Origin of the sequence: Nannocystis exedens (assembly GCF_002343915.1) — a bacterium.
Taxonomy (GTDB): Bacteria; Myxococcota_A; Polyangia; order Nannocystales; family Nannocystaceae; genus Nannocystis; species Nannocystis exedens.
This window is the reverse complement of sequence record NZ_NETK01000001.1, coordinates 7,055,320-7,516,692: the sequence shown is the minus strand read 5'-3', so window position 1 is coordinate 7,516,692 and position 461,373 is coordinate 7,055,320. Positions and strand designations below refer to the sequence as shown.

Genomic DNA, 461,373 nt, shown 5'->3' with positions numbered 1-461,373 from the left:
GTTCGCCGTCCTCGACACCGCCGCCGAGCCGCGGATCGCCGAGCTCGTGCGCGAGTCGGTGGCGCCGTGGCGCTCGCTGTTCGACGGCGTCGAGGGCGCGCGCCTGGCCGACGCCGCCCCGCACGTGGTCGCGCTGTCGGCCGACCCACGCCTGCGCGACGACCTGGTGCGCGAGGGCTGGGGCTACCGCTGGGGCGTGCTGCTCGTCAGCGACCGGTCGCTGTTCGAGGTCCGCCAGCACCTGCGCAAGTTCCTGCTGGTCCAGCGCGAGGGCACCCCGGAGCCGACCTTCTTCCGCTTCTACGACCCCGACGTGCTGCGCGTCTACCTCGACTCCTGCACCCCGGCCGAGCTGTCGCAGTGGTTCGCCGGCGTCGTGCGCTGCCACCTCGGCGAGGACTACGGCGGCCCGACCGGCTGGTGGCGCTTCGACGCCCGCTGAAGCCGCGGGCCTCGTCATGCTTCATCGTGCATGTCCCCAAGGACATGCCCGATGAGCCAGACGGCCTACACCGCGATCACGACCTTGCCCTGCGTGTGCCCCGCGGCCACGTGCCCCAGCGCCGCCGGCGTCTCGGCCAGCGAGTACTGGCGCTCGATCACCGGGCGGAGCGTCCCCGCCTCGACCAGCGACGCCAGGAACTGCAGGTCCGCCTGCCGCGGCGCGGCCATCAGCGAGGTCATCCGCGGCCCCGGGAACGCGTTCCGGATCGCCATCGCCGCCAGGCGGAACATCGGCCCGAACCACTCGCCGCCCGCGCCGGCCGACGCCACGTACACGCCGGTCGGCGTGAGCCGCGAGCGGCAGGCGGCCAGCGGGCGGTCGCCGATCAGATCGAGCACCACGTCGTACTGCTCGGGGCGGGCCGCCCAGTCCTCGCGGGTGTAGTCGATGACCTGGTCGGCGCCGATCGACCTGACCTTTTCGCCATGTCGCGTGCTGCACACCGCCGTCACCTCGGCGCCCAGCGCCTTGGCGATCTGCACCGCCATCGTGCCGACTCCGCCCGACGCGCCGACGATCAGCGCGCGCTGGCCGGCCTGCAGCTCGCCGGCGTCGCGCAGGCCCTGCAGCGCCGTCATGCCCGAGACGGGCAGCGCGGCCGCCTCGGCGAAGCTCGCGCCCCTCGGCATCGCCGCCAGCCGGTCGGCCGGCGCGCACACGTACTCGGCGAAGCCCTGCTTCACCTGGCCGAACACCGCGTCGCCCGGCGCGAGCGCGGTGACGCCCGGGCCGGTCGCCTCGACCACGCCCGCCACCTCCTGGCCGGCCACGCCGAGCGCCGGCCGCCGCAGCCCGAACATCAGCCGCAGCAGGTACGGCTTGCCCGTCAGCAGGTGCGCGTCCCCCTTGCACACCGACGCCGCCCGCACCCGCACCAGCACCTCGCCGGCGCCCGGGGCCGGGCGCCGGGCCTCCTCGAGCCGCAGCACCTCGGGCCCGCCGTAGGCCCGCTGGACGACCGCGCGCATGGTCGCGGGGGCGGCCTGGACGGCCGTGTGGAGGTGGATGGATGCGCTCGCGCCGATCGTCGTGGTCATGTTCGTCTCCGCGGTACTTACGCTGTAAGTTGACCGCTCGGTGATTAAAGCTTACAGCGTAAGTATGTCAAGCAAGAAGTCGTCCGGCCGCAAGGCCGGCCGCGGGAAGCCGGCCCGACGGGAGCCGCTGAGCCGCGAGCGGGTCCTGCGGGCGGCGGTGGAGCTCGCCGACGAGGAGGGCCTGGCGGCGCTGTCGATGCGCAGGCTCGCGCAGGCGCTCGGGGTCGAGGCGATGTCGCTCTACAACCACGTCGAGAGCAAGGACGACGTGCTCGACGGCATGGTCGACCTCGTGGTCGGCGAGATCGAGGCGCCGGAGGTCGGCGGCGACTGGAAGGCGGCGATCCGCAGGCGCGCGGTCTCGGCCCACGCGGTGCTGCTACGCCACCGCTGGGCCCCGCAGCTCGTCGTCTCCCGCCTCAACATCGGCCCGGCGATGCGCCGCTACGTCGACGCGACGCTCGGCTGCCTGCACGCCGCCGGCTTCTCCTACGCGCTGGCCGACCGGGCCTGGAACGCGATCGACAGCCACATCTACGGCTTCACGCTGCAGGAGCTGAACTTCCCGCTCGCGCCGGGCGAGTACGCCGCCGCCGCCCAGCAGTTCCTGCCCCTCATCCCGCCCGAGCAGTACCCGCACATGCACGCGCTGTCCCAGCTCGTCATCGCCGGCAAACACGACGGCCTGCAAGACTTCACGTTCGGCCTCGACCTCCTGCTCGACGGCCTCGAGCGCCTGCTCGGCGAGCAGGGCGCGGCGGCCTAGCACTGATCGATCGCCGCGACGAACCGCTCCCAACACGGGTGGGCCTCGTCCTGCAGCTCGGTGCAGGTCGCCGCCTCGAAGCACTGCGTCGCCTCTTCCCACTTCGTGGCGCACATCGGACCGGTCACCTCGCAGGGACACCCGCCGAACGCCGCGTCGAGCCCGCACTCGATCATCCGGCCGCAGAACTGCTCGCACACCCGATCGCCGCCGCCCGTCGTCGACCCGCCCGTCGTGTCGCCGGTGGCCCCCGTGTCGCCGGTCGTCCCCGAGTCGCCGGTGGTCTCCGTGTCGCCGGTCGTCGGACCCGACGTCCCCGACGAATCGGTCGCTCCGCCGCCCGTCGACGTCGACCCGCCCATCGTCGCGCCGCCCGTGCTCGAGCCCCCGCTCCCCGAGGCCGTCCCATCGTCCTTGCTCCCGCACCCGAGCGCCACCAACACCACGCACAGAACCGTTCGCATCCTCTCCACCATCGCATCTCCCCCGCGGCGCTTCAACCGGACGCGAGCTCGCGCGAAGCGACTGCGGACACGAACGCCCCTGGAGCGGCGATGGAAGTTCGCACGACGGTTCGGGTCGTCGGTTTACCTTCGTTTTCTTGCCCCGGCCTCCACGTCGGCACCCGACCGAGCTCGCCGCGGTGGTCGGGCCTCGGGATGCCGACCCCCGGCCCTCAAGGCTCGCCGGGCCAGGCCTGCAGCGTGCGGCTCGGCGAGCCGTCGTGGATCCGCGGCCAGCCGTTCTCCCACACCACGCGGTCGACGAGCACCTGCCGGCCGGCGCCGCCGTCGTGCGTGCCGTCGCCGGCGTTCGTCCACGCGTGATAAATGAAATAATCGTAGCCGCCGACCGGCAGCAAGGTGCCGTGGCCGGGGCCGACCCATCGCTCGTTGTTGGTAAGAATCGGCGGGCCCAGCTTTTCATACGGCCCGAACAGGTTCGCCGAGCGCGCGACGCCGGTGCGGTAGCGGTGATCGTAGACGTTGCCGCTGTACAGCAAATAATAATAATCGTCGCGCCGGACGAGCCACTGCGCCTCGACGACCCCGCCCTCCCAGGAATTGGGGTCGTTCGTCAGGATCTGCACCTCGTCGCCGGCGAACGCCAGGCCGTCGTGGGTGAGCTGGCGGATGATGATCGGCGTCGGCTCGCCCTTCGAATTGCCGTCGATTTTATACAAGAGGTAGGGGGTGCCGGAATCCTCGTAGTAGCTGGCGTCGATCACCCCGAGCGGATGTTCGACGAGCGGGCCGGCGGTCTCGACGTAGGGCCCGAGCGGATCGTCGGCATACGCCGCGCCGATGCTGAGCACGTTGGCGCCGTTGACGGTGGTGAAGTACGCGATGTACCGGTCGCCGACGCGGTGCAGCTCGGGCGCCCAGTTGCGGTTGCCGTTGGCGGCCCACGCGGGCTTCCCGTTGGGCAGCACGGCGGCGCCGGTGTCGCTCCACAGCACGAGGTCACGCGAGTGGCGGATCGGGAACGAGCCGCCGGTGCAGACCATGTAGAAGTGGGGCCCGTCGACCTGCTCGACGCCGAGGAGCCCGGGGTCGGGGCAATCGTGCGGGTAAACTGGGTTGCCGTACGGGGGCTTGGGCGGGCCGAGCTCGTCGGAAGGGTCGGCGGCGAGCAGATGGTCGATCGGGATGACCTGCTCGGGGATGGCATCGCTCGACCACAGCAGCCGGGCCGACGCCTCGATGTCGATCTCGAAGTAGTCGACGCGGATCGGCGTCGGCACGCCGGCCGCGAGCTCGACCGTCGCCTCGTTGCGGGTGACGTAGTGCGGGGTCCAGTCGTCGATCACCAGCGCGCCGTCGACCCACACGCGGACGCCGTCGTCGGTCTCGGTGATGATCTTGTAGGTCCCGGTCGCGGGCGCGAGCAGGGAGCCGGTCCAGCGGATCGAGTAGCGATCCGGCGGCAGCGAGGGATCGGGGGCGTCGAGACCCCAGACGAAATCGAGCCCGGGGTCGATGCGCGACAGCACCGGATCGATGTAGGTGGCGAAATACTCCGCCCGCAAGCCGTGCATCGGCGGCGGGGGCGGCACGCTGCCGGTCGTGCCGTCGCTGCTGTCGTCGCCGGTGCTGGCCTCGGTCGGGCTCTCGCCGGCGGTCGTCGGGACGCCGGTCTCCGCGGCCGTGGAAGCACCCGTCGTGGAAGCGCCCGTCGTGGTCGTCGCGCCGATCGTCGCCGAGGAGTCCGGATCGCCGCAGGCGACGACGGTTGCGACAGGGACGAGCGCCACGAGGCTGCGTACGTGCATCGCGGCGGATGCTAGCCAAGGCAGAGCCGAGATTCGTTCGTCTGCCGATGCAGCCCATGCAAAGCCCGATCAGCCGATCGGCTCGTCTTCACGCGCTCGAAAACACAACGACGGCTGCACCTCGCAGGAGCAGCGGCTCTTCATGCGCGGCAGCGAGTACGCCACGACGACTGCCCCATCTCGCCCTTTGCCGACGAGCACGACGTGCTCGAGCGCTGCACGCCCCCGCCGTCATCGCTCGATTACCGCGCCCCCGCGAGCGCCTCGAGCCCCCACTTGGTGGTTCCGCACCACGGGTTCCCCCGCTGGGAATCGGAAGCATTTCCAGCCACGCGACCATTCGCCGATGGACACGTGGATCGGTCAGAACAGCCCAAGAGGCATTCATGAGCTCCGGCCGCTCACGCGCGAGCTCTGCTTCGAGCGCTGCACGCCCTCGGCCGTCCCGCCTACCGCACCACCTCGAACATCCCGTCGACGCGGCTGATGAACACCGGCAGCGACCACGCGTTGCCGTCGGCCGCCTGCCCGCGCAGCACCGGGCGGTCGTCGCGGGTGCGGGGCTCGACCACGCGGCCGTCGCAGCACAGGTGCAGCACCACGTCGTCCGGGCGCAGCGGCTCGACCGTCCACGCGCCGTCCTTCGACAACTCGGTGAATTGTTGCAACAGCCCCGCGCGCGCCGACGCGGGCGTCATGCCGTAGAGCGGCGCCAGCTCGGCGAACTTGATCCGCTGGCGCGACAGCAGCCCCGGGATGTCGCCGAACACCAGGTCGGCGTGCAGCGCGTCGAGGAACATCAGCAGCTCGGCGGTGGTCGCCGCGTCGAGCGACAGCCTCGCCGCCGTCTGCCAGGCCCACGTCGGCCCCTGCGGCAGGCGGAACTCGTAGGCGATCCGCAGCGGCAGCGTCGGCGTCGGGTCGTCGGGCGCCGGCGCGTAGGTGAGGCCGTCGATCGGCTGATCTTCGCCCGCGGGCACGATCTCGCCGAGCGGCCCGACGCAGCGCTGGACGATCAGCCGGCGCGGCGACAGGGGGTCGGCGGTCGCCGCCGGCGGCGCGATCGCGTCGATGCGGACCGCGATCTCGTTGTCGCCGCCGACCAGCCATTCGCTGACCGACGGGATCGCGGTGTACGGCGCGTCGACCGGGGTGCGCAGGATCGGCGCGCGGTTGACGAACACCTCGCAGGCGTAGCCGTGGATCGAGACGTTGAGATAATCGACGGTGGACACGGGGATCGTCACAGGATGGTGCGGGCCCAGATCGGCCGCTTCTCCCACAGCGTGGCCTGCTTGGTCACGCTGAAGAAGAGCTTGCTCTTGGCGGTGAAGGTGCCCTTGCCGGGGGCCAGGTCGAAGTTGGCCTTGAGGGAGAACGGGCCCAGCTCCATCGTCGCCGCGCCCTCGAAGCCGGCGTTGATCTTGCCGACCACCTCCACCCAATCGCCGAGCGCGCCGCGGACCCCGATCTCGCCGCCGACCGACGGCGGCACCGACACCGTCCCGGCCGGGCCGGTGCGGTCGGGGTTGGCCTCGCGCGAGAACGTCAGCTTGAGCTCGCCGGTCACCGCGCCGTACACCTGGGCCTTCGCGCTCAGCAGCTCGAGGCCGAACGCGATCTCGGCCTTCGCCGACACCAGCGTCAGCGCCACCTCGACCTTGTAGTATTTATAGACGGTGTGGTTCTTCGGCCACTCCTTGTAGCCCCACTCGTACTCGAGGCTGCCGGCGAACACCTCGACCTCGACCGAGAAGGTCCAGCCGATCTTCGGCATCTTGTTGCCGAGCGCCTTGAAGAACTCGATGAGCCCGAGGATCTGCTTGCGCAGGTTCATCAGGAACTCGATGAACTCGGCGGCCTTGAACGACTGCGTCCAGTCCTTGCCGTTGCGCGTGAACGTGAAGCTCTTGGCCGTCGCCAGCGCGCGGCCGTCGGGCGCGTCGCTGGCCTCGTACTTGTCGGACGAGTAGTCGCGGCCGCGGATCGTGCCGAGCTGCTGGGTCTGCGTCACCGTGCCGTGCTTGTTGCCGACCGACTCGGTGCGGCGATACAGCTCGGTGTTGCCGCTCGTCCGCATCTCCTCCTTGGTCGACTGCGACGTGCGGGCCAGGCCGCGCGTGTCGGAGCTCGAGGTGTTGTCGTACCTGACCTTGCCCTCTTTACCCCACGAGCTGGCCTTCTCCCGCTTGCGCACCGACGGCAAGCTGAGGCCGATCTTGAAGATGTCGGGCGGGTAGACCGCGACCTTGTGCTTCCAGGAGTAGAACGCCTTCCGCTGCGGCGCCGGGCGGGCCCCGCAGGCCGCCATCGTGAACACCCACACCGCCGGCGGCGGGAAGAAGAACTGCCGCAGCCCGGCGAAGAAGCCGATGCGCGTGACGTTGGCGAGCCGGTTCTTGAACCAGTTGGGCTCGTACGAGACCGCGACCTCGTGGACCGGCCCGCGCAGCACCTTCACCGGGCCGAGGCTCATCGGCGGCTGGATCGTCAACGCCGGGTGCCCGGGCGAGTAGCCGGGGCCGCCGGAGGCCTTGACCTTGATCGTGTCGGGATCGATGACCTCGAACCTGTCCGTCACCGCCGGGTTGCGCTTGTTCGGCGAGTGCTTCTGGTTGGTCATGATCTTGCCGCGCCCCTGGTCGAGCCAGAACGCGACGCTGGCGATCTCCCGCTTGTCGGGCACGCCGCAGTGCTTGCAGCTGAACTCGAGCTTGTCGAAGTCGCACGGCGGGACCTTGCGCGGCTGCTGCTTCTGGCAGGTCGCGCACGGGGCGTTGGCCGGCTGACCGGCCTTGCTCTTCAGGGCGGGCGGCGGCGTCTTGCGGGGCGCGGGTCTCGGGGCTGGTCTTTGGGTCATGTCTCTGCCGGGCTCCCGTACAGGCTGGCGAGCAGCTCCATCGGCTCGGGCCACGTCTGCAGCTCGTCGAGGTTGTGCAGCACGCCGATCGCGTCGTCGGAGTCGGCGAACCGCTCGTCGAAGCGCGACGCGACCTCGAGGTGGCGCAGCAGCGAGACCTCCTCGACGAGCCCGAGCTGCAGCCCGCGAGCCAGCCGCCGCTCGACCCATGCGCCCGCGACCTCGTCCGTCGCCTCGGCCCAGCGCTCGGGGTGGGCGTCGCGGAGGTGGACGACCGCCGCCGCGACGAACCGCCGCCGCGACAGGTTCGCCAGGGCCTCGATCTGCGGACGACGGATCTTGAGCATGAGCGCAGCGGCCAGCGGCGGCGCTCGACCATAGCGAACAGCCCCGCGTCCGCCTACGGCGTTCTGCGAGCCCGGCGCGCGATACCGCGACGCGCAGCCCACGCTGCGCGCGTCGCTTCGCGCCCTCGACCTCGCGTCGCCCGTGGCCGCGCCGACGCGTGAGGCCCACGCGACCCGTGTCGCGCTTCGCGGCGCCGGTGTCGAACGAGTGTCCGCCCGGCCTCGCGCGCGCCCGAGCGGTCCGCTGCGCGAGTGCTACCATCGCGTCATCATGCTCCGGAAGATCCTCCTCGCAACCGCGCTCGCCAGCCTGCCGTCGGCCGGCTGCGACTCGCAAGCGTGTACGCTCATCGGCTGCGGCAGCACGTTCCAGATCGCGCTGCAGCGCGCCGCCTGGACCGCCGGCGAATACACGGTCACGGTGGTCGCCGACGGCGAGACGATCGAGTGCGCCGCGACGCTGCCGCTGCAGTGCGACGCGCCCCCCGCGTGCCCGCAGTCGTCGCAGCTGATCCTCGGCCTCGAAGGCTGCGCGCTCGACCCGTCGCAGCACAAGCTCGGCAACCTCGAGTTCCAGCAGGGCCGCGCCCCCAAGTCCGTCGCGGTCCAGGTCCTCCAGGACGGCGCGCTGCTCGGCGAGGGCCAGTACTCGCCGAATTACTCCGAGTCCCAGCCCAACGGCCCCGACTGCGAGCCGACCTGCGTCGGCGCGGACGGGGTCACGCTCACGCTGAAGTAGCTGCTCGAGGGGGCATGTCCTCCAGGATATGTCTTAGCTGGCCTGTCCGCCAAAACATGCTCCTTTGAGCATGTCTACAACGACACGCCTCTTCGCCATGCCCTGTGATCGCCGCGTCCCGGCGACCACCCCAGCCGACCGCGCGACTCTGTTCGAAGAGAAGTCGCGGGACCTCGAGACCGCCGGGCGGCGCGCCGCAAGTCGGCGCGTGACGGCGATCGCCTCGCCCCCTCGCAGCCGCGGCGCGCCGCCGGGATGCTCGCACGCTTGCTGCGAGGAGAAGCGTCCGTGTTGTCGCTCGATCCACTGGGCCCCGACGATCTCGGCGAGTCGCGCGAGCGGGCGCGGCTGGCCGCGCACGCCGGTTGCGGCGTGCTCGCGCCCTACGGTCCTCCGCGCGCGAGCTTGCGGCCGCTGGTGCTGGTCCACGGGATCCACGGGCACCCCGGCGAGCTGCGGGCGCTGGCGGAGCGGGCGCTGGCGGCGGGCGATGTCCAGCCGTACCTGTTCTTGTACGACGACCTCGGCCGCTACCTCGATCGCAGCGGCGACGATCTCGCGCGCGCCCTGGCGCAGCTCGCCTGTCAGGCGCCGCGGCCGGCGGTCGTGATCGTCGCGCACTCGATGGGCGGCATCGTCGCTCGCTGCGCCCTCAACTCGCTCGTCGATCCGCGGTGGTTCCCGCGCTTCACCCACCGCCAGCTGCGCCGGGGCAAGGTCCGCGTGCGCGGCAGCGCCGAGGCCGTGCGCGCCGGCGTCCGCCTCGAAGCGCCCTGCGCCGCCGACTTCGCCGCGATCGATGTGCTGGCCGTCGACACCCCGTGGTCGGGCTTTTGCGCCCCGCGCCTCGACCTGCGCAACCTGTGGCGACGCCAGCGGGCCTGGGTCGACATGGTCTCCAACAGCGTCGTGCTCACGCGCCTGCACGGCGTCGCCTTGCCGGCCCATTTTCGCGTGCATCACCTCGAGGCCGACCAGCGCGGCGCCGGCCTCCCCGACGACAAGATCTGCACCCTCGGCGACCTCGACGACGCCGACCTCGTCCGCTTCCAGCGGGCGATCCTCGGCGATCGCCGCGCGCTCGGCAGCGACCCGCGCTTCCACAACCTGTTCGCCGCCCTCGCCGGCGAGCGCAGCTTCCCCGCCCTCGCCGCTGATCTGCGCGCCAGCGGCCTCCTCAGCGCGTCGGCGTTCCGGGCCGAGCTGCGGCGCGCGGTCCCGCGGCTGGCCGGCAGTCACACCTCCGTGCTCGAGAACACGGCTTTGTTCGCGCTGCTCGACGAGCTGCTCGTGCGCGGCGCCACCGAGGTCCGCCCGCAGGCGTGACCGCGGGCGCCTCGTCCATCGCTGCCGCTCCCCGCCACCGGCTGCTCCCCGTCTCCACGACCGGAGAGCGCGGCCATCTTGCGAATTGACCGAGCTCTTACAATCGGCGCCCGCGCGCCCGCCTACGCTGAGGCCATGCATCGCTTGACGCTCGTCCTCCTCGCGCTCGCCGGCTGTCAGCCCCCGCCCTGCCCGCGCGAGTCACCCGCCGTGCTCGCCTGGTCGCCCGGCGACCCGGCTGCGACCCCGGTGCCCGGGCGCACGATCACCGTCTCGGGCGCCGCCGAGATCCTCACCGCCCCCGACACCTTCGAGCTGACGATCGGCTTCGACCTCCAGGCCCCCGACCTCAAGCAGGCGCGCGACGACAGCCGCCAGCGGGCCGCCGCCCTGCTCGACGTGGTCGCCCGCAGATCGATCCCCGAGAGCGACGTGCAGACGCAAGAGCTGTCGCTGCAGCCGCGCTACGACAACTACGAGCACCGCAAGATCGTCGGCTACCAGGCCACGCGCAGCCTGGTGGTGACGCTGCACGACCTCGACGACGTCGAACCTGTCCTTTACGACATGCTCGCGGCCGGCGCCAACCGGGTCGACCGCGTGCAGTTCCACAGCAGCGCCGTGCGCGAGAAGCGGGCCGAGGCGCGCGTGCTCGCGGTCCAGGCCGCGCGCGACAAGGCCGCGGCGATGGCCGAAGCGCTCGGCCAGGTGCTGGGCGAGCCGCTGCGCGTCGACGAGGTCGCCCTCGACACCTGGCGTCCTCCCGTCATGAACAACTTCGCCCTGACGAACGACTCGACCCCGCAGATCAGCGACACCGTGGCGACCGGACGGATCCGCGTGCAGGCGAACGTGTCCGTCACGTTCGCGCTGGCGCACCAGTGACGGGGCCTCGGCGGACGTCCCGTCCGATCGGTCGGATCTCCGACCTGAACTCGCACCTGCAACCGATGTGGGACGAGAACGGAGACGTTCCGATCGCGACTGCGCCCAGATCGACGTCGAGCCCGTGGTTCGGGATGGGGCTGGACCGTCCATGCTGATCGTGACGGAATTCAACCCGGCCGGCGAATAGCAGCAGCGGGCGCGAGCACGGCGTCGGTCTCGCGGCAGACGAGGGCGACGGCGTCCCGGTGGCGGTCGCGCCCGCCTTGCGCCCCCGTCCTGCCGCGCGTCGGCCACCAAACCCGCCCCGGTCGCCCGTGCGCCGCGTTGTTGCGGCGACGTCCGAAAACGGCGAGACGGCCGCCCGCCGGCGCGCTACACCGGCCACGTGGAGCTCGACCCCGCCGCCTGCTACGACGCCCTGTGCGCCCGCGACCGCCGCTTCGACGGCGTCTTCTTCGTCGGCGTCACCACCACCGGCATCTACTGCCGGCCGATCTGCCCCGCCCGCACCCCGGGGCGCGGGCGCTGCCAGTTCTTCCGCCGGCCGGCCGAGGCCGAGCGGGCCGGCTTTCGTGCCTGTTTCCGTTGCCGGCCCGAGCTCGCCCCCGGGCGCGCCGCGGTCGACTCGCTGTCGCGGCTGGCGACCGCCGCGCTGGCCCGCATCGACGCCGGCGACCTCAACGACGGCTCGGTCGACGGGCTCGCGCAGCGGCTCGGCGTCAGCGGCCGGCACCTGCGGCGCGCGCTCGAGGCGGAGCTCGGCGCCACGCCGATCGAGCTGGCGCAGACGCGGCGGCTCGCGCTGGCCAAGCAGCTGCTGCAGGACACCGCGCTGCCGCCGGCGGAGGTCGCGTTCGCGGCCGGCTTCGCCAGCGTGCGTCGCTTCAACGCGCTCGTGCAGCAGCGCTTCGGTCGGCCGCCGTCGGCCCTCCGCCGCGAGGGCGGCGAGGCCGCGAGCGGCGACGCCATCGATCTGCGCCTCGACTACCGCCCGCCGCTCGACTGGCCCGCGCTGCTCACGTTCGTGCGCGGGCGCGAGGTCGCCGGCGTCGAGCACGTCGACGACGAGGGCGCATACACCCGCGTCGTCGCGCTCGGCGATCGCGTCGGCTGGCTCCGCGTCAGCTCCGACCCCGCGCGTCCGGCCCTGCGCGTGCGCGTCGCGCTGTCGCTCGCCCCGCACCTCATGGCGATCGTCGCCCGCCTGCGCGGCCTGTTCGACCTCGACGCCCACCCCGACACGATCGCCGCCCACCTGCGACGCGATCCTGTCCTTCGGGCCAGCGTCGATGCCCACCCCGGCCTGCGCGTCCCCGGCGCGTTCGACGGCTTCGAGCTGGCCGCGCGGGCCGTCCTCGGCCAGCAGGTGTCCGTCCGCGCCGCCACCACCCTGTGCGCCCGCCTGGTCGCGCGCTTCGGCCGACCTGTCCCGAAGTCACTGCCGGGCCTGACGGCGGTGTTCCCCGCGCCCGCCGACCTCGCCGCGGCCACGGTCGCCGACGTGCGCGCGATCGGCCTGCCCGAGCAGCGCGCCCGCACCCTCGTCGCCCTCGCCGGCGCGCTCGCCGAGGGCCGCCTCGACCTGTCCCTCGGGGCAGATCCGGCCGGGGCGATCGCCGCGCTCGAGGCCCTGCCGGGGATCGGCCCGTGGACCGCCCAGTACATCGCCATGCGGGCGCTGCGCTGGCCCGACGCCTTCCCCGGCGGCGACCTCGTGGTCCGCCGCGCCCTCGACGTCACCACTACCCGCGCCGCCGAGGCCCGCACCGCCGCCTGGCGACCCTGGCGCGCCTACGGCGTGCTGCACCTGTGGCGCACCGCGTCCTCCGGAGGTTGAAAATCATGACCCGCCTCGTCCAGCGCATCCTGCCCTCGCCGCTCGGCCCGCTGCGCCTCGTCGCCAGCGACCTCGCCCTCGTCGGCATTTACTTCCCCGAGCACCGCCCCGCCCCCGCGCACGCCGGCGAGGACGCCGAGCACCCCCCCGTCCTCGACCTCGCCGCCCGCGAGCTCGACGAGTACTTCGCCGGCCGTCGCCGCCGCTTCACCGTCGCCCTCGACCCGCGCGGCACCGAATTTCAGCGCGCCGTCTGGCGCGCCCTCGCGGCCATCGAGTTCGGCGAGCAGCGCAGCTACGCCGATCTGGCCCGCCAGATCGGTCAGCCCACCGCCGTGCGCGCGGTCGGGGCCGCCAACGGCCGCAACCCGCTGTCGATCGTCCTGCCGTGCCACCGCGTCGTCGCCTCCAGCGGCGCGCTGACCGGCTACGCCGGCGGCCTCGCGGCGAAACAATGGTTGCTCGCGCACGAGCAGCGCCTCGCCGGCGCCTGACCGGCCGCCCCGGCCCGCGCGGATCGACCCGCCCGCTCGCCCGCACCATGCGCGCTCGCGGCCGGTCAGACCGGCGGGTTTCGAATTTAAGGTCCGGCCATGCCCAAGCTGAGCTACTTCGACTTCCCCGGCAGCCGCGGCGAGGAGTGCCGCCTCGCGCTGCACCTCGCCGGCGTCCCCTTCGAGGACGACCGGATCCAGAGCGCCGACTGGCCCGCGCGCCAGGAGCAGACCCCCTACGGTGTACTGCCGACCTTCGAGGTCGAGGGCCGCGGGGTCCTCGCCCAGAGCAACGCCATCCTCGTCTACATCGGCCGCGAGCACGGCCTGCACCCGCGCGACAACTGGATCGCCGCGCGGCACGAGGAGCTCATGCACGCCGCCGAGGACCTGCGCGCGGTCGTCGTACCGGTGCTGCGGATCCAGGACCCCGCCGAGCGCGTCAAGGCGCGCGAGGAGCTGGCCAGCGGCTTCCTCAAGCGCTGGGGTCGCGCGGTGGAGCGCCGCCTCGGCGAGCTCGGCCCCGGTCCCTTCATCTCCGGCGAGACGCTGCACGTCGCCGACCTCAAGCTCTACATGGTTGCGCGGTGGTTCTCGTCCGGCACCGTCGACCACGTGCCGCGCGACGTGTTCGCCGAATTCTCGCGCCTCGGCGGGGTCGAGCGGGCGGTCGCGCAGCACCCGAAGATCGTCGCCTGGTACGCCCGCTGACGCCGCCGGGCCACGCCTCGCGCGCCGGCGCGGCCCGGGTCGCCGTCGCGGCGGGAGCGCGACGACTGCGACCCCGGCCGACCGCCGCCGAGGCCAGGGCGCTCCTGCGCGGCGAGGTGGAGCGAGCCGCCGAGCGCTGGAACACCTGGCGCCGCCGCTCCAACGAGCTCGGCGGCGAGCGGTTTCCGGTCGCGCTGCAGGGCCTCGACCTCGCCGGCGTCGACCTGCGCGCCGACTCGCTGATGGTGTTCGACTTCACCGCGGCCAACCTCGCCGGCGCCGACCTGCGCGGCGTCGACGTGTTCGACGTCGTGTTCCGCAACGCCGATTTGAGCGGCGCCGACTTCACCGGCGGACAGTGCTATCGGACGATCTTCACCGGCGCCAGGCTGACCGGCGCCCGCCTCGGCGCGATGCTCTCGGGCGCCCGCTTCGAGCGCGCCGACCTGACCGACGCCGACCTGCGCGACGCCGACCTGACCGACGCCGACCTGCGCGACGCCGACCTGCAATACGCCGACTTCTCCGGCGCCGACCTGCGCCGCGCCCGGTTGCCGAAGTCGTTGCCGGACGTGAAGCACGACGCCCGCACGCAATGGCCCGAGGGCGTGCGCCCGAAGTGAGCGGCGCTCGCTGCATCCTCTCGTCGCTCGCGCGCCGCCATCCGAGCATTCCTCGCCCCATTCGTCGCCCCCCGTTCGCACACGACGGCTCGCCCGAATCGCTCGGCCGGCGATCCACATTCGCCGCTCGCTCGCGTGCGTCGAGCGCCCGTGCCGCCGCACCGCGCCGGGCGCCACCCTGTTCACCGCACCGATCGCAGCCGACCCGCTCGCCCGTCCTGGCCGCTCGTGCGGCGCACCTCGTCGCCCCGGAGCCCGTCTCGCCGCACAGTCGCTCTGCGCGACTTCGCCGCACTGGAGGCTCGTCATGCAGCTCCATCGTCGTTCGTTCCTCGGCCTGCTCGCCGCCGGAGTGGCCGCCGGCGCCGCAGCGACCGACGGCTCGGCCGCCCCGCTGCCCCCGCGCCTGCGCGACGCGAACGGCGTCGTCGACTGGTCGGCCGTGCGCGGCCAGTTCGCGCTCGACCCGGCGTGGATTCACCTCAGCAGCTTCTTCCTCGTCTCGCACCCCCGGCCGGTGCGCGACGCGATCGAGGCCTGGCGACGGCGGCTCGACGCCAACCCCTTGTTGCTCGAGTCCGCCTTGCTCGACCCGGTGGCCGATCATCACCCGCTCGAGCGGACGAAGGCCGCCCTCGCCGGCTACCTCGGCGGGCGAGCCGAGGACCTCGCCCTCGTGCCGAACACCACCACCGGCCTCGCCCTCGTCTACAACGGCCTGTCCCTGCGGCCCGGGCAGGAGGTCCTCACCACCGAGCACGACCATTATTCGCACCACGAGTCGATCCGCCGGGCCGTCGAAAAGACGGGCGCCAGCCTGCGATTCATCGCCCTGCACGACATGCCGCGCGGCGCCGCAACCACCTCGACCGCCGAGTTGGTCGCGCGGCTCGAGCGGGCGATCCGGCCCGGGACGCGCGCCGTCGGCCTCACGTGGGTGCACTCCTCGACCGGCCTCAAGCTGCCGATCGCCGAGATGGCGCGGGTCGTCGCGCGGGCCAACGCCGGCCGCGGCGCCGGCGATCGCTGCCTCCTGATCGTCGACGGCGTCCACGGCGTCGGCGTCGAGGACGTCGACGTCCCTGTCCTGGGCGCCGACTTCTTCGTCGCCGGCGCGCACAAGTGGCTCCTCGCCCCGCGTGGCACCGGCTTCATCGCCGGCCGTGCCGGCGCCTGGCCAAAGCTGCGGCCCACCGTCCCCAGCTTCGATTTTTCCGATCGCTCGATCTGGGACGCGTGGATCCATCGCACCGCCGCTCCGCCGACCCGGGCCTCGCACGTCTCGCCCGGCGGCTTCATCGCCTTCGAGCACCTCTTCGCCGTGCCCGACGCGATCGCCTTCCACCATCAGCTCGGCCGCCCGCAGGTCGCCGCGCGGATCGCCGAGCTCAACCACATCCTCCGCGCCGGGCTGGCGGCGATCCCCGGCGTCGTCGTCCACACCCCGCAGGACCCCGCGCTCGCCGCCGGCATCGTCGCCTTCGAGGTCGACGGCTTCGAACCCGACGAGGTCGTCGCCCGCCTGCACGGGCGCAAGATCGTCGCCACCAGCAGCCCCTACGCCGTCTCCTTCGTGCGCCTCGCCGCCGGCGTCATGAACTCGTACGCCGACGTCGACGTCGCGCTGGCGGCCGTCCACAGCATCGCCACCGGCGCGTGACGACCTCCGCGCTCGCCCCCCCGCGAATCCCTCGAACCCACGCGCAGCCGCGCGATTCATCGTACTCCGGCCCCGACCGAGCGGGCCTGCCCCGAACGATGCCGCGCCCGCGCACCGGCCGCGAGCGATGCCCGGAAATTTGCCGTGCACGAGCCTCGCCGCCCCGCATATCATCGTCCCCATGCGGACGGCGATGCGGCGGGGCGTGGCGGTGGTCGGTACGATGTGGGTGCTGGGGTGCAGTTCACCGGCGGGGCGCGACGTCACCGCGACCGCCCCCGTCACCGGCGACGCGCCCACCGGCACCTCCACCACCGAGGCCACCACGCCGACGACCACGGAGCCCACGGGCAGCACGACCCAGCAGGCCACCACCGACGACACCAGCGCCGGCCCCGGCAGCACCACCACCGGCACCACCGGCGGCGGCCCGATCTTCGACCTCGGCAGCCTGCCCGACATGCCGCCCCCGCCGCCGCTCCCGCTGCCGCAGCTGTGGTACTCCGTCGAAGATCTGCTGGTCTACATCGAGCTGAACCCGGCCGACGGCACCGTCGCGCAGCTCGTCACCCACACGATCGTCAACGATCCCACGATCGCCGGCATCGTCAACTCGTGCAGCCTGACCATGCTCGCGGACGGCTCGCTGCTCGGCGGGCGCGGGGTCGACGGCCAGACCCGCCTGTTCCACATCCCCGCGCCGCCGACCGACGGCAGCGACGTCGAGGTCGTCATGCTCGGCGACATGCCGGACGGCATCTACATCGAGGCGCTCTACACCGATTGCGACGGCCGCATCTACCTGATGGACACCGGCCTCGACAACGTCAGCAACACCGGCAATCGCCTGCTGCGATTCACCGGCGACTACCTCGCCGGCGACCTCTCGTATGAAGTGATCACCGACCTCATGGTCGCCGTCTCGGCCGACATCGACGACATGGGCCCCGGCATCGACGCCCGGGGCGCCGTCATCGACAACCCCGGCTTCGGCATCGATTCCGGCTCGATCTACAACCTCGATTACACCACCGGCACCGGCACGATGCTCGGCATGGGCGGCACCTACGGCATCCACTCGCTCGGCGGCCCGCTGTTCGACGACGGGGTCTCGCGGCTCTACGTGCTCAGCGTCGACGCCGAGGTGTTCGCCGCCGACCCGGCCACCCTCGCGCTCTCGCCCGTCCTGGCCACCGGCCCGGGCCTCGCCAGCGGCAACCCGCCCGGCGACACCGGCTTCGCCGGCCCGCTGACCGAGTGCAACACCGGCTTCCCGCAGGGCTAGCAGGTTGCTGAAGTGCTCGGATCTGAGCCTCATCGCTGGGTCGAATCACCTGTCCGGAAGGACTTGTTGGGCCGGCCGGAGCGCACGCGAAGTGGTGACCATCGAGGCCCGCTCGAGGGCGATGTCCGACCACTGGAGCCCGAGGATCTCACCGCGGCGGAGCCGCGCGCCGCATCGACGGGCCGGACGGGTGGCCTAGGCGGGCCGCCCAAGGGGCTCGCCAGCGTCGACGGCGGACTGGTGCGCTGGCGGTTTCTGGCAACAAGCGGGGTATCGCTCAAGGAGGCGTGCCCGCCGGAGCCCGTCGGCGGCCTCGCGCGGGACCTCGAGCGTCTCCGGTATCTCTCCCCTGCTCGTGCCGCACGCCTTCGCGGCGACGCGTCGCGGTCTGCAGCGCGGCTGTCGACAGATCGCGGCACGCGCGCGTACATTCGGAGCCCGTGCCGAGAGCTGTCATTCTGCTCGTCCTTGTCGGGTGCACCTCCGGGTCGGATGCCACGCGGGACCGCGGCGGCGAGCGATCGAGCGAGGCCAGAGCGATCGAGGCCAGAGCGACCGGAACTGCCGTCACTGCGGTCGTCGTTGCAGGCGCCGCACCGGTCGTGGCGGCGGGTGACGGGGCCGCCATCGCGCAGGTTGCCGCCGATCGCACCTTGACCATGACGCTGCCGCGCCCGATCTCGAGCAAGCCACCGGTGACCGTGCTGATGCGCCTTCCCGATGGCTGGTCGCAGCAACCCGGCGATCGTGGCGAGGTCACGCTGCGGCCCGTCAATGAGGGAGCCAAGTTGCCGTACATGGAGGTGCTCGTCAGCGCAGAAAACCTCGAACCAAGCACGATGCGGCAGGTGCTCCAGCGCAGCGTGATTACCCCGCTGAAGACGAGCGTCCCCGATGTCCAGGTGCGGCGAGTGATCACCGACGCGCATCGTGACCATCGATTCGTCCTCAGCCTCGAGATCGAGAGCGCGCTGACCGAACCGAGCCGCTATGTCGAGACCCGGTGCCTGGCCTACGTGGATTCAGGAGGCTTCGCGGTCGAGCTGAAGGGAAAGGCGGCGATGGACGATGCGAAGCTCGTGGATGTGTTCGAGGCCGCGTGCGCGAGCCTGGAGGTCCAGGCGCTGCCCGCTGGGGACCGCTGAGCATCGGCGCGAGCGTCGACGCACGAGCCTCGACGGGTTGCGCTGGCGCGGCCGTCGAGATCTATCCGAGCTCGGGCTCCGTCGTCGCTCCTGCCCGTCGCCCATCGTGAGGTCGAGCGTGCGCGACGGCCTCCCGCCACGGTCTATATCAACCCCCCGCGCCGTTCCGAGTGCGGCCTTCACGAGTACGACGTCCATGTCCATACGGACAGGTGTATCGCAGACGGCCCATTCTCCGATTGCCACGCCGGCGAAATCTCACACTCACTCAACCTGACCAACACCTTGTCTCATAGTCATTGACAGGCTCCGCATCTCGTGATCGTGAATGTGGGACCACTGCTCGACGAAATTCGCGTCGACGCGGCGCACGATGACATCGCGGTTGATCACGCCTGGCATGAAGGTGCCGCCGACGAGCATCAGGTCACCGGCCGCGCCGATCGGCACAATGTCACTCCAAAAGCCTCGGGGGATCTGCTGGATCGTCTCCGAGAGGATTGCGCCGTCGGCGTCGAGCACGACCATCAGCGCTTGCTGGCTGTCCTCGTCCCTCACGTAACCGACGCCAACCACTCGCTCAGCGGTCGCCGTGATCCCCGTGCCGTATGCCCCCTTCCAACCGGCCTGGGTGGCTGTGCGCCATGCGAGTCCGCCGGTGACGGGGTCATGGCGACGGACGGTGAACAGGCCCCCGCCGTCCTCGAGGCCATCTGTGCCCACCGAGTAGAGCGCACCATCGGCGAGTGCGAGGTCCGAGGTATCCGCATGGCCGGGGCGGGGCTCCTCGGCGAAGCGCCAGAGCTCGCCGCTCTCCGTGTCGAAGGCGCGCACGATCGACGTACGCACCTCGGCTGCGACCTCCTCCGAACCCGCGACAAAGATCTTTCCGTCATCGTCGAGCACGACGTCGAGGAATGGTCCTCGCGTTCGGCGCCGTCAAAAGTGCGTCGCCATAGTTCCTTGCCCTCGGGTGACAGCGCGATGATCAAACCGTCCTTGCTCTCGACCGTCTCCGCCCCGACCACGATGATCCGCCCGGCCTTGTCGACGGCGACACCGAACGCCACATCGCGCTCGTTGGCAACGCCGTCGCGTGTGTACGTCCACGCGATCGAGGCGACCGGCTCATCACTGCTCCCGGTGGTGGTCGGCTCGGCGTTCGTCCCGGTTGACGGACCGGTCGACGACTCGCCGCCCCCCTCCGTGCTCATGCCCGGCGATGTGGGGCCGCAGGCGGCGACGAGGACTAGGCACACCAGCGACACCCGGGCCTTGAACATGTGGGCATGAATCACGACGTGAGCACCGCACGGGTCCAGCGCGTGAGCACCCCGCGGATGTCGCCCTGGGCCTACATCCGCGATCTGCTGTACCTGTTCCCGTCGTGGCCCCGACGCCGCGCAACGGCTCGCCACCAACGTCTTCCGCCGTGCGTCGCTCGCCATGCATGCGAGCGAGGTGTAGCCGAACGCCAACTCAACCGGGAACGTAGCTCACCGGACGCTTACCATCGACGTCGAGCCCGGCAAGGGCGAGTCCCGCTTCGGGACGAGCGAGCTCGTCGACGTCCTGCGCCCGCTTGCTTCGCTGCGGCAATGAACGTCGGCTGAGCCCAGCCCACCACACGAGACTCAAAGGAGCTCGAGACCATGTCTGCAGTCGAAAGACTCGATGAAATGAGACGGCCCAGGCGCTCGCAGTCGTTCACGACGATGTGACCGCGGACGTGCCGACCGTTTATCGAGGCCATGGTCGCGCCAGGCCCCGCCGGTCGCTCCCACTGGAACGATCCAGTTATCAGCTGCAGGTCCGGGCGCGCCGCCGCCTCGACCACGGCGTCGACGGCCCCGCGCGCCCTCGCTCCGCGCTCGGAGGGGCGTTGCATCCGCACGCAACATCGCGCCGTGACACCGAGCCGCTGCGCTCTTGCAACCGAGCCACGCTCGCCGCGACGCGCAGGCGCGTCGTCGATCGCAGGCAATCCCATGACGGCGCCGAGGTCGCGCGATCGCGGATGACGCCGGAAAAACGCCGGTCGGACGAAGTTCTTCGTGGTGCGAGCGCCGAGAACGTGGTTCATTCAGGCCCACCACATGATCGAGCGCGCGACCTTGGGGGGACTCGAGTTTGAGTACGACGCCGACCGCGGGAACATCCGAATGGCGGGCAACCCGGCGATCTTCATCTGGACCGAGAGCACGCTGGCCGGCCTGCTCTCCGGCCTGCAGCGCATGGTCGGCACCGACCGCTTCCGGCTCGCGCTGCACGGCGGCGGCCGGGACGGCGTCGACGGCGACTGGGCCTACATCTCGCAGTACCCCACGTTCGAGGAGGGCTTCACCGCGCTGATCCACGTCGCCGCCACCTTCGGCTGGGGTCGATGGGAGCTCGTCGCGCTCGACCGCGCGGCCAGGCGGGCCGTCGTGCGCGTCCACCACCACTGGGAGACCGACATCCAAAAGGTGCTCGGCGTCAGTTGGGGCGCGAGCTACCTCGGCGGCAAGTTCGCCGGCATCTTCCAGCGCCACTTCGGCGTCTCGCAGTGCTGGGCCGAGCAGGTCGCCTTCGTCACCAACGGCGACAAGTACGACGAATTCGTGATCACTCCCTCCGAGGCCAGCCTGGAGGACCGGCTCGAGCACATGCTCGCCACCGACGACGCGACCCGGGCCGACCTGGCGGTCGCGCTCGAGCGCCTGCGCAAGGAGGTCGAGGAGCGCACCGAGGCCGAGCAGCGTCTGCTGGAGAAGCTCAGCCTGATCGCCCGCCAGGAGGACGCCATCCGCGCCCTCGCCGCCCCGATCATCGAGGTCTGGGAGGGCGTGCTCACCCTGCCGCTGATCGGCACCGTCGACAGTCAGCGCGCCGCCGAGACCATGGGCCGCCTGCTCGACACGATCATCCAAAAGAAGGCGCGCTACACCATCATCGACCTGACCGGCGTCGAATTCATCGACACCGCCACCGCCGAGCATCTGCTGCGGCTGGTGCTCGCGGCAGAGCTGCTGGGGGCGCGCTGCATCATCACCGGCATCCGCCCCACGATCGCCCAGACCATGGTCTCGATCGGCGTCGACCTGGGCAAGCTCACCACCCTCGCCAGCCTGCGCGACGGTCTGGTGTATTGCATCGACCAGACGCGCCCCGCCAAGCGCTGAGCCGCCGGACGACGCCCGCGAATCGCGTCGCGGGCCCCGCCCCTCCCCCGCAGCAATCACCAGAGGTCGGCCGGGACCTTGACGCCGAGCACCGCGTAATCGTCGAGGTTCGAGGCGTCGCAGTGCGGCAGCGCGTCCCAGCCGACCAGCGACAGCACCGGATCGATCCACAGGCGGTGCATGCCGGTCTGGAGCGAGCCGCCCCGGCAGGTCGCGCCGGGCTCGCCGTAGCCGGCCTCGATGTCCCAGTTGTTCTCGGAGGTCCAGGTGAAGAGGCCGCCGATCGGGTCGTGCGGCGAGATCTGCTTCCCCGGGATCGTGCGCGAGCCGTCCGCGTGCCAGGCCATCCACATGAGCAGCATCGGCGTGCGCTGGCTCGGGTCGAGGCCGCGGGGAGCGTTCGAGTCGTAGAAGGCGTTGAGCCGGTACTGGCCCTTCGACACCGCGCCGTTGAGGCAGCCGTTGATGAAGGTGCCCGGGGCGACCTCGATCCTCGGCGTACCCTTGCCGATCGACAGCGCCACGTTGGGGCTCAGCACCGAGCTGAACTTGTACGCGCTGCCGAGCTGGCCGCCCTCGGTCTCGTTCGGGCAGGTGTGGTACCAGCCCTCGTCCGTCTCGTGCTCGGGGTAGAGCTCGGTGTCCGCCGGCACGACGTCGGTCACGAACGTGTAGCGGCAGATCGTGATCGTGGGCTCGTAGAGGCCGGGCTCGCACTCCGCGTCGGCGATCTTCAGGTGCGCGAGCTCCCGAGACCCGTCCGCGTGCGAGTCGAGGTAGACGTAGAACCTCGCGCCTTCGACGGCCTCGCCGCCGATGACCGTGTTGGTCACGACCGACCGCAGCCGCAGCTCGCCGTTGTCGGCGACCGAGATCTGGGCCACGCCCTCCTGCGTCCCGCCGAAGTAGGCGGTGGCGCCCTCGATGAACACGTCCGCGGTCTCGTTCTCGACCGGCGAGTTGAACGCCATCGCCACGTTGCTCAGGTAGTGGTCGCCGACCTTCGAGGTGTTGTTGATCGGCGGCGGCGTGCAATCCGGGGTGGTGCAGCGGAGCGCGACGTCGTCGTCCGCGGCGAACTCCGGCCCTGTCGCGTCGTCGCAAGCGGCGCCGAGGATGAACGTGGAAGCGAGGAGGAGAGAGATGGTGTTGGTGGAGGTGCGCATTGTAGTGCCCGAACTACGTCCGGGAGGGTGATCGGGGACCGCGGATCAATTGCCGCGCGCTCGAGTTTTTTCGCCGACCCCCGCGCTCGAGCGCGAGCGCCCGCGTGAGCCGGGCGGCAGCCCGATCCGCGACCGACGTCGCACCGCAGCGAAGCCCGATCGCGGGGTGGCTGCCCGCGCGACCTGGTCGAGGGCTGCGTGTCGGCCCGAGGTCTTCGCGGACCTGCCCCTCTTCATCCTCCGCCGCGCGCTCATGCCTTCGCGGTCTGCTTTCCCGCGTCCGCGAGTTTCCGTCACGGATCCCGTCGACCTCGCCCGCGCGATGACGCACGCGCGCCGGACGGGCCTTCACGCCCTGTCAACCGGCAGCTTGGCCTCGAATCGGCCACACTACCGGCGGAGTCGACCTGCCATGGCGAGCGACCGAGGTACCTGCGACGAGGCCGACGGGGCCGACGCGCGCACGCCCGCGGTCCTCGGCGACGGCGACACGCTCCCGCGGGCGATGGCGCCGCTGAAGCAGGGCGAGGACCCGCTCGACAAGAAGCTGGTCAAGCGGGCCCTGTTCCCGCGCCGGACCACGCCGGTCCAGATCGGTCGCTTCCAGATCTTGAGCCTCATCGGCCGCGGCGGCATGGGCGTCGTCTACGCCGCCTACGACGACCTGCTCGACCGCAAGGTCGCGGTCAAGGTGCTGCTCGCCGACACCGCCCGCGACCCCGCGCTCGCGCGCAGCCGGTTGATGCGCGAGGCGCAGGCGATGGCGCGGCTGTCTCACGCCAACATCGTCAGCGTCCACGAGGTCGGCCAGGACGACGGCCAGGTGTTCGTGGCGATGGAGTTCGTCCGCGGCACCACGCTCGAGGCGTGGGCGCAGCAGGACCGCCCCTGGCGCGAGGTCGTCGCCACCTTCGTCCGCGCCGGCCGCGGCCTCGAGGCCGCCCACCAAGCCGGCCTCATCCACCGCGACTTCAAGCCCGCCAACGCGATGGTCGCCGACGACGGCGCGGTCAAGGTCCTCGACTTCGGCCTCGCGCGCGCGGCCGACGACCGCGAGCGCGCGCCGTCCGACCTGCCGCAGCACGTCACGCCGGGCGACTCGCACCTGACCCCGCTCACGCGCACCGGCGCGGTCCTCGGCACGCCGGCGTACATGTCCCCGGAGGCGCACCGCGGCGAGCCGTCGACCGCGGCGAGCGACCAGTTCAGCTTCTGCGTGTCGCTGTATCAGTGCCTCTACAGGCAGCCGCCGTTCGACACCACCTCGCTGGCGACGCTGCTCGCCGACCTGCGCCGCGGCGCCGTCGCCCCGCCGCCCGCGGGCACGCCGGTGCCGGCGCGCGTGTATCGAGCGATCCGCCGCGGCCTGTCGCTCGCGCCGGAGGACCGCTTCCCGTCGATGACGGCGCTGCTCGCCGCGCTCGAGCACGATCCGCGCGCGGCCCAGCGACGCCTCGCCGCGCTCGCCGTCACCGCGGCGGTCACCGCGGCCGCCGGCTTCGTCGCGGCGAGCAGCGGCGGCTCCGAACCGCAGCGCTGCCCCGACGCCTCCGCGGAGCTCGCGGGCGTGTGGGACGACGAGCGAGCGCAGGCCGTCCGCGCGGCCCTCTCGGCGATCGGCAGCCCCGCTGCCGCGGACGCGCTCGCCGGCGTGCTGCCGCGGATCGACGCCTACGCCGCGGCGTGGGTCGAGATGCGCAACGAGGCCTGCCTGACCCACGCCGAGGCGCGCCAGTCGGCGGCGCTGTTCGACCTCCGCACCGCCTGCCTCGACCAGCGGCGCGCCGGCCTCGACACGCTGGTCGCCGCGCTCACGCAGGTCGACGCGGCCGGGCTCGACAGCGCGGTCCAGGCGAGCGTCAACCTGCCCGCGCTGGCCCGCTGCGCCGACGCCGAGGCGCTGACCGCCGACATCCCCCCGCCCGACGACCCGCGGCTGCGCCTGCGCGTCCAGGCTCACCGCGAGACCCTCGCGCGCGCCCAGGTCCGCGAGGACGCCGGGCAGTACGCGCTCGGCCGGACCCTGGTCGAAGATGTCCTCGCGGACAGCTCGGCGCTGGCCTACGAGCCGCTGCACGCCGAGGCGCTGCTGCGCGCCGGCAGCCTGGCGATGGAGGCCGGCGACCACCACGCGGCCGAGCGGGCCTTCACCGACGCCATGCAGCTTGCGATCGGCTGCGGGCACGAGGCCGTCGCCGCGGTCGCCAGCTCGAAGCACGCCTTTTTGCGCGCGGTGCCGCTGAACCAGCTCGCCCAGGCGCAGGCCGAGCTGCCGCTGGCGACCGCGCTCAACCGGCGCGTGCGCCACGAGGTCGACCTGTACGCCGAGTTCCTCAACAACCTCGGCGTCGTCGAAGCCACCGGCGGCGAGCTGGCCGCGGCGCGCCAGCACTGGGAGGAGGCCGTGGCCCTGCGCGAGCGTCACGGCCGCGGCGAGACTCTGGGCGGCCTCAACACCCGGGCCAACCTCGGCTGGTTGGCCCACTCCGAGCGCCGCGACGAGGACATGCTGGCGATCTACACCCGCACCGCCGCGCTGTCCGAGCAGCTGTTCGGCCCGCACCACGCGGTGCACCTGCGCTACGCGTTCCTCCTCGCCGGCGGCCTCGGACGCCTCGGGCGCCCGCGCGAGGCGATCGCCCGCCTCGCCGACCTCGAGCAGCGCTTCGATCGCCTCGGCAACGACTACATGCACGGCCAGGTCCTGCACATGCTCGCGCTGCTCGAGATCGACGAGGGCCGGCTGGCCGCCGCGCGCGAGCACCTCGACCGCGCGCTCGCGGCCGTGCCGGAGTCGTCGTGGGTGTTCGACGCGGTGCTGTGCGAGCGCGTCCACCTGCTCGGGGTCGAGGGCGACGCGCCCGGGATGCAGCGCGAGTACGACCGCGCCGTGGCGCGGCTGCCCGCCCCGCCCGACCCGCTCGGGCGCAGCCATCGCTGCCTGCTGTACAACCGCGCCCAGGCCCTCGACGCGCTCGGACGCACCGCCGAGGCGCTGGCGCCGCTCGAGCAGATCCTCGCGGCGCTGGCCGCCGAGCGCACGCTCGAGGTCGCGGAGATATCGCTGGCGCTCGGCGAGCTGCGGCTCAAGCTCGGCATCCTCGACGAGGCCGAGGCCGACCTCCGACGCGCGCTCGCCGGCTTCGAGCGCGTCGTCCCTCCCGGCAACCTGACGATCGCCCGCAACCTGCTCGCGCTCGCCGAGCTGGCCCTGACCCGCCGCCGCTTCGACGACGCGGCCGACCTCGCCGGCCAGGCGCTGGCCCTCTACGGCGCCGTCGCCGAGCCCGACCACCTGCCGGTGGCCCGGGCCCGCTTCGCCCGCGCGCAGGCGCTGACCGGACCCGCGACCGCCGCTCCGCTGCAGGCGCGCGCCGAGGCCGAGGCCGCGCTGGCGATCTGGCGCGCCAAGTCGCGGACCGAGGACGCCGAGCGCGCCCTGAGCTGGCTCGCCGCGCACCCGGCCGCGCCGCCTCTCTAACGTGTCTCTTTGGCCATGTCCGAATAGACATGGCGAAAATGTACCTTCATGCGCCCATCGTCCCGCGCCGCCGCCCATTCTTATGGCCCTCGAAGACATGTCCCAAGGGCCATCCGATGCCTCGCAGCCCCCGCGGGATCCGCTCGCCGCGGTGCGACCACGCGCTCGCAGACGCAAGTGAGCCACGTGGGCCGGGCGCGAGCGGCTCGCCGGCCAGCGGGGCGGCGGGCCCCCGCGTCAACGCCTCGGAGGATCCGCCGTCGCGGGTCGCCGGCGTTTCGTGGTAGCCCCCGAGCGCGGGGGGTAAGGATGATGCGAGCGCGGCCCGGGTGGGCGAGCATGTGGTTGGCGGCGGCGATCGGCTGCGGCGGCGGCGGCGGGGCCGGCACCGAGAGCACGGGTGATCTCGAAGACCTTCCACGTCAGCGAGCTCCTGTTCCAGGCCCGCGCGATGGCCCAGATCCCCCCCGGCTACGTCGACGAGGCGATGGCCTTCTTCACGACGGAGATCGTGCCGGACCCGATGACCTTCAAGCGCAACTCCGATCAGGAGCTGATCAACAACTTCACCGCCGCGCTGCAGACCGTGACGAACGGGAAGTGATTGTTTTCCCGAGGGCGAGGCGACGTGCTCACGCCGACGCGGTGGTGACCCCACGTCGTCCGTCGACTCCTCCTGCAGGTCGCCGCAGCGGACGACCTGGGCCATGCGCGAGGACCTCCGCGTGCTCGGCCGCCGGCGCGCCCTCGAAGCCGTGGAAGCGACGGCCTGCCGGTCCGTCCAGGCGACGCCATGCGTCGCTCGACGAGCGCGCGCGAGGCCCTCTGCTCGCCCTCAGGCGCGGAGAGCGGCGTCGAGATCGCGAATGAGCTCTCCCACGCGCCCACCCCCGGGCGGCGCGGCGGGCAGACGGCCGAGCACCGCGATGACGGCCGCTGGCGCGCGGTGACGGGCCCATTCGAGCGTCCCCGCAGGGGCCCGCGGGTCTGCTCCGGATGCCAGCTCTTCTGCTCGTGCCGCATGCGCTGCCGCACCGAGGATGTGCTTCACCTGATGCGCGCTCGCCTTGGGATGAAGATACGCGGCGGCGGCTGCGTGGCACGCCGCGTGGGCCGCGTCGGCCGCAGCGGGTGAAGCGGCCTCTCGCGCCGCTCTGTACGCCGCCCACCCCATCTGCCGCAGCGCGGCCGTGCGCCGGCCGCCCCCGGCGAACGCGTATGCGGCGTCGATGGCCTCGCGCGGGCGCGGGTCCGCAGGGACATGCTGCTCGAAGATGGGCAGCACCCGGCGTGCACAATCCGCCGCATAGCCGGCGATCTCACGAAGTTCCTGTTCGCTCAGCGCAATGTTGTCCGGCTCCGTCGGCACGCCTCGATCATGCCACGGGCGCATCGCGCAGCAGCGTGAACCTGCCGCGCCCGGCAGGGCCGGCCACGCACGCTGCGCCGAGGACACCTTCGCGTCGATCGACAAAGCGGCCGACTCTCCATGCTCGCCCGCAGCGTCCTGCAGAGGCGCGAGGTCCGTCGGCCCGGCGCCGAGGCGCGACGGGAAGCTCGGAGAGGTCGATCCGCTCCGCATGCCCTCGTCGAGCTCGACCACGAGCCGCGCCTCCTCGTCGCCCAGCGCGAGCGCTCCGTGCTCGGCGCGAGTCCGACGAACTCTCGCCGGCCCACGCGTCGTCGCTCTCGCGGCTGAACCTCTCGTCTCGCTCAGGCCAGCGCACGGAGCTCGCCTTCAACCTGGCAGAGCTCCGACGACCCGGACTGCCGAGCCCCGCGGGAAGCGCGCACAAATCCCTGCCGGCCTGGTATTTCTGACGAAATCATGCCAACAATGCTCTCAAACCGCTCAAATCATCCGAGCATTTTCGCGCAGAGATGTCGGCTCCCCATGTCCAGACTTCCGCTTGTTGTCCTCCTCGCGCTGCTCGCCTGCGGACCGGAAGCGCCCATGTCGACCGAGAGCAGCACCGGCACGACCGCGCCCGGGACCGCGGGCCTCACCACCACCACGGCTCCTGACCCCGCGAGCGAGCCCACCACGAGCCTCGACACCGGCACGGGCAGCACCACCTCGACCGCGACGACCGGCGACGGCACCTTCATCATCCCCTTCGACGGAGGCACGTGCGGCGCCGCCTTCGGCGAGTACCAGGTCCGCTGCACCGAATGCAACACGTGGGTGCAGGACTGCTGGGAGGGCGCCAAGTGCAGCCCCTACTCGGGCGACGGCGACGCCGACTGGGAGGCGCTCAAGTGCGTCGACCTCGACCCCGCGCCCGACCACCCCGGCGACCCCTGCACCGTCGAGGGTCACGGGGCCAGCGGCGTCGACAGCTGCGACGGCCACTCGATGTGCTTTCACGTCGACCCCGACACCCTCGGGGGCACCTGCGTCCCGTTCTGCCAGGGCTCGCCGGAGACGCCCGAGTGCCCGGCGGGCACCACCTGCATGATCGCCAACGAAGGCGTGATCGCCCTCTGTCTGCCGACCTGCGACCCACTCGCCCAGACCTGTCCCGAGGGCCAGGCATGCGTCGCCGCCTCCGTCGACCCCGACGCCTTCTTCTGCCTCCCGGGCGCAGGCGGCCAGGGCCAGGCGTTCGACAGCTGCGACGCCGCCTGCGACCCCGGCCTGTGGTGCGGAGAGCCCGAGCTCGCCGGTGAGTGCGACCCCGAGGCGCTCGGCTGCTGCCTGCCCTTCTGCGACCTGAACCTGCCGCAGTGCCCCGGCCCGATGCTCCAGTGCCTGCCCTTCTTCGCCCTGGGCGACGCCCCCGCCGGCCTCGAGCACCTCGGCCTCTGCCGCCTCCCTTAGGTCATGTCCAGGAGGACATGCCCTCACCACCATGTCTTCTCGACCACCTCATTTGTCACCACCCGCCTCGAGGAGCCCGTCATGTCCGTCACGCACCGCCTCACCCTCTTCGCGCTGCTCGCCGCCTGCGGCCCCGAGGCGCCCATGACCACGGACGGCGACCGCACCACCGGCGACGGCACGACGACGACGACGACGACCACCACCACGACGACCGTCCCCGCGACCACCGGCGAGCCGCCCCAGCCCACCACCTCGGGCCCCTCCCCGGCCACCTCCAGCACCTCGGACGCCCCGGAGACCACCTTCATCGTCCCACCGGACGACTGCTTCGACGCGCTCGACGCCTACGACGTCCGTTGCAGCATGGCCCCGTGCGATCCATGGACCCAGGACTGCCCCGAGGGGCAAAAGTGCAGCCCCTTCGCCAACGACGGCGGCGGCTCCTGGAACGACCTCAAGTGCGTCCCGCTCGACCCCGAACCCGACCACGCCGGCGAGGCCTGCACCGTCACCGGCGGCCCCGTCAGCGGCATCGACAGCTGCGACCTCGACTCGATGTGCTTCCGCGTCGACCCCGACACCCGGACCGGGACCTGCGTCCAGACCTGTGACGGCTCGCCCGAGACTCCCGAGTGTCCGGAGGGCACCGCCTGCCTGATCGCCAACGACGCCGTCCTCAACCTCTGCCTCCCGCAGTGCGACCCGCTCGTCGGAGACTGTCCCGAAGGACAGGCCTGCACCACCACCTCCGACGCCTTCCTCTGCCTCCCCGACGACTCCGACGACCCGGGCCAGGCCTTCGCCAGCTGCGAGTCCCTCGGCGCCTGCGACCCCGGCCTGTTCTGTGCCGCGGTCGAGTTCGCCAGCGAGTGCGACCCCCTGGCGCTCGGCTGCTGCCTGCCCTTCTGCGACACCACCATGCCCCCCGCCTGCCCCGGCGCCATGCAGACCTGCCTGCCCTTCTTCGAGCCGGGCCAGGCCCCCGCAGGCCTCGAGCACGTCGGTTTCTGCGGCCTGCCGAGCTGACCGTTCGGACATGCGCCGCGGCGCATGGCGTCACGACCATGCCGCCGAACGTGATGACGAGGACAGCGACCGGGAACGAGGCGAGGCGCTCCGACCGCGCGCACGGTGCAGGTGTAGCGAGTTCGTGCGGCCGCGGGCTCGCGGCGGACGGATTGACGGGGCGAGCGATCTCGCGCAGACTGCCGCCGCGTGGCCGAGGCTCACACTGTCCACATCGACGGCGACGATCTGCAACGGCCCGGATGAGGAGGATCGGATGATCACGCTCTATGGCTTCGGCCGGGTTCATCGCAAGGTCATCGGCGAGACACGCGACCTGCGGGTGCAGTGGGCGCTCGAGGAGCTCGGGCTGCCCTACCGCGTCCACCCGCTCGACCACACCGGCGGCGAGTTCGACAGCCCGGCGTACGCGGCGATCAGCCCGTTCCACCAGGCGCCGGTGATCGACGACGACGGCGTCGTCGTCGCCGAGACGGGCGCCATCCTGCTCTACCTGGCGGACAAGGCCGGCGCGCTGCCGACCGACGCCGCCGGCCGGGCCGCGGTCGTCCAGTGGTGCTTCGCCGCGCTCACCACGGTCGAGCCGCCGGTCGCGATGATCCTGCTGATCGACCTCGGCGGCCTGCCGGGCGGCGGTGCGCAGCGGGCCGCGCTGGTCGCCTGGGCCCGCCGCGGGTTCGACGGGCTCGAGCGCCGGCTCGACGGGCGCACGTGGATCGCCGCGGACGACTTCACGGTCGCCGATATCCTGCTCGCGACCGTCCTGCGCCAGATCCGGCGGACCGCTCTCCTCGCCGACTACCCGCGGCTGCGGGCCTACTACGATCGGGCCCTGGCGCGCCCGGCCTGGCGACGCACGCTCGAGCGCTACGCCGAGCGGCTCGGCGTGACCGTCGCGGACATCCGCTGAGCCGGACCGGCGGCGAGCTCATCGATGGCCGGCTCGCGCCGGTCTTGCCGATGCGTCACATGCAGGGGACGTCCTCGGCCATGCGCTCGTCGGAGCAGTCCCCGAACATCTGATCATAGAGCGTCTTGGCCAAGTCCTCGCAATTCTGCATCGACACGCAAATGGTGGTGACCGTGATGGCCGCGTCGCACTCGGGGTCGCCGGTCTTCACGTTCAGGCAGTCGGTCATGCAGGTGGGGAGGTCGGGGAAGATGCCGCACTCGAGGGCGTTCGCGCAGTGCGACTGGCACGCCTGGTCGAAGGGGTCGATGTACTCGAGGTCGAGCACGAAGCCGCTGTTCTTGTTCTGCGGGTTGTCCGTGCAGGTGTCGCCGATCGACGGGGAGGTCCAGCCGCAGCCTCCGCCGCCGGTGAGGTCGGCGACCTGATCCGACATGCCGAGGACCGCCCCTCCGAGCGCCCCGAAGCCCGCCGTGCAGAACGACTCCTTCAGCTTGAAGGGCGTACCGACGAGGTCGACGTTGGCGACGCTGTCCTCCGTACCGCTGCAGCCCTCGGCGACCGCGTACGGCATCGACGTCACCGCGACTTGGCCGTGCATCAGCTGGCCCGTCGAGCTGCTGAAGGTGACGTCGTCGATGTCGACGAGCAGCGTGATCGGATCGATCCGCAGGTGGGTGAAGCGGGTGCGGACGTCGGTGCCCGGCGAGTTGTTGCTGGCGGTGTACTGCGAGAAGTTGCGGCCCTCCTGGACGTTGACGAGCGGGAGATACTCGACCGGGACCGCGGCCATGTCCTTGCAATGAGCCGTCCACGGCTTGTTCGGGTCCTTGCCGATGTAGAGCGTGTACGCGCCGTCCGTCGCGGCCGGCTGGCTCGCCTTGACGTCGGCGCAGGTCTCGGGGACCACCGGCGCCGCGCCGATCTGGACCTTGGCGGCGCCGGACGGCCCCTCGTCGATCCCGTCCGAGGGGGTGACGATGCACTCCCACTCCTGTCCGTCGGCGAGCTCTGCGGCCGGGACCGTCTCGGTGGCCAACCCCGCGTCGACGCCGTCGCGGGTCCAGACAAAGGTGTAGCTGACGGCGTCGCCGTCAGGGTCGGTCGACTCGGTGGTGACGGAGCAGACCAGGTCGTCGAGGGCGGTCGGGCTCGCAGGCGTGATGGCGACGACCGGGGCCGTCGGCGGCGTGTTGGCGAGCCCGGTGGTCATCGACTCGGTCGAGCCCGTCGTGCCCGGTTCGTCCGTGGTCTCGGTCGTGGCCGCGTCGTCGGTCGTGGTGCCCGGGTTCAGCGGGCAGGCGGTGGTGGCGAACAGGGAAGCCAGAATGAAGGAGTCACGCAGGTGCATGCCGGTTCTCGATCAAGAAGTTCGAGGCGGGAAGGTCGAGCCTCGGGGTGGCTGGGTCGCCCGGCCCAGGTTTCGTCGGAGGACGACCGGCCGGCGCGACGCTCCACGGTGAAGAGCCAGGACCGTCGCGTTGCGATCCAAAAAAGTCCGGACTTTTTCGCGCCCCTCGCAGGCGCCCCTCTTCGCGCCGGGCCGGGGTCAACCCGACAGCTTCCACCTGACCCGAGGACCATCCCGGCGAGGAGCAGATTTCCCGACCGCGCGAGCGAGGTCGCCGCGCTCGCGGGAGGGGCGGCTGTCCCCCGGGACATCTTCGTCGTGGGCGCTCAGCCGCGGCGACCGCGACGGCGGCGGGCGAGGCCGAGGAGCGCGAGCACCCCCGGCGAGCAGGAGCTGCCGTCGCTGCGGCACCCGCAGCCGTCGTCGCCGCCGGCGGAGTGGTCGCCGCTCGCCGGGCCGTCCGGGTCGGTGGAGGACGGGGCGTCCTCGCCGGTGCTGCCGGTCTCGGGCGCGCCGCCACCGGTCGGCTCGTCTTCGCCGCCGCTCATGCCGTGGCTGTCGCCCTCGCTGTCGGCGCCGGTCGTCGGCTCGACAGCGGCCGGCCGCGGGAACGACATCGTGATCGCATCGAAGCGGATGTTCTCGGCGAACGGCGGCAGCTCGATGGGGATCTCGATGTCGGCGATCTCGTACTCCTGGCCGAGGATCTCCATCACCAGAGTCGGCTTGAGGACGAGGGTCGGGCTGGCCGTCAGGTCGCACACGAGCGCGCCGTCGACCAGGAACGGATCGGGCTGCGGGCCGGCCCCGGCGGGCAACGAGGCGAGGGTGCCCTCCTCGGTCACGCTGGCGAAGACCGGCTGCGGGGCGTCGGCGCTGGCCTCGATCGCCTGGCCCGCGAGCGAGCCCTGGAGGATCGCGTACGCGTCGACGTTGAGGTTGCCGGCGGCGACGAGGATGTCGGGCGTCACCGGCACGGCCACGACGGTGGCGGGATCGGTCTCGTCGTCGATCACGACCGGGCGCTCCGGGTTGCCCGGGAGGAGGTAAGGCGTAAAAAAATCCTCGGCGAGGACGGCGTAGTCGTAGGGGCCGATGATGTCGGACTCCCACTTCAACCCGAGGACGTCGAAGCGCACCTTGGCGTCGATCTGCAGGCCGATGTCGAAGCGCAGCGCGCCGGCCTCGGGCGCGCCGACGAAGCGGATCGCCTGCTCGGCCCAGTCGTAGTGGCCCTCGCCGGGCATCGAGATCTCGACCGAGTTCCCGGCGTGGACGACGAGGCGCAGTTGCAGCGGGCCGTCCATCGGGAACCAGCCGCTGTCGTACGAGAAGTCGTCGAGCCCGAGGAGCTGGCGCTCGTACAGCGGCGAGAAGTCGGCGACACCGACCTCCGCCCGCACGGTCGCGGGCGCACCGAGGAGGATGAGCGGGAGGAGCGTCCAGGCGCGCGGCACGGCGCCAACGTACCGCATCTCGAGCCCGGACGGACATGGCCCCGGGGACAGGTCGCTGGACCGGGGTACGGACGCTCGCGCTGGCCCAGACCCCGGCGTCACCCGCTCCGAGGCGGCCAAACCTCGGCGTGGACCCTCCGGTCGAGCTTCGCCCGATCAACCTGCAAACGAAGGACTCTGTCCGAGGGGAGCGGAGCGTGGACGAAGGGGACGCCGCTCGAGGATCGGCTCGCCGGCCTCGCCTTCCTGCGGGTGCATCGGAGCGAGCTCGTCAATCTCCGCGAGGTGCGCACGCTCCACCAGCGCGACGGCGCGGCCGTGCTCGAGCTGTCCGACGGCCAGCGCGCGCAAGTGAGTCGGCGGGCGCTGGCGGAGGTGAAGCGCCGGCTGGGTCTTCGCGACGGCGATCCTTGAGCGCGCGACCCGGGCGTACCCGGCGAAGCGGAGTGCTTCGCCGGCCGTCGAGCAGAGAGGCGTTCGCCCGCGCCACGGCCGTGGCGGCGGCGAGCATCCCCTGTCCTGGTGTCCCGAGGATCGTTCGCGCCCGGCTACGACTGCGCTTGCGACGGGCGAGGCTGAGACAGCAGCCCGCGCAGCACCTCCTCGATCGACGTCTGCGACGCGACGTGGCGCCGCCCGGGCTCCCAGGCGATGTGCCCGTCGATGAAGGCCGTCGTCATCTCCTGGAACAGCGCCGCGACCGGCGGCGGCACCCCGAGGCCGCGCAACGTCGCCGCCTGCTCCGTCGCCGGCAGGGCGACGAGCGCGGGCCGGCGCCCGGTGATACGGCCGATCGCGTCGGCGGTCTCGTTCGGCGTCACGGGCGAGCCGAGCTCGACCACCGCGCCATCCTCGGTCGGACCCTCGAGGAGGAGCGTCGCCACCAGGGCTCCGATGTCGCGCGTCGCCGCCGACGGCAGCGGGAAGTCGGGCGGGAAGAACGTCACGAACTTGCCCTCGGCGAGGGTACCCAGCGACCCCGCGACGTTCTCGTGGAAGTAGCCCGGGCGCAAGAAGGTCGCCCGCGTGCGCGAGAGCCCGCGCAGCACCTGCTCGCCGCGGTGGACCCCGACGATCGGCCCGGTCCCGGACGGCTGGCTCGCGCCGATCGACGACAGGAACACCAGGTGCGGCAGCGCGGCTGCCTCCGCCGCCGACCGGAACGCCGCGAGCAGCCCCGCCTGCCAGGCGAAGACGTCCGGCGCCGCCAGGTTCGGCGGTAGCAGCACGTAGGCGCCCTTCGCCCCGGCGAACGCCCGCGCCAGCGCGTCGGCATCGCCGAGATCGGCGACCGCCACCTCGGCCCCACGGGCCGCGAAGGCCGCGCCCTGGGCCGCGTCGCGCACGACGACCCGGACCGACTCCCCGCGCGAGAGCAGCGTCTCCGCCGCGACCTTGCCTGTATGACCCGTGACTCCGCTGATGACGTACATGCTCGTCTGCCTCCGCGGCTCAAGCTAACGCCGCCCGCGACATGCTCCCAGTGCAGTATGTACACTCGCGGCATGCATGGCGTGCATGACGAACCGAACCTCGCCGCGCTCGACCTCAACCTGCTCGTCGTCCTCGAGGCGCTGCTCGCCGAGCGCCACGTCGCCCGCGCGGCGGGGCGGGTCGGCCTGTCGCCGTCGGCCACCAGTCACGCGCTCGCCCGCTTGCGGCGGCTGCTCGGCGACCCGCTGCTCGTGCGCGACAAGCAGACGCTCGTGCCGACGGTGCGGGCCGAGGCCCTCGCGCCGCGCCTCGCCGATGCGCTGGCTTCGGTGCGGGCCGTGCTCGCGCCGCCGGCCGCGTTCGAACCGGCCACCGCGCGGCGGACGTTCGTGCTCGGGCTCGCCGACTACGCGCAGTTCATCCTGCTGCCGCCGCTGCTGACCCGCCTCGCCGAGACCGCCCCGCACGTCGATCTGGTCGCGCGCGACTTCCCCCTCGAACGGCCGCTCGAGCATTTCGACGAGCTCGACGTCCTCGTCGCCCCGGGCCGAGGCCTCGCCCGCGCCGACCCGCTCGGCGCGCACGCGGGCGCCGGCCTGCGCGAGAGCCGGCTGTTCCGCGAGCGGTTCGTCTGCGTCGCCCGGCGGGACCATCCGCGGATCGGCAAGAAGCTCGATCTCGCGACGTTCGTCGCCTTGCCGCACGCATTCATCGCGCCGCGCGGCACCCCTCGCGGCGTCGTCGACGATCTGCTCGCCGAGCGCGGCTTGTCGCGTCGCGTCGCGCTGATGCTCCAGCACTTCCTCGTCGCGCCGCACGCGGTCGCCGGCTCCGACCTCGTGATCACGCTCGCCGAGCGGGTCGCCCGCGCCTTCGCGGCCCACCTGCCGCTGACGATCCACGAGCCGCCGCTGGCGATCCCACGGTTCGCCATGCACCTCTACTGGCACGAGCGTCGCCACCTCGACCCCGCCCATCAGTGGCTGCGCCAACAACTGCTTGCGATCGGCAAGCAGCTCTGACCCTCGCCCGCCTGTCGCCTCCCTGAGCGAGGACGCGTTCGGCAGCGTCGACGCCGCAGGGGCGGGGTCCACCGGCTCCTGCGCCTCCGCGCCGCCGACCCGGCCTGGGTCGCACACATGGCTGACGTCGTGCAGCGCGGAGGCGCGGCGGCGCAGGCGGGTCGGCAGCAGTGCAGTCGCGCCGGCACTGGCCGGGCCGCGACCTCGCCACGCAGCCGGGCGTGGAGCCGCGGGAGGCTTGCGAGGCGGAGCAGGCGCGCTGAGGTCGAGAGCATCGTCGCACGCTATCGAGGACCGAAGCTGTCCGCAATTCCACGTAGCCTGCGCGCATCCACCACCCGGAGCATCCGATGACCACCACCGACCTGACCCTGTTCCACCATCCCCGTTCGCGCTCGGCCGGCGTACGCGTCCTGCTCGAGGCGCTGGGCGCCGACTACCGCGTCGAGTTCGTCGACATGAACGGCGGCCAGCAGCGCGAGCCCGGGTTCCTCGCGGTCAACCCGATGGGCAAGCTGCCGACCGTGCGCCACGGCGATGTCGTGGTGACCGAGCAGGTGGCGATCTACATCTACCTCGGCGACGCCTTCGCCGATGCTGGCCTGGCGCCGCCCGTGGGCGATCCCGTGCGCGGCGCCTACCTGCGCTGGATTGCCTTCTACGGCTCCGCCTTCGAGCCGGCGGTGATCGACCGCGCGATGCAGCGGCCGGCGCTCGACCGCTCCACCGCGCCCTACGGCGACTACGACATCATGCTGGCGACGCTCACCGACCAGCTCGGGCGCGGCGACTACATCCTCGGCGAGCGCCTGAGCGTCGCCGACATCCTGTGGGGCACCGCCCTGCGCTGGACCACCGGCTTCGGTCTGGTCGAGGCGACGCCCGTGATCCAGGCCTATATCGACCGGGTGACCGCGCATCCGGCCTTCGCCCGCGCAGCGGAGCTCGACGCCGCCCTGCTGCCGGCGTCATGAGGTGCGGTCGCCGGCGGCTTCGGCCGCCGGCGTCGCGGCCGAGCCAGCGCGCTCGCGGCGAAGCAGGTAGAGGCCGCTGGCGACCGATGATCGCCGCGCCGAGCCCGGTCATGGCGTCCATCGGCGGCCTCTCGGAGGGATGACCCGCGAGGACTCCGAGGGCTGCCACTATTGACAGCGACGACCGCCGCGGCGCGGCGGGCGGCTCACTTCCTGTCGCCCTGCTGTGCGAGGCCGGGCACGGCGAGGGACACGGAGACGTGGATGCTCCCCGCGGCCGCGCGTTCGACCCGGCGTTGCCACAGCTGCTGGCCGGTCTCGAGCGAAAAGGCCACCAGGAGCTCGGCGTGGGCGACGAAGACCTGACCGCCCTCGACCAGGAGCGTCGCCGTGAAATGCTGATGTTCTGGCCGCCCTTGAGCGAATGCCGCCAGATCAGGTCGCCGGTCGCGTACTCGAGGCAGCACACGTGGGCGGTGCCGTCGGCGGTGGCGAAGAAGCCGGGCTCTTCCATGCGGCCGGCCACCACGACCACCCGGTGCTCGTCGGCGTGGAGGCGGGTCACGTGGGGATGGTTCGCCTTCCCGTCGGGGACGCGGAACACCCCCACGACGTCTCCGGTGGCCCGCGCGTGCGCGGTGACGATCCCGTCGACGTCGGTGACGACAAGCTGGCTCTGGATGGCTGGGGCATAGCGGCCGATCGCCGCAGGGGGCCTCGCAGACCGTCGAGGGAGCGGAGCAATCGCACGGCGGGCGGCAGGGCGACCGCGAGCGTCGAGTGATTCGGCGGGCGGAACGTGGCACGCTGAGCCGTGCTTCAGCGACTGGTTGGTTCTTCGCTCGCGCTCGTCATCGGTTCGTCGACGCTCGGCTGCGGCTCGGATTCGCCGGCGATCGAGACGGACGCCGGTCCGACCGGCGCGACGGGCAGCGACACGACCACGGGCGAGCCGAGCGCGACGACCACCGGCGAGCCGCCGACCACCGGCGGACCGACGGTCCCGACGTCGGGCGGCGAGGACACCGACGGGCCAGCGGTATGCGGTGACGGCGTCGTCGGCGGCGGCGAGGCGTGCGACGACGGCAACGACACGCCCGACGACGCTTGCACCAATGATTGCATGCTGCCCGCGTGCGGCGACGGGCTGATCCAGGCGGGGGAGGAGTGCGACGCCGGGGCCCAGAACGGGGCCAATGCGGCCTGCCTCGACGATTGCAGCGTCAACGTCTGCGGCGACGGATTCGTCGGTCCCGGCGAGGGCTGCGACGACGGCAATCAGGTCGACGCGGACGCATGCGGGAACGACTGCGCCCCGGCGAGCTGCGGCGACGGGGTGGTCGACGCCGACCTGGGCGAACAATGCGACGACGGCGACGACGACGACGCGGACGCGTGCCTCCACACGTGCGTGGCGGCGAGCTGCGGCGACGGGGCGGTGCAGACCAAAGACGACGAGGGGCAGCCGCTCCCGCCCGGGACCGCCGAGGAGTGCGACGACGGGCCGATGAACTCGGACAGCGCGGCCTGCCTGGGCTCGTGCAGGCTGGCGATCTGCGGGGACGGGCTGGTGCACCTCGGCGTCGAGGCGTGCGACAACGGCGGCGACAACGGGCCCCAGGGCGCCTGTCTGGCCGATTGTCAAGACAACGTGTGCGGCGACGGTCACCAGGGTCCGGTCGAAGCCTGCGACGACGGCAACGCCAGCGACGACGACGGTTGCAGCGCGGCGTGCGAGCTCGAGGCGTGCGGCGACGGGGTGGTGCAGGCCGGCGAGGCGTGCGACGACGGCAAGAACGGCGACGACGACGACGGCTGCACCGACCTGTGCAAGCTCGAGGCGTGCGGTGACGGCATCCTCCAGAGCGGCGAGGCGTGCGACGACGGCAACCTCAATACCAACAGCGGCGCCTGCACCCTGGCCTGCACGGCCGCGACCTGCGGCGACGGCTGGGTGTGGGTCAACCACGAGGCCTGCGACGACGGCCCGGCCAACGCCGACGACGCCGCGTGTACCGCGAGCTGCGAGGTCGCGAGCTGCGGCGACGGCCTGCTCGGGCCCGGCGAGGGCTGCGACGACGGCAACAACGCGCCCGCCGACGGCTGCGGCGCGACGTGCATCAGCGAGGAGTGCGGCAACGCGATCGTCGACCCGGGCGAGGCCTGCGACGACGGCAACGACGTCGACGACGACGCCTGCACCAACGCCTGCACGATCCCGCTGCCGTGCGACGGGCCCCATGTCTCGAAGGACACGTGCGTCCCCGCCAAGCAGTGCGGCACGATCTCGCGCCCGTGGTGCAGCATCGGCGCGGCGCTGGCGGCCTCCGCGACGTCGCCGATCAAGGTCGCGGCCGCCGGCACCGCCTACTTCGAGCGCGTGACGATGAAGGACGGGTACGACGTGCTCGGCGGCTACGAGCCGACCTTCGCCGGGCCGCGCGACGCGAACCCTGCCACCAATGGGACCGTGATCCGCTACACGGACCGGGTCGTCGAGTGGCTGCCGGACCGGACGGCGACGCTCGACGGGTTCACGGTGCAGTCCGAGCCCATCAACCCGAGCCCGAACACGTTCGCGGTGGTGTCGATCGCGGGCAGCGCGGCGGCGACGTTGAACGGGGTCCGCGTCGAGCCGACGGCGCCGATGACGAGCTACGGGACGAATGCGTACGGGATCCTGGTCTCGAGCGGCTCGGGCGGCGTGACGACGCTGGGGCCGACGTCCTCGGTGGCCGGCCCGCGCGGCAGCAAGTCGGTCGGGCTCGGGGTGGTCATGGGGGCGGAGCTGGCGGGGTTGACGGTCGCCGGGACGATCCAGGGCGGCACAGGCGGCACCAGCCTCGGGATCGAGCACCTCGGCCTCGGCGATCTGACGATCACGGGGGGCACGGTGGCGGGCAACACGGCCACGAGCACGGCCACGGGGGTGCTCGTGGGCCGGGCGGGCTACGGCATGACCACGCTGACCGGCGCGAATGTTCATAGTGGGGACGCGCCGACGGCGATCGCGCTCGACCACCGCGCGGCGGAGAAGCTGGTGATCGAGGGCGGGACGATCACGGGCGGCGGATACGCGCAGGCCCAGTCGGTCGCCATCGGTCTGTTGACCGACGGGGTCGGGCAGACCGTCATCGACGGCCTGTACGCGCTCGGGAGCGACCTCGGCGGCAACACGCGGATGAAGAGCGCGGCGGCGATCGAGCTGCGCAACACGGCGGTCGCGCCGATCTCGGCGTCGATCACCGGCGTGACCGTCGACGGGGGCGGTCCGGCCACCGACGTGGCCGGCATCCGCACCGTCGGTGTCCCGCTCCACGTCACCGGCAGCACGATCACCGGGACGACCAGCAGCAACTCGAGCATCGCGCGCGGGATCCACGTCACCGGCGCGTTCCCGCCGGGCAGCGCCGTGTCGATCGACAACAACCCCGACATCGCCGGCGGCGTACTGACCGGCGACGTCGGCACGTTCACCCACGCGGTCGCCGTCGCCACCGCGCAGCCGGTCGCAGTCACCAACAACACCCGCGTCATCGGCGCGCCGTCGCCTCACGCTTTCGGCGCGGTCGGCGTCAACCTGCAGAACGCCGGCCCCGGCCACGTGATCGCGGGCAACGAGTTGGTCGCCGGCGGCTCGGCGCTGCAGACGTTCACATCGAGCAACATCGGCGTCTCCATCCTGAAGTCCGCGGCCCTGGTGGAGCACAATCAGCTCGTCGCGGGCAACATCGACGTCGCCAAGCGAGCGAACGACGCCTACGGGATCTCGGTGAGGGAGGGCGACCTCACGGCGCGCCACAACGGGCGCATCATGGGCGGCCACGCGTACACCATGAACTCGTTCGCCTACGCGGCCGGCGTGTACGTCCGCGGCAGCCTCGACCACACCTGCCAGCTCGTGCTCGAGGACAACGAGATCGTCGGCGGGGCGACGAACACCGCCTCGGTGTACGGCATCCTCATCGTGCGGTTCACCCGCGCGATCGTGCAGCGCAACGCGGTGTTCGTGTGCCCCTTCGCCGGCGACGACCCACTGTGCGCGTCCGGCGATTCGAACGCGTTGAAGACTGTCGGCAACTACGACTCGCTGTACGCCAACAACTGGTTCTTCGGCGGCTACAAGGGGAACAACCTCGAGGCGTGCTACATCGGCTGTTCGGGCGGGCTCGAGGAGACGTGTTACAAGTCCGACGCGGCTCACCTGCGGTTCGACAGCAACCTGTGCTGGATCGAGAAGGGCGCGGCGATGCACCTCGAGGATTACCAGGACGTCAACGCGCCGCCGCCGCTGCTCGTCAACAACATCTTCCACGTCGCCTCGGCCGCCGGCACGGCGGTCGTCCACAAGAACACGTTCAACGGCGGCGTCGTGCTGCGCAACAACGACCTCGTGTCCGGCGGACAGTGCCTGCTCGCGCAGATCAACACCAACACGTGCGCCAAGACGGCCGCCGAGGTGGACGCCGTCGACGGCGTCCAGTTCGTGCAAGCCTCCGGCAACGTCAGCATCGAGCCGTCGTACGTGAACCCCGTCGTCAACCAGCCGACGGTGGCGGGCTTCCACCTCGACGCGAGCTGCGCCCTCGAAGACCTGGCGCTGGTCTCGCCGGTGGTCACGAGCGACTACGACGGGGATCCGCGCGGCGACGGCGTGTCCTCGTCGCCGGAGATCGGGCCGGACGAGTGCCTGTGAGCGGACCACGAGCGGCGCCGCTGGCTTCGTCGCGCCGTCGAGGCCGGCGGACCGCTCGCCGGTGACCTCGGCGGGCCATCACGTCCGCGGGCGCCGGGGAGCGTAGGCCTCCGGCGGGCAGGCGTGGCGCGCCGCGACCCGTCGCCGTCGGGGTCGCGCTCGGACGACGCCGTCTCCGCCGGGGGCAGATCCCTCAACACCGCGAGGATCGGTTCGTCAAGGCGTTGCAGCCCATCGCCGCGCTGCTGCCGGTACTGTTTGAGCTGCTCAGCGACGCGAAGTGGAACCCCGCCGCCGTGAATCGAGAGCACGGTGCTCGTCAGTCCTTGGCGCGCCGGACCTTGCGACGGGCCGCGGCACGAGGGCGCACAGGCGCGCGAGGAACTTGTCGGGCGGCATGTCGGCGTGGGCGGCCCCGCTGCGCCAGGGGGCTTTGATGAGGACGCGGACCCGGCCGTCCGGGAGCGCCTTGACGGCGTCGTGGGCGAAGGGTGGGCGCAGCAGGTAGCGACAGACCCGCTCCAGCTGCTTGCGGTCGCGGCCGTCGACGTCGTCGCGGCGTGCAGGTGTAACCGCCTCGCTCGCGGGCCCAACGCTGTGGGTCGGTGCGGTGACCACGCGGCTGGAGAGCGAGCCATTTCAAAAATGTTCGCGCGCACCAAACGATCGTATAGTGGCTCGTGCTGTCGCGGCTTCAGCGCGTTTTACTGCTCGGCTCAGTCGTTTCGTGCTCGGGCGCGGGACCTCAGGGTCCTTCACCTGGCCCGGCCGGGCGCGGTGCGGAGGGGCCCGACGACGCGGACGTGGCGCGCTCCGAATCGGGCGCGGGACCTCAGGGTCCTTCCCCTGGCCCGGCCGGGCGCGGTGCGGTGGGGTCCGACGACGGGGACGTGGCGCGCTCCGAATCGAAGAAGGTCCTGTCGAGTTTGGAGCGAATGGCTTCTCCGCCGCCGGCGATGCGCCCCGAGGGCTGGGAGCTGGCGGCGCTGGAGAAAATATGGGCAGAAGCCCGGGCGGCCGGACATCCCATTCGCGTGACGATCGACGCGCAGACGACGCTCGGATACGGCTGTAAATGCGCTCACTTCACGCACTATCGACGCGACGCCGACGCTGAAGCGTATGGCGCGCACCAATTCTTCTATCCCTCTGTCGCGCCGGGGGTGCCGCCTATTGCGGAGTGGTTCGTGTTCGGCACCTTTCGCCTGACTGGCTATTTCACCGGCCGATCCGTCGGCTGGGTAGAGTGGCAGGCGGAGAACTTCGACCATCCCGAAGAGCCCACGGAGATGCAGGACACCGATCCGCATCCGGAGTTTCTCGTCGAGGGGTGGTGCTACGACGCTTCATCGGTCGACCTCACGAGCGACTTCAATCGAGAGACCGTCGAGAAGATGCGTGCGGCCGGGGTGCCCTTGTGTACCCAGCCCATGCTCGTCGTCGCGGCCCCCGTTCCGCGGTGGCCGACACTGCCGCCCGATGCTCCGTGCACCCGCGAAACCGTGCGCATCAAATACCGCGGGAGGCTCGAGGAGCTCCAATTGTGGGACAACTGGTCGTCCGGCACGACGAAGGCGGGCTCGAAGACGGCATCGGCGGAAGTGAGCGTCGGGGTCGCCGACGGCGTTTCCCCCGAGGCCGTCGCGCGAGATCACGGCGGCGTGTACATCCATCCGGAAGCTCCGGACGTCGTGCCGGAGTTCCAGTTTCCCGATGCACGACGAGCCGTCGAGGCGGTGCGGCCACTTCTGTGCGACCAGCGGGTCGAGTTCGTAAAGCTCAGGACGAAGTAGATCCGCGCGGGCTCGCGGCCCAATCCGGCAAGTCCGACGTTTTGGGATTCGCGTCGGCTCATCCGTTGAAACACATACGGTCACGCTGCCTTCACGATGGGTTATTGAGCTGCAGCACTTCAGCGTAGGACTCGGAGGGGGCTCGGGCTGGCCGTCAGGCACGCAGTCACGCCGGGGCTCATCCTCCGTCGCGGGCTGCCCCTCTTCGACGGCGCCCGGCGTGGCGCGCGCCGGACAGCACTTCGGCGCCTACCACCGCACGCGGAACGTCCCGACCCCGCGCTGCCGCGACTGCGGGACCACGTGCCTGCTCGTCGCCACCTTCCGCGCCGGCCTAACCCACGACCATTTTGCTGGAGGCCTGCCGCGAGACCCGGCGCGCCTTTGCGCGGGGACCCTGTTCCTGGTCCCTGCAGCATCGGCCTTCCTGCCGGGCGACCGCACCGTGAGTTGGCATTCCGGGTCGCCCCACCCGCAATAGCCCCCGACGGCATATGTATGGCGGCCGTCCCGAGTGCCTGCCACAAAAACTGGGCGGTTGGGGGCTGTCGACGACACCACCAGCGCATAGCGATAGCGGTGTCAATCGTCCTCACTCGAACATAGGCAGGCGTGCCGCCTGTCGTTGGGACTGGCGACAACGACATCAGGTTGGTCAGAGTGATCGTCTAACACCGTTGCAGATACTGGAACCTCGAACGATTGGAGCACCATGCGAAACACCTCCGCCATCCTACTCGCCCACACAATGTCGGCTTGCTACGAAGGAGCCGCCCTTGAAGCGGACCAAGTCGACCCGCGCTTGTTCGTGCTGGAGAAATCGGTCTGGGATGCGCAACAGATTCCCGTGTGCTGGGAGAACCCCGCGTCAAGTGACACGGTTGCCCGTTATGAGGTCCAGAAGGCAGTGCAGACGACGTGGTCCTTCGTCGCCCAGGTTGACTTCACCGGCTGGGGGACATGCGACAAGAAGTCGCCGGGGATCCACATCGTGGTTGAAGATCCACCTCAGCCGCCGCCGCCGGGCGAGCCGAAGCCGCCGCACGTCAAATCTCTCGGTTCAAAGCTCGATGGCAAGAAGGACGGAATGTCGCTCAACTTCACCTTCGCAAACTGGGCGCCGTCGTGCGCGACGACACGCATGAGCTGCATTCGCAACATCGCGGTACATGAATTTGGGCACGCGCTTGGGTTCTCACACGAGCAGAACCGCCCCGACACACCTGGATCGTGCGCCGGTGAGGAACAAGGGAATGACGGCGACCTCATGATCGGGCCTTGGGACCTGGACTCGGTCATGAATTATTGCAACCCTGAATGGGGCGGAGACGGGCGCCTGAGCGTGATCGACATCATGGGCGCTCAGGCGGTCTATGGGGCCCGAGACGCATCGTTCCGTCAATTCTCCTCTCCCGCGATTTGGACAGACGGGCACGGCTTCGGCTCGGATCGGCAGTTCCTCGCCGACGTCGACGGCGACCACCGCGACGACGCGGTGGTGTTCTTTCGCAACTCCGAGCTCCCCGAATTCAATGGGGCATGGTTCGTCGCTTTATCATCAGGGTCCAGCTTCGGACTGTACAACAAGTGGGCGTCGGGGCACGGTTTTGGCTCGGACAACCAAATGCTTGGCGATGTGGACGGCGACGGGCGGGAGGATGCGGTGGTGTTCTTCGATGATTACCCCGAGCCCGAATTTCAGGGTGCGTGGTACGTAGCACGCTCGAGCGGCACCAATTTCGACGCGTATGGCCTGTGGGCTACCGGCCATGGCCTCGGCTCAGACAATCAATTCATCGCGGACGTAAACGGCGACGGATTGTCCGACGCCATCGTGTTCTTCGAGAATCAGCCCGATCCGAGCTTCCAGGGCGCGTGGTATGTGGCGCTGTCGCACGGGACGGGGTTCGGGCCCTATCAACCGTGGAGATCTGGGCATGGCGTCGGCTCCGACGCCCAGTTCGTCGGTGACGTGGACGGTGATGGGCTCGCGGACGCAATCGTGTTCTACAACGAGCACCCACAGCCAGAGCTTCAGGGCGCGTGGTTCGTTGCCCTCTCAAACGGGACCAGCTTTGAACCGTACACGGCATGGATGCAGGGTCACGGCTTCGGCTCCGATGCCCAATTCGTCGCCGACGTCAATGGGGACGCGATGGAGGACGCTGTCGTGTTCTTCAATGCGCAGGGGGGACCGAAGTACGACGGCGCATGGTACGCGGCGCTCTCGTACGAGAGTGGGTTCGGCCCCGGTTATATGCAGTGGGCCTCCGGGCATGGCCTCGGCTCGGACATGCAACTGCTCGGCGATACTAACGGAGATCTGCGCGGAGATGCGTTCGTGTTCTTCGCAGATTCTGGCGCCTGGTACGGGGCACCTGCCGTTCCTTGAACGGGTGGGCGGACTGCGAGCTAAACAAGGCGCGTTCGTTCCGCGAAACCGGCGTAGTGGAGGTTCGCCACCTTCAAAGGACATGGACGTCGGACTCGCGAAGACCGCGTTCGGGGCGGCGCGGAAGGTTGATGTAGACCGCGGCGGGAGGCCGGCGCGGCGTGGGCCGGCCGCGGACGAAGCGCTCGGGGTGGGGCCTCGTAAGCGGCGTGGAGGGCGGCCGTCCGGACGGACAGGATGGCCTCGGTGCGACCGTAATGCATGGGTGGCTGCTCCTGGCCGACGTCTGCGACGCACCGCCGTGCACGCCCGAGCAGGATCTCGCGACGAAGATGCCCGTGCTCGTCGGCTACGTGCAGCACGGCATCGACGTGTGAGGCGTCGACCGGCAGGGCGCGAGCCTGTTCCGCGGCGGCGGAGGCAACGGCGGCGGCAAGCTGCACGCGTACGTGTTCGCGGCGACGAATGCTCGCCGACGCGGAGATACTCGCCGATCTCGCGGCAATCGACGAGGAGCGCTTCTTCGAGAGCGCGAGCTACTACGCGGGCGAAGGCGGCGTCGCGCTGTGGGGCCAGCCGACCGGCGACGAGGCGGCGTACTGGAACGACTTCGGTGATCAGTCGACGCGGACGATCCGCGATCCGTACCATTCCATCGACGGCGGCTTCGAGCCCGGCGGCTGGTATCAGGACAACACGGCGAAGCCGACGCAGTACACCGCGCTCTTGATGCGGATCATGCCGGCTTTGCAGGCGAACTGGCCGGTGAACGGCGACGTCGTGCTCGCGTATGCGGATCGCTGGGTCGAGCACGGCGCGCTGACGCAGCCGGATGACTGCGCGCCGAGCGGCAGCGAGTACGGCGTCGACTACGGTCCCGACGGCATGGGCGGCTCCATTGCAGGGGGCGGCCGCGTGCCCGAGCTCGACGGCAACAACGCGAACGGAGGCAATCGTTCGCGCCCGTTCGGCGAGTGCATGCTGGCCGACGACTTCCTCCACCTCACCGGCCACGACCCGCTCACCGGCGCCGAGCAGGGCATCCATCGACGGGAAGCGCTGCCCGGGGGCCGCCCGGAGGCCGCGCTCAGACCCGCCGCGGCGCTGACGGGTCTCGCGCGCATGGTGCAAGAAGCGACCGGACGGCACGCTCAAAAAAATCGCAAAAACCCGCGACGGTTCCCGTCTCCTTGTCGGCCTGGGCGATCGCGCCCGGCCCAGGGAGGAGCGCGCATGCAAACGGGATCGTAACGTTGGCCATCGCTGCCGGAGGCGGGCTCGTCATCCATGCGGTGACATTCACGGCCAACTCCGTCTGCGGCAACGTACAGCTCACCGAGACACCGGCAACGCCGCGACGGACGCCGAGAGGAACTCTCGACGACACCGGCGCGGACGAGGTGATGCGCGCCAAGACGGCCGCGATGGTGCGCATCATGACACTGCTTCACGGCGGCCCACTCCCTGCGCGCACCCGTCGTCGCCCGATGGCGCGGCGATCGTCGCCGGCAGAGTTCACGCGCGCGTGAACTGCAACGCTCGAGGGCACAGCGTCGTGCCCGCTTTGTCTGAAGGTCGAACACATGAACAAGATCATCGTCGTTTTTGCATCCCTGTCACTCGGGCTCGGAGCGGGCTGCGCGGGCGGCCTGAAGCTGGACAGCAATTCGCTGTTCAAGAAGAAGGCGGACGAATCGTCGGCTGCCTCGCCGGAGGCCGAGGTCGCCGCGGCGGGCGCGTCGGACAAGCCCACCGCGACCCCGCCCGCCGACCCCGCCGAGGAGCGGCGCGCGTACTACCAGCCGCTGATCGACGACGTCGATAAGCTGCAGCAGCAGCTGCCGGCGTGCTGTCAGAGCGAGGACTTTCTGCTGGAGCTCACGTCGCCGTACCCGAGCCATGAGTTCGTCAAGCAGTACAAGTCCGCCTGGTCGCACAAGTCGATGCGCAAGGCCGAAGACCTCGAGACGCCGGAGTGGAAGGCCGTCGAGGCGAAGTACGCGGAGCTCGACGAGGCGCTCGCCGCCGCGGTCCGCCTGCCGAAGGACGTCTACAAGGCCAAGGACGCGAAGCAGCTCAAGCGGATCTTCTCCGACTACGCCGCGAGCCACACCAAGAAGCCCGTCGTCGACGTGGTGCTGCTGTACGACGACTGGGGCCGCAAGTCGGGCAGCGAGTGGCACGGCGACCAGTTGGTCAACTACGATCAAGGGTTCATGCGCGGGTTCGTCGTCGTCAAGGGAGACTCGGGCAAGGGCGAGGTCTGGGAATTCACTCCGCGCAAGGATTTCCTGGACGGCGGGAAGGTCAAGTTCGACGTCTACGTGCCGGCCGAGATCACGGACATCGCGCTCTCCTCCGTCGCCGCGAAGTAGGCGGAGCGCCGCGCGGCGCTCGCCTCGTTCTGCAGGGCGCGCTCGAGAGCGTCGCTCTGGCACGCCGCGGCCGCCTCGGCAAGGCCGAGGACGGCCTCGCCGGGCTGCACGCGCCCCTCGGCCTGTGCGCCGAACCGCGTTGCCCTACGAGCACCTCGCGCTGGTGGAGCGCGCCTGAGTACGTCGTCGCCTGCGATAACGTGGCGACGTGCGCCGGCTCGCCCTCGCCGTCCTCCTCGTCGCCGCCCGCGGCCCCTCCACCGCGAACAGCGACAGCGACGCGACGACCGGCCACGACCCCACCACCATGGCCGGCACCTCGGGTGATTCGCCCACGCCGACCCCATCGACCACCCCCGAGAGCACCACCCCGACGACCTCGGGCACCACCGCCTCGGGCCCGCCCTCGCGGTGCGGCCCGCCGTGCGAGCACACCTGGGAGTACGACTCGTTCCTGATCCCCGGGATGGTCGAGTCCCACTTCCGCTGCCTGACCCGCGTGCGCGGCGACCTCACCATCCCCGGGAACACCGACCCTGCGATCGTCGCCACCTTGGCGAACCTGACCCGGGTCGACGGCCGACTCCGGATCTGGGGCACCGACATCCCCGATCTGTCGACCCTCGCCTGCCTGCGCGAGGTCGGCGAGATCGAGCTGATCGACCTCCCGCACGTCGCCGATCTCTCGCCGCTGTCCGGGCTGCGCCGGGCGCCCTCGATTCGCCTCCGCAACCTCGGTATCGCCGCACTGCCCACATTCGCGGCCGACTTCGCCGGCATCGAACGGCTCGAGCTGGCCAACAATTCCTCGCTCACCGACATCTCCGAGCTCGCGGTCTGGGGGCTCGCCGGTGACACGCTCGCGCTCGAGCTCCACCGCATCCCGCAATTCACCGACCTCGGCCCGCTGGCCGCCCTCCCGCTCGTGGACGCCGCCCGCGTCGACGTCAGCCTGTTCGACCTCCCCGTCTCGATTCGATCGCCCCGCTCGGCGCCATCACGTCCGGGGAGATCGAGCTCACCACGCTGCCGGAGCTGACCTCCTTGAGCGGCCTCGAGGCGCTCACCTCTGGCAGCCTGCGGCTCGTCGACCTCGCTCACCTCGACATCGTCGACAGCCCCGCGCTGCCGCAGGCCGCATTCGACGCTGTCCTCGCCCAGCTCACCGCCCCCGCCGCTCGCCTGCCTCGGCCCGGACGGCGACTGCACCTGCGTCACCCGCCCGTTCTGAAACCGTCGAGCGCCACATCCGCGGGCCCCGGTGGGGTCCCGAGCACCCACCCACGCCCCGTCTCCGTAGCTCGCCGCCGCTCCGCTCCGACGCCCCAAGATATTTGAGCCGTGCCGGCGCCGCGCGGACACTTGACCCTGGGCACCTCCATTGACCGCGCACGCACGACGTAGCGGCGTCGCCACGGGCACGCTGCTCTCCACGGCTCGCTTCCTCGAAGAGGACGAGGCCTTTCTGCACGCGCTGCGGAGCGGCCACCGTGGCGCCGCGGCGGCCTTCTTCGAGCGCCACGCCGATCACGTCGAGCGGGTGCTCGTGCGCGTGCTCGGGGTCGATGCGGAGATCCCCGACCTCGTGCAGGAGGTGTTCCTCCGCGCGCTGCGGGGCATCGGGGACTTTCGCGGTGGACCCGACAAGCTGCGCGGATGGACGACCCGGATCGCCGTGTTCACGGCCCGCGGTTGCATTCGGCGTCGGCGGGCGCGATGGTGGCTGCGATCGATCGCGCCGGAGGAACTGCCGGAGCCACAGGCCGACGACGCGTCGCCCGAGCTGGCCCACGCGGCCGCGGGGGCGTTGCGGCTCTTGCATCGGCTGCCCGTCGACGAACGCATCGCGTTCTCGCTGCGGTACCTCGAAGAGATGGAGCTGCGCGAGATCGCGGAGGCCTGCGACACCTCCCTCGCCACGATCAAGCGCCGACTCGCCCGCGCCCAGGGTCGCATCCAGCGGCTGGCGGCCCGCGACGCCACGTTGAGCTCGTGGCTGCAAGGAGGGGACGGATGACCGATCCAGAGACCCCACTCGAGCGGTTGGGCGTCGCCATGGCGCGGATGCAGGATCACGGGCGCGCGGCACTGCCGAAGGCCAGGCTCGCCGACGTGCTGGCCGCCCTCGATGCACCGCGTCGCTCGAGCCGCCCCTTCCTGGCCGCGTTCGTGGCCACCGCGGCCGCGGTCTGTGTGCTCGCGCTGGTGTTGTTGCGCAGCCGCGAGGACGGATCCGCCGTGGTCGCGGGCGAGCCTGCGGCCGATCCGGTGGCGATGATGGGCGCGTACGTCACCGCACCGGCCGACGAGGAGCTCGTGATCGAGTTCGCCAGCGGCGGCGAGCTTCGCCTGCATCCCGGGGGGCGCGCACGCGTCGAGCGGGCCGATGCCGACGAGGCGCGTGTCGCCCTCGTGTCCGGCACGGCGACGGTCACCGTCCCCGTCGATCTCGCGACCCCCTGGCAGGTGAGCGCCGGGCCGTTCACCGTGAGCTGTGCGACGTCCTCGTTCACGATCGCTTGGCGGCCGGAAGAAGCGAGCTTCGAGGTCCAGGTAAAGCAGGGTGGAATCACCGTGCTCGGTCCGATGGCGGGGGAGACCCATGCCCTCGAGACGGGGCAATCGTTGCGCATGGATCTGCACGACACCGCCGCCGTCCCGACCTCCCAGCCCGCGCCGAGCCCTTCCGTGCCCACCGCCGTGCTCCCCACCGTATCCGAGGCTTCGCCGCCCGAGCTCGAACCGCCGCGGCGCACCACTCGGTCGGCCAAGCCCGAGGCCGCCCGATCGATCGCGCCGACGCCGACGGCTCCCCCCGAGGCCGCCGCCGAACCCTCGTGGCAACAGCTCGCGCAGCTCGGCCGCTATCGCGATGCCCTCACCGAAGCCGAACGCATCGGATTTGCCGACCTCGTGAGCACCTTGCCGGCCGCGGACCTCCTGCGTCTGGCCGACACGGCTCGCTTCGCGCGCAACTCCGGGCGAGCCCAGAAGGCGCTCACCGAGCTGCGCCGGCGATTTCCCGACGCGCCGGAGGCCGGCACGGCCGGGTACATGCTCGGCCGCATCGCCTTCGATCTCGCGGCCGACTACGATCGCGCCGCCCACTGGTTCTCGACCTACCTCGACGAGCATCCCGAGGGCCCGCTCGCGAAGGAGGCACTCGGGCGCCTGATGGAGTCGCAGGAGCGCGCGGGCCGGGCGAGCGAAGCGCAGGCGACCGCACGACGATATCTCGCGCGCCATCCCGAGGGTCCACACGCCGATCTCGCGCACCGGCTCGGTGCGCCTTGAGCCTGTCGGTGCCGCTCGCCACCTTCGCGCTCGTCGCATCGCTGCTGGGCACCGGGCCCGCGCCGGGCGGTGCAAGCGATCGCATCGCGGTGGTCGGCGATGCCGACGACGAGGCGATCGTCCGTCAGCTTCGCGCCGAGCTGTCCGCCCTCGGTTTCGAGGTGCTGGCCCCGGAGGCTCCCGCGGAGGGCGACGACGAGCTCTGGGCCGACGACCTCGGAGCTGTCGCCGCGATCCGAGTGGTCGAGAACGAGGCGCTCGAGATCCACATCGTCGATCGTGTCGCCGGCAAGTCGGTGCGGCACCGCGTCGCGATTCCACAGCCACAGACGGAGGAGGACGCCCGCATCGTGGCCATGCGTGCGATCGAGCTCTTGCGGGCCAGCCTGCGCGAGCCGCAAGAGGCGCCCGTGGTCAGCCCGCCTCCCTTCACGCCATCCACGCCATCGCCGACATCGCCGCCACGCCCCGCGGCCCCGCGCTTCTTCATCCATCTCGCTCCGGCGGTGGCCGGTAGCCCCGGCGGCCTCGGCCCGTCGCTTCATGCCCTGCTCGGGCTGCGCTGGATGCCGCATCGGCACCTGGGGCTCGCGATCCAGGCCCTCGCACCGACCGTGGGCACCGTGGCGAGCGGCCCCGAGGGCACCGCGCGGATCCACACCGCGCTCGTGCTCGCCGGGGTGCACGTGTCGTTCGTGCGCCCGAGCGCACGCTGGCAACCCGACGCAGGCGTTGGGATCGGTCCCGCCTTCCTGCGCATGCGAGGCTCGGCCGCACCGGCGTACGGCGACGCCACCGACGTGGTGGCGTCCGCCGCGTTCGCGGCCCGGTTCGGTCTGGCCGTCGCGGTGCACCCGCGCGTTCGTCTCCGGCTCGACGGCCACATCGGGGCGCTCGTGCCTCGACCGTTCGTGCGCTTCGCCGGTCGCACGGTTGCAGACTGGGGGCGACCCTTCGGCATCGGTGTCTTGGGGGTCGAGATCGTGCTCCCGTGATCGCGTGATCGTTGAGCCGCGGTGGGCCGGTCGGGACACTTGACGGTCCGGAGGAGTTGACGTGCGTCCCACCATTCTTTTGCTGATCGGTTCCGCTCTGGCCTGCCAAGCTTCGAGCGCAGGTGATCCCATCATTACCGGTGACGGCTCCGCGACCGGAGATACGGACACGACGGAAGGTACGGGCGCGACCGGGCCTGACGACGGTGACACGAGCCCGACGGGGCCCGGGCCCGACGACGGTGGCACGAGCGTGGGCGGCACGGACGGCGAGCCGGTGGACTGTGAGGCCCTCACCTGCGAGTCGTGGTGCGACGCGGCCACGTGGGGCGGACCCATCCCCACGGCCGAGACCGACGTCGTCGTGCCCGACGGCAAGGTCGTCCTGCTCGACTGCGACGCCGAGGCGAAGACCTTGACCATCGAATCGGGCGGCGCCGTCAAGGCCTCGCGATCGACCTCGTCGACCTTGACCGTGCACGGCAACGTGATCGTGTGGGGCCGGCTCGATCTCGGCACGGAGGACGACCGGCTTCCGGCCGACGTCGTGGCCGAGCTCGTGTTCGCCGGCATGCACGACGACGACTACGTCGGCACGCCAAGCACGGTGTTCGGGGGCGAGGAATTCACGCCGCCCGTCGACACGCCGCTCGAGATCCTCGACACGGACGTGGGCCTGTGGGTGATGGGGCGTGGTGTGTTCTCTGCGGCCGGCGCCCTCAAGCAGTCCTGGTCGAAGCTGACCGACGGCACCGCGCCGGGCGATCCGACCCTGTCGGTGGAGGATGCCACGGGATGGCAGCCCGGCGATCGCGTGCTGCTGACGCCGACGGCCGAGATCGCCGAGGCCGACTTCGCCGATCAGTTCGACGAGGCCACGATCGCGTCGGTGAACGGCACCGAGGTGACCTTGGCGAGCGCGACCGCCTTCGAGCACGCGGGCTGCGCGGATTGTGTGCGCCGCGGCGAGGCGGCCAACCTCACGCGCAACGTCGTCGTGCGTTCGTTCGACGGCTCCGCCCACGCCCACGTGATCGTCGGGGAGGAGGGCGTCGCGCAGCTGGACAGCGTCGAGCTGCGCTGGCTCGGACCGCTTCGCGACTGCACCGCCGCCGACGAGCCGGCCCGCAGGTCGCCGCTGCGGTTCCATCAGCAGGCGGATGCCTCGGGGACCTCGTTCGTGCGGCACACCGCGATCTGGGCCAGCGGTAAGGACGGCATCGCCATCGAGCACAGCAACGGCATCGAGGTGACCGACGTCGTCGTCTACGACACGCAGGAGACCGCCGTGGCGCGCACCTACGACAACAGCGCCTGCGGCCTGCGCTGCACCGAGCGCGAGAATTTCGAGCCGCGCGACAACGACTTGACCCACGTGCTCGCCGCGCGGGTGGCCGTGCCGAACCGCGCCGAGGGTTGTGCTGCGATCGGCGGAGCCATCGCGATCTTCGCCGGCGGCGGAGACACGCTGGACTGTGTCGTCACCGGCACTGCCTACAACTATGGCACTTTCGGCAACGTGGCCGCGTTCCACTGGTCGGAGACGGGCTCCGGCATGGATCCGGCCGACCGCTTCGAAGGAGTCGTCGCGCACAACAATGCCGGCAACGGCATCTCGAACTGGCAAAATAACACGCGCAACGACACGCCCTACACCGCCAGCGCGTGGTCGAACGGAGCCCACGGCATCCTCCACGGGGCCTACGGCAACAGCGTCTCGTACCAGGATCTCGTCGCGATCGACAATGCCGAGCTCGGGTTCGGCATCAAGGGCATCAACCAGGAAGACGTCCCACGCATCGATGGCGCGACGATGGACAACGTCGGGGTCGTCGATTACACGTTCGTGCCCGAATCGGCGCTCGTTCTCCGCGACGTGACCTTCACCGGCGAGCGCTCGCCCGCGTTCACGCAGATCCACGACGCGTGCAGCGGCGGCGACGAAACGGACCCCCAGGACGGCGAGTGCATCTTCGCCTGGCTGCGCATCGAGAACCCGGTGTTCCCGGCCGGGGTCGTCCCGTTCGACTTCGGCTGGCACCAGAACCTGCACACCGTGTGGGAGGTGCGTGGATTCTCCCACCCCGACTATCCGGAATTGCCGGCGAACTTCGACCTGTATCGCGCGGACAACATGGTCGAGGGGGGCAGCTACCACGCGGACTTCGACGCCTGGCTGGTGCCGCAATGAGGCGCGCGGCCTGGATGCTCGCGTTGCCCTGGGCCCTGGGCTGCACCGCGGGATCCGACGACGATCTGCAGGCACCGCTGGTCCTGCCGCTCGAGGTCCTCGGCCCGGCCGGTACGGAGCGGATCGCCGACGTGTGGCTCGACGAGACGCAGCTCGCGGCGGCCGATTCCGCCGCGCTCGTGCTCACCTTGCACAACGTCGTGCAGCCCGGGTCGGCGGAGCTGGTCGTCAACGCGGGCGAGGCCATCGACGTGAGCGGGCCGTTCGTGCACCCGGACGGGCGCGTGAGCACGGCCGAGATCGGAATCGACCCCGGGCTCCTCGTGCCGGGGGTGAATCGCCTGGCCTTTCGCTACCCGCGTCAGGTCGTCGACGCGGGGGCGGCCGTCTCCGGGTATCGCGTCCTGCACGTGGCGCTCCGCATCGGCGACACCACACACGTGCTCGGCGAGCCCGACGAGCCGCCCGAACGGTGGCGTCCGCTCCGAGACGACGCGGCGTCCATCGAGCGGGGGCGCTCGTACTTCCAGGACGTCGCACGCGACGGCGGACCGACGTGTGCGCGTTGCCATGCGGACTCGGGTGCCGATCTCCAGTACTACGCGTTCTCCGATCGCAGCATCGTCGAACGCGCGATGTTCCACGAGTTTTCGCGCACCGAGGCCGAGGACCTCGCGAGCTACATTCGCAGCCTGCCCGTGCCCGCTGAAGGGCGACCGTATCGGCCAGCGTTCCAACCGGGCGCCGACAACCACGGCGCCGCCGGAGCGGGGCTGGAGTCCATCCTGCCCGACGACGCGAGCTTCGGCGAGCACCTCTGGGGCGCGGCGGGCTTGCCCGCGGATCTACCCTGGGACTGGCCCGAGACCGTCGACACGTTCGTGCTGCCGACGTCGATCGCGGTCCCCACCTTCGTACGCTGGCTGCCGCGAAGGATCGACGAACGCTGGTTCACCCGCCGGGACGGAGAGCTCGCCGCCGCCGAGGCCGCGCTGGCCGACGATTCTTCTCTCGAGCACGCGCAGGCCTTCATGACCGCGGCCATGGCCGTGGGTCGGGAGATCCTCGTGGAGGAGGGCGATCATCTCGCGCGCATCGACCTGCTGCGCTACGCGGCGGTCAAGCTGTGGGACTGGTCGCGACGCAACGGCTTTGACGATCCCGATCACGGCATGCCGGACGGCAGCCCCGCGTATCCGTACGAGGTCGGGTTCGCGTTCTTCGAGGCCGCCGATGCCCCGGGTGGGGTGCCCGCACCCATGGCGCAGACCCTGTCGTGGTGGTGGGCCCAGCTCGCAGCCAATCCCGGGCGCGGCCTCTCGACCGGTCAGCGCCCGCTCGACTACGAAGACGTCCTGACGGCGGCCGAAGCCGGCGGCGCGGGGCCGAACGAGATCGCGTTCCTGCACCTGTACGGAAGCTGGGAGGAGTCGCGCGGGCCGGTGGCCGACACCTGGGGCACCGAGCACGGCCCCGTGCGGCTGCTGGCGGTTCCGATGCGACGCCTCGACCCGGCCGGCCGCGCGACCATCCTGCGCCGCTTCTTCGCCAAGCAATCCGAGTTCGTCGCCGGGGGCGGCGTGCTGACGCAGGGGCACCACATCGCCCTGTCGCAGGCGTGGAATCAAGGCTGCGCCGAGCTCTCGGCCGCACAGCGCGATGCCCTGCGCGGCGCGGCCCCGGCCGAGATCCGACCGGACTTGGCCGGCTGTCCCTGAGCCGGCGGCTCGAAGCCCTTCTCGAAGTCGCCGCACTCCGCGAACGCTTCGAGCTCCGTCTTGACGAACTCGGGCAGCAACGATTACCCGAAATCGTCCAGGTTTTGGGGCAGATTTGTGGCAACCAGAGGCACCAGAGGCAACCGGGGCAAGTCGCCCATTCCGCCAAAGCCCCTCCGGATGGAGATCCGCGGCCCTGTGGCAGCGGAGGGGCTGTCGGCGAGGATGGGTCAGAACTTGTTCCACAGATACTGGTTCGTCACCTCATGATGGAACTGCACCTCGGCCGTCTTGATCAGCGACCCGAGGGCGCGCGGGCAGCGTTCGGCGGAGGCCTGCTTGACCTCGGCGAAGCGGGTCTGGACCTGTTCGCCGAGCAGGTCGGCGACGAACTTGGACGACTTGAACAGGCGGATGGCGTCGTTGATGTTGTCGGGCAGGAAGCGGGTGCGGGCGCGCTTGTTGGCGATCTCGGCCGGGTCGGGCAGCGGGCCTTCGAGGCCCGTGCGCAGCAATGTGTACACCGTCATGTAGGGGTTCGCGTCGGGGGCGACGGAGCGGACCTCGATGCGGGCCGAGCGCTCGTTGCCGAGCGGGATCCGGACCATGCTGCCGCGGTCGGTCGCGGACGCCTTGATCTGGTTGGGGGCCTCGAAGTGCGGGTCGAGGCGGCGGTAGGCGTTGACGCTGGCGTTGAGGATCAGGCAGATGTCGGACGCGCTGTTGAGGATGCGCTCGGTGAAGCTCCAGCCCGACGCGGACAGGCCGCTTTCGCCGTTCTTGTCGTGGAACAGGTTGGTGCCCTTGCGCGCCAGCGAGATGTTGGTGTGCATCCCGTTGCCGTTGATGCCCGTGACCGGTTTCGGCAGGAAGCAGGCCGTCATGTCGTAATTCTGCGCGACCTGGCGGCACAGCAGCTTGTACAGCTGGACCTGGTCGGCGGCGATCAGCGCCTCGGTGTGCATGAAGTTCATTTCGAACTGCGACGGCGCGACCTCGGGGTGGTCCTTCTCGTTGCCGAAGCCCATCGCCCGCTGCACCTCGGCCGCGGAGTCGATGAATCGCCGCAGCGCGTCGCCCGGCAGCGAATGGTAGTACCCACCGGTCGAGATGAATTCGAACGCGCCGCGCTCGGGGTAATTGCGCTCGGCGTCGCGGCCGCGGAACAAGAAGCCCTCGATCTCGTGGGCGAACTGGGCGACCAGGCCCTCCTTCTCGTACATCGCGGCGGCGTAGTCCTTGAGCCGCGCGCGCATGTCCGCCAGGTACGGCAGGCCGTCCTGCCCGCGGACCTCGGCGAATACCAGCACCTTGCCCGGCCCGAACACGTCGGACGGCAGCCAGTAGAACGCCGACCAATCGATGCTGAGCCGCAGGTCCGACTCGTGCTGCTGCGAGAACCCGCGCACCGAGCTGCCGTCGAAGGTCAGGTTGTCGGCCGAGCGCAGCAGGAACTTCTTGTCGTAGTCGAGCATGTGCAGCCGACCCTCGAGGTCGGTGAAGCACACGGTCACGGCCTTGATCCGCTTCTCGTCGGTCAGGTACTTCACCCGCTGTTCGCGCACCTGGTCCTGCGGCACGCGAGCCAGACGCGCGTTCTTGACCTCGAGGTTCAGCTCCTCGAGGCGGTCATAGGGGATCTCCAGGAAGTCACGAAGGGCAGTGGGCGCTTCAGGGCGGGTCATGAAGGCTAAATAGACCCGGAGATAAGCTAATTTCAAGCACCACTAGCCTAATTTGGCCATAAGATGTGTGCGCCAAGTCGCACTTTGGCGCGAATATCGCGCAGGCGCAAAAACCGCAAGAGCGGCGAGCGCCTCGTACCGGGAACGCGCGGCGGCGTGGTCGCGGCGCGCGGGTGAGCGCCGGCACTGGCCTGGACCGATCGAAGGGGAGGCACCGGGGGCTCTTCCGCGGGAGGTAGATCGACCCGCCCGACGCACAAGAGCGCCCGGGCCGTACTGCGAGATCGCCGACTCCTGGAACAAGCACGTCGAGGTATGCCGTGAGGTCGACGGGATGAGGCCTCGAACGAGCACGTCGAGGCCATGCCGCGAGGTCGCCGAACTGACACCTCGAACGAGAGCGTCGAGGCCATGCCGTGAGGCCGGGCAGTCGGTCGGCTGCGTCGGTACGTACGCCCGGTGCGGGCGGTCCGGCCTTGCTTCGCCGCTCCCAACCGATCAGACCAGGAAACCGTGCAGTTCCTCGCCGCCGAGGATCTCGAGCGCGAGGTCGGAGAACTCCTCCTGGGGCAGGCCGAGCGCGGCGGCGACGGTGCGCAGATAAATGTCCTCCGCGAGGTCGAGCTCCTCGTCGGCGTCGTTGACGCTGGCGACCAGCTCGAGCAGCTTGCGCTTTTCTTCGCGGCTCAGGCCGTCGAGCCGGGAGGCGACCTCCTGCACGTTGAAGGCCGCCGGGCTGAACGTGTTGATCAGTCGGAGCAGCGCCTCCGGGACCTCGGCGCCGCCGAGCAATGTCGACAGTAGCGAGCGGATCCGCGTGATCTCGGCGCCTGCGAGGCGCTTGTCGGCATACGCGGCGCCGAGCAGGAGCTGGGTGATCTGTTCGATGTACTGCTTCATCGGGTCCTCTGCGCGCGGGCCCGGGGCCCGCGGCGGGGCGAGGGTATCGCAAAGGCGCTGCGTCCGCACAGCGAGGCGCAGGCCCACGTACCCCGTCTCCGCCAGGCCTCGCCGGGGCGCTCGCCGCCGCGACCATGAATCTGCGGGCGGGCCCGCCGCCCTGCGGGCGGACGTTCGGGGTCGGTTCACCCGGCATCGTCCGCGCGTCCCGGCGGCAGGCACCCCACCGCTGAGACCGCCCGCGAAGTCGCGACGCCGATGCGCCAGCCGCTCGGCGGCGCGCGAGCGGCCCCGCGCCGGGTGCCACCACGCGGCGATCCACGGCGGCCGAGAACGCTCCGGCGAGGCTCGCTGCGGCCTGTCTCTTCGGACATCCCATGAAATGGCCTGTCCCCGATCACGACATGGATGCAGCTCGTTTCGCCGGCCGATAGGCCCGAGTCCCCCGATCCGTCCCGCCGAATGTCCATCACGCCCTCCTCGAGCGCCACGTCCGGCATTGCGGCACCACTCAGCCGATCGACCGTGTACTGATCCGCCCGGCGATGTCGACCGCCTCGATGACGATCCGGCGATCGCCCGCGACCACCGGCGAGACCAGCTCCATGGCCCCGTCGCGCCCGCGCTGCGTCGACCATCGCGGCGCGAATACGCTGCCGTCGCCGTGGTCGTCGATCGCCCACTCGACGATCGCGTCCACGCCGAAGTGGGTCCAGCTGCCGGCGCCGTCCGGTCCCGCGTAGTCGGTGATGCGGATCGCCCGGCCCACGGGCGTCACTTCGATCGTGAGCGAGAGCCGCGAGACTCGCGTCGGCGCGATCGCCTCGCCCTCGGCGAACGCGCGCGGGATCTCCCAGAGCGACACCTCCGGCGCGTCCACTTCGTGCACGGAAGGGTCGAACGCCCACGCGATCACCTCGAGGGCCCTCGCCCCTGCCCCGCGCGCCGCGGCCAGCCAGCGGGTGATGTCGCCGGCGGCCGGTCGCTCCTCGCTGGCCGCCACCACCACGGCCGCGTCCCCGCGCCGCCCGTGAAGCTGTCCCTCGCGCCAGGTCGTCGCGCCTCGCCCGTCCTCACCCCGACCCACGGCCTGTCCCTCGGACCAGGTGTCCTCCGCGCCCGACCCACCTCCCGCGCCCTGGCCGACGCCCCGTGCCGCCACCTGTCCCGGGGGCCATCCCATCGCCCCACGCGATGCACCTTCCGCGTCCCCGTCCTCGTCCCGCCGCGCAGCCTGCCCCTGGGGCCATCCCATCTCCGCGCCCGCGGCACCTCCCGCGCCCTCGCCAGCGCCTCGCGCAGCGACCTGTCCCTCGGACCCGCCTCTCTCCGGCGCACGCGTCTCGCTCGTCGGCCCGACCTGACCCTCGGACCAGCCCGTCGCCCCGTGCAGCGCGAGCAGGCGGTCGCGCAGCGCGGCCTCCCCGAGGCGCTCCACCAGCGCGCGGCGGGTCGCAGGCAGCGCGTCGAACACCGCGAACGGACCGGCCTCGCCGCGCTGGGCCAGCGCCCGCAGGCGCCGGCGGATGACCGTGAAGGCCGGCTGCGAGCGGTCGATCACCACCCAGCGCCGGCCGCAGCGGGCCGCGACGGCGGCGGTCGTGCCGGAACCGGCGAACGCGTCGAGCACGAGGTCGCCCGGGCGCGAGCACATGTGGACGACCCGCTCGAGCAGCGCCTCCGGCTTCTGCGTGTCGTAGCCGACCCGCTCGGCGTGCGTGCCCTGCAGCGCGCGGATGTCGGTCCACACGTCCTGCAGCGGCACGCCCTCCTGCTCGTCGAGGTAGTGCTTCTGCCGCGGCACCGCGCCCGGGCGGCTCTGGTACACGCGGCCGCTGCGGTACAGCTCCTCCATCGTCGCCTGGCCGTAGCGCCAGAACCGGCGCACCCCGAGGAACTCGTAGCTCGGGTTGCCCTTGGCCGCGCCGCCGGGGGCCGTGAGCGGGCTCGACATGAACCGGCGGCCGGTCCCCGGCTCGACGTGGCGGTACCACTTCGCCACGTAGTCCTTGTCGTACGGCGCGCGCAGCGTCGTCCACGTGCGCTCGGGGCCCATGCCGTAGATCAGCAGCACGTCGTGGACCGCCCCGAGCCGGCGCGCGCCCTGGCCGGCGTCGTTGTGGGCCGAGTAGCGCTTCCACGCGATTTGGTTGACGAAGTTGTCGGCGCCGAACACCTCGTCCATCACCACGCGTACGTGGTGGCACACCTGGATGCCGACGTGGACCACGATCGTGGCCGTCGGCTTCATCAGCGCGCGCAGCAGCACGAGGCGCGGGTACAGCATCGACAGGTAGCCGGGGCCGCCCCACGTATCGCGATACGCGAGGACCTCGACCTCGCCCTTCCTTAAGTAGTGCGACGCGCCGACGTCGAACGGCGGGTCGATGTAGACCAGGTCGACGGCGGCGCCGAGCTCCTCGCGCAGCGCCGCCAGGGCCAGCGAGTTGTCGCCCCAGATCAGTCGGTCGTACCAGCCGCTCGCCTCGCCCGAGCGCTCGCGCAGCGCCAGCGGACCGGCCGCGACGGCGGCGGGGAGCGCGGCCTTGCCGGGCCAAATCAGCTCCACTCGCCCCTCGGTCGGGGTCGTCCGCCTGGGCATCGAAGCCCATCGTACCCGACCTCCACGGGGCCAGGAGGCTGCGCAGGCGGCCAAGTCGGGCCCATGGTGCGAATTCGCGCCACCTCTTGGCGGCCCTGGCGGGATCGCGCACACTGGCGAGCGGGCCATGTCGACCGCCGCCGCGCCTCGTTACTACTGCGACGCCGCCGAGCACTTCATCGGCACCCGCGCGACCGAGGCCGACCCCGTCTACGCCGGTTCGCGCGGGGCGCCCGGGGCGGTCGACGGCCCGCGACGAAAGGCCCGGTTTCACGGCCCGCGGGCGCTGACCGAGGGCGGCGCGTCGCTGCTGTTCGTCGCCGACACCGGCAACGGCGCGGTGCGCAGCATCGACACCCGCGCCGGCGTGGTCAACACGGCGCTCACGCTCGCGGACATCTGCACGATCGCACATGTCCACGAGTTCGCCCCGAGCGGGCTCGCGTGCGACGGCGAGTGGCTGGTCATCGCCGACACGCGCAACCACGTGGTGTGGCGCTACGACCTGCGCAGCTATCGACTCGCGGTGCTGGCCGGCTGCCCCGGGACGCCCGGCGATATCGACGGCGAGGGCCAGCAGGCGCGCTTCTGGTTGCCGGTCGCCGTGGCCCTGGCCGACGACGGCCGCGGCTTCGTCGTCAGCGAGGCTCGCGGACGGCGACACGTCAGCCGCAGCGGCGACGTGCGAACTCTCGGTCGCTGAAGCGCGCGCGTGGCTGCGCCCATGCGCGCGGGCCTGCGCGCCTGCGCCGGTGGGTTTGACACGCGCGGCCGCCACGTGAAACACGGGGGCATGCACTCGCCTCGCTTCGGCCTCGTCCTCGCTGTCCTCACCGCCTGCGGCTCGGAAGGTCGGCCCGACGCCACCGACACCGCCGCCACCGCGCAAGCCAGCGCCACCGCGCCGACCACGACCCAGGGCAGCAGCGGCGACGTCACCCCGACGAGCACCGGCGACGCGAGCACCGGCACCACCACCAGCACCGGCAGCACGACCGACGAGCCCGGCACCATCACCGCGAGCACCGGCACCACCGCGGTCGACACCTCGACCACCGAGCCCGTCGACCCCTCGACCACCACCGTCGGCCCCAAGCTCGACCTGCCGCCGGAGATGCCGATCCCGGTGAAGGACATCCCCGGCCTGATGTCGATCACCTTCTACGAGTCGACCAGCGGCGTGATGGAGTTCACCTTCCTCGTCGACGGGCCGGAGCTCAACAACCTGCTGCCCGACCCGCTGAGCAATCAAAACCGCGACATCGAGGGCACCAGCGTCGAGTTTTACGACGTCTATTACTCGGACGTCGACGGCGTGTTCGATCCGCTGGGCAGCTACCTGACGATCGCCGGCTCGTTCGGGGCCAAGCTGCCGGCCGGCGGCGGGCTCAACCTGGCCGAGATCTCGCTCAACTTCGCCAACAACGAGTACGAGTTCGGCAGCTACCTCGCCAGCTTCGTCGGGCTCGGCGACAATTACATCATGGGCTCCGAGCCCAACGCGATCGACAACAACCTCGACACGCACACGACCATGGGCAACACGGTCGATACCCCGGGGCAGCGGCTGCGGGTCACGCTCGGCTTCAAGTCGTCGCTGATGCCGGGCTGAGGCCTGCCCGATCGGGCATGTCCCGATCGCCATGTCGCGTGAGCACCCTCCCTGGCGCGCCCGGGCGCGCCCCGACGACTGACCGATCGGGCATGTCCCGATCGCCATGTGCCGGGCGGCGGGCCTCAGGTCGCCATGTCGGTGGCGTCGGCGGCGAAGTCGGTGAGCTCGACGCCGGTGAGGCGGAGCGAGGTGCTGAGCACCGAGTAGATGAGGAAGGCCGCCAGGGTCGCGCGGCTCTTGACCCACGCCGGCTCGAACCGCGGCGGTGCCAGCGCGCCGGTGCGGAAGAACGGGTCGAGCTCGATGGCGTCGCCGAGCGCCATGCGGCCGGAGAACAGGTGGTGCATCAGCTCGGGCCGGCCGCTCTGGATCGCCTTGAGGAAGAACGTGTGGACGCCGAGGAGGCCGCGCAGGTAGACGATGTCCTTGGTGAACACGACCTTGCCGGCGACGTCGCCGCCGCGGAACACCCGCGCCGCCGAGTGATAGCTCTCGCCCGGGTCCTGGCCGGCGTCGTGGAAGAAGCGGAACAGGTCGATGAAGTCGGCGCCGGACAGGGCGAGGTCGACGGCCTTGACGCGCAGGGCCAGGCGGCGGAGGCGGGCCAGGTCGATCGCGTTGGTGATCATCTCGGCGAAGGTCGCCAGGCCCTCCTGGGTGGCGGTGGTGCGCGGCGCCCCGAGGCCGAGTGAGCGCACGTGCGGCTGCTCGCGCCCGTTGAGGGCGGTGAGCGAGTGGACGAACACCTCGTGCTCGACGAGCTGGGTCACGTCGTAGGGGCTGAAGCAGGTCGCGCCGCGCAGGCGCACGCGGGTCGGCCCGGCCGCCGCCTTGGCCGCCATGTCCGGGTCGATGACGACCGCGATCGGCAGGTCGCCGAACACCGGGGTGATGCGCTCGCGCAGCGCGTCGGCCGCCTGCTCGGGCGTGACGAAGAAGTCCTGCTCGGGGATGTAGCCCTCGGCGCGGAAGTCGTCGGTCAACGCGAGGAATTGTTCGGCGGCCGAGAGGTTGCTGACCTGCCCCGGGCCGACCGGGTCGCGCGGGCCGCCGTAGAGCTCGATCGAGCGGGCGGTGAACTCGGGCGTGCCGGCCTGCTCGATCATCGCCGCGGCGAGCTTGTAGCTGCGGGCGGTGCGGTAGAGGTAGCGGCCGACGGGGTGGTCTCGGTCGCACTCGCGCATGATCGACGCCAGCGCGCGGATGTTGGAGTCGAAGCGCACGCGCGGCGGCTCGACCGCGGGCAGGCGCGGGTCGCCGGCGTGCCAGCGGGCCAGGAACTCGGCGCCGACCTGCGGCGGCCAGGCGAGCTGGCTCAGCACCTTGATGTCCTTGGCGGCGTCGACCAGGCGGCCGTCGAGGTCTGCGAATTGTTCGAGCGCGGTGTCCACGAGCGTCCTCCTCGGCCCTTGAAGATCGCACGCACGGGCCCGCTTCCCAAGGCCGCGGCTCGCGCCGATACCGCACCGGCGTTCCGTCGCGCTTCGTCGGCAGGAGCGGCGTCGACCGTGCCTCGCGGAGCGGGCGCCACCTGGCTGCGGACACGTGTCCTCGCCGAGCGCTCCTCAGCTCACGCCGAGCCCGTGGCCGTCGGCGCGAGCCTGCATTACTCTGCTGCTCGATCAATCCATGGTTTTCAAAGTCGGCGGAGACATCGACGCTTATTGCACCAAGTGCCGCCTCGACACGATTCACGTCGTCGTCGCGCTCAAGCCGGGCAACGAGGGGCCGAAGCGGGTCGAGTGCAAGAGCTGCGGCGGACAGCACATGTACCACGCGCCCAAGCTGCCCTCGCGGACCGAAGCGCCGAGCCAGCCGGCGGTCGTGAATCGCAGCGCCGCCGCTCGCAACCCGCCGCCGCCCAAGCCGCCGAAGGCGGCCAAGCCCGCGGCCGCCAAGGCCGCGGCGCTCAGCGCCCCGGCCGGCGCCGGCGCGCGCGAGTGGTTGCGGCGCATGGAGGACCTGGCGCATCAGGGCGGCACGCCGATCAGGCCCTACTCGATGCGCGAGACCTTCGCCGCCGGCGACCCGGTCTCGCACCCGAAGTTCGGCAAGGGCGTGGTGCTCGAGGTGATCGAGGCCAAGAAGTGCGCCATCCTGTTCGAGGAGGGCCGCAAGGTCCTCGCCATGGGCGGCGCCTGAGCTCCTGGTGAGCTGCTCTTCGGGCCATGTCGGTTTCGACATGGCCCGAAGCACATGTCCCTGCGAACAGCTCATTCGACCTCCGGCAGCGCGCGCAGGTGGAGCGCCTGGGCGACGTCGATCTCGGTCGCCGGGGCGCGCGGGCAGCGGTCGTCGTCGGCGAGGTCGGCGATGGTGCGGGCGACCCGGCGCAGGCGGTGCTGGGCCCGCGGGCTCCAGCCGCGGTGCTCGGCGGTCGCGGCGAGGAGCCGCTCCGCCGCCGGCGTCAGCGCGCACAGGCGTTCGATCGACCCGGCCGCCGCCGGCACCTCGGCGTTGGTCCGCCACGGCGTCCCGCCGAGGCGCGCGAGCTGGCGGGCGCGGGCCCTCGTCACGCGCGCCCGCACCACCGCGCTGGACTCCGGCGGGTCGGCCGAGCGCAGCTCCTCGGGCCGCGCCGGCGTGACCGCGACGGCGACGTCGACCCGATCGAGCAGCGGCCCCGACACGCGCTGCTGGTAGCGCAGCACCGCCGCCGGGTTGTCGACGCAGGTGCGGTCGGGGTGGCCGAGGAAGCCGCACGGGCACGGGTTCATCGCCGCCAGCAGCTGGAACCGGGCCGGGAACGTGACGCTCCCGCGGGCCCGCACGATCCGGACCACCCCCTCTTCGAGTGGTTCGCGCAGCGCCTCGAGGCAGCCGCGCGAGAACTCGGGCAGCTCGTCGAGGAACAGCACCCCGCGGTGCGCCAGGCTGACCTCGCCGGGGCGGAGGAACGGCCCGCCGCCGAGCAGGCCGGCGACGCTGACGGTGTGGTGCGGGGCTCGCAGCGGCACCTCGCGGACCAGCCCGTCGACCGCGCGCAGGCCGGCGACCCCGAGGATCTTCGTCACCTCCAGCGCGGCCTCGTCGTCGAGCGGCGGATAGAGGCCGATGGCGCGGCGCGCGAGCATGGTCTTGCCGACGCCCGGCGGCCCGTGGAGCAGCACGTTGTGGCCGCCGGCGGCCATCACCTCAATCGCGCGGCGGGCCAGCACCAGCCCGCGCACGTCCTCGAGATCGTGGAGCTCGCGCGGCGGCCTGGGGGGCGGATCGTTGGCCGCGTGGACGCCGATCTCGCGATCGCCGCGGAGGTGCGCGACGAGCTGCGGCAGGTCGCGGACCGGCAGCACCGCCAGCCCGCCGAGCACCGCGGCCTCGTCGGCGCTGGCCGCGGGGACAGCCAGGGTGGTGAAGCCCATCCGCCGGGCGCAGTCGGCGATCACCAGCGTGCCGGCGGCCGGGCGCAGCGAGCCGTCGAGCGACAGCTCGCCCCACAGCATCAGGCCCTGCAGGCGCTCGGCCGGGACGACCTCGTGGCTCGCCAGCAGCGCGCAGGCGACCGCGAGGTCGATCCCCGGGCTGTCCTTTCGTTCATCCGCCGGCGCCAGGTTGACGACCTGCTTGCGCGGGTGGAGCTTGTGCCCGCAGTGCCCGAGCGCGCTCCTGACCCGCTCGCGCGCCTCCATCAGCGCCCCGCTCGCCCGCCCCACCAGCGTGAGACCCGGCAGGCCGAGGCCGACGTCGGCCTCGACGGTGACGACAAAACCTTCGACGCCGAGGACGCTGGCGGAGTAGGAGCGAGTCAGCACGCTCGCACTCCTTACATTCGCCGTGCTCGTCGCCGCCGAGACGAATCAAGCACTTACCCGCGCCGCCGCGCCGTCGCCGTCCCGCCCGCTGGCCGCCGTCCCGCCGGCCGGACGTGCCTCGCCCGGAGGCTGCGGCCGCGCTCCGTCGAGGTCGCAGCCCCTCGACTTGCCCATGGGACAGGTGACGCCGGCCGTCTCGCGTTCACCGCCTCCGTTCATCGTGTACCGATGCGCTCGCAGCATTGGCCGACATTCATCGCCCTGACCGGAGCAGGACGGGCGGCGGGTCGACCTCGGCGATCGGCCGCGCGAGCGCGACCCGGTGCCGGCGCTGGTCGGCGCGTTGCTGGCCGCGGACGCCGGCATGCGCGAGAGCCTGCGGGACGTCCGGCTCGACGCGCTCGCGCAGGCCCTGCCGGTCACGCGACGCGCGACGACGTCGCCCCGCTGGGCCGCGAGCAGGCGCTCGAAGCCCCGGCGACCGGCCCCGGGCGCGCGGCCGCGGATCGGGCGGCGCTGGGGCGCTGCACCTGAGCCCGCCCCGGCCCCGACCGAGCGCTAGTTGAACAGCTTGCCGAGGCGCATGGCCACGCCCATGTCGCCTTCGATCTTGATCTTGCCGGTCATGAACGCGGTCGTCGGGTCGAGCTTCTTCGTCGCCAGCTTGGCGAAGTCTTCGAGCGAGACCTTGACCGTGCACTTGGCCGGGCGGTCGGTGTTGTCGACCGTGTTGGGCGTGCTCTCGCCGTCGATGTAGAGCACCTGCGAGTCGGAGAACACGAACTTGATCGTCGCCTTGAGGCCCGAGTCGGCGCCGACCTTCGCGCGGATCTCTTCGGTGAACTTTTCCAGGCTGATGTCGCTCATGACGCCTGCCTACCACAATCTCCCGGCGCCTTCGACGCCCGCGGCGCCCCCGTCCGCGGCCGCGAAAATCTACTCGCCGACGCGGGTTCGATCCGCGCCACCCCCACGTCAGCGCATACGTCGTTCCCGGGACCCTCCCCGCGCTCGGCGGCGATTTCCCGCTTCCCCTGGTCCCGCGGCTGTGTACGATGCGGCGCCATGAGCGGGTACCGTTCCGTCTTTCGTCCGGGGCTGTTCGCCGGGCAAACGATCGTCGTCACCGGCGGCGGCAGCGGGATCGGTCGCTGCACCGCGCACGAATTGGCCGCGCTCGGCGCCCACCCGGTGCTGGTCGGCCGCAAGCTCGCCAAGCTCGAGGCCACCGCCGCCGAGATCGTCGCCGACGGCGGCGCCTGCTCGCTGCACGTGTGCGACATCCGCGAGGAGGCGCAGGTCAAGGCGACGGTCGCCGCGATCGTCGCCGCGCGCGGGCGGGTCGACGGGCTCGTCAACAACGCCGGCGGGCAGTTCCCCGCCCCGCTGGCCGCGATCTCGCAAAAGGGCTTCGAGACCGTCGTGCGCACCAACCTCGTCGGCGGGTTCCTGTTCGCGCGCGAGGTCTACGCGCAATCGATGGCCGAGCACGGTGGGTCGATCGTCAACATCGTCGCCGACATGTGGCGCAGCATGCCGGGCATGGGCCACTCCGGGGCCGCGCGCGCCGGCATGGTCAACTTCACGCAGACCGCCGCGGTCGAGTGGGCGCCCTCGGGCGTGCGCGTCAACGCCGTCGCGCCGGGGTGGATCGCCTCGTCCGGCATGGACAACTACGACCCCGAGATGCTGAAGGGCCTGCTCCCGCGGCTCAAGGCCGCCGTCCCGCTCCACCGCCTCGGCACCGAGGCCGAGGTCAGCGCCGCGATCGTCTTCCTGCTCAGCGAGGCCGCCGCGTTCATCAGCGGCGCGACGCTGCGGGTCGACGGCGCCGCCCCGAACTCCAGCGCCGTGTGGCCCGCGAGCGAGCACGACCGCTCCAGGCCGTACGAGGGCTTCCACCGCGCCGAGCTCCCCGACAACCTGCGCTAAAGGCCAGCCAGTCATGCCCGTGCTCACGTCCCGCATCGACCTCCAGGGCGACCAGTTCCAGAGCAACCGCGCCGCCCAGCTGAAGCTCATCGACGACTTCCGCGCCGCCGAGAAGCGCGTGCGCGACAACTCGGGCAAGCAGGCCGAGAAGTTCGCCAAGCGCGGCCAGCTGTTGCCGCGCGACCGCGTGGCGCGGCTGCTCGACCGCGGCGCGCCGTTCCTCGAGCTGTCGACCCTGGCCGGCTTCAACATGCACGACGACGACGGCAAGGGCGACGCCAGCGGCGGCGGCTGCATCGTCGGCATCGGCGTCGTGTCCGGCGTGCGGTGCATCGTCAGCGCCAGCGACAGCGCGATCAAGGGCGGCGCGATCTCCCCCATGGGCCTGCGCAAGAGCCTGCGGGCCCAGGAGATCGCGCTCGAGCACAAGCTGCCGATCATCTCCTGCGTCGAGAGCGCGGGCGCCAACCTCCTCTACCAGGCCGAGATCTTCGTCGACGGCGGGCGGGTGTTCGCCAACATGGCGCGGCTGTCGGCGGCCGGGGTCCCGCAGATCACGATCGTCCACGGCAGCAGCACGGCCGGCGGCGCCTACCTGCCGGGTTTGTCGGACTACGTGATCGCGGTGCGCGGCCAGGCCAAGGTGTTCCTCGCCGGCCCGCCGCTGGTGGAGGCCGCGCTCGGCGAGGTCGCCACCGACGAGGAGCTCGGCGGCGCCGAGCTGCACGCCACCGTCACCGGCACCGCCGAGTACATCGCCGAGAACGACGCCCACGCGATCCACCTCGCGCGCGAGCTGCTGGCCAACCTGCAGCGCGCGCCGCTGTCCCGGTTCGCACATGACCTTTCGACCAGGCCGCACCGTCCGCCGCGCTACGACGTCGAGGACCTGCTCGGCATCGTCCCGGTCGACTTCAAGAAGCCCTACGACGTCCGCGAGGTGATCGCGCGCCTGGTCGACGACAGCGACTTCTTCGAGTTCAAGGCGCTGTACGGCGCGGCGACGGTGTGCGGCCACGCCCAGATCGAGGGCCACGCCGTCGGCATCCTCGGCAACAACGGCCCCATCAACCCCGACGGCGCCTGCAAGGCCGGGCAGTTCATCCAGCTGTGCTGCCAGAGCGGCACGCCGCTGATCTTCCTGCAGAACACCACCGGCTACATGGTCGGCACCGCCGCCGAGCGGGCCGGCATGGTCAAGCACGGCTCGAAGATGATCCAGGCGGTCGCCAACGCCGACGTCCCGAAGCTCACCGTCATCCTCGGCGGCAGCTTCGGCGCCGGCAACTACGGCATGTGCGGCCGCTCCTACGACCCGCGGTTCGTGTTCGCCTGGCCGGGCAGCCGGATCGCCGTGATGGGCGGCGAGCAGGCGGCCAAGGTCATGGAGATCATCACCACCGCCAAGTTCGCGCGCATGGGCGTCGAGCCCGACGCCGACGCGATGGCGCAGATGGGCAAGTCGATCAAGGACCGCCTCGACGCCGAGTCGACCGCCCTCTACGCCACCGCCAGGCTGTGGGACGACGGCCTCATCGACCCCCGCGACACCCGCCGCGTGCTCGCGCTGGCGCTGGCCGTCTGCCGCGAGGGCGAGGCCCGCCGCGTCCGCCCCAACACCTTCGGCGTCGCCCGCCTGTGACCGTCACGACTTCGTCGTCTTCGCCCTTCGAACCACCTGACCCGAGAGCCAGCCAGACATGCCGCTGTTCACCGACGAGCACGACCTCCTGCGCGACAGCCTGCGCAAGTTCATCGCCCGGGAGATCAACCCCTACTGCGACGAGTGGGAGGAGGCGCGGATCTTCCCGGCGCACGAGCTCTTCAAGAAACTCGGCAACGAGGGCTTCCTCGGCCTGACCAAGCCGACCGAGTACGGCGGCTCCGGCCTCGACTACTCCTACGCGCTGGTGATGGCCGAGGAGCTCGGGCGCGTCGACGCCGGCGGCGTGTCGCTGGCGATCGGCGTGCAGACCGACATGTGCACGCCGGCGCTGGCGCGGTTCGGCTCGGACGAGCTCAAGAAGGAGTTCCTCGCGCCGTCGATCGCCGGCGACCTGGTCGGCTGCATCGGCGTGTCCGAGGTCGGCGCCGGCTCCGACGTCGCCAGCCTCAAGACGTACGCCCGCAAGGACGGCGACGACTACGTCATCACCGGCGGCAAGATGTGGATCACCAACGGCATCCAGGCCGACTGGATGTGCTGCCTCGCCAACACCAGCGACGACAAGCCGCACAAGAACAAGACCCTCATCATCGTCCCGCTGAACTCGAAGGGCGTCGAGCGGGCCCGCAAGCTGCACAAGCTCGGCATGTGGTCGTCCGACACCGCGCAGATCTTCTTCGACGAGGTCCGCGTCCCGCAGCGCTACGCGATCGGCCCCGAGGGCGCCGGCTTCATGCTGCAGATGCTGCAGTTCCAGGAGGAGCGGCTGTGGGGCGCCGCCAACTCGCTGACCGCGATGGAGACCGCGATCACCGAGACCGTCAAGTACACCCGCGAGCGCAAGGCCTTCGGCAAGTCGATCCTCGACAACCAGGTCGTCCACTTCCGCATCGCCGAGCTGCTGACCGAGGTCGAGTCGCTGCGCGCGCTGATCTACCGCGCCGCCGAGCTGTTCATCTCCGGCAAGGACGTCACCCGCCTGGCCTCGATGGCCAAGCTCAAGTCCGGCCGCCTCGGCCGCGAGGTCGCCGACAGCTGCCTGCAGTACTGGGGCGGCATGGGCTACATGTGGGAGTCGAAGATCTCGCGCCTGTTCCGCGACTCGCGCCTGATCTCCGTCGGCGGCGGCGCCGACGAGGTCATGCTCGGCATCATCGCCAAGCTCGAGGGCATCCTGCCCGGGAAAGGCTGAAAGGACATGTCCCAGACGACCTTGCCCGAGTGCCAGACGCTGCTGCTGCGCCGCGACGGCTGGCGCCTGCACGTCACGCTCAACCGGCCCGAGGCGCGCAACGCGATGTCGTTCGCGATGGTGCGCGAGCTGCAGGCGGTGTTCGCCGCGATCGCCGGCGACCGCGAGGTGCGGGCGGTGGTCCTGCGCGGCGCCGGGGGCAATTTCTGCGCCGGCGGCGACATCAAGGACATGGCCGGCGCGCGCGGGGCCGAGCCCGGCCCCGACGGCAAGGACCCGCTGGCGACGACCAACCGGATCTTCGGCAGCATGCTGCAGCAGATCGAGGACGCCCCGCAGGCGATCGTCGCCGTGCTCGAGGGCGCGGTCATGGGCGGCGGCTTCGGCCTGTGCTGCGTCAGCGACGTCGCGGTCGCCGCCGACGACGTCAAGCTGCGCCTGCCCGAGACCGGCCTCGGCGTGCCGCCGGCCCAGATCGCGCCGTTCATCGTCCGCCGCGTCGGCTACGGCGAGGCCCGCCGGCTCGCCGTCACCGGCGGCTCGCTCGACGCCGGCGAGGCGCTGCGCCTCGGGCTGGTCCACCACGTGTCCGATCGGGCAGGTCTCGACGGACAGGTCGCGAAGGTCCTGGCCGACATCGGCCGCTGCGCCCCCGAGGCGGTCGCCACCACCAAGCGGCTGGTCCTGGCCGCCAGCGGGGCGCCGCACGGCGACGCCCTGTCCGCCCTGCTCGACCTCGCCGCCGACGACTTCGCCCGCGCCGCGCGCGGCTCCGAGGGCGTCGAGGGCATGCTCGCATTCATTCAGAAGCGCAACGCCGCCTGGAACGACCAATGACCTTTTCCACGATCCTGATCGCCAACCGCGGCGAGATCGCCTGCCGGATCATCCGCACCGCCCACGCCCTCGGCTACCGCACCGTCGCCGTCTACAGCGACGCCGACGCCGGCGCCCCGCACGTCGGCCTGGCCGACCGCGCGGTCCGGATCGGCCCGCCGCCGGTGCGCGAGTCGTACCTGAACGTCGCGGCGCTGATCGCCGCCGCCAGGCAGGCCGGCGCCGACGCGATCCACCCGGGCTACGGCTTTCTGTCGGAGAACGACGGCTTCGCCCAGGCGGTGCTCGACGCGGGCCTTACGTTCATCGGCCCCTCGCCGGCCGCGATCCGGGCGATGGGCAACAAGGCCGCCGCCAAGCGGGCGATGATCGCCGCCGGCGTCCCGTGCATCCCTGGCTTTCAGGACAGCAGCGCCGAGGGCCAGGCCGACGCGCGTCTCATGGCCGAGGCCGAGCGCATCGGCCTGCCGCTCTTGATCAAGGCCGCGGCCGGCGGCGGCGGCCGCGGCATGCGGATGGTCCGCGAGTGGAGCGCGCTGCCGGCCGCGATCACCTCGGCGCGCAGCGAGGCCGAGAGCGCGTTCGGCAGCGGAGAGCTGATTTTGGAGCGCGCGATCACCAGCGGCCGTCACGTCGAGATCCAGGTGTTCGGCGACAGCCACGGGCACGCGATCCACCTCGGCGAGCGCGACTGCTCGGTCCAGCGCCGCCACCAGAAGGTCGTCGAGGAGTCGCCGTCGCCGGCCGTGTCGCCGGCCCTGCGGGAGGAGATGGGCGCCGCCGCGGTGCTCGCCGCGCGCTCGATCGACTACGTCGGCGCCGGCACCGTCGAGTTCATGCTCGATGCGGACGGCAAGTTCTACTTCCTCGAGATGAACACGCGCCTGCAGGTCGAGCACCCGGTCACCGAGCTGGTCACCGGCCTCGACCTGGTCGCCTGGCAGCTGCGGGTCGCCGCCGGTGAGCCGCTGCCGCTGACGCAGGACCAGGTCGAGCTGCGCGGCCACGCGATCGAGGTCCGCCTCTACGCCGAGGACCCGTACGCCGGCTACCTGCCGCAGGCCGGCGAGGTCGTCGCCTGGCAGCCCGCGAGCGGCGAGGGCGTGCGCGTCGACCACGGCCTCCACCGCCAGCAGACCGTCTCGCCCTTCTACGACCCGATGATCGCCAAGGTCATCACTTACGGCCGCACCCGCGACGAGGCCCGCCGCCGCCTCGTCAGCGCGCTCGGCCGCAGCGTCCTGCTCGGCCTGCCCAACAACAAGCGCTTCCTCGCCGACATCCTCGAGCACCCCGTGTTCGCCGCGGGCGGCGCGACCACCCGCTTCCTCGACGAGCACCTGCCCGCGCCCGCGCGCCCCGAGCCCGACGCCCGCGCTTGGGCGATCGCCGCCGCCATCTGGACTTTGGGACATGTCCGCGGGGACTACAGCCCGTGGCGCAGCGCCGGCCGGGCCGCGTTCCCCCTGACCCTTCGGACAGGTGAACTCGAGCGCGAGCTGGCCGTCGACCTCGACCCGAGCGGCGTCACCACCGTCACCGTCGACGGCGTCGCCCTGCCCGTGCGCGTGCTCGGGCGCGAGGGCGTGGCCCACCGCGTCCTCGTCGGCGACGTGCAGGAGACCGTCCACGCCGCCGTGGTCGGCGAGCGACTGTTCCTCGACGCGCGCGGCGTGCAGGCCGAGTTCGTCGAGCCGCCGCCGAAGGGCGCCGAGACCGAGGCCGCCGTCGCCGGCGACGGCAACCTGCTCGCGCCGACGAGCGGCCGCGTCGTCGCGGTGCACGTCCAGGTCGGCGACCGCGTCCGCCGCGGCCAGACCCTCGTCACCCTCGAGGCGATGAAGATCGAGAACGCCCTCGCGGTCGCCGTCGCCGGCGTCGTCACCGAGGTCAAGGTGAAGCCCGGCGATCAGGTCCCGCAAGGTCGCCTCCTCGCGGTCGTCACCCCCGACGACGGCCCCGAGCCCGGCGCCGCCTCCGCAGCCGCGTAGGCGTGCTAAGGTGCAGTCATGGACCCCGCCCGCGTCTTCGACGACCTCATGGCCCTCCCGCCCGAAATTCGTCGTCATGTCGCCGAGCGCGCCCTTGCGACCGTGGACGACCCGGTCTCGCCCGAGGTCGAGGAGGCCCAGTATCGAGAGGTGCTCCGCCGCCTTCGCGCCATCGAGGCGGGCAAGGAAGAGCTGGTCGAATGGGAGGTCGTTCAGGCCGAATTGAACCCCAAGATCGCCCGCCATGGCACCTGAACCATGCAAGGTCCCGAGGTCGTCGTCCGCCTGTCTCGCCGCGCCGGCGACGACCTCGATCGCGCGGTGGACTACTACCTGTCCCAGGGGCCAGCTCTCGCCCGACGCCTCCTCGCTGCGGTCGATGCGACCTTGAAGGGCCTGGCCGAGGCACCGGCCCGCTGGGTGGTTTGGCGACCGCCGCAGCTTCGACGGGCGCTCGTCCCTGATCTCCCCGACGGGGTCGTCTACCGCATCGAAGCGCCGGCCCAGGTGTTCATCCTGGCGCCCCTCCTCAGCGCCAAGACCCGAACCGCCGCTTCCCACCATGACCGACCGCAACGCCAAATGCTTCGCCTCGGCTCCAGGCTCGCCAGCTCGGCCCGCCAGCGTCGAATCGCCCGACCTCCCGCACGAGGACGCCTGGCTCGCCGAAGTCGAGCGCCGCTGGCACGCGATCGAGTCCGGCCTCGAAGCCACCGTCGACCACGAAGAGGCGCTCGCCTTCATCTTCGCCGCGCCCCTCACTCGTCCATCGCCTGCTCGATGATCCTCGCCTGGACCTCCCGCCATGACCCACGACAAAGCGATCGTCACCTGCGCCCTCACCGGCGTGCTCACCAACCCCAAGCAGCACCCCGTGCCCGTCACGCCGGAGGAGCTCGCGCGCGCCGCCCGGCAGGCGCGTGACGCAGGCGCCTCGGTCGTGCACGTCCACTTCCGGCGCCAGGAGCCCGGCATGGGCTTCTTGCCGTCGTGGGAGCCCGAGGTCGCCGTCGCCGTGCGCGAGGCCATCCGCGCCGAGTGTCCCGACCTCATCTTCAACATGACCACCGGCGTCGTCGGCGAGGACATCAGCGGCCCGGTCGCGTGCATGCGGGCCATCAAGCCCGAGATCGCCGCCTGCAACGCCGGCAGCCTCAACTACCTCAAGGCCAAGAGCGACGGCACCTGGGCCTGGCCGCCGATGGTGTTCGATAACCCCGTCGAGAAGGTCAAGGCCTTCCTCGACGTCATGGCCGAGTGCGGCACCGTCCCCGAGTTCGAGTGCTTCGACCTCGGCATCGTCCGCTCGGTCGGCCTCTACGTCGACGTCGGCCTCGCCACCCACCCGCACTACAACTTCGTCACCGGCGTCGCCTCCGGCATGCCGACCGACCCCGACCTCTTGCCGTTCCTGCTCAAGTACATCAAGCCGGGTTCGCGCTGGGAGGTCACCGCCATCGGCCGCGAGGAGATCTGGGCCATCCATCGCCGCGCTGCCGAGCTCGGCGGCGACCTGCGGACCGGCCTCGAGGACACCTTCTACTTGCCGGACGGCAGCCGCGCCGACAGCAACGGCCGCCTCATCGAGGCGCTCGTCGCCAGCGCTCGCGAGGTGGGCCGCGAGATCGCCTCGCCCGCCGAAGCTCGGCAGCGCATGCACCTCGCCGCCTGAGCCCGCGGCCCTCTCTAGCCCTGGGCCACCAGCTCCTCGCGCGGCTGCGATCGTCGTCGCGCCGAGGCCTCACCGCCATCGGCCGCATCGGCGCATCGCGTCTCTTCGCCCGCCGCTGCGGCGCAAGGCTGCGGCCGCCATGCCCCCGCCCGTCGCTCGTGCGGTCGTGATAAAGTCGGCCGCAAAATGTCCGTCCTCGACGACGCCGACCGCGAAGCGCTGCGCGGCACCTTGCGTGGATTCATCGAGCGCGAGGTCATGCCGCACATCGACGCCTGGGAGGAGGCCGGCGGCTTTCCGCGCGAGCTCTACCGCCGCGCCGGCGAGCTCGGGATCCTCGGCCTCGGCTACCCCGAAGAGCTCGGCGGCAGCCCCGGCGACAGCACCGCCGTCATCATCCTGTGCGAGGAGTTCGCGCGCACCGGCGCCGGCGGGCTCATCGCCGGGTTGTGTTCGCACGGCATCGGCCTCCCGCCGATCTTGAACCTCGGCACCGACGCGCAGAAGCGGCGCTTTGTCCCCGACGTCCTCGCCGGTCACAAGGTCGCCGCGCTCGCCGTCACCGAGCCCTCGGGCGGCTCCGACGTCGCCAACCTCAAGACCGTCGCCCGCCGCGACGGCGACCACTACGTCGTCCACGGCAGCAAGACCTTCATCACCTCCGGCATGCGCGCCGACTCCGTCACCGTCGCCGTGCGCACCGGCCCGCCCGGCCTCGGCGGCATCTCGTTGCTGGTCGTCGAGGCCGGCACGCCCGGCTTCACCCGCACCGCGCTCGACAAAAAAATGGGCTGGTGGTGCTCCGACACCGCCACCCTCTACTTCGACGACTGCCGGGTCCCGGCCGCCAACCTCCTCGGCGAGGAGAACCACGGCTTCCTCGGCATCATGCAGAACTTCAACCGCGAGCGGCTGATGCTCGCGGCCATGGCCGTCGCCTTCGCCCAGGTCTGCCTCGACGAGTCGATCGCCTACGCGCGCGAGCGCGAGACCTTCGGCAAGCCGCTCGTCACCCGCCAGGTCATCCGTCACAAGCTCGTCGACATGGCCACGCGGATCCACCCGGTGCGCACCTGGCTGTACCAGCTCGCGCGGCGGATCGACGCCGGCGAGTGGCCGATCGCCGAGATCTGCATGCTCAAGAACGCAGCCACCCAGTGCGTCGAGTTCTGCGCCAAGGAGGGCGTGCAGATCTTCGGCGGCGCCGGCTTCATCCGCGGCAACAAGGTCGAGCGGATCTACCGCGAGACCAAGGTCCTCGCCATCGGCGGCGGCGCCGAGGAGATCATGAAGGACCTCGCCGCCAAGCAGATGGGACTTTGAAAGAACACCCCCCTCGCCAGGAGCACGCCGTGGCCCTCGACACCATCCCAGCCCGCTTCTTCGCCCGGGGCCAGGCCCACCCCGACAAACCGGCCTATTACGTGCGCAGGGGCGGCGCCTGGCGGCCGTTCACCTGGCGCGAATACAACGACCAGGTCCGCACCGCCGCGCGGGCGATGATCGGCCTCGGTCTGCAGCCGGGCCAGGGCGTCTGCATCCTCGCCTACAACCGCGCCGAGTGGGCCATCACCGCCTTCGCCGCCATGGCCGCGGGCGGCGTCCCGGCCGGCATCTACACCACCTGCTCCGCCGGCGAGGTGCAGTACATCGTCCACCACGCCGAGGCCTCGCTGGTCGTCGTCGAAGACCGGGCCCAGTACGAAAAGCTGGCCGCTGAGCGCGACCACCTCCCCGGCCTGCGCCACATCATCCTCATGCAGGGCGCGCCGGCCATCGACGACCCGCTCGTCCTGTCGTGGGAGCAGTTCCTCGCCCGCGCCGCGGCCGTGCCCGAGGCGGCGCTGACCGAGCGCCTCTCGGGCCTGCGCGAGGACGACACCAGCACGTACATCTACACCTCCGGCACGACCGGCCCGCCGAAGGCCGTCATGCTGTCGCACAAGAACATCCTGTGGACCACCGACGTGCTCGTCAGGCTGATCCAGAACAGCCCGGACGACCGCCTGCTGTCGTACTTGCCGCTGTCGCACATCGCCGAGCAGATGCTGTCGATGCACGGCCCCGCCTGCTGCGGCCACACGATCTACTGGGCCGAGTCGCTCGAGCGCGTGCCCGACAACCTGAAGGAGGTCCAGCCGACCGTCTTCTTCGGGGTGCCGCGGATCTGGGAGAAGTTCCACGCCGCCGTCGCCGCCCGCCTGTCCCAGGTGACAGGTCCCAAGAAGAAGCTGTTCGACTGGGCCTCCGACGTGGCCCGCCGCTACCACGCGCTCGCCACCCGCGGCCGCCCGGTCCCGCTGGCCCTGCAGGCGCAGCACAAGCTGGCCCGGCGGCTCGTGTTCACCAGGCTCAAAACGGCGCTCGGCCTCGGCAGCGCGCGCGCCTGCGTGTCCGGGGCCGCGCCGATCGCCGCCCACGTGCTCGAGTTCTTCACCGGCCTCGACGTCGTCGTCGCCGAGGTCTACGGCCAGAGCGAGGACTGCGGCCCGACCAGCCTCAACATCCCCGGCGCCACCAAGTTCGGCAGCGTCGGCCGCCCCATCCCTGGCCTCGAGGTCAGGCTCGGCGAGGACGGCGAGATCCTCGTGCGCGGCCCCAGCGTGTTCAAGGGCTACTACAAGGACCCGGCCGCCACCGCCGAGGCGCTGCAGGACGGCTGGCTCCACTCCGGCGACCTCGGGGCCTTCGACCCCGACGGCTTCCTCTCGATCACCGGCCGCAAGAAGGAGATCATCATCACCGCCGGCGGCAAGAACATCGCGCCGAAGAACCTCGAGGCCGCGCTCAAGGAGAGCCCGCTGATCGAGGAGGCGGTGGTGATCGGCGACCGGCGCAAGTTCCTCAGCGCCCTGCTGGCGATCGACCGGGCCGCCGCGGCCAAGTGGCTCGTCGGCCAGGGCCAGCCCGCCGACGAGCCGCTGCACGAGAACCCTGCCCTCTTGGCCGAGATCGGCAAGTGGGTCGAGAAGACCGGCGAGCAGTTCGCCCGCGTCGAGCAGGTGCGCAAGTTCAAGCTGCTGCCGCGCAGCCTCAGCGCCGACCAGGGCGAGCTCACGCCCACCCTCAAGCTCAAGCGCAAGGTCATCGAGAAGCAGTGGGCCTCGCTCATCGAGGCCATGTACGAGGGCGCCGACTGAGCGACGCGCCCGCCGGCGACGACCGGCGGGCCGCCTCCGTCTCAGGGCACCGTCACCAGCACGCCCTGGCTCTCGACGTTGTGCTTGCCGGCGGCGCTGATCGCCCATGTCCCCGGGGACAGGTCGATGCTCGTCGTCTGCGCCGGCACGATCCGGTCGATCACGAACTCCTGGCCCGACTGCGCGTACACCACCCACGCGCGCAGGCTGTCGAGGTCCGCGTGGGTGAGCGACGCCTGGGCCCCGTCGAGCGTCACCGTCGGCGGCGCCACGACCTCGTCGGCGAGCGCCGCGATCGGCGGCGTCAGGGCCGGCGTCGCGTAGAACTCGGCCTTGAACGCGTCCGTGACCCCGAGCAGGTTTTCCTGCAGCGGCGCGATCTGGAAGAAGATGTTGCCCTGCGAGCCCTGCTCCGCGTATTGCCGGCTGAGCAGGATCTCCTGCTTGAACTCGTCGAGCGACCACTTGTCCTCGGTGCCGAGCTTGCTGAGGTAGTTGCCGGCGAAGATGTAGCGCCCGCCCCCGGTGATGCTCGACCACCACTCGATCAGCTTGCCGTACGCCTGGGCCGCCTGGGTCGTCGGCCAGTACAGCTGCGGCGCCAGGTAATCGACCCATCCTTCCTGCATCCACAGCAGCGGATCGGCGTAGAGGCCCTCGTATTGATCGAAGCCGCTGATGCCTTCGGGGATCCCGGGGCGATAGATGCCGAACGGGCTGATGCCATAGCGGACGTGCGGGGCGATGTCGGCGACCGTGTGGCCGACCGCCTCGACCATCGCGTTGACGTTGTCGCGCCGCCAGTCGGCGCGCGACAGCTGCCCGCCGCCGCCTTGAAAGGCCTCCCACGTCGAGTCGTCGGGGAAGTCGACCCCGTCGACCGGGTACGGGTAGAAGTAATCGTCGAAGTGGATGCCGTCGACGTCGTAACGGGTCACCAGATCGGCGACGACCGCCAGCAATTGGTCCTGCACCTCCTTGGCGCCCGGGTCCATCCAAAGGAAGGTCGAGTACTCGTAGGCGTACTGGGGCAGCAGCGACGCGACGTGATTGGCGGCCAGGGCATGGTTCGCGTTGGCCTTGGCGCGGTACGGATTGAGCCAGGCGTGGACCTCGATGCCGCGGGCGTGGCCCTCGTCGATCAGGAATTGCAGCGGGTCGACCCCGGGATCCTCCCCTTGCTCGCCTGTGAGGTAACGACTCCACGGCTCCAGGTCCGACGAATAGACCGCGTCGCACTCCGGCCGGACCTGGAAGACCACGGCATTGAGGCCGGTCGCCTGCACGGTATCGAGGATCGCCAGCAGCTCGTCCTGCATCGCCGTCGCCGACAGCCCGGTCGCGCTGGGGAAGTTGATGTTCGACACCGTCGCCACCCAGGCGGCCCGGAACTCGCGGGTATGGGCCACCGGGACCCATTGCTGCGGATCGCCGCCGGTCGTGCCAGTGCTGCCGGTCCCGTCGCCGGTCGTCGGCTCGCTCGTGGTCGTCGTGCCGGTCGCTGGCACATCCGTGGTCGTCGCGGTGCCCGGCGGATCGGTCGTGTCCGCGCCCGTCGTCGTCGAGCTGTCCGTGGTGGTGGCCGGGTCCTGGCCGCAGGCCGGCAGCGCCGACAACACGACCACAAACGACAATCCTGTCGGGCGAAACAGCGCCATGGCTTCCTATAACACGACCATGCCGGCCCGGAGATTTCCAGCCGTCCGGTGGGCAAGAGCGGGCCGCAAATGTGGGCGAACGCGCTTGCATTCGCTGTCACAATTCTCCCCCTTGACCCCTGGCTTGAGTAGGATGCCGCCCATGCGCAAGTACCCCTCTCGCATTTTCGCGGCCGTCGCGGCGGCCGGCCTCATGGCCACCCTGAGCGCTTGCCAGGTGAAGCCCGGCGAATATCGGATCTACAAGATCACGGCCCTGCCCACGCAGATGGGGGCCGACTGCGGCGTGGACATCGACCCGCGGGACTCGACCACCTTCTTCGGCGCCAGCACGATCCAGATCTTCGCCACCGACGCCGACGATTACTTCCTCGAGTACGGGGAAGACGTGCTCATCGGCTCGCGCTCGGGCACCGACTACACGTTCGCCGGCGACGAGGTCGCGGTCGAGGACCCGATCGACGGGACCACCGTGACGACCCAGCACACCCTCGACGTCGCCATCTCGATCAAGGGCTACAAGATCACCGGCGAATTCGTCGACTTCACCTCGACGACCTGCGGCGGCAACTGCGACGGCATCCCGACCACGCAGTGCACGATCACCGGCTCGTTCTTCGGCACCGAGATCAAGGACGTCGAGCTCGAGCGCGGCGTCTGAGCCTCCCCCCGCTCAGAACAGCCCGTGCAGCGGCCCGCCGGGGGCCGCCCATTCGAGGACTCGGCGGGTCACCGCCGGGTCCTCGATCAATTGCGGGGCGTGATGCGGCTTGCGGCGCGCGTCGATCACCAGCGAGCCCTCGCAGCCCCAGTGCTTGTGGACCGTGCGCGCCGCGACGCCCTCGATGTCGACCGCGGGGTTCATGCGGGTGAACGTCGCCCACAGGAAGTTGTTGGTGGTGCGCGCCGCGAACTCGCTGTCGTCGACCAGCACCACCAGCGGGAACCGATTGATCGCGTCGCTCGGCGACAGCGCGGCGCAGAACCGCTGCAGCGCGCCGTCGCCGGCCGCCGCGCACGCCGGGCTCGTCACCGCCAGCACCCCGGGCATGCACACACGCGGGTCCGAGAAGCCGGGCGGCAGCCGCAGGTCGGCGGGCACCTCCGCCGGCAGCGCGCGCCGCGGCGCGCCGACGGCCGCGATCACCACCTTGCTGCCGACGTTGAGCCCGCCGCCCGAGTAGTCGAGCGTGTCGATGGTCGTCTCGGTGTGGAAGTGCAGGTCGCGGCGCCAGTCGACGCGCTCCAGGACATGTCCGAAGAAACCTGTCACATCGTGCAGGTCGAGGTTCGGCGCGTCGTCGGCGGCGGCGATGATCAGCACCTTGGCCAGCGACATCTGGCCCTGGCCGAGGATCGCGCTGGCCTGGGTCAGCAGCTCGGCGGGGCGGTCGCGCGGGGCCCAGGGCGTGTAGCGCTCGCTGCCGAGGGCCAGCAGCAGCGGGTGGACCCCGGCCGCGTCGACCGCATGCACGGCGTGCACCCCGGGGATCACCGCCGGGATCGCCGGCCCCGTGATCTCGTGGATGATCGCGCCGAACTGGGTGTCCTCCTGCGGCGGCCGCCCGACCACCGTGAACGGCCAGATCGCGTCGGCGCGCGCGTACACCTTCTCGACCCGCAGCACCGGGAAGTCGTGCGCCAGGCTGTAGTAGCCGAGGTGGTCGCCGAACGGCCCCTCGGGCAGGCGCAGCTCGGGGTCGACCGTGCCGCAGATGACGAAGTCGGCCTCGCCGGCGAACGGCAGCTCACCTGGCCTTTGGACCATCCGCACCCGCCGCCCCGCCAGCGCCCCGGCGAACGCCAGCTCCGGCAGCCCCTCGGGCAGGGGCATCACCGCCGCCAGCGTCATCGCCGGCGGGCCGCCGACGAAGATGTTGACGCGCAGCGGCTCGCCCTTGCGGATCGCCGCCGCGTGGTGGACCCCGATGCCGCGGTGGATCTGGTAGTGCAGCCCGATCTGGCGGTCCTGCGCGTAGCGGCCCCCGCCGAGCTGCACGCGGTACATCCCGAGGTTGCTCTTCATCCACCCGGGCCGCTCGGGGTCCTCGCTGTACACCTGCGGCAGGGTGATGAACGGCCCGCCGTCGAGCGGCCACGACACGAGCTGCGGCAGGTCGGAGATCCGGATCTCCCGCGCCATCACCGGACCGGAGCCGACGAACTTCGGCCGCGCGTGCCAGCCCGCGCGCAGGAGGCCGACGTAGCGCCACGGCCGGCGCATCACCGCCCCCGGGTCGCCGCGCAGCGCCACCAGCTGCTTCACCCGCGCCAGCGTGTCGCGGAACAAGAACCGCGTGCGCTCGGGCGTCCCGAACAGGTTGCTGACCATCGGGAAGGCGCTGCCCTTGACCCGCGGGAACAGCAGCGCCGGGCCGCCGGCCTCGTAGACGCGGCGCTGGATCTCCGCCGCCTCGAGGTACGGGTCGACCTCGACGTCGACGCGCGCGAGGTGGCCGTGCCGCTCGAGGTCGGCCACGCACTCGCGCAGCGATCGGTACGCGCTCATCTCGCCGTCTTGGCAAGAGCGGCGGCGCCTGGCCTCTCGGACAGGCGCCGCGGCGCTCGACTCACATGCAGACCGAGCCGACCAGCGCGCCCATGTCGAGGTCGACGGCCGGGTCGGTGCACTGCTCGCCCGGCTGGCAGTCGGCGTCGGAGTTGCACTCGCCGCAGACGCCGAGCTTGAGCAGGCCCATCACGCTGGCCTCGCCGCAGAAGCCCGACATGCAGGCCTTGTTGCCGGCCGGGACGCCGCCGTCGTCCTCGAGCGAGCAGCCCAGGTTGTTGGGGACCGAGCCGTCGGCCACGCAGTCGAGCTTGCCCTTGAAGTTGGGCACGTCGTAGGTCGGGGTGCAGTTGGCCGCCGCCGGGTCGGTGCAGTCGGCGTTGACCTTGCACTGGCCGCAGGTGGCGACGGTGATGATGCCGGGGACCTCGAGCAGGGTGCCGCAGATGCCGTTGTCGGCGTCGACGCAGACCGCGTCGCTCATGCAGCCCTCGCCGGGGCCGCCCATGTTGCAGGTGGCGCCGACGCCGGCGATCGGGTTGGGCACCGAGCAGCCGCCGGGCGAGCAGTCGGCGTCGGTGAGGCACTCGCCGCAGAAGCCGCCGAGGGCGGGGACGACGAAGCACTTCTCGGTGTCGCAGCCGCAGCCGGACGAGTCGGTGCAGGGGCTGTTGATCGGCTGGTCCTCCATGTCCTGGCAGGCCGGGGCGGTGGTGGCCGTCGTGGCCGTCGTCGTCGTCGGCTCGTCCGGCGCGGTCGTGCCGGTCTCGGAGGCGGTGCCCGTGCCGGCGGTCGGCTCGGCCGTCGTCGAGGTCGTCGGCGTGTTGGTCGTCGTCGAGTCGCCCATGGTCGCGTCGGTCGTCGTCGGCGCCGTGGTCGCCTCGGTGGCCGAGGCGGAGTCGCCCCTGTCGTCGCCGCAGGCGACGGTGGTCAAGGAAAGCGCCAGCGCGCTGGCGAAGAGGAAGCGCAGGTTGGTACAGGTCATCGCGGTCTCCGTGGGGTACGTCCCCGACTCGTAGGATCAGGCTCGAACAGGGCTTGAGAGGGCAAGGGCGGCCCCCGCAGGGGCCGTACAGGAGCAAGAATCAGGGCCAGCGGCCCGAACAGGAACCAGGGTTCAGCCGGAGGGTACAGGGTTCGGTGCCCTGGCGCGGCATGAAGCGATCGCCACGAAACGGGGCCCTGGCGGCCCCACTCGGGGATCTTCGCCTTAGTACTCCGCTCCTCCATGCCGGCGCAAGTCCCCGCCGAAAGCGCCCGCGAACCGCGCAATTGCAGCGCATTCGGGCGCCTACCGCGGCCTGTTCTCGAGCTAGAGTCGCGAGTGATGAACCCCACCGTTCGCTGCGGCCTCATCCAGTGCAGTAACCCCATCAACGACGAGAGTGTCCCGGTCAAGGAGATCCAGCAGGCGATGCTCGACAAGCACCTGCCCTTCCTGAAGGAAGCCGGCCGGCGCGGCGTGCAGATCCTCTGCCTGCAAGAGATCTTCAACGGACCGTACTTCTGCCCGGGTCAGGACCGCCGCTGGTACGCGGCCGCCGAGCCGATTCCGGGGCCCACGACCGCGCTGATGCAGGAGTACGCGAAGTCGCTCGGCATGGCGATCGTCGTGCCGCTCTACGAGGAGGCGATGCGCGGCGTCTACTACAACACCGCGGCGGTGGTCGACGCCGACGGCACGTACCTCGGCAAGTACCGCAAGCAGCACATCCCGCAGACCTCGGGGTTCTGGGAGAAGTTTTTCTTCAAGCCGGGGGACCTCGGCTACCCGGTCTTCCGCACGCAATTCGCCACGATCGGGGTCTACATTTGCTACGACCGGCACTTCCCGGAGGGGGCGCGCGCCCTCGGGCTCAACGGCGCCGAGATCGTGTTCAACCCGAGCGCGACGGTGGCGGGTTTGAGCCAGTACCTGTGGAAGCTGGAGCAGCCGGCGCACGCGGTGGCGAACGGCTACTACGTCGGCGCGATCAACCGCGTCGGCACCGAGGCGCCGTGGAACATCGGCAAGTTCTACGGCCACAGCTACTTCGTCGACCCGCGCGGCAAGTTCCTGGCCGAGGGCAGCGAGGACGACGACGAGCTGGTGGTGGCCGACCTCGACCTGTCGGTGATCGACGAGGTCCGGCAAGTCTGGCAGTTCTACCGCGACCGTCGCCCCGAGACCTACGGCGACCTCACGAAGCTGTGAGCGCCCGCCCCGCCCCGTCCCTCCGAGCTCTGTCCCCCGCGAGGTCTCGCATGTCCGGCATCGTCATCCGCAACGGCCAAGTCGTCACCGCCCTCGATCAATACGTCGCCGACATCTACTGCGAAGGCGGCAAGATCGTCGCCATCGGCGAGAACCTCGACGTGCCCGCCGGCACCGAGGTCGTCGACGCCTCCGGCCAGTACGTCCTGCCCGGCGGCATCGACGCCCACACGCACATGGAGCTGCCCTTCATGGGCACCGTCAGCTCCGACGACTTCTTCACCGGCACCGCCGCCGGGGTCGCCGGCGGCACCACCTCGATCATCGACTTCATCATCCCGAGCCGCAACCAGAGCCTCATCGAGGCCCGCGACTTCTGGATGAACAACGCCAAAAAGGCCTGCGCCGACTACGGCTTCCACATGGCCGTGACCTGGTACGGCGAGCAGGTCGAGCAGGAGATGCGCCGCGTCTACCGCGAGGACGGCATCTCCTCGTTCAAGGTCTTCATGGCCTACACCGGCGCGATCGGCGTCGACGACGACGAGATGATCGGCGTCATCGACACCGCCGCCGACCTCGGGGCCCTCGTCACCGCCCACTGCGAGCACGGCCTGGCGGTCCAGGCGCTGCAGCGCAAGCTGGTCGCCCAGGGCAAGACCGCCCCGCGCTACCACGCCGAGAGCCGGCCGTCGTGGGTCGAGGGCGAGGCGACGAACCGCGCGATCATGCTGGCGCGCTGCTCCGGCCAGCCGATCTACATCGTCCACCTCACCTGCAAGGAGTCGCTCGACGCGGTCGTGCGCGCCCGCCAGGAGGGCCAGCTCGTCTACGTCGAGACCTGCCCGCAGTACCTCCTGCTCGACGACAGCGTCTACGACAAGCCCGACTTCGAGGGCGCGGCCTACGTCATGAGCCCGCCGATCCGCCCCAAGGGCCACCAGGAGGCGCTGTGGCACGCGCTGTCGTGCGGCCTCATCCACCACGTCGCCACCGACCACTGCCCGTTCCGCCAACATGACCAAAAGGTCATGGGCCTGCACGACTTCACGAAGATCCCCAACGGCGCCGCCGGCATCGAGAACCGGATCGCCCTGATGTACACCTACGGGGTCGCCACCGGCCGCCTCACGCTGAACCAGCTGGTCGACGTCTGCTGCACCCAGCCGGCCAAGATCTTCGGCCTCTACCCGCGCAAGGGCGCGATCCGGGTCGGGGCCGACGCCGACCTGTTCACCTACGACCCCGCCGCCTCCTCGACGATCAGCGCCCGCACCCACCACCAGCGGGTCGACCGCAACATCTTCGAGGGCTTCGAGATCCGCGGCGCCGTCACCAACACCCTCGTCGCCGGCAAGCTCGCGTTCACCAGGGGCGAGCTCCGGGTCGAGCGCGGGGCCGGCCGCTACCTCCACCGGGTCTGAGCCGCCGCCGCTCCTCGGCTGCACGTCGCCCATGTCCTGAAAAACAGGCTCGCAAGAGCCTGTCCTTTTGAACACTCGGGCTCGCGGGCGCGCGGCGGGGCGTCGGGCACCCGCGTCAGCCCACGCCGGATCTGTCCCGACGGACCTGCCGCGAAGGACAGCTGCCAAACGGGTCTTTGCCTGCGCAGGGGCGGGCCCTGCGGCCCGAGCGGGGCTTCGCAGAACATCCCGTCCTGTCCCGAAGGTCAGCTCCAAACTCCCCCTTGCGAGGGGCACCTGCGGTATTGTGCGCTGGATGCGTGTCTCGCAAGTCTGGCCTGCTGTCCTGATAGCTCTGTACTCGACCCTAGCTCTGGCGCAGTCGCCGGCCATCTCTCCAGGACCGCGGGGCGAGCCGGCGCCGGCGGCGGACCCCGCCAGCGAGCCCGCGCCCGCCGCTGCCGCCGCCGACGAGCCCGCCGTCGCCCCTGAAGGCCCCGCCGAGGACGCACCGCCCGCGCCGGCGCCCGAGCCGGCGCCCGCGACCCCCCCGCCCTCGTCGCCGGAGGGCGTCGCCGACTCCTCGCGCACCCCGGTGGTCGAGCCGCGGGCCAAGCCCGGCGCCGCCGGCGAGCTGCCGCCGCTGCCGGCCCGCCACCGCCTCGTCTACAGCAACTTGCTGGTCCTGCGCGTCAACCCGCTCGGCGCCGAGGACCGCTTCACCCTCGGCTACAACCTGCGCCTCTACAACAACCCGAAGCCGCTGTTCCGCGACGCCTACCTCGGCGTCGGCTTCAGCCCGACCATCTCGCCGTCGATCTCCCGCATCGGCGGCAACATCGACTTCGCCCCGCTGACGATCCTCCGCTTCCGCGGCGCCTACTACCTCGCCACCTGGTACGGCAGCGACCGCTTCAAGGCGCACCCGTACTCGTCGCCGACCGCCGAGTACGGCCCCGAGAAGCTCAAGAACGAGGCGGGCGCCAACGTCCTCGGCGGTCAGGCCGAGCTCAGCGCGCTGTTTCAGGTCCGCGTGAAGATGATCGCGATCCGCAACGAGGTCACCTTCTATCACAACAACATCCGCCTCCCGACCGGCAACGACGTGTTCTACGACCTGCGCCACGACGTCCTCGTGCCGGGCAAGGGTTGGTTCCTCACCAACGACAGCGACCTGCTGTACATGACCAAGTTCGGCCTCAACGTCGGCGTGCGCAACTCGCTGGTCCACGTGTTCTACCCGTCGACCGTGTACGGCCCCGGCGAGGACGCCTCGGTCAACCCCAACACGCCGATGGACCGCTTCGGCCCGGTCTTGACCTACACCTTCTTCGACCGCCCGGAGAAGCGCTTCAACAAGCCGACGCTGATCTTCGCCGCCCAGTGGTGGCTCAAGCACCGCTACCGCGGCCAGGGGGCGCCGGGCATGGAGGACCAGATCCATCAAGGCATCCCGCTGTTCCTGCTCGGCTTCTCGTTCACCGGCGAGTTGCTGAAGAGCAAGCACTGAGGCGCCCGTTTGCCGCGAATCGCCGCGACGCCCCGCGCTCGCGGCGAATCGTTTTTTAAAAGACTCTGACGGGCCGAGCGGCGCGGCTGGCACATGTCTCTTGCGCCATGTCATGAAGCCGCCTCTCCGGTTCGGAGGTCTCGCACCTGCCTCCTCGAGCCGCGCTCGCGCGCCACCGCTCCGCGATCGCGGCGCGATCTCCCCGTCCGGTCCTGTTACGCTCGTACTGCACATGACGACGCGTGACTGGACCATCACCGGGGCTGGAGGCGAATCCCTGTTGCAAGCGCTGACCGCCTTGCCCGGCTCCGTGTTGACATCGTTCTTCTTGACCCTCGCCGAGCGGCGGGCTCGCGCGCGCAGCCCGGCCGACGTGCTCCGACAGTGAAAGGCCGACACCTTCACCGGCCTCGCCGCAGTCGATTTGCGCCGGGTGCTGCGCGCCGAGCTGCGGCTCCTCGACGCCGCGGCGGGCTTCGAGGCGGTCGAGCTGCCGCCCCTCGCGCCGCTGGCCACCTGCGCGGCGGTCGGCCCGACCAGCCAGAACAAGATCGTCACGACCATGCGCGGCACCGAGGTCGTGTCCGACTCCACCAATGTGCTCGTGCTCGAGTGTGCCCGTCGGCTGCGACGCGATCCCGACACACCTGTCCGATTGGCCACCTGCCAGCGCGTCGTCCGGGCCCAGCAAGTCCCCCGGCGCCCCGGCTACTCGCATCACTTCAAGCTGTTCGTGCTGGCGACGGCCCGGCGACAGACGCGAGACCACGGCTTCGTGGTGGACGCCCTGATCGAGCATGTGCGCACCCTGCTGGCCGGCTTCGACGAATTGACCCAGGAAGGCCACACATTCGGCCGACGGTCCGTGCGACTTCTGGCCACCGCCGCTCGTAGCGCCCTCGCCGATCGCATCGCCGAGCAATTGGCACCAGTCGTCGACGTCGTCCGCGGGCCGCTCGATCACCCGTATTACGACGGTCTGCGCTTCATGATCGAGGTCGAGGCGCCGGACGGCAGCATCGTCCCGATCGCCGACGGCGGCGCCTTCGACTGGCTCGGCCGGCTGACCGCCAACCGCCGACTGGTGTTCGTGGCGAGCGGTCTCGGCACCCAGTTGGTGGTCCTGTTGTTCCGGCGGCAGGTCCGCCTCTTTACAGTCGCGGAAGCGACAGTCATCATTCGCCGGGCGTGGCCGTGGATCCCTCCGACCTCGATCGGCCAGATGGTCCCCGGGACCGCGACGCCGACGGTCTCCGGCGCGTCGCCGTCGGTTCGGCGCCTTCGCCGTCGGCGCCGCCGACGACCGCGCACGGTCGGCACAATGGCGCTCAGGACCTGTCCGAACCGCCATCTATGAACATTGCCCATCCGCTGCGGCCGCTGCTCCGGGCCGGCGCGGCGCGGGTCGTCCCGCGGCTGTCCGGCCCCCGAGCAAATGTCCCTTGGGCCATCCTCCACGGCGACGTGCGCGACGGCCTGGCCGCGCTGGCCGACGACTCGATCGCCTGCATCGTCACCAGCCCGCCGTACTTCTGGCAGCGCGACTACGGCGTCGCCGGCCAGCTCGGCCACGAGCCGACGATCGCCGCCTACGTCGCCTCGATGCGCGACGTGTTCGCCGCCGCCAAGCGCGTGCTCAAGAAGGACGGCGCGCTGTTCCTCAACCTCGGCGACACCTACTACTCGGCCAAGGGTCGGCCGCACGGGCGCGACGACAAGCACCGCGGGCGCATGCTCGCGCGCAGCACCCTGCGCGCGGTCGACGGCCCCGGCCTCGGCCTGCCGCGCAAGAGCCTGATCGGCATCCCCTGGCGGGTCGCGCTCGCCCTGCAGGACGACGGCTGGACCCTGCGCAGCGACATCATCTGGAAGCGCCCGGCCACCATGCCGGAGCCGACCGCCCGCGACCGCCCGTGGAACACCCACGAGCACGTGTTCCTGTTCTCCCTCGCCCCCCGCTACCACTTCGACCGCGGCGCCCTCCAGGGCGAGGAGGACATCTGGCAGATCACCGCCCGCCCCGACAACCCCGCCGCCCACTTCGCCCCCTTCCCCGCCGCCCTCGCCGAGCGCTGCATCCGCGCCGGCTGCCGCCCCGGCGGCGTCGTCCTCGACCCCTTCGCCGGCTCCGGCACCACCCTCCTGGCCGCCCGCGCCCTCGGCCACCCCGCCATCGGCATCGAGCTGTCGCAGAGCTACTGCGACGCCATGGCCGTGGCCCTCGGCTCGACATGACACCCGCGACGTGTCGAAAGGCGCATGCCCGATCGGCCATGCCCTCTTCGACATGTCCTCTCGCTCACCCGTCTCCCCCGAGCGAGCGTCGAGTTTGAAAGGACTCGGCGCACGAACGGGTCGCTGAACTTCGGGTCGGTCCGCAGCGCCTCGTCGGTGAGCGTGCCGAGGAACGCCACCAGCGCGCGCTTCTCGGCCGGCGTCAGGTTCATGCGCCGGGGCTGCTGGTCCGGCCCGCGCAGCCGCGGGTCGAGGTTCGGGTGGGGCTCGATACCGCTGTCGTAGTGGTCGATCACCTCGGCCGGGGTCGTAAACCGCCCGTCGTGCGTGTACGGCCCCGTGACCGATGTCGCGCAGCGACGACGACTTGAACCGCCCGTCGTCGGCCGGGTCGCCGGTGACGTCGCCGACCCCGTTGTCGACCTCGACCGGCCCGGCGTCGAGCCCGTTGTTGAGCGGCTCCAGCGGCATGAAGACCGCCTGGTTGGCGAAGTCCTGCCCGGGCGGCGGCGGCGGGCCGGCGAGGTGGCAGGCCACGCAGGCGGTGCGCACGAGCCGTCGCCCGCGCTCCCGGATCTGCAACCACCGCGGGCACTTCCACCGCCCCGGCGATCTTCGCCGCCGCGGCCCCGGCAGATCCCGCCGACCGCGTGCGGCGGATCCTGCCGACCGTCTACAGCCCCATCTGCTTGGCGATGATGATCTTCATGACCTCGTTCGTGCCGGCGAAGATCCGCTGCACCCGCGCATCCATGTAGGCGCGCGAGATCGGGTACTCGAGCATGTAGCCGTAGCCGCCGAACATCTGCAGGCAGGCGTCGACCACCCGGCCCAGCATCTCGGTCTGCCACAGCTTGGCCATCGAGCACTCCTTCACCAGGTACTCGCCCGCCATGTGCTCGGCGATCAGGCGGTCGAGGAACGCCCGCCCGACCTCGACCTCGGTCGCGCACTCGGCCAGCTTGAACTGCGTGTTCTGGAACTTCGAGATCGGCCGGCCGAACGCCTTGCGCTCGCCCACGTACGCCAGCGTGTCGGCGAGCACCACCTCGGCGCCGGCCTGGGCGCCGATCGCCACCACCAGCCGCTCCTGCTGCAGCTTCTGCATCAACATGAGGAAGCCGGCGCCGGGCGAGCCGAGGATGTTGTCGGCGGGGATCCGGCACTCCTCGAAGAACAGCTCGGAGGTGTCCTGCGAGTACATGCCGGCCTTCTTGAGCTTCTTGCCGCGAACAAAGCCCGGGCGATGACCCTCGACCACGAACAGCGACAGGTTCTGGTGCGGGTTGTCGGAGCTCTCCGAGCGGGCCGCGACCACGCACAGGTCGCACAGGATCCCGTTCGAGATGAACGTCTTGGCCCCGTTGATCACGTACTCGTCGCCCTCGCGGCGCGCCGTGGTCGCGATCGACGCCAGGTCCGAGCCCGTGCCCGGCTCGGTCATCGCGATCGCCGTCACCAGCTCGCCCGACACGCAGCCGGGCAACCACTTTTTCTTCTGCTCGTCGGTGCCGAAGGTGGCGATGTACGGCACGACGATGTCGCTGTGCAGCGGCAGCGCGAAGCCCGACTCGTGGACCTTCGCCAGCTCCTCGATGACGATCACCGAGTGCAGGAAGTCGCCGCCCGGCCCGCCGAGCTCCTCCGGCAGCCACGGGCACAAGAGGCCCGCCGCGCCGGCCTTGCGCCACGTCTCGCGGTCGACGATCCCCTCCTCCATCCACCGCTCCTGATGCGGCACCACCTCGCGGGCGAAGAACTCCCGCGCCGTCGCGCGGAACAGGTCGTGTTCGGGGGAGAAGAGGCTTCGCTTCATCGCGCCCTCTTATCGCACAACTACAGGAACGGGGCGACCACCGCTTCCAGCTGCGGCCCGAACACCGCACCCGGCTGACGGAACGCCAGCTCGCCGCCGCGGTAGACGCACAGCGTCGGGATCGACTGGATCTGCAGCGCCGCCGCCGTCTGCCGGTGCTGCTCCGTGTCGAGCTTCAGCACCAGCAGCTTGCCCGCGTGGCGGGCCGCCAGGTCGGCGATGTGCGGCGCCAGCTGCCGGCACGGCCCGCACCACGGGGCCCAGAAGTCGACCAGCACCGGCACCGGCGCGCTGGCCACCGCGCGCTGCAGCTCCGCGTCGCTCACGTCCTGCGGCTGCCCGGTGGTGTCGAGCTTCTGCTTGCAGCGGCCGCACTTCGGCGCGTCGAAGCGGCGCTCGGCCGCGATCTTGTTCAACTGTCCGCACGCCCCGCACCGGAAGAACAGCGCCTCGCTCATCGTCATCACCTCGCCGCGCGTCTGCGCGCCGGGAAAACTAGTCGCCACCGTCGACTCTGGCAACCCGAACGAATCTCGCGAGCCGCGTGTGCGTACCAGTGCCCGTGCCCCGCCTCAGCCCGGTCGTCGCCCTCGCCGCGCTCGTCTGCTCCGCCCCGCTGATGCCCGCCGCCGAGGCCCACGCCGGCGACTTCCTGCAGCGACAGCGCCGCTACCCGCGGGTCGAGGCCGCGCTCGAGCGGCACGAGGACGCGCTCGTCGATCGCTTCCGCGCCGCCGGCGCGGCGTGGCCCCCGCGGGGCCTGTTCATCCGCAGCTTCAAGGAAGAGGCCGTCACCGAGCTGTGGGCCGCGCCCGAGCGCCGGGGCGATCCGCACGTGCTGGTGCGCACCTTCCCGGTCTGCCGGAAGAGCGGCGTGCTCGGCCCCAAGCGGCGCGAGGGTGACTGGCAGGTCCCCGAGGGTTTCTACCGCGTCAGCCTGTTCAACCCGAGCAGCAGCTATCACCTCTCGCTCGGCGTCAGCTACCCCAACGCCGCCGACCGCCATCACAGCGCCGGCCAGCCGCCCGGCGGCGCCATCATGATCCACGGCGATTGCGTCACCGTCGGCTGCATCCCGCTGCGCGACGGTCCGATCGAGGAGCTCTACCTCGCCGCCGTGTTCGCCCGCGACGCCGGCCAGCGCGACATCCCGATCCACATCTTCCCGTGCCGGCTCGACGAGCCGACCTGCCAGGCCCGCCTGGCCGCCGAGTCCGCCGCCCGCCCCGAGCTCGCCGCGTTCTGGGACGGCCTCGTGCCCGGCTACCTCGCCTTCCTCCAGACCGGCGCCCCGCCGCGCGTGGTCGCCGACAAGACCGGCGTCTACCGGCTCGACCCGCCCCCCCGCGAGCGCCGGCCGCTGATCGCCGCCAGCGATTGACATGTCCTTCCAGACATGTCTTTAGACACATGTACCCCACGCTTCGTTTCACGCCATGTCGTGACCGGGCGCGATCGGGACCGCCCTGACGCTCGCGGTCACGCCCGGCTGCAGGGACCGGACTTGCCGCGCGGCATGAATCGGGCCAGCATGCCCGCATGCTTGTTTACCTCCATACACGTATCGAGCCGCTGCGGCTCTCGCTCTTCCTGGCGATGGGCCTGCTCGGCGCTTGCGGCGACGACGGCGCGACCTCGGCGGGCACCGACAACGGGACCAGCACCGGCACGACGCAGTCCACCACCGACGGCACCGGCACCCCCACCGGCACCACCGACACCACCGGCGCCCCGACCACCGGCATGACCGGCACCTCGGAGACCGGCACCGACACCACCTCCTCCCCCACCACGTCGACGACGACCACGACCACCGGCGAGACCACCGCCGTCAGCGCGACGACGCTCGACACCACCACGCTCGACACCACCGCCACCAGCGACACGACCACCACCACGAGCACCACCGGCGACACCGACACCGACACCGGCGACCCCGAGTGCACCGTGCTCATGCAGGGCATGACCGATCCGCCGGTGCCCTCGGGGTGGGTCAAGTGCGGCGACAAGCTGCCCCACCGCGTCGAGGCCGAGGTGTGCCTCGTGCCCGCGCCGCCGTCGACCTGCCAGCTGGACGGCCAGCCGTGCAAGACCAACGACGACTGCACCGACCTCCCGTTCGGCTCGTGCCAGCAGTTCAACGTCGGCTTCGAGGGCTGCGGCTGCTCCTACGGCTGCGAGTCCGACGCCGACTGCGACCCCGGCTTCGTGTGCCGCTGCGGCGGCGACATCCTCGGCGCGACGTCGCAGTGCGTCCCCTCCGAGTGCACCAGCGACGCCGACTGCGGCGACCAGCTGTGCCAGTTCTCGCAGTCGATGGGTTACGACTGCGCCGCCGAGGTCGTCAACGGCGCCTGCACCACGCCCAACGACCTGTGCGACACCGACCCGCCGTGCGGCGACACCCCGTGCGCCTACAACACCGACGCCGACGTCTGGGAGTGCTCGCTGGTCGCCTGCGGCCGCCCGTTCATGGTCGAGGACCACGCCGTCACCGCGCCCGCCGCGGCGCGCGACGACTGGCGCGCCGTGGCCTCGGTGCCGCTGGCGCCCGCGGAGCTGCGCGCGGCCCTGGCGGCCCACTGGACGCAGATCGCGCTGGCCGAGCACGCCTCGGTCGCCTCGTTCGCGCGTCACGTCCTGCAGCTCCTCGCCGTCGGCGCGCCGCCGGAGTTCGTGCTCGACACCCAGCGGGCGCTCGCCGACGAGGTCGAGCACGCGCGCCTGTGCTTCGCGCTGGCCAGCAGCTACGGCGGCGCCGGCGTCGGCCCGGGCCCGCTCGCGCAGGCGCACGAGCCCGGCGCGACCGACCTCGAGGCGGTGGTCGCCGCCGTGATCCGCGAGGCCTGCGTCGGCGAGACGCTGTCCGCCCTCGAGGCCCGCGAGGCCGCCGAGCGCGCCGAAGATCCGGGCCTGCGCCGGATCCTCGCGCGGATCGCCGACGACGAGCAGCGCCACGCCGAGCTCGGCTGGCGCTTCGTCCGCTGGGCCCGCGAGCAGCTCGGCGACGACGCCCGCGCCCGCACCGACGCGGTGTTCGCCGCCGCCGTCGCCGACGCAGCCGAAGCCGCCGGCCACATGTCCCGAGAGCCAGGCACCCCCGAGCTCCGCGCCCACGGCGTCGTCGACGCCCCCCTGCGCGCCTCGGTGTGGCTGCGCGGCCTCGAGGGCCTGGTCAACCCCGCCGCCGCCGCCCTCCGCGCCGCCGCCTGAGCGATCGGACATGCCGCCGAGGACATGCCTTCGAGAGCATGTCCTCGGCGACATGCCGTCCAGGACATCTCCGGAGCGTCGACGCGGGCGGCCTGCGAGCCCGGGGCGAGCGGCTTCAGCTCCCGCGGCGCACCTTCGCCAGCACCGCGGCCATCTGCGCGTCGTCGGCGTAGAACTCCGCCACTCCGCTGCAGTCGGCGATCGACTCCGCCAGCGCCCCCGCGTCGTGCATCCCGTGGGCCAGCAGGTGGGCCAGGCGGCCCTCGACCTGCGGGCGCGAGCGCGGCGTCACCAGCTCGAGCAGCCCGTCCTGCAGCAAGAGGGCCACGATCGCGGCCGCCCGGCGGTCGGCCGCGTCGTCCGGCGTCGGCTCGTCCGGCCCCTCCTCCTCTTCCTCGTCGAGCCCGAGCAGCACCGACACGTGGGCCAGGATGTCCTCCGCGGTGTCCATCGGATCGTCCTCGTCCGCGTCCTCGCCGTCGTCCTCGTACCCCTCCTCATCCTCCTCCGGCGGCAGCGGCTCCTCGTAGCAATGCACCGCCGTCGCCGAGATCACCACCACCAGCGTCGCCGGCGCGACGAAGCGGAGCTCCTGGTCGCCGCGGCCGCCGACGATCGACGCCACCGGGAACGCCTCCGACACCGACTCCGCCAGCATCACCGGATTGACCCGCAGCTCCGCCGGGATCGCCCTCGAATCGAGCAAGCGCCGTGACACCGCCGCAGCATACCCCGACTTCGCCGGGCTCGCTGCGATCCTCGCTCGACCTGTCCCATCAGACAGCTCAAGCCGGCGACAGCGGCCGCGAGCCCGTCACGATCCGCACTACCAGCGCCGCCTCGGCCGGCACCTCGCGCAGGTCGACGCGGAACACCCGTCGGTCGTAACCCCGGAAGTGGCGGCGGATCCACTGTTCCGGCGCCCCCTCGGCGCCCGTCAGCCGCACGTGCAATTGATGTTCGGCGGGCAGTTGCGTGCCGCGGACCTCGAGCCAGCGCGGCCTCAGCCACGGCACCCGCAGCGTCACTCCACGGGCCGCCAGCGCCGGCGCCTCCACCCGCCCGCGCCCTCGCGGCCGCGGCACCACGAAGCGCTCGAACACCGAGCCGATCAGCACATCGAAGTCGATCGCCAGCGCCACCGCGCGCCCGTCGGCGTCGAGGCCCCAGTAGCTGGCGTAGATCCCGTCGCCGTAGCCCGACGAGAACGCCACCACCGCGCACCCCTCGACCTCGACGCGGCCCCACGTCCAGCCGCCGCGATCGTGCGCGTCGAGCAGCGCCAGCAGCTCCTCGCTCTTCGCCTCCGTCGCCAGCCCCGCGATCGCCTCCGGGCTGGCGAACGCCGCCGTGCCCGCGTCGACCCCGAACACCACGTCGGCCTCGACCCACTGCGCGATCGGCCTGTCCGCCAGGATCACGCGGGCCGCCGCCACTCGCTCGTCGTTCGCCGCCACGCGGGCGATCGCCAACTCGACCCGCCCGCGCCCGGCGAACCCGCTGCCCTCCGGCGGCGTCACCGGCTGCAACTCGCTCGCCAGCGGATCGCCGATCGCCACGCCCGCGAGCTCGAGCTCGCCGAGCGACTCCACGCGCACCGCGATCGTCCCCCCGTCGTCGTCGCGGAACATTCGCCCCGGCGTCATGAAGGCCAGCTCGAGATCGGTGCGCGCGGACGTCACGGCCGCGCTCTACTCCGAATCCTCCCTCTCCGGCAATCGCCCGCGGGAGGCTCCGGGGAGCCGGGCACCCTCGGCGGCCACGTCATGGCCCCGCGCGATCGGCGGCCTCGCCGACAGCTCCCGAGGACCGCGCGATCTGGGGGCTCGGCAGCGACGCCGCCCCCTACGTCGGCTCGGCCATGGTCGAGACCGACGTCGGCCTCGCCCCCCGAGCCGACCCGCGACATCCCGCCCTCGGACTCGCACGGCGAGCCGCGAAAGCTGCCCGGCGCCGCGCGGAGGCTCGACCAGCTCCTGCGCGCCGGCGTGGTCGAGATCGTCGGCGACGGGGTCTGCGACCCCGAGTGAGCGCCCGCGAGCGGCCGTCGCGCGCGGGCTTCATCCGCGCCGGCGATCCGTGGCATCCTCGGCCTGACGCATGCTCGTGGCCCTGGCCATCGACCCGCTGAGCGCCTCGACCTCGCTGATCGCCCGCCTGTTCCCGGTGGTCTACATCGGCGGCCTGGTCGCGCTGGGCCTCCTGGTCTCGTTCGTGCTGCGCAAGCTCGCCACCGTCGAGGCCTTCCGTCAGGTCCACCCGTGGATCCCGCTGCTCCACCTCGCGGTGTGGCTGCCGCTCGTGTGGCTGCTGCAGCACCGCTTCGTGCCCGCGGCCAGCGGCGCCGACTGGTGGTCGCGCGGCCTGTGGCTGCTGGTGTTCGCCGTCGCCGCGCTGCCGTGGCTGCGCAGCGTGTTCCTCGGGGTCGTGTTCGCCGTCGAGGCCCGCTACAAGATCGGCGACGACCTGCGGATCGGCGACGTCGAGGGCCGCCTCGTCGGCGTGGGTCTGCGCGCGATCACCCTGCGCGGCCTCGCCGGCATCGACGCCACCATCCCCTACGAGCGCCTGCTCCGCGAGCCCGTCGTCCGCCTCAACCTCGGCGAGCACGACACTCCCTGCGACCTCACCCTCGACGTCCCCGCCGGCATCGCCCCCGCCCGCGCCGCCGAGCTCGCCCGCCAGGCCGCCGCGCTCAGCCGCTACGCCTCCCCGCGCCGCCCGCCCGAGGTCTTCCTCGCCCCGCGCCAGGGCAGCGCCCTCGACCTGCAGCTGCGCGTCCGCGGCTACCTCTACGACCGCGAGCACGACGACCGCTTCCGCAGCGACCTCGTCGAGCGCCTGCACGCCGCCTTCACCGCCGAGCTCGCCGCGCCTCACCGCGCGCTGTGACGCCGGGCTCATCCTTCTCCGCGCATGCGACTCGCCGCGCCCGCCCGCATCGCCGTCGCAGGCTGCAACCCGCTGTCCCGCCCTCATCCTGATTCACGCGGGCGACTCGCCGCGCGCCCGCTGTCTCGTCTCGCCCTCGCTCCCGACTCACGCAGGCGCTTCGCCGCGCTCCCCGACCCCCGCGTCGCGCCCCCGTCCTCGCCCTCACTCCTGACAGAAGCATGCGACTCGCCGCGCTCAGCGACTTTCACATCGGCGCCCGCGCCGGCATGGACGAGTTCCGCCACGACGAGGCCGTCTTCCTCGAGCGGCTGGCCCGCGTCGTCGACACCCACGACCGCGTCGTCCTCCTCGGCGACATCTGGCAGACCGACCACGACCTGTTCACCGGCCGCCGCGCGGCAGCGCGCCAGCTCCACCTCGCGCGCCGCCGCCTGCCGCGATTGACCCGCGCCCTCGACCGCCTCGACTACGTCCACGGCAACCACGACTTCATCGCCCGCGACGAGCTGGGCGCCGCCTCCGAGCTGCAGATCGACGCCGACGGCTGCCGGATCTTGTTCGTCCACGGCCACCAGTACGACCCGGTGTTCGCCCGCGCCTACGCGGCCGCCCGGGCCGCCACCTGGTGCACCGGCCGCCTGCGCCGCGCCGGCCTCGGCCCCGTGGCCCACTACTTCGAGCAGAAGGACGTCGCCATCAAGCACCGCCGCTTCGGCCACGCCGCCGGCCCCTACGCCGCCGCCGCCCGCGCCCTCATGCGCGAGCGCGGCGCCGCGTTCGTCGTCATGGGCCACACCCACGTCGCCCACGCCCATCACCTGCCCGAAGGGACAGTCGTCAACACCGGCACCTGCTCGGCCGGCCGCTTCACCGTCGTCACCGTCGACACCGCCGCCCGCACCGCCACCATCGCCCACGAGCCGCCGGCGTGACCTGTCCTCGCAGACAGCTCGCCACCACCTGTTCGTTCAAACAGCTTCACCCCGCCGACGCGACATGTCCCCGACGACAGCTCCCGCTCGTTCGGACGGCTTCGGCCCGCTGGCGCGACCCGCCCCCGAACAAGGTCCTCACCGCCTGTCCGTTCCGGCAGCTTCATTCCGCCGGCGCCACATGCCCTTCGAAGACAGCTCTTGCCGCCTGCCGGGCAGCTTCGGCCCGCTGGCGCGACCCGCCCCCGAACAAGGTCCTCACCGCCTGTCTGTTCGGGCAGCTTCAGCCCGCCGGTGTGACATGCCCCCGAAGGCAGCTCCTGCCGCCTGCCGGGCAGCTTCGAGCCACCCGGGCGACCTGCCCCAGAAGACAGGTTCTCGCCGCCTGCCGGTTCGGACGGCTTCGGCCCGTCGCGTGACCGATCCGCGAAGCCAGCCCCCTGTCCCCGTCTGATCATGCAGCTGCCCCTCGTCACCTCGGCCGGCCTGTGGCCTCCGGTGCTCGTCACCGCCGGCCCGGGCGCGCGCAGCGAATCGCACGCGCACCACGCCATGCACCTCGTGCTCGCCCGCGCCGGGACGCTCGCCGTCACCGCGGGCGGCGTCACCGTGCGGGCCGCCGGGATCGTCACCGCGCCCGACCGCGAGCACGCCCTCGACGCGCGCGGCGTCGACATCGTCCTCGTCTTCTTCGACCCCGAGAGCGACGCCGGCGAGCGCCTGCGCGCGGGCCTCGACGCGCCCGTCCGCGCCGTCGAGCCGCCCGAGCGCGACGCCCTGCTCGCCGACCTGCCCGCCGACGCCGGGCCCGAGGCCCTCCACGCCTGGGGCCACGCGGCCGCCGAGCGCCTGTCCCTGAAGACAGCTGTCCCGAGAGTCATCCACCCGCGCGTGCGCAAGCTGCTCCGCGCCCTCCGCGGCGCCGAGCCCGCGGCCGACACCTCCTTGCCGGCCCTCGCCGCCCTCGCCGGCCTGTCCGAGGGCCGGCTCGTCCACGCCTTCCGCGACTCGGTCGGCATCCCGCTGCGCCCCTACCTTCTATGGCTGAAGCTGCAGCGAGCCGTCGTCGCCATGGCCACCGGCGAGCCGCTCGCCCGCGCCGCCCACGCGGCCGGCTTCGCCGACGCCGCCCACATGAGCCGGACCTTCCGCCGCATGTTCGGCATGACCGCCTCCGAGCTGCAGCGCAGCCTGCCGCGCCCGCCGTAGCCCGCGCAAAGCGACGGATCACCGGCCGACTCGGGCTGTCGCTGCGCGATCGGCTCGGTCGCGGCCCGCCGCTCGACGGTCCGGTCGATGGACTCGCCCGAGCCTCGCGGAGCGCCCGCCCTCGCCGGCCCCGTCTTCGTCGCTTCCGCCGCTCGGCCAGCCGCTCCAACCGGTGACTCGCCATCGACCGCTCGCGCAGCTCGAGCACCCGCCATCGCCCCCTCTTCGCCCCGTCCGGCTCTGCCCGGGCCTCGCCCGCGTCCGGTCGATCGTAGCCAGTCCGTTCAAGCCGCCCGCCGGAGCGCCGCGGTACACCCTGCGCATGCGCACCGACCTCCTCGCCTGGCAGTTCGAGCACTACTCGCTGAACCACGCCGACCGCACCAACCTCGCGCTGCACGCCGTGTCCGCCCCGCTGTTCGTGCTCGGCCTGCCGCTGGGCCTCCTCGCCCTCGCCACCGGCCGCTTCGCCCTCGCCGGCGCCGGCCTCGCGCTCGCCGTCCTCGCCGTCGCCGTCCAGGGTCGCGGTCACCGGCGCGAGCAGCACGCCCCGGCCCCGTTCCGCTCGCGCGGCGACCTGCTCGCGCGCCTGGTCGCCGAGCAGTTCGTCACCTTCCCGCGCTTCGTCCTGTCCGGCGGCTTCGCCCGGGCCTGGCGGGGCGCCGGACGGCATGGCTTTTAAAACATGTCCAGGAGGACATGTACTCTGCACCTCACGCCGATCGCTCGACCCCTTGCAGCTCGGGGTACTTCGCCGCGACCGCCTGGACGTCCGCCGGGAAGTCGGCGAGCTCCTGCACCCGCCGGACCTCGATCACCTCGTTGTCCGCGGCGGGGCAGCGCGACGCCCACGCGATCGCCTCCTCGCGCGAAGCGACGTCGATGATCCAGTAGCCGCCGACCACCTCCTTGGCCTCGGCGAACGGCCCGTCGGTCACCCTCGGCTTGCCGCCGGCGAACGACACCCGCGCGCCCGTGGACGGCGGGTGCAGCCCGTCGAGGGCCCGCAGCACGCCGGCCTTCTGCAGCGACTCGTTGTACTCCATCATCGCGGCGACGGCCTCGGCGCTCGGCATCGCGTCGAACGCGGCGGTCTCGTAACCCTTGGGGATCATCAGCATCATGAATCGCATGGTCCTGTTTCCTTTCCGTGGTGTGGTCGGGCCCCCGGTCGCACCCGGTCAGCCCCGCAGCACCTCCACGTCGAACGGCCGCCGGCTCGATCGACACCCCCGCGAAAAATTTTAAAAAAGAATCTCTCCGGACCCCACGGCCCCGAAGCGCCGCGCTCCGCAGCCCTCTTCCATTGGCGCAAAACGCACATCTCCGGGGCCGCGACGGGACGCGCCTCGACCCGGCGCAGCTCGACAGCCGCGTGGCCTGTCTCTACGAACATGCCCCGACGGGCATGGCCGTTGCGCCATCCCTTGGGACCGTCGCGAGGGCCGGCGAGCTCCCGACCCTGCTCGCCCCCGGACTACCTGTCCCGAAGGACAGCCACTTCATCCCCCGTGCGCCGGCACCTGCTCGACGCGGTCCTCGTCCTGGCACCACGCCGTCAGCGGCCCGCCGTACACGCAGCCCGAGTCGAGGCCCATCGTCTTGGGCCCGCGGTAGTGGCCGCGCCACGCCCAGTGCCCGTGGATCACCATCGGCTCGCCGCGGTAGAACTCGTCCCACGGGCGGTACGGCGGCGGGCAGTCCTCGGCCTTGCGGTCGAACTTGCTGCGCTCGCCCGACGCGGTGCAGCAGCGCACGCGCGTCATGAACGACAGCTCGGGCGACTCCAGCCACGCGTCGTCGTGCGGCGCCGCGTTGACCCGCGCGGCGACGGCGTGCAGGTCGGTCCAGCGCGGGTGGAAGCCGGCGTGGACGGCCCACACGTCCGGCCCCTTCGAACCCGGCGCCGCGGGCAGGAATTGCAGCGCCGGCATCGCTCGCAGGCGGGCGAGCAGCTCGGGCCCGTCGGGCGCGGCGAGCAGCGGTCCGAGCGTGTCGTGCTTGCGCGGCCATCGCCCGGCGGCGACCAGCAGCGCGTAGACGTCATGGTTGCCGATCACGCCGCGCCCGCCGACGTCGCGCCACAAGCGGACGGCCCCGAGCGAGTCGGGGCCGCGATTCACCAGGTCGCCGAGGCACCACAGCTCATCCGCCTGCGGGTCGAAGCGGATCTTCCGCAACAGGTCGTCGAACTCCCGGGCGCAACCTTGCAGGTCGCCGATGAACCACCGCATCGTCCGCGCATTGTAGCCGCCTTCCCCCAAGTCGGGAGCGCGGCGCCGCGGAGGACCCTTGCCGGGAAACGAGCTCGGCTGTATAGGCGAACACGGGAGGCTATTACCCGTATGCGAACCGTTTGTTCGACCCCCGGCGGCTGCGCCCGCGTCCTCGCCGCGCTCGCGGTCACCCTCGCCGCTTGCGGCGACGACGCCGGAACCACCGCCACCGCCGGCACGCCGACCACCGCCCCGACCACGCTGCCGCCGCTCACCGCCGGCACCACCGACGGCACCGCCAGCACCACCGACCAGGGCACCGGCACCGCCACCGAGACCGGCGGCCCCACCACGTCGACCGGCAACGCCCCCACCACCAGCACGGGCGACGACACCGGGGCGATCAAGCTCGACCTCGGCCAGCCCGACTTCCCGAGCGACCCGACGGCCGACACCGACGCGGCCAAGGGCTGCACCGCGGTCGACCTGCTGTTCGTGATCGACAACTCGGCCTCGATGGGCAAACACCAGGAGGACCTGAGCGCGGTCTTCCCCGACTTCGTCGACGCGATCATCGCCGCCCTCCCGCCCGGCACCGACCTCCACGTCGGCATGACCACGACGTCCTTCTACGACGGCGGCTGCTCGGAGAGCACGGTCAACTGCGTCAGCCAGTCGAGCGAGCAGGAGATCCTCCAGCACTACGTGGCGCCGCCGGCGACCACCAACGAGAACGGCGGCCAGGGCCGCCTGTTCGAATGGCAAGGTCAGCACTACTTCGCGCTCAACACCGACGAGGACCCCGCCGCGCTCAAGGCGTGGTTCACGGCCGCGGCCACCGCGGCCGGCGAGACCGGCTGCTCGTTCGAGATGCCGGCCGCCGCCGCCGGCTGGGCCGCCGACCCGGCCACGGCGCCGACCAACGCGGGCTTCATCCGCGACGCCGGCGCAGTGCTGGTGGTGTTCGTCCTCACCGACGAGCCCGACAAGTCGCCCGAGCCCGTCAGCCAGTGGGTCGACAAGCTGGCCGCGGCGAAGCAGCAGTGCGGCGGGACCAACTGCATCCTCGCGTCCGGCCTGGTCCCCGGCTTCTGCTACGACAACCCCGGCGACTCGACGCTGAAGACGTTCCTCGAGTCGTTCTCGGCCCCGCCGTTCACCGGCGACATCGACGGCGACCCCAGCGACTACGCGATGGTGGTGGGCGACGCGCTGGCAGGGGTGATCCAGGAGAAGTGCGAGGAGATCGAGCCGCCGGGCTGATCGCCGCCGGTCGTCGCAGCAGGCCGCAGTGCATGCGCTGGGACTTGCTCTGCGCATCGCAGAGGTCGGAACGACCTTGCGCGCGAGCTCGGGCGCTCCGCGATTGTTGACTGCACCTCATGAATTCCGAGTCCGGGTGCTTTGCGACCCAGGTCGGAACGGTTTCGCGAGCGGGTACTGGCGCTTCCCAAAGTGTCGTCTGCGCCTCGCGGGGTTCGGAACTCCTGCGGGAGCCTGGGCGCTGGTGCTTCGCGAATTGCCGACTGCGCCTCGCGGGGGGTCCGGGGAAGGGCCGGCCGCGAGTTGACCGGCAGGATGGACGCTCGTTCCTCGCACCCACCCGCCTCTAATTCGCGGCCGGCCCTTCCCCGGACCCCTGGCACGGCTGCAGCCGTGAGAGGCCGGCCCGCCGTCGTCGGCTTCGATGGCGAATGTCCTGAAGGCCAGGTCACGAGGCGCCTGGTCGACGGCCAGGGCTGGCCGCCGACCAGACGCCTTCTCGCGTCCCTAACGGCGTGTCCTCTCCCGCGGCCAACCTCGCCGTCCGCGAGTCACCTCTCCTCCCGCGACAACAGCCCGTATCCGATCTTCCATCGGAGCCCCTCGACTCAAAACTCTCCCGCGGCGAACCTCGCTTTCAAGGAGTCGCCGTCGTCGCCCCCCCGCCGCCGTAACAGCCCCGCAACCGCCGCCCGTCGTCTGTCCCGGAGGACATGTCCTCCGCTCCTCTGTCACCTGTCCCTGCGGACATGTCTCCCCGCGCCGTCCCGGACGGCCGCGCCGCCTCCGCGCGAGAGCTCGGTGCGGCTCCCGCCTCGACCTCGCGCGCCGCGTCGACGCCGGCCGCCGTCGGCCCTGCCTCGCCGCCTTCGCCGGCCATCGCGCCCGGATCGCGCGCACGCGCCCCCGCGCCCGCCTCGGTCGGCCCTTCGACCGCGCGCGCGCGGCCCGGATCGGCCCCCTCGCTCGCCGGCGCCCCGGTGCCGCCCGCGCCGAGCCACATGGCCTCGAGGACATGCCCCATCCGAAACAACGCAGCGTTCATCGAGCTCTCGCGGGCGCGCGACTTGTAGCGGCAACTTTACCGCCCTCGTCGCCCGCGGGCGCGCCTCGTCTGCGGGGCGAATGCGCGCGACCTGCCTCGACTTCACGCCTGCGTCACCGGTTTGCAACGACTTCGCGTTCGGCTCTACGATCGCCCGCGTATGAGCACGCTTCGTCCGCCGGGCCTCGGCCCGATCATCGGCCACACGACCGACCGTACCTGTCGCCTGTGGATGCAGGCGGCCGCGCTCGACGACCCGCGCAAGATCGTCGCCGACGAGGACCGGCGCACGATCGGCGTCCTCGTCGTCATGCAGAAGGGCGAGCACGTGATCCCGGCGCCGGTGCGGCCGGTGTTCTACTTCCGCCTCCAGCGCGAGTTCGACCGCACCGGCACCTTCATCCTCGGCCTCGAGGCCGGGCTCGGCGGCACCACCCCCGTCTACGCGCTCGAGCCGGACACCACCTACCGCGTGCGCCTCGCCTCGCTCGCGCTCGACGACGCCGAGGACAACGACCTCCGCACCGGCGACCAGGAGCTCGCGGCCACCTTGCCGAACCCGCAGGTGTGGGCGGCCCAGGTCGAGCGCCTGCCCGACGTCGCCTGCGAGGCGGTGTTCCGCACCTGCAGCCCGCGCAGCACCGCCGCGCCGGCCTTCTCCTTCATGCTCGGCTCGTGCCGCTATCCCGGCCTGATGTGGAAGGTCAAGGAGTCCGACCGGATCTTCGGACCCATGTTCGACGAGCTGTCGACCGAGAAGCTCGGCGCGCGGCCCAGCCTCGTGATCATGTGCGGCGACCAGATCTACGCCGACACCTTCCACCGCGCCGTCCCGGTCGGGCTCGCCGACACCCACGCCGAGTTCACCGACCGCTACCAGCAGGCGTTCGGCTCGTTCAACATGCGCAGGCTCTTGCGACATGTCCCGACGTACATGTGCCTCGACGACCACGAGATCGAGGACAACTGGTCGCAGGACCGCCTGCACAAGCCGGGCAAGAAGATCGTGTTCAACCTCGCGATCGGCACCTACATGAGCTATCAGTGGAGCCACTCGCCGCGCAATTACGGCAAGCGGCTCTACTACAGCTTCGTCAGCAGCGGCTACCCGTTCTTCGCCCTCGACTGCCGCACCCAGCGCTACATGGACGACGTGCCCGACACCGTCGACGACAACCACCTGCTCGGCCGGCCCTCGCTCGACCCTGACGAGCCGAGCCAGCTCGACGTCCTGTGCGAGTGGCTGCGCGACCAGCAGGCCGACCGCGGCAACGTGCCCAAGTTCATCATCAGCGCCAGCGTGTTCGCGCCGAACCCGGTGTTCGCGACCCACGGCGCGAGCGTGGCCCACCTCGAGAAGAGCGACGCCTGGCCGGCCTTCCCGCAGACCCGGCGGGCCCTGCTGCAGGCCATCGTCGACAGCAAGATCCAGAACGTCGTGTTCCTGTCGGGCGACGTCCACAGCGCCTCCGTCGCCCGGCTCGAGTTCCGCGGCGGCGGCAGCGAGGACCTGCGCGCCTACTCGCTGGTCTCGTCGGCGTTCTACTGGCCGTTCCCGTTCGCCGACGGCGACCCCGCCGAGTTCGTCCACGACTCCCGCGACCCGCGGACCCCGGACACCTTCGAGATCCGCCCCGGCGTGACGATGGACTACCGCGCCTGGAATTTTTGTAATGACGACAACTTCGCCCGGATCACCGCCGACCGCGCGAGCCACACCCTGACGATGGAGCTGATCGGCCGCGACGGCGCCCCGATCGCCACCAAGGGCCCCTACAAGAAGCCGGTCGACCTGACCAGCCGGCTCGAGCTCGCGCCCTGGTGAGCGCCGAGGGGCATGTCCTCTCAGGCATGCCCTTCGGACCCTGTCGTGTCGGACATGTCACCCGAGACATGTCCTCTCTTCTACAACCTCAGTGCGCGCCCTTCTTCGGCCGCAGCGGCTTGCCCTCGGACACGAACTCGTTCCAGGTCGCCGGCGGAAAGCCGTTGTCGACCGCGGCCATGGTGATGCAGTCGGGCACCGGGCAGACGATCTGGCACAGGTTGCAGCCGACGCACTCCGACTCGTCGACCACCGGCACGCGGGTGCCGGCCTCCTTCGGCGCCGGGTGGATGCACTGGTGGGCGCCGTCGTGGCAGGCGACCACGCAGGCGTGGCAGCCGATGCACTTGCCGGGGTCGATCTTGGCGACCGTCTCGTAGTTGAGGTCGAGCTCGCCCCACTCGGAGAACTGCGGCACCGCCTTGCCGCGCATCTCCTCGATCGTGGAGAAGCCGTGCGAGCGCATGTACTCGGTGAGGCCCTCGATCATGTCGCCGACGACGCGGTAGCCGCGGAGCATGACCTCGGTGCAGACCTGGACCGACGAGCAGCCGAGCAGGATGAACTCGACCGCGTCGCGCCAGTTGGCGACCCCGCCGATGCCGCTGATCGGCAGGCCGAAGTCGGGGTCGCGGGCGAGGCAGCCGATCATGTGCATGGCGATCGGCTTGACCGCGGCGCCGCAGTAGCCGCCGTTGGTCGACAGCCCGCCGACGCGCGGCTCGGGCACGAAGCGGTCGATGTCGACGCCGATCAGGCTCTTGATCGTGTTGATCAGCGAGACCCCGTGGGCCCCGCCGCGCTTGGCGGCCAGCCCGTGCGGGTTGATCTCGTCGACGTTGGGCGTCAGCTTGACCAGCACCGGCACGGTCGAGAACTCGACCGCCCAGCTCGTGATCTTCTCGTTGAGCGCCGGCTCCTGGCCGACCGCCGAGCCCATGCCGCGCTCGCACATCCCGTGCGGACAGCCGAAGTTGAGCTCGAGCCCGTCGGCGCCGGCGTCGATGGCCCGCTTGATGATGTCGCGCCACTCGTCGCGCGTCTCGACCATCAGCGACACGATCACGCCGTGCTTGGGGTAGCGCTTCTTGACCTCGGCGATCTCGCGGAAGTTGACCTCGAGCGGGCGGTCGGTGATGAGCTCGATGTTGTTGAAGCCGATCGCGCGGGTGCCCTTGAAGTGGAGCGCGCCGAACCGCGACGACACGTTCTGGATCGGCGTGCCGAGCGTCTTCCACACCGCCCCGCCCCAGCCGGCGTCGAACGCTCGCATGATCTGCGCGCCCGAGTTGGCGGGCGGCGCCGAGGCGAGCCAGAACGGGTTGGGCGTGACGATCCCGCCGGTGTTCGAGGTCAGGTCGACAGATGTCCCGAAGGCCATGTGGTGTGGATCCTTTACTTGCTCGCGCCCGTCGTGAGCGCCCGATCGATCGCCAGCGCCGCCCGCTTGCCCTCGGCGACCGCGTTGACGACCTCCTTGCCGCCGTTGGCGCAGTCGCCCCCGGCGAACACCCGCGGGTTGCCGGTCGCCCCGTCGGCGTCGACCACGAGGCGCCCGCCCTCGAGCTGCACCCCGTCGAGCCCCGCGACCAGCTCGCCCAGCCGCGCCTGCCCGATCGCCAGCAGCACCAGCTCGGCCGGCACCTCGAACACCTCGCCCGGCAGCGGCCGCTTGTCGGCCCCGAGCTTGACGCAGCGCAGCCCCGCGACCCGCCCTCCGCGGCCGAGGTAGGCCGTCGGTTGCGTGTGCCACAGCGCCCGCACGCCCTCGACCTTGGCCGCCTTCCACTCGTGTTCGTAGCCGCTCATCGACGCCTCGTCGCCGCGGTACAGCATCGTCACCTCGGGCACCCCGAGGCCGACCAGCTCGCGCACCGCGTCGACCGCCGTGTTGCCGCCGCCGACCACCACCGCCCGCTCGACGCCGGCGAGGTCGACGCGGCCGAGCTTGAACTTCTCGATGAACGCGACCGCCCCGTCGATGCCCGCCAGCTCCTTGCCGGGGATGTCGAGCGTGCGGTCGGCCCCGAGCCCGACGCCGATGAACAGCGCGTCGTGGCGGGCCAGCAGCGCGTCCCAGGTGACGTCGCGGCCGACCTGCACGCCGGACTCGACGGCGATCCCGCCGATGCCGAGCACGTAGGCGACCTCGGCGAGAGCGTCGTCGGCGCGCAGCTTGTAGGGCGCGACGCCGGTGGTGTTGAGCCCGCCGAGCCACTTGCCGGCGTCGTAGATCGTGCAGGCGTGGCCGCGCCGGCGCAGCTCGTGCGCGGCGGCCAGCGAGGCGGGGCCGCCGCCGACGAGGCCGACCGAGCGGCCGGTGTCGGGCCCGGGCTCGAAGTAGCGCCAGCCCCCGGCCAGTGCCGCGTCGGTGGCGTAGCGCTGCAGCCGGCCGATGGCGATCGGCGGCGCGTCCATCTCGTTGTACACGCAGGCGCCGACGCACAGGACCTCGACCGGGCACACGCGGGCGCAGCTCATGCCGAAGATGTTGGCGTCGAGGATCGTGCGCGCCGACCCCTTGAGGTTGCCGGTGGAGATCTTGCGGATGAACTCGGGGATATCGATGCCGGTCGGGCACTTCTGCACGCACGGCGCGTCGGCGCAGTAGAGGCACCGGTTGGCCTCGGCGAGCGCCTGCGCCGGGCCGAGCGCGGGCTTGTAGTCGCCGAAGCCGGCCTCGGAGCGGTCCTCGGGGAGCGTGCGTGGATCGACCATCGGGCCTGCGAGCATACACCCGCCCGCACGCCCGCGCGCCTTTTCTCGCGGGCGGACCGGTCTGCTGCAGCGAACGCCCGCCGCCGCCGCGGCCCGAGCCTCGGGACCTGCGCAGGGTCCACGGCGGCTCGAAACCGAAGGGCAGTTCGTGGCGCTGCACGGCCCGCCCGTCCCGGTAAGTCTTTGCGGCCAGACCGCCGGCCGGGGTATGCTTCCCGCGAGCCCCCGGCCCGCGCGGACGCCCATGAACGACACCGTCAAGATGTTTTTGATCTCGCTGATTACGGCCGTCCTGGTCCAGGTGCTGCTGGGGCCGCAGATCCAGCGGATGCAGCAGCAGCAGCACCAGGTCCCCGCGCCGGTGGCCCTGGCGCCGGCGCCGGTGCCGTCGGCGCCGACCCAGCCGTCCCCGCAGGCCCCGGCCCCGCCGACGGCGCCGGCCGAGGCGGCGATTCCCGCGCCGGAGTTCGTCGGAACGACGATCAAGGACGCCCGCAAGATCGCGGTGTCGCAGAGCATCATCATCATCCAGGACGGCGACCGCGAGGCGCCCGACAAGACCCCCGGCGAGATCCTCGAGCAGAACCCCACCGCCGGCACGATGCTCACCAGCACCCGCGAGATCCGGGTCATCGTCGCCCGCGCCCGCGAGGCCAAGGTCCCGAACCTGGTCGGCAAGCCGATCGCCGAGGCCAAGTCCACCCTCGCGGGCCTGGGCGTCGAGTTCACCGAGGTCCCGAAAGACTCGAGCAAGACCCCCGGCACGGTGCTGAGCCAGAAGCCCGCCGCCGGCGTCAAGGTCCAGCCCGGCACCAGCGTCGAGCTGACGATCGCCGCCCTGCCGCTGATCGAGGTCCCCGCCGTCACCGGCAAGTACCTCAACAAGGCCAAGACGGTGCTCAAGGACTCGGGCCTCGACGTCGGCGACATCAAGCGCGTCGAGCACGAGGAGCACGGCGAGAACTACGTCCTCAAGCAAGACCCTGCGGCGGGCGCCAAGGTCCCGTTCGGCACGACGATCACCCTCACGGTGGTCGCCCCCAACTGACCCGACGCCGACCCCTCTCGCCGAACCGCCGCCGCACCCGCGCCGGCGGTTCGCTCGCGATCGGGCCCTGCTGACGGCGTTCACGTCGCGCCGTCGACCGCGGCCCCTGGGCGGTCCGCGCTCGCTCGGCGGTTCGCGGGGGCCCCGACCTCCGGCTCGTCGCCTGCGACGAACCGCCGTCCGGCTCGCGCGGGCCCGGGATTTGCGCTTTACTCGCCTCCCTCATGGGCCGGATCGCCGCTCTCGTCCTCACCTTCGCCGCCTGCGCCGCCCCGCCGGAGGTCCGCACCACCCGCTTCGCCGTCGGCGGCATGGTCTGCCGCTCGTGCGAGGAGGGCATCTGCGCCGCCGTGCGCAAGCTCGACGGCGTCGAGGCCTGCTCGGCGGACCACGCCGCCGGCGCCGCCGAGGTCCGCCACGACCCGGCGCGCGCCCCGGCCGCCGCGATCGCCGAGGCGATCACCAAGCTCGGCTACACCGCGAGCCCGGCCGAGCCTCCGCCGGCGCCCTGACCTTTCGTACCTGTCCTTTCGCGCCTGTCTCTCACAACCTGGCCTTCACGACATGTCCTTGCCTTCCGAACTGTGCTGCCCGGCCTGCCGCGGCCCGCTCGCCGTCGAGGGCGTCGGCGCGGCCTGCCGCGGGTGCGACCGGCGCTACCCGGGCGACCGCGGCTACCTCGACTTTTTGCCCGACCTCGGCGCCGCCGCGGGCGAGGGCCTCGGCCCGCGGCTGATGCACAGCCGGGTGCTGGCCCGCGTGTACGAGCGGCTGTGGCGGCCCTTCTTCGTCACGGTGGCGAGCAGCGGCCTGCCCGACTACCGGGCCGAGTTCGAGGCGGTGCTGGCGGCGCTGGCCTCGGCGGAGGGCGGCGCGGTGGTCGACCTGAGCTGCGGCCCCGGCTTCACCGGGCGCAAGCTGGCCGAGTCGGGCCGATTCTCGCGGGTGTTCGGGCTCGACTGGTCGCTGGCGATGCTGGCCCGCGCGGCCGCCGACAACCGCGGGCTGATGCGGCTGGTCCGCGGCGACGTCGGCCATTTGCCCTTCAAGACAGGCAGCCTCGCCGGCGTCCACGCGGGGGCGGCCTTCCACGTGTGGCCCGACCCGCCGAGCGCCGTCGCCGAGGTCGCGCGGGTAGTCCGCCCGGGCGGGGCCTTCGTCGCCAGCACCTTCGCCCACACGAGCGGCCTGCGGCGCCACCTCGAGGCGGCGGTGGCGACCGTGGGCCAGTTCCACGTGTTCGAGGTCGACCAGCTGCGCGGCATGTTGAGCGCGCACGGCCTGGTCGACTTCGACTGCGAGCGGCGCGGCTCGCTGGTCCTCTTCTGGGCCCGCCGGGCCGGGGCCGCCGCCGCGTGACGGCCCCTCGCCGAAGCCCGGTCCCGAAGCGCGGCCCCCTCGCACGCCTCGACCCGGCGAACCTGTCCCCGCGGCCCTGTCCCGAAGCGCAGCCGAGCTCGTCGCCTCGTCCCCGCGGCGAACACGTCGCTCCTCCTCCGTCGATCGGAGCCCGCCGCGTGACCGCACCTCGCCCGCGTACCGTTCGTCTCCTCCGCCGTCGATCGGAGCCCGCCGCGTGACCGCCGAGCACCGCATCCGCGCGGCCGACGGCTGGCGTCTCTCGGTCCTCGACCTCGAACCCGCGGGCGCGGCGTGGGGCGTCGTCGTCGCCGGCCACGCCATGATGGTCGACCGCCGCACCCTCCTCCGCCGCGATCGCCCCTGCCTCGCCCGCACCCTGTGCGACGCCGGCCTGCGGGTGTTGCTGCCCGATCTGCGGGGCCACGGCGCCAGCGGCCCCGACCCCGCGCACGGCGGCGACTGGTCCTACGATCAATTGGTGGAGGACACGGCGGTCTACCTCGACCTCGCCCGCCGCCTCGCGCCCGACCTGCCGCTGGCCACTCTCGGCCACTCGCTGTTCGGCCACACGACCGCGGCCTGGTGCACCACGGCCGCCGCGCGCGAAGTCGCCCCGGCGGCGCACGTGGCCCTGTGCGCCGACTTCTGGCTGCCCGGCACCGACGATCGCCGGCTCGTGTGGCGGCTCAAGCGACTGCTCATGGGTCTGGCCACCTGCTCCACCGGCGTGCTCGGCTCCTTGCCGGCGCGCCGGTTCGGCGTCGGCAGCGCCGACGAGGCCTACACCTACTTCGAAGACTTCCGCCGCTGCATCGCCGGGGACGGCTGGCGGGCGCGCGACGGCCACGACTACCGGGCCGGCCTCGCCGGCGTCGAACTCCCGGTCCTGCTGGTCACCAGCGAGGGCGACCGCCTGGCCCCGCCGCGCACGGCGGAGCGCCTGTGGTCGCCTCTCCCGCGCCGCACCACCTGGCGGCTCGGGCCCGCCGGCGCCACCGACGAGGACGGCCGCGCCTTGCCCGAGCTCGCCGGCCTCGGCGCCCCCGGCCACATGGCCGCCGTCACCGACCCCGCCAGCGCGCCGCTGTGGCGGGCGATCGCAACCTGGCTCAAGGGCCAGCTGGTCGCCTGAGCCGGCGCGGCTGTGCTATCCCCAGCCGGTGCTCCCGCGCGACGACCACGGACGGATCTTCCTGAAGGGCGTGCCCCGGCCGCAGCTGCTCGAGTGGGCCGGCGCGCAGGGCTTGCGCCCGGGCCAGGCCGACGCGCTGTGGGCCGCGCTCTACCGCAAGCTGCGGTCCGACTTCGCGACGATGCCCGAGCTCGACCGGGCCGCGCGCGACGGCCTCGCCGCGGTCGCGCGGCTCGACGTGCTGCGCCTCGAGGCGGTCAAGCAGGCGGCCGACGGCACCAGCAAGCTGGTCTTTCAGACAGACGACGGCGCGGCCGTCGAGTCGGTCCTGATCCCGGGACCCGAGCGGGCCACCCTGTGCGTGTCGAGCCAGGTCGGCTGCGCGATGAACTGCCAGTTCTGCCTGACCGCGACCATGGGCCTGGCGCGCAACCTCAGCGCGGCCGAGATCGTCGACCAGCTGGTGATCGCCCGCCGGCGCTTCCCCGACGTGTGGATCTCCAACGTCGTGTTCATGGGCATGGGCGAGCCGCTGCACAACCTCGACCAGGTGCTGCCGGCGATCGCCGTCATGGTCGACGACCACGGGCTCGGCCTGTCGCACCGGCGGGTCACGGTCTCGACCTCGGGGCTGGTGCCGCAGATCCGCCGGCTCGTCGCCGAGAGCCCGGCGCAGCTCGCGGTCAGCATCAACGCGACCACCGACGAGGTCCGCGACGCGATCATGCCGGTCAACCGCAAGTACCCGCTGGCCGTGCTGTTCGCGGCGCTGCGCGAGCTGCCGCTGGCCCGGCGGGCCCGCGTCACCCTCGAGTACGTGCTGCTGGCCGGCGTCAACGACAGCCTGGCCGACGCCGAGCGGCTGGCCGAGCTGGTCCGCGGGCTGCCCTGCAAGCTCAACTTGATCCCGTGGAACCCCCACCCGGGCAGCGAGTTCCGCCGGCCCGAGCCGGAGCAGGTCGCGGCGTTCAAGGCCCATCTGCAGGGTTTGCGGCTCAACACCTCGATCCGGGCCACGCGGGGCGACGACACCATGGCCGCGTGTGGGCAGCTCGGCCGGGCCCCGGCGGAGTCCCCGCGGCGGACCCGGCGCCCCCATGGGCTCCCCGTGATCGCATCCTGATCTCCGCCCGCGCTGCGGGCTCGCCGCAGCCCCGCGGGTGGGGTCCGGGCCGCCAAAACGCCGTCCTGCGCGGAGAAATCGGCCTCTCGCGGCGAATTTCTCGACGGACTTGCCCCTTGCGGCGGGCCTCGGCGGTTCCCACGGCCGCGGCTTGTGGGGTACCATGACAGCAGGCGCGTGAGCGCCGCGTCCTCCCTCGAGACACGCCCAGGATGTTCGACCCCTTCAAGAAGCTCAAGCTGGCGAGCGCCTTCCTCGGCGTCGCGGAAGATGCGGTGCGGGCCGACGCCAACCTCGAGCTCGGCGACTTGTTCGGCCGTCTCGACATCCGCAGCCTCGGCCTCGACGTCGCGCGCCTCCTCGATCAGGACGGGGTCCGTCCGCTCTACGACAGCCGCTACCTGCCGCAGCCGGAGCCGCTCGACCGCCTGCACGCGTACGGCGAGGGCACGCTCGGCCGCGAGGTCGCCCGCTACTTGCGGGCGCAGAAGCAGCAGCGGCTCATCGGCCCTCCGGCCGGCTTCGACTTCCGCGACCCCGCGGCCTACCTCGCGCTGCGGGTCCGCATGACGCACCCGATCATCCACGTGCTGACCGAGTACGACGGTAGCCCTCTCGGCGAGCTCGCGGTCCAGTCGTACTACGTCGGTCAGCTCGGCAACTTGATGAGCGGCGTCATGATCTCCTCGGCGCTGCTGCAGATCACCCGCGACATGCCGGCCAAGCTGGGCGACGCGCTGGCGATCCTCGCCGAGGCCTACCAGCGCGGCCAGACCGCCAAGCCGTTCCTCGGCATCGCCTGGGAGGAGCTGTGGTCGGCCCAGGTCCCGCAGCTGCGCGAGCTCGCCGACCTCGTGCCGCGCAACTCCAACATCGCCATGCTCGACCTCGACGCCGCCGAGCCCGAGCCGGCGCCGCGCGTCAGCCTCAGCGGCTTCGGCGGCGGCGCGTCCGAGGTCACCCCGCTGCGCAACGCCGTCGCCGCGCCGGTCGAGAACCGGGCCGAGCCGCGCGGGCGGCCGGTCTCGCAGTCGTCGCTGCTGGCGAGCTTCATGGCCCTGGCCGAGCAGGCGCAGGAGCAGGAGAAGCAGGCCCAGGCCCAGCCGTCGCGGACGCTCGAGCCCGAGACGGAGGACGGCGAGGCCGAGCCCGAGCTGGTCGACCCGTCGCCGCGGCACGTCGCCAAGCCCCCGCCGCCCCCGCTGCGCGTCCAGCCGCAGCCGACGCCGCAGCCGCCGCGGCCGCCGTCGAAGCCGCAGCCGCAGCCCGGCTTCTCCGTCGAGGAACCTGACCCGAAGATCATGCCGGCGATGTCGCCGGACGATCCAGACTTCTTCTGAGCCGCCATGCCCGCCCGTCTTTCGCCTGAAGCCCGCGCCGCCGCTCTCGCCGCTCTGCCCGGGTGGCGCGAGGTCGAGGGGCGCGACGCCATCTTCCGCAGCCTCCGCTTCGCCGACTTCCGCGCCGCGTTCGGCTTCATGGCTCAGGTCGCTCTGGTGGCCGAGCGGATGAACCACCACCCCGAGTGGTTCAACGTCTACAGTCGCGTCGACGTCACCCTCAGCACCCACGACGCCGGCGGGCTGACGCGCCTCGACGTCGAGCTCGCGCAGGCGATCGACCGGATCGCCGCCACGCTACCGCCGCCGTCGCCGAGCGAGTAGGCTGGGCGCCGTCATGCGCCGCCTGCTCCTCGTCGTCGCTCCGGCCCTCGTCCTCGCCTGCAGCGGCGCGACGGGCACCAGCAACCCGCCCGCCGGCAAGCCGGTCCCGTCGACCGAGCCCGCGCCGGCCGAGAGCGACAGCGCCGGGTTCGCCACGCCGCAGGGCGCCGAGGAGCAGCCCCGCGGCGAGCCGGTCCAGGCCGAGGCCTCGCCCGAGCTGGCCGCGCGGATCAAAAACAAGTTCGGCGAGCGCTGCCGCTTCGAGCGCGCCTGCGGCGACCTCGTCGGGGTCGACTGCGAGTCCGCCGTCGACGGCCCGTACCACTACGTCCGCCGCGACTCGCTCGAGATCGTCAGCCAGTGCGGCGGCGCCTGCCGCCGCGGCTGCACCGATTGCCCGCCCAAGGCCTGGACGTGCCCCACCTACTGACCCGGCCGCCGTCGCCGCCGATTCGGCCCTTCGCGGGCGTCGCGGCGAGCCTCGACGCTCGGCTCGCGGCGGTCGGCCAGGCCACCTCGTCGCGCCCGCTGGTGACGGGGCGGCGGAGCGCTTCTTCCCGTCACGCGCTCCGCCGCGACCCCGAGCGGACCCGCCGCCGGGCCACGCTCGATCTTCCCGCCGCGCGCGCCGGCGCGGCGGACCGAGCGGCCCCGGCCACGAGATCGGGCCACGGGCCGCCGGTGTGCGCCTGGCGGCCGCGGTCTGCGGGCGCACGCCGGGGGGGCGACCTGCCCCTTCGAACCTGCCCTTTCGCACCTGTCCCTTCGCACCTGCTCAATCCGACCTGTCTTTTCTAACCTGTCCTTTCTGACCTGTCCTCACGGAGCCCTCGACCATGTTCGTCCTGCCCCTCGCCGAGCGCATGATCCGGCGGCGCCTCCTCTCGCTCGGGATCGCCAGCCAGTACCACGCCACGCCGCAGGGGCGGCTGCACTACTACGAGGCGCACGGCGACGGCGAGGCGCCGCCGGTCGTCATCCTCCACGGCTTCGGCGCCAGCGGCAGCAGCTTCGCGCGGGTGATCGCCATGCTGCGGCGGCGGGTCGGCAAGATCTGGGTCCCGGAGGCGCCCGCGCACGGGTTCAGCTCGAGCGCCAGCGAGCGGCTCACCGTCGACGACGCCTACGCCGCGATGGCGCACTTCCTCGACGCGCGGCTGCGCGAGCCGGCGATCCTGTTCGGCAACTCGCTCGGCGGCGCGTTCGCCATCCGCTACGCGCTCGAGCGCCCCGAGCGGGTGCGCGGGCTGCTGCTCGCCTCACCGGCGGGGGCGCTGCTCGACGCTCAGGACTTCGCGGCGTTGACGGGCAGCTTCCGCGTCCGCTCGCTCGGCCAGGCGCGCGATCTCCTCGACCGCCTCTATCACGAGCCGCCCTGGTACAACACCCTCCTGGCGCCCGACATCCTGCGCCGCTTCGCGCTCGGTCCGCTGCGGCACTGCCTCGAGTCGTTCCGGCCCGAGCACATGTTCACGGCCGACGAGCTGGCTGCCCTAAGGCCGCCGACGCTCATCTTGTGGGGTCGGTCGGAGCGGCTGCTGCCGAGCGCCTCCCTGGAGTTCTTCCGCCGGGCCGTCCCCGCGCACGTGCGCATCGAGGAGCCGGACGAGTTCGGCCACTGTCCGTACCTCGACCGCCCGCGCGCCGTGGCCGACCGGATCGCCGCCTTCGTCGACGAGCTGAGGTGAATCGCCCGCGCCCTGCGCCCGCGGGACGGGCCGCGGGTGCGGACCTATCCGCTTTAACCCTGCCGGGGCGCCGCAGGCGCCGCCTCCGGTTCTCCCGCAAGCGGTGCTAAGGTGGCGTCGTGGCTCATCCCGGCGTGGTCTTCCTCGACGACGACAAGGATTTGCGCGACTTGTTCGTGGATGTGGTCGCCTTGCTCGCCGAGCGCGAGTGTTTGACGGTGGGCAGCGTCGACGAGTTGGTCCACAACCGCAAGCAGGTGCTCGGCGCGGACCTGGTGATCCTCGACATCAACCTCGGGCCGGGCCTGCCGAGCGGGCTCGACGCCTACAAGTGGTTGCGGGAGCAGAACTACCGCGGCCAGGTCGTGTTCCTCACCGGTCACGCCGCCTCGCACCCGCTGGTCGCCGAGGCGCGGCAGTTCGCCGGCGTGCGCGTGTACGAGAAGCCGCTGCCGGTGCCGACGATCGCCCGCCTGCTCGAGCGGGAGCCCGATTGAAGACGCACGACTTCGCCGCGCTGCACGCCCGCCACGTCTGGCGCGGCACGCTGATCGCCGCGCTGCTCAACGCGTGCCTCTACCCGCTCGACATCCTGCGCGGGCGCGACATCGGGCCCGCCCCGTGGTGGCCGGTGTTCGGCGCCAGCGTGGTCGGCTTCCTCATCGCCGCCTTCATCCTGGTGATCCACCGCCGGCGGCCGCAGAGCGTGCTTTTGGGCTCGACGCTCTTCATCGTCAATCAGGCCGCGATCCTCGTCTCCGCCGGGCTCATGGGCCCGTACCAGCTGCAGGACCCGAACCTGATCCCGTTCCAGGTCCACAAGCTCGGCACGCTGACCGTCGCCATCCTCGCTCCCGAGCGCTGGGTCGGCCTCCTCTGCATCTTCGCGTTCGCGCTGATCCCCGTGATCCAGTTCGGTCGCCTCGACCCGGCGCTGCAGGGCCGCATCGACACCAGCGAGCCGCTGGTCATGCTCGTCTACGGCGCCGTGGCCGCCGTGCTGCTCCTGTACCGCCTGCGCGGCCTGGCCACCGAGCGCGCGCTCGTGCAGGCCCAGACCGAGGCCGCCGACGCGCGACGCACCGCCCGCCTGCTGCTCGCCGTGCGCGACCTGTCGAACACGCCGCTCCAGGTGATCGCGCTCGCCAGCGCCGCCGTGCGCCGCCGCAACCCCGACCTCGGTGAGCCGCTCGACCGCCTCGACCGCGCGCTCGAGCGGCTGCGCGCGCTGCACCAGCCGCTCAAGGCCTACGAGGCCGACCTCGAGTGGCGCCCGGGCGACGAGTCGATCGACGCCGAGGCGGTGCTCGCCGCCGCCGAGGTTCAGGCCCGGGCGCGGCGCTCGAGCGCGGCGGTCTGACAGGTCCCTCGGGACATGTCCGAAGGGCGGGCCGGCGTCCGCTCCCTCGGGATCCCGACGAGGCGTCGCGCGAAGGCGGGCGCCGGCACCAGACGCCCGCTCGCTCGAGCGCCCGCGGAACAACATGGCTTTTGGAGCATGTCCTTCGCGCCATTCGCATCAGGACATGCTCTGAAAGACAGCCTGCCGCCCGGGCCCATGACCCCTCGATGCCGCGGATCGCCAGAATTGCGTCCGCGAGGCGTCACCCGGCCGAGCCTGTCCCGCAGGACATCCCCTGCGGCGCCGACCGCGAGCGCCCGCTCCCGCAGCCGCCGTCTCGCGTGCCCCCGTGCTGCGCGAGCCGCCGCCGCGGCGCGCATCACCGGGCCGATGCTGTCCCGCCGGACAGCTCTTTGTAACTCGCCCCTCGAGCGCCGGCGCCGGCTCGTGGAGCCGGCGCCGTGGGCCCGGTGGCCCGCCTCCGCGAGGCGCGTCACCCGGGCCGAGCCTGTCCCGCGGGACAGCTCACTGCAGCTTGAACTCGATGCGGCGGTTCTGCGACTTGCCCTTGGCGGTCTTGTTGTCGGCGATCGGCTCGTCGGGGCCGGCGCCGCGGGTCGTGATCCGGCCGGAGTCGACGCCCTTGTCGACCAGGTACTGCTTGACCGCGTCGGCGCGCCGCTTCGACAGGTCGATGTTGTGGTCGCGGTCGCCGGTGCTGTCGGTGTGACCGCTGATCTCGACCTTGACGTCGGGGAAGTCCTTGAGGACCTTGACCGCGTTGTCGAGGGTCGGGCGCGACGTCTTCTTGATCGTGTCCTTGTCGACGTCGAAGAAGATGCCCTTGATGACGCCGGTGAACTTGGTGACCTGCTTGGGCACCTCGTCGGCGCAGCCGTCCTGGTCCTGGTACTGGTTCTTGGTCTCCGGGATGTCGGGGCACTTGTCCTCGGCGTCGGGGATCCCGTCCTTGTCGCGGTCGGGCGGCGGGCAGCCGTCGGGCGCGACGCCGGGGACGTCGGGGCACTTGTCCTTGCTGTCGAGGAAGCCGTCGCCGTCGCTGTCCTTCTCCGGGCAGCCGTCGGGCGCGACGCCCGGCTCCTGCGGGCAGGCGTCCTGGCTGTCGAGGAAGCCGTCGCCGTCGCTGTCGGGCTCGGGCGTGGCCAGGGGGCAGCCGTCGGGCGCGACGCCCGGGGTGGTCGGGCACTTGTCGACCTTGTCCTTGAAGCCGTCGCCGTCGCTGTCCGGATCCGGCGCCGGAGCCGGCTTCTTCTTGTTGAGGACGATCGACAGGCCGAGCAGGACCTCGAGGTGGTTGGTGCGGCCGCCGTCGGTGCGGTACTGCGCCGTCGCGTTGTCGCGCACGTCGAGGCGGAGCAGCAGGCGCTGGTTGATGTAGAACTTCACGCCGCCGCCGAAGTGCAGCGTCGGGTCGATGTCCTTGCCGAGCCCGCTGGTGCCCATGAGGCCGTAGCCGATGAGGGCGAACGGCGCGATGCGGTAGGGCAGCTGGAGGATGCCGTAGCCGCGGAACATCCCCAGCACCGCGCTCTGGCCCGAGGTCGCCGTCTTGGTCGGCGCCACGCCGCCCTCGATCTCGAGGCCGAGGAACGACAGCGGGTAGTAGCCGAACCGCAGGCCGATGTCGGGCGCGACCGTCTTGTACGACTGCCAGGTGACGCTGGGGTCACTCGGGTTGTAGAGCTCGTGGTCCTTGGCCGGCAGCAGGATGCCGCCGTAGATGCCGAGCTCGAGCTGGTTGCGAGTCGGGCGGTGGCGCTTGATCCACGGGGTGTTGTCGCCGTCGGCCGCACGGCCCTTCTTCTTCGCCTTCTTCGACGCGTTCGCGTCGGCCGACGCACCGGCTGGCGAGACCGACACCGAGCCGCCCGCGGCCGCGCCAGCGGGCTCGGCCGCGCGCGCGGTCGAGGAGATCGAGAGGGCCATGGCTGCCACGACAGAGAAAGAGAATTTGGACATGGTCGAACCCACGCTGAGACGACTGCCGTCACATGCACCGACGGCGGCCAGGTTTGTACATAAGATCCGCGGCGCTGCCTAGCCGAATTAGTCGCGAACGCGACGACGCGGATCACACCGGGCCCAGCACGGACCTCCGCAATCGCGACCTGTACGATGCGACATGTTGCCCTTCTGGCGGCCCCTGACTGGCGTTTTGCGAGCAATTGCGGCGCGACCACCACGATTCGTGCGGGCGCCCGCTCCGCGCCCGCCCGCGCCCGCCCGCGCCCGCCCGGAACCTCGGGACATGTCATCGTGAGCGCGAGGTGAGCGCCCACGCGCCGAGGTCTGCTCGTGCGTGTGTGCGTGAGCGACGACCTCGACGCGCTTGACGCCTCGGCACGGCCGCGCTCACCATCGCCGCATGCTTCGAATTGATGTGCGAACCAGCTTGGTAGGCGGCCTCGGCCTGCTCGCGCTCGAGGGCTGCGGCAACGTGTGCGGCGACGACGGCCTCGTTTGGAATCAGGCCGACAATCCGGCGTGTCAGCAGGTCACGGCGAGCGAGAGCGACTCGGACACGACGACCGAGACCACGACCAACGACCCGACCGACACCACGCCGACGACGACGATGGACACGCCGACGTCGACCATGGGCATGGGCGAGATGTGGTGCAAGGACGCCGACGGCGACGGCTTCGGCGACCCGACGATGTGCCAGCCGGACATGTTCCCCGGGTCGGTGCCCAACGCTGACGACTGCGCCGATGACAACGCCGACGCGTTCCCGGGCTCGGCCGAGAACGACTCGATGACCGCCTGCATGGAGGACGCCGACGGCGACGGCTGGGGCGACAGCATGCCGCCCGAGGGCGTCGAGCCGGGCACCGACTGCGCCGACGACAACGCCAACGCGTACCCGGGCGCGGCCGAGGCCGAGTCGATGACCGCCTGCATGGAGGACGCCGACGAGGACGGCTGGGGCGACGACATGCCGCCGGAGGGCGTCGAGCCGGGCACCGACTGCAACGACGACAACGGCACGATCTTCCCCGGCGCGGCCAAGGACCTGCCCGCCGATCAGTGTACGCAGGACTCCGACGGCGACGGCTCGGGCGACAGCATGCCCGACGATCCCGACGTCCCGCCGGGCAACGACTGCGCCGACGAAGACCCGTCCACCTTCCCCGGCGCGGCGCCCAACGACAGCCCCGAGGCGTGCATGACCGACATGGACGGCGACGACTGGGGCGACGACATGCCCTCGGTGCCCGAGGCCGTGCCCGGCACCGACTGCGCCGACGACAACCCGAACGCCTTCCCCGGGGCGGCCGAGAACGACTCCGAGAGCGCGTGCATGGAGGACGAGGACGGCGACGGCTGGGGCGACGACATGCCGCCCGAGGGCGTCATGCCGGGCACCGACTGCGACGACGCCGACGCAGCCACCGGCCCCGGCGTGGCCGAGAACGAGGTCGACCCGAACGTGTGCCAGACCGACGCCGACGGCGACGGCTGGGCCGATCCCGACCCGGACGACGACGGCGCCGTGCCCGGCACCGACTGCGACGACAACGACGCGTTCACCTTCCCCGGCGCCGCGCCCAACGACGACCCGACGGCGTGCATGACCGACGCCGACGAGGACGACTGGGGCGACATGATGCCCGAGCCCGGCGTCGAGCCCGGCACCGACTGCACCGACCGCGACCCGGCCGTGCACGAGAACTGCGCGCGCTGCAACCCGAACGAGGTCAAGTGCGTCGACAAGGACCTCCACACCTGCAACGAGCAGGGCACCGCCGAGGACGTCCAGACCTGCGAGCACGGCTGCGACGACGACGGCCTCAAGTGCTGGGACCCGCTCTCGGTCGAGGCCGGCGACAGCATCTGCGTCGACCTCAACATGCCCGCGCAGCTCAACGCGGTGGCCATGGGCGGCGACGGCAACTACGCCTACAACTGGACCCCGGCCGACACCCTCGACAACGGCACGATCGCCAACCCGACGGCGACCCCCGTCGGCCCGACGACCTACACCATCGACGTCAGCGACGGCGAGGGCAACATGGCCTCGGACAGCGTCACCGTCTACCTCAAGAACCAGACGCTGCTGCTCGACCCGGACATCTGCGAGACCTACGACTTCCCGGACGAGGCCGACGCGGCCACCAACTGGGTGTGGAACGACAACACCAAGACGCTGTGCCAGACGATCAACGGCAAGAGCGCGGCGCTGTTCTGCGGCTGGGACCTCGACAACGCCACCATCACGGGCTCTTTCCAGGTCACCGACGACGCCAACGACGACGACTGGATCGGCTTCATGTGGGGCATCCAGGACACCGACCACTACTACCTGTTCTCGTGGAAGCAAGCGACGCAGGACTTCGCCAACTGCGGCGGTCAGCTGCCCGCCGGCATGCAGGTCAAGGTCATCGATGTCGCCGACCCGATGAACGACCCGCAATCGTGCGCCGACCGGCTCCAGCCGGCCGACACCGCCAACTCGAAGCTGCTCGTGCCCGTCGGCGAGTTCTCGACCATGGGCTGGACCGAGGCCACCGAGTACACTTTCGAGCTGACGCACAAGGCGAGCGGCGAGATGACGATCGTCATCCGCCTCAAGGCCAACAACAACGTCGTCGCCATGAAGACCTTCATGGACACGACCTACGCCAACGGCAAGTTCGGCATGTACACGAAGTCGCAGATCAACGCCTGCTTCTCGAACTTCGTCGCCAGCTGCGTGGAGTGAGACACAGGTCCTGAGGGACATGTCCCGCGAGGCCGCCGCGTCGCCCGACGCGGCGGCCTCTCCGCTTGGGTCCGCGCAGGACGAGGGCCGAGAAAAAGGAAAGGCGCGCAGGCCAGAGCCTGCGCGCCTCTCAGGATGCGCCTCTTTTACGTTGCACCTCCCTTCGCTAGGGGACGCGACCTCGCAGGGGGGGAAGGAACGGCGATCAGGCCGACTTGACCGCGATCTGGCGCGGCTTGACGCGGCTGGCCTTGGGCAGGGTGAGCTCGAGCACCCCGGCCTGCAGCTTGGCGTCGATCTTGGAGGCGTCGACCGTCTCGGGGATCGAGAACCGGCGGACGTAATCGGCGGCGGTGAACTCGGCGCCGAGGACCTCGCCGTGGTCGATGTCGGCCCGCGACGCGCGGATCGTCAGCTCGCCGTCTTCGAAGCGGATCTGCACGTCGTCGGTCTTCACCCCGGGCAGGTCGGCGAGCACCAGGTACTCCTCCTGGTTCTCGTAGATGTCGACCGGCGGGGCCACGACGGGGCGACCGCGGGTGCTCTCGGCGGCCGGCGTGTTCGGCTTCGACTGGGTCACTTGGGTGGTGGTCTCTTGAGACATGGCTGAAAGTTCTCCTCTCGTGATCTCGTGGGGTCGCGCTCGCTCAGGCCGCCTTGACCGCGATCTGCTTCGGCTGCGCCTCGGGGTGCTTGGGCATGGTCACCACCAGGAGCCCGTTCTTGAGCTCGGCGTTGACCTTCTCCACGTCGATCCGGGCCGGCAGCGCGAAGCTGCGGGAGAAGCGGAGGTCGCCGCGCTCGCGCCGGTGCACGGCGTAGCCCTTGGGGGCGTTGGCCTTGCGCTCGCCGCTGACGGTGAGGCTGTCCTGCGTGGCCGACAGCTGCAGCTCGGCGTCGGTGAGGCCGGGCACCTCGGCGACCAGGACGAACGCGTCCTTGGCGTCGCGCAGGGCGGCGCGGGGGAAGGCCAGCGCCTGGCCGCGGCCCTCGGTGTCGGCGAACTCGCGCAGCGCCTGGTCCATGCGCCGGCGGAGGCTGTCAAAGGTGCGCAGTGGGTCGTTGAAGTCCATCCAGTAGCTCAGCATGGTCGTGTCTCCTGTGTCGCTCTCGTCGGTCTTGTTGGTGCGGTCGAGCTCCGCCGCGCCCCCCGTCGCGCGGGCACGTGGCGTCCCGCGGATCGGTGGTAGAGTGGTGGTGAACACCCGAGCCCTCGCGGGGCTCTCGGCGGCCTCGGCGGGTCGTCCCGCACCGGCGCTGACAAACTATTGCCGGGTCCTCGAGTGTCAAGGGCGCCACGAACCGGCGCGACGAGGTGCGACCAGGCTCACGCGCGCCCGACGCCGGCGCGCCTGTGCCCGTCGCCCGCTTCGCTGTCCGATGAGGCCGGCGCCCGGGTCAGGCGCCGTCACTGTCAGAACTCGAGCCGGACGCCGAGCGACGGCAAGATCGGCAGGCCGGTCTGCAGCTGGCGCTGCTGCAGGTTGTACGAGTAGACCCACGCCTCGCCGTTCTGGCGGTTGTAGACGTTGATGATGTCGAGATAGAAGTTCGCCGTCACGCGCTTGAAGGTGAAGCGCTTGTCGACGCGCAGGTCGAGCTGGTGGAACGCCGGCAGCCGCTCGTCGCGGCCGAACCACGGCTCGTAGCCGTCCTGGACGAAGGCGCTGTCGAAGTAGGCGACCGACGGGTTGCCGCTGACCAGGCGGAAGCGGCCGCCGATCTGCCAGCCGCGCGGCAGCTTGTAGACGGCCAGGACGGTGAGGATGTGCGGCTGGTCGAAGCTGAACGGCCGATACTCGGCGCCGGGCCGGGCCTGGATCAGGCTCTTCATCAAGGTGTAGCTGACCCACCCGAACAGCCGCTTCGTCAGCGCCTTGCGGACCAGCAGCTCCATGCCGAAGATCTGGCCGATGCCCTGGTTGGCGAAGTTCTCGAGCCGGATGTCGCCCGAGACCGGGTCGCGCATGAGCACGCTCGAGGACGTCGAGCGGTCGAACACGTACTTGTAGAAGCCGGTGACCTCGGCCTCGACGCCGACGCTGTCGAACACCTGGGCCACGCCGACGCTGGTGTGGACCGCCCGCTCGATGCCGGAGCGCGGGTTGCCCCACACCGGCGCGAGGCTGATGAGGTCGGGGATCTGGCTGTAGAGGCCGACGCCGCCCTTGATCGCCGTGTTCTCGCCGACCTGCCAGTTGAAGCGCACGCGCGGGTCGACGGTCGCCTTCTTCACCTGCAGCGCGTAGTAGGTCATGCGCGCGCCGGGGTAGAGCGTGAAGCGCTCGCCGAGGCCGATCGTCGCGGTGGTGTAGATCGCCGGGGTGGCGTAGTTCTGGCCGACGTCGGCGACGTTGTAGACGCCGGTGTCGCCGGTCCCGGCGGCCGCCGGCACGCTCGGCGCGCGCGCGCCGATCTCGTAGCGGCCGGCCTGCAGCTCGGTGCCGATCCGGATCGCCGAGCGCGCGCTCAGCTGCCGCGACGCCTCGGCGCGCCAGCTGAACTCGTACTTGGGGAAGTTGAAGGTGAACAGCCCGCCGAACGCCCCGGTCAGCGACTGGTAGTTGATCGACGGCGTGACCAGGAAGTCCCACGGGCCGTCCTGCTTGCGGTACACGAGGTCGAGGCGGTGGAACAGGATCGCCGTGCGCGCCTGGTTCTCCGAGCCCGTCATCGTCTCGTTCGGGCCCTGCGCGATCACCCGCAGGCGGTCGTCGGAGCCGAACCACCGCACCGACAGCTCGCCGCCCCCGACCGGGTAGTCGAACAGGAATTGATAGTCGTAGTAGCGCGGCGCCTGCGACAGCCCGAGGCCGATGTCCTTCGGCAGCGCGGCCTTGAGGATCGCGTCGACGTAGCTGCGGCGGAAGCTGGTGACGAAGCTGCCCTTCTTGATCGGGCCCTCGAGCATGATGCCGGCGTCGAACACGTCGGCGTCGACGTAGCCGTGGTAGCCGTCGCGCCGGCCCTTGCGCGGGTTGACGTTGATGATGCCGCCGATCGCGTCGCCGAACCGGCTGTCGAAGTTGCCGGGGATGAAGTCGATCTGCGCCAGGATGTCGGAGTTGAAGGTCGACGACAGCGCCCCGAAGTGGAACAGCTGCGGGATCTCGTGGTAGCCGAGGTACGTCTTCGAGTCGCCCGGCGCGGCGCCGCGGATGATCAGGAGGCCGAGGCCGAACGGCGCCCGCGCGACGCCGGGGAAGTTCTGCAGCGACTTGAGCGCGTCGCCCTGCGTGCCCGGGAGGTTGTAGATCTCCTCGGGCGTGATCGTGCGCCGCGCGACCTCCTCGCGGGCGTCGCGGCGCTGCTTGACCACCGTGCGGAACGGGTTCGACACCAGCCGCCGCGCGTAGTACTTGACCTCGAGCAGGTCGCCCTTGGCGAGCGCCTCGACCACCTCGTAGCGGTCGAAGCCCTGCGCGAGGGCGATGATGCGGATCTTCCCGTCGGGCACGCCGCGCAGCTCGAAGGAGCCGTCGGGGGCGGTCTCGGCGCGCATGGTCCAGGCCGGTTCGGGCTCGTCGCCGTAGATCTTTTTATTGACCTGTCCCACCGGCCAGTCCGGCGGCGCCGGCACCACGAGCACGCTCGCGCCCGAGACCGGGACGCGCTGACCGGCCTCGAGCAGCACGCCGCGCAGCCGGACCGGACCTGTCCCTTGGGACTGCTGAGCGGGTTCGCCCGCGTCGGTCGCGGGTTCGCCCGCGTCGACCTCGGGCGGCTGTTCCGCCGGCTCCGGCGGCAGCGGCGGCGGGGCGGCGATGTCGATGCCGACCTTGAGCACGACCTCGATCGGGCGGCCCTTGTAGAGGCCCGGCGTGTAGCGCAGCTGGGCGACGGCGGACTTGGCGAGCGCGTCGAGCTCGGGGTGGACGCCCTGGACGACCTCGAGCTCCTTGGGGACGCCGTCGACGCCGACCACCAGCTTGACGACGACTTGACCCGAGGGCGGCGCGGGCATGCGCCGCAGCGCTTCGGGGTACTCGAGCTCGACGCTGTTCTGCAGCACCGGCTGGACCAGCTCCGCCGGGTCCTGCGCACGCGCGGAACCGGCGTGCAGCGCCGCCGCGAGGGTCAGCACCGCGCCCAGCCCACGCAGGCCGGCGGTCCCGATCCGGAGGCAGGCGAGGCGGCGAGGTCGCGGGCGCAAGCGGCAGGAGCATGCTCCAAGCCCGGCGCCCCTGGCTAGTGCCGCCGAAGCCGGGCGCGCGGGGGTGCCCCACGGGCGTGCGCCGGGCCGGGAAGCCGGGGCCCCAGCTCCTGCGTAATGTCTCGTTCCCGGCTTGCCTCGGCGGGCCGCCGGACAATCGTTCGATCGCGGGGTCGAAAGCCGCGCCGACGCGGCAAGGCCGCTTGCCCCCGGTGGTACACTGGTATCCGCTCCATGCGGCCCCTTGGCCGCGCAGCTCCGCTCCCATGCGCTCCTTCGGCTGGCTTCACTTCACGGACCTCCACCAGGGCCTCGAGGCCCAGGGATGGCTGTGGCCCGGCGTACGCGAGGTCCTGCTGGCCGACCTCGAGAAGCTGCACGCCCGCTGCGGCCCGTGGGACCTGGTCCTGTTCAGCGGCGACCTGACCCAGCGAGGCAGCGCCGCCGAGTTCGCGCGCCTCAACCAAACGCTGCAGCAGCTGTGGGATCACCTCCGCGCCCTCGGCTCGACCCCCGCCCTGGTCGCCGTCCCCGGCAACCATGACCTCATCCGCCCCGACCCGCGCCGCCCCGAGTCGCTGGTGCTCGGCCGCTGGGACACCTATCCCGAAGTACAGGTCGAGTTCTGGCGCGACGCCAGCTCGCCCTACCGCGCCCTCGTCGACCAGGCGTTCGCGCCGTACAGCGAGTGGCTGAAGAGCCACCCGTTCACCGGGCTGCAGCTGCAGCGCGGCATGCTGCCGGGCGACTGTTCGGCGGTGCTGGCCAAGGACGGGCTCAAGCTCGGCATCGTCGGCCTCAACAGCGCCTTCTTGCAGCTCGGCGACGGCGACTACACCGGCAAGCTGGCGCTCGACGTGCGCCAGCTGCACGCGGCCTGCGGCGGCGACGGGCCGGCGTGGGTCAAGGAGTGCGACTTCGCTCTGCTGATGACGCACCACCCGCCGAACTGGCTGCAGGCCAAGGCGCGCGACGAGCTGATGGGAGAGATCGCCCCGCCCGGGCGGTTCGTCGCCCACATCTACGGGCACATGCACGAGCACGCGAGCAGCGTGGTCGCCATCGGCGGCGCGCAGGGCCGGCGTGAGCTTCAGGGCAGCTCGCTGTTCGGCCTCGAGGTCTACGGCGGCAACGTCGACCGCCGCCACGGCTACACCGCCGCGCGGATCACCGTCGACGACAAGAACGAGGCGACGCTGCGGCTGTGGCCGCGGGTGGCCAAGAAGCACGCGGCCGGCCACTGGCGCATCGTCCAGGACCTCGACGCCTTCGAGCTCGGCGACGACCAGGGCACGCGCCCCGAGCCGCTGCCGCCGCCGCGGCGGCGCCCCCGCCCCCGCCTCCGCCGCCGCCGGTCAACCCTGCCAACCTGATCGCCACGGGGCCTGTCCCTTCGGCCAGCACGTCCGGCTCGCACCCGTCGATCTCGCAGACCGCCCCGATCCCGCTCGGCGTGATCACCTCGCTGTCGGGCGGGGCGCCCGGCGACTCGGGCATCTTCTACTCGTCGATCGCCGCCCGCGTGCAGCCGCCGGGCGCGCCCTACAACATCAACTGGCACGTCCACCGCGCCGAGGAGGAGCGGACCGCGCTCAACTACCTCGACCAGCCGGGCGCGCCGGTCGTGCTGTGGGGCCCCGACAAGTTCGGCAAGACCTGGATGTCGCAGTTCCTCACCGACATGGTCTACCAGGCCGACGGCGGCGCCTGCCGGGTGGTGGCGATCAACCTCGACACCTTCGACTACGAGTCGCGCAGCGACTACGCCAACTTCATCCGCGAGTTCGCGTTCCAGATCGTCGGCTCGATCGGCGGCCCCGAGGACTGGGTGCCGACCTTGTGGAAGTCGCCGGGCAGCGTCAACCAGAAGCTCGGCCGGCTGATGCGGGACAACGTGCTGCCGCTGGCGAGCACGCGGGTGATCCTCGCGCTCGACCGCGTCGACGCCGTGTGGGGTCTGCCGTTCAAGGACGACTGGTTCGGCATGCTGCGCGCGTGGGCCGAGGACCCGCGGCTCGAGAAGCTGCGGCTCGTGCTCGGCATCAGCACCACGCCGCGGCGGCTGATCGAGCGGACCACGCAGTCGCCGTTCAACCTGAGCCCGCCGATCGTCCTCGGCGACCTCACGCGCGACCAGGTCGAGACGCTGTCGCACCTCTACGGGCTCGAGTGGACGCACCAGGACTACACCGAGCTGATGAGCCTCGTCGGCGGGCACCCGTACCTCGTGCGCCTGGCCATGCACAGGGCCAACCTCGCCGGCGGGCTGTCGGCGCGCGAGCTGCTGGCCGAGCCGTCGAACCTGTTCGACGACTTCCTCCAGCGCTACGCGCGGCGCCTCCACCTCCACCCCGAGATGATGGCCGGCGTGAAGCGGCTGCGCAGCGACTCGCTGGCGGAGCTCGACAGTGACACCTCGGCCGCGCTCGAGAGCAGCGGGATCGCGGTCGAGGAGAAGGTCGGCTTCTACCGCCTGCGCTACCGGCTGTACGAACGGCTGCGGCCATGACCCTCGCGCGTCCGAACTCGGGCGGCCCGGGCCACCACGGCGCCCAGTTCCAGGTCGGCGGCGCGGTCCAGGCCGGCGCCTTCTACATCGAGCGCAAGGCCGACCGCGAGCTGCTGTCGGCGCTGATGCGGCACGAGTTCTGCTACATCCTCGCGCCGCGGCAGATCGGCAAGACCAGCCTGCGCGTGCGCGCGGCCAAGCGGCTGCACGCCGGCGGCGTGTGCTGCGTCAGCATCGACTTTACCAACATCGGCTCGACCCTGGTCTCGATCGACGACTGGTACTTCAGCATCGCCGTCGAGATCGCCGAGTCGATCGGCCTGCCGAGCCCCGAGCTGTTCTGGAGCACCCACCAGAACCTCACCCCGGTCCACCGCTGGTACCGCTTCCTCCGCAACGAGCTGCTCGACCGCACCGACGTGCCGATCGTCATCTTCATCGACGAGGTCGAGTCGGTGCTGGCGCTGCCGTTCAGCTCCGACGACTTCTTCGCCTCGATCCGCTCGGCCTACAACCTGCGGGCCGAGGACCCGGCCTACGAGCGCCTCACCTTCTGCCTGCTCGGCGTCGCCGCCCCGGCCGACCTGATCTCCAACTCGGTCCGCACCCCGTTCAACATCGGCCGCGAGATCCGCCTCGAGGACTTCTCGCGCGGCGAGCTCGACGCCTTCCGCCCGGGGCTCGAGGGCCTCGGCGGCAGCCCCGACGCCCTGCTCGACGCCGTGTACGCCTGGACATCTGGCCATCCGTACATGTCTCAAAGGCTATGCGACGACCTGGTCCGGCGCGGCCCGGTCAGCGACAAGACCGAGGCCGAGCGGGTCGACGACTCGGCCTACACCCTGTTCGTGCGCAACGGCCGGACCGCCGACGCCAACCTCGCCTACGCCGAGAAGCGGCTCAACGCCAACGCCTCGCGGGCGCGGGCGCGCGACATGCTCGACCTGTACCGGCGGATCCTGAGCGGCGAGCCGGTGCCGGCCGAGCCGAACAACCCGGTGCAGATCGAGCTGCGCCTGACGGGGCTGGCGGCCGAGGCGCGCAGCGAGAAGGGCGACATCGTGCTGCGGGTCCGCAACCTCGTGTTCGCCGAGGTCTACGACCACAAGTGGCTGCGCGAGCGGGAGAAGGAGCAGCGGCTGGCCGAGTTCGTGGCCCGCTGGGACAGCTCGGGCCGGCACGACGACTACCTCTTGCGCGGCGCGGCGCTGGAGGACGCGCTGGCGTGGTCGCAGGGTCGCAGCGACCTGACCCTCGGCGACCACGAGTTCCTGCTCGCCGGCCTCAACTTCGCCCGCCGCGAGGCCGAGGCGCGCCACCGGCTCGAGGAGGCCGCGCGCATGCAGGAGCAGGCCCGCCTGGCCGCGCTCGAGGAGCAGCGCAAGGCCGAGCGCGAGCGCTACCGGGCCGACATCGAGCGAGAGCGGCGCGAGCGGGCCGAGGAGGGCGCCGTCTCGCAGCGGCGCACGATCTCGATCCTCACCGGCACCGTCGCCGCCCTCGGCCTGCTGCTCGCGGTGACCGTGCGGCAGTTCGTGGTCGCCGAGCAGAGCAAGGACCAGCTGTCGCGGATGTCCGAGCGCCGCAGCGAGGACGCCCGGCTCGACCGCCTCGGCGCCGACGCCCTCCTCTACGCCCAGCAGCCCGGCAAGGAGCGCGACGCCCTGCTCACCGCGATCAAGGCCGCCGCCGACGCGCTCGCCCGCGACGGCGAGGTCCCGCCGCGGGTGATGCAGGGCCTCGCGGCCGCGGTCGCCACCCCGGTCCAGCGGCCGCTGGTGCTGCGCCACGCCGAGGCCGTCCACGGCGCCCACTTCTCGCACGACGGCACCCGCGTGCTCACGGCCAGCAAGGACGGCACCGCCCACCTGTGGGACGCCGTCTCGGGCAAGACGATCCGCGTGCTCGAGCACAACGCGCCTGTCCTTTCGGCCAGCTTCTCGCGCGACGACACCCGCATCTTCAGCGTCGGCGCCGACAAGATCGCGCGGCTGTGGAACGCCGCCACCGGCGACAACCTCGAGGAGTACAAGAACGTGTCCGTGCCGCCGCAGCGGATGGTCGCCGGCCTGTCGGACAACGGCTACAGCGTCTACTTCCTCGGCGTCGACCGCGGCGCGCACCTCGTCGACATCCGCGGCAACAAGGCCCGGGACCTGCCGCGGACCCAGAGCGGCAACGTCACCGCGATCGCCCTGGCCGACGGCGACGCGCTGGTGGCGACCGGCGGCAGCGACGGCGTGACCCGCCTGTGGGACCTCGACACCGGCGAGCTCAAGACCGAGCTGAAGCGGCACAAGGGCACCGTCGCGGCGGTGCAGTTCTCGCCGCTCGGCGACCGCCTCGTGACCGTCGGCGAGGACGGCGACGCGCGGGTGTGGACCACCGCCGGCGCGGCGGTCGCCACCCTCGAGCACGGCGATCCTGTCCTCGGGGCCAGCTTCTCGGCCAGCGGCGACCGGGTGCTGACGTGGAGCCTGGCGCGGGCGATCGTGTGGTCGAACGCCGGCAAGCAGCTGGCCAGCCTGACCGACTCGCGCGAGCTGCTCAAGCAGGCCGCCTTCTCGCCCGACGACCGCCGCGTCGCCACCGTCGGCGCCGGCACCGGCGGCGGCGCCGGCACCGCGGTCAAGCTGTGGGACCCGGTCAAGGGCGAGGTCGCGGCCACGCTGACCGGGCACACGGAACAGGTCCTTTCGGTCAGGTTCTCGCTCGACGCCTCGCGCGTGCTGACGACCAGCGAGGACAACACCGCGCGGCTGTGGAACAGCGCCAGCGGCCAGCCGATCGCCACCCTCGAGGGTCACACCGCCGCCGTGCTGGCGGCCGAGTTCTCGCCCGACGGCGCCCGGATCCTCACCGTCGGCGGCGACAACACCGCGCGGATCTGGGACGGCTCGCTCAACAACGCCGTGCCGACCCTCAAGGGCCACGGCGCCTCGGTGCGGCTGGCCCGCTTCTCGCCCGACGGCAGCCGGATCGTCACCACCAGCGACGACAAGACCGCGCGGCTGTGGGACGTCGTCAGCACCCGCAACATCCGCACGCTCGAGGGTCACGCCGGCCCGGTGGTCGCCGCCGTGTTCGCCGGCGACGGCTCCGGCCGCCTGCTCACCTGGGCCGAGGAGGACTCGAACCTGCGCCTGTGGGACGCCACCACCGGCGACGAGGTCGCCGTCCTCGGCCACGCGGGACATGTCCTCGGGGCCAGCTTCTCGCGCGACGGCACGCGCATCGTCTCGGCCGGCGCCGACGACACCCTGCGCATATGGGACGCCACCACCGGCGCGGTCGTCGGCGAGCCGTGGCAGGGCACGCGCGGCCAGCAGGCGATCGCCGGCTTCGCCCCCGGCGGCCGCTACGTCGTGCTCGCCAGCCGCGACAGCAACACCGCCCAGCTGATCGACGCCGAGGCGCTGCGCTTCATCACCGACCTCGTCGGTCACAGCGCGCCGGTCGAGGGCGCCGTGTTCTCGCCCGACGGCGAGACCGTCGTCACCATCAGCGCCGACCACACCGCCAAGCTGTGGGTCGCCCGCTACGGCAGCGAGATCGCCACCCTCGACCCGGCCGCCGGCGCGATCGCCTCGGCCGCGTTCTCGCGCGACGGCGGCCGGCTCGTCCTCGCCACCGCGCGCGACGCCTGGGTGTGGTCGATGTCCGGCCCCGACGACCGCCCGCACGTCCTCGCCACCTTGCTCGGCCACTCCGCCTCGCTGCTGCACGCCACCTTCTCGAACGACGGCCGGCGGATCGTCACCGCCTCGTCCGACAACACCGCCAAGCTGTGGGACGCGCCGGTCGACTCGTCCAACTACGACCTGCTGGCGACGCTGCACGGCCACGCCGCCGCCGTCAACCACGCCGAGTTCTCGCCCGACGGCCGCCTCATCGTCACCGCCGGCCGCGACGGTCGCATCAAGCTCTACCCGACCTCGGTCGAGGACCTGCTGCGCAAGGCCTGCGAGGAGCTCGCCCCGCACCGCGACGACTTCGAGCAGGTCGAGGCCGACTGCCGCCTCGCCGGTATCTGAGAGGACCTGTCCCCCGGGACAGCTCGCCGGCTCGCCGGCCGCGCCCGGTGCGACATGTGGGGCGCCCCCGCCGAGCACATGTCCCCAAGGCCATGTGCGCCCGCGCCCGCGCTCGCCGCTGTCGCGGCGCTGGTACGATGGCTGCGATGAAGACCCTCGCCCGCTGCGCGACCCCGGCCCTCGCGGCCATTACCTTACTGTCCCTTTCCGCCTGCGGCGACGCCGTCGCCACCACCGACACGCTCGAGCCGTCCTCGACCACCACCGACGGCAGCACGACCGAGCCGGGGACCACCGACGCCCCGACCACCGGCGTCCCGACCACGACCTCCGACACCGACGACGGCACCGCCTCCGACGGCGACTCGACCACCACCGGCGATCCGTCGACCTCGACGACGACGACCACGAGCACGGCGACGACCGACGACTCGACCACCACCGACGGGAGCACCGCGCCGGCGTCCGAGTGCGGCAACGGGCTCGTCGAGGACGGCGAGGAGTGCGACGACGGCGGCGACAACGGCCCGAGCCAGGCGTGCCTCGCCGGCTGTGTGCTCAACGTCTGCGGCGACGGCGACCAGGGCCCGGGCGAGGGCTGCGACGACGGCAACACCGCCGATCGCGACGGCTGCAGCGCCGCCTGCGTCAGCGAGCTGTGCGGCGACGGCGTCGTCCAGGCCGGCCTCGGCGAGCAGTGCGACGACGGCAACACCGACGCCGACGACGGCTGCAGCGCCGCCTGCGTGCTCGAGAGCTGCGGCGACGGCGTGCTGACGATGGAGCTCGGCGAGCAGTGCGACGACGGCAACACCGCGGCCGAGGACGGCTGCAGCGACACCTGCGCGATCGAGGCGTGCGGCGACGGCGTCACCCAGGCCGGCCTCGGCGAGACCTGCGACGACGGCAACACCGACGCCGACGACGGCTGCGGCCCGACCTGCCAGGTCGAGGCGTGCGGCGACGGCGTCGTCCAGGCCGGCGAGGACTGCGACGACGGCAACGACGTCTCCGGCGACGGCTGCAGCCCGACCTGCGAGGTCGAGGTCCTGTCGCTGTGCGGCCCCGGCCAGGTCAGCCTGCTCGTCAACGAGGGCTTCGAGTCCGGCGCGCTCGCCCCGTGGACCACCAACGGCGGCGTGGTCGTGACGATGAACCCGCACGACGGCGTGTGGGCCGCCGAAGCGAGCGACAACTGGCACGTCCAGCAGACCTTCGCCGCCACCCCGGTCGCGCAGCTCGTCAGCGCCGACTTCTGGACCTGGCACGACGCCGCCGACAACCCGGCGATGTACGTCGAGTGGGGCTACGCCGACAACACCGTCGGCAGCACCTTCTATTCCAACCAGCAGCTGGACGGGTGGGTCCTGCACGACATCCTCCCGCTGCTCGACGGGAGCAAGTCGCTGACCCGCCTGCAGGTCTGGGGCTACACCGGCGGCCAGCCGCTGCCGGACATCACCCGCTTCGACAGCTTCCGCCTGTGCCGCGACCTGTGAGCGCCGCGCTCGCCGCGGCGGTGGCATCGCCCGGCGTCTTGGGCTATCCCCGGGGCCCATGCGCCCCCGCCCGCTCGCCCTCGCCGCCCGCGCCCTGACGGCTGCCCTCGCGCTGACGCTCGCGGGCGGCTGCCTCAAGATCCCGACCGAGGAGTCCAAGTCCCCGGAGACAGGTTCCGAAGGACAGGTCACCCTGTCGTGGCCCGGCGCCGCGGTCGACAAGCTCTACCGCCCGGGCGAGGTCCGCGTCTACACGATGATGCAGGCCGGCAAGCCGATCGGCACCTCGTGGGGCCGCTACGAGGGCCCGGTCGACGGCGAGCCCGGCCGCTTCCGCTTCGCCACCCGCATCGAGCTGCGCCCGCCCGGCCGCGACGGCAAGCCGGCCGAGCCGCTGCGCAGCTCCGGCGAGATCGTCGTCGACGCCCGCGGCGACCTCGTCCGCGGCTTCGAGCGCAGCAACGCCGCCGAGCTGACGTTCGAGCGCAAGGGCGACGCGCTCCACTTCAGCTCCGGCCGCGAGCGCGACGAGATCACCTACCGCAGCGGCGACGCGTACATGGCCTTCTCGGCGATCTTCCACGAGGAGCTGATGTTCGGCCTGCGCCGCCTCGAGGCCGGCGAGCTGGCCTGGCGCCTGGTCAGCCTGTCGGGCTCGATGCCGACCGAGTGGACGGCGACGCTGACGATCCCCGACCCCGCGACGCCCGGGCGGGCCACCGTCAAGACCAACCTCGGCGAGACGATCGAGCTGCGCGACGGCCGGATCGAGAAGGTCCAGATCGAGGCCGACGACGTCGAGATCCAGGTCCCCGTCCAGCCGCCCGCCTGGCCCGAGTGGGAGATCGCCGGGCCACCTGTCCTCAAGTACAGCCCGCCGCCGGGCGCGAAGTTCACCCGCCGCGAGGTCGAGCTGCCCGGAAGGCCAGGTGAGCCCGCGCTCGCCGGCGAGGTCCTGCTGCCGCCCGGCAAGGGCCCGTTCCCCGGCGCGCTCCTGCTGCCCGGCACCGGCCAGCAGGACCGCTTCGGCTTCGCCGGCCCGCCCCCGGTCGACCTCGGCAGCCACACGATCACCGACGCGCTCGCCGAGGCCGGCTTCGCGGTCCTCCGCTTCGACGAGCGCGGCTTCGGCAGCAGCGCCGAGGGCCCGGTCTCCTACCTCGGCCAGCTCGAGGACGCCCGCCGCGCGCTGCGGACCCTGCTGGTCCAGGACGAGGTCGACCCCGACCGCATCGTCCTCGTCGGCCACGGCGAGGGCGGCTGGAAGGCCCTCACCCTGGCCGCCGAAGACCCGGGCGTGAAGGCGGTGGCCCTGCTCGCCGCGCCCGGCCGCCCCTACGAGCAGATCCTGCGCGCGCAGGGCGAGGCAGCCCTGCAGGCGGTGCCGCCCCAGCTCCGCGACGACGCCAAAAAGACCCAGGAGAAGACGCTGCAGGCGCTCAAGACCGGCCAGGGCGTGCCGCCCGAGCTGGCCTCGCAGGCGCTGTGGGTGCGGGAAATTTTACAGGTCTCGCCGGAGGCGCTGATCGCCGGCGGCGAGGCGCCGCTGTGGATCGCCCAGGGCACCAAGGACTTCGAGGTCGACCCGAACCGCGACCCGCAAGAGCTGATGAAGCTGGCCAAGCGCCGCAAACGCAAGGCCGAGCTCAAGCAGTTCGCCGACCTCGACCACCTGTTCAAGCCCGAGCCCGAGAACTCCACCCCGGCCCGCTACCTCGACGCCGCCCGCACCGTCGACCCCGCGTTCCTCGGCCAGCTCACGAACTGGCTCCTGGGCCAGGTCAAGGCCGGCCCCGCGCCCGCGCCGGCCAAGCCGCGCGGGAAATGAGCCGCCCGGCCTCGCCCGCGCGAACGGCGGAAGGGACATGCCCTTACGCACATGTCCCCTCAAACATGCCTCTTACGGCATGTCCTTTCAGGAATCCATCAGCGCCGACAGCGTCGCCGGGCGGAACACCCCGCGCTCGGTGATGAAGGCGGTGACCAGCTCGGCGGGGGTGACGTCGAACGCCGGGTTGCGGGCGCCGACGCCGGCCGGGGTCATGCGCCGGCCGCCGTGGAGGTGGACCTCGTTGTGGTCGCGCTCCTCGATCGGGATCTCCGCCCCGCTCGCGGTCGACGGGTCGATCGTCGACCACGGCGCCGCCACGTAGAACGGGATCTGGTGGTAGCGGCACAGGACCGCCACGGTGTAGGTGCCGATCTTGTTGGCGACGTCGCCGTTGCGGGCGATCCGGTCGGCGCCGACGATGGCCGCCTGGATCTCGCCGCGGGCCATCAGCGCGCCGGCCATGTTGTCGGCGATGACATCGACGGGGATCCCGTCGTGCCGCAGCTCCCACGCGGTCAGCCGCGCGCCCTGCAGCACCGGCCGCGTCTCGTCGGCGAGCACGCGGATCTTCTTGCCGCTGGCGTGGGCCCGCCGGATCACGCCGAGCGCCGTGCCCCAGCCGGCCGTCGCCAGCGCCCCGGTGTTGCAGTGCGTCAGCACCGTGCCGACCTCGGGCATCAGCGGCGCCCCGTGGTCCGCCATCGTCAGGCACGCGCGCAGCTCGTCGTCGACGTAGCGCAGCGCCGCCGCGTGCAGGTGCCCGCGCACGCCGGCGACCGCCAGCCCGGCCGGGCACTCGGCCAGCGCGCCGCGCATGTGGGCGATCGCGTGGAACAGGTTGACCGCGGTCGGCCGGGTCCGCGCCAGCCGCTCGCACGCCATCAGGCACGACTCGCGGAACATCACCGTGTCGTCCGAAAAGCGCCACGACGAGGCCACCAACCCGAGCGCCGCCGCGCAGCCGATCGCCGGGGCCCCGCGCACCGCCAGCCGCTCGATCGCCTCCGCCACCGACTCGACGTCGTCGAGGTCGAGCCAGTCCTCGCGCTCGGGGAGCGAACGCTGGTCGAGCAGGTGCAGCACCCGGCCGTCGGGGCTGAGCTTGACCGGGCGGAGCATCGCGCTGGATTCGCTGGTCATATCGTTTCGTCTCCTGGGGGCGGCGACTGTAACGCCACCACGAGGAGTTTGTGGACGCGTTGCGGGTCGGCCCGACCCCGCAGCACCTGCATAACCCGCCCAATAAGGTATCCCCATAACGTCGCCTTTCCTGCGCGATACTGCGCCACCTGCTGCGGATAGCCACGCAGCACCTCGACGATCGCCGCCGTCAGCGCCGCGTCGTCGTTCTCGAGGAGAAGGCCCTCGCGCGCGGCGATCCCACCCGGGACGCCGCCCTCCTCCACCAGCAGATCCAGGATTTGCTTCGCCGCCGGTGCGCTGACCTCGCCGCACTCGAGCATACGGACGAGCTCGGCGAGCGCCGCGGGCACCACCTTCGCAGACGCCAGCTGCGCCGGCGGGACGCGCCCGATCAGCTCGACCGTCAGCCACTTGCACAGCCGCCGCGCCAGCGCCGGCCCGCGCGGACCGAGGCTCGTCAGCGCCGCGTCGTACCAGTCCCCGAGGACAGGTTCGTCGATCAGCTGCGCCGCCTCGATGGGCGCCAGCCCGAGCACGCAGTAGCGCATGCGGGTCCGCTCGGGCAGCTCGGGCAGACTCGCGCGCGCCGCCGCCGCCGCCGCCGGATCGACGCGCAGCGGCGGCAGATCGGGCTCGGGGAGCCAGCGGTATTCGAGCTCTGTCTCCTTCACGCGCATCACCTGCACCGCCGCGCGGGCCGGGTCGTAGCGCAACGTCACCGGCGTGACCGGCACTCCTGCGGCAAGCAGCGCCTCCTGGCGTTCGACCTCGGCCGTCACGGCCCGCTCGATGAAGTTGAACGAGTTGAGGTTCTTGATCTCGCAGCGCACCCCCGGCGCCGAGGATCCCCGCCGCTGCAGCGAGACATTCACGTCGCAGCGGAGCGAACCGTCCTCCATCGTGGCGTCGGACACACCGAGGCGGAGCAGCAGCAAGCGCAGCGACCGCAACACCCGCGCAGCCTCCGCAGCGCTGCGGATCACAGGCGCCGTCACGATCTCGACCAGCGGCGCCCCGGCCCGGTTGTAATCGAGCAGCGCGCCGGCGTGGACCTTCGCCGCGTCCTCCTCGAGGTGCAGCCGCTGCAGCGCGATCACCCGCGTCGCCCACGGCCCCGCCTCCGGGTCGGGCACCTCGAGCCCGCCGCCGCGGGCCAGCGGGCGCGCGTGCTGGCTGATCTGATAGCCCTTCGGCAGGTCGGGGTAGAAGTAGTGCTTGCGGTCCCAGCCGCTCTCCTCGGCGACCTCGCAGCCGAGCGCCGCCGCCAGCCGCACCGCCAGCGCCACCGCGGCGGCGTTGACCGTCGGCAGCGTCCCCGGCAGCGCCCACGTGTACGGGTCGGTGGCCGAGTTGGCCGCTGCGCCAGGTCGCAAGGGACAGGCGGAGAACAGCTTGCTCGCCGTCTTCAGCCGGCAGTGGACCTCGAGCCCGATCACCGGCACGAGCTCGGACGTCACGCGCCCTCCGGACCGGCGAACAGGCGCGCGCGCCACGGCGTCGCCGCCTCGAACGCGGCCGCGATCGCCAGCAGCCGCCCCTCCTCGAGCCGCCGGCCCACGAGGTGGAGCCCGATCGGCAGCGCCGGCGGGCCCGCCGTCAGCCCGCACGGCAGCGACAGCGCCGGCAACCCGGCCAGACTGGCGGCCACGGTGAAGCGGTCGACGTCGAGGTCGACCAGGGCGCGGCCCGCTCGCAAACTGTCCTCGAGGACAGCTTCTCGCACGCGCACCCCCGCCTCGGCGCAGGTCGGGCTCGCCAGCGCGTCGCAGCCGGCCAGCGCCGCCTGAAGCCCGGCGGTCGCCGTCGCCCGGGCCGCCCGGGCCCGCGCCAGCAGCTCCGGCTCGGCCTGCAGCCACGCGCCCAGCACCAGCCGGCGCTTGACCTCGCGCCCGAACCCGGCGCCGCGGGTCGCCGCCGCCGTCGCCGCGAAGCTGTCCTTCGGGACACACAGCCCGTAGCGCACGCCGTCGTAGCGGGCCAGGTTGCTGACCGCCTCGACCGCCGACAGCGCCGCGTAGGCCGCCAGCGCCTGCCCCGGGTCCGGCAGCGCGACCTCGACGATCGCCGCCCCGACCCCGACAAGGGTCGCCAGCGCCGCCGCGAACGCCTCCGCCACCGCCGGCTCGACGCCCGCGAGGCCGGCCGGGTCGACCCCGATCGTCACCCCGCGCAGCCCGTCGCCGCGCCCGCGCGCCGCCATCGCCGCGTAGTCGGGCACCGGCGCGCGCAGCGAGGTGCTGTCCGCATCGTCCTGTCCCGCGAGACAGGTGAGCACGCGGGCCGCGTCGTCGACGGTGCGCGCCAGCGGGCCGACGGTGTCGAGGCTCGAGGCGAACGCGACCAGCCCGGCCCGCGACACTCTGCCCCAGGTCGGGCGCACGCCGACGAGCCCGCAGCGGGCCGCGGGCACGCGGATCGATCCGCCCGTGTCGCTGCCGACGGCGACCGCCGCCGCCCGCCCCGCGACCGCCGCCGCCGCCCCGCTCGACGAGCCGCCCGGGACATGTCCCGAAGACCACGGGTTGGACGGCCCGCTCCACCGCCGCCCCGCGGCCCCGCTCGGCGAGTCTGAAGGGACATGTCCCGAAGACCATGCGCCCCGCGGCCCCTCGCCCCGCCCCGACCCCTCGCGAGGATGTCCCGAGGGCCAGCCACCCCCGCGCGCGGCGGCGCGCGCGGCCGCGTCCGCCCCACCCTCCGCGCCGCTGCGCGCCCGCACGGGCGCGAATGTCCTTCCGGACATGTCCATCCGCGCATGCTCCGAAGCCCGCTCGCCGCCCGCCCCGTCCAAGAACCTGTCCTCCGGGACATCCGCGCACAGGTCGCCGTGGGCGCCCATGCCGAACTCGTCGAGCGCGAGCTTGCCGAGCAGCACCGCCCCGGCGGCGCGCATGCGCCGGACGTGGGCGCCGTCGTAGGGCGGGACCCAGCCGGCCAGCATCCGCGAGCCCGCGGCCGTCGCCACCCCGGCGGTCACGAGGCTGTCCTTGAGGCCATACGGCACCCCCGCCAGCGGGCCGAGCGGCTCACCGCGGGCCCGCGCCGCGTCGACCGCGGCGGCCTCGGCCAGCGCCAGCGCCGGCGTGGTGCGCACGTAAGCCCCGAGGCGCGCGGCCGTGTCCTCGACCTGGGCGAGGTAGGCGCGAGCCGCCTCGACCGCGGCGATCGTCCCGGTTCGCACCGCGTCGGCGAGCTCACCGGCGGAGAGTGCGACGATCTGCGCGCGGTCCGCGGTCACGACGAGCCGACCTCGCGTGACGGCGACGACACATCGGGCGCCGCGAACGACGCGACCCGCACCAGGCCGTCGGGGGTCGTCGACGGCACCCCCGCGAGCGCCTGCGACTGCGGCAGCGCCGGCCCCGGGACATCGGCGCGCAGGACTTGCTCGGCGCGCAGCCGGGCGTCCGGCGCACCCTCCGCACACGTGTCCGGCAGGGCTCGGAGGCGGGCCAGGACCGGCTGGAGCGCCGCCGAGATCGCCCGCGCCTCGTCAGCGGTCAGATCGACGAGAACCGCGCGTGCGAGCGCCACAGCCGCCTCGGGGTCCATGCGGGTGCGGCAGCCTACCACAGGGGTCGCGATCGGCGCGTCGCCCCGCTTCCGTGACTTGGCCGCCAGGCCGCGGTAATTCTGGATCCGTGACCGACCGCCCCGTCGCCAGTCGCCGGCCCGCCGCTTTGGGCCTCCTGCTCGCCGCCGCGATCGCGGCGTGCAGCGGCGTCGACGAGCCGGGCGAGCTGGGCCTCGCCCCGCAGGAGTCCGGCGAGCCGGCCGCGACCTCGCGCCTCGCCCAGATCCGTGTGGTCGTCCAGCCGCCGGGCGAGTTCGGCGGCGACGAGCCGGCGCTCGAGGTCGCGGCGGTGTTCGCCCAGTACCGCGGCTACGACGAGGCCGCCGCGCGCACCCGCCTCGACCTGCCGCGGCCGCCGGCCGAGCGCCTGCGGTCCGGCCACTGCGCGCCCAGCGACCAGCTCCTGGTCGGCGACGAACCTGTCTCCAAGGACACTGTCTCGAAGGACAGCAGCGGCGCGCGCGAGCTGATCCTGCTCGACGCCGGCAACCTCAGCGTCGGCCTCGGCGACGCCGCGATCGACGTCCCGCTGGCGCTCGTGCCCGACCTGGTGCCGACGATCTCCGGCGTGACCTACACCTACCTGGGCGACAGCCTGCCCGCCGGCGCGTGGCCGCCGGGCGAGCCGGCCCCGTCCGAGCTGGTCGTCCGCGTCGACGGCGAGGGCGACGAGCTGCCCGGCTTCACCCTGCGCCCGCGCCTGCCCGAGCCAGCCGCGCTGACCGGCGCCGTCGACCGCGACCGCGACGAGCTCCGCCTCGAGTGGCGCCCCGACGGCCGCGAGCCGCTGGTCCTACGCCTCGTCAGCCTCATCGGCGGCGAGCCGGTCGGCGAGGAGCTCACCTGCGTGGCCCACGACGACGGCAAGTTCGTCGCCGACCTCGACGAGCTGCACGCGCTCGGCCTCGACGACAGCCCCGGCACCGCCCTGCGCGTCTCGGCCACCCGCGCCGGCCGCACCGTGTTCGACGCCGGCGAGTTCGTCGGCGCCGAGGCGGTCGTCGAGGTCCGCACCGTCACCGTCCTCGGCGACTGAGCCGCGCCGCGCTGACCTTGTGGCCATGTCCGAAGGGGCATGGCGCAAGGGACATGTCTTCTGCGCCATCTCGCCCGCTCCGGCTCACGAGTCGATCTGGCAGCCCGGGTCGTCGATGCGGCCGTCGACCGCGGGGAACTGGCACAGCACGCGCGCGCCGGGGCGGCCGACCTGCAGCTTGACCGCGGTGAACTCGATGTCGGTCGGCGCGACCCGCCAGTCGGCGGCAGGGCAGACCTCGGCGGCGGCGACCGCGGGCGGGCTGGTGCGGACGAAGAAGGTCGCCTCGCGCCCGGCCCGGCGGGTCACGCCGGTGCCGATGAGGGCCATCGGCAGGGCGAACGGCTGGCTCGCCCGCGCCCGCGGATCGACGCACGAGCCTGTCACCAGCCCGCGCGCCCGCACCAGCACCGGCGCCGGCTCGCCGTCGCCGGCGGTGAAGCTGCCCGAGGCGACGAAGGTGAGGCCGTCGCGGAACACCTCGAGATCGGTGACCCGGGGGCCCGCGCCGGCGCTGTCGCTCGCCGCCGCGAGCGTCGACACCAGCGCACCGATCAGCGCCAGCGTGGTCATCGTCACTATCAATGTACGCATCGCTCGCTCCATTCCTCCCAGGTAACTCTGACCTCGCATCCGGCAGCGGACGAGTCGACGTGATCACAACCACGGACGCCGCCGGCGGTCGACGTGGGGTGGGTCGCAACGGCCGCGACCGGCCGCGATCGACGGACCGGAGCAACAACCCCGCCGCCTCGCCGCGGTCGCGGCGGCGCGCCCCTGTCCCTTCGGACAGCCGCGGCGCAAACCCGCGACCGCGCCCGTCACCGCGGTCCGCGGCTCACCTGTCCTCGCGGACATCCAGTGCGCGGCTCGCCCGGTCGCAGGCAATGGCAGCAGCGTCCACAGACACGGACGCCTCCGCGCCCGCAACGGCGCGCAAAGCCGGCGCCCCTCGCTCGCCGTCGCCGGCCCCCGGAGGCCGCGACGACGACCTCGCCGCTCGCGGCTCGAACCGCTCGACGGCCGCCAGCGCGACGAATCACCGGGAAAAGCGACAGCGGCCCGAATCGGCCGCTCGAGTCGATGCGTCCAGTCCTCTGCGCCGTCGCGCGCTCGACTCGCCACCCGTCGCCCGACGGGCCCGGCTGCCTTGCGCGCGTTCGGCAGTCACCGGCGTGGGGCGCCCCACCCCCGCGATCTTCACCGGACACATGCCCGCTGCGCACCGACGACCCGGCGATCGCAGCACCGGCTGTCCTCGAGGACGTCCTTGATCGATCAGGGCCCCCGACTCGCGGACCCGCGCAGGCGCAGCGCCGCGGCGGCCTCTTCGCGGTCGTCGAAGTGCAGCTTGGTCGTCCCGACGATCTGATAATCCTCGTGGCCCTTGCCGGCGATCACGATGACGTCGTCGGCCCCGGCCTCCGCGACCGCGCGGGCGATCGCGGCGCGGCGGTCGACCAGCGGCACCACCCGGTCGCGGCGCGCCGGCGGCACTCCGGCGAGCATCTGTGCCACGATCGCCTCCGGGTCCTCGGTGCGCGGGTTGTCGGAGGTGGCGTAGAAGCGGTCGGCCAGGGTGGCCGCGAACTCGCCCATCGGCGCGCGCTTGCTCGGGTCGCGGTCGCCCCCGCAGCCGAGCACCACGAACAGCCGCCCGCTGCAGGCCCTGCGCACCGCTTGCAGCGCCCGCGCCACCGCGTCCGGCGTGTGCGCGTAGTCGACCAGCACCACCGGCCCCTCGACGCCGGCCACCGTGACCCGCTCGAGCCGCCCCGGCGCCCCGCGGCAGCTCGCCAGCGCCGCGCCGATCGCCTCGAGCGGCAGCCCCAGCCCCAGCCCCAGCCCGATCGCCACCAGCAGGTTGTCGAGGTTGAACGCGCCGACCAGCGGCGAGCGCAGCGCGAGCGGCCCCGCCGGCGTGTCGACCTGCGCTTTAAGCCCTGTCCTTTCCGACATGACCGAAGAGGCGAAGAGCTCCGCCCCCGGCGAGCCGCCGCGCGACGCTCGCCACACCCGCGCCCCGGCCGGCGCCGCGGCCAGGAACTGCTGCGCCGCCGGCTGGTCGTCGACCGCCGCGACCACCACCCCGCCCGGCCGCAGGTGGGCCGCCGGCAGCAGGCACTTGGCGGCCAGGTACTCGGCCATCGTCGCGTGGAAGTCGAGGTGGTCCTGCGAGAAGCTGGTCAGCCCGGCCGCCTCGTAGCGCAGCGGCCGGACCCGCCCCTGGGCCAGCGCGTGCGACGACACCTCCATCACCGCGTCGGTCGCTCCGCGGCCCCGGGCCCGCGCCAGCAGCTCCTGCAGCTCGAGCGGGAACGGCGTGGTGAACGCGGCCGGCTCCTCGCGGTCGGCGACCCAGTTGCCGGCGGTGCCGATCCGCGCGTGCTTGCGCCCGGCCGCGGCCAGCATCGCCGCGACCAGGAAGGTCACCGTCGTCTTGCCGTTCGTACCTGTCACTCCGGCCAGGCGCAGGTGCTCGCCCGGCTCGCCCCAGGCGCGCGCGCACAGCCGCGGCAGCGCGTCGGCGATCGCCGGCAGCTCGACCCGCGGCTCCGGTCGCGGCTCGACCAGCCGCCCGCGCTCGACGATCGCCAGCGCCGCGCCCGCCGCCAGAGCCGCCGGCACGAACGCGTGCCCGTCGTGCGCCAGCCCCGGCACCGCCACGAACGCCGCGCCGGGGACCACCCGCCGCGAATCGACGACCAGCCGCGTCACCGCCGTCTCCGGCCCGCAGCCGTGGTAGCTCGCGTCTTCGCCGGCGAGCAGGGCGCCGAGGCGCAGCGTGTCGGACATCGCCGGCAGGCTAGCGCAGCCGCGCCCGCCCGGGAAGCGCCCGCGCGGCCGACGACCCGCGGCGGTGTCGCCCGCGCCCCGGCCGGGTCCCCGCCACGACCTGTCCCGCGGGACATCCGATCCAGCCGCACACGGGGAGCGCCCGCGCGGCCGCGGCTCGCCGCGGCGCCGCCGCAGCCTCGCGGTCCCCGCCAGCACCTGTCCCGCGGAACATCTGCCTGCGTTCGCCGGGCGGCGCATTCATCGCATGACCTCGCGGACATGCCCCGACGAACATGCCCCGGCGGACATGTCCCAGCGACCTCACCCGCCGCTGGGCGTCTTGACCAGGCGACCGATCCGCAGGTTCGGGATGAACGCCTCGGTCAGGGCCGCCGGCGTCTGGATCTTGCCGCGCATCGTGTCTTCGAGGCGGCGCGGCGGCTCGGTAGGCGGGGGCGGCGGCGGCAGGACATCTTCGGCCGGCAGCGCCGCGAGCAGCGGCGGCGGCGGCATCAGCAGCTGGGCCGCGGGCATCGGCGGCGGCGGCGGCAGGTCCGTATACGCGTCGTACTCTTCGTGCTCGAGCTCGATCTCCAGCTCGCCGGAGATGGCGATCGGCGCCGGGCGGGAGGCGGGCGCGGGGGAGGCCGGCGACGGGCCGAGCTCGGCGAGGCGGGCCTGCAGGTCGGGCCGGCGGATCGGCGGCTCGGTGTGGACGATCGACGAGCCCGCCGGTCGCGGGTAGATGCCGGACTGAGCCGCGACGTCGAGCTCGCCGCGCAGCGCCGTCAGGTCGAGGCGCTCCAGCCACGCGCGATCGACGAGGTAGCGGCCGTCGACCGGCACCAGCGTCAGCGTGCCGCGGGTGATGCTGTGCAGCAGCTTGCCCCCGGCGTGGTGACGCAGGCGACGGCCGAGCTCGGCGACCGCCTCGTCGTCGTCGTCGAGGGCCCGGGTCAACGCCGACAGCACCAGGCCCAGCACCTCGCGGGCGCGGTCGAATTCTTCCTGGCTCGCGCCGCTCTGGGGGCTGGCGACGATCACCGACGGCAGCGGGGCTTGCGGCTCGTGCTGGGCCGCGCGCAGCCGCTGCGCCAGCCCGGCCGCCACCTGCAGCTTCTTGTTCAGCTGGCGGGCCAGCTGAGCCCAGTGGTCGCGCTCGTGCCGACCGGTCGCGACCGCCCCCTCGAGCTCCGCCACCCGCGCCTCGAGCTGCTGGATCTGCAGGACCTTCGCGTCGTAGCGCTGCCAGATATCACCGGAGTCCGTCATCGGCGGGTCCCAAGCATAGACGGGAATCGCTACGGAAGCGAACCTCCCCCGCGGGCACCCGCGCACCTCGGGCCAGCACGACGCGGGTCAGCGTGAGCCCGCGCCGCGCTTCCGTGGGCCACTGCGACGGCGAACACATGTCCGCCGGGCTTCCAGGTCTCCTCCCGCAGTGGCACGACCTGCGCGATGTACGTGTCGGGGAGACGACCTGGCGTCACGCCGGCGATGCGCGCCGGGACCCCGCCGCGCCGACGATCATCGCGTCGATCCGGATGTCGGCGATGTCGACGTCGGGGATCGGGGTCCCGTCGTCGCTCGTGAGCGCCAGGGCGATGCTGGCCGGATCGCGGTCGCCTGCGGCGGCGATCGTGCCCTCTGCGATCGCCTCGCGGATGAGCCGCGTCATGCCCGCCAACATGGGTGATCTCGGTCGCTGCGCCAGCCCACGCCGCCTCGTCGCCGCTCCCCGGCAAGGCGGCAGTCGCGCCGAGGCGCCGTTTTGGCCGCTCCCCTGTCGCTTGCGCCAGGGAACGACTCAGGCCGCCTCGGGGGCGCTCTCGGCCGCTGCCGGGGCCAGGCGTCGCGCCAGGGCCGGCAGCCGGCGGTCGGGCACCGCCGTGAACAGGTGGTGGAGGAAGTGGAAGCGCACGCCCAGGTAGTTCTCGCGGCCGACCAGCGCGATCCACAGCCACCGCAGCGGGCGCGGGAACTCGGGCGGTTCGACATGTCCGTAGAGCCATGGCTGATGGACCAGCCACGCGAACACCAGCCAGGCCAGCGCGTTGCCGATCCGCACCACCAGGTTGTAGGCGACAAAGCCGCGCAGCCCGCCGATCCACATCAGCGCCGACCACGTGGCCGCGTGGGTGAACATCTCCACCGCCAGGCGCGGGTCGAGGCCGCGGCGCCGCAGGTACCACCACGCCAGCAGCTCCGGCTGGACCAGGCACAGCAGCGTCGAGCGCAGCGGGCCGCAGTGCATCATCTCGCGGTCGGGGTCGGCCTCGCTGCCCTCCTCGCGGTGGTGCATCACGTGCAGCTCCTCGAGCTGCGCGCGGCCGAGGTAGATCGGCGACACCACCACCAGCAGCGACCGCGCCGGGTGCCAGCGCGACGCGCCGCGCTGATCGGAGTGCAGCGCCTCGTGCCAGCGGTTGAAGTAGCGCAGGAACAGCACCACCCCGAGCGGGCCGAACAGCCAGGCCGGCATCACCTCGGCCACGAACGCGAAGTAGCTGGCGTGGAAGGCCAGCGACCAGCCGAGCATCGCGTCGTCGTAGCGCGTGCGCGGGTCGCCGGGGAACAGCGCGTTCACTTCTCGCCGCGTCATGCGGAGAGTGCGCGCCGCCATGGTCCGGAGGTTCCCCGCCACAGCCCCCGTGATAGCGAGAACCGCCGCGCCTCGCAAAGCGCGCTCCGCGGACGACCTTCACCGGGCGGGGACAGGCGAACGAAGTTCACTCTCGGGACGGCGATCGATGCACGTGCACCGCGGCCTCTGGGCCCACTTGACGGCCCTCACGAGCCACCGCGGTCTTTCGGACCCGGCCGGTCGTCCGCTTGCCGGATCGGCGAACTCGTGCATGCCGCGCCGGAGGTTTCGCTACAACCGGCGCGCCGGGCCCACGCGGGGATCCCCGGGCCCGAAACGCTCCACGCTCGCAGGACATGCTTTAAGGGACATGTCCTGCGATACAGCCGAGGGGCCTCACGCCCGCGCGGCGCTCAGGTCGGCTTCTTGACCCACAGCTTGTAAGTGCCGCTGCCGCTGTACGACTGGACCAGCCAGGCGTAGTAGCCGGCGGTGCCGCTGTACTTGATCGTCTCGTTCGTCGACGCGGTCTCGGCCTTGGCGACCGCCGCCCACGCGCTGCCGTTCCACTTGTACAGGTAGAGGTCGAAGTCGGTGCCGGCCGGCCCGACCAGGTAGCCCTCGTGCGCGCCGGACGTCGTGCTCTGGTAGTAGCTGCCGTTCGGGTGCTGGTCGGCGTCGCCGGCCCCCGACAGCGTGCCGCCGTACTCGGTGCAGCCGGTGCAGGGCGCCGGGTCCGGCGGCGGCGGCGGCGGGTTGCCGCCGCCCCCGTAGGCCGCGCCGCAGGTCTGGCTGTACGCGCCGCTCGGGGCGCCCGCGTTGCAGCCGCCCGTCCACGTGTCGTTCACGCTGCCCGGGTTGGTCTGGAAGTTGTAGCAGCCGGGGCCCGGGTTCCAGGTGCCGTCGACGTTGTGGCACGGGGTCAGGTCGAGCGCCGTCTGCTGCTCGAACCACTGGATGCCCTTGTGCATCATCGAGTACATGCCGCCGCTGCCGCACGCCCCGCCGTACGAGGTGATGCCGAACACGCGCCATGTCCCATCGGCCAGCTTGATGAACGCCGGGCCGCCGGAGTCGCCCTGACAGGTGTCCTTGCCGTTGCCGCCGATCGAGATCTCGTCGCCCTGGAAGCCGTTGATCGTCGTCGTCACCTGGCGCTTCACGCCGTAGGGCCCGTTGTCGGCGTTGCCGAAGCCGACCAGCGTGACCGACTTGCCGGGCTGCAGGTTGCTCGTCTCGCAGCCCATCAGGATCGGCACGATCGGCACGTCGTTGACCGGCGTCGCCAGCTTGCACACCGCGAAGTCGTTGCCGTCGCCGGGCTGGCCGCCCGGGTAGACCTTACACCACTGCGGCGTCACCGTCTTGGCCGGCGTCGTGTACTTCTCGCCGAAGTAGATCTTGCTGTAGCTCGCGCCGCAGTGCGCGGCGTAGATGACCACCTGCGGGTGGACCAGCGTGCCCGTGCACGAGCCGCCGAGCTCGACCGTGGAGGCCCAGCCGCACACCGGCACCGTCGTGCCGCCGTAGATCGCCTCGCCCTCCTCGTCGACCTCCGCCGTGAACTCGTCGCTGACCGCGTCGTCGCGCGGAGGCGCCGGCGGCGGGTCGGCCACGCCGGCGAACAGCTCCTCGTGGCTGATGATCGTCGGCTGCCCGGCGTCGGTGATGTCGGCCTTGGCCGACGCGACGTCCACGGCGTCGAGCTCGGCGTCGGTCTCGATCTCCGGGTCGCAGGCGACCAGCGCGAGCAGCGAGAGCGGCGTGAACAGAACAATCTTCCCTGGCAGACGGTGATGCGTCATGGCGAGCGTCCTTGTCGATGAGCTGATCGGGCGATGGCGGCGCAGAGCCGCGGGGGGCCGGGCCTCATTGGCCCGGATCAGCCAGGGGCGAACGTGCCAGTGACGTCAATTCCCGCCCCACCTCATTCGGTGGGTGCGAGTCGGTCGAATCGTACGTCGCTGCGTGGACACGCGAACCCTAGCTCATCCCCTCGCTATCGCGAACAGGTACAGGGAGTCAAGCGCGAAAGCACCTGCCGGGGCCCGAGCCCCCACGTGGGGGCTTTCGGAGGCCCATCCGGCGCGCGCGAAGAATGATCGGTGCGGCACCGAGGACCTTCGCCTCGGTGATGCGGCTTTCGAGACCCGACTGCATCGGGCGACACCCTTCGAGTTCGCCGGTCGATCGCCCGCGAGAGACGCGAGCGCTCGCGGCCAGGCCATCGCTTGCAGCTACACGAAGCGGATCGGGTGCGGCACCGGGGCCGCGAACAGATAGCCCTTGTCGTTCGGCCGCTGCTGCACCAGCGGCGGCTGCGTGTGCCCGTGCTCGTCGACCGCGCGCGGCGTGACCGTGAGGTCGCCCGGCGGCGCCTCGACGTCGAGCTCCCACCACGTGCCCGCGACCGGCAGGTTGTCGCCGACGAGGCGCGCCGCGCGGGGATACGTGCGCCCGCCGTCGAGGCTGACGTCGACCCTGGCGATCTTCCCGAACGGCGACCACGCGAGGCCGTGGATCGTCCGTCGCCCCGCGGGCAGCACCGCGGGCCACGGCAAGCAGACGGCGCTCTTGATCACCAGCGCCGTCAACACCGGCGGCGGCCCGGGATAGTCGGCGCCGAGCATCACGTAGTCCTCGGTGTTGGCCGCGACCGCGGGCTGCTGCGCCGTGACCTCGAGCGCGCCGACCCACTTCACGCTGGCCGCCCCGATCCACCCCGGCACGACCACGCGCGCGGGGAACCCGTGGTCCATCGGCAGCGCCTCGCCGTTCATGCGATGAGCGAGGATCGTGTCGGCCATCATGGCCTTCGCCAGCGGCATCGGCCGCGCGTAGCCCTCCGCATCGAGGCCGACCGGCATCACCCAGGCCGCGCTGTCGCGCAGGCCCGCCAGCGCCAGCAAGCTCGAGAGCGGCACCCCGGTCCACTCCGCCACCCCGTAGGCGCCGTCGCGCCACGGGTCGCCGTCGACGGGGAGACCGAGCAGGTCGGGGAAGTAGGCGCGGCCGTTGCCGGCGCACTCGAGGTAGCGCGTGATCGTCATCGTCGGCAGCGCGACCAGCTCCTCGTACGTCAAGCTGACCGGCCGCTCGACGGCGTCGCCGTGGATCTCGAGCCGCCAGTCGGCCGGCGACAGCCGCGGCGTCGGTCCGTGGTTGCGCACGTAGAAGCGATCGATCGGCGTGACGAGCCGACCGACCGGCAAGCTCTCGAGCCGCGTCTCGGCGTTGTGCGCCCCGTGGCGGATGAACAGCTCGGGCGACAGCGCCTTGACGAGCTCCGGACCGCCGCGCGCTCGCCCGGCACCCGGCGCACACGCGAGCGCGGCGGTGATGCCCCCGCCGCCCGCGAGCGCGAGGAACCGACGGCGCGAGCGGTGGTGGATCCGCACGCCCGGAACCATGCGCAACGCGTCCCGTTCCGCCAGCCCCGACCTTCGCGAGCGACCTCCGCCGGCGAAACATGGGCATGCACCGATCGCTCGCGGTCCGCCGCCGCCATCGCCGGACTCATGCGCGAAGACGCGAGTCCGAGACCCGGCGCCGCGGCCGGCGAGCCCGCGAGGCCCTGCGCGGCATGCCGACGCGGGCGCTGCCACCGGCCACCTGGGATTCGCAGCAGCCCGTGCAATGCCACGACCTCCGCGGATCAGCACCGCGGCGTCGACGAGCCCGACGACGGCGCGGCTCGCCGGGGCTGCGCTCCTGCTCGCGGGCGAATGCGTCCATCACCAGACGAATCGCAGCGAATCACGCGAGTCGACGATGCTGCGCGCTTGCTCGCCGCCGACCGCGCGAATCGACGGCCCTCGAATCACTCCCCGCCGCTCACCCTTCCCGCGCCTCGCCGCGCCCCCGCAGCTGGGGCAGCACGCGGGCCGCGAAGTCGGCGATGAAGCGCTCCTGATCGCGACCGACGTGGTGGAGCGACACCAGGTCGACGCCGAGCTCCGCGTCGCGGGCCAGCCACTCGACGTGGCGCGACGGGTCGGCCGCCACGCGCACCGGCCCGCGCATCGCCTCCGGCGTCACGAACGCCGCGGCCGCCTCGAATTGCGCCGGCGTCCGCAGATCGGCCAGCAGGTCGCTGGCGAACACGTTGGTGCGCCACTGCTCCCACGCCCCCTGCAGCGCCGCCGCCTCGCCGGCCGCGTGGGCCAGCTGCACCTTGAGGTGCACCGGCTTGCCCTCGCCCCCGCCCTCGCGGAACGCCTCGATCACCCGCGCGTGCTCGTGGTCCGGCTGCGCCGCGGTGATGAGCCCGTCGGCCCAGCTCCCGAGCCAGCGCGCCGTCTCGGCCGTGAGCGCCGCGCCGAACAGCTGCGGCCGCGCGCGCGGCCGCGTGTACAGCTTCGCCCCCTCGACGCGCACGAGCCCGCGGTGCGTCACCGTCTCGCCGGCCCACAGCGCGCGCATCACGTCGGCGCACTCGCGCAGCCGTTCGTTGCGCCGCGCCTTCGGCGGCCAAATCTCGCCGGTGATGCCCTCGTTGAGCTGCTCGCCGCTGCCGATCGCCAGCCAGAAGCGGCCGGGGAACAGCTCGAGCAGCGTCGCCACCGCCTGCGCCAGCACGGCCGGGTGGTAGCGCTGCCCGGGCGCCGTCACCACCCCGAAGCCGAACGAGGTCGCCTGCAGCGCCGCCCCGAGCCACGTCCACGCGTGGCCGCTGTGGCCCTGGCGTTCGCTCCACGGGTGGAAGTGGTCCGAGCAGGTCGCCGCGTCGAAGCCCGCCGCCTCGGCCTTGCGCGCCAGCGCCAGCAGCTCGCTCGGCGCGAACTGCTCGTGGGAGCAATGATACGCCAGCTTCACGGCGACCCCACGCATTCTCCGACGGCCCGCTCGCGGGCGGGCGCGACCGCGAAGGTGCGGGTCTCGCCCGGCGCGACCTCCTCGGCGCGGCCGTCGATCCGCACCGTCACCGCGTGCGCCGCGTCGTCGTCGACGCGCACCGTCACCTGCTCGTTGCGGACCGTCAACGACAGCCACGCGCTGCGGTGCCGCAGCCGGAACGACACGCACTTCAGCTCGTCGGGCAGCGCCGGCCGCAGCCACAGCGCCCCCTCGCGCGCCTCGAGCCCCGTGTAACAGCGCTGGAAGATGTCGATCGTGCCGGCCATCGCCCCGAGGTGGACGCCCTCCGCCGTCGTCCCGCCCTGGATGTCGCCGAGGTCGCTGCCCAGCGCCTCGCGCAGCATCTTCCACGAGTGCGCCGGATCGCAGCGCGCCAGCACCCACGCGTGGACGACCCGGCTCAGCGTCGACCCGTGCGACGTCCGCTGCAAGTAATAGCGGGTGTTGCGGGCCAGCATCGCGTCGTCCCACGCATAACCGAGGCCGGTGAAGATCGCCCGCAGCTCCTCCGGCGCGAGCAGGTAGAACAGCATCAGCACGTCGGCCTGCTTCGACACCTTGTAGCGGTTGGCCGTGTCGCCCTCGGCCTCGAGGATGTTGTCGACCCGGTGGATGTCGTCGCGGTAGCGCGCGCGGTAGAGGTCCCAGTCGAACTCGGCCAGCCGCTCGTAGCCCTCGAACTGGCTGATGAGCCCCTCGCCGTGGAACGGCACGAACATGCGGCGGGTGATGTCCGCCCAGGCCGCGCGCTCGTCGTCGCCGAGCCCCAGCTTGTCGACCAACAGCCGCCGCGCCCCCGCCGGCAGCAGCTCCAGCGCCTCGCGGGCCCGCATCAGCGTCCACACCGCCATGACGTTGGTGTACGCGTTGTTGTCGAGCCCGGGGCGGGCGGCGTCGGGGTAGGCGTCGTGGAACTCGTCGGGCCCGCCGACCCCGCGGATGACGAAGCGCTCGCGCGCCGGGTCGAACTCCGCCGCGCTGGCCCAGAAGCGGGCGATCTCCACCAGCATCTCGGCGCCGTGCTCGGCCATGAATTCGCGGTCGCCGGTGATCTCGTAATAATGCCACACGTTGTAGGCCACGGCCGCGCCGATGTGCCGCTGCAAATAGCTGCTGTCGGCGATCCACCGACCCGAGCGCGAGTTCTTGCGCCGCGGCTCGCTGACCTCGCGGCCGTCGCTGGCGCTGCGCCACGGGAACATCGCCCCGCGCAGCCCGGCCTCGCGGGCCGCCGCCCGCGCGGCCGGCAGGCGGCGGAAGCGGTACAGCAGCAGCGAGCGCGCCAGCTCGGGCAGGCGGTAGGCGAGCACCGGGAACACGAACAGCTCGTCCCAGAACACGTGCCCGCGGTAGCCCTCGCCGTGCCAGCCGCGCCCGGGGATCCCGGCGTCGAGCCCGATCGTGTGCGGCGAGACCGTCTGCAGGATGTGGAACAGGTGCAGCCGCAAGGTCGTCGTCGTCGCCTGCTCGTCCTCGACGTCGACGTCGAAGCGGTCCCACAGCTCGGCCCACGCGCGCGCGTGCGCGGGCAGCAGCGCCTCGAAGTCGTCGGCGCCACAGGCCGCGCGGGTGGCCGCCTCGAGCGGCTCGCGGATGGTGCGGTCGTGACGGGCGTAGAGCGCGGCGATCTTCTCCAGCGTCACCCGCCCGCCGGTCTGCAGCTCGACGCACGTCTGCAGCCCCACCGCCTCGGCCCCTTCGATGCGCGGCTCGAGCGGCCCGACCTCGCCGCCCTCGACGAACACGCGCGTGCGCGTCGCCAGCGCGAACTCGAGGCGCGAGCCGCAGGTGCGGGCCCGCAGCGTCAGCAGCCCCGCGCCCGGCGCCGCGACCTCGAATTGCTCGAGGTGGTCGCCGTCGGCCCCGCGGTACTCGTCGGCGTTGCCGTTCGTCACCTGTCCGTCGAGCCAGGAGCGCAGGTGCACCTTCGCCCCCTCGCCCTCGACCTCGAGCCGCAGCTGCTGCGCCGCCAGGTGCGGCTCGGCGAAGTGGACCAGCCGCCGCTCGGTCAGCGTCGCCCGCCGGCCGGCGAGCTCGAAGCGGACCTCGCGCACGAGCAGCCCCCGGCGCAGGTCGAGCTCCTGCCGATATTGACGCACCGCGGCCCGCTCGAGCGAGAACCACTCGCCGTCGCCGAGGCCGACGTCGACCCGGACCCAGTTGGGGAGGTTGACGAGACCCTCGTGGTGCAGCGATTGCCCGTCGACCACGCTGGTCTTGTGATTGTAGAGCCCGGCGCGGTAGGTGCCCGGATAGTGCGGCCCGCCGGCGGCCGCCCACGGGACCGCGCCGCGCGTGACGAAGTGACCGTTGCCGAGCGCGCACAGGGCCTCGCGCTGCCCCTCGTGCTCCGCGTCGAACGACTCGTAGACGAGCGACCACGGCGCCAGCCGGGCCCCGTCGCGGTCGTGCGGGCTCATCGGCGCCGCTCCCGGCCGCCCCGCGCGCGCTCGAGCTGCCCGCGATCGGGGTAGGCCGCCTGCGACCCGTACCCCGTGCAGGCCAGGCTCGACGCCGCCGCCGCGAACTTGACCGCCTGCAGCAGCTCCTGCCGCTCGAGCAGCGCCACCCCGAGCGCCCCCGCGAACGCGTCGCCCGCCCCCGTCTCGTCGACGACGTCGACGTCGAGCGGCGCCACGACCTCGCGCCGGTCCGCGCTCACCAGCGCCGCGCCGCCGTCCGGCAGCTTGACGCACGCGACCCCGACGCCGCGCGCGACCAGCTGCTCGCCGGCCCGCATCGCATCCTCTTCGGACTCGACCGCGACGCCGAGGAGGCCGCGCGCCTCCTCGGGGTTGGGGGTGATGACGTCGACCCTCGCGTAGAGGTCGTCGGGCATGCGGTCGGCCGGCGATGGATCGAGCAACACCTTGAACCCCCGGTCCTGCGCCGCCCCCACCGCCGCGCGCACGACGGCGATCGGCACCTCGAGGTCGACGGTCAGCACCGACCCCTCCGGCGCCGCCTCGACGATTTTCACCACCGCGTCGACGTCGCCCTCGCGCCACGCCTCGTTGGCGTTGGCCGCCAGCAGGATCGTCTTGCCGCCGTCGGCCCGCACGACGATCATCGCCAGCGCCGTCGCCTGCCCCTCGACCTGCTGCACGTGCGAGACGTCGACCCCGACCTCCCGCGGCCCGCGCAGCGCCTCCTCGCCGAAGTCGTCGTCGCCGACATGTCCCAAGAGACATGCGCGCACACCGAGCCGCCGGGCCAGGAACGCGCGGTTGGCCGCCTTGCCCCCGCCGGTGCGGAGCAGGTCGCGGACCGGCAAGGTCTCGCCCGGCCCGGGCCAGCGGTCGGCGCGGACCTGCAGATCGAGGTTGATGCTGCCCAGCGCGAGCAGGATGGGATCGTCGGCGTTCATCATGATCGAATGCTCCGAGTCCGAGCCGCGCGGCGCAGGTCAGGCCGGAAAGGCGATCGTGGTGATGAGCGCGTTCTCGGCCTGCCGCGAATCGAGGCGCGTGTGCTGGACCACGATCGGCTGGTCCGACTCGATCACGCACGAGAAGTCGGTGGCCCGCGGGATCGGCTCCGGATCGACGAGGTCGTTGAAGCGCACGTGTCGCGTGCGCCGGGCCGGCACCGTCACCCGGTACGGCCCGGCCGGCTCGCGATCGGCGAAGTAAATCGTGAATCGCACTTGGGCGTCCCGGTCCGAGGCGTTGAGGATCGAGGCCGTCTCATGGCTCGTCATCTCCGGCTCGGGGCCGTGGCTGCCCTGGGGAATGTACCCGTCGGCGATGGCCCAGCGACGATGACCCAGCGGTGTTTCGCTCACGCCGAACCCTTGAGCGGTGTCCTCGCCGCACGCAAGCCAGCCGCCGCGAGCGTCGCCACGGCTCGGGCCGGCCGCGCTCCAATCGTCACACACGGCCGAGCCCGCTGCGTCCGCGGCTCCTGCGCGAGCTCCCGCGCCGCGGTTTGGAGCGGCGTCCGCGGTCCTGTGCGCTCCTCGTTCGCGATGCCCCATTGCCGGGGCCGGGTCGTCGCATCAGCCTCGCCGCGCCATGACCTCGAAGACATCCGCCAAGAAGGTCCGGTACGCCGTGGTCGGCGCCGGCAACATCGCCCAGGTCGCGGTCCTGCCCGCCTTCGCCAACGCCGCCGAGAACTCCGAGCTGGTCGCGCTCGTCTCCGGCGACCCCGTCAAGCGCGAGGCCCTGCCCGAGCGCTACGCGAGCATCGAGGCCCTCGGCGACTACCGCGAATTCGAGGACGTCCTGAAGCGCGCCCGCGTCGACGCCGTGTTCGTCGCCACCCCGAACACCCACCACCGCGAGTTCACCGAGCGCGCGGCGCGGATGGGCGTCCACGTCCTTTGCGAGAAGCCGATGGCGCCGACGGTCGCCGACTGCGAGGCGATGATCGCCGTCTGTCGCGAGCACCGCGTCAAGCTGATGATCGCCTATCGCCTCCACTTCGAGGCCGCCAACCTGCAGGCGATCGAGGCCCTCAAGGCCGGCAAGATCGGCGACCCGCGGATGTTCAGCTCGCTGTTCACCCAGCAGGTCCGGCCCGGCGACATCCGCACCCGGCCCGAGCTCGCCGGCGGCGCCCTCCTCGACCTCGGCGTCTACCCGATCAACGCCGCCCGCTACCTGTTCCGCGAGGAGCCGATCGAGGTCCTCGCCGCCGTGTCGAGCAGCGGCGACGCCCGCTTCGAGGGCGTCGACGAGACGACCACCGCCATCCTCCGCTTCGCCAGCGGCCGCGTCGCCCAGCTCACCGTCAGCCTCGGCGGCTCGTCGATGGGGTATTATCGGGTCGTCGGCACCGAGGGCGACCTCCACGCCGAGCCGATCTACGACTACGAGCAGGGCCTGAAGCTCGTCCTCACCACCGAGGGCAAGAGCCGCGAGCACAAGTTCCCCGCGCGCGACCAGTTCGCCCCCGAGCTCGTCGAGTTCTCGCGCTGCGTGCTCGAGGACCGCGAGCCCGAGCCGTCGGGCGAGGAGGGCCTGGCCGACATCCGCGTGGTCGAGGCGGTCTTGCAATCGGCCCGCAGCGGCCGCGCGGTCCAGCTGCCGCCGTGGTCGCGCGCGCAGCGGCCCGACGTCGACCAGGAGCAGCGCAAGCCGCCCGTCGATCCGCCCGAGCCGATCCGCGCCCCCTCGCCGACGATCCGCTGAGTCGCTCGCGCACACGGATGCACCGACGCCGGCAACGACTCGGAACGCTTCGCTGCGCTCGCCTCGAGCCCCCGCGAGGCGACTGCCTCGCGGGGGTTCGCCTTCGGGCCGGCGTCGCCGACTGCGGGCCGCCGCGCGACAGCGGCGTCGTGACGCGGACAGGCCCCTCGGAGCGGACCCGACGCGCCGCGCGTGCGTCCGCGCAGGTCTGCTCGCAGCGAAGGGCCTTGCGCGCGCACGACGTTCAGCGGTGAAGTCGCGGCATGCATCGCTTCAGCTTGCCCCTCACTGCATTTTCGATCGCGCTCGTCGGCTGCGGCGGCGACGACACCGCCGTCTCGGCCAGCCAGACCGACGGGACCACCGCGACCACGAGCGCGACGACCCCCGACACGCAGGGCACCGCCTCGACCGACGTCGCGCCCACCACCTCGACCTCCGACGTCACCGGCACCGCGGGCGCGTCCGACTCGACGACGACGACCACCACCACCGCGGACACGACGACCACCACCACGTCGGCGACCGGCGTCGTCACCACGACCACCGACACCAGCACCACCGGCACCACCGACGCGTGTACGTGCAATCCCGGCGAGCTCGGCGGTTGCGACCCCGGCGGCCTGCAGCTCGTGTGTCAGGACGACTGCCAGACCTTCGCCCCCGAGCCCTGCCCCGGCGGCGGGCAATGTGTCGACGGCACCTGTCCGGCCGACCTCTGCAAGCCCGGCCAGAAGGTGTGCGAGGGCGAGGACGCCTACAAGGAATGCAACGACCAGGGCGACGGCTGGCAGCCGCCGGTGGATTGCGCGCCCGAGGAGACCTGCGCCGGCGGCCAGTGCCTGTCGCTGTGCAGCCTCGCCGAGGAGACCCCGAGCTCGGTCGGCTGCTCGTTCTTCGCCGTGCGCCAGGACAACTACGACTACGGCAGCGTCGACTCGCTGGTCGTCGGCAACACCTCGAAGACCAAGACCGCCTCGGTCCAGCTCTACTTCACCCCCGACGGCACCAACAACGAGCAGCCGTCGGGCGCGCCGGCCGACCTCCTCCCGGGGGCGACCCTCCAGTTCCAGCTGACGAATCAGCCGTTCATGAAGGTCTCCGGCCTGCGCAAGGGCGGCGTCTACCGCGTGCAGAGCTCGATCCCGATCGTCGCCTATCAGCACTCGCCGATCACCGCTCAGGCCACCAACGACTCGTCGATGCTGCTGCCCGAGCACGCCCTGCGCCTCGACCACGTCATCACCGCTTATGGTGACACCGTGTTCGGCGAGGATCGCCCCAGCTACTTCAACGTCGTCGCCACCGCCGACACCACCGTCGTCCAGTGGACCCCGCCGATCGGCACCGTCGCCGGCGCCGGCGTGCCCGCCGTCGCGGCCAACCAGACCGGCACCGTGACGATGAACCGCTTCGACGTCCTGCAGGTCCGCGCGCCCAACGACGCCGACCTGTCCGGCACCTTCGTCCACGCCGACAAGCCGATCTGGGTCATCGGCGCCGTCAACTGCGCCAACGTCCCCGCCAACGTCGTCTACTGCGACCACGTCGAGGAGCAGGTGATCCCGCTCGACTATTGGGGCAAGCAGTACATCGGCGCCCACTCGCCCAAGCGCGGCTTCGAGAAGCACTACTGGCGGGTCTACGCCGGCGAGGACCAGACGACGATCACGACCGACCCGGTCCAGCCCGGCACCCCCTTCACCCTCAACAAGGGCCAGTGGAAGGAGCTCGTGATCCCGAACAACACCAGCTTCGTCTTCAACGGTGACAAGCCGTTCATGCCGGTGCAGTACCTCGAGGGCGAGGGCGGCGGCGCCGGCACCGGCGACCCCGCGATGTACCAGATGGTCCCGGTCGAGCAATTCCTGGACCGCTACGCCTTCGTCACCGGCACCGGCTACTCGATCCATTACGCCCAGATCATCCGCCTCGCCGGCAACCCCGACGTCGTCATCGACGGCCAGGTCGTCACCGGCTACTACCCCGTCGGCGGCTACGAGGTCGCCGACTTCCCGATCTCCGAAGGCGCCCACCTGGCCGAGAGCGACGCGCCGTTCGGGATCCTCAACATCGGCTACACGCCGGTGACGTCCTACGCGTACCCGGGCGGGCTGAAGCTGAAGATCATCAACCCTCAGTGACGAAATCGACGGGCCGGGCACCTCACCCGGCCCACGCGACTACTTCGTCTTCTTCGCCCCCGACTTGGGCGAAGCCTTCGCCGACTTCTTCGCCCCCGCCTTGCTCGCGGACGTCGCCGACTTCTTCGCCCCCGCCTTGCTCGCAGACTTCGCCGACTTCTTCGCCCCCGCCTTGCTCGCAGACTTCGCCGACTTCTTCGCCCCCGCCTTGCTCGCAGACTTCGCCGTCTTCTTCGCCCCGGCCTTCGGCGAAGACTTCGCCGATTTCTTCGCCCCCGCCTTCCCCGACTTCTTGGCCGCCTTCTTCGACCCCGACCTCTTCGCAGCCTTCTTCGCCCTCGACTTCTTCGTCGCCTTCTTCGCCCCCGGCCGCTTCGCGCCTCCGGCCGCGCGCGCCGGCGGCTCCTCGCGGTCCGCGAGCTGGCGCAGCTCGAACGAGTCGTAGGGCAGGTCGAACTCGTCGAACACCTCCGCGTGATCGACGAAGTTCGGGAACGCTTCGATCACGTCCGCGCAGGCCCGCAGCGCCCGGCGTTGCACCGCCGACAGTTGCTCGGGCACGCCATCAGAAAAGAGCACGCGGAAGAGCGTCTCCAGCGTCGTCACCTGCGACAGCGCGTCCTGCTCGCGCATCGCCTCCATGAGCGCGTCCATGTGCCGCGCGAGCACCTCCGCGGGCAGGTGGGCGCGCGCGACCGCGGCGACGTCCCCGCTGAAGAACGGCGCCAGCTCGGCCGTCGATTCCTCGATCGGCGAACCATCGATCGCGTACGGCTCGATCGCCGCGATCCACTCCGGCGCCGGCTGCTTCGCGCGCGGCCCCAGCAGCACCGCCAACACGAAGCGCACCATCGGGTCGCTCTCGGCCGCGAACGCGCGCTCGAACGCTGGCCGCGACGCCTCCGCGCTGGCCGTCATGCCGAGCCCCATCGCCGCCCGCCCGCGGTCGGCCGGCGTCACGCCCGCACGCAGCCGCCGCTCGAACAGCGCGATCACCTCGCGCTCGCCTCGCCCCGCGTGCGCCAGCAAGAGCTCTCCTGCGCGGGCCAGCTCCTGGTCCTCGCCGCCCACGAGCGCCACGAGGCGCGGCAGCGAAGGGCGCATCGCCGTCATCCACGCCTCGTACGGCTCGCGCTCCTGGGTGATGTACGGGAGCCGCAGCACCTGGACCAGGAAGTCGATCAAGCGCCGCTCCACCGCCGGCCGCGCCGCTTGTAGCGGCAGCACCGTCGCCAGCGCCGTCGCCACCCGATACGTCGCCGGGTACACGCTGCCCTGATGTTCGATCTCCGGCCAGATTTGCTCGAGCGAATACGCCGCCAGCGCCGGATCGTCGGCGAGCACGCCATGGACGTAGCGCGGCAGCTCGCGGGCGTCGCCGAAGGCGGTCTCGACCCGCGCCCAGGAGCCGCGGCCGAGGGCAGCCACCAGCTCGGGCGACCGCTCCAGCCGATCCAGCGCCGCGCGCGTGACTTCCTCGTCGTGAGCGTCGTGGAATGCCTCGCGGACCGCCGTCGCGTCATCCACCGTGCGCTCCTCGTCGTAGCTGGCGAAGCCCGGCATGAAGCAGTCCCAATGGTCGTACTCGTTGAGCGAGTGCTCGCCGTCCGTCGGCATCGTCAGCGCCGCCGCGCCGGTCGCGTCGTGCAGGGTCCACACGCCCTTGCCCCCGCCCGTCGACGCGTACGAGACCAGCAACGCGCCCGAGAGGTCGTAGTACTCGACCTTGCTCGGCGGCTGCTTCGGGTCCTCGCCGGCGATCGCCTCGAACACCAGCCGGTCGTTGTAATAGCGGCGGACGTGGTGCGGCCCGACCTCCTCCATGCGCACCGAGTAGAGCTTCTGCCCCTGCGCGTCGAAGAAGGTCTCCGTGCGATCCTTCTCGCCCTTGCGGTAGAGCGTCGCGCTGCGGACGACCGGCGGATCGGTGTCGGGATAATAAAACGACTGGACCATGTCGCCATTTTCCGCCCACCGCTTGGACATCCACAGCCGGCCGCTTTCAAAAGTGTCCTCTTCGCGCGGCGTGCCCGCGGGCTCGTGCAGGCTGCGCTCGCCGAGCACCCCGTCGCGGTCCCACACGCGCCGCTCGCCGCGGAGCTCGCCGGTCACGAGCGCGCTCCGCTGCAGCACCCACGCGCCCTCGTCGGAGTCGTAGAACGCCTGCGCCGGCACGTTCGCCGGCCGCGGCGGCGGCGGCTCGCCGTCCCGCCCGACCAGGCGGCCCTGCGCGTCGAACATCCGCTCCGTCACGACGTAGCCCTCGTCGTCGAACTCGCGCTCGATGGCCCGCACGGCCTCGCCCAGGCTCGAGTCCCAGAACTTGTCCTCCGGCGACGGGCCGTCCAGCCGGGTCCACCGCATCAACCCGGTCCACACATTTTTTAAAAGATTCTTCACCCCGCGCTGCGACTCCGAGCCGTCCGGGTGGAAGCGCCGATACTCGAGCCGCTGCGTCCCGTCGCCCCACTCCTCGACGCACTCGACCTCGCCGCTCGGCCGCCACGCCGTCCAGGTCCCGACGCGCCGGCCGGTCGGATCCTTGACGCCGAAGTTCCAGCAGTCGTCCTCCCAGAACGCTTCGGCAGGCAAGTGAGCGGGCTTTTGGGGGAGCTTCGACATGGCTGCGCGAGGGTGTCCGCGCCGCGCGCCGCTGTCAACCGAGCCGCGCATGCGCCGGTTCGCGCATGCCTGAAAGAGCATGTCCCTTCAGGCATGCCATCAGCGATCCGCGGCGCACAGGCTCACGCCTCCGGGCACATCCCTGCATTCGTTTCATCCGGTGCGTGCCAGGGAGGGATGCGGCGTCGCGACCCGCGATCCCCTCATGGAAAACAACTCGATCGCGATCGCCATGATCCTCACCAGGATGAAAGTGGGAGGTAGAAACAGCATCAAGAACCGACTTCTGCGAAGGCGCACATCGCGACGGACAGAACAATCCCGAGCCCGAACCGGGACCGGAGCCCGAGCCCGATCGCCGAGCCTCCCCGCATTCGTCGACGAGTTCTTATCGGACGTGTCCTCCGAAGATCGCGGGAGCTCGGGTCCCAGTGTGATCGCCCCCTGCGACGCCCAGGCGAGCCGAGCAGGGCGGATCACGGTGCCACCTGGGGCGCGCCGTCGGGGGCTCAGAGCGCGAGCTTGGCCAGGAAGATGTCGGTCTTGCCGGCGGTCGTCAGGACCTCGCCGGCGATGTCGATGCTCTCGCTGAAAGAGCCGAGGACGACGACGTGACCGGCGGCGTTGGTGGCGACGCCCGCGAGCCAGTGGTAGCCGGCGCCGGTGCCGAGGTTGACGCCGTGGAGCAGCTCGCCGGCGGGATCGTACTTGGCGAGGAAGGCGGCGGCGTGCGGGCCCGCCGTCAGTTCAGCGCCGCCGCCGAGGTCGATGGCCTGGTTGAAGATGCCGCCGACGATGACGTTGCCCGCGGCGTCGGCGGTGATGGCGTCGATGCGCGAGGTGCCCGGTCCGCCGAGGCGACGGCTCCAGAGGTGGTCGCCGTCGGCGTCGAAGACCGCGACGAAGGCGTCGAAGTTGCCCTCGTGCATCAGAGGACCACCGCCGAAGTCGAGGACGCCGTCGAAGTACCCGCCGACCAGCACGCGCCCCGCGGCGTCGGCGGCGAGCGTCTGGATCCGCTGATCGCCGCCGTCGCCGAAGCGCTGGCTCCACACGTGCCCGCCGTCGCCGTCGAGCTTGGCGAGGAACACGTCGCGGCCGTTGGCGAGCATCGGCCCGCCTCCGTAGTCGAGCGAGCCGACGAAGTACCCGGCCTGGAGGAGGTGGTCGTCGCCGTCGACGGTGGTGAGGGCGTACTGGTGGTCGGCGTTGCCGAAGCGCTCGGCCCACTGGTACCCGCCGTCGCCGTCGAGCCTGGCGAGGTAGATGTCGGCATCACCCGCGCTGGTCAGGGTCGCGGGGCCCAGCTCGAAGTTCGCGTAGAAGCCCCCGCCGAGGATCACGTCGTCGTGGCTGTCGATCGCGCAGCTCACACCGTCCTGTTTGTCGGGACCTTTGTAGAGCGCGCTCCACTCGTGCGCCCCGCCGGCGTCGTAGCGGGCGACGGCGATGTCCTGCCCGTCGGTGCTGGCGAGCGTCCCGCCGCCGAGGTCGACGGCGCCGTTGATGTTGGCGGAGAGGACGACGCCGCCGGCCGCGTCGAAGGCGACGTCGCGGCCGTACTCCTGGTCGGCGCTGCCGAAGCGACGGCTCCAGAGATGGTGGCCGTCGCCGTCGAAGCGGGCGAGGTAGCCGTCGTACAGGCCGGCGCTGACGAGCGTCCCGCCGCCGAAGTCGAGGGCGCCGTAGAACCTGCCGGTGATGGCGATGCCGTCGTCGGGGCCGACGGCGAGGCTGCTGGTCTCGTTCTCCAGCGGGCCGCCGAATTGCTCGACCCACAGCGCCGCGCCGCACTCGGGGACATCGCCGAGGCAGTTGTCGTCGGCGGGCGTGCTGCAGTCCTCCGGGCTCGGGGTGACCTCGCCGACGCAGGGCCCGAAGCCGCTGCCGTCGGCGGCGCAGGTACGAACCCCCGCCTTGCACACGCCGACGTCGCGGGTGCCCTCCGGGCCGCTGTAGCAGTCCTCGCTGGCCCCCGGCTCGCACACGCCGCCGGTGTCGCTCGTGGTGGTGGTGTCGTCGACGGTGCCGGTGGTGGTGTCGTCGGTGGTCGAGCTCACCGGCATCGAGGTGCCATCGGTGGTGTCGTCGTCGGTGGTCGAGCTCACCGGCATCGAGGTGCCGTCGGTGGGGCCCAACGTGGTGGTGGTCGGCTCCGCGGTGGTGGTGCTCCCGCTCTCCGAGCCGCCGGAGGTCGTGGGCTCGGCGGTCGTCACGCTCGCCGCGGTGGTCGTCTCGCCGCTCGTCGTCGTCGTCTCGTCCGTCGTCGCGCTGCCGGCGACGTCGTCGCTGCAGGCCGTGACGAGCAGCAGGAGCGCCGCGGCTGCGCCGCTGGCAGAGCGCCGGAGGGGGTGGATCGTTGGCTCGGTGGTGCTCTCGGGCATGGCGTGACCCCATACCCCGGGCCGACGATCACCGGCATCGATCACCCTACGGAGGGCGCACTTGGCGACGAGCGTCAATTGCGTAGTCGGGCGCGCTCGCGGCCAAGAGGCCGGCTCCGCCGCCGAGCCGGCGAGAGCGGGTCACATAATCACGACTGTGTCGAGCTCGTACATGCAGCACCCTACCCCGGGCGACGACCGCCGGCATCGCTCACCCTACGGAGGCGCGCGCCGTCGCCGAGCGTCGGTTGCGTATGCCTCGTGCATCAGCGCGCCGGCGCGGCTCAGGCGCTTGCAAGCCCGACAGGACAGGAAACGCCTGTACCTCCGAGCCCGCAGTACCCGCCCGGATTTGGGTGCAAATACTGCTGATGGTAGTCCTCGGCAGTAGCAACCGAGCCTTCTGCAGTACTTAGGGTTCGGGTCACGTCTGGGTAGAGCCGGGCGGCCGGCTGAACCCCTGCCTAGTCGAACGGCACATGCGCGTCAAGACGTAAATGGAGAAGCGGCCGGCTGCTCCGTTAACCGCAGCAGCGCGCCGCTCGCTCTTGCCGTGTAGAGAGCACACATGCGCCCCATTCTCCCGCTCTCCGCGCTCGTTCTGCCTCTCGCGGTCCTCGCCTTGGCCTGCGGGGATAGCACTTCCGAGGCAAGCGTGACGGGGTCACCAAGCACGACGAACTCGTCCGGGACGGAGGGTCAAACGACCAGCACAGGCAGCAGCACCGGAGACACCGGAGGTCCTTCCACCCACGCGATCTGCGACCGCTACCTCGCGTGCATCTCCGCCGCGGCTCCCGGCGAGCTGCCCGCCGCGCAGATGGGCTTCGGCCAGAACGGCACCTGCTGGCAAGGCAGCGAGAACGACGCCCAGCTCTGCCTCGACGCCTGCGAGGCCGGCCTCGAGACCTTCAATGAAGCCTTCCCCGACGAGCCGAAGTGCGCCCTCTGCCAGGACCACACTGAGTGCGACGCCGACGCCGGCGAGCTGTGCGACCAGGGCAAGTGCACCGTGACAACCTGCAGCGACGGCGTCGTCGATGCGGAAGAGGTCTGCGACTCACAGCCCGGTTACGACGCGGATTGCCTCGGTCCGTCCGAATGCAACCCATTCTCGAACTTCGGATGCTCAGAATCCAATACCTGCGCCATCCAGCCGATGTACACGTTCGACGAAATCACGCTTGCTCGCTGTCTGTCCTATCCTGAGTGGTTCTTCGCCTTGGAAGGCGATCCTTGCCAGGACTTTGGCCCCGACCCTACCGTATGCGATCTGGGGCTCGGCTGTGCCAGCCCCGCGCTGTTGCCAGACTGCGATCCGGGGATGGGTAAGGGCTGCTGCACTCCCCTCTGTACCCTGGACGATCCGCAGCAATGCTCAGTCAACGAGAAGTGCGTCCCATATCAGGACGCATCCGGCTACATTCTGGCGCCGGAGCTCACCTACCTCGGAATGTGCGTCCCGAAGTGATCGCCATTGCAGTTATTCGCAAGCCCTCGACGAGTCGGGGTCGCGTCGAGCGCTCATTCGCTTGCCTGCCGCAGGATCGAGGTATTCTCAAATGCCCGTGGGACACGACACGCCGGTGCCGCCAATCCCACAGTACCCCCCCGGATTCTTATGTAGATATTGCTGGTGATAGTCCTCCGCGTAATAAAACGTCGGCGCCGGCAGCACCTCGGTCGTGATCTCGCCGAACGCCGCGTCGAGCAGGCGCTTCTGGTACGCGTCGCGCGACGCCTCGGCCGCCTGCTTCTGCGCCTCGCTGGTGTAGTAGATCCCCGAGCGGTACTGCGTACCGACGTCGTTGCCCTGGCGCATGCCCTGGGTCGGGTCGTGGTTCTCCCAGAACACGCGCAGCAGCGCTTCGTAGCGGACGCGCTGCGGGTCGAAGACCACCTGGACGACCTCGTTGTGGCCGGTGCGGCCGCTGCACACCTCGCGGTAGGTCGGGTTCGGGGTGTAGCCGGCGGCGTAGCCGACCATCGTGGAGATCACGCCGGGCACCTGCCAGAACTTCTTCTCGGCGCCCCAGAAGCAGCCCATGCCGAACATGGCGATCTCGGCGCCGGCCGGGAACGGCGGCGACATCGGCCCGCCGAGGACCGCGTGCTGCGCGGCGACCGGCATGGGGGTCTCGCGGCCGGGGAGCGCCTCTTGCGGGCGCGGCATTCGGAGCTTGTCGGACGAGGCGAACCAGGACATCCCCCGCAGGGTGACGCATGGCGGCGGCCACGGCCAGCGCGACCGGGCCCGGGAGGTGCTGCGTGCCGGATCGCGCACGTCGGGACGGGCCGGCGGCCGGGCGCTTCCGGGCGGCTCTGCTATCTTCGCCCTTCCCCCGCATGTCCACACTCACTCGCGACCGGCTCGTCACGTCCCTGCAGCAGCTCACCGAAAGCGGCGGGGCCGACAACAAACTGGTCGTCGCCGCGGGGGACTATTACGTGGTCGTGCACGGCCGCCTGGGCGGCTCCGACCTGGCGGTCGAGGTCGTCTCGAACTTCTACCTCGGCGGCCCGGCGCAGCTGACCCCGGCGCGGCTGCGGTCGCTCGGCGAGCGCGGCTACTTCGAGCGCAGCGGCTTCAACAACCTGTTCCGCGACGTCCGCCTGACCGGCGCCGACGCGGCCGGCAGGCTGGCCGACGAGCTGCTGGCGCTGTTCTCCCAGATCTTCGGCGTCGAGGCCGACGCGCCGGCGACCTTCGAGCTGCAGCTCGGCGACCCCGAGCCGACCCGCAACCCCGACCTCGTGCGGGCGATGAAGACCCTGGCGGTGCGCCGCGACATGGACGCGCGCCAGCGGGTCTACGTCGCCGTGATGAACGCGACCTTCCTGATGCCGGTGAACCCGGCGGGCCGCACCAGCGACGAGCCGCTCGAGGTCGACCGCCTCGGCAGCTTCCCGGTCATCGCCGCCTTCACCGAGATCGACTCGCTGCGGCTGTGGCAGCCGAAGGGCTGGCCGTTCGCGCTGATCCCGGGCGCCCGCCTGGTGCCGCTGGCGGTGTCGCGCCGGGTCGGGTCGCTGCTGCTGAACCCGCGCGGCAACGTCGGCGGCGAGCTCTACATCAACGAGCTCGAGTCGATCGAGGGCGCGCTGCGCCGCCGCAACAACTGACCGACAAAAGCGTCCCGCGAGGAGGCGCGATGGAGGGCGAGTTCTCGAGCGCGACGACGCTGACGGCCGACGAGCGGCGCGAGCTGTACGCGCGCCGCGACGGCCCGGGCGTGCGTCGGTTCGCCATCCAGCTCGGCTTGCTCGCGGCCTCCGCGGTCGCCACGGTCGCGCTCGCGGACGCCGACGCGCGCGTGTTCTGGCCGGTGTTCGCGGCCTACAGCGTGCTGTTGGCCTCGATGTTCGCGCCGATGCACGAGGCCGGCCACGGCACCGCCTTCGCCAGCAAGCGGCTGAACCGGCTGGTGCTGCAGCTCGCGGCCGGCCTGTCGCTGATGCCGCCGACCGGCTTCGTCGCCTTCCACTTCGAGCACCACCGCAAGACCCACGAGGTCGGCGATCCCGAGGTCCCCGGCGGCGACCTCGCGCTGGCGGCCTGGCCCAAGAACCCGATCGCCGCGCTGATCGTGCTCAGCGGGCTGCCGCTGCTGCTCGCCAAGCTGGCCGCGCTGGTCAACCTCGCGGCGCCGCGCGGGCCGAAGTGGTTCGTCAAATGGATGCCGTGGCTGCCCGAGGTCCAGCGCCCGGCGACGATCCACGAGGCGCGGATCATCGTCGCCGTCCTGGTCGTGCTCGTGGCGCTCGCCTGGCTGGTGTGGCCCGCGCTGGGGTGGCTGCTGGCCGGCTGCGCCGGCGCCCACGTGGTGCTCGGGCCTTACCTCGCCGCCGAGCACACCGGCATGCCGACCGACGGCGACGTGCTCGCGCGGACCCGATCGGTCCGCAGCAACGCCGCCGTCAGGTGGCTGTTCTGGAACATGCCCTACCACGCCGAGCACCACGGCTGGCCGGCCGTGCCGTTCCACGCCGTGCCGGCCCTGCACCGCCGCGTCGCCGCCGGCCTGCCCCGCCGCTACCGCGGCTACCTCCACGTCTACCTGGCGGCGCTGCGCGGGCGATGACTGGCCTTGAGGGCATGCTCTCGAAGTCATGCCCGAAAAGACATGGCCGATCGAGCATGCCGCGGAGGACATGCCCTTTGCGCCTCACTTCTTCGGCGCGAACACGACCTGGACCACGCGGCCGCTCTCGACCTGGCCGGGGGGCACGTCCTGCGACACGGCGACGCCGGAGCCGGAGGCGCGGAGCTCGACCTTGGCGCGGCCGGCGAGGTCGACCGCCTGGGCGAGGGTGAGGCCGGTGAAGTCGGGCATGCCGGTGGTGACCTTGGGGTGGGCGGCGGCGCCGCTGCCCCGCTCCTCGGCGCCGGGCAGCGAGGGCTCGACGTCGATGTCGGCGAGCACGCCGAGCTCGGCCTCCATCTGCTTGGCGGCGACCACCACCGGCTTGGGCGCCGGCGGCGTCTTGCCGTCGTCGCGGGGCACGCCGAGGTGGGTCATGATCTGCGCGCCGAGGCGGGCGAAGCTGGGGGCGGCGACGTCGTTGCCGTAGTGGGCGCCCTCGGGCGCGTCGACCGACACGAGGATCACCACCCGCGGCGCGCGGGCCGGCAGCGCGCCGATGAAGCTCGAGTAGTACATGCCGTCGGCGTAGCCCTTGCTGCCGGCCTTCTGCGCGGTCGAGGTCTTGCCGGCGACCCGGTAGCCGTCGACGTGGGCGTTGTTGCCGGTGCCGAGCTCGGTGTGGACGACGTCCTCGAGCATGCGCATGACGGTCTTGGCGGTGGCGCTGCGGACCAGGCGCTCGCCCTCGGGCACGTGCTCCCACACGGTGCCGCCGCGGGCGTCGAGGATCTTCTGCACGATGGTGGGGTCGTGATAGACGCCGTCGTTGGCGAGGGCGCCGAACGCCGCGGTCACCTGCAGCGGCGACGCGGCCATGCCCTGGCCGAACGAGATGTTGGCCATCTGGATGTCGGACCACTTCTCGGGCGGGGCCAGGAGGCCCGCGGTCGCGCCCGGCAGCTGGACCCCGGGGCGCTCGCCGAAGTGGAACTTCTTGACCCACTTCGACAGCGTCTGCTTGCCGAGGCGGTCGGCGATCTTGGTCGTGCAGATGTTCGACGAGGCCGCGAGGATCTCCGACACCGTCAGCCACTCGGCCGCGTGCGCGTCGTGGATCGTGTGGCGCGGCGTGTACTTCCAGCGGCCCTTCTCGCAGTAGAACGTCTCGTTCTCGCGCACCGCCCCGAGCTCGAGCGCGGCGGCGACGGTCACCGCCTTGAGCGTCGAGCCGGGCTCGTAGGCGGCCTGGACGGCGAGGTTCTGGGTCTGCTGGGCGCGCTCGACCGGGTGGTTGGGGTCGTAGGTCGGCCGGTTGGCCAGGGCGAGGATCTCGCCGTTGCGCGGGTCGAGCACCAGGATCGAGGTGCCGACCGGGTTCCACTGGCGGACGACGGTGTTGATCTCCTCCTCGACCATCGCCTGGATCGCCGAGTCGATCGTCAGCACCACCGTGTCGCCGCGCGCGACCCCGGGGTCGGGCACGCCGTCGACCAGCAGCTTCTTGCCGGCGGCGAAGTAGGCCGGCGACAGCGCCTCGCGCCCGCGCAGCTGCATGTCGAGCCCGAGCTCGACGCCGGCGGTGCCGCTGCCCTGGGCGCCGACGCGGCCGAGCACGTGCGACGCCAACAGCCCGCGCGGGTACACCCGCGCCGTCGACGGCTCGAACGACACGCCCGGGATGCCCTTGGCCTGCAGCGCGGCCATCTGCGCGTCCGACAGCGGCAGGCGCAGCAGGCGGTAGGCCTTGTCCTTGGCGATCTCCTCGCGCAGGTAGTCGGCGCTCTCGTCGGGCTCGATCTCCAGCACCGCCTCGATCAGCGCCTCCTCGGCCCCGCGCGCGCGCACGAGCCGGGGGTTGATGGCGATCTTGTGCACCCGGTCGTCGACCGCGAGGGTCATGAAGTCGCGGTCGACGATCTCGCCGCGGCTCGCCGCGAGCTTGAAGCTGCGCAGCTGCTGGCGGTTGCCCTGCTCGGCGTAGGCCTCGTGCTCGACGGTGGCGATCCGCGTCGCCTTGACCCCGGCGCCGACCAGCGCGGCGCAGATCGCCGCGCCGACCAGCGACGCGCGCCGCCCGACCGCCCGCATGTCGCTCGCCATCGGCGCGGGGATCAGGTTCTTGCGCATGATGTTGCCGCGCTTTTCGGACATGTTCGATCCGCCCTGTCTCATCCGCCCTGTTTCGAGGGACCTGTCCCCTTGGACTCGTCACGCAGCCGGATCGCCTGCAGCCGATCCGGCGTGGCCGGCACCATCTGCATGCGCCCCGCCGCGACGTCCTCGATGTAGTCGGGGTGGCGCAGGTAGGCCCGCTCGGCCTCGAGCCGGCGCTTCTCGTCGAGCAGGCGCCCGTGCTCGGCCGTCAGCTCGGCGATGTCGGCCCCGAGCTCGAGCACCCGCGCCCGCGTCCGCACCTGCACCACGCCGGCCGCGGTCAGAAGCCCGAGCGCCAGCATCAGCACCAGCGGCAGCCCGGTCGGCCGGCGCGGCGGGGGCGGCGGCAGGCGGTCGTCGGCGCGCTGGAAGCCGTGCTCGAAGCTCGGCGGCGTCGCGCCGCGGCGGACGTTGCCGGTGCGCGGAGGCTTGGTCGTCGGCGTCATGGCAGCGCACGCTCCAGGACTCGCAGCCGGCTGCTGCGGCTGCGCGGGTTGGCGGCGACCTCGGCGTCGCCGGGCGCGGCGCCCTGGCGGTAGCCGCCGGGCACGACGAAGCGCGGGCGCGGCAGGTCGCGCGCGGCGATCGGCAGGCCCGCGGGCGGCTGCTCCGCGCGGGTCAGCGCGGCGAACCGCTGCTTGGTCGCGCGGTCTTCGAGCGAGTGGAAGGTGATGATGCCGAGCCGCCCGCCGACCTGCAGCCGCTCGGGCGCGGCGGCGAGGAGCCGGTCGAGCTCGCCGAGCTCGTCGTTGACGCGGATCCGCAGCGCCTGGAAGGTGCGCGTGGCCGGGTGGATCCGCAGCCCCAGCTTGCGCCGCTGCGGCGCGCTCATCGCCGCCGCCACGACCTTCGCCAGCACCCCGGTGGTCTTCGGTCGCACCGCGACGATCGCGGCGGCGATCCGCGCGGCGTCGGGCTCCTCGCCGTAGTCGCGCAGCACCTGGGTCAGCTCGCCGGCGCTGATGTCGGCCAGCAGCTGCGACGCCGGCACCCCGCGGCTTGGGTCCATCCGCATGTCGAGCGGGGCGTCGACCTGGAACGAGAAGCCGCGCGCGCCCGTGTCGAGCTGGTGTGAGGACACTCCCAGGTCGGCGAGGATCGCCGTCGCCGCGGTCACCCCCGCGGCGTCGAGCACCTCGGGCAGGTGGCCGAAGCTCGAATGCACCAGCTCGACCTCGGCCGGCAGCTTGCGACGCGCCTCGGCCAGCGCCTCCTCGTCGCGGTCGAGGGCGATGGCCCGCAGCTTCGGCCCGGCGGGTCGGGCCTCGGCGTAGGCGGCCAGCACGGCCAGCGTGTGCCCGGCCCCGCCGCAGGTCGCGTCGACGAACACCGGCGCCTCGGCGCGCACGAGCGCCGGCGCCAGCGCCTCGCAGACCTCGCGGACCAGTACCGGCCTGTGGAACTCGGAGGACATCGCGCGCGCCAGGCGGGTGTGACAGCGCTCGCCGGCCCGGTCAAAAAACAGGCGACCTGGGCCCCGGGCCCGCCCGCGCGGGCGATTCGGGCGCCCCGCCCGGGCGCCAGGTTCGGCCGGACGCGAGCAGACTCGGCCGAACTCGCCTGCGGACGGGCCCGTTTCGCGGCAAAATTCTCCCGCGAAAACAACGCCTTGGACACTTTGTCATTGACCCCTCGGGGCCAAAATTTGTAGGTTGCGCTGCCTTATTTCGAGGGAGCCCGCCGTGCTTTCGACGCGGATGAAGAATTATCGCCAGCTCTTCGAGTCCTCGGAGCTCCTCTGGGAAAAGCTCGGGATGCTCAACGCCGCGCAACGGCGGACCTTCGACGAGCGCTTCATGATGTCGTGGATCTTCCACGACTTCGCCCTCGAGGGGCAGATGCTGTCGGTCGCCGAGATCAAGGCGTCGATCGACGACGAGATCATCTCGACGCCGAGCCTGATCCCCGCGTATCTGCACGTCAAGGCGGTCCGCGACGGCATCTACATGCTGCTCGAGACCCGCGGGAAGCGGCTGCAACTGTCGCTGGAGTGGCTGAAGAAGCTGCACCAGACCCTGCTGCCGCAGGGCAAGAAGGATCAGGTCCAGTACCGCAAGGACAACCCGATCCACCGCATGTACTTCCACGACCTCGCGCCGGCCGACAAGATCAGCTACCGCATGCGCAAGCTGACCGACTGGTTCCGGACGGAGGAGTGCCGCAAGGCCCACCCGATCGAGCTGGCGGTCGAGGTCCACCGCGAGCTTATCAGGATCTTCCCGTGGCCGGACATCAGTGGGCGCGTCGCGCGCCTGGCGATGAACGCCATCCTCATCGCCGAGAACTACTGGCCGTGCATCCTGCACCACAACGAGCGCCAGACCTACTACGACGTGCTCCGGCTCGACCAGGACCAGCTCCTGCAGTTGGTGCTCGACAGCATGGACGAGGGGATCCGCTCGTCGAGCCGGCTCTACCAGAGCATTGTTGACTCGTCCCGGGCGTGACAGACAGTAGGCACCGCATGCCCGTGCCGAACAACCTCCAGGCCCGGCCGCTGCGCGTGGTTCGCAACGCGCAGGTGTTCGCCCGGGCGCGTCTGCCCTCCCGCCACGGCGAGTTCGAGATCGTGTCGTTCATCGACGACGTCGGCCGCACCCTCGACGACGTGGCGATCGTGCGCGGCGACGTCCGCGGCCGCACCGAGGTGCCGACGCGGATCCACTCCGAGTGCCTGACGGGCGACGTGTTCGGCTCGTTCCGCTGCGACTGCCGCGACCAGCTCGAGCTCGCGCTGCAGCGGATCGCCGGCGGCGACGCGGGCATCATCCTCTACCTCCGCCAGGAGGGCCGCGGGATCGGCATCGCCCAGAAGATCCGCGCCTACCACCTCCAGGAGCAGGGCCTCGACACCGTCGAGGCCAACCTCCACATGGGCTTCGACGACGACCTCCGCGACTACTCGGTCGCCGCGGCGATGCTGCGCGCCCTCGAGGTCGGCTCGGTCGTGCTCCACACCAACAACATGAGCAAGGTCGCCGGCCTGCAGCAGGGCGGCGTGACCGTGGCCCGCCGCGAGCCGCTGATCGCCGAGGCCCGCGAGCAGAACCGCCGCTACCTGGCGACCAAGCGCGACAAGAGCGGCCACCTGCTCTGAGGGACATGCCCGAGCGGACATGGCGACAAAGCCATGTCCGTCGCGCCATGCGAGCCCGCCACGCACGGGTTGGCCGCGCCTGGACCGCCCGGGGATCGAGCTCGTGTCGCGCGACGCGATGCCGGCCATCTTCGTCCGGCTCGGCCCCCGCGCCGCGGATATCCGTCTCGCGCGTACCTCGTCGAGGCCTTGCGCGACGCGTCGAGAGCCTTCACCCGCGCCATGCGCAGCCGACCGGAGCGGCGGCGGAGCCCGGCCTGGTGGCGCTGCCGCGCCTCGGCCCGGCAGGCACGAGCCGGGTTCGCGCCGATCTCCGAGGAAAATGTCTACCTGGACATGTCTTTGTGAGCATGTCTTTTCAGACACGAGTCCGACCGAGCGCAGCGGCCGCGGCGACGGCGCGCAGGCCGACGCCCGCTCGCGACACCCACCGAGGGCCCGCGACCAGTGCGGGCTGCCTGCGCCGAGCGCGGCCGTCGCGATGCTCGACGCTCGCCGAGTCGGCGGCGAACGCCTCGCGCAGTGAGGCCGGCGTCGCCGTCGCCCGACGCCCCGAGCGCGCGACCTCTCGCTCGCGCCCTGCGCAGCCGACCGCGCCGCCCGCCGCGGCGCACGGCGACCCAAAAAGAAGCGGCGGAGCACATTGCTCCGCCGCGGGTCACCTCGGGCGCGATGCCGGTTCTGTGTTGCGGGGCTGTGAACCCCGTCAGGGGTTTCCGGCCGTGGTGGGCCGGTGCCACGGGCGTGGCGCGGGTCAGTCGCCGGGCTGACCAGGGTGACTTTCGGCGGCGCGGCGGCGCCGTCGCTGGGTCGGTCCGCGCGAGCGAACCGGTGAGGGGCGTGACTTTACGGCCGCGGTCGCGCGGCCGGGGGTGTCACTGCGTGGGCGCCCCGCAGAGCGCACACGGGAAGGGGCGGCTCGGCGAAACGAGCCTCAGACCCCGGCAAAGGCTAGTGCGCACCTCCTGAAGAGCACGACAGTCGAGGCGCAGCGCAAGTACTCCACACACAACGATCTGCTTGGTTCATCAGTTACCTCCTTTTGCCGGTGGCCTGAGGGTGACAGTCCAACCTTAGCAAGGTTGTGTGCGCCGGCAAAGAGATGTGACGGCCCCCGCCCCCTCTCCCGGCAGACCCGTGTGCGGAGGCCCGCGGATCCGGCGCGAGCGGGTTTGACAGTGCGCGGCCCGGCGTGGCAAGAGCCTCGGCGATGAGGTCTCCGTGGTAAGCTCCGAGGTGGTCCAGACCGGCCCCGATCACGCGCCGGTGTTCGCCGCTCCGGCCCGCTGGGGCCTGCGCGTGGCCTCCGGCCGGCTCGCGGTCGAGGAGGTCGCGCTGGCCGAGATCGCCGCGGCCGTCGGGACGCCGACGTACGTGTACGGCGCCGGCGAAATCGCCGCTCGCTTTCATGCCCTGGCCCGCGCGTGCCGCTCGCACCCGACGCTCATCGCCTACGCGGTCAAGGCCAACAGCAGCCAGGCGGTGCTCGCCCACCTGGCGCAGCTCGGCGCCGGAGCCGACATCGTGTCCGGCGGCGAGCTGCGGCGGGCCCTCGTGGCCGGGGTCCCGGCCGACAAGGTCGTGTTCTCGGGGGTCGGCAAGCTCGACGAGGAGCTGGACGCGGCGATCGCCGCCGGCGTGCGCGCGATCAACATCGAGTCGGTGGCGGAGCTCGACCGGGTGGCGGCCCGCGCCCGCGCCCTCGGCCGCGTGACCTCCGTCGCGCTGCGGCTCAACCCCGACATCGACCCCGACACCCACCCGTACCTGGCCACCGGCCTGCGCGAGAGCAAGTTCGGGATCGCCATGGCGGACGCCGCGGGCGTGGCGGCCCGCGCCCGCGCGCTGCCCGAGCTGCGCCTGTGCGGCCTGGCCTGCCACATCGGCTCGCAGATCCTCGACGAGTCGCCGTTTCTGGCCAGCTTCGAGCGCCTGTGCGGCCTCGTGCGCGCGCTGCGGGCGGACGGGGCGCCGCTGCGCCAGCTCGACCTCGGCGGCGGCATGGGCATCACCTACGCGCCCGCCGACCGCGAGCTCGACGTCGAACGCCTCGGCGCCGCCCTCACCGCCGCGGTCGCGCCCCTCGGCCTCGAGCTGGTCTTGGAGCCTGGTCGTTACCTGGTCGGCAGCGCCGGGGTGCTGCTCACGCGGGTGATCGGCCGCAAGCGCAGCGGCGAGCGCGAGTTCGTGATCGTCGACGCGGCGATGAACGACCTGCTGCGCCCGGCCCTCTACGGCGCCTACCACCCGATCGTCCCCGTCGATCTGGCCGCCGGCGAGCGCCCGACGATCCGCGCCGACGTCGTCGGCCCGGTGTGCGAGTGCGGCGACTTCCTGGCCCAGGACCGCCTGATCGCCCCGGCCGAACCCGGCGAGCTGCTGGCGGTCCTCAGCGCCGGCGCCTACGGCATGGCCATGGCCTCGACCTACAACACCCGCCCGCTGGCCGCCGAGGTGATGGTGCGCGGGGGCGAACTCGCGGTCACGCGCCCGCGCAAGACCGTCGACGCGCTCATCGCCGACGAGCAGCTCCCGGCCTGGCTGGCGCGCTGAGCCTGGCTCTCGGGCCAGCCCCCGGCCCGTCTCCGGCAGCTGTCTCTCGGGACAGCCACCCTCTCCCGCGGCTGTCTCTCGGGACAGCTCCGCCCTCGCGCGGCGCCGGTCGGCCCCGATGACGAAAGGTCAGCCCGTGCCGGTCGCGGAGGTCCGGCCCCCCCATCCGCAGGGCCGGGGCGCATCCCTGCGCCTCGCCCCCGCGAGCGCGGAGGGCCGCGGCCGCGTACCGGCGATCGCAGCCGGACGCGCGAGAACGGCTGCTTGCGCGCGCGGCTCACCGCTGGCTATCGTCCGCGGCGATCGAGGCGCTCATGACCCAATCGCGTGTACGCACCCTCTTCACCGACCTTCGTACCTGGCTGTTCGCCCTCGCCCTCGCGCCGCTGGCGGCCGTGGCCTGCGGCGGCGTCGAGGACAGCGACGACGCCGGCGACGCCCCCGAGATCGACTGTTCCGTGGGCACGACCCCGAAGTTCTCGGAGATGTCGGCCGTGTGGGGCAAGTGCACCACCTGTCACTCGTCGATGCTCACCGGGGCGTCGCGCGTGAACGCCCCTCCCGGCGTCGACTTCGACACCTACGCCGCCGCCAAGACCCACGCCGCGACCGCGATGCACGAGGTGTACGAGGGCGCCATGCCGCCGGCCGGCCTGCCCGCGCTGAGCGAGGACGAGGAGGAGCAGCTGTACCGCTGGGCCAGCTGCGGCACCCCCGAGTGACTGCCTCGTGGGGCATGCCCTTCTCGACATGCCCCTGAAGACATGCCCCCCAGGGCATGTCCTCAAGCGTCGCCGGCGCTGAACTTGAGGCCGACGATGGCGACCACCAGCATCGTCAGGAACAGCACCCGCAGCGGCGCGACCGGCTCGCCGAGCAGCAGCATCCCGCCGACGGCCGCCCCGGCGGCGCCGATGCCGGTCCACACCGCGTAGGCGGTGCCGATCGGCAGCGACTTGCTGGCCTGGGCCAGCAGCGCGAAGCTGGCGATCAGGGCGACGACGGTGAGGATCGTGGCGACCGGCTTGTTCCGGACGTCGAAGCCGTCGCTCCATTTGAGGCCGAGGGCCCAGCCGACCTCGAGCAGGCCGGCGACGACGAGGTACATCCACGCGGTGGACATGATGACGCGCTCCTTCCCCGCGTCGTCTTGTCCTCACCGGGTACGGCGCACCTCGTCCGGGCCCGCAGCGCGAGCGAGCTTCAGCTTAGCCGGTCGCGGCGCAGCGGGCCCGGCGGGCCCCGCGTGAGGCAACCTACCTGTCCTTCCGTACAGGCGCGGCAACGGCGCGTCAGCCCGGCGGGACGAAGTTCTCGCAGGCCTGGTCGATCACGGCGATCGCGTCGTGGAAGAACGGCTGGAACGAGGCGGCGCAGATCTGGCCGATGCTGCCGTAGGTGAACATCTCGGCGAAGTCGACGATCCGGTAGGCGACCTCGGCCGCGCTGTCGCACTCGGGGTTCTCGGGGCCGATCAGCGCGAGGGTGACGATGTTGGTCTCGATCCCGCCCTTGAGCGCGACCAGCTCGCCGAACCAGTCGGGCGGGTCGCCCGAGGAGCCGTCCTCCTCCTCGTCGGTGATGATGACGAGGACCAGCAGCGCGTCGTCGCGGACGAAGCCCTCGTTGCACTGACCGGGCTGCGCCAGCTCGGGCCCGAGCGCGCGCAGGGCCGCCTGCAGCGGCTTCTCGTTGCTATCGCCCGAGGTGCCGACCTGGGCGGCGCAGGCGAACCGGGTCGCCAGGTCGTCCTGCTCGGTCATGTAGCGCTTGCCGCTGACGTAGGGGCCGCAGTAGGCGTTGCTCGAGTTGCTGCCGTCGGTCTGGGTGATGAGCCCGCCGAGCACCCCGTCGCACGGGTTCTCGTTGCCCTCGTACTTGTCGGTCGACACCACCCCGATGTGCAGGCTCTCCGCGTCCTCGAGCTGCTGCTGGATCTCCTGCACGAAGCCCGGGAAGCTGGCCACCAGGTTGTCCTGCTCGTCCTTCATGCTCGCCGAGTTGTCGACCACGAACAGCAGGTCGACCTTGAGGCACGCCTTCGGCTCCGGCGGCGGGCCGGCGTCGGGCGTCTCGCCGATGTCGAACTTCGGGCCGCCGGCGCTCGTCGGGTCGGGCGCGCTGCTGCCGTCGTCGCCGGTGGTGCCCGCGGTCGTGCCGGTGCTCTCGCCGGTCGACGTCGGCGTCGAGGAGGACGTCGCGTCCTCGGTGGTCGGCGGCAGCGTGCCCACGCTCGAGACGATCGCGGCGGTGGCCGAGGCGCGGCCGCTGCCGTCGTCGGAGCAGGCGGACAGCGCGAGCGAGGCGAGCGTGACGAGGGTCGCGGCGCGAGGCATGCGGCGACGGTACGACCGCGGTGCGAGGCGCTCAAGACGGTCACTGCGCCGCGCGGACGGGCGTCGCTGCAGTTCTCGGGTCGGCGCCGATTCACTGCTTGCGGACCTGCGCGCCGCGTCGCGAATAACGCCGTCAGGGCCGCGACGGTGCGCTCGCGGGGAGTCCCTGAGCGGCGGCCGCGGGCTCGGGCGGTCGCGAGGCTCGCAGGCCTCAGGCGGCGCGGCGGACCAGGTGGACCACGGCGAAGCGGGCGGCGTCGTCGGTCCACGCCTGGGTCAGCGTCAGACCTGCGCTAGAGGACATGTCCGAAAAGCCTCCCAGCGTGTACTTGTGCGACAGCTCGGTCAGGATCGCCTCGCCGGCGCGGAAGCTGAAGCTGCGGCCGGCCACGCCGACGACCTGGTCGATCTTGCTGACCAGGTACATCTCGATGCGCGCCGCGGCCTCGTTGTAGACCGCGCGGTGGGAGAAGCGGCCGGGCTGGAACTCGCCGCCGAGCTCGCCGTTGATGCGGTGGAGCAGGTTGAGGTTGAACGCCGCGGTGACCAGGTCGCTGTCGTTGTAGGCGGCCTCGAGCGCGCGCTTCGACTTGACGAGGTCGATGCCGACGAGCGCGCCCTCGCAGCCGGGCGCGCGGGCGATGTTCCGCAGCAGCGCGGTGGCCTCGGCCGGCTCGAAGTTGCCGATGGTCGAGCCCGGGAAGTACACCAGGCTGCGGCCGAGCGCGCCGACCGGCAGGTTGAACGGGCGGGTGAAGTCGGCGTGCAGCGGCAGCACCTTGAGCTTGGGGTACTCGGTCTGGATCGCGGCGCTGGCGGCCAGCAGCGGCTCGCGCGACACGTCGACCGGCACGTAGGCGGTGGCGTCGAGGTGGTCGAGCAGGAGGCGGGTCTTGATGCTCTCGCCGCTGCCGTACTCGACGATGATCCGGCGCGGGCCGACGGCGGCGGCCATCTCCATCGCGTGGTCGCCGAGGATCTCGATCTCGGCGCGGGTCAGGTAGTACTCCGGGGTCTCGCAGATCGCCTCGAACAGGCGCGAGCCGCGGGCGTCGTAGAAGTACTTGGACGGCAGGCGCTTGGCCGGGCGCGACAGGCCCTCGATCACATCCGCGAGGAACCCGTCGGTCGGCGCCTGCGTCGCCTCATCCTGCGTGCGTGGGACCGATTGCATCATGCATCCTTGGTGAGACGGATCCCCGTGAACGGCCACCGCGCCCGGGGCGGAAAGAAATTGCGGTAGCTGGCACGCAAATGATCCCGCGGGGAAGCGCATGAACCGCCGCGGAGCACCATCTGGTTCGACATGAACTTGCCGTTGTATTCGCCGAGCGCGCCCTCCGGGGGGTGATAGCCGGGGTACGGCAGGTACGCGCTGGCGGTCCACTCCCACACGTCCCCGAACAGCTGCGCGGGCTGGCTCTCGGGCCGCGGCGGCGGCTCCGCGGCGGTCGGGTGGAGGCGGCCGGACTCGACGAAGTTGCCGCGGACCGGGGCCGCCTCGGCCAGCGCCTCCCACTCGAATTCGGTCGGCAAGCGGGCCCCGGCCCAGCGGGCGAACGCGTCGGCCTCGTAGTGCGACACGTGGACCACCGGCGCGTGCGGGTCGAGCGGGCGCGGGCCGCCGAGCGTCGTCTGCCACCATGTCCCTTCGGACAGGTACCAGTACAGCGGCGCCGTCCAGCCCTCGGCCTGGACCTGCGCCCAGCCGTCGGACAGCCATAGCGTGCTGCGGCGGTAGCCGCCGTCGGCCACGAACTCGGCGTACTCCGCGTTCGTCACGCAGCGCGACGCGAGGACATACGGTCGCAGCAGCGTCTGGTGGCGCGGGCCCTCGTTGTCGAAGTGGAAGCCCGCGCCGGCGTGGCCCACCTCGCGCACCCCGACCGGGCCCAGGCACCAGCGCAGCGACGGGGCCGGGCGCGACGACGGCGGCGCCGCGCTCGCCCGCAGCGCCGGTCGCAGCGGGTTCTGGGCGTAGAGGTGCAGCAGGTCCATCAGGATCAGCTCCTGGTGCTGCTGCTCGTGCTCGAGCCCGAGGCGGACCCGCTCGCCGAGCCACGGCGGCCCGTCCTGCGCCAGCAGCTCGTGCATCGCCGCGTCGACGTGGGCCCGGTACTGCAGCACCTCGGCGCCGGTCGGCCGCGACAGCAGCCCGCGGCGCGGCCGGCTGAACTGCGGGCCGACGGCCTCGTAATACGAGTTGAAGAGGACCTCGAACTCCGGGTGAAACGGGCGGTAGCCGCCGCCCGCCGGGCGGAGCACGAAGGTCTCGAAGAACCACGTCGTGTGCGCCAGGTGCCACTTGGCCGGGCTGGCGTCGGGCATGCTCTGGACCACGAGGTCCTCGGCGGGCAGCCCGGCGACCAGCGCCTCCGTGGCCGCGCGCACGCGGGCGTAGTCGTCGCGCACTCAGAACCTCCCGCCGAGGGCGAGCCCGAAGCCCTGTCCCGAAGGACCTGCTCCCACGTGCAGCTGGCCGCGGCGGGCCGTCTTGCGCGCCTGGCCGGTGTCCTGGCGCTCGAGCGTCTTGAGCTCGGCGCGCGACGACAGCGCGTCGACGGCCATGAACGCCGAGCCGGCCAACCCGAGCCCGCCGGCCAGGCTGGTGATCCCGACGAAGCGCAGCGGCTCCTTGTCGCCGTACTGGCCGATCAGCCACAGCGCGCTGAACACCACCGCCCCGGCGTAGAGGGCATAGCCGAGGCCGCGGGCCCAGATCTTGCCGCGCACGCGCAGGTCCCGACTGGTGCTGGCGCCGCCGATGGCGACGATCGGCGTGCCGAGCAGCGTCGTCGTCAGGCCGAGGCCGGCGTACATGAAGTGCTTGACGCTGTGGTCGCTCGGGTCGGGCTTGCCGGCGCGGCCGGCGTCGTAAAGCACGCCCATCAGCATGCCGACGGCCGAGAAGCCGACGCCGACGCCGGTGCCGACGCGGGCCCACTCCGACGGGGTCGACTCGCGGCCCTCGGCGCACTCCCACGAGTTCTCGTGGACCGCCGTGACGGCCGCCAGCGGGGCCTGCTGCGCCCCGTTCTTCGGGTGGACGTAGTACACCGCCGACTTGTCGGCGCGGGTGAAGGTGACGCACTCGCGCCCCGCGGTGCCGAGGATGATCAGCACCTGCCGCCCGCCCAGCCGCTGCCACTGCGCGTCGGTCAGCGGCGTCGGGTAGTAGCGCGGCATGTTGTCCGCCGGAGCCGGCGCCTCGGCGGTGGCCGGCGCCTCGGCGTCGCCGGCGACCGCGTGGTGGATCAGCGTGATCTGACCCTTCGGCAAGGTCCCGGCAAACATGTTCGAAGAGCCATCGACGACCACGGCCTCGGGACCGGAGTAGCTGCGCAGGCCGGCGGGCGGGGCGAGGGCGAGCGACACGACGGCGAGCGCGACGAGCATGGGTAGATCCTACTTTCCTTTCCGCATGTCGCGGAAGAGTTGGGTAAGACCCCCGTTCAAACCGTGCGTGCGGATCTCCCGCACACGGCTTACGGGTGGTCTCTCGGGCCGTCGCATTGACGCGGCCTCCGGGTGCTGCACGGTTCCACGCAAGCGATGGAGCCCGTGCTGTTGCACCCGCCTCCATGCCTCCCTCAGGACGTCACGCCTGAAGATGCGGTCGTACAGCGCATGGAAGCGGCGGACCGGTTGCCGCTTGGCTGCGGCCCACAGTCGGCGTCGAAGTTCTCGCACTTTGTCACGCGGCCTGCGCCGCGTGGGGTTGTTGGGACCTGTCCTGCAGGCCATGCCCTCGCGCTTACCTTCTCCGACACGACCACCCCAGGGGTCCTTCCCTCCGACGGCGTTGTTCTGCGCCGCCATCGCCGGTACTACGGCCCCCTCGGACTCCCGCTGCACAGCGCTCGACTTCGCCTTCGGCTTACACGAGTCGCCTCGCCCGGACACGAGCCGTGCAGACGGGCCTCTCCTGTTCCGCATCGCTCCTTGAACGCGTGCTGCGCCCCCTACCCCGGGAGGACCCGCCGCGCTTTCTGCTCCGGATGACTGCGCGGTGGACGTGGCCTTCGCCGCGACATGACCGGCTCGGCTCCTCCATTGATTCTCTGACGAGGCTGCAGGCTTCACTCGATGTTGCGGCCCGCGTTCTTGCTCCCTCCGCAGAGGCTCTTGACGCCCCGCTCGGGCCGCAGCGATCTCTCGCCGCGCCTGGGGCCTGCGACCAGGCGCTCCGGCGCCTACCCGGACGGGACTCTCACCCGCTGGAACGGTGCAGCATGACGTGGCCGTGCCACCCCCTTCGGGGCCGAACTCGTCCGCGTCGTCAGGACGCACCATGGCCACAGTTTACACGGCCTTGGGCGGCGCCTGCAGCAGGGCCTCGACGACCCGCTCGAGCTTCATGCCGCGGCTGCCCTTGACCAGGAGGGCGCCCGGCCGCTCGGCGAAGGCGGCCCGGACGGCGGCGACGAGGTCGGAGACGCAGAGACCGGCGTGCCACGACGCGATGCCGCCGGCCTTGGCCGCCTCGGCGGCGGCCTGCGACAGCGTGCCGAAGGTGAACAGCGCGTCGAGCTTCAGCGCCGCCGCCAGCCGGCCGACCTCCGCGTGCAGCTCCGGCCCGCGCTCGCCCAGCTCGAGCATATCGCCGAGCACCGCGGCCAGCGGCCCCGGCCGTGACGGGCGCAGCGCGGCGAGGCTGTGCAGCGCCGCCGTGACCGAGCCGGGGTTGGCGTTGTAGTTGTCGGCGATGAGCAGGTGGTGCTCGTCGAAGCGGAGCACCCGGCCGCGATCGCCGACCGGCTGGACCCCTTCGAGCGCCTCGATCATCGGCCCGACCGGGCAATTCAGGTGCAGCCCGACCGCCAGGGCGGCCGCCGCGTTGCGGGCGTTGTGGGCGCCGAACACCCGCAGGCTGAGGCGGATCTCCTCGCTGCCCCCGCCCGGTAATTGTAGTTGCAAGGTCGCGTGGGTGCGCTCGTCGAGCTCGACCCCGACGACGCGCACCGCCGCGTCCGGACCTTCGCCGAAGCGCAGGATCGAAAGGCCAGGTGGGAAGTGCGGCGGCAGCAGCGGCTCGTCGTCGGGGACCACCGCGACCCCGCCCGGCCGGACGTGGCGCAGCGGCTCGGCCTCGGCGGCGGCGATCGCCTCGAGGCTGCCCATGAACTCGAGGTGCTCGAGCGCGACGCTGGTGATCACCGCGACGTCGGGGCGCACCACCGCGGCCAGGCGCTCGTTCTCGCCGGGCGCGCTCATCCCCAGCTCGAGCACGATCGCCTCCGGATGGTCCGGCCCGTTGAGCAGCGACAGCGGCACCCCGAGGTGGTTGTTGAGGTTGCCGCGGGTGGCCAGCACGAGGCCGTGGCGGCTGCGCAGGACCGCCTCGATCAGCGCGCGCGTGGTCGTCTTGCCGTTGCTGCCGGAGATCGCCACCACCGGGCCGCTGCAGCGGTCGCGGGCGGCGCGGCCGAGGACGGTCAGGGCCGCGAACGTGTCGGCGACCTCGATCACCGTGACCGTCGGGTCGTCGGGCAGCGGGTGCCCCGGCGCCTGCAGGACCGCCGCCGCGCCGGCCCGGATCGCGTCGGGGATGAACGCGTGGCCGTCGCGGGCGGCGACGATCGGCACGAACAGGCCGCCGGGCACGGGGTCGCGGCTGTCGACGAAGGCGCCGCGGATCTCCCGCGAACCCGCGCGGAGCAGCAGTCCGCCGGTGGTCGCGGCCAGGGTCTCGGGGGTGAAGTGCACGCCTGACCGTTAGCACCCCGACGCGGCGGCGCGCCACTCTTCGGCTGGGCCCGCCGCGGCGCCCGCGCAGACGGCCCGGGGCGAGGCGCGGTGCGGAGCGTCGGGGGTCGCGGGCCCGCGACGGGGCGAGCGTCCCTCGCTCGGTCGGTGCGGTCGCGGCGGCCGCCGGTCCGGCGTTTGTCCCATCCCATGTCCCTGGGGACATGTCCTTTGGGACCGGCGGCGCCGCGGCCCGGCGTTCCGCGCCGGCTCCTGCCGCGCTCGCTCGCGTTCGCCCGCCCTCGCGGCCGCGCGTCGGCGCGCGGCCGCGTCGCAGCCGTCACCGGCGCGTGGCCGCGTTGACGCCGGGTCATGCTAGCCTCGTGGATGGGCAACCCCATGCACACGCTGGTGCTCGATCCCGGCTTCTTGCCGATCAAGGTCATCTCGTGGCGGCGTGCCCTGTGCCTGAGCTTCCTCGACAAGGTCGAGGTCCTCGCCAGCTACGAGCGCGAGGTCAGGACCGTCAGCCACAGCTACCCCACCCCCTCGGTCGTCCGGCTGCTCCACGCCGCGCGGCCGGGCCCGCAGGTGGTCCGGTTCTCGCGCAAGAACGTCTACCTGCGCGACAACCATCGCTGTCAGTACTGCGGCGTCCAGTACAGCGACCACGAGCTCACCCTCGACCACGTGGTCCCGCGCGTCGACGGCGGCAAGACCACCTGGACCAACGTCGTCACCGCCTGCGCCGCCTGCAACCGGCGCAAGGGCGGGCGCACCCCGGAGCAGGCCGGCTTGCCGCTGCGCACCCGCCCGGCCCGGCCCAAGTGGACGCCGATGACCCTGGCCCAGCGCCTGCCGGTCCACGACGTCCCCGAGGCCTGGCGGACCTGGCTCGGCGTCGCCTCAGGTCGGTAGCGGCCTGTCCTTCAAAACATCTCCCGGCCGCGGTCGAGCTCGCCGCCGGCGGGCCTCCGCCATCGCCGGCGCAGGACCCGCAGCGCCCTCGCGGAGACTTCCGAGCTGCCTTCCGGGACACCTCGCCACGGCTGTCCCGAGAGACATCCTCAGCCGGGGATCGTCGTCATGCACTCGGTGAGCGGCCCGGCGAGGCCGCTCCAGCCGTTGTAGCCGCCGTCGAGGTCGAAGTCGGGGCCGGTGACGAGCGGCCGCGAGTTGGAGAAATCGTCGAGGTCGACCTGCATCAGCGCGGCGCCGGTCTGGTCGTCGCCGGAGCTGAGGATGTAGAGGCGCGGCTGCATGTCGTCGAACAGCGGCCCGCCGAGAGCGTGGATCCCCCACGTCCCGTCGGTGTCGGCCAGCTGCATCCCGGTGCCGGTCGTGTAGTCGATCTGCCACAAGTTGCTCGAGTCCATGGCGAAGCCGAGGCTGTCGCTGACCTCGCCGTCGACGATGCCGGGCGACATGTCGTCGATGTCGGCGACCGACGCGTTGCCGAGGTCGGTGATGACCTCGAACGCCAGGTCGCCCTGCAGGTAGGCGCCGGTGAAGCGGAGCAGGCGGTTGCCCTCGTTGTTGCCGACATCCTCGCCGGTGTCCATGAGGTAGACCCGGCCGTCGCAGTCGGTGTAGAGCGCCTCGACGCGGATCGGCTGGTCCTGGCCGTCGTTCGGCACGATGCCGAGGAGCGTCGCCTGGGCCGGCGTGTTCTCGGTGAACGGCGGGTCGGGGATGTGGAAGATCTGGGTCCCCTCGGCCGACTCGCGCGAGCCGATCAACGAGCCGTCCTCGAGCATCGTCAGCCCGTTCTGACCGTGGACCAGCGGCTCGTCGGCGACGATCTCGTTGTCGACGAGGGTGACGACCGCGCCGTCGGACGGATCGATCTCGATGTACACCAGGTGATTCTCCACCGAGTACCACAGGTTCGGCCGGTCCCACAGGCCGTTCCCGCCGGTCGTCTCGGTGGTCGTGGTGTCGGTCGTGGTCGCGTCGGTCGTCGTCGTGGTCGTCGCGTCGGTCGTCGTCGTGGTCGCCTCGGTCGTCGGGCCCGTGGTCGGCAGCGCCTCGGTGGTCGGGTCCGTGGTCGTCGTCGTGCTCGCGTCGCCGGTGCCGAGCGTGGTGTCGGTCGCGGTCGTCGTCTCGCCGTCGCCGGTGGTGTCGGTCGTGCCGGCCGTCAGCGTCGTCGCCGTCGACGACTCGGACACGCCCGCCGTCTCGGTCGAGGACGGGTCACCGGGAGGGCAGGCCGCGAGGCCGAGCGGGGCGACGAGGAGGGACAGGAGCGCGGCGCGAGGGGAGTAAGTCATCGTCGGTCACCCAGTGTCGCGGCGCCCGCCCGGCTTGTCCAGGCGGGCGCATGTCGGCCGCGGACGCAGGTGTCCGCACCGCGCCGCGAGTCCGTGGACGCGCGCGCGCTCCGGCGCTCGCCGATGCCCCGCGACACGCTCGCCGGAGGTTCGCGAGAGCAGCGCGTGACATGTTCTTTACGACAGGGCGGAAAGGACATCCCTCGGCGCACGCCTCCGGGCTGGCGGTCGCTGGCCCATCCGGACCGCGACGGGCTGGGCCAACGCGATCGGCCTCGCCGGCGCCTCGCATCGCCGTCCGAACCTCGCTCGTCGCGCTCGTGCGCGAGCGACGTCCGCCGTGCGCGTCACTCCTCGCAGCCGCCGACGGTCGTCCCGTGCGGCGCATCGCCGTCCGACCTTCGTCGCGCTCGTGCGCGAGCGACCTCCGGCGTGCGCGTCACTCCGCGCAGCCGCCGACGGTCGTCCCGTGTGGCGCATCGCCGTCCGACCTTCGTCGCGCTCGTGCGCGAGCGACGTCCGGCGTGCGTGTCGCTCCGTGCGGCCGTCCGACCGTCGGCCGTGCGGCGCATCGCCGTCCGACCCTCGATCGTCGCGCGCGGGACGACGCGGGCGCGCATCGCTCCTCACCGGTCGACCTTCGTCGTCGCACGCGCGATCGACGTCTACCGATCCGTCGTTCGCACGACCGTCGCGACGTCGCCGCGAACCTCTCGCGAACCCGCGACCTCGCGTGCGAGTCCACGACGCAGACCGGCTCGATCACGCGCCAGTGGCCCCTGCGATGTGCGCCAGCTCATTTTTGACACTGAAAATCATATTCACTATTAACTGCGCCCCATGACGAACAAACAAGCGGTGGCTCTCGGCGACGTCAGCGAGACGCTCATGATCCCGCTGTGGTGCCGGGCGATCGAGACCGGGCGGAGGCGGCCGATCCTCCGCGACCCGCGGGCGCAGGAGATCGTCGCGCAGCTGGACTACGACTTCGAGCGGCGGTTCGCGTCGCAGCGCGACCTGGCCTTTCGGGCATGTCTGCGGACCGTCATGATCGACCGGTGGGTGCAGGAGTTCTTGCGCATGCACCCGGGCGGCACGGTGGTCGAGATCGGCACCGGGCTCAACACCCGGTTCGAGCGGGTCGACAACGGCGCCCTGCGGTGGTTCGACGTCGACCTGCCCGACTCGCTGGCGCTGCGCCGGCGGTTCTTCACCGACACCGCGCGGCGGCGCATGGTCGTCGGCGCGTTCGGCGACGACGACTGGCTGGCTCAGCTCGGCTCGGCCGGCGACGGGCCGTTCTTGTTCATCGCCGAGGCCGTCCTCGTCTACCTGACCGAAGAGACAGTCCGCCGCGGCCTCAACGCGATCGCGGCCGCCTACCCGGGCAGCCAGTTCGTGCTCGACACCGTCACCCGGAGCGCGATCGCCAGCCAGGCGCGGCCGATGATGCAGACCTACCGCGCGCCGTTCGTGTGGGGCTGCGACGACCCGCGCACGATCGAGGCCTGGGGCCGCCACCGCTGCCTCGACTCGCTCACCATGCTCGACCTCCCGGCCGAGCTGCGCCGCCGCGTCCCGCTCAAGCACCGCCTCGCCTTCTCCTACCTGCGCGCGCGCAAGCCCGAGGTCCTGCGCTCGCACGCGCTGCACCGCTTCGAGCTGCGGCCGCCGGCCTCCGCGTGAGCGGACGCGCGCCCGGCGCAACCGGGCCCTGCTGCGCTCCTACGGGCGTCGAGCTGCGGCCGTCGGCCTCTGCGGACGTGCAGCGCGAGCCGGCGCGAAGGCCCGGCCGATCTCGCCTGCCTCTTCGACCAGGCGAGCGGCCGTGACGGCCGGGCCTGCCTGGCCCTTCGGTCAGCCGGATTCGACCTGTCCCTTCACCCAGACGAGGACCTGACCGACGGCCCCAGCTCCACCGTCCGCGCCCGTCCGTGCGCGGACGCGACGCGTCCGCGGAGCTCACTCGCTCCCCGCGTCGCCTGCCGCCTCTCGACGACATGTTCCTTGAGACATGTCATCCGCAGCCGTGAGCCAGGCGTCCCTGCGCGATCGCGCGGTGCGACGTCGATGGCGTCGACGCGAGGGAGTTCACGGCAAAGTCACGATTCTGATTATCAAAATCCTGCCGGTGTACAACAAAACCCCCTGAGATTTCTCTCCCGAGCCGGTCACGATTAATTTTGAAAATCATTATCTCCTGAACGTACCTTCCGGGGCATGCGAACGACCTTGCGACGACCCTTCGGTGTCCTGCTGTCCGCGGCGTGTCTGCTCGCGTGCGGCACCACCCACCAGCCGGCGGACGAGACCACGAACGGGACGACCGCGACGGCTGCCGACACCAGCGCGGGTCCGACCACGAGCGTCGACACCGACGCGAGCACGGGGCCCGGCACCGACGCGAGCACGGGGCCCGGCACCGGCGGCACCTCCGACCCGGGCGAGGCCCTGTGTCAGGCCGACCTGCAGGACTGCCCCGACGGCTTCAAGTGCGTGCTGCGGCGCGGCGCCGCCGACTGGGAGTTCGTGTGCCTGCCGGTCCAGGGCGACAACCAGCCCGGCGACAGCTGTCATCACGACGGCGTGATCGCCGGCACCGACGACTGCGACGAGGAGTCGTGGTGCATCGGCTCGTTCGACACCACCGGCGCGCCGTGGGAGGGCCTGTGCTACCCGCTGTGCGTCGGCGACGTCTGCGGCACCGACGAGCGCTGCGTCAGCATCGGCGCGCTGCCGGTGTGCGCCCCCCTCTGCGACCCCCTGCTCGCCGTCGGCTGCACCGCCGACGAGGCCTGCATCTTCCGCGAGCCCGAGGGCTTCGTCTGCTTCCCGCAGGGCGTCGACGGCCACGCGATCGGCGAGGACTGCGAGACCGCGATCAGCTGCGCCCCCGGCCTGCACTGCTCGCAGCGCGTGGTCGGCTGCCCGCCCGACTCGTACTGCTGCACCGACTACTGCGACACCCAGAGCGCCGAAAACACCTGCACCGCCAAGGGCATGGGCGCCACCTGCGAGGCGATCGGCGCCACCGCGCCGGAGCAGGCCCACGTCGGCGCGTGCGTGATCCCGGAGTGAGCCATGACCGTGCGCGACGAAACTCGACTCGGTGAGCGCGACGACGCGGCGTTCGAGCCGGCCAGCCGGGCGCTGCTCAGCGCCCTCTTGCGCGAGCTCGACGGCTGGACCACCGTGCGCGCCCCCGGGCGCGAGTGGCTCCGCCTCGACATGCCGGCCCAGGGCGGCGCGATCGAGGTCCCGCTGGCCCGGCCCTCCGGCGTCGGCCGCGTCGCCGGCGGTCAGGCCCGCTGGCGCGACGCCGGCGGCGCCAGCGAGCCGCTGCCGCTCGCGCGGCTGATCGCCCGCCTGGTCGAAGAGCCAGCCGTCGCCGCCGCCCTCGGCCTGTCCTCCGGGCCAGGTCTCGATCGCTTCGTCGCCCGCGTGCGCGCCAGCGCGGCCAACCTCGAGGCCACCGTCGCCGCCCGCGCGGACGACCTCGACGCGCTGTTCACCGGCCCGCTCGGCTTCATCGCGGCCGAGCAGGGGCTGCTCCTCGGTCACTCGGTCCACCCGGCCCCGCGCCTGCGCGAGGGCCTCGGCGACGGCGACGACGTCCTGGTGCCCGAGCTGCGCGGGCGCACGCCGCTGTGCGTGTGGGCGGTCCGCCGCGAGCGGCTGCTCCACGGCGGCGACGATCCGCTGGCGCTGCTGTCGCGCCTGATCGCCAGCGACCCCGCCTGGGCCGCCCAGGCCGCCGTCGCCGGGCCCGAGTTCGTGCTGCTGCCGCTGCACCCCCTGCAGCACCGCGCCCTGCTCGACGAGCCCGCGCTCGCCGACGGCCGCCGCCGCGGCGACCTCGTCCCGCTCGGCCCGCTCGGCCGCGCGTGGTCGGTGACGTCGTCGCTGCGCACGCTCCACGCCGACGGCGCGCCGTTCATGCTCAAGCAGTCGCTGCCGGTCCGCCTGACCAACTCGCGCCGCACCCTCTCGCTGGCCGAGCTCGACCGCGGCCTGCTGCTCGGGCGCGTCCTCGGCGACACCGACGCCCCGCTGCCGCGCCACCCGGACTTCCACATCCTGCGCGAGCCGGCGTGGTTCGGCCTGCGCGGGGACGCCGACCAGCCTGGCCCTTCGGTCAGCTTCTTCGCCCTGCGCGACAACCCGTTCCGCGCCGACCAGCCGGCCGAGATGCTGGCGACCCTGCTGCAGGACGACCCCCGCAGCGGCCGCAGCCGGCTCGCGCTCCGCCTCGAGCGGGCCGCCGCGCAGCTCGGCGTGCGCCCGATCGCCCTCGCCGAGCGGTGGTTCGCGCGCTTCCTCGCCGTCGTGTTCGCGCCGATCGTCGCCGCCCAGGCCGAGCTCGGCCTGCTGCTCAGCGCCCACCAGCAGAACCTCGTGATCGGCCTCGCCGACGACGGCCTCACCCCGGCGCGCGCGTGGTTCCGCGACGCCCAGGGCACCGCCTACACCGACCTGGCCCTGCGCCGCCACGGCGAGCGCGTCCCCGGGCTCGAGCGGGCGGAGTTCCGCTCGCCGCTGGCCGAGCGGGTGTGGGCCTACTCGGTCGTCATCAACGGCGTGTTCAACGCCGTCGCCTCGCTGGCGATGATCCCCGGCCTCGACCAGGGCCTGCTGCTCGAGCACCTGCGCGCCTGCCTGCTCGGCCTGCGCGCCGAGGAGCCCGCCGACCCGCGCGCGATCGACTACCTGCTGCGCTCGCCGGAGCTGTGGACCAAGGCCAACGTGCGCTGCTTCGCCAGCGGCGTCGACGAGGTCTCGCTCGCCGACCCGCTGACGATCTACCGCCCGATCGCCAGCCCCCTGCACCGCCCGCCCGTCGACCTGCCCGCCCCGACCTCCGGGCGCGCCGCCGACTTCGCCGGCGGCGACGCCCAGGTCGAGTTCACCCAAGTCACTCCGTCCCGGTTCACCGGCCACGTCGACGGCGCGCACCCCTTCACGCTCACGCTGGCCGACGGCCACGCGACCGTCGAGTGGGCCGAATTCGACGCCCGCGCCCGCGACCTGCTGAGCGATCGCCTGTTCGCCGGCCGCCTCGCCCTGCGTCACCTCGCGCATGTCCACGGGGACAGGCGCGAGGTCGTCGCCCGCGAGGCCTTCTATCAGCGCCCGCTGTGGCACCACCGCGGCGAGCGGCTGCCGGCGATCGCCCCGCTCACGCAGACCGGCGCGATCGTCCACCCGCTGCGCCAGGACGACGGCGAGTCGCTCCTCTACCGCCGCCACTGCGCGGCGATCGATCGCACCTTCAGCCTGCGGCGCTTCGACCCGGCGCGCGACCTCGACCTGTTCTGCGCCTGGATGAACGACCCCGTCGTCGCCCAATTCTGGGAGCAGGCGTGGCCGCGCGCGCAGCTCGTCGACTACGTCGAGCAGCGGCTGGCCGACCCGCACGCGATCCCCGCGATCGGTTATTTCGACGAGCGCCCGGTCGCGTACTACGAGATCTACTGGGCCAAGGAAGATCGGCTCGGCCCGCACTACGCCGCCGACGACTTCGACCGCGGGTTCCACATGGCGATCGGCGACCCCGAGGTGCGGCACCGCGGCTGGGGCCGGCAGTGGTTCCTGTCGATGGCGCACTACCTGTTCCTCGACGACCCGCGGACGCACCGGCTGGTCGGCGAGCCGCGCGTCGATCAGGCCCGCGTGCGGAGCTGGGCCAACACCACCCCGTGGGAGGAGTGGGGCGAGGTCCGCTTCCCGCACAAGACCGCCGTGCTGATGGTGCTCACCCGCGAGCGCTTCTTCGCCACCTTCGAGGGCTAGTGTCGTGAACCCCGGCGAGACATCCGAGTGGCGCGAGCACGCCCGCCTGGCCGGCAGGCGGCGGCTGGCGCAGGCGATCGGCGAGCTCAGCTTCGAGGGCCTGCTCCACCCGCGGTCCCTCGGCGGCGATCGCTGGGCGCTCGACCTGTCCGATGGGACACTTTATCGATTCACCGCCCGGCCGAGCGCGTGGGGCGGGCTGCACGTCGACCCCGCGGGCATCACCCGCCGCGTCGGCGACGGCCCGGAAGAGCCGGCCGAGTCGCCGGTGCAGCTCGTCCTCGACGCCCGCGCCACGCTCGGCGTCGGCGCCGACGCGCTGGCCGAGTTCCTCGAGGAGCTTCACAACAGCCTGCTGGCCGAGACCCACCAGTGCGCGCGACTCTCGAGCTTGCGCGCGCCCGAGCTCGCGTCGCTCTCGGGCGCGGCGCTCGAGCAGCACCTCGACGGCCACCCGAAGCTCGTCGCCCACCGCGGTCGCGTCGGCTGGGGCGTCGCCGACCTGGCCGCGTACGCGCCCGAGTCGGCCCCCCGCGTCCACCTGCACTGGCTGGTCGTCGCCCCCGAGCTGGCGCGCTGCAGCGGCGTCGCCGGCCCGGGCCGGCTGCAGCTCGTCGACGAGAGCTGCGACGCCGACGCGCGCGCCCGCCTGCTCGAGCAGCTGCACGCCCGCGCTCCCGGCCTCGCGCAGGGCGGCGTGCTCGTGCCGGTGCACCCGTGGCAGTGGCAGCACCACCTCGCCGCGCAGTACATCGACGCCCTCGCCCGCGGCGCGATCGTCTCGCTCGGCCAGTTCGGCGACGCCTACGCCCCGCGCCTGTCGATCCGCACCCTCGCCGACGCCTCGCGCCCCGAGCGGGCCGACGTCAAGCTGTCGCTGACGATCCTCAACACCTCGTGCTGGCGCGGCCTGCCCGGCGAGCACGTCGAGCAGGGCGTCGGCATCGGCGCGGCGCTGCGCCGGCGCGTCCACGGCGACCCGCGCCTGCGCGGCGTCCACGTGCTCGGCGACCTCGGCGGCGTGCACGTGCCGCAGCCCGAGTTCGAGGCCCTCGGCGCGGCCCCGTACCGCCTGCGCGAGCAGCTCGGGGCGCTCTGGCGCGAGAGCGCCGACCCCCACCTCGGCCCCGAGGAGCGCGAGGTCGCCGCGGCCGCGCTGCAGCAGACCGACCTCCACGGCGAGCCGCTGCTGCGCACGTGGGTCGAGCAGAGCGGCGCCTCGATCGCCGCCTGGCTGACCGCGCTGTTCGAGCGCACCGCCGTGCCGCTCTACCACCTGCTGTGCCGCCACGGCATCGGCGTGATCGCCCACGGGCAGAACCTCGGCCTGGTGCTGCGCGGCGGCCTGCCGGCGGCGATCCTGCTGCGCGACGTCCACGGCGACGTGCGCCGGGTCGCCGACGACGACTTCGATCACGAGCCGGCGCTGCGCGGGCTCAAGGCGCTGCCCGCCCACCAGGTCGTGCACGACCTCTACACCGGCTACTTCGTCAGCGTGCTGCGCTTCGTCGCGCCGCTGTGCGAGCGCAGCTTCGGCCTGCCGGAGCGCGAGTTCCTGCGGCTTCTGGCCCGGGCGCTGCGCGATTACTGTGACTCGGTGCCGCGCGAGACGACGGCGCGCTTCGACCTGTTCCGCCCGGAGATGGAGCGGATCTGCCTCAACCGCGCCCGTCTGCGGATCGGCCACGGCGGCGGCGCCACGCGCCCGCTGCCCGCGCTCGGTCCGCCGCTGCACAACCCGTTGGTGAGGGAGGTGGACGATGAACGATGAGATCGATCTCGCAGGCGTGGGCGTCGGGCCCTTCAACCTCAGCATCGCGGCGCTCGCCGACGAGCTGCCCGAGCTGCGGACCCGCTTCTTCGAGAAGCGCGAGCGCTTCGCCTGGCACCCGGGCCTGATGTTCCGCGGCTCGCGGATGCAAACCTCTTTTTTGAAGGACCTGGTCACCGCGGTCAGCCCGACCAGCGAGCACTCGTTCGTCAACTACCTGGTCCGGCACGGCCGCTTCCACGCGTTCTTGGCGGCCGAGAGCTCGGCCGTCGAGCGGGTCGAGTTCGCCGACTACCTCGGCTGGGTGGCGAGCCGGCTGTCGTCGCTGCGCTTCGGCGTCGAGGTCCGCGACGTCGCCGCGGTGCCGGGCGGCTTCGAGCTGCGCCACGACCAGGGCCGCACGCGCGCCCGCCACGTGGTCCTCGGGACAGGTCGCGTCCCGGCCGTCCCGGAGTGCGCGCGGCCCCACCTCGGCCCGAATTGCTTCCACGCGATCGACATCCTCGCCCGACCCTTGCACCTGCAAGGAGCGCGGGTCGCCGTGGTCGGCGGCGGCCAGACCGGCGCCGAGGTGGTGCTCGAGCTGCTGCGCGGCGCCTGGGGCGAGGTCGCCGAGCTGAGCTGGGTGTCGCGCCGCCTCAACTTCGAGCCGCTCGACGAGAGCCCGTTCACCAACCACCTGTTCACGCCCGGCTTCGTCGCCGCCTTCCACGAGCTCGACCGGCCGCGCCGGCAGTCGCTGCTGGCCCGCCACAAGCTGGCCGGCGACGGCATCTCGCTGTCGACCCTGCGCGAGCTGCACGACCGCGTCTACCAGCTCGGCGCCCTGCGCTCCGGCCCGCGGGTCGAGCTGCTGCCGGGCCGCGAGCTGCTGTCGCTGAGCCCGCGCGGGTCCGGCTTCGAGCTGCACACCCGCAACAACCTCGACGGCGAGCACGAGTCGCTGCCCGTCGACACCGTCATCCTCTGCACCGGCCTGCGCGAACAGCTGCCGCCGTGCATCGAGTCGCTCCTGCCCGAGCTCGAGCGCGACGAGCACGGCGGCCTGCAGGTCGGCGCCAACTTCGAGCTGCGCCGCCGGCGGGCCGGCGACGGTCGGCTCTACATCGTCAACGGCGGCCGCACGACCCATGGGATCGCCGAGTCCCAGCTCAGCCTGATGGCCTGGCGCTCCGCCGTGATCCTCAACGACGTGCTCGGTCGGCGCCGCTTCGCCGTCGAGCAGGAGCGCGAGCTGGTGCGCTGGCGCGCTCGCCCGCGCGAAGACGCGAGGTCGCGATGAGCGAGGCTCCGCGCAAGTCGGGCGCGCCCGCGCAGTTCGGCCTGGTCATGCTCGCGGGCGTGGGCGCCGCCCTGCTCACCTGGGCGCTCGCGCGCGCCTGGCCCGACCTGCCGGTCGAGCGCGCCACGGTCGCCAGCGTCGCCTTCATCCCGATCTGGACCCTCCTGGCCCTCGCGCTGGTCGCCCTGCGCCGCCGCGCCCCGCCCGGCTCCGGTCGGCGGCGCCTGTTCGCGGTCCACCGCGGCCTCGGCGGCGCGCTGGCGCTCGCGGCCATGCTGATCTTCGGCTCGGGCGTCGGCGCCGTGCTCGACCGCGCCCTCGCCCGCTGGCAGGTCGTCCACGCGCCGGCCGGCGACGTGCCCGAGGTCGCCGCCCAGCCGCTCGACGCCGTGCTGTCGGGCCTGCTCGCCGCCCACCCGGACCTGGTCCGCAGCGAGCTGTCGATCCACCCCGCCGGCCCCGACCACCCGTGGATCGAGGTCGTCTACTTCGGCCCCACGCGCGAGCCGGTCCGCGTCGACTTCGACCCCACGAGCGGCGCCCGGGTGGCCGAGGGCCGCGGCCCGCTGTGGGTCGTCCGCGACCTGCATCGCCACCTCCTCACCCAGCCGCTGCTCGGCGAGACCCTGCTCGGCCTGCTCGGCGTCGCGCTGGCCCTGATCCTCTGCACCGGCCTGGCCACGCGCCGCGACTGGCTGCGCAACCTGGTCCGCCGGCGCCGCCCGGCCCAGCCGCTGGCCATGCGCATGCACCAGTGGGTCGGCTTCTTCACCCTGCCCGCCGCGCTGCTGTGGGCGTGGACCGGCGCCCTGCTCGGCCTGACCCTGATCGTCGTGCCGATCGTCGGCGGCGCGGCCTACGGCGGCGACCGGACCGCCTTGATGCGCGACGTCCTGGCCACCGATCGCCCGCCGCTGGTCGACACCGCGGTCGATCGGCCGGACCTGCAGCGCGCGCTCGCGGCCCGCTGCCCCGGCGTCGACGCGCACCTCGAAGGCGCCGAGGTCCACCAGCTCCGCGTGCGCCACCCGGGCCTCGCCAGCGGCACCGTGCGGGTCGACCTCGAGGGCGACGGGCTGCTCGAGCGCGGCTCGTTCACCCGCGGGGCCGACGGCGCGCTGCGGGACTGTCGGGCCCTGCCGGCCGCCGGTCCCGGCCTGCAGGCCTTCATGGCCGCGATCGTGCTGCACTACGGCGAGTGGGGCCCGGCGTGGCTGGTCGACCTCGCCTACGTCCTGCTCGGCGCCGGCCTCGTGGCCCTCTCGTGGCTCGGCGGGGCCTTGCTGGCGCGCCGGCGCGAGCGCGACGGCGAGGCCCGCTCCGCCGAACGCCTGCGGCGCTGGCTCTCCGGCCTCGGCTACGGCCTGCCGCTGGCGATCACGGCGCTGCTGCTGCTGTCGCGCGTCCCGGCGCTGGCGCGGGCCGAGGGCCTGGCGCTGCGCGTGTTCGTGGCCGTGCTCGTGCTGGCGTTGCTGCTCGCGCGAACGTTCTCACGCGCCCCGGCGCTGCTGCACGGCGCCCTCGTGGTCCTGCTCGCCGCTGTCCCGATCGCCGGCTGGCTCGTCGCCGGCGTCGTCCCCGGTCCCGTCGAGGCGGTGCTCGTCGTCCTCGCCGTCGCGCTCGTCGGCCTGCGGCGCCGGCCCGTCGCGCCGACCTGAACCACCCACGAGGCGCGCCGCCAGGCCGCGCAGAAGTGTTGTGCTGGCCGTCGCGCGCCCGGGCCTGCGACGCCGGCCCGCCGCGTCGCCTGAACCGCCGAGAGACGCGCTGGCCTCGCCGCGCTCTTCCGGCCTGCGGCGAAGCCTCGGGATGCGCCGACGACCACGGCCGCCGCTCCTCCCCGATCCGCCGCCCCGACCGAGGCGCCGAGCGGTGGGCAGCCCGTCCGCGAATGATTCGCCTGACGGCACGCACTCCTGGGCTGCGCCGACCATGCACCGCCCGTCGGCTCGTGGTGCTCGTCGACCTCGCCGCGCACCAGCCCGGCGACCGCCGCTTCGCGCCGACCTGACCCGATGCACCGACATCCACGCGCGGCCCTCCCGCCCGCATTCCCGGCGCGTGCGCGCGGCAGGGGCGCCGGCGAGAGGCGCGTTCGGCGAATAGTTGCGCCGCCGGGGGCATGCATGGCAAGCCGGCTCGCGACGTGCTGTACCAACTCCTATTCGCGCTTCACGACGACGTGAGCTGGCTGAGCTGGCTGAACGTCCTGCGCTACACGTCCACGCGGATCCTGGCGGCCACGCTGACCGCCCTGGTCCTGTCGCTGATCCTCTACCCGTGGTTCATCCGGACCCTGCAGAAGATCCAGCTCGGGCAGGTCGTGCGCGACGACGGGCCCAAGTCGCACTTCTCGAAGCGCGGCACGCCGACGATGGGCGGCAGCCTGATCCTCTTCTGCCTCATCATCCCGACCGTCCTGTGGTCGGACATGAGCAACGGCTTCGTCCTGCTCGCCACCGCCGTCACGGCCGGGTGCGGCGTCATCGGCTTCGTCGACGACGCCCTGAAGATCCGCAAGAAGCACTCCGGCGGCCTGCCCGGCAAGATGAAGCTGCTGCTGCAGTTCCTCATCGCCGGCGCCGCGGTCTGGTACCTCTTCAGCCCGCTCAGCGGCCTGATGCCGGAGGCGATCCGCTACCGTTTGGCGATGCCGTTCACCGACTTCTACGAGCACTTCTTCGTGCTCCCGGAGTGGATGTACCTCGTGTTCGCCACCCTGGTCGTGGTCGGCTTCTCGAACGCCGTCAATCTGACCGACGGCCTCGACGGCCTGGCGATCGGCCCGGTGGTGATGAGCGCCGCCACCTTCCTCGTGCTGACCTACGCGGCCGGCACCTTGATCGCCGGCTTCGACATCGCCCGCTACCTCAACATCCCGCACATCCCCGGGGTCGGCGAGCTGGCGATCTACTGCGGCGCCATGTGCGGGGCCGGCATCGGCTTCCTCTGGTACAACACCTTCCCCGCCAGCGTGTTCATGGGCGACGTCGGCAGCCTCCCGCTCGGCGCCGGCATCGGCTTCCTCGCCGTCGCCTCGAAGAACGAGTTCACCCTCGTGGTCGTCGGCGGCATCTTCGTGCTCGAGGCCGTCAGCGTGATCGTGCAGGTCGTCAGCTTCAAGCTGACCGGCAAGCGCGTGTTCAAGATGGCCCCGATCCACCACCACTTCGAGCTCAAGGGCTGGAGCGAGCCCAAGGTGGTCGTCCGCTTCTGGATCATCAGCTTCATGCTCGCCCTCATCGGCCTCGCCACCCTCAAGCTGCGCTGAGGACCCGTGACCGCCGCCCACCCGCCCACTTCCCCGCGCTCGCCCTCCGACCCCGCCGATGCGAGGCTCACCCCCTCCGCGTCGGCGGTCGGCGTTTCGCCCGCCACCCCTTCGTCGGCTCCTGATTCGGCCGCCGCCGATTCGCCGAACCCCGCTTCGCCCTCGGCCGCCGTGACCGCGTCCTCCCCCTCGACGAGCCCCGCCGCGACCGCGTCCTCCCCCTCGACGAGCCCCGCCGCGACCGCGTCCTCCCCCTCGGCGAGCCCCGCCTCCGGCTCGCCGAACTCCGCGTCGTCGTCGACCGTCCCCGCGCCGCCCTCCGCCTCGCCCTCCGGCCTCGACCTCGCCCGCACCACCGCGCTCGTCATCGGCGCCGGCGCCAGCGGGCGGGCCGCGGCCGAGCTGCTGGTGTTCCTCGGCGCCCGCGTCCGCCTCTACGATCAGAACCCCGGCGCCGCCGTCCCCGACGGCGTCGAGCCGGTCCTCGGCGCCGCCGACGTCCCCCCCGAGGCGTTCGCCGGCGTCGACCTCATGGTCCTGAGCCCCGGCGTTCCGCCCGAGCGCTTCCGCGCCGCCCAGCGTCGGTTCGCCCCGCACGCCCGGGTCCACGGCGAGATGAGCCTGTCGCTGGCGATCGCCGGCGCTCGCTTCGGTCGCCTGCCGACCGTCCTGATCACCGGCACCAACGGCAAGAGCACCGTCACCGCGCTCACCGGCGCCCTGCTCGCCGCGGGCGGGCTGAAGCCGTTCGTCGGCGGCAACCTCGGCGTCCCGCTCGCGGCCGCCCTGCTCGACCTCCTGCGCACGGGGGCGCCCGCGCCCGACGCCCTCGTGCTCGAGTGCTCGAGCTTCCAGCTCGAGACCCTCGAGCACGCCGCCACCGACGTGGCGATGGTCCTCAACATCACCCCGGACCACCTCGACCGCTACCCCACCCTGGACGACTACGCCGCCACCAAGGCCCGCGTGTTCACCGGCCTGGGCGCGGGCGGCCTCGCCCTGCTCGACGCCGGCGACGGCTGGACCGAATTCCTGCGCGCGCGCGTCGGCGCCGGCCGGCTCGTCCTGGTCGACGACCCCGGCGGCGCGCGGATCGTCGGACCTGGTCCCGGGGACAGCCTCGTCCTGCCCGGCGGCGACACCTTCCCGCGCGCGGCCCTGCCGATCCCCGGCCGCCACAACAGCAAGAACGCCCTGTTCGCCCTGCTCGCCGCCCGCCACCTCGGCGTCGCCGCCGACGCCTGCCTGCGCGGTCTGCAGGGCTTCCACGGCCTCCCCCACCGCATGACCTTCGTCCGCGAGCGGGCGGGTGTCCGCTTCTACGACGACTCCAAGGCGACCAACGTCGCCAGCGTGCTGGCCAGCCTCGACGGCTTCGACCGCCCCTTCGTCCTGATCGCCGGCGGCCGGGCCAAGGGCGACGATCTCGCCCCCCTGCGCGAGCTCTTGCGCCGCAGCGGCCGCGCGCTCGTCGCCATCGGCGAGTCGGCCGACTCCTTCCACGGCCTGGCCGACGGCGTGGTCGAGGCGCGCCGGGCGACCAGCATGGCCGAGGCCGTCGAGGTCGCGGCCGCGCTCGCCGGGCCCGGCGACGCGGTGGTCCTCTCCCCCGCGTGCGCCAGCTACGACTGGTTCAAGAATTACGGCGAGCGGGGCGACACCTTCGCCCGGCTGGTGCGGGCGCTGCCTGCGGAGAAGTGATACACCCGCCGCATGCGGCTCGACAGCGTGCGCGGCAACACTCAGAGGCTCGACGGCGGCGCGATGTTCGGCAACGTCCCGCGGGCCATGTGGCAGCGCTGGGCCCCGCCCGACGAGCTCAACCGGATCTCCCTCGCCTGTCGCTGCCTGCTCGTCCGCGACGACCGCGGCCGCACGATCCTCTTCGAGGCCGGCATCGGCGCCTTCTTCGAGCCCAAGCTGCGCGAGCGGTTCGGCGTCGTCGAGTCGGAGCACGTCCTCCTCGGCTCGCTCGCCGAGCTCGGGGTCAAGCCCGAGGACATCGACATCATCGTCCTGAGCCACCTGCACTTCGACCACGCCGGCGGCGTCCTGACCGCCTGGTCTGAAGGACAGCCGCCGGCCCTGGTGTTCCCGCGCGCCAGTTACGTGGTCGGCGAGGACGCCTGGCAGCGGGCGCTGCACCCGCACCCGCGCGACCGCGCCTCCTTCATCCCGGGCCTCACCGACTTGATCCTCGCCACCGGCCGGCTCGAGCGCGTCCGCGGCGAGCGCAGCGAGCTGCTCGGGCCGGGCTACACCTTCACCGTCTCCAACGGGCACACACCGGGCCTGCTGCTCGCACGCATCGAGACCCCGCGCGGGGCCGTCACCTTCCTGGGCGACCTCGTGCCGGGCGTCCCGTGGGTCCACCTGCCGATCACCATGGGCTACGACCGCTACCCCGAGCTGCTGATCGACGAGAAGGAGGCCCTGCTGGCCCGGATCCTCGCCGACGACGGGACCGTGTTTTACACCCACGATCCCGATGTCGCGGCCAGCAAGCTGGCCCGTGACGCCCACGGCAAGTTCACCGCGACATCCATGGTCGGCGAGCTCCACTGGGCCTGACACCGCTGTCACATCGGGGGCGGTGGCAGAGGTCGCTATTTTTTAAAGTCGCGCTGGGGTCGAGGGCGCAGCGCGTCCGCCCGGACACATGCCCGTGACGGCCGGCGTACCGGCCGCCGCGGGGTTTCACGAGATTAAGTCAACGCAAGCAGCTTCTTCTGCAGCCTGCGGACCGAGCGCGGCGCCGTCATCAGGTAGTACACGCCGGTCAGCACGTAGAGGGGCAGCTTGGAAGCGGTGGGGGGGGTCATGGCACGTTCTCCGCGATAAGGTCTTCGTCGTTAGCGGCGGGGGGCCGCGTGTTGGATCACTCGATGTCCGACACCGTTTTGATCTCGCACGTCTCGGTGGTCTCTTGCAGATCACGCACCGAGATGCTGATCGGACTCCCTCGGAACGCACGGCATTCCTGTGAGATTCCGTCGCGACTTTTTGTCCGGCCGGTGTAACGGACGGCGCCGATGGCGGCCAACAGACCTGCCCGTCAGGACATGCTCAAAGAGACAGGTACCCGCGGGCGCCCGGGGAACAGCGCTTCGACCTCGCGAGCGACCGCCAGCACCCGGTCCTCGCGCCCGACCGAGGCGACCAGCTGAACCGCGATCGGCAGGCCCTCGCGCGAGCTCGCCACCGGCAGCGCGACCGCCGGCTGACCGGTGATGTTGAACGGCGCAGTGAACGCCCCATACACCGCGTAGGCGCGGAACACCGCCTCGCCGTCAGGTCCGCGCCACGCCCCGATCGGCGGCGGAGGTCCCACCACGGCGGGCGTCAGCACCAACTCGGCGTCACCGACCCACGCCAGCACCCGCTCCCGTAACGTGGTGTAAGCCGCGTGGGCCAGTGTCGGCGAGTTGCGCCGACCGGCCTCGACCAGCCAGCGGGTCGCCGGCTGCAGCCGGTCCGCGCGCACCCACGGCACGTCGGCCAGCATGCGCTGGTAGATCGGCAGGAAGTCGTCGACCGACCCGCGCGCCATCTCGGCCTCCTCGACCCGGTGCCCCGCCGCCGCCAGCGCCTCGCCGACGGCCCGCGCGGCCGCGGCCCACTCCGGCTCGGCGGCGGCGATCGGCGAGTCGACCGCCAGCTTGATCCGCAGGCGCGGCGACGGCTCCGTCATCTGTCCGTAAGGACATGGCGGAGGAGACAGCCAGTGCGGCCGCCCGACGGTCAGCCCGGCCATCACGTCGAGCAGCGCCGTCGCGTCGGCGACCGAGCGCGCCAGCGGGCCGCAGGTGTAGAGCAGCGTGCGGTCGTCGCGACCGAACGCGTTGGCGACCCGCCCGCGCGACGGCTTGACGCCGACGAGGCCGCAGAACGCGGAGGGGATCCGGATCGACCCGGCGCCGTCGCTGCCCTGCGCCCACGGCAGGAGCCCGGCGGCGACCGCCGCGCCGGAGCCCCCGCTCGAGCCGCCGGCGGTGCGCGTCGGGTCCCACGGGTTGCGCGTCGGCGGGTGCGTGTCCGGCTCGGTCACCGGCAACGCCCCGAGCTCCGACGTCGCCAGCTTGCCGAGCACGATCAGCCCCGCCGCGCGCAGCTTGGCCACCGTCGCGTCGTCGACCGGCGAGTACAGCGGCAGCACCCCGTGCGAGCCCATTCGCGTCCGCGAGCCGCGGACGAAGTTGAGGTCCTTGACGCCGATCGGCACCCCGAGCAGGGGCGGGAGCGAGTCGGGCGCGCCGCGCCGCGCTGCGCGGTCGAGCGCATCGTCGGCGGCCCGGGCGGCCCGCCGCGCGCGCGCGTCGAACACCGACACGAAGGCGGACAGCGCGGGGTTGTGCGCGGCGATGCGGTCGAGGTAAAGCCCGACCAGCTCCTGGCTGCGGATCTCGCGGCGCCGCAGCAGACGGGCCTGTTCGAGGGCAGAGACGTGGACGAGCTCGGCGAGCGACATCGGCCGCGCAGTCTTGCGCCGCCGGACCCCGCAAGCAAGCTCGAACCTCGCGGAAGCGAGCCCCAGAGGGCCGTCCGGGGCGGCCATTGTGCTCCCGACGCGGCTTGGGTTAGCGTGACCCCGGGGAACGGGGAGGGAACCGATGGTCCCGCGTGGGGATAGGAAAAGCGCGAAGCCTCGCTCAGACAACGCCGCGGCGCTCGACCTGCTCACGGTCGACGAGGTCGCGACCATGCTCAAGACCAGCCGCAAGGCCATCTATCACCGCATCAGTCGCGGCCAGATCCCCTCCGTCAGGCTCGGGCGCAGCGTCTTCATCCGCCGCAGCGACCTCGCCGCCTGCCTCGTCCCCGGCGCCTTCAACGACCCGTGAACGGCTCCCTGCCCGCGACCTCCGGCGCCGGACCCTCCCCCTCGTCCCCGGCGCCGGCCCGCGGCGAACCGCCGCCCTCGCCCGGTCTTCCTTCATGAGAGCTGCCGTCGCGGGCAACGCCTCGGCCGCCCGCCCCTGGCCCGTTCTTTCCTCGCGCCTCGGCAGCCCTCGCCGGCGCACGCCCATGCAGCCGCCGTCGTCCGGCCTCACTTGCCTCGCGTCAGCCGCAGGCGAGCCAGCTGCAGCGTCGCCGTGAAGCCGCCGCAGCTGTCGCCGACGCACACCTGCCACTCGCCCGGGACCGCCGTGCCGGCCAGGCTGGCCAGATCGGGCCCGATCGCCGCGCCCGGGTTCGGCGTGTAGCTGCAGGCCATGTCGTCGGCGCAGATCACCTCGTCGGTGCCGAGCCCGTCGCCCATCAGCTCCGCGTCCTTCTCGCCCGCGAGGCTGAACGTCAGCGGCGCCGCGGCGCTGAGGTTGGAGTTGTCGCCGCTGCAGCCGTCGCCGTCGTCGGCCGCCTCGGCGAGGCCCGGGCGGCTGACCAGCGTCACCGTCTCGGCCGCCGGCGACAGCAGCTTGATCGTCAGGTCGCCCGCGTAGCCGGTGTCGACCCCGACCTCGACCTCGACCGCCGCGACCACGTCGAACCCGGTTGCCGGCACCGTCAGCGTCGCGCAGGTCATCGACGTCGGCGTGCCGTCGTAGGCGCCGTCCTCGATCGCCGCCCCGAGGTCGACCTCCGCGAACTCCTCGACCTCGGTCGCGCCCGGGCAGTCCTCCGGGTCGACCACCATCTCCGGGCACAGCGGCTCGAGCGCCTTCTGCAGCGCCACCGCGTCGTCCTCGTCGGCGGCCGCGTTGGCCAGCGCCACGCCGAGGTGGCCGAGCATCGCCACGAAGTCGGCCGAGGTGATCGGCGCCCCGCCGAGCATCTCGTTCTCCACCCCCATGTGGGCCGGCTGCATCGCCCGGCACGGCGCCGCCGCGCTCACGCCCGGCTCGATCCCCGGCGGCGGGTCGACCTCCTCGCCGTACACCGCCGGTCCGTCGACGCTCGCCAGCTGTCTCACGAGACATGTCCCGAAGCGCACCTCGTCCGCCCCGGCGAAGAACCCCGACAGCGTCGCGTCGGCCAGCACCCCCCCCAGCCACGAGCCCGGCGCCGCGGACGAGCCGACCACCGCCTGCAGCCCCGGCTTGCGGCCGAGCCGCTGATACAGCGTCGCGTCGTCGCCGGCGTCCTCGACCACCTCCGCCGCCATCGCCGCCAGCGCGTCGAGCAGCGCCGCCTTGTCGGCGTCGGTGAGCAGCGGCGCCGGCCCGGCCTGGTGGGCGTCGAGCGCGGTCGCCACGTCGGCCACGAAGTCGGAGAAGTCGATCGCCGACACCCCGAGCCCGGCGTGGGCCGACTTCATGCCCTTGCAGGTGTAGGTCGCGCCCGGGCAGCCGGCGAGCGTCGCCAGTTGGTCGACCAGGCAGCCGAGGAAGCGGCCGCCGTCGAACTGCGCGTTGAGGAAGTAGGCGTTGATCCGCTCGTCGGCCGCGACCTGCCCGGCGATCGCCACCGCCAGCGCCTCCGCCCCGTCCGGCCCGCCGAGGCGCATGCACAGCGCCTCGTCGATCGCCCCCGTCGTGAGGCCCGCGGTCGGCTCGGCGGTCGCCGTCGTCTCCTCGTCGGTGGTCGTCCCCGTGCTCGTCGTCACCGGGGGCGCCGTCGTCGACTCGGTCGTCGCGCGGGTCGTCGTGGTCGTCGTCGCCTCGCCCGAGGTCGTCGGCTCACCTGTCGTTTGGGCCACGTCGTCGGCGCAGCCCGCGACCAGCGCGAGGACGAGAGCGCGCCCGGGGATCGTCGGCATCGCCTCATCTAAGCACGAAGCCCGCACGCGCGCCGCCGGCAATCCGTTCGCGCCGCGGCCGTTCGCTGCCGGCCCGCGAGGCGAAACCGTCGCGGTCGCGGACCGATATCAATCGCCCGGCCGGGCCCGTCAGCCGGTCGCCACCAAGAGCGGGGCCGACGCCCGCGAGCGTTCGCGGCGCATGTCGCGGAACACCAGCGCGTAGCGGGCCCGGTCGGCGTGGACGCGCAGCCACGCGTCGAGGCTCGGCTGCGCGTGCGCGTCGAGCATCTGCCGCATCGCCGCGACCACGCTCTCGTGCAGCTCGGGCGGCGTCAGGTAGCCGTCCATGTAGCGGACCAGCGCGGGCGCCCTGGCGGCGCTCTGCTCGCGCAGCCCGATCCACTTGTCGCTGGTGAACTCGACCGACGAGTCGCAGTGGTCGGCGGCCAGGCGGGCCATCTGGGGCCAGTCGCCCTCCTCGGCGAGCTTGCGGATCTGCGTCCCGATCAGCGCGAACACGTCAGGGTGGATCGCCAGGATCTCGTGCGTCGGCTCGGCCGACAGCCACGCGTCCGGCTCCTCGACGAACACCGCGCCGACCAGGCCGGAGGCCAGCGGCAGGGCGCAGGTGAGGTGCTGCAGCCCGAACGTGATCGCCCGCCAGCGGTCGCGGATCTCGTGCTGCCACAGCGTGTTGACCAGCGGCGCCAGCTGGTCGGGCGCCGCCATCATCCGCGCGACTCGCCGCTGGGGGGTGCCGATCGTCGGGCGGTAGGCCTCGTGGACGCGCGGCTGGGTGAACAGCAGGCGCCACTCTCCGCTCAGCAGCTCGACGCGACGGAAGTCGCGCCCGATCAGGTCCAGGACCTGTTCGCGGCTGGCCGTGGCCAGTTGGTGCAGCAAGACCTCCTCGATGTCGAGGTAGCGCTCGCTGCGTATGAGGTACGCGTGGCAGCGCAAGGCGCAAACGCTACCAGATTTGCCGCCCGACCTCAGCAGAAGACCCCACCTCTTCCAAAAGCCTCGCCGCGGCCCGGTCGCCCGCCGTGGTTTTCCCGCCGAACCGGCCCGCAGCCGGCCTGCGTGCGCCCCACGGTCCGGCCCCGCCGCGCCCCCCGCCCGCCATTTATGCGGACCCGGCCGGACAAAGGGCGCCAGGAGATCGCACATCCGCGCACACCCCCCGCCGCGGCGATGCCGCCCCGCCTGTCCGTACGGACATGTTCGGAAGCCCCGGTCGTGCACCTATCCCTTTCGACATGTTTCGCGGAGCATGTCGCGCCAGCCGGGGACGAGCGACGGCGGAGGGCAGCGACGCCGAGCTCGCGTCTGCCACGACCCGGCCTCGGCCTGCGCGAGCTCGCGGCGACCCGCCTCCGTGAGGCCGAGGAGGTCCTCGCCCGCGAGCCCGGGACATCGCCCTGCCGCCGTCGCAGCGCTGCGACCGCCAGGCGCCGACTCACCCGCGCCGCTCCGCCTGCCCCGCTCACCGCACAGCCTGTCCGAAAGCACATGTCCCCAGAACCACTCCCGCTGGCGCCCCACCGGCGCCGGCGTCCCCGACGTGTCCGCCTCCTCTCGCCCCGCGCGGCGCGAGCCCTCGGCCGCCGGCACGTCGGCGAAAAGTCACTCCTTCCTCGCCCGGCGTTGCGAACCGCGTACGAGCGCGCAGACACGCGCCGGCGGCCGCTCGCGCGGAACCGCGCAACGCGGATCGGGCGTACCCGGGAGCGCCCGGGCCCGCGTCGGGGGCGGCCCCGCGATATGGTTGCGCCGGTCGCCCCATGATCCAGCTCCACTCCGATCCCGCCATCGCCGAGCAGCAGATCGAGGCCCTGATCTTCTACCTCACCACGCTGGGCTACATCGACAGCGAGTTCGACCTCCGCGAGAAGGCGTTCGTGCGCGCCTTCCTGCGCGAGCTGGTGACCGCGAGGATCGACGAGGGCGGCCCGCTCGACCCCGAGCTGCGGTTCGAGCGGATCGAGAACCAGCACGAGCACTACGTCCAGCGGTTCCAGGAGATCGACCGCGAGATCAAGAACCTCCTGACCGAGGCCGTCGCCGACGGCGAGGACCCGCAGCGGTTCGTCGTCTCGCAGCTCAAGCTGCGCTGCTTCGAGATGTTCCGGGAGCTGGACGAGGCCAACCGGAAGGGCCTGCTCGCCGTGGTCGACCGCTTCATCGAGGCCGACGGCCAGGTGCACCCGGACGAGGCCGCCTTCCGCAACGACCTGGCCGAGCTGCTGGGCGCCGAGCTGATCCTCGACGACAGCGCGCTCGAGAGCGTCAGCATCGAGGTCCGTGACCCGATCCAGCTGGCCTTGCCGGCGCAGGACAACCACCCGTTCTTCGCCAAGTTCGAGTACCACTACTCGGCCGACCCGGCGCAGCTGCAGCGGCAGTTCGCGGCCGACCTCGCGCTGCTCGACAAGGTCGAGGAGAAGTGGGAGGAGTACCGCGTCCGCGGCCGCGGCCGGCTCGAGGGTCACGCCAGCGTGGCCGACTTCGCCGGCGGCGACGAGTTCCTCGACGAGCACGTCTACGTCCTGCCGACCAGGCCGGGCCGCCCGTACGAGCTCATCGTGCTCGGCGACCTGCACGGCTGCTACTCGTGCCTCAAGGCCGCCGTCCACCAGAGCAACTTCATCGAGAAGGTGCGGCGCTTCAAGGCCGACCCCGACAACAACCCCGACGTCCGCCTGGTCCTGCTCGGCGACTACATCGACCGCGGGCGCTTCAGCTACAACGGCGTCCTGCGCACGATCTTGAACCTCTTCCTCGCCGCGCCCGACCACGTGTTCGTGCTGCGCGGCAACCACGAGTACTACATCGAGTACCAGGGCAAGGTGTACGGCGGCGTCCGTCCGGCCGAGGCGATCAACAGCCTCACCCCGCACCTCGGCGCCGACGTGTTCGGCCGCTTCCTCGACTTCTTCGACGCCATGCCGAACATGCTGCTGTTCGACCAGATGCTGTTCGTCCACGCCGGCATCCCGCGCGACAGCCTGATCGCCGAGAAGTGGGCCGACCTGTCGTCGCTCAACCGCGAGGACATCCGCTTCCAGATGCTGTGGAGCGACCCGAGCAAGGCCGAGATCGTCCCCGACGAGCTGCAGAAGGCCTCGGCGCGGTTCGCCTTCGGCCGCCTGCAGTTCCGCAAGTTCATGCAGCGGATCGGCTGCAACGTGCTGGTGCGCGGCCACGAGAAGGTCAACGCCGGCTTCAAGAACCACTACGCCGACGCCGACGTCCGCCTCTTCACCCTGTTCTCGGCCGGCGGCGCCACCAACGACGACCTCCCGCAGGACAGCAACTACCGCGACGTCCGGCCGATGGCGCTCACCGTCACCAGCAAGGACGGCCTGGTCGAGGCCGTCCCGTGGGCGATCGACTACGCCCGCTACCAGGACCCCCAGCGCAACAACTTCTTCAGCAGCACGCCCGAGATCGACATCACCCCGCACGCCTGAGCGATCAGGGGTCGAGGACGGTGTCGCCCGAGCAGTCGAGGGTCACCTCGACCGGAAGGTCGCTCGGGTCGGCGACGCGCACCGCCGCGAACGTCGAGCCGGTCAGGCTCGTCATCAGCGGCGCCGTCACCTCGCCGTCCACCGTCCCGCAGAAGAAGTCCTGGTCGACGAATTCACCGACCATCGCCAGCTGAGCGGTGATGTCGCCGCCCGTGATCGGGTTGGCCGCGCCGGCGATCATCACCACCCCGAGGTCGAACTTGAAGATCCCGTCGGTCACCGGGATCGCCTCGAACACCAGCGGCTCGCCGACCGGCGTGCGCGGCGTCGTTACCTTGCCCTGATCGAGCGCCAGCGGCTGCAGCTCGAGGTGCAACACCTGCTGGCCCGGCGCGCCGCTCACCGTGTTGGTGGCGATGAACTGGATCGGCAGCTCCGGCGCGACGCTGGTCGAGACCGCCAGCAGGTACTGCCCCGACTCCACCGGCGCGTCGCCGGTGGTCGAGCCGCTCGTCATCGTCGGATCGGCCGAGGTCGATCCGCCCGTCGTCGGCAGGTCGCCGGTGTCGACCGCGGTCGTCGGCGTCGGCACATCCCCCGTCGTCGTCCCCGGATCGCTGGGCGGGTCGGTCGGCGGCTCTCCGGTCGGATCGCCGCCGGGGTCGCCGCTCGGGTCGCCAGTCGCGGCCATCGTCGCGCTGTCGAGCGGGTCGCGGTCGGTACAGGCCGCGCTCAGGATCATGCAGACCAGGGTGCAGAGGCTCAGCAAGCGAAAGTCCATTTCTGGGCAATATCAACAAGGGCGGCCCCGCGCAAGCCGCCCGCGCTCGCCTCGACCGCCCGCTGCAGCGCAGCCTCCGCGTCGCCCCGCCGCCGCCACCCGGGTCGACCGGCTACCTGTCTCTCGAGGCAGGTCACGTCCGCGCCGGGCCGAGGGCCGGGCCGTCGCGGCGAATCGAGCGCCAGGTCCTCCCTCGCGAATGGCACGAGTCTTCGCGCGAGGCGGCCCCGTCGACTACACACATTCGCGAGGGCTCGCCCGCGAACGGCACGTCCGCGGCGCCCTCCGTGCTCCGCGGCCCGCTCGAGCCCCGCCGCAGCGCGAGGGGGCCGCCGCCTCGTTTGTTCACTCGGCCTCGACCGCCGTTCGGCGCCCGCGAACGGCCATACCGCCGCCCCCGTCGAATCGCCCGCGCGTCCCTCGGGCCGGCGGCGCCGCCTCGCGGCGCTCGCGACCGTGAAGATTACCGACACCGACCGCCGCTGCGAATCACCACACCGGCCGCACCGCAAATAATGCGAATCTTTATGGCGGCGTTCGACCCACACCTCGGCGGGCCCGCGACCCCAGCGAGGTTACCCGCGTTCCTGTGCCCAGCGCCGCTTGAACCGTCCCTTGCGTACCTTCGCATTCCGATCCTAGCCTTAAGTGGTCGGTGCTGCTGTCCACGACGAATGCAGACTCCCCCTCCGACGACACCACGGCCGACCCCAGTGAGGTCGTACGGATCGGGCGGTTCGTCGTGCTCGGCCGTCAGGGCGCCGGAGCGATGGGGGTGGTGTACCGCGCCTACGACGAGGCGCTCGACCGCAAGGTCGCGCTGAAGCTGTTGCGCGCGCCGGGGGCCGATCACAGCCAGGCGCGCGCCCGCCTGCTGCGCGAGGCCAAGGCCCTGGCCCAGCTGTCGCATCCCAACGTGGTCCAGGTCTACGACGTCGGCGAGTGGGGCGGCCTCGACTTCATCGCCCTCGAGTTCGTGCAGGGCCAGACCTTGAGGACATGGCTCTCGGAGCAGGCGCGGAGCTGGTCGGAGATCTTGCAAGTGTTCGCGCAGGCGGGGCGCGGGCTGGCGGCGGCCCACGCGGCGGGCCTGGTGCACCGCGACTTCAAGCCGGACAACGTCCTGATCGACGGCCAGGGCCGGGTGTTCGTCGCCGACTTCGGCCTGGCGCGCTCGGCCGACTCGCCGCTGCCGGAGCAGATCTCGATGGCCTCGCGCTCGAACCCCGCGCTCGCCAAGTTGACGGCGATGGGCTCGCTGATCGGCACGCCCAAGTACATGGCGCCGGAGCAGTTCATGCGCATCCCGGCCGACGCGCGCAGCGACCAGTTCTCGTTCTGCGTCGCCCTCTACGAGGCGCTGTTCGGCCGGCGCCCGTTCGTCGGCGAGACCGTCGACGAGCTGCGCCAGAGCGTCCTGCTCGGCAAGGTGCTGCCGCCGCCGGTGCTGACGATGGTGCCGCAGTGGCTGCAAGACTTGACGATGCGGGGCCTCGCCCGCGACCCCACCCGCCGGTTCCCGTCGATGGACGCCCTGCTCGCCGAGCTCGACCGCGTGCGCGGCCGCAGGCGCATGATCGCCGGCCTCGCCGGCCTCGCCCTCGGCGTCGCCGCCTTCGTGTTCACCCAGGCCGCCCCCGTCTGCCAGGGCGCCGACGACAAGCTCGCCGGCGTGTGGGACGCCAGCCGCGGCCGCGCCCTGCACGAGGCCTTCCTCGCCACCGACCTCCCGTTCGCCGCCCAGACCTCGGTCCTCACCCGCGACGCCCTCGACGGCTACGCCGCCGACTGGAAGGCCATGCACGAAGAGGCCTGCCTGGCCCACCACCGCGGCGAGCAATCCGACATGGTCCTCGACCTGCGCATGTCGTGCCTGCAGCGGCGCCGCACCGAGCTGGCCGCGCGCGTCGACGTGCTCGCCGAGGCCGAGCCCTCGACGCTGACCTACGCCGTCGACGCGGTCCGCTCGCTGACCCCGGTCGCCGGCTGCGGCGACCCGATTCAGCTGCTCGACGAGTGGAAGCGCATCGACGCCCTGCGCGACCCGACGGCGCCCACGCGGGTCGAGACCCTGCGCCTCAAGCTGGCCCACATCGACGCGCTGGAGCGCGCCGGGCAGATCCCGCGCGGCCTGGCGCTGGCCGAAAAGGCGGTGCGCGACGCCCAGGCGCTCGACTACCAGCCGGTACTGGCCGAGGCCCACCTGCGGCGCGGCTCGCTGCTGGCGGAGTCCGGCGACACCCTGGCCGCCGAGAACGAGCTGTGGCGCGCGATCGTCACCGCCACTCGCAGCGACCACGAGGAGGTGCTGGCGCGGGCGATGGTCAAGGAGGTGTACGTGCTGGCCCACGCGGCCGACTCGTTCGAGTCGGCCGACCGCATGGCCGAACGGGCAGGTGCCCTGCTCGACCGGATCGCCCCGCGCAGCCGGCTGGTCGGCGAGCTGCGCAACAACCTGGCGGTGCTGCGGTTCCAGCAGGGCCGCCACGCCGAGTCCGAGGCGCTTCACCAGGAGAACCTGCAATTTCGCCGGTCGATCCTCCCGCCGCACGACCCCGAGATCGCCATGACCCTCTGCAACCTCGGCGTCGACCTGCAGGAGCGGCGCCGCTTCTCCGAGGCCGGTGAGCTGCTCCGCCAATCGATCGACGTCTTCAGCGACGCCGTCGGCGAGCAGCACCCGCACACGCTGCAGACGCTGGCCAACCTCGCGCTCGTGCAGTTCGACAACGGCGAGTACGAGCGGGCCCGCGAGTCGCTGGCCGGCTCGCTCGACGCCTGGACCACGATCATCGGCCACGACAACCCGATCGCCGCCGAGCAGCAGTGCGTCGCCGGCCTGCTCGACATCCGCGACGGCGACGTCGCCGGCGGGCTCGCCAGGGTGCAGCGGGCGTACGAGCTCGGCGAGCGCCGCGGCCACTCGGCCGCCCGCTACCGGACCCGGCTGTCGTACGCGCAGATGCTGTGGGAGCACGCGCCCGACGAGCGCCCCCGGGCGCTCGTGCTGGCCCACGAGGCCGAGCACGACGCGATGGTGCTCCGCGACGATCACCGCCGCCGCGTCGCGCGTGAGTGGCTCCACGCGCGCGAGCACGGCGCCGCGACCGGCCCGAAGCCCGCCGGGCTTTGACCTGCGCGGGGCGAGAGGATCGCCGGCAGGGATCCCCCGAATCACACGAAGAGCCCGCGAGCCGCGACGCAGGCGGCTCGCGTCGGCCCTCCGCGCGTCAGCTCGGCTCGGCCTGCGAGATCAGCAGCCCGCCGTGCTCGCCGGGGTCGTCGTCGGCGCACGGCGGCAGCGTGCCGCGGCCGGCCGCCTCGCACTCGGCGATCACCGCGGCGCGCGTGTGGGCCAGCTTGCGCGGCTGATTGAGGCACACCGCCCCGTGCGGCCCCCACTTGGCCTCGATCTGCCAGTCCGTCTCCGGCGCGAGGATCGCCGGCGAGAGCCCGTCCGAAACGTCGATCGGTGTGCCGTTCTCCGTGTGCGTCACGTTGTTGCCGCAGTAGTCGGCGCGGACCATGCGAGTACAGGCGCGATAGTGGTCGGCGAGCGATAAGCCGCCGTGCTCCGCCCACATTCGGTAGCCCCATTCGAGGCACTTGCCGGCGGCGGTCCCGCGGCAGGCGAAGGCGATTTCGCCGTGCTCATCCGGCCGCCAGTCGGCGGTGACCGAGTCGAAGTATCCGGGCACCACGATCGCCGAGGTCGGGTCGCCCTCGCCGTCGCTGCACAGCGAGTCCCACTTGCCCTCATCGATGCGGACGTCGACGTCGGTGAAATAAATATCAGGTCGGTCCGCGCTCTGCGTCACGTCCACGATGCTCAGCTGCACGGCCGCCGGCTCGTTCCCGCCGTCGTCGACGAGCCACTGTAACCGCGCCCCCGCGAGGTCGGCGCCGCGGTACCACACCCCCTTGACGTCGTACGCCTGCAGCATGCTGGTGCCGGGCACCAGCGACCAGTCGCTCAGGTTCGACTTCGCCAGGCCGTCGCTGATGCTGGCGCTGATCAGCCTCGCGCCGTTGAACCAGGCCCCGTTGAAACGGGTACCATTGAAGCGGGTCCCGTTCAGCTCGACTCCGTTGTCGTGGAGCGCGCGCAGCCGTGCCTCCTCGCCCCCGGTGACGTCCTCGAACCCGACGACGGCTTCGTCGCAACCACCCACGGTCAGCGCGACCGTCATCGCTTGTATATGCCGATACCTCCGCATGCTCGAGTCCCCCTCGCCCATCAGCGTACTTGGGTCGGGATGAATCCTCGGCGGGGCGGGCGACCCGACGGGTGGCCGCGTCGACTCGCGAGCGCGACACGATTGACATTTCATGCATTCGCCACATCGACTCAATCACATGAGCTGTCTCTGGAGACACCAGATCTGCGCGGCAGCCGCGACCAACGGGGCCGACGTCGCGGCGCGCGGCCCGCCCGAGACGTTTCCGCTGACGACGCCGTCGGGCTCGATATCACCCTGAGATGCGCCTTCAAGAATGCTCGTGCGGGCTTTGAAAACTTCGAAACAAGATCTGTCGAATGTTCGCACGACATCAAGACGAGAACAGGGGCCCGCGTCCCTCAACGGACCGAGCCCCTGCCGCCGCCCCGACCCGCGATCAAGGGGTCTTGCGTGTCGCCACGAATTGCGCGAGCGCCTCGATCTGCTCCTGCGTCAGCTTGTCGGCGAACTTGGGCATCTCCGCGGTATCACCGTACAGGTCCTTCTGACTGCTGTCGCGGATGATGCGAGCGACCCACGCGGGCGAACCTCGGCCGGCCAGCGTCGGCCCGGTGCTGTCCTTGCCCGCCTCGACCTCGTGGCACGACGAGCACTCGAGCTTCTTGTCCCACAGCTCCTTGCCGCGAGCGACCATCGCCGCGTCCACGCTCGCCGCCGCGCTGGCCCCCGACAGGCTGACCAGGTATTCCGCCACCGCCGCCAGCTCCTCGTCGCTGGCTTGTTCGGTGGTCAGCGGTTCCATGGTGTTGTGCTTGGTCGCCCCGTAGAAGCGACGATCTCGCGGGTTGCGGACCAGGGCCGTCAGCCACTCGCGGCTGGTGAAGCCGTCGAGCGTCGGCGCCTCCTCGCTGCCCTTGCCCTCGAGGGTATGGCAGGTCGCGCAATGCTCCTTGAACAGGTTGCGGGTCTTCTGCTCGGGATCGTTGTCGAACACCGCGACCCCGCCGACCGGCGGCACGCCCTCTCGCGCGAGCGCGCGCGCGCGCGTGGCCTCGGCGTGGGCCTGCTCGACGCCGTGCTGGAACGACTCGTTGTTGTTGTCCTCGACGATCGCCACCGCCGTCAACGCCGTCACCGCGGCCATGAGGAGTCCGACCCCCGACAGCACCGCCCAGCGCGAGCGCACCGCTCGCGACTTGGCGCGGTCGACGAACGGCAGCGCGAACAGGTACACCGCCGCCGCGCCCGGCAGCAGCACCGTCGCCACGATCTGCAGCGGCCCCTGGAAGTACTTGAGCAGCTGGAACAGGAACAGGAAGTACCACTCGGGCCGGGCCACGAAGTTACTGGCCGGATCGGCCGGGGCGAACAGCTCGGCTCCATGGGTCTTGACCGTCAGGCCGACCAGGACCGCCGCGCACACCGCCATCGCCAGCACGTCGAGGAACAGCTGATTGGGCCAGAACGGCTGCGTCTTGCGCTGCAGCTCGGCCTCCGGCAGGTCGGGCGGCGTCACCCCGTGCTTGCGGAACAGCAGCAGGTGGACCCCCAGGAGCCCCGCCAGCGCGATCGGCAGCACGAACACGTGCAGCGCGAAGAACCGCGTCAACGTCAGGTTGCCGTACTCCGGGCCGCCCTGCACGAACTGCTGCAGCGGCTCGCCCCCGGGCACCGACCCCATGATCCCGGTCGCCACCTGCGTGGCCCAGTAACCCTTCTGGTCCCACGGCAGCAGGTAGCCGGTGAGCGCGAACGCCAGCACGATCGCCCCCATCACCAGCCCGGTCCACCAGTTGACCTCGCGCGGCTTGCGGTACGCCCCGGCGAACACCACCTGCAGAAGGTGCAGCACCACGACCACCACCATCGCCGACGACCCGTGGTGGTGCAGCCCGCGGAGAAACCACCCGTACGTCACCTGGTCGTTGAGATACGCCGTACTCGCCCACGCGTCGGTCGCCGAGGGGCTGTAGTAGAACGCCAGCAGGATGCCGAGCACCACCTGTTGCATGAACAGGAACACCAGCACCGAGCCGAACACGTAGCGCAGCCGCGCGCCGCCGGGCACGTCCTCCTCGAGCATGAGGCGGGTGGCCGCGCGGATCCCGGTGCGTTCGTCGAGCCAGTCGAGCAGCGCCATCAGACCGGCTCCTTCTGGGCCACGCCCTGGCGGTATCGCACGAGCCGGATCGCCACCAGCCCGTTCTCTTCCTTGACCTCGAGCGAGTCGAGCGGCCGCGGCGACGGCCCGGCCTCGACCGACCCGTCGAGCCCGAACGCCGAGCGGTGGCACGGGCACTTGAACTTCTGCGCCTCGGCGTCGAAGTCGACCGCGCAGCCGAGGTGCGGGCACACCGTCGAGAACGCCTGCAGCGCCCCGTCCCGCTCGAGCACCCAGCACGAGCCCAGCTTCACGTCGGGCGTCTTGTTCCACGCGTCGACCTTGTCGGCGTACAGGTCGACCCGCACCGGCACCGCCCCGGCGAACGCCGATCGCTTGCCCGCCGGCAGGAACGCCCCCTCCCCGGCCTTCGAGCCGGTCGGGAACAGCAGGTAGCCGATCGCCGGCACCGCCGGCACCGCCGCCAGCCCGAGCCCGAGCGCCCCGATCCCCAGCTTCAACACCCCGCGGCGCCCGGCGTCCGGCTCGCCTCCTGACCCGGAGGACATGTCCCGAGATTCAGCTCCGTGCCCCGCTCCGTGACCGCGTTCTCGGCTCGACATGACCCTCCTGCCGCCCACGGCGGCCCCCCCAGGATACCCGACCGCCCGCGACCCACGCTACCCTGCGCGCATGCCCGCCGCCGTCCCCGCGCTGCTCTCCCCCGAGCTCGCTCCCGAGACGATCCAGGAGACCCGCTGGGGCGGCCACCGCCTGGCCCGGCTGCTGGAAGGCCGCGCGCACGCGCAGCTCGGCGGTCGCAGCATCGGCGAGCTGTGGCAGTTCTCCACCCTCCCCGGCCACGAGAGCCTCGCGCTCGGCGGTCGCCGCCTCGGCGACGTCCTCGGCGGACCGCTGCCCTTCCTCGCCAAGCTCATCGACACCGCGCTGCCGCTCAGCGTTCAGGTCCACCCCGACGATCGCCCCGACCCCGCGCGCCCCGGCGCGCTCCTGCCGGGCAAGGAGGAGGCGTGGATCGTGCTGGACGCCGACCCGGGCGCCCGTCTATGGGCCGGAGTCCGCCCCGGCGTCAGCCGCGACGACCTCGCGCGCGCCGCCGAGGACGGCGACATCGTCGCCTGTCTCGAAGAACATGTCGTCACCCCCGGCCTGGTGGTGCTCGTCCCCGCGGGCACGGTCCACGCGATCGGCGCCGGGATCCTGCTGGCGGAGATCCAGCAACCCTCGGACTGCACGTACCGCCTGTACGACTACGGCAGCGGGCGCCCGCTGCACGTCGAGGCGGCGCTGGCGACGCTGGACGTCGCCGCCCGACCTCAGCTGTGGCGCCCCGGCGACGCCACGCCACATTTGCGCGGCGCCCACGTCGAGCTCGAGCTGCTCGGTCCCGGCGACCACGCGCGCGAGATCGGCGAGCCGACCTTGATCGTCGGCGCGCGCGGGACCGCGACCGCGCGCGCCGATGATCGTAAAGAGGTGCTCCGCGAGGCGCACCTCCTGCTCGCCGTCCGCGGACCGCTCGCGCTCCACGTCCCCGACGACGGCCTCGTCGCCCTCGGCCGCGTCCACGCCTGACCTCGTCGGCAGTCACGGGGTCGCGGCCGTCGCGTCCGCGAACCACCTCGATGCGTGCCCCTCGCCTACCGCGGGCGATCGGGGGCCCCGGGCGCCACCAACGCCGAGATGCGCGAGCCGTGCTCGAGATGCGTCGCCGAGGGCCAGGCCCGCGCCGCTGAAGAAAGAGCCCGCCGGGCTCACCACCGACTTCACGGCGTGCGCTCCCTCGTCACCGTCGCCGGCAGCACCGTCGAGATCGATCTCGGCACGTCGGACGACGGTTGCGAGTACAACGGCCGCACCTCCGCCGGCGCCCGCACCCGCGCCGTCGCCTTCGACTCCCCGCTCGACGGCCCCAAGACCGTCACCCGAGACCAGCAGTCGCGGCGGATCGGCCCCGACGATCGGCGGCGACGCGACGACCTCGACGTCCACGGCGAGCGCCCGCCGAGGCGGCGACCTGCAGCGCGACGGCGAGCGACGCATGCACGGCCGAGGGCGCGTGGGAGCTCGTCATCGACGGCGCCCGGGCGCGCTGGATCGACCCGGTCCTGCAGGCCGGCGTGACGCCCGACCACTCCGAGGGCGACGGAGCTCGTCATGAGCCGCGCCCGCATCGACGACGACACGGTCGAGGTCCGCGTCGCCGGCGGTCGGTGCGACCGACGGTTCGGCCGCACCAGCACCGCCGCCGTCGACGACCCGGGCGACGCTTCACCTGCTCCTTCGGACAGCCCTGCGCGGGTTCGCCCGGGTCCGCGCACGCGGGCCGCGGCGGCCCTGGAGCGGCCTGCAGGCCCAGCGCCCGGGGCGCCGCGGCTGGTGAATTCTGACGCCGCCGTCACCTCGCTCGCGCCCGATCGGTCCCTCTGCCGCGCCCTCGCCTCGCCCAGGGCCGCTGGCGTATAGTCGACCGCATGACCTCGCCCTATCGCCTACTCTCGTGCGTCCTCCTGCTCGTCGTCGCGTGTGGCGACGACGGCGGCAGCAACTTCACGCTCGGCACCGACACCAACACCACCAGCGCGCCCGTCACCACCACGACGACGATGACCACGGGCGAGCCGACGAGCACCACCACGACCGGGACGCCGACCACCACCGACGACACGGCGAGCAGCACCACCGACGACACCACCACCGGCCCGCCGCCGAGCAACTGTTCGCCCTACACCGAGGAGTCGGAGTGCGTCCTGAACGGCTGCGAGTGGGCCCAGATCGTCGGCTACACCCACGGCACGCAGGGCTGCCAGGGCGACATCCGCGGCTTCTGCGTCCCGAAGGACACCGCGGGCGGGCTCACCAGCGTGTGGCGCGACGACAACGGCGACATCGAGGTCTTGCAGTTCCCGTTCACCCCGACCGACCTCGGCCCCGAGTGGAACACCTGCGACTGCGACGGCCCGCTCGCCTGTCTCTGCACCTCCGCCGCCCTCGACTGTCCCGAGCGGATGGAGGAGTTCTGCGGCGCCATCACCAGCGAGAACAGCTGCAGCAACGCCGCCGCCGCCGGCCAGTTCGCCTGCGGGTGGTTCACCGTCTCGCAGGAGGGCCCGCTCGACGGCGCCTGCGACGACCCGCCGTGGCAAGACGTCTGCCTGCCCGGCACCGATCTCAACAGCACCTCCTGCGACGAGATCAGCCTGCCCTACGTCGAGCAGGGCTACTGCATGGGCTGGACCGACCCCGTCTACTGGCGCGAGGTCGACGGCGTCGTCGAGGTCACCACGATCTGCGGCCCCAAGCCGACCGGCTGGACCCTGTGCGTCGCCGACGACCCCGACCAGCCCGACGAGTGCAAGTGCGGTTGCAAGATCTGAGCGGCCGCAATCGTCACACCTGACCTTCAGGTCAGCAGCACCAATTTCCCGATCGTGCGCCCCGACTCGAGGTCACGGTGCGCCTGGGCCACCTGCTCGAAGGGATAGGTCGTGATCGGCGGCGGGCGCAGCTCCCCGGCCGCGAGCCCCGCGGAGATCGCCGCCATCCCCTCGATCAGCAGCGGCGCGCGGTGGAACATGTACGACAGGTTGAAGCCGAGCACCCCGCGGTTCTCGTTCGTCAAGGCCAGCGGCGAGAACCACGGCGTGCGCACGAACCCGAGGGCCAGCTTGAGCAGGTTGGGCTTGCCGCCTGTCCTCGGGAGCATGGTGTGAAAGCCATACACGATCAGGCGCCCGCCGGCGGCCAGGTGGCGGTAGCTGTGGCGCAGCGTCTCGGGCCCGTTGGCGTCGCAGGCGACGTCGAGCCCGGCGGGCGCGGCCGCCTTCACGGCCGGCCACAGCGGCGTGCGCGACTTGTCGATCACCACGTCGGCCCCGGCGGCGGCCGCCGCCGCGACCTTGTGCGGGCCGCCGACCACCCCGATCACGTGGCAGCCGGCGCGACGGCCGAACTGGCACAGGGCGCCGCCGACTCCGCCGGCGGCCGAGTGGACCAGCACCGTCTCGCCCTTGCGGGCGTGAGCCAGCGCGTGGAGCGCGTACCAGGCCGTCAGATACACCGCGGGCACCGCCGCCGCCTCGGCGAGGGACAGGCCCGGGGGCACCGGGAACACCCGGTGGGCCGGCACGCAGAGCGACGACGCGTAGCCGCCGAAGCGGGTCACGGCCACGACCTCGGCCCCGACCGCGAGCCCGGTCACGCCCTCGCCGAGGGCGTCGACCACCCCTGCGACCTCGAAGCCCGGCGTGATCGGCCAGCCGACGAACTCCTGCGCCGACGCGTAAAGGCCCATGCGGACCACGCAGTCGGCGTAGTTGACCCCGATGGCCGTCACCGCGATCCGGACCTCGCCGGGCGCGGGTCGGGGCGCCTCCGTATCGACCAGGGTCAGCCGCTCGTGTCCGCCCGGGGCGGAGATCACAACCTTGCGCATGCGCCGACCCTCGCCCGGGAGCGCGCGTGCGGTCAAGTCGTGAACTTGTAGCGACAAAGGCCCACCTCTGTGACGCTGATGGTGTTAGCTTGCCCGGCGCATGACCGCAGGCGCAAAGGAAGACAGCCGCACCGAGACCGACAGCATGGGCCCGATCCAGGTGGCGAGCGGCCACTACTGGGGCGCCCAGACCGAGCGTTCGCTCCACCACTTCGACATCGGCGACGACCGCTTCTCGCGGCCGATGATCCGGGCGCTCGGGATCCTCAAGAAGGCCGCCGCGCTGGCCAACGGCGAGCTCGGCATGCTGCCCAAGGACAAGGTCGACCTGATCGTGCGCGCCGCCGACGAGGTGATCGCCGGCGACCTCGACGCTCACTTCCCGCTGCGCGTGTGGCAGACGGGCAGCGGCACGCAGACCAACATGAACGCCAACGAGGTCATCGGCAACCGCGCGATCGAGCTCGCCGGCGGCGTCCTCGGCAGCAAGAAGCCGATCCACCCCAACGACGACGTCAACCGCGGCCAGTCGTCGAACGACACCTTCCCGACGGCCATGCACATCGCCGCCGCCGAGCAGGTCGTGCATCACCTGCTGCCGCGGCTGGGCGCCCTGCGCGACGTCCTCGCCGCCAAGAGCGCCGCCTTCGCCGACATCGTCAAGGTCGGGCGCACCCACCTGCAGGACGCCACCCCGATCACGCTCGGCCAGGAGTTCTCGGGCTACGTCCAGCAGCTCGACGACGCCCGCCGCGCGATCGAGAACGCCCTGCCGCGGGTCTACGAGCTCGCGCTCGGCGGCACCGCCGTCGGCACCGGCCTCAACACGCACAAGGACTACGCCGTCACCAGCGCCAAGCAGATCGCCGCGCTGACCGGCCTGCCGTTCGTCACCGCGCCGAACAAGTTCGCCGCGCTGGCCGGCCACGAGGCGCTGGTCGGCCTCCACGGCGCGCTCAAGACCCTCGCCTGCGCCCTGACCAAGATCGCCAACGACATCCGCTGGCTCGCCTCCGGCCCGCGCTGCGGCCTCGGCGAGCTCACCATCCCCGAGAACGAGCCCGGCTCGTCGATCATGCCCGGCAAGGTCAACCCGACCCAGTGCGAGGCCATGACGATGGTGTGCGCCCAGGTGCTCGGCAACGACGTCGCCGTCAACATCGGCGGCATGAGCGGCAACTTCGAGCTCAACGTCTACAAGCCGCTCATCATCCACAACACGCTGCACTCGACCCGCCTGCTCGGCGACGCCTGCCGCAACTTCCGCGAGTTCTGCGCCGAGGGCATCGAGCCGCGCCGCGAAAAGCTGGCGCACAACCTCGAGCAGAGCCTGATGAACGTCACCGCGCTGAACCCCTACATCGGCTACGACAACGCCGCCAAGATCGCCAAGAAGGCGCACAAGGACGGCTCCTCGCTGAAGGAGGCCGCCGTCGCGCTCGGCCTGTTGTCGGCCGAGGAGTTCGACCGCTACGTCCGCCCCGAGGCCATGATCGCGCCCGAGGGCGACCGCTAGGACCCGCTTGAGCAACCAGCCTTACATCTCGATCCTCATCCCGCTGTACGACGAGCTGCGCTCGATCCCCGAGATGCACTCGCAGGTGACCGACGCCTGCACCCGGCTCGGGCGCACCTACGAGGTGCTGTGGATCGACGACGGCAGCCGCGACGGCTCGGCGCACGCGCTCGACGACCTCGCGGCGCGCGACCCACGCTCGCGGGTCGTCCACTTCCGCCGCAACTTCGGCAAGTCGTCGGCGCTGGCCGCCGGCTTCGAGCGGGTGCGCGGGCAGATCGTCATCACCATGGACGCCGACCTGCAGGACGATCCGGCGATGATCGACGACTTCGTCAAGCGGATCGAGGCCGGCGCCGACCTGGTGTCGGGGTGGAAGAAGCGGCGGCACGACCCGCTCGACAAGACCTTGCCGTCGCGGCTGTTCAACGCCGTCGTCAGCCGGCTGTCGGGCGTGCGGCTGCACGACTTCAACTGCGGCTTCAAGGCCTACCGGGCCGACTGCGTGCGCGAGCTGGCCGTCTACGGCGGCTTTCACCGGTTCCTGCCGGTCCTCGCCCACCACAAGGGCTTCCGCGTCGAGGAGCTGATCGTCAAGCACCGCGCGCGCAAGCACGGCAAGAGCAAGTACGGCGTCAAGCGGATGTTCGACGGCTTCATGGACCTGCTGACGGTCCTGCTGGTCACGCGCTACCGCACCCGGCCGCTGCACTTCTTCGGCATCCCCGGGATGGTCCTCGGCGGCCTCGGCGTCCTGATCCTGGTCTACCTCAGCTTCTTGTGGATGTTCGGCTACGCGATCGGCGAGCGCCCGCTGCTCACGCTCGGCGTCCTGCTCACCATCGTGGCCATGCAGTTCGTCGGCGTCGGCCTGCTCGGCGAGCTGCTCGTGCGCACCACCATCCGCTCGCAGGAGGTGTTCTCGATCCGCGACGAGCGCGAGGCGCCGGCGGCCACCCGCGCCGCGATCTACGCCCAGCCCAGCCCGCAGCTCGGCCCCTCGGCCCCGCCGATGAGCGGGCGCGAGCTGCCCGTCTCGGCCGCCGAGGAGATCAGCGAGGACGCGCGGACCGTCACGGTCGCCGGCAAGCCCAACCCGGCCAACCCGGCCGTGCGCCGCTGACGTGCGCGACGACCCAACGATCTCGGGACCCGCATGACCAGCGGCAACAAGCAGAAGCACGAGAGCAAGAACCCGATCCAGCGCGCCCTCATCGCCCGCTTCAAGCGCGAGGCCGCGGCGCTGGTGCGGCAGGCCGCGCCGCGGACGATCCTCGACCTCGGCTGCGGCGAGGGCTACATGATCGAGGCCCTGCTGCAGGCCGGCATCGACGCCGAGTTCACCGGCGTCGACCTGTCCCGGAGCGCCATCGCCGACGCGCGCGCCCGGATCGGCGAGCGCGCCCGGCTCGACGTCATGGACGCGCGCCAGCTCGTCGACGACGGCCGCAGCTTCGACATGGTGATGATGCTCGAGGTCCTGGAGCACATCCCCGCCCCCGCGCAGATGCTGCCGATCCTGCGCCGCCTGGCCCGCCGCCACGTCCTCCTCAGCGTCCCGCGCGAGCCGTTCTTCTGCGCCCTCAACTTCATGCGCGGCAAGAACCTCACCCGCCTCGGCAACGACCCCGAGCACGTCAACCACTGGGGCCGCGCCGGCTTCCACCGCTTCCTCGCCCGCGACTTCGAGGTCCTCGCCGCCCCCGGCGTGTTCCCGTGGACGATGGTCCTGGCGCGCCCGCGCCCGCGCGACTGACAGGCACGCACCGGAGCTGCCCGCAAGGACAGGTCCAGAGAGACAGCGACGCAGCACGGCGCTTCGTGCCACGGCGTCGACCCGCAGGCTCGGGCGTCCCTCGCCCCGCTCCCTTGCGGGCTCGTCACGCGTCCGGACGCTCTCTGTCGCGTCAGTCCTCACCCGCGAGATCGTGGAGCGTGGGCGCGTGCATGCACTCGAGCAGTGTGGCGACCTCGTGACAGCTCGAGACGTCGAGCGGCGCCTCGCCGCCCACTACGTCGCGGATGCAATAGCCGTTGGCCAGCTTCTGCACCCGCCCCCACACTCGCCCGGTGTCGCTCGCGCCCGACACCGTACAGATGTACCAGTCGGACCGCGCGTCGCGTTCGTCCGAGATCTCGGCGGCGCGCTCGCTCGCGGCAGTCTCGCCGGTCTGGGCCTGGGGGGCCGCGATCGCCAGGAACGCGCCGCACAGCGCCCACAGGCAGGAATTGGTGGCAAGAGCGAGAATCGACATAGTCCGTGTACATCCTTTCCGCCGCTCGGCGATCGCCACAATCATGCGGACGATCGCGCGGGCGTCCAGCGGACGACCGCAAATTTGCGCGGCCGGCGAGCAAACTCTGCACAATCCGTGAACGCTCATTCGAGCGGCGCCGATCGCCGTCACGCATGACTCCGCTGTCGTCGCGGAGCCGCTGCTCGCCGACGTACAGCGTGCAACCGGACGAGACACGACCGCCGGCGCCCCGGTCTCAACAGTCGCGGCATCACCCGTCGGTTCGCGTCGCCGACGGCCCACACCGCGTCAGAACCGGCGGTCACCTGCGAGGAGCAAGCTGAGGCGGAAGCACCTCGCACGCTCGTCGCGCCATAAAGGTTGCGTATACCCGAGCTTTTTCGTGGTCGCCCGCTGGACGACCGGGGATTCCCCTATCAACCTGGGAATCACCGCGTCGCCGCAATGCTGCGTCGGCGCTTTGTTGACACCCAAGATCACAAAACAAGGAGTCAGTGCAATGTTGTTCTTCATCAAAGTCCTGCAGGCCGCCCTCGTCAGCACCTTCGCCCTCACCGAGCCCGAGCTCGCCGCCCCCGAGCCCGACGACGAGGCCACCGAAGACGTCACCGAGCGGGCCAGCCGGCTCTGCACGATGTCCGGTGATTCCGCGACCGGCCGGGTGTGGGGGCGGGTGCGGGAGACCAACAATCCGGACGTTTGCGTTCGCGAGCGGATCGGCGGAGAGGCGCCGATTCACTACCCCAGCTGCCACGAGGTCGCTCGCACCGAGTTCGGTTGCCGCACGATCGTCTCGAGCTGAACCGTCATCCGCGGCGGCCCGGAGGCGCGAGCGACGAACTGGAGATTGTTCGCTACAGACTCGCGCCGCTCGGGCCGCCTGCGGCCTGGTCCATGACTGACCCACTATGAGCGTGTCGTCCCGGCACGGAACATGCGCCGCACGGCAGATTTCGCAGCTATTGAGATCGTGTTCATGATACTCGCAACTGTTATTCAGTTTCTGGGCCAGGCCACGCTCGTCTGCGTCCTCGCCATCGCCGCCAATCCGGCCGAAGATACTTCAGAGCCCGGCGAGGAGGCCGCTCGTGAGGCCGACGTTCCCGAGTCTCGTCTATGCACGGACGGACGGCACGTGCCTGTTGTGTATCGCTCCTCCAATCCCGACATTTGCATTCGCCGGTGCCTCGGCGGAACGCCGAGGCCCGACCTGTCGAGCTGTCACAAGGTCGCGCTCGAGGAGCTCGGATGCAAGGCGGTGGTCACCATCTGACTGGCAGCGGGCGCCGCCTCCGTCACAGACCGCTCCGGGTCAGCAGCCGAAGCCGCCCTGCCCGCGCGTCACTCGCGTCGGACCGCGCCCGCCAGCACTTCGCGCGCCGCGACGAGCCGCGCCACCGCGGCGTGCGTCGGCGCCGACAGCCCGTGCCGCTCGGCCAGCCGCGCCACCGCCCCATTTAAAAATGCGATCTCCGTCGCCGCCCCGCGTCGCAGGTCCTGCAGCATCGCGTTGTCGTTCGCGCGCGTCTTCTCGGTCGACGCGAACACCCGCTCGAGATCGGCATCGCTCAGCTTCACCCCGTCCGCGGCCGCCACCGCGCGCGCCTCGGCCAGCAGCGTCTCGGCCAGCGCGCGCAGCTCCGGCACGTCGAGGATCGCCCCGTTGGCCGCGTCGAGCAGCGCGCACGGTCCGCTGACCGCCAGGTTCCACAGCGACTTGCGCCACTCGCAGGCCGCGACCGACGCGGCGGTCGTCACCGGGTAGCCGGCGGCCGCCAGCAGACCTTGCAGTTCGGACATGTGCGAACGAGCAGGTTCCTCGTCGGCCGCCAGCTCGAGCTGAAACACCCCGGCCACCCGCACCGTCGTCGGCCCGACCAGCCCCGCCCCCAGCCAGCAGGCCACCCGCACCAGCGACGCGTCCGCCGCTCGCTGCCGGGCCAGCGCCGCGATCCCGAGCCCGTTCTGGCACAACCCCAGCACCTGCCCCTGCGTCAGCCGCGGCGCCAGGACCTCGAGCGTCTCGGCCAGCTGCGTCGCCTTGACCGCGACCAGCACGATCGCGCCCGCCGGCACCGACCACTCCGCCGCGAAGTCCACCACCGGCACGAACGCCCGTCGCTGCTCCGCCCCCGTCAGCTCGAAGCCCTCGGTCGCCAGCGCCGCGGCCCGCGGCCCGCGAGCGACCAGCGTCACCGCGGCTGCCTCGTGCAGGCGAGCCGCGAGGTGCAGGCCGACCGCGCCCGCGCCGACGATCCAGATCGCTCGAGGAGAAGCCGCGCTCGTGAGCATCACGGTACGCGTGTAGCACATCACGCGACGTCACGTGAGCCGGCGAAAAACCTTCGCGCGCCGGCGCGGCCGCGACGAATCATCGTCATCGCGTCCGAGGTGCCAAACCCATGCCGCTGGCCGCCTTCTCCACCTCTCGATCCTCGCCGTCGTCGCCTTCTACAACGGCCTCCTGCTGGCCGTGCTCGCCTTCTACCTGTGGCGGCATCGCGGCCGCCCGTGGCAGCGCTGAGCGGCGGGCCCTCGCGCGGCGCGTGGAAGCACGCCTCACCCGTGGACCGCGCGGGGATCGTCGCTCAGCAGCAGCGGCCCGTCGTCGGGCGCGTCGAGCACCAGCACCCGCTGGCCGCCGCGGATCTCCGCACGCACGAGCCCGAGGGCGGTCACCTCTTCCCCCGGCTCGATCGTCCCCTCGTCGTAGCGGATGGCGATGTTGAGCCCGAGCAGGTTCGTGCTCTTGAGCCCGTGGCGGGCCAGGAACGCCTCCTCGACCGCGCTCGCGTCGTCGAACGTGCCCGAGCGCGTGTGGTGGTCGCGGACCACCGCCACCCGCGGCACGCTCATGATCACCTGGATCCGGCCCGTCCCGTCGTCGAGCGCGAACTCGACGTAGCGCTCCTCGCGGGCCACCTCGCGCCAGTGATTGCGGCCCGTCTCCTGGTCGACCGTCGCCAGGTAGTACACGCTCGCGCGGTTGGACAGCGGCGCCTCGAGCACGCGCTCGCCCGCCACCACGCGCCCGCGCACCCGCGCGACCTCTCCCTCACGGAGCCCGCGGATCGGCGTCACCGGCCGCTTCTTCAGCGTCCGGCGCGTCCGGACGTCGGTCGACAGCACGTAGGACAGCCCCACGCCGGCGAGGACGGCGGCGGCGACGGCGAAGAACGGCACAGGCATCGGGCGCCCATCCTACCACGGCCGCCGACGACCGCCGACGCGGCCGCGGACCGGTGCAGCGGTCCGACGCCGGGGCGACCGCGCCCCGCGTTCCGGCGAGCGCGTGGGCGAGCTGCGACACCCGCGCCCGCGCGACCCCGATCGCGGTCGGCCCGCTCGACGTGCAAGAAAAGACATGTCCTTCAAGACATATCAAGGCACCCTCGGCAAAGGACCACCCGAGCGAGCGGCGGTCATCCTCGTCGACCGCCTCTCGGGCCGGCACCTCCGCCCGCCCCGGCCTCGGGCGAGCGCCGTCTGCACATCGCGTCTCTCGACATGACCTTCAGAGCATGTCTTCGAGGCCAGCCATCTGCCGCAGCCACGCGTGGAGCGGCGCGCCGGCGGCGGGCAGGCGGTCGGTGAAGCGCAGCACCTCGCCGTTGTCCGCCAGCAGCACCAGCCCGTCGGCGGTCGTCGCCAGCCGCGGCCGTACGCGGCCCCCTGTGGCCGCGCGCAGCGGCACCACCGCGCCGGACACCAGGTCGACGATCGCCAGCCCGGCGTCGAGCTGCGTCACCACCACCGTCTGCTCGTCGAGGAACGCCAGGTCTCGCCCGCGCACGCCCGTCACCCGCGACGGCGCCTCGGGTCGCGCCAGCGACCACGCCTGCAGCAGCTCGCCGTCCATCACCGCCAGCGTCCGCCCGGACGGGCTGAAGCGCGACACCACCGACTCGTCGGCGTCTCGGCTCGTCGACGCCCCGCCGAGCCGTAGACCGGCGCCGCCGGCCAGGTCGAACAGCTCGACCGCCGCCTCGCCGCGCCGGTACACCGCCAGCGTCGCGCCCGTCGGCGCGAACGCCAGGCTCGAGCGCACCGACCCGGGCTCGCCCGCCCGCGGCCCCACCAGCGCGCGCAGCGTACTGTCGCGCTCGATCACCGTCACCGCGCCGTCTTGCCCCTGCACCGCCAGCACCTCGCCGTCCGGCGCGTACCGCAGGTCCTGGACGTCCTCGCAGACCTCCAGGGCCCGCGCCGCTCGCCCCGGCGTCGTCCACTCGTGGACCTGGCCCCCCGAGAAGCCGATCGCCAGCCGCCCCGGCGCGAACGCCCACGCCCGCGGCTCGTCCTTCGGCAGCTCGAAGGTGTCCCATCCGCCATGTCCCCAAAGACAGCCGCGATACTCGCCGACGAACGCCAGCGCCCGGCCGTCGTCGGCGACCGCCGCCAGGCGGTCGGACCCCGACCACCGCCCGCAGACCTCGCCGGCCGCCTCTGCCGCGCCCGAGCGCAGGTCGACGCGGCGCACCCCGTCCTCGCCCTGCGCGACCATCCAGCCGCCGCCGGGGGCCAGCACGGCCTGCCGCAGCGGCTTCTCCGGCGCCGGCCGGCGCGACTGCCAGGCCGTCTCGCCGGCGACGACGCGGCGGTAGCCGCCCGCGTCGGCGACCAGCAGCTCGCCGTCGCCCAGGACCGCCGCGTCGCTCCAGTGCCGCGAGGCGATCGGCGTCCCGCTGGCCACGTCGATCACCTCGAGCGACACCCCGAAGCCCCACTGCACCAGCGCCCCGTCGCGGCTGGTGTGCGGCTCGATCACGAAGTCGTCGGATCTGTCCGTTCGGACATCTCGCGTCCACAACCGCCGCCCCGCCGGGTCTTCGGCCCACGCGGTCGTCTCGCCGTCGCGGTGGGCGACGAACACCAGGGCATCTCGCCCCGGCGCCGCCCATTCGGCCTCGACCAGCCGCGGCGGCCCATCCGCCCGCCACACCAATTGGCGCTCGACCGGCGACAGCGTGTGGGGCAGATCCTCGCGCGCGCACCTCACCACCAGCGCGCGCCCGTCGGCCGTCCAGTCGTGCGCGTACAGCAGCGGCTTGCACGGGTGACGACTGACATCCACCATCCCGGTCTCGCGGTCCCACACCACCAGCGTCTGGTCGCGCGCCCCCGCCAGCCGGCGACCGTCGCGCGTGCCCTGCAGCGTCAGGCCGGCCACCGCCGCCGGCGCGTCCGGGCCGGGCAGCTCGCGCCGCGCCCCGGTCCGCACCTCGAACTCGAACGCCGGCGCGGACCGCATCGGCCAGGCCCACAGCAGCTCGCCGTCCGGGCTCAGGTCCCAGCGGTAGAAGCTCACCAGCTCGTCCCTCCCCGCCGACCAGCGCAGCGGCTCGGCGCGATCCAGCTGGTGGATTTCGATCGTCAGCTGCGCGTCGGCGCCGACGTGGATATGGGCCCACGTGCGGCGATCGGGCGTCACCGCCAGCGTCCCGCGCCCGCTCAGCCGCTCGCCCGCGAGCGCCCCCGGCCGCCAGCGCCACACCGCCTCGAGGCCAGCCGCGATCCATGTCCCATCGGCCAGGTTGATGCCCTCGATCAGCGGGCCCGTCGGCCCCGTCATCGGCGCCCCCGCGACCCCGGGTCTCCAGGCCGCCAGCGCCAGCGCCCGCACCGCGCCGTCGCGCGACGGATCGGGCGCGAGCTGGGCCAGCAGCGGGAACACCTGCGAGGGGTCGGCCTCGACGGCCAGCCGCGCCTGCGCCAGCAGCAGCTCGTCGGCGCGGCGGTCGGCCGTCGCGCGCGCGGCCTCGGCCTCGGTCGCGCGCGCCTCGGCGACCTCCTGCGCCGTCTCGGCCGCCGCGCGCTGGTCCTCGGCGACGTCGCGGGCCTCGCGGATCCGTCCGACCGCCACCGCCCCGATCGCCGCCAGCGCGACCAGCGACGCCGCCGCCACCGTCGCCGCCGCGCGGTGGCGCCGGAGCCACAGCCGCCCGACCTCGGCCAGCGAGTACGCGTGCGCGCCGACCAGCCGCCCGGCCTGGTAGCGCCGCAGATCGTCGGCGAACGCCTCCGCGTCGGCGTAGCGATCGCCTGGCTGTTTGGACATGGCCTTTTCGACCACCGCGATCAACGCCGGCGGCGCCTCGGGCACCAGCTGCGCCAGCGGGCGCGGTCGGCCGACCAGCACGTCGTGGATCAGCTCGGCCGCGCGGCGGTCGTGGAACGGCGGCACCCCGGCGAGCACGTGGTAGAGCACCGCCCCGAGCGCGTAGATGTCGGTGCGCGCGTCCAGAGCCTCGCCGCGGGCCTGCTCCGGCGGCATGTAGCGGATCGTCCCGAGCAGCGAGCCGGCCGCGGTGACGTCGGAGATCGCCGGGTCGTCGCCGTCGCTCGCGCTCGCCAGATCTGTCTCTTGCGACATGTACTTGGCGAGGCCCCAGTCGATCACCACCGCCTCCCCGAACTCGCCGACCAGCAGGTTGGCCGGCTTGAGGTCGCGGTGGATCACCCCCTCGCGGTGCGCGTAGGCCATCGCCTCCGCCGCCGCGATCACGTGCGGCACCAGGGCGAGCCGCGCCTGCACGTCGGCGCAGCCGGCGATCCGCTGCTCGAGCGAGGCGCCCTCGACCAGCTTCATGCACAGGAACGGCCGCCCGTCGTCGCCGCGGCCGAGGTCGTACAGCGGCACGATGCCCGGGTGCTGCAGGCGGGCCGTGATCGCCGCCTCGCGCACGAACCGCTGGACCGACCGCTCGTCGAAGCGCAGCAGCTCCTTGATCGCCACCGTGCGCCCGAGCTTGCGGTCCTCGGCGCGGCGCACCGCCCCCAGCCCGCCGCGGGCGAACACCGCCCCGAAGCGGTAGCGCTCGCCGCTCGACGTCTCTTCGCGGCCCGTCTCCCACTCGCCCTGCGGCCCGAGCCACGACACCCGCGCCGACGTCTCTCCGCCCGCCGTCGACGCGCGCCCGAACCGCGACCCGTGCGCCTCTCCGCCCGCCGTCGACTCGCGCCCGAACCGCGACAGCTCGGCGAGCAGGCGCGCCTGGGCTTGCGCGAGGGCGGCGGGGTCGGGCGCGGGCGGGGGCGGGAGCTCGGGACGCATCACCGGTCGAGTGCTGGATGTGGCGACTTTGATCGGCGAAAAAAGCACCGACGCGTCCGCGCGCGGTTGCGCTCAGCGCTGGCGGCGGAGGTGCTCGTCGATCTTCTCGAAGATGCTGCGCATCGCGCTGTCGAGGTCGCGGCCGTGGCTGTCTCTCAGGTCAGGTCGCGCCAGCAGCCGGTCGGTCGCCTCGCGCAGGCGTTGGCGGGCGCGCGCGATCCGTCCCGCCATCGTCCCGCCCGGGACCCCGAACAGCTCGGCCAGCTCGCGGGCCGTCAATCCCTCGTACTCCTTGAGCTCGAGCACGATCCGGTCGTCGAGGCTGAGCCCGCGCAGCGCCTGCGACACCACGTGCTCGATCTGCCGGTCCGCCAGCAGCGACGACAGCGACCCCTCGGTCGCCGGGTCGACCACGCTGTCCTCGGCCGGGTCGAACGTCGGCCCCAGGCGCGAGCGGTGGCGGATGTACTCGAGCAGCTTGTTGCGGGCGATGCCGAACAAGAACCCCTTGAACGACGACGAGCCGCCGCGGTACGCGTCGCGGCGCCGGCACAGCGCCTCGAAGGTCCCCTGGGCCAGGTCCTCGCAGGCGTCGCCGCTCACCTTGGCGAAGAAGAACCGGTACACGCTGGCGTAATGGCGGGCTACCAGCACCCGGCCGGCCGCGGTCGACCCGGCTTGCCAGGCGCGGAGGAGCGCGAGGTCGTCGTCGCCCGACTGTTCCATGCCTGCACCTCTACTCGATCGGCGGCCCCGCGTCACGCGGCGGCGGCTTCAGGGCCGCGGACACCGAGCGCGGCGTGATCCCCTCGGCCAGCACCAGGGCCGCCAGGAACGTCCCCATCGACACGCCCGCGGTCACCAGCGCGCGCACCAGCGGCAGCGGCACCGCGCCTTCCATCAGCGCGCGGACCCCCGCGCCGGCGGCGATCGCCAGACCTGTCCACAAGAACAGGCGGAGCAGCGCCCTCACGTAGCGGCCGACCCCGAGCTGCAGGTGGCGCAGGGCGAAGCGGAGCAGCACCCAGAACGCCACCGGGTAGCCGATCACCCACGCCCACGCCACCGATGCGTAGCCGAGCCAGCCGCCGAGCAGGATCGCCGCGATCGCGAACCACAGCGGCATCGTCACCGCCGCCACCGCCATGTACGTCAGCGTCAGGCTCGGGCGTCCGACCCCGTCGAGCAGCGGCGGCACCACGGCGCTGACCGCCCGCAGCAGCGCCGCGATCGCCAGCACCCGCACGGCCGCCGCCGCCCGGACCCACCGCTCGTCGAGCAGCAGCAACAAGTCGGGCGCCGCCGGCACCACGATCACCAGGAAGCCGGCGACGACGATGAAGCTGAGCCGCGACAATTTCAAGAATTGTTCCGCCAGCGCGGCCGGCCGGTCGCGCGCGCGCGAGAACGCCGGGAACGCGACCGACACCACCACCGTGGAGATGATGCGGGCCGGGTCGAGCGCGAGGTCGGCGGCGGCCTTGTAGAGGCCGAGCGCCGCGCGGCCGAAGAAGTGGCCGACGATGTAGAAGTCGAGGCCGGTGTAGACGAAGAAGAGGATCCGGCTGAGCGAGGTCTTGAGCCCGAACAGCACCGCCTCGCGGGTGGCCGGCCAGTCGAAGAGCAACTGCGGCAGCCACGGCTGGAAGTACTGCACCCCCGCCGTCGTCACCAGCGTGCGGCCGATCGCCCCGGCGATGAAGCACCAGATCCCCACCAGGGGCGCCGCCACCAGCAGGGCCACGTTCTCGGCCACGCTGGCGAGGAAGCGGATCAGCGAGAACTCGCGGAAGCGCAGCTCGCGGATCATCAGCGCCCCCGGCACCATGTACAGGTTCTGCAGCAGCAGCTTGACGCAGTGCGCCTGCAGCATCCAGCCGACGATCGGCGCCTGGTAGTGGCTGGCGAGCAGCGGCGCCACGGCGAAGAAGATCGCCGCCACGATCGTGAGCGACAGCAGCAGGTTGAGCCAGAACACCGTCGACAGGCGGGCCGGCGTGTGGTCGCCCTGCTGGACCAGCGCCCCCGGCAGCCCGAGCTCCGTCGCCAGGTCGAGGATCGGGATCGCCGCCAGGGCCAGCGTCGCCACCCCGTACTCCTCGGGGCTGATCCAGATCGCCAGCAGCACCGCCTTGGTCGCCACGTCGAGCACGCCCATCAGCGCGGTCGCCGTGCCGACCCACGCCAGGCTCTGGTTGACGCGGACCTGCTCCTCGCGCTCCGACATCCTCACTCCCGCCGCAGCACCGCGCAGCTGACCCGGTAGGGGCGACCCAGCCACCGCAGGCGCGAGCCCGCGGTCCCGCTCGGGCTGTCCTGAAGGCCAGCCAGCTTGCGGACGTCGCGGACGATCAGCCACGGCCGGCGCAGCAGCTCCGGCGCGTAGGTCGGCCCGTCGACGATCTCGGCGCGGACCAGCCGCAGCGCCGGAAACAGCTCGCGGGACATGTCCTGGGGGGCAGGTCGATAGTACGTGTCGATCGGGTCGGGGTGGTACGGGTAGCTGAACGGCACCGTGACGATCAGCAGCCCGCCGGCGGGCACCAGGGCCGCCAGGCGCCCCGCCAGCGCCGCGCGGTCGGTCACGTGCTCGAGCATGTTGCAGCACAGGATCGCCCGCGCCCCGACCGCCTGCAGCCGCGCGAGCCCCTCCTCGCTCAGCGCGTCCGCGGCGATGTCGACCCCCGGCAGCGTCTTCAGGTCGCTGTGGACGATCGCCGCCCCGCGCGCCCGCAGCGGCGCGAACACCTCGCGGTCGATCCACGGCTGCACGACCGTGCGAAAGTGCAGGTCGCTGCTGCCGAGGTTTAATAAGGGCGACAGCTCGGCGTCGGAGAACTCCTGCAGCCGCGCCCGCAGCCACCGCGCCTCGACCTCAAGCATCGACCTGCTCCTCGGGACAGCTCGCCACGGACTCGCCCTTCGCGCGCGTCGCTTCGACCGCGAGCACCGACCTGCTCCTAGGGACAGCTCGCCATCGGCGCGACCGGGCACCGAGTCTGCTCTCCGCCTCAAGCACCGACCTGCTCCTCGGGACAGCTCGCCACCGACTCGAGCCCGTCGGCGAGCGCGACCTGGGCGACGAAGCCGAGCCGCTCCTTCGCGCGGGTCGGGTCGAGCACGTAGCGCATCACCTCGCTGCCGCGGTACGGCAGCGCGCCGAGGTCGACCAGGTCCGTGCGGCCGAGCCGCCACGCCAGCGCGCGCACCACCATCGCCACCGCCGACTCGACCCCCGTGCCCGCGTTGTAGACCCCCGCCGGCGCCCCGTCCTCCGTGCAGCGGGCCAGCAGGCGCCCCACGTCGCCCACGTGGACGAAGTCGCGGGTCTGCTCGCCGGGCGTGCAGGCGAACCGCTGGCCGGCGCGCAGGGCCGCCAGCAGCGACGGGATCAGCATGCCCGGGCGCTGACCCGGCCCGTAGACCACCCCGGGCCGGACGACGATCGCCTCGAGCCCGAGCCGGGCCGCCGCCGCGCGGACCTCGTCCTCGCCGCGGATCTTCGCCCGCGCGTACGGCGTGTCGCCGAGCCGCTGCGCGTCCTCGACGAACGGCACCGGCTGCAGCCCGTACACCTCGCCGGTGCTGACGTAGACCACCCGCCGGGCCCCGCGCGCCGCCGCCGCCGACAGCGCCCGCAGCGGCGCCGCCACGTGCATCTCGGCCAGCGCCGCCTCGTCGCCGTCGCGCCGGCCGCCGGCCCAGATCAGCGCGTGTACTTCCGGACATGTCCGTTCCGACAGCCCCTCGCGACCGAACGCGACCACCGGCGCCCCGGCGAGCGCGCGCGCGACGGCGCGGCCGATGAAGCCGCCGCCGCCGCCGATCGCGACCGCCGTCACGCCGCCCCCAGCAGCTCGCGGTACCAGGCGATCGTGCGCTGCAGCCCCTCGTCGAGCCCGTGGCGCGGGCGCCAGCCGAGCACCCGGCGCGCCTTCTCGGACGACAGGAATTGCGCGCGGATCTCCCGCGACGCCTCGCCGAGGATCACCGGCGGCAGGTGGCGCGCGTCCATGTGGCCGAGCACGCGGTCGACGATCTCGAGCACGCTCTGCGGCCGCTCGTCGGAGAAGTTGAACGCCTCGCCGACCACCTCCGGTCGGTCCATCTGCTCGGCCAGCTCGAGGTACGCCGCCACCGCGTCGCCGACGTACACGTAGTCGCGCACGAACGTCCCGTCGCTGCGCACGATCGGCCGCTCGCCGCGGACCACCGAGCGCACCGTCCCGGGGATGATGCGGTTCCAGTTGAGGTCGCCGGGCCCGAACAGGTTGCCGCAGCGGGTCACGCACACCGGGAGCTGGTAGCTGTCGAAGTAGCAGCGGGCGATCAGGTCGGTGCAGCTCTTCGAGCAGTCGTAGGGGAAGCGGCCCTCGAGCCGCGACTCCTCGGTGTACGGCAGCACCGGCTGGTCGCCGTAGGCCTTGTCGGAGCTGGCGACGACGACCCGCCGGACCTTGCGCTCGTTGCGGCGGCACGCCTCGAGCAGGTTGTACGAGCCGCGGACGTTGGCCTCCCACGTCGACAGCGGGTTGCGCCCGGCCGTGCCGACGATCGTCTGCGCCCCGAGGTGGAACACCGCCTCGATCTCGTGCTCGTTGATCACCCGCTCGAGCAGCGCGTAGTCCTCGAGCTGGCCCTGCACGCTGACGCAGCGGCGGTCGAGCCCGCGGCCGTGGAACAGGCTGCGCGGCACCCCGTCGCGGACCAGGCACACCGGCGCCGCCCCGCGGGCCAACAGCTCCTCGACCATGTGGCTGCCGAGCAGCCCGGTCGCGCCGGTGACGAGCACGTTCTTGTCTGTCCAAAAGGACATGTTACCACTTCCTCCACGGCGCCGCGCCGCCGGCCCACGCGCGCTCGAGCAGCTGCAGGTCGCGGTAGGTGTCCATGCACTGCCAGAAGCCCTCGTGGCGGTGGACCCGGAGCTGGTCGTCGGCCGCGAGCTGCTCGAGCGGCTCGCGCTCGAGCGTACAGGCGTCGTCGTCGCGCACGTACTCGAGCATCGCCTTGCGGAACACGAAGAAGCCGCCGTTGATCCAGCCCTCGGTCACGGCCGGCTTCTCGCTGAAGCGGTCGACGCGGTCGCCGTCGGTCAGCAGCTCGCCGAAGCGGCTCTGCGGCCGCACCCCGGTGACCGTCCCGATCTTCCCGTGGCTGCGGTGGAACGCCAGCAGCGCCTTCAGGTCGACGTCGCACAGGCCGTCGCCGTAGGTCAGCATGAAGTCCTCCTCGTCGAGGTGGCGGCCGACGCGGCGCAGCCGCGCCCCGGTCATCGCCTCCTCGCCGGTGTCGACGCAGGTCACGCGCCAGCGCGCCTCGGGCGGGTTGTGCAGCGTCAGCTTGCCGCCCTGCCCGAGGTCGACCGTGAAGTCGCCCGACAGCGCCGCGAAGTCGAGGAAGTAGCGCTTGATCACCTCGGCGCGGTAGCCGAGGCACAGCACGAAGTCGTCGAACCCGAACGACGCGTAGTAGCTCATGATGTGCCAGAGGATCGGCCGCCCCGCGACCTCGATCATCGGCTTGGGACGGAGCTCCGTCTGCTCTTTGAAGCGGGTCCCCTTGCCCCCGCACAGGATGACGACCTTCATCGCGACCTCCCCAGGACCTCGTCGTAGACCGCCTGGAGGCGCTCGCGGTGGGCCTCCACGCTGTACTCCGCCTGCATCTTGCGCCGCCCGGCCTCGCCGAGGGCGCGCCGCTCGTCTGCGCTTCGGGACAGGCGCACCAGGTGCCCCGCCAGCCCGGCGACGTCGCGCTCCTCCGCCAGCAGCCCCGTCCGCTCGTGCTCGACCTGCTCCGGGATCCCCGCGTGGCGCGTCGCCACGATCGGCAGCCCGGCCGCCGAGCCCTCGCAGATCACCGTCGGCGTGCCCTCCTGGTCGCCGTCGCGGGCCGTCCGACTCGGCACCAGCAGCACGTCCGCCTCCTGCATGGCCGCAGGGACAGCCGTCGTCGGCGCCGCCCACGTCACGTCGAGCCGCAGCGACTCGGCCAGCGCGCGCAGCGGCCCGGCCCCCGCCGAACCTGTCCCCAGGAGCATGACCTCGAGGTCAGCCCCGGCCGCACGCGCCTCCGCGCACGCGCGCAGCCCATCATCGAAGCCCTTCTTCTCGACCTCGCGGCCGACCATCAGCACCCGCGTGCGCGGCCGCCCGGCCCGCGGCGCCGGCTGGAACCGCGACAGGTCGACCCCGAGCGGGACCACGCGGATCTTGCTCTCGGGACAGCCCTGGGCGACCAGCTGGCCGCGCATGTGCTGTGACAGCGCGAGGAAGCGGTCGCCGCGGCGAAACAGCGCCGGCGCCAGCGCGGCGAAGTGCCAGTAGGCCGGCAGCAGCCGCAGCCGCGAGCCGCGGACCGTCACGTCCTTGCCGTAGAAGCTGGTCACCAGCGGCAGCCCGCTGCGCGTCGCCGTGAGCAGCGCGTGGGCTCCCGTCTGCCCGAGGTGCGCGTGGATCAGCGACACCCCGCGGGCCCACCGCGACAGCCGCGGCGACAGCGTCGTCGCGCGGTACAGCAGCGCCTCGAGCGCGCCCAGCGGCTGGTCGCGCAGCGCCGTCACCTCGCCGTCGGGGAACTTCTCGCGCGACAGCCGCTCGACCGCGAACACGCGCACCGTGTAGCGCTGCAGCGACCGCATCGACGTGTAGATGAACGTCTCCGACGGCGGCAGGAATTCGTGGCGCACAAAGCCGACGGTCGGCGAGGTCGACATGCCGAGCGAAACGGCCGCGAACGTACGCTCCGGCGCGCGAGGGTGTCAACCGGCCGCGCGCGCCCATGACTTGCCGCACGCCCTCCGGAGCCCCCTCGGCACGCGGTCCTCGCCGGGCTCTGGTATCGCGCGGAGCACCACGATGCCCGTGCTCGACGCCCTCCACGCGCACGCCTGAGGACCTGCGATGATCTTGCCCGAGCTCACCACCAAGAACGCCTGGGAGCTGCGCCGGCAGCCCGAGATCGACGAGGAAGACCTGTGGCTCACGCCCGGTCCGGTCGTCTGGCAGGCCGAGCGCCTGCGCGGGCCGCCGCCGATGTTCTACCCGGTCTACCGCAGCGGCGACCTCTACGCGACCTCGCCGCTGCCGCTGATCGTCCACAAGGGCGCGCTCGAGCTCGACGGCGACGTCGCCCGCCAGGTCGGCGCCGCCGTCCGCTACCTCGCCACCAACGCCACGATCGATCGCCGCGTGCGTCGCGTCGGCTGCCCCGAGCTCTCGACCCTCGAGCTGTCGGACCCGCGCGAGTACGTCGCCACCTTCGCCGCCGCGACCCGCAGCGACGTCGCCCGCGTCGAGGCGCGGCACCCCGGCTTCGTCAACCTCGTCCTGTGCGGCGGCAAGGACAGCCTCAACCTGCTGCTCTTGCCGTGGAAGAACCCGGTGATCGCCGTCAGCGCGCGGCCCAACTTCCCGCTCGTGCAGCAGTTCGTGCGCGACAACCGGCTCGGCATCGACGTCGTCGAGCTCGTCGACCGCGACGCCTCCTTGCTCGACAGCGAGATCGCCGTCAACGCCTGCCGGATCGGCCTCGATCACGTGCGATGGGTCGCCGAGCTGCGCGAGCTCGCCGGCCGCTTCGAGCGGCGCGCCATCTTCTGGGTCGGCGCCATGGCCGACGCCTTCACCACGCCGAAGTGGCGCACCTACAACCATTCGCTCGCGCTCGCGCGCCTGCGGGCCCTCCCCGGCCTGCGCGGCCTGGCCGACACCGACGCCGGCCAGAGCCTGTTCTCGTGGACCTGCTACTACCGCGGCGGCATGTGGCAGGGCGGCAACATGTCGCTGCTCAAGGAGATCACCGACGCGCTGGTGCTCTCGGCCTACCACGGCCCGGCCATGCGGGCCCTGCTCGCGCGCGTCGACCTGCGCGGCGCCGCGACCACCGACATCCGCCCCGCGATCGGCGAGGCCCTCGCCGGCGGCCCGGTCGTCTACCCCACGACCAACCCCTCCCCGCCCCCTCGCCCTTCCGCAAGCGCCGCTCGCACGTCGCCGCGTTCGTCGAGGTCCTGGCCCGCCACGGGATCCGCAGCGCCTGAGCGCCCGAATCGCTCGCCGGGACATGCTCTGAAGGACATGTCCTGTCGATAAACGACCCGCGGCTCTGCCCCTTCGGTCAGACTGACGACTGCCGGCCTCGGCAACCACTCACCGCGCCGAGCGGCGCGCTCTCGCCTGCCCCCTTCGGTCAGCCCGCGCCCGCCGGCCCCGCCGCCCCGGGCCGCCGCGCTCTCGGCCTCGCCTGCTCCTTCGGTCCGCCGGGTCCGCCGGGCTCGCCGACTTGCCACCGCTCCGAGCTGGCGCGCTCTCGGCCTCGCCCGGCCCTTCGGCCATCGCGCGCCCGTCGGTCAGCCCGCGCCGGAGCTCGATGACCCCTCACCCTTGATGAGCGCCGCGCCTCCGCCTGCCCGTTCGGACAGGCCGCCGACCTGCCCCTTCGAGCAGCTCAGGTGAGCGCCTGCATCGCGCGGGCGAGGCGGGGCAGGGCCGCCTTGATCTCCTCTTCGGAGACCGCGCCGACGCTGAGGCGGAACCAGCCCTCGTCGCCGGGCACGCCGAACGCCTGGAACGGGACGATGCCGATGCCGGCGTCGGTGAGCATGTACTTGCGGACATCCTCGTTCGACTGCAGCACCTGGCCTGCGGGCGTGCGGCGGCCGAACGGGTTGATGCGCACGGTCAGGTAGATCGCGCCCATCGGCGGGATGCTGTCGACCTGCAGGCCGTCTTTCTTCAGCCCCTGGAAGCCGGTGTGGAGCAGCTCGAGCCGGCGGTCGAGGCCTTGCAGGAATTTGCTCGCGTAGGCGTGGATCGCCTTGCTGTCGCTGAGCAGGTCGACGGTCGCCATCTGCTCCGGGCGCGGGGCCCAGGCGCCGACGTGGCCGAGCACCGCCGACATCTGCTTGATGATGTCGACCGGGCCGACGGCCCAGCCGACGCGCAGGCCGGTGGCCGCGAACGCCTTGCTGATGCCGTCGACGAACACGGTGTAGCGGGCCATCTCCGGGCGCAGCCCCGGCGGCGTGACGTGCTGCGTGTCGCCGAAGCGCAGCATCCAGTAGATGTGGTCGTACATCAGGTAGACCGGCCGCTCGCCGCGTTGCTCCCGCTTGCGGTTCTCGGCCAGGATCGCGTCGCAGATGCCGCGCAGCGCGTCGGCGCTGATGGCCGTGCCGGTCGGGTTGAGCGGCGAGTTGAGGCACACCAGGCGCGCCGACGGCAGCTCGGACAGCAGCGCATCGCCGGTGGGCAGGAACCGGGTCTCGGGGCCACACACGACCGGCACGCCGCGCGCGCCGCACATGTGGACATAGTGGTTGTTGTTCCAGCTCGGCACCGGATAGATCACGGTGTCGCCGGCGTCGACCACGGTGCGGTAGACGCCGTAGATCACCGGGCGGGCGCCGCCGGCGACGAGGAAGCTGTCGAGCGGATAGCGCAGGCCGAGCTCGCGCTCGTAGAAGCGCTGGATCGCCTGGCGCAGCTCGGCCTGGCCGTTGGCCGCCGGGTAGTTGGTCTCGCTGCGCTCGAGGGCCCGCAGGATCGCCTGCTGCAGGACCTCGGGGATCGGGAACTGCTTGGGGCTGAAGTCGCCGACCGTGAGGTTGCAGACCGGGACGCCCTGACCCATCAGCGCGCGGATCTCGGCCGCGATCTTGAGGATCTCCGAGCCGACCAGGGCCCCGGCCATCTTCGACAGGCGGGCGGCCGGGTCGGGACCCGCGTCGTTGGCGTGGGCGGTGAGGTCGGTCTGCGCGCTCTGGACGTCCTGCATCGCTACAACTATGCCACACTCCCGCGGCCCATGAGCAGCGCCCGCCAGCCGCACCTCACAGCCCGCCTCCAAGGATTCGGCACCACGATCTTCACCGAGATGACGCGCCTTGCGATCCAATTTGGCGCGGTCAACCTCGGCCAGGGCTTCCCCAACTTCGATGGACCCGACTTCATCAAAGAGGCCGCGATCGCTGCGATCCGCGCCGGCGCCAACCAGTACTGCCGCATGAGCGGCTTGCCCGAGCTGAATCGCGCGATCGCGGCGCACCAGCAGCGCTTCTACGACCTCTCGTACGATCCTGACAGTGAGGTCACCGTGTACTCCGGCGCGACCGAGGCCATCTGCGCGACGCTGCAAGCGCTGTGCGACACCGGCGACGAGGTCGTGCTGTTCGAGCCCTTCTACGACTCTTATCGCGCCAGCGTCACCATGGCCGGGGCCGTCCCGAAGGTCGTCACGCTGCACGCGCCCGACTTCGCGTACCGCCCCGAGGAGCTCGAGGCCGCCATAACCCCCAAGACCCGGGCAATTCTGCTGAACAGCCCGCACAACCCCACGGGGAAGGTCTTTGCGCGCGGCGAGCTCGAGCATATCGCGGGCCTCTGCAAGCGCTTCGACCTCATCGCCATCACCGACGAAGTGTACGAGCACCTCGTGTATGAGGGCTCGCACGTGCCGCTCGCGACGCTGCCCGGGATGCGCGAGCGCACCGTGCTGATCTCCTCCTCGGGCAAGACCTTCAGCTTCACCGGCTGGAAGGTCGGACACACGTGCGCGCCTCCGGCGCTCAGCGCCGCGATTCGCTGTGCGCACCAATTCGTGACCTTCTGCACGGCCACGCCGTTCCAGCACGCGCTCGCCAGGGCCTTCGTCGCCGACGACGCCTTCTTCGCCGGCCTCATCGCCGAGTACCGCGCGCGCCGCGATCGCCTGTGCCAGGGTTTGCGCGAGCTCGGCTTCGGCGTGCTCGCGCCGGCCGGCACGTACTTCGTCATGACCGACATCCGCCCGCTCGGGTACGCCGACGACGTCGAGTTCTGCCGCATGTTGCCGGAGCAGGTCGGCGTCGCCGCGATCCCGCCGTCGTCGTTCTACGAGCACCCGGCGGCCGGCCGTCACCTCGTGCGCTGGGCCTTCTGCAAGACCGACGACGTGCTCGACGAGGGCCTGCGTCGCCTGCAGAAGCTGCCGCGCCGCGCGCCGCTGGCGAGCGCGGCCGGATAGATTATCCAACATGACCCGAAGGACAGCACGCAGGAGGACCGGAGCATGAAGATCGCGGCGATCCAGAGCGACATCGCGTGGGAGGACCCGGAGGCCAACTTCACCCGCCTGCGCCCGTGGGTGGCCGCGGCGGCCGCCGCGGGCGCCAAGCTGGTGGTGCTGCCGGAGATGTTCGCCTGCGGCTTCTCGATGACGACCGCCAAGATCGCCGAGCCGCCGGGCGGCCCCTCGACCCGCTTCCTCGAGCACCAGGCGCGCCAGCACGACCTGTGGATCTGCGGCAGCGTGCCCGAGGTGCCGCACGGCGAGTCCAAGCCCTACAACACGCTCGTGCTCGCCAGCCCGCACGGCCAGGTCGTCCGCTACCGCAAAATCCACCCGTTCTCGTTCGCCAAGGAGCACGAGCACTACGGCGCCGGCAGCGACCACATCACCGTCGACGTCGACGGCCTGCGCTGCACCCTGTTCGTCTGCTACGACCTCCGCTTCGCCGACGAGTTCTGGGGCCGCGCCGAGCAGACCGACGCCTACGTCGTCGTCGCCAACTGGCCCGAGCGCCGGCGCCACCACTGGACCACGCTGCTGCAGGCCCGGGCGATCGAGAACCAGGCCTACGTCGTCGGCGTCAACCGCGTCGGCCACGGCAACGGCCTCGACTACAGCGGCGACAGCCGCATCGTCGACCCCTGGGGCGAGGTGCTCGCGGCGGCCGCCGGCGGCGAGACCATGGTGCTCGCCGACGTCCGCGCCGAGGTCGTCCGCGACGCGCGCGAGCGCTTCCCTGTCCTCAAGGACAGGCGCAAGCCCTGACCGCGCCGCCGCGCCCGACCTGTCCCCGCGGACATATGCGCGCTGCGGCCGCCGCGCCGCCTGGCGGTCGCTGCCCACTCGACCTGGCGCATCGGGACCAGGCCATTCCGCGCGGCTCGCCACCCACGCTCCGGCCGGCGTCGGATTAGACCTGTCCGGACAGACATGTCCCATCAGGCATCCTCGCCGAGCGCCAGCAGCGCGGCGCGGGTGACCACCAGCGGCGTGAACGTCAGCGCTCCGAAGCCGCACGCGACCGTCTGCCGCGCCCACGCCACGTCCTCGTCGCCGACGATCGCCAGCAGCCCGGCCGGGCCGCCCCGGCGCAGCCCGAGCAGGGCCGCGTAGCACGGCCACAGGTAGGCCCGCGCCTGCTCCTCGCGCGCCGGGGGGACCACCACCGCCAGCCACGTCGAGGGCCCGCCGATCCGGTGGAGCGCGAACGCCAGGTCGGCCGCCCACTCGTGGCCGTGGGCGTGGAGCTGGGTGTCGCCGACGTCGACGAGCTCGGCCCGGGCCGGCTGCTCGAGCTCCCAGCCGAGCAGGCGGTGCAGCGCGTGGACGACCAGCTCGGGCCGGCGTTGCAGCAGTTCGAGGACGGGATCGACGGGCGAGGCGCACACCCGCGGGGCCATGCACGCCGCGCCGCCCGCGAAATCCCCTGTCCTTTCGCGCCGCCCCGCTCCGCCGCCGTCCCGCCCGCGGGACGCCCGGCCAGCCGGCGGGACGCCCTACTCGGCCGGCACGTGGACCACGAGGTCGCGGCCCTTGCGCTTCAGGCACACCGCGCACGCGTCGGGCACCAGCGGCTCCTCGTAGCGCGGCTCGAAGGTCTCCTCGACCACCGCCTCGCCGTCGCGCTCGACCGCGACCATGAACTTCGCCGGGCCGCTCCAGATGTTGCCGCGGGTCTCGAGCACCTCGATCTCGAGCCCGGTCTCGCCGGCGCGGGCCATGATCGACAGGGTGCCGTCGTCCTCGCCGTCGGCGAAGTCGGTGAAGAAGTCGAGCGCGCAGTCGTCGGCCGGCAGCGTGCAGCTCCACGCCTTCTCGGCGTAGTCGGTGCTCACCCGGAACGTGTACGCCCCGGCCCGCAGCTGCCCGCCGGGCTGGCCGTCGTCGACCACCGCGACCGGCACCGAGGCCTCGCAATTCGCGTTCATGCAGATGCCCGACGACTTGTTGCAGCCGGCGACGCCCGCGGCGAGAGCCAGTCCCAAGAGCCATGTCCGTTGCAGCATGTCCTCTCCTTCATGTCCTGACGAGCAGCCGCGGCGAGATCAGGGGCACGTCGCTCGCCCCCGCCGGCTCGCCGTCGTCGTCGCCCTCGCCCTGCAGGCGGGCGTCGAGCAGGTGCGACGGCTTGACGTTGCCGGCGGCCGCCAGCAGGCTGCGGCGCACGTCGGGGTTGTCCGCCTCGAGCCGGGTCAGGAGCTGGCGGACGTAGACCCGCCGCAGGTTGTCCTGCGAGCCGCACAGGTCGCACGGCACCACCGGGAACCCTTGCTCGACCGCGTACGCGGCCAGGTCGCGCTCCTCGCACAGGATCAGCGGGCGGATGATCGTGTTGCGCCCGTCGTCCGAGCGCAGCCGCGGCGCCATCGCCTTGAGCTGCCCGGCGTAGAGCTGGTTGAGCAGCAGCGTCTCGATCAGGTCGTCGCGGTGGTGGCCGAGCGCGATCTTGGTGCAGCCGAGCTCGACCGCGACGTCGTAGAGGATCCCGCGCCGCAGCCGCGAACACAGCGAGCAGTAGGCCTTGCCCGCCGGGACCTCGCGCTTCACCACCGAGTAGGTGTCGACGTGGACGATCCGGTGCTCGTGGCCCTCGCGCTCGAGGTACGCGCGCAGCACCTCGACCGGGAAGCCCGGGTGGCCCTGATCGAGGTTGACCGCCACCCACGTGAACGCGAACGGCACCATCCGCCGGTACTCGCGCAGCAGGTGGAGCATCGCCCACGAGTCCTTGCCGCCGGAGATGGCGACCATGATCTTGTCGCCGTCTTCGATCAGCCCGAAGCGCCGATTCGCGCGGCTGATCTGCCGCAAGAGCGTCTGCTGGAGGCTCGCCACGCCCGGCCGGGCATACCAGGGCGGGGGCGGCGCAGCAACCGCCTGCTCACAGGACCGAGCGCACGAGCGCGACCAGCCGCGGCGCCTCGCGCACGAGCTCGGCCAGCGCGACGTCGCGGCGCGAGCGGAACACGAAGCCGATGAGCCGGTCGTGCTGGCGCCACATCACCAGGTACGCCGACTCCGAGGTCGTGCGGCCGACGTCGACGCTCGACAGCTGCTTGAAGCCGACCGAGAGCCCGTCGATGAGCTCGACGCGCGGCATGCCCTGGATCGCCGCGTCGGCCTCCGCTCGCCGCACCGCCAGCTCCGTCGAGCCGCCCGGGACCTCCTGGTAGATCGGCTCGAACTGCGTGCTGGTGTCGACCGCGCCGCCCAGCGCCCGCCCGATCTCCACCGCCACCGGGACCACCTGCTCGCCCTTCTGCAGCACCGCCTCGATGCCCGACGACGACGCCTCGGCGCCCTGGCGGAGCCAGCCCTTGGCCGCCTCGGACAGCTCGCCGAGGCCGAGCTGCCCCGCCCAGGCGCGGGCCGCCCGCGCCGCCTCCGCGGTGCGCGAGCCGGCCATCTCGGCCATCTCCGCGGCCGCTCGCGTGCGGCCCTCGGGCGCGTCGCACCCGGAGACGGCCGCTCCGACCAGGAGCCATGTCCACAGCCGACTTCGCACGCCTCAAGTCTAGCAGATCCGGCGCCGCTGCCTGACGCCGGGTCTCGTATACTGCGCGCGCGTGTCCGTCCTGCGCACGATCGTCAGCTCCTCGCGCGCCCTCGTCACCGGCGCCAAGGACGTGGCCCGCTTCCGCGAGATCGCCACCGTCTTCGTCCGCCACGGCTTCGGCTGGTGGGTCGCCCAGCTCAAGCTCCGGCGCGAGCTGCAGGTCGAGCTCGCGGGCGCCGAGCTGACCCGCGCCGCCGTCGGCAGCGCCGACACCGGCAAGCGCCTCGTGGCCGCGTTTACGCAGCTCGGCCCGACCTTCGTCAAGCTCGGCCAGATCCTGTCGACCCGCCCCGACCTGCTGTCCGACGCCGTCATCGCCGAGCTCACCTGCCTGCAAGACCAGGTGTCGCCGCTGCCCTTCGAGCAGATCGAGGGCCAGCTGCGGAGCAACCTCGGCCCCAAGTGGCGCGAGCAGTTCGCCGAGATCGACGAGACCCCGCTGGCCTCGGCCAGCATCGCCCAGGTCCACCGCGCCGTCCTCAAGACCGGCGAGCGCGTGGTCCTCAAGGTCCAGCGCCCCGGCCTGCGGCCGAAGATCGCCAGCGACCTCAACATCCTGCTGGCGACCGCCGCCTACGTCGAGGAGGCCTTCCCCGAGGCCGCGGCGATGGACCTCGTCGGCGTCATCCGCGGGTTCGCCAAGTCGCTGGCGCAGGAGCTCGACTTCTGCGTCGAGGCGCGCAACATCGCCAGGTTCCACCGCAACTTCGCCGGCGACGACAAGGTCCGCGTCCCCGTCGTCTACGACGCCCTCAGCACCGAGGAGGTGCTGTGCATGGAGTTCGTCGAGGGCCGCAAGTTCAGCGAGGTGCTGCAGTCCGGCGAGGACACCCGCCCGCTGGTGGAGGTCTACTTCAAGACCGCCTACAAGATGCTGTTCATCGACGGCTTTTTCCACGGCGACCTGCACCCCGGCAACGTGTTCGTGCAGGAGGGCGGCCGCCTGGCGATCATCGACTGCGGCATGGTTGGCCGCCTGTCGCCGTCGATGAAGGACAAGCTGATCGACATCCTGTGGGCGGTGATGTCGGAGGACATGGAGGCGCTGGCCCGCTCGTTCTACGCCCTGGCGATCCCGACCGCCGGCAAGGTCGACTACGCCGCGTTCGAAGCCGACGTCGTCGAGATCGCCGAGCGCTACCTCGGCGGCGTGCCGCTGTCCGAGCTGCAGATCGGCGAGCTGTTCGGCGAGCTGGTCGCCGGCGCCACGCGCCACCGCGTGCGCATGCCGACCGACTTCACCATGATGTTCAAGGCGATCCTCACCACCGAGGGTTTGGCCCGCTCGATCGCCCCCGACGTCGACCCGCTCGAGCTGGCGCGCCCGTTCATCTCGCAGATGGTCCAGGACCGCTACAGCAGCGAGCGGATCAAGCAGACCCTGCTGGCCGACTTCCACCTGCTGTCGCGCGCGGCTCACAGCCTGCCGCAGCGGCTGCCCGCGCTGCTCGAGGACGTCCAGGAGGGCCGCCTCGCCGTCGGCCTCGCGCCCGCGTCGCTGGCGGCGCTCGACAAGGCGGCCGAGCGCCGCATGAACCAGGGCGTACGCGCCGCGCTGACGATCACCTGCATCGCCTGCGGCACGTACGCCCTCGGCCTCGGCCTCCCGGCGACGTCGCCGCTCGGGATCCCGTGGATCTCGACCCTGTTCTACGCGGCCGCCGCCTACGGCGTGATCGGCCTGCGCTGGCGCTCGTGAGCGCAGCTCACTGGCAGAAGCCGGGCTCGCCCGGGAACGGCAGGTCGCACGCGCCGCTGAGGCAGTCCTCGTTGGTGCTGCACGGCGCGAACGTCCCGCCGTCGCTGCAATACCCGACCACGCTGTTGGGCTGGCCCTTGACGCACTTCCAGTCGGCCGGGCAGTGCGACGCCTCGGTGCACAGGCCGATCAGGCAGATCTTGTCCTTGTCGGTCAGCAGGCCGTTGTTGCACACCGCCCCCTCGGCGCCCGTCGGGCAGGTGTCGTCCTGCGAGCAGTACGGCAGCGTGTAGCACTTCGCCTCCTGGTCGGCGTTGAACAGGCACACCGCGTTCGACTCGCAGCCGTCGTCCACCAGCGACGGCGTGCACTGCGTGTCGGGCGGCGGGGTGCTGCAGAAGCCGTTGACGCACACCTGGCCCTCTTCGCACGGCACGTCGGGGCAGGTCGTGACCTCCTTGTTGTGGCACAGCATGTCGGTGTCGGTCGCGCAGAACTGGTTCTCGGCGCAGTCGCCGTCGTTGGTGCAGCCGAGCGCGCAGATGCCGTTCCAGCAGAACTGGCCGTCCGGGCACGGGTTGGACGAGCTGCACGGGCCGGGCACGTCGCCGCCGGTGGTCGTGGGGTTGCCGCTGGGGTTCGTCGAAGCGCCGGTCGGGTCGGCGCCGGTCTCGTCGGAGCTGTCGGTCCCGTCGCCGAGCGAGGCGTTGCAGGCCGCGAGGCACAGGGCGGCGAAGATCGAGCGGAGCTTCAAAGTAGTCGTGGTCATCATGGCGTCGTTCTCTCGTTCCATCTTTTCGTTACCGCCGCGGCGATTTTTCAGCGGGCCAGGGCCAGGAGGTTCCTCAACCCGAGGACCGCGTGAGCCCGTGAATACGCCGGCGGCGGTCATCCGTCCGGGCGATTCCATCTTTGGACGTGGCAAAACGGACATGTACGAACGTACATGTCTCATAAGACATTCACAAAACTTCAAGCGCCGGCGCAGCTGCTCTTGACCCGCGGCGCGTGCGTCGAGTCGGGCCACTTCGCCAGCATCTCGCGAGCGACGCGCCGCGCGTCGGCGACGCGGCCCGCCAGGCACAGCGCCTCGACGTGGTAGGCGAGCCGCTCCTGCACCAGCTGTCCGCGGGCACCGAAGCGCCGCTCGTGCTCGTCGACGCCGGCGAGCGCCCCGGCGCTGTCGCCCCGCTTGAGCGCGCCGCGGATCTGGCCGATCAGCTTCAGCTCGGCGGCGAAGTCCGCGGGCTCGTCCTCGGGCGGCGCAGCCTCGACCTTCGGCTTGCTGCGTGGCTTCTTCTTGATCTCCAGCGCCTCCTCGGGGGCCGGCGCCGGCTCGGGCGCGGGCGCCTCGACCACCGGAGGGTCCAGCGCAGGCGCAGGCGCCTCCACCCCTGCGGGTGTCGGCGCCGGTGCGGGAACTTTAGACCTGACCTCGGGGACAGCTTCGATCGGCGCGGCGACGGCCACGACCGGCGGCGGCACGGGCCGATCGCGGGCGGCCCACACCCCGACCGCGGCGGCGAGGAGCGCGAGCCCGGCGATCACCTTGAGGGTAACTCCGCTGCCGGTCGCCCCCCCGAGAGCCCCGGGCGCCACGTCGGCGCCGCTCGGCGGAGCTGGCCCATGGGCCAGGCGATGCTCGACGGCCGCCCAGATCCGGTCCTCCGCGCCCGGCTCGGGCACGACCTCGCGCTCGGCGCGGAGCAGGTCTTCGAGCCTGTCGGACTGCATCAGCGCACCTCCGTCCGCGCCGCCGCAGGCAACGCACGTTCGAGCTGCTGCCGCGCCGCCCGCAGCCGCGAGTACACGGTGTTGACGTTGAGCCCGAGCCCGACGGCGATCTCCTGCGCCGTCATGCCCTCGAGCTCGGCGAGGACGAACACCGCCCGGCGCTCGTCATCGAGCTGGTCGAGCAATTTTAAAAGGGTGTCGGTCGCGTCCTTGCGGGCGTAGGGATCGGTGCCGCCGCCCTCGGCGTGCGCCTCGGCGAACGCCTCCACGCGCCGCAGGTGCCGCGAGGCGCTGCGCCGGTGGACCTGGACCACGCGCATGGTGATGGCGAACAGCCAGGTCCGCACCGAGGCCTCGCCGCGGAACTCGGCCAGCCTGCGCGCGACGATCAGGAACACGTCCTGGACCACGTCGTCGAGCGCGGGCGCGGGCGCGCCGAGCCGCCGGGCGCTGCGCCACACGAACTGGAAGTGCTCGCGGTACACCGCCACCAGCTCGGGGCTGGGCGGAGGGGCGGCTTGAGCGGCGGCAGCCATGGAGTCGCGGGTTGGTGACCGGCTCCGCGAATTATCATCACGGCCGGTCACGGAAATCGGACTTCCACCGCCAGCAGCGCGCGGACGCTCGCCAGGGCGCTGTGATAGATCATCCCGAGGTTCGCGACGGTGAACCGGGGTCGCACGAGGTGGATCGCGCCCTCGACGATCGCGCCGACCGCGACCCGGGGATGGAGCGCGTAGAACACGCCCGGCGCCAGGTGCAGGGCGACGAACAGCTGGCGCCCCTCGCTGGTGATGGCGTACCCGACCCCGCGGCCGTAGATGGCCCCGAGCTCGAGGCCGGCGCACAGCGGGAACTCGAACTTGCGCGCGCGCAGCAGCGGACAGCCGCGCACCGCGCCGACCGCGAGCTGCAGGTCGGCTCCGCGGTCGGGCTGGTCGTCGAAGCGAGCCCGTCGCAGCGGCCCGTAGCCGACCTCGAACTCGAGCCGCGCGCGCGGCCAGATCAGCGCCGGCGTGAGTCTTATTAATGCGCCGACGCCCGGCAAGTCGCCGAAGCTCAAACCCGCGCCGAGGCGCACGCCGCCGCGCACGCGCCTCCCCTTCTTCACCTTCTCCGGCTTCGGCGGCTGCGGCGGCTCGGGCTTCGGCGGCTCCACCTGCGGCTCAGGCGGTGTCGGCTCGGGCTCCGGCGGCGGCTCGGGGTCCTCGACCGTCTTCGCCTCGGCCGCGACCTCGGCCGCGTCTGTCTCTTCGGACATGCGCCCCAGGACCGACGGGTCGATCGCCATCGCCGCGATCAGGGCCCCCGCGCGCGCGAGCGCGTCGCACTGCGCGTGCGTCAGCGACCGCTGCAGCGTGCCCTCGTCGCTGACGGTCCACAGCCTGAGGTCGAAGCCGCCGCCCGGCTCCTGGCGCACGCGAGCGATCGCGGTCAGCCGCGATCCCTTGCGCTCGGCCAGCGGTCCGCCGAGCAGCCGCTCGAGCTCGGCGATGACCTCGGCCTCGGCCGGGCAGCTGGCGGGCGCGTCCCAGCGGAACTCGACCACCGGCCGCGGGCTCGCGGGTGGGGCAGAATTTGGGCCCGTCGAGCCGGCGAGCAGCGCCGCGGCCAGCCCGTTGTGAAGCATCCCCACGCGTGCGGGAGGATCGTCCGCCGACGCCGCGATTTCAACGGCGAAAGCGGCGCGCACGGCCGCCCCCTAGGACAGCCCACGACGGCGCATGAACGCCGCCTTGTTCTTGGCGCCCCGGCGCTCCAGGGCCGGCCGCAGCCACGCGCGCAGGCGCGGCGACAGGTAGCCGAGCGTCGCCAGCTTGCCTGACGCAAAGGGCAGATCGATCTCCATCGGGCTGCGCGTGTCCTGAATGCAAGCGAGCACCGCCTCGGCGCACTGCTCGGGGGTGCTCATCGGCTGCGAGAAGGTCAGGTTGCTGACGCCCTGGATGTCGGCGTCGAAGAAGCTGCTGTCGACCGGGCCGGGGTTGACGTTGGCGATCCGAAGGTCGCGTCGCTCGAGGTCCTCGGCGACCGCGAGCGCCCAGAAGCGCAGCCCGGCCTTGGACCCGGAGTACACCGCCGAGCCGGGCACGCCGAGCTTGCCGGCCAGGCTGGCGACGTTGACGACGCAGCCGCCGGCGCGCATGTGGTCGGCGGCGATCCGCGTCAGCACCACCGGCGCCGTCAGGTTGACCGTGAAGATCTCGGCGAGCGCCTCCGGCGGGTGGCGCAACATGTCGCCGCGGTAGTGGACGCCGGCGTTGTTGACCAGCACGTCGAGGCCGCCGAAGCGAGCCACGACCTGGTCGATGAGCCATGGCAATCGGGACAGGTCGCCGACGTCGCACGGGATCGCCACGGCGCCCTCGCCGAGCTCGGCGGCCGCCGCTTCGAGCTTGGCGGCGGTGCGCGCGACCATCACGACGCGCATGCCCGACTTGTGCAGCAACTTGGCGGTCGCCAGGCCGATGCCCGACGACGCGCCGGTGACGAGCGCGACCCTGTCTTTGAGCTCCACGCGGCGACGCTAGCAAAACCCCGCGCAAAAGAAACGAGCCCCGCTCGCGACCGATCGGGGCTCGTACACCTCGGACCTTAAAGAGGACGAGCCCCGTCCCTCGCGGAACGGGGCTCGTACGCGCGCGCCCGGTTCATTGGGCGCGGGCCGGGCTCACATGTCCATGCCGCCCATGCCACCGCCCGGGTGGGCGCCGGCGCCGGCCGCAGGGGCCTCCTTCTTGGGCTTCTCGGCGATCATCGCCTCGGTGGTCAGCATCATGCCGGCGACCGAAGCGGCGTGCTGCAGCGCGGTGCGGACGACCTTCGTCGGGTCGATGACGCCGTCCTTGACGAGGTCGACGTACTGGCCGGTGCGGGCGTTGTAGCCGAACGCACCCTCGCCGCTGCGGACGGCGTTGATGACGACCGACGGCTCGGCGCCGGCGTTCGCCACGATCTGGCGCAGGGGCTCCTCGATCGCGCGACGGATGATGCTGACGCCGACGCTCTGCTCGTGCGTCGGGGCCTTGACGTTCTCGAGCTCCTTCTGGGCGCGGATGAGGGCGACGCCGCCACCGGGGACGATGCCCTCCTCGACGGCCGCGCGGGTCGCGTGGAGCGCGTCCTCGACGCGAGCCTTCTTCTCCTTCATCTCGACCTCGGAGGCCGCGCCGACCTTGATCACGGCGACGCCGCCGACCAGCTTGGCCAGGCGCTCCTGCAGCTTCTCGCGGTCGTAGTCCGACGAGGTCTCGTCGATCTGGGCGCGGATCTGCTTGACGCGGGCCTGGATGTCGGCCTTCTTGCCGCCGCCGTCGACGATCGTGGTGTTGTCCTTGTCGATCGTGACCTGCTTGGCGGTGCCGAGGTCCTTGAGGCTCAGGTTCTCGAGCTTCTCGCCGAGGTCCTCGGTGAGGGCCTTGCCGCCGGTGAGGACGGCGATGTCCTTGAGCATCTCCTTGCGGCGGTCGCCGAAGCCCGGCGCCTTGACGGCGGCGACGTGGAGGGCGCCGCGGATCTTGTTGACCACGAGGGTGGCCAGCGCCTCACCGTCGACGTCCTCGGCGATGATGAGGAGGCTGCGGCCCTGCTTGGCGACCTGCTCGAGGATCGGCAGCAGGTCCTTCATCGTCGAGATCTTCTTCTCGTAGCAGAGGATGTACGGCTCGCTGAGCGAGACGACCATGCGCTCCTGGTCGGTGATGAAGTACGGGCTGAGGTAGCCGCGGTCGAACTGCATGCCCTCGACCACGTCGAGGTCGGTCGTCGAGGACTTGTTCTCCTCGACCGTGATCACGCCCTCCTTGCCGACCTTGCTCATCGCCTTGCTGATGAGCTTGCCGATCTCCTCGTCGCCGTTGGCGGAGATCGTGCCGACCTGCGCGACCTCCTCGTCGCTGCTGGTGGCCTTCGACAGGTTGCCCTTGATGAAGGAGATCAGCGCCTCGACGGCGATGTCGATGCCGCGCTTGAGCTCCATCGGGTCGTGGCCCGCGGCGACCATCTTCAGGCCCTCGCGGTAGATCGCCTGGGCGAGCACCGTCGCGGTGGTGGTGCCGTCGCCGGCGATGTCGGAGGTCTTCGAGGCGACCTCCTTGACCATCTGCGCGCCCATGTTCTCGAACTTGTCCTCGAGCTCGATCTCCTTGGCCACGGTCACGCCGTCCTTCGTGACCGTCGGGGAGCCCCAGGACTTCTCGATCACCACGTTACGGCCGCGCGGCCCGAGGGTGACCTTGACCGCGTCGGCGAGGATGTTGACCCCGCGCAGGATCGCGTGACGAGCGGACTCTTCGAAACGAACTTCTTTGGCAGCCATGATGTGTGTCTCGTGTGGTTGGGGGAAAAAACGGTTGCGTCGTCAGGCCCGCTCAGGCCTCGAGGATGGCGAGGATCTCGTCCTCGCGCAGGATCATGTGCTCCTCGCCGTCGAGCTTGATCTCGGTGCCGGAGTACTTGCCGAACAGGACCTTGTCGCCCGCCTTGACCTCGAGCGGGGTGCGCTTGCCGTTGTCGTCGACCTTGCCCGGACCGGCCGAGATCACCACGCCCTTCGCGGGCTTCTCCTTGGCGGAGTCGGGGATGAACAGACCACCGGCGGTCTTCTCCTCCTCGGACATGCGCTTCACCAGCACGCGATCGTTCAAGGGACGAACCTTCGTCGTTGTCATCTGCGGTCTCTCCTGGGATTTCCGAATGCAGGCCCCGTGGGGGGAAAGATGCTGTTCGCGGTTGCGAGCGTTCCCGCGCGACTCCGCCTAACTCTGCGTAATCGCCGTGGAAATTTGCGGGGGCTCGGTTAGCAATCACCCATGTAGGAGTGCTAACGCGGCGCGGAGTGTAAAGCGAGTCCCAACCCGGTCAACCCCTCCTGTCGGGACGTTCTCGGCTCGGCATCCGTGCGGTTAACTCACATAATTGGCTTGCATGGCCGGTCGTCTCTGGTAGCGTGGGGAAATAGGAATCTCCCCATGCCCGAGCCAGAACTTCGTTTTGCAGGAACCCTCGAGTCCTTCTTCTACGAGCGCGTGGCCCAGGGAAAGACCGGTAGCGCGTTGCCGACCGAGGTCGGAGCCTACGTGGTCCACATGCTCGCCGACCACGTGCGCCGGACCAGCGTCGCCGGTCGCACCGCCGGGCCGCTGGCGCTGCAGTACCTCGCGGCCCGCGAGCAGCAGGGCGCCCGGCGGGCTCAGGCGCTGCGGGCGGTCGGCGACCGGGCGCTGTTCATCGCCGGCGTCGTCCCGCACAGCGTCGACCGCACCCCGGTGAACCTGCGCTACGTGCGCTCCATCGGCACCAGCGCGTATCGCCAGATCGGCGAGCCCGCCGTGTTCCGCACCCTCGCCGTCACCTTCGAGGCCGCCGCCGAGGCGATCTCCGAGGCCACCGACAGCTGCCCGGACGGCGACCTGCTCGCCCTGTACGAGCGCTGGCAGAAGTACGGCGATCCACGTGACGAGCAGCGCCTCGGCGCCGCCGGCGTCGTCTTGGTGCGCGGGAAGCGCGACGTGGTGCAGTGAACTGGCGAACTCGAGTTCCCCGCCCGCCGGCGCACTCGAGTTCGTCGCACTGAACCCCACTCGTGACGAGGGCGGCGCTTCGGTACGAACACCCGCCAGGTCGTGAGCAGGCCGCCGCTTCGACCGCTTGCTCGCGGGCCTCGCGGCAACTGCCACGGCTCTGTGACCTCGCCCGCAGAGCGACGCTCCGCCCATCATCCCTTCGGCGGCGATCAGCGCGGCGACCCGTCTCGCGCCTGTGCTCGCGCGGCGGACTCGGGTCCTCAGCGGCAAGGCTGCGCGGCCGGGCGCCGCGCGTCCCTGCGTTCACGGTCGCAGGACCGTGTTGTCGATCAGGCGCACCCCGCCGAAGAACGCCGCGACGGCGCACAGGGCCGGCTTTGCGACCTCGGTGACCGGCTGCAGGTCGTCGGCGTCGACCAGCGACGCGTAGTCGACCCGTCCCGGCGCGAGCGCGGCTGCGGGGTCGCCGAGCAGCGCCGTCGCCTCGCGTTCGCCGGCTTCGAAGCGCTGGCGGACGGCGGCCAGCCAGCGCGAGATCGCCAGCGCCTGCGCACGTGCCTCCGGGGACAGGTTGGCGTTGCGGCTCGACATCGCCAGGCCGTCGGGCTCGCGCACGATCGGCATGCCGACGACCTCCCCGCCGAGGAACAGGTCGGCGTGCATGCGCCGCAGGATCGCCAGCTGCTGGAAGTCCTTCTCGCCGAACAGCGCCACGTCCGGCCGGACCAGCCCCCACAGCTTGGCCACCACCGTGCAGACGCCGCGGAAGTGACCCGGGCGCGACGCCCCGCACAGGTGACGGTCGAGGCCCTGGACCTCGACCCACGTGTTCGTCCCCTGGGGGTACAGCTCGCGCGGGTCGGTCGGGCAGAACGCGACGTCGACGCCGCACTCGCTCGCCTTGGCCAGGTCGCCGGCCTCGTCGCGCGGGTAGCGGGCGAGGTCTTCGTTCGGGCCGAACTGGGTCGGGTTGACGAAGATCGACAGCACCAGGCGATCGCCGCGGCGCCGGGCCTCGCGCAGCAGCGACAGGTGGCCCTCGTGGAGGTAGCCCATCGTCGGCACGAACGCGACGCGCGTCGCGTGGTCGAGCGAGGCCCGCCACACCTGCATCTCCGAACATGTCCGAAAGACCAGCATGGCCCTACTCCGTCGTCGGCTCCGAAGAGCCGCCCGGGGACGCGGGCGACGGGCCGAAGCTGTGCTCGGCGCCGGGGAAGCTGCCCTCGCGGACCTCGCGGCCGTAGGTGGCGAACGCGTCGCGCACGACCCCGGCGAGCTCAGCGAAGCGCTTGACGAAGCGCGGCTTGAAGCGGTCGTCGAGGCCGAGCAGGTCCTGCATCACCAGCACCTGTCCATCGCAGCCGACGCCTGCACCGATGCCGATGGTCGGGATCGCGAGCGATTGCGAGATCTGGCGCGCCAGCGCCGCCGGGATGCCTTCCAGCACCACCGCGTACGCGCCGGCCTCCTGGAGCTGCAACGCGTCCTGACGCAGCCGCTCGGCGGCGGCGTCCTCGCGACCCTGCACGCGGAAGCCCCCGAATTCGTGGACGCTCTGCGGCGTGAGGCCGAGGTGCCCCATCACCGGGATGCCTGCCTGCACGATCTTGCGAACCGCATCGGCCCGGCCGCCGCCCTCGAGCTTGACCGCCTCGGCCCCGCCTTCTTGGACGAGCCGACCCGCGGACAGCAGCGCCTGCTCGGGGCTGACCTGGTAGCTCATGAACGGCAGGTCGACGACCAGGTGCGCTCGCTGGACCGCACGCCGGACGCAACGGGCGTGGTAGCACATGTGCTCGAGCGTGACCTCGAGCGTGTGCGGGTGGCCCTGCATCACCATCCCGAGGCTGTCCCCGACCAGCACCACGTCTGCGCCCGACTCGTCGACGAGGCGAGCGAAGGTCGCGTCGTACGCCGTGATCATCACGATGCGCTGGCCTTGGCGCTTGTACTGATGGAGCACCGGCGCGGTCACGCGGCGCGTCGTCGCGGGGATCTCCCCGGTTGCTGCGGGCTTGGCTCCGAGGGTCATACGTCGCTCGCGGGAAGCATATCGCAGAGCACCGAGGTCGCCGTCCACGAAGAATTTCGCCGCCGCGCTCCCGGGCCGCCATCGGCTGTGGATCGCGACGTGTGTGCGGGCCGATTCACGCCTCGCCTCGCGGCCCGGGCGCATCGTGTCCTCGAGCGTGTGACGACGAGTTCACGGTCCGAACGCCCGTGATTCGAGGTGCGTTGTTTCGCCGCATTGCGGTGATAAAAATCACCCGAGTGTGAAGTTCCCGCCGTGTCTTCGCGGAGACTTATTTTCTTCACTGGGAAAAGATGACTTTGATGGGAAGGACTGATCGACGTTCCTCTCGCGCGAATGTCCGTGCGACGCCGCTGCTCCGGGGCCTCTGTCCTTTTGGGCAGGTCCTCTGCGCCATGTCCCTCTGGGCTTGTGGTCAACCGAGCGAGGACACCGCGGTCGGTGAGGCAGACACTCAGGCCGAGAGCACGGGCGACGCGTCGAGCGGCACCGACGGGACGTCCGGGACCACCGCGCCGACCACCGGCGGCACCGCCCCCTCCGACTCCTCCGACGACACCGGCATCGTCGTCGGCGAGGCCAAGGGCCTGCTGAACTTCACCTTCTATCCCGAGACCGCCGGGGGTCTGCCCGCCGAGCTGGGGATGGCGGGGGCCTGGCGCACCGAGCCGTTCTCCACCGACGACTTCTTCGCCGTGCAGGCGTGGGGCATGCACCTCCCGCCGCCGCCGGCCGAGGACAACACCATCGTCAACAACTCGATCCCCGCGCCCTACGAGTGGGGCAAGGACGAGACCTGGGTCGTCGGCGGCAACGCGCTCAAGCTGCGCGGCGAGGCCGGCGAGTCGCTCGCGTGCCTCCTGCTCGTGCAGGACACCTTCCCGGTCTACTTCAGCGACGACGCCGAGTTCTTCGACCCGCTGTGCGCCCCCGATCCGGCCAAGTGGGTGGCCGGCGCCGACTACGACCTGATCGCCTTCGGCGGCGAGGGCAAGGACGACATCGTCCTGCCCGCGGCCGTCACCGCCCCGCCGGCGCTGACCGTCACCGCGCCCGACATCGGCACCTCGCTGTTCGAGCACGACCGCGCCACCGACATGAAGATCACCTGGGACGCCAACGGCGGCCAGCCGAACCGCGTCGTCATCCGCGTCATCGACACCTACGGCCAGATGCTCACCGCCCACGCCGTCGACGACGGCAGCTTCACCATCCCGAGCGCCGAGCTGACCCAGCTCGCCCCCGGCCCTGCCACCCTCACCATCGCCCGCGAGCAAAGCTTCGACCTCGGCCTCCCGGACGGCGACCTGCGGGTCGTCCTCCGCTACGAAGTCTGGGCCGACCCCGACCTGATTTAAAGGACATCCACGAGACGGACCATGCAGCGCAGAACCTTCATGAAGTCCCTCGGCGTCGCCACGGCGGCCGGCGCCTCCTTCGGCATCCTTCGCCACCCGCGGCGCGCGGAGGCCTACTGGGGCGAATGGCCGGCCGACAAGCTCGACGCCATGATCCCCGCCGAGCGCCAGGCCAAGAACGTGCTCGAGCTCTACCTCTACGGCGGCATGAACGCCTTCGACACCTTCTACGCGGTGCCGGACTGGGGTCAGGACACCGAGCGGTTCCTCCACGCCTACTACAACCAGACCCAGGCCCGCTTCGGCCAGTGCGGCCTCGGCAACACCCTCACCGAGGAGTTCGCCGAGGACGCCAACGGCCAGCTGGTCCACCTCGGGCCGTGGGTCGCGCCGCTGCGGGCGCGGCCCGACATCGTCGCGCGCATGCGGATCCTCGTGCAGCGCCACGACCTCCTGCCGCACGAGGGCGCCAACCCCTACGCGCTGACCGGCAGCCGCCTCGGCTCGCCGCGCCTCGCCGGCGTCGGCGCGTCGATCCAGCGCCACTTCCTCGAGCAGCCCGGCGGCCTGCGCCCGACCCCGTACGCCTACGTCCTCTACCCCGGCGTCGAGTTCCCGACCGACAACGTCCTCGCCGCCTCCGCGATCGGCCTCCACCCCGGCTCCGCGCGGCCGCTCAGCGTCACCGTCGACCCCGGCTCGTCGCTGTCGCAGCTGCTCACCCGCCCGAGCGTCGGCGCCGGCCGTGACGCCTACGACGCCGCCGTCGACCACTACCTCGCGGCCTATCAGCAGCGCTTCCGCCCCGGCGGCAAGGGCCAGCTCACCCGCTCGGCCGAGCGCAGCAACTTCGAGTTCGCCCACTTCGCCCGCCGCGGCGCCGGCGAGCTGTCCGAGGTGCTGTCGGCCGACCTGTTCGAGGGCGTCGCCGGCACCGAGTGCAGCGACATGGCCGGCACCGACAAGCCGCGCATGCAGGCGCGCATGGCCGCCAGCCTGCTCACCCGCGCCAACGACCGCGCCCGCTACGTCCACTGGATCGACGGCGGCCTCAAGCCCAACCCCTCGGCCGGCCACGACACCCACGACAGCCACGTCGAGGACTCGTCGCGCAACGTCACCCACACCATGCAGTGCCTGGCCGACATCATCAACGCGCCGAACGAGAACGACCCCGCCAAGATCAACCTCGACGAGACGATGATCGTCATCAACACCGAGTTCGGCCGCACGCCGCACCGGCAGGGCCAGTCGGGCCTCAACCACTGGCCGCAGGGCATGGTCAACGTCCTGATCGGCGGCCCGATCACCGAGGCCGAGCGCGGCATCTACGGCGCGATCACCGAGGCCGAGGGCTTCGCCCAGACCTACATCAGCCCGGCCGAGAACCGCATGCTCGTCATGATGGCCCTCGGCATCTACCCGTTCAGCTCGCAGACCTTCGCCGTCGGCGACGTCGCCGGCGGGGTCAAGAACCAGTTCGAGGCGGCCCAGCGGCTGCGCGACGTCTACATGGGGCTCAAGCTCTGACCGAGAGGAGGCGCGACCATGACTCGACTTCATCCCAACCACGCTCCTCTCTTCACGGCTGTCTTCGCGTGCATGTCCCTCACGGCATGTCCGAACGACCAGGCTGGGACCGACGGCACCAGCGCCGGCGACACCGAGGCCACCGGCGACCCGACCGGGGATGACCCGACCGCGACCGACAGCGCGCCGACCTCGGGCGACGCGCCGACCTCCGGCGGCACCCCCGGCACCAGCGGCGACTCCGGGGGCGACCCCGGCGAGGAGCCGCCGCCGGCCGGCGACGGCGAGGAGTCGTGCGACGCCGGCGACGAGGCGTTCGTCAAGCGCATCATCCCGCTGCTGCAGGGCCGCAAGCCCGAGGGCATGCGCGAGGTCCAGCTGCTGGTCAGCGCGATCGAGCAGCTCGACGCCAAGGGTCAGGACGGGCGGGCGATCGTCGCCCGCGGGCTCGCGGCCGGCGACCTCTACCTCCACCGCTGGCGCACCTTCTTCTGGGAGCAGCTCAAGATCAACCGGCTCGAGATGAAGTCGAACTACGGCTGCTACTCGCAGCTGACCGGCGCGGGCGACGACGGCGACCTCGCCGCCTACATCCGCGACAACGACGCCCAGGGCTCGAGCTTCGACAGCCCGTTCACCATGGCCGACGTCATGATGAGCGCCCTGCGGCTCGACGACCTGAGCCCGATGTACCGCGCCGACATGTTCGCGCGCATGGCCCGGCCGCTGTCCGGCGCCAACATCACGCAGGAGGAGTTCGAGGTCAACGCGCGCTCGAACTACGGCGAGATCTTCGAGTCGAGCTACCTCGGCCGGCGCAGCGGCTGCCTCGAGTGCCACACCAGCACCGAGTCGGTCACCTACAACCCGGACCCCAAGTACAACCACTTTTGGGCGCTCCCCGGCGACTTCGAGAGCGCCATCTACGGCGACCCGAAGGGCCGGCCCGAGGAGGAGGTGTACGCCGCGTTCCGCTGGACCGGCTTCGTCGACGACCAGGGCTCGACCACGCCGTGGGGCTGGAGCGGCGCCTGCGGCCGCTTCAACCCCGGCACCGACGGCGACATCCTCGGCATCCCCGGCTACCTCGGCGGCGCGCTGCCGGAGGGCGGCCAGCTGTTCGACATCGATCCGCTGTTCAAGACCGGCTTCGCCACCCTCGCCAGCGAGGGCCTCATGGTCGACGGCGACCTGTCCGTCGCGCCCGACCAGGCGCTCGCGTACCTCACCGCCGTCAACATCGCCAACGGCGTGTGGAAGGAGATGCTCGGCTACCCGCTGACGCTCGCGCACAGCTTCCCGCGCAACGAGAAGCAGCGCGAGATCCTCGGCGAGCTCGCCGACGCCTTCATCTCCGACAGCTACTCGCTGCGGACCCTCCTCGTCGAGATCGTCACCCACCCGTACTTCAACCAGGAGGCGCCCGACCTGTGCGACGCGTCGACCTCGTACCACATGAAGCCGGTGTTCGACCCGTTCTCGGTCACCGCCGCCGACCCCAACATGCGGGGCAACGGCGTCGGCGACCGCGTCCAGCGCTACAGCGCCTGGGTGCTCATCGAGTCGGCGATGCGGGCGATGTGGTGGGAACTGCCGGTGCAGCAGGTCCAGGACAACGAGTGGAACTACCCGGGCGTCAACTTCCTGCGCGACCAGGGCGTGTTCCTCAAGGACGCGATCAACGGCTTCAACGGCGTCGACTTCAACGGCCTCCTGTCGTGGGAGAACCAGCTCGCCGGCGGCAACAAGCAGTCGATGCAGGGCAGCTGCACCGGCCCGCTCGGCCAGCCGTGCGCGCAGTACGAGTGGATCGAGCTCATGCTGGTCGAGGCCAGCATGGTCCCCGGCGCCACTGTGGGTGACATCGCGGCGGCGATCAAGGACCGCCTCATCACCGAGCCGACGATCGACGGCCCCGCCGAAGCCGCCGCGATCGAGGGCGTCCTCGGCCTCCCGCTGGACATGCCGATGAGCGAGGCCGACACCGGCCAGCTCGAGGAGGGCGCCCGCCGGTTCGCCGGCATGCTGCTCAGCACCCCGCAGTTCATGCTGTCCGGCGTGCCCAGCCGCGACCAGGACCCGGCGGCGATCCCCGCCTTCGCCGTCCCCGGCACCGACACCGAGTCGCTGTGCAACGTCCACGCGCCGCTGCTCCTCGGCGACAGGTTCGCCTGGAGCTGCAGCGCCGACGGACTCAAGCTGCGCTGACCCGCGGCGCCCGGGAGCATGGCCCCTGGGACATGGCCTATCCGCCATGTCCCCGGGGCTTCGTCGCATCCCGGCTCCCGCGGGCGCGAGGCCAGCGGGCCGCCGCAGCACCCTCGAGGCATGCGTGGCTCGCATCGGACTCGACCTGGCGAGTTGCGACGACCGTCCGGCGCGCCCGCGTCCGCCTCACAGGGGACGAAGCTCGGCCAGCCGCCGCTCGACCAGCCGGCGCTCTGCGTCCTCGGGCTCGGGACAAGCCAGATAGCCCTTGAACAGCAGACTCGCGTTAACCGGGTTCTTGAACGCCACCTGCTCGATCGCCGCCAGATAGAGGCGCTCGTGCAGCGGCAGCAGGGCGTCGATGGCCATCCGCTCGGCGCTCGACGCCAGCGGCCGCAGCAGCGTGAGCTCGCGTTGTGCGGCATCGGCCGCGCCGCTGCGGTCGTATACCAGCGACAGCAGCAGCGTCGTCCGCACTTGTTCGCGCGACGCGGCGCGCTCGCGGGCCCGGTGCGCCAATTCCAGCGCCTGGGCCAGATCGCCGGCCAGCAGCGCGGCGACGGCGCCCAGCCGATCGATACGGTAGCCCTCGACCTCCGCCCGCGCCTCCGCCTGCGCCAGCGCGGCCCGGGCCATCGTCGCGTCGCCGAGCCCGATCGCCGCGATCGCCGTCATGATCCACGTCATCGGCGGCGGCGCCTGACCGCGGCGAGCTGCCTCGTCCCGCGCCGCCGCCAGCCACTGCGCCGCCCGCTTGCGGCTCTGTCGCTGCGTCTCGGCCAACGCTCCGACTTCCGCGGCCAGCTCCGACAGCGGGGGCAAGCTCGGCACCTGCGTCAGCTCGAGCATCGCCGCCGCCACCAGGATCGCCGGCGCCCCTGGACACAGCCTGGCCCGCTCGGCCCACACGTTCGGCCCATCCGCGCCGACCGATTGTTTGGCGACCGCGATCTCCGCGGTCCGCTCGAGCTCGCGGCACTGCCCCCACGGCCGGCTGCCGGCCTGGGCCCACACTGTGGGCGGATCGGGCGGCCGGGGTTGCCACCCCGCCGGCGCCAGCGCCAGCCAGATCGCCGCGATGAACGACATCGGTCGCGAGCCTAGCATCTGGCGCAGCCCGCTGCGGCCGCCCGATCGACAGCGCTCCGCGCCGAAATTTTGGTCGCCGTCCCCCACCGGCGCACACTCGCCGCGTGACTCCCCGGCCCACCGTTCGCGCCGGCCAGGGCAACCGGCGCCGCCGGCCTCCCGCCCAGGCGGCTGCTCGCCGACACACGCGCTGGCTGATGAACCAACTCCGCCGCGGCGCCCTCGTCGTGCGCGGCCTTCCCACGCGCCTGCGGACCCGGATCGCCTGGCGGCGAGCCGGACAGCTCGTCGCCGAACGCGGCCGGGCGCTCATGCCCGTGGCCCAGCGCGCCATCGCCGGGGTCGGCAAGGGTCTCGATCGCGGTGCCAGCGAGCTCGGCCGGTCTGCCGCAGCCGGTGGCCGTGGTCTCCGCAGCCTGTCCCAGCTCAGCGCCGGCGGCGTCCGCCGCCTCTCGCACCTGAGCCTGCGCGCCCTCGCCCAGGCAGGTCGCCTGTCGCGCGTCGCCGGGCTTGCCATCGGCCGCGGCTGTCGCCGCTTCGGCGTGGCCAGCGCCCACGTCTCGCGCCGGATCGCTGCCGTCTTGTGGCAGCGACGAGCAGCGCTGCGCGCGCTCGCCCTCCGGGGCGCCTGGTGGGGCGCGCTCGCCTTGTTGTGGTTCGGCGGCCGGGCTCTCCTCGACCTGCGCGTCCCGCTCGCCCAGGACGCCCTCCCGCTGTTCCTCATCGGCCTGGGCCTGTGCCTGCCGCTCTTCTTCGCGGGCGCCGCGCGCCTGCGCTGGGCCGGCTTTGCTCTCGGTGCCGGCCATGCCGCGCTCGCGGTGCTCGTCTGGACGATCACGACGTCCGGATGACACCCCTTGGCGGCCCCGCGCGCACGCGATACGCCTGATGCGTGCTCCCTCGTGGGTTCCTGCTTCCGGCCGCGCTCGCCCTTTCGGCCAGCTTCTGCGCGCTCGGCTGTCGACCCGACGCCGAGCCGCCGGACGAGGGTACGGGCAGCGACACGGGCACGGGCAGCGACACCGATACCGGTGAAATCCCCGACCCTGCCTTCCTCAACCCGGCGCTCGGCGACTTTCTCGTCGTCAGCACCCAACATGTCCCAAAGGACATCGTCGTCCAGAAGATCACGCTCGGCAACACCCAGCTGCTCATCGACGGCCAGACCGTCGGCACGCTCGGACCGGGCAGCGCTCTCGGGGAGCTGACCGGCGATCGCCTGCGGATCTTCCTCCACGGCGCCCTCGCGCTCGGCACTCACACCCTGCAGCTGGCCTCGCACACCCCCGATGGCCCGCGCTTCTCGGCCGAGCTGACGATGAACGTCGCCGCGCCCGATGTCCCGCTGCCGCAGGTGTGGACCGAGCTCGACCCCGACCCGCGGGACGTGGGCGACGCCCTGCTCGTCAGCGGCGTCCCCCCGGACACCCTGCTCGGCGTGGTCTCCGGCGGCCTCGACCCCACGCTCCGTCTGTACCGCGCCGACGAGGGCGCCTGGGCCGACACGCCGGTGCTCGAGACCACGCTCGAGGGATATGTCCCGGAGGTCATGGCCCTGGGGCCAGGTGTCTCCGCGCTCGCCCTGCCACCGGCGCCCGGCAGCGACGTCGCGGTCGTGCGCGTCGCCTACCGGCGCGGCGAGCCGGGCGCCGCCATCGTCACCCGCGACCTCACGATCGCCCCCGAGCCCAGCATCGGTCCCTTGCAGACCGCCGTCGATCTGTCGGCCGACCTCTTTCGGGACGCGGAGTTCGCCGCGCTCGGCCGGCCGTTCCTTTTCGGCGACGTCTTGTTCGCGGAGTTCCTCGCCGCCGACGACGCGGAGACCCCCCACCCCGGAGATCGCGGCATCGCCCACGTGCGGCGCAGCAGCGATCGCGGCAGTTGGTCGGCCCCCGAGCGGGTCCCCACCGCGAAGCCGCTCGACCTCGACGCTCTCGGCCCCGCGCTCTCCCTGCCCCAGCTCAGCCTCGGCGCCGGCATCTCCGTGCGCCTCGGTCAGCGCGTCACCGGCCTGCTCACCCTCTCCGATGCCGGCGCCGCCCTCGTCTCCGAGCCCGGCGAAGAGGTCGACCTGTCGCCCGGCGCACCCGCGGTGCTCACCACGATCACCAGCAACCTCGGCGCCCGCACCGTCGCCGCCGTCACTCCCGATCGAGGCGTCAGCATCGCCTTCCTCGGCACCAGCGGCAAGCCCAAGAACACCGTCGTCTCCGTCCCCGCCGACAAGCTGCCCGACGCCCGCATCACCGCTCAGCCGGCCGCCGGCGCCCTCCTCGGCTACTCCGCCTTCCTCCTGCCCTACGGCGACGCCGCGCCCGTACACCTGGTGCTGGGCGACGGCATGCGGACCTACGTCGTCCCGCTCGTCGACCCCGAGCCGCTGTCGTGCCGCGCGGTCGTGCTGATGCCCGGCCTGAGCGGCAACCTCGACGCGCCGGCCATCCCGCTCGCCTGCCTGCAGGGCGGCTCGCTGCGCGTCGGCGTGCTCAAGGCGAGCCTCGCGGACCCGTGAGGGCGCGGTTTCCTCGGCGACCCCCGCATCGTCCATGATCGATCGCTCACGCCGTCCCCGGGCTGTCGGCCATGGAACACCGGCCGTGGCCGCGGTCGGCGAAGTGGCGCCCGCGGGCCCCGCCGATATACTGCCCACCTCGTGTCGATCCTCCGCAAGATCGCCCTCGGCCTCGTCCTCCTGGTCTTGATCCTCCTCGGCCTCGTCGCCTGGATGCTGCGCTCGCGCGCCGAGGAGATCCCCGACGAGCTGCCCGCGATCAACGTCGCCGAGGCCGACCCGCAGAAGCTCGTCATCCCCGGAGGCGGCGGCCTCGGCGACCTCGTGCTCGCCGATCTCAAGGGCCGCACGGTCTACATCATCGTCGAGGACCGCGAGAGCATGGCTGCGCGCGAGTCGTCGGCCATGAGCCGCGCCATGGCCCGCTGGGTCTATCCGGACGACGTGTCCGGTTTCGCCGTCGGCGACGCCGAGGGCTTCGGCCTGCTCGCCTCGAAGATCGAGGAGTTCGTCGGGCCGATGCGGCCCGAGCTGCGGCTCCCCCTCTACATCGACTTTCAAGGGGCAGTCACCAAGACTTTCAAGCTGCCGAAGGGGCACGTCGGGATCGTCGTCCTCGATCCGAGCGGCGCCGTCGTCTACCGCCACAGCGGCAAAATGGAGCCCGCCGAGATCGAGAAGCTGCGCAACCTCTTGGGGGCCACGCTGCCGGCTCCCGCGCCCGCTCCCGCGTTCAAGGTCGGCGAGCTCGACAACGCAGCCTGCGCCGGCCGCACCTGTGCATTGGTCTTCCTCGGGGGCCCGGTCGCCCGCAAGGACATCCCCGGCGGCAGGCAGGGCTTCGACGGCAGCACCGACGACAGCATGAAGCAGTTCGCCAAGCCCGACGTGCGTCTGGCCGGCATCGTCGTCGACAGCGACGCGAAGCTCGATCCGGGCAAGGTCAGCGCGCAGCTGGTGGGCCAGATCGACGGCGCCGAGCTCAAGCGCTGGAAGACCACGCCCGACAGCGCGGAAGCCCGCGCGGCCTTTCAGATCCCCGCCGGCGAGGCCGCGCTCGTCGTCCTCGATCCGCAGGGCAACGTCGTGATGCGCGAGCTGGGCCGCGTGCCGATGTACAAGTTCGGCGTCCTGTCCGAGTTCATCGGCGTCGAACTCAGCGACCGCGACGAACCCTGAACCATCAAACCATTGGTGACACCGGGCCGGCGACTCGCCCACGCCCTCGTCAATGCCCCGCGCCCCCACCGCCGCGGCACGCTGCGGCGCCGATCCAGGGCCGCTCAGCAGAGCGCCGCGAGGCCCTCGAGATCGACGAGCACGACCGTGCGTCCGAGCAAATTGACGAGGTTGCGCTTGCGAAAACTCGCCAGCGCCAGGGAAATGGTCTCGCGCGTCGACCCGATCAGGTTGGCCATTTCCTGATGCGTGATCTTGAGGTCGACCTTGATGCCATCTTCCGTCTCGTGCCCGTACTCGCGGCCGAGCTCGAGCAGGAGCGCCGCCAGCTTGGCGTGGACGTCGCGGAACACGAAGTGCTCGAGCCTGGTCTCCGCGCTGCGCCGCCGCTGGGCCAGCACCTGGGCGAAGCGAAACGCCAGGGCGGGGTCGGCGAAGATGAGGTCCCGCAGCGGCTCTCGCGGCAACAGCGCCACGATCGCGTTCTTCATCGCCTCCGCCATCTCCTCGCGCGGCGCGCCCGCGAACACGCACAACTCGCCGAAGAACGCCCCCGGACCGTGATAATCGAGGGTCAGCTCCTTGCCGTCGCGCGACACCTTGCTGCACTTGACCCGCCCGCCCTGCAGGAAGAACACGTGCTCGCCCGGATCGCCCGGCAGGTACACGATCTGTCGCCGGCGAAATTCCTTGATCTCCACCACCGCGGCGAGCGCCCTCAAGTGCTCGCCACCCACGCCCTCCAGCAGCGGGATCTTGCGCAGGTACCAGAGCACACGGCGCTCGTCCCTGGGCGGAGCAGGCTCCTTGGCGGCTTGATGCATGCGCGCTCTCGCTACCTCCTAAGCTACGAGGCTTTGCGGATCCGCGCAATCCGGGAAACGCTCCGCCAACAGCGGGCTGCGCTGCTACCCTGAGTGTCCCCCCATGTCGATCGCCAGCGGGCTCCCGTCTCCCATCCGCAGAGTGCTTCAGGAGGGCGAGCTCGTCCTCGAGGCGCCCTTCACCCGCCGGATCTTCACCAACCGCGACCTCGCGTTCGACCAGATCAGCGTCATCGGCTTCGACATGGATTACACCCTCGCGCTCTACCGGCAGGACGAGCTCGAGGCGCTGTCGATCCGCTGCACGCTCGACAAGCTGATCGCCCGCGGCTACCCGGAGGCCCTGCGCGACATGCAGGCCGATCCGGCGTTCGCCATCCGCGGTCTCGTGGTCGACAAGACGTACGGCAACATCATCAAGATGGACCGCCACGGCTACGTCGGGCGCGCCTATCACGGCAAGAACCTGCTCCCCAAACCGACGCGCAAGGCCCTCTATCGCGCCCAGCGCCTCGGCACCGAGCGCGAGCGCTTCGCCCCCGTCGACACCCTGTTCGCGCTGCCCGAAGTCACGATGTACGCCGAGGTCGTCGACCGCATCGACCAGCGCCCGGACCTGTGGCCCTCCGGCCCGCCGACCTACGCGCAGGCGTGGAACGACGTGCGCGAGTGCATCGACCAGGCCCACCAGGACGGCTCGCTCAAGGACCTGATCCAGGCCGACCTGCCGCGTTACTTCCAGCTCGACCTCGAGCTCGGGCCGACGCTGCACAAGTTCCGCTCGGCCGGCAAGCGCCTGTTCCTCCTCACCAACAGCCTCCTCCCCTACACCGAGTCGGTGCTCGGCTACGTCCTCGGCGGGCAGATGTCGGCCTACGCCACCTGGCGCGACTACTTCGACTGGATCATCGTCGGCGCCCGCAAGCCCGAGTTCTTCACCGGCAACCAACCGTTCCAGGAGCTCGACGCCACCGCCAACCCGCTCGGTCGCCCCATCGGCGAGCCGCGCCGCGGACGGATCTACAACGGCGGCAACCAGCTCGGGCTGCAGGCCTCCCTCGGCGTCCACCCCGACGAGGTGCTCTACGTCGGCGACCACATCTACGGCGACATCGTCCGCAGCAAGAAGAGCTCGGGCTGGCGCACCGCGCTGGTCGTCGAGGACCTCGAGCACGAGCTCGGCATCCGCCGCGACCGCCAGATCCCGCTCAAGGAGATCGAGCAGCTGTCGTCCCTGCGGATCTCCCTCGCCGACGAGCTCTCGGCCCAGCGCTACCTGTCGCGCCTGCTCGCGCGCATGACCCCCGACGACCTGGTCCGCCAGGGCGTCGCCCCCGAGGCCGCCGAGAGCCTGCTGGCCGACACCCGCATCCAGGTCCGCCGCCGCTTCGACCGCCTGCGCAAGTACGAAGAGGAGATGGCCACGACCCTGGAGCGCCGGATCGCCGACGTCGACGAGGCCTTCAACCCCTACTGGGGCTCCGTCTTCGCCGCCCGCCGCGATTCGAGCCGCTTCGGCGCGCAGGTCGAGAGCTACGCCTGCATCTACACCAGCCGCGTCACCAACTTCCGCTACGTCTCGCCGACCCGCTACTTCCACTCGCCGCACGGCTCGATGCCCCACTGGCACTCCTCCGCCAAGTGAGCGACCCTCGCGCGCATGAAGTCGTACCGCGAAGAGCTGTGGTTCCAGACCGACACCCGACGCGCCTACCTCAACATCACGGCGCAGGTCGAAGCCGCCGTCCGCAAGAGCGGCGTGCGTGAGGGGCTCTGCCTCGTCAACGCGATGCACATCACCGCCAGCGTGTACATCAACGACGACGAGCCGGGCCTGCTGCAAGACTACGACGACTTCCTCGAGCGCCTGGCACCGCACGCGCCCACCAGCCACTACCGGCACAACCGCACCGGCGAGGACAACGGCGACGCCCACATCAAGCGCCAGCTCATGGGCCGGGAAGTGGTCGTGGCCATCACTGACGGGAAGCTCGACTTCGGGCCGTGGGAGCAGATCTTCTACGCCGAATTCGACGGCCGCCGCCGCAAGCGGGCGCTGATCAAGATCATCGGCGAGTGACGCCGCCGCGTCGCCTCGCTCACGATCGCAATTCCGTTCGTCGCGCGGAGCGCCTGGCGGTCGCGCGAGGAGAACGCACCGCCGATGGTTGCCCGAGTCGCGCTGGCCAATGCGCAGCTCTCGGGCCGCGGGCCTGCGCCCTGCGTCGGCGTCCTGCCGCCTCGCGCCGTCGTTCCGCGCGATGCTCACGGATCTGTGAATCGCCCTGAACACGCGATGAGAGTACCGCCCCGTCCGCTCCGCGCCAGCGCGGCGATTCGTGCATCCTCACCAATTCCAGTTGGGCATACGCAATCATAGCAGCCCATCGCCAAATAAAATTGCATCGATGAAATCATGGCACTGCATTTCGACCTGGACTAGCTTCCCGGCATGGTTCGCGCTCGCCCATCACAGGAGTGCCCCATGCTCGCGCCTCTCCCCTCGTTGGCGAGCTTTCGCCTCCGTTCGCATCCCAGCTCCGGCCCTTCGGGTCGCCTCCAACGCGCACGCCGGCGGTCTCGCCCAGCGGCGCTGACGAGTCGACCAGCCAGGCCCGCGCCCGTGCCACGGCCGCCCTCGTGGCCACCCTCACCGGGAGTCTCGCCTTCACCGGTCTTTGAAGCCATGTCGCCCCCCAACTCCAGTGGGCGGCCCCTGCCGGCGCTGCCCAACCCGCGTTGGGCCCCCGTCGAAAACTGCGCCTGCACCCGCCGCAGCGGCCCATTGCGGGTTGGCAAGCTCCCTGCAGAGGCCGCGGCCGTCAGGAGTCCCCGCGCATGACCGAGACCTGTCCTGCCTCGACCTCACCCCTCCGTGACCTCACCGCCGCCATGCCTCCCGAAATTGTCCTTCAGGACATGTCCATTCAACCGTCCGAGCGCGTCGTCCACCGCATCGTGCTCCGCGTCTCCGCCGGACCCGACGCCGGCCGCCAGTTCACCTTCGATCTCGAGCTCGCGGACCGTCCGCTCCGCGGAGGCCGCAGCGAGCTGTGCGACCTCGATCTCCGCGACCCCCGGGTCAGCGATTTGCACTTCGAGCTCGTCGCCCAGCGAGGGGCGCTCATCGTCCGTGACCTCGATAGCGCCACCGGCGTGCTCGTCGGCGACATGCGGGTACGCGAGGCCTGGCTGGCCCCCGGGACAGGTTTTTGTATCGGCGGCACCCGCCTCGAGCTGGTCGCGCTCGAGCTCTCCGATATCCCCCTGCCGCCCTTCTGTCGCTTCGGCGACCTCGACGGCCACAGCCCGGCGATGCGGCTCACCTTCCACCGCCTGGCCGAGCTGATGGCCCGTCCCGGGCGCTGTCACGGGTTGTTCTCCGGCGAGGCCGGGACCGGCAAGGCCCTCGCCGCCCGCAGCCTCCATCTCATGGGCCCCGATCGGGACACCGCGTTCGTCGTCGTCGACCTGCGCCGGCTCGCCCGCGACCAGATCGACGCCGAGCTGTTCGGCACCCCGGCGCGTCGAGGGCGCCTCGCCGACGCCAGCGGCGGCACGTTGCTCTTGCAGGCCATCGACGAGCTCTCGCCGGCCACTCAGGCGGCGCTCGCTCGCGCCCTCGTCACCGCGCCGGTGCGCCTGCTGGCCACCTCGCGGCGCGACCTGCAACAGCTGGCCGCGGCCGGCCTGTTCGACCGCGACCTCCACGCGCGGCTGAGTGGCTTTCACGTGGCGCTCGCGCCGCTGCGCGAGCGCGGCCGCGACGTCGTCCTCCTCGCCGAGCGGCTCCTGAGCCGCCTCGGCGTCGACGGCCGCATCCGCACGCTGTCGGCCGAGGCCATCGCCGCGATGCGCGAGTATTCGTGGCCGGGCAACGTGCGCGAGCTCGAGTTCGTGGTCGAGCGCGCCCGACTGGCGACGGAGGGCCCGGTGCTCGAGCGCGCCGACCTCGGCCTCGGCCGCGACCTCGATTCGAACCTCGCGCGGGTCGCCGCGCTCATGCACAGCACCCACGACGAGGCCGTCGCCGGCTTCGAGACGCTCTACTTCCGCCACCAGCTGTGCGCCCACCGCACGAAGATCGCGGCAGCCCGCGCGGCCGGCATGACGGGCGAGGGCTTCCGCCTCGCCTGCCGCCGGGTGCGTGTGTCCTGAGGTCGATCGCCATGCCCGACCCGCCGCGCCCCCACCGTGACCCTAGCCGCGTCGAAACGGCCGCACCAGCTGCGCCAGGTAGCGGCGCGGCCACGGCTCCGTCAGACCGAGCGGGTAGGTCTCCGGCCCGCGAGGTCGATGGTAGGTCCCGAAGAGCAGATCGAGATAGGGCGCCAGGTTGGCGAAGTTGTGGCGCGTCCGCTCGGCGCGCGCGTGGTGCCAGTGGTGCAGCTCCGGGGCGCCGAGGATCGACCCGAGCGGCCCGAGCGGCAGCTGCACGTTCGCGTGGATCAGGATCGCCCACAGGCCGCGAAACATCGCCAGCCCGCCGAGCGCCGCAAACGGCAGGCCCAGCGCGATGCCCGGCAGGTTCACGCACAGCTGAGTCAGGACGCCGTCGACTGGGTGCTCGCGGTGCGCCGCCAGCCAGTCGAGCTCCTCGGAGCTGTGATGCACCGCGTGGAACCGCCACAGCGGGCCCCAGGAGTGGCACGCCCGGTGGAACCAGTAGGTCAGCAGATCGCCGAGCACCAGCGCCAGGACGACCTGCGTCCACAACGGCAGTCCCATCGACCATGTCCGAAGAGACATGGGCCACACGCCGGCGAGCGCGTGGTCGACCCACGTCAGGGCCGTCACCGCGACGGCCGAGAACACCAGGTACTGGCCGAGGAAGAACGCCGCGTCGATCGCCAGTTCCCGCCGCAGCACCGCCTGCCCGGGGCGAGCGGGGAACATGCGCTCCAGCGGCCCGTAGATCGCCGCCAGCACCGCCGCGCTGGCGCCCGTGGCCAGGAGCAGGTCGATCACTTCGGCGCCACCTGCTGCGGCTGCGGCGTCGGCTGCGGCGCCTGCTGCAGGACCGCGGGCTCCCGCGCGGGCTCGAGGAACGGCTCGGGGTGGATCGCCGGCCCCGCCTTCGAAGCCGGGAAGTAGTTCTTGCCGACCTCGAGGTTCCGTGGCTCGACGTCGTCCGCCTTGTTCGCGGCGGGCGGGGCTGTCGGCTGCGGCGCGGGGACGGGAGCGGTCGAAGTCTGCACGGCGGGCGGCGGAGTTTGGGCGGCGGGCGCCGTCTTGGCCGCGTCGGCTGCCGGCTGCCGGCTCGCTGGCTGCTGCGGCGGCGGCGAGGCGGGCCCGTCACAGCCCGTCATTCCGCCCGCCCGCAAGATCAGGAGCGCGGCCAGGCCGGTCGACGACAACAGCACCGCGGCTCGCAGCAGGCGGCGACTGAAGCTCGTTTCGCGGGGGTCGCGGCGCTGCATCGCCTCGACCGTCGCACATCCACGGCCGCCTGTCTCGCCGCGAGCAGCCCCCGGCTGCAGGCCCCGGGCGGCCGCGCGCCGGGGTCAGCGGACCTGCCGGGCCAGCGCTTGCGACAGCGCCACGGCGAGCGGACGGGTCATGCGCTCGACGTTCGCGGGGCTGATCGGCGACTCGCCGAACGGCACGAACGGCTCGGCCAACAGCCCGCGGTTCAGCTCGACGCACAGCACCTGGCCGGGATAGGCGCGCGCGTACTGATAGCCCATGGTCGCGGGGTGGAGCTTGTAGGTCGCGTTCTCGCGCGCGTCGACGTTGATGGCGGCGTAGGCCGCCCGCACCGCCCCGACCAGCTCGGGCGACGCCCACATCGTGCCCTCACCGTCGGCGCAGATGAGGTCGACCGCGGGTCTCTCGGGCCAGGTCTCGTACACCGCGGGCTCGTAGGCGCGGCGCAGCGCCGTCACGATCTCGCCGTCGATGCGATCGATGCCGACCGACCGCGGCGCGTACGAATGCAGCTGCAGCGCCAGCCCGCCCGCCCCGCACAGGCGGCGATAGGCCCGCTCGGTGAGCGCGTGGTAGCTGGCGTGCAGCTCGGCCAGCAGCGCCTGGTCGGCCGGCTCTTCGATGTACGCCGGGAACGCCGGCGTCAGCCCGTCGACCACCGCCCCCGCCGGCGCCCCCAGCACCACGCGGTTGCAATCGATGAAGGTCCGCGGCACCAGGCAGCGCAGAATCAACGCACCGTAGCCCTCGGCCGCCAGCGTCTCGCTCAGCCACTGCGCCGATTCGGGGGTGCCGATGTCGGTATTGACATAGAAGAATGCCTCGAGGTTGTCGGGCAGCGTCCCCGTCAGCCGCGCCCGCGTGGCCTCGTAATCCGCGGTGCGGGTGGCCCCGTGCGGCAGCTCGACCAGCAGCGTCGGCGCGCCCGCCCGCGGCGGCGTATAGGCGACCTCGCAGACGCCCGGGACGGCGACGAAATCCTCGAATACGGTCGGCATCGCGCAGCAGCTTGCCAACCAGGTCCGGGGCTGTCGACCGTCTCCGCTGATGCAGACTCACGCCGCCGCCAGTTGACGCGTCAGCAGCGCCTCGATCCCGGCCCCGCGCACGAAGTCGCGGCACATCGCCCGGACCTCGCCGGCGGTGTAGCGGAACACGCCGCGCTCGGCGAGCTCGCGGATCCGTCGCCGCTCGCGCCACGAGATCTGGCCGTCGAGCAAGAACCCGATGACGATCAGCAGCACCGTCACGCGGCGCAGCCGCTCCGGCGCCGCGGACACGCGCGCCAGGTAGTCCTCGAGCGAGCCCTGATTCGGCTCGACGGCGATCGCAAAGCGCTCGATGAGCGCCTTCGTCAGCGCGAAGTGGTTCTGATGGAAGTCGCGCTTGCTGACGGCGATGAACCGGAACGTGTCGTACAGGAGCGCCTTGTCCTCGGGGCGCTGCGCCAGATCGGCGGGCAGGCGCACGCAGAGGTGCTCGATCAGCTTCTGCCCCATGATGATCACCTTGGCCTCGTGCAGCACCGAGTGGGTGCTCCAGGCGTTGATGGCCATGTAGATCGGCATCCCCGCGAAGTCGAGCACCTCGCGCACGGCGAAGCGCCCGAGCAGCCGCTGGACCGCGTAGCGGAGGATCTTGCTGCCGAGCCAGCCCTTCAGGCGCAGCAGCAGGTTGACGAGGAACAACAGCCACGGGTTGACGCCGAGGAACGGGTCGATGCCGTACTGCAGGAGCCCGCGGTGCTTGTTCTCGAGGCCGATGTCGATCAGCGTGCCCGCGACCTCGGCCTTGTTGTGCGGCCCGAGCAACCCGGTCGCCGCGGCGATCTCGTGGACGCCCCACAGGTTGAGCAGCACCAGCGCGTAGATCTCGATCACCATGAGGAGCAAGCCCCACAGCGTCTCTGCCCACGGCAGCGCGACCTCGCTGCCGAACAGCGACACCGTGACCGAGGGGAACAGCTCGGGCGCGCTGTACACCGGCATGAAGTACAGGAGGAAGCCGACCACGCTCATCGCCGCCGCGCTGGCCACGGCGACGCGATGGGTGCGCCGAACGGCGCCGAGCTCCGCGTCGGTGAGCAGGTGCAGCTGGCCGTCGTTCGGGATCGTGCGCACCGGCAGGCGGTCGAAGAATCGGCGGAACAGCGCGCTCATGACGTCCGCCTTCCACTATCACGGCGCGGCAGCGGTTCGCTACGGCGTCACGCTCGCGCACGGCCGCAGCCACGGCGCAGCCTCGCCCGGCTCGCCGGCCCCCACGCAACCGCGCAGCACCGCGAGCACCTCGGCCGGGTCGGCGCCGCACAGTCCGGAGGCCCAGGCCGGGTTGGCCTCGACCAAAGTCGTCACCCGGGCAGGGCCGCACGCCCCGCTCGCCGCGACAAGCGCCCGCACATGACTCGAAGACCAGGTTCATCCGGGCCGCTCGGGCGGCTCCGCAAATGTCCGGGAGCCCACCACGTGACCCCAAGACCAGGTTCGCCGGCGCGCCCCTCACTCGCGGCGTCGTCCCGACCTGTCCGCGAGCACCTGGGCGCACAGCACCAGCAGGGCCAGCGGCGCGCTCGCGGCCAGCGTCGGCCACCAGATCCCGCGCGCCAGCTCGCTGCCGCTGCGCGCCAGCAGCTTCCCCCAGCTCGGCAGCTCGGGCGCGCTCGCGCCGAGGTACGCCAGCAGCGCCTCGACCTTGACCGCGTGGGCGAACAGCACCACCAGCGCCGACAGCAGCACCGGCCGCAACGCCGGGACCACGTGCCAGCCGATCTGATGCAGCGTGCCGGCGCCCATCGCCTGGGCCGCGCGGTAGTAGTCGGCGACGCGCAGCCGCTGGCCCTCCGCGCGGGCGGCCCGGAACACCCCCGTCCACTGGGTCGCCGCGATCGCCACCACCACCGTCGACACACCTGGCCCGAGAGCCAGGGCGATCGCCAGCAACGCGACCACCGGCGGAACCGCCGCGAACGCGTCGGTGGCCCCCGAGAGCAGCCGATCGGTCCACCCGCCGCGCAACCCCGCCCAGGCCCCAGCGCCCCGCCGACCGCCACCGCACCCGCCGCGCCGCCGGCCCCCGCGACCAGGGACACCCGCGCCCCTTGCACCGCCTGGGCGAACAAATCGTAGCCGAGCGCGTCGGTCCCGAACCACGTACCTGTCCCGGGAGACATGTACGGCCGCCCCACCGGCACGTCCCAGGCCTGCGCCCACAGCCCCGCGGCCGCCCCCAGGGCCAGCACCGCGAAGCCGCCGAGCCCGAGCAGCGCCACCCGGCCGGCGCGTCCCAGCGCCGGCGTCACGCGCCCCCTCCGTCGTCCCCGACATGTCCCTCCAGACATGTCTGTGAGAACATCATCATGCGACGTCCCCCGACCGCCCCCACGCCTGCCACGAGACGGCCCCCCGCAATCTCATCACATGTCCCCCAGGACAGGCGATGCGACGCCCGCCCGCCGCCCCGCTCGTCACGCCACGCCCCTCCTGCGGACCCGCGGAAAGCCATACGATGCGCCGCCGCTCGCCCCCGCTCGTCACGCCACATCCCCCCGGCGGACCCGCGGGTCGACCAACCAGACCACCGCGTCGCACAGCGCCTGGCCGGCGATCGTCACCGCCGCGGTCGCGACCGCGATCGCCTGCACCAGCGCCGCGTCGGCCTCGTGGATCGCCGCGACCAGCAGCGCGCCGAGCCCGGGGATGTTGAACAGCTCCTCGATCACCACGCTGCCGACCACCACGTGCGCGAGCCGCTGGCCGACGCGCGCCACGATCGGCCCCACCGCGGCCCGCAGGACGTGCCGCTCGATCTGCCGCTCCGGCACGCCTCGCGCGCGCAGGCCGTCGAGGTGCGGCGCTGCCAGCTCGCGCTCGAACACCGCCCGGTAGTGGCGCACGTCGGGCCCCCACTGCAGCAGCGCCCACACCAGCGCCGGCAGCGCCACGTAGGCCAGCGGGCTCGCGCCGCCGCCCGCGAGCGGCCAACCGAGCACCGGGAACCAGCCGAGGCGGTGGGCCAGCACGTGCTGGGCCAGCACCACCACGATCACGCTCGACGTGCTGATCACCGCCGTCGACAGCCCGAGCAGCGCCTGGTCGACGATTCGCCGGCGCGCCGCCGCCAGCCCGCCGAGCACCGCCGCGATCGTCCCGAGCAGCCAGCCGGGCAGCGCGTAGGCCAGCGTCGGCCCCAGCGCCTGCAGCATCAGCGGCCCGGCCGGCCCGCCGCGCACGTGGCTCGCCCCGAAGTCGAACGTCATGGCGCTCGCGACCTGTTCCAGGAGACGTGTCCCGACGGCCCGGTCGAGCCCCATCGCCGCGCGCAGCGCCTCGCGCGCCTCCAGGCTGGCGCCGCGGCCGAGGCGGAGCGCGGCCGGGTCGGCCAGCCACTCGAAGGTCGCGAACACCAGCGCCGCCACCAGCGCCAGCGAGGCCGCCGCGACCACCAGGCGCCGCAGCACGGCCGGCCAGGGGATGGACGGGCGCGGCGACGACATGGCCCTTCAGACCGGTCGCAGCGGGAACGCGGCCTCGATGCGGTAGGCCGAGCCGCGGTGCGTCTTCGTGCTCGAGAACAGCAGCACGCGCTCGACCGGGAACAGCTCGGTGCGCATCAGCGCGTGCTCGGTGAGGTAGACCATCACGTCGTCGAGCTCGCAGTCGCCGACGCGGGCGATCGTCACGTGCGGGGTGAACTTGCGCGGGTCGGGCGGCACGTCGGGGACCTTGCGCAGGCAGGCGTCGACCTTCTGCCGCAGCGCGATCACCGGGCCCGGGTCGGCGAGCCCGGCCCACACCGACGTCGGCACGCCGCGCGGCGGGAACACGCCCATGCCCTTGAGGCCGAGCATGAACGACGGGCTGTCGAGCTCCTGCAGCGCGTCGACGATCTCGCGGTGGACCCGGCCGTCGACCTCGCCGATGAAGCGCAGCGTCAGGTGGAACTTGTCGGCGCCCTCCCAGCGGGCCTCGGGCAGGCCGTAACACATCATCTCGAGGTGGTCGTCGACCCCCTCCGGCAGATCGATCCCGATGAACAGGCGCGGCACCCGGCGACTATAGCGCGAACCGCCGCGCCGCGCTCACGGCGCTTCCGGCGGCTCGTGCGTCGGCCGCCCGCGGGCCAGCTTGCGCTGCAGGCTGCGGCGGTGCATCCCCAGCCGGCGCGCGGCCTCCGACACGTTCCCGTTGCAGTCGGTGAGCACTTGCTGGAGGTGCTCCCACTCGAGCTCGTCGAGCGGCTTGGCCGCGTGCGGGCTCGGCGGTTCGACGATGGTCGGCTCGACGCGCTCGAACGCCCGCAAAATCTCGTCGGGCTCGGCCGGCTTGGTCAGGTAGTACGTCGCCCCCAGCTTGATCGCCTCGATCGCCGAGGCGATGCTGCCGAACCCCGTCAGCACGACGATCGCCATGGTCGGGTCGAGCTTGCGCAGCGCCGCCACCAGCTCGAGGCCGCCACGGCCGGGCATGCGCAGGTCGACCACCGCGCGGTCCGGCGCCCACGCCTCCGCCTCGGCCATCGCGTCGTCGAAGTTGTGGGCGACGATGGCCGCGCAGCCGCGGCGGCGCAGCGAGCCCGCCAGGGCGGCGCAGAACGGCTTGTCGTCGTCGACCACGAGCACCGTGCTGTGGCTGTCTTCTGCCTCCGGCATCCCGCGCTCCTCCGCCGCAAGCATCCCTCGCCGGTGACGTCGCGGCAAGTCTGCGGGCGCGCGGCCTCAACCGCCGCGACCGTCGGTCGCACCCTCGCGCAGGGCCTCGCGCAGCGGGAAGCGGACGGTCGTCGTGGTCCCGCGGCCGTGCTCCGACTCGAGCTCGATCGTCCCGCCCAGCTTGCGCAGGTGGGCCCGCGCCAGGAACAGGCCCAGGCCCATCCCCTTGCCCTCCGGCTTGGTCGAGAAGAACGGGTCGAACGCGGCCGCCACGGCCTCGGGCGGCATGCCCACCCCGTCGTCGCGCACCCGCAGCAGCGCGTGGTCCGCGGCCACGTCGATCGTCACCCGCACGCCGGTGCTGCCCGGCTTGGCGCGGCAGGCGTCGATCGCGTTGGTGCCCACCGCGCGCACGATCTGCAGCACCACTTCTTGCGGCTGCGTCGTCGTCGCCGCCGCCCCGGCCGCCGACATCGCGATCGTCACCTCGCTGCCGAGCGAGCGCAGCGCCTCGCCGAGCTCGGCCAGCGGCCACGCCTCGGCCGAGGCGGCCAGGCTGCCGACGCGCAGCTCGGGCGACGACATCTGCTGCAGGATGTGCTTGCAGCGGGCCAGCTCGTGCCGGATCGTCTGCATCGCCTCGCTCTGCTCGCGCGGCTCCATCAGCGGCAGGTCGGCCACCAGCACGCCGATGGTCGCCAGCGGCGAGCCGAGCTCGTGGGCGGCGCCGGCCGCCAGGGTGCCGAGCGCGGCCAGCTGGCGGTCCTGCTGGGCCGTCATGCGCAGCCGCTCGAGCTCGGCGCGCTGACGCGCCAGCGACAGCGCGATCCGGTGCACGAAGTAGATCACGAACGCGGCCGAGATGCCGAACGCCACCCACATGCCGCGGATGTGGCCGAGGAAGTGCTCCTCGTGGCCGGGCGGGCCCACGGGCGCCGGGCCGAGCACGAACAGGCTGGCGAACCCGAGCAGGCACGCCCCGCCGATCGCCCACGCCCAGCCCGGCGACAGCTGGATCGCCAGCGTCATCGGCACGAAGTACATGCTCGTGAACGCGTTGGAGACCCCGCCGGACAGCGCCAGCAGGGCCGTCAGCGCCGCGGTGTCGAGCAGCAGGTGCGTGCCCGCGAGGGACATCGTCGCCCGCCCGCGGGCCAGCACGCGGCGCGACACCCACAAGTTGGCGACCGCCATCAGCACGACGACGATGCTGGTCCCGATCGGCTCCGGCGGCGGCGGGAACCACGACACGATCTGGCGGAACAGCGTCGGCCGGACCGCCTGCAGCGTCCAGCCGAGCGCGATGAGCCCGAGCATCACCCAGCGGGCCACCACGAACAGCCGCAGCGTGATCTGGACCGAGCTCGTGAGCCGTTGCATCGCGCGACCATGCCACAAAAGTCGCGCCGTGGTCGGACGCGCGCGGGCTTGCGACCGCCGGTCGCGCCGGTGTGCTACCGTCGCCCCATGTGTCGCGTCACCGTCGCCTGTCTTATTCTCTTGTCCGCCTGTCCTTACCCTGCCCCCGCCCAAGGCACCTGGGAGATCGTCGAGAAGGGCCTGCCCGGGGCGCTGATGAGCGTGTGGGGCAGCAGCGCCGAGGACGTCTGGGTGGTTGGCGCCGACGCCGGCGACGGCCCGGTCGTCAAGCACTGGGACGGCGACGCCTGGACGGAGCTCGACGCCGGCGGCCCCGGGCACCTCTGGTGGGTCAGCGGCCTGGACGACGGCGTGTGGATGTCGGGCGACGGCGGGCGGATCCTCCGATATGACCGACGCGACATGTCCTTCGAGTCATGGACGGCCCCCTCTCCCGAGCGCCTCTACGGCGTGTTCCCGCTGGCCGAGGACGACGTATGGGCGTGCGGCAGCGACGAGCAGAACACCGCCGGCGTGATCTGGCGCTATGACGGCGCTGCCTGGGCTGCGCCGGCGGACCTCACCCCCGAGCTGATGGAAGGCTTCGCCTGTTTCAAGATCTGGGGATGGCGTGCCGACGACCTGTGGTTCGTCGGCTACGGCGGGGTCGCCCTCCACTACAAGAAAGGCACCTGGAGCCGCGTCGAGCTCCCGTCCGATCGGCCGCTGTTCACCGTTCACGGCGCCGCCGGCGACGTGTTCGCCGTCGGGGGTGCGGTCTCGGGCTACATCGTCGAGCTCCGCGACGACGGCGCCCGCGACGTCACGCCCAAGGGGGAGGTCCCGCAGCTCGCGGGGATCTACGCGAGCGGATCCGCCACGGTCGCGGTCGGGCTCGAGGGTGCGGTCTGGGAGCGCGGGGATGACGGTGTTTGGACCGCGATCGAAGCTGCTCCGACCACGCCGCTGGAGTACCATGCCGTCTACGTCGATCCCGCCGAAGGGATCTGGGCAGTGGGGGGCCGGATCTATACCGGCAACCTGAGCGACGGACTGCTCACCCATTACGGCTCCCCGCTCCCGCAGTGAACGCTTACACCAGCCTCTTAGCCCACGCATCGGTAGTCCCAGATGACACGCAGCCAACCCCTCCTCTCGCTCCTCGCAGTCGTCGCCCTCGCGTCCGCATGTGACAGCGACGGTCCCCCACCCTGCCCGACCACCGCCGGCACGATCTGCACCTGGGCCGGCGACGGCGAGGCCGGGTTCAACGGCGACGACGAGCCGCTGTCGGAGGCCCGCTTCTACTGGCCGGCCGACGTCACGATCACCCGCGGCGGCCAGTTCTACATCCTCGACTATAACAACCATCAGGTCCGCCTGTTGACCGAGGAGGGCACGCTGAAGACGGTGATGGGCACCGACTTCGTCGGCGACGGTCCGTTCGACCTGTCCGACCTGACGCAGCCGGGCTCGGCCGGCACCGACATCAACCTCAACCATCCGACGCAGATGCTCGAGGAGGCGGGCGGCACCCTGCTGCTGGTCTCGTGGCACAACCACAAGATCCGCCGCTACGACCCGAAGACCGGCAAGGCCTACGTGATCTGCGGGCGCGGGGCCGGCTACGCGGGCGACGGCGGCCGGGTCGACGACCCCGACGCGCGGCTCAACCAGCCGTCGGGCGGCGTGCTCGACGAGGACGGCAACCTCTACCTGCTCGACCAGCGCAACCAGCGGATCCGCCTGCTGTCGGCCGATGGTTCGATGCTCACCACCGTCGCCGGCTCCGGCGAGATGGGCTACGACGGCGACGGCGGCGCGCCGATGGCGGCCAAGTTCCACTTCCCGCCCGGCAGCAACCCGCCGCCGGCCGGCACGCTGGCGCTCGACGCCGAGGGTCGGCTCTACGTCGCCGACACCCTCAACCACGCGATCCGCCGCGTCGACTTCGCCGCCGACACCATCGAGACGGTGGCCGGCACCGGCGAGGCCGGCTACGGCGGCGACGGCGGCCCGGGCACCGCGGCCAAGCTCAACAACCCGCGCGACATCGAGTTCGGCCCCGACGGCCGCCTCTACATCGCCGACGAGCTCAACCACCGCGTCCGCGCCCTCGACGTCGAGTCGGGCGTGATCACCACCGTGGCCGGCAACGGCCGCGCCGAGTTCAGCGGCGACCGCGGCCCCGCCGTGGACGCCGGCCTCAACCGCCCGACCGGCGTCGCCTTCGACGCCGACGGCACCCTCTATATCAGCGACAGCCACAACCACCGCGTCCGCACCGTGGTCCCTGGCAAGTAACTTAAGTACAGGAACTTAAAGCCATGTCCATCAAGACCTCCGCCACCCTGCTCTCGCTCGCGGCCCTGACCCTCGCGACGAGCCCCGCCTGCGATCGCGGCGACGAGCGCTGCCAGCCCGGCCCCGGCAAGATCTGCAACTTCCTCGGCACCGGCGAGGCCGGCCTCGGCGACGACGGCCTCGACCGCGAGGACACCCAGCTGTATCTGCCCCAGGACGTCACCTTCGCGGCCGACGGCCGGCCCTACGTGCTCGACTGGAACAACCACCGCATCATCGCGGTGGAGGCCGACGACACCGTGACGCGCGTGGTCGGCACCGGCGAGCTCGGCGACGCGCCCGACGGCGACGCGCTGAGCACCAACCTCAATCACCCGACCCACCTGAGCAACTCGCCCGACGGCAAGCTCATCATCGCCGCCTGGCACAACTCGAAGATCATCGAGTTCGACACCAAGGCCGGCACGCTGACGACGATCTGCGGCAACGGCATGCGCAGCTACGGCGGCGACGGCGGCCCGGCCAAGGACGCGATCCTCGACCTCCCGGTGGCCACCGCGTTCGACGCCGCGGGCAACATGTACATCACCGACCAGGCGAACCAGCGGATCCGCAAGGTCGGGGTCGACAAGGTCATCGACACCTTCGTCGGCACCGGCATGGCCGGCTTCAGCGGCGACGACGGTCCGGCGGCGGCGGCCCAGATCAAGCTGCCGGGCGGGCAGTCGGCGCCGCCGGCCGGGCGCCTGGCGATCGACGGCGCCGGCAACATCTTCCTCGCCGACTCGGGCAACAACCGGATCCGCAAGATCGACCCCGAGGGCGTGATCACCACCTACGCGGGCAACGGCGACCCGACCTTCGGCGGCGACGGCGGCCCGGCGCTCGCGGCCTCGCTGTCGCGCCCCAGCGACATCGACCTCGACCCCGACGGCAACCTCTACATCGCCGACACCGACAACTCCTGCGTGCGCAAGGTCGACACGGAGGGCGTGATCACCACGATCGCCGGCCAGTGCGGCAACCCGGGCTACGGCGGCGACGGCGGCCGGGCCGCGGCGGCCCTGCTCGACCGCCCGTACGGCGTCGAGTGGGAGGACGGCCTGCTCTACATCGCCGACACCCACAATCACCGGATCCGCGTCGTCGGCCTCGAGTGATGCCTGTCCTTCGGGACATCCTCGTCCGGGCAGCGCCGAGCGCCGCGCTGCTCGCGGCGCTCGCGTGGGCACAGGCGACCTCGGCCGGCAACGTCGGCCTGCCGCGCACGCCCGTGCTGCACAAGGGCGAGGCGTGCCTGACCCGGGTCGACCGCAGCGTCGACCCCGTCGTCCACCTCGAATACACGATCCCCTCGGTCGACATCTGCCTGTCGCCCGACGAGCCGGCCGACAGCCGCACCCACCAGTTCGTGGCCTTCTGCCGCGACGCGCCGCCGGAGGCGATCCCCCACTGGCTGAGCCTGGCCGACGTCCAGGTCAACATCGACTCCGGCTACTTCGACCCGGCCGAGCTGAAGCCGGGGCAAGTCGTCGAGGACAGCCCCTACTTCGCCGACTGCTGGTGGCCGATCACGACCGCCGCCGAGCGCCGGCCGATCACCTGCGAGGCCGCGCGCCCGGGCGTCGACTGGGACACCTCGGCGCTCGCGCCCGGCGCCTACGTCGTGGCCGGGTACACCTACGAGCCCACGCTCAACGACTGGACGCCGCGCCGCGGGGTGTTCCGCGTCCACGACGGCGACCTCGACGCGGCGCCGCCGGCGGCCGCGATCTTCACCACCGCGGTCGACGTGTGGTACGGCGACCCGGTCCGGCTGGCCGCGTGCGTCGACGCGATGCCCGGCTCGACCTGGCGCCTCGAGTACGCCGAGATGCCCGACGAACCGCGGCTCGAGCTCGACTGGCAGACGCTCGTCCCGGTCTCGCCGGTCGAGTCGACCGAGTTCGGCATCGAATTCGTGCTCGACGACGCCCACGCCGACGTCCGCCTGCACGTGCGCCTGGTCGTCGAGGACCCGGAGGGCCGCACGACCATCGCCCACATGCCCACCCCGGGCACGGTGCTGATGCGCAAGCAGACCGGCGTGACCGGCAGCGGCGGCGACGAGCCCAACGACTTCGACTTCTGCCGCGACAACCCGGCCGCCGACGACCTGCCGGATTGCGGCACGACGAGCGAGTCCGAGTCGTCGGGGGCGACGACCGACGCGCCGGGCGACGGCTGCACGTGCAACGCGAAGGCGCCCGGCGGCCCGGCGCTCGCGCTGCTGGTCCTCCTCGGGTGCGGCCGCCGGCGTCGCCGCTGAGCCCCGCGGGCTCGCCGTTTCCGGCTCCGGGGCCAGCGGCGCCTCACCGATGGCCGCCATCCGTGGTCCTACCATTGCGGCAGGTCCCGCCCATCGTGCGCTGTCCATTGTCCGCAGCAAGCTCGACGCTCGCCCCTGCGCCGGCCCAGCGACCGGCGCGGAGGGGCCCCAAGCCGTCCCGGACGCCTACTGCTTCGTCACCGTGATGGTGGCGGAGTCCGAGGGGGTGCTGGGCACGTTGTCGCTGTCGGTCACGCCGCCCGTCACCGTGTTCGTGTGGCTGAAGCTGCAGGTGTCGCTGGGGATCCGGCCGACGAACGAGCAGGTCGTGCTGCCGCTCACCGCGACGTTCCGCGGGACCGTGCAATCCGTGCTCACGACCTGCTCGATGCCGGGCGAGGGGCCGTGGGGCGCGGTGATGTTGCCGAACCTGTCGTCGCTGAGCGTGTTGACCGTCAGGGTGTCCTTGGTGGAGTTGTTCTGCACCACCACCTGATAGGTCACGTCCATCGTACAACTCTGGACGCTCTTGAGCAGCGTCGGCGGCACGAATTCGTCGGTGATGGTGACGGACGCCGAGGCCGAGTTGCAGATCGGATTCGGTACCCCGACCTGAGTCACGCAGGCCTCCACCGTGTCGGTCACCACGTCCCCGGGATCACCATCCACGAGCGCCTTGAACGTACAACTGGCGGTCGCGCCCGGCCCGAGCGGCTCGCCGTCGAGGGCGAGGCAGGTGTTGTCGGTGACGTCGGTGTTGGCAGGATCGAGGAGATCGCCGTACGGGTCGTCGTCGATGCTGTCGATGGTGACGGGCGCGGTGTTCGAACCGTTGGTGATCTCGACCGTATAGGTAGCGATACCGCCCGGCTCGACGAACTCGGTGGGCGTCACGCGCTTGACGACAAGGAGGCTCGCCGGCACGACCACGACCGGGACCGTGAAGTTGTCGTCGCACACGCACTTCGACTTGGTGTCCGGGAAGAACTCGAACTCGTCGGTATTGGGGTCGCAGACCGTGCCCGCCTTGTTGTGCCAGCTGGTGCAGTTCGGCAGCCGCAAGAGATTGGTGCCCTGCGCCGCCTCGCAGAGGACATTCTGGAGGGTGAAGGTGAACGAGTACGTGCCGGAGTTGAGGTCGCCGCAGGCGTCGCCGTCGAGGTCCAGCACGGACCCGTTGGGCGGGGGAGGGGGCTCGAGCGCGCTGAGCGAGCATTCGTCCGTGGACCCGTCGCCGCGGGCGCTGTCGCCGCCCTCCGTGTTGAACCAGAAACCCACGTCGTAGCGAGAGTTCGCCGTCACGACCGTCTGGAACGTGGCCTCGAGGTTGAACTCCGTGCCCGCGACACAGGTCGCTGGCGAAACCGAGGTCGCCGAGGAGATCCGGACGTCGTTGGCCGTGCAGTTCAAAGTCCCACCGCCCACCTCCGACGTGAACACCTCCTGCATACAGGCAGCCGGCTGAGTCGTCGGACCGTTGTCGACCGCGAAGGCGGGCCGAGCCCCCAGGAGCGTGCCGGCTCCGGCGAGGACCGCCATGCTCATCCCACGCGCCACCATGTGCTTCGATTTGCAACTGCGCAACTTCATGATCACACCTTCTCTCTTTTCGATGCTCGTCCTCGCGGACGGGCTGCTCTCCGGGCTCCTCGCCCATGTCCTTCGTGTACGCGGACCCCGGCCTTTATCGGGGGCCACGCGCGGATGTATTGCTCGCAATCAGCCTCCACGGCCCGGTCCGAACCGGCGGACCGACTCGACCGACCCGGCCACGATCATTCGCTCGCCCCCTCGCACGCGCCAGCGACCCTTGGAGGGGTCATCTCGATTTTCGTACCAGGGGGATCTACCTCGTCTGCCGCGATTGTACAGTGAAGACAATCACTCCCGCTGGCCCCGGGTGCCAGGAAGCACCGTTCGAACAACGTCGTCGCCGAGGCACGAGCGCGACGCAAGGCGCACGTCGGCCCCCGCCAAACGGGCGAAGTTCGCCCGGTCCCGCCAAACCTCGGGCCTACTGCTCGACGCGCGAGCAGCCGGACGAATGACCTCAGTCGCCCCGCGCTCCTCGCTCGGCGAGCAGGTCGACGAAGTCATTGCATGTCTCAAGGGCCAGGCCATGACAGTACAAGCCTCTCTCCGTTCGCGCCCGTCGAATCGGCGATCGCAGCCCGACGGCTCGGGCGACGCTCCTCGACCCGAACAACCATGGCTCAGGTTGTACCGGAGACCTTGAGCGTGATGATGGGGAGCACGAGGGAACGGCGGCATGCGATTGTATCCCACCGGATCGCCCTCGCCCCGATCGAGCCAACGGCGCGGCTCGTCGTGCATCTGGCCGCTCGTCGCCGTCATTGTGCGCCGCGACGCAATCTCGGCCACTACGGGCCCGGATGAACCGGCAGCGTGTCTCGCAGGCCATGTCCTCTCCGTCAGGAGCAGCGGACCATCGCACTGCGGGCTCGGGCCGGGACGGCCTTCGACCTGCGAAATTACGCTCCGCCACGTCGCGGAACTGACAACGAGCTCGAGCGGCCGGCGAGCCCTCGGGCGTCGGCGAAGCCGGCGCCGATCGGTCTCGTCCCGCTCTCGGGGCCCGCTCTCGCGGCGTACGACAGGCGGGGCAGCCGCCGCGCGAATCTTCGGCCCTGTCCTCGCAGGCAGGTTTGAAAAGCGCTCGATGGCACAGTCGGATCCTCGTCCGACGATCGGTCGAATGTCCGCAGCGCGTCAGGGCCGAGCCGCTCGGCCGCTAGCGAACGCTTCGCGGACATCGCGCGGCGCCGGGGCTGTGCGCCGCCTCGCATCCGCGCCCGCAGCCGCTCGCCGCTCACCCGGCGAAGCGGTCCAGCCATGCTGATGTCCTATTGAACATGTCCTCGACGCCAGGCGCCACGAACAGCTGCGGCTGCAGGTCGGCCGGCGAGTACTCGGTCGCCGCGATCGCGTCGAGATCGAACGCGCGGTGCTCCGTGTGCAGCACCGCGCGCTCGATCTCCTCGACCGACGACAGCAGCCCGGCGCCGAACGCTCGCACCTCGCCCTCTTCGCGGACCAGGCCGAACTCGAGCGTGAACCAGTACACGCGCTCGATCGCCGGCAGCGCCGCCTCGCTGGCGCGGAGGGCCGCGCGGCCGAAGCGGCGGTTCAGCGCGGCCACGCGCGGGTCGGCGAGCGTGGCCGCGTGGCCGACCAGCTCGTGGATCACGTCGGGCTCGGGCGTGTACCAGGGCCGGCTGGCGTGGCGGATGTACTGCGTCGACAAGAAGGTGTCGGCCGCCAGCGCCGCCAGGAATTCGCGGGCCGCGATCAGGCCCGCCACCGGTCGCAGGCGCATGCCCGAGGCCGCGCGCAGGCGCGACGACACCCCGGCGAGCTGCGGGACGTGGCCGGTCGGCAGCGGGAACCGGCCGAGCATCGCCTGCACCTCGCGGGCGGCGAAGCGGCGGTGCAGCGGCGCCAGGGCGGTCGTCACGGTCCGCCACACCGCGTGTTCGGCGGCGGTGTACGGCGCGTCGGGGATGGCGCCGTCGCCCGCGTAGCTGTCGGCGATCCGCGCGATGTCGTCGCGCCGGGCGCGGTACGAGCGGTCGTGGAAGCCGGGGTGATCGGGAGCGAGCTCGACGTGGAACATGCGGACCTGCTGGGGATTGGGGGGACTCCCGCGGCAGGCCGATCCGCACACGACGAAGGGCTTGCCCTCGGCGGGCGGCCCCTCGTCGGCGCGACGAGGTGCTACGCCCGCGCGCCGCCATAGCGATAACCACCCACGAGGGCGGCATCGATTCGGGGCGCGAGGGCGAGGCTCACGAGTTCACCATGCCGCGTCCCGGCGAGCCCGTCAATCGGCGCCGGCGACGCCGCGCACGGACGCCGCTGCCGAGCCCCCCGCTCAGGCGCCGAGGCGGGCCAGCGCGTCGTGGAGCCGCTCGAGGAACAGCCCGAACGCGAACCACACCGGCGCATAATCGAGCCGCACCAGCCCGTGGACGTGCCAGCGCGCGTAGCTGTAGTCCCACGGGCAGCGGCCGGACACGGCGCGCAGCAGGCGGCCGAACGCGTATTCGACGGCGAAGATCGCGGCGGCCCACAGCGCGCCGCGGAGCGGCCACGGCCAGTGGCGGATCCACTCATGACATGGCTCGAAGGCCAGGCCGCCCAATCCGTACAGCGGGAACATCCACAAGTAGGTGTGCCCGGCCAGCTTCCACCGCTCGGGCGGCGTCATCTTGACGCGCACGCGCGGGTCGAGCGGGTCCTTGCGGGTGCCGGTGACCAGCTCGTACGCGGCCGTCCACACGATCTCGGCCGCCCAGCCGATCACCCCGTAGACGAGGAATCGCAGCAGCACTCAGCGGGCCCCCACGGCGATGATGACGACGAGCGAGCCCACGTCCTTGCCCTTCGCGACCTTGGCGATCCCGACCCCGACGGCGCCCGCGACCGGCTCGGACCACAGCTTGACGCCGTCGAGCGAGGCGAAGCTCGGCGCCAGCACGCGGTGGGTCTCGACGCGGGCGAACCGGTGCTGCTCCAGCAGCGCGTCGTACTGCTTGGTCGCGCGGCCCTCGTTGCCGGACGCGATGCCGTCGGCGAACGCCTGCGCCGCCTCCGACAGCCCGCGGTGCCAGCCGATCGCGGCCAGCCCCTTCTGCTCGCGCAGCGCGTCGACGCGGTCGCGCAGGGCCTTGGGCATGTCGGACGTCGGCGCGTCGGCGCCGACCTTCGAGTAGTAGTTCTGGGTCAGCAGGATCGGTCGCGGCGCGTCCTTGGCGTCGGTCTCGGGCGGGGCGATGACCACGCCGATGCCGACGTGGGTGACGTCGGTGGCGAGGATGTTGACGCGGTGCCCGGGGCTCTGCATCAGCCCCTGGTGGATGGCCCACGGCCCGTAGCCGCGGGCCACGTTCTCGCGCACCACCGCCGACTTCACCCCGGCGCGGCCGAAGCGGTCGTCGACGTCGCCGGTGCTCGGCGACGTGTGGCCGACGAACCCGCTGCGCAGCATGTCCTCGCTGTGCGCCTGGGCGATCGCCGCCGCCTGGTTGTCCCACTGCAGCAGCGGCAGCCCCTGGCGCGCGCGGGTGTCGTTGAGCGCGGCGAAGTTGGCGCGCGCGACCTCGGCCGCGTCGACGCCGGCGTCCATCCGCTCGACCTCGATGCGCAGCGCGCCCGGCGGGTCCTCGCCGCAGTACAGCGGGAAGTTGGCCACGACCTCCGGTCCGTATGTCCCTTCGGCCAGGACCTCGACCTGGTAGGCCCCGCGCCCGCGCTCGCACGAGAACTGGCCGACGAACTCGCCGCGCGCGAGCTTGGCCGGGATCGGCGTCCACCGGCCCTGCGGGTCGAACACCTCGAACGACGGGTTCTGCCGCTTGCCGAGCAGGCGCCCGCGGATCTCCGCGCGCCCGTTCGCCGGCAGTGTCTTGGCCATCGGCTCGATCGCCGCCCCGCGCTCGGTCAGCGCCACCACCAGGCGGATCGTCCCGTCGGGCAGCGTCGACACCCCGGCCCCGAAGTACACGCCCCCGCGCGTCAGCTGGCGCACCGACTCGCGCGCGGCCTTGGCCAGCATCGCGATCGCCTCGCGGCAGCTCGGGCCGACCTGGTCGCCGCACGGCGCCCCGTCGCGCGGCAGCTCGGAGATCGCCAGCCGCGGCGGCGGGTCGTACAGCCCGACCCACGAGGTGATGCCGGTGATCAGCGCCCCCGGCACGTTGGTGCGGTCGGGCGCGGTGCGGGCCAGCTCGCGCGCGGCCTTGGACAGCCCGGCGTCGTGCCGCAGGCCCGCGCCGTTCATCGCCTCGACCAGCGCCGACTCGGCCGCGGTCAGCTTCTGCTCGACCGGCGTGCCGTAGCGCGGGGTCGCGGCGGTCGACAGCCGCACGTCCTCGACGGTGACGGAGATCCCGCGCACCCGCGGGGCCGTGGTCGCGCCGTCGGCCAGCACGCCGCCGGCCCCCCGCCCCCGCCCCCGCTGCCGCCGCCGCCGGGCGTGCCGGCGCAGCCTGTCTGTACGAACATGCTCGAGAGGACAAGTCCGAACGCACATGTCTTCAAGTTCAGCATCGTCCCCTCACTCGAGCCGCAGCACCGCCGCGTTGTCCCAGGCGTGGAAGTCGGGCGCGCGGGTCGGGCTCAGCGACAGGCCGACGGCCCGCTTGCGCCCGACCCGCTCGAGCCGGAACGCGTTGACGCGCAGCTGCATTCCCGCGCGCGGCGGGCAGGCCAGCTCGGTCTCGGCGCACAGCTCGTCCCACGGGATCGCCACCTCGACGACGAACCCGCGGTCGCGGTCGCGCCCCGCGTTCACGGTGCCCTTCGCCTGCACCGCCGTGCGCCAGCGCGAGTCCCACGCCTCGTCGCCGGCCCGGTAGCGCGGGAAGCGGGCGTCGAAGGTGACCCCGCGCGCCGACACCTGGTACTCGAGGTAGCGCCGGCCCTCGTTCGTGGCCGCGACGAACAGCTCGAACGCCTCCTGCTTGTACAGCGGGTCGTCCTGCTGCGCGTACTCGGTCCACAGGTCGTCGTCGGGCACGTCGGCGGCGGCGTAGAGGTGGGCGTCGTCCCAGGCGAACGCGACCCGCGTGCCGTGCTCCGGCGCCAGCGACCCGAGCGAGCCCGCCTGCGCCGGCGCGGTGGCCGATGGGTCGGGCTCGCCGTCGAGCGACAGCGTCAGCGGCACGCCGGCCTGGGCGGTCCACACCGGCTCGTCGAGCACGCCGTCGACCGCGATCGCGCCGGCGCGCGGCGCCGTGACCTGCATCGGCTCGCCGGCCACCCGCACGACCGCGAGGATCGCCACCCCGTCGGCCCGCCGCGGCCCCGCGACCGCGACGTCGCCGACCAGCTCGGCCACGATCACCGCGTGGCTGGCGTGCCACGGCGACGCCAGCGGCAGCTCGACCTCCGCGTCCTCGACCGGCCCCGCGAGCTCGACGAAGCGGTCGCGCGGGTCATCGATGGGTCCTCTCGGCACGCTGGTCTGACCGCGCGCTTCCTGAAGACCGGCGATCTGCGGCGCCCGCAGGCCGACCCGCAGCCGCGCGCCGGCGCCGATGCCCGCGGCCGTGAAGCGGACCTTGATCGCTTCGCCCGCGCGCGGATCGGCCGGCGTGATCTGCCGCGCCCCGATCGTCGCCCCGCCGGCGAACTTGACCTCGCCGTCGAAGCGCTGCCCGCCCTGCGGGTCGGCGAAGTCGGCCGCGCGCAGCACCGGCTCGACCGGCGGCTCGGCCCGCTCGGCCGGCCCGCGCGGATCGCCGCCGCAGCTCGACGCCGCGACGAGATGTCCGAAGAGACAGCTCGCCGCGAGGCCCGTCAGGCGCATCCGCGCTGACGAGACCACACCGGATTCGCCTTGGCAAGGCGACCGCCGCGAACGCGCCGGGATCGGGGCGCGATCTCGCGCAATGGCCGCACGAGCCGCTGCAGACCCGGCAGAAACCGGCAGCGCAGCCCGTGAATCGGGAGCTCTGCGGGCGCTCAGGGCGCCCGGCGCGTCCGTCGCGGCGCGGCTGACCTGTCCGCGAGGACAGCTCGGCCGACGGCCACCTCTCCATGGCCGTCGCCGCTCGGCTCGGTTCGGCGCTGCGCATGTCCTTCAGGACATCTTGCGGCCGCACTCGAGCCGCCGCGCCGTCCGTCTCGCCCGATCGGCTGCCTCGCCGTCATCGCCGCAGCGCGAGCGTGTACTCGCGGGTGGCCGGACGTAGCTGCCGGCCACGCCCTCGGCGAGGCGGTGCTTGAGGCTGATCCCCGGCCACTCGCAACGGTCGGCGCGGCGCAGCGGGAAGGTCGCCGCGTCGTAGCCGAGCCAACCCGCGACCGCCGCGCAGTCCATGTCCGCCGGGACATGTCCGCGAAGACCGACGCAGCGCCCGCCGCGGAACTGCAGCTCCAGCGCCTCGTCGGCGGGCCGGGCCCAGCCGCCGGCGAACCGCAGCGCCCCGAGCTGCGGCGGGCAGAACTTCAGGCCGCGCGTCAGGACCGGCAGCCGGGCTCACGCGAGCGCCTGCACGCGCGCGGCGAGGGCCTGCAGCGCCTCCGGGTGCGCCGCCAGCAGTTGCGAGAGCGGCGTGTCGACCGCGCTCGCCGCTGCTGCTGCCACCTCCGTCGCCTCGCCCTCGACCGACTCGGCCTCGCTCGTCGCCGCGCTCGCCTCGGACGCCAGCGGTGCCCACGTCGCCGGCACCCCGAGCAGCCCCGCGAGCGCGTCGAGCGAGGCCGGCTCGGCGCGCAGCAGCGTCGCCACCGCCAGCTCGCCCGGCGTGCGCTGGGCGGCCGGCGCCGCGCGGGTCGCCTTCGCGGCCGGCTTCGCTTCGTTCCTGGCCTTCGGGACAGGCGGAGGTGCCACCGGCACGCTGCGGTCCCACGAGAATTCCCACGCCGGCAGCTTGCTCAGCTCGCGCGGGAACGCCAGGCCCGCCTCCTTGACCAGCGTCTGCATCACCCCCGGGCCGAGCGGCCGCAGCGTCACCACCAGCTTGGGCAGCCACGGCACCAGCACCTCGTCGGGCAGGGCCGCGAACGCGCGGCTGAGGAACTCGACGGCGAGCCGGGAGATCCGCGGGGTGAACTCGAGCGCGAGCAGGAAGCCCGCCATGTACTCCGGGAAGGCCGGCAGCAGCAGCGGGCTGTGCAGCAGGTGCTGGAAGTCGGCGCGGATCTCGTCCTCGCTGCGCTGGCCGAGGATCCACTGCGCCGCCCAGCGCAGCGCGATCTTCGGCGGGTCCTCGGGCTCCGCCTGCGCCACCGCGATCAGCAGCTGGCTGCGCTCGCAGCCCATCGAGAACGCCAGCGCCTCCTGCGTGAAGATGAACGCCAGCATCGCCGCGAGCTGGCGCGGCGCCGTCCCGCGATCGGTGAACGCCGTCGGCAGCAGCGTCGCGTAGTGTCGGTAGCCGGTGGACACGAAGTCCTTGATCCAGTCCGGCATCCCCAGCGTGCGGTAGTAGTGGACCAGCCCGCGCACGCGCTGGAAGATCTCCGGCGCGTCGTTGCCTCCGAGCTCCGCGCGCAGCAGCTCCGTCGCGCGCAGCCCCAGCTCGCGCGTCAGTCGCCCGCTGCGCAGATACAGCACGCTGTCCTCGGCCGCCTCGAGCGCCTTCGCGGCCCGCGACGTCGCCTCGAACGCCTTGGCCTTGAGCCGCTTCTCGAGCACCTGCTCGATCGTCAGCCCCTCGTAGCCGAGCTGGATCAGCGAGCCCTGGTGCTTGCCGATCTCGATGTCCCACGACTCCTGCTTCGGCTTGTGACCGAGCGTGCGCTCGCCCATGATCGGCCGCACGCCCGCGCCGAGGTAGCGCAGCCGCCACAGCAGGTCCGACGCCGGCAGTAACTCCGGCCGGCCCTGGATGTCGAGCAGCGCCCGCTCGATGCGGCTCGACTTGAGGTTGACGCCGAGCACCGCCAGGCGGTCGTACACGTCCTGCGCCAGCGGCGGCAGCGACTCGTAGCCGACGCGGCCGAGGCGGTCGCCGCCGAGCAAGATCTGGCACAGCCGCCGCACGTCGCGACGGCCCGGCACGCGATCCTTCTCGAGGCACGTCACGGCCGCGTCCTGGAAGTCGTACGGCGACGGGTGCGGCCGGTCGCGCAGCCGCGCCAGCAGCGTCGCGGTGTGGAGGATCGCGATCGTGTCGGCCGTCGACGCGTTGTAGCCGTGCTTGCGCGCCAGGCGGACGATGTCGACGCACCAGCGCATCAGCTGCTCGTCGTCGGCGGCGACGAACGTCGGCGGCCGGGTCAAGAACTCGCGCAAGCCCGAACCACTGACCGCCGCAGGAACTGCTTCGACCGGCGCCGCCGGAGCGCCCGGAGCCGCGGCCTTCTTGCGCACCGTCGGCTTGCCCTCGGCCTCGGTCTTCTTCTCGGCCTCGATCTTAAATGGCTTGAGCTCGAGCGCCTGCAGCCCCTTGTCCCACATCGACTGCGCGATCGAGATCTCGCCGGCCGGCAGGCTGAACTGGCGCTCGATCGCCGCGTAGCTCGAGGGCACCACGCCGTAGAACCACTGCGTCGGCGTCTTCGGCGGCACCGTCCAGGCCGCGCCCTTCGAGCCGAACTCGGGGATCGGCGAGACCGCGTGGATCGCCCCGCACACGTACATCGCCTCGCGCGGGTCGACCTTGTGCGCCTGCATGTGCTCGCGGATCCGCGTCCACATGTAGCGCTCGCGCTCGCCGTCGGCGACGCGGTCCTTCTCGGTGATCCCGATCCGCCGCAGCAGCGAGCCGACCAGGAAGAACACCTGCCGATACGTCCCGTAATCACAGGACAGCGTCGGTCCCTCGACGTACTGCGTCCACCACTCGCTGTAGTGGCGCACCTTCGCGTTGCGCAGCAGCACGTCGAGGAAGTCGCCGAAGGTCGGCTGCATGTCGCCGATCTGCAGGCCGACCGCGCCGCCGTGCAGGTTGCCGGTGTTGCCGGTCGACGCGCCCTCGCCCTCGCCCTCGCCGGCCGCTTCCTCCGCTTCGGGCTCGTCGCCGCCGTCGTCGGCCTCGCCGCTGTCCTCGCCCGGCGGCGGCCCGCCCTTCGGCATCCACTGGAACACGTGGTCGACCGAGCGGTCGACGAACACCAGCTTCGTGCCCGGGTTCTGCAGGCAGTACGCGATCGCCTGGTACTCGGCCGAGAACTCCGTCAATGGCAGCACCACGTTGAGCGGCGTCCAGTCGGCCGGGAACGCCGGCGCCTCCGGGGCGAACGCCTGCAGCGCGACCGGGAAGCGGCAGTGGTGCAGCCCGGCCAGCGCGGCGTTCAGGTCCTCGCAGCCCTCCATGTAGATGACCTTCGGCGCGCGCGCCCGCAGCCGGCGCAGCATGTGCAGCGCCGACGCCGGCGAGTGGTGCTTGACCGGGAACACCTCGACCGGCTCGGCGGTGGCGCGCTGGACGTCCTCGATCATCGCGCGCAGCAGCGCCCCGAGGTGGGCCGAGTCGCCGGCGAACGCCGCCGCCGCCGCTTCGAGCTGCGAGCGCAGGGCCTGCAGCGCCGGGTCGAGGAGGGCTGGGTCGAGGATCGAGTTCACCTTCGCACCGCCTACTTGAACGAGGACAGCGCCTGCTTGCCGCCGGCGACGAACGCCTCCCACTCGGGCGACTTCTCGCCCTTCGCCGGCGCGGCGGCCTCCTCGCCCTTCTTGCGCTTCTTGACGCCGTCGGTCTCGGCCGCGGTCGCGTGCCAGAACTTGTTGAGGATCGACACGTCCTCGGGCACCCGGCGGACCAGCGTGCCGACCAGCGAGCGGGCCAGCGTGGCCGGCTGCAGCGCCTTGTCGCCGAAGAAGTTGCTGTGCAGCAGCGCGTCCTCGAGCACCCCGATCTGCTCGGCCGTCGACAGCGACGACTCGAGCCGCTGGTCCTCGGACGTCGTGTTCGCGGTCGCCTCGCGCAGGTCGGCGAACGTCTGCAGCAGGATGTCGAGCATCGTCGGCGGCACGTCGACCGTGATCGTGTGGCGGGCCATCAGCTCGCGCGTCCGGAACAGCACGATCTCCTTCTCCGACTTCTTGTTCGTCACGATGGGTATCGTCACGAAGTTGAAGCGCCGCTTCAGCGCCGTCGACAGCTCGTTGACCCCGCGGTCGCGGCTGTTGGCGGTGGCGATCATGTTGAAGCCCGGCTTGGCGTAGACCACGCTGTCGTCGCCGCGCAGCTCGGGGATGGTGATGTACTTCTCCGACAGGATCGAGATCAGCGCGTCCTGCACGTCGGAGCCGCAGCGGGTCAGCTCTTCGAACCGGCCCATCTCGCCGCGCTGCATCGCCGTCATGATCGGCGACGGGATCATCGACTCGCGCGACTGCCCGCTGGCGATCACCATCGCCACGTTCCACGAGTACTTGATGTGGTCCTCGGTCGTGCCCGCCGTGCCCTGGACCACGTGCGTCGAGTTGCCGGAGGTCGCCGCCGCCAGCAGCTCGGCCAGCCAGCTCTTGCCGGTGCCCGGGTCGCCGATCAGGAGCAGGCCGCGGTCCGACGCCAGCGTCACGATCGCCCGCTCGACCAGCGACGCGTCGCCGAAGAACTTCTGCGCGATCGGCCGGTCGAAGCTGTCCCCGGGGCCAGCCCCGAGGATGAACGTGCGGATCATCCGCGGCGACAGCCGCCACGCGAACGGCCGCGGATCCTTGTCGACGCTGGCCAGGTACGCCAGCTCGGCCGCGTACTTCTCCTCGGCCGGCATGCGCAGCTTGGTCTCGCTGGTGGCCGGCGCCGGCGCCGGCACCGAATCAGTCGTGGCGGGGGTAGAGATCTTCTTGGCCATCGCGACTACATCACCTTTTTGATCTGCTCGATCAGCTTCTTGGGGCTGCCGCTGAGGATCGGCGCGCCGATCTCCTTGAACTTCGCCGCGTACTCGGGGTTGACCGAGAAGTACCCGGTCGTGTGCAGCGACCCGACCGGGATGAGGTGGCAGCCCGACTCCTTCCACTGGCGCAGCACCGAGAAGAAGTCGCTCCAGTCATAGAAGTCGGAGATCACGACCACCGCGGTGTTCTGCGGCGAGTCGATGCACGGCGCCGCCAGGTCGAGCGCCAGCCGCATGTCGTTGCCGCCGCCGAGCTTGGTGCGCAGCAGCGTCTCGACCGGGTCGTGGACGTACGGCGTCAAATCGATGACGCGGGTGTCGAACGCGAACAGGTGGACGATCACCTTCGGCAGCGCGGCGAAGATCGACGCCAGGATCGTCGTCTGCACCATCGCCGACGTCATCGAGCCCGACTGATCGACGATGATGAGGAGCTTGGTCGGCAGGCTCTTCTTGCCGGTGCGGCGGTAAAACAGGCGATCGACGTACAGCCGGCGCTCGTTCGGGTCCCAGTTCGTCAGGTTCTTCCAGACCGTCCGCTTCATGTCGAGGTTGCGGAAGATCCGCCGCGGCGGCACCCGGTGGTCGTGGACCCGCGACGTCACCTGGCGCATCTGCAGCTTCAGCACCTTCGACAGCTCGTCGACGTAGCGGGCGATCAGCCGCTTCGCGTTCTGCAGCGCCGGCCCGCTGAGGTTGCCCTTGTCCCACAGGATCTGCTCGAGCAGCGCCATCGACGGCGTCAGCCGCTCGCTCAGCACCGGATCCTTGAGGACCTCGCGCAGGTCCATGCGGTGGATCATGTCGGCCTCGAGCGTCGCCAAACCGGCCTTGAGCTCGTCGTCGCCGATCGGCGGCCGCGTCGCCTCGCCGCCGCCGCCCGACGGCGCCCCCGTGTTCTGCGCGTTGCCGCTCTGCCGCAGCGACCCCGGCGGCAGCCCCAGCGCGCCCTCGAGCCACTCGACGTCGCGGGCCCACGCGCCGTACTGCTGCGCCGTCACCGAGCCCTGCGTGTTGGGCCCGAACGCGTTGAGCAGCAGTTTTGAGACGACCAGCGCCCGCTGCACCGTGCTCTTCAGATCGGTCGGGCTCTCGGCCGGCTGCGGCGCCGCGCTCTCCGGAGCAGGTGGTTCGCCCTCGGGCCCGGCGCTCGGCGGAGAAAAGCCGGGGAGCGGTCGCGAGAACTCGGGCTTCAGCTTCGGGAAGCGATGCACGAGCACGTCGACCGTCACTTTCGGGTCGAGCAGCTCGACCGGCAGGTCGGTCGTCTTCGCCAGCTCGCGCGCCAGCGACTCGAGGTTCGGCGCCGCGTCGCCCTGCTCGAACAGGGCCGACATCAACCGCCAGTAGAGCCCCTGACGGGCCCGCTGCATCAGCTCGGGGTCGGCGGCGCTCATGGTCAGCTCTTCTTGCGCAGCAGCTTGCCGGCGCGCTCCTTGAGGGTCGCGAGGTTGCCGCCCTTGGCCTTGCCGCGGGCCGCCTGGAGGCCGGTGCCGACCATCCGCGGCAGCGGCTTGCCCTTGTCGATCATCACCGGCTGCAGCGACCAGCGCCCGCCGTCGAACCGCAGCAGCGCCACCAGCCCCTTGCTGCCCGCCAGGTCGCTCGGCAGCAGGTCGTCGCTGCTCGGCCAGCGCTCGACCGCCAGCGGGAACGCCTGCCCGCCCAGCGACAGCTCGCGCGCCTCCTTGGCCGCGACCGAGTAACCGTCGGCCGGCAGCCACACCAGCTCCTCGACGACCGCCGGGTGGCGATCTTCGGGCCGCGCGCCCGGCCGCAGCGCCGTCGGCGAGGTCAACACCGCGGCTGCCTCTTCGGCCAGCTTCAACTTGGTCGGCAGCACCTCGGCGCGCGCCTCCTGCCACACGAGGTCGCCGGTCGCGTGCAGGAGCATCCCGGAGATCTTCACGCCCTGCCCGCCGGCGATCGCCTCGAGCAGCTTGCCGCCGACGTCGGCGAGCAGGCCGGCGATGTCGTCGCCCTGCAGCACGTCGACCTTGAACGCCGACACGCCGGTCCGCACCACCCGCGGCGGCTTGCCCGGCTCGTGCAGCGCGCCGAAGGCCACCAGCGAGACCACGTGGTCGTGCTGCCGCAGGTCGGTGGCGAACACCCGCAGCTCGCCCTTGACCTCGCGTGTGGCCGGCGGCGCCGGCGGGGCCAGCGACAGCACCATCGACCGCGTCCACAGGTCGACCCACCGCAGCCGCGGCACCTCCGGCTTGCCGTGCGCCGGGAACACCGTCAGAAGTTCGTCGAGGAAGCCGCTCAGCAGCGCCGCGTGCCGCACCAGCGCCGGCTCGGCCATGATCGCGTCGAGCGTGGCCTGGAACGGCAGCAGCGCCCCGACCTCGAGGTTGGCGAAGCCGGCGATCGCCAGCTCCATCAACCACTGCCGCACGCTCTCGAGCAGCACCGCCGCCCGCGGCGGCGCGGCTTGCCCCGGCGTGTCCGCCAGCGCCTCGAGCTCCGGCCGCGGCCGCGACAGCGCCGCGCACGCCTGAGCCACCAGCGCGTCGTGCATCGCCCCGTGCGCCGCCGCCCGCGCGGCCGCGATCACGGCGAAGTGACGATCGACGAACTCCGAGCGCCCGAGCCCGGCGATCGCCGCGTCGAGCGGCTCGGCCAGCGGCGTGCCGGCGAAGCTCGCCGCCAGCGACGCCAGTGTCTGCAGGTTGGCGCTCGACAGCCGACCGAACCCGGACTCGAACACCTCGTCGAGGCGCCCGATCAGCTCGGCGGTCTGCACCACGGGCTCGGGGACAGTCTTCAGATCCAGGAGAGGCATCAGCGCACGAACCAGGCCATGTCGGGCAGCGGCGCGCCGGTCGGCGCCACGCTGACGTATTGCAGATAGGTGAGGAAGCGGCTGAACACCATCCCGGCCTCGACCTTGTGCGGCCCGCCCTTGATGAAGCGAATCAGCTCGACGCCCGACCTCACCTTGTCGGGCTCGGCCTGCTGCAGCCCGAGGTACGCGATCACCCGCGCCGGCCCGTACTGCAGCACGCCCTCGTTCAGCAGCTCGACCAGGTGCTTGCACGGCGAGCCGCGCAGGCCGCCGCACGGCCGGTTGTTGTTCGTACTACAATAGAAGTTGCCGCTCGTCGCCTCGAAGTACGAGACGTACACCCGCTCCTCGTCCGAACCGCTCGAGACCACCCCCTGCAGGCGGCCGGCGTACAGCTCGACGAACGGGACCTTCTGGACCTTGCGCGCACGCGGCAGCACGCGCGGGCGAATCACTGAGCGGGGGGACGCAGCAGACACGCGAGCCGGACCATACAACGATCGCCGAGCGCCCCGCAACGCCGACGATCGCCCGTGCGCTGCAACAGATCAACCACACCGCCCGGCTCAAGTCCGCGCTCATCCCATCGCGCCAGGCCGCGCAGACCTCCACCGCCCGCGCTCCCCTCACCTGGCCAAAAGTTCATATCTACCCAATAGGCGGAGCTCCAGAGTGTAGCCTACTCTGGAGCCCCTGGGGTCCGCGGACCTGGGTGCCACCGGCACTTGCGCCCGCGGGGTCGGAATTCGAGGCTCACGGCATTTTCCAGCCCTTAGATCTGAAGACCCGCGTCTTGACGTTGGACCACCGGCACATACGATTGGCGTGCCAGGCCGGAATCTAACCGGCATCTCGGATCGGGGTGTGGCTGGGCGTCGAGAGAGCTTCGTCCGACCTGTCTTGAAGTTGGGAGAGAAGTTGAGCTTGAAGCTCGGCGAACCGCCCTCGGCTGCGAGTGAGGGTGCGTCTACCGTTCCGCCACCCCGACGCAAGATGTCGGGGGAAGGACTCGAACCTTCATGGCCCGCCTGTTTGGCCCTGAGATTGAACTCCAGCTTGAGCTTGTCTCCCTGTCGGGAATTCGTGGCCTCCTTCGCGGCTGCGAGGTCGAAGGCTTTCGCCCTTACTTGGTCACCGGGCCCTCGGCCTGGGTGCCCTCGAAGATGAAGTCGAGGATCCGGCGGCCGGCAGCGACCTCGGTGGCCTCGATCGAGTTGGCGCGCTCGCGGGCGAACTTGACCGCCTCGCCGAGCTTGGTGATCCGCTCGAGCAGCGCCTTCTTGCGCGGGCGAGGGATCGCGCCGCTGCGCTTGATCGTGGTCCAGTGGCCGACCACCACGTCCTCGGTGATGAGCTGCGTCTGCGCCGGGTGGTGCTCGGTCGCGTGGTAGAGCACGATCGGCCGCTGCTCCTTCTTGGTCTTCTGCGTCTGCACCGGGTCGCTCTGGTGCAGCCCGGTGCCGGCGTCGTAGGACCAGCGCTCGGCCGGGTCGAGCTCGACCATCTTCTCGATGAAGGTCTGCAGGTCGTGCAGCTCCTTCTCGAGGAACAGCAGGTAGGTCACCGGCACCTGCGGCAGGAACACCTTGCCGTCGACCACCACGTCGGCGCGCGCCTGGCAGTTCGACCAGTCCTTGGTCGCCACCGTGTCGAGCAGCGACACCAGCGCCCCCGTGATGTCCTTGATCGCCGCCTCGTAGGTCAGCTGTACCACCTGCGAGTCGTCCGGGAAGGTCTCGCCGTCCTCACGCCGCGGCGTGAATTTTTTGTGGTGGCCCGTCATCAGCGACGGCTGCTGCGTCGACTTGTGAAGGCTGGTGATGAGCGTGTGGAGCTCGGTCCGGCGGCCCTTCTCGACCGCGAGGATGGCGTTGAGCTTGGGCATGGCCCCTCCGATGGTCAGTGGGCGTCGAGGCTATCGGCCGGGCCCGGCGAGTCAAGCGCAGGTTGCGTTCGCCGCCGCGCGCGGAATACTCTCGCGCGTGCCCTCCGACCGCGCGCCGACGCTCCGCCTCCTGGCCGCCGCCGGCACCGGCGCCCTCCTGGCCGCCTCGTTCCTCCCGCACGGCGTGCCCGCGCTCGGCTGGCTCGCCGTCGCCCCGCTGTGGGTCGCCGCCCGCGAGTCCCCCGGCTGGCGCGCGGCCCTGCGCCTCGGCCTCGTCGCCGGCGTCGTCATGGGCGCGATCGGCTACCCCTGGATCATCGATCTCCTCCACACCTTCGGCGAGCTCGATCTCTGGCTGTGCGTCCCGCTGTTCGTCGTGTTCGCGCTGTGGACCGCCGCGCCCCTGGCCGCGTGGGCGGCGATGGTGTCCGCGTGGACAGGTCCTTCAAGGCATGTCCCATGGGTCCTGTCGATGGTCCTGTCGGGGCTGTGGTGGTCGTGGCCGATGCTGTTCCCGTTCACCCTGGCGATGGGCCTGGCGGCCCGCCCCGAGTGGATCCAGGCCGCCGAGCTCGGCGGGGTCGCGCTGGTCGAGGTGCCGATGATGCTGTGCGGCGTCCTGCTCGGCGAGGCCTGGCGCGCGCGCGGGCCGGCGCGCCTGCGCTTCGGGGTGATCGCGCTCGTGCTGCCGCTCGTCAGCCTCGCGCTCGGCCGCTGGCGGATCGATTCGCTCGCGGGCGAGACCACCCGCACCGTCCGCGTCGGCCTCGTCCAACCCAACATCCCGCTGCTGTGGTTCGACCGCCCGGCCAAGCTCGAGCGCCTGCGCGAGCCGTCGGCCCGCGCCGAGGCCGAGGGCGCCGAGCTCGTGGTGTGGCCGGAGAACATGTTCCCGTGGACGCTGAACCGCCCGTTCGAGCGCGACTTCAGCGACGACGACCGCGTGCTGCGCCGCCACTCGCTGCCGACGCTGTTCGGGGCCGGCACCGCCGCCGACAGCGACCCGTACGGCTACAACTCGGTGATCAACATGGCCGCCGACGGCCGCGTGGTGGGCCGCTACGACAAGATCTACCTGGTCCCGCTGGGCGAAGAGATTCCGCTGGTCGACCCCGAGTGGGCCAAGGGCCTGGTGCCCGGCATGGCCCACAACTTCCGCGGCGCGGGCCCGGGCCGCCTCGTCGTCCAGCCCGGCCCGGCCGGCAGCGAGGCGCCGCCGATCGCGTTCGGCCCGCTGGTCTGCTACGAGGACGTGCTGCCCGCGTTCGCGCGCGAGGTCGCGGCCCAGCCCGGCGGCATCGAGGCGTTCGTCAACCTCACCAACGACACGTGGTTCGGCCCGACCGCCGAGCCGTGGCAGCACCTCGCGCTGTCGCAGTTCCGCGCCGTGGAGCACCGGATCCCCGTGCTCCGCGCCGTCAACTCCGGGCCCAGCTCGCTGGTCGACCGCGCCGGCCGCGTGGTCGCCACGACCGACCTGCGCGCGGTCAGCATCGACGCCCCCGTGCCGCCCGAACATCTGGTCGTGCCGCTCGAGCTCGGCCGCGACACCGCGTCGGCCCCCACGGTCTACGCCCGCGGCGGCTGGCTGTTCGGACATGTCTGCCAGGCCAGCGTCCTGGTCGTCCTCGCGCTGCTGTGGCGCCGGCGGCGGCCCGCGTCGGCGTGAGCGTCTGCGGCGAGCCGCCCGCCGCACATGTCCCTCCGGACATGTGTGTCGGCCCCTGCTCCTTATGTCTTTCAGGACAGCCTCGCTCGCCGTCACCGCCACGGCGCGCCCTCGGGCGTGATGACCGACAGCGGGTAGACCGGCAGCCCGCGCTCGACCGCCGTGAACAGCTCCTCGACCTCGTCGCCGCGCAGGGGCAGCGCCCGCAGCTCGGCGAGCGTGACCCACCGGGCCTCGAGCGAGTGCTCGTCGGCGGTCGACTTCGGCGGCCGCTCGTCGACCGGCTCCGCCGTCAGGAACACCCGCACCCGCGTCATCTCGGCGTGGGCCGTGTGCTCGACCCGCAGCAAGCCGGTCAGCTCGACGGCGATCCCCGTCTCCTCGAGCACCTCGCGCCGCGCCCCCTCGAACAGCGACTCGCCCTGCTCGACGCGCCCCGCGGGCAGGTACCAGAGCTGGCCGTGCTTGACCTCGCGGACGACCAGGAACCGGTCGCCGCGGCGGACCACCACGAGCGCGAAGTAGTACGAGGGGACGGGGGCGCGCGGCATCTCGCGCCCGAAGATACGCCCGCGACCCCGGCGGCACCAGCGGACGCGAGCGCGCGCGTCAGATCGGGCAGCCGGGGTCGCCCGCGTCGCAGCAGGCGCACACGGCCTCGCCGTCCTGCACCTCGCACGCGCCGTGGTCGTAGGTCGCGCCCATGTCGTCGCCGATCTCCGTACACACGACGAAGCAGTCGACCTCGGTCGTCTTGCCCCACTTGCAGCCGGCCCAGGTGTTCGCGTCGAGGCAGCTCGGCGCCTCGCCCGAGCAGGCCGCGCCGGAGCCGGAGCCGCACTCGACGAAGATCGTGCCGCCGTCGTCGACGCAGCCGTACGCGAAGTCGTAGCCGTCGAGCTTGCACGTGTCGTCGAGCGACGTGTCCTCCACCCACACGCCCCCCTCGCAATAGTAGTGCGCGCTGCCCTGCGGCCCGCACGACGACGGATGGGTGCAGAAGAAGCTCTCGCTGTCCTCGTCGCAGCTCGGCGGCGGACCGACCGCGCCGGGGCACATGTCCCCGCCGGTGCCGTCGCTGGTCGGCTCGCCCGTCGCGTCGCTCGTCCCCTCGGTCGGCGTCGCCGTGGTCTGGCCGGGGTCGACGCAGCACGACAGGTCGGCCGGATCGTCGGGGTCGCACCACGTGTAGCCGACGTCGCAGTAGCACTGCCCGTCCACCGACGAGCTGTTCGGGTCCGGGCACTCGCCGTCGCCCATGCCCGGCTCCTCGCAGCAGTCGGTGCTGTTCGGGTCGTCCGGGTCGCAACGCTCGTAGCCCGGGCTGCACACGCAGTTCTCGTCGTTGTTCGCCAGCAGCGAGCCGCACTCGTGCGACCCACCGGTCCCGTGATCGGTCGAGCTCGCGCCCTCGGTGCTCGGGGCGGCGGTCGTCGTCTGCGTCGCGCCGGCGGTCGTGAGGATCGGCTCGGACGAGTCGCCGCAGCTCGCCAGGGCGGCGCTCACGAGTACAAAAAAACATGTCCGAAAATACATAGGCGAAAGTCCATGTCTGAAGGGATAGGCCCTCTGAACCGGCAACCACTGCCGCGCCCGGGCCGTCGTCGGCTCGAAGCTAGCACACTCACAGCAGGCAGCCCGGCTCGTCGCGGTCGCAGCAGACGCAGGCGGCCTCGTCCTTGCGGATCGCGCAGCGCCCGGAGTCGCGGGGCGTGCCCTCGGGGTCGCCGACCTGCCGGCAGCGCTGGACGCAGTTCGTGGCCGTCATCTTGCCGCGCTCGCAGGCGACCATCGAGCTGCCGTCGCAGTAGGCGTCGCTGGTCTCGGGCACGCACGGCGTGCCGGGCCCGAAGCCGCACGCCAGCTCGCCGCTGCCCTCCATCGGCACCCCGACCGGGTCGTAGGCGAAGTCGAAGCCCTTGTCCTGGCACAGCTCGTCGGCCGTGCGCAGCACCGGGCCCGCGCCGGGGGCCCGCGGGTCCTCGCCGCGCCACGGGACCTTCGGCGCCATCACGCGCCACAGCTCGGTCCACGTCTGCCAGTCGTGCCCGCCCGGGCGGGTGAACACGCGCTCCGGCGGCAAGATTCGCCCGAGCATCGCTCGCCCGCGGTCGGCGTCGTGCGTGCCGTAGCCGAGGAAGATCGGCGGATTTTTGGTCGCAGCGGCCTGCTTGAGCCAGCGCCAGAGCTCGTAGTCCCACGGCCCCGGCTCGGCCGCCGGCTGCCACGCCTCGACGCCCACCTCCTCGATCGCCCGCAGCGTGCGCCGGCGCCCCAGATACGGCGCCAGCAGGACCACCCCGCTGATCTCGCCCGGGTGCATCGACGCGGTCCAGATCGCCCCCATCCCGCCCATCGAGATGCCGACCAGCCACACGCGCGCGTAGCCGGCCTTGCGCGCCGGCCCGACGATGTCGCTCCACAGCCGCGCCTCCGTCGACTGCTCGGCGTAGTAGCCCGAGTGCGCGTCGGCCAGGATCACGTCGACCCCGGCCGCCTCGAGCTCGGCGACGAAGCCGTGGCGCACGAACTCCTCCGGCGCGTCGCCGTGGCCCTGCAGCAGGATCGCCACCGTGTCGCTGCGCTCACCCTGGTGGGCCGGCAGCTCGCTGGAGCGCATCGGCACCTGGGTCGGGCGGGGGAACGGGCAGGCCGCCAGCGCCGCCAGCGCGAGCGCGCCGAGCCCGGCGCCGATCCTCAGAACCTGGCTCATGAGACACCTCTCCGCGCGGCAAACCTATCACCGTTCAGCGGCGGCGCCACAACACGCGGCGGGTCCACTCGCCGGCGGCGATCCGGAGGTCGTCGAAGTAGGTGTACGCGACCGGCACGACCACCAGCGTCAGCACCGTCGCGGTGGTCATGCCGCCGACCAGGGTCTTGCCGAACGGGCCGTAGTCGAGGCCCTCGCCGTTGGGGGTGGTGAACGCGAGCGGGATCATGCCGCCGACGGTCGTCAGCGCGGTCATCAAGATCGGCCGGAACCGCTGCATGCCGGCCTGGACGATCGCCTCCTCGCGCGACAGCCCCGACGCGCGGGCGCTGTTGATGAAGTCGACCAGGACGATCCCGTTGTTCACCACCACCCCGAGCAGCAGCAGGATCCCGATCACCGCCAGCGCGTCGATCGGCGAGCCGGTGAACATCAAGAACCACCACACGCCGATGAACGACAGCGGGATCGACGGCAGCACGCTCATCGGCAGGATGAAGCTCTCGAACAAGAAGCCCATCACCAGGAAGATGAACGCCGTCGACAGGATCATCGCCCCGACCATGTCGTTGCGCAGGTCGTCGGTCTCGCGCGTGTCGCGGTCGGCGTCGAAGCTGATGCCCGCGGGCAGCCGATAGCTGGCGACGAACTTGCGCAGCTTGTCCATGGTCTCGAGCCGGTTGTCCTCGGCCAGCTCGAGCCGGATCAGCGCCGCCACCCGCTTGTCGTTGCGGATCAGCGCCTGCTCGCCCTTCTGCACCGTCATCTCGGTCAGCACCCGCACCGGCACCACCGAGCCCGGCTTCTTCTCGCTCGGGACCTTGAACTCGAGCAGCTCGCTGAGCTGCTCGCGGTCCTCCTTGCGGTAGCGGATCCGGACCTCGATCTCGCGGTCCTCCGTCGCGCTCTGGAACCGCGGCAGCACCTGCCCACGGATCGCGTAGGCAATCGAGCTGGCGATGTTGCCGGCCGGGATCCCGAACCGCTCGGTCATCGTCCGGTCGACCGCCAGCGCCAGCTCGTCGCGGCGGACCGCGTCCGCGCCGCGGTTCGACACCCCGAGCACCCCCGGCTGCTGCAACAGCGCCGCCTGCAGCGCCTCGCGGGCCTCCTGCACCGAGCGGTGGTCGTCGCCGTACAGCGTGACCATGAACGTGTTGTCCTGCCCGCCGTCGGCCCCGCCGAAGCGGGCCTCCTTCACCCAGCCGGGCCGGCTGGGCATCTTGTCGTAGACCTCCTGGCGGACCTCGTTGAACGGGCGCTCGTCCGGCTCCTGCGGCTCGAAGAACACCTGCACCTGGGCGAAGCTGCCGTCGAAGCCGATGTACTGGCCGGAGATCCGGTACTCGTCCTTGATCTCCGCGATCGACTTCTCGACCTCGACGAAGAACTTCTCGGCCTCCGACTTGGTGACGTCGGACGGCATCGAGTAGTAGGCCCAGAAGTTGCGCGTGCCCATGTTCTCGCCGCTCGAGAACTTGACGCGCTGCATCGGGATCGCGCACGTCGCCACCAGCATCACCAGCGACGGGATCACGACGTCGATGCGCCGGCGCAGGCTCGCCCGCAACAGCCACCCGTACCAGGCGTTGACCCGCCCGAGCGTGGCCGTGTACAGCCGGCCCATCCACTGCTTCCACCAGGCGTCGACCGCCAGGAACGCCCGCCAGCGCTTGCCGCCGCGGCGCAGCGGGTCACCTGTCCCGAGGGCCATGGCGCTCGTCATCGGCACCAGCACCAGCGCGACGAACAGGCTGGCCAGCAGCGACACGCACACCGGCGTGACCATGCGGATCATGAAGAACTGCGTCGGGCCCGAGCTGAGCAGCGCCGCCGGCGCGAACACGATCATCGTCGTCAGCGTCGCCAGCGTGATCGGCAGCGCCACCTCGGAGGCCCCGTGCAGCGCCGCCGCGTACGGGCCCATCCCGCGCTCGCGGTAGCGGTCGATGTTCTCCGCGACCACCACCGAGTTGTCGACCACCAGGCCGACGCAGATCATCAGGCCGAGCAGCGAGATGATGTTGATCGACTGGCCGAGGAAGTACATCACCGGCAGCGACAGGAAGATCGACAGCGGGATCGAGGCCGCGATCAGCAGCGTCAGGCGGACCCGGCGCAGGAAGAACAGCAGGACCACGATCGCCAGCACCCCGCCCTGCAGGCCCGAGCTGGTGACCTGGTTGAGCGAGTAGCGGATCGCGTCGCCCTGCATGAAGAAGTCCTTGACCTGGAACCCCGCCAGCCCCGGCTCGCGCACCGCCGCGTCGACGGCCTCGCGGATCTTGTCGCACACCTCGACCGTGTTGGCCTGCGACTCCTTGAGCACGAACAGCACCATCGACGGCCGCCCGTTGAAGCGGTCGATGCGGTCGCTCTCGGGGTAGTCGTAGACGACGTCGGCGATGTCCTTGAGCCGCAGGTTCTTCTGCCCGACGATCGTGTCCTCGAGCTGCTGGACGGTCTGGTAGGTGGCGAGCGAGCGGACCACGAAGCGCCCGTCGGGGTCGCGGATCTCGCCGCTGGCGAGGTTGAAGTTGGACTGCGACAGCTTCTGCGCCAGGGTGAAGATGTTGACCCCGGCCGCCTCGGCGAGCGGCCGGTTGAGCTCGATGCGGATCTCGCGGTCTTCCTTGCCCCACAGGTTGACGAGGGCGACGCCGTCGATGCGCTCGATGGCGCGGACCAGGTGCTTCTGCACCCGGTCGCGCGGCAGCTCGACCGACTCGTCCCACGTCACGCTGTAGAACGCGACCGGGATGCCCGCGCCCGACTGCTTCTGGATCCGCACCCGCTGGACGTCGCTCGGCAGCTCCGGCCGCGCGCGCGCGACCCGGTCGCGAACCTCGCGGTAGGCGATGTCCATGTCGGTGTCGCCCTCGAACACCAGCGTCACGCTGGCGCGGTCGGCCCGCGAGGTCGCGCTGATCTCCTCGAGCCCCGGCGTGGTCGCCAGCGACTGCTCGAGCGGCCGCGTGATCCGGTCCTCGATGTCCTGCGCCGTCGCGTTCGGGTACGGCACCTCGATATGCAGGAACGGCGGCGAGAAGCCCGACGGGATCAGCTCGAGCGGGATCCCGACCAGCGCGACCACGCCGATCACCACCGCGCTGAGCAGCGCCATCAACATCGTCACCGGCCGCACCAGCGACAGGTGGACAATGCCGTTGTCGCGCAGCTCCGGCCCCGGGACGGACGGCTCGCTCATGACTTCGGCACCTCGACCTCGGGGGCCAGCTGCTCCGGCGTCACCGCCCGCGTCTCTCGCAGCAGCTTCACCTCGCGCGACTCCGCCACGCCGCCGCCGAAGATCCGGTCGACCCCGGCGTAGATGGTCGGGATCACGATCAGCGTCAGCAGCGTCGAGAAGCTGAGGCCCGCGATCACCGTGATCGCCATCGGCGTGCGCAGCTCGGCGCCGTCGCCGAGGCCGAGCGCCATCGGCACCAGGCCGAGCACCGTCGTCAGCGTCGTCATCAGGATCGGCCGCAGGCGCACCTGCCCGGCGATCGCCAGCGCCTCGTCGGTGCTGTGCCCGCGCTCCTTGAGCTGGCCGGTGTAGTCGACCAGCACGATCGCGTTGTTGACGACGATGCCCGCCAGCAGGATGAGCCCGAGGATCACCAGCACGCTGACCGGCACGTTCAGCAGCAGCAGCGTCCAGACCACGCCGACCAGCGCCAGCGGGATCGTGATCAAGATGATCATCGGGTACAGCAGGCTCTCGAACTGCGAGGCCATGATCACGTAGACGAGGAAGATCGACAGCCCGAGCGCGAGGTACAGCGAGCGCGACGAGGTCTCCCACTCCTCGCTCTGGCCGGTCACCGCCGTCGTCACCCCGGCCGGCAAGTTGAGCTTGGCCAGCCGCTCGTCGATCTCGCGCGCCGCGCTGCCGAGGCCCGAGCCGGCCAGGTTGGCCGTGACCAGGCCGACCCGCTGCTGGCCGATGCGACGGATCTCGTTGGGCCCGCGCCCGAGCGTGATCTCGGCGACCGCCGACAGCGGCACCGGCCGCGCCTGGCCCGGGTTGACCACCAGGTCCTCGAGCTCGCGCACGGTCGCGGTGTCGATGTCCTTGAGCCGGACGCGCACGGGGATCTTGCGGTCCTTGCGGTTGTACTTGGTGGCCTCGTAGCCCTGGACCTTGTTGCGCACCAGCTCGGCGACCGAGCGGATGTCGAGGTTGAGGCGGGCCAGCGCGTCGCGGTTGTAGACGATCTGGACCTCCGGGCTGCCCGGCAGGATCGACGACTTGACGTCGCGCAGGTCGACGATCTGCGCCAGCTCGTCGCGCACCTTGTCGGTCGCCTCGCGCAGCTCGTCGAGCTCGTAGCCGCGCACCTGGACCTCGATCGGCGTGGCGAACGAGAACAGCACCGGCCGCGTCACGTGGACGATCGCGTCCGGCACCCCGCGCACCAGCGGCCGGATCACCGCCAGCGCCGCCTCCTCGGCCGCCGCCGGGTCGAGCTTCTTCTCCGGCTTCGCCGGCCCCTCGGGACCTGCCCCTTCGGCCGTGTCCTTCGCGCCCTGTCCCTCGGGGCCTGTCCCTTCGGGCTTGTCGGCCTTGTCGCCCGGCGGCTTCGGCGGCGCCCGCTTCTCGCCGAGCGCGACGCGCAGGCGGGCGGTGTGCTCGCCGCGCTCGCCGGCCTCGCTCGAGTCGCGCTGGCTGCCGATCGTGGTGATCAGCGTGCGCAGGTCGGGGATGCTGGCCAGGAGCTGGCGCTCGAGCGGCGCGGTGGTCTCGTTGGTGGCGAGCAGCGGCGTGCCGACCGGCAGGCTCATCTCGACCGTGAACTCGCCCTGGTGCAGCTCGGGGATCAGCTCGCTGTCGAGCCGCGGCGCCGCCCACAGCGTGGCCGCGCCGGCGCCGAGGGTCAGCGCGTAGACGACGAAGCGGTTGCGCAGGCTCCAGCGGATCAGCTTCGGGTAGCCGGTCTCGAGCAGGCGCAGGAGCCCGTCGAACAGGAACAGCACCGGCATCAGCGGCCAGCGCAGCAGCCAGCCTGCCCCTCGCACCGCCCGCACGCCGACGAAGCTCAGCAGCAGCAGCAGCGCGGTGAAGAACTTGCCCAGCAGCTCGAACACGAAGTGGAGGACGAAGCGCAGGACCCCGTAGACGATCGGCACCAGCGTGATCCACCACCAGCGCGGCCGGATCGCCCGCCGGAGGTCGCGCAGCGACTCCCAGTCGAGCCACAGCCGGCCGAACGAGCGCCAGAAGCCGACCGCGGGCCGCTCGTTCGACGGCGGCCCGCCGACGAACCGGCGCGACGCCAGCATCGGGATCAGGAACAGCGCCACCGCCAGCGAGGCCAGCAGGCTGAACACCACCGTCAGGCCGAGGTCGCCGAACATCTGCCCGGCGATGCCCTCGACGAACACCATCGGGAAGAACACCGCGACGGTGGTCAGCGTCGACGAGACGACCGCGCTGCCGACCTCCGACACGCCGCGGACGGTGGCGCGGATGTAGTCGTCGCCCTCCTCCTTGCAGCGGTGGATCGACTCGAGCACGACGATCGAGTTGTCGACCAGCATGCCGATGCCGAGCGCCAGGCCGCCCAGGCTCATGATGTTGAGCGAGACCCCGGCGATGTTGAGCGGGGCGAAGGTGACGAGCACCGAGATCGGGATCGAGACGGCGACGATGAGCGTGGTCTTCACGTCGCGCAGGAACAAGAACAGGATGATGACCGCGAGGATGCCGCCCGACAGGGCGGTGCCGCGGACCTCGTCGATGCTCGACTCGATGAACTTCGAGCGGTCGGTGAGGATGTCGACCTGGGCCCCGTACTCCTTGAGGATCCGCGGCTGCACGCGCTGCTCGACCGCGTCGGTGACCCGCTTGGCCATGTCGACGATGTTGGCGTCGGCCTCCTTGTGGACCTCGATCTCGACCGCCTCGCGGCCGTCGACGCGGGTGATCACGTCGCGGTCCTTGAAGCCGCTCGAGACCTCGGCGAGGTGGCGCAGCTTGATGTCCTTGCCGTCGCGCGAGACGACCACCAGGTCGCGGATGTCGTCGAGGTCGCGGAACTCGTTGACCGTGCGCACCAGGTAGCGCGTCCGGCCGTCGCGCATGCTGCCGCCGGCCAGGTTGATGTTCTCCGCCTGCAGCCGCTTGATGACGGTGTCGATGTTGATGTTGGTGCGGCGGAGCTGGTCCTCGTCGAGCCGGACCTCGATCTCCTCCTCGAGGCCGCCCTTGACCTTGACCGCGGCGACGCCCTCGAGCGGCTCGAGCAGGCGGCGGATGTCGCGGTCGGCGATCCGGCGCAGATACTTGAGCCCGGCCGTGCCGGCGAACGGGTCGTCGGCGCCGCCCTCCTGGCCCGGCATGGCCGGCGACCCATTCAGGTCCGGATGGACCGGGGAGTGGATCGACAGCGTCAGCACCGGATCGAGCGTGGGGTCGTAGCGCAGGATCAGCGGCTGCTTGATCTCCGTCGGCAGCGTCGGCTTGATCGCGTCGATCTTCTCGAGGACGTCCTGGTTCGCCTCGTCCATGTCGGTGTCCCAGGCGAACTCGAGGATCACGTCGCTGTAGCCGCCGCGCGACACCGAGTCGATGCGCGTCAGCCCCGTGACCACCCCCAGGATCTCCTCCATGGGCCGAGAAACATTGTTTTCGACCTCCGCCGGGGCCGCGCCGGGGTACTCGGTGCGGACCGTCAGGCGCGGGTAGCTGATGTCGGGCATCAGGTTCAGCGGCAACAGGCGGATGCTGAACGCGCCGAACACCACCACCGCGAGGAACACCATCAACACCGCGACCGGTCGCGTGACCGTGAAGCGGTAGCGCTCCATCTCGCGGGCCCTGGCCGCCAGCTGGAGGTCGCCGGACTCCGGACGAACGGGATCCACGGCTTTAGTTCTCCTTGTTGGCAGCCTTCGTGTCGTCGACCTTCGCGTCCGTCTTGCCGGCGTCGTCGGCCTTGGCGTCGTCGGCCTTGGCCTCGGCGGGCTTGGCGTCACCGCCCTCGGGCCGGCCCTGCATGTCGACGCGGACGATCTTCGCCCCGTCCTTGAGGCCCGTCTGCCCGGCGACGATCACCGCCTCGCCGGCCCCGAGGCCCTTGACGATCTCGACCCGCTCGGCGTCCTGCAGCCCGAGCTCGACGCGCACGCGGCGGGCCTTGTCGCCCTCGGGTACGAACACGTAGGTCTGCTCCTCGTCGTGGACGATCGCGCCCTTCGGCACCAGCGCGACGTCCTCGCGATGGTCGACCGTCAGCGTGACCTCGGCGTACATGCCCGGCAAAAAGCCCTGGCCGCCGGCCAGCTCTTGCGGCAGCGCGACCGTCATCTTGACGGTGCCGGTGCCGGCGTCGACGGTGGGCGAGATCCGCAGGACCTTGCCGGTGCCCTTGCGGCCCTTCGCCGCCTTGCCGACCACCAGCGCCTCCTGCCCGACCTTGATGCGGTCGAGCTCTTTCTCGGGCACGAACACGCGGGCGACCAGCGTGTTGAAGTCGGTCACCTGCAGCAGCTCGGCGCCGTTGGTGACGAAGCCGCCCTCGATGACCTTGCGCTGGGTGATCGTGCCGGAGAACGGCGCGGTCACCTTGGTGTTCTTCATCTCGCGGGCCCGGTCGCGCAGGTCGAGCTCGGCGATGTCGAGCTGATTTTTCGCCTTCTGGTACTCCTCGTGGCCGAGCACGCGCTCGTTGTAGAGCTGCTCGATGCGCTGGAAGTCGGTCTGCGCCTTGGCCAGCGAGGTGTTGGCGCGCAGCAGCGAGTTGGCCTGGGCGTCGAAGCGGATCCTCGCCAGCACCTGGCCTTCCTTGACCTTGTCGCCCTCTTCCACGGTGAGGTCGACGAGCCGGCCGACCGACTCGGCGTGGACGGTGACCTGGCGTTCGGCCTCGATCGTGCTCGCGGCGGAGATCGTCGCCGTGATCGCGCCGCGCTCGACGGTGCCGACGACGACCGGGCTCGGTTGCTCGACCACCTCCGCGTCCGCGGCCTTCTTCTCGAAGCCGCCGGCGCTGGCCTGGCAGCCGAGCGCGAGCGCGAGGGGGAGCGACAACCAACGACGCGACGGACGGTTCCTCGTGGGGGCGGGCGAACTCAGCATGTCCGGGCCTTACGCCTCGCGGCATAGCACGAAAGCGGCGAGATCGCCGCGGACCCCCGCAGCGCTCGCCCCGTCCGATGGACCTCGCGGCGGAGCCATGCGACCTCCGCAGCCCGCGCCCGGTTTCGCCAGCCGGCGAATTTTCGCGTAGGGGCCCTCACGCCCCGGCGGCGACAGCCGCGAGGACGGCCTCCGCCATCTCGACGAAACCGGCGCCCTCGCGGGCCTGGGTGATGAATTGCGGGGCTTCGGGCAGGTACTGCAATTGCCCGGCGATGTCGGCCGTCCCCACCGTCGCGCCGAAGCGGCCGCCGACGAACAGGCCCGCGTCGTTGGGCGCGTCGCCGATCGTCACGATCGCCCGCGGGTCGAGCCCGAGCTCGGCCGCCATCTGCAGCACCGCCGCGCCCTTGTCGGGCACCGATTCGGCGAGGTGCACATGCACGTTCGACCACACGAGGTGGACGCCCATCTCGGCGGCCAGGTCGCGCAGGCGCACCAGCTCGGGCTCGTCGCGGCCCTCGCGTTCGTAGGCGATGTCCCCGAGCCGGCAGAAGTCGTCGCCGGTGAGGCGCAGGCGGGCGTCGTGCTCGGCGTTGAGGCGCTCGCCGACCTGGCGCAACCGCGGCTTGTCGGTCGGTTTGCCGAGCCAGCGCGGCGCCCGGTCCGGGATCACCTCGAGCAAGCCGTTTTCGGCCAGTCCACGCGTGACGCCGGGCAGGTAACGACACAGTCCCGTGACCTCGCCGGCGGGCCGGCCGGACACCGGCATGACCGCGACCCCCGCAGCGACCAGGCGGGTGATCGCCGCCAGCGCCGCTGGGTCCAGCTTTCCTGCCCGGGTCAACGTTCCGTCGACGTCGGTCGCAATCAGCGCAGGCCGCAGGGACAGGCTCAGGCGCGAAATCGGCGTAATTTCCGGGGCTTTACCCGATGTGCGCTCGGGGGTGGGTCGGCTCGGCAGGTGTGTGTTCATGGGACCGGCGGCTCGTTCGCGGGCCCCCTTGCTGTCTCGCGGGGCCCTCGTGATAGTTTTCGTGCGGGCTATGGCGCTTGTACTTCAACCCGGGGATGTCTACGCCGGAAACATCAAGATCCTGCGGGTCCTCGGCAGCGGCGCCTTTGCGAGCGTGTACAAGGTCGAAGTCCGCGGCTACGACAAGCCGCTCGCGCTGAAGCTCACGCGCGAGCCGGTGACCTCGGGCGACCAGGCCCAGCGGGCGCTCCGCGAGATCACGATCTTGCGCTCGCTGACCAACCCGCACGTCGTGCGCACCTTCGACTGCGGCCTGCGGCCCGACGGCCACGTGTACATGTTGATGGACTACCTCGAGGGCCAGACCCTCAACACGTGGCACAAGTTCGACCAGCCGCTGCACCCGGCGCAGGCGGTGACGATCGTGCATCAGGCCTGCCTGGGCCTGGCGGAGCCGCACGCGCAGGGGATCGTCCACCGCGACGTCAAGCCGGAGAACATCTTCGTCCAGGACAACGGGCAGATCAAAGTGCTCGACTTCGGCCTGGCGCGCTCGTGGGACGGCAAGAGCGTGATCGGCATGAACGCGACCCAGATCCACATGGTCGTCGGCACGCCGCACTACTGCCAGCCCGAGCAGCTCAAGACCCGCGTGCTGTCGCCGGCGAGCGACGTGTACAGCCTGGCCACCATCCTGTACGAGCTGCTGTCGGCGCGCTCGCCGTTCCACGGCGACCGGCCGCTCAACGCCGTGCGCGAGGAGTACCGCGAGAAGCCGGTGCGATGGTTGCACGCGCACGCGAGCATGCCGGTGGTCCCGATCGACAAGCACGAGGGCTGCGAGACCCTGCCGCGGACGCTGGTCAAGGGGCTCATGGCCTCGCTCGACAAGGAGCCGGAGCGGCGCCCGCACGACGCCGGGGTGCTGGCCAACATCCTCGGCGAGGTGCTGCACCGCGAGCTCGGCATCCCGGTGGCGGCGACCCTGCGCCTGCGTTGGCCGGAGGGCGGGGTCGAGGAGCGGATGTTCCTCCCCGGCAGCTACCGGATCGGCAGCGGCGAGCGCTGCGAGATCATGCTGCCCGACCACCACTCGCAGCACATCCGGCGCGTCCACGCCGTGCTCGAGTGGAGCGGGATCCCCAATCACCCCTTCCTCCGGCCGATCATCGGCGACGGCTCGGTGCGCGTGAACGACATGCCCGTCCAGCGCCCGGTCGAGCTCGAGGAAAACGACAAGATCTGGGTCGGTCCGTACGAGATCTCGATCGTCACGTGAGGCGCGGCGCTCGCCGGGTCGACCTCCTTTCGGGAGCTCCTGCGGACGCTCTCCAGGCGCTTCTGGAAGCCCTCGGAAGGCGCGATCTCCCCGCGCCCGCCGCGTCCCTCGCCGCGCCCGGGTCGCGGCTGTCGCGCCCGCCCAAATTCTCGCTCCGGCGCCCGTTTCGGCCCCCGCACCAGCGAGTTTGATCACATTTTACCCTTTGACACGGAGCCCTCGTTTCCGCTATCTACCCGGCCTCCTCTTCGGGGTGTAGCGCAGCCTGGTAGCGCACCTGGTTCGGGACCAGGGAGTCGGAGGTTCAAATCCTCTCACCCCGACAAAAAAAGGAAGCAGGCCCGCGGTCGCAAGACCCGGGCCTGTTTGCTTGGGTCCTCCTGTCGGAGGCGATCTCCTGCGCCGACCCGCGCGGCCCCTCGTCGCGTCGAGCGCGAGAGCTCGCGCCGCGCCGGTCTCACCAAGCATGTCCCGAAGGACATTTGATTCCGTCGCGTCGTGCTCGGGCCGGAGCGCCCCACGGCGCAGGCGTCCGCGCGAGCGCGCCTGCGCGCCGCGGCGGCCTGTAAGAGCCTCCCGGGGCTCCGGCGTTCGGGCGGCTGCATGACACGCCCGCGCCTGCTCCCCCTCGTCGCCCTGCTGCTCTTGACCCCGGCCTGCGCGAAGCGGGCGTCCTACACCGACGCGAGCTGGGCCTCGACCCCGGCGGTCGCGGCGATGGAGGCGCCGAACACCGAGAGCTACGCGCACATCGCCGAGAACGCGTTCAAGCGGGTCGCCGACGACCCGCTCTCGACCTTCTCGATCGACGTCGACACGGCCTCGTACAGCAACGTGCGCCGCTTCCTCGAGGACGGCCAGCTGCCGCCGGTCGACGCCGTCCGCATCGAGGAGATGATCAACTACTTCACCTACGCCTACCCCGAGCCCGCGGGCGCGCAGCCGTTCTCGGTGCGGACCGAGGTCGCGGCCTGTCCGTGGAACGACAGGGCGCGGCTCGTGCAGATCGGGATCAAGGGCAAGTCGCTGGCGCCGGCCGAGCTCCCGCCGCGCAACCTGGTGTTCCTGCTCGACGTGTCGGGCAGCATGGCGAGCCCCGACAAACTGCCGCTGCTGCAGCGCTCGCTGACCATGCTGGTCGCCGACCTCCGCCCGGTCGACAGCGTCGGCATCGTCGTCTACGCCGGCGCCGCGGGCGTCGTGCTCGAGCCGACCTCCGACCGCGACAAGATCGTCGCCGCGCTCAACGCCCTCGACGCCGGCGGCTCGACCAACGGCGGCGCGGGCATCGAGGCCGCCTACGCGCTGGCCGAGCGGGCGTTCCGCAAGGGCGGCATCAACCGCGTGATCCTGGCGACCGACGGCGACTTCAACGTCGGCGTCAGCAGCGAGGGCGCGCTGCAGCGGCTGATCGAAACCAAGCGCGACAGCGGGATCTTCCTGTCCGTCCTCGGCTTCGGCACCGGCAACGTCAAGGACAGCACGATGGAGATGCTGGCCGACAAGGGCAACGGCAACTACGCCTACATCGACGGGCTGCAGGAGGCGCGCAAGGTCCTGGTCGAGCAGGCCGGCGCCACCCTCGTCACGATCGCCAAGGACGTGAAGATCCAGGTCGAGTTCAACCCGCTCGAGGTCGGCGCCTACCGCCTCGTCGGCTACGAGAACCGGATGCTCGCCCACGAGGACTTCAACGACGACGGCAAGGACGCCGGCGAGATCGGCGCGGGCCACACCGTCACCGCGCTCTACGAGGTCCTGCCGCCCGGGGCCGAGGGCTCGTTGCCCGGCGTCGACCCGCTGCGCTATCAGCAGCCGAAGGCCGCGCCCGCGCCGGCCGCCGGCAGCGGCGAGCTCATGCACGTCAAGCTGCGCTACAAGCAGCCCGAGAGCGGCGACAGCCAGCTCCTCACCGTGCCGGTCGCCGATCCGGGCAGCGCCCTCGACGCCGCCTCCGACGACCTCCGCTTCGCCGCCGCGGTCGCCATGTTCGGCATGAAGCTGCGCAACTCCGAGCACGCGCGCGCCGTCTCGTACAAGCAGATCCGCGGCCTCGCCGAGGGCGCCCTCGGCTCCGACCCCAGGGGCTACCGCCGCGGCATGCTGGCCCTCCTCGGCCTCGCCGCGAGCCGGCAGGGCGAGCCCCTCGACGCGCCCGCCACCGTGGCCCGCTGAGCGTCGCGCCCTGCGAGTCTGGGCTGGAGTCGCTGCGAGCGGCCCTCCACGAACCTGTCCCTCCGGGCACCCGGCCCCGGCGGCCTGCGCCGGCCCCGCGCTCGCCCGCGATTTGCGGCCGCCCGCGGCCCGGCCCGGGCATACTCGCCGCATGCGCCGCTCCCCGCGCGCCCTCGGCCTCGCCGCGGGCCTCCTCGCCCTCGCCGCCTGCGCCACCGGGCCGCGCGGCTACCCGACCGCCAAGCCGACGACCCCCGCCAAACCTGGCTCTTCGAACACGTCCCCCGGGACAGGTCCTTCGCAACCTGTCCCGAACAACACCGGCCCCGACCCGGCCGTCGCGGTCGCCGCCGGCGGGTCGCACACCTGCGCGGTGCTGCGCTCGGGCGCGGTCGACTGCTGGGGCCGCGGCGGCAGCGGCGAGCTCGGCGACGGCAACCTGCGCGACAGCCCGCGCCCGGTGCGGGTGGTCGGCCTCGGCGACGTCGTCCAGCTCGCGCTCGGCGACCAGCACAGCTGCGCCCTCGTGCGGGGCGGCCAGGTCCAGTGCTGGGGCAGCAACGCGGCCGGCCAGCTCGGCGACGGCGCCGGCCGGCCCGGGGCCCAAAGCGCCCGGCCGGCCGCCGTCCGCGGGATCACCGACGCCGCCGCGATCGCGGCCGGCCCGAGCCACACCTGCGCCGTGCGCAAGACCGGTCAGGTCGCCTGCTGGGGCGACAACCGCCACGCCCAGATCGGCGACCTCAGCCGCCAGGTGTGGGTCTCGCCCGCGCTCGTCCCCGGGGTCACCGGCGCGGGCGAGGTCGTCGCCGGCGCGCGCCACAGCTGCGCGAGAGTACAGGGCGGAAAGGTCATGTGCTGGGGGACAGGTTCCCACGGACAGCTCGGCGACCGCGGCAGCGCCCGCGCCCCCGGCCCGGTCCCCGGGGTCGACGGCGTGCAGGCGCTCGCGGCCGGCCAGGGTCACACCTGCGCGCTCAAGGCCGCCGGCGGCGTGCTGTGCTGGGGCGCGGGCTTCGGCAAGAACCCGGTCGAGGTCGGCGGCGTCGCCGGGGCCGTGGCCCTGACCGCCGGCGAGGCCCACACCTGCGCCCGCACCGGCGACGGCGGCGCGCGCTGCTGGGGCGACAACGCCAACGGCCAGCTCGGCGACGGCACCGCCGAGGACCGCAAGGCCGCGACCGCGGTCGTCGGCCTCACCCAGGCGGTCAGCATCGCCGCCGGGGCCGATCACACCTGCGCCGCCCAGCGCAACGGCGGCGTGGTCTGCTGGGGCAGCAACGGCGCCGGCGCGCTCGGCAACGGCGTCGCCGGCGAGGAGACCGAGGGCGTCGCCGTCAGCGTCCGCAACCTCACTGGCGTCAGCGAGATCGCCAGCGGCGACGACTTCACCTGCGCCCTGTCCGGCGGCTCCGTCCTCTGTTGGGGCGCCGGCAACATGGGTCAGCTCGGCGACGGCTCGCAAGCCGACCGCGGCGGCGCCGACGACGTCAGCGGCATCGACGACGCGGTCCAGATCGCTGCCGGCCGCAACCACGCCTGCGCCCGCCGCAAGAGCGGCGCCGTCGCCTGTTGGGGCCAGAACGGCCGCGGCCAGCTCGGCGACGGCAGCAAGCAGGCCCGCACCCGCCCCGTCGCGGTCGCCGGCCTCAACGACGCGGTCGAGATCGGCGCCGGTCGCGACCACACCTGCGCCCAGCGCAAGTCAGGCCAGGTCGTGTGCTGGGGCCGCGGCGCCGAGGGCCAGGTCGCCGTCGGCAAGATCGAGGACGCCGACCGGCCGACGATCGTCAACGGGTCGTTCGGACAGGTCACGCAGTTCGCCCTCGGCGAGGTCCACAGCTGCGCCCTGCAGTCGAACCGGATCCCGCTGTGCTGGGGGCAGAACCGCTGGGGTCAGCTCGGCAACCTCGCCGGCGTCGGCACCCAGACCGGCCAGGCCGTGGTCCCGGTGATGAAGCTCTTGCCCGCCGAGGAGCTCGCCGCCGGCGCCCTGCACACCTGCGCGCGCACCACCAACAGCGAGGTCTGGTGCTGGGGCAACACCGACGACGGCCAGCTCGGCGCCGGCCTCACGATCGCCTCGGTCGCGCGCGTGCGGGTCAAGGACGTGCGCGGGGCGATGGCGATCGCCGGCGGCGAGGCCCACGCCTGCGCCGCGGTGGCCGGCGGGCAGATCTACTGCTGGGGTCGCGGCAACGCCGGCCAGCTCGGCGACCGCGGCACCCAGATCCAGCGCTTCCCCGTCGCCGGCCCGCGCATCGACGGCACGATCCGCCTCAGCGCCGGCTCCGAGCACACCTGCGCCCTGCGCCAGAACGGCCGCGTGCTGTGCTGGGGCAGCAACCAGCGCGGCCAGCTCGGCGGCGGCGCCGGCAGCCAGTCGACCACCCCGACCCCCGTGGTCGACATCCCATGACATGTCCTCCGCGACATGCCCTGATGCGATGTCTCGAAGAACCTGCGCTTCGCGCCGCCGCATGTACATGCCCTCAAGGACATGTCTCTTCGGTCTTACGCCCCCCTGCACTCCGGCCCGCTGCCGGGCGCACGCGCGAGCCGACGCGAGCACACCGACGCTCGCCGACCCGCCCTCGCGCGCGACATGCCCTTCAGGACATGCCTGCACGCCGGTTTGCTATCGGGCGCACGCGCGAGCCGACGCGAGCGCGCCGCCGCGAGCCGACCCGCGCGCGGCGATACATGTCCCTCAGGACATGCCTCCCAGCACCGCGCCCCGCTGTCGCCTGCCCGCGTGAGGCGAGGTCTCAGCGGTTGTGAGGCCGCTCGCTGACCCACCGGAACCCGCGGGTCATCAGCTCGGTGTGGTCGAGGTCGACCTTGCGCACCCGCGCTGCGATCGCCGCCTCGCCGAACTTCCCCGTCAGCTCGAGCACGTCCGGGGCCGGCTGCGCGAACTGCAGCACGTGCTCCACCGGGGGCTCGCCGTGCTCGCTGAGCGTGATCGTCCCCGCTGCCGGATCGGTGGCGAAGCCGAAGAACTCGCGCTCGCCCGTCATCGGCCGCACCAGCGCGTACGGGAACTCGCCGACGAACAGCTGCCGCCAGCGCAGGCCGTCGTTCGGGTCGGCCGGCCGCACCGCGCCGTCGCGGCTGAACGACTCGACCTCCCACAGCCCGTACAGCGGCCCGTACGACGCCATCGCCATCATCTCCGCCACCGCGGCGCGCTGCATCACGAACGACACCGGCACCAGCAGCAGGAACAGCGCCTTGGCGACCACCCGCGCCGCCCGCAGCTTCGGCCCGAGCACCGGCGCGCTCAGGTCGGCCGGCGGCGCCGGCGTGTTGCGCACCAGCACCGCCAGCAGCCGCGGCGCGTCGTGGGCGACCACCACCACCGCCATCAGCAGCAGCAGCGACGAGTAAAGCTTCACCGGCACGTCGAAGCAGAAGTTGATCATCACCACGTTGGCCATCACCGCGCCGGCCAGGAGCCCGCCGAGCGTCGCCGTCCGCCGCCACACCAGCAGCGCGCCGGCCAGCACCTCGGCGAGGCCCGTGAACCAGCAGTAGGCCGGCGAGAAGCCCATGAACGTCCACGCCAGCCCCATCGGCGACGCGTCGCCGAACGTCTCGCCGAGCCGCAGCGCGTCCGGCGGCTGGAATTGATTGCCGCTCCACTTGGCCAGCCCGTACGAGAACATCGCCAGCGCCAGCGAGTAGCGCACGGCGATCCGCAGCCACGCGTAGAACGTCGCGTGATCGCGGCGCCCGCGGTCGATCGCCGTCCACGCGCCCGCGACCGCCGCCGCGACCACCACGAACCAGAACTGCTGCACGTAGTTCCAGGTCATGTCGCCGCTGCCGGTCTGGATCACCTCGATCGGCCCCTCGATCCCGAGCGCCGCGTTGCCGAGCACCGGCATCAGCGCGCCCCACAGCGCGAGCCATACGTCGAGGAATAGTTCGCCGATCGCCGGCACCGACCCGAGCGCGTGGGGAACGATGTTGAACAGCAGATAAAACGCCAAAAACAGGAACCCGAGCCGCCTGGCGGGGCTCCATCGGGCCGTCGTACGATCCATGGAACTAAAGTCTCCTGCCGACCTCGACAAACGCGCTCGGCCGAAGTTCCCACCGACCGCGTCTTCGCTTCGTCGCCAGGGCCGCTCGGCGGGCGGATCCTCGCCCGCATGCCTGTCCTTTTGGACATCCTCGCCTGCGGCCCCGAGCCGTGGGGCTCACCGACGCCACCACGACCTCGACCGCCGTCACCGATCCACCCACCGGCGCCCAGGCGACCACCATTTCCGACACGGTCACCAGCGACGCGACCCCCGACCTCACGACCTCGACGATCGGCGCGCCGCGACGACCACCGAGCCGGACCGGGTACCACGACCACCGGCGAGCCCGGTTTGGTCGAGTTCGCCGCCATCCACGCCCCTGGCGGGCTCGACTGGCCGGCGGTGCCCGCCGTCGCGGGCGCGCTCCCCCTCGACGTGGCGTTCACCTTCGCGCAGGCGCGCCCGCGGGTGCCCGCGCAGGAGCTCCTCCAGGCCGCCGGCCTGCCGATCGAGAGATGCGGATCGCTGCCCGCGCATGGACACGCCGCGGGCGCGCGCGCATCCTCGCGACATGCGGACCTCGATCCTTACCTTACCTGTCCTTTCGACCATCCTCGCCTGCGGCCCCGGAGCGCCGGGCGACACCGACACCGACCCCACGACGTCGAGCGCGAGCGACGGGTCGAGCGAGCCGGGCACCACCACGACCGCGAGCACCACCGGCGAGCCCGCGACCACCGACGCGCTGCCCACCACCATCACGACCATCACCACCGACACCTCGCCGACCACCCCGACCTCGGCCACCACCGACGCGCTGCCGACCACCGGCGTCGAGACAACCGACGGCGAGACCACCGACGCGACCACCGAGCCCGTCGAGACCGCGACCGGCACCACCGCCGATCCCTCGACCACGACCACCACCGGCGAGACCGACGGCGCGCCGGCTGTCGACTTCGCCGCCGAGTTCTGGGCCGGCGGCCTCGATCACCTCACCGTCCGCATGGCCGCGCTCAAGGACGACCTCTGCGTCGAGCTCCGCTTCGCTCGCCCCGGCGACGGCCCGGGCCCGCAGCCCACGCTGCCGGCCGACTGGTGGTACCAGGGCGCCAGCGTCTCGCAGGGCGCGGCCGGCTGCCTCGACTTCATGGCCCCGATGCCGCAGGCCGTCGCCGCCGCCGGCGTCGCCGGCGTCGCCGCCTGGGACACCGAGCCGTTCTGCCCGACGACGATCGACAGCATCGACCTCGTCCTCGACTTCCCGCAGGACCCGCCGTGGGTGCCCGCCCAGGTCACCGTCGCCACCGAGGCGCTCGCGGTCACCGGCTGTTGAGCTGCCGAGCGTTGTTCCGGCGCGGCGCCGGCGGCGAACGCCTGCGGCCTGCGCCGGCCTGGTAGCATCGGCTTCATGCCCACGCAGGAGCAGGACGGCCTCGTCGAGCTCACGAGCCCGCCCGACGACGACGCCCTCCGCAACGCCGACCTCGACCCGACGCCTCGCAGCGCGCGCACGTGGAACCGCTGGAGCCTCGCCGCCCTGTGGGTCGGCATGAGCGTGTGCGTCCCGACCTACGTGCTCGCGGCCTCGCTGATCAAGAGCGGCATGAATTGGTGGCAGGCCATGATCACCATCCTGCTCGGCAACCTGATCGTGCTGGTGCCGATGATCCTGTGCGGCCACGCCGGCACGCGCTACGGCATCCCGTTCCCGGTGTTCGCGCGGGCCGCCTTCGGCACCCAGGGCGCGCACATCCCCAGCCTCGCGCGCGCGCTCATCGCCTGCGGGTGGTTCGGGATCCAGACCTTCATCGGCGGCCAGGCGATGTCGCAGCTCATCGGCCTGCTGTGGCCCGCCTGGCACGACCTCGGCGGCGGCGGCACCTTCATCGGCCTGTCCTTGCCGATGTGGCTGGCCTTCCTCGGCTTCTGGCTGCTCAACGTCGTGTTCGTCTACAAGGGCACCGAGTCGATCAAGTGGCTCGAGAACCTGGCCGCGCCGTTCCTCGTCGTCGTCGGCCTCGCCCTGCTGTGGTGGGCCCAGAGCCGCGCCGGCGGCCTCGGCGTGATCCTGTCGCGCTCGCAGGCGCTCGTCCAGGGCCCGCAGGACATGTCCTCCTGGACATGGTTCGTGCAGGTGTTCCTGCCCGGCCTGACGGCGATGGTCGGCTTCTGGGCCACGCTCTCGCTCAACATCCCCGACTTCACCCGCTACTGCCGCAGCCAGCGCGAGCAGCTGCTGGGCCAGCTCTACGGCCTGCCCGCCACCATGCTGCTGTTCTCGTTCATCGGCGTCGCCGTCACCTCGGCGACCCTGATCCTCTACGGCGAGGCGATCTGGGACCCCGTCGAGCTGGTGGTCCGCATGTCCAAAGAGACAGGCTCGAACCTGCTCGCCGTCCTCGCCATGCTGACCCTCGCGGTCGCCACCCTGTCGACCAACATCGCCGCCAACGTGGTCGGCCCCGCCAACTCGCTGGCGAGCGCCTTCCCGCGGGCGCTCGACTTCCGCCGCGGCGGCCTGGTCGCCGCGGCCGTCGGCGTCCTCGTGTGCCCGTGGCTGCTGCTCGACGTCTACCAGGCCTGGCTGGTCAGCTACTCCGGCCTGCTCGGCGCCGTCAGCGGCGTGTTGCTCACCGACTACTGGGTGGTCCGCCGCACGAGGCTCGACCTCGAAGGTCTCTACCGCGCGCAGGGCCCCTACACCTACCGCCGCGGCTTCAACCCCGCCGCCATGCTGGCGATGGCCGTCGGGGTCGCCGTGGTCCTGCTCGGCAAGCTCGTACCTGCTTTCGAGTTCCTGTTCTCGGGGGCATGGTTCTCCGGCTTCGTCGCCTCCGCCGCGGTCTACCTCGCCCGCACCCGCCGGCGGTGAATCGCCACGCGTCGCCGGTCCGGAGCCTCATCGCGCCGGCGCCGGCGCTGCGATGACATCGCAGCAGCGAGCCCCGTCGCCCGCGCCATCCCGCCGATGAGCTCGCGCCCTGGCTCGTGCCGCAGCACCGAGCCGCATCGCTCGCGCCGCCGCGCCGAAGACGACGCGCTCCGGCACGCATCGCAGCACCGAGCCCCATCGCTCGCGCCGCCGCGCCGAAGACGACGCGCCCCGGCACGCATCGCAGCACCGAGCCTCATCGCCCGCGCCGCTCCGAAGACGTCACGCCCGGCACGCATCGCAGCACCGAGCCATCGTCCGCGCCATCCCTCCAAAGACGTCACGCCCCGGCACGCATCGCGGCACCGAGCCCCATCGTCCGCGCCATCCCTCCGAAGACGTCACGCATGGCCGGACGTCGCCGGTGCCGTGCCTCATCGCCCGCACCAGCGCTTCGACGGCGTCACGCTCCGCCACGCGTCTCGGCTCATCGCTCGCGCCGTCCTCGGAAGACGCCCGACCGATCGGCGCCGAATCATTCCGCGCCTCGAGCCCGCCATCGCCGCGAACCTGCCGAGTCTACCGGCTCGCGACGGAGCGAAGCACCAGCATGCGCCGCTCGACAGCCGAGCCCCGTCTCCTATACTCCCGCCATGCGAACTTACGCTTACGCGCTCCCTCTCTCCCTCTTCCTCCTCGCGCCCGGGTGCGCCACCCCGCTGTGTGGCGACAGCGGTGACTGCACCGCCACCGACACGGCCACCACCAGCGACGCCACCGGGTCCACCACCGAAGATCCGCCCGGCACCACCACCGGCACCGCCAGCGAGCCGACCTCGACTTCGAGCGAGACCGACTCCACCGCGACCGCGACCGAGGGCTCGACGAGCGAGCCCGGCACCACCGCCGACGCCACGACGAGCGAGCCCGGCACCACCGCCGACACCACCACCGGCGAGCCCGGCACCACTGCCGAGACCACGACGAGCGAGCCCGGTACCACCGCCGAAAGCACCACAGGCGAGACCACCGGCGGCCCGCTGGTCGGCGACCCGAGCACCCATGGCGAGGCCTGTGCGCCCAACGACGGGCCCGCGGTCGAGATCGAGATCGCGCTCGCCGAACGCGTTTGCGACGCCGACTGGCCCGAGGACGCCCCGCTGTTCCGCATCGTCCTGTACAAGAGCGTCGACGAGCTGCAGCTCGGCGACCACCTGCTGTTCGGCGACGCCGGCTTCGCCTGGTACGACGACGGCGACGGCACCCCCGAGAGCACCGACCAGGGCAAGGTCGTCATCACCGAGCTCACCGGCGACGGCGTGCGCGGCACCTACGAGGTCACCCTGCCCGACGACACCGTGCTGAGCGGCGCCTTCGACTCGCTCTACTGCCCGTCCGGCATCCTGTGCGGTTGAGCATGTCCGCAGGGGCATGTTTTCAAGAACATGCCCTTGCGAGCATGTCCTCGGCATCCTGCGGGCATGTCCTCTCGCACCCGCGACCGCCGTCACAGCCGCTGGTCGATGTGCGTCTTGGCCCGCAGGCTCGAGCGCAGGTCCTTGACCGCGCGGGCGAACGACTCCTGCTCGAGCTGCATGCGGATGCGCTCCTTGGCCTGGTCGAACGGCAGCACGTTGCCGGTCTCGTGGCGGACGACCTTGACGACGAGGTAGCCCTGACCGGTCTCGAGCGGGCCGACGGTCTCGCCGACGCGGGCGGCGAAGATCGCGTCCTCGATGGCCGGCGCGACCTCGCCGCGCGACAGCGTCGCCTTCGGCTCCTTGATCTGGAACTCCTGCGCCAGCGCCATCGGGTCCTCGCCCGAGCGCATGCGGCGGGCGACCGCCTGAGCCTTGGCGTAGGCGGCGTCGCGGGACTTCGCGGTCTGCTCCTCGGGCGTGAACACGAAGCGCAGCAGGTCGGCCTTGATGTCGACGCCGCGGACCATCTTGCGGTACTGCTCGCGGATCTGCGCGTCCGTCACGGACGTGTTCGCCAGCGCGCGGGTGGTCTGGTACACGAGCAGCTGATCCTTGGTGTCCTGCAGATAATCGGACCAGTTGCCGTACTGGCCGCTCTGCTCGACCGCCTCGCGCAGCTGCTTGATGTTGGAGAACCCGTTCTCCTGCGCGATCTGCTGCAGGTACCGGTCGACGTCGGCGTCGGTGATGCTAATCTGGAAGCGCTGGGCCTCCTTCTTGATCAGCTGCTGGTCGATCAGCTCGTCGAGCGCCTGCGTCCGCGCCTCGCGGGTCGCCATCTCGACCTGCTGCTGGGTCGGGTTGCGGCCGTACTTCTGCAGCGCCTCCTGCAGCAGCGGCGAGCTGGCGACCAGCGTGTCGAGCTGGCTCAGGAGGATGATCTCGTCGCCGACCACGGCGACGATCTTGTCGAGCACAAGCCCCTCCGCCGCGCGCGCCGCCCCCGAACCCACCGCCACGGAGGCGAACCCGGCGACCACGAGCGCTGCGACGCGTGCGACCCTGCGCATGCGACCCTCGTAGCACCGCCCGCCCGCCCGCACAAGGCCGCGGCCGCGGCGGCCCGCCCGCGGTCCGCCCGGCCGCGGCGGCCGAGCTGTCCTCAAAGCCAGGAATAACCGCGCCGGAGCCGTCCCGCGCGCCTCACGGCCAGGTCCGCCGGGGACGCGCGCCCGGCCCCGGGCGCGCCGACGATACCCCGCGGCGGGACCGTGGCCGGGCCGCCCGGCCTGATTTCGAGCTGTCCCAAAGACCATATTCTGCGCGACGGCGGGCCCCGCGGGCCGCGGAATGACCTGCGCCCGCGGCCTCGTCGGTCTTGCCGGCCCCCCTGCGCCCGCACGGCCGGGCCTCGTGAATTCGCGTGCAGGTCCCCCGCCGGTCGAGCCCGACGAGCCCAGCCAGGGCCGCCGCATCGCGGAGGACGGTGACGACGGCGTGGCCCCACGCTCGCCCGCGACGGCGCTCCGCCCCGACTCCTCCACGCCGCGAGGCCGCCTCGGGCAACCTCGCTCGGCCCTTGCCGGGCCCTGCCGCGGGAGGCCATCCTGGACGCGCATGAGCGTGGCCGAGCCCGAGGAGTGGGGCCCCGAGGGGCTGTGCGAGCAGTTCTGGGACATCGACCGCAAGATGCACAACCGCCGGTTCGCCTTCATCCTCGGCGCCGGCGCGTCGGTGCAGTCGGGGATCCCCGCGGCGGGCGCGCTGGTGTGGCGCTGGCTCGGCGAGCTGCACCGGCGCCTCGCTCGCGGCGGCGTGCCGCTCGAGCGCTGGGCCACCGCCGAGGCGCTGGAGATCCGCAACTTCTCGCTGGCCGACGCGGCGGCGTTCTACAGCCAGGTGTTCGCCCGCCGCTTCCGCCAGCACCCGGACGAGGGCTACGCCGACCTCGAGGACATCATGCAGGGCAAGGACCCGAGCTTCGGCTACTCGGTGCTGGCCCACATCCTCGCCGAGACCCGCCACAAGCTGGTGATCACCACCAACTTCGACAACCTCGTCGGCGAGGCGCTGTCGATCTTCACCGGCACCGCGCCGCTGGTGTGCGGCCACGAGTCGCTGGCCAACTTCGTCCACGTCGAGCCGCGCCGGCCGGTGGTCGTCAAAATTCACCGCGACCTGCTGATGGCGCCGATGAACCATGCGGCCGAGATCGCCGCGCTGCAGACGGCGTGGATCGAGCCGCTCACCCGGGTGTTCCGCGCGTACACGCCGATCGTGATCGGCTACGGCGGCAACGACGGCAGCCTCATGGGCTTTTTGAATGGGCTGCCCGAGGACGCGATCCCTGGCGGGATCTTCTGGTGCTACTACGGCCCTGCCGGCCCGCCCGGCCCGGAGATCCGCCGCCTCGTGGCGCGCCACCGCGGGGTCCTGGTGCCGATCGAGGGCTTCGACGAGCTCATGCTGCGGCTCAGCGCGCGCCTGCGGATCCCCCTGCTCGACCAGGTGATTGAGACGAAAGCCCGGGCCCGCGTCGACAACTACCGCCGCCGGGTCGAGGAGCTGCAAGCGCGCCTGTTCCCGCCGGCGCTCGCGGCCGCCGAGGCGACGCCGGGCGAACAGGACCGCGCGGACGCATTTTTCGAACCTGTCTCTCCGGCCAGCCCGCCCGCAGCCCCGCCCGTCGCTCCTCGCGAACCAGCGAGCGCCCCACCCCAGCCGCTGCCGGCCGCCTCCGCCTCCCCGCCCCCGCCGCGCCGCGGCCTCGAGTCCGCCCCCGCCCGGCCCGCCCCGGCGCTCTCGACCCGCTCATCCGGGCATCACGCGGACGGTCAGTCGACGCCTTCGAGCAGCGCTCTCGGCCCGCACGGCCAGCCTGTCGGGCCGCGCGAGGACGGCTCGCCTGTCCCTCGGAGCAGCTCGCCCGCGCTCGCTCGGCACGGCCAGCCGGCGCCTGTCCCTCCGAGCAGCTCCGCCACCCGGCGTCCGGACGGCCTGCCGGCGCCCTCGAGCGGACCGCTCGCATCTCGCCGGGACACGGACGAGAGAGCGCCCGCGAGCGGCGCGCCCGGCCCTCGTCCGGGCGGGTCGACGGCGCCGCCTGTCCTCGCGGACAGCTCGCGCTCCCCCGGCTCCGCCTCTCCGACTCGTTCGTCGGCCGGCGCCCTGCGCGGGCCGGCCGCGCCGGGCGTCGGGCTCGACGACGACGAGCTGGCCCTGCGCGACCCGGGCGGCGAGTCCGAAGCGGAACCTGTCCCTTCGGGCACCTCTCAGCTCGACGCGGGCGGAGGCGTGAATCGACGACCTGCAGCGCCCCCCGACCGAGCCGACGCGGACGACGCGATTAGATCGGCGCACGAGTTCGAGGCCGCGGCCGAGGAGACCGCCGAGACCCGCCCGAGCGACGCGGACGGACCTGTCGCCCCGCGCTCGTGGACGACGGGCCCGCTGCAGCGCCTGCCGGCCGCAGCCCGCTCCCTGCAGCGCGCGCTGCAGCAGGTCGCCGGCGAGGCCCCGGCGGTCGATCCATGGACGATCTCGCTGCAGGCGCGGGCCGAGCCGGACCGCGAACGCGCGGTCGCGCTGCTGCGCGCGGGGCTCGAGCAGTTCCCCGGCGACCGCACCCTCTCGCTCGACCTCGTCGAGCGCCTCACCGATCCGCCCACGAGGCAGTCTGTCGGCGCGGCGATCGCCACCGTCACCGCCCTGCTCGCGGCCGACCCCGACGACAAGCTCGCGCTGGCCCATCACACCCTGCTGCTCGCCTGGCTGGACCAGTTCGCGGCGGCCGGCGACGCGCTCCGGCGCCTGCGCGACGTCGTCGCCGGTCCCGACGCCAGCGCCATGGAGGTCGCCGGTCTCGCCTTCCTCGCCGGCCTGCTCCTGCGCCTGCAGGGCCGTGACGACAGCCGCGCGCTCGCGTCGTTCCAGGTCCACGTCCACGGCACCTCGCCGATCGTCGGCCTCCCGTCCGGCCTCATCGCCGACCTCGCGCGCCGCCTCGGCCCGGACTCGCGGCGCCTCTACCTCCACCTGGCCCAGCGCCTCGCCGGCTCGCTGACGGCCGACCAGCTCGCCGAACGCGAGCCCCGCCTCGCCGAGCTCCCGCCGTTCGACCCTGCGACGCTCGACGCCTTCGTGGCGTGAGCGCGGAGCGGCCGCAGGGAGGCGGCCATGTCCGAAAGGGCTCTTTTCTCCGCCGCGCACGCGCGTCGACGGCACGCGCCTCGAGAGCCGCGGCGGGCCGACTTCACCCGCCGACGCCAGCGCCCCGCGCGATCCGGTCCGGGAGCGGCTCGCGGCGCGCTCGGGACGTCTCCTCGAACATGTCCCCAAAGACATGCCCACCGATCCGACCGCCGCGGCTCGCCCCGACCGGCCTGTCCCGAGGAGCAGGCGGGCGCGCGTCTTCACATGACCCATCAAACAGGATAAAGTTCTCGTCATTCCCTCCCGGCTCGCTGTCCTCGGGGCCCGGTCACTTTCGCTCACCTGGCCAGAACATCGTTTAAACCACCCATCCTCGCGCTCTACAAATCTTGAAAATGATATTCAAAACCCATATCAATTAAATCCGAGAGCACCATGCACCCCACACGCCCCTGTCAGCGGACTCGCCTCGCCACCAGCGCCATGGTCACGATCGACGCGTGCAGCTGCGCGATGATCCACCTCAACGTCGGCGCCACCACCCTGCGCTTCACCCCCGAGGCGTTCGAGGGCCTGTCGGCGCTGGTCCTCGAGGCCGTCGCCGAGCTGGCCGCGCGCCCGCCGAGCGAGCACGACGGCGGCCTCCCGCTGCACGTGGGGCGGCGCGTGCGAGGTGAGGCGTGAGCGGCCGCCCCGACCCGCAGCTTCTGGCCAGCGCGCCGGGCTACCGCGTCGAGCTCGGAGCTGACGGCGTCGTCCACGTCCACGCCGGGCCGGTCAGCTTCCGCCTGGCGCGCGACGCCTGCGAGACGCTGACCACCACCCTCGCGCGGGCGATGGTGAAGCTGGCGCGCGTCTGTCCCAAACGACCTGTCCTCGAGGTCTTGCCCGGCGGAGGCGAGGGGTGACCGCCGGCTTCCCCGCCAGCGAGCCGCCCGAGGCCGGCGCGCTGCGGCTGGTGCTGACGCTGGCGCTGACGCGGCGCGAGGCGGCCGGCCTGCTCGCGCGCGCCGGCGAGGTCGAGCGGCTGTGGCCCTCGGCCGTGGTCGCGGCGCTGGGCGACGCCCTCGCCGGCGACGAGCAGCTGTGGCGGGACGTCACCGCGACCCTCGACGACCGCCTCGCGCCCTGGCTCGCCGAGCTCGGCGGCCGGCCCCTGCGCGACCTGCTGGCCCGCGTCTCCGGCGACGCCGACGTCGACGTCCCCGCGCTCGCCGCCCTGCTGTGGTCGCTGGTCCGCCGCCGCCAGCGCGCCCTCGGCCCGCTGCTCGCCCACGTCGTCCGCGAGGTCGAGGGCCTCATCGTCGCCGACGCCGGCCGCCGCGCCCGCGACCTCCGCCGCGAGGCCACCGCCTGAGGCCCCGGCCCCAGGCCGGCAGCGCGCCTCGCCGGCCGAGCAGCAAGCGCGTCCCGGCGCCTCGCCGGCCGCCAAAACGGCGCCGCCTCCCTCCGTGCCGGCGACGACCCCGCCCGCCGGGGACCTCCTCGCGGTCACCTCGGCAAGCCGCGCGCAGGCCATCGGCCTGCCGCAGCGAGGCGCATGGTCTGACGACATGCTCCTTCGAACCTGCACCTTCAAGCATGCCCTCCAGGACATGCCCCCAAGGCCTCCGGCCACCCCTGCCCCGGCCGCCAGACGGCGCCGCCGCCTCACCTTCCTGCCGGCGACGACCCCGCGGCCGGGCGACCTCTCGCGGTCACCCCCGGAAGCCGCGCGCAGGCCCCGGTCTGCGGGCAGCGAGGTTCCTGTCCTCAAAGACATGCTCCTTCACGCCTGTATTTTCAGGCATGCCCTTCAGGACATGCCCCCAAGGCCAGCTCCCGTCGACCACGCCGTACAGCGGCTCGGCCTCGGCCTCGGCCGCGCCGGCCGACCCGGCCGCGTTCACCCGGTGGTGGTCGTCGCCCCGGTGTCGGTGCCGGCGGTCGACGTGCCGGTCTCGGGCTCGTCGGTGGTCGTGCCGGTCGTCTCGTCGGTGGTCGTGCCGGTCGACGTCGTGGTCGTGCCGGTCGTCGGCGTCCCGCTGGTCGGCGCGCCGGTGGTCTCGCCCGTGCTCGTGTCGGTCGTCGTGCTCGGGTCGCCGGCGGTCCCGCTGCTGGTGCCGGTGGTGAGCGGTTCGAACGAGTCCGAGTCGGTCGCGGGCCCGCCGTAGAGGGGGCTCACCAGGCATCCGCTCAGGGTCAGGCTGGAGACCAGCAGGGCGGCGGGGAAGAACGTGCCTGCCCCTTCGGACAGGTTCGCGTCACAGTGCGGGCAGCGGCCGGAGCCGGCCTGCAGCAGCTCGCCGCAGGCGGAACAGGGGACCAATCGGACCGGGGGCAGCAAAGTCATGACGTCACTCCTCGCCCGCCTCGCGGGACATCAATGCGGCGACGGCCTCGCCGGCCGGGATCTCGCGCGCGAACGCGGCCGCGCACAGCGTGATCACGGGCGCGTACAGCTTGACCCGGCGGGTGTAGGCGGCGATCCGGCCGGCGCTCTCGAGGCCCTCGAAGTAGGTGCCGCCGATCGACCCGATCTCCTCGAGCGGCTGGTTTTCCGCGATCGCCCGCCCGATCGCCAGCTCGGGCCGGTCGTCGCCGGCCACCGCGGCCATCAGGTCGCCGAAGCCGGCCAGGCCCATGAACGTCTCGTGCTTGCCGCCGAGCGCCACGCCGATCCGCGCCGCCTCGGCCATCGCCCGCGTCGCCAGCATCGCCTGCGCCGCCGGCCCGAGCCCGTGGCCCTGGGCGAACCCGATCGCGGTGGCGAACAGGCCGACCGCCGTCGACGCGAACTCGGCCCCGGTGACGTCGTCGGTGCTGTAGAGCCGCACCGCCGGCCCGCCGATCGCCTCGCGCACCGCCGCCCGCACCTCGGGGAAGCGGCTGGCGACCACGCCCCCGCTCGGCGCGCCGGTGATCAGCGCCTCGGCCACGAGCGGCCCGGCCAGCGCGCCGACGCGACGGCACGGGGTCTCGCTGCGCAGCACCTGCGTCAGCCCGTGCAGGTCGTCGCCGACCACCCCGCGCGAGATGTGGACCAAAAAGTGCCCGCCGTCGAGGTACACCCCGAGCTCGCGGGCGATGCTGGCGACGTACGGCGACGGCACGGCGAAGAAGATCAGCTCGGCCTCGGCGAGCGCGGCTGGCCCCGAGACCAGGTCGATGTGCTCGGTGCCGGCGCGCTGCGGCCGGCGGCTCCACAGCAGCGCCTGACGCCCGGCCCGCTCGACCGCGTGCGCGAGGCCCCAGCCGAAGTTCCCGCCTCCGATGATCCCGACCGGCGGCGCGCTCATGCCTTGCCTCCCTGGTTGACGATGCTGCGCGCGGCGGCCAGCGTCTCCTCGGTCGCCAGCTCCTCGGCCCACGGCAGCAGGCGGTTCTGATAGAACAGCAGCAGGTTCGGATCTTCGATGAGCACGTCGTCGCCGACCTCGCGCGCGACGACCTTGGTGTGGTAGTCGCGCCACGCCGACAGCGCCTCGGACACGATCCGCTCCGGCGACTGCGAGCGCAGCACCGGCCCGACGTGGACCCGGCCCTCGGCCTCGGCCTGCAGCAGGCGCTCGCGCGCCTCGGCGACCTCGCGCACCAGTTGCTCGCGCGGCATCGCCACCTCGCCGCGCCGGCGCTGGCGACTGAACAGGTCGAGCTCGGGCGTCGCCCACACGAGGTAGCGGTAGAGCACGTGGGCGACCAGCTGCGTCCAGATGATCACCGTCTCGCGCTGATACTCGCGGGCGATCGCGTCGCCGAGCTCCCGGGTGTAGCCGGCGTCCCGCGCCGGGTCGATGCTCGGGACGCCGCGGCGGCTGACGTACGAGCCGGGGTCGACCGGCTGGCCCGACGGCGCGATCGAGCGGCCCTCGTCGTCGACGGGGTTGCAGAACGGGTCCATCGCGTCGCCGAAGCGGACCACCAGCGCCGAGCGCAGCGTGACCAGCTTGGTCATGAACGCGTAGATCCGGTCGACGCGCGAGAACTCGTCGTCGTCGATGATGTAGCGGGCCTGGCCGGCGCCCTTGAGGTGGTCCTCGATCAGCGTCTCGGCTTCGAGCACCAGCGCGTAGTTCAGCGTCGCCGGCACGAAGAACACCGGGCGGTGCAGCCCGCGCGATTGGTTGCGCGAGAACGCCTCGACCGCGGTGCCGGCCAGCCCGAGCTTGAGCCGCCGCTCGATCATCCCCGAGCGCGAGCGCGTGCCGCCGGGGAAGAACAGCGAGTGATAGCCGCGCTCGATCATCAGGCACGAGTAGGTCTTCAGCGCCTCCTTGTAGAGGAGCGCCGAGACCCGGCGGTCGACGCGGTAGGCGCCGAGGTTGTGCATGAAGAAGCTGATCAGCGGGTTACTGAACAGGTTCTTGCCGGCGCCGTAGACCACCGGCGGCAGGTTCTCGCGCATCAGCACGTAGCCGAGCGCGACCGAGTCGAGGTTCGACGAGTGGGTCGGGACCAGCACCAGCGTGCCCTTTTGGGCCAGCCGGCGCAGCTTGTCGAGCGGACCCTCGGCAGAGATCAGCGCGTCGAGCTGACTGAAGCCGCCGGACAGCAGCTGGGTCGGCAGGCCCATCGGGTTCATCACCGCCGTCAGCACGCCGGGGACCAGGCGCGTCGCCAGCTTGTACACCCGGGGGTCGAAGTTGCCGGCGATGTCTTCGGCCATGACGCGGGTGATCGATCGCAGGCTCTCGGCCCGCTCCTCGTCGGACATCTTGCCGAGCCGCTTGACCAGCCGGCGCCACGAGCCCAGCGCCTGGTCGGCCTCGGCGTCGCCTTGCGCCGCGAGCCGGCGGATCTCGGCGTGACCGGCCTCGTTGAGCACGTACAGCAGCTTCTTCGGGTCGGCCGCGAAGTGCTGCTCGGTGCGCCGCACCACCTCGGCGATGATCTGCTCGCGCTCGCCGTTGAAGCGGAAGATCTGCGGATCACCCGGCTGCGGTTTGGGTCCGAGGACGGCCGGCAGACGCAGCGGGCGGGTCAGCAGGCGATGCACGAACGAGCGCATGGGCCGGGCGAGCATAGCCGGCCCGCGGCGCCGCCACTACTCCCTCGCCGACCTCGACGCCGCGCGCGCGCGTCGGCGCGAGCGCGCCGCCGTCACAGCGAGGTGATCGGCTCGCAGTAGAGCGAGTACATCTCGTTGGTGTAGCCGGGATCGCACACGCAGCTCGGCTTGGCGTCGACGGGCACGCACTGGCCGGCCCCGCCGCAGAAGATCCCGCGGCACACGTTGAACTTGTCGTAGCAATAATCGCCGTCGGGGTCGCACACGCTCGTCGGCTCGTTGCAGAACCCGCCGGGCGCGCAAAAGCCTCCGGGCGAGCCCGGCGGCGGCTCCTTCGGGCCCGGACCTTCGTAGCACGCACCGCCGAGCAGCGCGCCCAGCAACGCCGCGCCCAACCACTCGCGAACTCCGTGGCGGCCTGTCGTCACCCGATCACCGTAGCCGCAAAACCGCGCGCAAGGGAAGACCGAGGGCGACAGGCCCGCGAACACGGACCGGCTGCGGGCGGGCCTCGGGGCCAGGTCGAGGCACTGCGGCACGGAGACCCCGCCGCGATCGTCGGGCGACCATTCCGGCGGCCCCGCGCGGAGCGGAGTTTCGCGCCCGGGGCGCGCTGTTTTCCTCCGCCGCCGGCCCTGGTACCGTGCCCGGGATGATCGCGCACTCGATCCCGGCGACAAGGCCTGTCCCGAAGCTCGCGGCGGCGTTACTCGCCGTCACGCTCCCGATCACGACGTTGCCGCTCCCGGCGCTGGCCGCCGAGGACGTCACGCCGGCCCGCGCCGCCGGCGTGCGCAAGACCGTGCAAGATCGCGCCAAGCCGATGCTGAGCAGCGACCCCGGCGGCGCGGCCTCCTTGCTCAGCACCGAGGCCAAGAAGACCAACGACCCGCTCCTCTTCATCGACGCCGGCGAGGCTTACCTCGCCGAGGGCGTCGCCGAGCGCGACAAGGCCGCGCTCGAGCAGGCCATCGAGCACGCCTCGATCGGCATCGACATCGCCGCCTTCCAGCAGGACCCGCGCTGCGACCCGGCCTGGCAGCACCTCGACGCCGGCGAGTACGACCGCGAGCTCACCCGCGGCAAGAAGGTCATCGAGGACAGCGAGAAGGCCATCGCCGACCTCGACAAGCCGGTCGAGGCCCCGCCGCCGGTCGAGGAGCCCAAGAAGGAGAAGGGCACCCCGCGCGACGGTCGCGGCCTCATCGCCGGCGGCTCGCTGATGACGGTCGTCGGCGTCGGCGGCCTGGCGATGATCGGCGCCGGCCTCGCGCTCAGCAGCAAGGCGCAGAAGGACGTCGACGCCCTCGACCCCTCGGCCATCGACTTCGACGCCCAGTTCGCCGACATCGACAAGCGGGGCAAGACCGCCAACGTGGTCGCCTACGCCGGCATCGGCGTGGCCGCCGTCGGCCTCGGCGTCGGCATCGCCCTCCTCGCCCTCGGCGTCAAGAAGCGCAAGGCCTACCGGGCCGAGCACGGCGCCAGCGAGTCCGCGCGGGTCCACGTCGCCCCCGCGCTCGGCTACGGCTACGGCGGCCTCACCCTCGGCGGTCGCTTCTGACCCGCAGGACATTCCCCTTCGACCAGGAACTATCGGCCATGTCCTTCCGTACACCCGCCGTCCTGACCGCCCTCGCCCTCGCCCTCGCCGTCGGCGCCGCCGCGCCGGCCCGCGCCGCCGCCGCCTGCTCCGACGCCAGCGGCGTGTGCCTGTCCGACGACAAGGCCAAGTGGGAGCCCGACGCCTCGCTGTCGGCCAAGCAGCTCAAGGCCAAGCGCAAGGGCCCCGCCTGCAAGGTCGCGTTCGAGATCGACGGCGGCCGCGGCAGCGTGTTCGTCAACGGCCGCTACGCCGGCACCGTCCCCAACGTCAACCTGTCGCTGCTCCCCGGCAAGCACGACATCCAGGTCCGCGACGGCCAGAAGATCCTCGCCGAGGGCGTGCTCACCGTGCCCAAGGGCGGCAGCCTGCAGGTCACCGTCCGCCACGGCTGATCCTCCAACGCAGCACGAAACCTGTCCTCACAGACAGGTTCCGCAGCAGCACGACGCGCCGGCGGCCGCCGGACCCGTCCTCACGGACGCGTGAGACGACCGCGTCCGCGCCGACCGCCGGGCGCGGCGCGAACAGCCCCGCGCGCGACCTCTCCGGCCGCCTCGCCTGCTGCGTCCGCCGACGCCGGGAGCGGCCAGAGGTCGTGCGGCGAGGGCCACCGGCGCGGCTGCGCCGCATGCGGCCTCACGAGCGTGCTCACCACCACTGGCGGATCTTCACGTTGGCCGCGCCGCTGTTGTCGGAGATGTTCGGGTCGTTGAACCGCGTCTCGAGGGCGCCCGGGGTCACGCCGGTGGCGTCGTAGAAGATGCAGGGGCCGTTCCAGTCCTGCTGGCTGCCGAGCGCCTGGAACCACACGCCGGCCTCGTACCAGCCGCCGGCGACGAAGGCCCGGCCGGTGGTGACCCTGGCCAGCAGCGCGTAGATGGGTCGACCCGGCGCGGGGTAGTCCGAGAGGGCGGAGCTGCCGATGTGGCCGCGGGTGGAGTACTGGTGCCCCCAGTAGTCGATCGTGTACTGCTCCTGCGGCGCGGTGAACATCACTCGGTCGCCGCCGAGGAAGTCCTGCGGCTGCGCCCAGCTGTCGACGTAGTTGGCGCGGGCCTGCCACGACGACGGGTCGGTGAAGTTCGGCGTCCCCGTACAGGTGGCGTTGTCCGGCGGGAGCAGGTACCCCTCCGTGCGGTACCAGCCGTAGCCCGCCGGCTTCACGTACTGCCAGGTGGTGAGGGCGGCGTTGTCCGCGACGCTCGCGTTCCAGTAGCTGTTCAGCGCCAGCCCCGACGAGCCGCTCTGGGCTACGAAGCCCTCGATGCGGAACAGGACGTAGCCGTCCTTCAGCGTGCCGACCGACCCCGCCCACGCCGGGTCGGTGGTGAGGAAGTTGTCGGCCCGGGTCCCGCTGAACCAGTGAAACAGCGGGGTGGTGTTGGCGGGCTGCGGGTTGTCGGGGTTCCAGATGTGCCCCTGCATGCCCACCGCGACGTAATCGCCGCGAAAGTCCGGGGTCCCGGGGGCGCAATTATTAAAATACCAGCAGGTCCAGTTGGTTTGACTGGTGGTGAAGTAGTCGCCGCGGGAGGGGCTGTGGAAGGTCACCATCGGGATCTTCGCCTCCGCGGCCAGCGCCGACCCGGCCGCGAAGAACACCAGGCCACCGAGCAGCGCGCTCGTCAGAAAACTCGTCAGCTTCATCGCCCCCCTCTACCGCAGCGCCGGCAGGCGCGACCATTCCCCGGATCAGGGGAATTGACGGCGCGAGCCGGCGCGCGCGAGCGTCGCTCACGCCGGGCGCCAGGCCGGGCGTCGCGCCATCGTATCCTCGGGGACATGTTTGTTTGAACATGTTTTTAAGGACATACATGATCTCACCGCTCGACTGCTCCACGGTACGGTGCTCGGGTCGGCGGAGACATCTGCCGGACCGGTCGAAGGCCCGGCTCAAACCCCGTCGACGACCGCGAACGTCGTCACCCGCTCGTCGGCATCCTCATCGCAGGGGCCCGCTGCCCGAGGTGCTTCTTGACCCGGGGGGTCCCGAGGCCGCGTCACACCCCGTTGATCGCGTCGACCACCGCGAACAGGTCGCCGCGCTCGTAGTAGTCGACCGCGACGAAGTTGGGGAAATCGGCGCTCGCCTGCATGCACTCGACCACGCGCGCGTGCAGGACCTCGTAGGTGTTGACCTCGATCGCGTTCATCTCGCTCGGCAGGTCGAGCACGCTGTTGACCCAGTGGTTGACGAGGAACAGCGGGTTGTCGGGGTCGCCGCGGTTCGGCGCGCACGAGAATTCGTCGGGGCTCATGTACGAGTACGGCGTGTCCCACGCGACGTCCCACAGGTGGTGGTACCAGGCGGGCGGCGGCCCGCCTTGCTCGGCGGTGACGACCAGGCGCGTGTCGGCGGCGATCATCTCCTCGAGCGTCGGGAACGGCCCGCCCTCGTACACGAACACCTCGTCCTCAAGGGCGAGCGCCGCGTAGTCGGCCGCGATCGCCTCGACGTCGGCGGAGTCCTCGTAGAGGATCGTGACGACCTCGCGCGGGTTGTCGGCCAGGAACGCGGCGACGTCGGCCAGCACCTCGACGTGGGGCGTCTTGCCGTACATGCAGGACCCGTGGCACAGCGCCGTCGCGCCGTCGTCGAGGCGGACGTCGAGCATCAGCGCGCGCACCCCGTCGGCGAGCTGGACCGCGACCGTGCGTCGCTGATTGGCGACCAGCTGGGTGAACCCTGCGTCCTGCGACGAGTAGCTGTTGTGCGTGCACGGATAGGCGACCTCGTCGTAGCGGCGCGAGCACAGGGCCGGGTGGCCGTTGCACGCGAGGGCCGGATCTTCGGTGGTCGATCCGCCGGTCACCTCGGTGGCCGCCTCGGTCGGCGATCCGCTGGTCCCTGTCGACGTCGTCACATCGCTGGTCGAACCGCTCGCGCCGTCGCCGCTGGAGCCGGAAGAGGTCGTGCTCGCCGTCGAACTCTCACCTGCGTCGGAGTCGGTGGCCGAGGTCGCCGGCTCGCCGGGGCAGGCGACCAGCAGGAGGAGGGCTAGCGGCGCTCGTGGGCTCACCTGCGCAGGATATCCGACGCCCGCCGATCGCTGCATCGCGCGGGCTCGCCCGTCGCAGTTCCTCGCGACAGTGATACGCTGGCGACACGATGATGAAAGCCTTCCCCTCGCCTACCGACCTCGCCCCCCGTCACGCCCTCGCCGCCGACCTGACGCTCGGCGGCGCCGTGGGGACCCTGTTCGGCCTGCTCGTGGGCCTGTCCGGCTCGACCGCGGTGGCCGCGATCGCCGCGGTGGCGACCGCCCTCGCCGGCTCCGTCGTGGTGCTCCGCGGCTCCGAGACCGCCATCCGCCCCGCCCGCGCCGGCGCGCTCGCGGTGGCCGCCGTCGCCTCCCTGGTCTTCGGGACATGGCTTCAGCGCCATGACGCGCTCGGCCCGACCCCCGCCGAGGACGTCGCCGCCTGGCAGGCCGCGGGGCTGAGCAAGCGCGAGGCGCTGACCGTCACCGCCGGCATGTGGACCGGCACGCCCCTGCAGATGGCCCCCGCCGCCCCGGCCGCCAAGGCCGTCGACAAGAGCAAGCTGACGCCGTCGAAGCGCATGGCCAAGCGCTCCGCCGAGCAGTACTGCGCCGACCTCGAGCGCCGCAAGTACACCCCCGCCGAGGAGCTCCGCTCGTGGAAGATGCGCGGCGACTCGTGGCGGCAGGCCGCCAAGTTCGTCGAGACCCTGCCGTGCGGCATGCGCCTCAAGACGATGAACGAGCTGCGCGCGCTGGCCTGCGGCCGCCACTGATCGGCAAAGCGTCGCTCCTCGGCCGCACCACCTCGAACCTCGCGAGCTCTCGCTCGCAACGTCGAGGGGTGCGGCCATCGCAATTCTCGCCGTCCCACGAGCGAGCCGTCGCGACCAATCGGCGAATCGTGACCTCAAAATCGCAGCCTGCTCCCGGCTCCGAGTGACAAGAGCGCGCTCAGGCACGCAGCATCCGGCAGTCAAGCATTCACGCCTCGACGGTGAGCCGCTCCAGCGTCCCGGCGCTGATGGATGCGACCACCCCACCGAATCATCAGCCGCTCGCGACGACAGCTCCGCGCCCGCACGCGTGATGCGGGTCGATATGCGCGACCGAGCCGGTCGACCGCTGCGAGCGACACCAGGAGAACCCGCCGTCAGCTCGCAGTAGCCATCCAACAGGTCACAACCGCCGCGACCGGCCCGACCGCGGCGCGCCCGGAGCTTGCACCGCCGGCGGACCACCGCCGCGCCAGGCCGCCGCGAGCGCGCCCAGGGTGCGAAACGCCTGGTCCTGGCGCAGGTCGAGCTGCTCCCGGCCGCGCATGTCGCCGATGTACTCGTCCAGCGAGCGACCGCCGCCGGTGATCGCCAGCGCCCCGAGCATGACATCGATGATCGCCTTGGGATCCTCGATGCGAAGGATGTGCGGCTGCGGCAGGACCTCGCCCCACTGGCGCAGGATCACGTCGTCGCTGTAGCCGGCATACACCCCGGCATCGGCAGGGTGCTCCGCAGGCCGCTCGCAGGGGTCATAGTCGAACTCGAGGATCGCCACCTCGCTGTCGACCCCGGTCTCGCCCTTCTCCGAGATGGCGCGGGTGAAGTGCTGAACCCTGCCGTTGATCTCGACCTCGACGCGAAACTGCGTCGGCCGCCGGTCGGGCTCGTGGAAGCGATAGTTGTGGACGAACACGCGGTAGCGGCCGGCGGGGGCGGAGCCGCGGATCCACTGCACGTTTTCGACCGGCTTGGTCGATTCGCCGCGCACGTTCATGTCGACGTCGAGCCAGCCGCCGCACTGGGAGCGCTTGTGGGCGTAGTAGATGTGCTCGCCCGACGGCGCGATCACGTGGAGGTCGAGGTCGTTGCGGTTGTCCCAGATGAGCGAGGCGCGGATGTCGACGCCTTCGTAGCGGCCGCCGGCCTGGAGCACGCGCTGGCGGATCTCCGCGTCGATGTCGGCGCGCCGCTCCGACATCGACTTCTGCGGGTAGATGAGGAAGGTGTGGAACTTGTCCTGCAACTCGCGGAAGATCGTGCGGCTGTCGACCCCGGTGGCGCCGGGCTGTTCGTAGCCGTCGCGCGGGTCGCCGACCGGCACCGGCCGGGCCTCCGGCATGCCGTGGCCGAGCACGCGCCTTACCTGTTCGGCGCTGACCTGCGGATAAAAGCCCTCGTCGCCGAGGAAGAAGAAGTAGCCCTTGGCGCCCTGGTCGAGGCAGGCGAGCTTGGTGTGGCGGGCGTAGTAGTAGGCCGCGAGCTCGTACGACTCCTGGCCCGAGCCGCCGCCGCCCTCCTCGATCCAGATCTTGCTGAGTGCCTCGTCGAGGCGGTTGTCGGCCTCGAACTGGCCGATCTGGATCGGCGCCTTGTCGCCGGCGGTCGCGTCACCGATCGCGCAGAAGCTGATCGCCGCGCCGGGCACGTAGCCCTTGAGCTCGATCTGGCCGATGAACAGCGGCAGCTTGGCGTAGATGAGGCGCGTGTCGTCGCCGCGCGAACGGGTCACGTCCATCGCCACCACGATCGGCGTCGGATTCATGCACTCGCGCACCTTGCCCTGCGCGTCGAGCAGCGGGTGGACGCCTCGCGGCCCGTGCGGTGTGGCCTCGCCGCGGTAGGTGAACACGTCGCCGCCGCGCGAACGCGACTTTCTCGCCACTTCGCCGTCGTAACTTCCGCCGCCCATGTCCGCTCCAGGCGCGCGGAGGATGGTCTTCGGGACATGTCATGCCCGGGCCGCGCGCCGGCCTGCACGGTAGCGCGGCCCGCCCGGCGGCTCAACGGGCGCGAACGCGCTGCCGACCTGGCCGATGGCGACGCAGGCGTCGGCGAAGTTGTAGAGCGGTCGCGTGTCGTCGGGGCCGGCGGCGATGGCGTCGCGCAGCAGATCGATCCCTCGCCCCATCGCCCCTGGCCGTTCGGACAGGGCCGTGGTCAGCAACCAGCCGGCGTCGTTGAGCGCGCCCACGTGCCGCGGAGCGAGCGTGAGCGCGGCCTCGAAGGCGGCGAGGGCCTCGTCGAGCTCGCCGCACCGGCGCCGGCGCTCGCCCTCGGCGTACGCCTCGTCGTCTGTCTTGAAAGACATGTCCAAACGCTCAGGAGAACGGCAGCGCCGACACGCCGATCAGCAGCGGGTGGGCGGCGACGATCGCCGCGGCGACCAAGAGGGCCACGCCGGCGCGCCACAGGCCGATCTCGCCGGCGACGAAGTGGTTGCGGCCGGCGGCGATGGCGGCGAACGGGACGATCGAGGTGGCGGCGGCGTAGCGCTGCCAGCCGACCGGGTCGCGACGGGCGCGCTTGCGGTCGATGCTGAACATGCCGGCCACCGCGGGCACGGCGATCGCGGCGAACAGCACCTGCGAGGCGGCGTCGCCGTTGGCGATCGTGTGCGCCGCGGCCCACAGCACGAAGCCCCACAGCATCGGGTGACGGGTGATGCGCAAGATCCCGCGGGCCGGCGTGGGGTTCTGCAGCGCGCGCTCCATGCCCACCGAGGTCGGGTTGGGCGTCGTCAGCGAGCCGACGATCAGCAGCAGCGCGACCGGCATGACGACGAGCGGCGTCCACAGCGCCGCGTGGCTCGGGACCCACAGGTCGAAGTTGACGCCGGGGGCGGCGGCGCTGCGGTACGCCATCACCAGCGCGACCAGGCCGGCGAGCGACAGCAGCGAGAACATGCCCTGAAAGCCAGGTTCGCGGATCTTGGCGACGATGACGCGCCGCAGCGGCGAACCGGCGACGACGAGGTGGAGCAGGATCCACGCCCCCGCGGTGACGATCAGCGCGGTCAACTCCGGCGTCATGCCGGTGACTGTCGCACGCCCTGACGGGGGCTAGAAGAGCTTCCAGCCCTTCTTCGCGGGCGCGGCCGGGCTCGCTGGTGCGGCGGGCTTGGGCGCTTCGGGGGCATTGACGGACTGGGGGTTCGGCGAGGGCACGCGCGGGACCGAGCCCCCGGGCGACTTGCTGGGGCCGCCGTGCTTGGCGAGCAGCGCCCTCGCGCGCGCGAGCAGCGGCTGTCCGCGCGCCGGATCGACCATCGCCACGAAGCAGGCGTAGCCGTGGACCGCGGCGAGCACGTCGCCGCCGTTGCCCCAGCGCTTGCCCGCCGGGCCGTCCTTCTCGATCTGGAAGAGCGTCGCCCTGAACTTGCGCAGCTCGTCGCGCGGCACGCTCGGCCGGTCGTTGACGACGATGCCGGTGACCTCCTGCCGGCGACCGCGACGCATCACCCGCGTCTTCTCCGGGTGCACGACGAAGCCCTCGTGCGCGACGATGTCGGCCACGCCGCGCAGCAGCTTGCCGACGCGCTTGCTCTCGGCCGCCTCGCCGCGGCCGCTGAACGTCAGGTCGTCGGCGTAGCGGGTGTAGACGAAGCCGAGCGCCTGGGCGAGGCCGCCGAGGCGGCGGTCGAGGCGGCGGCACAGCAGGTTGGTGATCGCCGGGCTGCACGGCGAGCCCTGCGGCAGGTGACGCGGGCCGCGGGCGACGAACCAGGTGACGCCGTCGAGCGCGACCTCTTCGAGGTCGGGCTCGGTGCAGACGAGCGCCAGAGCGGTGGCCAGCGACTCGCTGTAGCCGAGGCGGCGGATCGCGCCCTTGACCCGCGGGAAGGTCACCGTGGGGAAGAAGTCCTTGAGGTCGAAGTTGACGACCACGTCGGCGCCGACGTGGGGCTTCGCGTTGGAGACGATCGAGCGGCCGGCGACGAACCCGTGCGCGGCCGAGTCCACGCGCAGCTTGGCGAAGATGTGCTCGAGCGCCCACGTCTGGGCCCGCTTGAGGCGGGGCATCGGCGCCGAGATCAGGCGGAAGCCGCCTGTCTTTTTGGGCAGGAGGAAGCGGTGGTAGTGCGAGACGCGCGAGACCTTGCGGTTGTAGGCGAGGAAGCGCAGCGCATTGACCTCGAGGCCCATCGCCTTGGCCAGCTCCTCGGCGCTCGCGAGGACCGGCAGGCCCTCGCCCTTCAGCAGCTCGGGATCGGATGTCTTGTGGGACATGCCCCCGGAGACATCTTCGCCCAAATGCAGGATCTCGCCGGCCTTGCGGGCGGCCCACTTCTGGGCCCGCTCCTGGCGCTCGCGCTCGCGGCGGGCCTTCGTCTCCTTCTGCTTGCGCCGCGACTCGGCCAGCCGGGCCTTGCGCTGTTCGGCGATCAGGACCTTCTCGTTGTAGAGCTTGCGCGACTTCTCGCGCAGCTCCGCCAGCTGGCGCTCGAGCTCGCCGCGGCGCCGGATCTCCTCGGCCGGGTCGTGCGGCACCGTGCCCTGCGCCGGCCAGAAGCCGAGCCGGATCATCTCCTCGAGGATCACCTCCTCCTTGGAGGTGCTGCGGATCCGCTCGTACAGCGCTTCGCGGGATGTCGGTTGGCCGGCCATATTCCTCAGAGAGCGCCTCGTGGAGCGCGCAGCGGCGGGGAGATAGGTGTCATGACAACGGCGAAGACCCGCTACGAAGGCTCAAAGGACTGGACCGCTCAACTCAAGCGGCCCCGGGTAGCTGTCGCTCAGTCGCTTCATGGAAGTCACACCGGAATAGCGACAGCTACCCGATGGGCCGCACAGTCAAGAGCGGGCCAGTGAAGCGTGAACGAGCATTTCGCAAGGACGGCGATCCGCCGCCCGGGTTGCTAGGCTCGGCCTTCGCCGTTGTCATGACGAAACTCGGTGGTGATGCGCCTCGTGGGAATGGGGGGACTGACGCGGCGACGCGGGATGCTCGGCTGCTCCGGAGGACAGGTCAGACGAGCCCGCCCTGGGACCGGCGGTGCTGGATCCGCAGGGCCAGTATATGCTGGCACGGGCCCTTGTACAGTTTATTTTGCTGGTAGAAGTTGCACGTGCACGACGCGGAAGCGAGCCGCTCGTCGCGGTCGACCGCGAGCTCGGGCTCGTAGTTGTGTGAGCCCTCGCGGACGCGTCCGCGCAGCACCAGCCCGCCCTCGCCCGAGGGGAGGGCCTGGCGCACCGTGACCTGGTTCTGCTGGACCAGCGTCTGCGCCTCGGCCTCGCGCTCGTTGGCGAACCGCAGCTTGTCCATCGGCAGCGGGTCGCGGCTGAGCTCGCGGACGCGGTAGACCTGCTTGTCGAGGTCGTACATCGCCCGGCCGGCCTGGGTGTACGCGGCCAGGGCCCCGTAGACGGCGCTGGTGTCGAGGTCGAGCTCGCGCGCGAGCGCCTCGGGCTTGTGCAGCCAGTGCTTCTTGAGGCCCTCGAACACCCGCCGCTTGGTGAACTCGTCGACGGTGGCGCGCGGGGCCATGAGGTCGAAGTTGCCGGCGGTCGACCAGTCGTTGGCCGTCCACCCGGACAGGCCGAGGGTGAAGTTCATGTCGCCGAGGTCGGCGATGTAGAACGACGGCAGACCGGTGCCGAGCAGGTGGACGGTGAACTTGCGCGCGAGCTGGATGAGGCGCTCGAGGATGAGGATCCGCCGCCGGCCCCACACGCGGACCTCGTGCTCCTTGTCACCGCGGAAGATCGAGCGCGGGAACACGACCTCGCGGTTCCACGGCTCGAACACGACCTTGACCGGGTGCCCGGGCTTGAGCTTGTACCGCAGGCTGCGCGGGCCGACCTTCTCCTTGTGGCGGCGGAGGACGAAGCACAGGTTGTGGACGTCCATCGGGTGGAGGTCGAACGAGATCGTCGGCAGCGTCATCGCCGAGCTGACCTGCAGGAACCCGCGCACCCACGAGTCGGGCAGGTCGATCTTCAGCTCCTTGAAGTCGTCCTCGGCGGTGGTCTGCACCCCGAAGCCCGAGGGGTCGACGGTGAACATCGTCTGCTTGTAGCGGCGGATCTTCTGGAACTCGTCGTAGAGGGCCGCCGAGTAGTCGATGTTGGTGGTGCCGCAGGCGAACTCCTTGACCTGCTTGAACACCTCGTAGCGGGCGCCGAGCCGGCCGTAGGTCGACTCGTCCTGCGAGAAGCACTCGAAGAACACCTCGTCCGGGTGGACGGTGATCACCGGGTCGAGCACGAACCAGGCGTCGCGGTCCTTCTGGTACAGGTAGTCGAAGTAGCGCCGCTTGGCGGTGTAGAAGCTCTGCATGCGGTGCGAACTGGTGCGGTAGAGCGTGTCGAGCTCCTCCTGCATGCGCTTGATGTCGGCGGCGTTGCGCGAGCGCTGCAGCGCGATCTGCTGCCAGTTGACCTGCTCCTGCTTGGCCAGCCACTCCTTGTACTCGGTGCGGTCCTTCGGCTTCCAGCGCAGGTCGGACACGACGACGTCGTGCAGCGCCGAGATCGCCTCGCGGAACTCGAGGCACTTGCCGAGCTCGCCGACGAAGTAAGTCGGCTCGCGCCGGGTGTCCGGCGAGAACGACATGCTGGTCGCCCGCGCCGACGAGTCCACGGCGGTGCTGCCGTGATAGCGGTACTCAAACTCCACGCTGCACCTGTCCCTTCGTCCGCACCGGGGGCTGGCGGATCTCGATCGGCATCGGCACGTCGCCGAAGCGCTGGCGCACCCCGACCATCGCGACGATGCTGGCCGCGCGGTCGCCGATCGCCATCGTCAAGCTCTGGCGCGTCATCAGCTCGGCGACCAACTGCGCCGCCTCCGGGCTCTTCTCCGCCTCCGCCGTCAGGAAGCGGAACACCCGCGCCTTGGCCACGCGCCCGCGGTTGACCCGCGACAGCACGCCGAGGAAGTACGGGGTCAGCTCGCGCAGCCGCTCGATCGAGCCGGCGGCGTACTGCTCGAGGTAGTTGGTGGCGAAAAGCTGCACGTCGGCCGACGGGTGCTCGCTGAGGCGGCGCAGGTACTCGAGCCCGTGCTCCTCGCGGAAGCAGCGGGTGATCATCTCGCGGCCGAACGCCTGCACGTCGGCGCGCACCGAGTCGGCGATCGCCACCAGCACGTCGGGCGGGAAGTCGGTCGGCTCCAGACGCTCGCGGAAGAACCCGAACGCGAACGCGCGCGAGTCGTCCCACTTGGCGTCGAGGACCTTGATCGCCTGCGGCAGCTCGCCGCGGATCCGCTCGACGTTGCGCTCGAAGAAGCTCCACGCCGCCTGGCGCACCGCGAGGATCTCGTGGCTCGCCAGGCGCGCGACCTCGCCGACGTCGAGGCTGTCGGGGTCGACGTTGCGCGCCAGCAAGATCCCGCCGAGCTCCTGCGCGGCCGAGGCCTTGGCCCGGAGCAGGCGCATGACGAGGTCCTTGTCGACCGCGCCGAGGCCCTGCTCGAGGTCGGTCTTGAGCAGGCGGAGGACGAAGCTGTGGACGCCCTCGTGGGCCTCCTTGACCAGCAGCGCGCCGATCAGCGGGGCGACGATCGCGGCGGCGAACGCCGGGTCGCGCGCGGCCAGGCGCTGCACGACCGGGCGGATCGCGTCGCGCTGGTCGACGTGGGCCGAGGTCAAGAACGCCAGCATCAGCGCGCCGCGGTGGACCAGCACGCTGTCGGGCAGCTCGCCGAACAGGCGGATGCCGAGGCTGCGCACCGCGGCGTGCTTGCTCTCGACCGCGAGCGCGGCGATGAGCTGCTCGGGCAGGTCCTCGGGGCGCGTGTCGTGGTTGAGCAGGATGTTGGCGGCGAGCAGCTGGGCGCCCTCGAGCGGGTGAGCGACCAGGTCGACGACGACGCCGAGGCCGACGCTGCGCAGCGGGCGGGCGAACGCCCGCATCACCGTCTCGCCGACGTCGGCCGCGACCTCGCCGGCGGCCGGGGTGTTCGGCAGCGCCAGCACGCCGGCGACGATCCGGCCGATCAGCGTCGACGCGGCCGCGGCCGGCAGCGGCACGCCCTGCAGCAGCACGCGGGCGTAGGCGCGAGTGTCGGCGTGGGCCGAGAACAGCAGCGCGACCAGCAGGTCGTGGGCGCCGGCGAAGCGGGCCCGGTCCGCGTCGATCCACCCGTGCGCCAGCTTGCGCGCGGCCGGCACGGCGCAGTTGGCGACCGCGGCGACGAGCGCCAGGTCGGGCTGGTCGGGGTTGTAGCGGGCCCTGGCCAGCTCGAAGCCGAGCTGCGCGGTGACCTCGAACGGCCGCTCGAGCAGCATGACGATGCCGTCGACGTCGAGCTCGCCGAGGAACTGCTTGTTGTCGCGGATCGCCCTGACCGCAAATTCATGCACCAAAGTACATGTGCTCTCGGACAGGAGGTGCATGAGGCCCAGCGGCACCTGGTCCCAGATCTTCGGGAACGCCTCCTCGCGGCTGGCGGGGGCCGGGTCGCCGGGCTTGTAGTTGCCGCGGCAGCGCCAGGTCGCGCCGCGCACCCGCGGCTCGTAGCGCGGGCTGTTGCCGCCGTAGAGGATCGCGTTGAAGGCGTGGTAGGCGGCGAAGTGGTCCCAGCGGACGGTCTTGTTCTTGCGCGTGCTGTAGCTGTAGCGCGTGGCCGTCTTGACCTCTTGCCCGTCGGCGTCGCTGAACGGCAGCAGCACGCCGACCGCCAGCTTGACGTAGCCGAGCGCGTCGCCGGCCTCGGCCAGGCGGCGCAGCGAGCGGAAGGCGCGGCGGCGCAGGTAGTCGCGGGTGTTGCTCGAGTAGGCCAGGCGCGAGTCGGTGCGCTTCAGCTCCTTGCCGACGTCGGTCCAGCGGCCGCCGAGGTACATGTTGCGGCGCGAGCCGAAGGTCGCCGGGGTCTTCTCGACGCGGTAGGCGATGAGGCCGAACACCTCGGCGTCGCCGCGGACCTCGGCCATCTTGAGCAGGTGGCGGACGTGGCGGAAGCTGCCGACCTGCAGCGGGATCGTGCGCAGCCCGGCGAGCAGGCCCGGGCGCACGGTCTCGTCGTCGATGCGGTAGATGTCCTCGAGCGCCGCGGTGTCGCCGGCCGCCAGCGCGGCCAGCAGCACGGCGGCGAACGCCTCCGGGTCGCCCTTGCCGGCGAACTCGCGGAGCGCCGGCGGCAGGGCGGCGCGCGCCCGCGCGGCCACGGCGGCCCGCAGCTCGTCGCTCCAGCCGCGCAGCATCTCGAGCGTCATGCGCATCACCATGTCGCTCTTGCTCGCGCGCGGGATGAACAGCCGCAGCGCCTCGTCGAGGCTGCTGGCCTGCAGGCCAGGTTCGTTGCGGGCCCGCGCCAGCGCGGTGAAGGTGTCGGCGTCGCCGCAGCGGGCCAGGGCCCAGGCGATGCAGTAGTCGAGCATGGCGTCGCCGCTGCCGATCAGGCGGATGAGGTGCGGCACCGCCTCGCGCAGGCGGTACTCGCCGGCGCGCCAGACCACCCGCGCCGGCGTCCACGGCTTGCGCGCGCCGCCGCCCTGCAGGCGGGCCAGGATCGCCTCGGCCGGGGTGGAGAACGCGGGGCTGGCCTTTCGGGCAGGTGCCGCCGCGGCACCCGTCTCGCTCGGCGAGCCGCCCAGCGTCCGCGCCACCGCCGCCGCCTCGCTCGACTCGGTGTAGCCCTTGCGCTTCTTCTCGTCGACCAGCTTCGCGAACACCGAGCGCGCGGTGGTCTCGGTGACGGGCGCCTCGGTCTTGGTGCCGTCCTTCAGCGGCGCGCCGCGGCGGCCGAACTGGAAGTTGACGACGAACTTGCCCTTGCTCACCTCGCACAGGTCGACGATGTAGACCTTGTCGGAGGAGCCTTCGCGCAGGCCGAGGGAGACGCGACGGATCAACTTCACGGCACTCCCGCTATAGCCCCGACCGGCTTGCACCTGCAAGCAGGTGCGAGCGCCGGCCGAGATCACGCGCGGGGGCAGGCGCGCGCACCCGCTCGCACCGGCAAGGGCCGCCGGTGAAACTCTCCGCGGCCCACTTCGCCGCCCCGGGGCGGTACTCCGCGACGGTCCGGCCTGATAAAGTCGCAGGCGATGTCGCGCCCCCGCCTCGCGTCCATCGTGGCGATCGTCCTCCTGCCCGCGTGCGCCGACGACCCGGCGAGCGGGACCGAGTCCCTGCCCTCGTCGACCAGCACCGACGCCTCGACCTCGACCTCGACCGGCACCGAGCCGCCGACGACCTCGACCGCGAGCTCGACCACCGGTGAGGACGAGGAGCCCGCGCTCGAGTACGCCCGTGGGATCCGCCTGACCCGCGCCACCGTCAATCAGGGCGTGCAATTGGAGATCGTGCGCGACGGCGTGGAGGTGCCGAGCGCCGATCTCGGCGCCCGCCTGCTGTCCGGGCGCAAGGCGGTGATGCGCGCCGACTGGCTGCTGCACGCCGGCTTCACACCGCGCGAGATCATCGGTCGCCTGACCCTGTGGACCCCCGACGGCGAGACCCGCGTCGACGACTTCAAGGTGATGGTGAACGGGCCGAGCAACGACGGCGACCTGTTCACGACCTTCTCGTGGGAGCTGCCGGCGTCGCTGGTCGGACCGGGGCTGCAGTACCGCATCGAGGCGCTCGAGCCCGACCCGGCGCTGGCCACCGGCGAGATCAGCGAGCCGCCGCCGATCCTGCCGCTGGCCGGCCGCGGCACGCTGCAGGTCGAGGACGCGCCGATGGAGCTCAAGGTCGAGCTGGTGCCGCTGCAGCACGTCATCGACGGCATGACCTGCACGCCGACGATCACCGACGCCGACGTCGAGGCGATGCGGAAGTGGCTCGAGCAGCACAACCCGGTCCAGCGCGCGGTGCTGACGGTCCACGCGCCGTGGGAGTACACGGCGACGATCGGCAACGAGCCGAACGGGTTCGTGCCGATCTTGACCAAGCTCAGCGAGCTGCGGGCCGCCGACGCGCCGGCCGACAACGTCTACTACTACGGCCTGATCGAGAGCTGCGACGGCTACCCGCCTGGGCTGCTCGGCCAGGCGGCGGGGATCCCCGACCAGCCGACGAAGGGCTACGCGTACCAGCGGCTGGCCGTGGGCCGCTATCAGTCGTCGGGGGCCGGCGCGCGCGACACGTTCGTCCACGAGATCGGCCACACGCAGGGCCTCTACCACGTCCGCTGCAGCGGCGGCGAGGCCGGGGCCGACCCCGAATACCCCTACCCCAACGGGCGGATCGGTCGCTGGGGCTACGGGATCCACGACACCGTGATGCGCTCGCCGACCAGCTTCCGCGACTACATGAGCTACTGCTCGCAGTCGTGGGTGTCCGACTTCGGCTGGGAGAAGACCTTTAACAACATCCGGGAGCTCACGTCGTGGGACGCCGGGGCGCCGCCCGACCCGGCGGCGCGGCCGATCGTGGTCGGCACGTTGATGAAGGACGGCAAGTCCCACTGGTACACGACCGTCGGCGCGGTGCCGCTGCGCGGGCGAGCGAGCGACACGTTCGTCGAGTTCGCGGTCGACGGCCGGGCCGTGCGTGAGCCGGCCGCGGCGCTGGAGATCCCCGACAGCGACGCGACGATGGTGGTCGCCCCGCTGCCGCCCGGGGCCCTGGCCGGCCTGTCCTTCAAGACAGGCGGCAAGCTGCGGGCCGAGGTGGCGGCCAGCCAGGTCGTGCGCCTGGACTGAGCGCGCTGGCCCTGTCCTTCGAGACGGCTCCGGCCGCGACGCCGCGAGCGCGGCGCGACGCCCCGTCGGATGTCTCCGCCGACATGTCTCCGCCGACATGTTTCATCGGACATGCTCCTGACCGTCCAAGGACAGTTCGGCCAGGACGAGCGAAATTCCTCCGGCTCGACGCGGAATCCCGGGAGGCCGCTCGGAGCTGCAGGAAGCCGCCCTGGCGCGAACCCTGGGCTCTCCCTTCGCGCGTCTCACGCCGATCAGCCCGGTCGCCGCGGGCGCCGGGCTCGCGGCGCGAATCCGCCGGCAATTCTCCAGTTGCCCGGCTTCGTTTGCTCGCCCCGGTTTTCCGACCACGTCTCTCCGGGTCGCACCGGCAGCGGCGCGCGAGGGACAGGAGACCAACCGCCATGACGACGCGGATCACCGACGGCGACTTGCAGCGCGGGCCCGAGGGAGTCGCCGAAGTGGGGCGGGAGCGGCTCCGGCCGGCGCGTCGCGTGCCTCCGGACACCGCGCGTGAGTGCGACGCGCGCAGCGAGGGCCGACGCGACGCGGCCGAGTGACACGGCCGCAAGGCTAAAAATCGAGGTTCGCCGTGCGCATCAAGCCTGGCAATGCATATCCGCTCGGAGCGACCTGGGACGGTCGGACCGGGACCAACTTCGCCCTTTACAGCGAGCACGCCACGCGGGTCGAGCTCGTGCTGCTCGACGCCGACGGCGGCGAGCGGCGGGTGCCGCTGCGCGAGCGGACCGCCTTCGTGTGGCACGCCTTCGTCGAGGGCGTCGGCCCCGGCCAGCGCTACGGCTACCACGTCGACGGCCCGTGGGCGCCGGAGGAGGGCCTGCGGTTCAACCCGCGCAACCTCCTCACCGACCCGTACGCCAAGGCGTTCAGCGGCGTGACCCGCTGGGAGCGCGGCGCCTTCTCCTACGACATCGCCAGCGACAGCCCGGACCGCGACCTGATCGCCAACCCGAGCGAGAGCTGGGGCGTCCCGCTCGGCGTCGTCATCGATCCGGGCTTCGACTGGCAGGACGATTGCGCCCCGCACATCCCGCTGCACAAGACGATCCTCTACGAGACCCACGTCAAGGGCCTGACGATGCGGCACCCCGAGGTCCCCCCCGAGCTGCGCGGGACCTACCTCGGCGTGGCCAGCCCGCCGATCGTGCGCCACCTGACCGAGCTCGGCGTCACCGCGGTCGAGCTGCTGCCGGTGCATCAATTCGTCGACGACAAGTTCCTGCTCGACCGCGGCCTGCGCAACTACTGGGGTTACAACACGATCGGCTTCTTCGCCCCCGACGTCCGCTACCGCAGCGGCGAGCGCGTCGCCGCCGAGGTGCAGCAGTTCAAGGAGATGGTCCGCGCGCTGCACCGGGCCGGCATCGAGGTGATCCTCGACGTCGTCTACAACCATACCGCCGAGGGCAACCACCTCGGGCCGACGTTCAGCTTCCGCGGGATCGACAACCCGACCTACTACCGGCTCGTGCCGGACAACCCGCGCTACTACTACGATTACACCGGCACGGGCAACAGCCTCAACGTGCGCCACCCGCAGACGCTGCAGCTCATCATGGACTCGCTGCGCTACTGGATCCTCGAGATGCACGTCGACGGGTTCCGCTTCGACCTCGCGGCCACGCTCGCGCGCGGGCTGTACGAGGTCGATCAGCTGTCGTCGTTCTTCACGATCATCCACCAGGACCCGGTGATAAGTCAGGTCAAGCTGATCGCCGAGCCGTGGGACCTCGGCGAGGGCGGGTACCAGGTCGGCAACTTCCCGGTGCGCTGGGCCGAGTGGAACGGCAAGTACCGCGACACCATGCGGTCGTTCTGGCGCGGCGACGGCGGCGTCGCCGGCGACCTCGGCTACCGCCTGTCGGGCAGCAGCGACCTCTACCAGAACGACGGGCGCGGGCCGTACATGAGCGTCAACTTCGTCACCGCGCATGACGGCTTCACCCTCGCCGACCTGGTCGCCTACGACCACAAGCACAACGAGGCCAACGGCGAGGACAACCGCGACGGCTGCGACAACAACCTGTCGTGGAATTGCGGCGTCGAGGGCCCGACCGACGACCCCGAGGTGCTGGCGCTGCGGCGGCGGCAGCAGCGAAATTTTTTGGCGACGCTGCTGCTGTCGCAGGGCACGCCGATGATCGCCGGCGGCGACGAGATCGGGCGCACCCAGGGCGGCAACAACAACGCCTACTGCCAGGACAACGCGATCAGCTGGTACGACTGGGAGCTCGACGACGAGCGGCGGGCGCTGCTGCGGTTCGTGCAGCGGACGATCCGGGTCTACCGCGAGCACCCCGCGCTGCAGCGGTCCAAGTTCTTCAAGGGTCGCAAGATCCGCGGCGGCGACGTCCGCGACATCATGTGGCTCCGCCCCGACGGCGAGCAGCTGTCCGACGACGACTGGCAGGACCCCACCACCCAGAGCCTCGGCATGTTCCTCGCCGGCCGCGGCGTCGACGACGTCGACGACGAGGGCGAGCCGATCCGCGACGACGACCTCCTGCTCGTGCTCAACGGCAGCCAGAACCCGGTCGAGTTCGTGCTGCCCCCGCTCCACGCCGCGTGGGAGCGCCTCATCGACACCTCCGACGACGACGCGCGCGGCCAGGTCGCCGGCGGCGCCCGGATCGAGCTGCCGCCGAAGGCCCTCGTGCTGTTCCGGGGCGTCGCTCCAGACATGAACCATGCAACATGAACATCCAGACATGTCGAACCTCGGCGCCGCGCTCGTCGACGGCGGCGTCCGCTTCCGCGTGTGGAGCACCCGCGCCGGCCGCGTCGCCGTCGTTTTCTACGACCGCCCGGAGGGCGGCGGCCCGCCCGTCCCCCGCGAGGAGCGGCCGCTGCAGCCGCTCGGCGACGGCCTGTTCGAGGCCGTCCACGACCTGCCCGAGGGCACGCTGTACCGCTTCAAGCTCGACGACGCCGAGGTCCCCGACCCCTACGCGCGCGCCCTGCCCGAGGGCGTGCATGGGCCGGCCGAGGTCGTCCGCGCGCATCACGAGTGGCGCGCGACCGACTGGCAGCCGCGGCCGCTGACCGACTGCGTGATCTACGAGCTGCACGTCGGCACCTTCACGCCCGAGGGCACGTTCGCGGCGGCGGCCGAGAAGCTGCCGCTGCTGGCCGAGCTCGGGGTGACGGCGATCGAGCTGATGCCGCTGTCGAGCTTCTCGGGCGGGCGCGGGTGGGGCTACGACGGCGTCGGCCACTTCGCGCCGTACGCCGGCTACGGGCGCCCGGACGAGCTGCGGGCGCTGGTCGACGCGGCGCACCGGCTCGGCATGAACGTGCTGCTCGACGTCGTCTACAACCACTTCGGGCCCGAGGGGAACTACCTCGGCAGCTACAGCCCGGAGTACTTCGCCCACGACGTGCAGACGCCGTGGGGTGACGCGCTGAACTTCGCCACGCCGGCGATGCGCCGGTTCGTGCTCGACAACGCCCGCTACTGGCTGACCGAGTTCGGCTTCGACGGCCTGCGGCTCGACGCGACCCACGCGATGGTCGACCCGAGCGAGCGGCCGATCCTCGCCGAGCTCGCGGCCGAGGTCCGGGCCCTGCCGCAGCACCGCCTGCTCGTCGCCGAGGACGAGACCAACGACCCCGCGCTGGTGCTCGGCGTCGGCCTCGACGCGATCTGGGCCGACGACTTCCACCACGTCGTCCACGTCGTCCTGACCGGCGAGCGCGACGGCTACTACGGCGCCTTCGAGCCGAAGGTCTTCGACCTCGCCCGCTGCATCGAGCGCGGCTTCCTCTACGAGGGTCAGCCGTGGCCGCCCTCGGGCAAGCCGCGCGGCGCCGACGCCAGCGGCCTGCCCGCGCCCGCGTTCGTCTACTGCCTGCAGAACCACGACCAGGTCGGCAACCGGGCGCTCGGCGAGCGCCTGCACCACCTGACGGCGCTCGACCGGTACTGCGCCGCCTCGATGCTCTTGCTGTTCTTGCCGATGACGCCGCTGCTGTGGATGGGCCAGGAGTGGGCCGCGAGCGCGCCGTGGCAGTACTTCACCGATCATCCGCCCGAGCTCGGCGCGCAGGTCACCGCCGGCCGGCGCGCCGAGTTCAAGCTGTTCGCCGCCTTCCACGACCCCGAGCGGCGCGAGCAGATCCCCGACCCGCAAGACGCCGCGACCTTCGAGCGCTCGCGCCTCGACTGGTCCGAGCGCGACGCCGGCGAGCACGCCGGCGTGCTCGCGCTCTACCGCGCCCTGCTGCACCTGCGGCGCTCCGACGAGACGCTCAAGGTACCGGACCGTTCAAACATGTCCGTCGGGACAGTCGGTGAGCACGTCCTGTGGGTCCTGCGCAAGGGCCCCGCCGGCGACCGCCTGCTCGTCGTCGACTTCGGCCCGCGCGAAGCAGGCGGCCCGCCGACCCCGCCGGAGGGGCGCGTGTGGCGGCTCTTGCTGACCAGCGGCGACGAGGTACACCCTGCCCTGCCGCCGGCCCGCGCCGCCATCTACGCGGCCGAGGGAGACGCGTCGTGACGATCCCGGTTTCGACCTACCGCCTCCAGCTCCACGCCGGCTTCGGCTTCCGCGCCGCCGCGGCGATCACCGACTACCTCGACGCGCTCGGCGTCGACGCCGTCTACACCTCGCCGTACCTGCACGCCGAGCGCGGCAGCACCCACGGCTACAACGTCGTCGACCACGCGGCCCTCGGCCCCGAGCTCGGCGACGAGGCCGACTACGACGCCTGGACCGACGGCCTGCGCGCCCGCGGCCTCGGCCACGTGCTCGACTTCGTGCCGAACCACATGGGCATCGGCAGCGGCGAGAACCGCCGGTGGAACGACGTGCTCGAGAGCGGCCAGGCCTCGCTGTGCGAGAGCTGGTTCGACATCGAGTGGGCGCCGCCGAAGATCGGCATGGCCGGCAAGGTGCTCCTGCCGATCCTCGGGCGTCAGTTCGGCGAGGCGCTCGAGGCCGGCGAGCTGAAGGTCGTGCGCGACGGCGGCAGCTTCTTCGTCGCCTACTACGAGCGCCGGCTCCCGGTCGCGATCAAGTCGTTGCCGCTGATCCTGCGCCCGGCCCTCGCGCGCCTGAGCCTCGCGGCCGACGACCCGACGCTCGCCGAGCTGCACAGCGTCTTGACGGCGATCGATCACCTGCCCGGCGAGGCGAGCACCCCGCCCGACGCGCGCGAGGAGCGGGCGCGCGAGAAGGACGTGATCAAGCGGCGCCTGACCGCGCTGCTCGCCGAGTCCGGGGCGATCGCGGCGGCCGTCGACGCGACCTTGCAGGAGCTCGCCGGCAGACCCGGCGACCCGCGCAGCTTCGACGCCCTCGAGACCTTCCTGGGCGAGCAGGTCTATCGCCTCAGCTTTTGGCGCGTCGCCACCGAGGAGATCAACTACCGCCGCTTCTTCGACGTCAACGAGCTCGCCGCGATCAAGATGGAGGACCCCGCGGTGTTCTCGGCCGCGCACGCGCTCGTGCTGCGCAAGATCGCCGAGGGCCGGATCACCGGCCTCCGGCTCGACCACACCGACGGCCTCTACGACCCCGCGGCCTACTTCGAGGCGCTGCAGGCCGAGGCGCGGGCGCACGCGCCGGCGGACGCGCAGCCGCTGTACCTCGTGATCGAGAAGATCCTCGAGCCCGGCGAGGCGCTGCCGCGGCACTGGCAGGTCGACGGCACCACCGGCTACGACTTCCTCGGCGCCGTGGGCCGCCTGTGGATCCGCCCCGAGGCGGGCCCGCGGCTGACCCGCTTCTATCACCGCTTCATCGCCGCCGAGCGCGACTACGAGGCGGTCGCGTACGCCTCGCGGATCGCCATCCTGCGCGCCAGCCTGTCGAGCGAGATCCACATGCTCGCGCACCGGCTCGAGCGGATCGCCCAGAAGCGCCGGCGCTCTCGCGACTTCACGCGCGTCAGCCTGACCTCTGCGATCGTCGAGACGATCGCCGCCTTCCCGGTCTACCGCACCTACGTGCGCCCCGACGGCTCGCGGACCGCGAGTGACGACGCCTGCATCGACCGCGCGCTGCGGCGAGCCCGGCGGCGCCGGCCCGACGTCGACGCCAGCGTGTTCGAGTTCTTGCGCGACCTGCTGATGCTGCGCAACCTGCCCGAGGAGCCCGAGGAGCGCGCCGAGGCGGTGCGCTTCGCCATGCGCTTCGCCCAGCTCACCGGCCCGGTGATCGCCAAGGGCGTCGAGGACACCGCGCTGTACCGCTACAACCGGCTGGTCTGCCTCAACGAGGTCGGCTGCGACCCGGCGGCCTTCGGCGCCTCGGCCGACGACTTCCACGCGCACAACCAGCGCCAGCGCCGGCGGTTCCCGCGGACGATGACGACCACCGCGACGCACGACACCAAGCGGGGCGAGGACGTGCGGGCGCGGCTGGCCGTGCTGTCGGAGCTGCCGGACGAGTGGCGGCGGGCCGTCTCGGCGTGGAGTCGAATGGCGCGGCCGTTCCGGACCGAGGTCGACGAGGCGCTCGCGCCGTCGCGCAACGACGCCTACCTGTTCTATCAGACCGTCGTCGGCGCCTTGCCGCTGGACGAGCTCGGCGAGGGCGACGCCGTCCCGCCCGCCTTCGTCGACCGCGTCGCCGCGTACATGGAGAAGGCCACGCGCGAGGCCAAGGAGCGCACCAGCTGGATCGCCGGCAACCCCGAGTACGAGGCCGCGGTGCAGAAGTTCGTGCGCGAGCTGCTGGCGCACCCCGGCTTCTGCGGCCCGGCCGCCGCCCTCGCCCGCAAGATCTCCACCCACGGCGCCGTCAACGGGCTCGCCCAGGTGTGCCTCAAGCTCGCCTCGCCCGGCGTGCCCGACACCTACCAGGGCGGCGAGCTGTGGGACTTCTCGCTCGTCGACCCCGACAACCGCCGGCCCGTCGACTACGAGCGGCGGCGGCAGGCGCTCGCCGACATCCGCGCGCGGGCGTCCGACCCGGTGGCGCGCGCGCGCGAATTGCTGGCGAGCTACCTCGACGGGCGGATCAAGCTCATGGTCCTGCACCTCGCGCTGCAGCACCGCCGGCAGCAGCGGGCGCTGTACCTCGAGGGCAGCTACGTGCCGCTGTCCGCCGGCCGCCACGTCGTCGCGTTCCGCCGCGCCCACGGCGACCAGGAGCTCGTGTGCGTGGTCCCGCGGCTGGCGTACACGCTGACCGGCGGCCGTCGTCCGTGGCCGCTCGGCGCCGCGTGGGGCGAGCAGACGCTGGAGCTCGAGCGGGCCGCGACCTGGCGCGACCTGTTCACGGGCGCCGAGCACCGCGGCGACGGCGTGCCGCTGGCCGACGTGTTCGCCGAGCTCCCGGTCTCGCTGCTGGTGCGCGTCGCCTGACGCGCCGCGGGCGGGCACCTGTCGCTCGCCGCCGGGATGCTGTACAAACGCGCAGTCCGGCGAGGACGCGGAGCATCATGACGAAGAACACCTCGGAGCAGGCAGACGGCGCGGACGCGAGCGAGGGCGACGCGCGCAGGTGGGTCGCCAGCGGGTTCACGGCCCAGGTGATCAAGAACGAGGACGACGACGGCTGGGCCGTGACGATGACGCGCGACGGCGACGCCGAGCCGGTCCTCGTCAGCCCGTGGACCATGGGGCGCGACAAGAAGAACCCCAAGCCGCTCAATCACACCGACTTCAAGACCCTGCTGAAGGGCGCGCAGGACGTCATCACCCGCCACGAGGCCCACGCCCGGGCCCAGCGCCACCACAGCGTCACCGTGGTCGCCGACGGCGAGGCGATCCGCGTCGACCTCGACGTCGCCGCCGACGAGGATGACCCGCACGCGCTGCTCTCGGCGTGGGACCCCCTCGGCGAGAAGCTGGCCGAGCGGCGGGTCGCCGCGGACTTCAAGCTCAGCAGCGCCAGCGCCGGCCGCTGGATCGCCGGCGGCTTCGGCGACGTCTGAGCGCGGCCCGGCTGGCCGGAGCCGGGTGGTCGGCGCGCGGCCGAGGGGCTCGCGGCGGAGGTTCAGCGCCGGCCGCCCGATCGCCGGCGGCTTCGGCGACGTCTGAGCGCGGCCTGGCGCTCACGCCCGGGCGAGCCGGCACGCCGCTGTCTTTGGGGGCATGCCCTTGGCGCCATGCTCCAAGAGACATGCTCCGGGCGACATGTCCGAGCGACCAGCTCCGCTAGGGCCGGAACAGGCCGACCCAGCTCTGCTGCTCGCCGGCGACCACCAGCACCCCGCCGACGTAGGCGGTCGCGTCGGCGCCGACGGCCGCGTCGTAGGTCACGACGTCGGGCGGCAGCAGGTCGGGGCTGGGAGCGCGGTGGCGGACCCGGCAGCGGACCTGACCGTCGCCGCCGAGGCGGGCCAGCCAGGCCTCGCGCCACTCGAGCTGGGCCACCTTGTCCTTCACGCGCAAGCCGCCGGCGAGCACGACCTCGCCGTCGGGGGCGAACGCGGCGCCGTCGAGCGACCACTGGTCGCCGTCGTCCTCGTAGTCGGCCAGCGCCCGCTCCCACTGCAGCTCGCTGTCCGGGCCGAGCTTGTAGACCCAGAAGTTGGGCACCGCGCCCTGCAGGCGCACGGCCGTGTAGAGCACGTCGCCGGCGGCGTCGACCGCCACCCAGCCCGGCCCGTGGTTGTGGACGCTGCCGTCGGCCAGCGGCGAGAACTTCCACTCCGCCGGCCCGCCGTCGGCGGCGAACTTGAGCAGCACCGCCTCGCCGATGTTGTAGTCGACGTACTCGCGGGCGCCGACGTAGACCGAGCCGTCCTCGGCGACCGCCAGGCGGCCCGCGTCGTCGTTGGAGAACATCCCGTTGCCGGCGCCGCTCCACACCGTCGTCCACACCTCGGCGCCGTCGACCGCGGCCAGCTTGCCGACCCACACGTCGCCGCCGCCGGGCCCGTCGCTGACCTCGCCGGCGATCACGACGTCGCCGTCGGGCGCGAGCGCGACGCCGCTGGCGCTGTCTTCGCTCATCGGCTCGGCGCCGTCCTTGTCCATGGTCCAGAGGACATGTCCATCGGTTCCATCGAGCTTGACGGCGCGGATGTCGTCCTCGTCGGCGCCGGCCACGGTCGCGACCACGTAGACGTGGCCGTCGGCGTCGACGACCCCGTCGACCGGCGTGAAGCGGACGTCGTCCGGCGCCAGCAGCACGTCCCACGCCGGCTGGCCGTCGGGCGCGTAGCGGATCGCCCGCGTGCGCGCGAGGCCGAGCGTCTGCATGCCCTCCTCGTCGCTGGTGATCTCGCGCTGACGCGCGATGGCCACGAAGCCGCCGTCGGGCGCCGGGGCGACCGCGACGACCCACAGCTCCGACTCGGCCGAGGGCGCGAGGGCGACGGCCTCGCCGGCGAGCCCGCAGGGGATCCGGCAAGCGCTGTCGCAGCCGTCGTCGTCGGCGTCGTTGCCGTCGTCGCACTCCTCGTCGGCCTCGAGGTAGCCGTTGCCGCACACCGGCGTCGGCGGGTCGAAGCCGGGCTCGCCGCTGCTGCTGCTGCTGCTGCTGCCCGGATCGCCGGTGGTGGGCGGCGCGACGGTGGTGCTGCTCGTGCTCGCGCCGGTCTCGCTCGTGCTGCTGGTGCCGCCGGTGCCGCTGCCGTCGTCGGTGGTGGTGGCGGCAGCATCGCTGCAGGCGCAGAGCAGCGCGAACAGGACGGCGGAGCGGCGCGTCGCAGGCGAACCGGGCATCGCGGCCAGGATGCCGCACAGCCGCGCCCCCGCGCAACCGGAGCCGCCGCGCGAACTCGACAGGCGCGACCCGGCGCGTGGTGCGTCGCAGGTCCGCCGGCTATCGTCGACGCGAAAGGAGGGTCCCGATGAAGACGAAGTCGAAGGTGAAGGCGGGCGGCCTGAACGTCAGCGGGCTGTGACCCGAACGCGCCACGGCGGCGCAGCGAGGGCCCGGTCGCATCGCGCCGGGCCCTTCGTGCGTCGGCGTCACGAGCACTCGTTCTTGTCGCACGGCTCGGGCGGCGGGACCGCGTTGCCGGCCCCGATCGCGCACCAGTCGGGCATGCCCGCCGGGATGCCGAACTCGTTGTAGGGCGACTCGCCCGGCGCCAGCCAATACGGGTGGTCCAGGAAGAAGTCCCACAGCGGCGCGAACGCGGTCTCGCCCGGCTCGACCGGGAACGGCGGCGTCGAGTGGTTGCAGTTGTGCACGCACTCGAGCACGAAGTGCCCGCCGGCCTCGAGGTTCTGCTCGAGGTCCTTCGACGTCTGCTCGAAGTCGATGAGGATGCAGAAGTCGTCGGGGCCGCCCCACAGCACCATCGCCGGCATCTTGTGGGCGGGCGCGGTCCACGGCTTGATGGCGCCGCCTGTCCCTCCGGACAGGGACATGAACGACGACAGCACGTCGCCGCGGCCGCCCGCGAGCTGGCTGGTGAACAGCGCGCCGGCGCTGACGCCGGTCGAGGAGACGCACTCCTTGTTGACGCTGAACTGCTCGGCCACGCACGACAGCATGTCGTCGAAGAACTGGAACTCGGCCTCGAGGTCGGCGTCGCTGTCGATCGCGCTGAACGGCCACTTGAACAGCAGGCCCTCGCGCGCCTCGGGGATCACGGCGATGAAGCGCTTCTGATTGACCGCGTTCTGCACGTCGCCGCGCTCGTAGAAGTCCTGGGCGTCGCCGCCGAGCCAGTGCCACAGGAAGATCACCGGCAGGCGCTCGTCGGGCCCCGCGTCCTCGGGGGCGATGACGAGGAACTGGCGCTCGACGGTGCCGCCGCCGAGCTGCTGCGGCAGCACGTTGTACGCCTGGCCCTCCATGTAGCCGATCTCGAGGGTCGGGCAGGTGCCGCCGTAGGCAGGGATGTCCGGGGCCAGGGTCGCGCCGTCGGGCGGCGCGTCGTGACAGCGCAGGAAATCACCGCCGCTGCTGCCCATGTCGGCCTTCGGCGGGTCGCCCGTGGTGCTCGTCGGCGGCTCCGAGGTCGAGGTCGGAGCGCCCGTCGTCGTCGTCTCGGCCCCGCTCATGCTGCCCTCGCTGGTCTCCGGCGGGGTCTGCGTGGTCGTCGGACCGGTCGGACCCGCGGTGCTCGTGCCGGTCGTCGGCTCGGTGGTGCCGGGCGTGGCGACCTCCGTTTCGCCCACGAGGTCGTCGCCGCAGGCCAGGGCCGCGAGGAGAGGGAGACAGAGGAGCCCACGACGCATGACGCCCGCCATCTTCTCACGGCGCTGGGCGAAATCGCCATGCCCGCGTTCGCTGACGCCCGAGGGAGCTCGATTCATGGCACCCCGCGGCCGGGGCCGCGGACGAGGTCACAGCCGGGCAGCTCGCGGCTTTCGAGCGGCCGGGTGCAGCGAATGGGTCACGCGCCGGCAATCATGCACTGGCGTCAATGAGCGGCGAATCCACGCCGCACCCATCACGGGTGGGAATGGGCAGGGTCCGACGCCAGTAGTTTATCGGTGAATGATGCGAGCCGGGGACACCGGACTGCCACCCCCGCGGATCGTCACGCGGCACGCGGCGGGCCGACGCGGGGGCGATCGCCCGAAAGCGGTTCGGCCCGCCTGTCGCGGACAGGCGGGCCGAGCGGGCACCTCGCAGCGGAGGCCGGGGCTAGAAGCGCAGGCGGAGCTCGAACTGCGCGCCGATCGGCTGCTGGAACACGGTCTGGACCAGGAAGTTGCCCTGCGGCGGGAGCACGCCGCGCTGGAAGAAGCTGGTCGGCGCGTTCGGGCTCTGGACCTTGGCGTGCTTGAGGTCGTCGAGGTCGCCGCCGGCGATGGCGCGGCCCTGCGAGTACGAGTAGGTCTCGTCGACGCGGAGCACCGCCTTGTTGTTGGTGATGTTGACGAGGCGGGCGGAGACCTCGAGCTCGACCTCGCCGGGCAGCGGGTAGGCGTAGCTGATGCCGACGTTGGCGAAGTAGTTGGGCTCGAGGCGGCCGCCGGCGCCGCGCGGGATGGCGTAGACCAGGAACTGGCCGGCGTAGCGGTTGTTGTCGGCGAACACGCTGATCGGCGTGCCCGACTGGTAGCGGAAGTTGAGGCCGAGGGTCAGGCGGCCGGCCTTCTTGAGGTCGAACGAGTAGTAGCCGTCGAACTTGATCTGGTGCGGCCGGTTGTCCCACAGCGGGCCGTAGCTGTTACGGACCAGCTCCGGGATGTCGTAGGTGGCCGTGGTGCCGATGTCGATGGCGCCGGTGTTGCGGTTGACGAAGCCGTCGTAGTTACCGATCAGGCGGCTGTAGATGTAGCTCGCCTGGAGCGTCCAGTTCTTGGCGAAGCGCTTGGTGATGTTGAACACCCACGCGTCGTAGTTGCGGACCGGCTTGTTGAAGAGCGTGCCGACCTTCGAGTACGCGTCGGCGAGGAAGGTGCAGCGGTTGAGCTCGCGCGCGAGCACGTCGCGCTGCGGGTCGTCGTCGGGCGCCGCGTCGAACTGCTCCTGCAGCCTGGTACAGGCGTCCTGCTGGCGCTGGATGTCGGCGGCCGAGACCGACTCGCCGGGGTTGGCGATGATGAAGTTGAGGCCGCCGTTGGTCGACACGTCCTCGACCGCGCGGCCGAGGCTCTCGTGCTGCCACTTGACGCCGACGAGCAGGTCCTCGATGACCTCCTGCTCGTAGCCGACGACGAACTTCTGGGTGTACATGCCGCGCAGCTTCGGCACGACGGAGCCGGCGGTCAGGCCGGTGGTCGACTGGTTGAAGTCGGTGCACCACTCGGTCGGGGCGCCGTTGATCGACCGCTCGCGCGACTCGCCGCCGATCAGCACCGGCGTGGCGCAGTCGGACGCGCGGTAGCTACGGTTGACGTTGACGAGGCCGCCGAAGGCGCGGTTGTTCAAGATGACCGGCAGCTGCTGGTAGAACCAGCCGTACGAGGCGTACAGGCGGCTCTTGCCCTCGTCGGTCCAGTCGTACACGAGGCTGACGCGCGGCGCGACGTTGTCGTTGATGAAGATGTTGCGCTTGCCGAACACGTCCTTCATGTCCTGCATCTCCCAACGCACGCCGGCGTTGAGGTACAGGTTCGACAAGATGGACCACTTGTCCTGGACGAACAGCGCGTAGTTCTGGGTCGTCAGCGTCGAGTTGTAGGCCGAGACGCGGACGCCGGCGCCGATCGGGCTGGCGATCGCGCGCAGGTCCTCCTGCTCGTAGCGGACGCGGCCGAAGCCGAGGGTGCGGCGGTTGTCCGGGTTGTCGGCGTCGACGATGACGAGGCGGTTGTTGTTGACCCGGTTCGGGCTGACGTCGCCGCCGATCAAGTAGTTGTTGGTCGCCGGGTCGTAGCAGTACTCGCCGCCGCCGACGGTGCCGACCGGACAGTTCTGGTAGAAGTCGGGGTCGTTCTGGCCCGAGTAGGCGGTGCTCTGCTTGAGGCGCACGCTGTCGATCTCGGTGCCGTACTTGAGCTGGTGCGCGCCGGCCTTCTTGCCGCTGAGGAAGTGGGTCAGCGCCAGCTGACCGCCGACGCGGTCGGCCACCGACTGCGAGTAGGTGCCGATACCGCCCGAGAGCCACACGCGCGTCGGACAGGTGAGGCCCGGCAGGTTGGCGTTGTTGCACGCCTCGTCGACGCCCTGGACCAGGCGCACCGCGCCGTCGCGGTCGAGCAGGTCGTAGAGGTTGCGGCCCTGGCTGTCGGTCTCCTGCGTCAGCGGGATGTTCCGCTGCATCTCGTTGTCGAGCTTCCACGCCTGCTTCTGCGTGAAGCGCGAGTAGTAGATGCCGGCGTCGATCTCGAGCTTGTCGTTGGCGACGCGGCCCTCGTAGTCGAGGCCGACCTGGGTGGTGTTGCCGAGGTCGCTGCCGAAGCTGTTGTTGACGACGCCCGAGCCGACGCGCGAGGCGCCGCCGATGGTCGCGTTCGGGTTGGTGCCGAACGAGTTCGGCTCGGAGCCCGGCGGCTGGCGATAGCTGCGCCGCTGGGTGCCGGGGCCGCCGCCGCCCGACAGGCGCAGGCGGTGCTTGGGGTTGATCTGCCAGTCGAGGGCGACCGTCCACCCCATGGTAAAGCGACCGGTCTTGAACCGCTGCTCGGCGAACTTGACCGAGTCGATGTAGTTGCCGTTGGCCGCGCAGTCGTTGGTGCCGTTCTCGTAGGCGCAGTCCTCGTAGCCGCCCGAGCGGTCCTTGTCGCGCCGCTTGTAGAACGACTGGATCAGCGAGTTGTTGCTGCCGCTCGGCGCGACGCCGATGGCGAAGAACAGCTTGTCCTTGATGATCGGACCGGACAGGGTGACGACACCCTCGCCCTGGTAGTTGTTGATCTCGGCGACGCGCAGCGACTCGTCGGTCGCGCTGATGAAGCGCGGCAGGGCGATGCGCGGGGTCATGCGGAACAGCACCGTGCCGCGCAGCTTGTTGCTGCCGCCGATGCGGCGCGCCTTGACGAGACCGCCGGTGGCGCCGCCGCTCTCGGCGTCGTACACGCCCTCGACGACCTCGACCTCGTCGATGAACTCCTGGACGATCGTCGCGCCGACGGTGCCGAACGCCGGGCTGGTGGCGTTCTGGCCGTCGACGACGTACTTGCTCTCGGCGCCCGTCGAACCGCCGAGGCGGATGCCGGCGGCGTCACGGCTGGCGGTCGGAGACATGTCGACCACGGCCGTGAAGTCGCGGCTGGTCCCGCCGACCGGGATGTTGCGCGCCTGCTCCATCTTCACCTTGGTGACCTGGGCGGCGTCGTTGCGCGTCTTGGTCTGGACCTCGATGTCGACGCGGAACTTGAGCTTCGGATCGATCTGGAAGTTGGCGCGCATCTTGGCGCCGGGCAGGACCTCCATCGTCTTATTGACGTTGGCGTCCTGATACAGCACCTGCACCGTGTACTTGCCCTGCGGCAAGTTGCGGAACGTGTAGAGACCGTCCGCGTTGGTCATCACCTCGCGCGCGCCCTGGAGGCACGTACACTGGATGATGACGAGGGCGCCCGAGATCTTCTGGCCGGTGTTTTGGTCGGTGACGACGCCGCTGATCGTGACGTCGGAAGCCGCCAGCGCGAGGTTGGGGGCCATCGCCGCGACCGCCGGCGGGATGATGACCAGCGGCAGGGACAGCGAGTACTTGAGCAGAGAGCGGCTTGTCTTCACAGGAGGGTGCTCCTTGCGGTCACGGCGAGCGCCTCGGGCATCGGCTTCGATGCCAGCGGGGGGTATATCACAACGAAAGCAACACTGAATACGGGAATCTTGCCTTGAGTACCGGGCCCCCGGGGCCGGACGGCGATCAGACTTCCCCCCCGGTGCCGCGAAAACCGCGGGCGTGCGAGACAGCGTCCTGCTGTGAAAACCCGCGGGGTCCGTTACAGGTCGACGAGTTCGACGTCCTCGGGCGCGATCGCCTCGCCGAGGAAGACGGCACCGACCCGCGCGAACCGGGCCGGCGCGTCGGTGGCGAGGAAGCGGACCCCCGCCTGCCCTGCCCCGTCCTGCCCGCGGGTCCGGTGGCCGGCGCGCAGGTCCGATCGCAGGAGGCACTCGACCACGACCTCGGCGGTGGTCTCGGCCGAGTCGACCAACCTGACGCGCGGGCCCACGGCCGCGGCGATCGCCTGGCGCAGGACCGGGAAGTGCGTGCAACCGAGGACCAGACAGTCGAGGGCGGGGCGCTCGCCGACCACGTTCGCGAGGTAGCGCTGCGCGACGGCCTCGGCGACGGGCCCGCTGACCCAGCCCTCCTCGGCCAGCGCGACGAACAGCTGGCAGGCGATCGACACGACCTCGGCGGCCGGGCGAACGGCCCGGATGGCCCGCTCGTAGGCGCCGCCGCGGACGGTGCCCTCGGTGGCGATGACGCCGATCTGCCCGCTGACCGAGGCGCCGCAGGCGGCCGCCGCCCCCGGCTCGATGACGCCGATCACCGGCAGCGGAGCGAACACCGCCGCGAGGTGGCCGAGCGCGACCGACGACGCGGTGTTGCAGGCGACGACGAGCAGCTTGATCCCGCGGCCGACCAGCACCCGCGCCGCCTGCTCGGCGTATCGCGTGACCGTCTCGCCGCTCTTGGTCCCGTACGGCAGGCGCGCCGTGTCGCCGAGATAGATGAAGCGCTCGTCCGGTAACGCCGACCGCAGGGCCCGCAGCACCGTGAGTCCGCCGACGCCGGAGTCGAACACGCCGATCGGTCGATCGGCCACGGTCGATGCAGCTGCCGACCCCTCGCCCCGCGTCACGCTAGCCTCGAGCGAGGATGTTCTTGGCGATCACCATCCGCTGGACCTGCGAGGTGCCCTCGTAGATCTGCATGAGCTTGGCGTCGCGGTAGATCTTCTCGACCGGGTACTCGCGCGTGTAGCCGTAGCCGCCGAACACCTGCACGGCGTCCGCGGCGCACTTCACCACGCTGTCGGCCCCGACGCACTTGGCGATCGCGCTGGTGTTGGTCCGGCGGATGCCCTTGTCGACCTCCCACGCGGCCTTGTTGTAGAGGAGGCGCGTGGTCTCGTAGGCCATCGCCATCTCGGCGATCATGAACTGGATCGCCTGGTGCTCGGCGATCGGCTTGCCGAAGGTCTTGCGCTCCTTGGCGTAGCGGGCCGACTCGTCGAGGCAGCGGCGGATCATGCCGGCGCACTGCGAGCCGATCATCGGCCGCGAGCGGTCGAACACCTCCATCGCCACGTAGAAGCCCTTGCCGGGCTCGCCGATGATGTCGGCGTCGGTCAGCGGCACGTCCTCGAAGATGACGTCGCAGGTCTCGGAGGCGCGCTGGCCGAGCTTCTTCTCCTTCTTGCCGATCGAGATGCCGGGGCGGTCGCGGTCGACGACGAAGGCCGTGATGCCGCGGTGGCCGAGCGCCGGATCGAGGGTGGCGAAGCCGGTGAAGATGCTGGCGTGGCCGGCGTTGGTGATCCAACGCTTCTGGCCGGTGAGCCGCCAGCCGTTGCCGTCGCGGACCAGGCGGGTCTTCATCGACGCGACGTCGGAGCCGGCCTCGGGCTCGCTGCAGGCGTAGCTGATGAAGATGAACTCCTCGGTGAGCCGGCGCAGGTGCTTCTGCTTCTGCTCCTCGGTGCCGGCGACCAGCAGCGGCAGCGCGCCGAGGTGGTTGCACATCACGCTGGTGGCGATCGCGGCGCAGCCGTAGGCGAGCTCCTCGGAGACGATGCAGCCGTCGAGGGTGTGGTAGCCGAGGCCGCCGTAAGCCTCGGGAATCTCGATGTTCATCAGGCCGAGGTCGAACGCCGCCTTGAACACGTCGACGGGGAACTTCTCCGCCTCGTCGTAATCGTGCGCGACCGGGATGATCGACTCGCGCGTGAATTTGCGCGCGGTCTGGATCAGGGCGTTCTGCTCGTCGGTATACGTCGGGTCGAACACGGCGCCCCCGCATACCACGGTCGGAAAACCGGCGCCAGCGTCACGGCGGGGCCTCAGGACCGTGCGGCGGCGCGTGAGTCGGCTCCGACCTGACCCTTCGGGCAGCCGCGCGTCGGGCCACGAGCTCGCGGTCGGCGGCGCTGCTGGCGGCGGCTCGTCCGCCGAGGATGTACCCGATCAGGATCCCCAGCAGGAAGACGCCGGGGATGTACAGGAAGTGCCCGAGCGTCACGCGCCGGGCCCTCCGCGGGCCGGGGGCCGGTCGAGCGCCTGCCGCAGGGCGTCGACGTCGGCGCGCAGCCGCGCCGACCGCCGCCACAGGAACAGCCCGTACGCGGCGAACAGCGCCCACAGGATGCCGTAGGCCCAGACGATGTGCTGGTAGTCGCTGGCGGTCTTGGCCGCGGCCTTGTCCTCGAGGGTGGCGAGGATCTCCTTCTCCTCGCGGCTCGTGCCGACCGCGGGCTCGTACTCACCGCCGTCGGCCGGCGCGGGCGCTGCCTCGAAGGCGAGGCCGGTGATCAGGACGGGCGAGATCGGTGTCATGCGCGAGAGTCCTCCAGGCGGACGTAGGCGTCGTCGAGCTCGCCGACGAGGACGAGCTGACGGGCGCGGATGGCGAACAGGCCGAAGCTGACCAGGAGCAGCGCGGACAGCCCGGGCCAGAAGGTGGCCCACATCTCCGGCGGCAGCTTGGCGACCACGCCCGTGGTCGGGTGCGTGGTCTTCCACAGCTTCACCGCGTAGTAGATCAGCGGCACGTTGACGGCGCCGAAGATCGCCAGCGCCGCGGCCAGCCGCTCCGAGGCGTGCTGGCCGAAGTGGCGCAGCAGCAGGTACGCCGCGATCACCAGCCACAACAGGGCGGTGGTGACCTGGCGGGCGTCGCCGGTCCACGGGGTGCCCCACGTCGCGTGGCCCCAGATCGGGCCGGTCAGCATGACGCCGAGGCCGCCGAGGAACCCGACCTCGGCCGCGGCCAGCGCCACCGCGGCGGCCGTGCGCGAGCGCCGGCGCAGCTGCACGTAGGCGGCGACGCCGGAGATCACCGCCATGAGCATGCACAGCCAGCCCATCGGCACGTGGAAGAAGAAGATCTTGAACGCGGTGCCCATGGTCCGCTCGTTGGGCGTGTGGAGGAACACCCGCTGGACGCTGTAGACCACCAGCGGGGCGGCGGCCAAGAACAGCAACGGGACCACGAGCTCGGACTTCCGCTTCATCGGGGCTCCTGTCGGCCGGCGGCGCGCAGCGCTTCGCGCCGGTGCTGCCGCGCGGCCTGGGCCGAGCGGGCCGGCGCGGCCCCCACGAGCACCGGCTCGAACAGCAGCGCGCCGACGCCCAGGAGGATGACGTCGAGCGCGGCCATCTGGCCGAGGTAGCTCGGGAGGTTGGGGTTCTTGTCGAGCAGCGCGCGGGTGGTCACCAGCGCGAACATCAGCACCGGCGTGGTGACCGGGTAGAGGATCACCGCCAGCAGCATGTTCTTGCCGCCGCCCCCGGCCAGCCCGGCGGCGAACAGCGTGCCGATGGCGACGTAGCCGAGGCAGCCGAGGACCACGAGCGCGGCTGTCTCGAGGGGCATGTCCCAAAAGACCTGTCCTGCGGGGAACATCGAGGCCAGCCCGGGCACCAGCAGCGCGCAGCAGACCAGCAGCACCAGCAGCGTCGAGCCGGCCTTGGCGACGTAGATCGCCAGGCGCTCGACCGGCGCGGCCAGCAGCGCCCGCAAGGTGTCGGCCTCGCGCTCGCGGTCGAAGGCGCGGGTCAAGGTGATCGTGCCGACGAACGCGACCGTGAGCCACAACAGGCCCGGCACCGCCGGCAAGGTGTGCTTCTTCTCCAACGCCGCGAACGACAGGTAGAACATGCCGAGCACGACGAGGGTGAAGAAGGTCGAGGTCAGGACCAGCTCGAGGTCGCGCAGCTCCTGGCGCAGCTCGCTGCGGAGGAGGAGCAGGCTCTGGCGGAGCAGGCGCACGCGGGCCAGGTGTAGCACAGGGTCGGCGGGCGGCGGAACCAGGCCGATGCGGGTCCTGCGGCCCGGCGCCGCAGCTCAGGCGGCGGCGTGATCGTCGGGCCCGACGGCGGCGAGGACCTCGCTTGCGCGGGCGGCGAAGCCGGCCGGGTCGTCGCCCCCGCGCTCGACCTCGCGGACGATCGCGCCAGCCTCGAGCAGCACCAGGCGATCGCACACGCGCAGCAGCGTGCCCTGGTCGTGCGAGCTGAGGAGGATCGCCGCCCCGCGGTCGCGCTCGGCCAGCAGCGCCCCCGCGAGCTGCGAGCGCCCGCGGGCGTCGAGCGCGGTGAACGGCTCGTCGAGCAGCAGCAGCTCGGGGTCGCCGGCGACCGCCCGCGCCAGCGCGACCCGCTGGGCCATGCCGCGCGAGAAGGTCGAGACCGGGCGGTCGAGGGCGTCCGCCGGCAGCCCCAGGCCGCGCAGGACGTCGTCGGCTGGCCGCGAGGACAGGCCGGCCGCGCGCCGCAGCTCGGCGAACAGCTCGAGGTTGGCGCGCGCGCCGAGGCCCGGGTACAGCTGCGGCGCGTGGGCGACGTAGGCCAGGCGCGCGCGCAGCTCGAGGTCGATGTCGCCGACCACGCGCTCGCCGTAGCGGCGCTCGCCGCCGTCGGGCTGCAGCAGGCCGGCGAGGATCAAGAACAGCGTGGTCTTGCCGGCCCCGTTGGCGCCGACCAGGCCGGTGATGCTGCGGGCCCGCAGCTCGAGGTCGACGCCGCGCAGGACGACCTTGCGGCCGAACCGCTGGGAGATCGATCGCAGCACGATCGGGGTGATCGGCTCGCGCGCGCCGCTCATGCCTTGTCCTGCCACGCCGCGCCCGGGTCGGCGTGGCGCGGCCGCGATTCGAGGGCGTCGAGCTGGCAGTAGACCTGGTCGAGGGCGGCGACGATCGGCCCGCGCTCGCCGGGGCCCGCGGCCTCGAGCTTGCGCAGCAGCGCCGCCTTGCGCCGCTCCAGGCGCTCGCGCAAGGAGGCGCGCGGCCGCAGGGCGAACGCGAGGCCGCAGGCGAACGCGACGAACAGGCCGAAGCCGAGCCCGAGCCACTTGTAGGTGCGCGGGCGGGTGACGAGGCCGTCGACCACGAGGTCGTAGGCCTGCCCCTGCGGCATGGCGCCGATCTCGTAGACCTCGAGGTCGACCCGGCTCTCGCCGTTCTCGTGCGGCGGCTTCACCGGCGGCTTCTTGGCGCCCTTGGTGAGCTTGAGGCCGTCGACCACGACCGCGCGGCCGTCGACGATCGGGAACGGCGCGGCCCAGTGGATCTCGGCGGTGCCGTCGTGCTCGAGCAAGTACGCGGTCGAGAGATCGATCAGCTCGCCCGGCGGCAGCGGGCCGGTGATGGTGGTGAACGGCGCCTCCTGCTCGTGCTCGAGCACCTGGTCGGCGCGGTCGCGGATCACGAGGCCCGTGGCGCCGTCGGCCGCGGGCAGCTTGTAGGGCTTGCCCGGCCAGTAGGCGGCGTCGCCGTCGACGTAGACCTGGAACAGGTGGTCGACGCGGGCGAGGTCGTTCTCCATCGACTCGACGCCGAACTGCACCGCCGAGCGCACGCGCGTCAGGTCGGTGGTGACCGGGTAGACGCGCATCTCGACGGCGACGCCCATGCGCTCGTCGAGGGTGAAGAAGCTCGACTTCCACGGGGCGCCGGCGTACGAGGCCTCGGCGTGGAACAGGCCCTCGCCGGTCAGCGGGATGTCGGCGATGCGGGCGACGCCGTCCTCGCCGGTGGCGTCCTCGAAGCGCTTGCTGAAGCCGGTGCTGTCCTGCTTGACGATCGTCACCGGCACGCCGTTGATCGGCTGGTCGTCGGGGCCCACGACGGTGACGCGCACGCTGCCGGGCAAGATCGTCGGCACCGCGCGCGGGCCCATCATCTGCCGCTTCTGCGGCGCGCGCGGGCCGACCACCGCCAGCACCACCGCCATGCCGACGTCCTTGCCGGCGAGCGAGAACGGCTGGCTGCGCTCGGTGCCGGTCGGGAGGTCGGCCTCGGCGACCAGCGAGACGTCCGCCGCGAGGGCGTCGAGCCCGGGGAAGCGCGCGGTGCCGCGGACGTCGCTGACCGCCTCGCGCGTCTCGGCCTTGCCGTCCGGCCCCGTCAGCACCAGCCGGACCTTGACGCCCTCGAGCGGGGTGCCGGCCCGCAGGTCGAGGGTGCCGACCAGCAGGGTGCCCTTCGGCGTGCCCGGGTTGGTGAAGGCGACGCCGGGCAGCGGCACCTCGCCGGGGCCCGGCTGGCTCGGCGCGGCGCCGGGAGCCGCAGCCGGCCCGGGGCCGGCCGCGGCGCCGGACGAACCTGCCCCTTTGACCAGGAGCACGCGGTAGCCCTGGGTCGGCGACAGCGCGATCGGCTGCGACGTCTGGCGCTCGCCCTCGAGGTCGGCGCGGGCGACCGCGGTGCCGCCGTGGAAGGCCGCGAGGTCGGCGAAGCTGGCCCGCCCGTCGGCGCCGGCCACGGCGGTGCGCGTCTCGGTCTTGCTGCCGTCCTGCGACTTCAGCTCGAGCTCGACGGTGGCGCCGACGGCGGGCTGGCTGAACGAGCCGAGCAGCGCGCGCACGGTGATCGTGCCCGGCTCGGTCTGCGGGTCGGCGCGCGGGATGCCGGACATCGCCCGCGGGTCGATCGGCGGCCCGCCGGGCGGCTGGGCCGAGGCATGTCCGGAAAGACATGTCCCGGCGAACATGAACGTCAGGACAGCCGTACGCAGGCGACGGGTGACAGTCATGGGCCGATCTCCCCCGCGCGCGAGGAGCCCCCGCGCTTCTCGCCGACGCTGACCTTCTTGTTGCGCTCGAGCGGGACACCGCAGTGCTTGCAGAACTTGGCGTCGTTGTCGTTGTTGCCGACGCAGTTGGCGCAGATCCGCGAGGTGCGGTCGAGGTCGGGCGCCGAGATCTCGGTCATGTTGGGCGCCGGCGCCGGCGGGCCGGGCGCGGGCTTCGGCGCCTCGACCGGCTCGCTCGCCGGCGTCGAGGCCGCCGCGGGCTGGGCCTTGCGGTCGAGCTCCGCCAGCACCTTCTGCAGCTCGGGGTGGAGGTCGCCGCCGCCGTCGAGCGCGCGCATGACCTCGATCGCCCGCACGCGGTAGGTGCCGATCACCGCCTCGAAGTCGGCGGTCGACAGCTTGCCCATGCCGTGGTCGAACTCGAGCTCCTTGATCGCGCGCAGCAGGCGGCGCTTCTCCTCGCGCAGCTCGGACTGGCTGAAGTGGCCGACGCCGCGGCCGACCTGGGCCAGCGAGTCGGGCCGGGCCAGCGCGCGGACCACCGCGTACATGCGGCGCAGCGCGTAGACCAGCGTCGCGCCGGCGGCCGCGAGGGCGAGGGTCGCCGCGTCGACGGGGCCGGCCGCGCGGGCGGCGATCAGCACCAGGCCGAACGCGACGAGCGCGAGGCCGGCGGTCCACAAGGCGGCGCGCGGGAGCTTCGGCGCAGCCGCGGCGCGAGCGTCCTTGCTCTGCGTCGCCTCGGTCACGTTCAGACGTCCTCTCCCGGCCCGTCGCTCTTGCGCGTGCCGACGCAGATCAGCGAGCCCGCGAGCATCACGGCGAAGCCGAACCAGATCCAGTTGACGAGCGGGTTGATGTAGAGGCTCATCTGCGTCCACCCGGTGGTCATGTCGACCTCCTGGATGGAGACGTACACGTCCTCGCCGAAGGTCATGTAGCGCGAGACCTCGGTGGTCGGCTGCTCGGGCAGCTGGAAGTACCACCAGCGGGCCGGCAGCAGCGTGGTCTTCTGCTCGCCGTCCTTGAGCACGGCGATGTGGGCCGTGATCATCTCCTTTTGCCAGTCCTCGGTCGCGCGCAGGCCGTCGTGGCGGATCACGTAGTCACCGAGCTCGGTGGTGTCGCCGGGGCGCAGCGTGGTCTTGCGCTCGATCTTGTAGGCGTTGCCGGCCCAGCCGAAGAACATCAGCACGACGCCGAGGTGGACGATGTAGCCGCCGTAGCGCCGCCGCGCGCGCAGGACCAGGCCGATCAGCGCGTCGAGGACGCTCTGCGGGCGCTGGCGCCGGCGCAGGGCCACGCCGCGGTAGAACTCCTGGACGATGGTCCAGAAGGTGAAGGCGCACAGGCCGAAGCAGGCCAGGCCCCACGGCGAGCCGAGGCCGAGCCCCCGCACCACGACGATGGTGAGCACGCCGGCGACCAGCGGCGCGAGGAACTGCTTGACCAGGTTGGCCTGGCTCGTCTTGCGCCACGCGAGCAGCGGGCCGACGCCGGTCAGCAGCAGCAGCGACAGGCCGAGCGGGCGCATGTAGCGGTTGAAGAACGGGGCGCCGATGGTGACGCGCTCGCCCGGGTCCTGCCAGCCGAGCAGGTCGGGGTAGCGCTCGGCGAGGATCATCCGCCACTCGGTGAAGGTCGGCCACATGGTCGCGCCGAGCACGAAGATCGCGGCGACCAGGAACAGCCAGTTGTTGACCAGGAACGCGAACTCGCGCGACAGCACGCTCTCGAGCTCGCCGCGCGAGCGCAAGAGCGGCAGGCGCCAGATCACCAGGCCGAAGCTGAACAGCACGATCGCCAGCATGAAGGCGCCGAAGGTCCAGGCCAGCACCGGGTCGGCGCCGAAGGCGTGGACGCTCTGGACCACGCCGCTGCGGGTCATGAACGTGCCGACGATCGTCAGCAGGAAGCTGACGATCACCAGCGACACGTTCCACACCTTCATCATGCCGCGGCGCTCCTGGATCATGATCGAGTGCAGGAACGCGGTGACGGTGAACCACGGCAAGAGGCCCGCGTTTTCGACCGGGTCCCAGGCCCAGTAGCCGCCCCACCCCAGCTCCTCGTAGGCCCACAGGCCGCCGAGGATGAGGCCGAAGGTCAAGAACATCCACGAGAACAGGGTCCAGCGGCGGACGCTGCGCTGCCACGCGGCGTCGACCTGGCCGGTGATCAGCGCCGCCATGCCGAACGCGTACGGCACCGCCAGCGAGACGTAGCCGAGGTACAGGCTCGGCGGGTGGACGATCATGTACAGGTTCTGCAGCAGCGGGTTCAGGCCCTTGCCCTGCGTCGGGATGTCGAGCAGGTAGAGGCCGAACGGGTCCTTGATGAACAGCAGCAGCCCGGCGAAGAACGCGGTGATGACCGAAAGGACAGCCGCGGCGTGGGGCACGAGATCGCGGTGGCGGTCGCGGTTGGCGTGCAGCGCCAGCGAGGCGAACAGGGTGTGCAGCAGCACCCAGAACAGCATGCTGCCGTCGAGCCCGCCCCAGAACGACGTGATCTTGTAGAACAGCGGCATCGCGGCGTCGCTGGTCTTCTGCACGTACTGGATCGAGTAGTCGCCGGCGACGAACGCGTAGATGATGAGCGACGAGGCGAACGCGGCCAGGCCGAAGCTGGCGTACACGCCCTGCAGGCCGGCCTCGATCAGCCGCTCCGAGCGCCGCGCGGCGCCGATGGCGGCGAAGCCGGCGCTGGCCAGGCTGAGGACGAACAACAGGAGGATCGAGGCCGTACCGAGGGTAGCGATCGACATGGGGCTGCTCCTTGGGACAGGTCAACGACCGCTCTTGCTCGGGTCGGCGGAGGGCCGCTCCTCGTACTTCGACGGGCACTTGGCGGCCATCTCCTCCGACTCGAAGCGGCCGTCCTGCAGCTCGCCGGTGAGGATGACCTCGCCGCCCTCAGCGAACGTGTCGGGCACCATGCTGGTGAAGTGGACCGGCAGGCGCCGGCCCTCGCGCTCGATGTCGAAGGTGTAATCGCCGGCCTCGCCCTTCTTCTGCTTGACCGTGCCGGGCACGACGGTGCCGTGGACCTTGATCATGCGGCCGCTGTACATCGCCGGGTTGTCGACGACCTTGTCGACGAAGATGTAGTCGAGCACGCCTTCGCCGCTGCTGGTGCTGACGAGGTAGAACACCGCGCCGCCGACGAAGAGACCGATGAAGACCTTGGACGAGACGGGGAGCGCCATGACGGGGTTAGCCTCCGATGCTGATCATCGCCTTGTCCGGGCCTCCATGGCCATCCAGGGCGAAAGTGTGGCCCGACTGCTTGAAGCCGAGGATCGCGCGTACGCGCGCCGCGAGGGCGACCGGGCCGGCGGATCGCAGGACCGAGCGTAGATCGCCGGCGTCGTCGCGGGCGAGACAATTGTGGAGCGAGCCTGCGGCAGACAGCCGCAGGCGGTTGCAGGAGGCGCAGAAGTTCTCGGTCATGGGCGCGATGACGCCGACGCGGCGGCCTGCGTGAGGGCCCGAGGCGACGCGCCAATACGTCGCAGGGCCGAGGCCGCGCACGCCCTCGCCGCTGTCGCTCTCGAGCGGCGCCTTGGCCGCGGCGGCGATCCGTTCGCGGATCTCCGCAGCCGGCATCAGCTCGCCCGGCACGTACAGGCGGCCGGCGGACATCGGCATGACCTCGATGAAGCGCGGCACGTGGCCGCGCTCCCACGCCCACAACGCCAGCTCGCCGAGCTCGTGGTCGTTGAAGCCGCGGATCGCCACGGTGTTGAGCTTGATGTTGCAAAAGCCGGCGTCGCGCGCAGCGTCGAGGCCGGCCAGCACCTCGGCCAGCACGCCGCGGCGGGTGATCGCGGCGAAGCGCCCGGGGTCGAGGCTGTCGAGGCTGACGGTGAGGCCGCGCAGGCCGGCACGGCGCAGCGGCGCGGCCATCTCGGCCAGGCGGGCGCCGTTGGTGGTCAGGACGACGTCGATCGGGATCGCCGCCAGCGCCGCGACCAGCTCGACCAGGCCGCGGCGGACCGTCGGCTCACCGCCGGTGAGGCGCACGCGCTCGACGCCGAGGCCGGCGAACACCTGCACGATCGTCGCGACCTCCTCGAGCGTGAGCAGGTCGGCGCGGGCGATCCGGTCGATGCCCTCCTCGGGCATGCAGTAGGTGCAGCGGTAGTTGCACCGGTCGGTCAGCGACACCCGCAGGTAGCGGATGCGCCGCGCCTGCGGGTCGACCAGCGGCCCCCCGGCCAGCGGAGGCCCCCCGACCGCGGACGGCGGCCGCGCGGTGCGGAGTTGAACCAGGGTCATGCGCGGACAACCTGCTGCGTCACCTTATGTTACCACAGGCGCGAGCAGCGCCCGCCGGCGCCAGAAAGCGAGCCCGGCCACGCAGCGGCCCTGGATGGGCGGCCCGTGGCCGGATCGCGTCGACTCGCGCGGGGCGCGAGCCGGGCTCGTGATGACTCTCAGTGCGCCGCGGCCTTGTGCTCGGCCTTGGCCTCGGCCTTGTGCTCGCCGCCGCCGTGGCCGCCACCGTGACCGCCGCCATGGGCTTCGATCTCGGCGAGGACCTTGGCGCGCCGCTCGGGCACGTTGTCGACGCCGACGGCGAGGCCCTTGCCGGCGTTCTCCTGCTCCTTCCAGCGGACGAACGTCTCCTGCTCGTCGTTGAGGGCGTCGCGGCTCTTCATGTCGAACATGGTGAAGCCGAAGAAGATGCCGACGAAGATGATCGTGCCGAGGAAGACGAACAGGTGGTACTTGTCGTCGTACTTCAGGTGCATGAAGTAGGCGACGACCAGCGACGCCTTGATGAACGCGACCAACATCGCCACCGTGAGGCTGGCGGGGCCGAGGTCGGCGAACGAGACCGCGAAGGTCAGGCCGGTGAGCACGAACAGGGCGCCGATGACGGCGTTGTAGGTGCTCATCGGCGAGATGTGCTCGTGGACCTCGTGCGCGTGCTCGACCGGTTGACCGTTGAGGAAGACCTTTGCCATGACAATCAACTCCGGGCGAGGGTCACTTGACCAGGTAGAGGAGCGGGAAGAGGAAGATCCAGATCAGGTCGACGAGGTGCCAGTAGAGGCCGGTGTTCTCGATCGCCACGTAGTTCTTGGCGCCGAACTCGCCGCGGCCGGCGCGGACGAACATCCACAACATGATGGCGAGGCCGATCGCCACGTGGATGCCGTGGAGGCCGGTCATCATGAAGTAGACGCCGAAGAAGATGTGCGGCAGCCCGTCGATCTCGTAGCCGTGGAGGTGCGCCGAGTAGTACTTGCCCGGCAGCATGCCGTGCTCGAACTTGGCGCTGTACTCGAAGTACTTGACCACCATGAAGATGCAGCCGCACAGGATGGTCAGCACGAGCATCAGCCGCAGCTTCTTGACGTCGCCGAGTTGGATCGAGCGGACCCCGAGGGCCATGGTGTACGACGAGGTCAGCAGGACCACGGTGTTGATGCCGCCGGCCCACTTGCTGAGGTGCTCGTGCGCCTCCAGCACCATCTCCGGGTACAGCATCCGGAGGATGAAGTAGGCGAGGAACAGGCCCGAGAACATCAGGATCTCGGTGGCCAGGAAGAGCCACATCCCGAGCTTCGCCGAGGCCGTCTGCTGGCCCATCGTGTCGAAGTGGTGGGCCAGGTGCGGGTTGTGCTCGTCGTCGTCGTGGGCGGGCGCGTGGGCGTGTTCGTTGCTCATGGCTTCGTAACCCCGTGGAACTCGCGTGGAGGAATCAGTGGTGACCGCCGGCCGACTTGTCGATCTCGGGGAAGTCGTAGGGGCTGCCGTGGACGTGCGGCGTCTCGTGGAAGTTGTGCTCGATCGGCGGGCTCTGGGTCGCCCACTCGAGGGTCACGCCACCCCACGGGTTCGACGGGGCCTTCTCGCCCTTGAACAGCGAGTGGAGCAGGTAGATCAGCGTCCACAGCAGGCCGGCCGCGAGGATCCACGAGCCGATGGTCGAGACCTGGTGCATCGTCTGGTACTCGGGCAGGTAGGCGTAGTAGCGCCGCGGCATGCCCTGGTGGCCCAGGAAGAACTGGGTCATGAAGGTGACGTTGAAGCCGATGAACACCAGGAGGCAGCCGATCTTGCCGGCCGTCTCGTTGAACATCTTGCCGGTCATCTTCGGCCACCAGTGGTGCAGGCCGCCGATGAAGGCGACGACGGTGCCGCCGACCATGACGTAGTGGAAGTGCGCGACCACGAAGTAGGTGTCGTGGAGGTGGACGTCGATCGCCAGGGTCGACAGCGGCAGGCCGGTCAGGCCGCCGACCGTGAAGGTCCACAGGAACGCCATGCCGTACCAGCAGGCGGTGTTGTACTGGATGCTGCCCTTGTAGAGGGTCGCCACCCACGAGAACACCTTGATCGCGGTCGGCACGCCGACGGCGAAGGTCAGGAAGCTGAACAGCACGCCCGCCAGCTCGGACTGACCCGAGACGAACAGGTGGTGGCCCCACACGACGAACGAGATGACGGCGATGGCGACCGAGGACAGCGCGATGGCCTTGTAGCCGAAGATGTGCTTGCGGCTGTGGACCGTGATGATCTCCGAGATGATGCCGAAGCCCGGGAGGATCATGATGTAGACGGCTGGGTGGCTGTAGAACCAGAAGAAGTGCTGGAACAGCACCGGGTCGCCGCCCATCGCCGGGTCGAAGATGCCGATCCCGAGCGACCGCTCGATGATGAGCAGCAGCAGCGTGATCGCCAGGACCGGCGTCGCCAGCACCTGGATGACCGCGGTCGAGTAGATCGCCCACACGAACAGCGGCATCCGGTTCCAGTTCATGCCCGGCGCGCGCATCTTGTGGACGGTGACGACGAAGTTCAGGCCGGTGAGGATCGACGAGAAGCCGGCGATGAACACGCCGGTCGTCGCGGTGATCACCGCCGTCCCCGTGCTCGTCGAGTAGGGCGTGTAGAACGTCCAGCCCGTGTCGAGTCCGCTCGTCAGAATGGCGACGATCAAGAACACCGCCGCGACCGAGTAGACGTAGAAGCTCAACAGATTGAGCCGCGGGAACGCCACGTCCTTGGCGCCGAGCATCAGCGGCAGCAGGAAGTTCCCCAGCGCCGCCGGCACGCTCGGGATGATGAACAGGAACACCATGATCGCGCCGTGCAGCGTGAAGACCTGGTTGTAGGTCTGGGCGCTCATGAAGTCCTGGTCCGGCGTGAACAGCTCGGTGCGCAGGGCGATCGCCAGGATGCCGGCGATCAGGAAGAAGAACATCACCGAGGCCAGGTACATCAGGCCGAGCCGCTTGTGGTCGACGGTGACGAGCCAGGACATCAGGCCCCGCTTCGACACCAGATAGCTCGGCTCGACGGCGGGGTGTGGGTCGTGCGACTGGACAGCAGTGGACATGGGAGACTCCGTGGGTGCCGCGGGCGAAGCGTTACTTCTGGGCCTTGATGTAGGCGATGAGCGCGGCGATCTGCTTGTCGTCGAAGCGCCCGGCGAAGCTGGGCATCTGCGGGCTGAAGCCGGACACGATCTTCGCGTTGGGCTCGAGGATCGACTCGCGGATGTAGTTCTCGTCGACGGTCACCGTGCTGCCGTCGGCCAGGGTCTCGGTCTTGCCGAACAGACCCTTGAAGCTCGGGCCGGTCTTCACCGTGCCGTCGGTGGTGTGGCAGCTGGCGCAGCCGCCGCGGGTGAGCACGCGGGCGCCGAAGTCCTCGGTCGACTCGGTGTCGCCCTGCTTGAGCTCGCAGGCCTTGGCCAGCACCGCGCCGTACTCCTCCTGCGGGACGACGTGGACGCGGCCGACCATGCTCGAGTGCTCGTCGCCGCAGTACTCGGTGCACATCAGCGGGTACAGGCCCGGCTTGGTCGCCTCGAACCAGAGCACCGTGTAGCGCCCCGGCACCACGTCCTTCTTCAGGCGGAACGCCGGCAGGTAGAACGAGTGGATGACGTCCATCGAGGTCATCGTCAGGCGCATCGGCTGGCCGACCGGGACGTAGAGGTCGTTCGTCAGCGAGCAGCCCTTCACCTCGGGGTACTCGATCGTCCACGACCACTTCTGGCCGGTGACCCGCACGTCCAACGCGTCCGGCGGCGGCGTCACCTGCTTCATGTACTCGATCTCGCCCCAGGCGAAGAGGATCACGAAGAAGAACGTCGGGATCGCGCTCCAGATGAACTCGAGCTTGCCGTTGTGGGTCAGCGGCGAGGTCTTGGCGTGGCCGTGGGCGGGCTTACGGTACTTCCACATGAAGTACGCCTGGACCCCGATCATGCCGACGAAGGCGATCCCGCAGAGGATCCAGAAGAAGATGTAGAGCGTGTCGAGCGCCTCGGCGTTGGCCGAAGCCGCCGGCAGGAGGCTCCACGGGGAGTCCGACATCGGCGGCGTGCCCGGGTTCGAGGGCGGCAACGCTGCTTCCGCGGCGGCAGGGGCGATCAAGAGCGAGAAGAGCACGGTTTTCCTCCGCAGGTCCCTGTCAGGCCGTGGCCCGGCGTTCGCGCCGCCAGTACACGAGCAGGGTTGTTCCGATCAATAACACAGTCACGGCGCCCGCGATGCGCATGAGACCGAACGCAAACGGGCCGTAGCGACCGAGGGTCGCATCGTAGTGAAAACAGCTGAGGATGAGCCGGTCGATGGTGCTGCCCACCCGCCCCTCGCTGGCCTCGAGGAGGCCGAACTTGAGGTCGTTGGGGTTGTACGACAGGCCGTAGACGTAGCGGGCGATCTTGCCCTCGGGGGACAGGAACGCGATCACCGCCGGGTGCGCGTACTGGTCCTGCTCCGGGTCGTACGTGTACGAGATGCCTAGCTGGGCCGCGAGCAGGCGGACGTTCAAGGCGTCGCCGGTGAGGAACGCCCAGTCGACGTCGTCGCCCCGCCCGAGCGAGTTGAGGTGGTTCTGCCGCTTCGGCCCCGCCAGCTCCGGCGTCTCGCGCGGGTCGATGCTGACGGTGACCACCCGGAAGTGCTCGTCCCCCGGCGTCCAGTCGAGCTTGTGCAGCGCGTCGGTCAGCTCGTTGAGCTGCACGTTGCACAGCACCGGACAGCGGAAGTAGTTCATCGTCACCAGCACCGGCCGCTTGCCGTCGAGGTAGTCGCCGAGGGTGACGCGCTTGCCGGTGTGATCGACGAAGCTCAGGCCGCGGTCGATGTCGAGGCCGAGGTGCTCGTCGACGTCGATCGCCGTCATCGCCGGAGCCAGGACCTGGTTGCTCCCCGCCTGCTGCGCGTCGCTCGGCGCGGCGCGCACGCCGGCGGCTGACCCGAAGGCCAGGGCGGCAGCGAGGCAGGTTGCGGGGATCCGGCAAGACATGGCGGGCGATCGATCGACGGAACGAGGCAGGCTCAGTGCGCCTTGGCGGGCTCGGGCGCGGGATTCGGGGCGGGGGCCGGCGCGGCCGACTCGGCGCCCGGGTGGCTCTTCGAGCCGACCGGCTCGACGGTGCCGCCGGGCACCTGCTTGGCGCTCTCGCGCTGACCCTTGTCGAGGTCGAGCGGCATGGCGTCGTCCTTGTTGACGGTCGGCATGGTCGTGCCCCCGCTCGGCGACGTACCGGCAGGAGCCGTGCCCGCGGCCGCCGCACCGGCGGGCGCGGTGCCGTCGGTCGGCGCAGGCGCGGTCCCCTCGGCCGGCGCACCGGCAGGTGCGGCGCCGTCGACCGGCGCACCACCGGCGGGCGTGCCCTCGGGCGCGGCCGGCGGGAGCGACGGCGGCGTGCCGGCCTTCTGCCCGCCCGCCGCGACGTCGTCGGGGTGGATCCACCCGGGCGGCGGGGCGAACGCGCCGAGCTTCTCCGGCTTGGCGAGGATCAGGTCGCGGGCCGAGGCCAGCGGGATGTAGTTGTAGCGGGCGACGACCTTGCCGGTCGCGTCGGTCAGGACGTCCTCGCCCGCGCCGCGGGTCCGGCCCTCCATGTCCTTGCGGTACTTGGCGAGCAGGGCCGAGCCCTCCTTGCCGCGCTCCGCGTTGAGGTCGCGCGCCTGGTCGTTGAACAGCTGCACGCAGGTGACCAGCGACAGCAGCGTCAGCGCGCCGAGGCCCCAGACGATGTTGAACAGCTCGCGGGTCGGCGGCGCGTCGAGCTCGTGGCCGCCACCGTGTCCGTGGCCGCCGTGGGCGCCGTGCCCATCAGCCCCGGAGGGGCGTGAAGTCGAGTCGTGGTGATGCTCGGTCATGACTGCCTCCGCTCCGCTCAGAAGTTCTCGAACTGGACCGACTCCTCGATCCGCGGGTCGCCGGTCGGGACCAGGGCCTTGCGGCCGAGCGCCCAGGTGAAGGCGGCGATGAACACGCCGGCCACGCCGAGCAGCGCCAGGAGGTCGACCGGGCCGATGTGCATGTGCATCGTGTGGTCACCGCTCTCCAGCGCATGGTGATGCGCACGCACCGGCTGGATCAGCCAGAACATGTCGACGATCTCCATGAACAGGATCCACACCGCGGCCAGCGTCAGCGTGAACGCGTTGCGCTTGACCCCGCGGCGCAGCAGGAAGAAGAACGGGATGAAGAAGCGACCGATGACCAGCAGGAAGGTCAAGGGCAGGAAGTCGTCGGCGATGCGGTAGCCGAACCACATCGTCTCTTCCGGGATGTTCGCGTACCAGATCAGGAAGTACTGGCTGAACGCGATGTACGTGTAGAACACCGTGAAGCCGAACAGGAACTTGCCGAGGTCGTGGTAGTGCTCGGTCGTCACCACGCCGCGCAGGTAGCCCGACTTGTGCAGCAGGATGACCGTCAGCGTGATCAGGGCGAACTCGCTGAGGGCGCTGCCGGCGAAGTAGTAGACGCCGAACATCGTCGAGAACCAGTGCGGGTCGAGCGACATCAGCAGGTCGAACGCCGCGAAGGTCAGCGACAGCGCGAACAGGAACAGCGCCGGCGCGGCCCAGAACCGCATCGAGTGCGCGGCGCGCAGGCCGACCTCGGGCTTGCCGTCGGAGCCGGTGCTCTTGCCGTAGAAGAACAGCGCCAGCAGGGTCCACACGCCGAAGTAGACGAACATGCGGACGCGGAAGAAGCCCTCGTTGAGGTAGGCCTTCTTCGCGTTGAGCATGAAGTCGTGCTCGACCGCGGCGACGTCGGTCCAGTGGTACAGGTCGTGCGCGCCGAGGAAGATGATCGGCAGGCCGAGCAGGCACAGCACCGGCAGGGTGATCATCGCGTTCTCGGCGATCCGGCGGACCGCGATCGACCAGCCGGCGCGGACCAGGTGCTGGACGATCGTGAAGAACAGACCGCCCAGGCCGAGCGCCAGGAACACCATGTACCCGACCAGGTAGGCGTACCAGAACGCGTGGTGGTCGCCGGCGCTGGTCGCCCAGGCGCCGCCGAGGCCGGCCGCGCCGAGCACGAGGCCGATGATCGGCATCTTGCGCCACATCGAACCGGCGGGGATGTGGATCTGGTCCGCCGGGAGAACGAACGGCTTGTCGTGAGCGTGGCTCATGGCTACTTGGCCTCCTCGGGCGTGCGCGCGACCTGCAGCGTGCGGACCCACACCGCGATCGCCCAGCGGTCCTGCGCCGGGATCTGGGCGGCGTAGGGCATCATCGTGCCCTTGCCGTTGGTGATGACGTCGAAGAAGTGGCCGAGCGGCATGGCCCGGATCTGCGGGTCGTTGAGGTTCTTCGGCGCGACGCTGAAGCCGCCGCCGCGCAAGGTCGCCACGCCCTGGCCGCCGCCGGTGTAGTCGTGGCAGGGCTGGCAGTAGATGTTGTAGCGCTCCTCGCCGCGGGCCATCAGCTCGGTGCTGAGCTTGATCGCCGCCGGGAGCCGGTCGAGCAGGCGGCCGTCGGGGCCGCGGCCGCGGTACAGCTCCTCGTCGTCGTGCAGCTGCCCGACGGCGACGGTGCCGGCCACCGGCAGGCGCGCCGCCCTGCCCTCGCACTGGTGCGGGTTGTGGGCGTTGGCGCAGTCGACCGCCTGGAAGAACTCGTTGACCTCCTGGGCGTCGAAGCGCTGCTGGAAGTCCATGTTCTGGATGAGGTGGACCGGCGGCAGCTCGGACCGGTTGCCCTGACAGCCGGCCGCGCCGACGAGGGCGCAGCCGAGGGCGATGGCCTGGATATGGATGGTGCGTGCCATGTCAGTCCTCGACCTCCTCGATGTGCAGGGCGCCGGTGCGCTCGAGCAGCTCGCGGGTCTTCTGGGGGTCGTACTTGGGGTCGCGCGCCTCGATGGCGATGAAGAACTTGTCGTCCGTGTGGCGCAGGAACCGCTCGCTGTTGAACAGCGAGTGGTACCACATCGGCAGACGGTTCAGCCCGAGCATGCCGAACACCGCGCCGAAGGCGGAGAACAGCACGCCGAGCTCGAACGTCACCGGCACGAAGGCCTGCCAGCTGAAGTACGGCTTGCCGGCGATGACGATCGGGTAGTCGATCGTCGAGGTCCACCACTGCAGCAGCATCGCCAGCGACGCGCCCGTCATGCCCATGGCGAACACGATCCACGGCAGCACGCTCGGCGCCAGGCCCATGGCCTTGTCGAGGTTGTGCACCGCGAACGGCGTGTGCGAGTCCCACACCTTGTAGCCGGCGTCGCGGACCTGCTCGCACGCGTGGTAGATGGCCCGGGCCGAGTCGTACTCGGCGAGCAAGCCGTAGGTCTTCTTCTTGAGGAGGGGCTTACTCATGGCTCAGTGGTGCTCCCCGTGCGAAGCGTCGCCGTGGTAGTGCGGGTTGGCGATCGACATCACGCTCTTGACCTCGCCGATGGCGACCGTCGGGAGGTAGCGGACGAACAGGCAGAACAGGGTGAAGAACAGGCCGAAGCTGCCGACCAGGGTCGACACGTCCCACACCGTCGGCGAGTAGTAGTCCCAGCTCGACGGCAGGAAGTCGTGGTGGAGCGAGGTCACCGTGATGACGAAGCGCTCGAACCACATGCCGATGTTGACGAAGATCGAGAGGATGAACAGCCACACGACCGAGCGCCGGATCCGCTTGATCCAGAAGAACTGCGGCGAGATCACGTTGCAGCTGACCATGATCCAGTAGGCCCACCAGTAGTCACCGAACAGGCGGTTCTGGAACGCGAAGCTCTCGTACGGGTTGCCCGAGTACCAGGCGATGAAGAACTCCATCGCGTACGCGTAGCCGACCATCGTGCCCGTCAGCAGGATGATCTTCGCCATGTTCTCGAGGTGCTTGATCGTGATCAGGTGCTCGAGCTTGAACCAGGCCCGCAGCGGCAAGAGCAGCGTCAGCACCATCGCGAACCCGGAGAAGATCGCGCCGGCGACGAAGTAGGGCGGGAAGATCGTGGTGTGCCAGCCGGGCAGCTGCGACACGGCGAAGTCGAAGGACACGATCGTGTGCACGGAGAGCACCAGCGGCGTGCTCAGACCGGCGAGGATCATGTAGGCCTTCTCGTAGTTGAGCCAGTGCCGCGTGGACCCGCGCCAGCCGAGCGCGAACAGCCCGTAGGCGAAGCGCCGGATCGGCGTCTTGGCCCGGTCGCGCATCGTCGCCAGGTCGGGGATCAGGCCGACGTACCAGAACAGCAGCGAGACCGTGAAGTAGGTCGAGACCGCGAACACGTCCCAGAGGAGCGGGCTGCGGAAATTCGGCCACATCTCCATCTGGTTCGGCAGCGGCAGCGGCCAGTAGATGAACCAGGGCCGGCCGGTGTGGAACGTCGGGAACTGCAGCGCGCAGATGACGGCGAAGATCGTCATCGCCTCCGCGGCGCGGTTGATCGACGTGCGCCACTTCTGGCGGAACAGGAACAAGATCGCCGAAATCAGCGTTCCGGCGTGGCCGATGCCGACCCAGAACACGAAGTTGACGATCGCCCAACCCCACGCCACCGGGTTGTTGAGACCCCAGATGCCGGTGCCCATGTAGAGCAGGTAGGCGATCGAGATGAGGTACACGCCGAGCAACATCACCGACGGGATGAACGCGATCCACCAGCGGCTGCTGGGGACCTCGATCGGCCGCGCGACGGCCTCCGTCACGTCGTGGAAGGTGACGTGGTCACCCTCGACGAGTTCCTTGCGGCCGGTGATCGGGTCGAGTTCGTCTTGATACTGAGCCATGTGCGTCACCTGGGCTTAGTGCGCCGGGGCGTGGTCGGCCTTGTGCTCGGCGGCTGCGCCGTGGGGCGCCGGAGCCGCATGAGCGGGGGCGGGAGTCGCGGGCGCCGGAGCGGACGGAGCGAGCTCGGTGTTGGGGTTGCGGATCCGGCCGAGGTACGTGGTGCGCGGCCGCGTGTTGAGGTCGGTGAGGACGCCGTAGTGACGGGCGTTGGTGCGGAGCTGCGAGACCCGCGTGGTCGGGTCGGCGACGTCGCCGAACACGATCGCCTGGGAGGCGCACGACTGCTCGCAGGCGACGACGATGACGCCGTCCTTGACGGTGTCCTCGCCGGCGACGTGCGCCTGGATCTTGGCCTCCTGGATGCGCTGGACGCAGTACGAGCACTTCTCGATGACGCCGCGGAAGCGCACCGTGACGTCCGGGTTCTTCTGCATCCACAGCAACTTCTCGTCGTCGCTGTTCAGCGGGTCGCGGTTGAAGTTGAAGAAGTTGAAGCGCCGGACCTTGTACGGGCAGTTGTTGGCGCAGTACCGCGTGCCGATGCAGCGGTTGTACGCCATGTCGTTGAGGCCCTCGGGGCTGTGCGCGGTGGCGGCCACCGGGCACACGTTCTCGCACGGGGCGGTCTCGCAGTGCTGGCACAGCATCGGCTGCACGACCGCGGCCGGGTCCTCCTTGGCGCCGCTGTAGTAGCGGTCGAGGCGGATCCAGTGCATCTCGCGGCCGTTGGCGACCTGCGAGCGGCCGACCACCGGGATGTTGTTCTCGGCCTGACAGGCGACGACGCAGGCGCTGCAGCCGTTGCACTTGTTGAGGTCGATGACCATGCCCCACTGCTGCTTGCCGACCAGCGCCGGCGCGCCGAAGTCGGGGTGGGTGTTGTGGTCCCACAGCGAGACCAGCTTGTCGGGCGCCATCAGGTCGCCCTTGACGGCGAACTCGCGGCCGTTGGCCTTGAAGTCCTCGACGGTCGTCTCGCGCACGATCGGGCGGTCGGGGTAGCCGCGGCCCGGGTTCAGCAGGTTGGGGTCCATGTCGTCGCGCGTCGACGCCATGTCGATCGCCGGCGACAGCGAGCCCCAGTCCTGGGTCGAGAAGATCTTGCGCTGGCCGCCGGCCTTGGCCACGTCGCCGCCCTGGACGAACCAGGGGTTGGCGGCGGACTGCAGCGGGTACACGTCGACGCCGGCGCCGTCGGCGGCGCGGCCGAGGTTCTGCCGGCCGTAGCCGAGCGCGAGCGAGACGGTGTCGTCGGCCTGGCCAGGGGCGATCCAGACCGGGATCTGGATCGAGCGGCCGCCGACGCTGACGGTGACGAGGTCGCAGTTCTCGACGCCGAGCTTGCGCGCGGTGGCGATGCTGACGTAGGCCGCGTTGTCCCAGGTCAGCTTGGTCATCGGGTGGGGCAGCTCCTGCAGCCACGCGATGTTGCTGAAGCGACCGTCGGCGACCTTGGGGTCGACGTGGAAGTTGACCTCGAACTTGTTCGCGGTGAAGTCGGCGGCCTTGATCGCCTCGGCCAGCTTGGCGTACTCGCGCGGGATCGGGTTCTGGCCCGAGCGCGGGACGCCGTGGACGACGCCGTCGTGCAGCCAGCGGCGCCAGACCTTGTCGGACCACATGGCGCCGAGCGCCTTCCGCCAGTAACCCTGGACGAGGCTGTAGCCGTCGACCTGGGCGTCGCTGGCGATCCACGACAGCAGCTCGAGTGCGCTCTTGCTCTGGTGGAGCGGCGCGATCAGCGGCTGGACGATCGAGATGGTCGCGTCGGCCGCCTCGAGGTCGCCCCACGCCTCGAAGTACGTGGTGGCCGGCAGGTGCCAGGCGGCCAGCTTGCCGGTCTCGTCGTTGTAGAGGCCGTGGTGGATGACCGTGACGCCCTTGAGCTTGCCCGCGAGATCGAGCTCGCCGGGGGCCTCGTAGGCGGGGTTGCACTCGATCACCAGGACGGTGTCGATGCCCGCGCCGAGCGCCGCCGCGAGCGCGGCGATCGGCTCGGCGACCACCGCGGTGTCGTCGTGGCGCAGGCGGACGCTGCTGCCGACGTTGCCGAGCATGACGTTGATCAGCAGGCCGAGCGCGTGGGCCCACGCGGGCTGACGCTCGCCGACGATCACGAGGCTGTGGGCGTCGCGCGCGTCCTTGGCCGCCAGCAGGTCCTTGGCCAGGACCTTGACGAACTTCTGCTCGGCGTCGGTGAGGGTGACGGCCGGCAGGGCGTCGAGCACCGCCTCGGCGCCGCTCGGCGCCTTGCTGCTGCCCTTGATCTCGTTGGCGAGGGCGATCAGCACCGCGCCGACCTGGCTGGCGCGCATGCGCAGGCGGTGGTCGGCCTGGGCGCCGGTGATGCTGAAGTGCGGCTCGACGACGTAGAGCCGGTTCATGCTGGCGGCGTCGGCCTGCGAGTGGACCTCACGGCCGGCGGCGAACTCCCGCTGCAGGCGGACGCTGTCCTGCTCGCCGCACAGGAAGTCGCTGTCGGCCGAGAAGATGACGCGCGTGCCGGCGGCGGTGATCTGGCCGCCCGCGCTGCCCTTGCCCTGGATGTGGTAGGTGAAGCGGGTGCCGGCGCCGCACAGCATCTCGGCGCCGGCGTTCGCGTTGTGCGAGCCGACGACGTCGCCGTTGTAGAGCTTGGCCTTGGGGAAGTTGGTGGTGAAGGTCTTGACGGCCTCGCGCAGCGACGGCGACAGCACCGTCGGCAGCACGACCGCGAGCCCCTGGCCCTGCTTGCCGCGCAGCTCCTTGAACTTGGCCCCGAGCTCCTCGGTGACGGTGTCCCAGTCGCTGGCCACCTGACCCTCGCCGCTCCGCTTCAGCGGGGTCCGCGAGCGCGCCGGGTCGTAGAGGCCCATGACGCTGGCCTGGGCCCACGAGTCGGTCGCGCCGAGCGAGCCGCTGTGCCGCGGGTTGCCCTCGACCTTGGTCGGGCGCCCGTCCTGCGACTCGACCAGCAGGCCCTGCACGGTGCCGCCGACCTGGTACGCGGTCGCGTAGTAGACGGCCGCGCCGGGGATGGTGTCCTCGGGCCGCTTGCTCAGCGGGACGATGTGCTCGACCGGCTTGCGGATGCACCCGGCCGAGGCCAGCGCCGTCGAGGCGCCGACGAGGCCCATGAACTTGCGGCGCGCCAGCGAGGTCGCCGGCACGAAGCTCGTCGCGCCGCCGCCGTCAGCCAGCGCGCTCGCGTCCTTGAGGCCCGGGAACTCGTCGTGCTGCGGGGCCAGCGTGCCGTCGTGATCCGCGAGGCTGCGCCAGTATGCCTTGAGGTTGTCGGTGGACTTGGTCATGCGAAAAACCTGTCTGGCCGCGGGTTAGCGGTGGCACCCCGAGCAGTGCTCCGGCGGGTTGACGTCGCGCTTGCGCTTCGGATCCTTGGCGGCGTCGTACGCCTTGCCGTCGGTGGCGGGGTCCCACGCCATGTTGGTGATCTGGTCGACGGGCCGGAGGTTCGGCTCCGGGTCGCGGTGGCAGTCGAGGCACCAACCCATCGACAGCGGCTGCGCCATCTCGACGATCGTCATCTGATCGATGCGACCGTGGCAGGTCGAGCAGCCGACGCCCGCGGCGAGGTGCGGCCGGTGATCGAAGAACGCGAAGTCCGGCAGCTGGTGGACGCGAACCCACGGGATCGTCTCGCCGGTCTCGAAGCTGTCGCGCACGAGCTTGAGCCGCGGGCTGTCGGTCTTGACCAGCGAGTGGCAGTTCATGCACGTCGCCGCCGGCGGCACGGCCGCGACCGCGGCGCGCTCGACGGTGTTGTGGCAGTAGCGACAGTCCATGCCCATGTCGCCAGCGTGCAGCTTGTGGCTGAACGGCACCGGCTGGATCGGGCGGTAGCCGACGTCGGTGTACTTCGGCGAGAAGTAGTACCAGACGAAGCCCACGAGGCCGGCGAGCGCGAAGGGGCCGAGCACAGCGACGGCGAGCGGGATGTTGTTGGTCCAGCGGGGAAAGATGGCCGGCACTTCAGTTCACCCTCTTCTTAAAAGGTCCAGGGAGGCCGCAGGGACCCCCCGTGCTGGGACGTGTTCGTGGCGCGACATGAAAGCAGCGAGAAACGACCAGGACCCTTGTTTCGCGGCGCACCCTAACAGCACCGCGGGCGCCAGTGCAACACTCGTGATCGAGGCCGGGTCCGAATGCGCCGGCAAGTTTCGCGGCTGGTCGGTATGGATCGTGATCGACGGGTCCGGCGCCGACGACCGGTGCGACCGCCTGACCCAGTCCGGACCGGTCGAGCGCGCGGCGCCTCGGCGCGTACAGGTGCCCGCGAATCGCCGGTCGGAGCCGCCGCCGGGCGACATGTGCGGAGGCACAACCGCCCCGCTGCGCGATCTCTCGAGTGCCGCTGCGGCGGTCGTTCGCGCCGCGGCACGTGTCTGCGCCGCAGGACCGGGTGGAAGCCGATTCGTCGCTCACGGCGCCGTCGATGCGGGCGCACTCGGCTGTGCCTCGCGCCAACGCGGGGAGAAGGTCTTGATGTAACTCACCACTGCGCGCACGTCGTCGTCACGCAGGCCACCCCACGCAGGCATTCCCTTGTCGACCCGGCCCTGCTTGATGGTATTGGCGAGGTCGCCGTCGGTCGGCAGTTCGTCGCCCGGCGTCGACTTATAAAGGAAGTGCGCGGCCCGAAAGTCCCGCGCCTCGAGGTTGCGCGCCGCGGGGCCCTTGCCGCCGCCGTCGTAGCCGTGGCACGACGCGCAGTAGCGGTTGAAGAGCTTCTGCCCGTGATTGAGGGTCTCGGCCGGGACCTCCACGCCGCCCAGCACCTGCGCCTCGGTGAACGGCGGAGGACCCGCCTCGCAGGCCAGCAGCAGCCACGACGCGGCGAGGACGAATCCGCGGACCGGCAATCGAGCGACCGCAGTCGCCTTATTGAATTTGATGTTCAATGTCATGAGTCGGGATTGAACACCGTCATGGCGACCGGTTGCAGCCGCCGCCGGACTGCCGCCGCATCTCGCGGAGGACGTGCTGCGAGCGGTGGAACACCTCGTCGAGGCCCATCTCGTCGTCGCTGCTGTAGTAGCCGCGGACGTTGCCGTCGCCGTCGATCAGCACGAGCTTGGTGGTGTGCGCGATGTCGATCATGCCCGACGGGCCGGTCGTCTTGTCCATCGCGCTGGCGAAGCCGCCGACCACGAGCTTCTCCATCGCCGCCAGCGGGCCGGTGACGAAGCGCCAGCGGGTCTCGTCGGCGCCGAGGTGGCCGACGTAGGTCTTGAGCACCGCGGGCGTGTCGTTCTCGGGGTCGACCGAGAAGCTGACGAGGTCGATGCCGTCGATGCCGTGCTGCGCGTAGCGCTCCTGCAGGCTCAGCATGGCCCGCGAGATCTTCGGGCACGTGCTCGGGCACGTGGTGAAGATCAGGCCGGCGACCCACACCTTGCCGCGCAGCGACTCGGAGGTGAACGGCTGGCCGTCCTGGTCGACCAGCGCGAACGCGGGCAGCTGCGACATCACCGGCGGCGGGTCCGGCACGTGCCGGGTGCAGGGGCGCATCGCGGTGACGATCACCAGGCCGAGCACGGTGGCGAAGTGCCACGGGTACTGCATGAACTTGCGACGCAGCCAGCCGCCCTCGACCATGCCGGGGAGCTCGGGCGCGCGGGGCTCGGGACCGTCGCTCATCGCAGCACCACGTCGAGCACGAGCGCGACGATCAGCGCCGGCAGGTAGATCAGCGAGGCGAAGAAGAACCGCCGCGCCCACCGCAGCTCGCTGGCCCGGTCGCCGAAGGGGCGCAGGCCGGTGCAGGCCCAGCCGAGGAAGCCGAGGCTGAGCAGCAGGGCGACCGCGCAGTAGAGCGGACCGGTGAGGCCGATCACGCTCGGCAGGACCGAGATCGGCAGCAGCACGATCGACCACAAGAACGCCTGCACGCGCGCGGCCGACTCGCCGCGGACGACCGAGACGCAGCGGATGCCGGCCCGCGCGTACTCGTGGCGGCGGAACAGCATGATCGCCAGGAAGTGCGGCATCTGCCACACGAGCAGGATCAGGAACAGCGACAGCCCGCCGAGGTCGAGCCGGCCGGTCACCGCGGTCCAGCCGAGCAGCGGCGGGGCCGCCCCCGGGACCGCGCCGATCAGCAGCGCCAGCGGCGTGCGGTACTTGAGCGGCGTGTACACCAGCACGTAGCCGACGGTCGCCCACAGCGTGAGCAGCAGGGTCAGCGGGTTGGTGAACAGCGCGAGGGTGACGATCGAGGCCAGCAGCAGCGCCGCGGCGAAGCCGAGGCCGGTCGCCGAGGACAGGCGGCGCGCGGCCAGCGGGCGGTCCTTGGTGCGCGGCATCAGCGGGTCCCTCGCCCGCTCGAGCCACATGTTGAACGCGCTGGCGGCCGCGACCGCGAGGCTGGCCCCGACCACGCCGGCGAACCCGGCGGCGAAGCCCGGCGAGCACCAGCCGTCGGCGGCGGTCTCGGCCGGGAACGGGGCGTCGTCCGACTGCAGCGCCAGCCAGGCGGCGCCGGCGGCCGTCAGCGCGCACATGCGGGTGACGCCCGGCTTGGTCAGCTCCCACAGGTCGCGCGCCGGGCTGTGGCGCTTGCGCTTCACCGGTGAGCTGTCCGAAGGGACATGCTCCGAAGGACTGGCAGAATCGCCGCTCACAGCTGGACCGCCTCTCCGTCGGTGCGACAGAAGCTGTCGAAGGCGCGGTAGGCGTCGGCGCACACGCAGTCCTTGGTGCGCTTGCACTGGCTCCCGCGCTCCTTGCAGGTGATGAAGACCCACTTGCCGTCCATGCTCTCGCTGGCGGGCAGCTTCTTGCAGCCCTCCTGGCGGTCCTGGCTCTTGAGGCAGTGGTACATCGCCTGCTTGACGCCGTGGTTGCACATCACCGCGGTCGCGTCGCACTCCTTGTGCCAGGCGATCACGGCGTCGATGCAGCCCTCGGCGTCGAGCGACTTGCCCTTCTCTTCCATGATCGGGAACACCGCCTGGACGACCCGCTCGCCGTGGACGTAGGCGCGGTGCATCTGCCACGTCATCAGGCCGCCGAGCGCGAGGATGCCGATCATCACGGTGCGCAGGCTGGGGCCTCGCCACTGCGACTCCGACCGCGACGGCCGGGCAGAAGGGTCAGGGCTTGTCACGGGCGCGACGCTAGCCGCCGTCGCCGGGGCGGTCAACGGCGCGGCGACCGGCGGTCGCACCCCGGCGACGCGCGTCGCGGGGACCCGTGTGGATCCTCCTATACACCCGTGCTATGCGGCGGGGCGCGATGCTCGGACACCTCTGGACGATCGGGCCCAACCTGCGTCACCGCCTGCTGCCCCACGCGGCGCCGGCGGCGACGGCGTGGTCGACCACCCTGCACGACCGCCGCGTCGGCCCGGTGCGCCTCACCGGCGCGCTCGCCCGCCTGCCCGACGCGCGCGAGCTGGTGGTCCTCGTCCACGGCCTCGGCGGCGCCATCGACAGCTCGTACGTGATCAAGGCGGCGCGGGCGGCCGCGGCCGCCGGGCTCGACAGCCTGCGTCTGTCGCTCCGCGGCGCCGACCGCAGCGGCGAGGACTTCTATCACGCCGGCCTGGTCGACGACCTCACCGCGGCGCTGCAGAGCCCCGCGCTCGCCGACTACGTCCGCATCTACGTGATCGGCTTCTCGCTCGGCGGACACATGACCTTGCGCTGGGCGATGGCGCCGACCGACCCGCGGGTGCGAGCCGTCGCCAGCGTGTGCGCCCCGCTCGACCTGGCGGCCGGCTGCGCGGCGATCGATCAGCCGCGCAGCGCCGTGTACCGCGCGCACGTGCTGTCCGGCTTGCGCGAGATCTACGCCGCCGTCGCCGCGCGCAAGCCGGTGCCCACGCCGATGCCGGCGCTCCAGGCCCTCACGACGATCCGCGCCTGGGACCGCCTCGCGGTCGTGCCGCGCCACGGCTTCTGCAGCGTCGACGACTACTACGCCAGCGAGAGCGCCGGCCCGCGGCTGCGCGCGCTCGCGCTCCCGACCCTCATCGTCTCGGCCACCGGGGACCCGATGGTCCCCGCGGCCACCATCGCGCCGCACCTCCGCGAGCTCCCGAGCCACGTCAGCGCGCGGTGGGTCGCCGGCGGCCACGTCGGGTTCCGCGCCGGCCTCGACCTCGGCCTCGGCGACACGCCGGGCCTGGAGCCGCAGATCCTGGCCTGGTTGCGCCGTCAGTGAGCGACTATGCTGCGGGCGCCGCGTCCGCCGTGTCGCCCGCGCAGTCGCTTCCTGGCCCCTCTGGGCCCCGATCCGGGCGGACGCCAGAGGCCGCCGGCGGCGCCGCGTCGGCCTCGCAGGTGACGCCGGGGACAGGTCTAAAAGGACATGTCGATCCTGTCGCAGCGACCGTCGGCGTGGCGATCGCGGCCGGCGAGCTCGACCCCGGCGCGCCCGCGAGTAACATGTCGCCCGGGACAGGTTCAGGAGGACAGGTCCGTCCTGGCGTGCCCGCGAACAATATGTCGCTCGGGGCAGGTCCCAAGGAACATGTCCTCTCGGGCGCGTCTTCGTTCGGCGTGACGCTCAGGACAGGCACCAAGGGCCAGGCCGGCAAGGGCGGACCGACAGGACAGGCGGCCCCTCCCCCGGCTCGTCCGGCCCGGCCGCCCGACCTGCTCGCGCCTCACCTGCCGCAGGAGACCGCGCCGAAGACGCCGCCGCCCGACCTGCTCGCGCCCCACCTGCCGCCGACCACCCGCCCGCCGAGCCTGCGGCCGCCCGACCTGCTCGCGCCCCACCTGCCGCGTCAGCCCGGGCCCGACGCCCCGCCCGCGGCCGCGCCCCTGCCCCCGCTGTCGGCCCAGTGCCCGGCCTGCAGCCTGCACGCGCTGGTCGCGGTGCACCTGCGGCGCGGGCCGAGCGGGCGCTGGCGCCAGCTCGGCGCCCGCGAACAGCCTGTCTCCGGGGACATGACCCTCGATACATGTCCGATCTGCTTCGGCGTCTGGCTCGATCAGGGCGAGCTCGACCAGCTCGGCGACGCCGACGTCGACCCGGCCTTCCTCAAGACCATGGTCGGCCGCTCGGCCGGGCGCATGTGCCCGCGCGGCCACGGCTTCATGAACGAGCACCTGCTGCCGGGCATGCTCAGGACCCCGGTCGACCGCTGCCCGCGCTGCCGCGGCCTGTGGCTCGACGGCGACGAGCGCCACGCCCTGGCCCGCTCGAGCACCCCGTCCGGCCAGGAGGACCCGAAGGTCCAGCTGGCCAAGCGCGGCGTGCTGTGGGCGGCCCAGGTGCTGACCCAGCTGCCCATCGAGGTCGACAACCCGCGGCGCGGGATCCCCTGGGTCGTCCTCGGCCTCGGCGTCCTCCTCCTCGGCTGCTACGTCGCCTCCGTGCTCGGCCTGGTCTACGCCCGCGAGTACGCGCTGGTCGCTGGCGAGGTGCTCGCCGCGCCGCGCGGCGGCTACACCGTCCTGACCCACGGCTTGTTCCACGCCGACTGGTTCCACCTGCTGTTCAACCTCTACTTCCTCTACGTGTTCGGCCGCAACGTCGAGCACGTGTTCGGCCGCCGGCGCTTCTTGCTCCTGTACTTCGGGGCAGGTCTGTTCGGCGGCCTGCTGCAGCTGCTGCTGACCAGCGCGACCGCGACGCCGGTGATCGGCGCGTCGGGGGCGATCGCCGGGGTGTGCGGGGCCTACCTGGTGATCTTCCCGCGCGCGCGCCTGCTGCAGACGCTGCCGCTGGTGTACGTGCAGCTCAAGATCCCGGCGTGGATCTACCTCGGCGCGTGGGTCGGCTTCCAGGCGGCGATGGCGATCTTCTCGGAGGCGCAGCAGTTCGCGTGGTTCTCCCACCTCGGCGGCTTCGCGCTCGGGGCCGCCCTCGCGCCGCCGGTGCTGCGCAGCGTGTGCCGCGAGGTCGGCGAGACGGTGCGGGTCAAGTCGGCGGCGGCGATCTTCGGCAAGGTGCCGCGCCGCCGCGGCCCGCCGATCGTGGTCCAGCCGGTCCGGAGGTCGTCATGAACGAGACTTCCGACAGCCAGAGGCCGGCCGCGATCGCGGCCACGCTCGCCGGCGACGTCGACGAGCAGACCGCGTCCTCGTCGCCGGCCGAGAGCGAGGCGCGGCGGCTGATCGGCAGCATGCCCGAGCGGCTCGGCCGCTACCGCCTGATCGAGCGGCTCGGCAGCGGGGCGATGGGGGTGGTCTACGCGGCCCGCGACGACGCGCTGGCGCGCAAGGTCGCGATCAAGGTCCTGCTGCGCGGGGCCACGGCCGACCCGCACGCGCTGCGCCGGCTGGCGCGCGAGGCCCAGGCGATGGCCCGGATCGCCCACCCCAACGTGGTCGTCGTCCACGAGGTCGGCGAGAGCGACGGCCTGCTGTTCGTCGCCATGGAGATGGTCGACGGCGTCACCCTCGACCAATGGTGCCGCCCGGCCGAGGGCCCGCGGCCCGACTGGCGGGCCCGCCTCGACGTGTTCCTTCAGGCAGGTCGGGGCCTGGCCGCCGCCCACGAGGTCGGGCTGGTCCACCGCGACTTCAAGCCGAGCAACGTGCTCGTCGACGCCCGCGGGCGCGCGCGCGTGCTCGACTTCGGGCTCGCGCGCATCGACAGCGAGGTCGTCGACGCCGCCGCCTCGATCGTCGCCCGCGGCTCGTTCGACGTCGAGCTGACGCGCAGCGGGACCATGCTCGGCACCCCGGCCTACATGCCGCCGGAGCAGTTCGAGGGCCGACCGGCGACCGCGGCGAGCGACCAGTTCAGCTTCTGCGTCGCGCTCTACGAGAGCCTCGCCGGCGTGCGGCCGTTCGCCGGGCGCACCCCCTACGCGCTGCTGCAGACGATCCGCAGCGGCCAGATCCGCCCGCCCCCGCGCGACGTCGAGGCGCCGGCGGCGTTGTTCACCATCCTGCGGCGCGGCCTCTCGCTCGACCCGGCGCGCCGCTGGCCCGACATGCCGACGCTGCTGCACGCGCTCGAGCGGACGGTGCGGCCGCGGCAGGTGCGACGCGCCACCGTCGCGCTCGGCATCGCCGCGGCGCTGGCCGGCGGGTTCGGCATCGCCGCGCTGTCGCTCGGCGGCGAGGAGCCGTGCGCCGCGATCCCCGAGCGCCTGGTCGGGGTCGCCGACGCCGAACGGCGCGCCCAAGTCCACGCGGCGCTGCAGGCGTCCGGCAAGCCCTACGCGGCCGCGCTGGCCGCCAGCGTCGACGCGGCGCTCACCGACTACGCCGAGGCGTGGGCGCGCGTCGCCGTCGACAACTGCGAGGCGACCCGCGTCGTCGGCGACCAGAGCGAGTCGATGCTCGACCTGCGCGCGGCTTGCCTCGACCGCCGGCTCGCCGGCCTCGGCGCCGTGGTCGACCAGCTGCTCACGCTCGACCCGGACGCGTCGCAGCGCGCCCTCGACCTCATCGACAACCTCGAGCCGCTGGCGCCGTGCTCCGACCGCGAGCGGCTCGGCGCCGCCGTCCCGCCGCCGACCGACCCCGACGCCCGCGCCCGCCTCGCCGCCGCCGAGCAGGACCGCACCAGCGCGGTGGCGATGCGCGCCGCCGGCCGCGACAAGGAGGCGCTGGTGGTCGCCGAGGCCAGCCGCGCCGCCGCGGCCGCCGTCGGCTTCGCGCCGGCGCTGGCCGAGACGGCGCTGCTCGTGTCCCGCCTCGAGATGGAGCTCGGCCAGCACGAGAACGCCGCGGCCCACCTCGCCGAGGCCACCACCGCCGCCGCCGTCGCCGGCCGCGACGACCTGCTGGTCGACGCCTGGCTGGCCGCGATCTGGCAGCACAGCGTCCGCGGCGCCTCGGCCGAGGTGATGGCCACGCTGATCCGCACCGCCGAGGTCGCGCTGGCCCGCGCGCGCGAGACCCCGCGCCTGGCGGTGCTGTTCCACAGCACGGTCGCCCACGCCTACCAGCGCCAGTCGATGAGCGACAAGGCGACCGCCCACTACGACGCCGCGCTCGCGCTGCTCGACTCGCCCGACGTCAGCGAGATCCAGCGCCTGCGGGTCCGCTTCAACCGGGCCACGCACCTGGTCGAGACCGACGGCGGCGAGCTGGCCGAGAGCACCCTGCACGCCGTGCTCGCCGACTTCGAGCGCCTGCTCGGGGTCGGCCACCCGCTGATCTCGAACGTCTACTACACGCTGGCCAACCTGGCCGAAAAGCAAGGTCACCTCGAGCGCGCGCTGGCCGAGTTCGAGAAGGCGCGGGCGATCAAGCTGGCCGAGTACGGGCCCGACCACCCGGGGACGATGATGACCGACGAGCAGATCGCGTCGGTGCTCGAGCGGCTCGGCCGCGAGGACGAGGCGCTCGCGCGCTACGAGGATCTGCTCGCCCGCGCCCGCGCCCGCCACGGCGACCGCAGCACCACGGTCGCGCGGATCCTCAACAACATGGTCTCGCTGCTGCTGCAGCGCGGCGCCCTCGACCTCGCCCACGCGCGCGCGCGCGAGGCCCTGGCGATCGACAGCGCCTTGCTCGGCGAGGACCACGCCGACGTCGCCATCAAGCGGGTCAACCTCGCCGAGGTGCTCGCGGACCGCGGCGAGCACGACCAGGCCCTGGCCGAGCTCGAGCGGGCCCGCGAGGTGTTCTTGCGCACGCTCGGGCCGGACCACGAGTTCGTCGCGATCACCTTCAGCGCCGCCGGCATGTCGCTGTCGGCGCTCGGCCGCCACCAGGAGGCCCTGGCCGCGTTCACCCGGGCCCGCGCGCTGCTGGTCGACAAGTTCGGCGCCGACTACCCCGACCTCGCCACCCTCGACCTCGCGTTCGGCGAGGCGCTGATCGCCGCCGACCAGGTCGACGAGGGGCTCCGGCGGGTCCAGGACGGCGCCGACAAGCTGGGCGCGAGCGAGGGGGCGGACAGCGTCGCCGCGATCATGGCCCGCGGACAGCTCGGCTCGTGCCTGCTGCGGGCCCGCCGGCTCGACCGCGCCGTCGCCACGCTCGAGGCCGCCGTGCGCGACGCCGAGGCCGCGAAGATCTCCGCCCGCGACGTCACCTCGCTGCGCCTCGCCCTCGCCGGGGCCCTCGCCGCCCGCGGCGACCGCGAGCGCGTGCGGGCCCTCGCCGCCCCCGCGGCGGCCTCCCTCGCGCCCGACGACCCGCTGCGCGCCGACGCCGAGCGCCTGCTCGCCGGCCAGCGCCCGCGCTGAAGCCCCCGCCGAACGCCGCTCCGGCGCCGACGCGGGGGCGAGGCCCGCCGGCGACATGTCCCCTTCGACATGTCCCGAAAGCCATGTACTCGCCGCCGCCCGCGGCGGCCCTGGAGCCGGACCCGCGGGGTTCTGGCGGGTCGCCGCGACCTGTGCGATCCTGCCGCCCTGGAGACCTGCGATGTCGACTAAGCTTATGTGGAAGCGCGCCTCGATCCTGGCGGCCGCGGCCTGTGCGGCCTTCACCCTCACGCAGTCACGGCCCGCCGAGGCCTGCGGCGTCAACGGCTGCGACGGGGGCGTGCCCGGGCCGATGCCGGTCAATCAGGACGGCGAGAACGTGCTGTTCGTCCTCAACCCCGGCGAGGTCGAGGTCCACATCCAGATCAGCATCGATCCCAACACCAACGCGCAGAAGTTCGCGTGGCTGATCCCGATCGCCCAGATCCCCGAGTTCGAGGTCGGCTCGCAGCCGCTGTTCGACGCGCTCCTGCAGGCCTCCGTGCCGCAGTACGGCCTCAACCAGAGCTTCGAGCAGTGCGGCGACCAGGGCCTCTCCGGCGGCCTCACCGCGCCGAACGGCGGCACCGACGGCGGCTTCGACAGCGGCACCGGCGAAGCGGCCACCACCGGGGCCACGGGCGGCGACGACCCGGTGCTGCTCAAGACCACCGCCGGCGCGTTCGAGATCGTCGTCCTGCAGGACAAGACGGTCGCGCCGATCAAGCAGTGGCTGATCGACAACGACTTCCTGTGGATCGACGGCGCCGACGACACCTTCCAGCAGTACCTCGACGAGGGCCAGGTGATCGTCGCGCTCAAGCTGGCCGGCGGGGCCGACGAGGGCGACGTCCACCCGATCGTGCTGCGCTACCCCTCGGACGAGAACTGCTTCCCGCTGCGGCTGACCCGCTTCTCGTCGGTCCAGGACATGGACATCCGCGTGTTCCTGCTGGCCAACGGCCGCGCCGCGCCGACCAACTACCGCCACGTCCTCGTCAACCCGCTCAAGATCGACTGGTTCAACTTCGCCGCCAACTACAAGGACGTGATCACCAAGGCGGTCGACGAGCTCGAGGCCGACGGCCTCGCCTTCGTCACCGAGTACGCCGGCGCCACCAGCATCACCGCGCCGTTCACCTTCAACGTCTACAACCCGGGCTGGAACGAGGCGCCGTTCGTCGGGCTCGCGCCCGAGCAGGTCATCAACCGACTGAACGACCAGGGCCTGACGAACTGCTTCGAGCCGGGCTTCTGCTTCTACAACCACCCGCTGATCGAGGGCCTGCTCACCGAGTACCTGCCGGTGCCCGACGGCCTCGCGCCCGAGGAGTTCTACGGCAACCTCGCCGCCTACGTCGACCAGATCGACGTCATGAAGTGGGGCGACGGCAGCGCCTTCGCCACCGCCCTGGTCGACCGCATCATCGCCCCGGGCCTGCACGCGCAGGACCTGCTCGACACCTACCCCTACCTCACCCGCATGTACACCGTCATCTCGCCCAACGAGATGATCGCGGACCCGACCTTCCACATCAACCCCGACCTCGAAGACGTCGACAACGTCCGCGTCGCCGGCAACTACAACCTGTGCGACGGCAACAGCGTCGTCACCCTGCCCGACGGCCGCGAGATCTTCGTCCCTGGCGGCGGCCCCTGGCCCGACTTCATCGGCGAGATGTGGTGGGCCGAGGAGATCAGCCAGGTCGCCCTCAAGGGCAAGCCGATGCACCTCGTCAACAACACCGCCGCGATCAACACCAAGATCGAGGAGTGGAACAAGTCGCACGGCTGGCCGCGCAGCGACGCCGCGACCGGCACCGCCGGCAGCACCGGCGACGACGACTCGGGCTGCGGCTGCACCAGCGACCAGCCGCGCAGCGGCGCCGGCCTGCTCGGCGTCGCCGGCCTCGGCCTGCTGGCGCTGCGCCGGCGCCGGCGCGGCTGAAGTGCAGGACATGGTCGATCGGGCATGTCGCCAAGTACATGCCCATCCGGGCATGCTCCTCGGGGCATGTCTTTGAAATCAGCAGAGCGCCTCGACAGCGCGCGGCTCTCACGGCTTGGTCGGCGCCGCGCCGGCCGGCTGCGCGCTGCCGGGCGGGACCGCCTGGACCGCCCCGGCGACCCCCGGCGCGGGCGCGGGCGGCTGGGCGAGCGCGGGGGCGCCCGGGGCCGGCGCCCCCGTCGGCGCGACCGCGGCCGCGGCCTGCGTCGGAGCGGCTGACGGCACCACCGCCGGCGGCGTGGCGACCACCACGGGCGCTGGCGGGGCCGCGCCTGCCAGCGGCGCGGCGGGCAGCGGGCGCGCCGTCGTCGAGGCCGCGCCGCCCATGACGCCGTCGTAATGCCCGAGGTAGCTCCACTCCTGATCGAACAGCATCGTCGCCACCACGAACTCGCCGGTCGTGGGGCGCACGCGGATCTCGAACGCGTGCCCGTCCTTCGTCGCCCGGTCGGCGACCGTCAGCGGGTCGGGGGTGGTGTCCTTGTCGAGGTCGATGTGGCTGAACTGGCCCGGCTTCTTGTTCAGCGCCTCTTGCAGCTTGTCGGCCGTCTTCAGCCGGTTGAAGGTCACGAGCATCGACACCGGCTCGACCGCGAGGTCGGCGGACAGCGGGCGGTCCTCGCCGGTCGGCGCCGGCGCGCCGGCCATCGACGCCTTGGTGAAGGTGGCGTCCTCGTCGCCGGACGGGTCGACCGGCTTGCCGCACGCGACCGCGAGGACGGCGAGGACCAGGGCTACGCTCCGAGCTGTACTTTCGGACATATGACCTCCGCGAGGGGCGACCAGGGCGACCAGGGCGCGGCTGGGACACCGCCGCGGGGGCCGGATTCCAGGGCGAGAGCCCCGCCGGGCAGTATAACGGGGCGGCGTCCGCCTGGCAGCCGGCGCGCACGCGGCCGGGCAAACCGCCTATAATGCCGCCGCCGCCGTGACCTCCGCCGCAGCCTCGCCGCTCCCCGCCCCCGACGCCCCGCCGACCGCGTGGATCGGTCACACCCTCGACGGCCGCTACCACCTGCGCGACCTCCTCGGCGAGGGCGGCATGGGCGCGGTGTTCACGGCGGAGCACCTCAACCTGCGCAAGCTCGTCGCGGTGAAGATGATCCACGCCGAGTACACCGGCAACGCGGAGATCGCCGAGCGATTCCGCCGCGAGGCGATGGCGACGGCGCAGATCGAGCACCCCAACGTGGCGAGCGCGATCGACTTCGGCCCGCTGCCCGGCGGCGGCGCGTACCTGGTGACGCAGCTGGTGCGCGGCTCGTCGCTGACCGACATCATCAATCGCGGCCGCATGCGCTGGCAGGCCGTGTGCGACATCGGGGCCCAGATCGCCGACGCGCTCACCGCGGCCCACGCGGCCGGCATCGTCCACCGCGACCTCAAGCCCGACAACATCCTGCTCGAGCCGCGCGAGGACGGCGAGGTCGTCAAGGTGCTCGACTTCGGGATCGCCCGCGTCGCCGACCAGGCCCAGGGGACCACCCCGCTGACCCGCCTCGGCACGGTGATGGGCACGCCCGGCTACATGGCCCCCGAGCAGGCGATGGGCGAGCCCACCGACCACCGCACCGACCTCTACGCGCTCGGCGTGATCCTGTGGGAGTGCCTGGCCGGCCGCGCGCTGTGGGACGGCGGCGAGATGAGCGACCTGCTGACCCGCCAGCTGACGCAACCACCGCCGCCACTCGCCGGCGAGGTCGTCGACCTGCCGGTCGAGTTCGAACGCATCATCCAGCAGCTGCTCGCGCGCGAGGCCAAGCAGCGCCCGCAGACCGCCCGCGAGGTCCGCGACGCCCTGCGCGCGCTCAGCCGCAGCGTCAGCCCCGTGCCGGTGACGACCCTGCCGCCGCCGAGCCCGACGCCCACCCTGCCCCCGCCCGCGGCCGCGCCGAAGAACCGCGGGCTGACCGGCTTCATCGCCGTGTTCGTCGGCGCGGCGCTGCTCATCGTCGTGCTGTGGGCGGTCCGCCAGCCGGGCGCCGAGGAGCCGTCGCCGCCGCCCGAGGCCGGCGAGCGCCCGGCCGAATTCGTGCCGGCGGCCGGCAAGGGCGGCGCGGGCGACGACAAGTCCCCAGGGGCAGGTCCTTCGGGCCCTGTCCCTTCCGCCAGCAAGCCCGACCTCGGCGAGCTGCCGGCCGGCCTGCGCGAGCCGGCCGCGACCCTGCTCGGCGAGGCCAAGGAGGGCCAGTTCAAGGCCGCCGAGGCGGTCCTCGCCTACGAGCCCGAGGTCGACGTGCCGCTGTGGCTGCACGGCCTGGCCCTGCTCGAGAAGGCCGAGAGCTGCGAGGCCAAGCGCGCCGCGGTCAAGCGGATCGCCGAGGCCAACGACAGGCGCGGGCTGCCCGCCCTGCAGCGCCTGAGCAAGACGTCGCGCAAGGGCTGCGGCGTGTTCAAGAACAAGGACTGCCTCGAGTGCCTGCGGACGACGCTGAAGCAGTCGATCGACCAGCTCGCGGCGCTGCCTTGAGGGTCCCCGGGACGCGCGTCGCAGTGAGCCGCGGCGCGCAGCGTTGACGACCGCCGACTGCAGCGCTCCGCATCGACATCTGGCACGGCCCCGGCGCGCGAGTCATGCACGCCGCGAGGATCCGCGTCGACGCGACGTGCTCGCGGCGCGAGTGACTCGCGCGACGCCGCTCGCGGCTCAGCGCGCCAGCATCGATTCGACGCAGTGGTGCGCCGCAGGGCGGCCCCAGTCGCGGACGTTGATGTACGCGTGGACGAGCTGGCCCTCGGCGTCGACGAAGTAGGTGTCGGGCAGCTTCTCGCTGCCGTAGGCGTTGTGCAGCTTGCCGGTCGGGTCCCACAGCACGCGCACGCCGGTCTGCTCGAGGCCCATGCGGGCGAGGAACGGCGCGACCTGGCTCTGGTCCTGGTCGACGCTGACCGCGAGGATCACGACGTCGTCGCGGTCCGCCAGGCGCTCGGCCAGGCGGTCGAGCTGCGGCCACTCGCGGATGCACGGCTCGCACCAGGTGGCCCAGAAGTTGATGACGACGAACTTGCCGCGCAGGTCGGCCAGGCTGACCGTCTGGCCGGCGCGGTCCTGCAGCGAGAACTCGGGCGCGGGGCCGCTGCGCGGCTCGGGCTCGAGCGCCCGGCAGGCCGCCTCGGCCTGGGCCTTGGTGGCCGGGCCGAGCGAGGCGGCGAACCAGAACATCCATAACGAGCCGATGGCGATGAACACCACGTAGGCGAGCGGGCCTAACAGGCCGCGGCCTTCTTCCCTGTCCTCGAGGACAGGGACCTTCGAGCCCGCGGGCTCGCCCGCCGGAGGTCGCGGGTCCGTCACTTGCCCGGCTTCTCCTCGGCGCCGGCCATGATCTTCTCGTAGACCTGGCTGCGCGGCGTGCCCTCGTCGACCAGCTTCTGCGCCTTGGCCTTCTCCTCCTCGATCAGCGCCTTGAACGCGTCGTAGGGCTGGGCCCCGGACAGGTACCGGCCGTTGATGAAGAACGACGGGGTGCCGCCGCTCTTCAGGCGGTTGGCCACCGCCTCGTCGTCCTTGACCATCTGCTCGGTCTCGGCGGCGGCGAGGTCGAGCTCGAACATCGCCACGTCGAGCCCGAGCTCCTTGGCGTGGTTCTTGACTGCCTCTTCAGACATGTCCGAAGGGCTCTGGAACAGGCGGTCGTGCATCTCCCACGCCTTGCCCTGGCGGTGGGCGGCCAGCATCGCCCGGGCGCCGATGCGCGCCTGCTGGTGCATCGCCAGCGGGCGCTGGCGGAACACGATGCGGACGTCGTTGGGGTAGTTCTGCTTGACGTCGGCCAGCGACGCGTTGACGCGCTTGCAGAACGGGCACTGGAAGTCGCTGAACTCGACGATGGTGACGAGCGCGTCGTCAGGGCCCCACTGCGGGCGGGCGTCGAGCGGGACGCGGTAGGTCTTGCTCGGGTCGGGGCCGTCGTCGCGCTGGCTCGGCGCCTTGCCGGGCCCGCCGCCGCCGCGCTGGGCCTTGGCGTCCTTCATCATCGCCTTGTAGACCTCGGCGCGCGGGATGCCCTGGCTCTCGAGCTGGCGGGCCTGCTCGCGCTCGTACTCGAAGATCTCCCGCCACTGCTTGGCCGGCAGCGAGCCCGAGTACGGGCGGCCGTTGACCAGAAAGTACGGGGTGCCGGTCGCGCCGGCCTTGCCGCCGGACGCGTAGTCGCTGTCGACCGCGGCCTTGGCGGCGTCGCTGTTGCGGTCGGCGTTGAACTTGGCGACGTCGAGGCCGAGCTGCTGCGCGTAGCCCTCGAGGCTCTTGTCGTCGAGCTTCTTCTGGTTCTCGAACAGGAGGTCGTGCATCTCCCAGAACTTGCCCTGCTGATGCGCAGCCCACGCTGCCTGCGCCGCGGGCGGCGCCGCCGTGTGGCCCGGCAGCGGGTAGTGCTTGAAGATCAGGCGCACGTCGCCCTCGTAGGCGCTCATCGCGTCCTTCAGCGGGTCGGTGACCTTGGCGCAGAACGGGCACTGGAAGTCGGAGTACTCGACCACCGTGACGAGCGCGTCGCTGGGCCCGAGCTGCGGCTCGTCGCCGCGGAGCTCGGCGCGGTAGCGGTCGCCCTGCTCGAGCTTGGCCGAGGGCACGAAGAAGCGATCGCGGACCCACTGCCCGGCGTAAAAGCCGACCCCGATGGTCGCCGCGAAACCGAGGACCGCGACCAGGATCGAGGCGGGAGACCGCTTGTTGGGGGTGGGAGCAGGCGTCGTGGCGTCGGACATCGTCGACCTCGTGGGTACCCAATAGTAGCGCGCGATGCAAACCGGTCGCGGACGCCCGGCCCCGTCGCGCACGGGGCCGGGCGGGTCCCGGGCCAGGCGAGGCCTGGCCCGGAGACCAGGCTCACTTGGCCGGAGCCGGAGCCGGAGCCGGGGCCGGCGCCTTGGCCGGCGCGCCGCCCTTGGCCGCGGCCTCCTTCTCCTTCTTCTGCGTCGCCTCGAAGCCGCCGTTCAGCTCCTCCTCGAGGACCAGCTTGAAGCGGTCGATCGGCTGGGCGCCGCTCATCAGGCGACCGTTGATGAGGAAGCCGGGCGCGCCGCGGACCTCCATCTTGCCGCACTCCGCCATGTCGTCCTTGACGCGCTGCGCGGTCGCGGGGTCGTTGTAGTCGCGCTCGAACTTGACCAGGTCGAGCCCGAGCTGCTGCGCGTAGGCCTTGAAGTCCTCGTCGCTGCGCTTGGTCTTGTCGGCGAACAGCAGGTCGTGCATCTCCCAGAACTTGCCCTGGTTCTGCGCGGCGATGCCGGCGCGGTGGGCCGGCTCGGCCATCTTGTGCATCGGCAGCGGGTAGTTGCGGAAGTAGATCGCGACCTTGTCGCCGTAGTCCTTGACGATCTGCGCCACCGTGTCGGCCCCGCGCTTGCAGAACGGGCAGTCGAAGTCCGAGCACTCGACGATCGTGATCTTCGGGTTCTTGAGGTTGCCCTTGCCCGCGAGGCCCTTGGTGCTCACCTCGCGGCGCTTGAAGTCGGCCGGCGGCGGCGGCGGCGGGACCTTCAGCTCGGTCTCGAAGCCCTTGATCATCTCCTCGTACAGCTTGTCCTTGGCGACCTTCTTCTCGGCCAGGAACTTCTCGGCCTTGCCCTTCTCCTCGTCGATCAGCTTCTGGAACGCCTCGAACGGCTGCGCGCCCGAGAGGTGGCGGCCGTTGATGTAGAACGCCGGCGTGCCGTTCGAGCCGAACTTCTGCGCGGTCTGCTCGTCCTCCTTGATCATCTGCTCGAGCTTCGGGTCGGCCAGGTCCTTCTTCCACTGGTCGAAGTTGAGGCCGGCGATCTGGCGGGCGTAGCCCTCGAGGTCGGCGTCGCTGAGCGCCTTCTGGTTGGCGAACAGGAGGTCGTGCATCTCCCAGAACTTGCCCTGCTGCGCGGCGGCCAGCGCGGCCTTGGCGGCCGGGCGGGCGCGGTCGTGGAAGCCGAGCGGGAGCTGGCGGAACACCACGCGCACGTCGTTGGGATACTTCTCCTTGATCTGCTTGAGCGTCGGGGTGACGCGGTTGCAGAACGGGCACTGGAAGTCGCTGAACTCGACGATCGTGACCAGCGCGTCGGCCGGGCCGAACGCGGGGCGGCCGTCGACCGGGACCGCGTAGTTGACGGCCGGATCGGGCTCGCCGACCTTCGGCTTGTTCTCCGGCGGCGGCTCCTTCCGCTCGTCCTTGGCGGCCTTCATGATGCGCGCGTACACCTCGCTGCGCTTGCTGCCGTCCTTGATCAGCTGCTCGGCCGCGGCCTTCTCCTCGTCGACCAGCTTCTTCAGGCCGTCGATCGTCCGCGGCGCGCCGCGCTGCCACTTGCCGTTGATGAAGAAGCTCGGGGTGCCGCGCACGCCGAACTTCTTGCCGAGCGCCATGTCCTCGTTGACCTGCGCCTGGTAGGTCTTGGCGTCGAGCGTGGCCTTGAACTTGGCCATGTCGAGCTTCAGCTCCTCGGCGTACTTCTCGACGTCGGCGCGCGTCATCGCCTTCTGGTTCTTGAAGAGGATGTCGTGCATCTCCCAGAACTTGCCCTGCTCACCGGCGGCCAGCGCCGCCTCCGAGCCCATCGCCGCGTCCTTGTGCATCGGCAGCGGGTACTGCTTGAACACCACGCGCACGTCGTTGGCGTACGCGGGGTCCTTCAGCAGCTCGTTGAGCATGTCGGTGAACTTCGAGCAGAACGGGCACTGGAAGTCGCTGAACTCGACGATCGTGACCAGCGGGTCGGCGGCGCCCTTCATCGGGTCCTTCTCGGTATAGGTGACCCGGAACCGCTCGCCCTGGATCTTGCTGTTGAGCGAGTCGTCGACCTGGTCCATCGTGACCAGCCCGCCGCCGCCGGCGGCCGGGCCGGCCGCGGCGGCTTCTTCCTTCTTGCCGCCGCGGTTGCCGGTGCAACCAGTGAGAGGAGAAGCGGCCAGGGCGAGCGCCGAGACCAGGAACACGGGGAGGCTGATGCGTTTCATGGGACTCTGTGTCTGTAGTTGGGTGGGTGGTTGAAAGAACATGTCACGAAAATCATGTCCGCAAGGACATCAGGGAATTCGTCACTGCTGGAGATCGGCGCTGGGGAACTCGTTGGGAGGGATCGCCTCGCCGTCGAGGATCGTGCGCACCACGGTTTCGCGGGTCGCGCCGGCGGCGATCCGCTCCTGCGCGTGCGCGAGCTCGGCCTCGACGTCGGCGGCGAGCGCCTCGGCGCCGCGAAAGCCGTCGACGTAGCGGCCGTTGAGAAAGATCGCCGGGGTGGCGTCGAGCCCGAGCCTGCGGGCGTATACGAGGTCGTCGCGGACGACCTGGGCGACCTCGGCGCTGTCGAGGTCGGCGAGGAAGCGGGCCTCGTCGAGGCCGAGCTCGCGGGCGATCGCCGCGTAGGTGCGACGACCGAGCCGCGGGGCGGCGAACAACTTCTCGGCGTAGTCCCAGAAGCGGTTCTGCCGGTCGGCCGCGACCGCCGCCCGCGCGGCGCTGTCGGCGGCCGAATGGATCGGCAGCGGCAACTGGCGGTAGGCGATCCGGACGTCGTTCGGGTAGCGCCGCCGCAGCTCGGCGATGCCCTCGGTCGCGGCCTTGCGACAGAACGGGCACTCGAAGTCCATGAACGCGACCAGCAGCACCGGCGCGTCGGCGGGCCCGAGCGTCGGCGCGGCGCCGGCGTCGACGGCGTAGCGCTTGCCCGGCTCGGCGCGCTGCGGGGGCGGCGCCTCGGCGGCCTTGAAGCGCTCGGCGAGGATCCGCCGCTGCTGCGCGGTGGCGTCGTCGACCTCGAGCGGGGCGACCACCGCGCCCTCCATGAGGGCGGCGTAGAGATCGGGCCGCGGCGTGCCCTCGCGCAGGCGGGCCCGGGCGGCGAGGATCTCCTCGTCGATCAGCGCGTGCCAGGCCGCCTCGTCGCGGAAGCCGATCACCGGCCGGCCGTTCACGAGCGCCACCGGGCTGAAGTAGATCCCGAGCTCCACCGCCTGGCGGCGGTGGCGGATCCGCGTGCCCGAGTAGACCCCTGCGTCGAGGTCGTCGAGGAAGCGCGGCACGTCGAGCCCGAGCGCCTCGGCGCCCTGCTTGAGCGCCGCGCGGTCGAACTGCATCGTGTCGTAGAGCCGGCGGTGCATCGGCCAGAACTGACCCTGCGCGCCGGCGGCCAGCGCGGCCTCGGCGGCCCGCTCGCCGTCGGCGAAGCCCGGCAAGGTCTGGCTGCGGAACACCACCCGCAGGTCGTCGCCGTAGTCCTCGAGCAGATGCTCGAGGACCTTCCAGGTGCGCGCGCACGGCGGGCAGGCGTAGTCGGAGAAGATTACGACCGTGACCAGCGGCTCGGCGCCCCCGAGCGCGTGCTCGTCGGGGTCGAGGTCGACGCGGTAGCGCAGCGACGAGGTGGAGCTCGGCGCGGCGGGCGATTCAGGAGCGCTCGGCGAGCACTCGCAGGCTGCGTTGCTCAGCGCCAGGCCGAACACGACCCGGCCGAGCCAGAGATGGGGGACACGCATGAGAGGACCGTCTCGAACACCCGGAGGGCGCCGCCGAGGCGCGCAGCGCTGGCTCCCGCGTGCAGGTGCACGAGGCACCTGCAGCCTCTCGGGCGCGACCCAAGACCTCCGGTCGGCCCGAGCGGACTACGCGGGCCCGACGCGAGGCGGGGGTGCTTCGGGACAGGTCGTTCGGGACAGGAGGGGCGGATCGTCGCGCGGGCGCGCCGACGCGAGCGCCACGCGCCGCGGCGACCACTCGTCGCGCAGGAGCGCAGCGGCGACGGCGCTCGAGCCGGGCCCGAGCAGGTCGGACGGCGGGCGCGCCGGCAGACCGCCGCGCTGGAGCTTGCCGCAGTTCTCGTCGGTCGGGTCGCACACGGCCCGCTTGAACAGGACCTCGAGCAGGCGCGAGCACGAGCCGCGCGACAGCTTGAGGACCGACGGGTCGACGACCAGGTCGGCGAGGAGATCGCCGCCGCACAACACCTCGGCGTCGGGGTCGTCCTCGTCGCCGCAAAACTCCGCGGCGCCGAGCAGTTCGACCAGCCGCAGGTGAATGTCGCTGCGCAGATCGGGCGTGCCCCCGCCCGCGGCCTCTGCGCTCGATGCGGCCACGCCCGCGCCCAGCCACAGGCTGAGCACCAGGAGACAGCGCAAGAAGCTGGACAACAGGGCGGGCACGGAGCGCGGCGAAACGTTAGGCGGGTTTTGCAAACTGCGCAAGCCGCCTTCTATTCCCGCGCCCGGGGCCGACCACGGGACGCTGTCGGCCCCGGGGCCCCGAAGCCTCGGCCGGCCGCGGAGCGGACCCGCGGACCTGCGTCGGACCAAACACGAAGCCCCGTCACCGGCGGTGACGGGGCTTCGATTTTTTGAGCGGGAGACGAGACTCGAACTCGCGACCCCGACCTTGGCAAGGTCGTGCTCTACCAACTGAGCTACTCCCGCAGATCGTGCAGAACAACGTCCGAAGACGGGACTCTGCCGGTTGGTTCAGGTTTTTGTCCCCGGCGCCGTGGCGAGGGGAGGCGGAGAATATACGAGCCCCATGGAGTGTCAAGCCCCCTTCGACATGTTCTCGCACGACCCCGCGCGGGCGCTCCAGCCGCCCGCAGGAGACCGATCGGGGGTCCGGTGGCGATGGGCCGAAGCAGGCCCCGTGTTCGTGTCGGAGCTCACAGCTCAGTCCGCGATGCAGCTTGACGCCGTCCCGAGGGATCGAGTACACACGCTCGCCCCGGGCCCCCAAGTCCCGGTCATTCCGACATAGCTCAGTCGGTAGAGCAGCGGACTGTTAATCCGCGGGTCGTAGGTTCAAGTCCTACTGTCGGAGCCCAAAGAACCCCTCCAGCGCGATGCCGGAGGGGTTTTCCTTTTTGGTCGGCGCGCGAGCACCTCAGCGGCGCCGGCGCGCGAGCCCGAGGAGCGCGACGAGGGACAGGCTCAAGACGCCGGGCCCGCCCGAGTCGCCCGCGGCGCAGGCGCAGCCCTCCCCTTCGAGCCCGCCGCCGACGCCGGGAAAGCTCTCGTCCGGCGTGGCGGCGACGACCCGCCCATGGACGCGCGGGTTGCCGAACACGTCGTAGGAGACGAGGACGAAGTTGTAGGTCTTGCCGTTCTCGAGCCCGTGGATCGCCGCGCCCTTGGAGGAAAACGGCAGGTGGTCGCTGCACACGTGGTCCCAGTCGAGGGCGTGCAGGCTCGGGCTGACGCGGAGGCCGCAGCTCTCGTCGCAGAGCCCCGCGGGGCCGTTGTCGTCGCCGTCGTCGCAGGCCTCGCCGGCCTCGACCACGCCGTTGCCGCACTTGCCCGGGTCGGTCACGTCCGCCGGCGCGGCCTTGACGGTCGAGAACGGCCGGTCGCCGCACAGGTTGCCGGCGGTGAAGTAGTGGTTGCTCGTGGGCACCTCGGCGAGCTCGGGCGTCGGGAAGTCGAGGCCGGGCGACGCGCCGGTGGCGGCCTCCTCGCACAGGACGCGGAAGCCCTGAATGTCGCCGGAGGCGGGCAGATCCCAGTGCAGCTCGACGCCGCCGTCACCTGGCTCGACGGTCAGGTTCTCGACGTCGAGCAGCGGCGGCTGGAAATCGAACTTCAGGGTCGGGATGGCCGACAGCTGGGAGAGCGCGCTGTCGGGCCCGTAGAAGAACTCCTCGGGCTGGCACCCGGCCGTGTTGTTCGCGCCCGGGTCGCACATCCAGAGGCTGGTCTCGCCCTCGAAAAGGCCGTCGCAGGCGTTGCCGAGGATCGTCTCGGCCCCGGCGACATCTCGGGTCGGCGACGACGGGTCGACGCCGGAGGCCAGGAACGCGGGGTGAAACGCGCCCGTCACCCCCTGGGCGAAGGTGGCCGCGAGCGCGTCGGCCAGCGCGCCGCAGCGGAGGAATTGGCCGACGATGCTGCTCTCGGCCTCCGCGCACTCGGTGCCGACGAAGGCCTGGATCTTGGCGGCGAGGTCGAGCTCGGCGCCGTCCTTCGCCTGGACCTGGATGCCGACCTGCTGCCCGCACTCGCAGCGGGCGCGGTTGAGCGAGGAGTAGAAGTCGCGCTCGACCATCGGCCGCACGAACTCGCCGCTCTCGTCGGTCACATAGTACGACACCGAGAAATCGGCGGGCGCGGGCAGCTCGGCGCGGGCGGTCCCGGCGAACGAAAAGGTCGCGAGCAACGCAGCATACACATACGGTGATGGGACATCGGGCATGTCGATCCAACCAGTGTCCCTCGGCGGTTGTTCCGATCGGGCCTCGCGAGGCGAAAGACGCGTCGACGGGCGAGCGAGCGCGTGAGCCTGCCTGCGAGTCGCACCGCCACCCTCGCGATGGGACGTGGCTGGTCGCTGGCTCACCAGGGGGATCCGCCGTCGAAAGTCGAGGGTAGGTCCGAAGCAGGCCCGGAGGGCGGTGGGATCGGGACCGAAATGGGGGGCATACCGATACCATGGCCGCTGGGGCCTCGAGTCATCGGCAAATTCGTGGGGCCGGCCCGTCGCGCCTGCTTCGCTGCTCCCCGCACTCGCCAGGACACCCTCACTGGTCGACTTCGCTCGCCTCGCCGGCCGCGTCTCGCCCAGGCACTGCCACACGCGACGGACGGCCGGCAGGTCGAGTACCGCCCGGTGGCCGACGCGCCAGAGCGTCGACGCGGGCAGCGGCGTCGCTCGTCCGCTCGCGCCGGTGGCTCGACCGGCGAGCGAACGGCCGCGGCAGCGGCCCGATGTCCGCTTCGGTCCCGATCGGATGTCTTTCAGGGCATGTCTTCCATGACATGTCCTCGTGAGCAGAATCGTCGACCGCTCGCAGGGCGCCACGGCATCGGTTCGAGGCTCCGACTCACCCCGCCTGGAGCTGGACCACGCGCGTCCCGCCGGCGAACGCGTCGTGGTTGCCCTGTCGCAGCGGGCTGCTGCGGATCGTCCTGGCGATCACGACCCAGGCGGCGAGGGCCAGCAGCGGGCCGACGAGGGGGATCGATCCGATCAGGGTGAACGCCTCGCGCCGCAGCGACTGCCGCAGCGTCGGGCGCCCGCCGTCGGGGCCGAGGACGCGCAGACCCAGCGCCAGCTTGCCGACCGTCGCGCCGGCCCACGTGTCGAGCAGGCTGAAATAGAGGAACACGAACGTCGAGCCGACCAGCAGCCAGTCGAAGCCGTAGCCCATGACCTGGCCGAGGCCGATGTCGACGGCGGCGAGGACCAGGACATCGAGCCCGCGCGCCAGCAGGCGCACCGGGAATTCAGCGGGGGTCGGGGAGTGGGCGGACGAAACAGCGGTCATGACAGAGCCTCCGCAGCACAGACCGCGGCGGCCGGCGTGACTCATCGGTCTGATCGAGAGAAATTTCTCAGCCGAACGGCGTCACCGCGCGCACCGTCCCGTCGGCCGCGACCCGCACCGCGAACTCGCAGCGGGTCTCCGACTCGCGCAGCACCACGACCGCGTGCTCGCCGCGCGCGTGGGCCGTGAACGACCACAGCCCGTCCGGCAGCTCGACCAGCGCCCGGTCGGGGGCCCGCCCGAGCTCGGCCAGCGGGGCCAGGCGCGCGCTCAGGGCCGACTCCTCGAGCGACATGGCGAGCACGCGGTCGCCGAGCGGCAGCACCTCGAAGTCGAGGTAGTCGCTGGCCGGCAGCGGCGGGTGCCGCTCGACCCGCACCGTGCCCTCGGGCCAGGCGGTCAGCGCCACGATGTCGCGTGAACCTGTCCCCGAGAACATGTTGTCGTCCTTCCACAGCACGCGCCCCGCCCCGCGCGTGCAGGCGATCCGGGCGTCGAGGCTGTCGAGCGTGTGCAGCGCGAGGGGCGACCAGCGGCCGGCGCGGAAGAACGCGGTCGCCACTTGCGGCGGCTCGGGGCCGTGGGAGATCTCGATCGCCAGGAACGACGCCTCGCCGGCGGTGCGGAGGTGGAAGCGACACGGGTAGACGCCCGGCGACGTCGCCGGCACGAGGCCGAGGTCGACGCGCGGGCCGACGCCGGCGGCGCTGACGCGGCGGGCGAACATCCGCAGCACCGTGGTTTCGGCGATCGCGCCGAACAGCCACCCGCCGCGGATCGTGCCGGTCTCGGCGAGGGCGCGCCGCTCGACGCGCCCGCTCGGGTGGGCGATCACCAGCTGCGACGCGTTGCGCCAGCTCTCGGTCTCGAGCGCGAGCACCACCCCGTCGGCGAGCGCGTAGCCGGTGACGGTGCGGCCGAGGGCCCAGGGCATGCGCCGCTGCCCGGACAGCGGCATGAGCCGGGTCGAGCGGCCCAGGGGCTCGCGGATCCGCAGCCACAACGGGCTATTGGGCTCGCCGGCGAGGATCTCCGCCTCCTCGGCGAGGCCGCTGCCGTGCAGGTCGGAGTCGGCGAGGCCGACCTCGGGGACGATCCTCACCCGCACGCGCGGATCGTCGCCGTCGCTCGCGCTGAATTCGCACAACCGCTGGCTGTCGGGATCGAAGCACACGAGCTCGGCGGCGGGCTCGTGGTTGCGCAGCCAGGCCGGCTCGCTGTCACGGACGAACGGTACGACGACCGCGCCGGAGCCAGCGACGCGGGGGCAGCCGTCTGGCGCGCGCATCTGGGGCGACGCTAGCCCGAGCGTCACCCTTGCGTCGAGGGCCGGCCGATTGTCGGCAGGAGCGCAACAGTGCGTTGCCCGGGCCGGGCTTGTCCGGGCGTGCGCGGGGTAACATACCCGACCGAGCATGCCCACCACGCCGGTCCTGTTCGTCGGCCACGGCTCGCCGATGAACGTCATCCTCGACAATGCTTGGACGCGGACGTTCAACGATCTCGGGGCGGCGTTGCCGACGCCCCGGGCGATCCTCGCCGTCTCGGCGCACTGGTACACGCGCGGCACCTTCGTGACCGCCGGCGGCGACCCACCGACGATTCACGACTTCGGCAGCTTCCCCCGCCGGCTGTTCGAGATCCAGTACCCCGCCCGCGGCAGCGACGAGGTCGCGCGCCGGGTCTGCGAGCTGCTGAGCTCGGTGAACGCCGGGCCGCGCGGCGACTGGGGCCTGGACCATGGCACCTGGACCGTCCTGCATCACATGGTCCCGCGCGCCGACGTCCCGGTGCTGCAGCTCAGCATCGACCATCAGCGGCCGCCGGCCGAGCACCTGGCGATCGGTCGCGCGCTCGCGCCGCTGCGCGACGAGGGGGTTTTGATCCTCGGCAGCGGCAACGTCACGCACAACCTGCGCGCCGCCATGCAGCACGCGCAGAGCGGCGACACCTCGCTGCAGGAGTGGGCCCTGCGGTTCGACGCCGACGTCGCCCGGGCGATCGAGCAGCGCGACCACGACTTCCTCGCGCGCGCCCCCGAGACCGCGCTCGGGCGGCAGAATCACCCGAGCATCGACCACTACCTGCCGCTGCTCTACACCGTCGGCGCCGCCGGCGAGGCCGAGGCGCCGCGGTTCTTCAACCCCGGCTTCGACCTCGGCTCGATCTCGATGCGCGGCGTGATGTTCGGCTAGTACAGCCGCTCGGAAGTCCTTCGGGGGTCCGCGCAGGGCGCGACGTCGCGGTCAGTCGTCGCCCCCCGCGCCGTCGTCACCCATCACGGCCTGGAGCGCGGCGACACCGAACGGTCGAAGCAGGTGAGCGTCGAAGCCACTCTCTCGCGCGTGATGGCGCTCCTCCTCGCGGGCGCGCGCAGTTCGGTGATCCCCATGTAGCCGTCGGCCTCCGGCATATCGAGGTCGCAAAGCACGACGTGCGGCACGAAGTCCGTAGCGATGGCGGTCCCCATCGGGCCGTCACCCGTGGTTCCGACGGTGTGGCCAACCCTTTGGAGCAGCGCGGCGAGCAGCTCGGCGGCACCGCAGCTGTCATCGATCACGAACACACGCAGGCGAGGCACGCCTTACTCGCGGCGGACGGTGGCGAGTCGGACCTTGACGGCGTCCCAGCTCGGGGGCTCGGTGGCGGTGGACTCGGTCCAGTGGGTGGTCTCCCACCCACTGGTGTACTTCAGGCCGTTCCGGATCGCGGCGCTATGGACCTCGCCGAACACGAACTTCTTCCGCGCGGCCTCGTCGCGCCAGAGGGTCACGGTCCGCCCGCTCCCGCAAGCCTCGGAGTAGGCGAAGCTGGCCCCGAGAAGGCCGTCGTGGGTGAAGACATCCATCATCGGCGGGGTGTTGTGACTGACGACGGCGTCCCGGTTCTCGGGGGTGTGCCAGCCCGCAGTGGTGGCGACGATGTGCGGCACGGGCAGGGGGGCGAGGAGGGCGCCGTTGTCGTCGAAGGCGGGGCCCATGAAGGGGATCACCTCGAGGTCGTGCTCGTCGCAGGCCGCGAGTTCGGCGACGCTCGGCTCCTCGGCGTTGGTGGTCGTGCTGTCGCTGTCCTGGGACCCGCAGGCGACGAGGAGCGAGAGGATGGAGAAGATGGCTCGGGTGGGCATCGCGGATCCAACACCGCGAGGGTCGCAAAGTGTCACCGGTGAATTCAGGAGGAGCGCGAGGAGAACCTCGGAGCGGCTGTACTAGTCGACGCGGGCGACCTCGAGGCAGGCCGCCCGGGCGCGCTCGCGGCTGGCCACGCGCTCGCGGATCGACGCCTCGACCATCGCCGCGATGCGGGCCCGCTGGGCCGGGTCGCGCGGCAGCGGCAGCACCAGCTCGCCGACGCGGTCGCCGAGCGAGTCGATGATGTCCTGGGTGAACCGCTTGGCCTCGATCTGCTTGCGCACCGGCTCCGAGCCGAGCACCGCCAGCAGCAGGTACGGCGACAGCAGCTCGGGCCGGTGCACCCGCAGCTTCAGCAGGTGGCTCTGGAACACGATGCGGGTGTCGTGCTCGGTGATGAACGCGCACGTGCCGATCAGGTAGGTGCCGTCGCGGACCATCAGGATGTCGCCGGCGCGCACGTCCTGCTTGGCGCGCAGGGCCTCGTAGACCGCCTCGCCGACGCAGTGCTTGGGGTCGAGCTTGAGCTCCCAGTTGGACAGGTCCGAGGTGCGGACGAACGGCACGTCGCCGCCGCCGTAGGCCAGCTTGCCGACCTCGTGTCCGCTGGTGATACCGAGGATCCCGTCGTCGACGAGCTGCTGGATCGTCACCAGCTCGTGGGTGTGCTGCAGGCCGGCCAGGATGGCCGCGACCCTCGGGTCGTAGTAGCGCGGGGCCAACACGTTGCCGCGCACCGCCTCGGGCGGGACCGCGTGGCCGAGGCGGCTGGCGGCGGGCGGGCTGCCGGCCGCGTGCTGGCGGAAGCGGTCGCCGATCTCCGGCAGCTCGTCGCGGTCGATGCTGCGGCCGCGGCTGTCCTTGCCGCACCACGCCGCCTCGGCCATGAAGATCGCCGGCCGCTCGCTGGCCGGGGCCGGCTCGCGGCGGGTCAGCAGCATCAGGCACACTTTGGTGTGCGTGCCGCCCTTGCCCGACGTCTTGAACAGCTCCTCGGGCATGCCGATGACCGCGCGTAGATCTGCCTGTTCGAACATGTACTGAACGACATGTCGGTACGACTTGCCGGAGATCAGGCTCTCGGGCAGGACCAGGCCGACGCGGCCGCCGGGGCGGGCCAGCGCGAGCAGGCGCTCGACGAACAGCACCTGCGGGGCGACCCCGCGCTGCAGCCGGGTCGTGCGCTGCCAGCGGTCGTCGGGGCCGCGGCGCCACACGTGGCCGAGCGCGAAGGTCTGCTGGACCTCGACCGAGGCGGCGACGATCTTGGCGCCGAACGGCGGGTTGGCGAGCACGACGTCGAACCCGCCCTGCTCGCACGCGATCGGCCCGCCGTCGTCGGCCTGCCAGGCCAGCGCGTCGCCACAGTACACCCGCGCCGGGGCCATGGTGACGAGGCCGACGTGCGCGCGCGCCAGCCCGGCGAGGTAGCGGTCCTTGTCGATGCCGACCACGCTGCGCGCCGCCTCGGCCGGGGCCACCCCGCGCGCGACCAGCCGCCGCGCGGTGTGGCTGAGGAACCCGCCGGCGCCGCAGGCCGGGTCGATCACCCGCTCGCCGGGGCGTGGGTCGACCAGGTCGACCAGCATGCGCACCGCCGTCTGCGGGGTGAAGAACTGGCCCTCGACCCCGCGGGCGGCCGCCGCCGTGAACACCTCGTAGGCGTCGCCGATCGGGTCGCAGCGCGGGTCGTCGAGATCGAGCGTGCGCAGCTCGCGGTCGACCTCCTGCAGCGTCGCCGCGTCGAGCCCGATCTGCGCGCCTTCGGCGAACACGTCGGGGATCAGCGCCTTCAGCCGCGCGAGCTGGGCCCGGTAGAACCCGAGCAGCGCGCCCGCCTCATCCGGCGCCGCCTCGCCGCTGCGGACCGTCAGCGCCCGGCAGAACACGCAGCGCAGCACCTCGTCGAGCAGCGCCGCGTCGCGCGTCGCCCCGACCAGCCGGCCGGCCAGGAAGTTGCGCAGGCGGGTGAAGACCGCCCTGGTCTCGGGCACATGGACCGAAGAATCTGTCTCGAACGACATGCGCGATCGGTCATCCACGACGCAGCAGCTTGAACGCGACCTCGCGCCCGTGGCCGCCGACCAGCGCGAGGTGGATCCACAGCACCGCCATGTTCTCGAGCGCGGCCGCGTTGCGCAGCGGGCCGGCGTCGAGCGGGCGGAAGCCGGCCCGCTGGATCAGCGCCGACAGGGTCGCCTTGGCCTCGGCGTCGTCGCCGGCGATCGGCACGTCGGCCACGGTGTCGCCGAGCGTCGGATCGGCGTGGAACTCGGCGCCGAAGGTGTTGAACGCCTTGAGCACGCGGGCCCCGGGCAGCGCGGCCTGCAGCGCCACGGAGATCGAGCCCTCCGGCGGCGGCGCCCACACCGGGCCCTGCGACCACGTCAGCGGATTGTTGCAGTCGACCAGGATCTTGCCGCCGAGGTCGCCGAGGCCGTGGGCCGCCTGGACCGCGACGCCGCCCGGCACTGCCAGGAACACGATGTCGGCCGCGGCCGCCGCCTCGGGCGCCGGCGAGGCCGTGACCTTGCCGTCCAGCTCGGCCAGCGCCTCGGCGATCTTCGAGCCCGAGCGGACCCCGAAGCTCACCCTGGTGAAGCCGGCCGCGACCAATCGGCGGGCGATGGCGGACCCGACGTTGCCGGGGCCGACGATGGCGATGGCTGGCTCGTGCGGCGACATGGCGCGGAGCCTACCGCGAAATACGACGCCGCGCGAGTCCCGCAGGCGTGCCCGGCTCGCGTGTCCGAACCTACTGACAGACCAGCGGCGCGCCGTCGAAGACCGCCACCGTGCAGGTCGCGTCGGCCGAGCAGCCGCACGCCCCGGCGTAACAGGTGTCCACGTTCTGTCCGCCCGCGCAGTCGCTGTCGACCGCGCACCCGCAGCGGCCGGCGACGCACTGCACATAGCCCGGCAAACCGGAGTCGAGGCAGTCCTGATCGATCTGGCACACGCACGCGCCGGACGGCACGTCGCACACCGGGTGCCCCGTCTGGGGCAGACAGGCCTCGTCCCCCGCGCACGGGCTCTGGCACGCCCCGGCCTCGCACGTCGCGGCCGCCTGCCCGCACACCGTCGCCTCGCCCCTGCCCTCGAACAGCGGCAGCGTTTGCTCGACCAGCCCGAAGTCGGCGCAGGCGAAGGTCGCTGGCGTCAGCGCGCAGCGGCCCGCGTCGGCCACCAGCACGCACGCCTCCTCGGCCGCACACTCGCCCGGACCCGCGCACGGGGTCTTCCACCCCGACAGCTCGGCCAGGCACTGCGCGTCGCTGGTACACGGCGGGAACAGGCACAGCCCGTCGATGCAGCGGAACCCGAGGTCGCCGCCGTCGATCCGGCAGTCGCGGTCGTTGTCGCATTGCGACTGGCAGCGCTTGGCCTCGCCCCCGCCGGTCGTCGATTCGCCGCCCGTGCTCCCGGTCGTCGGGCCCGTCTCGGTGGTCGTCGTGGTGCCCGTCGTCGCGGCGGAGGAGGTCGTGGTCTGCGGCTCGCTCGCGGTCCCGCTGTCGGCCGGGGGGCACGCCGTCAGCAGCCCCGCCACGAGCGCAAAGCACCGAGATCTGTCGAGCAAGGCCATCGCACCGACCCTAGCTCATTTTCGCCCCTGGGCGAAACGACCCGCGCATGCAGACCCCCGGCCGAGCGGCGGCGCTCCGAACCGGGCGACGCCCTGTCGACGCTCGACCAGTCCTCTTCGACATGCCTCAAAAGACATGTTTGTTTATACATGTTGCGGGAGTACGCCGCGATGCGGTCGCATCGGAGTCGGCCGCCCACCCGGGTCCGCGCGGCCGCGAGCGCCCGCGGGGTCATGGTGCCGCGCCCGCGGAAGTGGCACCATGCTTCGGCGATGGAGCACGAGCGCCAGGTGTCGTGCCCGCAGTGCGGGGCTCCGGCGCCGTTCCGCGGCACTGCGGTCTCGCTGGTGTGCGAGCACTGCGGCAGCACCGTCGTCCGCGTCGGCGTCGACCTGCGCCTGCTGGGAAAGGTCTCCGCCGTGGTCGACGACGGCAGCCCCCTGCTCCTCGGCAGCAAGGGCAGCTTCGCCGGCCGGGGCTTCGAGATCGTCGGCCGCCTGCAGCTCCGCTACGCCCGCGGCGCCTGGAGCGAGTGGTACCTGCAGTTCGCCGACGGCGTCGGCTGGCTGGCCGACTTCCAGGGCAACTACGCCGTCACCACCCCCGCCCCGGACGGCCCCGATCTGCCTGGCTTTTACAACATGTCCGTCGGAACATGGCACGAAGTTCATGGCGACGAGTACATGGTCGTCGACAAGCGGGCCGCCCGCTACCAGGGCGCCGAGGGCGTGCTGCCGTTCGTCGCCGAGCCGGGCCTGACCTTCTTCAGCCTCGACCTCGCCGGCCCGGACGACCAGTTCGTCAGCCTCGACTACGGCGTCGACCCCTACCAGAAGCGCCCGGACGTCTACGTCGGCCGGGCCGCCCTGCTCGCCGAGCTCGGCCTCGACCGCCTGCGCAGATTCGAGGGCTGGCGTGACTGAGGCGACCGCCGAAGTGACCCGCCCGCGCGCCGAGGTCACCCCGCCGCGGCTGTTCCGCGACGAGGCCCGCACCGAGGCCGTGCAGTGCCTCGCCTGCGGCGGCCCGATCGCGCTGCGCGGCTTCGGGGCGATCCAGCGCGTCGTCTGCCCGGCCTGCGGCAGCCTGCTGCGGCCCGAGGACAGCGGCGCGCTGGCGCTGATCCACCGGGCCGCGCGCGCCCACCAGCCCTCGGTGCTGCCGCTGCACGCCCGCGGCCGCCTCGACGGCGCCCTGTGGGAGATCGTCGGGATCTGCTGGCGCACCGTCCCCGGCTGGCCGTGGCAGGAGTTCCTGCTCTACAACCCCTACCGCGGCTACCGCTACCTGGCCCACTCGCCGAGCGATGGCCACTGGTCTTTGGGACAGGTCATCCCCGGCGCGCCGAAGGTCGTCCCCGGCAAGCGCCACGCGATCACCTACCGCGGCCGCCGCTACCGCCACTTCTCCGGCGCCGACGCCCACGTCACCTACGCCGAGGGCGAGTTCCCGTGGCAGGTCCAGGTCGGCGACCTCGCCCACGTCGACGACTTCGCCGCCCCGCCGTACGGCATCTCGATCGAGGAGGTCGCCGGCAGCGACGGCGTCGAGCTGACGCGCACCGCCATGCGCCACCTCGACGCCGCCGAGGTGTGGCGCGCCTTCGAGCGGCCCGGCAAGCCGCCCCGACAGAAGGGCGTCGGCATGCTCGCGCCCAACCGCTGGCGCGAGCAGGCCCGTTCGCTGTGGCTGTCGTGCCTGGTGTTCCTGGTCGCCTGGTACTTCGCGGTCCAGTTCGTCGCCGGCCGCGCCACCGAGCGCGAGGTGTTCCAGGCCACCGACCTGCGGTTCGACAGCGCGCTGTCGCAGGAGGTCACGATCGGCGAGCCCGGTTCGTCCACCACCGTCGAGATCTCCTTCACCGCCGACCCGCTCGACAACTCGTGGGCGTTCGCCGAGGTGGTGCTGATCCCGATCGACGGCGAGGAGGCGATCGGCCTCGGCATGGAGGCCAGCAGCTACAGCGGCTTCGAGGACGGCGAGGCGTGGTCCGAGGGCGACCGCCAGGTCGACCACGTCCTCGGCCGCGTGGCCGGCGGCCGCTACCTGCTGCAGGTCACCCCCGAGCGCGACACCAGCGCGCTGCCTGGCAGCGACCCGCTCGGCCTCGGCAGCTTCGCCCCGTTCGGCGTGCGCAGCCCCGAGACCTGGGCGCTCCGCGTGCGCGAAGACGTGTTCCTCACCCGCTACGCCGCCCTGCCGGTCCCGATCATCCTCGGCTTCCCGCTGCTCGCCTGGCTGCTCGGCCGCCGCCGCGAGCGCAAGCGCTGGGCCAACAGCGACTACCCGACGTGACCCCATGACCATGTCCTTCCAAACATGTTCTGAAGGCCATTTCGCTGTGCCGTTCGGACCGCGGCCGTGCGGGCCGTCACGCCTCGGCTCGATGGCCCCGGGCGGGCCACGTCGCCGGGCAGCTCCTCCCGCCTCGCGGAGGCGCGCATCCTCCATCCCCCTGCCCCGGCTCGCGGCGTCGCCTCGCGCGACCGACCCGGCCCGAGCGGGCGCCTCCGACGTTCCCCGCCACCTGTCCCTTTGACATGTTTCGAACGACCTACTGGATCTGCTCCGTCGCCGCCCTGCTGCTGCTCCTGTTGGGGGCGCGCTCGGGCTTCCTGCTGGCCGGCACCCCCGAGCGCGGCAAGGTCGAGCGCGACCCCGACGGCACCGTGCGCGGGCGGGCGGCCTTCGTCTGGCTGGGCGGCGGCTATCACGGCGGCAAGTGACATGTCGGCCGCGCCCGGGACCCGCCTGCTGCTCGCCTCGGTGCTGGTGGTCGCCACCTGCGGCCTCGTCTACGAGCTGATCGCCGCGACCATGGCGAGCTACCTGCTGGGCGACAGCGTCACCCAGTGGAGCCTGGTGATCGGCGTCTACCTCAGCGCGATGGGCCTCGGCTCGTGGCTGAGCAAGTTCGTGGCGCGGGACCTGCACGCCCGCTTCATCGCCGTCCAGCTGGTGATCGCCGTGGTCGGCGGCCTGTCGGCGGTGGCGCTGTTCTACGGCTACGCCTACCTCGCCAGCGTGCGCCCGCTGCTGTTCTCGATCCTGGTGATCGTCGGCACCATGGTGGGCCTCGAGATCCCGCTGCTCATGCGGATCGTCGGCGACGGCCAGGAGCTGAAGGACACGGTCGCGCGGGTGCTCGCGTTCGACTACGTCGGCGCGCTGCTGGCCAGCCTGCTGTTCCCGCTGGCGCTCCTGCCCCACCTCGGCCTGGTGCGCACCAGCCTGGTGTGCGGCCTGTTCAACGCCGCGGTCGCGCTGGCCTGCGCGTGGGTGTTCCGCGCCCAGCTGGCGCGCCCGCGCGCCGTCCTCGTTCAGGCCGCGCTGGTCTGCGCCGCGCTCGCAGGCGGCCTTTTGCTCGGCGGCCGGCTCGAGCGCCTGGCCGAGCGCGAGCTGTTCGACGCGCCCGTCATCTTCTCCGAGAAGACCGCCTACCAGCGCCTGTCGATCACCCGCAGCGGCGACGACATCCGCCTCTACATCGACGGCAACCTGCAGTTCGCCAGCAGCGACGAGCACCGCTACCACGAGGCCCTGGTCCACCCCGCGCTCGCCGGCGTCGCCCCGCGCCGCGCCCTCGTGCTCGGCGGCGGCGACGGCCTGGCGGTGCGCGAGCTGCTCAAGTACCCGAGCCTCGAGCGCGTCGACCTCGTCGACCTCGACCCCGGCATGACCCGCCTGTTCGGCCGCGACCCGCTGCTGGTCCGCATCAACCGCGGCAGCCTGTCCGACCCGCGCGTCCGCGTCCACAACGCCGACGCCATGCGCTGGCTCGAAGAACATGTCCGAACGAGCAGCGAGGTCTACGACGTCGCCGTCGTCGACCTGCCCGACCCCAACAACTTCTCGCTCGGCAAGCTCTACACCGGCTCGTTCTACCGCCTGCTGCGCCGCGCCCTCGCGCCCGCCGGGGTCGGCGTGATCCAGGCGACCTCGCCGTACCTGGCGCCGCGCTCGTTCTGGTGCGTGGTCAAGACCCTCGCCGCCGCCGAGCTGCACCCGCGCCCCTACCACGCCCACGTGCCGTCGTTCGGCGACTGGGGCTTCGTCCTCGTGTCCCCGGCCCCGCGCCCCGAGCCGACCCGCCTCGCCGACGTCCCGCTGCGCTTCCTCGACGACGCCCTCCTGCCGACCCTGTTCGTGTTCCCCCGCGACCAGCGGCCGCCCGACGTCGACGTCAACCGCCTCAACGACCAGCTGCTGGTCCACTACTACGAGGAAGACCTGCGCACCCTGCCCGGCCGCGGAGGCCGCGGGTGAGCCGGACGGACCATATGTCTCCTGAAGCATGTCCAAGAGGACATGATCTTCGGGCCACTCTCGCGCCTGCACGCGAGGGGACCCGTCACCCGCGCCCTCGCGGAGCCCCTGCGTGAAGCGGCGCGGCTTCCTCGGCGCGGCGGCCGGCACCGTCGCGTCCGCCGCCTGCGGCCCCGGCCGGCCGCCGCCGCCGGTGGTCGAATTCGCCGGCCCCGACCCCGAGCGCGGGCATCACCTGCGCGAAGGGACATGGCGAGAAGGACCTGTCCACGAGACCATCCACACCGAGGTCGCGCTCGTCGGCGCCGGCGTGGCCGGCAGCGCCGCCGCCTGGCGCCTGCGGCGGGCGGGCCTCACCGACGTCCACCTGTTCGAGCTCGAGGACGACGTCGGCGGCACCGCCCGCGGCGGCGAGCTGCCGCGCTCGCGCCATCCGCTCGGGGCCCACTACCTCCCGACCCCGCCGCCCGGCTGCCCCGCGCTCGAGCGCTTGCTGGAGGACCTCGGCGTCATCCTCGGCCGCGACGCCCGCGGGCGCCCCGAGTACGCGCCCTCGGCGATCGCCGCCGCCCCGCTCGAGCGCCACTTCGGCCGCGGCCGCTGGTACGAGGGCCTCTACCCCGCCGCCGGCGAGACCGCCGACGAGGCCGCCCAGTGGGCCCGCTGGCACGCCCACCTGCGCGCGCTCGACGGCCGGCGCGGCGCCGACGGCCGCCCGCTGTTCGCCATCCCCGTCGCCCGCAGCAGCGCCGAGCTGCGCCACCTCGACGCCGTCTCCTTCGCCGCCTACCTCGACGACCTCGGCCTGCACAGCGAACGCCTGCGCTGGGCCCTCGACTACGCCTGCCGCGACGACTACGGCTGCACCCTCGCCCAGACCTCGGCCTTCGCCGGCCTGCACCACTTCCTCGCCCGCGGCCTCGAGGAGACCCGCGGCGGCTTCATCCTCACCTGGCCCGAAGGCAACGCGCGCCTCGTCCGCGGCATGCTGGAGCGCGCCGATCTCGGCGATCGACTGCACCGCGGCGCCGCCGTCGTCGCCGTCGATCCGCACGCCGGCGAGCTCCGCGTCCATCGCCCGGCCGACGGCCGACGCCTGCGCGTGCATGCCCGGGCGATCTTGTGGGCCGCCCCGCGCTTCGTCCTCGGCCGCCTGCTCGTCGGCGCCGATCCGCTGCCCGCCGGCGCGCTGACCTACGCCCCCTGGCTGGTGGCCAGCGTCGAGGTGCGCACCGCCCCGCGAGGCATCGGCGCCCGCCTCGCGTGGGACAACGTCCCGCTCGCCGGCCCCAGCCTCGGCTACGTCGTCGCGACCCACGGCGAGCCCGCCGACCAGCGCCGCCCCGGCGCCGTCCTCACCTACTACGAACCCCTGTGCGGCGACGGCCCCGCCGAGCTCGCCGCGCAACGACGTCGCCTGCTCGCCGGCGATCCGTCGAGCTGGTCGGACCACGTCGTCGCCGCGCTGGCGGCCATGCACCCCGGCATCGCCGCCGAGGTCTCCCACGTCACCGTGACCCGCTGGGGCCACGCGATGATCCGCCCCGTCCCCGGCCTGCTGTTCGGCGAGACCCTCGCCCGCGCCCGCGCCAAGATCGGCCGCCTGCGCCCGTGCGCCGCCGACGTCGCCGGCCTGCCGCTGTTCGAGGAGGCGTTCTATCAGGGCAGCAGCGCGGCCCTGGCCGCCCTCGCCGACCTCGGCCGCAGCGCCCCCGACGCCCTCGCCGACGAGTTACCGGCGTGACTCGAAGGACATGTCGCATCAGGCATGTCCTCTCAAACCTGTCCAAAACGCCCAGTCCACCGTCCACGCGCGGCCCCCCCCGCGCGCCTGCCTCGCCGTTCCGCTCTAACCCGTCCCTCCAAAGATCTCGCCCTGCGGCCCGCCTGCCTCCGCCCCGCCAATCCGCCCGCGACCTGTCTCTTCAGGCATCTCCCCTCACCCCGCCTCTCGCCCGTCTGCCTCTCCCGCCTCGTCGGCTCGCCCACAACCTGTCCTTTCAGACATCCACGATCGCCCCGCCGCCCGTCTGCCCCCCACGCCGCCTCACCCTGCCGCGCGACCTGGCCTTTCAGCCACCTCCGCCGCCGACGCCTGGGCACAGGCGAGCCTCGGCCGTCCGCGTCCGTCGATCTCGCCGCCGGGGCGAGCGCACTCGCCCTCCCCGCGCGGCCGGGGCCGCGCTATCCTGTCCGGGTGCCGCTGACGCTCGCGCAGCTCGAGGCGCTCTCCCAGCAGGCCTTCCCGGCGCGAGCCGTCGCGCGTCGCGACCCCGATGGTTACGCCGCGCTGCACGCCGCGATCGCCGAGGCCGTCCGCCCGGTCGCCCGCGCGCTCGAGTTCGACATGAGCAGCTTCGTCGCCCGCGACCAGCAGGAGCTGCTGGCCCTGCCGCCGCACATCCTGTTCGTGTGGTGCGACGAGGCCGACCTCATGGCCTCGTTGTACGCCCTGCCCGAGGCCGACATCGCCGCCAACGTCGCCCAGGCGCTGCACGCCGTCGCCGGCCTCCGCTTCGGCGATCCCGCCCAGCTCCCGCCCGAGCAGCGCGGGGCGGTGCTCCGGATCATGGCCGCGATCGGCACTCCGCTGGCCCGCGACCCCGACGACTTCTTCGCCGCCTACGTCGCCGTCGGCGACCCCGACCCCGAGCTGCCGGTCCGCGCCGAGGTCGAGGCCCTGTTCGACCAGTTCGCCCCCTGCTACGTCGCCGACGCCGACGCCCTCGACCGCCGCTTCACCCGCGTCATCACCGTCCACCGCCACGTCGACGCCTAGCAGCGGCTCTTCACGACATGTCCTCTCGAACATGTCCCTGCACGACAGCCACGGCCGGCGCGCGCGCGGCCGCACGGCGCCCCCGCCGGCGAGCCCTGCGCCCGACGCCCGGCCGTGAGCGTACGCGACGGCGCCGGGCCACGTCCTCGCGCCTCGATCCCAGCATGTCCCTGAGGACATCCGACTACGCGGCCGCGCGACCCGGACCGCCGCCTCGAATGGCCCTCACTGGAGAGATCCGCCGCCGCAGCCCCCACGTCCCGCCGATCCGACCCCGGCATGTCCCTCGACCGATCCGACTCCGCGGCCGCGCGACCCGGACCGCCGCGGCGAAATGTCCGCACTGCCTGGTGTCGATAGAGATCCTCGCCCCGATCCCAGCATGTCCTCGAGGACATCCGGCGCCGCGGGGTCGCGACCCGCACCGCCGCCGCGAAATGTCCACACTGCACGTGCTCGAGCCCGACCCGCCTCGCCGGCCCGCAGCAAAGCTGCGCGCGGCCACGGCCAGCGCCCGTCAGCGCATGCCCGCGCGGCTCGCCACCGCGCGGATCGCCGCGGCCAACGCCTCGGGCACCTCCTCCTGCAAAAAATGCCCGGCCGGCGTGCGCGTCACGCTCGCACCGGAAAAGGCCCGCTCGTGGCGGGCCAGCGCCCGGCCGAGGATCGGGTCGCGCTCGCCCCACACCAGCGCCAGCGGGCCCCCGGCGGCCACGAACTCGCGCAGCCACGCCTCGCCGCGGCGCAGCGGCGCGATGCTCGGGTGCTCGAAGCTGTCCGGCACCATCCGCGCGAGCGCCAGCGGGCCTGACCGATCGGACAGGTGCCGCAGCGGCCAGCGGTAGCCCCGGGCCACCGGGCCGCGGATCGATCGGCGATCGCCCTGCGCCACCCACAGCGCGTTCTGCGGGAACCCGAGGCCGCGGAACGCCAGGTCGCTGACCACGGGCAGCCGCGCGAACCGGTGGAACCACGTCCCGCGCGGGCGCGGCGGCAGCACCACCGACGTGTTGCCGAGCACCACGCCGGCCACGCGCTCGGGCAGCCGCGCCGCCAGCACCGGCCCCAGCGCCCCGCCCCAGTCCTGCCCGACCAGCACGAAGCGCCGCAGCCCCAGCGCCTCCACCAGCTCGGCCAGCGCGTCGACGTGGCGCTCGACGCTGTGCTCGTGCAGCGCGATCCGGCTCGACAGCCCGAAGCCGAGCAGGTCGGGCGCCACGCAGCGGAACCCCGACAGACGCGCGATCACGTCGCGCCACAGGAAGCTCCAGGTCGGGTTGCCGTGGAGCAGCAGCACCACCGGCGCGTCGGGCTCGCCGTGGTCGATGCGGTGGATCCGGCAGCCGTCCGCCAGCACGCTCACGGCCCGGCGGACCGGCAAGAGGTCGGCCAGCCACGCCGGTAGCTCGGGGACGTCTTGCATCGCCCGACGGCAACACAGCCGCCGGGCGATGGAAAGCGCGCTGCGCTCGCGCGAGCGCTCAGTGGCCGCCGTGACCGTGGCCGTGGCCATGACCGTGGCCGCCGCCCCAGCCGCCCCAGCCGCCGTCGTCGTCGTCGTCATCGTCGTCGTCGTCGTCGCCGTTCGGCAGGCCCTGGCCGTACTTGTCGAACGCGCTGACCAAAAGAGCCCGGTGATCGTCGAGCGAGCCGCAGTCGCTGGGGGCCTTCTTGGGCTTGCCCTTCTTGTCGAGGAAGCACTTGGGATAAAGCCCCTGCTCCTTGTACTCCTGGTGCCGGATGTCGCGGAGGCAGTAGGCCCCGTCGGGGTTCCACTCGGCCTCGATGAACCAGTTGGTCGCGCGCGCCTCGACCTGCGGCGAGAGGTGATCCCAGATGTCGATCGCCGTGCCGTTGACGGTCCACGGCTCGCCGTTGCCGCAATAGTCGGCGCGAGCCATGCGCGTGCAGGCCTGGTGGTGATCGGCGAGCGAGATCGTCTTGCAGTTCTTGCCCTTCTCCCAGTCCTTGCAGCGCTTGGTCGTCGCCCACGGGCGGTAGCCCCACAGCACGCACTTGGCGATGACGGCGTTCGTGCAGGCCCACACGAACACGTTGGGGTCGTCGACGCGGTCGCCGGTCTCGAGGTTCCAGTAGTTGGCCACCGGGATCGCCGGGACCAGCCCGCCCTGACCGTCCTGGCACAGCGGCTTCCACTGGTTCGAGCCCTTCGCGCGGTGCACCACGTCGTACAGGTACACGTCGTCCTGGCCCGGCGACTTGTTGATGTCGTCGATGCGGAGGACGTAGTCCTCGTAGACTTCCTCGCCGTCGATGACCTGGCCGACGGTCAGCTCCCACTCGGAGCCGATGAAGTCCATGCCCTTGGCCCACACCTTCTTGCCGTTCTTGACCACCTTGGCGCTGAACTCCGAGCCCTGCAGCACCGGCCCCTGCAGCACCGGCCCCTGCAGCACCGGCCCGTTCAGGTTCACGCCGTTCAGGACCGGACCCTGCTGGAGCGGGCCCTCGAGCACGTTGCCCTGTAGCACCGGGCCCTGCAGCACCGGCCCCATGATCACGCCCTGCAGCACCGGCCCTTGCAGCACCGGGCCCTGCAGCACCGGCCCGTTCAGGACGAGGGAGTTGAACTCCTCGTCACGGGTCGAGACCACATCGGCGGGTGCCTCCGACCCCACGTAGCACCCTGCGCTGAAGCCCAACAGCGACACGACAAGCGCCACACGACGCACGGCCATAACCACCCCCCATCGATCTCCCCGACTGTAGCACGGCCGGCGGACACGTGAAAGGACAACTGTCCGAGCGGGCTCATTTTTATGAGCGGGTCAGCGGCCATGTCGCACATACGCGCAACCCGACCGTGCTGTGGCGGAAACTCGTAGCGACCTCGAAGCGGTTGGCGACCCGGGCGGCGAATTCGTTATAGTAGTACGCGCCGCCGCGCGCATTCAATTGCTTGTGGTCGAACGGCGACACCGTCAATTCGTAGGCGTTGCCGATCGTGTCGTAGAGGCCGTAGGGGCTCACGGACTGGGGATACGAGCCGACCGGGTCGGGGCCGTACGCCGGGCCGAGCAGGCCGTACGTCCTGTCGATATTGGCCTCACTGGCGTCGAGGCGTGCGCCGATGGAGAACCTGCGATCGTCGGCGCCGCGGGCTGCACGCTCCCATTCGTGTTCGTCGCAGAAGCGGGCGCCTGGGACTCGCCCCGAGGCATTGAGCCAGGCGAAATAGGCCGTCGCCTCCTCGACCCCGATTCCGGTCACTGGCAGACGTTCCCACTCGACTCGGGCGCGCTGCGTCCTGCCCTCGTAGACCAGGGGCTCGCCGGTCCGCACTGTATAGACCCGGTCCGACTGATGCAGCTCGAGCTTCCAGCCGCCCTCCGGCAGCTCGGTGAGGCGGGCGCCGTCCGACAGCACGCGGGCGGCGTTGATCGCCAGGATCGCCGCTCGCTCGCCGGCCGGCAACGCCGACAGGAACTCGATGTAATCGGCCCACGTCACCTCGTGGCGGCCGATCACGTAGGCGCCGGTCTCCACGCTGTGCAGCGGCTCGGCGTTCATCGTCACGCGCAGGTCGACGATGTCACCGGTGCCGTAGAGGAAGCGCCCGGCGGGCACGTAGACGAAGCCCGCGGGGACCGCGTCGGCCGGCGGCAGCACCACCGAGAAGTCGGCGACCTCCTCGCGCCCCAGCGCGATCGGCAGGCTCACCGGCGCGTAGCCGTCGAGCTCGAAGCGCAGACGATACGACCCGCGGTCGAGCGGCCGCGCCGCCACCGGCGTGGTCCCGAGCTCCTCCGTCTTGTCGATGCGCGCGCGCTCCGAGTCGTAGCGCTCGAGCTGCACCCGCGCCCCCGGCGGCTGGCTCGTCACCGAGAGCTGCGCCGGCGCGTTCCACCGCTCGACCCGCGCCCCGCCCTCGTCGTAGAGCTTGAGGCGCTCGAGCAGGTCCTGGATCACGAACTCGCCGTGACCTGCCTGTTCGGCCAGCAGCGCGCGCTCGAGCAGCACCTCGCCGAGCTTCTCGCGGATGTCGTCGCGCCGGCCGTCGAGGCTCAGCGCCGTCTCGAGCTTCTGCGCCGAGCGGGCCAGCCGCAGCTCCGCCTCCGGCAGCGCCGCCTCGTAGCGGGTCCACAGCCCGTCGGCGTGGGCCGTCTTGCCGGCGTCGTAGGCCGCCAGCGCCTGCGTGCGCAGCTCCTCGGCGTCGGCGCGCGCCTTGCCGGCGATTGCCCGCTCCTGCTCGGCCGCCGTGACCTGGGCGTCGACCTTGAGCCGCAGGTCGCGCTGGCTCTTGAGCCACATCGCCCCGTACATCGAGATCGCGACCGCCGGCACCAGCACGATCGCGCCGCGTCGCAGCGCCCGCACGCGCGCCGCGGTGGCCTTGCAGGCGGCGATGAAGTCGCGCTCCTTCGGCCGCAGCGACGCCGGGTCGAGCGCCATCACCTCCTGCAGCGGCGCGCCGCTCCACAGCGCGTCGCGGCCGCGGCCGAGCCGCTCCCACTCGGCGACCGCGAGCTCGAGGCGGTGGCGCGTGGCCCGGCCGTCGCGCTCCTCCTCGAGCCAGGTGCTGAGCGTCGACCAGCCGCCGAGCAGCGCCTCGTGGGCGATCTCGAAGACCGCGTCGTCGTTGACCTCGCGGGCCACCACCAGGCGCGCGCGCACCAGGGCCTTGAGCGCCTCGGCGGCCGCGGGCGAGTCGGCCGTCAGCTCGTCTTCGGTCCGCACCGCGCGGGTGTCGTCGACGGTCACGAGGCGCATCAAGATCCGCCGGGCCGCCGCGCGCTGGGCCGGGATCAGCTCGGCCAGCACGGCGTCGCCGTGCCGCGCCAGCGCTCCGGTCACGCCGCCGACCTTGCGCAGGTCGGCCGGCGAGATGACGTTCGTCGCCTGGTCGCGGATCTCCCACAGCTCGGCCAGCGCGAACTGCAAGAGCGGCAGGCTGCCGCGCGCGCCGGCCTCGACCAACTCGTCGACCAGCGTCGACGGCTCGAAGCGCACGCCCTTGACCTTCGCCGGGCCGACGATCGCCTCGCGCGCGCCCTCGGGCGACAGCGGGCGGAGGATGTAGATCGCCCGCGACAGCTCGTCGCCGATGCCCGGCACCTGGACCACGCGGGTCAGGAAGTCGCCGCGCACCGTCGCCATCACCCGCAGCCCCGGCAGCCCCGCGGCCAGCCGCGCCAGCAGCGGGCCGACGATCCCCACCTCCTGCGGCGCGCTCAGCGTCACCAGCTCCTCGAACTGGTCGATCACCAGCAGCCGCCCGCGCGCCTCGCCGAGCTGCTTGCGCAGCGCGCGGACCAGCTCGCCCGGGCTCTCGGCGATCAGCGCCGCGAGTGTCTCTTCGGACATGTCGAAGAGAACAGCCAGCGTCGAGATCAGCGTCTGCAGCGGGTAGCGGCCCGGGGTCATCGCCGCCGAGGCCCACTGGCGGTGGTGGTCGAGGTTGCCCTCCTCGACCATCGGCACCACGCCGGCCTTGACGAGCGACGACTTGCCGACGCCCGAGTCGCCGGCGACGACGACCAGCGCGTCGGCGCGGAGGCGCTCGATGACGGCGCGGATCTCGACGCCGCGGCCGAAGAACACCGCGCGGTGCTTCGACTCGAACGCCTGCAGGCCGCGGTACGGGTTGCCCTCGGGGATCACCAGCTCGCGGCCGTTCGGCTGCAGCGACTCGAGCGCGGCCAGCAGGTCGTCGGCCGAGCCGAAGCGCATGAACGGGTCGCGCCGCAGGCAGCGGTCGATGAGCCCGGCCAGGCGCGGGTCGCAGCGGGGCGCTCGCTCGAGCAGCGGCCGCGGCTCGTGCTCTTGCAGCCGCTCGGCCAGCTCGAGCGGCGTGCTCGCCTCGGTCGGCGGGCGCCCGGAGGCGAGGATGTACATCAGCACCCCGAGCGCGTAGACGTCGGAGCGGCGCGACGCCGGCTCGGCGCGCCACAGCTCGGGCGCCATGTAGTGCGGCGTGCCGAGCAGCGTGCCGGCCTGGGTCAGCGACTCGGCGGTGACGGGGATGTCGGCGGCCGACAGCGCGGCGGCCGACAGGCCCGCGCTCGAGCGCCCGGCCGAGTCGTCGTGGACGCGGGGCAGCGCCGCGCTGGCGCTGGCGTCGCGCAGCTTGATCGTCTCGGCCGCGCGGTCGATGCGGCCGCCGTCGCTGCTGCGCAGCACCACCGACGACGCCGCCTCGATCGCCTCCTCGCGCGCCGGCTCGGGCCGCACGGGGTCGAGCGCGGCCGGGTCCATCAGCTTGGCCAGGCTGAAGTCGAGCAGCTTGATCTCGCCGGTCTCGGCCAGGATCGCGTTGGCCAGCTTGATGTCGCGGTGGAGCACGCCGTGGCGGTGCGCCGCCGCCAGCCCGCGGCACAGGCCGATCGCCAGCTCGAGCACCTTGCGCGACGGCAGCGGGACCTGGATCTCGTTGAGGCTCTTGCCGCGGATGTACTCGGTGATGAGGTACGGGTGACCCTCGAGCTGACCGACGCGGTAGATCGTCACCACGTTGGGGTGCTGGATGCGCGCGACCGCGCGACCCTCGACCTGGAAGCGCTCGCGGTCGTCGGCGTCGGGGGCGACGTGGCCGACGAACTTCACCGCCACCGGCCGGTCGAGCACCGTGTCGTGGGCCAGGTAGACGCGGCCCATGCTGCCCTTGCCGAGCAGGCGGACCAGCTTGTACTCGTCGAACGTGGGCGGCGGCTCCCACTCCACGATCGGGGTCTCGACGATCTTCGGCACCGCCCGCATCGACCGGGCGTGCTGCGAGGCCGACAGGACCTGGCCTTTGGGACCTGGCCTCGGATCCGCGTTCGGAATCGCGCCGGACGCGCCTGCGTCGTGATCGCTCACCGAAAGCCCTCGGGGTTCCGGGACATCAGCGCCAGCGTCGCACGGCCAGCGGGGGGCCGGCAAGTCCGTGCGTATCCCACCGCGGACCTGCGCAGACGCGCGTCGGACGGCGTCTCCCTCGGGGTGCAGTTTTCTGCGCCCCTGCAGACCCGTCAATTCCCCCCAAGCCGTCGGAACGGATCCGTCACGGCGTCGGGGCCGAGAGGTCGATGGTCTGCAGCGAGTCCTCGAGCTCGATCTTCTTCTCGAGCCGCTTCGACTGCAGCTCGACGATCGAGCGCCCGAGCTTGTCGGCGTCGCGCGTGAATTCGTCGAGGCGCTTGTTCAACTTGCCGCGCAGATCGCCGGCGGCCGAGTCTTTCTTGATCGCCTCGAGGTTCTGCCGCGTCTCGCTCGCGCGCTGGTCGAGCTCCGCTTGCTGGCGCGCGAGCCCCTCGATCTCGGTGTCGATGCGGCCGATCTCCTGGCGCAGGCGGACCAGCGGCTCGATCTTCTTGCGGGCGCCGGCGTCGAGGTTCGGCAGGCGCAGCAGCGCGTCGAGCAGCTGCGGCACGCGGCCGTCCCAGATCGTGATCGTCGCGTGCGACGGCGTCTGCTCGACCACCTCGACCTTGCCCTCGGTCGCGTTGCCGGTGACCTTGACCGGCACGAGGTAGGCGTCGGGCAGCTCCTCGAGGCCGTCGATCTTCGACTTCAGCGCGTAGGCCCCGCCCTGCTTCGGGTGGCGGATCAGCACCGAGTAGCCCTTCGGGTCAGGTTGGCCCTTCACCGTCCAGGTCGTCGCCACCCGCTGGAAGTTCTCGACCTCGATCACGCCGCGCACGATCTTGAGGATGCGCAGGTCCTCGCCGGTGTACTGCGCCTGCGACGACACCATCAGCGACGGCTCGACCGCGAACGGGATCGTCGTGCTCGTCTGCGTCCCGACCGCCTCCGACAGGCCCTCGCCGACGAAGCTGCCGCCGGCGTAGATCGCGATCGGCCCCGGCTCGAGCACGAACGGGGTGGTGTTCTTGAAGCGGACCACGCGGTACGGGTTCTGCTCGTAGCCGCTGCCGGCGCCGCCGGGGCGGAACAAGAACGTCTGCTCGGCCGCGACGTCCTGGTTGACGATCGCCACCATCGTCGAGCTGCCGTCGGGCACCGTCACGCGGGCGTTCAGGTCGAAGCGGGTCAGCCCGCTGACGCTCTTGGCCCGCGCGCTCGCCTGCGTGCTGCGGCGCAGCGACTCGAGGTCGAGCGCCGGCGGGGCCTCGGCCGCCTCCTCGGCCTTGGCCGTCTCGCCGCCGCCGTAGTTGGCGTCGTCGAAGTCGTAGCTGCGGTTCGCACTGGCGGCGCCCTTCGGGGCCGAGGCCGGCTTCTGCATCGGCCGCCGCGCGGGCTTCTTCTCGGGCTCCGTCGTCACGGGCGCGGGCGGGGGCGCCGGCGCGGCCTGGCCCGCCGCGTAGCCGCCCACGACCCCGGCGGCGTCGGGGCAGCCGTCCTCGTCGGTGTAGCCGTTGAACGTCTCCGGGCTGTCGGGGCACTTGTCGAGCGAGTCGGGGATCGCGTCGCTGTCGCGATCGCCGCCCGACTGGTACGACGTCTCGCCCATCGCCACCGCCGCCCGCTTCTGCACGCCCGCCTCGGTGAGGTCGGAGCGCGAGACCGTGCGCGGCGTGTGCAGGTCGTAGCGGAACGCGATCGGCGCGCCCGAGGTCAGGCTCATCGACACCTCGCCCCAATCTTCGCCGCTGGTGTTGTCGACCACCGCCCACGCCTGCAGCAGCGCCGGGCCCTTCTCCCCCGGCTCGGGCAGGACCACGCGGTAGGTCGGCTTCCACATCGGCGCCGCCACCACGTAGCTGACCACCAGGTCGTGGCTGCTCGCGCCGGCCAGCCGGATCTCCACCGCCACCTGCTGGAACATCCCCTCGCCCGCGGTCGCGTCGAGCGTGCGGTGGAACTGCAGCGCCAGGTCGCCGTCCTGCAGCGTCACCCCCCGCACCTTCGACAGCCGCGCCACCTGCAGCTGCTTGCCGTCCATCAGCGAGACCTTGTAGTCGCGCGCCCCGCCCTGCGGCGGCGGCACCCGCTCCGACGACGGCGGCGGCGTCGGGTCGGGCTCGTCGACGATCGCCTCGACGAGCACGATGCGCCCGCGCAGCTTGCCCTGCGTCGTCTTCAGCGTCACGTAGGTGCCGCGCAGCGCGTCGAGCACCTGCGCCAAACTACCTTGCCCCGGGGCCAGGGTCGAAAGGGCAGCGTTGGCCCACGACTCGGGGTCGAGCGGCATCGACACGCTGACCGCCTGCCCGCTCTTGCGGTCGATCACCGTCAAGCTCTTCAGCAGGTCGTTGACCTGGTCCTTGCGGACCTTGATCACCAGGGCGTCGCCCTTGACCTCGCCGCGGCGCTCGAAGTAGCCGATCCCGTTGCGGTAGAGCACCACGCGGTCGAGCTCGAGCGAGCTCTCGGTGGCGGCGTAAGGATTGCGCCCGTGGGCGCAGCCGAAGAGGAGGAGGGCGACGAGGGCGGACGACGCGAGCCTGGACACGTGCGAGGGATCTCCTGCGAGGTCGATGCTAACGCCGCGAGTCCTTGCCCCCTTACTCGTCCGGTCGCCCGCCGAACCCCGCCGGAGGGGCGCGTTCGGCCGCTGCGCGGTTTTGCCCGCGGAGGCCGCCACAAATCCCGCGGAGGGGCCGCACGCGGCGCCTATGGACGCCTTGATCGCGCTTTGCCAAGCTCGCGCCGATGGCCTCCCCACGCAGGCGCACGCTCTACCCGGAGATCGAGCCCTACAACGCCGGCTTCCTGCAGGTCAGCGGGCTGCACCGCGTGTACTTCGAGGAGTCGGGCAACCCCGACGGCAAGCCGGCGGTGTTCCTCCACGGCGGACCCGGCGGCGGCACGGTGCCCGACCAGCGGCGCTTCTTCGACCCCGAGCGCTACCGGATCGTCCTGTTCGACCAGCGCGGCTGCGGCAAGAGCACCCCGCACGCCGAGCTGCGGGACAACACCACCTGGGACCTCGTCGCCGACATCGAGCGCGTGCGCGAGCACCTCAACATCCAGCGCTGGCTGGTGTTCGGCGGCTCGTGGGGCAGCACGCTCGCGCTGGCCTACGCCCAGAAGCACCCGCGCAAGGTCACCGAGATGGTGCTGCGGGGGATCTTCCTCCTGCGCCGCAGCGAGCTGCGGTGGTTCTACCAGGACGGCGCCAGCGCCCTGTTCCCCGACGCCTGGGAGCGGTTCCTCGCCCCGATCCCGGCGGCCGAGCGCGGCGACCTGATGAAGGCCTACCACCGCCGGCTGACCAGCGACGACGCGCTCGTCCGCCGCGACGCCGCGCGGGCGTGGAGCGTGTGGGAGGCCAGCACCAGCTACCTGCACGTCAACTCCGAGCAGATCGAGCGCGCCGGCGAGGACGAGTTCAGCCTCGCGTTCGCCCGCATCGAGGCCCACTACTTCGTCCACCGCGGCTTCCTCGAGCGCGACAACCAGCTGATCGAGAACGTCCCGCGGATCCGCAACATCCCGGCCGTCATCGTCCAGGGCCGCTACGACGTCGTCTGCCCGGCGCAGAGCGCCTGGGACCTCCACCGCGCCTGGCCCGAGGCCGACCTGCGGATCGTCGACGACGCCGGCCACTCCGCCTTCGAGCCCGGGATCCTCCACGAGCTCGTGTCCGCCACCGACCACTTCGCCGGGCGCACCTGACCTGTCCCCGAGAACCTGAGCTTTTCACCATGACCGTTCGACCAGCTCACTCCGCGCCCCACCGCCAGGACCCGCTGTCCGGCCTCTATCCGCCGATCGACCCGTTCCACTTCGGCCGGCTGCAGGTCCCGGGCGGGCACGACCTCTACTTCGAGCAGTCGGGCAACCGCGCCGGCAAGCCGGTGGTGTTCCTCCACGGCGGGCCCGGCGGCGGCACCGACCCCAAGCACCGGCGCTTCTTCGACCCCGCGCGGTACCGCATCATCCTGTTCGACCAGCGCGGCTGCGGCCAGAGCGAGCCGTTCGCCTCGCTCGACGACAACACCACCTGGGACCTCGTCGACGACATCGAGCGCCTGCGCGAGCACCTCGGCGTCGACCGCTGGCAGGTGTTCGGCGGCTCGTGGGGCAGCACGCTCGGGGTCGCCTACGCCGAGGCCCACCCGCACCGCGTCACCGAGCTGGTGCTGCGCGGGGTCTTCATGTTCACCCGCCGCGAGTCCGAGTGGTTCTACGGCCGCGGCACCCGCACCCTGTTCCCCGACGCCTGGGAGGCCTTCGTCGCCCCGATCCCCGAGGCCGAGCGCGGCGACCTGATCGGCGCCTACTACCGCCGCCTCACCTCGACCGACCCGCGCGTCCGCGTCGAGGCGGCGCGCGCGTGGAGCCTGTGGGAGAGCCGGGTCGCCACCCTGCACCCCGACCCCGACGTCGAGATGCACTGCGACAACACCGACTTCACCCTCGCCTTCTCGCGCATCGAGTGCCACTACTTCGTCAACAAGGGCTTTCTGACCAGCGAGACGCAGCTTCTCGACGAGGCGGCGAAGATCGAGCACATCCCGACGACGATCGTCCACGGCCGCTACGACGTGATCTGCCCGCTCGAGAACGCGTGGAACCTGCACAAGCGGCTGCCCCGCTCGGAGCTGGTGATCGTCCCCGACGCCGGCCACTCCGCCTTCGAGCCCGGCATCGCCCTCAGCCTGCGCCGCGCCACCGACCGCTACGCCCACCTGTGAGCCGGTCGCGCCTCAGGGCATGTTTGAAGGGGCATGTCCATCATGACATGCCCCTTTGAACATGTTTGAAAATTACATCGCCGAGACGTCGCCGCCGGCCGCCGCGGCCGCCAGCGTCAGGCGGTCGGCGCCCCAGTAGAGCTGCGGCCCGCGCTCGCGCGTGTGCACGACGAACGTCGGCACCCCGAACACCCCGGCGGCCTCGGCCTCGGCGGTGCTCGTCGCCAGGGCTTGCTTGATCTCCGGCGTCTCCGCGGCCGCCACCAGCGCCGCCCCGTCGAGCGCGAGCGAGTCGGCGATCGCCGCCACCGTCGCGGGGTCGCTGATGTCGCGGTCCTCGGCCCACAGCGCCGTCGCCAGCGCGCGCACCAGCGGCGGCGGCGACCCGGCGGCCAGCGTGACCCGCAGCGGCAGGACCGTGCGGACCGGGAAGCGCGCCGGGAACTTGAACGGCAGCCCGGCGCGGGCCGCCTGGCGGTCGAGGTCCTGCATCGTGTGGCGCCGCTTCTCCGGGCTCTGCACGAACAGCGGCACGTCGGGCGTGCCGAGGTTGCGGAACAGCCCGCCGAGCAGGATCGGCCGCCAGCGCACCTGCGGGCCCAGCTCCGCGGCGCGCATGATCGCCAGGTAGGCGAACGGGCTCGAGTAGTCGAAGAAGAACTCGACCGGCGCCGTCGGCGACGCCACGAGCCCCACCGGAGCGCCGCCGAGCGCCTCCTCGACCATGTCCGCGCGGTCCTGACCCCAGAACAGCTGGTCGCCGACGAAGTAGGTCGGCACGCCGAAGACGCCGCGGGCGATCGCCTCGTCGGTGCGGCGGCGCAGCTCGTCCTTGATCGCCGGCGACTCGGCGCGGGCGAGGATCGCCGCCGCGTCGAGCCCGACCTCCGCGAGCGCCCGCGCCAGCACCTCGCGGTCGCCGATGTCCGCGTTCTCGTCCCAGTAGGCGCGGTAGATGCGGTGGACGAGCGGCAAGTGGAGCCCGGCCGCCAGCACGCAGCGCAGCGCCGCGACCGTGCGCATCGGGTGGTTGGGCGGCATGCGCAGCGGTACGCCGGCGCGCTGGGCCTGGCGGCGCATGTCGTCGAGGTTGTGGCGGGCCTTGGCCGGGCTCAGCGTCGCGGCCAGGTTCTGCGGGGTGCCGCGGGCCTTGAACACCCCGCCGAGCAGCATCGGCCGCAGGTCGAGCTCGGCGCCTGTCCTTTGGGCCAGCTGCTCGACCTGGGTCGACGCGACGTAGGCGAACGGGCACGAGAAGTCGAACCAGAACTCGAGCCGCTGCGCCATCGGCTACTTCCTCGCGCCCGTCAGCCACTCCGCCGCCTGGCGGGCGAAGTAGGTGAAGATCACGTCGGCGCCGGCGCGGCGGATGCCGAGCAGGCTCTCGAGCACCACCCGCTTCTCGTCGAGCCAGCCGCGCTCGCTGGCCGCCTTGAGCATCGCGTACTCGCCGCTGACCTGGTAGGCCGCGAGCGGCAGGTGGGTCGCGCGGCGCAGCGCGGCGAGGATGTCGAGGTAGGGCCCGGCCGGCTTGACCATCAGGATGTCGGCGCCCTCGACCTCGTCGAGCTCGGCCTCGCGCAGCGCCTCGCGGGCGTTGGCGGGGTCCATCTGGTAGGTCTTCTTGTCGCCGCTCTTGGGGGCCGAGTCGAGCGCGTCGCGGAACGGCCCGTAGAACGCCGAGGCGTACTTGGCCGTGTAGGCGAGGATCGACACGTCGATGAAGCTCTCGCCGTCGAGCGCCTCGCGCAGCGCTTGCACGCGGCCGTCCATCATGTCCGACGGCGCGACGATGTCGGCGCCGGCGCGGGCCTGGCACAGCGCCTGGTTGCACAGCGCCTCGACCGTCTCGTCGTTCAAGATCCGGCCGTCCGGCGCGACGATCCCGTCGTGGCCGTCGCTGTTGTACGGGTCGAGCGCGACGTCGGTGACGATCACCAGGTCGGGCCAGCGGTCCTTCAGCGCCTTGATCGTCGCCGGGATCAGCCCGTTCGGGTTCCACGCCTCGCGGCCGTCGGGCGACTTGAGCGACTCGGCGACCGCCGGGAACAGCGCGACGAGGTTCACCCCGACCGCCCGCGCCGCCTCGACCTCGGCCAGCAGCCCCTTCCGCGACAGCCGGGCGCACCCGGGCATCGACGCGATCGGCACGTCGTCGTCGCCGGCGTGGATGAACAGCGGGTAGATGAAGTGCTCGGGCCCGAGCGAGGTCTCGCGCACGAACGCGCGGATGGCGGGGTGCTTGCGGTTGCGCCGCGGGCGTTGCAGCAGGTTCAGCGGGTCGTGCGTCATCGCGTCTGTCCTTCGTGACATGTCCTCAGAGACACCAATCGCCCGCGCCCTCGGGCGCCAGCTTGGCGAGCGCCTGGCGCAGCTTGTCGGCCGCGTCGTCGAGCGCGGCCGGGCTGGCGCGGTGGTCGGCGTTGGCGAAGTCGAGGTCGTGCGGGCCGTCGATCGGGACCACGTGCAGGTGGACGTGCGGCACCTCGAGCCCGGCGATCATCAGCCCGACGCGGGTCGGCGCGAACGCCAGCATCTGCCCGCGGCCGATCGTCTGCGCGACCGTCGTCAGGTGCGCGGCCAGGTCGGCGTCGAGGTCGAGCCAGTGGTCGACCTCCTGCTTCGGCACCACCAGCGTGTGGCCGGGGCGCAGCGGCGCGATCGACAGGAATGCGGCGCAGCGGTCGTCCTGGTACACGAAGCGACCGGGCAGCTCGCCGTTGATGATGCGGGTGAACACGGACGGCATGGCGGGATGCTACACCGGTCGGAGGCCCTTCGGCGCGCTGACCCACTTCGTCCCGGCCACGGCCAGGCGCCACGGCGCGTCGCGGTCGGCCGGCGCGGCGAAGTCGATGCCGACGCGCGGCCCGGCGAGGATCTCGCCGACCGGCGGGGCGTCGAGCGCCTCGAGACCGCCGGGCTCGGTGACCGGGTGGTGCGACCACGACGTGTCGAGCTGCAGCGCCTGCCCGATCTTGCCCGGCCCGGTCAACAGCGCCGGCCCCGTCGTCGTGGCGCCGCGGCGGCGCTGGATCTCCGTCAGCCCCAGCACCGGCTCGGCCGAGCGGATCAGCACCGCCGCCCCCTCGCCCTCCTCGTTGGTCGAGAGGTTGAGCATGTTGTGGATCCCGTAGCAGAGGTACACGTACGCGCGGCCGGGCGGGCCCCACATCGCCGCGTTGCGCTCGGTGAGGCCGAAGCGGCAGTGGTTCGCGCTGTCGTTCGGGTGGCGGTAAGCCTCGACCTCGGTGATCCGCAGGATCACGCCGTCGCGTCGCAGCAGCTTGCCCAGCAGATCGCGCGCCACCTCGAGCGCGTCGCGGGCGAAAAAGGATCGCGGCAGGAGTCGGTAGTCGTCGGCGGCCATATGGCTCCAGCGGAAGGTGGCGGACTTATGAACAGCGTAGCCTCGATCGGCGCGCGCGCGGACGCTGTTCTTCGCAAGAAAACGCGCGTTTGAGGCGGAATAGGCGGCCTGGCGCGCCTCGGCCCGGTCGGCGTGGCATAATGTTCCCCCCTCCGGCGATGCTGATCTACCTCTACCTGTTCGCGTTCGGGCTCGGCGGCGTCCTCCTTCTCGGCTCGATCTTCGTCGGCGACAAGGACACCGGGGACGGCGGAGGCCACGGCGCCGACGCGGGCACCCAGGCGCAGCACTTCGACCACGGCGTCGGCGAGGCCCACGGCGCGCTCGCGGGGCTGTTCACCGCCTTCTTCTCGCTGCGCTTCTGGATGTTCTTCCTCGCCTTCTTCGGCCTCACCGGCCTCGTGCTCGACGGCCTCGACCTGGTCGACAGCCCGACCATCGCCCTCGTCGCCGCGCTCGGCATGGGCCTCCTGACCGGCCAGGGCACCGTGGCCGTGTTCCGCAGCCTCTCGCACAGCGAGACCAGCACGGCCGCCAGCGCCGCCGACTACATCGGCCGCAGCGGCCGCGTGATGGTCGGCTTCGGCGCCGGCGACCTCGGCAAGGTGCGGCTCACGCTCAAGGGCACCATCGTCGACGTCCTGGCCACCACGGAGGAGGAGCGCGGCTTCACCTCCGGCGAGGAGGCCTTCGTCATCGCCATGAACGACACCACCGCCGTCGTCGCCCGCGCCCCGGGCGTCTGACCGCGGCCAACCTGCCACCGGAGGATCGAGTGAACCCGTCTCTCACGTACCTGGCCTTCGCGCCAGCTGTGGAATCCACCTTCGAAGCGCTGACTCAAAACGTCGCCGGGCAGGTGCTCGTCGGCGGGCTCGGCACCGGCCTCGGCCTGCTGCTCTTCTTCCTGCTGGTCAAAAACTTTCTTTACATCTGTCACCCCAACGAGGCGCTGATCTTCACCGGCCGCAAGCGCGTGAAGGACGGCGTCGACCTCGGCCCGCTCGTGATCCTCGGCCGCGGCGTCGTCGGTCAGGCGCCCGAGTACCACGGCTGCGGCAAGGGCAGCGCCTGGCGGCTCCCCGTGCTCGAGGTCGTCGACCGCCTCGACATGTCGGCGATGTCGATCGACGTCTACGTGCAGAACGCCTACTCCGCCGGCAACATCCCGCTCAAGATCCACGCGATCGCCAACGTCAAGATCAGCCCCGACCCGCGGCTGATCCGCAACGCGATCGAGCGGTTCCTCGGCCGCTCCACGCAGGAGGTCATGCAGGTCGCGCGGCAGACCCTCGAGGGCGCCCTGCGGGAGGTGCTGGCGCAGATGACCCCCGAGGCGGTCAACCACGACCGGCTCGAGTTCGCCAACAACCTGGCCAAGAGCGCCCAGGACGACCTCGACAAGCTCGGCCTGCAGCTCGACACCCTCAAGATCCAGCACGTGTCCGACGAGACAGGTTACCTCGACTCGTTGGGCCGGCCGCAGATCGCGGCGGTCCTGCGCGACGCCGAGAAGGCCGAGAGCCAGGCCCAGCAGGAGATCTCCGAGGCCCAGGCCCAGGCCAACCAGCGCGCCGAGGTGGCCAAGGCCGCCGCCGAGACGGCGATCCTGGTCAAGCGCAACGAGCTGTCCAAGATCCGCGCCGAGCTCGAGGGCCGCGCCTCCGCGGTCGAGCGCGAGGCCGAGGCCGCCGCCAAGACCGCCCGCGCCGCCGCCGAGCAGGAGCTGCAGAGCGTGCGCAGCGAGCTCGAACAGAAGCGCCTCATGGCCGAGGTCATCATCCCGGCCGAGGTCGACCGGGCCGCGCGGCTCCTCCTCGCCAAGGGCGACGCCGCGCCGACGATCGAGAACGGCGCCGCGGTGGCCGAGGTCCTGCGCCTGACCAGCGAGGCGTGGCAGACCATGGGCCCGCAGGCGCGCGAGATCTACGTCATTCAGCACCTCGAGGAGCTGCTGGCCGCGGTGCTGCAGCCGATCGAGAAGCTCAAGATCCGCGAGGTCGCCGCGCTCGACCCGGGCGACGGCAGCGCCATCTCGAGCTACGCCGCCTCGTACCCGCGCGCGGTCGCCTCGGTGCTCAGCGCCCTGCGCGAGACCACGGGCGTCGACGTGCCCGCGATCCTGGCCGGAAAGGCAGGTGCCCAGTGAACATGGAAGTCCTGATCGCCCTGCTCGGCATCGTCACCATCTTTCTCGTCGCGCTCACCCTCCTCATCAAGAACGTCTTCTACGTCTGTCAGCCGAACGAGGTGCTGATCTTCAGCGGGCGCAGGCGCAAGACCGAGGACGGCAAGCTGTTCGGCTACAAGATCATCCGCGGCGGCCGGGCCATCCGGATCCCCCTGTTCGAGACGGTCGACCGCATGGACCTCACGAACATGATCATCGAGGTCCAGGTCAAGAACGCCTACTCGCGCGGCGGCATCCCGCTCAACATCCAGGGCGTCGCCAACATCAAGGTGCCGGGCGAGGAGCCGCTGCTCAACAACACCGTCGAGCGGTTTTTGGGCCGCTCGCGCGACTCGATCATGAAGACCGCGCGCGAGACCCTCGAGGGCAACCTGCGCGGCGTGCTGGCGACCATGACGCCGGAGCAGGTCAACACCGACAAGGAGACCTTCGCCCAGCGGCTGGCGGCCGAGGCCGAGCACGACCTCAACAAGCTCGGGCTCGTGCTCGACACCTTGAAGATCCAGAACGTCAGCGACGAGGTCGGCTACCTCGACGCGATGGGCCGCCAGCGGGCCGCGGCGATCCGGCGCGACGCCCTGATCGCCGAGGCCGTCAGCCAGGCCCAGGCCACCGAGCAGCGGTGGACCAACACCCGCAACTCCGAGCTCACCACCCTCGAGGCGCACACCCAGATCGCCCTCAAGGAGAACGAGCGCCGGATCGCCGACGCCCAGACCCGCCGCGCCGCCCTCATCGCCCAGCAGCAGGCCGAGGTCGAGGCCCTCATCGCCCAGGCCCGCGCCGAGGTCGGCATGCAGGACGCGCGCATCGAGCAGGTCCGCCGTCAGCTGCAGGCCGACATCCTCGCGCCCGCCGACGCCGCCCGGCGCAAGGCCGAGGAGGACGCCAAGGGCCACGCCGCGCGGATCGTCGAGCAGGGCCGCGCCACCGCCCAGGTGCTGGCGCAGATCGCCGCCACCTACAACAAGGGCGGCGCCGCGGCCCGCGACGTGCTGCTGATGCAGAAGCTGGTCCCGCTGTTCCACAGCCTGGCCGGCACGATCGGCGAGCTCAAGATCGACCGCCTGACGATCCTGCCCAAAGGGACAGGTACTGAAGGACAGCCGCTGGGCGCCCGCCTGGTGGACGCGTCGGAGCAGATCAAGGCGGCCACCGGCATCGACGTGCCGAAGTCGCTGCGCGACGCCCTCGGAGATCTGCGGCCGCAGAAGTCTCCTCCACCCCCACGTACGACCTGAATTTCGATTCAAGCCCGTGAACCCGCGCCAGAGCTCGCTCGTGCAGCGGCCTGGCGCGAAGTTTTTGTGCCAATCGACAAGCCAGCGAAAGTCGACCTGTTTTGCGAGCGATACTGATCTCACCTTGACATGAATCTCCGTTCACGCCAATGAACCCCCGGTGTCGCGCAGGGTCGATGGGCGAGACGATGCACCGCGCAATTCGCGTGGTGCGCGAGTCCGCGAGGTGGTACGGACGGAGACGCGCGCGGCGTACCGCGAGGCGATCCTCGACGCGGCCACGCGGGTGTTCGGACGGCTCGGATTCCAGGACGCGAAGATGGCCGACATCGCCGCCGAAGCAGGCGTGGCCGCCGGCACCGTCTACAACTACTTCAAGAACAAGGAAGAGGTGTTCCGCTCGATCCTGCAGCGGACGCACGAGCTGGTGTACCAGCGGATCCTGGTCCATCAGCAGCTCGAGGACCCGATCGAGCGCATGCGGGCCTCGACGCGCGAGGCGTTCGACTTCCTCGAGGAGCACGGCGCGCTGTTCCTGCTCTACGTCTCGATCGGCGGCGGCTTCGACTGGGCGCAGAAGCGGGTCGAGCAGGCGCTGATGAACGAGAACCACGCCCGCTACCTCGCGCTCAGCCACGCCACCCTGCGCGAGGCCGCCGCGCGCGGGCAGATCCGCAGCGACCTCTCGGTCGAGCAGCTGGCGGTGTTCCTCAGCGGCCTGACCGACGCGACGATCTTCACCTGGGTGCGGACCGGCTGTCAGCCCGGCCTCCGCAACCAGGCCGACCCCTTGATCGACTTCTTCCTCCACGGCGCCAAAGCCCCATGACCGCACGCCTCACCATCGTCCCCCTCGTCCTCGCCGGCCTCCTCGTCGCCGCCTGCGACAGCAAAGAAGCCGAGAAGCCCGCCCTGCCGGCGCAGGGCAGCGCGCCGACGATCCCGGTCCCGAGCAACAAGGGCCCCGGGCCGCAGCCGGGCGTCAAGGCCGGCGCGCGCGACCTCTCGATCGAGCGCTACGTCGGCACCGCGCTGCCCAAGCAGGAGGCCGAGCTCGGCCCGCGCATGAGCGGCACGCTCGCCTCGGTCGACGTCGAGGAGGGGCAGATGGTCAAGAAGGGCCAGGTGCTGTTCCGCCTCGACGCGCGCTCGACCCGGCTCGGCGTCAGCCAGGCCGAGACCGGCCTGCAGGGCGCGCAGATCGCCCGCGACAACGCCAAGCGCGAGCTCGAGCGGCAGCAGCAGCTCGCCGCCAAGGGCACCGTCGCCGCGGCCGTGCTCGAGCGGGCGGAGTCGGCCTTCAACAGCGCCGAGAACGCGGTCAGCCAGGCCGAGGTCGCGCTGTCGATGGCCCGCCGCGGCACCGCCGACTCGGCCGTCGTCTCGCCGATCGACGGCCTCGTCGCCCACAAGTTCAAGGACGTCGGCGAGACGGTGACGATGATGCCGCCGACCATCGTCGTCGTGATCCAGGACCAGTCTGTCCTCGAGGTCAGGGCGCGGATCCCCGAGGCCGCGCTGCGGCTCGTCCACGTCGGCGACCAGGTCACCGCGCACTTCTCGGCGCTCGGCATCTCGCGCGAGGCCAAGGTCGTGCGCGTCCAGCCGACCGTCGACGCCGCCACGCGCACGATCGAGATCGTCACCGACGTCGACAACAAGGACGGCACGCTGCGCCCCGGCATGTACGTCGAGATCGAGCTGCGCCCGCCGCTGGCCTCGGTGCTGCCGGGCGCCGAGGGTTCGGCGCCCGCGCCCGACGCCAAGGCCGCGCCCGACGCCAAGGCCGAGGTGGCCAAGGCGACCCCGAGCAAGAAAGCCCCGAGCGACCCCCCGCCGCCGTCCGCCGGCACCCACTGAGGTCCCGCCATGCTGCTCGCCGAAGTCTCGATCCGCCGCTCCATCTTCGCGACGATGCTGATCGCCGCGCTCATGGTGTTCGGCTTCTTCAGCCTGCCGCGCATCGGCGTCGAGCTGTTCCCGAACGTCGAGTTCCCGGTCGTGACCGCGACCGTCGTCTACCCCGGCGCCGACCCGGAGACGATGGAGACCAAGGTCGCCGACCCGATCGAGGAGGCGCTGCAGTCGATCAGCGGCGTCAAGCGCATGACCTCGCGCAACCTCGAGGCCGTCACCCAGGTGGTGATGGAGTTCGAGCTCGAGGTCGACGGCAACCAGGCGCTGCAGGACGTGCGCGACAAGATCTCGGCGATCGAGCGCGACCTGCCGCAGGGCATCGACCCGCCGGTGGTGCAGAAGTTCGACGTCGGCGCCGCGCCGATCCTCTCGATCGCGCTGGCCGGCGACCTGCCGATGGCCGAGATGACGCGGATCGCCAAGGACGAGGTCAAGCAGCGGCTCCAGCAGATCTCGGGCGTCGGCAACGTCGACCTCATCGGCGGCCGGGAGCGCGAGATCAAGGTCCTCGTCGACCCGGCGCGCATGACCGGCTTCGGCCTCACCGCCGACGACGTCGCCAACGCCGTGCGCGCGCAGAGCCTCGAGCTGCCGGCCGGCTTCATCAAGACCGGCACCAGCGAGCTGACGCTGAAGACCCGCGGCGAGGTCAAGAGCGCCGCCGAGATCGCCGACATCCTGATCCCCGGCCCGCCCGGCGCGGTGGTCCGGATCCGCGACGTCGCCGAGGTCATCGACGACGTCGAGGACGCCCGCTCGGCCTCGTTCCTCAACGGCAACTCCGCGCTCGCGCTGGTCGTCAAGAAGCAGTCCGGCGCCAACGTCGTCGCCCTCGCCGAGCAGGTCCGCGAGGTCCTGGAGGAGATGCGCCCCGACCTCGAGCGGCGGGGCATCACCGCCGCCGTGCCGACCGACAACTCGGTGTTCGTCGAGCACGCCATCGGCGACGTCAAGTTCGACCTCCTCCTCGGCGCGTTCCTCACCATCGTCATCATCCTCGTGTTCCTGCACGACATCCGCGCGACCTTCATCGCCGCGCTGGCGATCCCGACCAGCATCGTGGCGACGTTCGCGTTCATGCAGTACATGGGGTTCTCGTTCAACAACATCTCCATGCTGGCGCTGTCGCTGTCGATCGGCATCCTCGTCGACGACGCGATCGTGGTGATCGAGAACATCTACCGCCACCTCGAGATGGGCAAGCCGCGGATGCGCGCCGCCCTCGACGCGACCAGCGAGATCGGCCTCGCCGTCATCGCCACCACCCTGTCGATCGTCGCGGTGTTCGTGCCGGTCGCCTACATGAAGGGCATCATCGGCCGCTTCTTCTTCCAGTTCGGCCTCACCGTGTCCGCGGCGGTGCTGCTGTCGATGCTGGTGTCGTTCACGCTGACGCCGATGCTGTCGTCGCGCATCATGCGGCAGCAGCACGGGCACGCGCCCGGCCTGTTCGCGCGCCTGTTCAACAAGATGTTCAGCGCCGTCGAGCGCGCCTACGCCGGCGTGCTCCGCTGGGCGCTGCGCTGGCCGTGGACCACCGTCCTCATCGCCCTGCTGTCGCTGTTCGGCTCGTGCGCCCTCGTCACCCGCGTGCCCGCCGAGTTCCTCCCGCCCGAGGACCAGTCGCAGTTCGCCGTCAACGTCGAGCTGCCGACCGGCACCGCGCTCGAGGCGACCATCGAGACCGCCGAGGCCGTGGCCGCCGACCTGCGGGCCAACCTGCCGCAGATCAAGGACACGTTCACCACCATCGGCGGCGGCGCGGTCGGCCAGGTCAACCGAGCGCGCATCACCGTCACCCTCGCGCGGCCCAAGGAGCGCGGCTTCTCGCAGCAGGACGCGATGAAGTGGACCCGCGAGCGCCTCGCCGGCGTCGAGGGGGCGATGTTCACCGTCGACCAGCTCGACCCGTTCGGCAACGACGGCGGCTTCCGCAGCCAGCCGATCCAGTTCTCGGTCCGCGGCACCGACCTCAACGAGGTCGTCGCCGCCGCCGAGGCGCTCAAGGGCCAGCTCGCCGAGACCGGCAAGTTCGTCGACCTCGACACCTCGTACCGCGGCGGCAAGCCCGAGGTCGCGATCGCCGTCGACCGCAACAAGGCGGCCGACCTCAGCGTCCCGATCGCCTCGATCGCCCGCACCGTCCGCTCGCTGATGGCCGGCGACCCGATCTCCGACCTCAAGGAGGGCTCGGAGATCTACGACGTCATCCTCTACATGCCCGAGTCGCTGCGCTCGAGCTTCGAGTCGCTGAGCAACATCAAGGTCCGCGCGGCCTCGGGTCGCCTGGTCGACCTCTCGGCCGTGGTCCGCGTCGAGCGCGGCGAGGGCCCCAGCGAGATCGAGCGCCAGAACCGCTTGCGCCAGGTGCTGGTGCTGGCGGCGCTCAACGACATCACCCTCGGCGAGGCCCAGCAGATCGTCACCGACGCCGCCAAGCGCGTCGTGCCGGCGAAGCTGCAGACCAGCTTCATGGGCGACGCCGAGGTCATGCAGGAGTCGTTCGAGTCGATGCTCTTCGCCCTCGCCCTGGCGATCATCCTCGTCTACATGATCCTCGCGGCCCAGTTCGACAGCCTGATCCAGCCGATCACGATCATGGTCTCGCTGCCGCTGTCGGTCGTCGGCGCGTTCGGCGGCATCTACCTCGCCGGCATGTCGCTCAACATCTTCTCGTTCATCGGCCTCATCATGCTGATGGGCCTCGTCACCAAGACGGCGATCTTGCTGGTCGACTTCGCCAACGGCGAGCGCGAGAAGGGGGCCGTCATCACCGAGGCCCTGGTCCAGGCGGGCACCATCCGCCTGCGCCCGATCGTCATGACCGCCGCGGCCACCATCTTCGGCATGATCCCGGTCGCCCTGGCCCTCGGCGAGGGCGGTGAGACCCGCGCGCCGATGGCCGTCATCGTCATCGGCGGCATGATCACCTCGACCGTCCTCACCCTCGTCGTCGTCCCCGTCGTCTACCTGCTGTTCGACCGCATGGTCACCAGCCGGTCGATGCGCTGGATCAGCTTCAAGTTCTTCGGCGTCGACGCGAGCAAGCCGGCCGAGACCCTCGACGACCCGGTCCCGACCGCGCCGGTCGCCCACACCGCGGCCCCGACCGCCCACGCCGCTCTGCCGCCCGATCTCGTCATGCCGGTGCTGGTCGCCGAGGCCCCGCCGCCGCCCTCGGACGACTTCGAGATCGAGCGCGAGGTCGTGTTCCCCCGCCTCCGCCGCGTCACCAAGCCGCCGGAGTGAGCGGCTCGGGGCGCCTTCCCCCTCGAACAGGTTCTTTCGAACAGGTTCTTTCGCACAGGAATCTTCCGCCATGTTTCTTGTTTGGTCTGTCGCCCTGGCGCTGGCGGCCCCGGCCCCGCTGGGCCCGCCGCCGCCGCCCTCCCGGCAAGCTCCGCCCGCCGCCGCCGACGCGGCCCCCTTCGACGCCGCCGCCTACCTGCGCGAGGGCCCGCTCGCCGAGGCGCTCGCGCCCAAGCCCGGCGGCCTCACGGCCGACAAGGTGGCCGTGCAGGCCGTCGCCGAGTCGCCCTCCGTCGCCGCCAAGGAGGCCCAGATCCAGGCCGCCGCGGCCAAGCTCGACCAGACGATGATCGCCTTCCTGCCGCAGATCTCGGGCAAGGCCGGCTACACCCGCCTGTCCAAGGCCGCGATCAACTTCGGCGGCGGCTACAGCGTCGGCGCCGCGACCGGCCCCGAGGCCGGCGGCGACCCGATCCCGATCGGCATCGGCCCGTGCGCCATGGGCTCGCCGCAGATGTGTACGGTCGATCCGAACACCGGCCAGCCGCTCACCCTCGTGGTCGCGCCGCCGTTCAAGATCCAGATCCCGCTCAACTCGTACTCGCTGCAGGCCCAGCTCGCGGTCCCGATCTCCGACTACATCCTGTCGCTTGTGCCGGCCAAGCGCGGCTCCGAGACCCGCCGCGACGCCGTCGCCCTCGCCCGCGACGCCGAGCGCATCAAGGTCGAGACCGACGCCCGCCTCGCCTACTACAACTGGCTGCGCACGATCGCCTCGGTGGTCGCCGTCGAGGACTCGCTGCGCCGCGTCAAGGCGCGCGCGCTCGACGTCGAGAACCTGTTCAACGCCGGCAGCGCGACCAAGGCGGAGGTGATGCGCCTGACCGCGCAGATCGCCCAGATCGAGCAAGCGATCAACGACGCCCGGGTGTTCCGCACGACCGCCGAGCAGGGCCTGGCGATCATGCTCAACGACCAGGACCTCGACTTCGTGCCGGGCGAGGACGTGATCGAGCTGCCGCCCGACATGCCCGACCTCGGCAACCTCGACGCCCTGATCCGCGAGGCCCACAGCAAGCGGCTCGAGCTGAAGTCGCTGGAGAAGAGCATCGGCGCGGTCGACTACGGCATCAAGGCCACCCGCGCCGGCTACTTCCCGCGCCTCGACGCGTTCGCCGAGGCCACCTACGCCAACCCGAACCAGCGGTTCTTCCCGCTGGCGCCGGTGTGGCGCGGGTCGTGGTCGCTCGGCGCCCAGCTGACCTACTCGCTCAACTCGGCCCTGAGCACGCGCTCGCAGATCCGCGAGTACAAGGCCAACAAGCGCGAGCTCGTGGCCCAGATCGAGCTGATGCGCCGCGGGATCGCCATGGAGGTGACCCAGGCCTACCTCGCCCGCAACAAGGCGATCGCCGACATCGAGCTCAGCGCCCGCACGCTCGAGTCCGCGGTCGAGGCCTACCGCGTCGCCACCGAGCTGTTCGCCGTCGGCTCCGCCACCACCAACGACATCATCGACGCCGAGGCCGACCAACTCACCGCGATCCTCCGGATCGTCAACTCGCGCATCGACCTCCGCACCGCCAACGCGCGCCTGCTCTACGCCACCGGCCGCCTCAAGCCCAACAACGTCCAGGTCTACGACGCCCGCGACAAGGCGACCCGCGGCTAGCCGGCCGACGCCGGATGCTCGAAGGGGCATGTCCACCAGGACATGCCCCTTTCGTCATGCTCGCAAGGACATGCCCGCGCGAGCATGTCCCGGCGCCGGCGCTAGCTCTGGCTGACCGGTGACGGGCCCGAGGCGGCGCCGCGGCGGACCATGTCGACGCGGCGCCACAGCGCCTCGAGCAGCTCCGGCACGCCCTCGCCGGTGCGCGCCGAGACCGGGAACAGCGGGATGCCCTGGGCACGCAGCGCCTTGCGCAGCGGGCCCATCGCCTCCTGGCCCTCGGGCGTGTCGATCTTGTTGAGCGCGACCACCCGCGGGCGGCCCTCGAACATCGTGCCGTACTGCGCGAGCTCCTTCTCGAGCGCCTTGAGGTCGGCCATCGGATCGCGGCCGGGCGTCGGGTCGGGCGAGAGCAGGTGCAGCAGCACGCGCGTGCGCTCGAGGTGGCGCAGGAAGTCGAGGCCGAGGCCGCGGCCCTCGCTGGCGCCGTGGATCAGGCCCGGCACGTCGGCGACCACCAGCGAGCGCTCGCCGGCCAGCGCGACCACGCCGAGCTGCGGCACCAGGGTGGTGAACGGGTAGTCGGCGACCTTCGGGCGCGCGCGGCTGATCGCGCGGATGAAGGTCGACTTGCCGACGTTGGGGAAGCCGACGATGCCGACGTCGGCCAGCAGCTTGAGCTCGAGCCGCAGCCAGTAGGCCTCGCCGGGGACGCCGGGCTCGGCGAAGTCGGGCGAGCGGTTGGTCGAGCTGCGGAAGTGGACGTTGCCGCGGCCGCCGAGGCCGCCGTGGGCGACCACCAGCTCCTGGCCGTGGAAGGTCAGGTCGCCGAGCTGCGTCCCGGGCTCGAGCTCCGACTCGCGCCGGTCCTTCTCGGCCTGGGCGCGGCGGATCGGCCCCGACTTCTGGACCCGCACCGGCTCCGGGATGTCGGTGCCGTCGTCGGTCCACGCGATCGCGCCGATCTGGTCGAGCTCCTCGTCGACGTTGTCGGCCAGCCACGGCGGACGCTCGCCGGGCTCGCCGGCCAGCGCCTCGAAGAACACGGTCGTGCCGACGGGTACGCGGATCCGCAGGTCGTTGCCCGAGCGGCCGGTCATCTTGTTGGGGCCGCCGGGGCGCCCGCTCTCGGCCGCGAAGTGCTGGCGGAATTTCAGGTCCAGCAGCGTCGTCAAATGATCGTCGGCGACAAAGACGACATCGCCGCCCTTGCCGCCGTCACCGCCCGCGGGACCGCCGTCGGGCACGAACTTCTCACGGCGCCAGCCGACCAGCCCGTCGCCGCCTCGCCCAGCGCGGACGACGATCCGGACCTGGTCGATGAAGCGCATCGCTCACTCCGCAGCGGCGGCAGCGTCTGCCTCGGCCGCGAGCGGGTCGATGGCGACGAACGCCTTGCGCTCGTGGCCCCGCTTGTAGAAGCGGACCTTGCCGTCGACCAGCGCGAACAGGGTGTAGTCCTTGCCCGTGCCGACGTTCGGCCCGGCGTGGAAGCTGCTGCCGGCCTGACGGACCAGGATGTTGCCGGCGCGGACGACCTCGCCGCCGAACCGCTTCACGCCGCGGTTCTGCGCGTTCGAGTCGCGGCCGTTCTTGATCGAACCTTGACCTTTTTTGTGTGCCATCGTCGTTCTCCAGGGCGCGGATCAGCCCGTGATCGAGGTGATCTTGACCTCGGTGTAGGCCTGCCGGTGGCCCTGCTTCTTGCGGTAGTTGGTGCGCTTGCGGAACTTGTAGACGATGAGCTTGGGCCCGCGCCCGTGGCTCACGACCTTGGCCTCGACCTTGGCGCCGTCGACCAGCGGCTTGCCGATCTTCACGGTGTCGCCCTGGCCGACGAGCAGCACGTCGAAGTTGACGGTGGCGCCGGCTTCCACCGGGAGCTTCTCGACGCGGAGCACCGAGCCGGTGCTGACGCGGAACTGCCTCCCGCCGGTACGAATGATGGCTTGCTGGTTCTCAGACACGAAGCGCTCGCATTCTCTGGGGCGATCCGCCCGCCCACGCGGCAGCCAGATGGTGGCTGCGACCGCCCGGATCGTTCTTCGAGACCCTCGCCGGGCGCGAGGGAACAGGCTTATATGCGTGGCCCCCCGGGCCGGTCAAGCCGCGGGGGCGCGGTGGAGGTCACGCGCGCATTCGCGCACGAACCGCCTCGGAGTTCAGGCCCGGCGGCGCCGGCGGGCCCGGTGGGCCAGCCACAAGCCGAGCAGCGGCAGGCCCAGCGCGCCGCCCGCCCCCTGGTCGGTGCTGCGGCACTCGCACCCGCCCTTGTCGAGGGCGCCGGGGCCGTCGTCGGTGGTGGCGCCGTCGCTGGCAGATCCCCCCGCGTCGTCGCCCTCGGAGTCGAGGGCTCCGGTGCTGTCGCTGCCCTCGCTGTCCCCCTCGCTGTCGCCGGCGGTGCTGGTGGGCGCCTCGGGGGTGCCGACGATGATCGTCAGCTTGTCCTGGACCACGTGCTCGGCGTGGTCCTCCGCCTCGAGCACGACCTCGTAGACGCCGGTCTCCAGGTTGGCGAAGTACCACGCGCCGACCTTCTCGTAGTCGACCTCGTCGAGCGCGACCTCGCCGTCGCGGCTGACCTTGATCCGCCAGCCGACGCCGCCGTAGTTGTCGTGGATGTCGGCCTTGACCTCGATGTCGGAGCCGACCTCCAGCTCGATCACGTCGCCCTCGGGGAGGATGTTGACGGTCGGCGGCTCGGTGTCGGGCTCGGGGGTGCCGAAGATCTTGGCGAGCTCCGCGAGGTCGTTCTGCTGCTCGCTGTCGACGCCGCAGTAGATCTCGTGGATCAGGCGGCAGCCGATGGTGCCGGGGCCCTGGCACTGCTCCTCGCACAGGTCCTGGCAGTTGTCGCCGAAGTGCTTGTTGTTGCCGGCCTGGTAGCTCATGATGCGATCGCTGCCGAGCGTGTGGTCGAGGCCCCACGCGTGGGCGATCTCCTGGCTGATCGTCGCCGAGCTGCTGTCGAACGCGTAGACCACGTTGCGCTGGTCGCGGTCCTCGCAGTCGGTGCCCGGGGCGACGCCGCCGGCCGGGCTGCTGATGTTCGTGTCGGACCACGAGCCGCCGACCATCGCCATCGTGTAGGGCACGGTCTTGCTCGGGCGGTTGAGGTAGAGGACGCGGACGCCGAGCGTCTCGAGGTCCTGCTGGACCGCCTGGATCAGGGTCAGCGCCGTCGCCTCGGAGCCGTTGAACACCGGGTACGGGTGGTTGTGGCGGGCCAGCGTCGACTTGTTCTCGGCCGAGTTGTCGTCGCCGGCCTTGAGCATGCCGCCGTTGAAGTTGAGGAACACCGTGCCCTTGCGCGGGTACTGGTTGCCCTCGATGTCCTCCCAGGCCGGGAGCGGCTTCGGATCGATCTGCTTGCGGCCCTCGGCGATCTCGCGCCGCTGCACGACCTCGCCGATCTGCACCCACCCCTCCGGCAGCTGCCCCGGCGCCTGCGGCTCCGACGCGCGCGCGCTCAGGGGCAGCGTGTCGAGCAGCGACAGGTCCGGCTGCTCGACCGGCTCGGCGACGAACTTGCCACGCGACTGCAACACCTCGCGCATGTCGTACCGGTGCGCGCCCGTGGCCATCTTCGCGTAGGGGTCGTACCGCTCGCCGTCGGCGGCCGCGGCGACCGCCGGCAGCCCGACCGTCACGCCGCAGAGGAGGAGAAGTGCGTCTGCCTTCAAAGCCATGTCTCCGCTCCTGCCTGCTCGCCGAGGCGAGCTACGAGAACCCATCATACGAACATTCCCTTTGAGCACGCGTGGCGAGATGCACGCCCGTCTCGATTTTTCGCTAAAGTCTGGGTCCTCCTCCGGACAATGTAGGATAAAGCACACCCATGACTACCCTACAGCCTTCGACCGCGCCGCGCGCCCTCCCGGGCCTCCGTCATGCGCGATGGACCGTTGTTTGGATGGC

365 protein-coding genes, 3 tRNA genes, 2 pseudogenes and 1 riboswitch (1 of these 371 only partly in view) are annotated in these 461,373 nt (G+C 71.8%); of the genes and pseudogenes, 170 read left to right on the top strand and 200 right to left on the bottom strand.

Features of this window, described 5'->3' with window-relative positions; genetic code table 11:
• Positions 1-442: the 3' portion of a DUF4123 domain-containing protein gene (locus NAEX_RS29625; protein ID WP_096330840.1), read on the top strand. It extends 398 nt beyond the left edge of the window; 442 of the gene's 840 nt are visible here — the last part of the coding sequence; the start codon falls outside the window, past its left edge; its stop codon occupies positions 440-442.
• Positions 443-507: 65 nt separating this feature from the next.
• Here the strand turns inward: NAEX_RS29625 and NAEX_RS29620 are convergent, their stop codons facing one another.
• Positions 508-1,542: an NAD(P)-dependent alcohol dehydrogenase gene (locus NAEX_RS29620; RefSeq protein WP_211302495.1), complete on the bottom strand. Its 1,035-nt coding sequence runs from the start codon at positions 1,540-1,542 to the stop codon at positions 508-510.
• Positions 1,543-1,606: 64 nt separating this feature from the next.
• On the opposite strand from NAEX_RS29620, the gene NAEX_RS29615 reads away from it, so the two are divergent.
• On the top strand, positions 1,607-2,308 hold the full coding sequence (locus NAEX_RS29615) for a TetR/AcrR family transcriptional regulator (protein ID WP_096330838.1): 702 nt from the start codon (positions 1,607-1,609) through the stop codon (positions 2,306-2,308).
• Here NAEX_RS29615 and NAEX_RS29610 read toward each other — a convergent pair.
• The 5 genes from NAEX_RS29610 to NAEX_RS29590 all read right to left on the bottom strand — a co-directional run bounded on the left by NAEX_RS29610 (position 2,305) and on the right by NAEX_RS29590 (position 7,787).
• Positions 2,305-2,772 carry a hypothetical protein gene (locus tag NAEX_RS29610; RefSeq protein ID WP_143140389.1) on the bottom strand — a complete coding sequence of 156 codons (468 nt, stop codon included), beginning with the start codon at positions 2,770-2,772 and terminating at the stop codon, positions 2,305-2,307. The two genes, NAEX_RS29615 and NAEX_RS29610, sit on opposite strands and share 4 nt — an antisense overlap.
• A gap of 212 nt (positions 2,773-2,984) precedes the next feature.
• Positions 2,985-4,580, bottom strand: coding sequence for a family 43 glycosylhydrolase (locus NAEX_RS29605; protein ID WP_096330836.1), 1,596 nt, complete (start codon positions 4,578-4,580; stop codon positions 2,985-2,987).
• 449 nt (positions 4,581-5,029) lie between these two features.
• Complete coding sequence (locus NAEX_RS29600; protein ID WP_143140388.1) at positions 5,030-5,815, bottom strand: hypothetical protein; 786 nt, start codon at positions 5,813-5,815, stop codon at positions 5,030-5,032.
• 8 nt (positions 5,816-5,823) lie between these two features.
• On the bottom strand, positions 5,824-7,440 hold the full coding sequence (locus tag NAEX_RS29595) for a hypothetical protein (RefSeq protein WP_096330834.1): 1,617 nt from the start codon (positions 7,438-7,440) through the stop codon (positions 5,824-5,826).
• The gene (locus NAEX_RS29590) at positions 7,437-7,787 is read right to left on the bottom strand and encodes a hypothetical protein (RefSeq protein ID WP_096330833.1); all 351 of its coding nucleotides are present in this window, start codon (positions 7,785-7,787) and stop codon (positions 7,437-7,439) included. Before NAEX_RS29590 ends, NAEX_RS29595 begins: the two co-directional genes overlap by 4 nt.
• A 271-nt stretch (positions 7,788-8,058) precedes the next feature.
• On the opposite strand from NAEX_RS29590, the gene NAEX_RS29585 reads away from it, so the two are divergent.
• The 10 genes from NAEX_RS29585 to NAEX_RS29540 all read left to right on the top strand — a co-directional run bounded on the left by NAEX_RS29585 (position 8,059) and on the right by NAEX_RS29540 (position 18,495).
• The gene (locus NAEX_RS29585) at positions 8,059-8,526 is read left to right on the top strand and encodes a hypothetical protein (RefSeq protein WP_143140387.1); all 468 of its coding nucleotides are present in this window, start codon (positions 8,059-8,061) and stop codon (positions 8,524-8,526) included.
• Positions 8,527-8,814: 288 nt separating this feature from the next.
• Positions 8,815-9,852: an esterase/lipase family protein gene (locus NAEX_RS29580; RefSeq protein ID WP_096330831.1), complete on the top strand. Its 1,038-nt coding sequence runs from the start codon at positions 8,815-8,817 to the stop codon at positions 9,850-9,852.
• Between the two features lie 135 nt (positions 9,853-9,987).
• Positions 9,988-10,737: an SIMPL domain-containing protein gene (locus NAEX_RS29575; RefSeq protein WP_096330830.1), complete on the top strand. Its 750-nt coding sequence runs from the start codon at positions 9,988-9,990 to the stop codon at positions 10,735-10,737.
• Between the two features lie 388 nt (positions 10,738-11,125).
• Positions 11,126-12,577, top strand: coding sequence for a DNA-3-methyladenine glycosylase 2 (locus NAEX_RS29570; RefSeq protein ID WP_096330829.1), 1,452 nt, complete (start codon positions 11,126-11,128; stop codon positions 12,575-12,577).
• 5 nt (positions 12,578-12,582) lie between these two features.
• The gene (locus tag NAEX_RS29565) at positions 12,583-13,071 is read left to right on the top strand and encodes a methylated-DNA--[protein]-cysteine S-methyltransferase (protein WP_096330828.1); all 489 of its coding nucleotides are present in this window, start codon (positions 12,583-12,585) and stop codon (positions 13,069-13,071) included.
• Positions 13,072-13,170: 99 nt separating this feature from the next.
• Positions 13,171-13,782, top strand: a complete 612-nt coding sequence (locus NAEX_RS29560; RefSeq protein ID WP_096330827.1) for a glutathione S-transferase family protein — start codon at positions 13,171-13,173, stop codon at positions 13,780-13,782.
• 116 nt (positions 13,783-13,898) lie between these two features.
• Complete coding sequence (locus NAEX_RS29555; protein ID WP_096330826.1) at positions 13,899-14,405, top strand: pentapeptide repeat-containing protein; 507 nt, start codon at positions 13,899-13,901, stop codon at positions 14,403-14,405.
• Positions 14,406-14,712: 307 nt separating this feature from the next.
• Positions 14,713-16,065 carry an aminotransferase class V-fold PLP-dependent enzyme gene (locus NAEX_RS29550; protein ID WP_096330825.1) on the top strand — a complete coding sequence of 451 codons (1,353 nt, stop codon included), beginning with the start codon at positions 14,713-14,715 and terminating at the stop codon, positions 16,063-16,065.
• Between the two features lie 181 nt (positions 16,066-16,246).
• Positions 16,247-17,350, top strand: a complete 1,104-nt coding sequence (locus NAEX_RS29545; RefSeq protein WP_096330824.1) for a hypothetical protein — start codon at positions 16,247-16,249, stop codon at positions 17,348-17,350.
• A 440-nt stretch (positions 17,351-17,790) separates the two neighbouring features.
• Entirely contained in the window at positions 17,791-18,495 is a 705-nt protein-coding gene (locus NAEX_RS29540) for a hypothetical protein (protein ID WP_096330823.1), read from the top strand.
• 264 nt (positions 18,496-18,759) lie between these two features.
• Here the strand turns inward: NAEX_RS29540 and NAEX_RS29535 are convergent, their stop codons facing one another.
• Positions 18,760-19,401 (bottom strand): hypothetical protein, encoded by a 642-nt coding sequence (locus NAEX_RS29535; protein ID WP_096330822.1) that lies wholly within the window; start codon positions 19,399-19,401, stop codon positions 18,760-18,762.
• Positions 19,402-19,494: 93 nt separating this feature from the next.
• Here NAEX_RS29535 and NAEX_RS29530 point away from each other — a divergent pair, with 93 nt between their 5' ends.
• Together NAEX_RS29530 and NAEX_RS29525 are read left to right on the top strand one after the other, a co-directional pair.
• Positions 19,495-19,788 carry a hypothetical protein gene (locus tag NAEX_RS29530; protein WP_143140385.1) on the top strand — a complete coding sequence of 98 codons (294 nt, stop codon included), beginning with the start codon at positions 19,495-19,497 and terminating at the stop codon, positions 19,786-19,788.
• Positions 19,789-20,552: 764 nt separating this feature from the next.
• Positions 20,553-21,656 (top strand): STAS domain-containing protein, encoded by a 1,104-nt coding sequence (locus NAEX_RS29525; RefSeq protein WP_245913827.1) that lies wholly within the window; start codon positions 20,553-20,555, stop codon positions 21,654-21,656.
• Positions 21,657-21,712: 56 nt separating this feature from the next.
• On the opposite strand, the gene NAEX_RS29520 is transcribed toward NAEX_RS29525, so the two are convergent.
• A complete protein-coding gene (locus tag NAEX_RS29520) occupies positions 21,713-22,822 on the bottom strand; it encodes a hypothetical protein (protein ID WP_096330820.1) in 1,110 nt (369 codons plus the stop codon).
• Positions 22,823-23,234: 412 nt separating this feature from the next.
• Between NAEX_RS29520 and NAEX_RS29515 the strand changes: the two genes are divergently transcribed.
• Positions 23,235-26,303, top strand: coding sequence for a serine/threonine-protein kinase (locus NAEX_RS29515; RefSeq protein WP_170136103.1), 3,069 nt, complete (start codon positions 23,235-23,237; stop codon positions 26,301-26,303).
• Between the two features lie 400 nt (positions 26,304-26,703).
• Positions 26,704-26,907, top strand: coding sequence for a hypothetical protein (locus NAEX_RS29510; protein WP_096330818.1), 204 nt, complete (start codon positions 26,704-26,706; stop codon positions 26,905-26,907).
• 231 nt (positions 26,908-27,138) lie between these two features.
• On the opposite strand, the gene NAEX_RS29505 is transcribed toward NAEX_RS29510, so the two are convergent.
• Positions 27,139-27,906: a putative immunity protein gene (locus tag NAEX_RS29505; protein WP_211302494.1), complete on the bottom strand. Its 768-nt coding sequence runs from the start codon at positions 27,904-27,906 to the stop codon at positions 27,139-27,141.
• A gap of 351 nt (positions 27,907-28,257) precedes the next feature.
• Between NAEX_RS29505 and NAEX_RS29500 the strand changes: the two genes are divergently transcribed.
• From NAEX_RS29500 to NAEX_RS29490, 3 genes are all read left to right on the top strand, one after another.
• The gene (locus NAEX_RS29500; RefSeq protein ID WP_096330817.1) at positions 28,258-29,124 is read left to right on the top strand and encodes a hypothetical protein; all 867 of its coding nucleotides are present in this window, start codon (positions 28,258-28,260) and stop codon (positions 29,122-29,124) included.
• Positions 29,125-29,205: 81 nt separating this feature from the next.
• Positions 29,206-30,153: a hypothetical protein gene (locus tag NAEX_RS29495; protein ID WP_096330816.1), complete on the top strand. Its 948-nt coding sequence runs from the start codon at positions 29,206-29,208 to the stop codon at positions 30,151-30,153.
• Between the two features lie 256 nt (positions 30,154-30,409).
• Entirely contained in the window at positions 30,410-31,063 is a 654-nt protein-coding gene (locus NAEX_RS29490; RefSeq protein ID WP_096330815.1) for a glutathione S-transferase family protein, read from the top strand.
• 55 nt (positions 31,064-31,118) lie between these two features.
• On the opposite strand, the gene NAEX_RS29485 is transcribed toward NAEX_RS29490, so the two are convergent.
• Positions 31,119-32,414, bottom strand: a complete 1,296-nt coding sequence (locus NAEX_RS29485) for a GON domain-containing protein (protein WP_096330814.1) — start codon at positions 32,412-32,414, stop codon at positions 31,119-31,121.
• 326 nt (positions 32,415-32,740) lie between these two features.
• The gene (locus NAEX_RS52320) at positions 32,741-33,871 is read right to left on the bottom strand and encodes a hypothetical protein (RefSeq protein WP_211302493.1); all 1,131 of its coding nucleotides are present in this window, start codon (positions 33,869-33,871) and stop codon (positions 32,741-32,743) included.
• Here NAEX_RS52320 and NAEX_RS53950 point away from each other — a divergent pair.
• The gene (locus tag NAEX_RS53950; RefSeq protein WP_256254029.1) at positions 33,767-34,285 is read left to right on the top strand and encodes a LytTR family DNA-binding domain-containing protein; all 519 of its coding nucleotides are present in this window, start codon (positions 33,767-33,769) and stop codon (positions 34,283-34,285) included. The genes NAEX_RS52320 and NAEX_RS53950 overlap by 105 nt on opposite strands.
• Positions 34,286-34,419: 134 nt before the next feature.
• Here the strand turns inward: NAEX_RS53950 and NAEX_RS29475 are convergent, their stop codons facing one another.
• Positions 34,420-35,304: an NmrA family NAD(P)-binding protein gene (locus tag NAEX_RS29475; protein WP_096330813.1), complete on the bottom strand. Its 885-nt coding sequence runs from the start codon at positions 35,302-35,304 to the stop codon at positions 34,420-34,422.
• A 72-nt stretch (positions 35,305-35,376) separates the two neighbouring features.
• Between NAEX_RS29475 and NAEX_RS29470 the strand changes: the two genes are divergently transcribed.
• Both NAEX_RS29470 and NAEX_RS29465 read left to right on the top strand, forming a co-directional pair.
• Positions 35,377-36,327 carry a LysR family transcriptional regulator gene (locus NAEX_RS29470; RefSeq protein ID WP_096330812.1) on the top strand — a complete coding sequence of 317 codons (951 nt, stop codon included), beginning with the start codon at positions 35,377-35,379 and terminating at the stop codon, positions 36,325-36,327.
• Positions 36,328-36,677: 350 nt separating this feature from the next.
• Entirely contained in the window at positions 36,678-37,301 is a 624-nt protein-coding gene (locus tag NAEX_RS29465; protein WP_096330811.1) for a glutathione S-transferase family protein, read from the top strand.
• A 206-nt stretch (positions 37,302-37,507) separates the two neighbouring features.
• On the opposite strand, the gene NAEX_RS48455 is transcribed toward NAEX_RS29465, so the two are convergent.
• Positions 37,508-37,768 carry a hypothetical protein gene (locus NAEX_RS48455; protein ID WP_143140383.1) on the bottom strand — a complete coding sequence of 87 codons (261 nt, stop codon included), beginning with the start codon at positions 37,766-37,768 and terminating at the stop codon, positions 37,508-37,510.
• A gap of 347 nt (positions 37,769-38,115) precedes the next feature.
• Between NAEX_RS48455 and NAEX_RS29455 the strand changes: the two genes are divergently transcribed.
• Positions 38,116-41,997, top strand: a complete 3,882-nt coding sequence (locus NAEX_RS29455) for a hypothetical protein (protein WP_096330809.1) — start codon at positions 38,116-38,118, stop codon at positions 41,995-41,997.
• Positions 41,998-42,264: 267 nt separating this feature from the next.
• Here NAEX_RS29455 and NAEX_RS54665 read toward each other — a convergent pair whose 3' ends face one another.
• Positions 42,265-42,615 carry a transposase gene (locus NAEX_RS54665; protein ID WP_096330808.1) on the bottom strand — a complete coding sequence of 117 codons (351 nt, stop codon included), beginning with the start codon at positions 42,613-42,615 and terminating at the stop codon, positions 42,265-42,267.
• A gap of 272 nt (positions 42,616-42,887) precedes the next feature.
• Here NAEX_RS54665 and NAEX_RS29445 point away from each other — a divergent pair, with 272 nt between their 5' ends.
• The 11 genes from NAEX_RS29445 (at position 42,888) to NAEX_RS29400 (ending at position 56,755) form a co-directional block, all read left to right on the top strand.
• A complete protein-coding gene (locus tag NAEX_RS29445; RefSeq protein WP_143140382.1) occupies positions 42,888-43,790 on the top strand; it encodes a hypothetical protein in 903 nt (300 codons plus the stop codon).
• Between the two features lie 748 nt (positions 43,791-44,538).
• Positions 44,539-46,182: a M12 family metallopeptidase gene (locus tag NAEX_RS29440; RefSeq protein WP_170136102.1), complete on the top strand. Its 1,644-nt coding sequence runs from the start codon at positions 44,539-44,541 to the stop codon at positions 46,180-46,182.
• Between the two features lie 465 nt (positions 46,183-46,647).
• Positions 46,648-47,433: a hypothetical protein gene (locus NAEX_RS29435; protein ID WP_096330805.1), complete on the top strand. Its 786-nt coding sequence runs from the start codon at positions 46,648-46,650 to the stop codon at positions 47,431-47,433.
• A gap of 2 nt (positions 47,434-47,435) precedes the next feature.
• Positions 47,436-47,711 carry a hypothetical protein gene (locus tag NAEX_RS48450; RefSeq protein WP_143140381.1) on the top strand — a complete coding sequence of 92 codons (276 nt, stop codon included), beginning with the start codon at positions 47,436-47,438 and terminating at the stop codon, positions 47,709-47,711.
• A gap of 54 nt (positions 47,712-47,765) precedes the next feature.
• Entirely contained in the window at positions 47,766-48,557 is a 792-nt protein-coding gene (locus NAEX_RS29430) for a hypothetical protein (RefSeq protein ID WP_096330804.1), read from the top strand.
• A gap of 208 nt (positions 48,558-48,765) precedes the next feature.
• Complete coding sequence (locus tag NAEX_RS29425) at positions 48,766-49,596, top strand: hypothetical protein (RefSeq protein WP_096330803.1); 831 nt, start codon at positions 48,766-48,768, stop codon at positions 49,594-49,596.
• A gap of 342 nt (positions 49,597-49,938) precedes the next feature.
• Complete coding sequence (locus tag NAEX_RS29420; protein ID WP_096330802.1) at positions 49,939-50,574, top strand: RNA polymerase sigma factor; 636 nt, start codon at positions 49,939-49,941, stop codon at positions 50,572-50,574.
• Complete coding sequence (locus NAEX_RS29415) at positions 50,571-51,851, top strand: tetratricopeptide repeat protein (protein ID WP_096330801.1); 1,281 nt, start codon at positions 50,571-50,573, stop codon at positions 51,849-51,851. The genes NAEX_RS29420 and NAEX_RS29415 overlap by 4 nt, the downstream gene beginning before the upstream one ends.
• Positions 51,848-52,846 carry a hypothetical protein gene (locus NAEX_RS29410; RefSeq protein WP_096330800.1) on the top strand — a complete coding sequence of 333 codons (999 nt, stop codon included), beginning with the start codon at positions 51,848-51,850 and terminating at the stop codon, positions 52,844-52,846. The genes NAEX_RS29415 and NAEX_RS29410 overlap by 4 nt, the downstream gene beginning before the upstream one ends.
• Before the next feature lie 253 nt (positions 52,847-53,099).
• Entirely contained in the window at positions 53,100-55,037 is a 1,938-nt protein-coding gene (locus tag NAEX_RS29405) for a G8 domain-containing protein (RefSeq protein ID WP_170136101.1), read from the top strand.
• 14 nt (positions 55,038-55,051) lie between these two features.
• Entirely contained in the window at positions 55,052-56,755 is a 1,704-nt protein-coding gene (locus tag NAEX_RS29400; RefSeq protein ID WP_096330798.1) for a hypothetical protein, read from the top strand.
• Positions 56,756-56,985: 230 nt separating this feature from the next.
• Here NAEX_RS29400 and NAEX_RS29395 read toward each other — a convergent pair whose 3' ends face one another.
• The 3 genes from NAEX_RS29395 to NAEX_RS29385 all read right to left on the bottom strand — a co-directional run bounded on the left by NAEX_RS29395 (position 56,986) and on the right by NAEX_RS29385 (position 61,942).
• Positions 56,986-58,440 (bottom strand): glutamine synthetase family protein, encoded by a 1,455-nt coding sequence (locus NAEX_RS29395; RefSeq protein WP_096330797.1) that lies wholly within the window; start codon positions 58,438-58,440, stop codon positions 56,986-56,988.
• A 498-nt stretch (positions 58,441-58,938) separates the two neighbouring features.
• Complete coding sequence (locus NAEX_RS29390; RefSeq protein ID WP_096330796.1) at positions 58,939-59,340, bottom strand: TerB family tellurite resistance protein; 402 nt, start codon at positions 59,338-59,340, stop codon at positions 58,939-58,941.
• Positions 59,341-59,851: 511 nt separating this feature from the next.
• The gene (locus tag NAEX_RS29385; RefSeq protein WP_170136100.1) at positions 59,852-61,942 is read right to left on the bottom strand and encodes a site-specific DNA-methyltransferase; all 2,091 of its coding nucleotides are present in this window, start codon (positions 61,940-61,942) and stop codon (positions 59,852-59,854) included.
• 127 nt (positions 61,943-62,069) lie between these two features.
• On the opposite strand from NAEX_RS29385, the gene NAEX_RS29380 reads away from it, so the two are divergent.
• The gene (locus NAEX_RS29380; protein ID WP_096330794.1) at positions 62,070-62,645 is read left to right on the top strand and encodes an NHL repeat-containing protein; all 576 of its coding nucleotides are present in this window, start codon (positions 62,070-62,072) and stop codon (positions 62,643-62,645) included.
• A gap of 90 nt (positions 62,646-62,735) precedes the next feature.
• Complete coding sequence (locus tag NAEX_RS29375) at positions 62,736-63,554, top strand: hypothetical protein (RefSeq protein ID WP_096330793.1); 819 nt, start codon at positions 62,736-62,738, stop codon at positions 63,552-63,554.
• A gap of 125 nt (positions 63,555-63,679) precedes the next feature.
• Here NAEX_RS29375 and NAEX_RS29370 read toward each other — a convergent pair whose 3' ends face one another.
• On the bottom strand, positions 63,680-64,948 hold the full coding sequence (locus NAEX_RS29370) for a tyrosine/phenylalanine carboxypeptidase domain-containing protein (RefSeq protein ID WP_170136099.1): 1,269 nt from the start codon (positions 64,946-64,948) through the stop codon (positions 63,680-63,682).
• Between the two features lie 238 nt (positions 64,949-65,186).
• Between NAEX_RS29370 and NAEX_RS29365 the strand changes: the two genes are divergently transcribed.
• The gene (locus NAEX_RS29365; RefSeq protein WP_096330791.1) at positions 65,187-65,699 is read left to right on the top strand and encodes a hypothetical protein; all 513 of its coding nucleotides are present in this window, start codon (positions 65,187-65,189) and stop codon (positions 65,697-65,699) included.
• Positions 65,700-65,770: 71 nt separating this feature from the next.
• On the opposite strand, the gene NAEX_RS29360 is transcribed toward NAEX_RS29365, so the two are convergent.
• Together NAEX_RS29360 and NAEX_RS29350 are read right to left on the bottom strand one after the other, a co-directional pair.
• Positions 65,771-67,309 (bottom strand): YifB family Mg chelatase-like AAA ATPase, encoded by a 1,539-nt coding sequence (locus NAEX_RS29360; protein ID WP_096330790.1) that lies wholly within the window; start codon positions 67,307-67,309, stop codon positions 65,771-65,773.
• A 558-nt stretch (positions 67,310-67,867) separates the two neighbouring features.
• Positions 67,868-68,176 carry an SCP2 sterol-binding domain-containing protein gene (locus NAEX_RS29350; protein ID WP_245913826.1) on the bottom strand — a complete coding sequence of 103 codons (309 nt, stop codon included), beginning with the start codon at positions 68,174-68,176 and terminating at the stop codon, positions 67,868-67,870.
• Between the two features lie 198 nt (positions 68,177-68,374).
• Here NAEX_RS29350 and NAEX_RS29345 point away from each other — a divergent pair, with 198 nt between their 5' ends.
• The 11 genes and pseudogenes from NAEX_RS29345 to NAEX_RS29300 all read left to right on the top strand — a co-directional run bounded on the left by NAEX_RS29345 (position 68,375) and on the right by NAEX_RS29300 (position 79,739).
• On the top strand, positions 68,375-69,241 hold the full coding sequence (locus NAEX_RS29345) for an SDR family oxidoreductase (protein ID WP_096330788.1): 867 nt from the start codon (positions 68,375-68,377) through the stop codon (positions 69,239-69,241).
• 13 nt (positions 69,242-69,254) lie between these two features.
• The gene (locus tag NAEX_RS29340) at positions 69,255-70,883 is read left to right on the top strand and encodes an acyl-CoA carboxylase subunit beta (protein WP_096330787.1); all 1,629 of its coding nucleotides are present in this window, start codon (positions 69,255-69,257) and stop codon (positions 70,881-70,883) included.
• 58 nt (positions 70,884-70,941) lie between these two features.
• Positions 70,942-72,099 carry an acyl-CoA dehydrogenase family protein gene (locus NAEX_RS29335; RefSeq protein WP_096330786.1) on the top strand — a complete coding sequence of 386 codons (1,158 nt, stop codon included), beginning with the start codon at positions 70,942-70,944 and terminating at the stop codon, positions 72,097-72,099.
• Positions 72,100-72,105: 6 nt separating this feature from the next.
• Positions 72,106-72,936 (top strand): enoyl-CoA hydratase/isomerase family protein, encoded by an 831-nt coding sequence (locus NAEX_RS29330; RefSeq protein ID WP_096330785.1) that lies wholly within the window; start codon positions 72,106-72,108, stop codon positions 72,934-72,936.
• A complete protein-coding gene (locus tag NAEX_RS29325) occupies positions 72,933-74,927 on the top strand; it encodes an ATP-binding protein (RefSeq protein ID WP_096330784.1) in 1,995 nt (664 codons plus the stop codon). The genes NAEX_RS29330 and NAEX_RS29325 overlap by 4 nt, the downstream gene beginning before the upstream one ends.
• 18 nt (positions 74,928-74,945) lie before the next feature.
• Positions 74,946-75,182, top strand: coding sequence for an addiction module protein (locus tag NAEX_RS29320; protein ID WP_096330783.1), 237 nt, complete (start codon positions 74,946-74,948; stop codon positions 75,180-75,182).
• Positions 75,183-75,185: 3 nt separating this feature from the next.
• A pseudogene (locus NAEX_RS54660) lies at positions 75,186-75,437 on the top strand (type II toxin-antitoxin system RelE/ParE family toxin); the annotation flags it as partial.
• A gap of 52 nt (positions 75,438-75,489) precedes the next feature.
• Positions 75,490-75,711 carry an addiction module protein gene (locus NAEX_RS48440; protein ID WP_143140380.1) on the top strand — a complete coding sequence of 74 codons (222 nt, stop codon included), beginning with the start codon at positions 75,490-75,492 and terminating at the stop codon, positions 75,709-75,711.
• A 21-nt stretch (positions 75,712-75,732) separates the two neighbouring features.
• Positions 75,733-76,599 (top strand): beta-keto acid cleavage family enzyme, encoded by an 867-nt coding sequence (locus NAEX_RS29310; RefSeq protein ID WP_096330781.1) that lies wholly within the window; start codon positions 75,733-75,735, stop codon positions 76,597-76,599.
• Positions 76,600-76,785: 186 nt separating this feature from the next.
• The gene (locus tag NAEX_RS29305) at positions 76,786-77,922 is read left to right on the top strand and encodes an acyl-CoA dehydrogenase family protein (protein ID WP_096330780.1); all 1,137 of its coding nucleotides are present in this window, start codon (positions 76,786-76,788) and stop codon (positions 77,920-77,922) included.
• A 29-nt stretch (positions 77,923-77,951) separates the two neighbouring features.
• Positions 77,952-79,739: an AMP-dependent synthetase/ligase gene (locus tag NAEX_RS29300; RefSeq protein WP_096330779.1), complete on the top strand. Its 1,788-nt coding sequence runs from the start codon at positions 77,952-77,954 to the stop codon at positions 79,737-79,739.
• 41 nt (positions 79,740-79,780) lie between these two features.
• Here NAEX_RS29300 and NAEX_RS29295 read toward each other — a convergent pair whose 3' ends face one another.
• A complete protein-coding gene (locus NAEX_RS29295; protein ID WP_100792854.1) occupies positions 79,781-81,364 on the bottom strand; it encodes a glycoside hydrolase family 10-like protein in 1,584 nt (527 codons plus the stop codon).
• Between the two features lie 175 nt (positions 81,365-81,539).
• Between NAEX_RS29295 and NAEX_RS29290 the strand changes: the two genes are divergently transcribed.
• Entirely contained in the window at positions 81,540-82,058 is a 519-nt protein-coding gene (locus NAEX_RS29290; RefSeq protein WP_096330777.1) for a hypothetical protein, read from the top strand.
• Between the two features lie 12 nt (positions 82,059-82,070).
• Here the strand turns inward: NAEX_RS29290 and NAEX_RS29285 are convergent, their stop codons facing one another.
• Both NAEX_RS29285 and NAEX_RS29280 read right to left on the bottom strand, forming a co-directional pair.
• Positions 82,071-83,906 (bottom strand): UbiD family decarboxylase, encoded by a 1,836-nt coding sequence (locus NAEX_RS29285; RefSeq protein ID WP_096330776.1) that lies wholly within the window; start codon positions 83,904-83,906, stop codon positions 82,071-82,073.
• A 61-nt stretch (positions 83,907-83,967) separates the two neighbouring features.
• Positions 83,968-84,891, bottom strand: a complete 924-nt coding sequence (locus tag NAEX_RS29280; RefSeq protein ID WP_096330775.1) for a hypothetical protein — start codon at positions 84,889-84,891, stop codon at positions 83,968-83,970.
• A gap of 342 nt (positions 84,892-85,233) precedes the next feature.
• Here NAEX_RS29280 and NAEX_RS29275 point away from each other — a divergent pair, with 342 nt between their 5' ends.
• The 6 genes from NAEX_RS29275 to NAEX_RS29255 all read left to right on the top strand — a co-directional run bounded on the left by NAEX_RS29275 (position 85,234) and on the right by NAEX_RS29255 (position 91,248).
• On the top strand, positions 85,234-86,100 hold the full coding sequence (locus NAEX_RS29275) for a nitrilase-related carbon-nitrogen hydrolase (RefSeq protein ID WP_096330774.1): 867 nt from the start codon (positions 85,234-85,236) through the stop codon (positions 86,098-86,100).
• 50 nt (positions 86,101-86,150) lie between these two features.
• Positions 86,151-87,524 carry a dihydropyrimidinase gene (hydA, locus tag NAEX_RS29270; protein WP_096330773.1) on the top strand — a complete coding sequence of 458 codons (1,374 nt, stop codon included), beginning with the start codon at positions 86,151-86,153 and terminating at the stop codon, positions 87,522-87,524.
• A gap of 295 nt (positions 87,525-87,819) precedes the next feature.
• Entirely contained in the window at positions 87,820-89,013 is a 1,194-nt protein-coding gene (locus NAEX_RS29265; protein ID WP_143140379.1) for a hypothetical protein, read from the top strand.
• A gap of 232 nt (positions 89,014-89,245) precedes the next feature.
• Entirely contained in the window at positions 89,246-89,401 is a 156-nt protein-coding gene (locus NAEX_RS50865; protein WP_170136098.1) for a hypothetical protein, read from the top strand.
• A gap of 174 nt (positions 89,402-89,575) precedes the next feature.
• The gene (locus NAEX_RS29260) at positions 89,576-90,370 is read left to right on the top strand and encodes a hypothetical protein (protein WP_143825648.1); all 795 of its coding nucleotides are present in this window, start codon (positions 89,576-89,578) and stop codon (positions 90,368-90,370) included.
• Positions 90,367-91,248, top strand: coding sequence for a DNA-methyltransferase (locus NAEX_RS29255; RefSeq protein ID WP_096330770.1), 882 nt, complete (start codon positions 90,367-90,369; stop codon positions 91,246-91,248). The genes NAEX_RS29260 and NAEX_RS29255 overlap by 4 nt, the downstream gene beginning before the upstream one ends.
• A gap of 673 nt (positions 91,249-91,921) precedes the next feature.
• Here NAEX_RS29255 and NAEX_RS29245 read toward each other — a convergent pair.
• Together NAEX_RS29245 and NAEX_RS29240 are read right to left on the bottom strand one after the other, a co-directional pair.
• Entirely contained in the window at positions 91,922-93,064 is a 1,143-nt protein-coding gene (locus NAEX_RS29245) for an acyl-CoA dehydrogenase family protein (RefSeq protein ID WP_096330768.1), read from the bottom strand.
• 20 nt (positions 93,065-93,084) lie between these two features.
• Positions 93,085-93,570 (bottom strand): thioredoxin family protein, encoded by a 486-nt coding sequence (locus NAEX_RS29240; RefSeq protein WP_245913825.1) that lies wholly within the window; start codon positions 93,568-93,570, stop codon positions 93,085-93,087.
• Positions 93,571-93,626: 56 nt separating this feature from the next.
• On the opposite strand from NAEX_RS29240, the gene NAEX_RS29235 reads away from it, so the two are divergent.
• The gene (locus NAEX_RS29235; protein ID WP_100792853.1) at positions 93,627-94,445 is read left to right on the top strand and encodes a L,D-transpeptidase family protein; all 819 of its coding nucleotides are present in this window, start codon (positions 93,627-93,629) and stop codon (positions 94,443-94,445) included.
• 158 nt (positions 94,446-94,603) lie between these two features.
• Complete coding sequence (locus NAEX_RS29230) at positions 94,604-96,277, top strand: ferritin-like domain-containing protein (RefSeq protein WP_143140378.1); 1,674 nt, start codon at positions 94,604-94,606, stop codon at positions 96,275-96,277.
• A 115-nt stretch (positions 96,278-96,392) separates the two neighbouring features.
• Here NAEX_RS29230 and NAEX_RS29225 read toward each other — a convergent pair whose 3' ends face one another.
• Both NAEX_RS29225 and NAEX_RS29220 read right to left on the bottom strand, forming a co-directional pair.
• Entirely contained in the window at positions 96,393-96,995 is a 603-nt protein-coding gene (locus tag NAEX_RS29225; protein ID WP_143140377.1) for a hypothetical protein, read from the bottom strand.
• A gap of 67 nt (positions 96,996-97,062) precedes the next feature.
• Positions 97,063-97,959, bottom strand: coding sequence for a DUF4241 domain-containing protein (locus NAEX_RS29220; RefSeq protein WP_096330764.1), 897 nt, complete (start codon positions 97,957-97,959; stop codon positions 97,063-97,065).
• A 418-nt stretch (positions 97,960-98,377) separates the two neighbouring features.
• On the opposite strand from NAEX_RS29220, the gene NAEX_RS29215 reads away from it, so the two are divergent.
• The 4 genes from NAEX_RS29215 to NAEX_RS29200 all read left to right on the top strand — a co-directional run bounded on the left by NAEX_RS29215 (position 98,378) and on the right by NAEX_RS29200 (position 101,995).
• Entirely contained in the window at positions 98,378-99,169 is a 792-nt protein-coding gene (locus NAEX_RS29215; RefSeq protein WP_096330763.1) for a mechanosensitive ion channel domain-containing protein, read from the top strand.
• A gap of 221 nt (positions 99,170-99,390) precedes the next feature.
• Positions 99,391-100,104 (top strand): metallophosphoesterase family protein, encoded by a 714-nt coding sequence (locus tag NAEX_RS29210; protein ID WP_096330762.1) that lies wholly within the window; start codon positions 99,391-99,393, stop codon positions 100,102-100,104.
• 456 nt (positions 100,105-100,560) lie between these two features.
• Complete coding sequence (locus NAEX_RS29205) at positions 100,561-101,313, top strand: helix-turn-helix domain-containing protein (protein ID WP_096330761.1); 753 nt, start codon at positions 100,561-100,563, stop codon at positions 101,311-101,313.
• A gap of 322 nt (positions 101,314-101,635) precedes the next feature.
• Positions 101,636-101,995, top strand: a complete 360-nt coding sequence (locus tag NAEX_RS29200; RefSeq protein ID WP_096330760.1) for an Mpo1-like protein — start codon at positions 101,636-101,638, stop codon at positions 101,993-101,995.
• Positions 101,996-102,026: 31 nt separating this feature from the next.
• Here the strand turns inward: NAEX_RS29200 and NAEX_RS29195 are convergent, their stop codons facing one another.
• Both NAEX_RS29195 and NAEX_RS29190 read right to left on the bottom strand, forming a co-directional pair.
• A complete protein-coding gene (locus tag NAEX_RS29195) occupies positions 102,027-102,446 on the bottom strand; it encodes a YciI family protein (protein ID WP_096330759.1) in 420 nt (139 codons plus the stop codon).
• 369 nt (positions 102,447-102,815) lie between these two features.
• On the bottom strand, positions 102,816-103,547 hold the full coding sequence (locus NAEX_RS29190; protein WP_096330758.1) for a metallophosphoesterase: 732 nt from the start codon (positions 103,545-103,547) through the stop codon (positions 102,816-102,818).
• Between the two features lie 111 nt (positions 103,548-103,658).
• Between NAEX_RS29190 and NAEX_RS50860 the strand changes: the two genes are divergently transcribed.
• Together NAEX_RS50860 and NAEX_RS29175 are read left to right on the top strand one after the other, a co-directional pair.
• Positions 103,659-104,792, top strand: a complete 1,134-nt coding sequence (locus NAEX_RS50860) for a hypothetical protein (RefSeq protein ID WP_170136097.1) — start codon at positions 103,659-103,661, stop codon at positions 104,790-104,792.
• Between the two features lie 1,205 nt (positions 104,793-105,997).
• Positions 105,998-107,662, top strand: a complete 1,665-nt coding sequence (locus NAEX_RS29175; RefSeq protein WP_096330756.1) for an alkaline phosphatase D family protein — start codon at positions 105,998-106,000, stop codon at positions 107,660-107,662.
• 88 nt (positions 107,663-107,750) lie between these two features.
• Here the strand turns inward: NAEX_RS29175 and preA are convergent, their stop codons facing one another.
• Both preA and NAEX_RS29165 read right to left on the bottom strand, forming a co-directional pair.
• Positions 107,751-109,043 carry an NAD-dependent dihydropyrimidine dehydrogenase subunit PreA gene (gene preA / locus NAEX_RS29170; RefSeq protein WP_096330755.1) on the bottom strand — a complete coding sequence of 431 codons (1,293 nt, stop codon included), beginning with the start codon at positions 109,041-109,043 and terminating at the stop codon, positions 107,751-107,753.
• A gap of 14 nt (positions 109,044-109,057) precedes the next feature.
• Positions 109,058-110,380 carry an NAD(P)-dependent oxidoreductase gene (locus NAEX_RS29165; RefSeq protein ID WP_096330754.1) on the bottom strand — a complete coding sequence of 441 codons (1,323 nt, stop codon included), beginning with the start codon at positions 110,378-110,380 and terminating at the stop codon, positions 109,058-109,060.
• A 244-nt stretch (positions 110,381-110,624) separates the two neighbouring features.
• On the opposite strand from NAEX_RS29165, the gene NAEX_RS29160 reads away from it, so the two are divergent.
• The 11 genes from NAEX_RS29160 to NAEX_RS29110 all read left to right on the top strand — a co-directional run bounded on the left by NAEX_RS29160 (position 110,625) and on the right by NAEX_RS29110 (position 119,757).
• Positions 110,625-111,428, top strand: a complete 804-nt coding sequence (locus tag NAEX_RS29160; RefSeq protein WP_170136096.1) for a PASTA domain-containing protein — start codon at positions 110,625-110,627, stop codon at positions 111,426-111,428.
• Between the two features lie 224 nt (positions 111,429-111,652).
• Positions 111,653-111,940, top strand: a complete 288-nt coding sequence (locus NAEX_RS29155) for a cation transporter (protein WP_096330752.1) — start codon at positions 111,653-111,655, stop codon at positions 111,938-111,940.
• Between the two features lie 52 nt (positions 111,941-111,992).
• Positions 111,993-112,787, top strand: a complete 795-nt coding sequence (locus NAEX_RS29150; RefSeq protein ID WP_096330751.1) for a methyltransferase domain-containing protein — start codon at positions 111,993-111,995, stop codon at positions 112,785-112,787.
• Positions 112,788-113,004: 217 nt separating this feature from the next.
• A complete protein-coding gene (locus NAEX_RS29145) occupies positions 113,005-113,922 on the top strand; it encodes a serine aminopeptidase domain-containing protein (protein ID WP_096330750.1) in 918 nt (305 codons plus the stop codon).
• 28 nt (positions 113,923-113,950) lie between these two features.
• The gene (gene rlmN, locus NAEX_RS29140) at positions 113,951-115,045 is read left to right on the top strand and encodes a dual-specificity RNA methyltransferase RlmN (RefSeq protein ID WP_170136095.1); all 1,095 of its coding nucleotides are present in this window, start codon (positions 113,951-113,953) and stop codon (positions 115,043-115,045) included.
• Positions 115,046-115,257: 212 nt separating this feature from the next.
• Positions 115,258-116,385: a Coq4 family protein gene (locus tag NAEX_RS29135; protein WP_096330748.1), complete on the top strand. Its 1,128-nt coding sequence runs from the start codon at positions 115,258-115,260 to the stop codon at positions 116,383-116,385.
• Positions 116,386-116,391: 6 nt separating this feature from the next.
• Entirely contained in the window at positions 116,392-116,709 is a 318-nt protein-coding gene (locus NAEX_RS29130) for a 4a-hydroxytetrahydrobiopterin dehydratase (RefSeq protein ID WP_096330747.1), read from the top strand.
• 13 nt (positions 116,710-116,722) lie between these two features.
• The gene (locus NAEX_RS29125; RefSeq protein ID WP_096330746.1) at positions 116,723-117,139 is read left to right on the top strand and encodes a hypothetical protein; all 417 of its coding nucleotides are present in this window, start codon (positions 116,723-116,725) and stop codon (positions 117,137-117,139) included.
• A gap of 406 nt (positions 117,140-117,545) precedes the next feature.
• Positions 117,546-118,397, top strand: a complete 852-nt coding sequence (locus NAEX_RS29120; protein WP_096330745.1) for an alpha/beta fold hydrolase — start codon at positions 117,546-117,548, stop codon at positions 118,395-118,397.
• 119 nt (positions 118,398-118,516) lie between these two features.
• Positions 118,517-118,894, top strand: a complete 378-nt coding sequence (locus NAEX_RS29115) for a response regulator (protein WP_096330744.1) — start codon at positions 118,517-118,519, stop codon at positions 118,892-118,894.
• Positions 118,891-119,757 carry a hypothetical protein gene (locus tag NAEX_RS29110; RefSeq protein WP_096330743.1) on the top strand — a complete coding sequence of 289 codons (867 nt, stop codon included), beginning with the start codon at positions 118,891-118,893 and terminating at the stop codon, positions 119,755-119,757. Before NAEX_RS29115 ends, NAEX_RS29110 begins: the two co-directional genes overlap by 4 nt.
• A gap of 507 nt (positions 119,758-120,264) precedes the next feature.
• On the opposite strand, the gene NAEX_RS29105 is transcribed toward NAEX_RS29110, so the two are convergent.
• Positions 120,265-121,686, bottom strand: a complete 1,422-nt coding sequence (locus NAEX_RS29105; RefSeq protein ID WP_143825647.1) for an OmpA family protein — start codon at positions 121,684-121,686, stop codon at positions 120,265-120,267.
• A 466-nt stretch (positions 121,687-122,152) separates the two neighbouring features.
• On the opposite strand from NAEX_RS29105, the gene NAEX_RS29100 reads away from it, so the two are divergent.
• Positions 122,153-124,462: a hypothetical protein gene (locus tag NAEX_RS29100; RefSeq protein ID WP_096330741.1), complete on the top strand. Its 2,310-nt coding sequence runs from the start codon at positions 122,153-122,155 to the stop codon at positions 124,460-124,462.
• Positions 124,463-124,667: 205 nt separating this feature from the next.
• On the opposite strand, the gene NAEX_RS29095 is transcribed toward NAEX_RS29100, so the two are convergent.
• The 3 genes from NAEX_RS29095 to NAEX_RS50855 form a co-directional block, all read right to left on the bottom strand.
• The gene (locus NAEX_RS29095; RefSeq protein ID WP_096330740.1) at positions 124,668-125,066 is read right to left on the bottom strand and encodes an Hsp20/alpha crystallin family protein; all 399 of its coding nucleotides are present in this window, start codon (positions 125,064-125,066) and stop codon (positions 124,668-124,670) included.
• Between the two features lie 43 nt (positions 125,067-125,109).
• The gene (locus tag NAEX_RS29090; RefSeq protein WP_096333769.1) at positions 125,110-125,550 is read right to left on the bottom strand and encodes an Hsp20/alpha crystallin family protein; all 441 of its coding nucleotides are present in this window, start codon (positions 125,548-125,550) and stop codon (positions 125,110-125,112) included.
• Positions 125,551-125,876: 326 nt separating this feature from the next.
• Positions 125,877-128,615, bottom strand: a complete 2,739-nt coding sequence (locus NAEX_RS50855) for an energy transducer TonB (RefSeq protein WP_096330739.1) — start codon at positions 128,613-128,615, stop codon at positions 125,877-125,879.
• A 266-nt stretch (positions 128,616-128,881) separates the two neighbouring features.
• Between NAEX_RS50855 and NAEX_RS29080 the strand changes: the two genes are divergently transcribed.
• The 5 genes from NAEX_RS29080 to NAEX_RS29060 all read left to right on the top strand — a co-directional run bounded on the left by NAEX_RS29080 (position 128,882) and on the right by NAEX_RS29060 (position 138,485).
• A complete protein-coding gene (locus tag NAEX_RS29080; RefSeq protein WP_170136093.1) occupies positions 128,882-129,988 on the top strand; it encodes a metallophosphoesterase family protein in 1,107 nt (368 codons plus the stop codon).
• A gap of 80 nt (positions 129,989-130,068) precedes the next feature.
• A complete protein-coding gene (locus NAEX_RS29075) occupies positions 130,069-131,124 on the top strand; it encodes an AAA-like domain-containing protein (protein WP_170136092.1) in 1,056 nt (351 codons plus the stop codon).
• A complete protein-coding gene (locus NAEX_RS29070) occupies positions 131,121-135,158 on the top strand; it encodes an AAA-like domain-containing protein (RefSeq protein ID WP_096330736.1) in 4,038 nt (1,345 codons plus the stop codon). Before NAEX_RS29075 ends, NAEX_RS29070 begins: the two co-directional genes overlap by 4 nt.
• Before the next feature lie 146 nt (positions 135,159-135,304).
• Positions 135,305-136,657, top strand: coding sequence for a DUF4215 domain-containing protein (locus NAEX_RS29065; protein WP_100792849.1), 1,353 nt, complete (start codon positions 135,305-135,307; stop codon positions 136,655-136,657).
• A gap of 58 nt (positions 136,658-136,715) precedes the next feature.
• Positions 136,716-138,485 carry an alpha/beta hydrolase family protein gene (locus NAEX_RS29060; RefSeq protein WP_096330734.1) on the top strand — a complete coding sequence of 590 codons (1,770 nt, stop codon included), beginning with the start codon at positions 136,716-136,718 and terminating at the stop codon, positions 138,483-138,485.
• Positions 138,486-138,572: 87 nt separating this feature from the next.
• Here NAEX_RS29060 and mtnA read toward each other — a convergent pair whose 3' ends face one another.
• The 4 genes from mtnA to NAEX_RS50850 are packed head-to-tail and all read right to left on the bottom strand — an operon-like array spanning position 138,573 to position 143,165.
• A complete protein-coding gene (gene mtnA / locus NAEX_RS29055) occupies positions 138,573-139,628 on the bottom strand; it encodes an S-methyl-5-thioribose-1-phosphate isomerase (protein ID WP_245913824.1) in 1,056 nt (351 codons plus the stop codon).
• Positions 139,625-141,088 (bottom strand): Asp-tRNA(Asn)/Glu-tRNA(Gln) amidotransferase subunit GatB, encoded by a 1,464-nt coding sequence (gene gatB / locus NAEX_RS29050; RefSeq protein WP_170136091.1) that lies wholly within the window; start codon positions 141,086-141,088, stop codon positions 139,625-139,627. The genes mtnA and gatB overlap by 4 nt, the downstream gene beginning before the upstream one ends.
• Complete coding sequence (locus NAEX_RS29045; protein ID WP_275937560.1) at positions 141,085-142,869, bottom strand: amidase; 1,785 nt, start codon at positions 142,867-142,869, stop codon at positions 141,085-141,087. The genes gatB and NAEX_RS29045 overlap by 4 nt, the downstream gene beginning before the upstream one ends.
• Positions 142,866-143,165 carry an Asp-tRNA(Asn)/Glu-tRNA(Gln) amidotransferase subunit GatC gene (locus NAEX_RS50850; protein WP_170136090.1) on the bottom strand — a complete coding sequence of 100 codons (300 nt, stop codon included), beginning with the start codon at positions 143,163-143,165 and terminating at the stop codon, positions 142,866-142,868. Before NAEX_RS50850 ends, NAEX_RS29045 begins: the two co-directional genes overlap by 4 nt.
• Before the next feature lie 107 nt (positions 143,166-143,272).
• Between NAEX_RS50850 and NAEX_RS29040 the strand changes: the two genes are divergently transcribed.
• Positions 143,273-144,241, top strand: coding sequence for a hypothetical protein (locus NAEX_RS29040; RefSeq protein ID WP_143140374.1), 969 nt, complete (start codon positions 143,273-143,275; stop codon positions 144,239-144,241).
• Between the two features lie 84 nt (positions 144,242-144,325).
• Here NAEX_RS29040 and NAEX_RS29035 read toward each other — a convergent pair whose 3' ends face one another.
• The 11 genes from NAEX_RS29035 to NAEX_RS28985 all read right to left on the bottom strand — a co-directional run bounded on the left by NAEX_RS29035 (position 144,326) and on the right by NAEX_RS28985 (position 158,244).
• Positions 144,326-144,835, bottom strand: a complete 510-nt coding sequence (locus tag NAEX_RS29035; RefSeq protein WP_143140373.1) for a hypothetical protein — start codon at positions 144,833-144,835, stop codon at positions 144,326-144,328.
• A gap of 684 nt (positions 144,836-145,519) precedes the next feature.
• Positions 145,520-147,037 (bottom strand): UDP-N-acetylmuramoyl-L-alanyl-D-glutamate--2,6-diaminopimelate ligase, encoded by a 1,518-nt coding sequence (locus NAEX_RS29030; RefSeq protein WP_170136089.1) that lies wholly within the window; start codon positions 147,035-147,037, stop codon positions 145,520-145,522.
• A 303-nt stretch (positions 147,038-147,340) separates the two neighbouring features.
• Positions 147,341-148,291 carry a hypothetical protein gene (locus tag NAEX_RS53945; RefSeq protein WP_096330728.1) on the bottom strand — a complete coding sequence of 317 codons (951 nt, stop codon included), beginning with the start codon at positions 148,289-148,291 and terminating at the stop codon, positions 147,341-147,343.
• A gap of 214 nt (positions 148,292-148,505) precedes the next feature.
• On the bottom strand, positions 148,506-148,697 hold the full coding sequence (locus NAEX_RS29020) for a hypothetical protein (RefSeq protein WP_096330727.1): 192 nt from the start codon (positions 148,695-148,697) through the stop codon (positions 148,506-148,508).
• Positions 148,698-148,826: 129 nt separating this feature from the next.
• Positions 148,827-149,642 (bottom strand): fatty acid desaturase, encoded by an 816-nt coding sequence (locus tag NAEX_RS29015; RefSeq protein ID WP_096330726.1) that lies wholly within the window; start codon positions 149,640-149,642, stop codon positions 148,827-148,829.
• Between the two features lie 374 nt (positions 149,643-150,016).
• Positions 150,017-151,408: a S1 family peptidase gene (locus tag NAEX_RS29010; protein ID WP_096330725.1), complete on the bottom strand. Its 1,392-nt coding sequence runs from the start codon at positions 151,406-151,408 to the stop codon at positions 150,017-150,019.
• A 432-nt stretch (positions 151,409-151,840) separates the two neighbouring features.
• Positions 151,841-153,013 carry a sulfite oxidase gene (locus tag NAEX_RS29005; RefSeq protein ID WP_096330724.1) on the bottom strand — a complete coding sequence of 391 codons (1,173 nt, stop codon included), beginning with the start codon at positions 153,011-153,013 and terminating at the stop codon, positions 151,841-151,843.
• Between the two features lie 424 nt (positions 153,014-153,437).
• Complete coding sequence (locus NAEX_RS29000) at positions 153,438-154,433, bottom strand: TIGR03885 family FMN-dependent LLM class oxidoreductase (RefSeq protein ID WP_096330723.1); 996 nt, start codon at positions 154,431-154,433, stop codon at positions 153,438-153,440.
• Positions 154,415-156,880 carry a glycoside hydrolase family 65 protein gene (locus NAEX_RS28995; RefSeq protein ID WP_096330722.1) on the bottom strand — a complete coding sequence of 822 codons (2,466 nt, stop codon included), beginning with the start codon at positions 156,878-156,880 and terminating at the stop codon, positions 154,415-154,417. The genes NAEX_RS29000 and NAEX_RS28995 overlap by 19 nt, the downstream gene beginning before the upstream one ends.
• Complete coding sequence (locus tag NAEX_RS28990) at positions 156,877-157,830, bottom strand: ribokinase (protein WP_096330721.1); 954 nt, start codon at positions 157,828-157,830, stop codon at positions 156,877-156,879. The genes NAEX_RS28995 and NAEX_RS28990 overlap by 4 nt, the downstream gene beginning before the upstream one ends.
• A 36-nt stretch (positions 157,831-157,866) precedes the next feature.
• A complete protein-coding gene (locus NAEX_RS28985) occupies positions 157,867-158,244 on the bottom strand; it encodes a sensory rhodopsin transducer (protein ID WP_245913822.1) in 378 nt (125 codons plus the stop codon).
• Positions 158,245-158,473: 229 nt separating this feature from the next.
• Here NAEX_RS28985 and NAEX_RS28980 point away from each other — a divergent pair, with 229 nt between their 5' ends.
• Positions 158,474-159,595, top strand: a complete 1,122-nt coding sequence (locus NAEX_RS28980; protein ID WP_096330719.1) for a Gfo/Idh/MocA family protein — start codon at positions 158,474-158,476, stop codon at positions 159,593-159,595.
• 263 nt (positions 159,596-159,858) lie between these two features.
• Entirely contained in the window at positions 159,859-161,739 is a 1,881-nt protein-coding gene (locus NAEX_RS28975; protein WP_170136088.1) for an IgGFc-binding protein, read from the top strand.
• A 39-nt stretch (positions 161,740-161,778) separates the two neighbouring features.
• Here the strand turns inward: NAEX_RS28975 and NAEX_RS28970 are convergent, their stop codons facing one another.
• The 3 genes and pseudogenes from NAEX_RS28970 to NAEX_RS54655 form a co-directional block, all read right to left on the bottom strand.
• Positions 161,779-164,361: a hypothetical protein gene (locus tag NAEX_RS28970; protein WP_143140372.1), complete on the bottom strand. Its 2,583-nt coding sequence runs from the start codon at positions 164,359-164,361 to the stop codon at positions 161,779-161,781.
• A gap of 509 nt (positions 164,362-164,870) precedes the next feature.
• Positions 164,871-166,745 (bottom strand): nucleotide-binding protein, encoded by a 1,875-nt coding sequence (locus NAEX_RS28965; protein WP_143140371.1) that lies wholly within the window; start codon positions 166,743-166,745, stop codon positions 164,871-164,873.
• A 284-nt stretch (positions 166,746-167,029) separates the two neighbouring features.
• Positions 167,030-167,137, bottom strand: a pseudogene (locus NAEX_RS54655) (peptide-methionine (S)-S-oxide reductase MsrA); the annotation flags it as partial.
• Between the two features lie 176 nt (positions 167,138-167,313).
• Here NAEX_RS54655 and NAEX_RS28950 point away from each other — a divergent pair.
• On the top strand, positions 167,314-168,216 hold the full coding sequence (locus tag NAEX_RS28950) for a hypothetical protein (RefSeq protein ID WP_096330715.1): 903 nt from the start codon (positions 167,314-167,316) through the stop codon (positions 168,214-168,216).
• An 87-nt stretch (positions 168,217-168,303) separates the two neighbouring features.
• Here NAEX_RS28950 and msrA read toward each other — a convergent pair whose 3' ends face one another.
• On the bottom strand, positions 168,304-168,951 hold the full coding sequence (msrA, locus tag NAEX_RS28945; RefSeq protein WP_096330714.1) for a peptide-methionine (S)-S-oxide reductase MsrA: 648 nt from the start codon (positions 168,949-168,951) through the stop codon (positions 168,304-168,306).
• A gap of 140 nt (positions 168,952-169,091) precedes the next feature.
• On the opposite strand from msrA, the gene NAEX_RS28940 reads away from it, so the two are divergent.
• Both NAEX_RS28940 and NAEX_RS28935 read left to right on the top strand, forming a co-directional pair.
• Positions 169,092-169,868: an SseB family protein gene (locus tag NAEX_RS28940; RefSeq protein ID WP_096330713.1), complete on the top strand. Its 777-nt coding sequence runs from the start codon at positions 169,092-169,094 to the stop codon at positions 169,866-169,868.
• A gap of 29 nt (positions 169,869-169,897) precedes the next feature.
• Positions 169,898-170,827, top strand: coding sequence for a fatty acid desaturase (locus NAEX_RS28935; RefSeq protein ID WP_096330712.1), 930 nt, complete (start codon positions 169,898-169,900; stop codon positions 170,825-170,827).
• An 84-nt stretch (positions 170,828-170,911) separates the two neighbouring features.
• Here the strand turns inward: NAEX_RS28935 and NAEX_RS28930 are convergent, their stop codons facing one another.
• From NAEX_RS28930 to rsmH, 3 genes are read right to left on the bottom strand one after another with little or no spacing between them, the layout of a single operon-like run.
• Positions 170,912-172,981 carry a penicillin-binding protein gene (locus NAEX_RS28930; RefSeq protein ID WP_170136087.1) on the bottom strand — a complete coding sequence of 690 codons (2,070 nt, stop codon included), beginning with the start codon at positions 172,979-172,981 and terminating at the stop codon, positions 170,912-170,914.
• A gap of 17 nt (positions 172,982-172,998) precedes the next feature.
• Positions 172,999-173,430, bottom strand: coding sequence for an FtsB/FtsL family cell division protein (locus tag NAEX_RS28925; RefSeq protein WP_096330710.1), 432 nt, complete (start codon positions 173,428-173,430; stop codon positions 172,999-173,001).
• Positions 173,427-174,398: a 16S rRNA (cytosine(1402)-N(4))-methyltransferase RsmH gene (gene rsmH / locus NAEX_RS28920; RefSeq protein ID WP_096330709.1), complete on the bottom strand. Its 972-nt coding sequence runs from the start codon at positions 174,396-174,398 to the stop codon at positions 173,427-173,429. Before rsmH ends, NAEX_RS28925 begins: the two co-directional genes overlap by 4 nt.
• A gap of 268 nt (positions 174,399-174,666) precedes the next feature.
• Here rsmH and NAEX_RS28915 point away from each other — a divergent pair, with 268 nt between their 5' ends.
• The 4 genes from NAEX_RS28915 (at position 174,667) to NAEX_RS28900 (ending at position 179,356) form a co-directional block, all read left to right on the top strand.
• Positions 174,667-175,431, top strand: coding sequence for a Fic family protein (locus NAEX_RS28915; protein ID WP_143140370.1), 765 nt, complete (start codon positions 174,667-174,669; stop codon positions 175,429-175,431).
• Positions 175,432-175,448: 17 nt separating this feature from the next.
• Complete coding sequence (gene ribA, locus NAEX_RS28910) at positions 175,449-176,081, top strand: GTP cyclohydrolase II (protein ID WP_096330707.1); 633 nt, start codon at positions 175,449-175,451, stop codon at positions 176,079-176,081.
• Positions 176,082-177,302: 1,221 nt separating this feature from the next.
• Entirely contained in the window at positions 177,303-178,634 is a 1,332-nt protein-coding gene (gene lysA, locus NAEX_RS28905; protein WP_245913821.1) for a diaminopimelate decarboxylase, read from the top strand.
• 314 nt (positions 178,635-178,948) lie between these two features.
• A complete protein-coding gene (locus tag NAEX_RS28900; RefSeq protein WP_096330706.1) occupies positions 178,949-179,356 on the top strand; it encodes a hypothetical protein in 408 nt (135 codons plus the stop codon).
• 62 nt (positions 179,357-179,418) lie between these two features.
• Here NAEX_RS28900 and NAEX_RS28895 read toward each other — a convergent pair whose 3' ends face one another.
• The 6 genes from NAEX_RS28895 to NAEX_RS28865 all read right to left on the bottom strand — a co-directional run bounded on the left by NAEX_RS28895 (position 179,419) and on the right by NAEX_RS28865 (position 186,676).
• The gene (locus NAEX_RS28895) at positions 179,419-179,757 is read right to left on the bottom strand and encodes a DMT family transporter (protein ID WP_096330705.1); all 339 of its coding nucleotides are present in this window, start codon (positions 179,755-179,757) and stop codon (positions 179,419-179,421) included.
• A gap of 16 nt (positions 179,758-179,773) precedes the next feature.
• Positions 179,774-179,837, bottom strand: a riboswitch (guanidine-III (ykkC-III) riboswitch).
• An 89-nt stretch (positions 179,838-179,926) separates the two neighbouring features.
• Entirely contained in the window at positions 179,927-180,970 is a 1,044-nt protein-coding gene (locus NAEX_RS28890; RefSeq protein ID WP_096330704.1) for a hypothetical protein, read from the bottom strand.
• A 211-nt stretch (positions 180,971-181,181) separates the two neighbouring features.
• A complete protein-coding gene (gene egtD, locus NAEX_RS28885) occupies positions 181,182-182,147 on the bottom strand; it encodes an L-histidine N(alpha)-methyltransferase (protein ID WP_211302491.1) in 966 nt (321 codons plus the stop codon).
• Positions 182,144-183,382 carry an ergothioneine biosynthesis protein EgtB gene (egtB, locus tag NAEX_RS28880; protein WP_096330703.1) on the bottom strand — a complete coding sequence of 413 codons (1,239 nt, stop codon included), beginning with the start codon at positions 183,380-183,382 and terminating at the stop codon, positions 182,144-182,146. The genes egtD and egtB overlap by 4 nt, the downstream gene beginning before the upstream one ends.
• Positions 183,383-184,366, bottom strand: coding sequence for a hypothetical protein (locus tag NAEX_RS28875; RefSeq protein WP_096330702.1), 984 nt, complete (start codon positions 184,364-184,366; stop codon positions 183,383-183,385).
• A 906-nt stretch (positions 184,367-185,272) separates the two neighbouring features.
• Positions 185,273-186,676 (bottom strand): UDP-N-acetylmuramoyl-tripeptide--D-alanyl-D-alanine ligase, encoded by a 1,404-nt coding sequence (locus tag NAEX_RS28865; RefSeq protein WP_096330700.1) that lies wholly within the window; start codon positions 186,674-186,676, stop codon positions 185,273-185,275.
• A gap of 366 nt (positions 186,677-187,042) precedes the next feature.
• On the opposite strand from NAEX_RS28865, the gene NAEX_RS28860 reads away from it, so the two are divergent.
• Positions 187,043-187,573 (top strand): HNH endonuclease, encoded by a 531-nt coding sequence (locus tag NAEX_RS28860; protein WP_245913820.1) that lies wholly within the window; start codon positions 187,043-187,045, stop codon positions 187,571-187,573.
• A 149-nt stretch (positions 187,574-187,722) separates the two neighbouring features.
• On the opposite strand, the gene NAEX_RS28855 is transcribed toward NAEX_RS28860, so the two are convergent.
• A complete protein-coding gene (locus NAEX_RS28855) occupies positions 187,723-188,925 on the bottom strand; it encodes a hypothetical protein (protein WP_096330699.1) in 1,203 nt (400 codons plus the stop codon).
• A gap of 840 nt (positions 188,926-189,765) precedes the next feature.
• On the opposite strand from NAEX_RS28855, the gene NAEX_RS28850 reads away from it, so the two are divergent.
• The 9 genes from NAEX_RS28850 to NAEX_RS28810 all read left to right on the top strand — a co-directional run bounded on the left by NAEX_RS28850 (position 189,766) and on the right by NAEX_RS28810 (position 203,610).
• A complete protein-coding gene (locus NAEX_RS28850; protein ID WP_096330698.1) occupies positions 189,766-190,611 on the top strand; it encodes a class I SAM-dependent methyltransferase in 846 nt (281 codons plus the stop codon).
• Positions 190,612-191,145: 534 nt separating this feature from the next.
• The gene (locus NAEX_RS28845; RefSeq protein ID WP_143140368.1) at positions 191,146-192,003 is read left to right on the top strand and encodes a hypothetical protein; all 858 of its coding nucleotides are present in this window, start codon (positions 191,146-191,148) and stop codon (positions 192,001-192,003) included.
• A 3-nt stretch (positions 192,004-192,006) separates the two neighbouring features.
• Complete coding sequence (locus tag NAEX_RS28840) at positions 192,007-194,715, top strand: GNAT family N-acetyltransferase (protein WP_096330696.1); 2,709 nt, start codon at positions 192,007-192,009, stop codon at positions 194,713-194,715.
• A 4-nt stretch (positions 194,716-194,719) separates the two neighbouring features.
• Entirely contained in the window at positions 194,720-196,486 is a 1,767-nt protein-coding gene (locus NAEX_RS28835; RefSeq protein ID WP_096330695.1) for an IucA/IucC family protein, read from the top strand.
• Complete coding sequence (locus NAEX_RS28830) at positions 196,476-197,768, top strand: lysine N(6)-hydroxylase/L-ornithine N(5)-oxygenase family protein (RefSeq protein WP_096330694.1); 1,293 nt, start codon at positions 196,476-196,478, stop codon at positions 197,766-197,768. Before NAEX_RS28835 ends, NAEX_RS28830 begins: the two co-directional genes overlap by 11 nt.
• The gene (locus NAEX_RS28825) at positions 197,765-199,426 is read left to right on the top strand and encodes a PepSY-associated TM helix domain-containing protein (protein ID WP_096330693.1); all 1,662 of its coding nucleotides are present in this window, start codon (positions 197,765-197,767) and stop codon (positions 199,424-199,426) included. Before NAEX_RS28830 ends, NAEX_RS28825 begins: the two co-directional genes overlap by 4 nt.
• A 488-nt stretch (positions 199,427-199,914) precedes the next feature.
• Positions 199,915-201,039 (top strand): phospho-N-acetylmuramoyl-pentapeptide-transferase, encoded by a 1,125-nt coding sequence (gene mraY / locus NAEX_RS28820; protein WP_245913819.1) that lies wholly within the window; start codon positions 199,915-199,917, stop codon positions 201,037-201,039.
• A gap of 171 nt (positions 201,040-201,210) precedes the next feature.
• Positions 201,211-202,740 carry a UDP-N-acetylmuramoyl-L-alanine--D-glutamate ligase gene (murD, locus tag NAEX_RS28815; RefSeq protein ID WP_143140367.1) on the top strand — a complete coding sequence of 510 codons (1,530 nt, stop codon included), beginning with the start codon at positions 201,211-201,213 and terminating at the stop codon, positions 202,738-202,740.
• Between the two features lie 12 nt (positions 202,741-202,752).
• On the top strand, positions 202,753-203,610 hold the full coding sequence (locus tag NAEX_RS28810) for an MBL fold metallo-hydrolase (protein ID WP_096330690.1): 858 nt from the start codon (positions 202,753-202,755) through the stop codon (positions 203,608-203,610).
• 484 nt (positions 203,611-204,094) lie between these two features.
• Here NAEX_RS28810 and NAEX_RS28805 read toward each other — a convergent pair whose 3' ends face one another.
• Entirely contained in the window at positions 204,095-205,507 is a 1,413-nt protein-coding gene (locus NAEX_RS28805) for an amidase (protein WP_170136086.1), read from the bottom strand.
• Positions 205,508-205,649: 142 nt separating this feature from the next.
• On the opposite strand from NAEX_RS28805, the gene NAEX_RS53940 reads away from it, so the two are divergent.
• Complete coding sequence (locus NAEX_RS53940) at positions 205,650-205,880, top strand: helix-turn-helix domain-containing protein (protein WP_096333764.1); 231 nt, start codon at positions 205,650-205,652, stop codon at positions 205,878-205,880.
• 206 nt (positions 205,881-206,086) lie between these two features.
• Here NAEX_RS53940 and NAEX_RS28795 read toward each other — a convergent pair whose 3' ends face one another.
• Positions 206,087-207,736, bottom strand: a complete 1,650-nt coding sequence (locus NAEX_RS28795; RefSeq protein ID WP_096330688.1) for a globin family protein — start codon at positions 207,734-207,736, stop codon at positions 206,087-206,089.
• Positions 207,737-207,865: 129 nt separating this feature from the next.
• Positions 207,866-208,678 carry a hypothetical protein gene (locus tag NAEX_RS28790; protein WP_096330687.1) on the bottom strand — a complete coding sequence of 271 codons (813 nt, stop codon included), beginning with the start codon at positions 208,676-208,678 and terminating at the stop codon, positions 207,866-207,868.
• An 824-nt stretch (positions 208,679-209,502) separates the two neighbouring features.
• On the opposite strand from NAEX_RS28790, the gene NAEX_RS28785 reads away from it, so the two are divergent.
• Positions 209,503-211,191 carry a metallophosphoesterase family protein gene (locus NAEX_RS28785; RefSeq protein WP_096330686.1) on the top strand — a complete coding sequence of 563 codons (1,689 nt, stop codon included), beginning with the start codon at positions 209,503-209,505 and terminating at the stop codon, positions 211,189-211,191.
• A gap of 4 nt (positions 211,192-211,195) precedes the next feature.
• Here the strand turns inward: NAEX_RS28785 and NAEX_RS28780 are convergent, their stop codons facing one another.
• On the bottom strand, positions 211,196-211,972 hold the full coding sequence (locus NAEX_RS28780; RefSeq protein WP_096330685.1) for a hypothetical protein: 777 nt from the start codon (positions 211,970-211,972) through the stop codon (positions 211,196-211,198).
• A gap of 655 nt (positions 211,973-212,627) precedes the next feature.
• Between NAEX_RS28780 and NAEX_RS28775 the strand changes: the two genes are divergently transcribed.
• Positions 212,628-215,105, top strand: a complete 2,478-nt coding sequence (locus NAEX_RS28775) for a serine/threonine-protein kinase (RefSeq protein WP_100792846.1) — start codon at positions 212,628-212,630, stop codon at positions 215,103-215,105.
• 97 nt (positions 215,106-215,202) lie between these two features.
• Here the strand turns inward: NAEX_RS28775 and NAEX_RS28770 are convergent, their stop codons facing one another.
• From NAEX_RS28770 to NAEX_RS28760, 3 genes are all read right to left on the bottom strand, one after another.
• On the bottom strand, positions 215,203-216,162 hold the full coding sequence (locus NAEX_RS28770; protein WP_096330683.1) for an ADYC domain-containing protein: 960 nt from the start codon (positions 216,160-216,162) through the stop codon (positions 215,203-215,205).
• Between the two features lie 427 nt (positions 216,163-216,589).
• The gene (locus NAEX_RS28765; RefSeq protein ID WP_096330682.1) at positions 216,590-218,293 is read right to left on the bottom strand and encodes a cytochrome b N-terminal domain-containing protein; all 1,704 of its coding nucleotides are present in this window, start codon (positions 218,291-218,293) and stop codon (positions 216,590-216,592) included.
• Positions 218,293-218,823, bottom strand: a complete 531-nt coding sequence (locus NAEX_RS28760) for a QcrA and Rieske domain-containing protein (protein ID WP_170136084.1) — start codon at positions 218,821-218,823, stop codon at positions 218,293-218,295. The genes NAEX_RS28765 and NAEX_RS28760 overlap by 1 nt, the downstream gene beginning before the upstream one ends.
• A gap of 124 nt (positions 218,824-218,947) precedes the next feature.
• Between NAEX_RS28760 and NAEX_RS28755 the strand changes: the two genes are divergently transcribed.
• Positions 218,948-219,850: a type I phosphomannose isomerase catalytic subunit gene (locus NAEX_RS28755; protein ID WP_096330680.1), complete on the top strand. Its 903-nt coding sequence runs from the start codon at positions 218,948-218,950 to the stop codon at positions 219,848-219,850.
• 12 nt (positions 219,851-219,862) lie between these two features.
• Here the strand turns inward: NAEX_RS28755 and NAEX_RS48415 are convergent, their stop codons facing one another.
• Positions 219,863-220,267, bottom strand: a complete 405-nt coding sequence (locus NAEX_RS48415) for a hypothetical protein (RefSeq protein ID WP_143140364.1) — start codon at positions 220,265-220,267, stop codon at positions 219,863-219,865.
• A gap of 482 nt (positions 220,268-220,749) precedes the next feature.
• Between NAEX_RS48415 and NAEX_RS28750 the strand changes: the two genes are divergently transcribed.
• Entirely contained in the window at positions 220,750-221,652 is a 903-nt protein-coding gene (locus tag NAEX_RS28750) for a hypothetical protein (protein ID WP_096330679.1), read from the top strand.
• Positions 221,653-221,678: 26 nt separating this feature from the next.
• On the opposite strand, the gene NAEX_RS28745 is transcribed toward NAEX_RS28750, so the two are convergent.
• Positions 221,679-222,710 carry a synaptic vesicle VAT-1 family membrane protein gene (locus NAEX_RS28745; protein ID WP_096330678.1) on the bottom strand — a complete coding sequence of 344 codons (1,032 nt, stop codon included), beginning with the start codon at positions 222,708-222,710 and terminating at the stop codon, positions 221,679-221,681.
• 100 nt (positions 222,711-222,810) lie between these two features.
• Between NAEX_RS28745 and fumC the strand changes: the two genes are divergently transcribed.
• Genes fumC through NAEX_RS28730 form a run of 3 tightly spaced genes read left to right on the top strand, consistent with a single transcriptional unit; the run spans position 222,811 to position 225,982 of the window.
• Positions 222,811-224,226, top strand: a complete 1,416-nt coding sequence (gene fumC, locus NAEX_RS28740) for a class II fumarate hydratase (protein WP_096330677.1) — start codon at positions 222,811-222,813, stop codon at positions 224,224-224,226.
• Between the two features lie 7 nt (positions 224,227-224,233).
• Positions 224,234-225,349 (top strand): glycosyltransferase family 2 protein, encoded by a 1,116-nt coding sequence (locus NAEX_RS28735; protein WP_096330676.1) that lies wholly within the window; start codon positions 224,234-224,236, stop codon positions 225,347-225,349.
• A gap of 33 nt (positions 225,350-225,382) precedes the next feature.
• Positions 225,383-225,982: a class I SAM-dependent methyltransferase gene (locus tag NAEX_RS28730; RefSeq protein ID WP_096330675.1), complete on the top strand. Its 600-nt coding sequence runs from the start codon at positions 225,383-225,385 to the stop codon at positions 225,980-225,982.
• Positions 225,983-226,133: 151 nt separating this feature from the next.
• Here NAEX_RS28730 and NAEX_RS28725 read toward each other — a convergent pair whose 3' ends face one another.
• Entirely contained in the window at positions 226,134-226,634 is a 501-nt protein-coding gene (locus NAEX_RS28725) for a hypothetical protein (RefSeq protein ID WP_143140363.1), read from the bottom strand.
• A gap of 232 nt (positions 226,635-226,866) precedes the next feature.
• On the opposite strand from NAEX_RS28725, the gene NAEX_RS28720 reads away from it, so the two are divergent.
• Together NAEX_RS28720 and NAEX_RS28715 are read left to right on the top strand one after the other, a co-directional pair.
• Complete coding sequence (locus NAEX_RS28720) at positions 226,867-227,286, top strand: hypothetical protein (RefSeq protein ID WP_143140362.1); 420 nt, start codon at positions 226,867-226,869, stop codon at positions 227,284-227,286.
• 132 nt (positions 227,287-227,418) lie between these two features.
• Positions 227,419-227,757 carry a hypothetical protein gene (locus tag NAEX_RS28715; RefSeq protein WP_096330672.1) on the top strand — a complete coding sequence of 113 codons (339 nt, stop codon included), beginning with the start codon at positions 227,419-227,421 and terminating at the stop codon, positions 227,755-227,757.
• Between the two features lie 68 nt (positions 227,758-227,825).
• Here the strand turns inward: NAEX_RS28715 and NAEX_RS28710 are convergent, their stop codons facing one another.
• The 10 genes from NAEX_RS28710 to NAEX_RS28665 form a co-directional block, all read right to left on the bottom strand.
• Entirely contained in the window at positions 227,826-228,776 is a 951-nt protein-coding gene (locus NAEX_RS28710) for a ketopantoate reductase family protein (protein WP_245913969.1), read from the bottom strand.
• Between the two features lie 267 nt (positions 228,777-229,043).
• Positions 229,044-229,673, bottom strand: a complete 630-nt coding sequence (locus tag NAEX_RS28705; protein ID WP_096330670.1) for a GIDE domain-containing protein — start codon at positions 229,671-229,673, stop codon at positions 229,044-229,046.
• A 325-nt stretch (positions 229,674-229,998) separates the two neighbouring features.
• On the bottom strand, positions 229,999-233,538 hold the full coding sequence (locus NAEX_RS28700) for a WD40 repeat domain-containing serine/threonine protein kinase (protein WP_096330669.1): 3,540 nt from the start codon (positions 233,536-233,538) through the stop codon (positions 229,999-230,001).
• Between the two features lie 72 nt (positions 233,539-233,610).
• Positions 233,611-234,264, bottom strand: a complete 654-nt coding sequence (locus NAEX_RS28695; RefSeq protein WP_096330668.1) for an RNA polymerase sigma factor — start codon at positions 234,262-234,264, stop codon at positions 233,611-233,613.
• Positions 234,265-234,274: 10 nt separating this feature from the next.
• A complete protein-coding gene (locus NAEX_RS28690) occupies positions 234,275-235,765 on the bottom strand; it encodes an oligosaccharide flippase family protein (RefSeq protein ID WP_096330667.1) in 1,491 nt (496 codons plus the stop codon).
• Between the two features lie 2 nt (positions 235,766-235,767).
• Positions 235,768-236,421 carry a methyltransferase type 11 gene (locus NAEX_RS28685; RefSeq protein ID WP_096330666.1) on the bottom strand — a complete coding sequence of 218 codons (654 nt, stop codon included), beginning with the start codon at positions 236,419-236,421 and terminating at the stop codon, positions 235,768-235,770.
• A 128-nt stretch (positions 236,422-236,549) separates the two neighbouring features.
• Complete coding sequence (locus NAEX_RS28680) at positions 236,550-237,380, bottom strand: NAD-dependent epimerase/dehydratase family protein (protein ID WP_096330665.1); 831 nt, start codon at positions 237,378-237,380, stop codon at positions 236,550-236,552.
• On the bottom strand, positions 237,377-238,354 hold the full coding sequence (locus NAEX_RS28675) for an NAD-dependent epimerase/dehydratase family protein (protein WP_096330664.1): 978 nt from the start codon (positions 238,352-238,354) through the stop codon (positions 237,377-237,379). Before NAEX_RS28675 ends, NAEX_RS28680 begins: the two co-directional genes overlap by 4 nt.
• A 1-nt stretch (position 238,355) precedes the next feature.
• Positions 238,356-239,129 (bottom strand): glucose-1-phosphate cytidylyltransferase, encoded by a 774-nt coding sequence (gene rfbF / locus NAEX_RS28670; protein ID WP_096330663.1) that lies wholly within the window; start codon positions 239,127-239,129, stop codon positions 238,356-238,358.
• On the bottom strand, positions 239,126-240,256 hold the full coding sequence (locus NAEX_RS28665) for a glycosyltransferase (RefSeq protein WP_096330662.1): 1,131 nt from the start codon (positions 240,254-240,256) through the stop codon (positions 239,126-239,128). Before NAEX_RS28665 ends, rfbF begins: the two co-directional genes overlap by 4 nt.
• A gap of 187 nt (positions 240,257-240,443) precedes the next feature.
• Here NAEX_RS28665 and NAEX_RS28660 point away from each other — a divergent pair, with 187 nt between their 5' ends.
• Positions 240,444-241,634 carry a hypothetical protein gene (locus NAEX_RS28660; protein WP_096330661.1) on the top strand — a complete coding sequence of 397 codons (1,191 nt, stop codon included), beginning with the start codon at positions 240,444-240,446 and terminating at the stop codon, positions 241,632-241,634.
• 355 nt (positions 241,635-241,989) lie between these two features.
• On the opposite strand, the gene NAEX_RS28655 is transcribed toward NAEX_RS28660, so the two are convergent.
• Positions 241,990-243,318 (bottom strand): pyridoxal phosphate-dependent aminotransferase, encoded by a 1,329-nt coding sequence (locus NAEX_RS28655; protein ID WP_211302490.1) that lies wholly within the window; start codon positions 243,316-243,318, stop codon positions 241,990-241,992.
• Positions 243,319-243,348: 30 nt separating this feature from the next.
• Between NAEX_RS28655 and NAEX_RS28650 the strand changes: the two genes are divergently transcribed.
• Both NAEX_RS28650 and NAEX_RS28645 read left to right on the top strand, forming a co-directional pair.
• Positions 243,349-244,545 carry a methionine aminotransferase gene (locus tag NAEX_RS28650; protein ID WP_096330660.1) on the top strand — a complete coding sequence of 399 codons (1,197 nt, stop codon included), beginning with the start codon at positions 243,349-243,351 and terminating at the stop codon, positions 244,543-244,545.
• A gap of 45 nt (positions 244,546-244,590) precedes the next feature.
• Positions 244,591-245,355: a carbon-nitrogen family hydrolase gene (locus NAEX_RS28645; protein ID WP_096330659.1), complete on the top strand. Its 765-nt coding sequence runs from the start codon at positions 244,591-244,593 to the stop codon at positions 245,353-245,355.
• Positions 245,356-245,528: 173 nt separating this feature from the next.
• Here the strand turns inward: NAEX_RS28645 and NAEX_RS28640 are convergent, their stop codons facing one another.
• The 4 genes from NAEX_RS28640 to NAEX_RS28625 form a co-directional block, all read right to left on the bottom strand.
• Positions 245,529-245,978, bottom strand: coding sequence for a hypothetical protein (locus tag NAEX_RS28640; RefSeq protein WP_143140361.1), 450 nt, complete (start codon positions 245,976-245,978; stop codon positions 245,529-245,531).
• Positions 245,979-246,086: 108 nt separating this feature from the next.
• Entirely contained in the window at positions 246,087-246,596 is a 510-nt protein-coding gene (locus NAEX_RS28635; RefSeq protein WP_096330657.1) for a hypothetical protein, read from the bottom strand.
• A 10-nt stretch (positions 246,597-246,606) separates the two neighbouring features.
• Positions 246,607-247,425, bottom strand: a complete 819-nt coding sequence (gene ttcA, locus NAEX_RS28630) for a tRNA 2-thiocytidine(32) synthetase TtcA (protein ID WP_096330656.1) — start codon at positions 247,423-247,425, stop codon at positions 246,607-246,609.
• Between the two features lie 46 nt (positions 247,426-247,471).
• Complete coding sequence (locus NAEX_RS28625; protein WP_143140360.1) at positions 247,472-248,095, bottom strand: hypothetical protein; 624 nt, start codon at positions 248,093-248,095, stop codon at positions 247,472-247,474.
• 61 nt (positions 248,096-248,156) lie between these two features.
• On the opposite strand from NAEX_RS28625, the gene NAEX_RS28620 reads away from it, so the two are divergent.
• Positions 248,157-249,845, top strand: a complete 1,689-nt coding sequence (locus tag NAEX_RS28620; RefSeq protein WP_170136082.1) for an ABC1 kinase family protein — start codon at positions 248,157-248,159, stop codon at positions 249,843-249,845.
• Positions 249,846-249,852: 7 nt separating this feature from the next.
• Here the strand turns inward: NAEX_RS28620 and NAEX_RS28615 are convergent, their stop codons facing one another.
• The 7 genes from NAEX_RS28615 to groES all read right to left on the bottom strand — a co-directional run bounded on the left by NAEX_RS28615 (position 249,853) and on the right by groES (position 256,249).
• A complete protein-coding gene (locus NAEX_RS28615) occupies positions 249,853-250,638 on the bottom strand; it encodes a hypothetical protein (RefSeq protein ID WP_143140359.1) in 786 nt (261 codons plus the stop codon).
• 179 nt (positions 250,639-250,817) lie between these two features.
• Entirely contained in the window at positions 250,818-251,579 is a 762-nt protein-coding gene (locus tag NAEX_RS28610; protein ID WP_096330652.1) for a hypothetical protein, read from the bottom strand.
• Positions 251,579-252,115, bottom strand: coding sequence for an RNA polymerase sigma factor (locus NAEX_RS28605; protein ID WP_096330651.1), 537 nt, complete (start codon positions 252,113-252,115; stop codon positions 251,579-251,581). The genes NAEX_RS28610 and NAEX_RS28605 overlap by 1 nt, the downstream gene beginning before the upstream one ends.
• 47 nt (positions 252,116-252,162) lie before the next feature.
• Positions 252,163-253,215 carry a hypothetical protein gene (locus tag NAEX_RS50840; protein ID WP_170135310.1) on the bottom strand — a complete coding sequence of 351 codons (1,053 nt, stop codon included), beginning with the start codon at positions 253,213-253,215 and terminating at the stop codon, positions 252,163-252,165.
• Positions 253,216-253,281: 66 nt separating this feature from the next.
• The gene (locus NAEX_RS28595) at positions 253,282-254,097 is read right to left on the bottom strand and encodes an SDR family NAD(P)-dependent oxidoreductase (protein WP_096330649.1); all 816 of its coding nucleotides are present in this window, start codon (positions 254,095-254,097) and stop codon (positions 253,282-253,284) included.
• Between the two features lie 153 nt (positions 254,098-254,250).
• Complete coding sequence (gene groL, locus NAEX_RS28590; RefSeq protein ID WP_096330648.1) at positions 254,251-255,897, bottom strand: chaperonin GroEL; 1,647 nt, start codon at positions 255,895-255,897, stop codon at positions 254,251-254,253.
• 52 nt (positions 255,898-255,949) lie between these two features.
• Positions 255,950-256,249: a co-chaperone GroES gene (groES, locus tag NAEX_RS28585; protein WP_096330647.1), complete on the bottom strand. Its 300-nt coding sequence runs from the start codon at positions 256,247-256,249 to the stop codon at positions 255,950-255,952.
• A gap of 300 nt (positions 256,250-256,549) precedes the next feature.
• On the opposite strand from groES, the gene NAEX_RS28580 reads away from it, so the two are divergent.
• A complete protein-coding gene (locus tag NAEX_RS28580; RefSeq protein WP_143140357.1) occupies positions 256,550-257,101 on the top strand; it encodes a hypothetical protein in 552 nt (183 codons plus the stop codon).
• Between the two features lie 306 nt (positions 257,102-257,407).
• Here NAEX_RS28580 and panC read toward each other — a convergent pair whose 3' ends face one another.
• Positions 257,408-258,244: a pantoate--beta-alanine ligase gene (panC, locus tag NAEX_RS28575; protein ID WP_096330645.1), complete on the bottom strand. Its 837-nt coding sequence runs from the start codon at positions 258,242-258,244 to the stop codon at positions 257,408-257,410.
• A gap of 4 nt (positions 258,245-258,248) precedes the next feature.
• Positions 258,249-259,139, bottom strand: coding sequence for a 3-methyl-2-oxobutanoate hydroxymethyltransferase (panB, locus tag NAEX_RS28570; protein WP_096330644.1), 891 nt, complete (start codon positions 259,137-259,139; stop codon positions 258,249-258,251).
• Between the two features lie 395 nt (positions 259,140-259,534).
• Here panB and NAEX_RS28565 point away from each other — a divergent pair, with 395 nt between their 5' ends.
• Genes NAEX_RS28565 through NAEX_RS28555 form a run of 3 tightly spaced genes read left to right on the top strand, consistent with a single transcriptional unit; the run spans position 259,535 to position 264,235 of the window.
• Positions 259,535-260,497 carry a hypothetical protein gene (locus tag NAEX_RS28565; protein ID WP_096330643.1) on the top strand — a complete coding sequence of 321 codons (963 nt, stop codon included), beginning with the start codon at positions 259,535-259,537 and terminating at the stop codon, positions 260,495-260,497.
• A 21-nt stretch (positions 260,498-260,518) separates the two neighbouring features.
• Positions 260,519-262,027: a DUF1501 domain-containing protein gene (locus tag NAEX_RS28560; protein WP_096330642.1), complete on the top strand. Its 1,509-nt coding sequence runs from the start codon at positions 260,519-260,521 to the stop codon at positions 262,025-262,027.
• A gap of 18 nt (positions 262,028-262,045) precedes the next feature.
• Positions 262,046-264,235, top strand: a complete 2,190-nt coding sequence (locus NAEX_RS28555) for a hypothetical protein (protein ID WP_143140356.1) — start codon at positions 262,046-262,048, stop codon at positions 264,233-264,235.
• A 186-nt stretch (positions 264,236-264,421) separates the two neighbouring features.
• On the opposite strand, the gene NAEX_RS28550 is transcribed toward NAEX_RS28555, so the two are convergent.
• Entirely contained in the window at positions 264,422-265,324 is a 903-nt protein-coding gene (locus tag NAEX_RS28550; RefSeq protein WP_096330640.1) for a hypothetical protein, read from the bottom strand.
• A 197-nt stretch (positions 265,325-265,521) separates the two neighbouring features.
• Here NAEX_RS28550 and NAEX_RS28545 point away from each other — a divergent pair, with 197 nt between their 5' ends.
• The 3 genes from NAEX_RS28545 to NAEX_RS28535 all read left to right on the top strand — a co-directional run bounded on the left by NAEX_RS28545 (position 265,522) and on the right by NAEX_RS28535 (position 269,018).
• Entirely contained in the window at positions 265,522-266,175 is a 654-nt protein-coding gene (locus NAEX_RS28545) for a hypothetical protein (protein ID WP_096330639.1), read from the top strand.
• Positions 266,176-266,216: 41 nt separating this feature from the next.
• Positions 266,217-267,839 (top strand): hypothetical protein, encoded by a 1,623-nt coding sequence (locus tag NAEX_RS28540; RefSeq protein WP_096330638.1) that lies wholly within the window; start codon positions 266,217-266,219, stop codon positions 267,837-267,839.
• 141 nt (positions 267,840-267,980) lie between these two features.
• Positions 267,981-269,018 (top strand): YtfJ family protein, encoded by a 1,038-nt coding sequence (locus NAEX_RS28535; protein WP_096330637.1) that lies wholly within the window; start codon positions 267,981-267,983, stop codon positions 269,016-269,018.
• A 104-nt stretch (positions 269,019-269,122) separates the two neighbouring features.
• Here NAEX_RS28535 and NAEX_RS28530 read toward each other — a convergent pair whose 3' ends face one another.
• A complete protein-coding gene (locus tag NAEX_RS28530; protein ID WP_245913818.1) occupies positions 269,123-269,842 on the bottom strand; it encodes a Crp/Fnr family transcriptional regulator in 720 nt (239 codons plus the stop codon).
• 103 nt (positions 269,843-269,945) lie between these two features.
• Between NAEX_RS28530 and NAEX_RS28525 the strand changes: the two genes are divergently transcribed.
• The 3 genes from NAEX_RS28525 (at position 269,946) to NAEX_RS28515 (ending at position 274,000) form a co-directional block, all read left to right on the top strand.
• On the top strand, positions 269,946-271,487 hold the full coding sequence (locus NAEX_RS28525) for an HAD-IG family 5'-nucleotidase (protein WP_096330636.1): 1,542 nt from the start codon (positions 269,946-269,948) through the stop codon (positions 271,485-271,487).
• 15 nt (positions 271,488-271,502) lie between these two features.
• Positions 271,503-271,922, top strand: coding sequence for a secondary thiamine-phosphate synthase enzyme YjbQ (locus NAEX_RS28520; protein WP_096330635.1), 420 nt, complete (start codon positions 271,503-271,505; stop codon positions 271,920-271,922).
• A gap of 812 nt (positions 271,923-272,734) precedes the next feature.
• Entirely contained in the window at positions 272,735-274,000 is a 1,266-nt protein-coding gene (locus NAEX_RS28515; RefSeq protein WP_170136081.1) for a sigma-54-dependent Fis family transcriptional regulator, read from the top strand.
• A gap of 42 nt (positions 274,001-274,042) precedes the next feature.
• Here NAEX_RS28515 and NAEX_RS28510 read toward each other — a convergent pair whose 3' ends face one another.
• The 10 genes from NAEX_RS28510 to NAEX_RS28470 form a co-directional block, all read right to left on the bottom strand.
• Positions 274,043-274,810 (bottom strand): sterol desaturase family protein, encoded by a 768-nt coding sequence (locus NAEX_RS28510; RefSeq protein ID WP_245913817.1) that lies wholly within the window; start codon positions 274,808-274,810, stop codon positions 274,043-274,045.
• Entirely contained in the window at positions 274,807-275,262 is a 456-nt protein-coding gene (locus NAEX_RS28505) for a hypothetical protein (RefSeq protein ID WP_096330633.1), read from the bottom strand. Before NAEX_RS28505 ends, NAEX_RS28510 begins: the two co-directional genes overlap by 4 nt.
• An 84-nt stretch (positions 275,263-275,346) precedes the next feature.
• Positions 275,347-276,267 carry an N-formylglutamate amidohydrolase gene (locus NAEX_RS28500; protein ID WP_096330632.1) on the bottom strand — a complete coding sequence of 307 codons (921 nt, stop codon included), beginning with the start codon at positions 276,265-276,267 and terminating at the stop codon, positions 275,347-275,349.
• A gap of 57 nt (positions 276,268-276,324) precedes the next feature.
• Positions 276,325-277,428 (bottom strand): LBF_2804 family protein, encoded by a 1,104-nt coding sequence (locus NAEX_RS28495; RefSeq protein ID WP_096330631.1) that lies wholly within the window; start codon positions 277,426-277,428, stop codon positions 276,325-276,327.
• A gap of 39 nt (positions 277,429-277,467) precedes the next feature.
• Positions 277,468-277,623, bottom strand: a complete 156-nt coding sequence (locus NAEX_RS50835) for a hypothetical protein (RefSeq protein WP_170136080.1) — start codon at positions 277,621-277,623, stop codon at positions 277,468-277,470.
• Between the two features lie 144 nt (positions 277,624-277,767).
• Positions 277,768-278,592 (bottom strand): ABC transporter permease subunit, encoded by an 825-nt coding sequence (locus tag NAEX_RS53935; protein ID WP_275937643.1) that lies wholly within the window; start codon positions 278,590-278,592, stop codon positions 277,768-277,770.
• Positions 278,593-278,798: 206 nt separating this feature from the next.
• A complete protein-coding gene (locus NAEX_RS28485; protein WP_096330629.1) occupies positions 278,799-279,761 on the bottom strand; it encodes an ABC transporter permease in 963 nt (320 codons plus the stop codon).
• 6 nt (positions 279,762-279,767) lie between these two features.
• Positions 279,768-280,313 carry an RNA 2',3'-cyclic phosphodiesterase gene (gene thpR, locus NAEX_RS28480; RefSeq protein WP_096330628.1) on the bottom strand — a complete coding sequence of 182 codons (546 nt, stop codon included), beginning with the start codon at positions 280,311-280,313 and terminating at the stop codon, positions 279,768-279,770.
• Between the two features lie 33 nt (positions 280,314-280,346).
• The gene (locus tag NAEX_RS28475; RefSeq protein WP_096333760.1) at positions 280,347-280,916 is read right to left on the bottom strand and encodes a response regulator transcription factor; all 570 of its coding nucleotides are present in this window, start codon (positions 280,914-280,916) and stop codon (positions 280,347-280,349) included.
• A gap of 66 nt (positions 280,917-280,982) precedes the next feature.
• Entirely contained in the window at positions 280,983-282,296 is a 1,314-nt protein-coding gene (locus NAEX_RS28470; protein ID WP_096330627.1) for a sensor histidine kinase, read from the bottom strand.
• An 87-nt stretch (positions 282,297-282,383) separates the two neighbouring features.
• Here NAEX_RS28470 and NAEX_RS28465 point away from each other — a divergent pair, with 87 nt between their 5' ends.
• Genes NAEX_RS28465 through NAEX_RS28450 form a run of 4 tightly spaced genes read left to right on the top strand, consistent with a single transcriptional unit; the run spans position 282,384 to position 286,887 of the window.
• Complete coding sequence (locus NAEX_RS28465; RefSeq protein ID WP_143140355.1) at positions 282,384-283,364, top strand: hypothetical protein; 981 nt, start codon at positions 282,384-282,386, stop codon at positions 283,362-283,364.
• Positions 283,365-283,406: 42 nt separating this feature from the next.
• Entirely contained in the window at positions 283,407-284,579 is a 1,173-nt protein-coding gene (locus NAEX_RS28460) for an SMP-30/gluconolactonase/LRE family protein (protein ID WP_096330625.1), read from the top strand.
• 23 nt (positions 284,580-284,602) lie between these two features.
• The gene (locus NAEX_RS28455) at positions 284,603-285,739 is read left to right on the top strand and encodes an NHL domain-containing protein (protein WP_096330624.1); all 1,137 of its coding nucleotides are present in this window, start codon (positions 284,603-284,605) and stop codon (positions 285,737-285,739) included.
• Positions 285,739-286,887 (top strand): hypothetical protein, encoded by a 1,149-nt coding sequence (locus NAEX_RS28450; RefSeq protein WP_096330623.1) that lies wholly within the window; start codon positions 285,739-285,741, stop codon positions 286,885-286,887. The genes NAEX_RS28455 and NAEX_RS28450 overlap by 1 nt, the downstream gene beginning before the upstream one ends.
• A 186-nt stretch (positions 286,888-287,073) precedes the next feature.
• On the opposite strand, the gene NAEX_RS28445 is transcribed toward NAEX_RS28450, so the two are convergent.
• The 12 genes from NAEX_RS28445 to NAEX_RS28390 all read right to left on the bottom strand — a co-directional run bounded on the left by NAEX_RS28445 (position 287,074) and on the right by NAEX_RS28390 (position 303,881).
• Positions 287,074-288,477, bottom strand: a complete 1,404-nt coding sequence (locus NAEX_RS28445) for a COG1361 family protein (protein WP_143140354.1) — start codon at positions 288,475-288,477, stop codon at positions 287,074-287,076.
• A 1,240-nt stretch (positions 288,478-289,717) separates the two neighbouring features.
• Entirely contained in the window at positions 289,718-290,521 is an 804-nt protein-coding gene (locus NAEX_RS28440) for a phenylalanine 4-monooxygenase (protein ID WP_096330621.1), read from the bottom strand.
• A 258-nt stretch (positions 290,522-290,779) separates the two neighbouring features.
• A complete protein-coding gene (locus tag NAEX_RS28435) occupies positions 290,780-291,238 on the bottom strand; it encodes a putative ABC transporter permease (protein WP_096330620.1) in 459 nt (152 codons plus the stop codon).
• The gene (locus NAEX_RS28430) at positions 291,239-292,837 is read right to left on the bottom strand and encodes a CAP domain-containing protein (RefSeq protein ID WP_170136078.1); all 1,599 of its coding nucleotides are present in this window, start codon (positions 292,835-292,837) and stop codon (positions 291,239-291,241) included. It lies immediately after the preceding gene.
• A gap of 126 nt (positions 292,838-292,963) precedes the next feature.
• Positions 292,964-294,217 carry a carbohydrate-binding family 9-like protein gene (locus NAEX_RS28425; RefSeq protein ID WP_096330618.1) on the bottom strand — a complete coding sequence of 418 codons (1,254 nt, stop codon included), beginning with the start codon at positions 294,215-294,217 and terminating at the stop codon, positions 292,964-292,966.
• 273 nt (positions 294,218-294,490) lie between these two features.
• The gene (locus NAEX_RS28420) at positions 294,491-294,730 is read right to left on the bottom strand and encodes a hypothetical protein (protein ID WP_096330617.1); all 240 of its coding nucleotides are present in this window, start codon (positions 294,728-294,730) and stop codon (positions 294,491-294,493) included.
• A gap of 159 nt (positions 294,731-294,889) precedes the next feature.
• The gene (locus NAEX_RS28415) at positions 294,890-297,922 is read right to left on the bottom strand and encodes a DUF5682 family protein (RefSeq protein WP_211302489.1); all 3,033 of its coding nucleotides are present in this window, start codon (positions 297,920-297,922) and stop codon (positions 294,890-294,892) included.
• An 11-nt stretch (positions 297,923-297,933) separates the two neighbouring features.
• A complete protein-coding gene (locus NAEX_RS28410; protein WP_420814167.1) occupies positions 297,934-299,079 on the bottom strand; it encodes an ATP-binding protein in 1,146 nt (381 codons plus the stop codon).
• Between the two features lie 86 nt (positions 299,080-299,165).
• On the bottom strand, positions 299,166-300,602 hold the full coding sequence (locus tag NAEX_RS28405; protein ID WP_096330615.1) for a vWA domain-containing protein: 1,437 nt from the start codon (positions 300,600-300,602) through the stop codon (positions 299,166-299,168).
• Positions 300,603-300,604: 2 nt separating this feature from the next.
• On the bottom strand, positions 300,605-301,993 hold the full coding sequence (locus NAEX_RS28400; protein ID WP_096330614.1) for a hypothetical protein: 1,389 nt from the start codon (positions 301,991-301,993) through the stop codon (positions 300,605-300,607).
• A complete protein-coding gene (locus NAEX_RS28395; protein WP_211302488.1) occupies positions 301,993-302,436 on the bottom strand; it encodes a hypothetical protein in 444 nt (147 codons plus the stop codon). Before NAEX_RS28395 ends, NAEX_RS28400 begins: the two co-directional genes overlap by 1 nt.
• Positions 302,437-303,119: 683 nt before the next feature.
• The gene (locus NAEX_RS28390) at positions 303,120-303,881 is read right to left on the bottom strand and encodes a DUF7873 family protein (RefSeq protein WP_211302487.1); all 762 of its coding nucleotides are present in this window, start codon (positions 303,879-303,881) and stop codon (positions 303,120-303,122) included.
• A gap of 97 nt (positions 303,882-303,978) precedes the next feature.
• On the opposite strand from NAEX_RS28390, the gene lnt reads away from it, so the two are divergent.
• Positions 303,979-305,550 carry an apolipoprotein N-acyltransferase gene (lnt, locus tag NAEX_RS28385; protein WP_096330612.1) on the top strand — a complete coding sequence of 524 codons (1,572 nt, stop codon included), beginning with the start codon at positions 303,979-303,981 and terminating at the stop codon, positions 305,548-305,550.
• A gap of 92 nt (positions 305,551-305,642) precedes the next feature.
• Here lnt and NAEX_RS28380 read toward each other — a convergent pair whose 3' ends face one another.
• From NAEX_RS28380 to NAEX_RS50830, 7 genes are all read right to left on the bottom strand, one after another.
• On the bottom strand, positions 305,643-306,101 hold the full coding sequence (locus NAEX_RS28380; protein ID WP_096330611.1) for an NUDIX domain-containing protein: 459 nt from the start codon (positions 306,099-306,101) through the stop codon (positions 305,643-305,645).
• A gap of 58 nt (positions 306,102-306,159) precedes the next feature.
• Positions 306,160-307,056: a hypothetical protein gene (locus NAEX_RS28375; protein WP_096330610.1), complete on the bottom strand. Its 897-nt coding sequence runs from the start codon at positions 307,054-307,056 to the stop codon at positions 306,160-306,162.
• 118 nt (positions 307,057-307,174) lie between these two features.
• Positions 307,175-308,263 carry an alpha/beta hydrolase-fold protein gene (locus NAEX_RS28370; protein ID WP_096330609.1) on the bottom strand — a complete coding sequence of 363 codons (1,089 nt, stop codon included), beginning with the start codon at positions 308,261-308,263 and terminating at the stop codon, positions 307,175-307,177.
• Positions 308,264-308,297: 34 nt separating this feature from the next.
• The gene (locus tag NAEX_RS28365) at positions 308,298-311,471 is read right to left on the bottom strand and encodes an efflux RND transporter permease subunit (protein ID WP_096330608.1); all 3,174 of its coding nucleotides are present in this window, start codon (positions 311,469-311,471) and stop codon (positions 308,298-308,300) included.
• Entirely contained in the window at positions 311,468-315,133 is a 3,666-nt protein-coding gene (locus NAEX_RS28360) for an efflux RND transporter permease subunit (protein ID WP_096330607.1), read from the bottom strand. The genes NAEX_RS28365 and NAEX_RS28360 overlap by 4 nt, the downstream gene beginning before the upstream one ends.
• 4 nt (positions 315,134-315,137) lie before the next feature.
• The gene (locus NAEX_RS28355) at positions 315,138-316,298 is read right to left on the bottom strand and encodes an efflux RND transporter periplasmic adaptor subunit (RefSeq protein ID WP_170136077.1); all 1,161 of its coding nucleotides are present in this window, start codon (positions 316,296-316,298) and stop codon (positions 315,138-315,140) included.
• Positions 316,299-316,503: 205 nt separating this feature from the next.
• Complete coding sequence (locus tag NAEX_RS50830) at positions 316,504-317,193, bottom strand: HAD family hydrolase (protein ID WP_170136076.1); 690 nt, start codon at positions 317,191-317,193, stop codon at positions 316,504-316,506.
• Positions 317,194-317,392: 199 nt separating this feature from the next.
• Here NAEX_RS50830 and NAEX_RS28345 point away from each other — a divergent pair, with 199 nt between their 5' ends.
• From NAEX_RS28345 to NAEX_RS28330, 4 genes are all read left to right on the top strand, one after another.
• Complete coding sequence (locus NAEX_RS28345; protein WP_170136075.1) at positions 317,393-318,601, top strand: FHA domain-containing serine/threonine-protein kinase; 1,209 nt, start codon at positions 317,393-317,395, stop codon at positions 318,599-318,601.
• A gap of 249 nt (positions 318,602-318,850) precedes the next feature.
• Positions 318,851-318,924, top strand: a tRNA-Pro gene (locus NAEX_RS28340).
• A gap of 280 nt (positions 318,925-319,204) precedes the next feature.
• Complete coding sequence (locus NAEX_RS28335) at positions 319,205-320,776, top strand: vWA domain-containing protein (RefSeq protein ID WP_096330604.1); 1,572 nt, start codon at positions 319,205-319,207, stop codon at positions 320,774-320,776.
• A gap of 151 nt (positions 320,777-320,927) precedes the next feature.
• Entirely contained in the window at positions 320,928-323,195 is a 2,268-nt protein-coding gene (locus NAEX_RS28330; RefSeq protein ID WP_096330603.1) for an RCC1 domain-containing protein, read from the top strand.
• Between the two features lie 349 nt (positions 323,196-323,544).
• Here NAEX_RS28330 and NAEX_RS28325 read toward each other — a convergent pair whose 3' ends face one another.
• Positions 323,545-324,825: a hypothetical protein gene (locus NAEX_RS28325; RefSeq protein WP_143140352.1), complete on the bottom strand. Its 1,281-nt coding sequence runs from the start codon at positions 324,823-324,825 to the stop codon at positions 323,545-323,547.
• 553 nt (positions 324,826-325,378) lie between these two features.
• Here NAEX_RS28325 and NAEX_RS28320 point away from each other — a divergent pair.
• The 3 genes from NAEX_RS28320 (at position 325,379) to NAEX_RS28310 (ending at position 329,097) form a co-directional block, all read left to right on the top strand.
• Positions 325,379-326,143, top strand: coding sequence for a hypothetical protein (locus NAEX_RS28320; protein ID WP_143140351.1), 765 nt, complete (start codon positions 325,379-325,381; stop codon positions 326,141-326,143).
• 75 nt (positions 326,144-326,218) lie between these two features.
• Entirely contained in the window at positions 326,219-327,682 is a 1,464-nt protein-coding gene (locus NAEX_RS28315) for an NCS1 family nucleobase:cation symporter-1 (protein WP_096330600.1), read from the top strand.
• Between the two features lie 653 nt (positions 327,683-328,335).
• Entirely contained in the window at positions 328,336-329,097 is a 762-nt protein-coding gene (locus NAEX_RS28310) for a hypothetical protein (RefSeq protein WP_096330599.1), read from the top strand.
• A gap of 92 nt (positions 329,098-329,189) precedes the next feature.
• Here the strand turns inward: NAEX_RS28310 and NAEX_RS28305 are convergent, their stop codons facing one another.
• A complete protein-coding gene (locus NAEX_RS28305) occupies positions 329,190-330,173 on the bottom strand; it encodes a peptidyl-prolyl cis-trans isomerase (protein WP_170136074.1) in 984 nt (327 codons plus the stop codon).
• Positions 330,174-330,720: 547 nt separating this feature from the next.
• Here NAEX_RS28305 and NAEX_RS28300 point away from each other — a divergent pair.
• The 4 genes from NAEX_RS28300 (at position 330,721) to NAEX_RS28285 (ending at position 334,612) form a co-directional block, all read left to right on the top strand.
• Entirely contained in the window at positions 330,721-333,252 is a 2,532-nt protein-coding gene (locus NAEX_RS28300) for an SIR2 family protein (protein ID WP_143140349.1), read from the top strand.
• Between the two features lie 438 nt (positions 333,253-333,690).
• On the top strand, positions 333,691-333,939 hold the full coding sequence (locus NAEX_RS28295; RefSeq protein ID WP_143140348.1) for a hypothetical protein: 249 nt from the start codon (positions 333,691-333,693) through the stop codon (positions 333,937-333,939).
• Positions 333,936-334,163, top strand: coding sequence for a hypothetical protein (locus NAEX_RS28290; protein WP_096330595.1), 228 nt, complete (start codon positions 333,936-333,938; stop codon positions 334,161-334,163). Before NAEX_RS28295 ends, NAEX_RS28290 begins: the two co-directional genes overlap by 4 nt.
• Positions 334,160-334,612 (top strand): hypothetical protein, encoded by a 453-nt coding sequence (locus NAEX_RS28285; RefSeq protein WP_096330594.1) that lies wholly within the window; start codon positions 334,160-334,162, stop codon positions 334,610-334,612. Before NAEX_RS28290 ends, NAEX_RS28285 begins: the two co-directional genes overlap by 4 nt.
• Before the next feature lie 528 nt (positions 334,613-335,140).
• Here the strand turns inward: NAEX_RS28285 and NAEX_RS28275 are convergent.
• The 4 genes from NAEX_RS28275 to NAEX_RS28260 all read right to left on the bottom strand — a co-directional run bounded on the left by NAEX_RS28275 (position 335,141) and on the right by NAEX_RS28260 (position 338,670).
• Positions 335,141-335,587 carry a hypothetical protein gene (locus NAEX_RS28275; protein ID WP_143140347.1) on the bottom strand — a complete coding sequence of 149 codons (447 nt, stop codon included), beginning with the start codon at positions 335,585-335,587 and terminating at the stop codon, positions 335,141-335,143.
• A gap of 4 nt (positions 335,588-335,591) precedes the next feature.
• On the bottom strand, positions 335,592-336,533 hold the full coding sequence (locus NAEX_RS28270) for an NAD(P)-binding domain-containing protein (RefSeq protein WP_096330591.1): 942 nt from the start codon (positions 336,531-336,533) through the stop codon (positions 335,592-335,594).
• Positions 336,530-338,242 (bottom strand): 1-acyl-sn-glycerol-3-phosphate acyltransferase, encoded by a 1,713-nt coding sequence (locus tag NAEX_RS28265; RefSeq protein WP_170136073.1) that lies wholly within the window; start codon positions 338,240-338,242, stop codon positions 336,530-336,532. Before NAEX_RS28265 ends, NAEX_RS28270 begins: the two co-directional genes overlap by 4 nt.
• A gap of 92 nt (positions 338,243-338,334) precedes the next feature.
• A complete protein-coding gene (locus tag NAEX_RS28260) occupies positions 338,335-338,670 on the bottom strand; it encodes a hypothetical protein (RefSeq protein ID WP_143140346.1) in 336 nt (111 codons plus the stop codon).
• Positions 338,671-338,894: 224 nt separating this feature from the next.
• Here NAEX_RS28260 and NAEX_RS28255 point away from each other — a divergent pair, with 224 nt between their 5' ends.
• A complete protein-coding gene (locus NAEX_RS28255) occupies positions 338,895-339,806 on the top strand; it encodes a hypothetical protein (RefSeq protein ID WP_096330588.1) in 912 nt (303 codons plus the stop codon).
• Between the two features lie 38 nt (positions 339,807-339,844).
• Complete coding sequence (locus NAEX_RS28250; RefSeq protein WP_096330587.1) at positions 339,845-340,240, top strand: hypothetical protein; 396 nt, start codon at positions 339,845-339,847, stop codon at positions 340,238-340,240.
• A gap of 256 nt (positions 340,241-340,496) precedes the next feature.
• On the opposite strand, the gene NAEX_RS28245 is transcribed toward NAEX_RS28250, so the two are convergent.
• Complete coding sequence (locus tag NAEX_RS28245; protein WP_096330586.1) at positions 340,497-341,495, bottom strand: hypothetical protein; 999 nt, start codon at positions 341,493-341,495, stop codon at positions 340,497-340,499.
• 353 nt (positions 341,496-341,848) lie between these two features.
• Positions 341,849-342,868, bottom strand: coding sequence for a phosphoinositide-specific phospholipase C-related protein (locus NAEX_RS28240; protein WP_143140345.1), 1,020 nt, complete (start codon positions 342,866-342,868; stop codon positions 341,849-341,851).
• 89 nt (positions 342,869-342,957) lie between these two features.
• On the opposite strand from NAEX_RS28240, the gene NAEX_RS28235 reads away from it, so the two are divergent.
• Positions 342,958-343,605, top strand: coding sequence for a hypothetical protein (locus NAEX_RS28235; protein ID WP_096330584.1), 648 nt, complete (start codon positions 342,958-342,960; stop codon positions 343,603-343,605).
• A gap of 403 nt (positions 343,606-344,008) precedes the next feature.
• Here the strand turns inward: NAEX_RS28235 and NAEX_RS28230 are convergent, their stop codons facing one another.
• The 6 genes from NAEX_RS28230 to NAEX_RS28205 form a co-directional block, all read right to left on the bottom strand.
• On the bottom strand, positions 344,009-345,490 hold the full coding sequence (locus tag NAEX_RS28230; RefSeq protein WP_143140344.1) for a YfaP family protein: 1,482 nt from the start codon (positions 345,488-345,490) through the stop codon (positions 344,009-344,011).
• 66 nt (positions 345,491-345,556) lie between these two features.
• The gene (locus NAEX_RS28225) at positions 345,557-345,916 is read right to left on the bottom strand and encodes a hypothetical protein (RefSeq protein WP_096330582.1); all 360 of its coding nucleotides are present in this window, start codon (positions 345,914-345,916) and stop codon (positions 345,557-345,559) included.
• Positions 345,917-345,926: 10 nt separating this feature from the next.
• Complete coding sequence (locus NAEX_RS28220; RefSeq protein WP_096330581.1) at positions 345,927-346,637, bottom strand: NnrU family protein; 711 nt, start codon at positions 346,635-346,637, stop codon at positions 345,927-345,929.
• 30 nt (positions 346,638-346,667) lie between these two features.
• Complete coding sequence (locus NAEX_RS28215; RefSeq protein WP_096330580.1) at positions 346,668-348,212, bottom strand: reverse transcriptase family protein; 1,545 nt, start codon at positions 348,210-348,212, stop codon at positions 346,668-346,670.
• Between the two features lie 361 nt (positions 348,213-348,573).
• The gene (locus NAEX_RS28210) at positions 348,574-350,226 is read right to left on the bottom strand and encodes an SWIM zinc finger family protein (protein ID WP_096330579.1); all 1,653 of its coding nucleotides are present in this window, start codon (positions 350,224-350,226) and stop codon (positions 348,574-348,576) included.
• The gene (locus tag NAEX_RS28205; protein WP_096330578.1) at positions 350,216-353,413 is read right to left on the bottom strand and encodes a WGR domain-containing protein; all 3,198 of its coding nucleotides are present in this window, start codon (positions 353,411-353,413) and stop codon (positions 350,216-350,218) included. The genes NAEX_RS28210 and NAEX_RS28205 overlap by 11 nt, the downstream gene beginning before the upstream one ends.
• A 189-nt stretch (positions 353,414-353,602) precedes the next feature.
• On the opposite strand from NAEX_RS28205, the gene NAEX_RS28200 reads away from it, so the two are divergent.
• The 5 genes from NAEX_RS28200 (at position 353,603) to NAEX_RS28180 (ending at position 363,109) form a co-directional block, all read left to right on the top strand.
• Positions 353,603-355,204, top strand: coding sequence for a M66 family metalloprotease (locus tag NAEX_RS28200; protein WP_096330577.1), 1,602 nt, complete (start codon positions 353,603-353,605; stop codon positions 355,202-355,204).
• A 592-nt stretch (positions 355,205-355,796) separates the two neighbouring features.
• Positions 355,797-357,926: a glycogen debranching protein GlgX gene (gene glgX / locus NAEX_RS28195; RefSeq protein ID WP_096330576.1), complete on the top strand. Its 2,130-nt coding sequence runs from the start codon at positions 355,797-355,799 to the stop codon at positions 357,924-357,926.
• Between the two features lie 10 nt (positions 357,927-357,936).
• Positions 357,937-359,724, top strand: a complete 1,788-nt coding sequence (treZ, locus tag NAEX_RS28190) for a malto-oligosyltrehalose trehalohydrolase (RefSeq protein ID WP_170136072.1) — start codon at positions 357,937-357,939, stop codon at positions 359,722-359,724.
• Entirely contained in the window at positions 359,721-362,537 is a 2,817-nt protein-coding gene (treY, locus tag NAEX_RS28185; protein ID WP_096330574.1) for a malto-oligosyltrehalose synthase, read from the top strand. The genes treZ and treY overlap by 4 nt, the downstream gene beginning before the upstream one ends.
• A gap of 77 nt (positions 362,538-362,614) precedes the next feature.
• On the top strand, positions 362,615-363,109 hold the full coding sequence (locus NAEX_RS28180; protein WP_096330573.1) for a hypothetical protein: 495 nt from the start codon (positions 362,615-362,617) through the stop codon (positions 363,107-363,109).
• Positions 363,110-363,332: 223 nt separating this feature from the next.
• On the opposite strand, the gene NAEX_RS52310 is transcribed toward NAEX_RS28180, so the two are convergent.
• The 30 genes from NAEX_RS52310 to NAEX_RS28030 all read right to left on the bottom strand — a co-directional run bounded on the left by NAEX_RS52310 (position 363,333) and on the right by NAEX_RS28030 (position 398,231).
• Entirely contained in the window at positions 363,333-364,847 is a 1,515-nt protein-coding gene (locus NAEX_RS52310) for a DUF4215 domain-containing protein (RefSeq protein ID WP_096330572.1), read from the bottom strand.
• Positions 364,848-365,096: 249 nt separating this feature from the next.
• A complete protein-coding gene (locus NAEX_RS28170) occupies positions 365,097-366,317 on the bottom strand; it encodes an alpha/beta hydrolase family protein (protein WP_143140343.1) in 1,221 nt (406 codons plus the stop codon).
• A gap of 412 nt (positions 366,318-366,729) precedes the next feature.
• Entirely contained in the window at positions 366,730-370,215 is a 3,486-nt protein-coding gene (locus tag NAEX_RS28165; protein WP_245913816.1) for a TonB-dependent receptor, read from the bottom strand.
• 212 nt (positions 370,216-370,427) lie between these two features.
• The gene (gene murI / locus NAEX_RS28160; protein WP_096330570.1) at positions 370,428-371,261 is read right to left on the bottom strand and encodes a glutamate racemase; all 834 of its coding nucleotides are present in this window, start codon (positions 371,259-371,261) and stop codon (positions 370,428-370,430) included.
• Positions 371,262-371,298: 37 nt separating this feature from the next.
• The gene (locus NAEX_RS28155; protein ID WP_096330569.1) at positions 371,299-372,444 is read right to left on the bottom strand and encodes an acyl-CoA dehydrogenase family protein; all 1,146 of its coding nucleotides are present in this window, start codon (positions 372,442-372,444) and stop codon (positions 371,299-371,301) included.
• A 228-nt stretch (positions 372,445-372,672) separates the two neighbouring features.
• Positions 372,673-372,990: a hypothetical protein gene (locus tag NAEX_RS52305; protein ID WP_096330567.1), complete on the bottom strand. Its 318-nt coding sequence runs from the start codon at positions 372,988-372,990 to the stop codon at positions 372,673-372,675.
• Complete coding sequence (gene ccsA / locus NAEX_RS28140; RefSeq protein ID WP_096330566.1) at positions 372,987-373,667, bottom strand: cytochrome c biogenesis protein CcsA; 681 nt, start codon at positions 373,665-373,667, stop codon at positions 372,987-372,989. Before ccsA ends, NAEX_RS52305 begins: the two co-directional genes overlap by 4 nt.
• Positions 373,664-374,425, bottom strand: a complete 762-nt coding sequence (locus tag NAEX_RS28135) for a heme exporter protein CcmB (RefSeq protein WP_170136071.1) — start codon at positions 374,423-374,425, stop codon at positions 373,664-373,666. Before NAEX_RS28135 ends, ccsA begins: the two co-directional genes overlap by 4 nt.
• Before the next feature lie 75 nt (positions 374,426-374,500).
• Positions 374,501-375,259 carry an ABC transporter ATP-binding protein gene (locus NAEX_RS48395; protein WP_100792837.1) on the bottom strand — a complete coding sequence of 253 codons (759 nt, stop codon included), beginning with the start codon at positions 375,257-375,259 and terminating at the stop codon, positions 374,501-374,503.
• On the bottom strand, positions 375,256-377,190 hold the full coding sequence (locus tag NAEX_RS28130) for a hypothetical protein (RefSeq protein ID WP_143140342.1): 1,935 nt from the start codon (positions 377,188-377,190) through the stop codon (positions 375,256-375,258). The genes NAEX_RS48395 and NAEX_RS28130 overlap by 4 nt, the downstream gene beginning before the upstream one ends.
• Positions 377,187-377,939 (bottom strand): zinc ribbon domain-containing protein, encoded by a 753-nt coding sequence (locus NAEX_RS28125; protein WP_096330564.1) that lies wholly within the window; start codon positions 377,937-377,939, stop codon positions 377,187-377,189. The genes NAEX_RS28130 and NAEX_RS28125 overlap by 4 nt, the downstream gene beginning before the upstream one ends.
• A gap of 2 nt (positions 377,940-377,941) precedes the next feature.
• A complete protein-coding gene (locus tag NAEX_RS28120) occupies positions 377,942-379,957 on the bottom strand; it encodes a heme lyase CcmF/NrfE family subunit (RefSeq protein WP_096330563.1) in 2,016 nt (671 codons plus the stop codon).
• Positions 379,958-379,978: 21 nt separating this feature from the next.
• Positions 379,979-380,398: a cytochrome c maturation protein CcmE domain-containing protein gene (locus NAEX_RS28115; RefSeq protein ID WP_096330562.1), complete on the bottom strand. Its 420-nt coding sequence runs from the start codon at positions 380,396-380,398 to the stop codon at positions 379,979-379,981.
• Between the two features lie 7 nt (positions 380,399-380,405).
• Positions 380,406-381,470, bottom strand: a complete 1,065-nt coding sequence (moaA, locus tag NAEX_RS28110) for a GTP 3',8-cyclase MoaA (RefSeq protein WP_096330561.1) — start codon at positions 381,468-381,470, stop codon at positions 380,406-380,408.
• 158 nt (positions 381,471-381,628) lie between these two features.
• A complete protein-coding gene (locus tag NAEX_RS28105) occupies positions 381,629-382,162 on the bottom strand; it encodes a cytochrome C oxidase subunit IV family protein (protein WP_096330560.1) in 534 nt (177 codons plus the stop codon).
• 22 nt (positions 382,163-382,184) lie between these two features.
• Positions 382,185-382,868 carry a cytochrome c oxidase subunit 3 family protein gene (locus NAEX_RS28100; protein ID WP_096330559.1) on the bottom strand — a complete coding sequence of 228 codons (684 nt, stop codon included), beginning with the start codon at positions 382,866-382,868 and terminating at the stop codon, positions 382,185-382,187.
• 34 nt (positions 382,869-382,902) lie between these two features.
• Entirely contained in the window at positions 382,903-384,543 is a 1,641-nt protein-coding gene (gene ctaD / locus NAEX_RS28095; RefSeq protein ID WP_096330558.1) for a cytochrome c oxidase subunit I, read from the bottom strand.
• Positions 384,544-384,574: 31 nt separating this feature from the next.
• On the bottom strand, positions 384,575-385,603 hold the full coding sequence (gene coxB / locus NAEX_RS28090; RefSeq protein ID WP_143140341.1) for a cytochrome c oxidase subunit II: 1,029 nt from the start codon (positions 385,601-385,603) through the stop codon (positions 384,575-384,577).
• Positions 385,604-385,625: 22 nt separating this feature from the next.
• Positions 385,626-386,465, bottom strand: a complete 840-nt coding sequence (locus NAEX_RS28085; RefSeq protein ID WP_143140340.1) for an SCO family protein — start codon at positions 386,463-386,465, stop codon at positions 385,626-385,628.
• A 32-nt stretch (positions 386,466-386,497) separates the two neighbouring features.
• Positions 386,498-387,328, bottom strand: coding sequence for a hypothetical protein (locus NAEX_RS28080; protein WP_096330555.1), 831 nt, complete (start codon positions 387,326-387,328; stop codon positions 386,498-386,500).
• Between the two features lie 17 nt (positions 387,329-387,345).
• Entirely contained in the window at positions 387,346-388,602 is a 1,257-nt protein-coding gene (locus tag NAEX_RS28075) for a quinol:cytochrome C oxidoreductase (protein WP_096330554.1), read from the bottom strand.
• A gap of 2 nt (positions 388,603-388,604) precedes the next feature.
• Positions 388,605-389,240 (bottom strand): c-type cytochrome, encoded by a 636-nt coding sequence (locus tag NAEX_RS28070; RefSeq protein WP_096330553.1) that lies wholly within the window; start codon positions 389,238-389,240, stop codon positions 388,605-388,607.
• Position 389,241: 1 nt separating this feature from the next.
• Complete coding sequence (locus NAEX_RS28065) at positions 389,242-389,790, bottom strand: DUF3341 domain-containing protein (RefSeq protein WP_096330552.1); 549 nt, start codon at positions 389,788-389,790, stop codon at positions 389,242-389,244.
• 3 nt (positions 389,791-389,793) lie between these two features.
• Positions 389,794-391,197, bottom strand: coding sequence for an NrfD/PsrC family molybdoenzyme membrane anchor subunit (nrfD, locus tag NAEX_RS28060; RefSeq protein WP_096330551.1), 1,404 nt, complete (start codon positions 391,195-391,197; stop codon positions 389,794-389,796).
• 15 nt (positions 391,198-391,212) lie between these two features.
• A complete protein-coding gene (locus NAEX_RS53160; RefSeq protein WP_096330550.1) occupies positions 391,213-394,488 on the bottom strand; it encodes a 4Fe-4S dicluster domain-containing protein in 3,276 nt (1,091 codons plus the stop codon).
• A gap of 24 nt (positions 394,489-394,512) precedes the next feature.
• Entirely contained in the window at positions 394,513-395,166 is a 654-nt protein-coding gene (locus NAEX_RS28050; protein ID WP_096330549.1) for a cytochrome c3 family protein, read from the bottom strand.
• A gap of 450 nt (positions 395,167-395,616) precedes the next feature.
• The gene (locus NAEX_RS28045; protein ID WP_096330548.1) at positions 395,617-396,102 is read right to left on the bottom strand and encodes a c-type cytochrome; all 486 of its coding nucleotides are present in this window, start codon (positions 396,100-396,102) and stop codon (positions 395,617-395,619) included.
• Between the two features lie 19 nt (positions 396,103-396,121).
• Positions 396,122-396,835, bottom strand: a complete 714-nt coding sequence (locus NAEX_RS28040) for an SCO family protein (RefSeq protein WP_096330547.1) — start codon at positions 396,833-396,835, stop codon at positions 396,122-396,124.
• Positions 396,832-397,764 carry a heme o synthase gene (cyoE, locus tag NAEX_RS28035; protein WP_096330546.1) on the bottom strand — a complete coding sequence of 311 codons (933 nt, stop codon included), beginning with the start codon at positions 397,762-397,764 and terminating at the stop codon, positions 396,832-396,834. The genes NAEX_RS28040 and cyoE overlap by 4 nt, the downstream gene beginning before the upstream one ends.
• Before the next feature lie 50 nt (positions 397,765-397,814).
• Entirely contained in the window at positions 397,815-398,231 is a 417-nt protein-coding gene (locus NAEX_RS28030) for a hypothetical protein (RefSeq protein WP_143140339.1), read from the bottom strand.
• Positions 398,232-398,431: 200 nt separating this feature from the next.
• On the opposite strand from NAEX_RS28030, the gene NAEX_RS28025 reads away from it, so the two are divergent.
• From NAEX_RS28025 to NAEX_RS28010, 4 genes are all read left to right on the top strand, one after another.
• Positions 398,432-399,361, top strand: coding sequence for a YheT family hydrolase (locus NAEX_RS28025; protein ID WP_245913815.1), 930 nt, complete (start codon positions 398,432-398,434; stop codon positions 399,359-399,361).
• A 176-nt stretch (positions 399,362-399,537) separates the two neighbouring features.
• Complete coding sequence (locus NAEX_RS28020) at positions 399,538-401,154, top strand: rhomboid family intramembrane serine protease (RefSeq protein ID WP_096330543.1); 1,617 nt, start codon at positions 399,538-399,540, stop codon at positions 401,152-401,154.
• Positions 401,151-404,300, top strand: a complete 3,150-nt coding sequence (locus NAEX_RS28015) for a serine/threonine-protein kinase (RefSeq protein ID WP_096330542.1) — start codon at positions 401,151-401,153, stop codon at positions 404,298-404,300. The genes NAEX_RS28020 and NAEX_RS28015 overlap by 4 nt, the downstream gene beginning before the upstream one ends.
• 181 nt (positions 404,301-404,481) lie before the next feature.
• Complete coding sequence (locus NAEX_RS28010) at positions 404,482-406,248, top strand: DUF2330 domain-containing protein (protein ID WP_211302486.1); 1,767 nt, start codon at positions 404,482-404,484, stop codon at positions 406,246-406,248.
• A 108-nt stretch (positions 406,249-406,356) separates the two neighbouring features.
• Here the strand turns inward: NAEX_RS28010 and NAEX_RS28005 are convergent, their stop codons facing one another.
• Positions 406,357-407,070, bottom strand: coding sequence for a hypothetical protein (locus NAEX_RS28005; RefSeq protein WP_096330541.1), 714 nt, complete (start codon positions 407,068-407,070; stop codon positions 406,357-406,359).
• A 166-nt stretch (positions 407,071-407,236) separates the two neighbouring features.
• Here NAEX_RS28005 and NAEX_RS28000 point away from each other — a divergent pair, with 166 nt between their 5' ends.
• The gene (locus NAEX_RS28000) at positions 407,237-408,778 is read left to right on the top strand and encodes a serine/threonine protein kinase (protein ID WP_096330540.1); all 1,542 of its coding nucleotides are present in this window, start codon (positions 407,237-407,239) and stop codon (positions 408,776-408,778) included.
• 177 nt (positions 408,779-408,955) lie between these two features.
• Here NAEX_RS28000 and NAEX_RS27995 read toward each other — a convergent pair whose 3' ends face one another.
• The 6 genes from NAEX_RS27995 to NAEX_RS27970 all read right to left on the bottom strand — a co-directional run bounded on the left by NAEX_RS27995 (position 408,956) and on the right by NAEX_RS27970 (position 415,687).
• The gene (locus NAEX_RS27995; RefSeq protein WP_096330539.1) at positions 408,956-409,603 is read right to left on the bottom strand and encodes a peroxiredoxin family protein; all 648 of its coding nucleotides are present in this window, start codon (positions 409,601-409,603) and stop codon (positions 408,956-408,958) included.
• On the bottom strand, positions 409,600-411,018 hold the full coding sequence (locus NAEX_RS27990) for a DsbA family protein (RefSeq protein ID WP_096330538.1): 1,419 nt from the start codon (positions 411,016-411,018) through the stop codon (positions 409,600-409,602). The genes NAEX_RS27995 and NAEX_RS27990 overlap by 4 nt, the downstream gene beginning before the upstream one ends.
• A 121-nt stretch (positions 411,019-411,139) precedes the next feature.
• Positions 411,140-413,239 (bottom strand): DsbA family protein, encoded by a 2,100-nt coding sequence (locus NAEX_RS27985; protein ID WP_170136070.1) that lies wholly within the window; start codon positions 413,237-413,239, stop codon positions 411,140-411,142.
• Between the two features lie 81 nt (positions 413,240-413,320).
• Positions 413,321-414,757, bottom strand: coding sequence for a DsbA family protein (locus NAEX_RS27980; RefSeq protein WP_096330536.1), 1,437 nt, complete (start codon positions 414,755-414,757; stop codon positions 413,321-413,323).
• A gap of 126 nt (positions 414,758-414,883) precedes the next feature.
• Positions 414,884-415,420 carry a hypothetical protein gene (locus NAEX_RS27975; protein WP_100792833.1) on the bottom strand — a complete coding sequence of 179 codons (537 nt, stop codon included), beginning with the start codon at positions 415,418-415,420 and terminating at the stop codon, positions 414,884-414,886.
• Between the two features lie 194 nt (positions 415,421-415,614).
• A tRNA-Gly gene (locus NAEX_RS27970) sits at positions 415,615-415,687 on the bottom strand.
• 312 nt (positions 415,688-415,999) lie between these two features.
• On the opposite strand from NAEX_RS27970, the gene NAEX_RS27965 reads away from it, so the two are divergent.
• Positions 416,000-416,072: transfer RNA gene (locus tag NAEX_RS27965), tRNA-Asn, on the top strand.
• Positions 416,073-416,135: 63 nt separating this feature from the next.
• Here the strand turns inward: NAEX_RS27965 and NAEX_RS27960 are convergent.
• The 3 genes from NAEX_RS27960 to NAEX_RS27950 all read right to left on the bottom strand — a co-directional run bounded on the left by NAEX_RS27960 (position 416,136) and on the right by NAEX_RS27950 (position 419,800).
• A complete protein-coding gene (locus NAEX_RS27960; RefSeq protein ID WP_096330534.1) occupies positions 416,136-417,404 on the bottom strand; it encodes an MYXO-CTERM sorting domain-containing protein in 1,269 nt (422 codons plus the stop codon).
• A 664-nt stretch (positions 417,405-418,068) separates the two neighbouring features.
• A complete protein-coding gene (locus tag NAEX_RS53155; RefSeq protein WP_170136069.1) occupies positions 418,069-418,512 on the bottom strand; it encodes an RDD family protein in 444 nt (147 codons plus the stop codon).
• Positions 418,513-418,579: 67 nt separating this feature from the next.
• Positions 418,580-419,800, bottom strand: a complete 1,221-nt coding sequence (locus NAEX_RS27950) for a hypothetical protein (RefSeq protein ID WP_096330532.1) — start codon at positions 419,798-419,800, stop codon at positions 418,580-418,582.
• Between the two features lie 127 nt (positions 419,801-419,927).
• Between NAEX_RS27950 and ygiD the strand changes: the two genes are divergently transcribed.
• Positions 419,928-420,707, top strand: coding sequence for a 4,5-DOPA-extradiol-dioxygenase (gene ygiD, locus NAEX_RS27945; RefSeq protein WP_096330531.1), 780 nt, complete (start codon positions 419,928-419,930; stop codon positions 420,705-420,707).
• A gap of 83 nt (positions 420,708-420,790) precedes the next feature.
• Here ygiD and NAEX_RS27940 read toward each other — a convergent pair whose 3' ends face one another.
• The 5 genes from NAEX_RS27940 to NAEX_RS50815 all read right to left on the bottom strand — a co-directional run bounded on the left by NAEX_RS27940 (position 420,791) and on the right by NAEX_RS50815 (position 425,190).
• The gene (locus NAEX_RS27940; protein WP_170136068.1) at positions 420,791-421,078 is read right to left on the bottom strand and encodes a response regulator; all 288 of its coding nucleotides are present in this window, start codon (positions 421,076-421,078) and stop codon (positions 420,791-420,793) included.
• An 18-nt stretch (positions 421,079-421,096) separates the two neighbouring features.
• A complete protein-coding gene (locus NAEX_RS27935; protein ID WP_096330529.1) occupies positions 421,097-421,639 on the bottom strand; it encodes a hypothetical protein in 543 nt (180 codons plus the stop codon).
• An 81-nt stretch (positions 421,640-421,720) separates the two neighbouring features.
• Complete coding sequence (locus NAEX_RS27930; RefSeq protein ID WP_096330528.1) at positions 421,721-423,667, bottom strand: N-6 DNA methylase; 1,947 nt, start codon at positions 423,665-423,667, stop codon at positions 421,721-421,723.
• Between the two features lie 10 nt (positions 423,668-423,677).
• Complete coding sequence (locus NAEX_RS27925; RefSeq protein ID WP_170136067.1) at positions 423,678-424,328, bottom strand: NADPH-dependent F420 reductase; 651 nt, start codon at positions 424,326-424,328, stop codon at positions 423,678-423,680.
• A gap of 70 nt (positions 424,329-424,398) precedes the next feature.
• Positions 424,399-425,190, bottom strand: a complete 792-nt coding sequence (locus tag NAEX_RS50815) for a hypothetical protein (protein ID WP_170136066.1) — start codon at positions 425,188-425,190, stop codon at positions 424,399-424,401.
• A gap of 309 nt (positions 425,191-425,499) precedes the next feature.
• Here NAEX_RS50815 and NAEX_RS48390 point away from each other — a divergent pair, with 309 nt between their 5' ends.
• The 6 genes from NAEX_RS48390 to NAEX_RS27895 all read left to right on the top strand — a co-directional run bounded on the left by NAEX_RS48390 (position 425,500) and on the right by NAEX_RS27895 (position 432,272).
• Entirely contained in the window at positions 425,500-426,150 is a 651-nt protein-coding gene (locus NAEX_RS48390; RefSeq protein WP_170136065.1) for a DUF4178 domain-containing protein, read from the top strand.
• Positions 426,143-427,522: a DUF4178 domain-containing protein gene (locus NAEX_RS27915; protein WP_096330526.1), complete on the top strand. Its 1,380-nt coding sequence runs from the start codon at positions 426,143-426,145 to the stop codon at positions 427,520-427,522. The genes NAEX_RS48390 and NAEX_RS27915 overlap by 8 nt, the downstream gene beginning before the upstream one ends.
• Before the next feature lie 245 nt (positions 427,523-427,767).
• Positions 427,768-427,953, top strand: a complete 186-nt coding sequence (locus NAEX_RS27910; RefSeq protein ID WP_096330525.1) for a hypothetical protein — start codon at positions 427,768-427,770, stop codon at positions 427,951-427,953.
• 1 nt (position 427,954) lies between these two features.
• Positions 427,955-429,493, top strand: coding sequence for a polyamine aminopropyltransferase (locus NAEX_RS27905; RefSeq protein ID WP_096330524.1), 1,539 nt, complete (start codon positions 427,955-427,957; stop codon positions 429,491-429,493).
• Between the two features lie 112 nt (positions 429,494-429,605).
• On the top strand, positions 429,606-431,237 hold the full coding sequence (locus NAEX_RS27900; protein WP_096330523.1) for an NAD(P)-binding protein: 1,632 nt from the start codon (positions 429,606-429,608) through the stop codon (positions 431,235-431,237).
• Positions 431,238-431,690: 453 nt separating this feature from the next.
• Positions 431,691-432,272, top strand: coding sequence for a hypothetical protein (locus tag NAEX_RS27895; RefSeq protein ID WP_096330522.1), 582 nt, complete (start codon positions 431,691-431,693; stop codon positions 432,270-432,272).
• A gap of 517 nt (positions 432,273-432,789) precedes the next feature.
• Here NAEX_RS27895 and NAEX_RS27890 read toward each other — a convergent pair.
• The 4 genes from NAEX_RS27890 to NAEX_RS27875 all read right to left on the bottom strand — a co-directional run bounded on the left by NAEX_RS27890 (position 432,790) and on the right by NAEX_RS27875 (position 441,627).
• Positions 432,790-433,695: an alpha/beta fold hydrolase gene (locus tag NAEX_RS27890; protein ID WP_096333753.1), complete on the bottom strand. Its 906-nt coding sequence runs from the start codon at positions 433,693-433,695 to the stop codon at positions 432,790-432,792.
• A 58-nt stretch (positions 433,696-433,753) separates the two neighbouring features.
• Positions 433,754-434,887 carry an ADYC domain-containing protein gene (locus NAEX_RS52290; RefSeq protein WP_177325890.1) on the bottom strand — a complete coding sequence of 378 codons (1,134 nt, stop codon included), beginning with the start codon at positions 434,885-434,887 and terminating at the stop codon, positions 433,754-433,756.
• A 163-nt stretch (positions 434,888-435,050) separates the two neighbouring features.
• On the bottom strand, positions 435,051-438,980 hold the full coding sequence (locus NAEX_RS27880) for an nSTAND1 domain-containing NTPase (protein WP_275937642.1): 3,930 nt from the start codon (positions 438,978-438,980) through the stop codon (positions 435,051-435,053).
• 295 nt (positions 438,981-439,275) lie between these two features.
• Entirely contained in the window at positions 439,276-441,627 is a 2,352-nt protein-coding gene (locus NAEX_RS27875; protein ID WP_096330520.1) for a DUF4139 domain-containing protein, read from the bottom strand.
• Positions 441,628-441,827: 200 nt separating this feature from the next.
• On the opposite strand from NAEX_RS27875, the gene pip (NAEX_RS27870) reads away from it, so the two are divergent.
• Positions 441,828-442,793 carry a prolyl aminopeptidase gene (gene pip / locus NAEX_RS27870; RefSeq protein WP_096330519.1) on the top strand — a complete coding sequence of 322 codons (966 nt, stop codon included), beginning with the start codon at positions 441,828-441,830 and terminating at the stop codon, positions 442,791-442,793.
• Positions 442,794-442,822: 29 nt separating this feature from the next.
• Entirely contained in the window at positions 442,823-443,815 is a 993-nt protein-coding gene (gene pip, locus NAEX_RS27865) for a prolyl aminopeptidase (protein WP_096330518.1), read from the top strand.
• Between the two features lie 72 nt (positions 443,816-443,887).
• Here the strand turns inward: pip (NAEX_RS27865) and NAEX_RS27860 are convergent, their stop codons facing one another.
• Genes NAEX_RS27860 through NAEX_RS27845 form a run of 4 tightly spaced genes read right to left on the bottom strand, consistent with a single transcriptional unit; the run spans position 443,888 to position 447,185 of the window.
• Complete coding sequence (locus NAEX_RS27860) at positions 443,888-445,102, bottom strand: 2-hydroxychromene-2-carboxylate isomerase (RefSeq protein WP_096330517.1); 1,215 nt, start codon at positions 445,100-445,102, stop codon at positions 443,888-443,890.
• Between the two features lie 3 nt (positions 445,103-445,105).
• The gene (gene hemB, locus NAEX_RS27855) at positions 445,106-446,128 is read right to left on the bottom strand and encodes a porphobilinogen synthase (protein ID WP_245913814.1); all 1,023 of its coding nucleotides are present in this window, start codon (positions 446,126-446,128) and stop codon (positions 445,106-445,108) included.
• Between the two features lie 4 nt (positions 446,129-446,132).
• Positions 446,133-446,564: an HIT family protein gene (locus NAEX_RS27850; RefSeq protein ID WP_096330515.1), complete on the bottom strand. Its 432-nt coding sequence runs from the start codon at positions 446,562-446,564 to the stop codon at positions 446,133-446,135.
• A 9-nt stretch (positions 446,565-446,573) separates the two neighbouring features.
• The gene (locus NAEX_RS27845) at positions 446,574-447,185 is read right to left on the bottom strand and encodes a DNA-3-methyladenine glycosylase (protein ID WP_096330514.1); all 612 of its coding nucleotides are present in this window, start codon (positions 447,183-447,185) and stop codon (positions 446,574-446,576) included.
• Positions 447,186-447,343: 158 nt separating this feature from the next.
• Here NAEX_RS27845 and NAEX_RS48380 point away from each other — a divergent pair, with 158 nt between their 5' ends.
• The 7 genes from NAEX_RS48380 (at position 447,344) to NAEX_RS27815 (ending at position 457,455) form a co-directional block, all read left to right on the top strand.
• Entirely contained in the window at positions 447,344-447,931 is a 588-nt protein-coding gene (locus tag NAEX_RS48380; protein WP_143140338.1) for a hypothetical protein, read from the top strand.
• Between the two features lie 29 nt (positions 447,932-447,960).
• On the top strand, positions 447,961-449,334 hold the full coding sequence (locus tag NAEX_RS27840) for a flotillin family protein (RefSeq protein WP_100792829.1): 1,374 nt from the start codon (positions 447,961-447,963) through the stop codon (positions 449,332-449,334).
• Between the two features lie 2 nt (positions 449,335-449,336).
• Positions 449,337-450,617 carry a flotillin family protein gene (locus NAEX_RS27835; RefSeq protein ID WP_096330512.1) on the top strand — a complete coding sequence of 427 codons (1,281 nt, stop codon included), beginning with the start codon at positions 449,337-449,339 and terminating at the stop codon, positions 450,615-450,617.
• Between the two features lie 226 nt (positions 450,618-450,843).
• The gene (locus NAEX_RS27830) at positions 450,844-451,446 is read left to right on the top strand and encodes a TetR/AcrR family transcriptional regulator (protein ID WP_170136064.1); all 603 of its coding nucleotides are present in this window, start codon (positions 450,844-450,846) and stop codon (positions 451,444-451,446) included.
• Complete coding sequence (locus NAEX_RS27825) at positions 451,443-452,477, top strand: efflux RND transporter periplasmic adaptor subunit (RefSeq protein WP_096330510.1); 1,035 nt, start codon at positions 451,443-451,445, stop codon at positions 452,475-452,477. The genes NAEX_RS27830 and NAEX_RS27825 overlap by 4 nt, the downstream gene beginning before the upstream one ends.
• 9 nt (positions 452,478-452,486) lie before the next feature.
• Complete coding sequence (locus tag NAEX_RS27820) at positions 452,487-455,783, top strand: efflux RND transporter permease subunit (RefSeq protein WP_096330509.1); 3,297 nt, start codon at positions 452,487-452,489, stop codon at positions 455,781-455,783.
• A gap of 70 nt (positions 455,784-455,853) precedes the next feature.
• Entirely contained in the window at positions 455,854-457,455 is a 1,602-nt protein-coding gene (locus NAEX_RS27815) for a TolC family protein (protein WP_096330508.1), read from the top strand.
• A gap of 101 nt (positions 457,456-457,556) precedes the next feature.
• Here the strand turns inward: NAEX_RS27815 and cgtA are convergent, their stop codons facing one another.
• From cgtA to NAEX_RS27795, 4 genes are all read right to left on the bottom strand, one after another.
• On the bottom strand, positions 457,557-458,786 hold the full coding sequence (gene cgtA, locus NAEX_RS27810) for an Obg family GTPase CgtA (RefSeq protein ID WP_096330507.1): 1,230 nt from the start codon (positions 458,784-458,786) through the stop codon (positions 457,557-457,559).
• Between the two features lie 3 nt (positions 458,787-458,789).
• Positions 458,790-459,080 (bottom strand): 50S ribosomal protein L27, encoded by a 291-nt coding sequence (gene rpmA, locus NAEX_RS27805; protein WP_096330506.1) that lies wholly within the window; start codon positions 459,078-459,080, stop codon positions 458,790-458,792.
• 21 nt (positions 459,081-459,101) lie between these two features.
• A complete protein-coding gene (gene rplU, locus NAEX_RS27800) occupies positions 459,102-459,422 on the bottom strand; it encodes a 50S ribosomal protein L21 (protein WP_096330505.1) in 321 nt (106 codons plus the stop codon).
• 195 nt (positions 459,423-459,617) lie between these two features.
• Positions 459,618-461,144: an MYXO-CTERM sorting domain-containing protein gene (locus NAEX_RS27795; protein WP_143825643.1), complete on the bottom strand. Its 1,527-nt coding sequence runs from the start codon at positions 461,142-461,144 to the stop codon at positions 459,618-459,620.
• Positions 461,145-461,373: the final 229 nt, after the last annotated feature.

Bases quoted from the DNA above. Each gene is read 5' to 3' on its own strand.
- NAEX_RS28895 (WP_096330705.1), bottom strand. From the start codon at position 179,757: ATGTCCACCGCGTGGATGTACCTCGTCGTCGCCGGCCTGCTCGAGGTC.
- NAEX_RS28710 (WP_245913969.1), bottom strand. From the start codon at position 228,776: ATGCTCACGAGCGCGGCTTCTCCTCGAGCGATCTGGATCGTCGGCGCG.
- panB (WP_096330644.1), bottom strand. From the start codon at position 259,139: ATGACCCTCGGAGCCAAGCCCGCAGCAACCGGGGAGATCCCCGCGACG.
- NAEX_RS29620 (WP_211302495.1), bottom strand. From the start codon at position 1,542: ATGACCACGACGATCGGCGCGAGCGCATCCATCCACCTCCACACGGCC.
- NAEX_RS29490 (WP_096330815.1), top strand. From the start codon at position 30,410: ATGATCACGCTCTATGGCTTCGGCCGGGTTCATCGCAAGGTCATCGGC.
- NAEX_RS28410 (WP_420814167.1), bottom strand. From the start codon at position 299,079: ATGCCGGCCGAGGAGAAGTACGCGGCCGAGCTGGCGTACCTGGCCAGC.
- NAEX_RS27845 (WP_096330514.1), bottom strand. From the start codon at position 447,185: ATGGCCGCCGACGACTACCGACTCCTGCCGCGATCCTTTTTCGCCCGC.
- NAEX_RS27950 (WP_096330532.1), bottom strand. From the start codon at position 419,800: ATGCGCGCGCCAGACGGCTGCCCCCGCGTCGCTGGCTCCGGCGCGGTC.
- NAEX_RS28925 (WP_096330710.1), bottom strand. From the start codon at position 173,430: ATGACGCCGACGACCAAGCCTCCGCGCACCGGCAACGTCCGCCGCGGC.
- NAEX_RS29305 (WP_096330780.1), top strand. From the start codon at position 76,786: ATGTCCGTCCTCGACGACGCCGACCGCGAAGCGCTGCGCGGCACCTTG.
- rpmA (WP_096330506.1), bottom strand. From the start codon at position 459,080: ATGGCACACAAAAAAGGTCAAGGTTCGATCAAGAACGGCCGCGACTCG.
- NAEX_RS27825 (WP_096330510.1), top strand. From the start codon at position 451,443: ATGACCGCACGCCTCACCATCGTCCCCCTCGTCCTCGCCGGCCTCCTC.
- NAEX_RS48380 (WP_143140338.1), top strand. From the start codon at position 447,344: ATGCTGATCTACCTCTACCTGTTCGCGTTCGGGCTCGGCGGCGTCCTC.
- NAEX_RS28400 (WP_096330614.1), bottom strand. From the start codon at position 301,993: ATGCCTCTCCTGGATCTGAAGACTGTCCCCGAGCCCGTGGTGCAGACC.
- NAEX_RS28115 (WP_096330562.1), bottom strand. From the start codon at position 380,398: ATGGCGCTCCCCGTCTCGTCCAAGGTCTTCATCGGTCTCTTCGTCGGC.
- NAEX_RS28655 (WP_211302490.1), bottom strand. From the start codon at position 243,318: ATGCAGGACGTCCAGAGCGCGCAGACCGACCTCACCGCCCACGCCAAC.
- NAEX_RS28100 (WP_096330559.1), bottom strand. From the start codon at position 382,868: ATGAGCAACGAACACGCCCACGCGCCCGCCCACGACGACGACGAGCAC.
- ribA (WP_096330707.1), top strand. From the start codon at position 175,449: ATGCCCGTGCCGAACAACCTCCAGGCCCGGCCGCTGCGCGTGGTTCGC.
- NAEX_RS28560 (WP_096330642.1), top strand. From the start codon at position 260,519: ATGCAGCGCAGAACCTTCATGAAGTCCCTCGGCGTCGCCACGGCGGCC.
- NAEX_RS29195 (WP_096330759.1), bottom strand. From the start codon at position 102,446: ATGCGATTCATGATGCTGATGATCCCCAAGGGTTACGAGACCGCCGCG.
- NAEX_RS28610 (WP_096330652.1), bottom strand. From the start codon at position 251,579: ATGCAGTCCGACAGGCTCGAAGACCTGCTCCGCGCCGAGCGCGAGGTC.
- NAEX_RS29160 (WP_170136096.1), top strand. From the start codon at position 110,625: ATGAACGACACCGTCAAGATGTTTTTGATCTCGCTGATTACGGCCGTC.
- NAEX_RS29340 (WP_096330787.1), top strand. From the start codon at position 69,255: ATGCCCGTGCTCACGTCCCGCATCGACCTCCAGGGCGACCAGTTCCAG.
- NAEX_RS28345 (WP_170136075.1), top strand. From the start codon at position 317,393: ATGGCGCTTGTACTTCAACCCGGGGATGTCTACGCCGGAAACATCAAG.
- NAEX_RS28715 (WP_096330672.1), top strand. From the start codon at position 227,419: ATGCGCCGCACGGCAGATTTCGCAGCTATTGAGATCGTGTTCATGATA.
- NAEX_RS28245 (WP_096330586.1), bottom strand. From the start codon at position 341,495: ATGAAGCTGACGAGTTTTCTGACGAGCGCGCTGCTCGGTGGCCTGGTG.
- NAEX_RS29470 (WP_096330812.1), top strand. From the start codon at position 35,377: ATGCATGGCGTGCATGACGAACCGAACCTCGCCGCGCTCGACCTCAAC.
- NAEX_RS27925 (WP_170136067.1), bottom strand. From the start codon at position 424,328: ATGTCGCCGCACGAGCCAGCCATCGCCATCGTCGGCCCCGGCAACGTC.
- NAEX_RS28645 (WP_096330659.1), top strand. From the start codon at position 244,591: ATGAAGATCGCGGCGATCCAGAGCGACATCGCGTGGGAGGACCCGGAG.
- NAEX_RS28795 (WP_096330688.1), bottom strand. From the start codon at position 207,736: ATGCCGACGATCCCCGGGCGCGCTCTCGTCCTCGCGCTGGTCGCGGGC.
- NAEX_RS28850 (WP_096330698.1), top strand. From the start codon at position 189,766: ATGACGAACAAACAAGCGGTGGCTCTCGGCGACGTCAGCGAGACGCTC.
- NAEX_RS28635 (WP_096330657.1), bottom strand. From the start codon at position 246,596: ATGCTGCAACGGACATGGCTCTTGGGACTGGCTCTCGCCGCGGGCGTC.
- NAEX_RS53155 (WP_170136069.1), bottom strand. From the start codon at position 418,512: ATGACCGCTGTTTCGTCCGCCCACTCCCCGACCCCCGCTGAATTCCCG.
- NAEX_RS28890 (WP_096330704.1), bottom strand. From the start codon at position 180,970: ATGCCTCGCGCCGCGACCCTCGTCACGCTCGCCTCGCTCGCGCTGTCC.
- NAEX_RS48395 (WP_100792837.1), bottom strand. From the start codon at position 375,259: ATGAGCGGCGCGCGCGAGCCGATCACCCCGATCGTGCTGCGATCGATC.
- NAEX_RS28860 (WP_245913820.1), top strand. From the start codon at position 187,043: ATGGGCAACCCCATGCACACGCTGGTGCTCGATCCCGGCTTCTTGCCG.
- NAEX_RS28015 (WP_096330542.1), top strand. From the start codon at position 401,151: ATGAACGAGACTTCCGACAGCCAGAGGCCGGCCGCGATCGCGGCCACG.
- NAEX_RS29275 (WP_096330774.1), top strand. From the start codon at position 85,234: ATGAACCCCACCGTTCGCTGCGGCCTCATCCAGTGCAGTAACCCCATC.
- NAEX_RS28685 (WP_096330666.1), bottom strand. From the start codon at position 236,421: ATGCTTGAGGTCGAGGCGCGGTGGCTGCGGGCGCGGCTGCAGGAGTTC.
- NAEX_RS29105 (WP_143825647.1), bottom strand. From the start codon at position 121,686: ATGGCCCTCTCGATCTCCTCGACCGCGCGCGCGGCCGAGCCCGCTGGC.
- NAEX_RS28200 (WP_096330577.1), top strand. From the start codon at position 353,603: ATGTCGCGCCCCCGCCTCGCGTCCATCGTGGCGATCGTCCTCCTGCCC.
- NAEX_RS28650 (WP_096330660.1), top strand. From the start codon at position 243,349: ATGAGCAGCGCCCGCCAGCCGCACCTCACAGCCCGCCTCCAAGGATTC.
- NAEX_RS28900 (WP_096330706.1), top strand. From the start codon at position 178,949: ATGACCCAATCGCGTGTACGCACCCTCTTCACCGACCTTCGTACCTGG.
- rfbF (WP_096330663.1), bottom strand. From the start codon at position 239,129: ATGAAGGTCGTCATCCTGTGCGGGGGCAAGGGGACCCGCTTCAAAGAG.
- NAEX_RS28705 (WP_096330670.1), bottom strand. From the start codon at position 229,673: ATGCCTGTGCCGTTCTTCGCCGTCGCCGCCGCCGTCCTCGCCGGCGTG.
- NAEX_RS28700 (WP_096330669.1), bottom strand. From the start codon at position 233,538: ATGCGTCCCGAGCTCCCGCCCCCGCCCGCGCCCGACCCCGCCGCCCTC.
- NAEX_RS28215 (WP_096330580.1), bottom strand. From the start codon at position 348,212: ATGGCCGGCCAACCGACATCCCGCGAAGCGCTGTACGAGCGGATCCGC.
- NAEX_RS27850 (WP_096330515.1), bottom strand. From the start codon at position 446,564: ATGCCGTCCGTGTTCACCCGCATCATCAACGGCGAGCTGCCCGGTCGC.
- NAEX_RS28465 (WP_143140355.1), top strand. From the start codon at position 282,384: ATGTGTCGCGTCACCGTCGCCTGTCTTATTCTCTTGTCCGCCTGTCCT.
- NAEX_RS29290 (WP_096330777.1), top strand. From the start codon at position 81,540: ATGCGCAAGTACCCCTCTCGCATTTTCGCGGCCGTCGCGGCGGCCGGC.
- NAEX_RS28070 (WP_096330553.1), bottom strand. From the start codon at position 389,240: ATGGCACGCACCATCCATATCCAGGCCATCGCCCTCGGCTGCGCCCTC.
- NAEX_RS29005 (WP_096330724.1), bottom strand. From the start codon at position 153,013: ATGGTTCCGGGCGTGCGGATCCACCACCGCTCGCGCCGTCGGTTCCTC.
- NAEX_RS29205 (WP_096330761.1), top strand. From the start codon at position 100,561: ATGCAGCTGCCCCTCGTCACCTCGGCCGGCCTGTGGCCTCCGGTGCTC.
- NAEX_RS29415 (WP_096330801.1), top strand. From the start codon at position 50,571: ATGACCGATCCAGAGACCCCACTCGAGCGGTTGGGCGTCGCCATGGCG.
- NAEX_RS29000 (WP_096330723.1), bottom strand. From the start codon at position 154,433: ATGCGTGGGGTCGCCGTGAAGCTGGCGTATCATTGCTCCCACGAGCAG.
- pip (WP_096330518.1), top strand. From the start codon at position 442,823: ATGACCGTTCGACCAGCTCACTCCGCGCCCCACCGCCAGGACCCGCTG.
- NAEX_RS27990 (WP_096330538.1), bottom strand. From the start codon at position 411,018: ATGTCCGACGCCACGACGCCTGCTCCCACCCCCAACAAGCGGTCTCCC.
- NAEX_RS29385 (WP_170136100.1), bottom strand. From the start codon at position 61,942: ATGCCCAGGCGGACGACCCCGACCGAGGGGCGAGTGGAGCTGATTTGG.
- NAEX_RS53940 (WP_096333764.1), top strand. From the start codon at position 205,650: ATGGTCCCGCGTGGGGATAGGAAAAGCGCGAAGCCTCGCTCAGACAAC.
- NAEX_RS28965 (WP_143140371.1), bottom strand. From the start codon at position 166,745: ATGCCCGAGAGCACCACCGAGCCAACGATCCACCCCCTCCGGCGCTCT.
- NAEX_RS28270 (WP_096330591.1), bottom strand. From the start codon at position 336,533: ATGAGCGCGCCGCCGGTCGGGATCATCGGAGGCGGGAACTTCGGCTGG.
- NAEX_RS27910 (WP_096330525.1), top strand. From the start codon at position 427,768: ATGTTTCGAACGACCTACTGGATCTGCTCCGTCGCCGCCCTGCTGCTG.
- NAEX_RS28760 (WP_170136084.1), bottom strand. From the start codon at position 218,823: ATGTCCTCCGGGTCAGGAGGCGAGCCGGACGCCGGGCGCCGCGGGGTG.
- NAEX_RS29515 (WP_170136103.1), top strand. From the start codon at position 23,235: ATGGCGAGCGACCGAGGTACCTGCGACGAGGCCGACGGGGCCGACGCG.
- preA (WP_096330755.1), bottom strand. From the start codon at position 109,043: ATGGCCTTCGGGACATCTGTCGACCTGACCTCGAACACCGGCGGGATC.
- NAEX_RS28875 (WP_096330702.1), bottom strand. From the start codon at position 184,366: ATGCTCGTCGCGCTCGCCGTCGTGTCGCTCGCCCTCGCCCCGCCCGCC.
- NAEX_RS27795 (WP_143825643.1), bottom strand. From the start codon at position 461,144: ATGGCTTTGAAGGCAGACGCACTTCTCCTCCTCTGCGGCGTGACGGTC.
- groES (WP_096330647.1), bottom strand. From the start codon at position 256,249: ATGACAACGACGAAGGTTCGTCCCTTGAACGATCGCGTGCTGGTGAAG.
- NAEX_RS28010 (WP_211302486.1), top strand. From the start codon at position 404,482: ATGTCGACTAAGCTTATGTGGAAGCGCGCCTCGATCCTGGCGGCCGCG.
- NAEX_RS29165 (WP_096330754.1), bottom strand. From the start codon at position 110,380: ATGGTCGATCCACGCACGCTCCCCGAGGACCGCTCCGAGGCCGGCTTC.
- NAEX_RS28390 (WP_211302487.1), bottom strand. From the start codon at position 303,881: ATGCCCAAGCTCAACGCCATCCTCGCGGTCGAGAAGGGCCGCCGGACC.
- NAEX_RS28935 (WP_096330712.1), top strand. From the start codon at position 169,898: ATGGAGGGCGAGTTCTCGAGCGCGACGACGCTGACGGCCGACGAGCGG.
- NAEX_RS29610 (WP_143140389.1), bottom strand. From the start codon at position 2,772: ATGCGAACGGTTCTGTGCGTGGTGTTGGTGGCGCTCGGGTGCGGGAGC.
- NAEX_RS29130 (WP_096330747.1), top strand. From the start codon at position 116,392: ATGCCCGCCCGTCTTTCGCCTGAAGCCCGCGCCGCCGCTCTCGCCGCT.
- msrA (WP_096330714.1), bottom strand. From the start codon at position 168,951: ATGTCCTGGTTCGCCTCGTCCGACAAGCTCCGAATGCCGCGCCCGCAA.
- NAEX_RS29350 (WP_245913826.1), bottom strand. From the start codon at position 68,176: ATGAGCGACATCAGCCTGGAAAAGTTCACCGAAGAGATCCGCGCGAAG.
- NAEX_RS28180 (WP_096330573.1), top strand. From the start codon at position 362,615: ATGACGAAGAACACCTCGGAGCAGGCAGACGGCGCGGACGCGAGCGAG.
- nrfD (WP_096330551.1), bottom strand. From the start codon at position 391,197: ATGGCTCAGTATCAAGACGAACTCGACCCGATCACCGGCCGCAAGGAA.
- NAEX_RS29500 (WP_096330817.1), top strand. From the start codon at position 28,258: ATGTCGACCGAGAGCAGCACCGGCACGACCGCGCCCGGGACCGCGGGC.
- NAEX_RS29060 (WP_096330734.1), top strand. From the start codon at position 136,716: ATGCGCCCCCGCCCGCTCGCCCTCGCCGCCCGCGCCCTGACGGCTGCC.
- NAEX_RS28475 (WP_096333760.1), bottom strand. From the start codon at position 280,916: ATGCCGGAGGCAGAAGACAGCCACAGCACGGTGCTCGTGGTCGACGAC.
- NAEX_RS29090 (WP_096333769.1), bottom strand. From the start codon at position 125,550: ATGCTGAGCTACTGGATGGACTTCAACGACCCACTGCGCACCTTTGAC.
- NAEX_RS28425 (WP_096330618.1), bottom strand. From the start codon at position 294,217: ATGCGCCTGACGGGCCTCGCGGCGAGCTGTCTCTTCGGACATCTCGTC.
- pip (WP_096330519.1), top strand. From the start codon at position 441,828: ATGGCCTCCCCACGCAGGCGCACGCTCTACCCGGAGATCGAGCCCTAC.
- NAEX_RS29135 (WP_096330748.1), top strand. From the start codon at position 115,258: ATGTTCGACCCCTTCAAGAAGCTCAAGCTGGCGAGCGCCTTCCTCGGC.
- NAEX_RS28275 (WP_143140347.1), bottom strand. From the start codon at position 335,587: ATGACTTTGCTGCCCCCGGTCCGATTGGTCCCCTGTTCCGCCTGCGGC.
- fumC (WP_096330677.1), top strand. From the start codon at position 222,811: ATGACCGCAGGCGCAAAGGAAGACAGCCGCACCGAGACCGACAGCATG.
- NAEX_RS29155 (WP_096330752.1), top strand. From the start codon at position 111,653: ATGGGCCGGATCGCCGCTCTCGTCCTCACCTTCGCCGCCTGCGCCGCC.
- NAEX_RS29585 (WP_143140387.1), top strand. From the start codon at position 8,059: ATGCTCCGGAAGATCCTCCTCGCAACCGCGCTCGCCAGCCTGCCGTCG.
- NAEX_RS28130 (WP_143140342.1), bottom strand. From the start codon at position 377,190: ATGACTGTCACCCGTCGCCTGCGTACGGCTGTCCTGACGTTCATGTTC.
- NAEX_RS27890 (WP_096333753.1), bottom strand. From the start codon at position 433,695: ATGCAAGACGTCCCCGAGCTACCGGCGTGGCTGGCCGACCTCTTGCCG.
- NAEX_RS28970 (WP_143140372.1), bottom strand. From the start codon at position 164,361: ATGTCGAAGCTCCCCCAAAAGCCCGCTCACTTGCCTGCCGAAGCGTTC.
- rsmH (WP_096330709.1), bottom strand. From the start codon at position 174,398: ATGTCCTCCGAGTTCCACAGGCCGGTACTGGTCCGCGAGGTCTGCGAG.
- NAEX_RS28335 (WP_096330604.1), top strand. From the start codon at position 319,205: ATGACACGCCCGCGCCTGCTCCCCCTCGTCGCCCTGCTGCTCTTGACC.
- NAEX_RS29230 (WP_143140378.1), top strand. From the start codon at position 94,604: ATGCTTGTTTACCTCCATACACGTATCGAGCCGCTGCGGCTCTCGCTC.
- NAEX_RS28950 (WP_096330715.1), top strand. From the start codon at position 167,314: ATGCGCCCCATTCTCCCGCTCTCCGCGCTCGTTCTGCCTCTCGCGGTC.
- NAEX_RS29330 (WP_096330785.1), top strand. From the start codon at position 72,106: ATGTCCCAGACGACCTTGCCCGAGTGCCAGACGCTGCTGCTGCGCCGC.
- panC (WP_096330645.1), bottom strand. From the start codon at position 258,244: ATGCTGGTCTTTCGGACATGTTCGGAGATGCAGGTGTGGCGGGCCTCG.
- NAEX_RS28365 (WP_096330608.1), bottom strand. From the start codon at position 311,471: ATGAGCGAGCCGTCCGTCCCGGGGCCGGAGCTGCGCGACAACGGCATT.
- NAEX_RS28545 (WP_096330639.1), top strand. From the start codon at position 265,522: ATGAACCAACTCCGCCGCGGCGCCCTCGTCGTGCGCGGCCTTCCCACG.
- NAEX_RS29015 (WP_096330726.1), bottom strand. From the start codon at position 149,642: ATGGCGGCGCGCACTCTCCGCATGACGCGGCGAGAAGTGAACGCGCTG.
- NAEX_RS29590 (WP_096330833.1), bottom strand. From the start codon at position 7,787: ATGCTCAAGATCCGTCGTCCGCAGATCGAGGCCCTGGCGAACCTGTCG.
- NAEX_RS29285 (WP_096330776.1), bottom strand. From the start codon at position 83,906: ATGAGCGCGTACCGATCGCTGCGCGAGTGCGTGGCCGACCTCGAGCGG.
- NAEX_RS28980 (WP_096330719.1), top strand. From the start codon at position 158,474: ATGACCTCGAAGACATCCGCCAAGAAGGTCCGGTACGCCGTGGTCGGC.
- NAEX_RS28255 (WP_096330588.1), top strand. From the start codon at position 338,895: ATGATCGCGCACTCGATCCCGGCGACAAGGCCTGTCCCGAAGCTCGCG.
- NAEX_RS28495 (WP_096330631.1), bottom strand. From the start codon at position 277,428: ATGAGCGCGCTGTTCCGCCGATTCTTCGACCGCCTGCCGGTGCGCACG.
- NAEX_RS28810 (WP_096330690.1), top strand. From the start codon at position 202,753: ATGCGGCTCGACAGCGTGCGCGGCAACACTCAGAGGCTCGACGGCGGC.
- NAEX_RS29260 (WP_143825648.1), top strand. From the start codon at position 89,576: ATGCGCGGCACCGAGGTCGTGTCCGACTCCACCAATGTGCTCGTGCTC.
- NAEX_RS29150 (WP_096330751.1), top strand. From the start codon at position 111,993: ATGTCCTTGCCTTCCGAACTGTGCTGCCCGGCCTGCCGCGGCCCGCTC.
- NAEX_RS28420 (WP_096330617.1), bottom strand. From the start codon at position 294,730: ATGGACTGCGCGGCGGTCGCGGGTTGGCTCGGCTACGACGCGGCGACC.
- NAEX_RS28005 (WP_096330541.1), bottom strand. From the start codon at position 407,070: ATGTCCGAAAGTACAGCTCGGAGCGTAGCCCTGGTCCTCGCCGTCCTC.
- NAEX_RS28665 (WP_096330662.1), bottom strand. From the start codon at position 240,256: ATGTCGACCTCGCCGACCGTCGGCTTTGTGCGCCACGAATTCCTGCCG.
- hemB (WP_245913814.1), bottom strand. From the start codon at position 446,128: ATGTCACGAAGGACAGACGCGATGACGCACGACCCGCTGAACCTGCTG.
- NAEX_RS28780 (WP_096330685.1), bottom strand. From the start codon at position 211,972: ATGGACTTTCGCTTGCTGAGCCTCTGCACCCTGGTCTGCATGATCCTG.
- NAEX_RS28695 (WP_096330668.1), bottom strand. From the start codon at position 234,264: ATGGAACAGTCGGGCGACGACGACCTCGCGCTCCTCCGCGCCTGGCAA.
- NAEX_RS28320 (WP_143140351.1), top strand. From the start codon at position 325,379: ATGCGGACCTCGATCCTTACCTTACCTGTCCTTTCGACCATCCTCGCC.
- NAEX_RS28515 (WP_170136081.1), top strand. From the start codon at position 272,735: ATGCCTCCCGAAATTGTCCTTCAGGACATGTCCATTCAACCGTCCGAG.
- NAEX_RS27835 (WP_096330512.1), top strand. From the start codon at position 449,337: ATGGAAGTCCTGATCGCCCTGCTCGGCATCGTCACCATCTTTCTCGTC.
- NAEX_RS29095 (WP_096330740.1), bottom strand. From the start codon at position 125,066: ATGTCTCAAGAGACCACCACCCAAGTGACCCAGTCGAAGCCGAACACG.
- NAEX_RS28855 (WP_096330699.1), bottom strand. From the start codon at position 188,925: ATGACTTACTCCCCTCGCGCCGCGCTCCTGTCCCTCCTCGTCGCCCCG.
- NAEX_RS28085 (WP_143140340.1), bottom strand. From the start codon at position 386,465: ATGTCTTGCCGGATCCCCGCAACCTGCCTCGCTGCCGCCCTGGCCTTC.
- NAEX_RS28315 (WP_096330600.1), top strand. From the start codon at position 326,219: ATGCCCACGCAGGAGCAGGACGGCCTCGTCGAGCTCACGAGCCCGCCC.
- NAEX_RS28445 (WP_143140354.1), bottom strand. From the start codon at position 288,477: ATGAAGTTGCGCAGTTGCAAATCGAAGCACATGGTGGCGCGTGGGATG.
- NAEX_RS53935 (WP_275937643.1), bottom strand. From the start codon at position 278,592: ATGTCGGGGACGACGGAGGGGGCGCGTGACGCCGGCGCTGGGACGCGC.
- NAEX_RS28450 (WP_096330623.1), top strand. From the start codon at position 285,739: ATGCCTGTCCTTCGGGACATCCTCGTCCGGGCAGCGCCGAGCGCCGCG.
- NAEX_RS28745 (WP_096330678.1), bottom strand. From the start codon at position 222,710: ATGCGCAAGGTTGTGATCTCCGCCCCGGGCGGACACGAGCGGCTGACC.
- NAEX_RS29035 (WP_143140373.1), bottom strand. From the start codon at position 144,835: ATGCGTACATTGATAGTGACGATGACCACGCTGGCGCTGATCGGTGCG.
- NAEX_RS28235 (WP_096330584.1), top strand. From the start codon at position 342,958: ATGATGAAAGCCTTCCCCTCGCCTACCGACCTCGCCCCCCGTCACGCC.
- NAEX_RS29615 (WP_096330838.1), top strand. From the start codon at position 1,607: ATGTCAAGCAAGAAGTCGTCCGGCCGCAAGGCCGGCCGCGGGAAGCCG.
- NAEX_RS27985 (WP_170136070.1), bottom strand. From the start codon at position 413,239: ATGAAACGCATCAGCCTCCCCGTGTTCCTGGTCTCGGCGCTCGCCCTG.
- NAEX_RS29345 (WP_096330788.1), top strand. From the start codon at position 68,375: ATGAGCGGGTACCGTTCCGTCTTTCGTCCGGGGCTGTTCGCCGGGCAA.
- NAEX_RS28605 (WP_096330651.1), bottom strand. From the start codon at position 252,115: ATGGCTGCCGCCGCTCAAGCCGCCCCTCCGCCCAGCCCCGAGCTGGTG.
- NAEX_RS29065 (WP_100792849.1), top strand. From the start codon at position 135,305: ATGAAGACCCTCGCCCGCTGCGCGACCCCGGCCCTCGCGGCCATTACC.
- cgtA (WP_096330507.1), bottom strand. From the start codon at position 458,786: ATGCGCTTCATCGACCAGGTCCGGATCGTCGTCCGCGCTGGGCGAGGC.
- NAEX_RS28485 (WP_096330629.1), bottom strand. From the start codon at position 279,761: ATGTCGTCGCCGCGCCCGTCCATCCCCTGGCCGGCCGTGCTGCGGCGC.
- NAEX_RS28500 (WP_096330632.1), bottom strand. From the start codon at position 276,267: ATGCCGACCGTATTCGAGGATTTCGTCGCCGTCCCGGGCGTCTGCGAG.
- NAEX_RS28770 (WP_096330683.1), bottom strand. From the start codon at position 216,162: ATGACGGTCGCGCTGACCGTGGGTGGTTGCGACGAAGCCGTCGTCGGG.
- NAEX_RS28405 (WP_096330615.1), bottom strand. From the start codon at position 300,602: ATGAGCGCCGCCGACCCCGAGCTGATGCAGCGGGCCCGTCAGGGGCTC.
- NAEX_RS29485 (WP_096330814.1), bottom strand. From the start codon at position 32,414: ATGCACCTGCGTGACTCCTTCATTCTGGCTTCCCTGTTCGCCACCACC.
- moaA (WP_096330561.1), bottom strand. From the start codon at position 381,470: ATGACCCTGGTTCAACTCCGCACCGCGCGGCCGCCGTCCGCGGTCGGG.
- NAEX_RS28470 (WP_096330627.1), bottom strand. From the start codon at position 282,296: ATGCAACGGCTCACGAGCTCGGTCCAGATCACGCTGCGGCTGTTCGTG.
- NAEX_RS28750 (WP_096330679.1), top strand. From the start codon at position 220,750: ATGACCTCGCCCTATCGCCTACTCTCGTGCGTCCTCCTGCTCGTCGTC.
- NAEX_RS29245 (WP_096330768.1), bottom strand. From the start codon at position 93,064: ATGAAGCGAAGCCTCTTCTCCCCCGAACACGACCTGTTCCGCGCGACG.
- NAEX_RS28455 (WP_096330624.1), top strand. From the start codon at position 284,603: ATGTCCATCAAGACCTCCGCCACCCTGCTCTCGCTCGCGGCCCTGACC.
- NAEX_RS29310 (WP_096330781.1), top strand. From the start codon at position 75,733: ATGACCCACGACAAAGCGATCGTCACCTGCGCCCTCACCGGCGTGCTC.
- NAEX_RS27820 (WP_096330509.1), top strand. From the start codon at position 452,487: ATGCTGCTCGCCGAAGTCTCGATCCGCCGCTCCATCTTCGCGACGATG.
- NAEX_RS28845 (WP_143140368.1), top strand. From the start codon at position 191,146: ATGCGAACGACCTTGCGACGACCCTTCGGTGTCCTGCTGTCCGCGGCG.
- NAEX_RS29605 (WP_096330836.1), bottom strand. From the start codon at position 4,580: ATGCACGTACGCAGCCTCGTGGCGCTCGTCCCTGTCGCAACCGTCGTC.
- NAEX_RS28730 (WP_096330675.1), top strand. From the start codon at position 225,383: ATGACCAGCGGCAACAAGCAGAAGCACGAGAGCAAGAACCCGATCCAG.
- NAEX_RS28065 (WP_096330552.1), bottom strand. From the start codon at position 389,790: ATGAGTAAGCCCCTCCTCAAGAAGAAGACCTACGGCTTGCTCGCCGAG.
- NAEX_RS29335 (WP_096330786.1), top strand. From the start codon at position 70,942: ATGCCGCTGTTCACCGACGAGCACGACCTCCTGCGCGACAGCCTGCGC.
- NAEX_RS28380 (WP_096330611.1), bottom strand. From the start codon at position 306,101: ATGCCGCGCGCCCCCGTCCCCTCGTACTACTTCGCGCTCGTGGTGGTC.
- NAEX_RS29465 (WP_096330811.1), top strand. From the start codon at position 36,678: ATGACCACCACCGACCTGACCCTGTTCCACCATCCCCGTTCGCGCTCG.
- NAEX_RS29575 (WP_096330830.1), top strand. From the start codon at position 9,988: ATGCATCGCTTGACGCTCGTCCTCCTCGCGCTCGCCGGCTGTCAGCCC.
- NAEX_RS29325 (WP_096330784.1), top strand. From the start codon at position 72,933: ATGACCTTTTCCACGATCCTGATCGCCAACCGCGGCGAGATCGCCTGC.
- NAEX_RS28330 (WP_096330603.1), top strand. From the start codon at position 320,928: ATGCGCCGCTCCCCGCGCGCCCTCGGCCTCGCCGCGGGCCTCCTCGCC.
- NAEX_RS28755 (WP_096330680.1), top strand. From the start codon at position 218,948: ATGCCCGCCGCCGTCCCCGCGCTGCTCTCCCCCGAGCTCGCTCCCGAG.
- NAEX_RS52305 (WP_096330567.1), bottom strand. From the start codon at position 372,990: ATGACACCGATCTCGCCCGTCCTGATCACCGGCCTCGCCTTCGAGGCA.
- NAEX_RS29395 (WP_096330797.1), bottom strand. From the start codon at position 58,440: ATGACCCGCCCTGAAGCGCCCACTGCCCTTCGTGACTTCCTGGAGATC.
- NAEX_RS29215 (WP_096330763.1), top strand. From the start codon at position 98,378: ATGCTCGTGGCCCTGGCCATCGACCCGCTGAGCGCCTCGACCTCGCTG.
- NAEX_RS28675 (WP_096330664.1), bottom strand. From the start codon at position 238,354: ATGTCCTTTTGGACAGACAAGAACGTGCTCGTCACCGGCGCGACCGGG.
- NAEX_RS28660 (WP_096330661.1), top strand. From the start codon at position 240,444: ATGATCTTGCCCGAGCTCACCACCAAGAACGCCTGGGAGCTGCGCCGG.
- NAEX_RS48390 (WP_170136065.1), top strand. From the start codon at position 425,500: ATGGAGCACGAGCGCCAGGTGTCGTGCCCGCAGTGCGGGGCTCCGGCG.
- NAEX_RS28075 (WP_096330554.1), bottom strand. From the start codon at position 388,602: ATGAGCCACGCTCACGACAAGCCGTTCGTTCTCCCGGCGGACCAGATC.
- treZ (WP_170136072.1), top strand. From the start codon at position 357,937: ATGTCGAACCTCGGCGCCGCGCTCGTCGACGGCGGCGTCCGCTTCCGC.
- NAEX_RS29380 (WP_096330794.1), top strand. From the start codon at position 62,070: ATGTCGACCGCCGCCGCGCCTCGTTACTACTGCGACGCCGCCGAGCAC.
- NAEX_RS29070 (WP_096330736.1), top strand. From the start codon at position 131,121: ATGACCCTCGCGCGTCCGAACTCGGGCGGCCCGGGCCACCACGGCGCC.
- NAEX_RS28045 (WP_096330548.1), bottom strand. From the start codon at position 396,102: ATGACATTGAACATCAAATTCAATAAGGCGACTGCGGTCGCTCGATTG.
- NAEX_RS28295 (WP_143140348.1), top strand. From the start codon at position 333,691: ATGCACCCCACACGCCCCTGTCAGCGGACTCGCCTCGCCACCAGCGCC.
- NAEX_RS28505 (WP_096330633.1), bottom strand. From the start codon at position 275,262: ATGCAGCGCCGCGACCCCCGCGAAACGAGCTTCAGTCGCCGCCTGCTG.
- NAEX_RS29255 (WP_096330770.1), top strand. From the start codon at position 90,367: ATGAACATTGCCCATCCGCTGCGGCCGCTGCTCCGGGCCGGCGCGGCG.
- NAEX_RS28975 (WP_170136088.1), top strand. From the start codon at position 159,859: ATGCATCGCTTCAGCTTGCCCCTCACTGCATTTTCGATCGCGCTCGTC.
- NAEX_RS29560 (WP_096330827.1), top strand. From the start codon at position 13,171: ATGCCCAAGCTGAGCTACTTCGACTTCCCCGGCAGCCGCGGCGAGGAG.
- NAEX_RS29495 (WP_096330816.1), top strand. From the start codon at position 29,206: ATGTCCGTCACGCACCGCCTCACCCTCTTCGCGCTGCTCGCCGCCTGC.
- NAEX_RS27980 (WP_096330536.1), bottom strand. From the start codon at position 414,757: ATGCGTGTCCCCCATCTCTGGCTCGGCCGGGTCGTGTTCGGCCTGGCG.
- NAEX_RS28580 (WP_143140357.1), top strand. From the start codon at position 256,550: ATGCCCGAGCCAGAACTTCGTTTTGCAGGAACCCTCGAGTCCTTCTTC.
- NAEX_RS28990 (WP_096330721.1), bottom strand. From the start codon at position 157,830: ATGATGAACGCCGACGATCCCATCCTGCTCGCGCTGGGCAGCATCAAC.
- NAEX_RS29435 (WP_096330805.1), top strand. From the start codon at position 46,648: ATGCTCGCCGACGCGGAGATACTCGCCGATCTCGCGGCAATCGACGAG.
- NAEX_RS29520 (WP_096330820.1), bottom strand. From the start codon at position 22,822: ATGCGCACCTCCACCAACACCATCTCTCTCCTCCTCGCTTCCACGTTC.
- groL (WP_096330648.1), bottom strand. From the start codon at position 255,897: ATGGCTGCCAAAGAAGTTCGTTTCGAAGAGTCCGCTCGTCACGCGATC.
- NAEX_RS29280 (WP_096330775.1), bottom strand. From the start codon at position 84,891: ATGACCTGTACCAACCTGCGCTTCCTCTTCGCCAGCGCGCTGGCGCTT.
- NAEX_RS28080 (WP_096330555.1), bottom strand. From the start codon at position 387,328: ATGACCGAGCATCACCACGACTCGACTTCACGCCCCTCCGGGGCTGAT.
- NAEX_RS29375 (WP_096330793.1), top strand. From the start codon at position 62,736: ATGCACTCGCCTCGCTTCGGCCTCGTCCTCGCTGTCCTCACCGCCTGC.
- NAEX_RS29125 (WP_096330746.1), top strand. From the start codon at position 116,723: ATGCGCCGCCTGCTCCTCGTCGTCGCTCCGGCCCTCGTCCTCGCCTGC.
- NAEX_RS29010 (WP_096330725.1), bottom strand. From the start codon at position 151,408: ATGACGCATCACCGTCTGCCAGGGAAGATTGTTCTGTTCACGCCGCTC.
- NAEX_RS28555 (WP_143140356.1), top strand. From the start codon at position 262,046: ATGACTCGACTTCATCCCAACCACGCTCCTCTCTTCACGGCTGTCTTC.
- NAEX_RS28460 (WP_096330625.1), top strand. From the start codon at position 283,407: ATGACACGCAGCCAACCCCTCCTCTCGCTCCTCGCAGTCGTCGCCCTC.
- NAEX_RS28530 (WP_245913818.1), bottom strand. From the start codon at position 269,842: ATGCATCAAGCCGCCAAGGAGCCTGCTCCGCCCAGGGACGAGCGCCGT.
- NAEX_RS28025 (WP_245913815.1), top strand. From the start codon at position 398,432: ATGCTCGGACACCTCTGGACGATCGGGCCCAACCTGCGTCACCGCCTG.
- NAEX_RS29545 (WP_096330824.1), top strand. From the start codon at position 16,247: ATGCGGACGGCGATGCGGCGGGGCGTGGCGGTGGTCGGTACGATGTGG.
- NAEX_RS28525 (WP_096330636.1), top strand. From the start codon at position 269,946: ATGTCGATCGCCAGCGGGCTCCCGTCTCCCATCCGCAGAGTGCTTCAG.
- NAEX_RS50860 (WP_170136097.1), top strand. From the start codon at position 103,659: ATGCGAACCGTTTGTTCGACCCCCGGCGGCTGCGCCCGCGTCCTCGCC.
- NAEX_RS29080 (WP_170136093.1), top strand. From the start codon at position 128,882: ATGCGCTCCTTCGGCTGGCTTCACTTCACGGACCTCCACCAGGGCCTC.
- NAEX_RS28825 (WP_096330693.1), top strand. From the start codon at position 197,765: ATGAGCGAGGCTCCGCGCAAGTCGGGCGCGCCCGCGCAGTTCGGCCTG.
- NAEX_RS28940 (WP_096330713.1), top strand. From the start codon at position 169,092: ATGTCCACACTCACTCGCGACCGGCTCGTCACGTCCCTGCAGCAGCTC.
- NAEX_RS29595 (WP_096330834.1), bottom strand. From the start codon at position 7,440: ATGACCCAAAGACCAGCCCCGAGACCCGCGCCCCGCAAGACGCCGCCG.
- NAEX_RS28550 (WP_096330640.1), bottom strand. From the start codon at position 265,324: ATGTCGTTCATCGCGGCGATCTGGCTGGCGCTGGCGCCGGCGGGGTGG.
- NAEX_RS28840 (WP_096330696.1), top strand. From the start codon at position 192,007: ATGACCGTGCGCGACGAAACTCGACTCGGTGAGCGCGACGACGCGGCG.
- NAEX_RS28565 (WP_096330643.1), top strand. From the start codon at position 259,535: ATGTCCCTCTGGGCTTGTGGTCAACCGAGCGAGGACACCGCGGTCGGT.
- NAEX_RS52310 (WP_096330572.1), bottom strand. From the start codon at position 364,847: ATGCCCGGTTCGCCTGCGACGCGCCGCTCCGCCGTCCTGTTCGCGCTG.
- NAEX_RS29020 (WP_096330727.1), bottom strand. From the start codon at position 148,697: ATGACGCGGCTCATCCGCGAGGCGATCGCAGAGGGCACGATCGCCGCC.
- NAEX_RS28120 (WP_096330563.1), bottom strand. From the start codon at position 379,957: ATGTCGATCGCTACCCTCGGTACGGCCTCGATCCTCCTGTTGTTCGTC.
- NAEX_RS28615 (WP_143140359.1), bottom strand. From the start codon at position 250,638: ATGGAACGAGAGAACGACGCCATGATGACCACGACTACTTTGAAGCTC.
- NAEX_RS29440 (WP_170136102.1), top strand. From the start codon at position 44,539: ATGTCGGCTTGCTACGAAGGAGCCGCCCTTGAAGCGGACCAAGTCGAC.
- NAEX_RS28785 (WP_096330686.1), top strand. From the start codon at position 209,503: ATGATCCAGCTCCACTCCGATCCCGCCATCGCCGAGCAGCAGATCGAG.
- NAEX_RS28105 (WP_096330560.1), bottom strand. From the start codon at position 382,162: ATGGCAAAGGTCTTCCTCAACGGTCAACCGGTCGAGCACGCGCACGAG.
- NAEX_RS28250 (WP_096330587.1), top strand. From the start codon at position 339,845: ATGTCCTTCCGTACACCCGCCGTCCTGACCGCCCTCGCCCTCGCCCTC.
- NAEX_RS28310 (WP_096330599.1), top strand. From the start codon at position 328,336: ATGCGAACTTACGCTTACGCGCTCCCTCTCTCCCTCTTCCTCCTCGCG.
- NAEX_RS28265 (WP_170136073.1), bottom strand. From the start codon at position 338,242: ATGCGCTCGTTCGTGCATCGCCTGCTGACCCGCCCGCTGCGTCTGCCG.
- NAEX_RS29365 (WP_096330791.1), top strand. From the start codon at position 65,187: ATGGTTTTCAAAGTCGGCGGAGACATCGACGCTTATTGCACCAAGTGC.
- NAEX_RS29390 (WP_096330796.1), bottom strand. From the start codon at position 59,340: ATGAAGCAGTACATCGAACAGATCACCCAGCTCCTGCTCGGCGCCGCG.
- ygiD (WP_096330531.1), top strand. From the start codon at position 419,928: ATGCCCACCACGCCGGTCCTGTTCGTCGGCCACGGCTCGCCGATGAAC.
- NAEX_RS27815 (WP_096330508.1), top strand. From the start codon at position 455,854: ATGTTTCTTGTTTGGTCTGTCGCCCTGGCGCTGGCGGCCCCGGCCCCG.
- NAEX_RS28305 (WP_170136074.1), bottom strand. From the start codon at position 330,173: ATGCGCAGGGTCGCACGCGTCGCAGCGCTCGTGGTCGCCGGGTTCGCC.
- NAEX_RS29190 (WP_096330758.1), bottom strand. From the start codon at position 103,547: ATGCGGTGGTTCATCGGCGACCTGCAAGGTTGCGCCCGGGAGTTCGAC.
- NAEX_RS29120 (WP_096330745.1), top strand. From the start codon at position 117,546: ATGTTCGTCCTGCCCCTCGCCGAGCGCATGATCCGGCGGCGCCTCCTC.
- NAEX_RS29265 (WP_143140379.1), top strand. From the start codon at position 87,820: ATGCGTGTCTCGCAAGTCTGGCCTGCTGTCCTGATAGCTCTGTACTCG.
- NAEX_RS28370 (WP_096330609.1), bottom strand. From the start codon at position 308,263: ATGAGCCAGGTTCTGAGGATCGGCGCCGGGCTCGGCGCGCTCGCGCTG.
- NAEX_RS48440 (WP_143140380.1), top strand. From the start codon at position 75,490: ATGACCGACCGCAACGCCAAATGCTTCGCCTCGGCTCCAGGCTCGCCA.
- NAEX_RS28040 (WP_096330547.1), bottom strand. From the start codon at position 396,835: ATGAGCGACGGTCCCGAGCCCCGCGCGCCCGAGCTCCCCGGCATGGTC.
- NAEX_RS27860 (WP_096330517.1), bottom strand. From the start codon at position 445,102: ATGGCGCAGCGGCTCGAGTTCTGGTTCGACTTCTCGTGCCCGTTCGCC.
- NAEX_RS27935 (WP_096330529.1), bottom strand. From the start codon at position 421,639: ATGCCCACCCGAGCCATCTTCTCCATCCTCTCGCTCCTCGTCGCCTGC.
- NAEX_RS28520 (WP_096330635.1), top strand. From the start codon at position 271,503: ATGAAGTCGTACCGCGAAGAGCTGTGGTTCCAGACCGACACCCGACGC.
- NAEX_RS28170 (WP_143140343.1), bottom strand. From the start codon at position 366,317: ATGCGTCGTGGGCTCCTCTGTCTCCCTCTCCTCGCGGCCCTGGCCTGC.
- NAEX_RS27905 (WP_096330524.1), top strand. From the start codon at position 427,955: ATGTCGGCCGCGCCCGGGACCCGCCTGCTGCTCGCCTCGGTGCTGGTG.
- NAEX_RS29430 (WP_096330804.1), top strand. From the start codon at position 47,766: ATGAACAAGATCATCGTCGTTTTTGCATCCCTGTCACTCGGGCTCGGA.
- NAEX_RS28690 (WP_096330667.1), bottom strand. From the start codon at position 235,765: ATGTCGGAGCGCGAGGAGCAGGTCCGCGTCAACCAGAGCCTGGCGTGG.
- NAEX_RS29320 (WP_096330783.1), top strand. From the start codon at position 74,946: ATGGACCCCGCCCGCGTCTTCGACGACCTCATGGCCCTCCCGCCCGAA.
- NAEX_RS28225 (WP_096330582.1), bottom strand. From the start codon at position 345,916: ATGTCTTTCAAGACAGACGACGAGGCGTACGCCGAGGGCGAGCGCCGG.
- NAEX_RS29550 (WP_096330825.1), top strand. From the start codon at position 14,713: ATGCAGCTCCATCGTCGTTCGTTCCTCGGCCTGCTCGCCGCCGGAGTG.
- NAEX_RS28805 (WP_170136086.1), bottom strand. From the start codon at position 205,507: ATGTCGCTCGCCGAGCTCGTCCACGTCTCTGCCCTCGAACAGGCCCGT.
- NAEX_RS28300 (WP_143140349.1), top strand. From the start codon at position 330,721: ATGAGCGTGGCCGAGCCCGAGGAGTGGGGCCCCGAGGGGCTGTGCGAG.
- NAEX_RS29200 (WP_096330760.1), top strand. From the start codon at position 101,636: ATGCGCACCGACCTCCTCGCCTGGCAGTTCGAGCACTACTCGCTGAAC.
- NAEX_RS27930 (WP_096330528.1), bottom strand. From the start codon at position 423,667: ATGTCGTTCGAGACAGATTCTTCGGTCCATGTGCCCGAGACCAGGGCG.
- NAEX_RS28930 (WP_170136087.1), bottom strand. From the start codon at position 172,981: ATGTCCGAAAAGCGCGGCAACATCATGCGCAAGAACCTGATCCCCGCG.
- mtnA (WP_245913824.1), bottom strand. From the start codon at position 139,628: ATGACCAGCGAATCCAGCGCGATGCTCCGCCCGGTCAAGCTCAGCCCC.
- NAEX_RS29030 (WP_170136089.1), bottom strand. From the start codon at position 147,037: ATGTCCGACACGCTGCGCCTCGGCGCCCTGCTCGCCGGCGAAGACGCG.
- NAEX_RS29175 (WP_096330756.1), top strand. From the start codon at position 105,998: ATGAGCACGCTTCGTCCGCCGGGCCTCGGCCCGATCATCGGCCACACG.
- NAEX_RS29400 (WP_096330798.1), top strand. From the start codon at position 55,052: ATGCTCGCGTTGCCCTGGGCCCTGGGCTGCACCGCGGGATCCGACGAC.
- hydA (WP_096330773.1), top strand. From the start codon at position 86,151: ATGTCCGGCATCGTCATCCGCAACGGCCAAGTCGTCACCGCCCTCGAT.
- NAEX_RS29475 (WP_096330813.1), bottom strand. From the start codon at position 35,304: ATGTACGTCATCAGCGGAGTCACGGGTCATACAGGCAAGGTCGCGGCG.
- NAEX_RS53945 (WP_096330728.1), bottom strand. From the start codon at position 148,291: ATGACGGACTCCGGTGATATCTGGCAGCGCTACGACGCGAAGGTCCTG.
- NAEX_RS53160 (WP_096330550.1), bottom strand. From the start codon at position 394,488: ATGACCAAGTCCACCGACAACCTCAAGGCATACTGGCGCAGCCTCGCG.
- egtD (WP_211302491.1), bottom strand. From the start codon at position 182,147: ATGATGCAATCGGTCCCACGCACGCAGGATGAGGCGACGCAGGCGCCG.
- NAEX_RS29565 (WP_096330828.1), top strand. From the start codon at position 12,583: ATGACCCGCCTCGTCCAGCGCATCCTGCCCTCGCCGCTCGGCCCGCTG.
- NAEX_RS29210 (WP_096330762.1), top strand. From the start codon at position 99,391: ATGCGACTCGCCGCGCTCAGCGACTTTCACATCGGCGCCCGCGCCGGC.
- ccsA (WP_096330566.1), bottom strand. From the start codon at position 373,667: ATGAAGCGGAAGTCCGAGCTCGTGGTCCCGTTGCTGTTCTTGGCCGCC.
- NAEX_RS28765 (WP_096330682.1), bottom strand. From the start codon at position 218,293: ATGGCGCTGCTCGACTGGCTCGACGAACGCACCGGGATCCGCGCGGCC.
- NAEX_RS28440 (WP_096330621.1), bottom strand. From the start codon at position 290,521: ATGTTCCACGTCGAGCTCGCTCCCGATCACCCCGGCTTCCACGACCGC.
- NAEX_RS50865 (WP_170136098.1), top strand. From the start codon at position 89,246: ATGACGACGCGTGACTGGACCATCACCGGGGCTGGAGGCGAATCCCTG.
- NAEX_RS28995 (WP_096330722.1), bottom strand. From the start codon at position 156,880: ATGAGCCCGCACGACCGCGACGGGGCCCGGCTGGCGCCGTGGTCGCTC.
- NAEX_RS28830 (WP_096330694.1), top strand. From the start codon at position 196,476: ATGAACGATGAGATCGATCTCGCAGGCGTGGGCGTCGGGCCCTTCAAC.
- NAEX_RS28220 (WP_096330581.1), bottom strand. From the start codon at position 346,637: ATGACGCCGGAGTTGACCGCGCTGATCGTCACCGCGGGGGCGTGGATC.
- ctaD (WP_096330558.1), bottom strand. From the start codon at position 384,543: ATGTCCACTGCTGTCCAGTCGCACGACCCACACCCCGCCGTCGAGCCG.
- NAEX_RS28325 (WP_143140352.1), bottom strand. From the start codon at position 324,825: ATGGATCGTACGACGGCCCGATGGAGCCCCGCCAGGCGGCTCGGGTTC.